Annotated in this window: 447 protein-coding genes, 6 tRNA genes, 1 pseudogene and 5 riboswitches (2 of these 459 running past the window's edge); of the genes and pseudogenes, 263 read left to right on the top strand and 191 right to left on the bottom strand. The window is 66.6% G+C overall.

Translation table 11 applies throughout. The features are described from left to right. The 4 genes in view from JO391_RS13070 to JO391_RS13055 are tightly spaced (at most 5 nt apart) and all read right to left on the bottom strand, a layout consistent with a single transcriptional unit that may run on beyond the window. Positions 1-171, bottom strand: partial view of a thiamine pyrophosphate-dependent enzyme gene (locus JO391_RS13070; RefSeq protein WP_220660915.1) — the beginning only. 1,971 nt of this gene lie to the left of the window's left edge; 171 of the gene's 2,142 nt are visible here — the first part of the coding sequence; it begins with the start codon at positions 169-171; its stop codon lies beyond the left edge, outside the window. Positions 172-174: 3 nt separating this feature from the next. Then, complete coding sequence (locus JO391_RS13065; RefSeq protein WP_220660914.1) at positions 175-645, bottom strand: MarR family winged helix-turn-helix transcriptional regulator; 471 nt, start codon at positions 643-645, stop codon at positions 175-177. Further along, positions 642-2,198, bottom strand: a complete 1,557-nt coding sequence (locus tag JO391_RS13060; RefSeq protein ID WP_220660913.1) for a phytoene desaturase family protein — start codon at positions 2,196-2,198, stop codon at positions 642-644. The genes JO391_RS13065 and JO391_RS13060 overlap by 4 nt, the downstream gene beginning before the upstream one ends. Positions 2,199-2,203: 5 nt before the next feature. After that, entirely contained in the window at positions 2,204-2,986 is a 783-nt protein-coding gene (locus JO391_RS13055; RefSeq protein WP_220660912.1) for a cyclase family protein, read from the bottom strand. 129 nt (positions 2,987-3,115) lie between these two features. Between JO391_RS13055 and JO391_RS13050 the strand changes: the two genes are divergently transcribed. The 6 genes from JO391_RS13050 to JO391_RS13025 all read left to right on the top strand — a co-directional run bounded on the left by JO391_RS13050 (position 3,116) and on the right by JO391_RS13025 (position 9,866). After that, positions 3,116-4,684 carry a phytoene desaturase family protein gene (locus JO391_RS13050; RefSeq protein ID WP_220660911.1) on the top strand — a complete coding sequence of 523 codons (1,569 nt, stop codon included), beginning with the start codon at positions 3,116-3,118 and terminating at the stop codon, positions 4,682-4,684. Positions 4,685-4,717: 33 nt separating this feature from the next. After that, positions 4,718-6,241 (top strand): ABC transporter substrate-binding protein, encoded by a 1,524-nt coding sequence (locus tag JO391_RS13045; protein WP_220660910.1) that lies wholly within the window; start codon positions 4,718-4,720, stop codon positions 6,239-6,241. 104 nt (positions 6,242-6,345) lie between these two features. Beyond that, positions 6,346-7,356, top strand: a complete 1,011-nt coding sequence (locus JO391_RS13040; protein ID WP_220660909.1) for an ABC transporter permease — start codon at positions 6,346-6,348, stop codon at positions 7,354-7,356. Continuing rightward, positions 7,349-8,209, top strand: coding sequence for an ABC transporter permease (locus tag JO391_RS13035; RefSeq protein ID WP_259444697.1), 861 nt, complete (start codon positions 7,349-7,351; stop codon positions 8,207-8,209). The genes JO391_RS13040 and JO391_RS13035 overlap by 8 nt, the downstream gene beginning before the upstream one ends. After that, a complete protein-coding gene (locus JO391_RS13030; RefSeq protein WP_220660908.1) occupies positions 8,206-9,069 on the top strand; it encodes an ABC transporter ATP-binding protein in 864 nt (287 codons plus the stop codon). Before JO391_RS13035 ends, JO391_RS13030 begins: the two co-directional genes overlap by 4 nt. Next, the gene (locus JO391_RS13025) at positions 9,066-9,866 is read left to right on the top strand and encodes an ATP-binding cassette domain-containing protein (protein WP_259444696.1); all 801 of its coding nucleotides are present in this window, start codon (positions 9,066-9,068) and stop codon (positions 9,864-9,866) included. Before JO391_RS13030 ends, JO391_RS13025 begins: the two co-directional genes overlap by 4 nt. Here the strand turns inward: JO391_RS13025 and JO391_RS13020 are convergent. Both JO391_RS13020 and JO391_RS13015 read right to left on the bottom strand, forming a co-directional pair. Further along, positions 9,851-10,306 carry an acyl-CoA thioesterase gene (locus JO391_RS13020; RefSeq protein WP_220660907.1) on the bottom strand — a complete coding sequence of 152 codons (456 nt, stop codon included), beginning with the start codon at positions 10,304-10,306 and terminating at the stop codon, positions 9,851-9,853. The two genes, JO391_RS13025 and JO391_RS13020, sit on opposite strands and share 16 nt — an antisense overlap. A 66-nt stretch (positions 10,307-10,372) precedes the next feature. Beyond that, positions 10,373-12,052 carry a putative transporter gene (locus tag JO391_RS13015; RefSeq protein ID WP_220660906.1) on the bottom strand — a complete coding sequence of 560 codons (1,680 nt, stop codon included), beginning with the start codon at positions 12,050-12,052 and terminating at the stop codon, positions 10,373-10,375. Between the two features lie 305 nt (positions 12,053-12,357). On the opposite strand from JO391_RS13015, the gene JO391_RS13010 reads away from it, so the two are divergent. Further along, complete coding sequence (locus JO391_RS13010; protein ID WP_220660905.1) at positions 12,358-13,548, top strand: aminotransferase class I/II-fold pyridoxal phosphate-dependent enzyme; 1,191 nt, start codon at positions 12,358-12,360, stop codon at positions 13,546-13,548. Positions 13,549-13,559: 11 nt separating this feature from the next. Continuing rightward, positions 13,560-16,766: a DNA translocase FtsK gene (locus JO391_RS13005; protein WP_220660904.1), complete on the top strand. Its 3,207-nt coding sequence runs from the start codon at positions 13,560-13,562 to the stop codon at positions 16,764-16,766. A gap of 77 nt (positions 16,767-16,843) precedes the next feature. Here JO391_RS13005 and JO391_RS13000 read toward each other — a convergent pair whose 3' ends face one another. Both JO391_RS13000 and JO391_RS12995 read right to left on the bottom strand, forming a co-directional pair. Next, entirely contained in the window at positions 16,844-17,119 is a 276-nt protein-coding gene (locus JO391_RS13000) for a hypothetical protein (RefSeq protein ID WP_220660903.1), read from the bottom strand. Then, positions 17,112-18,443, bottom strand: a complete 1,332-nt coding sequence (locus JO391_RS12995) for an amidase (RefSeq protein ID WP_220660902.1) — start codon at positions 18,441-18,443, stop codon at positions 17,112-17,114. The genes JO391_RS13000 and JO391_RS12995 overlap by 8 nt, the downstream gene beginning before the upstream one ends. An 81-nt stretch (positions 18,444-18,524) precedes the next feature. On the opposite strand from JO391_RS12995, the gene JO391_RS12990 reads away from it, so the two are divergent. Then, entirely contained in the window at positions 18,525-19,751 is a 1,227-nt protein-coding gene (locus tag JO391_RS12990; protein WP_220660901.1) for an FAD-dependent monooxygenase, read from the top strand. A 23-nt stretch (positions 19,752-19,774) separates the two neighbouring features. Here the strand turns inward: JO391_RS12990 and JO391_RS12985 are convergent, their stop codons facing one another. Genes JO391_RS12985 through trxA form a run of 3 tightly spaced genes read right to left on the bottom strand, consistent with a single transcriptional unit; the run spans position 19,775 to position 21,519 of the window. After that, positions 19,775-19,957 (bottom strand): Trm112 family protein, encoded by a 183-nt coding sequence (locus tag JO391_RS12985; RefSeq protein ID WP_220660900.1) that lies wholly within the window; start codon positions 19,955-19,957, stop codon positions 19,775-19,777. Beyond that, positions 19,954-20,613, bottom strand: coding sequence for an LON peptidase substrate-binding domain-containing protein (locus JO391_RS12980; protein WP_375155666.1), 660 nt, complete (start codon positions 20,611-20,613; stop codon positions 19,954-19,956). The genes JO391_RS12985 and JO391_RS12980 overlap by 4 nt, the downstream gene beginning before the upstream one ends. Positions 20,614-20,616: 3 nt before the next feature. Further along, entirely contained in the window at positions 20,617-21,519 is a 903-nt protein-coding gene (trxA, locus tag JO391_RS12975) for a thioredoxin (protein ID WP_220660899.1), read from the bottom strand. A 117-nt stretch (positions 21,520-21,636) separates the two neighbouring features. On the opposite strand from trxA, the gene JO391_RS12970 reads away from it, so the two are divergent. Then, on the top strand, positions 21,637-22,272 hold the full coding sequence (locus JO391_RS12970) for a GDSL-type esterase/lipase family protein (protein ID WP_220660898.1): 636 nt from the start codon (positions 21,637-21,639) through the stop codon (positions 22,270-22,272). A gap of 148 nt (positions 22,273-22,420) precedes the next feature. On the opposite strand, the gene bmt is transcribed toward JO391_RS12970, so the two are convergent. From bmt to JO391_RS12955, 3 genes are all read right to left on the bottom strand, one after another. After that, the gene (bmt, locus tag JO391_RS12965; RefSeq protein WP_220660897.1) at positions 22,421-23,434 is read right to left on the bottom strand and encodes a betaine--homocysteine S-methyltransferase; all 1,014 of its coding nucleotides are present in this window, start codon (positions 23,432-23,434) and stop codon (positions 22,421-22,423) included. A 63-nt stretch (positions 23,435-23,497) separates the two neighbouring features. After that, positions 23,498-23,812 (bottom strand): DUF1476 domain-containing protein, encoded by a 315-nt coding sequence (locus tag JO391_RS12960; protein WP_220660896.1) that lies wholly within the window; start codon positions 23,810-23,812, stop codon positions 23,498-23,500. Positions 23,813-23,889: 77 nt separating this feature from the next. Then, positions 23,890-24,474 (bottom strand): hypothetical protein, encoded by a 585-nt coding sequence (locus JO391_RS12955; RefSeq protein ID WP_220660895.1) that lies wholly within the window; start codon positions 24,472-24,474, stop codon positions 23,890-23,892. A gap of 166 nt (positions 24,475-24,640) precedes the next feature. Here JO391_RS12955 and JO391_RS12950 point away from each other — a divergent pair, with 166 nt between their 5' ends. Genes JO391_RS12950 through JO391_RS12940 form a run of 3 tightly spaced genes read left to right on the top strand, consistent with a single transcriptional unit; the run spans position 24,641 to position 26,762 of the window. Then, positions 24,641-25,408, top strand: coding sequence for a phosphoribosylaminoimidazolesuccinocarboxamide synthase (locus JO391_RS12950; RefSeq protein WP_220660894.1), 768 nt, complete (start codon positions 24,641-24,643; stop codon positions 25,406-25,408). A gap of 17 nt (positions 25,409-25,425) precedes the next feature. Then, positions 25,426-25,665 (top strand): phosphoribosylformylglycinamidine synthase subunit PurS, encoded by a 240-nt coding sequence (gene purS, locus JO391_RS12945; protein WP_220664556.1) that lies wholly within the window; start codon positions 25,426-25,428, stop codon positions 25,663-25,665. 59 nt (positions 25,666-25,724) lie between these two features. Further along, positions 25,725-26,762 carry a zinc-binding dehydrogenase gene (locus tag JO391_RS12940; RefSeq protein WP_220660893.1) on the top strand — a complete coding sequence of 346 codons (1,038 nt, stop codon included), beginning with the start codon at positions 25,725-25,727 and terminating at the stop codon, positions 26,760-26,762. 4 nt (positions 26,763-26,766) lie between these two features. Here the strand turns inward: JO391_RS12940 and JO391_RS12935 are convergent, their stop codons facing one another. Further along, complete coding sequence (locus JO391_RS12935; protein WP_220660892.1) at positions 26,767-27,495, bottom strand: sulfite exporter TauE/SafE family protein; 729 nt, start codon at positions 27,493-27,495, stop codon at positions 26,767-26,769. Between the two features lie 273 nt (positions 27,496-27,768). Between JO391_RS12935 and purQ the strand changes: the two genes are divergently transcribed. The 5 genes from purQ (at position 27,769) to JO391_RS12910 (ending at position 33,359) form a co-directional block, all read left to right on the top strand. After that, positions 27,769-28,437: a phosphoribosylformylglycinamidine synthase subunit PurQ gene (gene purQ / locus JO391_RS12930; RefSeq protein ID WP_220660891.1), complete on the top strand. Its 669-nt coding sequence runs from the start codon at positions 27,769-27,771 to the stop codon at positions 28,435-28,437. Between the two features lie 56 nt (positions 28,438-28,493). Further along, a complete protein-coding gene (locus tag JO391_RS12925; RefSeq protein ID WP_220660890.1) occupies positions 28,494-30,254 on the top strand; it encodes a sensor histidine kinase in 1,761 nt (586 codons plus the stop codon). Between the two features lie 7 nt (positions 30,255-30,261). Further along, on the top strand, positions 30,262-31,590 hold the full coding sequence (locus tag JO391_RS12920; RefSeq protein WP_220660889.1) for a sigma-54-dependent transcriptional regulator: 1,329 nt from the start codon (positions 30,262-30,264) through the stop codon (positions 31,588-31,590). 169 nt (positions 31,591-31,759) lie between these two features. Further along, the gene (locus tag JO391_RS12915) at positions 31,760-32,554 is read left to right on the top strand and encodes a glycine-rich domain-containing protein (protein WP_220660888.1); all 795 of its coding nucleotides are present in this window, start codon (positions 31,760-31,762) and stop codon (positions 32,552-32,554) included. After that, positions 32,529-33,359 carry a DUF1684 domain-containing protein gene (locus JO391_RS12910; RefSeq protein WP_259444695.1) on the top strand — a complete coding sequence of 277 codons (831 nt, stop codon included), beginning with the start codon at positions 32,529-32,531 and terminating at the stop codon, positions 33,357-33,359. Before JO391_RS12915 ends, JO391_RS12910 begins: the two co-directional genes overlap by 26 nt. 109 nt (positions 33,360-33,468) lie before the next feature. Here the strand turns inward: JO391_RS12910 and epmA are convergent, their stop codons facing one another. Next, positions 33,469-34,503 (bottom strand): EF-P lysine aminoacylase EpmA, encoded by a 1,035-nt coding sequence (epmA, locus tag JO391_RS12905; RefSeq protein ID WP_220660887.1) that lies wholly within the window; start codon positions 34,501-34,503, stop codon positions 33,469-33,471. 97 nt (positions 34,504-34,600) lie between these two features. On the opposite strand from epmA, the gene efp reads away from it, so the two are divergent. Next, positions 34,601-35,167, top strand: a complete 567-nt coding sequence (gene efp / locus JO391_RS12900) for an elongation factor P (protein ID WP_220660886.1) — start codon at positions 34,601-34,603, stop codon at positions 35,165-35,167. Between the two features lie 63 nt (positions 35,168-35,230). On the opposite strand, the gene JO391_RS12895 is transcribed toward efp, so the two are convergent. Continuing rightward, positions 35,231-35,983: a sulfite exporter TauE/SafE family protein gene (locus JO391_RS12895; protein ID WP_220660885.1), complete on the bottom strand. Its 753-nt coding sequence runs from the start codon at positions 35,981-35,983 to the stop codon at positions 35,231-35,233. Between the two features lie 81 nt (positions 35,984-36,064). After that, entirely contained in the window at positions 36,065-36,712 is a 648-nt protein-coding gene (locus JO391_RS12890; protein WP_220660884.1) for an HD domain-containing protein, read from the bottom strand. Positions 36,713-36,829: 117 nt separating this feature from the next. Between JO391_RS12890 and argC the strand changes: the two genes are divergently transcribed. From argC to JO391_RS12840, 10 genes are all read left to right on the top strand, one after another. Continuing rightward, entirely contained in the window at positions 36,830-37,858 is a 1,029-nt protein-coding gene (gene argC, locus JO391_RS12885; RefSeq protein ID WP_220660883.1) for an N-acetyl-gamma-glutamyl-phosphate reductase, read from the top strand. Between the two features lie 16 nt (positions 37,859-37,874). Continuing rightward, positions 37,875-38,327, top strand: coding sequence for a cytochrome c maturation protein CcmE (ccmE, locus tag JO391_RS12880; protein WP_220664554.1), 453 nt, complete (start codon positions 37,875-37,877; stop codon positions 38,325-38,327). A gap of 60 nt (positions 38,328-38,387) precedes the next feature. Further along, entirely contained in the window at positions 38,388-38,987 is a 600-nt protein-coding gene (locus JO391_RS12875; RefSeq protein ID WP_220660882.1) for a holin-associated N-acetylmuramidase, read from the top strand. Beyond that, the gene (locus tag JO391_RS12870; RefSeq protein ID WP_220660881.1) at positions 38,978-39,349 is read left to right on the top strand and encodes a 3TM-type holin; all 372 of its coding nucleotides are present in this window, start codon (positions 38,978-38,980) and stop codon (positions 39,347-39,349) included. Before JO391_RS12875 ends, JO391_RS12870 begins: the two co-directional genes overlap by 10 nt. A gap of 89 nt (positions 39,350-39,438) precedes the next feature. Then, positions 39,439-41,184: an arginine--tRNA ligase gene (gene argS / locus JO391_RS12865; protein WP_220660880.1), complete on the top strand. Its 1,746-nt coding sequence runs from the start codon at positions 39,439-39,441 to the stop codon at positions 41,182-41,184. A 63-nt stretch (positions 41,185-41,247) separates the two neighbouring features. Then, positions 41,248-42,252, top strand: coding sequence for an SPOR domain-containing protein (locus JO391_RS12860; RefSeq protein ID WP_220660879.1), 1,005 nt, complete (start codon positions 41,248-41,250; stop codon positions 42,250-42,252). Continuing rightward, a complete protein-coding gene (locus tag JO391_RS12855; RefSeq protein WP_375155665.1) occupies positions 42,243-43,265 on the top strand; it encodes a glycoside hydrolase family 3 N-terminal domain-containing protein in 1,023 nt (340 codons plus the stop codon). The genes JO391_RS12860 and JO391_RS12855 overlap by 10 nt, the downstream gene beginning before the upstream one ends. Beyond that, positions 43,258-44,046, top strand: a complete 789-nt coding sequence (locus JO391_RS12850) for a segregation and condensation protein A (RefSeq protein ID WP_220660877.1) — start codon at positions 43,258-43,260, stop codon at positions 44,044-44,046. Before JO391_RS12855 ends, JO391_RS12850 begins: the two co-directional genes overlap by 8 nt. Further along, positions 44,043-44,684: an SMC-Scp complex subunit ScpB gene (gene scpB / locus JO391_RS12845; protein ID WP_220660876.1), complete on the top strand. Its 642-nt coding sequence runs from the start codon at positions 44,043-44,045 to the stop codon at positions 44,682-44,684. Before JO391_RS12850 ends, scpB begins: the two co-directional genes overlap by 4 nt. Positions 44,685-44,813: 129 nt before the next feature. Beyond that, complete coding sequence (locus tag JO391_RS12840) at positions 44,814-45,788, top strand: SMP-30/gluconolactonase/LRE family protein (protein WP_310795036.1); 975 nt, start codon at positions 44,814-44,816, stop codon at positions 45,786-45,788. Positions 45,789-45,833: 45 nt separating this feature from the next. On the opposite strand, the gene JO391_RS12835 is transcribed toward JO391_RS12840, so the two are convergent. From JO391_RS12835 to fabA, 9 genes are all read right to left on the bottom strand, one after another. Continuing rightward, entirely contained in the window at positions 45,834-46,832 is a 999-nt protein-coding gene (locus JO391_RS12835) for a calcium-binding protein (RefSeq protein ID WP_220660875.1), read from the bottom strand. A 26-nt stretch (positions 46,833-46,858) separates the two neighbouring features. Next, positions 46,859-48,865 (bottom strand): TonB-dependent receptor domain-containing protein, encoded by a 2,007-nt coding sequence (locus tag JO391_RS12830; protein ID WP_220660874.1) that lies wholly within the window; start codon positions 48,863-48,865, stop codon positions 46,859-46,861. A gap of 59 nt (positions 48,866-48,924) precedes the next feature. Further along, a complete protein-coding gene (locus tag JO391_RS12825; RefSeq protein ID WP_220660873.1) occupies positions 48,925-49,914 on the bottom strand; it encodes a calcium-binding protein in 990 nt (329 codons plus the stop codon). Between the two features lie 203 nt (positions 49,915-50,117). Then, positions 50,118-50,525 carry an energy transducer TonB gene (locus JO391_RS12820; RefSeq protein ID WP_220660872.1) on the bottom strand — a complete coding sequence of 136 codons (408 nt, stop codon included), beginning with the start codon at positions 50,523-50,525 and terminating at the stop codon, positions 50,118-50,120. Positions 50,526-50,962: 437 nt separating this feature from the next. Next, positions 50,963-51,388: a TonB system transport protein ExbD gene (gene exbD / locus JO391_RS12815; protein ID WP_259444694.1), complete on the bottom strand. Its 426-nt coding sequence runs from the start codon at positions 51,386-51,388 to the stop codon at positions 50,963-50,965. A 1-nt stretch (position 51,389) separates the two neighbouring features. Then, on the bottom strand, positions 51,390-52,049 hold the full coding sequence (gene exbB / locus JO391_RS12810) for a tonB-system energizer ExbB (protein ID WP_259444903.1): 660 nt from the start codon (positions 52,047-52,049) through the stop codon (positions 51,390-51,392). A 402-nt stretch (positions 52,050-52,451) separates the two neighbouring features. Further along, positions 52,452-53,240, bottom strand: a complete 789-nt coding sequence (locus JO391_RS12805) for an enoyl-ACP reductase FabI (RefSeq protein ID WP_220660869.1) — start codon at positions 53,238-53,240, stop codon at positions 52,452-52,454. A gap of 10 nt (positions 53,241-53,250) precedes the next feature. Further along, the gene (gene fabB, locus JO391_RS12800; RefSeq protein WP_220660868.1) at positions 53,251-54,480 is read right to left on the bottom strand and encodes a beta-ketoacyl-ACP synthase I; all 1,230 of its coding nucleotides are present in this window, start codon (positions 54,478-54,480) and stop codon (positions 53,251-53,253) included. A gap of 21 nt (positions 54,481-54,501) precedes the next feature. After that, the gene (fabA, locus tag JO391_RS12795) at positions 54,502-55,011 is read right to left on the bottom strand and encodes a bifunctional 3-hydroxydecanoyl-ACP dehydratase/trans-2-decenoyl-ACP isomerase (protein ID WP_220664552.1); all 510 of its coding nucleotides are present in this window, start codon (positions 55,009-55,011) and stop codon (positions 54,502-54,504) included. 178 nt (positions 55,012-55,189) lie between these two features. On the opposite strand from fabA, the gene irrA reads away from it, so the two are divergent. Both irrA and JO391_RS12785 read left to right on the top strand, forming a co-directional pair. Beyond that, entirely contained in the window at positions 55,190-55,606 is a 417-nt protein-coding gene (gene irrA / locus JO391_RS12790) for an iron response transcriptional regulator IrrA (RefSeq protein WP_220660867.1), read from the top strand. Positions 55,607-56,426: 820 nt separating this feature from the next. Beyond that, complete coding sequence (locus JO391_RS12785; RefSeq protein ID WP_220660866.1) at positions 56,427-57,272, top strand: helix-turn-helix domain-containing protein; 846 nt, start codon at positions 56,427-56,429, stop codon at positions 57,270-57,272. Here JO391_RS12785 and JO391_RS12780 read toward each other — a convergent pair. Together JO391_RS12780 and JO391_RS12775 are read right to left on the bottom strand one after the other, a co-directional pair. Continuing rightward, complete coding sequence (locus JO391_RS12780; protein ID WP_220660865.1) at positions 57,269-58,771, bottom strand: ATP-binding cassette domain-containing protein; 1,503 nt, start codon at positions 58,769-58,771, stop codon at positions 57,269-57,271. The two genes, JO391_RS12785 and JO391_RS12780, sit on opposite strands and share 4 nt — an antisense overlap. Positions 58,772-58,894: 123 nt before the next feature. Continuing rightward, complete coding sequence (locus JO391_RS12775) at positions 58,895-59,764, bottom strand: hypothetical protein (protein WP_220660864.1); 870 nt, start codon at positions 59,762-59,764, stop codon at positions 58,895-58,897. 125 nt (positions 59,765-59,889) lie between these two features. Between JO391_RS12775 and miaB the strand changes: the two genes are divergently transcribed. The 4 genes from miaB to JO391_RS12755 all read left to right on the top strand — a co-directional run bounded on the left by miaB (position 59,890) and on the right by JO391_RS12755 (position 63,546). Continuing rightward, positions 59,890-61,203, top strand: coding sequence for a tRNA (N6-isopentenyl adenosine(37)-C2)-methylthiotransferase MiaB (miaB, locus tag JO391_RS12770; protein ID WP_220660863.1), 1,314 nt, complete (start codon positions 59,890-59,892; stop codon positions 61,201-61,203). Between the two features lie 247 nt (positions 61,204-61,450). Next, complete coding sequence (locus tag JO391_RS12765) at positions 61,451-61,981, top strand: OmpA family protein (RefSeq protein ID WP_259444693.1); 531 nt, start codon at positions 61,451-61,453, stop codon at positions 61,979-61,981. A 5-nt stretch (positions 61,982-61,986) separates the two neighbouring features. Further along, entirely contained in the window at positions 61,987-62,328 is a 342-nt protein-coding gene (locus JO391_RS12760) for a hypothetical protein (RefSeq protein ID WP_220660862.1), read from the top strand. A gap of 204 nt (positions 62,329-62,532) precedes the next feature. After that, the gene (locus JO391_RS12755) at positions 62,533-63,546 is read left to right on the top strand and encodes a PhoH family protein (protein ID WP_220660861.1); all 1,014 of its coding nucleotides are present in this window, start codon (positions 62,533-62,535) and stop codon (positions 63,544-63,546) included. Between the two features lie 76 nt (positions 63,547-63,622). Here JO391_RS12755 and rplT read toward each other — a convergent pair whose 3' ends face one another. The 4 genes from rplT to pyk form a co-directional block, all read right to left on the bottom strand. Beyond that, a complete protein-coding gene (gene rplT / locus JO391_RS12750) occupies positions 63,623-63,985 on the bottom strand; it encodes a 50S ribosomal protein L20 (RefSeq protein ID WP_220660860.1) in 363 nt (120 codons plus the stop codon). 12 nt (positions 63,986-63,997) lie between these two features. Next, a complete protein-coding gene (gene rpmI, locus JO391_RS12745; RefSeq protein ID WP_220660859.1) occupies positions 63,998-64,198 on the bottom strand; it encodes a 50S ribosomal protein L35 in 201 nt (66 codons plus the stop codon). A 114-nt stretch (positions 64,199-64,312) separates the two neighbouring features. After that, positions 64,313-64,537: a hypothetical protein gene (locus JO391_RS12740; protein WP_220660858.1), complete on the bottom strand. Its 225-nt coding sequence runs from the start codon at positions 64,535-64,537 to the stop codon at positions 64,313-64,315. A gap of 32 nt (positions 64,538-64,569) precedes the next feature. Beyond that, the gene (pyk, locus tag JO391_RS12735) at positions 64,570-66,015 is read right to left on the bottom strand and encodes a pyruvate kinase (RefSeq protein WP_220660857.1); all 1,446 of its coding nucleotides are present in this window, start codon (positions 66,013-66,015) and stop codon (positions 64,570-64,572) included. 135 nt (positions 66,016-66,150) lie between these two features. Between pyk and JO391_RS12730 the strand changes: the two genes are divergently transcribed. The 3 genes from JO391_RS12730 (at position 66,151) to JO391_RS12720 (ending at position 67,810) form a co-directional block, all read left to right on the top strand. Next, positions 66,151-66,885, top strand: a complete 735-nt coding sequence (locus JO391_RS12730; RefSeq protein WP_220660856.1) for an N-formylglutamate amidohydrolase — start codon at positions 66,151-66,153, stop codon at positions 66,883-66,885. After that, positions 66,882-67,205 (top strand): DUF1244 domain-containing protein, encoded by a 324-nt coding sequence (locus JO391_RS12725; protein ID WP_220660855.1) that lies wholly within the window; start codon positions 66,882-66,884, stop codon positions 67,203-67,205. Before JO391_RS12730 ends, JO391_RS12725 begins: the two co-directional genes overlap by 4 nt. Positions 67,206-67,627: 422 nt before the next feature. Continuing rightward, the gene (locus JO391_RS12720; RefSeq protein WP_220660854.1) at positions 67,628-67,810 is read left to right on the top strand and encodes a hypothetical protein; all 183 of its coding nucleotides are present in this window, start codon (positions 67,628-67,630) and stop codon (positions 67,808-67,810) included. A gap of 88 nt (positions 67,811-67,898) precedes the next feature. Here the strand turns inward: JO391_RS12720 and JO391_RS12715 are convergent, their stop codons facing one another. From JO391_RS12715 to JO391_RS12705, 3 genes are read right to left on the bottom strand one after another with little or no spacing between them, the layout of a single operon-like run. Continuing rightward, positions 67,899-68,762 carry a D-amino-acid transaminase gene (locus JO391_RS12715; protein WP_220660853.1) on the bottom strand — a complete coding sequence of 288 codons (864 nt, stop codon included), beginning with the start codon at positions 68,760-68,762 and terminating at the stop codon, positions 67,899-67,901. Between the two features lie 13 nt (positions 68,763-68,775). Continuing rightward, complete coding sequence (dgcA, locus tag JO391_RS12710) at positions 68,776-69,738, bottom strand: N-acetyl-D-Glu racemase DgcA (protein WP_220660852.1); 963 nt, start codon at positions 69,736-69,738, stop codon at positions 68,776-68,778. A gap of 56 nt (positions 69,739-69,794) precedes the next feature. After that, positions 69,795-70,412: a helix-turn-helix transcriptional regulator gene (locus JO391_RS12705; protein WP_220660851.1), complete on the bottom strand. Its 618-nt coding sequence runs from the start codon at positions 70,410-70,412 to the stop codon at positions 69,795-69,797. Between the two features lie 82 nt (positions 70,413-70,494). Between JO391_RS12705 and JO391_RS12700 the strand changes: the two genes are divergently transcribed. From JO391_RS12700 to JO391_RS12690, 3 genes are all read left to right on the top strand, one after another. Continuing rightward, positions 70,495-70,911, top strand: a complete 417-nt coding sequence (locus JO391_RS12700; protein WP_220660850.1) for a DUF6855 family protein — start codon at positions 70,495-70,497, stop codon at positions 70,909-70,911. A 93-nt stretch (positions 70,912-71,004) separates the two neighbouring features. Next, entirely contained in the window at positions 71,005-71,967 is a 963-nt protein-coding gene (locus JO391_RS12695; RefSeq protein ID WP_220660849.1) for an L-malyl-CoA/beta-methylmalyl-CoA lyase, read from the top strand. Positions 71,968-72,299: 332 nt separating this feature from the next. Beyond that, positions 72,300-75,068 (top strand): DNA methyltransferase, encoded by a 2,769-nt coding sequence (locus JO391_RS12690; protein WP_220660848.1) that lies wholly within the window; start codon positions 72,300-72,302, stop codon positions 75,066-75,068. A gap of 34 nt (positions 75,069-75,102) precedes the next feature. Here the strand turns inward: JO391_RS12690 and panC are convergent, their stop codons facing one another. Both panC and panB read right to left on the bottom strand, forming a co-directional pair. Then, positions 75,103-75,945, bottom strand: coding sequence for a pantoate--beta-alanine ligase (panC, locus tag JO391_RS12685; RefSeq protein WP_220660847.1), 843 nt, complete (start codon positions 75,943-75,945; stop codon positions 75,103-75,105). After that, the gene (gene panB / locus JO391_RS12680) at positions 75,942-76,772 is read right to left on the bottom strand and encodes a 3-methyl-2-oxobutanoate hydroxymethyltransferase (RefSeq protein WP_220660846.1); all 831 of its coding nucleotides are present in this window, start codon (positions 76,770-76,772) and stop codon (positions 75,942-75,944) included. The genes panC and panB overlap by 4 nt, the downstream gene beginning before the upstream one ends. Before the next feature lie 176 nt (positions 76,773-76,948). On the opposite strand from panB, the gene JO391_RS12675 reads away from it, so the two are divergent. Beyond that, positions 76,949-77,290, top strand: coding sequence for a cupin domain-containing protein (locus tag JO391_RS12675; RefSeq protein WP_220660845.1), 342 nt, complete (start codon positions 76,949-76,951; stop codon positions 77,288-77,290). A 51-nt stretch (positions 77,291-77,341) separates the two neighbouring features. Here JO391_RS12675 and JO391_RS12670 read toward each other — a convergent pair whose 3' ends face one another. The 3 genes from JO391_RS12670 to JO391_RS12660 form a co-directional block, all read right to left on the bottom strand. Beyond that, complete coding sequence (locus JO391_RS12670; protein WP_259444692.1) at positions 77,342-78,202, bottom strand: L,D-transpeptidase; 861 nt, start codon at positions 78,200-78,202, stop codon at positions 77,342-77,344. Positions 78,203-78,348: 146 nt separating this feature from the next. Then, a complete protein-coding gene (locus JO391_RS12665) occupies positions 78,349-80,511 on the bottom strand; it encodes an esterase-like activity of phytase family protein (RefSeq protein WP_220660843.1) in 2,163 nt (720 codons plus the stop codon). A 95-nt stretch (positions 80,512-80,606) separates the two neighbouring features. Further along, positions 80,607-81,821, bottom strand: a complete 1,215-nt coding sequence (locus JO391_RS12660) for a M24 family metallopeptidase (RefSeq protein ID WP_220660842.1) — start codon at positions 81,819-81,821, stop codon at positions 80,607-80,609. 249 nt (positions 81,822-82,070) lie between these two features. Here JO391_RS12660 and JO391_RS12655 point away from each other — a divergent pair, with 249 nt between their 5' ends. Then, positions 82,071-82,382 (top strand): TFIIB-type zinc ribbon-containing protein, encoded by a 312-nt coding sequence (locus JO391_RS12655; RefSeq protein WP_220660841.1) that lies wholly within the window; start codon positions 82,071-82,073, stop codon positions 82,380-82,382. Positions 82,383-82,395: 13 nt separating this feature from the next. On the opposite strand, the gene JO391_RS12650 is transcribed toward JO391_RS12655, so the two are convergent. The 7 genes from JO391_RS12650 to JO391_RS12620 form a co-directional block, all read right to left on the bottom strand. Beyond that, positions 82,396-83,622, bottom strand: a complete 1,227-nt coding sequence (locus tag JO391_RS12650) for a type III PLP-dependent enzyme domain-containing protein (RefSeq protein ID WP_220660840.1) — start codon at positions 83,620-83,622, stop codon at positions 82,396-82,398. Further along, complete coding sequence (locus JO391_RS12645) at positions 83,606-83,839, bottom strand: acyl carrier protein (RefSeq protein ID WP_220660839.1); 234 nt, start codon at positions 83,837-83,839, stop codon at positions 83,606-83,608. Before JO391_RS12645 ends, JO391_RS12650 begins: the two co-directional genes overlap by 17 nt. Next, positions 83,836-85,356, bottom strand: coding sequence for an AMP-binding protein (locus JO391_RS12640; RefSeq protein ID WP_220660838.1), 1,521 nt, complete (start codon positions 85,354-85,356; stop codon positions 83,836-83,838). The genes JO391_RS12645 and JO391_RS12640 overlap by 4 nt, the downstream gene beginning before the upstream one ends. After that, positions 85,353-85,880, bottom strand: a complete 528-nt coding sequence (locus JO391_RS12635; protein WP_375155664.1) for a serine O-acetyltransferase — start codon at positions 85,878-85,880, stop codon at positions 85,353-85,355. Before JO391_RS12635 ends, JO391_RS12640 begins: the two co-directional genes overlap by 4 nt. An 88-nt stretch (positions 85,881-85,968) precedes the next feature. Beyond that, positions 85,969-87,009, bottom strand: a complete 1,041-nt coding sequence (locus JO391_RS12630; RefSeq protein WP_220660836.1) for a glycosyltransferase 61 family protein — start codon at positions 87,007-87,009, stop codon at positions 85,969-85,971. Continuing rightward, on the bottom strand, positions 87,006-88,217 hold the full coding sequence (locus tag JO391_RS12625; protein ID WP_220660835.1) for an SGNH/GDSL hydrolase family protein: 1,212 nt from the start codon (positions 88,215-88,217) through the stop codon (positions 87,006-87,008). The genes JO391_RS12630 and JO391_RS12625 overlap by 4 nt, the downstream gene beginning before the upstream one ends. 3 nt (positions 88,218-88,220) lie before the next feature. Continuing rightward, on the bottom strand, positions 88,221-90,242 hold the full coding sequence (locus JO391_RS12620; RefSeq protein WP_220660834.1) for an elongation factor G: 2,022 nt from the start codon (positions 90,240-90,242) through the stop codon (positions 88,221-88,223). 241 nt (positions 90,243-90,483) lie between these two features. On the opposite strand from JO391_RS12620, the gene JO391_RS12615 reads away from it, so the two are divergent. After that, on the top strand, positions 90,484-90,669 hold the full coding sequence (locus JO391_RS12615) for a CTP synthetase (RefSeq protein ID WP_259444691.1): 186 nt from the start codon (positions 90,484-90,486) through the stop codon (positions 90,667-90,669). A 3-nt stretch (positions 90,670-90,672) separates the two neighbouring features. Here the strand turns inward: JO391_RS12615 and JO391_RS12610 are convergent, their stop codons facing one another. Then, the gene (locus JO391_RS12610; RefSeq protein WP_220660833.1) at positions 90,673-91,455 is read right to left on the bottom strand and encodes an alpha/beta fold hydrolase; all 783 of its coding nucleotides are present in this window, start codon (positions 91,453-91,455) and stop codon (positions 90,673-90,675) included. 151 nt (positions 91,456-91,606) lie between these two features. Between JO391_RS12610 and JO391_RS12605 the strand changes: the two genes are divergently transcribed. Further along, entirely contained in the window at positions 91,607-91,978 is a 372-nt protein-coding gene (locus JO391_RS12605) for a hypothetical protein (RefSeq protein WP_220660832.1), read from the top strand. Here JO391_RS12605 and JO391_RS12600 read toward each other — a convergent pair. The 4 genes from JO391_RS12600 to gloB form a co-directional block, all read right to left on the bottom strand. Beyond that, positions 91,971-92,810, bottom strand: a complete 840-nt coding sequence (locus tag JO391_RS12600) for an aminoglycoside phosphotransferase family protein (RefSeq protein WP_220660831.1) — start codon at positions 92,808-92,810, stop codon at positions 91,971-91,973. The genes JO391_RS12605 and JO391_RS12600 overlap by 8 nt on opposite strands. A gap of 15 nt (positions 92,811-92,825) precedes the next feature. After that, a complete protein-coding gene (locus tag JO391_RS12595; RefSeq protein ID WP_220660830.1) occupies positions 92,826-93,779 on the bottom strand; it encodes a M23 family metallopeptidase in 954 nt (317 codons plus the stop codon). Positions 93,780-93,912: 133 nt separating this feature from the next. Continuing rightward, positions 93,913-96,231, bottom strand: a complete 2,319-nt coding sequence (gene clpA, locus JO391_RS12590) for an ATP-dependent Clp protease ATP-binding subunit ClpA (RefSeq protein ID WP_220660829.1) — start codon at positions 96,229-96,231, stop codon at positions 93,913-93,915. A gap of 169 nt (positions 96,232-96,400) precedes the next feature. Beyond that, positions 96,401-97,168, bottom strand: a complete 768-nt coding sequence (gene gloB / locus JO391_RS12585; RefSeq protein WP_220660828.1) for a hydroxyacylglutathione hydrolase — start codon at positions 97,166-97,168, stop codon at positions 96,401-96,403. Positions 97,169-97,469: 301 nt separating this feature from the next. Between gloB and JO391_RS12580 the strand changes: the two genes are divergently transcribed. Then, positions 97,470-98,564: a TRAP transporter substrate-binding protein gene (locus JO391_RS12580; RefSeq protein WP_220660827.1), complete on the top strand. Its 1,095-nt coding sequence runs from the start codon at positions 97,470-97,472 to the stop codon at positions 98,562-98,564. 84 nt (positions 98,565-98,648) lie between these two features. Here the strand turns inward: JO391_RS12580 and JO391_RS12575 are convergent, their stop codons facing one another. After that, entirely contained in the window at positions 98,649-100,412 is a 1,764-nt protein-coding gene (locus tag JO391_RS12575) for a TRAP transporter large permease (protein ID WP_220660826.1), read from the bottom strand. Beyond that, the gene (locus JO391_RS12570) at positions 100,409-101,014 is read right to left on the bottom strand and encodes a TRAP transporter small permease subunit (RefSeq protein WP_220660825.1); all 606 of its coding nucleotides are present in this window, start codon (positions 101,012-101,014) and stop codon (positions 100,409-100,411) included. The genes JO391_RS12575 and JO391_RS12570 overlap by 4 nt, the downstream gene beginning before the upstream one ends. A gap of 179 nt (positions 101,015-101,193) precedes the next feature. On the opposite strand from JO391_RS12570, the gene JO391_RS12565 reads away from it, so the two are divergent. From JO391_RS12565 to JO391_RS12535, 7 genes are all read left to right on the top strand, one after another. Continuing rightward, positions 101,194-101,946: a class I SAM-dependent methyltransferase gene (locus JO391_RS12565; protein ID WP_220660824.1), complete on the top strand. Its 753-nt coding sequence runs from the start codon at positions 101,194-101,196 to the stop codon at positions 101,944-101,946. A gap of 317 nt (positions 101,947-102,263) precedes the next feature. Next, positions 102,264-102,824 (top strand): F0F1 ATP synthase subunit delta, encoded by a 561-nt coding sequence (locus JO391_RS12560; RefSeq protein ID WP_220660823.1) that lies wholly within the window; start codon positions 102,264-102,266, stop codon positions 102,822-102,824. Then, positions 102,824-104,362: a F0F1 ATP synthase subunit alpha gene (gene atpA, locus JO391_RS12555; RefSeq protein WP_220660822.1), complete on the top strand. Its 1,539-nt coding sequence runs from the start codon at positions 102,824-102,826 to the stop codon at positions 104,360-104,362. Before JO391_RS12560 ends, atpA begins: the two co-directional genes overlap by 1 nt. 21 nt (positions 104,363-104,383) lie before the next feature. Next, positions 104,384-105,250 (top strand): F0F1 ATP synthase subunit gamma, encoded by an 867-nt coding sequence (locus JO391_RS12550; RefSeq protein WP_220660821.1) that lies wholly within the window; start codon positions 104,384-104,386, stop codon positions 105,248-105,250. 18 nt (positions 105,251-105,268) lie between these two features. Then, on the top strand, positions 105,269-106,699 hold the full coding sequence (gene atpD, locus JO391_RS12545; protein ID WP_220660820.1) for a F0F1 ATP synthase subunit beta: 1,431 nt from the start codon (positions 105,269-105,271) through the stop codon (positions 106,697-106,699). A gap of 9 nt (positions 106,700-106,708) precedes the next feature. Continuing rightward, positions 106,709-107,107: a F0F1 ATP synthase subunit epsilon gene (locus JO391_RS12540; protein ID WP_220660819.1), complete on the top strand. Its 399-nt coding sequence runs from the start codon at positions 106,709-106,711 to the stop codon at positions 107,105-107,107. 224 nt (positions 107,108-107,331) lie between these two features. Next, complete coding sequence (locus JO391_RS12535; protein WP_220660818.1) at positions 107,332-107,682, top strand: H-type lectin domain-containing protein; 351 nt, start codon at positions 107,332-107,334, stop codon at positions 107,680-107,682. 84 nt (positions 107,683-107,766) lie between these two features. Here JO391_RS12535 and JO391_RS12530 read toward each other — a convergent pair whose 3' ends face one another. Further along, a complete protein-coding gene (locus JO391_RS12530; protein ID WP_220660817.1) occupies positions 107,767-108,786 on the bottom strand; it encodes a ribose-phosphate pyrophosphokinase in 1,020 nt (339 codons plus the stop codon). A 120-nt stretch (positions 108,787-108,906) separates the two neighbouring features. Between JO391_RS12530 and JO391_RS12525 the strand changes: the two genes are divergently transcribed. From JO391_RS12525 to tatA, 18 genes are all read left to right on the top strand, one after another. After that, the gene (locus JO391_RS12525; protein ID WP_220660816.1) at positions 108,907-109,503 is read left to right on the top strand and encodes a 2-hydroxychromene-2-carboxylate isomerase; all 597 of its coding nucleotides are present in this window, start codon (positions 108,907-108,909) and stop codon (positions 109,501-109,503) included. Next, the gene (locus tag JO391_RS12520; protein ID WP_220660815.1) at positions 109,503-110,324 is read left to right on the top strand and encodes an alpha/beta fold hydrolase; all 822 of its coding nucleotides are present in this window, start codon (positions 109,503-109,505) and stop codon (positions 110,322-110,324) included. The genes JO391_RS12525 and JO391_RS12520 overlap by 1 nt, the downstream gene beginning before the upstream one ends. A 50-nt stretch (positions 110,325-110,374) precedes the next feature. Continuing rightward, positions 110,375-110,752, top strand: a complete 378-nt coding sequence (gene crcB, locus JO391_RS12515) for a fluoride efflux transporter CrcB (RefSeq protein WP_220660814.1) — start codon at positions 110,375-110,377, stop codon at positions 110,750-110,752. Further along, the gene (locus JO391_RS12510; protein WP_220660813.1) at positions 110,749-111,792 is read left to right on the top strand and encodes an RluA family pseudouridine synthase; all 1,044 of its coding nucleotides are present in this window, start codon (positions 110,749-110,751) and stop codon (positions 111,790-111,792) included. The genes crcB and JO391_RS12510 overlap by 4 nt, the downstream gene beginning before the upstream one ends. Further along, entirely contained in the window at positions 111,789-112,499 is a 711-nt protein-coding gene (locus JO391_RS12505; RefSeq protein WP_220660812.1) for an ATP12 family chaperone protein, read from the top strand. Before JO391_RS12510 ends, JO391_RS12505 begins: the two co-directional genes overlap by 4 nt. Positions 112,500-112,735: 236 nt before the next feature. Beyond that, positions 112,736-113,755 (top strand): amino acid ABC transporter substrate-binding protein, encoded by a 1,020-nt coding sequence (locus tag JO391_RS12500; RefSeq protein ID WP_220660811.1) that lies wholly within the window; start codon positions 112,736-112,738, stop codon positions 113,753-113,755. A 122-nt stretch (positions 113,756-113,877) separates the two neighbouring features. After that, positions 113,878-115,155, top strand: coding sequence for an amino acid ABC transporter permease (locus JO391_RS12495; protein WP_220660810.1), 1,278 nt, complete (start codon positions 113,878-113,880; stop codon positions 115,153-115,155). Position 115,156: 1 nt separating this feature from the next. Then, a complete protein-coding gene (locus JO391_RS12490) occupies positions 115,157-116,605 on the top strand; it encodes an amino acid ABC transporter permease (RefSeq protein ID WP_259444690.1) in 1,449 nt (482 codons plus the stop codon). A 9-nt stretch (positions 116,606-116,614) separates the two neighbouring features. Then, positions 116,615-117,403 carry an amino acid ABC transporter ATP-binding protein gene (locus tag JO391_RS12485; protein WP_310795035.1) on the top strand — a complete coding sequence of 263 codons (789 nt, stop codon included), beginning with the start codon at positions 116,615-116,617 and terminating at the stop codon, positions 117,401-117,403. A gap of 177 nt (positions 117,404-117,580) precedes the next feature. Beyond that, complete coding sequence (locus tag JO391_RS12480; RefSeq protein WP_220660809.1) at positions 117,581-118,375, top strand: S49 family peptidase; 795 nt, start codon at positions 117,581-117,583, stop codon at positions 118,373-118,375. A gap of 1 nt (position 118,376) precedes the next feature. Further along, a complete protein-coding gene (locus JO391_RS12475) occupies positions 118,377-118,553 on the top strand; it encodes a hypothetical protein (RefSeq protein ID WP_220660808.1) in 177 nt (58 codons plus the stop codon). After that, a complete protein-coding gene (locus tag JO391_RS12470; protein ID WP_259444689.1) occupies positions 118,550-119,332 on the top strand; it encodes an SDR family oxidoreductase in 783 nt (260 codons plus the stop codon). Before JO391_RS12475 ends, JO391_RS12470 begins: the two co-directional genes overlap by 4 nt. Before the next feature lie 406 nt (positions 119,333-119,738). Beyond that, positions 119,739-121,514, top strand: coding sequence for an excinuclease ABC subunit UvrC (gene uvrC / locus JO391_RS12465; protein WP_375155703.1), 1,776 nt, complete (start codon positions 119,739-119,741; stop codon positions 121,512-121,514). Positions 121,515-121,691: 177 nt separating this feature from the next. After that, positions 121,692-122,195 (top strand): rRNA maturation RNase YbeY, encoded by a 504-nt coding sequence (gene ybeY / locus JO391_RS12460; protein WP_220660805.1) that lies wholly within the window; start codon positions 121,692-121,694, stop codon positions 122,193-122,195. A 60-nt stretch (positions 122,196-122,255) separates the two neighbouring features. Beyond that, complete coding sequence (locus JO391_RS12455) at positions 122,256-123,137, top strand: transporter associated domain-containing protein (protein ID WP_259444687.1); 882 nt, start codon at positions 122,256-122,258, stop codon at positions 123,135-123,137. Next, the gene (gene lnt / locus JO391_RS12450; protein ID WP_375155663.1) at positions 123,134-124,621 is read left to right on the top strand and encodes an apolipoprotein N-acyltransferase; all 1,488 of its coding nucleotides are present in this window, start codon (positions 123,134-123,136) and stop codon (positions 124,619-124,621) included. The genes JO391_RS12455 and lnt overlap by 4 nt, the downstream gene beginning before the upstream one ends. A gap of 36 nt (positions 124,622-124,657) precedes the next feature. Further along, positions 124,658-124,706: riboswitch (SAM-SAH riboswitch) on the top strand. Positions 124,707-124,712: 6 nt separating this feature from the next. Next, on the top strand, positions 124,713-125,879 hold the full coding sequence (gene metK / locus JO391_RS12445; protein WP_220660803.1) for a methionine adenosyltransferase: 1,167 nt from the start codon (positions 124,713-124,715) through the stop codon (positions 125,877-125,879). A 260-nt stretch (positions 125,880-126,139) separates the two neighbouring features. Further along, complete coding sequence (tatA, locus tag JO391_RS12440) at positions 126,140-126,358, top strand: twin-arginine translocase TatA/TatE family subunit (RefSeq protein WP_220660802.1); 219 nt, start codon at positions 126,140-126,142, stop codon at positions 126,356-126,358. 31 nt (positions 126,359-126,389) lie between these two features. On the opposite strand, the gene JO391_RS12435 is transcribed toward tatA, so the two are convergent. Next, entirely contained in the window at positions 126,390-127,316 is a 927-nt protein-coding gene (locus JO391_RS12435; RefSeq protein WP_220660801.1) for an alpha/beta fold hydrolase, read from the bottom strand. Between the two features lie 161 nt (positions 127,317-127,477). Between JO391_RS12435 and JO391_RS12430 the strand changes: the two genes are divergently transcribed. Then, entirely contained in the window at positions 127,478-127,936 is a 459-nt protein-coding gene (locus JO391_RS12430) for a VOC family protein (RefSeq protein ID WP_220660800.1), read from the top strand. Here the strand turns inward: JO391_RS12430 and JO391_RS12425 are convergent. Continuing rightward, entirely contained in the window at positions 127,912-128,313 is a 402-nt protein-coding gene (locus JO391_RS12425) for a DUF1398 domain-containing protein (RefSeq protein ID WP_220660799.1), read from the bottom strand. The genes JO391_RS12430 and JO391_RS12425 overlap by 25 nt on opposite strands. A 42-nt stretch (positions 128,314-128,355) precedes the next feature. Beyond that, entirely contained in the window at positions 128,356-128,814 is a 459-nt protein-coding gene (locus tag JO391_RS12420; RefSeq protein ID WP_220660798.1) for a MarR family winged helix-turn-helix transcriptional regulator, read from the bottom strand. Positions 128,815-129,042: 228 nt separating this feature from the next. Here JO391_RS12420 and trmB point away from each other — a divergent pair, with 228 nt between their 5' ends. The 4 genes from trmB to JO391_RS12375 all read left to right on the top strand — a co-directional run bounded on the left by trmB (position 129,043) and on the right by JO391_RS12375 (position 137,406). Continuing rightward, positions 129,043-129,732 (top strand): tRNA (guanine(46)-N(7))-methyltransferase TrmB, encoded by a 690-nt coding sequence (gene trmB / locus JO391_RS12415; RefSeq protein WP_220660797.1) that lies wholly within the window; start codon positions 129,043-129,045, stop codon positions 129,730-129,732. A gap of 68 nt (positions 129,733-129,800) precedes the next feature. Further along, entirely contained in the window at positions 129,801-131,141 is a 1,341-nt protein-coding gene (gene aroA, locus JO391_RS12410) for a 3-phosphoshikimate 1-carboxyvinyltransferase (RefSeq protein ID WP_220660796.1), read from the top strand. Between the two features lie 447 nt (positions 131,142-131,588). Continuing rightward, positions 131,589-136,697 (top strand): beta strand repeat-containing protein, encoded by a 5,109-nt coding sequence (locus JO391_RS21530; protein WP_259444686.1) that lies wholly within the window; start codon positions 131,589-131,591, stop codon positions 136,695-136,697. 118 nt (positions 136,698-136,815) lie between these two features. Further along, on the top strand, positions 136,816-137,406 hold the full coding sequence (locus JO391_RS12375) for a (d)CMP kinase (RefSeq protein WP_220660795.1): 591 nt from the start codon (positions 136,816-136,818) through the stop codon (positions 137,404-137,406). 72 nt (positions 137,407-137,478) lie between these two features. On the opposite strand, the gene JO391_RS12370 is transcribed toward JO391_RS12375, so the two are convergent. Further along, positions 137,479-138,117 carry a TetR/AcrR family transcriptional regulator C-terminal domain-containing protein gene (locus tag JO391_RS12370; protein ID WP_220660794.1) on the bottom strand — a complete coding sequence of 213 codons (639 nt, stop codon included), beginning with the start codon at positions 138,115-138,117 and terminating at the stop codon, positions 137,479-137,481. 75 nt (positions 138,118-138,192) lie between these two features. On the opposite strand from JO391_RS12370, the gene JO391_RS12365 reads away from it, so the two are divergent. The 14 genes and pseudogenes from JO391_RS12365 to JO391_RS12305 all read left to right on the top strand — a co-directional run bounded on the left by JO391_RS12365 (position 138,193) and on the right by JO391_RS12305 (position 148,689). After that, the gene (locus JO391_RS12365; RefSeq protein ID WP_220660793.1) at positions 138,193-139,134 is read left to right on the top strand and encodes an alpha/beta fold hydrolase; all 942 of its coding nucleotides are present in this window, start codon (positions 138,193-138,195) and stop codon (positions 139,132-139,134) included. Between the two features lie 145 nt (positions 139,135-139,279). Further along, positions 139,280-139,981: an AzlC family ABC transporter permease gene (locus JO391_RS12360; protein ID WP_220660792.1), complete on the top strand. Its 702-nt coding sequence runs from the start codon at positions 139,280-139,282 to the stop codon at positions 139,979-139,981. Beyond that, positions 139,978-140,301, top strand: a complete 324-nt coding sequence (locus JO391_RS12355) for an AzlD domain-containing protein (protein ID WP_220660791.1) — start codon at positions 139,978-139,980, stop codon at positions 140,299-140,301. Before JO391_RS12360 ends, JO391_RS12355 begins: the two co-directional genes overlap by 4 nt. Positions 140,302-140,363: 62 nt before the next feature. After that, the gene (locus JO391_RS12350; RefSeq protein ID WP_220660790.1) at positions 140,364-140,681 is read left to right on the top strand and encodes a DUF3775 domain-containing protein; all 318 of its coding nucleotides are present in this window, start codon (positions 140,364-140,366) and stop codon (positions 140,679-140,681) included. 72 nt (positions 140,682-140,753) lie between these two features. After that, complete coding sequence (trxC, locus tag JO391_RS12345; RefSeq protein ID WP_220660789.1) at positions 140,754-141,200, top strand: thioredoxin TrxC; 447 nt, start codon at positions 140,754-140,756, stop codon at positions 141,198-141,200. A gap of 141 nt (positions 141,201-141,341) precedes the next feature. Then, positions 141,342-142,646, top strand: a complete 1,305-nt coding sequence (locus JO391_RS12340; protein WP_220660788.1) for a sensor histidine kinase — start codon at positions 141,342-141,344, stop codon at positions 142,644-142,646. Further along, a complete protein-coding gene (locus JO391_RS12335) occupies positions 142,646-143,284 on the top strand; it encodes a response regulator (RefSeq protein ID WP_220660787.1) in 639 nt (212 codons plus the stop codon). Before JO391_RS12340 ends, JO391_RS12335 begins: the two co-directional genes overlap by 1 nt. Positions 143,285-143,425: 141 nt before the next feature. Beyond that, positions 143,426-143,629, top strand: a complete 204-nt coding sequence (locus JO391_RS12330) for a hypothetical protein (protein ID WP_220660786.1) — start codon at positions 143,426-143,428, stop codon at positions 143,627-143,629. A 125-nt stretch (positions 143,630-143,754) separates the two neighbouring features. Continuing rightward, a tRNA-Ala gene (locus JO391_RS12325) sits at positions 143,755-143,830 on the top strand. 104 nt (positions 143,831-143,934) lie between these two features. Beyond that, positions 143,935-144,063, top strand: a pseudogene (locus JO391_RS21795) (DUF6538 domain-containing protein); the annotation flags it as partial. 27 nt (positions 144,064-144,090) lie between these two features. Further along, positions 144,091-145,503, top strand: coding sequence for a site-specific integrase (locus JO391_RS12320; RefSeq protein WP_220660785.1), 1,413 nt, complete (start codon positions 144,091-144,093; stop codon positions 145,501-145,503). Between the two features lie 247 nt (positions 145,504-145,750). Further along, positions 145,751-146,509, top strand: coding sequence for a hypothetical protein (locus tag JO391_RS12315; RefSeq protein ID WP_220660784.1), 759 nt, complete (start codon positions 145,751-145,753; stop codon positions 146,507-146,509). A 601-nt stretch (positions 146,510-147,110) separates the two neighbouring features. Further along, positions 147,111-148,199 (top strand): hypothetical protein, encoded by a 1,089-nt coding sequence (locus JO391_RS12310; protein ID WP_220660783.1) that lies wholly within the window; start codon positions 147,111-147,113, stop codon positions 148,197-148,199. Beyond that, a complete protein-coding gene (locus JO391_RS12305) occupies positions 148,192-148,689 on the top strand; it encodes a hypothetical protein (protein ID WP_220660782.1) in 498 nt (165 codons plus the stop codon). Before JO391_RS12310 ends, JO391_RS12305 begins: the two co-directional genes overlap by 8 nt. A gap of 5 nt (positions 148,690-148,694) precedes the next feature. Here JO391_RS12305 and istB read toward each other — a convergent pair whose 3' ends face one another. Together istB and istA are read right to left on the bottom strand one after the other, a co-directional pair. Then, a complete protein-coding gene (gene istB / locus JO391_RS12300; protein ID WP_220660781.1) occupies positions 148,695-149,459 on the bottom strand; it encodes an IS21-like element helper ATPase IstB in 765 nt (254 codons plus the stop codon). A 14-nt stretch (positions 149,460-149,473) separates the two neighbouring features. Continuing rightward, positions 149,474-151,012: an IS21 family transposase gene (istA, locus tag JO391_RS12295; RefSeq protein ID WP_220660780.1), complete on the bottom strand. Its 1,539-nt coding sequence runs from the start codon at positions 151,010-151,012 to the stop codon at positions 149,474-149,476. A gap of 174 nt (positions 151,013-151,186) precedes the next feature. On the opposite strand from istA, the gene JO391_RS12290 reads away from it, so the two are divergent. Beyond that, complete coding sequence (locus tag JO391_RS12290; protein WP_259444685.1) at positions 151,187-151,831, top strand: site-specific integrase; 645 nt, start codon at positions 151,187-151,189, stop codon at positions 151,829-151,831. Between the two features lie 71 nt (positions 151,832-151,902). Here the strand turns inward: JO391_RS12290 and JO391_RS12285 are convergent, their stop codons facing one another. Beyond that, entirely contained in the window at positions 151,903-153,036 is a 1,134-nt protein-coding gene (locus tag JO391_RS12285) for a CobW family GTP-binding protein (protein WP_220660779.1), read from the bottom strand. A 73-nt stretch (positions 153,037-153,109) separates the two neighbouring features. Between JO391_RS12285 and hisI the strand changes: the two genes are divergently transcribed. From hisI to JO391_RS12235, 10 genes are all read left to right on the top strand, one after another. After that, positions 153,110-153,580, top strand: a complete 471-nt coding sequence (gene hisI / locus JO391_RS12280) for a phosphoribosyl-AMP cyclohydrolase (RefSeq protein WP_220660778.1) — start codon at positions 153,110-153,112, stop codon at positions 153,578-153,580. After that, on the top strand, positions 153,580-153,975 hold the full coding sequence (locus JO391_RS12275) for a Fur family transcriptional regulator (RefSeq protein ID WP_220660777.1): 396 nt from the start codon (positions 153,580-153,582) through the stop codon (positions 153,973-153,975). The genes hisI and JO391_RS12275 overlap by 1 nt, the downstream gene beginning before the upstream one ends. A gap of 101 nt (positions 153,976-154,076) precedes the next feature. Then, positions 154,077-154,817, top strand: a complete 741-nt coding sequence (aztA, locus tag JO391_RS12270; RefSeq protein WP_220660776.1) for a zinc ABC transporter ATP-binding protein AztA — start codon at positions 154,077-154,079, stop codon at positions 154,815-154,817. Further along, positions 154,814-155,677, top strand: coding sequence for a metal ABC transporter permease (locus tag JO391_RS12265; protein ID WP_220660775.1), 864 nt, complete (start codon positions 154,814-154,816; stop codon positions 155,675-155,677). Before aztA ends, JO391_RS12265 begins: the two co-directional genes overlap by 4 nt. Before the next feature lie 12 nt (positions 155,678-155,689). Next, positions 155,690-156,640, top strand: a complete 951-nt coding sequence (locus JO391_RS12260) for a metal ABC transporter substrate-binding protein (protein ID WP_220660774.1) — start codon at positions 155,690-155,692, stop codon at positions 156,638-156,640. Between the two features lie 200 nt (positions 156,641-156,840). Next, positions 156,841-157,596 carry a DUF4198 domain-containing protein gene (locus JO391_RS12255; protein ID WP_220660773.1) on the top strand — a complete coding sequence of 252 codons (756 nt, stop codon included), beginning with the start codon at positions 156,841-156,843 and terminating at the stop codon, positions 157,594-157,596. A gap of 12 nt (positions 157,597-157,608) precedes the next feature. Beyond that, complete coding sequence (locus JO391_RS12250; RefSeq protein ID WP_220660772.1) at positions 157,609-158,571, top strand: CobW family GTP-binding protein; 963 nt, start codon at positions 157,609-157,611, stop codon at positions 158,569-158,571. Continuing rightward, positions 158,571-159,596 carry a WD40 repeat domain-containing protein gene (locus JO391_RS12245; protein ID WP_220660771.1) on the top strand — a complete coding sequence of 342 codons (1,026 nt, stop codon included), beginning with the start codon at positions 158,571-158,573 and terminating at the stop codon, positions 159,594-159,596. Before JO391_RS12250 ends, JO391_RS12245 begins: the two co-directional genes overlap by 1 nt. After that, positions 159,596-159,868 (top strand): hypothetical protein, encoded by a 273-nt coding sequence (locus JO391_RS12240; RefSeq protein ID WP_220660770.1) that lies wholly within the window; start codon positions 159,596-159,598, stop codon positions 159,866-159,868. The genes JO391_RS12245 and JO391_RS12240 overlap by 1 nt, the downstream gene beginning before the upstream one ends. A 530-nt stretch (positions 159,869-160,398) precedes the next feature. Further along, the gene (locus JO391_RS12235) at positions 160,399-160,782 is read left to right on the top strand and encodes a VOC family protein (protein WP_259444684.1); all 384 of its coding nucleotides are present in this window, start codon (positions 160,399-160,401) and stop codon (positions 160,780-160,782) included. Positions 160,783-160,873: 91 nt separating this feature from the next. Here JO391_RS12235 and JO391_RS12230 read toward each other — a convergent pair whose 3' ends face one another. Both JO391_RS12230 and JO391_RS12225 read right to left on the bottom strand, forming a co-directional pair. Continuing rightward, on the bottom strand, positions 160,874-161,521 hold the full coding sequence (locus tag JO391_RS12230) for a DUF1826 domain-containing protein (RefSeq protein WP_220660769.1): 648 nt from the start codon (positions 161,519-161,521) through the stop codon (positions 160,874-160,876). Further along, positions 161,518-162,732: a GTP-binding protein gene (locus JO391_RS12225; RefSeq protein ID WP_220660768.1), complete on the bottom strand. Its 1,215-nt coding sequence runs from the start codon at positions 162,730-162,732 to the stop codon at positions 161,518-161,520. The genes JO391_RS12230 and JO391_RS12225 overlap by 4 nt, the downstream gene beginning before the upstream one ends. Before the next feature lie 117 nt (positions 162,733-162,849). Next, positions 162,850-163,075, top strand: a riboswitch (cobalamin riboswitch). A 30-nt stretch (positions 163,076-163,105) separates the two neighbouring features. Between JO391_RS12225 and JO391_RS21525 the strand changes: the two genes are divergently transcribed. Genes JO391_RS21525 through JO391_RS12210 form a run of 4 tightly spaced genes read left to right on the top strand, consistent with a single transcriptional unit; the run spans position 163,106 to position 166,329 of the window. Continuing rightward, positions 163,106-163,528, top strand: a complete 423-nt coding sequence (locus JO391_RS21525) for a DUF1636 family protein (RefSeq protein ID WP_259444683.1) — start codon at positions 163,106-163,108, stop codon at positions 163,526-163,528. 25 nt (positions 163,529-163,553) lie between these two features. After that, entirely contained in the window at positions 163,554-164,327 is a 774-nt protein-coding gene (locus JO391_RS12220) for an ABC transporter ATP-binding protein (RefSeq protein ID WP_259444682.1), read from the top strand. Between the two features lie 16 nt (positions 164,328-164,343). Continuing rightward, positions 164,344-165,276, top strand: a complete 933-nt coding sequence (locus JO391_RS12215) for an ABC transporter substrate-binding protein (RefSeq protein ID WP_220660766.1) — start codon at positions 164,344-164,346, stop codon at positions 165,274-165,276. A gap of 3 nt (positions 165,277-165,279) precedes the next feature. Further along, on the top strand, positions 165,280-166,329 hold the full coding sequence (locus JO391_RS12210) for a FecCD family ABC transporter permease (protein ID WP_220660765.1): 1,050 nt from the start codon (positions 165,280-165,282) through the stop codon (positions 166,327-166,329). Between the two features lie 190 nt (positions 166,330-166,519). Here JO391_RS12210 and JO391_RS12205 read toward each other — a convergent pair whose 3' ends face one another. Further along, positions 166,520-166,891 carry a helix-turn-helix domain-containing protein gene (locus tag JO391_RS12205; RefSeq protein ID WP_220660764.1) on the bottom strand — a complete coding sequence of 124 codons (372 nt, stop codon included), beginning with the start codon at positions 166,889-166,891 and terminating at the stop codon, positions 166,520-166,522. Positions 166,892-167,116: 225 nt separating this feature from the next. Here JO391_RS12205 and JO391_RS12200 point away from each other — a divergent pair, with 225 nt between their 5' ends. Then, complete coding sequence (locus tag JO391_RS12200; protein WP_220660763.1) at positions 167,117-168,109, top strand: YdbT family protein; 993 nt, start codon at positions 167,117-167,119, stop codon at positions 168,107-168,109. A 448-nt stretch (positions 168,110-168,557) separates the two neighbouring features. Here the strand turns inward: JO391_RS12200 and metG are convergent, their stop codons facing one another. From metG to JO391_RS12180, 4 genes are all read right to left on the bottom strand, one after another. Next, the gene (gene metG / locus JO391_RS12195) at positions 168,558-170,276 is read right to left on the bottom strand and encodes a methionine--tRNA ligase (protein ID WP_220660762.1); all 1,719 of its coding nucleotides are present in this window, start codon (positions 170,274-170,276) and stop codon (positions 168,558-168,560) included. A gap of 100 nt (positions 170,277-170,376) precedes the next feature. Then, on the bottom strand, positions 170,377-170,922 hold the full coding sequence (locus JO391_RS12190) for a cytochrome b (RefSeq protein WP_220660761.1): 546 nt from the start codon (positions 170,920-170,922) through the stop codon (positions 170,377-170,379). Between the two features lie 85 nt (positions 170,923-171,007). Beyond that, positions 171,008-171,586 (bottom strand): YceI family protein, encoded by a 579-nt coding sequence (locus tag JO391_RS12185; RefSeq protein WP_220660760.1) that lies wholly within the window; start codon positions 171,584-171,586, stop codon positions 171,008-171,010. 52 nt (positions 171,587-171,638) lie between these two features. Further along, complete coding sequence (locus tag JO391_RS12180) at positions 171,639-172,334, bottom strand: ImuA family protein (protein ID WP_220660759.1); 696 nt, start codon at positions 172,332-172,334, stop codon at positions 171,639-171,641. Positions 172,335-172,441: 107 nt separating this feature from the next. Here JO391_RS12180 and JO391_RS12175 point away from each other — a divergent pair, with 107 nt between their 5' ends. From JO391_RS12175 to JO391_RS12165, 3 genes are read left to right on the top strand one after another with little or no spacing between them, the layout of a single operon-like run. Next, positions 172,442-173,485, top strand: a complete 1,044-nt coding sequence (locus JO391_RS12175; protein WP_220660758.1) for an aldo/keto reductase — start codon at positions 172,442-172,444, stop codon at positions 173,483-173,485. A 56-nt stretch (positions 173,486-173,541) separates the two neighbouring features. Then, entirely contained in the window at positions 173,542-174,090 is a 549-nt protein-coding gene (locus JO391_RS12170; protein WP_220660757.1) for a hypothetical protein, read from the top strand. Next, entirely contained in the window at positions 174,087-174,596 is a 510-nt protein-coding gene (locus JO391_RS12165) for a lipocalin family protein (RefSeq protein WP_259444901.1), read from the top strand. Before JO391_RS12170 ends, JO391_RS12165 begins: the two co-directional genes overlap by 4 nt. An 84-nt stretch (positions 174,597-174,680) precedes the next feature. On the opposite strand, the gene JO391_RS12160 is transcribed toward JO391_RS12165, so the two are convergent. Next, positions 174,681-175,538, bottom strand: a complete 858-nt coding sequence (locus JO391_RS12160; RefSeq protein ID WP_220660755.1) for a helix-turn-helix transcriptional regulator — start codon at positions 175,536-175,538, stop codon at positions 174,681-174,683. Positions 175,539-175,699: 161 nt separating this feature from the next. Here JO391_RS12160 and JO391_RS12155 point away from each other — a divergent pair, with 161 nt between their 5' ends. After that, positions 175,700-176,596, top strand: a complete 897-nt coding sequence (locus JO391_RS12155; protein ID WP_220660754.1) for a fatty acid desaturase — start codon at positions 175,700-175,702, stop codon at positions 176,594-176,596. Positions 176,597-176,642: 46 nt separating this feature from the next. Here JO391_RS12155 and JO391_RS12150 read toward each other — a convergent pair whose 3' ends face one another. After that, positions 176,643-177,233: an NUDIX hydrolase gene (locus JO391_RS12150; protein ID WP_220660753.1), complete on the bottom strand. Its 591-nt coding sequence runs from the start codon at positions 177,231-177,233 to the stop codon at positions 176,643-176,645. Positions 177,234-177,236: 3 nt separating this feature from the next. Next, positions 177,237-177,650, bottom strand: coding sequence for a DUF983 domain-containing protein (locus JO391_RS12145; RefSeq protein WP_220660752.1), 414 nt, complete (start codon positions 177,648-177,650; stop codon positions 177,237-177,239). Between the two features lie 231 nt (positions 177,651-177,881). Here JO391_RS12145 and JO391_RS12140 point away from each other — a divergent pair, with 231 nt between their 5' ends. The 4 genes from JO391_RS12140 (at position 177,882) to JO391_RS12125 (ending at position 180,102) form a co-directional block, all read left to right on the top strand. Further along, positions 177,882-178,556: an EF-hand domain-containing protein gene (locus tag JO391_RS12140; RefSeq protein ID WP_220660751.1), complete on the top strand. Its 675-nt coding sequence runs from the start codon at positions 177,882-177,884 to the stop codon at positions 178,554-178,556. A 66-nt stretch (positions 178,557-178,622) separates the two neighbouring features. Continuing rightward, on the top strand, positions 178,623-179,222 hold the full coding sequence (locus JO391_RS12135; protein ID WP_220660750.1) for an RNA polymerase sigma factor: 600 nt from the start codon (positions 178,623-178,625) through the stop codon (positions 179,220-179,222). 1 nt (position 179,223) lies between these two features. Continuing rightward, positions 179,224-179,580 carry a dihydroorotate dehydrogenase gene (locus tag JO391_RS12130; protein WP_220660749.1) on the top strand — a complete coding sequence of 119 codons (357 nt, stop codon included), beginning with the start codon at positions 179,224-179,226 and terminating at the stop codon, positions 179,578-179,580. Positions 179,581-179,583: 3 nt separating this feature from the next. Then, entirely contained in the window at positions 179,584-180,102 is a 519-nt protein-coding gene (locus JO391_RS12125) for a periplasmic heavy metal sensor (RefSeq protein WP_220660748.1), read from the top strand. Between the two features lie 40 nt (positions 180,103-180,142). Here the strand turns inward: JO391_RS12125 and JO391_RS12120 are convergent, their stop codons facing one another. Then, positions 180,143-181,507 carry a diguanylate cyclase domain-containing protein gene (locus tag JO391_RS12120; RefSeq protein WP_220660747.1) on the bottom strand — a complete coding sequence of 455 codons (1,365 nt, stop codon included), beginning with the start codon at positions 181,505-181,507 and terminating at the stop codon, positions 180,143-180,145. 107 nt (positions 181,508-181,614) lie between these two features. On the opposite strand from JO391_RS12120, the gene JO391_RS12115 reads away from it, so the two are divergent. The 9 genes from JO391_RS12115 to JO391_RS12075 all read left to right on the top strand — a co-directional run bounded on the left by JO391_RS12115 (position 181,615) and on the right by JO391_RS12075 (position 189,685). Continuing rightward, the gene (locus tag JO391_RS12115; RefSeq protein ID WP_220660746.1) at positions 181,615-181,902 is read left to right on the top strand and encodes a DUF3572 domain-containing protein; all 288 of its coding nucleotides are present in this window, start codon (positions 181,615-181,617) and stop codon (positions 181,900-181,902) included. A gap of 63 nt (positions 181,903-181,965) precedes the next feature. After that, entirely contained in the window at positions 181,966-182,658 is a 693-nt protein-coding gene (locus tag JO391_RS12110) for an HAD family hydrolase (RefSeq protein WP_220660745.1), read from the top strand. Between the two features lie 96 nt (positions 182,659-182,754). Next, positions 182,755-184,311: a trimethylamine methyltransferase family protein gene (locus JO391_RS12105; RefSeq protein ID WP_220660744.1), complete on the top strand. Its 1,557-nt coding sequence runs from the start codon at positions 182,755-182,757 to the stop codon at positions 184,309-184,311. A gap of 80 nt (positions 184,312-184,391) precedes the next feature. Continuing rightward, on the top strand, positions 184,392-185,318 hold the full coding sequence (locus JO391_RS12100) for an aminotransferase class IV (protein ID WP_220660743.1): 927 nt from the start codon (positions 184,392-184,394) through the stop codon (positions 185,316-185,318). Between the two features lie 16 nt (positions 185,319-185,334). Then, complete coding sequence (locus JO391_RS12095; protein ID WP_220660742.1) at positions 185,335-187,071, top strand: DUF4153 domain-containing protein; 1,737 nt, start codon at positions 185,335-185,337, stop codon at positions 187,069-187,071. A gap of 62 nt (positions 187,072-187,133) precedes the next feature. After that, complete coding sequence (locus JO391_RS12090; RefSeq protein WP_220660741.1) at positions 187,134-187,718, top strand: heme NO-binding domain-containing protein; 585 nt, start codon at positions 187,134-187,136, stop codon at positions 187,716-187,718. Further along, positions 187,719-188,744, top strand: a complete 1,026-nt coding sequence (locus JO391_RS12085; RefSeq protein ID WP_220660740.1) for a GGDEF domain-containing protein — start codon at positions 187,719-187,721, stop codon at positions 188,742-188,744. It abuts the gene before it with no gap. Between the two features lie 26 nt (positions 188,745-188,770). Further along, positions 188,771-189,007, top strand: coding sequence for an Lrp/AsnC ligand binding domain-containing protein (locus JO391_RS12080; protein WP_220660739.1), 237 nt, complete (start codon positions 188,771-188,773; stop codon positions 189,005-189,007). Between the two features lie 3 nt (positions 189,008-189,010). Next, the gene (locus JO391_RS12075) at positions 189,011-189,685 is read left to right on the top strand and encodes a class I SAM-dependent methyltransferase (RefSeq protein WP_220660738.1); all 675 of its coding nucleotides are present in this window, start codon (positions 189,011-189,013) and stop codon (positions 189,683-189,685) included. 111 nt (positions 189,686-189,796) lie between these two features. Here the strand turns inward: JO391_RS12075 and JO391_RS12070 are convergent, their stop codons facing one another. After that, entirely contained in the window at positions 189,797-190,858 is a 1,062-nt protein-coding gene (locus JO391_RS12070) for a quinone-dependent dihydroorotate dehydrogenase (protein ID WP_220660737.1), read from the bottom strand. Further along, entirely contained in the window at positions 190,855-191,193 is a 339-nt protein-coding gene (locus tag JO391_RS12065) for a DUF952 domain-containing protein (protein ID WP_220660736.1), read from the bottom strand. The genes JO391_RS12070 and JO391_RS12065 overlap by 4 nt, the downstream gene beginning before the upstream one ends. A gap of 210 nt (positions 191,194-191,403) precedes the next feature. Here JO391_RS12065 and JO391_RS12060 point away from each other — a divergent pair, with 210 nt between their 5' ends. The 3 genes from JO391_RS12060 to JO391_RS12050 all read left to right on the top strand — a co-directional run bounded on the left by JO391_RS12060 (position 191,404) and on the right by JO391_RS12050 (position 194,032). Then, on the top strand, positions 191,404-191,643 hold the full coding sequence (locus JO391_RS12060; RefSeq protein ID WP_220660735.1) for a hypothetical protein: 240 nt from the start codon (positions 191,404-191,406) through the stop codon (positions 191,641-191,643). A gap of 166 nt (positions 191,644-191,809) precedes the next feature. Then, positions 191,810-193,324: a bifunctional metallophosphatase/5'-nucleotidase gene (locus JO391_RS12055; protein ID WP_220660734.1), complete on the top strand. Its 1,515-nt coding sequence runs from the start codon at positions 191,810-191,812 to the stop codon at positions 193,322-193,324. A gap of 39 nt (positions 193,325-193,363) precedes the next feature. Continuing rightward, positions 193,364-194,032, top strand: coding sequence for an SOS response-associated peptidase (locus JO391_RS12050; RefSeq protein WP_220660733.1), 669 nt, complete (start codon positions 193,364-193,366; stop codon positions 194,030-194,032). Positions 194,033-194,165: 133 nt separating this feature from the next. Here the strand turns inward: JO391_RS12050 and JO391_RS12045 are convergent. Continuing rightward, positions 194,166-194,255: transfer RNA gene (locus JO391_RS12045), tRNA-Ser, on the bottom strand. A gap of 162 nt (positions 194,256-194,417) precedes the next feature. On the opposite strand from JO391_RS12045, the gene JO391_RS12040 reads away from it, so the two are divergent. Next, positions 194,418-195,257 (top strand): hypothetical protein, encoded by an 840-nt coding sequence (locus JO391_RS12040; protein ID WP_220660732.1) that lies wholly within the window; start codon positions 194,418-194,420, stop codon positions 195,255-195,257. A 320-nt stretch (positions 195,258-195,577) separates the two neighbouring features. Further along, entirely contained in the window at positions 195,578-195,904 is a 327-nt protein-coding gene (locus JO391_RS12035; RefSeq protein ID WP_220660731.1) for an arsenate reductase family protein, read from the top strand. A gap of 118 nt (positions 195,905-196,022) precedes the next feature. Here JO391_RS12035 and JO391_RS12030 read toward each other — a convergent pair whose 3' ends face one another. Together JO391_RS12030 and thrS are read right to left on the bottom strand one after the other, a co-directional pair. Next, positions 196,023-196,229, bottom strand: a complete 207-nt coding sequence (locus tag JO391_RS12030; RefSeq protein WP_220660730.1) for a cold-shock protein — start codon at positions 196,227-196,229, stop codon at positions 196,023-196,025. A 254-nt stretch (positions 196,230-196,483) separates the two neighbouring features. Beyond that, positions 196,484-198,430, bottom strand: a complete 1,947-nt coding sequence (gene thrS / locus JO391_RS12025; protein ID WP_220660729.1) for a threonine--tRNA ligase — start codon at positions 198,428-198,430, stop codon at positions 196,484-196,486. 153 nt (positions 198,431-198,583) lie between these two features. Here thrS and JO391_RS12020 point away from each other — a divergent pair, with 153 nt between their 5' ends. Together JO391_RS12020 and JO391_RS12015 are read left to right on the top strand one after the other, a co-directional pair. Further along, entirely contained in the window at positions 198,584-199,252 is a 669-nt protein-coding gene (locus JO391_RS12020) for a DNA-3-methyladenine glycosylase I (protein ID WP_220660728.1), read from the top strand. Between the two features lie 12 nt (positions 199,253-199,264). Beyond that, a complete protein-coding gene (locus JO391_RS12015; protein WP_220660727.1) occupies positions 199,265-200,011 on the top strand; it encodes an alpha/beta fold hydrolase in 747 nt (248 codons plus the stop codon). A 15-nt stretch (positions 200,012-200,026) separates the two neighbouring features. Here the strand turns inward: JO391_RS12015 and phaZ are convergent, their stop codons facing one another. After that, the gene (gene phaZ, locus JO391_RS12010) at positions 200,027-201,325 is read right to left on the bottom strand and encodes a polyhydroxyalkanoate depolymerase (RefSeq protein ID WP_220660726.1); all 1,299 of its coding nucleotides are present in this window, start codon (positions 201,323-201,325) and stop codon (positions 200,027-200,029) included. 102 nt (positions 201,326-201,427) lie between these two features. On the opposite strand from phaZ, the gene phaC reads away from it, so the two are divergent. The 4 genes from phaC to JO391_RS11990 all read left to right on the top strand — a co-directional run bounded on the left by phaC (position 201,428) and on the right by JO391_RS11990 (position 205,470). Beyond that, complete coding sequence (gene phaC / locus JO391_RS12005) at positions 201,428-203,221, top strand: class I poly(R)-hydroxyalkanoic acid synthase (RefSeq protein WP_220660725.1); 1,794 nt, start codon at positions 201,428-201,430, stop codon at positions 203,219-203,221. A gap of 130 nt (positions 203,222-203,351) precedes the next feature. Further along, positions 203,352-203,801 (top strand): Phasin, encoded by a 450-nt coding sequence (locus JO391_RS12000; protein WP_220660724.1) that lies wholly within the window; start codon positions 203,352-203,354, stop codon positions 203,799-203,801. A 140-nt stretch (positions 203,802-203,941) separates the two neighbouring features. Then, positions 203,942-204,499 carry a polyhydroxyalkanoate synthesis repressor PhaR gene (gene phaR, locus JO391_RS11995; protein WP_220660723.1) on the top strand — a complete coding sequence of 186 codons (558 nt, stop codon included), beginning with the start codon at positions 203,942-203,944 and terminating at the stop codon, positions 204,497-204,499. A gap of 5 nt (positions 204,500-204,504) precedes the next feature. Further along, positions 204,505-205,470: a LysR family transcriptional regulator gene (locus JO391_RS11990; RefSeq protein ID WP_220660722.1), complete on the top strand. Its 966-nt coding sequence runs from the start codon at positions 204,505-204,507 to the stop codon at positions 205,468-205,470. 233 nt (positions 205,471-205,703) lie between these two features. Here JO391_RS11990 and JO391_RS11985 read toward each other — a convergent pair whose 3' ends face one another. Genes JO391_RS11985 through JO391_RS11975 form a run of 3 tightly spaced genes read right to left on the bottom strand, consistent with a single transcriptional unit; the run spans position 205,704 to position 209,112 of the window. Further along, positions 205,704-207,278 carry a 5-guanidino-2-oxopentanoate decarboxylase gene (locus JO391_RS11985; protein WP_220660721.1) on the bottom strand — a complete coding sequence of 525 codons (1,575 nt, stop codon included), beginning with the start codon at positions 207,276-207,278 and terminating at the stop codon, positions 205,704-205,706. Then, positions 207,275-208,462 (bottom strand): pyridoxal phosphate-dependent aminotransferase, encoded by a 1,188-nt coding sequence (locus tag JO391_RS11980; RefSeq protein WP_220660720.1) that lies wholly within the window; start codon positions 208,460-208,462, stop codon positions 207,275-207,277. The genes JO391_RS11985 and JO391_RS11980 overlap by 4 nt, the downstream gene beginning before the upstream one ends. Further along, positions 208,459-209,112 (bottom strand): TetR/AcrR family transcriptional regulator, encoded by a 654-nt coding sequence (locus JO391_RS11975; protein WP_220660719.1) that lies wholly within the window; start codon positions 209,110-209,112, stop codon positions 208,459-208,461. The genes JO391_RS11980 and JO391_RS11975 overlap by 4 nt, the downstream gene beginning before the upstream one ends. 215 nt (positions 209,113-209,327) lie before the next feature. On the opposite strand from JO391_RS11975, the gene ftsW reads away from it, so the two are divergent. From ftsW to recN, 13 genes are all read left to right on the top strand, one after another. Further along, complete coding sequence (ftsW, locus tag JO391_RS11970; protein WP_220660718.1) at positions 209,328-210,491, top strand: putative lipid II flippase FtsW; 1,164 nt, start codon at positions 209,328-209,330, stop codon at positions 210,489-210,491. Next, on the top strand, positions 210,491-211,585 hold the full coding sequence (locus JO391_RS11965; RefSeq protein ID WP_220660717.1) for a UDP-N-acetylglucosamine--N-acetylmuramyl-(pentapeptide) pyrophosphoryl-undecaprenol N-acetylglucosamine transferase: 1,095 nt from the start codon (positions 210,491-210,493) through the stop codon (positions 211,583-211,585). The genes ftsW and JO391_RS11965 overlap by 1 nt, the downstream gene beginning before the upstream one ends. Then, positions 211,582-213,006 (top strand): UDP-N-acetylmuramate--L-alanine ligase, encoded by a 1,425-nt coding sequence (gene murC, locus JO391_RS11960; RefSeq protein ID WP_220660716.1) that lies wholly within the window; start codon positions 211,582-211,584, stop codon positions 213,004-213,006. Before JO391_RS11965 ends, murC begins: the two co-directional genes overlap by 4 nt. Before the next feature lie 97 nt (positions 213,007-213,103). Continuing rightward, positions 213,104-213,361, top strand: a complete 258-nt coding sequence (locus tag JO391_RS11955) for a DUF2484 family protein (protein WP_220660715.1) — start codon at positions 213,104-213,106, stop codon at positions 213,359-213,361. Between the two features lie 46 nt (positions 213,362-213,407). Next, positions 213,408-214,343 (top strand): UDP-N-acetylmuramate dehydrogenase, encoded by a 936-nt coding sequence (gene murB, locus JO391_RS11950; RefSeq protein ID WP_220660714.1) that lies wholly within the window; start codon positions 213,408-213,410, stop codon positions 214,341-214,343. A gap of 32 nt (positions 214,344-214,375) precedes the next feature. Continuing rightward, a complete protein-coding gene (locus tag JO391_RS11945; RefSeq protein WP_220660713.1) occupies positions 214,376-215,296 on the top strand; it encodes a D-alanine--D-alanine ligase in 921 nt (306 codons plus the stop codon). After that, positions 215,284-216,171 carry a cell division protein FtsQ/DivIB gene (locus JO391_RS11940; RefSeq protein WP_220660712.1) on the top strand — a complete coding sequence of 296 codons (888 nt, stop codon included), beginning with the start codon at positions 215,284-215,286 and terminating at the stop codon, positions 216,169-216,171. The genes JO391_RS11945 and JO391_RS11940 overlap by 13 nt, the downstream gene beginning before the upstream one ends. Beyond that, positions 216,168-217,502, top strand: coding sequence for a cell division protein FtsA (ftsA, locus tag JO391_RS11935; RefSeq protein WP_220660711.1), 1,335 nt, complete (start codon positions 216,168-216,170; stop codon positions 217,500-217,502). The genes JO391_RS11940 and ftsA overlap by 4 nt, the downstream gene beginning before the upstream one ends. 226 nt (positions 217,503-217,728) lie before the next feature. After that, positions 217,729-219,426 (top strand): cell division protein FtsZ, encoded by a 1,698-nt coding sequence (gene ftsZ / locus JO391_RS11930; protein WP_220660710.1) that lies wholly within the window; start codon positions 217,729-217,731, stop codon positions 219,424-219,426. A gap of 112 nt (positions 219,427-219,538) precedes the next feature. Then, positions 219,539-221,110 (top strand): serine hydrolase, encoded by a 1,572-nt coding sequence (locus tag JO391_RS11925; RefSeq protein WP_220660709.1) that lies wholly within the window; start codon positions 219,539-219,541, stop codon positions 221,108-221,110. A gap of 262 nt (positions 221,111-221,372) precedes the next feature. Beyond that, entirely contained in the window at positions 221,373-222,299 is a 927-nt protein-coding gene (gene lpxC / locus JO391_RS11920; protein ID WP_220660708.1) for a UDP-3-O-acyl-N-acetylglucosamine deacetylase, read from the top strand. Between the two features lie 117 nt (positions 222,300-222,416). Next, entirely contained in the window at positions 222,417-223,328 is a 912-nt protein-coding gene (locus JO391_RS11915) for an outer membrane protein assembly factor BamD (protein WP_220660707.1), read from the top strand. Between the two features lie 13 nt (positions 223,329-223,341). Beyond that, a complete protein-coding gene (gene recN / locus JO391_RS11910) occupies positions 223,342-224,985 on the top strand; it encodes a DNA repair protein RecN (protein WP_220660706.1) in 1,644 nt (547 codons plus the stop codon). 110 nt (positions 224,986-225,095) lie between these two features. Here the strand turns inward: recN and JO391_RS11905 are convergent, their stop codons facing one another. The 4 genes from JO391_RS11905 to JO391_RS11890 all read right to left on the bottom strand — a co-directional run bounded on the left by JO391_RS11905 (position 225,096) and on the right by JO391_RS11890 (position 227,142). Continuing rightward, the gene (locus JO391_RS11905) at positions 225,096-225,479 is read right to left on the bottom strand and encodes an SgcJ/EcaC family oxidoreductase (RefSeq protein ID WP_259444681.1); all 384 of its coding nucleotides are present in this window, start codon (positions 225,477-225,479) and stop codon (positions 225,096-225,098) included. 20 nt (positions 225,480-225,499) lie between these two features. Next, positions 225,500-226,141 carry a DUF1638 domain-containing protein gene (locus JO391_RS11900; protein ID WP_220664543.1) on the bottom strand — a complete coding sequence of 214 codons (642 nt, stop codon included), beginning with the start codon at positions 226,139-226,141 and terminating at the stop codon, positions 225,500-225,502. Further along, a complete protein-coding gene (locus JO391_RS11895; RefSeq protein WP_220660704.1) occupies positions 226,138-226,293 on the bottom strand; it encodes a hypothetical protein in 156 nt (51 codons plus the stop codon). The genes JO391_RS11900 and JO391_RS11895 overlap by 4 nt, the downstream gene beginning before the upstream one ends. Positions 226,294-226,443: 150 nt before the next feature. Continuing rightward, positions 226,444-227,142, bottom strand: a complete 699-nt coding sequence (locus JO391_RS11890) for a cobalamin B12-binding domain-containing protein (protein ID WP_220660703.1) — start codon at positions 227,140-227,142, stop codon at positions 226,444-226,446. 146 nt (positions 227,143-227,288) lie between these two features. On the opposite strand from JO391_RS11890, the gene JO391_RS11885 reads away from it, so the two are divergent. Further along, a complete protein-coding gene (locus JO391_RS11885) occupies positions 227,289-228,374 on the top strand; it encodes a PA0069 family radical SAM protein (protein ID WP_220660702.1) in 1,086 nt (361 codons plus the stop codon). A 130-nt stretch (positions 228,375-228,504) separates the two neighbouring features. On the opposite strand, the gene JO391_RS11880 is transcribed toward JO391_RS11885, so the two are convergent. Beyond that, positions 228,505-229,083, bottom strand: coding sequence for a thymidine kinase (locus JO391_RS11880; protein WP_220660701.1), 579 nt, complete (start codon positions 229,081-229,083; stop codon positions 228,505-228,507). A gap of 250 nt (positions 229,084-229,333) precedes the next feature. Here JO391_RS11880 and JO391_RS11875 point away from each other — a divergent pair, with 250 nt between their 5' ends. Continuing rightward, positions 229,334-229,798, top strand: a complete 465-nt coding sequence (locus JO391_RS11875; protein WP_220660700.1) for a hypothetical protein — start codon at positions 229,334-229,336, stop codon at positions 229,796-229,798. Here JO391_RS11875 and JO391_RS11870 read toward each other — a convergent pair. Further along, positions 229,779-231,167, bottom strand: a complete 1,389-nt coding sequence (locus JO391_RS11870; protein ID WP_220660699.1) for a DEAD/DEAH box helicase — start codon at positions 231,165-231,167, stop codon at positions 229,779-229,781. The two genes, JO391_RS11875 and JO391_RS11870, sit on opposite strands and share 20 nt — an antisense overlap. Positions 231,168-231,487: 320 nt before the next feature. On the opposite strand from JO391_RS11870, the gene hemP reads away from it, so the two are divergent. The 7 genes from hemP (at position 231,488) to JO391_RS11835 (ending at position 237,461) form a co-directional block, all read left to right on the top strand. After that, positions 231,488-231,652 carry a hemin uptake protein HemP gene (hemP, locus tag JO391_RS11865; RefSeq protein WP_220660698.1) on the top strand — a complete coding sequence of 55 codons (165 nt, stop codon included), beginning with the start codon at positions 231,488-231,490 and terminating at the stop codon, positions 231,650-231,652. A gap of 15 nt (positions 231,653-231,667) precedes the next feature. After that, entirely contained in the window at positions 231,668-232,927 is a 1,260-nt protein-coding gene (locus JO391_RS11860) for an imelysin family protein (protein WP_220660697.1), read from the top strand. Positions 232,928-232,940: 13 nt separating this feature from the next. Continuing rightward, positions 232,941-233,198, top strand: a complete 258-nt coding sequence (locus tag JO391_RS11855) for a (2Fe-2S)-binding protein (protein WP_220660696.1) — start codon at positions 232,941-232,943, stop codon at positions 233,196-233,198. Between the two features lie 132 nt (positions 233,199-233,330). After that, on the top strand, positions 233,331-233,816 hold the full coding sequence (gene bfr, locus JO391_RS11850; protein WP_220660695.1) for a bacterioferritin: 486 nt from the start codon (positions 233,331-233,333) through the stop codon (positions 233,814-233,816). Between the two features lie 61 nt (positions 233,817-233,877). Next, positions 233,878-235,410, top strand: a complete 1,533-nt coding sequence (locus tag JO391_RS11845; RefSeq protein ID WP_375155662.1) for a di-heme oxidoreductase family protein — start codon at positions 233,878-233,880, stop codon at positions 235,408-235,410. A gap of 1 nt (position 235,411) precedes the next feature. Next, on the top strand, positions 235,412-236,401 hold the full coding sequence (locus tag JO391_RS11840) for an imelysin family protein (RefSeq protein WP_220660694.1): 990 nt from the start codon (positions 235,412-235,414) through the stop codon (positions 236,399-236,401). A 1-nt stretch (position 236,402) separates the two neighbouring features. Then, positions 236,403-237,461, top strand: coding sequence for a DUF1513 domain-containing protein (locus tag JO391_RS11835; protein ID WP_220660693.1), 1,059 nt, complete (start codon positions 236,403-236,405; stop codon positions 237,459-237,461). A gap of 7 nt (positions 237,462-237,468) precedes the next feature. Here the strand turns inward: JO391_RS11835 and JO391_RS11830 are convergent. Beyond that, positions 237,469-237,543: transfer RNA gene (locus tag JO391_RS11830), tRNA-Glu, on the bottom strand. Between the two features lie 55 nt (positions 237,544-237,598). Further along, complete coding sequence (locus tag JO391_RS11825; protein WP_375155702.1) at positions 237,599-238,285, bottom strand: lytic murein transglycosylase; 687 nt, start codon at positions 238,283-238,285, stop codon at positions 237,599-237,601. Between the two features lie 339 nt (positions 238,286-238,624). Here JO391_RS11825 and cls point away from each other — a divergent pair, with 339 nt between their 5' ends. From cls to JO391_RS11805, 4 genes are all read left to right on the top strand, one after another. After that, positions 238,625-240,070, top strand: a complete 1,446-nt coding sequence (gene cls / locus JO391_RS11820) for a cardiolipin synthase (RefSeq protein WP_220660691.1) — start codon at positions 238,625-238,627, stop codon at positions 240,068-240,070. Next, complete coding sequence (locus JO391_RS11815; protein ID WP_220660690.1) at positions 240,070-240,783, top strand: endonuclease/exonuclease/phosphatase family protein; 714 nt, start codon at positions 240,070-240,072, stop codon at positions 240,781-240,783. The genes cls and JO391_RS11815 overlap by 1 nt, the downstream gene beginning before the upstream one ends. A 62-nt stretch (positions 240,784-240,845) precedes the next feature. Continuing rightward, entirely contained in the window at positions 240,846-241,583 is a 738-nt protein-coding gene (locus JO391_RS11810; protein ID WP_220660689.1) for an SDR family oxidoreductase, read from the top strand. Positions 241,584-241,659: 76 nt separating this feature from the next. Further along, positions 241,660-241,733, top strand: a tRNA-Cys gene (locus JO391_RS11805). Between the two features lie 324 nt (positions 241,734-242,057). Here the strand turns inward: JO391_RS11805 and JO391_RS11800 are convergent. The 5 genes from JO391_RS11800 to JO391_RS11780 form a co-directional block, all read right to left on the bottom strand. After that, on the bottom strand, positions 242,058-242,312 hold the full coding sequence (locus JO391_RS11800; RefSeq protein WP_220660688.1) for a hypothetical protein: 255 nt from the start codon (positions 242,310-242,312) through the stop codon (positions 242,058-242,060). A gap of 171 nt (positions 242,313-242,483) precedes the next feature. Further along, the gene (locus tag JO391_RS11795) at positions 242,484-243,500 is read right to left on the bottom strand and encodes a glycosyltransferase family 2 protein (protein WP_220660687.1); all 1,017 of its coding nucleotides are present in this window, start codon (positions 243,498-243,500) and stop codon (positions 242,484-242,486) included. Beyond that, positions 243,493-245,985 carry a glycosyltransferase gene (locus JO391_RS11790; RefSeq protein WP_220660686.1) on the bottom strand — a complete coding sequence of 831 codons (2,493 nt, stop codon included), beginning with the start codon at positions 245,983-245,985 and terminating at the stop codon, positions 243,493-243,495. Before JO391_RS11790 ends, JO391_RS11795 begins: the two co-directional genes overlap by 8 nt. After that, on the bottom strand, positions 245,978-246,772 hold the full coding sequence (locus JO391_RS11785) for an FkbM family methyltransferase (RefSeq protein WP_220660685.1): 795 nt from the start codon (positions 246,770-246,772) through the stop codon (positions 245,978-245,980). Before JO391_RS11785 ends, JO391_RS11790 begins: the two co-directional genes overlap by 8 nt. 389 nt (positions 246,773-247,161) lie before the next feature. Beyond that, the gene (locus JO391_RS11780; protein WP_220660684.1) at positions 247,162-247,455 is read right to left on the bottom strand and encodes a hypothetical protein; all 294 of its coding nucleotides are present in this window, start codon (positions 247,453-247,455) and stop codon (positions 247,162-247,164) included. 390 nt (positions 247,456-247,845) lie between these two features. Here JO391_RS11780 and parA point away from each other — a divergent pair, with 390 nt between their 5' ends. Next, complete coding sequence (gene parA / locus JO391_RS11775; protein ID WP_220664541.1) at positions 247,846-248,478, top strand: ParA family partition ATPase; 633 nt, start codon at positions 247,846-247,848, stop codon at positions 248,476-248,478. On the opposite strand, the gene JO391_RS11770 is transcribed toward parA, so the two are convergent. Further along, positions 248,469-248,651: a hypothetical protein gene (locus JO391_RS11770; RefSeq protein ID WP_220660683.1), complete on the bottom strand. Its 183-nt coding sequence runs from the start codon at positions 248,649-248,651 to the stop codon at positions 248,469-248,471. The two genes, parA and JO391_RS11770, sit on opposite strands and share 10 nt — an antisense overlap. A 108-nt stretch (positions 248,652-248,759) precedes the next feature. Between JO391_RS11770 and JO391_RS11765 the strand changes: the two genes are divergently transcribed. Together JO391_RS11765 and JO391_RS11760 are read left to right on the top strand one after the other, a co-directional pair. Beyond that, on the top strand, positions 248,760-249,077 hold the full coding sequence (locus tag JO391_RS11765) for an antibiotic biosynthesis monooxygenase family protein (protein WP_220660682.1): 318 nt from the start codon (positions 248,760-248,762) through the stop codon (positions 249,075-249,077). 51 nt (positions 249,078-249,128) lie between these two features. After that, positions 249,129-249,380: a GlsB/YeaQ/YmgE family stress response membrane protein gene (locus JO391_RS11760; RefSeq protein WP_259444680.1), complete on the top strand. Its 252-nt coding sequence runs from the start codon at positions 249,129-249,131 to the stop codon at positions 249,378-249,380. A gap of 287 nt (positions 249,381-249,667) precedes the next feature. Here the strand turns inward: JO391_RS11760 and JO391_RS21790 are convergent, their stop codons facing one another. The 4 genes from JO391_RS21790 to JO391_RS11740 form a co-directional block, all read right to left on the bottom strand. Then, a complete protein-coding gene (locus JO391_RS21790; RefSeq protein ID WP_375155661.1) occupies positions 249,668-250,552 on the bottom strand; it encodes an SIR2 family NAD-dependent protein deacylase in 885 nt (294 codons plus the stop codon). Positions 250,553-250,556: 4 nt separating this feature from the next. Further along, the gene (locus tag JO391_RS11750; protein ID WP_220660680.1) at positions 250,557-251,534 is read right to left on the bottom strand and encodes a ParA family protein; all 978 of its coding nucleotides are present in this window, start codon (positions 251,532-251,534) and stop codon (positions 250,557-250,559) included. A 202-nt stretch (positions 251,535-251,736) separates the two neighbouring features. Then, entirely contained in the window at positions 251,737-251,928 is a 192-nt protein-coding gene (locus JO391_RS11745) for an ArgP/LysG family DNA-binding transcriptional regulator (protein ID WP_220660679.1), read from the bottom strand. Between the two features lie 139 nt (positions 251,929-252,067). Further along, positions 252,068-252,799, bottom strand: coding sequence for a hypothetical protein (locus tag JO391_RS11740; RefSeq protein WP_220660678.1), 732 nt, complete (start codon positions 252,797-252,799; stop codon positions 252,068-252,070). 125 nt (positions 252,800-252,924) lie between these two features. On the opposite strand from JO391_RS11740, the gene JO391_RS11735 reads away from it, so the two are divergent. From JO391_RS11735 to JO391_RS11705, 7 genes are all read left to right on the top strand, one after another. Then, positions 252,925-254,301 carry a M24 family metallopeptidase gene (locus tag JO391_RS11735; protein WP_220660677.1) on the top strand — a complete coding sequence of 459 codons (1,377 nt, stop codon included), beginning with the start codon at positions 252,925-252,927 and terminating at the stop codon, positions 254,299-254,301. 150 nt (positions 254,302-254,451) lie between these two features. Then, a complete protein-coding gene (gene rpmB, locus JO391_RS11730) occupies positions 254,452-254,739 on the top strand; it encodes a 50S ribosomal protein L28 (RefSeq protein ID WP_220660676.1) in 288 nt (95 codons plus the stop codon). A gap of 190 nt (positions 254,740-254,929) precedes the next feature. Then, the gene (locus JO391_RS11725) at positions 254,930-255,274 is read left to right on the top strand and encodes a DUF2946 family protein (RefSeq protein ID WP_220660675.1); all 345 of its coding nucleotides are present in this window, start codon (positions 254,930-254,932) and stop codon (positions 255,272-255,274) included. Between the two features lie 253 nt (positions 255,275-255,527). Then, positions 255,528-256,430: a copper uptake system-associated protein gene (locus JO391_RS21730; protein ID WP_220660674.1), complete on the top strand. Its 903-nt coding sequence runs from the start codon at positions 255,528-255,530 to the stop codon at positions 256,428-256,430. A 59-nt stretch (positions 256,431-256,489) separates the two neighbouring features. Further along, the gene (locus tag JO391_RS11715; RefSeq protein ID WP_220660673.1) at positions 256,490-257,041 is read left to right on the top strand and encodes a 2OG-Fe(II) oxygenase; all 552 of its coding nucleotides are present in this window, start codon (positions 256,490-256,492) and stop codon (positions 257,039-257,041) included. Positions 257,042-257,149: 108 nt separating this feature from the next. Then, positions 257,150-257,827 (top strand): pyridoxamine 5'-phosphate oxidase family protein, encoded by a 678-nt coding sequence (locus tag JO391_RS11710; RefSeq protein WP_220660672.1) that lies wholly within the window; start codon positions 257,150-257,152, stop codon positions 257,825-257,827. Next, positions 257,824-258,276, top strand: coding sequence for a low molecular weight protein-tyrosine-phosphatase (locus JO391_RS11705; protein WP_220660671.1), 453 nt, complete (start codon positions 257,824-257,826; stop codon positions 258,274-258,276). Before JO391_RS11710 ends, JO391_RS11705 begins: the two co-directional genes overlap by 4 nt. A 60-nt stretch (positions 258,277-258,336) precedes the next feature. On the opposite strand, the gene JO391_RS11700 is transcribed toward JO391_RS11705, so the two are convergent. Further along, positions 258,337-258,654 carry a hypothetical protein gene (locus JO391_RS11700; RefSeq protein WP_220660670.1) on the bottom strand — a complete coding sequence of 106 codons (318 nt, stop codon included), beginning with the start codon at positions 258,652-258,654 and terminating at the stop codon, positions 258,337-258,339. Between the two features lie 242 nt (positions 258,655-258,896). Between JO391_RS11700 and JO391_RS11695 the strand changes: the two genes are divergently transcribed. Further along, positions 258,897-259,571, top strand: coding sequence for a TetR/AcrR family transcriptional regulator (locus JO391_RS11695; protein ID WP_220660669.1), 675 nt, complete (start codon positions 258,897-258,899; stop codon positions 259,569-259,571). Here the strand turns inward: JO391_RS11695 and JO391_RS11690 are convergent. The 3 genes from JO391_RS11690 to JO391_RS11680 are packed head-to-tail and all read right to left on the bottom strand — an operon-like array spanning position 259,510 to position 261,496. Then, the gene (locus tag JO391_RS11690) at positions 259,510-260,283 is read right to left on the bottom strand and encodes an alpha/beta fold hydrolase (RefSeq protein ID WP_220660668.1); all 774 of its coding nucleotides are present in this window, start codon (positions 260,281-260,283) and stop codon (positions 259,510-259,512) included. The genes JO391_RS11695 and JO391_RS11690 overlap by 62 nt on opposite strands. Next, positions 260,280-260,474 (bottom strand): 4-oxalocrotonate tautomerase, encoded by a 195-nt coding sequence (locus JO391_RS11685; RefSeq protein ID WP_220660667.1) that lies wholly within the window; start codon positions 260,472-260,474, stop codon positions 260,280-260,282. The genes JO391_RS11690 and JO391_RS11685 overlap by 4 nt, the downstream gene beginning before the upstream one ends. Continuing rightward, positions 260,474-261,496 carry an LLM class flavin-dependent oxidoreductase gene (locus tag JO391_RS11680; RefSeq protein ID WP_220660666.1) on the bottom strand — a complete coding sequence of 341 codons (1,023 nt, stop codon included), beginning with the start codon at positions 261,494-261,496 and terminating at the stop codon, positions 260,474-260,476. Before JO391_RS11680 ends, JO391_RS11685 begins: the two co-directional genes overlap by 1 nt. 105 nt (positions 261,497-261,601) lie before the next feature. Between JO391_RS11680 and lepA the strand changes: the two genes are divergently transcribed. The 6 genes from lepA (at position 261,602) to JO391_RS11650 (ending at position 269,627) form a co-directional block, all read left to right on the top strand. Then, positions 261,602-263,401: a translation elongation factor 4 gene (gene lepA, locus JO391_RS11675; protein ID WP_220660665.1), complete on the top strand. Its 1,800-nt coding sequence runs from the start codon at positions 261,602-261,604 to the stop codon at positions 263,399-263,401. Positions 263,402-263,471: 70 nt separating this feature from the next. After that, complete coding sequence (locus JO391_RS11670) at positions 263,472-264,485, top strand: hypothetical protein (protein ID WP_220660664.1); 1,014 nt, start codon at positions 263,472-263,474, stop codon at positions 264,483-264,485. 2 nt (positions 264,486-264,487) lie between these two features. Beyond that, positions 264,488-265,099 carry a GTP pyrophosphokinase gene (locus JO391_RS11665; RefSeq protein ID WP_259444897.1) on the top strand — a complete coding sequence of 204 codons (612 nt, stop codon included), beginning with the start codon at positions 264,488-264,490 and terminating at the stop codon, positions 265,097-265,099. A gap of 191 nt (positions 265,100-265,290) precedes the next feature. Beyond that, positions 265,291-265,692, top strand: a complete 402-nt coding sequence (locus JO391_RS11660) for a hypothetical protein (RefSeq protein WP_220660662.1) — start codon at positions 265,291-265,293, stop codon at positions 265,690-265,692. A 470-nt stretch (positions 265,693-266,162) separates the two neighbouring features. Continuing rightward, a complete protein-coding gene (locus tag JO391_RS11655) occupies positions 266,163-266,321 on the top strand; it encodes a hypothetical protein (RefSeq protein ID WP_220660661.1) in 159 nt (52 codons plus the stop codon). Between the two features lie 678 nt (positions 266,322-266,999). Then, the gene (locus JO391_RS11650; protein ID WP_220660660.1) at positions 267,000-269,627 is read left to right on the top strand and encodes an Rne/Rng family ribonuclease; all 2,628 of its coding nucleotides are present in this window, start codon (positions 267,000-267,002) and stop codon (positions 269,625-269,627) included. On the opposite strand, the gene JO391_RS11645 is transcribed toward JO391_RS11650, so the two are convergent. After that, positions 269,613-269,855 carry a sulfurtransferase TusA family protein gene (locus JO391_RS11645; RefSeq protein WP_220660659.1) on the bottom strand — a complete coding sequence of 81 codons (243 nt, stop codon included), beginning with the start codon at positions 269,853-269,855 and terminating at the stop codon, positions 269,613-269,615. The two genes, JO391_RS11650 and JO391_RS11645, sit on opposite strands and share 15 nt — an antisense overlap. A 130-nt stretch (positions 269,856-269,985) precedes the next feature. Here JO391_RS11645 and JO391_RS11640 point away from each other — a divergent pair, with 130 nt between their 5' ends. The 3 genes from JO391_RS11640 to JO391_RS11630 are packed head-to-tail and all read left to right on the top strand — an operon-like array spanning position 269,986 to position 273,384. After that, on the top strand, positions 269,986-270,738 hold the full coding sequence (locus JO391_RS11640; RefSeq protein WP_220660658.1) for a cytochrome c biogenesis CcdA family protein: 753 nt from the start codon (positions 269,986-269,988) through the stop codon (positions 270,736-270,738). A gap of 55 nt (positions 270,739-270,793) precedes the next feature. After that, entirely contained in the window at positions 270,794-272,044 is a 1,251-nt protein-coding gene (locus JO391_RS11635) for a hypothetical protein (protein WP_220660657.1), read from the top strand. Beyond that, positions 272,041-273,384, top strand: coding sequence for a cytochrome P450 (locus tag JO391_RS11630; protein WP_220660656.1), 1,344 nt, complete (start codon positions 272,041-272,043; stop codon positions 273,382-273,384). Before JO391_RS11635 ends, JO391_RS11630 begins: the two co-directional genes overlap by 4 nt. Here JO391_RS11630 and JO391_RS11625 read toward each other — a convergent pair whose 3' ends face one another. The 3 genes from JO391_RS11625 to JO391_RS11615 form a co-directional block, all read right to left on the bottom strand. Beyond that, positions 273,385-274,584, bottom strand: coding sequence for a UbiH/UbiF family hydroxylase (locus JO391_RS11625; RefSeq protein ID WP_220660655.1), 1,200 nt, complete (start codon positions 274,582-274,584; stop codon positions 273,385-273,387). A gap of 85 nt (positions 274,585-274,669) precedes the next feature. Then, positions 274,670-274,912, bottom strand: coding sequence for a hypothetical protein (locus JO391_RS11620; RefSeq protein WP_220660654.1), 243 nt, complete (start codon positions 274,910-274,912; stop codon positions 274,670-274,672). Between the two features lie 78 nt (positions 274,913-274,990). Continuing rightward, positions 274,991-275,638: a pyrimidine 5'-nucleotidase gene (locus tag JO391_RS11615; RefSeq protein ID WP_220660653.1), complete on the bottom strand. Its 648-nt coding sequence runs from the start codon at positions 275,636-275,638 to the stop codon at positions 274,991-274,993. A gap of 112 nt (positions 275,639-275,750) precedes the next feature. Between JO391_RS11615 and JO391_RS11610 the strand changes: the two genes are divergently transcribed. Further along, positions 275,751-276,386 carry a GntR family transcriptional regulator gene (locus tag JO391_RS11610; protein WP_220660652.1) on the top strand — a complete coding sequence of 212 codons (636 nt, stop codon included), beginning with the start codon at positions 275,751-275,753 and terminating at the stop codon, positions 276,384-276,386. 3 nt (positions 276,387-276,389) lie between these two features. On the opposite strand, the gene JO391_RS11605 is transcribed toward JO391_RS11610, so the two are convergent. Then, positions 276,390-278,123 (bottom strand): glycosyltransferase, encoded by a 1,734-nt coding sequence (locus tag JO391_RS11605; RefSeq protein WP_259444679.1) that lies wholly within the window; start codon positions 278,121-278,123, stop codon positions 276,390-276,392. Positions 278,124-278,275: 152 nt separating this feature from the next. Then, on the bottom strand, positions 278,276-279,451 hold the full coding sequence (carA, locus tag JO391_RS11600; protein ID WP_220660650.1) for a glutamine-hydrolyzing carbamoyl-phosphate synthase small subunit: 1,176 nt from the start codon (positions 279,449-279,451) through the stop codon (positions 278,276-278,278). 174 nt (positions 279,452-279,625) lie between these two features. On the opposite strand from carA, the gene JO391_RS11595 reads away from it, so the two are divergent. Next, positions 279,626-280,081, top strand: coding sequence for a GatB/YqeY domain-containing protein (locus JO391_RS11595; protein ID WP_220660649.1), 456 nt, complete (start codon positions 279,626-279,628; stop codon positions 280,079-280,081). 47 nt (positions 280,082-280,128) lie between these two features. Here the strand turns inward: JO391_RS11595 and JO391_RS11590 are convergent, their stop codons facing one another. From JO391_RS11590 to soxR, 6 genes are all read right to left on the bottom strand, one after another. Continuing rightward, positions 280,129-280,629 (bottom strand): DUF2244 domain-containing protein, encoded by a 501-nt coding sequence (locus JO391_RS11590; RefSeq protein ID WP_220660648.1) that lies wholly within the window; start codon positions 280,627-280,629, stop codon positions 280,129-280,131. 10 nt (positions 280,630-280,639) lie between these two features. After that, a complete protein-coding gene (locus JO391_RS11585; RefSeq protein ID WP_220660647.1) occupies positions 280,640-281,368 on the bottom strand; it encodes a Stf0 family sulfotransferase in 729 nt (242 codons plus the stop codon). A 64-nt stretch (positions 281,369-281,432) separates the two neighbouring features. Beyond that, positions 281,433-283,103 (bottom strand): cytochrome c oxidase subunit I, encoded by a 1,671-nt coding sequence (gene ctaD, locus JO391_RS11580; protein WP_220660646.1) that lies wholly within the window; start codon positions 283,101-283,103, stop codon positions 281,433-281,435. Positions 283,104-283,640: 537 nt separating this feature from the next. Then, on the bottom strand, positions 283,641-284,060 hold the full coding sequence (locus JO391_RS11575; RefSeq protein ID WP_220660645.1) for a c-type cytochrome: 420 nt from the start codon (positions 284,058-284,060) through the stop codon (positions 283,641-283,643). Positions 284,061-284,173: 113 nt separating this feature from the next. Then, positions 284,174-284,845 carry a lipoyl(octanoyl) transferase LipB gene (gene lipB, locus JO391_RS11570; protein WP_220660644.1) on the bottom strand — a complete coding sequence of 224 codons (672 nt, stop codon included), beginning with the start codon at positions 284,843-284,845 and terminating at the stop codon, positions 284,174-284,176. Next, positions 284,845-285,306, bottom strand: coding sequence for a redox-sensitive transcriptional activator SoxR (soxR, locus tag JO391_RS11565; protein WP_220660643.1), 462 nt, complete (start codon positions 285,304-285,306; stop codon positions 284,845-284,847). Before soxR ends, lipB begins: the two co-directional genes overlap by 1 nt. A gap of 67 nt (positions 285,307-285,373) precedes the next feature. Here soxR and JO391_RS11560 point away from each other — a divergent pair, with 67 nt between their 5' ends. The 9 genes from JO391_RS11560 to JO391_RS11520 all read left to right on the top strand — a co-directional run bounded on the left by JO391_RS11560 (position 285,374) and on the right by JO391_RS11520 (position 292,565). Beyond that, a complete protein-coding gene (locus tag JO391_RS11560; protein ID WP_220660642.1) occupies positions 285,374-285,511 on the top strand; it encodes a hypothetical protein in 138 nt (45 codons plus the stop codon). Then, on the top strand, positions 285,508-285,888 hold the full coding sequence (locus JO391_RS11555; RefSeq protein ID WP_220660641.1) for a VOC family protein: 381 nt from the start codon (positions 285,508-285,510) through the stop codon (positions 285,886-285,888). Before JO391_RS11560 ends, JO391_RS11555 begins: the two co-directional genes overlap by 4 nt. A gap of 81 nt (positions 285,889-285,969) precedes the next feature. Then, a tRNA-Leu gene (locus tag JO391_RS11550) sits at positions 285,970-286,056 on the top strand. Positions 286,057-286,156: 100 nt separating this feature from the next. Continuing rightward, positions 286,157-286,258: riboswitch (glycine riboswitch) on the top strand. Positions 286,259-286,262: 4 nt separating this feature from the next. Further along, a riboswitch (glycine riboswitch) is annotated at positions 286,263-286,327 on the top strand. A gap of 75 nt (positions 286,328-286,402) precedes the next feature. Next, a complete protein-coding gene (gene gcvT, locus JO391_RS11545; RefSeq protein WP_220660640.1) occupies positions 286,403-287,521 on the top strand; it encodes a glycine cleavage system aminomethyltransferase GcvT in 1,119 nt (372 codons plus the stop codon). 15 nt (positions 287,522-287,536) lie between these two features. Beyond that, entirely contained in the window at positions 287,537-287,896 is a 360-nt protein-coding gene (gene gcvH / locus JO391_RS11540) for a glycine cleavage system protein GcvH (protein WP_220660639.1), read from the top strand. A gap of 4 nt (positions 287,897-287,900) precedes the next feature. Continuing rightward, on the top strand, positions 287,901-288,362 hold the full coding sequence (locus tag JO391_RS11535; protein ID WP_220660638.1) for an SRPBCC domain-containing protein: 462 nt from the start codon (positions 287,901-287,903) through the stop codon (positions 288,360-288,362). 46 nt (positions 288,363-288,408) lie between these two features. Further along, on the top strand, positions 288,409-291,249 hold the full coding sequence (gene gcvP, locus JO391_RS11530) for an aminomethyl-transferring glycine dehydrogenase (protein WP_220660637.1): 2,841 nt from the start codon (positions 288,409-288,411) through the stop codon (positions 291,247-291,249). A gap of 309 nt (positions 291,250-291,558) precedes the next feature. Then, the gene (locus tag JO391_RS11525; protein WP_220660636.1) at positions 291,559-292,218 is read left to right on the top strand and encodes a phosphatase PAP2 family protein; all 660 of its coding nucleotides are present in this window, start codon (positions 291,559-291,561) and stop codon (positions 292,216-292,218) included. Continuing rightward, positions 292,215-292,565, top strand: coding sequence for a diacylglycerol kinase (locus JO391_RS11520; RefSeq protein WP_220660635.1), 351 nt, complete (start codon positions 292,215-292,217; stop codon positions 292,563-292,565). The genes JO391_RS11525 and JO391_RS11520 overlap by 4 nt, the downstream gene beginning before the upstream one ends. Before the next feature lie 7 nt (positions 292,566-292,572). Here JO391_RS11520 and JO391_RS11515 read toward each other — a convergent pair whose 3' ends face one another. The 3 genes from JO391_RS11515 to JO391_RS11505 form a co-directional block, all read right to left on the bottom strand. After that, positions 292,573-295,569 (bottom strand): valine--tRNA ligase, encoded by a 2,997-nt coding sequence (locus JO391_RS11515; protein ID WP_220660634.1) that lies wholly within the window; start codon positions 295,567-295,569, stop codon positions 292,573-292,575. 65 nt (positions 295,570-295,634) lie between these two features. Beyond that, positions 295,635-296,288, bottom strand: coding sequence for a hypothetical protein (locus tag JO391_RS11510; RefSeq protein WP_220660633.1), 654 nt, complete (start codon positions 296,286-296,288; stop codon positions 295,635-295,637). Positions 296,289-296,443: 155 nt separating this feature from the next. Continuing rightward, positions 296,444-296,887 (bottom strand): ABA4-like family protein, encoded by a 444-nt coding sequence (locus JO391_RS11505; protein WP_220660632.1) that lies wholly within the window; start codon positions 296,885-296,887, stop codon positions 296,444-296,446. Between the two features lie 100 nt (positions 296,888-296,987). Here JO391_RS11505 and JO391_RS11500 point away from each other — a divergent pair, with 100 nt between their 5' ends. After that, complete coding sequence (locus JO391_RS11500) at positions 296,988-297,635, top strand: TetR/AcrR family transcriptional regulator (protein ID WP_220660631.1); 648 nt, start codon at positions 296,988-296,990, stop codon at positions 297,633-297,635. Here the strand turns inward: JO391_RS11500 and JO391_RS11495 are convergent. Next, on the bottom strand, positions 297,632-298,063 hold the full coding sequence (locus JO391_RS11495; protein WP_220660630.1) for an Lrp/AsnC family transcriptional regulator: 432 nt from the start codon (positions 298,061-298,063) through the stop codon (positions 297,632-297,634). The genes JO391_RS11500 and JO391_RS11495 overlap by 4 nt on opposite strands. A 210-nt stretch (positions 298,064-298,273) precedes the next feature. On the opposite strand from JO391_RS11495, the gene JO391_RS11490 reads away from it, so the two are divergent. After that, positions 298,274-299,419, top strand: coding sequence for a type III PLP-dependent enzyme (locus tag JO391_RS11490; RefSeq protein WP_220660629.1), 1,146 nt, complete (start codon positions 298,274-298,276; stop codon positions 299,417-299,419). A gap of 99 nt (positions 299,420-299,518) precedes the next feature. Here the strand turns inward: JO391_RS11490 and JO391_RS11485 are convergent, their stop codons facing one another. The 4 genes from JO391_RS11485 to gltX form a co-directional block, all read right to left on the bottom strand. After that, the gene (locus JO391_RS11485) at positions 299,519-300,256 is read right to left on the bottom strand and encodes an acetyltransferase domain-containing protein (RefSeq protein ID WP_220660628.1); all 738 of its coding nucleotides are present in this window, start codon (positions 300,254-300,256) and stop codon (positions 299,519-299,521) included. A 56-nt stretch (positions 300,257-300,312) separates the two neighbouring features. Beyond that, positions 300,313-300,948: an alternative oxidase gene (locus tag JO391_RS11480; protein ID WP_220660627.1), complete on the bottom strand. Its 636-nt coding sequence runs from the start codon at positions 300,946-300,948 to the stop codon at positions 300,313-300,315. Between the two features lie 127 nt (positions 300,949-301,075). After that, positions 301,076-302,368 carry a citrate synthase gene (gene gltA / locus JO391_RS11475; RefSeq protein WP_220664539.1) on the bottom strand — a complete coding sequence of 431 codons (1,293 nt, stop codon included), beginning with the start codon at positions 302,366-302,368 and terminating at the stop codon, positions 301,076-301,078. A 97-nt stretch (positions 302,369-302,465) separates the two neighbouring features. After that, a complete protein-coding gene (gltX, locus tag JO391_RS11470) occupies positions 302,466-303,869 on the bottom strand; it encodes a glutamate--tRNA ligase (protein WP_220660626.1) in 1,404 nt (467 codons plus the stop codon). 76 nt (positions 303,870-303,945) lie between these two features. Here gltX and JO391_RS11465 point away from each other — a divergent pair, with 76 nt between their 5' ends. Next, positions 303,946-306,078, top strand: coding sequence for a ComEC/Rec2 family competence protein (locus JO391_RS11465; RefSeq protein ID WP_259444678.1), 2,133 nt, complete (start codon positions 303,946-303,948; stop codon positions 306,076-306,078). Here JO391_RS11465 and lexA read toward each other — a convergent pair. Then, positions 306,072-306,773: a transcriptional repressor LexA gene (lexA, locus tag JO391_RS11460; RefSeq protein WP_220660625.1), complete on the bottom strand. Its 702-nt coding sequence runs from the start codon at positions 306,771-306,773 to the stop codon at positions 306,072-306,074. The two genes, JO391_RS11465 and lexA, sit on opposite strands and share 7 nt — an antisense overlap. Positions 306,774-306,945: 172 nt before the next feature. On the opposite strand from lexA, the gene JO391_RS11455 reads away from it, so the two are divergent. Beyond that, positions 306,946-307,554, top strand: a complete 609-nt coding sequence (locus JO391_RS11455; RefSeq protein ID WP_220660624.1) for an inner membrane-spanning protein YciB — start codon at positions 306,946-306,948, stop codon at positions 307,552-307,554. A gap of 24 nt (positions 307,555-307,578) precedes the next feature. Here JO391_RS11455 and JO391_RS11450 read toward each other — a convergent pair whose 3' ends face one another. Next, entirely contained in the window at positions 307,579-308,277 is a 699-nt protein-coding gene (locus JO391_RS11450) for a glutathione S-transferase N-terminal domain-containing protein (protein WP_220660623.1), read from the bottom strand. Positions 308,278-308,406: 129 nt separating this feature from the next. Here JO391_RS11450 and JO391_RS11445 point away from each other — a divergent pair, with 129 nt between their 5' ends. From JO391_RS11445 to JO391_RS11425, 5 genes are all read left to right on the top strand, one after another. Beyond that, on the top strand, positions 308,407-308,751 hold the full coding sequence (locus JO391_RS11445) for a DUF1428 domain-containing protein (protein WP_220660622.1): 345 nt from the start codon (positions 308,407-308,409) through the stop codon (positions 308,749-308,751). 3 nt (positions 308,752-308,754) lie between these two features. Next, positions 308,755-309,225 (top strand): VOC family protein, encoded by a 471-nt coding sequence (locus JO391_RS11440; RefSeq protein WP_220660621.1) that lies wholly within the window; start codon positions 308,755-308,757, stop codon positions 309,223-309,225. Positions 309,226-309,259: 34 nt separating this feature from the next. Continuing rightward, a riboswitch (SAM riboswitch) is annotated at positions 309,260-309,336 on the top strand. Between the two features lie 43 nt (positions 309,337-309,379). Continuing rightward, positions 309,380-310,561, top strand: a complete 1,182-nt coding sequence (gene metZ / locus JO391_RS11435) for an O-succinylhomoserine sulfhydrylase (protein WP_220660620.1) — start codon at positions 309,380-309,382, stop codon at positions 310,559-310,561. Between the two features lie 122 nt (positions 310,562-310,683). Beyond that, positions 310,684-311,763 carry a GTP cyclohydrolase FolE2 gene (folE2, locus tag JO391_RS11430; protein ID WP_220660619.1) on the top strand — a complete coding sequence of 360 codons (1,080 nt, stop codon included), beginning with the start codon at positions 310,684-310,686 and terminating at the stop codon, positions 311,761-311,763. Between the two features lie 56 nt (positions 311,764-311,819). After that, the gene (locus tag JO391_RS11425; RefSeq protein WP_220660618.1) at positions 311,820-313,268 is read left to right on the top strand and encodes a TrkH family potassium uptake protein; all 1,449 of its coding nucleotides are present in this window, start codon (positions 311,820-311,822) and stop codon (positions 313,266-313,268) included. A 4-nt stretch (positions 313,269-313,272) separates the two neighbouring features. Here the strand turns inward: JO391_RS11425 and JO391_RS11420 are convergent, their stop codons facing one another. Continuing rightward, complete coding sequence (locus JO391_RS11420) at positions 313,273-315,129, bottom strand: serine protease (protein WP_220660617.1); 1,857 nt, start codon at positions 315,127-315,129, stop codon at positions 313,273-313,275. A 200-nt stretch (positions 315,130-315,329) separates the two neighbouring features. On the opposite strand from JO391_RS11420, the gene JO391_RS11415 reads away from it, so the two are divergent. Beyond that, positions 315,330-316,262 (top strand): glycine--tRNA ligase subunit alpha, encoded by a 933-nt coding sequence (locus tag JO391_RS11415; RefSeq protein WP_220660616.1) that lies wholly within the window; start codon positions 315,330-315,332, stop codon positions 316,260-316,262. Here the strand turns inward: JO391_RS11415 and JO391_RS11410 are convergent. Further along, positions 316,247-316,882 carry a MarC family protein gene (locus tag JO391_RS11410; RefSeq protein ID WP_220660615.1) on the bottom strand — a complete coding sequence of 212 codons (636 nt, stop codon included), beginning with the start codon at positions 316,880-316,882 and terminating at the stop codon, positions 316,247-316,249. The genes JO391_RS11415 and JO391_RS11410 overlap by 16 nt on opposite strands. 50 nt (positions 316,883-316,932) lie before the next feature. Here JO391_RS11410 and JO391_RS11405 point away from each other — a divergent pair, with 50 nt between their 5' ends. From JO391_RS11405 to glmM, 7 genes are all read left to right on the top strand, one after another. After that, entirely contained in the window at positions 316,933-317,412 is a 480-nt protein-coding gene (locus JO391_RS11405) for a DUF6446 family protein (protein WP_220660614.1), read from the top strand. Then, the gene (gene gltS / locus JO391_RS11400) at positions 317,409-318,623 is read left to right on the top strand and encodes a sodium/glutamate symporter (protein WP_220660613.1); all 1,215 of its coding nucleotides are present in this window, start codon (positions 317,409-317,411) and stop codon (positions 318,621-318,623) included. Before JO391_RS11405 ends, gltS begins: the two co-directional genes overlap by 4 nt. A gap of 9 nt (positions 318,624-318,632) precedes the next feature. Next, complete coding sequence (glyS, locus tag JO391_RS11395; protein ID WP_220660612.1) at positions 318,633-320,852, top strand: glycine--tRNA ligase subunit beta; 2,220 nt, start codon at positions 318,633-318,635, stop codon at positions 320,850-320,852. A gap of 124 nt (positions 320,853-320,976) precedes the next feature. Then, a complete protein-coding gene (locus JO391_RS11390; protein WP_220660611.1) occupies positions 320,977-323,529 on the top strand; it encodes a putative PEP-binding protein in 2,553 nt (850 codons plus the stop codon). A 300-nt stretch (positions 323,530-323,829) separates the two neighbouring features. After that, positions 323,830-324,738, top strand: a complete 909-nt coding sequence (locus JO391_RS11385; protein ID WP_220660610.1) for a dihydroneopterin aldolase — start codon at positions 323,830-323,832, stop codon at positions 324,736-324,738. A gap of 45 nt (positions 324,739-324,783) precedes the next feature. After that, positions 324,784-325,794 (top strand): dihydropteroate synthase, encoded by a 1,011-nt coding sequence (gene folP, locus JO391_RS11380; protein WP_220664537.1) that lies wholly within the window; start codon positions 324,784-324,786, stop codon positions 325,792-325,794. After that, positions 325,791-327,137, top strand: coding sequence for a phosphoglucosamine mutase (gene glmM, locus JO391_RS11375; RefSeq protein ID WP_220660609.1), 1,347 nt, complete (start codon positions 325,791-325,793; stop codon positions 327,135-327,137). Before folP ends, glmM begins: the two co-directional genes overlap by 4 nt. A gap of 97 nt (positions 327,138-327,234) precedes the next feature. Here the strand turns inward: glmM and JO391_RS11370 are convergent, their stop codons facing one another. The 3 genes from JO391_RS11370 to ilvC form a co-directional block, all read right to left on the bottom strand. After that, the gene (locus JO391_RS11370; protein WP_220660608.1) at positions 327,235-328,326 is read right to left on the bottom strand and encodes a calcium:cation antiporter; all 1,092 of its coding nucleotides are present in this window, start codon (positions 328,324-328,326) and stop codon (positions 327,235-327,237) included. A 5-nt stretch (positions 328,327-328,331) separates the two neighbouring features. Next, complete coding sequence (locus JO391_RS11365) at positions 328,332-329,888, bottom strand: amidohydrolase (RefSeq protein ID WP_220660607.1); 1,557 nt, start codon at positions 329,886-329,888, stop codon at positions 328,332-328,334. A gap of 216 nt (positions 329,889-330,104) precedes the next feature. Beyond that, positions 330,105-331,127, bottom strand: a complete 1,023-nt coding sequence (gene ilvC / locus JO391_RS11360) for a ketol-acid reductoisomerase (RefSeq protein ID WP_220660606.1) — start codon at positions 331,125-331,127, stop codon at positions 330,105-330,107. A gap of 130 nt (positions 331,128-331,257) precedes the next feature. Between ilvC and JO391_RS11355 the strand changes: the two genes are divergently transcribed. Together JO391_RS11355 and JO391_RS11350 are read left to right on the top strand one after the other, a co-directional pair. Beyond that, positions 331,258-331,716, top strand: coding sequence for an Lrp/AsnC family transcriptional regulator (locus tag JO391_RS11355; protein ID WP_220660605.1), 459 nt, complete (start codon positions 331,258-331,260; stop codon positions 331,714-331,716). Further along, complete coding sequence (locus JO391_RS11350; protein ID WP_220660604.1) at positions 331,713-332,177, top strand: Lrp/AsnC family transcriptional regulator; 465 nt, start codon at positions 331,713-331,715, stop codon at positions 332,175-332,177. The genes JO391_RS11355 and JO391_RS11350 overlap by 4 nt, the downstream gene beginning before the upstream one ends. Positions 332,178-332,239: 62 nt before the next feature. On the opposite strand, the gene JO391_RS11345 is transcribed toward JO391_RS11350, so the two are convergent. The 4 genes from JO391_RS11345 to JO391_RS11330 all read right to left on the bottom strand — a co-directional run bounded on the left by JO391_RS11345 (position 332,240) and on the right by JO391_RS11330 (position 336,462). Next, a complete protein-coding gene (locus tag JO391_RS11345; RefSeq protein ID WP_220660603.1) occupies positions 332,240-333,076 on the bottom strand; it encodes an ABC transporter permease in 837 nt (278 codons plus the stop codon). Between the two features lie 10 nt (positions 333,077-333,086). Then, complete coding sequence (locus JO391_RS11340) at positions 333,087-334,022, bottom strand: ABC transporter permease (protein ID WP_220660602.1); 936 nt, start codon at positions 334,020-334,022, stop codon at positions 333,087-333,089. A gap of 4 nt (positions 334,023-334,026) precedes the next feature. After that, a complete protein-coding gene (locus JO391_RS11335) occupies positions 334,027-335,106 on the bottom strand; it encodes an ABC transporter ATP-binding protein (protein WP_220660601.1) in 1,080 nt (359 codons plus the stop codon). Between the two features lie 228 nt (positions 335,107-335,334). Next, positions 335,335-336,462: an extracellular solute-binding protein gene (locus JO391_RS11330; protein ID WP_220660600.1), complete on the bottom strand. Its 1,128-nt coding sequence runs from the start codon at positions 336,460-336,462 to the stop codon at positions 335,335-335,337. A 402-nt stretch (positions 336,463-336,864) separates the two neighbouring features. On the opposite strand from JO391_RS11330, the gene yajC reads away from it, so the two are divergent. From yajC to JO391_RS11305, 5 genes are all read left to right on the top strand, one after another. After that, complete coding sequence (gene yajC / locus JO391_RS11325; protein WP_220660599.1) at positions 336,865-337,194, top strand: preprotein translocase subunit YajC; 330 nt, start codon at positions 336,865-336,867, stop codon at positions 337,192-337,194. Between the two features lie 10 nt (positions 337,195-337,204). Then, the gene (gene secD / locus JO391_RS11320) at positions 337,205-338,869 is read left to right on the top strand and encodes a protein translocase subunit SecD (RefSeq protein ID WP_220660598.1); all 1,665 of its coding nucleotides are present in this window, start codon (positions 337,205-337,207) and stop codon (positions 338,867-338,869) included. Between the two features lie 12 nt (positions 338,870-338,881). Then, entirely contained in the window at positions 338,882-339,862 is a 981-nt protein-coding gene (gene secF / locus JO391_RS11315) for a protein translocase subunit SecF (RefSeq protein ID WP_220660597.1), read from the top strand. Position 339,863: 1 nt separating this feature from the next. Further along, positions 339,864-340,220, top strand: coding sequence for an Mth938-like domain-containing protein (locus tag JO391_RS11310; RefSeq protein WP_220660596.1), 357 nt, complete (start codon positions 339,864-339,866; stop codon positions 340,218-340,220). Positions 340,221-340,641: 421 nt separating this feature from the next. Continuing rightward, positions 340,642-341,991 (top strand): YaaC family protein, encoded by a 1,350-nt coding sequence (locus tag JO391_RS11305; protein ID WP_220660595.1) that lies wholly within the window; start codon positions 340,642-340,644, stop codon positions 341,989-341,991. A gap of 427 nt (positions 341,992-342,418) precedes the next feature. On the opposite strand, the gene JO391_RS11300 is transcribed toward JO391_RS11305, so the two are convergent. Next, positions 342,419-343,174: a CPBP family intramembrane glutamic endopeptidase gene (locus JO391_RS11300; protein WP_220660594.1), complete on the bottom strand. Its 756-nt coding sequence runs from the start codon at positions 343,172-343,174 to the stop codon at positions 342,419-342,421. Between the two features lie 426 nt (positions 343,175-343,600). Here JO391_RS11300 and JO391_RS11295 point away from each other — a divergent pair, with 426 nt between their 5' ends. Then, positions 343,601-343,807, top strand: coding sequence for a cold-shock protein (locus JO391_RS11295; protein WP_220660593.1), 207 nt, complete (start codon positions 343,601-343,603; stop codon positions 343,805-343,807). A gap of 141 nt (positions 343,808-343,948) precedes the next feature. After that, positions 343,949-344,227 (top strand): DUF982 domain-containing protein, encoded by a 279-nt coding sequence (locus JO391_RS11290; protein ID WP_259444677.1) that lies wholly within the window; start codon positions 343,949-343,951, stop codon positions 344,225-344,227. Here JO391_RS11290 and JO391_RS11285 read toward each other — a convergent pair. Then, a complete protein-coding gene (locus JO391_RS11285; protein ID WP_220660591.1) occupies positions 344,224-345,096 on the bottom strand; it encodes a DMT family transporter in 873 nt (290 codons plus the stop codon). The genes JO391_RS11290 and JO391_RS11285 overlap by 4 nt on opposite strands. A gap of 90 nt (positions 345,097-345,186) precedes the next feature. Between JO391_RS11285 and JO391_RS11280 the strand changes: the two genes are divergently transcribed. Further along, positions 345,187-349,269 (top strand): WG repeat-containing protein, encoded by a 4,083-nt coding sequence (locus tag JO391_RS11280; RefSeq protein ID WP_220660590.1) that lies wholly within the window; start codon positions 345,187-345,189, stop codon positions 349,267-349,269. A gap of 3 nt (positions 349,270-349,272) precedes the next feature. Here JO391_RS11280 and JO391_RS11275 read toward each other — a convergent pair whose 3' ends face one another. Next, positions 349,273-349,704 (bottom strand): DUF1489 family protein, encoded by a 432-nt coding sequence (locus tag JO391_RS11275; protein ID WP_220660589.1) that lies wholly within the window; start codon positions 349,702-349,704, stop codon positions 349,273-349,275. A gap of 122 nt (positions 349,705-349,826) precedes the next feature. Here JO391_RS11275 and JO391_RS11270 point away from each other — a divergent pair, with 122 nt between their 5' ends. Further along, positions 349,827-352,109, top strand: coding sequence for an adenosylcobalamin-dependent ribonucleoside-diphosphate reductase (locus JO391_RS11270; RefSeq protein WP_220660588.1), 2,283 nt, complete (start codon positions 349,827-349,829; stop codon positions 352,107-352,109). A 498-nt stretch (positions 352,110-352,607) separates the two neighbouring features. Continuing rightward, positions 352,608-352,901 carry a hypothetical protein gene (locus JO391_RS11265; protein ID WP_220660587.1) on the top strand — a complete coding sequence of 98 codons (294 nt, stop codon included), beginning with the start codon at positions 352,608-352,610 and terminating at the stop codon, positions 352,899-352,901. A gap of 14 nt (positions 352,902-352,915) precedes the next feature. On the opposite strand, the gene JO391_RS11260 is transcribed toward JO391_RS11265, so the two are convergent. Then, the gene (locus JO391_RS11260) at positions 352,916-353,539 is read right to left on the bottom strand and encodes a hypothetical protein (RefSeq protein ID WP_259444676.1); all 624 of its coding nucleotides are present in this window, start codon (positions 353,537-353,539) and stop codon (positions 352,916-352,918) included. 4 nt (positions 353,540-353,543) lie between these two features. Next, positions 353,544-354,575 (bottom strand): uroporphyrinogen decarboxylase, encoded by a 1,032-nt coding sequence (gene hemE / locus JO391_RS11255; protein WP_220660586.1) that lies wholly within the window; start codon positions 354,573-354,575, stop codon positions 353,544-353,546. Between the two features lie 125 nt (positions 354,576-354,700). Between hemE and hemC the strand changes: the two genes are divergently transcribed. Next, positions 354,701-355,639 carry a hydroxymethylbilane synthase gene (gene hemC / locus JO391_RS11250; RefSeq protein ID WP_220660585.1) on the top strand — a complete coding sequence of 313 codons (939 nt, stop codon included), beginning with the start codon at positions 354,701-354,703 and terminating at the stop codon, positions 355,637-355,639. Between the two features lie 3 nt (positions 355,640-355,642). On the opposite strand, the gene JO391_RS11245 is transcribed toward hemC, so the two are convergent. From JO391_RS11245 to JO391_RS11230, 4 genes are all read right to left on the bottom strand, one after another. Continuing rightward, positions 355,643-356,833, bottom strand: a complete 1,191-nt coding sequence (locus JO391_RS11245; protein ID WP_220660584.1) for an MFS transporter — start codon at positions 356,831-356,833, stop codon at positions 355,643-355,645. Positions 356,834-356,921: 88 nt separating this feature from the next. Next, positions 356,922-358,115, bottom strand: coding sequence for an MFS transporter (locus tag JO391_RS11240; protein WP_220660583.1), 1,194 nt, complete (start codon positions 358,113-358,115; stop codon positions 356,922-356,924). After that, positions 358,115-359,524 carry an FAD-binding oxidoreductase gene (locus tag JO391_RS11235; RefSeq protein WP_220660582.1) on the bottom strand — a complete coding sequence of 470 codons (1,410 nt, stop codon included), beginning with the start codon at positions 359,522-359,524 and terminating at the stop codon, positions 358,115-358,117. Before JO391_RS11235 ends, JO391_RS11240 begins: the two co-directional genes overlap by 1 nt. A 79-nt stretch (positions 359,525-359,603) precedes the next feature. Next, entirely contained in the window at positions 359,604-360,236 is a 633-nt protein-coding gene (locus JO391_RS11230; RefSeq protein WP_259444675.1) for an arylesterase, read from the bottom strand. Between the two features lie 52 nt (positions 360,237-360,288). Here JO391_RS11230 and JO391_RS11225 point away from each other — a divergent pair, with 52 nt between their 5' ends. Then, positions 360,289-361,002 carry an ABC transporter ATP-binding protein gene (locus tag JO391_RS11225; protein WP_220660580.1) on the top strand — a complete coding sequence of 238 codons (714 nt, stop codon included), beginning with the start codon at positions 360,289-360,291 and terminating at the stop codon, positions 361,000-361,002. After that, a complete protein-coding gene (locus JO391_RS11220; RefSeq protein WP_220660579.1) occupies positions 360,999-363,524 on the top strand; it encodes an ABC transporter permease in 2,526 nt (841 codons plus the stop codon). Before JO391_RS11225 ends, JO391_RS11220 begins: the two co-directional genes overlap by 4 nt. Positions 363,525-363,644: 120 nt before the next feature. Here the strand turns inward: JO391_RS11220 and JO391_RS11215 are convergent, their stop codons facing one another. Together JO391_RS11215 and JO391_RS11210 are read right to left on the bottom strand one after the other, a co-directional pair. Beyond that, on the bottom strand, positions 363,645-364,652 hold the full coding sequence (locus JO391_RS11215; RefSeq protein WP_375155660.1) for a YcjF family protein: 1,008 nt from the start codon (positions 364,650-364,652) through the stop codon (positions 363,645-363,647). Beyond that, a complete protein-coding gene (locus JO391_RS11210) occupies positions 364,649-366,058 on the bottom strand; it encodes a YcjX family GTP-binding protein (RefSeq protein ID WP_259444674.1) in 1,410 nt (469 codons plus the stop codon). Before JO391_RS11210 ends, JO391_RS11215 begins: the two co-directional genes overlap by 4 nt. A gap of 115 nt (positions 366,059-366,173) precedes the next feature. On the opposite strand from JO391_RS11210, the gene truA reads away from it, so the two are divergent. Beyond that, on the top strand, positions 366,174-366,956 hold the full coding sequence (gene truA / locus JO391_RS11205) for a tRNA pseudouridine(38-40) synthase TruA (protein WP_220660578.1): 783 nt from the start codon (positions 366,174-366,176) through the stop codon (positions 366,954-366,956). Here truA and JO391_RS11200 read toward each other — a convergent pair. From JO391_RS11200 to pheS, 3 genes are all read right to left on the bottom strand, one after another. Beyond that, a complete protein-coding gene (locus tag JO391_RS11200; protein WP_220660577.1) occupies positions 366,939-368,957 on the bottom strand; it encodes a M3 family metallopeptidase in 2,019 nt (672 codons plus the stop codon). The genes truA and JO391_RS11200 overlap by 18 nt on opposite strands. Positions 368,958-369,127: 170 nt before the next feature. Next, positions 369,128-371,542 (bottom strand): phenylalanine--tRNA ligase subunit beta, encoded by a 2,415-nt coding sequence (gene pheT / locus JO391_RS11195; RefSeq protein WP_220660576.1) that lies wholly within the window; start codon positions 371,540-371,542, stop codon positions 369,128-369,130. Positions 371,543-372,076: 534 nt separating this feature from the next. Then, on the bottom strand, positions 372,077-373,159 hold the full coding sequence (gene pheS, locus JO391_RS11190) for a phenylalanine--tRNA ligase subunit alpha (RefSeq protein ID WP_220660575.1): 1,083 nt from the start codon (positions 373,157-373,159) through the stop codon (positions 372,077-372,079). 104 nt (positions 373,160-373,263) lie between these two features. Between pheS and pgsA the strand changes: the two genes are divergently transcribed. The 3 genes from pgsA to JO391_RS11175 are packed head-to-tail and all read left to right on the top strand — an operon-like array spanning position 373,264 to position 374,613. Next, positions 373,264-373,929: a CDP-diacylglycerol--glycerol-3-phosphate 3-phosphatidyltransferase gene (gene pgsA, locus JO391_RS11185; RefSeq protein WP_220660574.1), complete on the top strand. Its 666-nt coding sequence runs from the start codon at positions 373,264-373,266 to the stop codon at positions 373,927-373,929. Further along, positions 373,926-374,174, top strand: coding sequence for a molybdopterin converting factor subunit 1 (moaD, locus tag JO391_RS11180; protein ID WP_220660573.1), 249 nt, complete (start codon positions 373,926-373,928; stop codon positions 374,172-374,174). The genes pgsA and moaD overlap by 4 nt, the downstream gene beginning before the upstream one ends. Position 374,175: 1 nt before the next feature. Then, complete coding sequence (locus JO391_RS11175) at positions 374,176-374,613, top strand: molybdenum cofactor biosynthesis protein MoaE (protein ID WP_220660572.1); 438 nt, start codon at positions 374,176-374,178, stop codon at positions 374,611-374,613. A 12-nt stretch (positions 374,614-374,625) separates the two neighbouring features. Here JO391_RS11175 and JO391_RS11170 read toward each other — a convergent pair whose 3' ends face one another. Beyond that, entirely contained in the window at positions 374,626-375,798 is a 1,173-nt protein-coding gene (locus JO391_RS11170) for an acetate/propionate family kinase (RefSeq protein WP_220660571.1), read from the bottom strand. A 175-nt stretch (positions 375,799-375,973) separates the two neighbouring features. Between JO391_RS11170 and JO391_RS11165 the strand changes: the two genes are divergently transcribed. After that, a complete protein-coding gene (locus JO391_RS11165; protein ID WP_220660570.1) occupies positions 375,974-377,233 on the top strand; it encodes a glutamate-5-semialdehyde dehydrogenase in 1,260 nt (419 codons plus the stop codon). 3 nt (positions 377,234-377,236) lie between these two features. Here JO391_RS11165 and JO391_RS11160 read toward each other — a convergent pair whose 3' ends face one another. Then, a complete protein-coding gene (locus tag JO391_RS11160; RefSeq protein WP_220660569.1) occupies positions 377,237-377,830 on the bottom strand; it encodes a histidine phosphotransferase family protein in 594 nt (197 codons plus the stop codon). 24 nt (positions 377,831-377,854) lie between these two features. On the opposite strand from JO391_RS11160, the gene JO391_RS11155 reads away from it, so the two are divergent. From JO391_RS11155 to olsA, 3 genes are all read left to right on the top strand, one after another. Beyond that, positions 377,855-378,028 carry a DUF3553 domain-containing protein gene (locus tag JO391_RS11155; protein ID WP_220660568.1) on the top strand — a complete coding sequence of 58 codons (174 nt, stop codon included), beginning with the start codon at positions 377,855-377,857 and terminating at the stop codon, positions 378,026-378,028. 178 nt (positions 378,029-378,206) lie between these two features. Then, entirely contained in the window at positions 378,207-378,992 is a 786-nt protein-coding gene (olsB, locus tag JO391_RS11150; protein ID WP_220660567.1) for an L-ornithine N(alpha)-acyltransferase, read from the top strand. After that, positions 378,989-379,810 carry a lyso-ornithine lipid O-acyltransferase gene (gene olsA, locus JO391_RS11145; protein WP_220660566.1) on the top strand — a complete coding sequence of 274 codons (822 nt, stop codon included), beginning with the start codon at positions 378,989-378,991 and terminating at the stop codon, positions 379,808-379,810. Before olsB ends, olsA begins: the two co-directional genes overlap by 4 nt. Before the next feature lie 69 nt (positions 379,811-379,879). Here the strand turns inward: olsA and JO391_RS11140 are convergent, their stop codons facing one another. From JO391_RS11140 to JO391_RS11110, 7 genes are all read right to left on the bottom strand, one after another. Next, positions 379,880-380,647: a hypothetical protein gene (locus tag JO391_RS11140; protein WP_220660565.1), complete on the bottom strand. Its 768-nt coding sequence runs from the start codon at positions 380,645-380,647 to the stop codon at positions 379,880-379,882. Positions 380,648-380,915: 268 nt separating this feature from the next. Continuing rightward, entirely contained in the window at positions 380,916-381,161 is a 246-nt protein-coding gene (locus JO391_RS11135) for a MoaD/ThiS family protein (protein WP_220660564.1), read from the bottom strand. A gap of 88 nt (positions 381,162-381,249) precedes the next feature. After that, a complete protein-coding gene (locus JO391_RS11130; protein ID WP_220660563.1) occupies positions 381,250-383,520 on the bottom strand; it encodes a xanthine dehydrogenase family protein molybdopterin-binding subunit in 2,271 nt (756 codons plus the stop codon). Position 383,521: 1 nt separating this feature from the next. Beyond that, positions 383,522-383,998, bottom strand: a complete 477-nt coding sequence (locus tag JO391_RS11125; RefSeq protein WP_220660562.1) for a (2Fe-2S)-binding protein — start codon at positions 383,996-383,998, stop codon at positions 383,522-383,524. Continuing rightward, positions 383,995-384,858, bottom strand: a complete 864-nt coding sequence (locus JO391_RS11120; protein ID WP_220660561.1) for an FAD binding domain-containing protein — start codon at positions 384,856-384,858, stop codon at positions 383,995-383,997. The genes JO391_RS11125 and JO391_RS11120 overlap by 4 nt, the downstream gene beginning before the upstream one ends. Positions 384,859-385,032: 174 nt before the next feature. Further along, positions 385,033-385,866, bottom strand: coding sequence for a GNAT family N-acetyltransferase (locus tag JO391_RS11115; protein WP_259444673.1), 834 nt, complete (start codon positions 385,864-385,866; stop codon positions 385,033-385,035). A 65-nt stretch (positions 385,867-385,931) separates the two neighbouring features. After that, positions 385,932-386,015 (bottom strand) — tRNA-Tyr (locus JO391_RS11110). 135 nt (positions 386,016-386,150) lie between these two features. Here JO391_RS11110 and rlmB point away from each other — a divergent pair. Next, entirely contained in the window at positions 386,151-386,939 is a 789-nt protein-coding gene (gene rlmB / locus JO391_RS11105) for a 23S rRNA (guanosine(2251)-2'-O)-methyltransferase RlmB (RefSeq protein WP_220660560.1), read from the top strand. Between the two features lie 177 nt (positions 386,940-387,116). Further along, on the top strand, positions 387,117-387,539 hold the full coding sequence (locus JO391_RS11100; protein ID WP_220660559.1) for a CoA-binding protein: 423 nt from the start codon (positions 387,117-387,119) through the stop codon (positions 387,537-387,539). Between the two features lie 18 nt (positions 387,540-387,557). Here the strand turns inward: JO391_RS11100 and JO391_RS11095 are convergent, their stop codons facing one another. The 4 genes from JO391_RS11095 to hisF form a co-directional block, all read right to left on the bottom strand. Beyond that, a complete protein-coding gene (locus tag JO391_RS11095; protein WP_220660558.1) occupies positions 387,558-389,141 on the bottom strand; it encodes a GMC family oxidoreductase in 1,584 nt (527 codons plus the stop codon). Positions 389,142-389,144: 3 nt separating this feature from the next. Continuing rightward, a complete protein-coding gene (locus JO391_RS11090; protein ID WP_220660557.1) occupies positions 389,145-390,539 on the bottom strand; it encodes an aldehyde dehydrogenase family protein in 1,395 nt (464 codons plus the stop codon). Between the two features lie 198 nt (positions 390,540-390,737). Then, positions 390,738-391,046, bottom strand: a complete 309-nt coding sequence (locus JO391_RS11085; RefSeq protein WP_220660556.1) for a phosphoribosyl-ATP diphosphatase — start codon at positions 391,044-391,046, stop codon at positions 390,738-390,740. Further along, positions 391,043-391,804: an imidazole glycerol phosphate synthase subunit HisF gene (gene hisF, locus JO391_RS11080; protein ID WP_220660555.1), complete on the bottom strand. Its 762-nt coding sequence runs from the start codon at positions 391,802-391,804 to the stop codon at positions 391,043-391,045. The genes JO391_RS11085 and hisF overlap by 4 nt, the downstream gene beginning before the upstream one ends. A gap of 128 nt (positions 391,805-391,932) precedes the next feature. Here hisF and JO391_RS11075 point away from each other — a divergent pair, with 128 nt between their 5' ends. Beyond that, entirely contained in the window at positions 391,933-392,880 is a 948-nt protein-coding gene (locus JO391_RS11075) for a hypothetical protein (protein ID WP_220660554.1), read from the top strand. Here the strand turns inward: JO391_RS11075 and hisA are convergent. After that, complete coding sequence (gene hisA / locus JO391_RS11070; protein WP_220660553.1) at positions 392,832-393,548, bottom strand: 1-(5-phosphoribosyl)-5-[(5-phosphoribosylamino)methylideneamino]imidazole-4-carboxamide isomerase; 717 nt, start codon at positions 393,546-393,548, stop codon at positions 392,832-392,834. The genes JO391_RS11075 and hisA overlap by 49 nt on opposite strands. A gap of 146 nt (positions 393,549-393,694) precedes the next feature. On the opposite strand from hisA, the gene JO391_RS11065 reads away from it, so the two are divergent. Continuing rightward, a complete protein-coding gene (locus JO391_RS11065; protein ID WP_220660552.1) occupies positions 393,695-394,084 on the top strand; it encodes a DUF2147 domain-containing protein in 390 nt (129 codons plus the stop codon). Positions 394,085-394,142: 58 nt separating this feature from the next. Here the strand turns inward: JO391_RS11065 and JO391_RS11060 are convergent, their stop codons facing one another. The 4 genes from JO391_RS11060 to JO391_RS11045 all read right to left on the bottom strand — a co-directional run bounded on the left by JO391_RS11060 (position 394,143) and on the right by JO391_RS11045 (position 396,961). Next, positions 394,143-394,634 carry a hypothetical protein gene (locus JO391_RS11060; RefSeq protein WP_220660551.1) on the bottom strand — a complete coding sequence of 164 codons (492 nt, stop codon included), beginning with the start codon at positions 394,632-394,634 and terminating at the stop codon, positions 394,143-394,145. A 109-nt stretch (positions 394,635-394,743) separates the two neighbouring features. Continuing rightward, on the bottom strand, positions 394,744-395,385 hold the full coding sequence (hisH, locus tag JO391_RS11055; RefSeq protein ID WP_220660550.1) for an imidazole glycerol phosphate synthase subunit HisH: 642 nt from the start codon (positions 395,383-395,385) through the stop codon (positions 394,744-394,746). Between the two features lie 136 nt (positions 395,386-395,521). Continuing rightward, entirely contained in the window at positions 395,522-396,109 is a 588-nt protein-coding gene (hisB, locus tag JO391_RS11050) for an imidazoleglycerol-phosphate dehydratase HisB (protein WP_220660549.1), read from the bottom strand. 63 nt (positions 396,110-396,172) lie between these two features. After that, positions 396,173-396,961 (bottom strand): inositol monophosphatase family protein, encoded by a 789-nt coding sequence (locus JO391_RS11045; RefSeq protein WP_220660548.1) that lies wholly within the window; start codon positions 396,959-396,961, stop codon positions 396,173-396,175. A 462-nt stretch (positions 396,962-397,423) separates the two neighbouring features. Between JO391_RS11045 and JO391_RS11040 the strand changes: the two genes are divergently transcribed. The 7 genes from JO391_RS11040 to JO391_RS11010 all read left to right on the top strand — a co-directional run bounded on the left by JO391_RS11040 (position 397,424) and on the right by JO391_RS11010 (position 403,901). Next, on the top strand, positions 397,424-398,932 hold the full coding sequence (locus JO391_RS11040; protein ID WP_220660547.1) for an ABC-F family ATP-binding cassette domain-containing protein: 1,509 nt from the start codon (positions 397,424-397,426) through the stop codon (positions 398,930-398,932). Between the two features lie 43 nt (positions 398,933-398,975). Beyond that, positions 398,976-399,671: a DUF1194 domain-containing protein gene (locus JO391_RS11035; RefSeq protein WP_220660546.1), complete on the top strand. Its 696-nt coding sequence runs from the start codon at positions 398,976-398,978 to the stop codon at positions 399,669-399,671. Positions 399,672-399,743: 72 nt separating this feature from the next. After that, positions 399,744-400,841, top strand: coding sequence for a redox-regulated ATPase YchF (ychF, locus tag JO391_RS11030; protein WP_220660545.1), 1,098 nt, complete (start codon positions 399,744-399,746; stop codon positions 400,839-400,841). Positions 400,842-400,844: 3 nt separating this feature from the next. Continuing rightward, positions 400,845-401,357: a GNAT family N-acetyltransferase gene (locus JO391_RS11025; protein ID WP_220660544.1), complete on the top strand. Its 513-nt coding sequence runs from the start codon at positions 400,845-400,847 to the stop codon at positions 401,355-401,357. A gap of 49 nt (positions 401,358-401,406) precedes the next feature. After that, on the top strand, positions 401,407-402,198 hold the full coding sequence (gene trpA, locus JO391_RS11020; RefSeq protein WP_220660543.1) for a tryptophan synthase subunit alpha: 792 nt from the start codon (positions 401,407-401,409) through the stop codon (positions 402,196-402,198). Continuing rightward, entirely contained in the window at positions 402,188-402,667 is a 480-nt protein-coding gene (locus JO391_RS11015; RefSeq protein WP_220660542.1) for an MEKHLA domain-containing protein, read from the top strand. The genes trpA and JO391_RS11015 overlap by 11 nt, the downstream gene beginning before the upstream one ends. A 70-nt stretch (positions 402,668-402,737) precedes the next feature. Beyond that, positions 402,738-403,901: an alpha-hydroxy acid oxidase gene (locus JO391_RS11010; RefSeq protein ID WP_220660541.1), complete on the top strand. Its 1,164-nt coding sequence runs from the start codon at positions 402,738-402,740 to the stop codon at positions 403,899-403,901. Between the two features lie 68 nt (positions 403,902-403,969). On the opposite strand, the gene JO391_RS11005 is transcribed toward JO391_RS11010, so the two are convergent. Then, on the bottom strand, positions 403,970-405,121 hold the full coding sequence (locus JO391_RS11005) for an MFS transporter (RefSeq protein ID WP_220660540.1): 1,152 nt from the start codon (positions 405,119-405,121) through the stop codon (positions 403,970-403,972). A gap of 191 nt (positions 405,122-405,312) precedes the next feature. On the opposite strand from JO391_RS11005, the gene JO391_RS11000 reads away from it, so the two are divergent. Continuing rightward, complete coding sequence (locus tag JO391_RS11000) at positions 405,313-405,909, top strand: 50S ribosomal protein L25/general stress protein Ctc (protein WP_220660539.1); 597 nt, start codon at positions 405,313-405,315, stop codon at positions 405,907-405,909. Between the two features lie 66 nt (positions 405,910-405,975). Here the strand turns inward: JO391_RS11000 and JO391_RS10995 are convergent, their stop codons facing one another. After that, entirely contained in the window at positions 405,976-406,953 is a 978-nt protein-coding gene (locus JO391_RS10995; protein WP_220660538.1) for a glycosyltransferase family 2 protein, read from the bottom strand. An 82-nt stretch (positions 406,954-407,035) separates the two neighbouring features. Between JO391_RS10995 and pth the strand changes: the two genes are divergently transcribed. After that, positions 407,036-407,719 (top strand): aminoacyl-tRNA hydrolase, encoded by a 684-nt coding sequence (gene pth, locus JO391_RS10990; protein ID WP_220660537.1) that lies wholly within the window; start codon positions 407,036-407,038, stop codon positions 407,717-407,719. A 31-nt stretch (positions 407,720-407,750) separates the two neighbouring features. On the opposite strand, the gene ribD is transcribed toward pth, so the two are convergent. The 6 genes from ribD to JO391_RS10960 form a co-directional block, all read right to left on the bottom strand. Beyond that, positions 407,751-408,848 (bottom strand): bifunctional diaminohydroxyphosphoribosylaminopyrimidine deaminase/5-amino-6-(5-phosphoribosylamino)uracil reductase RibD, encoded by a 1,098-nt coding sequence (ribD, locus tag JO391_RS10985; RefSeq protein ID WP_375155659.1) that lies wholly within the window; start codon positions 408,846-408,848, stop codon positions 407,751-407,753. Continuing rightward, on the bottom strand, positions 408,845-409,312 hold the full coding sequence (gene nrdR, locus JO391_RS10980; RefSeq protein ID WP_220660536.1) for a transcriptional regulator NrdR: 468 nt from the start codon (positions 409,310-409,312) through the stop codon (positions 408,845-408,847). The genes ribD and nrdR overlap by 4 nt, the downstream gene beginning before the upstream one ends. A 154-nt stretch (positions 409,313-409,466) precedes the next feature. Beyond that, entirely contained in the window at positions 409,467-409,856 is a 390-nt protein-coding gene (locus tag JO391_RS10975) for a hypothetical protein (protein ID WP_220660535.1), read from the bottom strand. A gap of 8 nt (positions 409,857-409,864) precedes the next feature. Continuing rightward, on the bottom strand, positions 409,865-410,254 hold the full coding sequence (locus JO391_RS10970; protein ID WP_220660534.1) for a hypothetical protein: 390 nt from the start codon (positions 410,252-410,254) through the stop codon (positions 409,865-409,867). 63 nt (positions 410,255-410,317) lie between these two features. Next, entirely contained in the window at positions 410,318-410,926 is a 609-nt protein-coding gene (locus tag JO391_RS10965; protein ID WP_220660533.1) for a DUF2238 domain-containing protein, read from the bottom strand. Positions 410,927-410,948: 22 nt separating this feature from the next. Continuing rightward, the gene (locus JO391_RS10960) at positions 410,949-411,380 is read right to left on the bottom strand and encodes a DUF2721 domain-containing protein (protein ID WP_220660532.1); all 432 of its coding nucleotides are present in this window, start codon (positions 411,378-411,380) and stop codon (positions 410,949-410,951) included. A 117-nt stretch (positions 411,381-411,497) separates the two neighbouring features. On the opposite strand from JO391_RS10960, the gene JO391_RS10955 reads away from it, so the two are divergent. Beyond that, positions 411,498-411,899, top strand: coding sequence for a DUF2177 family protein (locus JO391_RS10955; RefSeq protein WP_220660531.1), 402 nt, complete (start codon positions 411,498-411,500; stop codon positions 411,897-411,899). A 70-nt stretch (positions 411,900-411,969) separates the two neighbouring features. On the opposite strand, the gene bla is transcribed toward JO391_RS10955, so the two are convergent. Further along, positions 411,970-412,845, bottom strand: coding sequence for a class A beta-lactamase (bla, locus tag JO391_RS10950; RefSeq protein ID WP_220660530.1), 876 nt, complete (start codon positions 412,843-412,845; stop codon positions 411,970-411,972). Between the two features lie 212 nt (positions 412,846-413,057). On the opposite strand from bla, the gene rplU reads away from it, so the two are divergent. The 4 genes from rplU (at position 413,058) to JO391_RS10930 (ending at position 415,055) form a co-directional block, all read left to right on the top strand. Continuing rightward, entirely contained in the window at positions 413,058-413,510 is a 453-nt protein-coding gene (rplU, locus tag JO391_RS10945; RefSeq protein ID WP_220660529.1) for a 50S ribosomal protein L21, read from the top strand. 6 nt (positions 413,511-413,516) lie between these two features. Then, positions 413,517-413,786, top strand: coding sequence for a 50S ribosomal protein L27 (rpmA, locus tag JO391_RS10940; protein ID WP_220660528.1), 270 nt, complete (start codon positions 413,517-413,519; stop codon positions 413,784-413,786). A 206-nt stretch (positions 413,787-413,992) separates the two neighbouring features. Continuing rightward, the gene (locus tag JO391_RS10935) at positions 413,993-414,553 is read left to right on the top strand and encodes a GNAT family N-acetyltransferase (protein WP_220660527.1); all 561 of its coding nucleotides are present in this window, start codon (positions 413,993-413,995) and stop codon (positions 414,551-414,553) included. Positions 414,554-414,557: 4 nt separating this feature from the next. Further along, positions 414,558-415,055 (top strand): GNAT family N-acetyltransferase, encoded by a 498-nt coding sequence (locus tag JO391_RS10930; RefSeq protein ID WP_220660526.1) that lies wholly within the window; start codon positions 414,558-414,560, stop codon positions 415,053-415,055. 86 nt (positions 415,056-415,141) lie between these two features. Here JO391_RS10930 and JO391_RS10925 read toward each other — a convergent pair whose 3' ends face one another. The 5 genes from JO391_RS10925 to JO391_RS10905 form a co-directional block, all read right to left on the bottom strand. Beyond that, on the bottom strand, positions 415,142-416,572 hold the full coding sequence (locus JO391_RS10925) for an aldehyde dehydrogenase family protein (RefSeq protein ID WP_220660525.1): 1,431 nt from the start codon (positions 416,570-416,572) through the stop codon (positions 415,142-415,144). Between the two features lie 126 nt (positions 416,573-416,698). Then, on the bottom strand, positions 416,699-418,897 hold the full coding sequence (locus JO391_RS10920) for a hybrid sensor histidine kinase/response regulator (RefSeq protein ID WP_220660524.1): 2,199 nt from the start codon (positions 418,895-418,897) through the stop codon (positions 416,699-416,701). Next, positions 418,894-420,090, bottom strand: coding sequence for an FIST N-terminal domain-containing protein (locus JO391_RS10915; RefSeq protein WP_220660523.1), 1,197 nt, complete (start codon positions 420,088-420,090; stop codon positions 418,894-418,896). Before JO391_RS10915 ends, JO391_RS10920 begins: the two co-directional genes overlap by 4 nt. A gap of 61 nt (positions 420,091-420,151) precedes the next feature. Further along, positions 420,152-422,749, bottom strand: a complete 2,598-nt coding sequence (locus JO391_RS21725) for an AAA family ATPase (RefSeq protein ID WP_220660522.1) — start codon at positions 422,747-422,749, stop codon at positions 420,152-420,154. Continuing rightward, positions 422,746-423,882, bottom strand: coding sequence for a metallophosphoesterase family protein (locus JO391_RS10905; protein ID WP_220660521.1), 1,137 nt, complete (start codon positions 423,880-423,882; stop codon positions 422,746-422,748). Before JO391_RS10905 ends, JO391_RS21725 begins: the two co-directional genes overlap by 4 nt. 280 nt (positions 423,883-424,162) lie before the next feature. Here JO391_RS10905 and JO391_RS10900 point away from each other — a divergent pair, with 280 nt between their 5' ends. From JO391_RS10900 to JO391_RS10880, 5 genes are all read left to right on the top strand, one after another. Further along, on the top strand, positions 424,163-425,203 hold the full coding sequence (locus tag JO391_RS10900; protein WP_220660520.1) for a hemin-degrading factor: 1,041 nt from the start codon (positions 424,163-424,165) through the stop codon (positions 425,201-425,203). Then, entirely contained in the window at positions 425,200-426,069 is an 870-nt protein-coding gene (locus tag JO391_RS10895; protein WP_220660519.1) for a heme/hemin ABC transporter substrate-binding protein, read from the top strand. The genes JO391_RS10900 and JO391_RS10895 overlap by 4 nt, the downstream gene beginning before the upstream one ends. A 1-nt stretch (position 426,070) precedes the next feature. Then, positions 426,071-427,126: a FecCD family ABC transporter permease gene (locus JO391_RS10890; protein WP_220660518.1), complete on the top strand. Its 1,056-nt coding sequence runs from the start codon at positions 426,071-426,073 to the stop codon at positions 427,124-427,126. Continuing rightward, a complete protein-coding gene (locus tag JO391_RS10885; RefSeq protein WP_220660517.1) occupies positions 427,126-427,902 on the top strand; it encodes a heme ABC transporter ATP-binding protein in 777 nt (258 codons plus the stop codon). Before JO391_RS10890 ends, JO391_RS10885 begins: the two co-directional genes overlap by 1 nt. Positions 427,903-427,967: 65 nt before the next feature. After that, positions 427,968-429,017, top strand: a complete 1,050-nt coding sequence (locus JO391_RS10880) for a glycosyltransferase (protein ID WP_220660516.1) — start codon at positions 427,968-427,970, stop codon at positions 429,015-429,017. Positions 429,018-429,020: 3 nt separating this feature from the next. Here the strand turns inward: JO391_RS10880 and JO391_RS10875 are convergent, their stop codons facing one another. Both JO391_RS10875 and JO391_RS10870 read right to left on the bottom strand, forming a co-directional pair. Beyond that, positions 429,021-430,016, bottom strand: a complete 996-nt coding sequence (locus JO391_RS10875) for a helix-turn-helix transcriptional regulator (protein WP_220660515.1) — start codon at positions 430,014-430,016, stop codon at positions 429,021-429,023. Between the two features lie 12 nt (positions 430,017-430,028). Continuing rightward, positions 430,029-430,928 (bottom strand): choline/ethanolamine kinase family protein, encoded by a 900-nt coding sequence (locus tag JO391_RS10870; protein ID WP_220660514.1) that lies wholly within the window; start codon positions 430,926-430,928, stop codon positions 430,029-430,031. Between the two features lie 68 nt (positions 430,929-430,996). Here JO391_RS10870 and JO391_RS10865 point away from each other — a divergent pair, with 68 nt between their 5' ends. Then, positions 430,997-431,620, top strand: coding sequence for a class I SAM-dependent DNA methyltransferase (locus JO391_RS10865; protein ID WP_220660513.1), 624 nt, complete (start codon positions 430,997-430,999; stop codon positions 431,618-431,620). An 82-nt stretch (positions 431,621-431,702) separates the two neighbouring features. On the opposite strand, the gene JO391_RS10860 is transcribed toward JO391_RS10865, so the two are convergent. Beyond that, entirely contained in the window at positions 431,703-432,614 is a 912-nt protein-coding gene (locus tag JO391_RS10860) for a LysR substrate-binding domain-containing protein (RefSeq protein WP_220660512.1), read from the bottom strand. An 83-nt stretch (positions 432,615-432,697) separates the two neighbouring features. On the opposite strand from JO391_RS10860, the gene pcaD reads away from it, so the two are divergent. The 5 genes from pcaD to JO391_RS10835 all read left to right on the top strand — a co-directional run bounded on the left by pcaD (position 432,698) and on the right by JO391_RS10835 (position 436,703). Beyond that, the gene (gene pcaD / locus JO391_RS10855; protein WP_220660511.1) at positions 432,698-433,477 is read left to right on the top strand and encodes a 3-oxoadipate enol-lactonase; all 780 of its coding nucleotides are present in this window, start codon (positions 432,698-432,700) and stop codon (positions 433,475-433,477) included. Next, positions 433,474-433,860, top strand: a complete 387-nt coding sequence (pcaC, locus tag JO391_RS10850; protein WP_220660510.1) for a 4-carboxymuconolactone decarboxylase — start codon at positions 433,474-433,476, stop codon at positions 433,858-433,860. Before pcaD ends, pcaC begins: the two co-directional genes overlap by 4 nt. Beyond that, the gene (pcaH, locus tag JO391_RS10845) at positions 433,857-434,579 is read left to right on the top strand and encodes a protocatechuate 3,4-dioxygenase subunit beta (RefSeq protein ID WP_220660509.1); all 723 of its coding nucleotides are present in this window, start codon (positions 433,857-433,859) and stop codon (positions 434,577-434,579) included. Before pcaC ends, pcaH begins: the two co-directional genes overlap by 4 nt. A gap of 64 nt (positions 434,580-434,643) precedes the next feature. Beyond that, on the top strand, positions 434,644-435,261 hold the full coding sequence (gene pcaG / locus JO391_RS10840) for a protocatechuate 3,4-dioxygenase subunit alpha (RefSeq protein WP_220660508.1): 618 nt from the start codon (positions 434,644-434,646) through the stop codon (positions 435,259-435,261). 113 nt (positions 435,262-435,374) lie between these two features. After that, a complete protein-coding gene (locus tag JO391_RS10835; RefSeq protein ID WP_220660507.1) occupies positions 435,375-436,703 on the top strand; it encodes a class-II fumarase/aspartase family protein in 1,329 nt (442 codons plus the stop codon). A gap of 23 nt (positions 436,704-436,726) precedes the next feature. On the opposite strand, the gene pobA is transcribed toward JO391_RS10835, so the two are convergent. Further along, positions 436,727-437,896, bottom strand: coding sequence for a 4-hydroxybenzoate 3-monooxygenase (pobA, locus tag JO391_RS10830; RefSeq protein ID WP_220660506.1), 1,170 nt, complete (start codon positions 437,894-437,896; stop codon positions 436,727-436,729). Here pobA and JO391_RS10825 point away from each other — a divergent pair. Both JO391_RS10825 and JO391_RS10820 read left to right on the top strand, forming a co-directional pair. Then, on the top strand, positions 437,874-438,830 hold the full coding sequence (locus JO391_RS10825) for a helix-turn-helix domain-containing protein (RefSeq protein WP_220660505.1): 957 nt from the start codon (positions 437,874-437,876) through the stop codon (positions 438,828-438,830). The two genes, pobA and JO391_RS10825, sit on opposite strands and share 23 nt — an antisense overlap. A 152-nt stretch (positions 438,831-438,982) precedes the next feature. Beyond that, positions 438,983-439,489 carry a DUF4405 domain-containing protein gene (locus JO391_RS10820; RefSeq protein ID WP_220660504.1) on the top strand — a complete coding sequence of 169 codons (507 nt, stop codon included), beginning with the start codon at positions 438,983-438,985 and terminating at the stop codon, positions 439,487-439,489. Positions 439,490-439,598: 109 nt separating this feature from the next. Here JO391_RS10820 and JO391_RS10815 read toward each other — a convergent pair whose 3' ends face one another. The 5 genes from JO391_RS10815 to JO391_RS10795 all read right to left on the bottom strand — a co-directional run bounded on the left by JO391_RS10815 (position 439,599) and on the right by JO391_RS10795 (position 444,725). Continuing rightward, on the bottom strand, positions 439,599-440,408 hold the full coding sequence (locus tag JO391_RS10815) for a DeoR/GlpR family DNA-binding transcription regulator (RefSeq protein WP_259444672.1): 810 nt from the start codon (positions 440,406-440,408) through the stop codon (positions 439,599-439,601). Between the two features lie 88 nt (positions 440,409-440,496). After that, on the bottom strand, positions 440,497-441,549 hold the full coding sequence (locus tag JO391_RS10810) for an ABC transporter permease (RefSeq protein ID WP_220660503.1): 1,053 nt from the start codon (positions 441,547-441,549) through the stop codon (positions 440,497-440,499). Further along, a complete protein-coding gene (locus tag JO391_RS10805) occupies positions 441,546-443,072 on the bottom strand; it encodes a sugar ABC transporter ATP-binding protein (protein WP_220660502.1) in 1,527 nt (508 codons plus the stop codon). The genes JO391_RS10810 and JO391_RS10805 overlap by 4 nt, the downstream gene beginning before the upstream one ends. Continuing rightward, positions 443,069-443,713, bottom strand: coding sequence for a DUF2291 family protein (locus JO391_RS10800; RefSeq protein ID WP_220660501.1), 645 nt, complete (start codon positions 443,711-443,713; stop codon positions 443,069-443,071). The genes JO391_RS10805 and JO391_RS10800 overlap by 4 nt, the downstream gene beginning before the upstream one ends. 70 nt (positions 443,714-443,783) lie before the next feature. Beyond that, a complete protein-coding gene (locus JO391_RS10795; RefSeq protein WP_220660500.1) occupies positions 443,784-444,725 on the bottom strand; it encodes a D-ribose ABC transporter substrate-binding protein in 942 nt (313 codons plus the stop codon). Positions 444,726-444,991: 266 nt separating this feature from the next. Between JO391_RS10795 and JO391_RS10790 the strand changes: the two genes are divergently transcribed. Continuing rightward, positions 444,992-445,581: the beginning of an L-fucose/L-arabinose isomerase family protein gene (locus JO391_RS10790; RefSeq protein ID WP_220660499.1), read on the top strand. It continues 877 nt past the right edge of the window; the window shows 590 of its 1,467 coding nt (coding positions 1-590); the start codon lies at positions 444,992-444,994; its stop codon lies beyond the right edge, outside the window.

Here is a 445,581-nt window from a genome sequence, read left to right as displayed (position 1 = left end):
GGCGAGGACATCCATCAGGTGGCTGATCGGCGCGCCCTGGTAGCCGCCGACATAGCCCACGCCGTTTTCCAGAAGCGCCTTGGTGAGGGCGAGGATGCCCTCGCCGGTGAAGGTGTCGCCGTCGCCCTTGCGCAGGTGTTCGACTTCCGCCTTGAAGGAGCGTTCGGCCATGGCTCAGATCTCGTGCTTGCGGATGTTGGTGAGCATCTTCTGGAGAGTGGCCACGAAGGCGCGGCGCTCGTCCTCGGGGATGCCGCGGAACATGCGGGCGTTCGCTTCGGCCATGCGGGGCCAGAGCGTATCGAAGGCGGTGCGGCCGGCTTCGGTGATGCGGACGCGGGTGGCGCGGCTGTCGGCGGGGTCGGCCTCGCGGCGGATGAGGCCGTCGCGTTCCAGCTGGTCGAGCGCACGGGAGAGGGTGGAGGGGTCGGTGATGGCGTAGACGGCAAGCTCGCGGATGAGCGGGCCTTCGACGACCGAGAGGACGGCGAGGGCGCGCATCTTGGGGGTGGTGAGGCCGAGGAGGGCCATCTCGTCGCGCAGGGACGCGTTGTAGCGGCCCATGATGCGGTTCATGAGGTATGGGGCGTAGTTCGACAGGCCGATCTCGCCGAGGCGGGGGAGGGGCGGGCTTTGGTCGGTCATGCGCCAAGCACCTTTGCCGCGAGGAAGCCCGAGCCGCCGCCGAGGCCGGGTCCGGGGTGGGTTGAGGCGCCGATGTGGTGCAGGCCGCGGATGGGCGTGGCGGGGCTGGCGGAGGGGCGCCAGAGGAAGAACTGGTCGATGGAGCAGAGCCCGCCATAGGGGTCGCCGCCCACGAGGTTGATGTTCATCGCCTCCAGATCGGCGGGCGAGATGGCGCGGCGGGCGAGCTTGATGGCTTCGAAGTCCTTGATGTGGCGTTTGAGGATGGCTTCGATGCGGTCGGCGAAGGCCTCGCGGGTGGCTTCGTCCCATTCCCCCGTGGTGGGGATCTTGCGGGCGGCGTCGCCCTTCAGCACGCGGGGGGCGTCGGGGATTTGCAGCCAGAGAATGGCCTTGCCATCGGGGCAGCGCGAGGGGTCCAGCCGGTGGGGCTGGCCCACGCAGATGGTGGGGGTGACGGGCAGGAGGCCGCGCTCGGCTTCGTTGGCGGATTTCGAGACGGAGTCGATGCCGTCGGAGAGGTGGATCAGGGCGACCTTATCCAGGCCGGCCGTGCGCCATTCGGGCGGGCGGTCCAGCGCGTAGTGCAGCTGGAAATCGGCGCGGCCGTGGCGGAAGGCCTTTGCCGCCGCCTTGTCCTGCGGCGGGGCAGAGTCCCGCAGGAGGCGGCCTTGCAACTGGCCGGGGGTGACTGAGGCCAGGACGGAGGGGCAGGCGATTTCCTCGCCCGAGGCGAGGGCAACGCCAGTGACCTTGGCCCCCGACACAAGGATGCGGTCCACCTCGGCGACGGTACGGATGGCGCCTCCCTTTTCCTCGATCAGCGCCTTGAACGCCTTGACTGCCTGCGCCGCACCGCCTCTGGCGATGGGGGCGCCGGCGGCCTCCAGCGCGAAGGCGATGACCTTGCCCATCTGGCCGGAATAGGTGCTTTCGGGCGTCAGGCCGCAATGCAGGACCCAAGGCGCGAAAAGCGCCTGGACATTGGGGTGGGAGTAGGTGGTTTCCAGCCAGCCGCGCGCGGGCACGAGCGCCTGCCCGAACCAGGCAGCCAGGCCCCGAAGCCCGCGACTGCGGGCCTGCGAGAACAAGAGTTTCGCCGTGGGCCAGGACCAGAGCCGGCCCCCGAGCAGCGAGAAGAGGAAGGGCGCGTCGCGTTCGATGCCGCCGACATCGGCGGCATGGGCATCGCCGTCGCCGGGGCTGAGCGCGTTGAAGGCGGCGACATTGGCGGCGCGGTCTGTGGTCAGCACCAGCGCCTGCCCGTCCGGGCGCAGCACGGCGGTCGGGTGCGGCGTGTGGCAGTAGTCGAAACCATGCCGGGCGAGGTGGGGGCCAAGGGCGGCCCCCGCCGGGCCGGTCATGAACAGTACGAAGGTTGCGGCCATCACGTCATGGTGGAAGCCGGGGAGGGTGATCTCCTCGGTCCGGAGGCACCCGCCGGGCACATCGGACCGCTCCAGCACCAACACCTTGTCGCCCTTGAGCGACAGGAGGGCCGCGGCGACAAGGGCGTTGATGCCGGAGCCGATGATGACGTGATCTGGCTTCATCCGCCTTAGCCCCGCGCGACCAGCGCCAGCGCGCGGATGGGCGAACCGGTGCCGTGTTCGATCTTCAGGGGCGCCGCGATCAGGATGGCGCCCTTGGGCGGCAGCTTGTCGAGGTTGGCGAGCGAGGCGAGGCCGAAGCAGTTGTTCTTGTGCAGAAGGTTGTGCGCCGGATAGGGCGGGGTCATGCCGCCGGCCTGGCCCGCATCGGTGCCGATGCACTGGCTGCCCCAGCCCACGATGCCCTTGGAGATGAGGTATTCGATAACCTCGGCGGTCGGCCCCGGCGTGTGCGGGCCGGTCTCGTTGGCGTTCAGGAACAGGTTCTCGTCATGGGCGCGCTTGTCCCAGTCCGAACGCAGGACCACCCATTCGCCGGCGTTGATCTGCCCATGCTTGGCTTCCCACGCCTTCACATGGTCGATGGTCAGCAGGAAATCGGGGTCGGCGCCACATTCGGCGCTGAAATCCAGCACGTTGACCGGGGCGACAAGACGCTGGACATTCAGCGTGTCGGTGAAGCCGTCCGGATAGTCCTTGCCGGTGATCCAGTGATGGGGCGCGTCGAAATGCGTGCCGGAATGTTCGCCAAGTTCCAGCCAGTTCCAGGCCCAGAAGGGGCCGTCCTTGTCGTACTCGCTGATACGGTGGATCTTCACCGGCGGGGTGTCGCGCGCGAAATCCGGCGGCAGTTTCAGAAGCGGGGTGTTCGGGCCAAGCACGCCCGTGCAATCCACCACCTCGATCCCGCCCGAGGCGAGCATCTTCGCCAGATCGTTCAGAATGGTCATCCAACTCTCCCTGTGTTGCGGCCTGCGCCTTTGCCCGGCCCTGGCGGCGCTGCGGCCGCTTGATGGAATCATGCTAGACACAATTAAATGCATTTGCAAATATCCTTGCGGCAACCGGGGAGCCGAGGCGTGAGCGAAACCTTTGATGCGGTGCTGATCGGAGCGGGCCACAATGCCCTGGCCGCTGCGCTGCACCTGTCGGCCAAGGGCTGGAAAGTCGGCGTGTTCGAGCGCAACCCGGTGGCGGGCGGTGCGGTGAAGACCGGCGAATACACCCTGCCCGGATTCCGGCATGACTGGGCGGCGATGAACCTGTCCTTGTTCGCCGGAAGTGCGTTCCACAAGGCCTATGCGGCGGAATTGGCAGGGCATGGCTGTGCCTTCGTGCCGGCGGCGCGGCCCTTCGCCTCGTCCTTTCCGGATGGGTCCTGGGTGGGCGTGTCCACCGTCGGCACGGAAACCGCCGACGCCATCGCCCGGCTTTCGGCGGCTGATTCGGAGACCTGGGCGCGGCTGATGGCCGGATTCGGCGCCGAGGCTCCGCATCTGTTCGGGCTTTTGGGCAGCCCGATGAAAATACGTGCAATTACATCTTTCATGTTCAAAACATGGCGGGCGAAGGGGCTGGCCGGGTCGGGCGACCTGGGGAAGTTCCTCTTGTCCTCGCCGCGCGAATGGCTGGACGGGACGTTCGAGCATCCTCACGTCCGGGCCATGCTGGGCGCCTGGGGGATGCATCTGGACTTTGCCCCCGATGTCGCGGGCGGGGCGCTGTTTCCCTATCTGGAGGGCATGGCGGGCCAGGCCTTCGGCATGGCGCTGGGCAAGGGTGGGGCGGACACGATCATCACCGCGCTGGTGGCGGCGATCCGGGCGCGTGGCGGCGTGGTGGAGACCGGGGCGCCGGTGGCGCGGGTGATTCATTCGGGCGGCAAGGCGACTGGGATCGAACTGGCGGATGGCCGCGTGGTGACGGCGCGGCGTGCGGTGATTGCCGGGGTGGCGCCGGGGGCGCTGCCGCGGCTGACCGGGGGCACGACGCCGGCCTTCGACGGGGCGATGGCGCGGTTTCAGCATGCGCCGGGGACGATGATGATTCACCTGGCGGTGGACCGGCTGCCGGACTGGAAGGCGGGCGAGGCGCTGAAGCAGTTTGCCTATGTGCATATCGCGCCCTCGCTGGACCAGATGGCGCGGACCTATGCCCAGGCCAAGGCCGGGCTTCTGCCGGACGAGCCGATCCTGGTGGTGGGCCAGCCCACGGTGGTGGACCCGTCGCGCGCGCCGGAGGGGCATCATGTGCTGTGGGTGCAGGTGCGCATGGCGCCGGGCGTGATTGCGGGCGATGCAGCGGGGCGGATCGGGGCGACCGACTGGGCCACCGCGGCGCGACCCTTCGCCGACCGGGCGCTGGCGATCCTGGAGGCCCATGCGCCGGGCATCGGCGAACGGATCCTCGGCCAGCAGGTGGTGACGCCCGAGGCTCTGGAGGCGGACAACCCCAACCTGGTGGGGGGCGACCAGATCTGCGGCAGCCACCATCTGGCGCAGAATTTCCTGTATCGTCCGGCGCGGGGCCATGCCGATGGCACGACCCCCATCGCCGGGCTGTTCCTCACCGGCGCGGGGGTCTGGCCCGGCGCCGGCACCGGCGCGGGGCCGGGCTATCTTCTGGCGCGGAAACTCGCCGGCGACTGAACGACAACAAGACCAACCAACAGGGAAACGACCATGAACCTCAACCGCCGCAGCCTGATGAAGCTGTCTGCCGCAACGGCCGCGCTTGGCGTGACCGGCCTGCCCATCCTGGCGCAGGAGATCGACGAACTGGTGATCGCCTATAACGTGACGCTGCCGTCCTGGGACCCGACGACAGGGCCAAGCGCGGTGAACCCGACGATCCAGGGCATCTACCAGTCGGTCTTCGACCAGTACATCCAGCAATTGCCCGACCTGAAGCCGGCGCCGGGCCTGCTGACGGCCTGGGGCTGGAACGACGACCGCACGCAGGTCTGGATGGACGTGCGCGAGGGCGTGACCTGGCATGACGGCAGCCCGTTCACCGCAGAGGATGTGGCCTGGAACCTGGCGCGCGTGGCGGACCCGGCGACGGGCAGCCCGATCCAGTTCGTCTGGGGGACGCTGGCGAACCACCGGGTCGAGGGCAACCGGGTGATTGCCGATGTGGTGCAGTTCGACCCGACGATCTTCAAGTGGATGTATTTCCTGACCGGCTACGTTCTGCCGAAGGCCTATTACGAGAAGGTGGGGGCCGAAGGGTTCGAGGCTGCACCCATCGGCACCGGGCCCTACAAGGTGGAGAAGTTCGAGCGCAACGCCTTTGTGCGGCTGAAGGCGAACGAGAGCTACTGGGGCGGCAAGCCCGAGTTCGACACGGTGACGATCAAGTTCGTGCCCGATGCGGCGGCGCGGGTGGCCGAGGTGGAATCGGGCAACAGCCATGTCACGCTGGAGATGCCCTACGAGGAATACGACCGGCTGAAGGGCGGGCCGCTGACGGGCGTGGCGCATCCGATTTCCGATATCGGGATGATCTTCATCAACGACACGGATCCGATGAAGGACCCGAACGTGCGCATGGCCGCGGCGCTGGCCATCGACAAGCAGCTGATCATCGACCGGCTTCTGTCGGGCTATGGCGTGAAGATCGACACGCTGGAGACTCCGGAATACGAGGCCTTCGATGCCTCGATCACCGTGCCTTACGACCCGGCCAAGGCGGTGGAGCTGCTGGCGGCGAGCGGCTACAGCGTGGACAATCCGGTGAAGTTCACGATCCAGACCACCAAGGGCTTCAAGCCCAAGGATTACGAGATGATCCAGGCCATCGTCGGCATGTGGCGCAAGGTGGGGATCGAGGCCGAGATCGAGGTCTACGAGATCGCCAAGCACTACGAGCTGCGCGCGGCCGACCAACTGGCGCCGATGGCCTTCTACAACTGGGGCAATTCGGTGGGCGATCCCACGACCTCGACGGGCTTTGCCATGTTCGGGCCTTCGCCGCATTCGGTCTGGGACGGCGAGGAGCTGATCGCCATGATCGGGCCCTTGTGGGGCGAGCCGGACGAGGCCAAGCGGATCGCGGGCTGGAAGGCGGTGGACAAGTACATCGCCGACAACGCGCTGGTGATCCCGGTGCTGCAATATGTGCAGCCGATCCTGGTTGCACCGGGCGTGGTGGTGACGCCGCACGCCTCGGGCGCGCTGTTGCCGGCGCTGATGAAGCGGGGCTGAGGCCCTTGCGGAGAAGCCGGGGGGCTTTGCGCCCCCCGGACCCCCCGCAGGATATTTGAGAACGGAAGAAGAGGCCTCGGGCCCGCTTCGAGATAGACGGGCACATGCGCCTTTTCCGGACCTTCCTTTTGCGGCTGGCGACCACGGCTGTCACGCTGATCGGCGTGGCGGTGATCGTGTTTGTCGTGATCCGCGTCGTTCCCGGCAATCCGATTGCCATGATGCTGCCGCCCGGCGCGACCGATGAGGACATCGCGCGGCTGAGTGCCCTTTACGGGCTGGACAAACCGATTTTCCAGCAGTTCCTGATCTGGGCGGGCGGGGTGCTGCATGGCGATTTCGGTACCTCGATCACCACGCGCCAGCCGGTGCTGGCTCTGGTGCTGGGGCGGCTGCCGGCGACGCTGGAACTGTCGATCATGGCGTTGGTGATCGCGGTCGCGATCGGCGGCACGCTCGCGCTGATGGGCACGCGGACGCGCGGCACGAAGGTGGAGGGCGCCATCGACGTGGCCAATGGCATGGCGCTGTCGATCCCAGATTTCCTGTGGGGGCTGATCCTGATCCTGGCCTTTGGCGTGCTGATGCCCGTGTTCCATATCTCGGGCCGGGTGACGCCGTCGCTGCAACTGCCGTTCACCACTGATTTCTACCTGTTCGAAAGCCTGGCTCGGCTGCGTTTCGACCTGTGGGCCGACATCGTGAGCCACATGTTCATGCCGGCCCTGGCGCTGGCGATCCCGCTTTCGGCGGTGATCGCGCAGCTGTTGAAGCAGAGCCTGAAGGAAACCATGCACCTGGATTACGTCACGCTGTCGCGCACCAAGGGCTATGGCGAGAACCATGTGATCCTGCGCGAGGCGCTGCCGAATGCGATCTTGCCGACGCTGACGCTGGTGGGGGTGCAGTTCACCTTCCTCATCGGCGGCACGGTGATCATCGAGCGGCTGTTTTCCTATGAGGGCCTGGGCAACCTGGCCATCGACGCGGTGATCAACCGCGACCTGCCGCTGATCCAGGGCATCGTGATCCTGTTCGCGGTGATCTTCACGGGCGTGAACCTGATCGTGGACCTTCTGTACACCGTGCTGAACCCGAGGCTGCGCCATGGCTGACCTGACCGATGGACGGGGCGCGGTAAAGCGCCGGGCGGGGGCGCGGCTGTGGCTGTCGGCCGGCTGGCTGACCCTGCTGGTGCTGGTGGCGGTGTTTGCGCCCCTGATCGCGCCGCAGGATCCCTTGATGCAGGACCTGATGCTGGGACGTCTGCCGCCCTTCTGGGAGGCGGGGTCGGAGCCGGGCTTCTGGCTGGGGACGGATTCGCTGGGCCGGGACGTGCTGTCGCGCATCATCTATGGCGCGCGGATCGCGCTCATGGTGGCGCTGATCGCCGGCACGGTGACCTGCCTTGTCGGCGCGACGCTTGGCCTTCTGGCCGGGTTTTTGCGGGGCTGGGTGGACCTCGTGATCTCTCGCCTGATCGACATCTGGATGGCCTTTCCGCCGGTCTTGTTTTCCATCCTGCTGGTGGCCGTGCTGGGGCCGGGGCTGCATTCGATCATCCTGGCCATCGTGCTGATCGACTGGACGCGCTTTGCCCGGGTGGTGCGGGCAGAAGCGATGGGGCAGGGGGCGATGGACTATGTCGCTTCGGCCCGCGTCGCCGGGCGGGGGCGTCTTGGCACCATGGTTCGCGAGATACTGCCCAATGTGGCGCCCACCATCGTGGTGCTTCTGACGCTGGAGATGGGCATTGCCGTGATCGTGGAGGCGATCCTGAGTTTCGTGAACCTGTCGATTTCCACCGATGCGCCGACCTGGGGCGGGATGATCGCCGAGGGGCGGACGTCCATCCACCAGGCCTGGTGGGTGCTGGTCTTTCCTTTGGTGGCTTTGTTCCTGACCGTCCTGTCCTTTTCCCAACTGGGCGAGGGGCTGAAGGACCGTTTCGACCCGGTGCTGCGATGAGCTATCTGACGATCCGCGATCTGGAGGTGCGGCTGAAGGACGGCGGGCGGCTCTTGCGCCGGGTGTCCCTTTCGGTGGCCGCGGGCGAGGTGCGGGGCCTGGTGGGCGAAAGCGGCGCGGGCAAGTCGATGATCGGCAAGGCAATCCTCGGGATCCTGCCAAGGTCGGTTGCCGTGACTGGGGGCGAGATCCTTCTGGACGGGGTGGATTTGCAGGGGTTGGCCCCGGCGGAGCGGCGGCGGCGGATCGGGGCCACCTGCGCGCTGATCCCGCAGGATCCGCTGACGGCGTTGAACCCCAGCCATCGCGTGGGGCCGCAGATCACCGACCGGCTGGTGGATATCCTGGGCTGGGAGAGGAAGCGCGCCGAGGCGCGGGCGCGGGAACTGTTGGCGGAGGTGCATATTCCCGACCCCGAGCGGGTGATGCGGGCCTATCCGCATGAACTTTCGGGCGGGATGCGGCAGCGCATCCTGATCGCCTCGGCCTTTGCGGCGGAGCCGAAGCTGATTGTCGCGGATGAACCCACCACGGCACTGGATGTGACGGTGCAGAAGCAGATCCTGAAGCTGATCAAGGAGATGCAGGAACGCCACGGCACGGCGCTTCTGTTCGTGACCCATGATCTGGGGGTGGTGTCGAAGGTCTGCCAGAGCCTGACCGTGCTTTATGCCGGGATGGTAGTGGAAGATACCGATGTGCGGTCCTTCTTCCGCGGGCCGGGCCATGCCTATTCGCGGGCGCTTCTGGCGGCGACGCCGAAATACACCGACCCCGCGGCAAGCCTGACGCCGGTGCCCGAGGCGGTGATTGCCGCCGTGCGGGCCGAGGTGGCGGCAATGGACCGGGGGGTGGCATGAGCGCGCTGTACGAGGTGGCGGAGCTGCGGCTTTCGCTGGCCGACATGACGAAGAAGCCGCTGTTCGGGGCGGCGCCGCGGCTGGAGATCCTGAAGGGGATGAGCTTCACCATCCCCAAGGGCGCGGTGATGGGGATCGTGGGCGGGTCAGGGTCCGGCAAGTCCACGCTGGGGCGCGCGCTGGTACGGCTTCTGGAGCCTTCGGCCGGCGTGATCCGGTTTGGGGGCACGGACATCACGCATCTGTCCGAGGCTGAGTTGCGGCCGCTGCGGCGGCGGTTCCAGATGATCTTTCAGGACCCGATGTCATCCTTGAACCCGCGGCATACGGTGGGAACGATCATCGCCGAACCGATGCGGCTGCACGGGTTCGACGATGTGGCGGGGCGGGTGGGTCGCGCGCTGGACCATGTGGGCCTGCCGCGCGGCTTTGCCGGGCGGTACCCGCATGAATTGTCGGGCGGGCAGCGGCAAAGGGTGGGCATCGCGCGGGCGATCGCTCTGGAGCCCGAGTTCATTCTGGCGGACGAGATCGTGTCTGGGCTGGACGTGTCGTCCCAGGCGCAGGTGCTGAACCTTCTGGAGGGGCTGGTGCGCGAGCTGGGGCTGACGCTGGCTTTCATCAGCCATGACCTTTCGGTGATCCGGCGGCTGTGTTCGCGCGTGCTGGTGCTGCACCACGGGCTGGTCGTGGAGGACCGCGAGACGGCGGCGCTGTTCGCCGCGCCGCAGGCCGCCTATACGCGCGAGCTTCTGGAGGCGATCCCGCTGCCCGACCCCGATCAGGTCTGGGCCTGAACCGGGCGGTGGTCGGCGTTGCCGCCGGCCGTGGGCAGGAAGCTTTCCAGTTTCGCGCGCACCTCGTCGGGCCAAGTCATCGAGGTGTGACTGTCCAGCCAACTGGCGGCGAGGACATGTTCCGAGGAAAACCGGAACTCCTCGCCGCAGAAGACGTTGTGACGCAGCCGCAGAGAGGAACGGCCGACCTTGAGCACCGTGATCTCGAACCGCAGGCGGTCGCCGAAGAACGAGGGTTTCGAGAAATCGCAGGAGATGTGGACGGTGGGGGTGCCCCAGCGGTCCTTCCAGATGATCTCGTGCCAGGGAAAGCCGATGTGGGTCCAGAACTCCTCGACCACGCCGTTGAGGATGTTCATGTAGGCCGGGTAATAGGCGGTGCCCGAGATGTCGCAATCGCCGAAGTTGAGCATGCGGTGCGTGATGAAGCTTGCGGCCAATGTCCCCTCCCGTGGCGTTGTCCGCGGTGATGTTCCGCGGGCATGGGCGGCACGTCAAGCGATGGCTCAGGCTGGGACGAAGAGAAGCAGCACGATCAGTTGCGGGGCAAAGATGCGCAGGCCCATGACCAGCGGATAGACGGCGGCATAGGCGATCGAGGCGGCGGGGGAGTCGGCCTGGGCATTGGCGAAGGCGAGCGCGGGCGGATCGGTCATGGAGCCGGCCAGAACGCCGCAGAGCGTGAGGTAGTTGAAGCCGAAAACCAGTCGCGCAAGGAGGCCGACGATCAGAAGCGGGGCCAGGGTGATGAGCATCCCGTAGCCCACCCAGAGAAGACCGTCGCCGTGCAGCAGCGTGTCAAGGAAGCGGTCGCCGGATTTCAGGCCGACGACGGCCAGGAACAGCACGATGCCGAATTCGCGCAGCGCGTGGTTCACGGCCGGCGGCATGACCCACATGAACGGCCCCCACCGGCCAAGGCGGCCCAGCAGGATGGCCGCGACCAGCGGGCCGCCTGCGAGGCCGAGCTTCAGGGGAACGGGAAGGCCGGGAATGGGCACGGGCAACGAGCCGAGCAGCACGCCAAGCGCGATGCCGATGAAGACGGCGGGAAAGTCCACCTGGTCCAGCCGCTGCTTCTGGTCGCCCAGGACGCCGCGGATCTGCTCCAGCGCCTCTTTCGGGCCGACAACGGTGACGATGTCGCCAAACTCCAGCGTGGCCTCGGCCTCGGCCGGAAGCTCGGTGCCGGCGCGCAGGATGCGCGAGACGGTGACGCCGAATTCCTCGGTCAGGCCAAGGGAGCGCAGCTTGCGGCCGCAGACATGCTTGTCCGTGACCACCATCCGCGTCCAGGACAGCTGGGTGCCCTTGGTGGACAGGGCGACCTCGGATTCGGTGCCAAGCACCAGTTGCATGGCGTGCAGCCTTTCGGCGGGGCCCACGAGGTGCAGCACATCGCCCACCCGGACCCGGCTGTCGCGGCGGGGCACGATCAGATCGCCTGCGGATTTCATGCGCGATGCCACGACGCCCTGATCGAAGAGGCCGGGCACCTCGCCGAGCGTCAGTCCGTCGAAATTTTCGTTGCGGATCACCACGTCCAGCGAGGGCAGGGCGCTTGGGCCGCGGCGGCGCTGCGCGTCCCAGGCGGCGGCTTCGGCGGCGACATCGACCTGAGCGAGCTGGCGGACCAGCATCATCGACAGAAGGATGCCGGCGATGCCGAAGGGATAGGTCATGGCATAGCCGAGCGAGGGCTGCGAGACGTCGGCCTGGCTGGCGCCGAGGTCGGCCAGGGTCTGCGTGGCCGCGCCAAGGCCAGGCGTGTTCGTCACGGCGCCCGACATTAGGCCCACGAGAGCGGGCACGGGAACGGCAAAGACCCAGTGCACCGTCAGGGTCACGGCCACGCCCAAAAGGACGACGGCGGCGGCGGCAAGGTTTAGCTGCATCCCCGACCGGCGCAGCGAGGCAAAGAAGCCGGGGCCGACCTGGATGCCGATGGTGAAGACGAAGAGTATCAGCCCGAACTCGCGGACGAAATCCAGCATCTCGATGTTGTAGTCGAGGCCAAGCCGGGCCGAGAGGTCGCCCACCACGATTCCGGCGAACAGAACACCCCCGATCCCAAGCCCGACGCCCTTGTATTCAAGACGGCCAAGCAGAAGGCCAAGCGTGGCGCTGAGCGCAAGCGCCGCGACGGCCAGTGCCACATCGCTGAGGCTGAACAGGGCAAGCACCATCGCATTCTCCTGCATCCGCCGGGCTTTGGCCCGAATGGGCCGGCGGTCCGGCGCCGACCCGGTCATCGCCTGCGGAGGTCGCTCCGTCCGGCCGCGATGCCCGTTCCGTATCGCTTTTCAACGCAAACCGCACCATGCGCGCGTGCCGCACCCTGCGGTTTCCGGCAACTTCGACCTGCAAGGGGCGAAAAAGCCACAATTTTGGCAGTCGGCAGGCACGGGCGTCACGCTTTTCTGGACCGGTGCGGCGATGCCCGCTATCCTGACCGTCAATAGGGGCGACAGACCCCGAGGTTGAGGCATGAATGGCGTATCCCGAGCGGTTCTCGAACCTGCCTGACTACGCGTTTCCGCGCTTGCGGAAGCTGCTGGATTCGCATGCTCCGGGCGGCGAACCCATTGCCATGACCATCGGCGAGCCGCGTCACCCCATGCCCGATTTCGTGGCGCCCGTGATGGCCGAGGCGATGGCGGGCTTTGGCGTCTATCCCCCGAACGATGGCACGCCAGAGCTTCTGGCGGCCATTTCCGCCTGGATCGCGCGCCGGCATGGCGCGACGGTCGGGACCGACCGCATCATGGCGCTGAACGGCACGCGCGAGGGGCTGTTCAACGCGGCTGTGGCGCTTTGCCCCGAGACCAAGGGCGGCAAGCGGCCCGTGGTGCTTATGCCGAACCCGTTCTACCAGGCCTATGCCATGGCGGCGCTGACCGTGGGGGCCGAGCCTGTCTATGTGCCGGCCACGGCGGAAACCGGGTTCCTGCCGGATTATGAAAGCCTGGCCCCCGAGGTTCTGGACCGGGTGGCGCTGGCCTTTCTGTGCACGCCCGCCAATCCGCAGGGCGCCGTCGCGCCGCGGGATTACCTGGAACGGCTGCTGGCCCTGGCCGAGCGGCACGATTTCCGCGTGCTGTCGGACGAATGCTATTCCGAGATCTGGCGCGAGGCGCCGCCGCCCGGCGTGATGGGAGTGGCGGCTGCGGTCGCCGCCGACCCCGAGCGGGTCTTCATGTTCCAGTCGCTGTCCAAGCGGTCGAACCTGCCGGGGCTGCGGTCGGGCTTTGTGGCCGGCGGCGCCGAGGGAATCCGCCGCATCCGCCAGCTGCGCGCCTATGCCGGGGCTCCCCTGCCGCTGCCCCTGCAGCGCGTGAGCGAGCGGGCCTGGGCGGACGAAGCGCATGTCGAGGCGAGCCTGGCGCTTTACCACGCGAAGTTTGCCGCGGCGGACGCGGTTTTCCGGGGGGCGAACGGCTATCGCCCGCCCGATGGCGGCTTTTTCCTGTGGCTGCCGGTGCCCGAACAGATGGGCGACGGCGAGGCGGCGGCCTTGAAGCTTTGGGTTGAAACGGGGGTCCGGGTTCTTCCGGGCGCCTATCTTTCGCGCGAGGTCGGGGGGATGAACCCCGGCGCGCGCTATGTGCGGGTCGCGCTCGTGGCCCCGATCGACGAAATGCAGCGCGGGCTTACCAGGCTTCGCGACTGTCTTTACGGGTGAGGCGAACGGTCATGGCATCCTATCAGGCACGGCAGCGCGATCCGCTTCTGGACCGGAACATGCAGGCGACCCTGGAACGCCGCGGGCGAGAGCTGATCGGCATGGTGCTGATCGCGCTGGCCGCGGCGCTGGCGGCGGTGCTGTGGTCCTATTCGCCCGAGGATCCGGGCTGGCTGGTGGCAACGGCCGAACCTGCGCAGAACCTGCTGGGGCATTTCGGGGCCTCCGTCGCCTCGACGCTGATGGTCATCGGCGGCATGGGCGCCTGGTCGGTGCCGCTGATCATCCTGGCCTGGGGCGTGCGCTACATGCTGCATCTGGGCTCAGACCGGGCGGCGGGCCGCGTGGTCTTTGCCGTCATCACCGCGGCGCTGGCCGCCGTCTATTGCGCGACGCTGGTGCCGGGGCCGGACTGGCCCCATGCCTTTGGCCTTGGCGGCCTGTTCGGCGACACCGTGCTGGGTGCCGTGCTGGGGCTGGTGCCGGTGGGGTCGGGCTTCGGACTGAAGCTGCTGTCGGCGGCCACTGGCCTGGGGCTGGTGGCGATGATGCTGTTCGTGACCGGCTTCGATCAAGGCGAGCTGAAGGCCATTGCCCGGTTCCTGATGGTGGGCGTGGTGGTCTGCTATCAGGGCATCATCACCGTTTTGGGCCAGGGTCTGGCCGGTTCGGCCAAGGCGGCGGTGGCGATGAAGGATCATGCCGCAGCCAAGAAGGCGAGCCTGGCCGAACGCGCGGCCGAGCGGGCCGAGCGCCGGGCGGCCGAACAGGCCGAGGCCGCGCGGCAGGCGGCACTTGCGCCGCCGCCGATGCCGGTTTCGGCGCCCGTGCCACTGAAGGCCGGTCGCGTGGCGCGCGCCGCGACTCCGGTGCAGCTGGTCGAAGAGGTCGAGCCGGCGCCCGAACCCGTGGCCGAGCCGCAGCCGAAATGGTCGCTGCGCCGGTTCATGCCGCAGGCGGCCGAACCTGCGATGCTGCCGGAACCGGCGCCCGCCCCCGCGCCGCAATGGGGCCGGCCAGAGGCGCTGCGCGCCGAGCCGCGCGTGACCGAACCGCCGCGCGCCAAGGTGGGCCTGCTGGCCAGGGTGCAGAACCGCCTGCGCATGGCCGAAGCCGCGCCCGAGCCGATGGAACCGATGGTGCTGGCCGATGACCTGCCGCCCGAAGAACGCATCAAGGCGCGCATCTCGGATGTGATCCGGTCGCGCGCCAACCACGGCCAGATGCCGTTGAATCCGGTGACTGCCGCCGTGCAGCGGCGTGAACCGCCGGTCGCGCGCCGCGAACGGCCCCAACCCCTGCTGGCCGACACGCGCCGCGTCGTGCCCCAGGTGCCCGCCGATCCGGCCATGGCGCCCGCGCCGCTGACCGCGACCCGTCCTGCCCCCGCCGCCGCGCCCGCTCCGGCGCCGGCCCAGTCCGCGCGCCTGGCCGAACCCGTGGTGACGCGCCGCGCCCCACCGCCCGCCGCTCCCGCGCCGGCCCCCGTGCCGGCCCCCGTGCCGCAGGTGATGGCCGAGGTCGAGGAGGACGAGATCGTCAACGCCTTCGCCGTGCAGGAATGGGAGGACGAGGCTCCCGTCCAGCGCCCCGCTGCCCTGCCCGAACGCAAGGCGGTGGTGCAGCACGCGCCGAAAAAGCCGGTGCAGCCCTCGACCCGCGCGGTGGCCGAGGCACAGCCCCGCCTGCGGTTCGACGAGCCGGCCCCGGCCTATGAACTGCCGCCGCTGTCGCTGCTGGCCAACCCCGGCACGATCCAGCGCCATGCGCTGTCGGATGAGGCGCTGGAAGAAAACGCCCGGATGCTGGAAAACGTGCTGGACGACTATGGCGTCAAAGGCGAGATCGTCGCCGTGCGCCCCGGCCCCGTGGTCACGCTTTACGAACTGGAACCGGCGCCGGGCCTGAAGGCAAGCCGGGTGATCGGCCTGGCCGATGATATCGCCCGGTCGATGTCGGCGCTGTCGGCGCGCGTCTCGACCGTGCCGGGGCGATCCGTCATCGGCATCGAACTGCCCAATGCGCACCGCGAGAAGGTGCTCTTGCGCGAGATCCTGTCGGCCCGCGACTTCGGCGACAGCAACATGCGGCTGCCGCTGGCGCTCGGCAAGGACATCGCGGGCGAGCCCATCGTGACCAACCTCGCCAAGATGCCCCACCTGCTGATCGCGGGGACCACGGGGTCCGGCAAGTCGGTGGCGATCAACACCATGATCCTGTCGCTGCTCTACAAGCTCTCGCCCGAAGAGTGCCGGCTGATCATGATCGACCCGAAGATGCTGGAACTTTCCGTATATGACGGCATCCCGCACCTTCTTTCCCCCGTCGTGACCGATCCGAAGAAGGCCGTGGTGGCGCTGAAATGGGTCGTCTCCGAGATGGAGGAGCGCTATCGCAAGATGTCCAAGATGGGCGTGCGCAACATCGAAGGCTACAACGGCCGCGTCCGCGAGGCGCTGGCCAATGGCGAGATGTTCAAGCGTACGATCCAGACCGGCTTTGACGAGGATACCGGCGAGCCGGTGTTCGAGACCGACGAATTCCAGCCCGTCGCTCTGCCCTATATCGTGGTCATCGTCGATGAAATGGCCGACCTGATGATGGTGGCCGGCAAGGAGATCGAAGCCTGTATCCAGCGGCTGGCGCAGATGGCGCGGGCCTCTGGCATCCACCTCATCATGGCGACTCAGCGGCCTTCGGTCGACGTGATCACCGGCACGATCAAGGCGAACTTCCCCACCCGGATTTCCTTCCAGGTGACCTCCAAGATCGACAGCCGCACCATCCTGGGCGAACAGGGTGCCGAACAGCTGCTGGGCATGGGCGACATGCTTTACATGGCTGGCGGCGGTCGCATCAACCGCGTGCATGGTCCCTTCGTGTCCGACGAGGAAGTCGAGGAGATCGTCACCTACCTCAAGAGCTTCGGCCCGCCGCAATACATGTCGGGCGTGGTCGAGGGGCCGGATGACGAGGTGGCCGATTCCATCGACGCCGTCCTGGGACTGGGCGGCGGTGAAGGCAGCGACGACGCGCTTTACGACCAGGCGGTGGCCATCGTGGCCAAGGACCGCAAGTGCTCGACCTCCTATATCCAGCGCAAGCTGGGCATCGGCTACAACAAGGCCGCGCGCCTGGTGGAGCAGATGGAGGACCAGGGCGTCGTCACTCCGGCCAACCATGTGGGCAAGCGCGAGATCCTCATTCCCGAGGCGTAAGGCCAAGGCCGGACCCTTCCAAGGGTCCGGCACTTCTTCGTCCATGAGACCGAATACGCTTCCCCTGTGGGGCGCCCCTACCGGTCCAGCGGCTCGACCCGCACCTCGCAAACGCTGCCGGTGTCCACCCCGGCCTTGCGGCACTGCGGTTCCGTCAGGTTGAAGAAAAACGCCTCCGATCCCTTGCCCCAGGGATGGACGGTCCGGGCAAAAGGCGCTGAGCCGTTCAGGCTCACCAGTGCCGCGAAGGACCCCGTCCTGCCCAAGACGAATTCAGGCTTGACCACGACATAGCGCGGCAGGAACGCTTCCTTGCGCAGGATGCGCGCGGTGAAGGTGAAGCCCTCAGCCAAGCGCCCGCGCCGCCGCCGCGCCCAGGCGCAGAAGCCGCTCCTCCTCGCCCGGTCCCGCCATCAGCGACAGCCCACAGGAGGGCTGGCCGGTGGGCAGTGTCAGAACGCAGCCGCCCATCAGGTTGCCGATGCGCGTGTTGCGCAGCGCAAGCAGGTTCTCGGCGGTGAAGAAGTCAGGCTCGGTCAGCAGGCGCTCGCGGTCGGGCGGCAGGATGGGCGAGGTCGGCAGAAGCACCGCGTCAAAGCCCGCGACCCGCGCGGCCCATTGCCGGCGCAGCCTGTCCAGCCGCACCCAGGCGCGGATCCAGTCCGCAGCCAGGACCTGCGCCCCGGCGCGGAAGCGGTTCAGAACCGGCGGGAACATCTTTTCCGGCGCGGTCTCGATGGTCTCGCCCCAGGTCGCCCAGGCCTCGGCGGTGAACAGCACCCCGGCCAGCGCCATGGCCTCGGCCACTTCGGGCGCCTGGATATGGGTCACGCTTGCCCCCGCGACCGCCAGCCTGTCCACTGCGCCCTCGAAGCCAAGCGCGGGGCGTTCGCGCACGTCCTCCAGCGCCACGGTGTCCAGCACGGCCAGCCGCGCGCCGGCAATGGCCGCGCCGGTCAGGTCGGCCGGGCGACCGCCTTCCAGGAGCGCCAGGATCTGCGCGCAATCCTCCACGCTTTTTGCGAGCGGCCCCACCGTGTCGAACCGTGGGCACAGCGGCACGACGCCTTGCAGCGACAGGCGGCCATGTGTGGTCTTCAGCCCCACGAGGTCGTTCCAGGCAGCGGGAATCCGCACCGATCCGCCAGTGTCCGACCCCACCGCCGCCGGGGCCAGCCCGAAGGCGACCGATGCCGCCGCGCCCGAGGACGAGCCGCCGGGCACCGCGCGGTCGTCGTTGATGCAGGGCGGCGTCGCCGTCACCGGGTTCAGCCCCAGGCCGGAAAAGGCCAGCTCTGTCATGTGGGTCTTGCCCAGGCAGATCGCCCCGCCCTCGGTGGCATTGGCCAGGACCACGGCATCCACCTCCGGCACCCGGCCCTTCAGATGGGCCGAACCGGCCTCTGTCGGGGCGCCCGAGGCATCGAACAGGTCCTTCCAGGACAGGGGTACCCCGTCCAGAAGACCGATGCGCAGGCCCGCCTTGGCCCGGCCATGCGCCGCCATTGCCATCGAGCGGGCGCGCCGCGGGGTCAGGCGGGCATAGATGCGGTCGCCCTGCGGGTGGCGGGTGCAGGCGTCCAGGAAGAACTCGGTCAGCTCCACCGGGCTGATGCGCCCCGCGCCGATCTCGCGCCCCAGCTCGCTTGCCGTCAGTGCCGACCAGACCGCCGCCATGCCCGTCTCCCTGCCATTTCCGGGACGGTAGCGGCACTGGCGCGCATGGACAATCCCGCCCGGCGGCACCATCTTCCCCCCATGACACCGGATACCGACATTCTCATCGCCGGCGGCGGGCTGAACGGCCCGGCGCTTGCCCTGGCCCTGGCGCAGGCCGGGCTGACCGTCACCGTGGTCGATGCCCGCCCGGCGCCCGCGCGCAGCGAGCCGGGCTTCGACGGCCGCGCCTATGCGCTCGCCCTGGCGTCACGCCGCCTGTTGCAGGCCATCGGCCTTTGGCCAGGCCTTGCGCCCCTGTCGCAGCCGATCCTGAAGATCGTGGCTTCGGACGGCCGCGCCGGGACCGGCGCCGCGCCCTTCTTCCTGACCTTCGATTCCGCCGAGATCGAGGAAGGCCCGATGGGCCACATGGTCGAGGACCGACACCTGTACGGTGCCTTCCTGCGCGCCCTGCAGGTTCATCCCGGCATCCGCCTGATCCCCGGCACCGCCGTCACCGGGCAGGAGCCGGTGCCTGGCGGCATCTGCGTCACCCTGTCGGACGACCAGGTGCTGACCGCCCGGCTGATCGCCGGCTGCGACGGGCGCGGCAGCGGCACCGCCACCCGCGCGGGCATCCGCCGCCAGGGCTGGGGCTATGGCCAGACCGCGCTTGTCACCGCGGTGGAGCATGAACGCCCGCATGAGGGCACCGCGCACCAGCTGTTCCTGCCATCGGGTCCGCTGGCCATCCTGCCCCTGCCGGGCAACCGTTCCTCCATCGTCTGGAGCGAGGACGAGGCGGCGGCCCGCGCGATCCAGGCGCTGCCGGACGAGGATTACCTGGCCGTGCTGCGCCCCCGCTTCGGCGAATTCCTGGGCGAGATCCGGCTGGCGGGCGACCGCTTCACCTATCCGCTGTCGCTGTCGCTGGCCGAACGCTTTGTCGCGCCGCGCGTGGCGCTGGTTGGCGATGCGGCGCATGGCGTGCATCCCATCGCGGGGCAGGGGCTGAACCTTGGCCTGCGCGACGTGGGGGCGCTGGCCGAGGTGCTGGTGGGCGCCGCCCGACGCGGCGAAGACATCGGCGCGCCCGATGTGCTGGACCGTTACCAGACCTGGCGCCGGTTCGACGCCACGGCGCTGGCGCTTGGCATGGACGGGGTGAACCGGCTCTTTTCCAACGACAACCCGCTGCTGCGGGGCCTGCGCGACCTGGGCCTTGGCGCGGTGAACGCCGCCCCGGCGCTCCGCCGCCGCTTCATGCGCGAGGCGGCGGGCCTGTCGGGCGACCTGCCGCGGCTGATGCAGGGCCAGCCGCTCTAGGCGGCGGTCCGGGCGCGCGCCGGTCAGTCCAGCCGGCGCGCTTCGCTTTCCAGCATGATCGGGATGCCGTCGCGCACCGGAAAGGCCAGGCCCGCGGCGCGGCTGATCAGTTCCTGCCGCTCGGCATCCCAGGTCAGCATCGCATGGGTCAGCGGGCAGACCAGCATCTCCAGCATCCGGCGGTCGTGGCGGGGCGTGTCGGTCATTGCAGCCTGTCTCCTCCCGCGCCGCCGGTCAGCGCGAATTCCATCAGCATCACCAGCGTCTCGCGCCGGGTGGTCAGCGAGGGCGCTTCCAGCAGCGCCTGCTTGTCGCCCGGCGCGAAGGGGCACAGCATCGACAGCGAGTTCACCAGAAGCTCGGTCTCGGCGCCGCGCAGGCCCTCCCAGTCGGTCGACATCTTCACCGACTGGAAGTAACGCCCCAGAACCGCAAGGAAGGCCGGCCGGTCGAAGCCCACGTCGCTTTCCGACGGGCCCAGATCGCGATCGAAATCCGCCCAGTCCACCGTGCAGCGGCGATAGGGCGCAAAGCCCTGCACCTCGTCGCGGATGCGGAACCGCGACACGCCGGTCAGGGTAATCATGTAGCGGCCATCCTCGGCCTCGGAAAACACCGTGACCCGGCCCGCGCAGCCGATGGCCTGAAGCCGTGCCTCGCCCCCGCCGGGCACCTCGCGCGGCTGCACCATGCCGATCAGCCGGTGCGACGTCTTGAGCGCGTCTTCCAGCATGGCCAGGTAGCGCGGCTCGAAGATGTGCAACGGCAACCGCGACCGGGGCAGAAGAAGCGCCCCCGGCAGCGGGAAGACCGGAATCACGTCCGGCAGGTCGGACACGCGCCTCAGCCCGGCAATGGCCATGGCTCAGGCGAAGATCATCGAGGACAGTCGGCGGCGGCCCTTCAGCACCACCGGATCGGTGGGCTTCATCGCCTCGAAGATGGTCAGAAGCTGGGCCTTGGCGGCGCCGTCGTTCCAGTCGCGGTCGCGGCGGAACAGGTCCAGCAGCTCGTCCACCGCCTCGTCCACCTTGCCCGCGGCATGAAGCGCCTGGGCAAGATCGAACCGCGCCTGCAGGTTTGCCGGATCGGCCGCCACAGCGGCGCGCAGCTCGGCTTCGGGCCCGGCATTGGCCGCCTGCCGCGCCAGGTTCAGCTGGGCGCGTGCGGCTTCGATCTCTTTCGACTTCGAAATGGCGGCGGGGGCGGCGGTCAGGAAGGCTTCGGCCTGATCCAGGTTGCCGGCGGCAATGTGGGCGCGCGCCATGCCGCCATAGGCCGCAGCATTCTCGGGCTCTTCACCCAGGATGGCGGCGAAGGTCTCGGCCGCGTCGGCCACCGCGCCTTCGGCCAGCATCTGCTCGGCCGCCTCCAGAGCCTCGGCAAGACCGCCGTCACCTGTCAGCGCGGTCAGACGGTCGATGAACTTCTTGATCTCGCTGGCCGGCACCGCACCCTGGAAGCCGTCGACCGGCTGGCCCTGCCAGAAGGCATAGACCGTGGGAATCGACTGGATGCGCAACTGGCCCGCGATCATCTGGTTGCGGTCGACATCGACCTTCACCATGCGGACCTTGCCCTTGGCTTCGGCCACGGCCTTTTCCAGCATCGGGCCAAGCGTCTTGCACGGGCCGCACCAGGTGGCCCAGAAATCGACGATCACGGGCACCTCGCGGCTGGCCTCGATCACGTCCTTCATGAATGTGGCGTCGGTGCCTTCCTTGATCAGGTCGGCGGCGGGCTGCGGTTTCTCGCTGATGCCGAGCATGGCGGTCCTCGTCAGTGGTTTGCCCCTATATGCGCGCGAGGCGGCCAAACGCCAAGGGGGAGCGACGCTTTACGCGCGGGGGCGGGCGCACTAGCCTGCCGGCAAACGGAGGATCCCATGCCCAACCTGATGTGCTTCGGCGACAGCAATACCCATGGCACGCCGCCCATCGTGACCCGCGGAGTCTATGCCCGCTTCGACACGGCGACGCGCTGGACCTGCGTGGCAGCGCGGGCGCTTGGGCCGGCGTGGCACCTGGCCGAGGAAGGCTTGCCCGGCCGCACCGCCCAATACGACGACCCGGTGATGGGGGCGCACATGAACGGGCGCACGGGGCTTCGGATCGCGCTGGAAAGCCACGGGCCGCTGGACGTGATGACCCTCATGCTGGGGACCAATGACGTGAAGACCCGCTTCGCCACCACGCCCGAGATGGTGGCGGCGGGGATCGCGGGCCTTCTGGACGTGGCGCAGTCGATGGAGATGCAGGCCCGTCATTCCGGCTTCAAGATCCTGCTGATCTGCCCGCCGCCGGTGGTGGAAACCGGGCCGATCAAGGTGGAGTTCTGGGGCGGGGCCGCCCGCAGCCAGGCTCTTGCTCCCCTGTTGGCCGACCTCGCGCAGTCGCGAGGCGTGGGCTTCCTGGACGCGGGCCGCGTGATCGAGGTGAGCCCGGTGGACGGTGTCCATTTCGACGAGGCCGCCCATGCCAAGCTGGGCGCCGCGGTGGCCGAGGCGGTGGCTGCGCTTTGAAAAATCCATGGCCTCCGCGCCCGGACGCGGTGGCCATGCTGGTGTCACGGGGATTGCCGCGTTGCGGGCAAGGATGAACGCCGAGTTAATCCGAACCAGCAACGCATTGAAATCGTTTGGGTCGTCAAGGCGTCCGAGCTCGGACGCCTCAACCCCGCCGCCGCCGCTCGCGCCGGCCGGCGCCGTCGTCCGCCCCGGTCCCGTCGGATGCCGAGGAGAAGGCCCCCAGCTTCTCGACGATGGTCTCCAGCGAAGGCCGCGGCCCCCTGGGTCGGCTGTCCAGCGCCGCCCGCATGGCCCGCAGGTGTTCGGGCATGGTCCCGCAGCACCCCCCGATGATCTTCACCCCGGCATCCCGCGCCAGCACGGCATATTCCGCCATCAACTCCGGGGTCCCGTCATAATGGATGTGCCCGTCGTGGTACTTCGGGATCCCGGCATTGCCCTTGGCGATCAGCGGCCGCTCGGTCCCGGCGGCGACAAAGCCCAGAACCGTCCGCATCAGGTCCGAGGCGCCCACGCCGCAGTTGGCCCCGAAGGCCAGGGGCGGGTTGGGCAGCGCCTCGACCATCTCGGCCATCGCCGCCGAGGTCATGCCCATCATGGTCCGCCCGGCGGTGTCAAAGCTCATGGTCCCGCACCAGGGCATGCCCGCCAGCGCCGCGGCTTCCGCCGCCGCCCGGTATTCTTCTGCGGCCGAGATCGTCTCGACCCACAGAACGTCCGCCCCGCCTTCCTTCAGCCCTTCGGCCTGCTCGTGGAAGATCTCCACGGCCGCGGCATGGGTCAGCGTGCCCATCGGCTCGAAAATCTCGCCCGTCGGCCCCATCGACCCGGCAACCACCACCGTGCGCCCGGCCTTGTCGGCCACCTCGCGCCCGATCGAGGCCGCCAGCCGGTTCAATTCGCGCACCCGTCCCTGCGCCCCGTGCAGCTTCAGCCGGGCCGCATTGCCCCCGAACGAGTTGGTCAGGAACAGATCCGACCCCGCCTCCACCGCGCTGCGGTACAGCGTGGCGATCCGGTCGGGATGCTCCACGTTCCACATCTCGGGCGGCTCGCCCGACGAGAGGCCCATGTTGAACAGGTTGGTCCCGGTGGCCCCATCGGCCAGCAGGAAGTCGCGGTCCGCCATCAGGCGTTGCAGCGCGTCGTGGGACATTGCGGGCCTCGGCCGGAAAGGAAAGGGAAAAGGGCAGGGGCCGCACCGCCCCCGCCCGAAGCGTCAGACTTCGCTGGCGAGCTGCTGCTTCGCCACGGTCATCAGCTCGGTCAGCTTCGACCGGATCTCCGCCTCGCTCGCCTTGCCGGCCAGATCGCCCGCGACCTTCGCCACAACGTCATCGACGCCCGGCTTCTCGAAATCCGATTCCACCACGCTCATCGCATAGGCCGCTGCATCGTCGCCCGACTTGCCCAGAAGCCCTGCGGCCCACAGCCCCAAGAGCCGGTTCCGCCGCGCCTCGGCCCGGAACATCATCTCGCTGTCATGGGCGAACTTGGCCTCGAACGCGTTCTCGCGGTCGTCGAAGGTGGTCATGGAAGGGTCCTCCGGCTGATCTCTCTGGCTTCCCATATGCCCACGGGCCAGCCCGCCTTCAAGCGCAATCGGCGGCCTCAGCGCCGCAGGCCGAACCGTGTCGCTGTCCAGTCCGGCGAAACCGCGCAGGTCTTGCTGTCGATCCAGCCCGCCGCCCGGAGCGCGGCCCTCAGATCGGCCTCGGCAAAGGCGGCGCCCTTGCCCTTGCGCGTGACGCCCCAGAACGGTAGCGCCAGCGCCTCGGCCACCGGCCAGACCGCACCAAAGGTCGCCGCGTCCGGCAGTTCGGCCAGCGCCATCGCGGCGCCTCCCGCCTCGGCCCGCCACGGGTCCACCGCCGCTGCTATCTCCGGCCCACTCAACGCCCCCAGTACAACCACCCGCCGGTCAGCGCGCAGGCCCAGCTTCTGGGCCAGATCCGGCGGCGGCGTCGCCACCGCCTTCGCCCAGGCCTCGGCCGCCGCACCCAGATCCGCCTCCAGCACGCCCTCCACCGTCTCGATCCGCAACACACCGTCCTGCGCCGTGGCCGCGCCCAGGCCCGTCCGCTCCAGCCGGGCCTTCAGCCCGCCGCGCAGGATCAGCGCATCGGCCTCCAGCAGCAGGCGCGCCCGCCCCGCGGCCCCGGCGAACCGCACCTCCGTCTCTGCCTCGCGTCCCATGCCGGCCTCCGTTTCCCCGATCCTGCCACCCCGCCACCGCCAGGCCAAGCGCGCAGCCGCCGTGGGGCCGTCCCGCCTTGCCGCTCCGCCCGCCTTGCCCTATAGCCGCCCTGTAAGGATGGGGTGGCCCGGCGCCGCCCCGTCCCGCATTGGAACCGGAGCATCCATGGCACGCCGCAAGAAGGTTTACGAGGGCAGGGCGAAGATCCTTTACGAAGGCCCCGAACCCGGAACCCTGATCCAGTACTTCAAGGACGATGCCGCCGTCCCCGCCGCGCCCGCCCCCTCGTCGGGCGTGGAAGGCAAGGGCGTGCTGAACAACCGCCTGTCGGAATTCTTCATGTCGGGGCTGAACGCCATCGGCGTGCCCACGCATTTCATCCGCCGCATCAACATGCGCGAACAGCTCGTCCGCATGGTCGAGATGATCCCGCTGGAGGTCGTGGTGCGCAACTTCGCCGCCGGCGACATCTCCGACCGGCTTGGCATCCCCGAAGGCACGCCGCTCCCGCGTCCGATCGTGGAGTACTACTACAAGGACGAACGGCTGAACCTGCCGCTGGTGTCGGAAGAACACATCATTGCCTTCAACTGGGCCAATCAGCAGGACCTGGACGACATCGTTGCGCTGGCGCTCCGCGTCAACGACTTCCTGTCCGGCGTCATGCTGGGCGTGGGCATCCGGCTGGCCGATTTCCGCATCGAGGTCGGCCGCATCTGGGAAGGCGATTTCATGCGCCTGATCGTGGCCGACGAGATCAGCCCCGATTCCATGCGCCTGTGGGATCTGCGGGCCGCGGAACTGCCCGACCGCGAGGGCCAGACCCGCGATCCCGGCCCGCTGCCGGATGTCTATACCGAACTGGCGCGGCGGCTTGGCGTGATGCCCTCGAACGTCACCCACGCCACGCCGAAGCCCTCGCTCATCAACTGAAAGGCTCGCCCATGGCCCTGAAAGCCCGCGTCCATGTCATGCTGAAGGACGGCGTCCTCGATCCCCAGGGCGAGGCCGTGCGTCACGCCCTCGGCACGCTCGGCTTTGCCGGTGTGCAGGCCGTGCGCCAGGGCAAGGTGATCGAGCTTGACCTTGCCGCCACCGACCGCGCCGCCGCCGAAACCGAGGTCAAGGCGATGTGCGAGAAGCTGCTCGCCAACACGGTGATCGAGAAATACACGGTCGAGATCGCCTGACCCCGGCCCCTTGACCGCGCGCCCGCCTCCGGTGCCAATGCGAGGCTCCGGAGGTTCCCATGCGCGCCGCCATCCTGACCGAATACAACCAGCCGCTCACCATCGGCACCGTCCCCGATCCGGCCTGCCCGGAAGACGGCGTGGTGCTGCGGCTCCTCGCCTGTGGCATCTGCCGGTCTGACTGGCACGGCTGGGTGGGCGAGCATCCGAAGGTGAAACCCGGCGACATCCTGGGCCACGAGTATTCCGGCGAGGTCGTCGCCGCCGGACCCCGCGCGCAGTGGAAGGTGGGCGACCGCGTGATCGCGCCGTTCATCCTGTCCTGCGGGGCCTGCCCCGACTGCCGCTCGGGCGCCTCGACCACCTGCAAGTCGCAGATCGTGCCCGGCTTCGGCACCCAGGGCGCCTGGGCCGAATATGTGGCCGTGCCCCATGCCCATAACCTTGCCGCCCTGCCCGAAGGGCTGTCGCCCATTCTGGCCGCGGGCCTTGGCTGCCGCGTCACCACCGCCTGGCACGCCCTGACCGGCCGCGCGGCGCTTCAGGCCGGCGAATGGCTGGCGATCCATGGCACCGGCGGGGTGGGGCTGTCGGCGCTGATCCTGGGCCGGGCGCTTGGCGCGCGTGTCATCGCGGTGGACGTCGTGCCCGAACGGCTGGACCATGCGCTGTCGCTTGGCGCCGAAGCGGTGGTCGATGCCCGCACAGGCCGCGCCGCGGCCGAGATCGTGGAGATCACCGGTGGCGGCGCCCATGTCAGCATCGAGGCGCTTGGCCATCCCGCCACGCTCGCCGCTTCGGTCGCCTGCCTGCGCCCTCTCGGCCGGCATGTGCAGGTGGGCTTGCCCACCGGCCATCAGGCGCGGATGGAGATCGACCTGAACGCGGTCTACATGAAGCAACTTGCGCTGTTCGGCACCCGCGGGATGCCGTCCTGGCGCTATCCCTCGCTTCTGGGGCTCATCGCGGCGGGGCGTGTCGATGTCTCGCCCATCGTGGCGCGCACCGTGCCCCTGTCGGGTGCCAGCGCCGAGCTTGCCGCCTTCAACGGTCCCATGCCCCCCGGCGTCGCGGTGATCGACAGCTTCGCCGCCTGAGGGCTCACCGCCAGACCGGCAGGCTCGTCACCACGGCCAGCGCAATCAACAGAAGGCTGGCGCGACGAAAGCTCCGCTCGTCCGCCAGCCAGAACAGGCGTGCCCCGGCGAAAAGCCCCAGTCCGTAGGCCGGCCCCATCACCAGCGCCCACCAAAGGGTGTCTCGCCCGATCAGGCCCGAGACCAGATAGGTCGCCAGCGAGATCAGGCTGCTCCCGGCAAAGAACACGATGATCTTGGCCCGCGCTTCAGTGTGGTCGCCCTGTCCGCCCAGCCAATAGGCCACCACCGGCGGGCCGCCGATCTGCGCGACGCCGCTGAACAGACCCGAAGCCGCCCCCACCGCCAGATCGGCCAGCGGATGCGGCGTCCCGCGGTACCGCCAACCCGAAGCCAGCAGTCCCAGCATCACCGTGGCGATGCCGGCAATCATCCAGCGCAGGGTCATGGGATCCAGGGACTTCAGAAGCCAGGCGCCGACCGGCACGGTCACCGCCGCTCCTGCCAGCATCACGGCAATGGCGGGCAGGGACACCTTTGGCAGCGCCCGAGGGATCATCGGCGCAGCCAGCACGATATCCACCAGCGCCAGCGTCGTTGCGGCCAGTTGCGGGCCGACCAGCGCGCTTGCCGGCGGCATGAAGATCAAGGCCGCCCCAAAGCCCGAAAACCCGCGGGCCAGTCCGGCAGTCAGCGCGACAAGGGCAAAGAGGGCAGGGGTCGGGACAGACATGCAGGTCTCCGGACCCGTCGCGGCATTGGCCTGCAACAGACCCCAGCCGCGCATCGGATGCAAGGTGGCGCCGCCGCGCGGCGATGGGGCTGGCAATTCCTCTGCGAAGGACTGGCGCCGGCGATCCTTCTGGAGAAGGTTCCCCAAACCGCCGCGCCCGGGGTTTTCGCGGAAATCCGGCGCGCATGACCCTTCGCAGAAGATTCCTGCACTGGAACCCGCGGCCCCGATGCGCTAGGGCACCCTCAGCCGCCACGCCATAGGGAGCGCCCGATGAAGGCCGCCGTCATCACCTTCCCCGGTTCCAACTGCGACCGCGATCTTGCCACCGCCTTCGAACGCGCGGGCTTCGATGTCGCCCGCGTCTGGCACAAGGAAACCGCGCTGCCTGCCGGCACCGACATCGTCGGCATCCCCGGCGGCTTCTCCTTCGGCGACTACCTGCGCTGCGGCGCCATCGCCGCCCGCTCGCCGGTGGGCCAGGCGGTCGTGGCCCATGCCGAGCGCGGCGGCTTTGTCCTTGGCATCTGCAACGGCTTCCAGGTGCTCACCGAAATGGGTCTCCTGCCGGGCGCGCTGATGCGCAACGCGGGGCTCAAGTTCGTCTGCCGCCCGGTGACGCTGACCGTCGCCACCAGTGCCAGCGCCTTCACCTCGGGCTATTCCGCCGGCCAGCAGATTCGCATCCCCGTCGCCCACCATGACGGCAACTACACCGCCGATGCCGCGACGCTGGCGGCCCTCAAGGCCGAGGACCGCATCGCCTTCACCTATGCCGACAACCCCAACGGCTCGATGGGCGACATCGCCGGCATCCTGTCCGCCAACCGCCGCGTCCTGGGCATGATGCCCCACCCCGAACGCGTGGTGGACCCGGTGCAGGGCGGCACCGACGGCGCGGCCCTGTTCTCCGCGCTCCTTGGCGGGATGGTGCCGGCCTGAGGCAGCTTCCGGGGGCCTTGCTTGTGGCCCCCTCCGCCGGGGCCTAGATTTGCCCCATGACGCTCCGCAGCCCGCTCGCCCCCTCGTCTGACGACTCGTCGGCCTCCTGGCCGATCCGCCTGGCGGTGGGCCTTCTGGTGATCTTCGCCATTGTCGTGGTGCTGGTCACCAACCGCTGGCTGACGGACCGCTTCACCGAAACCACCCGCAACCGCGCCGACCTGCGGCTTGCGCTCTATTCCGGCAACATCGTCTCGGAACTGCAGCGCACCTCCGTCGTGCCGCTGCTTCTGGGGCAGGATCCCGCTCTTCTGCAGGCACTGAAGGAAGGCACCTTCACCTCCACCTCGCAGCGCCTGATGCGCGTCCAGCAGGAAATCGGCGTCGCCTCGATCATGCTGCTGGACAAGGACGGCCGCACCGTCGCCGCCACCAACCGCAACATCCTTGGCACCTGGTTCGCCTCGGCGCCCTTCTACCTGGATGCCATCCGCGCCGGCGACACCGTCTTCACGGCCACCCCCCGCGATGGTGGCGGCTTCGACTTCGCCTATTCCCGCGCCATCGTGTCCGATGGCAAGCCGCTCGGCGTCATCGTCGTGGCCGTGGACCTGATGAAATTCGAACGCTCCTGGTCCGGCCTGCAGGACGTGGTCGTCGTCACCAATTCCGAAGGCGTCGTCGTCCTGGGCACCGACCCGCGCTGGCGCGGCAAGCCCCTTGAAGAGGCGCTCACCCGCGGCGACCGGCTGTCCGTCTTCGACCGCGCCCTGCAAGCCACCACCGATTTCACGCAGCGCCCGCCGGATGCCTACCTGCGCGGCGAGGCGGTGATGAAGACCGAGGCGCGCGTCCCCTTCCGCGGCTGGCGCATCTACAACTTCACCGCCTACGATTCGGTGCGCGAACGCGTGAACGGCGTGCTGGCGCTGGAGATCATGGGCTTCGCCATCCTGCTGGCGCTCACCTTCTACGTCCTGTCCCGCCGCGCCTGGTCGCAGACCCGCAGCTTCCGCCGCGAATCCGCCGAACTGCGGCTCCTGAACGCCCGGCTCCAACGCGAAATCGCCGAACGCGAGAAGGCGCAGAAATCGCTGGAGGTGGCCGAACTCACCCTCGCCCAGTCCTCCAAGCTTGCCGCATTGGGCGAGATGTCGGCCGCCGTCAGCCACGAGCTGAACCAGCCCCTCGCCGCGATGAAGACCTACCTCGCCGGCGCGCGGCTCCTTCTGCAACGCAAGCGCCCCGAAGAGGCGCTGTCCTCCTTCCAGCGCATCGACGACCTGATCGACCGCATGGGCGCCATCACCCGCCAGCTCAAGTCCTACGCCCGCAAGGGCGGCGAGGCGTTCGAGCCGGTGGACCTGCGCACCTCGCTCTCCTCCGCCCTGTCCATGATGGAACCGCAACTGAAGCAGCGCCTGGTGAAGATCACCCGCGCCCTGCCGCGCCAGCCCGTCATGGTCATGGCCGACCGCATCCGCCTGGAACAGGTCATCATCAACCTGTTGCGCAACGCGCTGGACGCCACGCGCCAGACCGCCGCGCCACAGATCGACCTGATGATCGCCGCCGGCGAAACCGCGACCCTCACCGTGCGCGACAACGGCCACGGCATCGAGGATCTGGAGAATCTCTTCGAACCTTTCTACACCACCAAGAAACCGGGCGAGGGCGTGGGCCTTGGCCTGGCCATCTCCTCGGGCATCGTGACCGATCTCGGCGGCCGCCTCACGGCGCGCAATGCCGAAGGCGGGGGCGCGGTGTTCGAAATGCAGCTGCCCATCTACGGCAGCGAAGCCGAAGCAGCAGAATGAGGGGCGCATGACCCGGGCAATGAAAGTGGCCATCGTCGATGACGAGGCCGACATGAGGGCATCCATCAGCCAGTGGCTGGCGCTCTCGGGATTCGACACCGAAACCTATGCCAGCGCGGAAGACGCGCTGAAGGGCATCGGCCCCGACTGGCCCGGCGTCGTGGTCAGCGACATCAAGATGCCCGGCATGGATGGCATGGCCTTCCTGAAACGGTTGATGAGCCTCGATTCCGGCCTGCCGGTCATCCTCATCACCGGCCACGGCGACGTGCCCATGGCGGTCGAAGCCATGCGCGTCGGCGCCTTCGACTTCCTGGAAAAGCCGTTCAACCCCGACCGCATGACCGAACTGGCCAAGCGCGCCACCCAGACGCGCCGCCTCACGCTGGACAACCGGGCACTGCGCAAGGAACTGGCCGACGGCTCGGTGATGATGAAGAAGCTCATCGGCGGCTCCCCGGCGATGGACCGCCTGCGCGAGGACATCCTCGATCTCGGCCAGGCCGACAGCCATGTGCTGATCGACGGCGAAACCGGCACGGGCAAGACGCTGGTGGCCCATGCGCTCCATGCCGTCGGCCCCCGCGCGTCCAAGAAATTCGTCTCGATCTCCTGCGCCGCCTGGTCCGAAGACCAGCTGGTGCAGCGCCTGTTCGGCCCCGCCGAAGATGGCTCGATCCCGCTTGTCGAGGAAGCCCGCGGCGGCACGCTCTGCCTTGAAGACATCGAAGACCTGCCGAACGCGCTTCAGGCCCGGCTCCTGGCCTTCATCAACGACCAGGGCACCCCGCCCGAAACCCGAGTGATCGCCATCTGCAACGGCCATACCCCCGACAAGACCCTGGCCGAAACGCTGCGCCCCGACCTCTTCTACCGGCTTGGCGCCATGACGATCGTCTGCCCGCCGCTGCGCACCCGCGGCGAGGACATCCTCACCCTCTTCACCCGGCTTTCCGAACAATTCGCCGAGGAATATGGCTGCGACGCCCCGCAGGTCACGGCGCAAGAGGCCGCCCAGCTTCTTCAGGCGCCCTGGCCCGGCAACGTGCGCCAGCTCGTGAACATCGCCGAACGCGCGGTCCTGCAAAACCGCCGCGGCTCGGGCTCCATCGCCTCGCTCCTGATGGCCGACAACGAGGCCGCGGGCCCGACGCTGACCACGGAAGGAAAGCCGCTGAAGGATTACGTCGAAGCCTTCGAACGGATGCTGATCGACAACACGATGCGCCGCCACAAGGGCAGCATCGTCGCGGTGATGGAGGAACTCTGCCTTCCCCGTCGCACCCTGAACGAGAAGATGGCCAAGTATGGCCTGACCCGCGGCGACTACGTCTGATCCCGTGAAGGGGGCAGTCGCCCCCTTACACCCCCTCCCTGACGCCCCGGTCAGCGCTGGAGCGCGGTTCACCGGGGCAGGGGCGGCCTATTGTGGGAATCCCCAATATATCCGAGGGCGCGGTTGCCGTAATCTGGGCGCAGGTCATCTGCGACGGAGGCTGCCTGCCATGTCCGAGCTTGCCCTGCCCGTGCCTGACGCCCTTGCCCTGCCAGACTCGGCGCCTGTCGCGCGGGACCCGCGCCTGCCGCAGTCCCAGGTCTTGTACGACCGGATTTCGGCTCTGGACTTGGACCAGTCGGACCGCGCGCTTGGCTTTGCGGCCCGGCTGGCGCGCGAGAATCTGTGGAGCGAAATCCAGGCCCGCGCCGTGATCGAGGAATACAAGCGCTTCCTCTACCTGATGGCGACGTCCACGGATCTCCTCACCCCGTCCGAGGCGGTAGATGCGGCCTGGCACCTGCACCTGAGCTATTCTCGGTCCTATTGGGATGACCTGTGCACGGGCATCCTGGGCGGGCTGCCGCTACACCACGATCCGACCGAAGGTGGCGAGGCAGCGGAGGAGCGCTTTCGCGCGGCCTATGCCAGAACCCTGATACGCTATCGTCAGGTGTTCGGGTCACAGCCGCCGGCCGATATCTGGCCCGATGTCGAGACGCGCTTCGCCGAAGCCGGGACTCAGCGCATGGTCAGTACGCACACGCATTGGGTGGTGCGGCGGCCGGTCCGTCTGCTGCGTGCGCTGGCGGCCGCGGTAACGTTGGCCATTCCGATAGCGGCACTAGCCATCGCGTGGGCTGTCCACGCCGATGCTCTGCCGACGGTCATTTTCGTCGGGGTTGTCAGTACGGTCTTTCTGGGGGTTCCGCTTGGGCATTTTGCCCTGACCGGCAAGTGGGAATGGTGGAAATCCACCAACGATGCGGGCGGCTGCGGTGGCTGTGGCGGTTGTGGCGGCTAGCCCCCTTGCCGCGCCGCCATCGCCGCGTCACTCTGCCCCCATGGAAAGCCTAGCCCAGTTCCGCGCCGACCGCCTCGCCGCCCTCACCGCCCCGGACGGCTGGCTCAACCTCATCGACCGTATCGAGACCGGCGCCGGCACCTGGACCGTTGGCCGGGCCGAAGGCAACGATCTGCGGCTCTCGGCCGGCCCCGCCCATCTGGGCCGCCTGACCGTCACACCGGACAACAAGGCCGTCCTCACCGATCTTGCCGGACAGGACCACCCGTTCCAGCCCCGGCCCGAGGCGCCGGCGGGGCTCGAGGTCGCCGACCTCCTTCTGGAGCTTCACGTTGTCGAAGGCCGCCCCGCGCTGCGCGTACGCCAGACCGACCACCCGGCCCGGCTTGCCTTTCCCGGCTTGCACCACTTTCCCGACAATCCCGACTGGGTCATCCGCGCAGTTTGGGAGGGGCTGGAGCAACCTCAGGCCCTTGGCATCGCCATGAAGGGCGGCGCCGCCGATACCGTCACCATCTCGCACCGCGCCCGCTTTGCCCATGAGGGGCAGCAGGTCGTGCTGACGCCCACCCACTGGAAGGGCGGCAAGCCGATGTTCGTAATCCGCGATGCCACGGCGGGCAAGGACACCTACGGCGCCGCCCGCTTCCTTCTGGGCGAGGATGCGGGCGACGGGGCGATCACGCTGGATTTCAACCGCGCCACCAACCCGCCCTGCGCCTTCACCGACCTCGCCATCTGCCCGCTGCCACCTCCCGGCAACGTGCTGACCTTCCGCATCGAGGCCGGCGAACGCTGGCCGTGATCGCGGCCCAACCAGGTCCCCGACGTCGGCAAATTGTTAAGTCCAAGTTAAGGCGGCTTCGCAACCCATTGAAATATATGGATCGAGCGAAGCGTCCGAGCTCGGACGCCTAGCCGGCCACCGGGGTCCACAGGATATGGTCGATGCTGGGCGCCCCGGTGGCCAGCATCACCAGCCGGTCGAACCCCATGGCAATCCCCGAGGCCGCGGGCATCAGGGCAAGGGCGGCCAGGAACTCCTCGTCCAGGGGATACCGCTCCCCATAGACCCGGGCCTTCTCGTCCATCTCGGCCTCGAACCGGCGGCGCTGCTCAGCCGGGTCGGTCAGCTCGCCGAACCCGTTGGCCAGCTCCACCCCGCAAGCATAGACCTCGAACCTTTCCGCCACCCGCGGGTCGTCCGGGCACCGCCGCGCCAGCGCTGCCTCCGCCGCCGGATAGCGGTCCAGCACGGTCAGCCGCCCGTGCCCCAGATGCGGCTCAACCCTCTCGACCAGCACACGGGACAGCATGTCGGACCAGGTATCGTCCGGCGCGGCCTTCATCCCCGCCGCCTCCATCGCCGCCCGCAGGGCAGGGGCGTCGGTCGTCCCGTCGGCCCGGATCGTGGCCAGCAGGTCGATGCCGGCATGGTCCGCGAAGGCCTCGGCCACCGACACCCGCTCGAAGGGCAGCGCCGGGTCGCAGCTCCGGTCACGGAACCGCAGCACCCCTGCGCCCGAGGCTTCGGCCGCCAGCCGCGCGAAGGCCGCGACGTCCTCCATCAGGACCGTGTAATCCTCCCCCACCCGGTACCATTCCAGCATCGTGAACTCGGGGCTGTGCAGCGCCCCCCGCTCGCGGTTCCGCCAGACATGGGTGAAGGCCGCGATCCTTTGCTCTCCCGCCGCCAGCAGCTTCTTCATGGCGAACTCGGGCGAGGTGTGGAGGTACATCCCCCGCCCGGCCCCGTCGTTCCCGATGGCTGTGGTGGCAAAGCCGTGGAGGTGCGCCTCGTTCCCCGGGCTGACCTGCAGCGCCGCCGGGTCCACCTCGACGAAGTCGCGCGCGGCGAGCCAGCCGCCTATGGCCTGCCGGATGCGGTTGCGGGCCATAAGCCCGGCCCGCCGCCCCTCATGCACTTCGGGTCGCCACCACTGATCCATGCCGTTCTCTCTGGAATTCCTGTGCCGGATGCGCTAGGGCCAGCGCCAATTCCGCGCGCGTCTAGCGCGGACCCTGGACCGCTGCAAGGAAACACCCGTGAAAGTCATCGCCTCTTCCCTCCGCAAGGGCAATGTCGTCGATATGGACGGCCGGCTCTACGTCGTTCTCTCTGCCACCAACTTCCACCCCGGCAAGGGCACGCCGACCACCTCGGTCGACATGCGCCGCATCTCGGACGGGGTGAAGGTGTCGGAACGCTGGAAGACCACCGACCAGGTGGAAAAGGCCACAGTGGACGAGCGGGAGTATGACTTCCTCTACGAGGACGGCGAGGGGTTCCACTTCATGGAACCGGAAAGCTATGACCAGGTCGTGGTGACCGAGGACATCATGGGCGCCAACAAGGTCTATCTGCAGGAAGGCATGCGCTGCTACCTCAAGACCTTTGACGGTGCGCCGATCGCCATCGAAGTGCCGCAGAAGATCACCGTCGAGATCACCGAGACCGAGCCGGTGGTGAAAGGCCAGACGGCCTCGTCGTCCTACAAGCCGGCTATGACCTCGAACGGTCTGCGCGTGATGGTGCCGCCGCATATCGGGCCGGGCACCCGCATCGTCATCAACACCGACGACGACAGCTACGTCGAGCGCGCCAAGGACTGATCCTGGCGAAGTCTGTTCAGGAGGGGTCGCAGTCCGCTGCGGCCCCTTTTGCATTTCTGCCGGTCAGAACCAGGCACGCCAGGCGTAGATCAGGGTCATGGCACAGCCGATCACGATGATCGTGCTGCGCACGGCCTGGGCGGGAAGCACGGCGATCAGCTTGCCGCCGGAAAACCCGCCACAAGCCGCGCCGACCAGCATCACCAGGGTCTGCGGCCAGGCGATCAGGCCCATCACCACGAAGACCACGACCGCTGTCAGGTTGGCGACCGTGGAGGCGACGTTCTTGATGGCATTGGCCTGGCGCAGTTCCTCGTGCCCGGTGATGGCCAGCACGGCCATCAGCATCACGCCAAGCCCGGCCCCGAAGTAGCCGCCGTAGGCGGCGGCCGGGAAGATCAGACCGATGCGCAGGGTCTCGGACCCGTCGGCAAGCCCGCGCACCATGCCCTGGATGCGCTTGCCGAAGGCGAAGACCAGCGTGGCGAAGCCGATCAGCGCGGGCACCAGCAATGAGAAGACACTGTCCGAGGTCAGCATCAGAAGGACGCCGCCGAAGGCGCCGCCCAACAGAGCCGAGACGAGCAGCATTGCGAAGCCGCGGCTCCAGCCCGGAAGTTTCCCACGGTCGGCCCAGGCGGCCATCAGGGCGCCGGGCAGCACGGCGAGCGCGTTCGAGGCATTGGCGATGACGGGAGGCAGGCCCGAGGCCAGCATGGCCGGAAAGGTGATCAGCGTGGCGCCGCCGGCGATGGCATTGGCCAGACCGCCGAGGAATCCCGCGCCGAACAGCATGAGAATGATCCAGAGTTCCAAGGTGCCTCCGATGGCCAGGTTCGAACGAAGCGCGATCCTTTCCGTGGCAGGCCGGAAAGGCAAGGCGTCATGGACAGGGGCTCAGCCGGCGATTTCGGCCAGGAGTCCGTCGCGGAACGCAAGAAGGCTTTCGTGGCGGAGCTGCGCGAGGCGGCGCCCCGTCACGGTCTGGAAGCCTTTGGCGAGCGTGAGAAGCTTGGTCTCGAAATGGTCCAGAGCAAAGCGGCGGTCGTCCAGCGGGCGGTTCGTGGCCTGCGGATCCGCGGGGTCGTAGAGGGCCGCGCCAGTGCGCCCGGCGACGTAGAAGCAGCGCGCCACGCCGATCAGGCCGATGGCATCCAGACGGTCGGCGTCCTGCAGGATGCGGGCTTCCAGTGTTTCCGGCGCGATGCCGGCGGAAAAGCTGTGTGCGGCAATGGCATGGGCCACGGCAGCGACACGCGGTGCGGGCCAGCCGAGGCTGGCGAGGAGTTCGCCCGCCCGTTCCGCCGCAAGGCGTGAGGCCTGCGACCGCAGTGGAGAGGTCTTTTCGACCGCCACGCAATCGTGCAGCAGCGTAGCGGCCAGCAGGATTTCCTCATCGCCTCCCTCTTCGGCCATCAGCTGCCGCACGTTGGCCCAGACCCGCAGAATGTGGCTGAGGTCGTGCGAGCCGTCACCGGGGCTGGCGGCGTGTGGCGTAAGCCGGGCGGCAAGGGCGCTGTGCGGGGCAAATCGGGGATCGGTCATGCCGCGAAGGCTGTCGCAGGCGGTGCGGGCTGTCCAGTGGGGTACTCGCGCGCCTTTGCCTTGCGTTTTGCCGCTCGTTTCGGCAGGAAACCCGCGTCACTTGCAGGGATGTCCGCCATGACCTACCGCGTCGCCATTCTGGGAGCCTCGGGCTATACGGGGGCGGAACTTGTCCGTCTGCTGGCCACGCATCCCGACCTGCGCATCGTGGCGCTTTCGGCCGACCGCAAGGCGGGGCAGTCGATGGCCGAGGTCTTTCCCTTCCTGCGCCACCTGGACCTGCCGCGTCTGGTGAAGATCGACGAGATCGACTTTTCGGGCGTGGACCTGTGCTTCTGCGCGCTGCCCCATGCGACCACCCAGGCGGTGATCGCCGGTCTGCCGCGCGATCTGAAGATTGTAGACCTGTCGGCGGACTTCCGGCTGCGTGATCCGGCGGAATACGAAAAGTGGTACGGCCAGCCCCATGCCGCGGTGGAGGTGCAGAAGGAGGCCGTCTATGGCCTGACAGAGTTCTACCGCGAGGAAATCCGCAAGGGTCGGCTGGTCGCGGGGACGGGCTGCAACGCGGCAACCGGTCAATATGCCCTGCGGCCGCTGATTGCGGCGGGGGTGATCAACCTGGACGACATCGTGATCGACCTGAAGGCGGGGGTTTCCGGCGCGGGGCGGTCGTTGAAGGAAAACCTGCTTCATGCCGAGCTTTCGGGCGGCACGCACAGCTATTCGGCGGGCGGCAAGCACCGGCACCTGGGCGAGTTCGATCAGGAGTTCTCGAAGATTGCGGGGCGTCCGGTGCGGGTGCAGTTCACGCCGCATCTTCTGCCGATGAACCGGGGTATTCTGGCGACGGTCTATGTGAAGGGCGATCCGAACGCGGTTCATGCCACTCTGGCCACGGCCTATGCCGATGAGCCGTTCCTGAAAGTGCTTCCTTTCGGCGCACTCCCCTCGACAAGGGATATCGCGGGCTCCAACTTCTGCCATATCGGCGTGATCGGCGACCGCATTCCCGGGCGGGCCGTCGTGGTAGCCGTGCTGGACAACCTGACGAAGGGGTCGTCGGGCCAGGCGATCCAGAACGCCAACCTGATGCTGGGGATCGAGGAAACCACGGGGCTGATGCTGGCGCCCGTCTTCCCGTGAGGAGACAATGGCAGGTCTGAAGGGTCTGAAGAAGCAGCGGCGCATCCAGGTCATTGCCCTGGCCTTCGTGGCCTTGGCGGTGTCTGTCGGTCTGATCGGCTATGCCATGCGCGACGGGATCAATTTCTTTCGTTCACCCGCTCAGGTCGTGTCGGACCCGCCGCGCGCGGGCGAGGTGTTCCGCCTGGGCGGGCTGGTGGAAGAGGGCAGCCTGGTGCGTGGGCAGGGCGAGACGGTCAGCTTTGCGGTGACCGACGGCGCGGCCAAGGTGGCCGTCACCTATACCGGCGTGCTGCCGGATCTGTTCGCCGAAGGCCAGGGCGTTGTGGCCATGGGCGAGATGACGGGCGGCACATTCACCGCTTCTGAAATCCTGGCCAAGCACGACGAGACCTACATGCCCGCGGAAGTGATCGACGCCCTGAAGGAACAGGGCACGTACGTCGATCCGGCTGCAGCGGGCGGTTGATTGCTGCTTCGTTAACGTGATCGTCGGAGGCTGGCCGCAGTTGGAAGCTGCGGAGGCCCCATGCGATCCGTCCTGTCCCTTGCCGAGGAGATCGTCGCCCGTGAGGGCGGCTATGTGAACGACCCCGTCGACCCTGGCGGTGCCACGAACCATGGGGTGACGATCGGCACCCTGCGCCGGTTGGGACTGGATCTGACGGGCGATGGCCGGGTGAGCACCGCCGATGTGCGCAAGCTGACACGGGCTCAGGCGGTCGAAATCTTCATCGACCACTACTGGCGGCGTCCCGGCATCGAACGGCTGCCCGAGGACCTGCAGCCCGCTGTCTTCGATATGTATGTCAACGCGGGTGCCAATGCGGTGAAGATCCTGCAGCGGTTGCTGACGCGCCTTGGGCGGCCTTGCCCGGATGACGGGATCATCGGACCGCGCACGGTGGCCGCGGCCTATGGCGCGGGAGGTGGTATCGCCGAGGCCTATGCCATAGCGCGCAGGGACTACTACTACGCCCTGGCCGATGCCCGGCCCGCCAGCCGCAAGTATGCCCGAAGACGCGATGGCGGGAAGGGCGGGTGGATCACGCGGGCCGAGGAGTTCATGGCGCCGCAGCATCGTCTGAGCGAGGCGCAGCATCGGGAAAGGGTGGCGAAATGGGACTGAACATCCGCAATCTGGGCGAGACTTTGGGCGATCTGGCGGAGGGGCTTGTGGAGGGCGAGCCGGGGATCGGACAAGTGCCGATGCGCGAAACCGCCACATCCACGGGAAAGAAGGGCTACGACCGCGCCGTCGACGCGCTGAACCGGCTGCCGCGGCCGGTGGCGGCGCTTGGGGCGCTGGCGCTGATGGGGTTCGCGCTGGTGGATCCCGTTGGCTTCGAGGCGCGGATGCAGGCGCTGGCCGCCATGCCGGAAGAAATGTGGTGGCTGCTTGGCGGTGTGTTGACCTTTACCTTCGGCGCGCGCGAAGCGTTCTACATCCGTGCTGCGCGGAAGCCCAACGAGGCCGGAGAGCGGCGCTGAACGCGGGGCCGGGCGGTCCTGCGGCCTGCGAACCTTGACCTGTCCCGGTCCCTCTGTCATTGCGCGAGGAGGGAACGGGACTTGATCAAATGAACCTCTTTGCCGAAATCCGCGCGCTGGTCCTTGACGAGATCGCTGCGATGGTGGCGGCGGGCGAACTGCCCGCTGGCCTTGACCTTTCCGCCGTGGCGGTCGAGCCGCCGCGCGATCCGGCGCACGGCGACATGGCGACCAATGCGGCCATGGTGCTGGCCAAGCCTGCGGGACTGCCGCCGCGCCAGATCGCTGATGGTCTGGCGGCCGGCCTGTCGCGCGATCCGCGCGTGATTGCCGCCGAGGTGGCTGGTCCTGGATTCCTGAACCTTCGGTTGGCGCCCGGCGTCTGGCAGAGCCTTGTGCGTGATGTGCTGGAGGAGGGGGCCGACTACGGCCGGTCGAACATTGGTGCGGGCCAGAAGGTCAACGTCGAATTCGTTTCCGCCAACCCGACCGGTCCGATGCACGTGGCCCATGCCCGCGGCGCCGTGGTGGGCGATGCGCTGGCTAGCCTCCTGGCCTTTGCCGGCTGGGATGTGACGCGCGAATACTACATCAACGATGGCGGTGCGCAGGTGGATGTGCTGGCACGGTCCGCCTTCGAACGCTATCGCGAGGCGAACGGTCTGGAGCCTGAAATCCGCGAGGGGCTTTATCCGGGGGACTACCTCATCCCGGTTGGCGAGGCGCTGAAGGCAAAGTACGGGTCGAGCCTCTTGAACCAGCCGGAAGCGGTTTGGCTGAAAGACATCCGTGATTTCGCCACCGAAATGATGATGCAGATGATCCGCGATGATCTGCAGGCGCTTGGCGTTCGGATGGATGTCTATTCCAGCGAGAAGGCCCTTTACGGTACCGGAAAGATCGAGGCGGCGCTGAATACGCTGCGCGACAAGGGCCTGATCTACGAGGGCGTGCTGGAGCCGCCGAAGGGCAAGACCCCTGAGGATTGGGAGCCGCGGCAGCAGACGTTGTTCCGGTCCACCGCGCACGGCGATGACGTCGACCGCCCGGTGATGAAGTCGGACGGGTCCTGGACCTATTTTGCCCCGGACATCGCCTATCACTATGACAAGGTCACGCGCGGCTTTGACCAGCTGATCGACATCTTCGGTGCCGACCATTCCGGCTATGTGAAGCGGATGAAGGCGGCCGTTGCGGCCCTTTCGGATGGCAAGGTCCCGCTGGATATCAAGTTGATCCAGCTTGTGAAGCTGTTCAAGAACGGCCAGCCCTTCAAGATGTCGAAGCGCGCCGGAACCTTTGTGACGCTGCGCGACCTGATCGACGAGGTCGGCCCCGATGTCGTGCGCTTCGTGATGCTGACGCGCAAGAACGACATGGCGCTGGATTTCGACTTCGACAAGGTGCTGGAGCAGTCGAAGGACAACCCGGTCTTCTATGTGCAATACGCCAATGCGCGGGTGAATTCGGTGCTGCGCAAGGCGCGGGAAGCCGGGATCGTCTGCGACGACACCACGCTGGCTGCTGCAGATCTGGCCCGATTGGACAACACGGCGGAAATCGCCATGGCGGCGAAGCTGGCCGAATTCCCGCGGCTTGTGGAAATTGCTGCGCGCAACAACGAACCGCACCGTATAGCCTTCTACCTCTACGAGCTGGCGTCGGAATTCCACGGCCTGTGGAACCGCGGGAATGACGACGCATCTCTGCGTTTCATCCAGGAAGGTGACATTGCGACCTCGCAGGCGAAAATCGCCCTCGCGCGTGCCACGGGCGTTGTGATTTCCAATGGTTTGGGTATCCTTGGCGTCACTCCGGTCGAGGAAATGCGCTGACGAACAGGCGCCCGCCGGCGTGAACGGGCAAGAACGGGGTGGAACGGCCCCGGCGAGGCAGGCATGGCGGACGTTGAATACGACGAGGTCGGCGCGGTGGACGCCCCGATGCGCCCGCATCGGGTGCAGCGATTGGTGCATCTGGCCGGTGCGCTGACGTCGATTGCGCTGGTGCTGGGGCTTGGATACTGGGGCTACCGGATAGCGGTGCGGGATATTTCCGGCGTGCCCGTCGTGCGTGCGCTGGAAGGACCGCTGCGCATGGCGCCCGAGAACCCCGGCGGCGAGATCACGTTGCACCAGGGCCTTGCGGTCAATGCGATCCCTGAAGCCGGCATGGCCGAACCCGTGGCCGACCAGATTGCCCTGGCCCCGCGTGCTCAGGAATTGGCCGAGGAGGATATGCCCGGCCTAGTTCAGGCACCCGAGACCGTTGCCGCCGTGCCGGCGGTCGCGCCCGGATCGGCGGGTGTGGTGACGCCACCGCCTGTGTTGCCCGCGGCAGCCGCTGTCTCGCCGATCGAAGACCCCGAACAGTCGGTGGCAGATACCGCCACGGGCGAGGACCTGGAAGCCGCGCTTGCTGCTGCTGAGGCCCCGCTTATGGACCCCGAGACCGGGGCAGAGCCTGCTGTTGAGGACGTTGCCGAGGAGCCCGCGGCCAATGAGCCGGTTGAGAATCCGGCGGTGGCGAAATCGGTGAGGCCCCCGGCACGGCCAGCCCGTCTGGAAGGAGTTGCGGCGACCGCAGCTCCCAGCACTGACGCACCCGGCCCGGCCGCGCCACCGCGCGTGGTCGATCCGGCAACGCTCAAGATCGGCACGCGCCTTGTGCAGTTCGGTGCCTATGACAGCCCAGAGGCGGCAGAAGCCGACTGGACCCGCATCGCAACGCAATTCGCTGAACTGATGGCAGGCAAGGGCATGGTGGTACAGGCTGCGCAATCCGGGGGACGCGCCTTCTGGCGGTTGCGTGCCGAGGGGTTCGAGGACGACGCCGATGCCCGACGGTTCTGTGCCGCGCTTCAGGCGGAGAATGCGACCTGCATCCCGGTCGTGTGGAGATGACGGCCCGTCTGGCTGCCATCTTTGGCTGCTCTGGCGCGCAGCTTTTGGCGGAAGAGAGGGATTTCTTCCGTGACGCTCAGCCGGCGGGATTCATCCTGTTTGCCCGCAACGTCGAAGATCCCGCGCAGCTTGTACGCCTGACGTCGGATCTGCGCGAAGCTGTGGGCTGGGAGGCACCGATCCTGGTCGATCAGGAGGGGGGGCGTGTGCAGCGCCTTCGCGCGCCGCATTGGCGCGAATGGGCGCCACCTTTGGACACCGTGCTTGCCGCGCCGGATATGGGCACAGCCGCGCGGATCATGGGCCTGCGCATGAGGATCGTTGCGCGGGAGTTGCGGGCGGTGGGTATTGACGCCGATTGCGCGCCACTTGGCGACCTGGCGCTGGACGAGACTCACCCGTTTCTACGCAACCGGTGCTATGGCACCTCGGCAGATCAGGTGATCGCGGTTGCCCGTGCCGTTGCGGAGGGGCTGCTGGCCGGTGGTGTGCTTCCTGTGATGAAGCATCTGCCGGGCCATGGTCGAAGCTATACCGACACACACCACGCTGTGCCAACCGTGATGGCGGACCGCGCGACGCTGGCTGCGGAAGATTTCGCTCCGTTCCGTGCCCTGAATGACCTGCCGATGGCGATGACCGGCCACCTTGTCTTTGCGGCTTATGACGCGGAACGCCCTGCGACCCAGTCGCCGGAGATGATCCGCGTGATCCGCGAGGAATTAGGCTTTGCCGGGCTGCTGATGACGGACGACCTGAACATGCAGGCGCTGACTGGCAACCTGGCCGAACGGGCCGCTCTGGCGATCGCCGCGGGCTGCGATATCGCGCTGCACTGCAAGGGCGACATGATCGAGATGCAGCAGGTCGCCTCTGCCTGCGGTGATCTGACCGTCGCGGCCACCGCACGCCTTCGGGCGGCTCTTGCCCGTCGCCCCGAGCCCGACACGGTTGACATCGCTGCGCTGGAGGCGGACCTTGCGGCCCTCTCGCGCGGTGGGGCCCATGGCTGAGGAAGACTGGAGCATCGAACAGCTGAACCCGGCCGACCGGATGGCGGCCGAGGCGCTGATTGTCGATGTCGATGGTTATGAAGGACCGCTTGATCTGCTGCTGACCTTGTCGCGGACCCAGAAGGTGGACCTGCGCCGCATCTCTGTACTGCAACTGGCGGAGCAGTACCTGAGTTTCGTCGAGCGCGCTCAGGCATTGCGGATCGAACTTGCGGCCGATTACCTTGTGATGGCTGCCTGGCTGGCTTTCCTGAAATCGCGCCTTCTCTTGCCGCCCGAACCTGGGGTCGAGGGGCCCTCGGCAGAGGATCTGGCGGCTCACCTGGCCTTCCAGCTGGAACGCCTGCAGGCTATGCGGGAAGCGGCGGCGCGGTTGATGGCGCGCGACCAGAAGGGGCGGGATTTCTTTGCCCGCGGCTTGCCCGAAGACATGACGCTGCACCGCAAAGTCACGCATGTGGCAACGTTGCTGGACTTGATGCGTGCCTATGCCCGCATCCGCACCAAGGATGATTTCCGTCCCTTCGTGATGGACCGTGACCATGTCTTCACCATGGAACAGGCGCTGGACCGGATGCGAGGCTTGATCGGATATGCCGGCGAGTGGTCGGACCTCGCCTCCTTCCTGCCAGATGGCTGGACCGCCACGCCCATGCGCCGCCGGTCTTCTGTCGCGGCACATTTCGCGGCTGTGCTGGAGCTTGCCAAGCGTGGCCAGATCGACCTGCGCCAATCCGAGACCTTCGCCCCCCTGCAGATCAAGCGCCGGGAGGGGGCATGAGCGACGGTGAAGAGAAGAGCCTCTTCGCCGCCCCGCCAATGGGCGAGCAGGAACGGATGGTGGAGGCGATCCTGTTCGCCTCGGCAGATCCGGTCACCGTGGCTGACCTGCAATCGCGGATGCCGCATGGCTGCGACCCGGCGGAGGCGCTGGTGCACTTGCGCAAGCGGTACGAGGGAAGGGGGGTGGCACTGACCCGTGTGGGTGACGCCTGGGCCTTCCGAACCGCGCCGGACCTGGGCTTTCTGATGCGGAAGGAGACGGTGGAGCAGCGCAAGATGTCGCGCGCCGCGATCGAGACGCTTGCGATCGTGGCCTACCACCAGCCTGTCACCCGTGCCGAGATCGAGGAAATCCGGGGTGTCGCCGTCAGTCCTGGGACCATCCAGCAGTTGATGGAGATGGACTGGATCCGCCTGGGCCGTCGGCGCATGACTCCTGGACGCCCTGTGACCTTCGTGGTGACGGAGGCGTTCCTCGATCATTTCGGCCTGGAAAGCGCCCGTGACTTGCCAGGGCTGAAGGAGTTGCGTGCCGCCGGTCTTCTGGACAATCGCCCCCTGCCAGGATCCATGCGCGAGACGCCGGAGCCGGAGGAGGAGCAGGCGACGGGTCAGACGGAACTGTTCGAAGACTGAACGCGCAGGGTTCCGGGGTAGAGGGTGGCGATCCGGGGCCCGTTCGTTGCGGGATATCTTCCTCATTGCTTGCCCGCTGAACGGCTATAGGTTCGTTGCGGGCTGGCGGATGATCCCGACCGGCTGAACGTGACCACCAGCCATGCGGCCTCGGTCGCCATGTCTTGGTCGCCGAAGGAGTGCCCGATGTCATCTTCTCCGTTCCAGATCGACGATGCACGCTTCATGCATCTGATCGCTCCGTCCGCTCGGTTGGACGAGCTCTATTCGGGATGCAGGTGGGCCGAAGGGCCGGTTTGGTTCGGTGACCTTGGATGCCTCCTGTGGAGCGATATTCCCAACCAGCGCATCTTGCGCTGGTCATCCGATGCCATGGGCGGTGGCGCGGTTACAGTGTTCCGCCAGCCATCCAACTTTGCCAATGGCCATACCCGCGACCGGCTGGGTCGGCTTGTAACCTGCGAGCACGGCGGACGCCGTGTGACCCGAACCGAAGTGGATGGCTCGATCACGGTTCTGGCCGAAAGCTATCAGGGCAAGCGGTTGAATTCGCCCAATGATGTTATTGTGGCCAGCGATGGTGGCGTGTGGTTCAGCGATCCGACTTATGGAATCCTGTCCGACTACGAAGGCTATCAGGCGGAACCGGAGCAGCCGGTGCGGGGCGTCTACCGACTTGCGCCAGACGGTCAGCTTGCAAGAGTGGCCGAGGACTTTCTGCAACCGAACGGACTGGCTTTCTCGCCAGATGAGCGGACGCTTTATATTGCCGACAGCGGCGCCAGCCACGTCCCCGATGCGCCGCGCCACATCCTTGCTTGCGACCAGAGGGACGGGCGGCTATCCGGCCGGCGGGTCTTTGCCACCATCGATGAGGGTATCCCCGATGGCATGCGCGTGGACTCGCAGGGCAATCTCTGGTCGTCCGCCGGGGATGGAGTGCATTGCTTCGCCCCAGATGGGACTCGGCTTGGCAAGATCCTGGTGCCGCAGGCGGTCGCAAATCTTGCCTTTGGCGGCCCGCGCCGGAACCGGCTGTTCATTACGGCTTCGGCCTCGCTTTATGCGATTTACCTTGCGGTCTCCGGGGCGAAAACCTTGTAGCGAAGGGGCCGGGGCCGGCCCCGATTGGAGCCGGCCCCGCAATTCTTACAGCATCACGTCCCCGCGTTGCAGACTGGATACCCCGTCGAGGTAGACCGCGAAGTCTGCGATGCGGTCTCCGTTCAGGTCGGCCTCAAGGAGGACCCCGCCGGTGATCGCGCGCCAGTGCAAGGCTCCCGCCGTCCCGTTGAATGCCAGGTTGTCTCGCCAGACGAAGGCATCGTTATCCGCATCGCGGATGTCGGCGTCGATGTTGCGCAGGTCGATATCGTCAACGCCCGACTCGAAGTCGACAATCCGGTCTCGGCCGGCTACCGCAACGGTACTGTCGCTGACAGCGAGGAACTGGAAGTCATCAGCGCCAGCGCCACCGGTGAGAATGTCGCGCCCTGCGCCACCGACGATCAAGTCCCGACCGCCACCACCAGAAATCCGGTCGGAGCCGAGACTGCCGTACAGGCTGTCATTGCCGCCGAAACCCCGGACAACATCAGAGAAGTCGCTGCCCCAATACGTGTCGCCACCGGTCGAGCCAAGTAGGTTGTGGCCTTGGTACCAAATCACATTCATCAGGAGTGTGGTGTCTATCGTTTCGCCCCCTGGCCCGCCGCCCATGAAGCTGGCAATCAGATTGTGGACATCGCCGCGAACATGCGGTGCGTTCGACAGATCGAGGCCGGAGATCGAAATTGACTCGGTTGCCGTCGTGACGATGCCGCCGTTCAGCACGAGGTCGCCCGTCCCGGTATTCAAGGCGTTGCCGAGTGTTGTCAGGCGGATGGTGTTGATTGTTCCGCTGACAACATGGTCCGAGAAAGTGTACAGGAAATTCGACCCTTCGACGAGGATCGCCTTGGTATTGGACTCCTGGCCCGTGACAGGTGTGTCCAAGTGGACGACCTGCGTCGTGCTGGAACTGCTGGGTCCCAGGAACAGCGGCAGTTCGAACGGAGTGAAGTCCGCGAAGAAGGACTGATACTGTGCGACGAAGTTGACGCCAGCACCGGTCACGGGATCGGCGGTCAGGGATATCGTGATGGTCATGTCGATGCTCCTAATGGCCGTGCGCGTCAGAACGTAAAGGTCAGCGAGGCCAGTGCGTTGAACCCTGGCGACGGCTGGGTGTTGAGGTATTGGGTGTATTCCTCGTCGGTCAGGTTGTTCAGAGCGATGCCGAAGTTGCCGGTCGCGCCGACGGGAATGTTGAAGAACAGGTCGATGGTCTGCCACGCATCCGTGGACAGTTCGCCTTCTTCGCGCGCCGCCACGCTGGTCAGGCGCGCACCGGCTTCGCGCATCGTCTCGATATCGCGGAGCCCAAGGGTCATGACCATCCGGTTTGGCGGTATGCCTGCGGCTTCTTCGCCGGTGGCCATATCGGTGCCGTTGATCTGCTGGCCTGAAAGGGACGCAAAGACCCATTCGGCGTCGTAGGAAAGCTCCAGTTCGACGCCCTCGATACGCACCTGGTCGATGTTCGCGTACTGGTAGTAGCCGTTGAAGATGCCTCCCCGGCGCACCAGGCCGATGTAGTCGTCCACGTCGTTGCGATACGCCGCAATCTGCCCGGTCAGGGTGTCTCCCGCCACCATTAGGTCGTTCATGGCGAGCGTTGCCCCGATCTCCTGGTTGAAGCTGCTTTCGGGCTTCAGGTCCGGATTCGGGCGGATATAGAACGTGGCGGGTGGAGGGTGCTGCCCATTCACCAGCGATTCCGAGAGTGTGGGCGGCCGATAGGCCTGGGCCGCCGTGGCATACAGTGTCAGGGCCGATCCAACCTGCTGGCTGATCGTCAGCGATGGAGACGTGCCGGTTCCTTCCGAACTGCCGTCATCGCTGGACAGCCGATAGCTGTCAAAACGCAGGCCAATCGTGGCTTGTGTCGTCTCTGTCAGACCGATGGCATCTTCGGCATAGACCGACCAGATGTCTCGGATGCCCGAGGCAGTCAGGCTGCCCAGCGGCGAGTTCGGATCATCCGTCGTGACATTGTCCTGGAACATTTCCACGACGAAGGCGAGATCGTGTTCAATTGCGCCGGTCTGTGCAAAACCGTCCAGTTGGGCCCGCAGCCCGTCGGTTGCCGTTTCATAGGATCGCTCGAGCCCGTCGAGCGCGCCTGTCTCCGCGTCTTCCAACTGCTGCGAGACCTGCGTGACAGTGCGGTAGAGTGTTGCATCCAGCGACCAAGGATCCGATTCGTCGCCAAGGCTGTAGTCCAGGATGAAGTTTCTTGCCGTCTGATCATTGTCACGCGGGTAACCCTCGCTGACCCCAGTGTAGAAGTCCGAGGTCATCTGCGAGGCCGAGAACGTGAGTTGCTGACGGTCGTCGATGGCATAGGACAACTTCGCGAGACCCGAGAGAGTCGTGGCCTCGGCTTCGACGAAAGTTCCGTCTCCCGAGGTGTAGTTGGCCGCCGACGTTCGTGTGAAAGCCAGAAGGGCCGTGGCGGATTCGTTCAGTTGCGTTGCCCAGGCGGCGTGGACGGTCGGTTCAGCCAGCAGTGTGCCGAACCGCAGGCGCGCTTCGCCGCCCTGGGTTTCCCCTTCGGCGATCAGATCTTCCGCGGTCACTGTTCGCAGCACCAGCGTCCCGCCGATGGCACCGGCGCTGGCGTCGGCACTTGCCGTGCCGCGCACCACTTCCATGCTCCTAAGCATCTCGGGATCGGTGTAGAAGGACGAACCGATACCGTGCCCTTCGCGCCCATAGTTCTGACGGGCCCCGTCGATGGTCACGGCGACTCGGCCATCTCCCTGCAAGCCGCGAATGTTGACTGCAACAGCCGGATCTCCGGGAATGGTCTCGGCAGTGACGCCAGCGAAACCTTCGAGGATGGTCTGGATCGACGCGCCGGCATACTGGATTGCCATCTGCGCCTGTTCGATGACCGATTCCGATGGTGTCCCGGTGCCGCCTGCCTGGCCCAAGGCTTCCTCATCAGAGACGACGATGGCGTCCAGAACTGTGCCATCACCATCTTCCTCCTGAGCAATGGCAGGGCCTGCTGCTGCGAGTGTGGTGATCGCAAGGACCTTTAGTCCCTGCTTGGGACGGATGGCACGTGGGGTCATGGTGAAGCCTTCGCAGATGGAGGTGCGGCAGATCGGATCTGCCGCACCTGCCTGGTGGATCAGAACAGGATCGACACCGAGTCGAGGTCGGCGGCTGTCAGGCCCTCGAGGCGGATCGTCTGCGTTCCAGTGACAAGATCGACGTAGTCCGCGGTCTCGGTAACTGTGAGGTCGTCCAGGCTGGTCAGCCCGAACTGCCGCAGCGACAGGCGGTCGACGCCCGTCTCGAAATCGGTGATGATATCGATGTCTGATTGTGCGGGCAGTTTGGCAATTATGAAGGTATCCGCCCCGGAACCGCCTGTCAGAAGATCACGCCCGCCGCCGCCCACAAGCCGGTCAGCGCCAGAGCCACCACGCAGGATATCGGCTCCACCATTGCCGAACAGCAGGTCGTCGCCTGCATCGCCAAGCAGCACATCCCTGCCGCCGGCTCCCCGCATGGTGTCATTGCCCGCGCCACCCATCAGCACATCATCGTGATTGTAGGCGACTACGGAGTCGTTCCCGGCGCTACCGGTGAACTCGACCGCGTAGGTCGAGATCAGATCGTACAGATAAGCGGCATCGAGGGCGTTTACCGCCTTGTAGACACCGTAGACCAGGTTGGTCGAAGTGTCGGTGCCGCTGCCGGCTGCGGCAGAGAGATCCAGACCGTCGATCAAAAGCCCGGTGGCAAGCCCTGCAATCTCACCGGACTCGCCGATACCCTGAGTACCGGTCGCTACGCCATCGACCCAGGTGCCGAAGGTGAGGCTGTCGATATGCCCCGAGATTCCGTGGCCAAAGGACGAGCCATAATGGATGTAGTCATAGGCAAGGTCTGCCCCTTCGATGAGCGCGACCGAGGGGGAAGCAGCTTCGCCCTCTGTGTAGGTGGACAGCACCTGAGAGCCGCTGACATTATAGGGCCGGCCGTAGAAGATATCGGGCGTTCCGCCGTAGAAATCGTTCGAGTCGGCGGCCAGCGACGAAAAGAACGTGTTGATGTAGCTGTTGAAGTCCACGCCCGAGAGGGCGCTCGCGTCGATGGTCAGGGCTTTGGTCAAGATCATGCCTTTCAGTCCAGCGGACAATGTCCGCCCAGTTGCGGGTTCACCTTGCGGGTACGCGGCATGGGACTGGCAGAAGGGCGCTCAAGGCCGGAACACTTCCGGAACTTCTTGCAGGGCCAAAGCGGGCTGCATGCAGACACCGTCCGTTAGCAAATGCCTATTGTTTCTGTCAACATTTATTCTTCGGAATGGGCGTCCTAGGGTGAAAATCGGATTGGCAACGAGAAGACGTGACGGTTGCCTTCAAGTGCCTCTGGTGCCTTGGGAAATCGGCCTGCACGGCGAACCGCGGCCAACGCAGCCTTGTCCAGTTCGACATTGCCCGAAGATCGCGTGACCGAGACGCTTTCAAGTGATCCTGTTGTCCCGATCACCATACGTACAACCACTTCACCATTGGCACCCTGGGCGGCCCTGGGATAGGCCTTGCGACGCTCGACCCTCTTTCGGATTGCCGCGCCCCATTGCGCCTTTGCATCCGTAGCGCCAGCTCTCGAAGCCGCCGAAGACTGCGGCTGCGTCGAGGCCGCTTCTACCGAGCTGGAAGACGGCTCTGCATCCGGAGTAGCAGCCTTGATAGCCTTCTCCCGTTCGGGGCGGGCCATCGGACGGGCTTCGGCGAGAGCCGGATCTGCCGCCACCGTAAAATCGGGCTCTGGGCTCGGCTGCATTGCGGGGACCGGTGGCCTGTCCGGCGTCGCCTGATCCGGCAGCATTGCCTCTGGCATCGGAGCGAGCGCAGAGTCGGGCTCTGATAGATTGACGGGAGGTTGATGGGCGGCGGGTGGAAGTGGGTCGGGCAGAGACGCCGCGACCGCCGATACAGATGGTGGAGGAGCTGGAACCGCGGCTACGGGGGGCAAAGGCTCAAGTTCAAGGATGATCGCCTCTTGGACCCCGCGTTCGTCTCCTATCTGACGCTCTGTCCAGATCAACGTTCCGCCAAGGACCGTTGTTACCAGAGTGCAGGACAGGAGCCAGCCTGCTCCCTCGGCCAGTCGGTCGCGTCGGCGCAGAGGCATGTGCCAACTCAAGGAATGCGTCATGGCGGGCTACCCTCGATGCCGACGAGGGCGACCCTAAGGTATCCTGCGGTCCGCAGATCTCCCATGAGCTGCATCAGCGCGCCGTAGTCCACGCTGCGGTCGGCGCGAACAAAGATGCGGCGATCACGCTGTTGCCCGGTGCGGGCATCGAGTACCGCTGCCAATCCTTCGCGAGGAACAGTGGTCGTGTCGACGACGAGCGTCAGATCCTTCTGTAGCGTCAGGTAGAGAGGGTCTTCGGGTGGAGGACCTGGCGGGGCACTTGTCCCTGGCAGGTCAACCGGCACATCGACTGTGGAAAGTGGTGCTGCAACCATGAAGATGATCAAGAGCACCAGCATCACGTCTATGAAAGGTGTGACGTTGATCTCGTGGAGTTCCCCTTCATCCTCGGGATCGCCGCCTCCGACAGAAAAGCCCACTTCATGCCCTCCCCGCGCGGCCGAAGTCCAGATCGCGGCTGACCAACCGTTCCACCGTCGCGGCGGCATCGCCCAGCATCAACCGATAGGTCGCGATCCGGCGGCTGAACACATTGTATATGACCACGGCAGGGATTGCCGCGACGAGCCCGATGGCTGTGGCCAAGAGCGCCTCGGCAATGCCGGGCGCAACGACGGCGAGGTTCGAGGACCGGCTTTCCGCGATCCCGACGAAGGCATTCATGATTCCCCACACGGTGCCGAACAGACCGACGAAAGGAGCGATGGCGCCGATTGTGGCCAGCAGACCCGTACCCCGCCGCAATCGACTGGTCGCTGCCGCATCCGCCCGGTTCAGCAAGGACCTCACCCGCTCCTTGATGCCATCCGGACCGGCCCGTTCGATTGCAGGAGCGGATTGGACCAATTCATGGAACGCCGCCTTCGCCATCAAGGCGGACGGATCCAGACGTGCGCCGAGACCGTCCGCTGCCTCTGCCAGAGACTGCGCCGTAGCAATGACTGCGAGACTGTGCCTGACCCGCCGACGCGCCAGTCCGATCTCGACCGATTTGTACAGCAGGATCGTCCAGCTGACGACCGTGGCGAGAACCAGCAGGATCATCACCCCCTTCACCACTGGATGGGCCGCCCGGTACATTCCCATGGGCGTCAAATCGGGCAGCCTTACGCCCTTCGGCGCACCATCGGGCAAGGAAACTGACGTGCCCTGATGTCCGAAGTCGATGCCGGGGAGGCTCGGTGGCGCTTCGGATGCTGGTGCCGAGAGACCTCCGGGGGCTGTGGTTACGACATCGGGCGGTGCTTCTTGGCTAGAGGCATGACCTGACGCGATCGCGACCCAAATGACTCCGGCAATAGCCATGACAGCCGCCGGACGGAGCGAGAGACGAGGCGAAGAAGCACTCATTGGGATACCGGTCAGAAGAGGGATGAGCCTATCTGGCCGGACCGTGATCCTGCTGGATTTCGCTTGGCTTAGGGTTTTAGTCGGGTTTCCTGTCCTGGGCAAGTGCTCGCCAGGACAGCCACACCGACGGCGTCAGATGTTCTCGGCCTGGGGGAAGCCCATGATATGGTAACCGCCATCTACGTGAACGATCTCGCCTGTCGTCGCTGCGCCATAGGCCGAACACAACCAGACTGCGGTGCCACCGATGGTCTCCAGAGTTGCGTTGGCACGCAAAGGTGCGTTTTCCTCGGTATGCCGGAAGGTCGCCCGCGCACCCCCAATCGCCGAACCTGCTAGCGTCTTCATCGGGCCAGGCGATATGGCATTCACGCGTATGCCCTGTGGACCAAGGTCGTTGGCCAAATAGCGCGTCGCGCTTTCCAGCGCCGCCTTCGCCACACCCATCACGTTGTAGTTGGGCGATATCCGGTTCGATCCTTGGAAGGTCAGGGTAATCAGACTGCCGCCATCTGTCATCAGATCGGCGGCCCTGCGGGCGCAGTCGATGAACGAAAAACAGGAAATGTTCAAAGAATTCAAGAAATTGCCGCGTGTCGTATTCACGAAGCGACCGGTCAGTTCCGCCTTGTCTGAAAATGCTATGGCATGAATCAGGAAATCCAACCGCCCCCAGGTTTCGCGCAAGGTGGCAAAGCAGGCGTCGAGGCTTTCTTCATTTGCCACGTCAACATCGACCAGCAGCTCCGATCCCACCGAGGCGGCCAACGGTTGGACTCGCTTGCCGAAGGCGTCGCCCTGATACGAGAAGGCCAGTTCCGCACCTTCTGCAGCCAAGGCCGAGGCGATACCCCAAGCAATGGAACGTTCGTTCGCGACACCCATCACGAGGCCGCGCTTGCCTGTCATCAGTCCGGGCATGATGCCTCCGTCAGTCGAGGTACTTGCTCATCACGAGCGTCGCGTTGGTTCCGCCAAATCCGAAGGAGTTCGACAAAACCGAATCCAGATCGACCCCTTCACGCAGTGTCGTCACGATCTCCGACGGGTCCAGCGCGGGATCCAGCGTGGTCACATTGGCCGAAGCCGCAATGAACCGGCCGTTCAACATCAGAAGCGAATAGATCGCCTCATGCACCCCGGTTGCACCAAGAGAATGACCGGTAAGCGACTTCGTCGAGGAAATGGGCGGCGTCTTTCCCTTTCCGAACACTCGGCGGATCGCCTCTACTTCCGTCACGTCGCCCACAGAGGTCGACGTGCCATGGCTGTTGATGTAGTCGATCCGGCGACTTTCCGGCAAGGTCGAGAGCGCCACCCGCATCGACCGCTCGCCGCCTTCGCCGCTCGGCGCCACCATGTCGTAGCCGTCCGATGTGGCCCCGTAGCCGGTGACCTCGGCATAGATCTTGGCGCCCCGGGCCAGCGCATGGTTCAATTCTTCTAGAACCACCACCCCGCCACCGCCGGCGATGACAAAGCCGTCGCGTGTCGCATCATAGGGTCGCGAAGCGGTCTCCGGCGCATCATTGTACTTTGACGACATCGCGCCCATGGCATCGAACAGGCAGGACAGCGTCCAGTCAAGTTCCTCTCCGCCGCCGGCGAAAACGATGTCCTGTTTGCCCATCTGGATCAACTCCGACCCGTTGCCCACGCAATGTGCCGAGGTCGAGCAGGCCGATGTGATCGAGTAGTTCACGCCCTTGATCTTGAACGGGGTGGCAAGACACGCAGAGACGGTCGAGGACATGCCCTTGGTGACACTGAAGGGGCCAATGCGCTTGGGACTTCCGCTTTCGCGCACGATGTTGTGGGCGCGGAAGAAACTCTTGGTCGAAGGACCACCCGAACCCACGATGATGCCAGTGCGTTCATTCGAGATGTCGGCCTCGGAAAGACCGCTGTCCTTCACCGCTTCGGTCATGGCGATGAAGGTGTAGGCCGCTCCATCGCCCATGAAGCGCAGGTCGCGCTTGTCGATGTGATCCTCGAGCACGATGTTCGGCTGACCGTGCACGCGCGACCGGAAGCCGTGCTCTGCATAGTCCGGTGCAAAGACGATGCCCGACTTGCCGGAGCGAAGGCTGGCTTCGACCTCGGCCGCATTGTTGCCGATGGGCGAGACGATCCCGATGCCGGTGATGACGACGCGACGCATGGGGTACTCCTTCAGTAAGGGTCAGGACGCAGAGAGGGCGACCTTCATGTCCTTGACCAGATAGATCACTTCGCCATCCGCTTCGACCCGACCGTCTGCGACACCCATGGTCAGGCGGCGGGTCTGCACGGCTTTGGTGAAATCGACGAAATAGCGCAGCATCTTGCGGTCGGGCCGAACCATCCCGGTCAGCTTGACCTCGCCCACGCCAAGCGCATAGCCGCGCCCCTGCCAGCCCCGCCAGCCGAGGTTGAAGCCCGTCAGTTGCCACAGGCCGTCAAGGCCAAGGCAACCCGGCATGATCGGGTTACCGGGAAAGTGACATTCGAAGAACCAGAGGTCCGGGCTGATGTCGAACTCGGCCACCACATGGCCCTTGCCATGCTCGCCCTCGTCTTCCGAAATCTCGACTATACGGTCCATCATCAGCATCGGAGGCGCCGGAAGCTGGGCATTGCCCGGTCCGAACAATTCGCCCCGCGCGCATTTCAGCAGGTCGTCCTTGTCGAAACGCGACGGATAAAGCGGCATCTTGCCCTGGCCCCCCACATGCATTGTTTCCCTCTAGCACCCGCCGGGAATGGGTGGCAAGGGCGGGGGGCCAACGGGCTGTGTCTCGCCGTAGGGCCCTCGACGCCCGCAATCACAGGATTTCCGTTTGAAGTGAGCGGGCAGTCTCCCTTATATGGCAGGTGAAGGGGCGAAGAGCATGGCGGTCACCACACGCAATCGCGGGGAGGAATGGCTTGCGCGCGGCGGGCTGCGGCCTACGCGCCAGCGCCTGGCGCTGGCCCACCTTCTGGTGGGCGATGGTCATGACCGTCATGTGACGGCCGAGAGCCTCTATGCAGCAAGCAATCGTTCTGGCGCGAAAGTGAGCCTTGCGACGGTATACAATACGTTGCGTGCATTTTGCGATGCCGGGCTCGTGCAAGAGGTGGTGGTGGATGGGTCGCGGTCCTACTTCGACACGCGGCTGGACGACCATCCTCACTTCTACTGGGAAGACAGCGCCGAGTTGACGGATGCTCCCAAGGACCAGCTGCAGATCGCGGGTCTGCCCGAGGCGCCGCAGGGTACCGTCATTTCACGCGTCGACGTGGTTATCCGTCTGCGCCGCTCCTGAAGGACCCTCGCCCGCTTCAAGCGTGTGGCGCGTCCGTGTCGCGGGCGTCCGCGCCAAGCTCGATATCGGCCAGAAGCCTTTGAACCATGGCCAGAAATGCGCGCATCGTGCTGTGACGAATTGGTCTAGCTGACCAGACTTCCCGAATGTGCTTCAGGGCGAAGGCGCGATCGAAAACCCTCGTGCGAATGCAGCAACGTCGCCTACTAGAGGCAGGCCGGAGTGACGCACGTGAAATCATCCTCGGATCAATTGCCTCGTTGTCCACTGGCACCGGCCTCTGCGCGGTGGTGCCGCAGCAGAGGTCGGTGCAAGTGAATGGGCGATGCCCCGGGGACTGGGACAATCGGCCAGAACGTGCTGAAACAAACTTGGGAAAAAGGCGCTGCGTGAAACCATCCGAGCCTTAAGGTCAACTCGTCGAGAAGAGCGCCATGGCTAGCCTGCGAATGATGCCGGCCAGGGGCCGGCTCCTCGTCCGCCCGCGCCGAACGCCTCGAGCCGCAGCGCGGGCGATGACGAGACGCACATCCGACTGGACAGGCGAGGCCACAGGACCAAGCCTGTCCAGTCGGGCGAGGTGAAATTCCACGCAAGCGGCGTCAGATGAATGGGCGCGTGGTGCATGCAAGATCGTCATGGCAGCAATCGGTCAATCGGTTTGAATGCCCCAATTATATGCCAATCTGCCGCTGCGTCAGTTGCAGCGGCAGATGTGTGGTTGCACGGATTGGCGGAAGGTTGCATTCTGTTGCATTGATGCGCTGCCGTGGAACCCTGTACCTTGGACATCCCTGACACTTTTTCTGGGCGCCTCGGGTTGGCCCTGAAGGTCATCAATATGTCGCCTGCGGCGCTCGGAGCGGCTGTAGGGGTGGACAAGTCGGTGATCTCGCGCTGGCTTTCGGGGAAGGTGACCCCCTCAGGTCACAATCTGACGCGAATCGCGTCAGAGATCGCACGCGCCCGCCCTGGTTTTTCCGCCTTGGCATTCGAGGCGCCTGCCGAGCATTTCGCGCGCGTTCTTGACCTCGGTCCCGGCACGGTGCCACTGCGCCGGCCCGCATCGGCGGAGGGTCCATCGGTCGTCGGGCTTGAATTGCCCTATGACGCCCTGAACGATGCTCGAAAAGAGACGGAGCGCCGAGGGGTCGAATACTTCGGCCATTACTCGTTGTACTACTGGTCGTTCACCCGCCCTGGTAGGGTCGTTCGGATGGCCATGATGCTCAGCCCGCGAGACGGTCTGATCGAGGCCCGCTACGGCGCCAACGGTTTCGAATTCGGGGGCTGGGCGCTCTTGCTCATGAACCGGCTCTACATCCAACTCTCCGAAAAGCGCTATCAGGCCATGATGTTCATGTTGACCAACCCCGGTCAGCAGCCTGTCGCGCGGCGGCTGACGGGGCTCATGATGGGCCCCTCGGACCGGCTTATGGTGCCGACCGTCTCGCCAATGGTTCTGGAACGCGAGCGCGCGATAACGGGCGACGACGCGACGAACATCGCCGATTTCGAAGCTGCCCAGGATTTTGATCCTTTCGAGCAAGGCGACAGCGCGCCGTTCGAGGTGCGCCACTGCCTGGAAAACATGGTCAGCATGACCCGCGTGGCCGATACAGGGGTCGCCCTGGTGCAAGTGCCGACCGCCGAGGCTGAAGGTTAGGGCGCGAGTTTTATCTCGCGCGTGGTTCCTATCGCTTTCAGGAAATCCCTGTCGTGACTGGCGATGACCAACGCGGCATCGAAAGCGACGAGGGCTTCCTCCAGCATAGTCCGAGCCTCCGAGTCGAGGTGGTTGGTTGGCTCGTCCAGCAGCAGCAGCGAGGGCGGTTCCGGGCCGCCAAACACGATTGCTAGGGAAGCCCGCAGCGCTTCGCCTCCGCTCAAGCCTGCTCGGCTGACCTTGGCCGCAGCGCCGCGAAACCCGAACCGGGCTAGCGAGGCGTGGACATCCTGTAGCGAAAGGGCCGGATGGGCAGCCCGCATAGCTTCTATCAGGTCCTCACCTGCTGGTACCAAGTGCTGGTCCAGCCGGGCGGTTCGGACCATGCGATCCAATCGCCCCGATGTGGGATGCAGATCGCCGGAAAGGAGGCGCAGAAGCGTGGACTTGCCTGATCCGTTCGGTCCCGTGACTGCAATCCGCTCGGGCCCGGTGATGTCGATGTCGAAGGGCCCGATGGCGTGACTTGCAGACCCCGCACTACCCGACAACCCGCGGGCCCTCAGCAGCAAGCGCGTGGGTGGCATATCCAGCCGTGGCATGAGCGCAGAAAGAGGCTGACGCAGATCCACGGCCGCCCGTGCCACGGCCAAGGCCTCAGTGGCGGCCACCACCCGCCGATCCGACATCCGCGACAGCCCCCGATCGCTCCCCTCTGCGCGGTCCTTCCGGAAATCCATCAGCATCCTGCCTTGGCTCCCGCTCGATCGGTCACGCCGGCCTGCGGCGTCATGGCGTGCCTTGCGCTCGGAAGCTTCCTGCGCCGCCCGCATTGCCTTTGACCTTGCGCGTTCGGCAAGGTCCAGGGTGCGCTGCCGACCCGCCGCCTCTCTTTTCTGCGCGATTGCGAAGGCGTCGTAACCGTGGCCATGAAGGGTCAGTCCGCGTGGGGAAAGTGCTGCGAACCGGCTGCACCGGCGAAGAAGTGTGGTGTCATGGCTTGAAACAACGACAGGCCCTGTGAAGTCCGAAAGCAGGTGGAGCACGAGAGCCACGCCATCTGCATCCAGATGGTTGGTCGGTTCATCCAGCAACAGCGCATCTGGGGTTCCTGCAATCAATGCCGCCAGCCGTGCACGGGTCCGCTGCCCGCCGGAAAGGCTCGACAATGCCCGGTCAGGTTCCGCATGAACCCCGGCCCGGCCAAGCTGGGCGCGGATCAAGCCATCAGTCATGCCGGCAGGAAAGACCTCATGAAGAGACTGTATCCCCGATGGCTCGATCTGGCGAAGGAACCCGATCCTGCCCGGTCTCCGGACATGGCCGCCGGTCCCGTCGATCTCGCCGGCCAGAAGGCGCAATACCGTGGACTTGCCTACGCCGTTCGGTCCGACAAGCGCGGTCACGCCGGAGCCGAAACTTGCTGTTATTGGCGGAAGGAGGGTCGATCCGTCAGGACGGGAGACGCCGACTCTTGAAAGAACGAAGACGGATGACATGATTGCACCTGCGAATGCCGGAAGGGACCAGTCTCTCGGTTTCGGGCAGGCGCATCGGCGGGATTTCCTTCGTTTCTTGGTGCGGATCTGGTGTCTCGGGCGGCGTGAGTCAAGCAGGTGCGATCAGAACCATTGACCGGGTTCCATCAGGCCAAGGTTCATGAGCTGTGTCGACGTCCAATCGAAGCGCTCAGAGTTGTACCACCGGAAGGTCGGCACCAGGTCGCGTGATCCCGGGTTGGTGCGCAGCGCCTTTGCTGTGCGGAATGACACGATGGCCGTGGTGATGTTGTTGTGCCATGGGCAGGCGTAGGTGTTGTACTCCTCATCGTTGAGTGTGTAGTCCTCTCTCAGCAGTAGCCCCGGCTTGGCCTTGAACAGTGCGATCCGGTCAATCTTGCGCTTCGCCAAAGGAATGTGCTCCTCGAACCGCCAGCGCAGGCCACCGAAGAAATTCAGCTGCCGTTCCTTAGGGTGGTTCTGGTTTGCCGGATCATTCCGGCCAAGCGCATAGTATCCCGAGCGATCAAGGCAGGCGTCCGCTGTTGAAACGGCGTCAGGAAAACGACGCAGATCCTCGGCATAGAGGTCCACCACATAGCTCAAGATGGCATCGCGCCGTTCTTCTGTCTGGAACGTGATCAACTCGCGGATGTTGCGTGTCTCGCAGAAGGGATGGAACAGGTACTCTGCATTGTAGCAATAGTAGAACCAGGTTCCGGGCGCTGCATCGATCAGTGTATTGATGGCACTGGTCAGCGCACCTGGCCCATGCACGCCGTAGGTCACCGCATGGATGCTGTCGGCCAGATCCTCCGGCAACTCGATTCCTTCGGGCGCCAGTGCGACGACAGCGCGGAACCCGGCATTCAGATGATGGCGCAGCGTGCTTTCCACCTCGACCCGGTCTTCGATCACGATAACCGCGACCGGCCCCTTGGCCAGCAGGGCCCTGGAACGGGTCAGAAAGTCGATAAGGCCAGTGTATCGCATCGGCGACCCGTGATTTTCCAGAACGGTTGCAGAAAAGGGCAAGCAAAGCCACAAGGCAAGGGGGGCGGATTGCCCAAGGCGGCCAGGATCGTGTATGGCACGGGCCTTCGGATGGGGGTTCAACCATGGCGGACGCGAAGAAGCTCTTCATCAAGACCTATGGCTGTCAGATGAATGTCTACGACAGCGAGCGCATGGCCGAAGCCATGGGCGCCGAGGGTTATGTCCTGACCGAGGCGGTGGAAGAAGCAGACATGGTCCTGCTGAACACTTGCCACATCCGCGAGAAGGCTTCCGAGAAGTTGTACTCTGATCTGGGGCGCTTGAAGCCGCTAAAGGCGGCTCGACCCGACCTGAAGATTGGTGTTGCCGGTTGCGTGGCTCAGGCCGAAGGCGAAGAGATCATTCGGCGGATGCCGCTTGTCGATCTTGTCGTTGGCCCCCAGAGCTACCATCGCCTGCCTGCCCTGGCCAAGGCGCCAGGCCGCAGCGTCGATACCGAATTTCCGCCCGAAGACAAGTTCGACCACCTGCCGGAACGCAAGGCCCTGCGGGGCCCGACGGCCTTTCTGACGGTGCAGGAGGGCTGCGACAAGTTCTGCGCGTTCTGTGTCGTGCCTTACACCAGGGGGGCCGAGGTCAGCCGCCCTGTTTCCCGACTGATGGCCGAGGCAGAGGATCTCGTCGCGCGCGGTGTCTGCGAGATCACGTTGCTAGGCCAGAACGTCAACGCCTACCACGGCGAAGGCCCTGATGGCCCTTGGTCCCTGGCGCGACTGATACGCAACCTCGCCCGTATCGAGGGGCTTGCGCGCATCCGCTATACAACAAGCCATCCGAATGACATGGACGAGGACCTCATCGCCGCGCACGGCGAAGTGACCCAGTTGATGCCCTACCTGCATCTCCCGGTGCAGTCCGGGTCGGACCGGATCCTGAAGGCGATGAACCGAAAGCACACGGCCGACCAGTATCTGAGGCTGGTCGAACGTATCCGCGCAGCGCGCCCGGACATCCTGCTCAGCTCTGATTTCATCGTTGGCTTCCCGGGCGAAACCGATCAGGATTTCCGGCAGACGCTTGACCTGATCCGTGCCGTCGGTTTTGGCGCGGCCTTCAGCTTCAAGTACTCCTCCCGGCCAGGCACCCCTGCGGCTGAAAGGCATCCGGTTGACGGCGACGTCGCGGATGAACGGCTGCAACTCCTCCAGGCTTTGATCACCGAACAGCAGCGCGCAGCTCAGATGGTGATGGTGGGCAAGGAAGTCACCGTGCTCTACGAGAAGTCCGGGCGGCTTCCGGGGCAGATGGTTGGCAAATCGGATCACCTTCACGCCGTTCATGTCCGCGACTCGTCGGGGCAGGTTGGAGACCTGGTGCGGGTGCGAATCGTCGGCTCGGCGCCCAACTCATTGTCGGGCGAACCGGCTATCCCTTGAGGGCTGTTTCCGCTTCAAGAGAAATCCCTCATGCTGTGTAGGGATTTTCTATGCCCCGGGATCATTGGCTGAAGCCCAAACGCGATTCCATCGATTTTTCTTTACTTCACCGTATTCTAGCCACAATTGGGACGGGTCGCGCTTGGGTGGGGCCAAGGTCGGGAGAGCTGCATTGTTGGGGTCCGGTACAATTTCATTTCGTCGGTTGGCTACGGTTGCAGCCGTCATGGTTGCTTCGGCATGGTCAGTGACTGCGCAGGCAGAGGTTGCCGCACCCATTACGGGTGTCCCTCCTGAAACCGCACCGCGCGCGACCGGATTTGTCGAATGGGGCGTCTGGATCGACCCCGATGGCTGTATGCACTGGTACGCCGATGGTGGCGCCGAGGGGTTCATGGTCAGCCGCGTCAACCCAAAGACCGGAAAGCCCGTGTGCCTGCGCAAGAACACCTGTCTTGTGGAGAACACTGACACTCTGTTTGCCACGGACTCGGCCAAACTGACCGCATCCGGCCGCGCCCGGCTGGAAGAGTTCTTCCGCACCGCCAATGCCTTTGGTTATGCAATCTACGGCCATACTGACAGCCGTGCCTCGAATGCCTACAATCAGGGCCTGTCCGAGCGGCGCGCCGCTTCGGTCGCTGCCGTGGCCCGGTCGCAAGGCGCCGCGGTGGAGCGTCAGATTGGCTTTGGCGAGACACGGCCGATTGCCCCCAATGACTCGCCGGCGAACATGCAGAAGAACCGTCGCGTCGAAGTCATCTGCTATCGGTGGTGAGTGTCATGAACAGAGTTTTTTCCCTTGGCGCTGGCCTGTTGGTCCTTTCCGCGCTGTCCGCCTGTGGCGTCAGTCCGACCGCTCGCAGCACCTCGAACGGTCTGCCCGTGATCGCCACTGCCTACGACACGGGTGTCGACAGCAAGCCTGGCCTGACGAAGCAGACCGCGATCGCTTATGATCCCGATGGTTGCCAGACCTGGCTGATCGACGATGGCTTCGAAGGCTATGCCACGCGGCGCAACGACCCCGTATCAGGGCTGCCAGTGTGCAACAAACTCGCTCCCGGTGGGACGGTCATCGGGGAGTACCAGACCAACAGCATTCCGAACTGGTTCCCGAACTGACGTAACCGCTTCCCGAATATCTCAAAGGGCCGTGCAGCAGCGCGGTCCTTTGTGTTTGCGGGGGGGCGCTGCCACAAAATGTGGCGTTGTCACGCCAGAATGCCGGGATCGGTGCAATCTGTGCTTGCTCGCGGAACTGTCACGGCGCAGTCTCAATTCATCGGTTAGCCTTTATCCGTCCACCAAAGCGAAAAGGAACCCCACTTGGGCATCAGCGCGCTGACCCCCCCGAAAGCCGAAGACATTGTCGAAACCCTGCTGGAGTTCCCCGACAACCGCCTTCTGATCGACCTCTGTGGTGAGTACGATCGCAACCTCTCGCAGATCGAACACCAGATGGGCGTGCACATCCTGCGACGGGGCAACCGTCTGGCAGTGATCGGCGATAAGGGCGCGCGAGAGCAGGCGGCGGCGGTGCTGCGCGGTCTGTACGCTCGCCTTGAAGGCGGACGCGGCATCGGCGCCGGCGATGTTGATGCGGCCTTGCGTCTGGGGCGCCCCAACCCCGAGCCCGCGCGCGAGGGTGAGCAGATCGAGTTGTTCGGCGGCATGTCGATGGAGCTTCGAACCCGCAAGAAGCCGATCGAGCCGCGAACCGAGGCGCAGAAGGCTTATGTCGCCAATCTCTTCTCGCACGAGTTGGGGTTCGGTATTGGCCCGGCCGGCACCGGCAAGACATATCTTGCGGTTGCCGTGGGCGTGACCATGTTCATCTCTGGCGCTGTCGAGAAGATCGTCCTGTCCCGTCCCGCCGTCGAGGCGGGCGAGCGTCTGGGCTTCTTGCCCGGCGACATGAAGGAGAAGGTCGATCCTTACATGCAGCCGCTCTACGACGCGCTGAATGACTTCTTGCCATCGAAGCAGGTCGAGAAGCTCATGCAGGAGAAACGGATCGAGATCGCTCCCCTCGCGTTCATGCGCGGCCGTACGCTGTCGAACGCCTTTGTGGTGCTGGACGAGGCCCAGAATGCCACGTCGATGCAGATGAAGATGTTCTTGACCCGTCTGGGCGAGGGTAGCCGCATGGTGATCACCGGCGACCGCACCCAGATCGACCTGCCGCGGGGGGTGCCCAGCGGATTGGCCGAGGCCGAGCGCATCCTGAAGGGGGTGAAGGGCGTCACCTTCAACTACTTCACTGCCAAGGACGTCGTGCGCCACCCACTCGTCGCCCGCATCATCGAGGCTTACGAGGCCGACGAACCCTACCAGGGCTGATAACCACACCGCAGAATGGCAAAGGCCCCGGACATACTGTCCGGGGCCTTTCCGTATCTATTGTGGCCGCCTTGTGTCAGACCAGAGCCGCGCGAGCCTGCGCTGCGATGGCGTTGAACGCCTCGGGCTCATGCACGGCCAGATCGGCCAGAACCTTGCGGTCCACTTCGATGCCTGCCTTGTTCAGGCCGTCAATCAGGCGCGAATAGGTGAAGGCCGGGTCGAACAGACGCACAGCGGCGTTTATGCGCTGGATCCACAGGGCGCGGAACTGGCGCTTGCGAACCGAACGGTCGCGGGTGGCGTACTGGTTCGCCTTGTCGACCGCCTGCGTGGCGGTGCGGAAGTTGCGCGAACGGGCCGAATAGTAGCCGGACGCCTGCTTGATCACCTTGCGGTGACGGGCATGCGTGACCTTGCCGGACTTGACGCGGGACATGTGTCTTTCTCCTTACCGGTCGTAGGGCATGTACTTCTTGACGATCTTCGTATCGCTGTCGCACAGCAGCATGGTGCCGCTTGCATCCCGCACGAATTTCGTCGTCCGCTTAATCATGCCGTGCCGCTTGCCGGCAACGCCGGCCTTGGCCCGACCGGACGCCGTGAAGCTGAAGCGCTTCTTCGCCGCCGACTTGGTCTTCATCTTGGGCATTTCGATCTCCGTCGTTACAGGCGCGACTCGGCATGCCACTTAGGCCGGCCGCGCAGGGGTATTCAGAGGGCGCCGTATAGGGTCATCCCGGTGGGGGTGCAAGGGCAAAGACGCTCAGCCGATGAATCGCTGAACAGTCCGCACCACGACGTCAGGCAACTCCCGGAACTCATAGCCTGACGGGTGTTTCACCAGGGCCGTGACGATCAGGACGGCGGAAATCAGCAACAGGATGGCAGCACCCCTGGGCGGGGTGCTGGAAGAATAGGCATTCAGAAGGGCAGGCAGTGTCAGCGCAAGCAGGAATAATCCCACCGTAAGCATGAGATCGGTATCCATGCCGCCCTCCCGCTGGTCCAAGCGAGTGCAGGTTATTCCGGGTCAGCCCTGTAGATCAACCGTTCGTCACAGGGGGCCACGCGCAGGATGTTGGTGGTGCCCTGCACGTTGAACGGCACGCCAGCGGTCAGCACGATCTGGTCGGTCTCCTGGGCAAAGCCCTCCGACCGCGCCGCGCGCACCGCCGAGATGACCGCACCCTTGAACCGTTCCTGTTCCTCGGTGATGCAGCAATGGGCGCCCCAGGTCAGACAGGACCGCCGCGCCGTCTCGATCAGCGGCGTCAAGGCGATGATCGGCACACGGGGCCGCTCGCGTGCAACCAGGCCCACGGTGTTGCCGGACTGGGTGAACACGCAAATTGCCTTGATGTTCGCCGATTCCGCGATCTCGCGCGCTGCCGCGACGATGCCATCTGCCACCGAAGCGCGGGCGACCACGCGGCTCGCCTCGATCACGGAGCGATAGGTCGGGTCACTCTCAACCGAAATGGCGACGTTGTTCATTGTCTGAACCGCCTCGATCGGGAACTTGCCCGCGGCGGATTCTGCCGACAGCATCACGGCGTCGGCACCTTCGTAGATAGCGGTCGCCACATCGGAAACCTCTGCCCGTGTGGGCATCGGGTTTTCGATCATGGATTCCAGCATCTGAGTTGCCACGATCACCGGCTTGGCCGCTGCCCGTGCGCCGCGCACCAGACGCTTCTGGATCGGCGGCACCGAATAAACCGGCAACTCCACGCCCAGATCGCCCCGTGCCACCATGATCCCGTCCGAGACCGCCAGGATCTCGTCATAGGCTTTCACGGCAGCCGGCTTTTCAATCTTCGACAGCACGGCCGCGCGACCCTTGGCCAGACGGCGCGCCTCAAGCACGTCCTCGGGGCGCTGCACGAAAGACAGGGCCAACCAGTCCACACCGATCTGGCACGCAAACTCCAGGTCAACCTTGTCCTTTTCGGACAGGGCGGCCAGCGGAAGCACCACGTCAGGCACGTTCACGCCTTTGCGGTTCGAGATCATGCCGCCCACGATCACGGTGCAATCCGCGAAATCCGTGCCGCAGACATCGACCTTCAACCGGGTCTTGCCGTCATTGACGAGAAGTGTCGTCCCCGGCTCAAGCGCCGCAAAGATCTCTGGGTGGGGAAGCTGAACGCGATGGTCCTCGCCTGGTGCCGGGTCCAGGTCCAGCCGGAACTTCGCCCCGTCCTCCAGTTCCACAGCGCCGGCCACAAAGGTCCCAAGCCGCAGCTTCGGCCCCTGAAGGTCGGCCAGAATGGCGATCGGACGGCCGGTATCTGCCTCCACCTGCCGGATGATCGCATGGCGCGCACGGATGTCGTCGTGCGTGCCGTGGCTCATGTTCAGGCGAAACACATCGGCCCCGGCCTCGAACAGGCCGCGAATGGTCTTGTAGTCGCTGGAGGCCGGCCCGAGCGTGGCCACGATCTTCACGTTGCGCAGGCGTCTCATGCCATGCTCCTTTTGTTCGTCACGTTCGTGGTGGGCCGCGCGTCTTATCGCCGAATCCGGCTGGCGGGGCAACTGGCGCTTTCTGCCAGTGCAGCATAAATGTCAGGTGATGCAATCAGCGCACCGGAGCTGCCAGTGGATGCCTTCGAAATCATCGGCGAATCCCGGCCTGGCCGCTGGCTTGTGACCTGCGACCACGCCTCGAACCGCGTTCCCGAAGATTTCGGAGGGACGCTTGGCCTTCCCCAATCCGAGATGGCCCGCCACATCGCCTGGGACCCGGGCGCTGCCGGTGTCGCCGTTGGCCTGGCGCGGCGCCTGAACAGTCCGGCCATCCTGACGCGGTTCTCTCGCCTGGTCATCGACCCCAACCGCGGCGAGGACGACCCGACCCTGGTGATGCGGCTTTACGACGGGACCATCGTGCCAGGGAACCGCCATGCCGATCTGGTCGAGGTCGAACGCCGATTGGACAGCCTCTATCGCCCCTATCACGCGGCCTACGAAAGGCTTGCCGTTCAACGGTCGGATCGGGTCATCCTTGCCGTCCACTCGTTCACGCCCTGCCTGAAAGGCCGTGCACCGCGTCCCTGGCATGTGGGCGTGCTCTATTCGCATCTGGACGAACGCCTCAGCCGTAGCCTAATTGCCTGCCTTGAACGGTTGCCCGGACTGGTCGTTGGCGACAATGAACCTTATTCCGGTCACCTTCCGGGCGATGCCATCGACCAGCACGCGCTGAGGGCCGGAAGGCACAACACGCTGATCGAGCTTCGGCAGGACCTGATCGCCACACCGGAACATCAGGAAATGTGGGCGGAACGACTGGCGCCCGTGCTCGTGGACGCTTTGGAGGAGGCAGACAGATGACGATGATCGACCCATCCACTCAGGTTGAACTGGAAGCCGCGGCCTTTCGCGCGTTGATGCATCACCTTCTGGAAAAGCGCCCCGATGTGCAGAACATCGACCTCATGAACCTGGCCGGCTTCTGCCGGAACTGCCTCAGCCGCTGGTATCAGGAGGCTGCCGCCGAACGAGGTATTACCCTGTCAAAGGAAGAGGCGCGCGAAATCGTGTATGGCATGCCCTATGCCGATTGGGTGGCGCAGCACCAGACTGAGGCCAGCGACGACAAGAAGGCCGCCTTCCAGGATGCCTTCAACCGCAATGTCGGGCCGCAAAGGTGATTCCCGGAGGTTCGTTTTGGCTGAGGTGGATGGCCAGCATACAACCTGAAAGTGTTTTTTCGAAACAAAGTTCCTGGGCGTTGATTGCTCGGTCGCAGGACCCGTTGCATTAGTTCGAACAGTCCAGACCTGCCCCGTGAACTGTTCGTCATCCGTGCAACAACGGCGTTGAATGGCTGGTCAAGTTTGACTTTTTCACCGTAACCGGACAATATGTTGATGTGTTCTGGTGATGGTAACCAAATGGAAGTGTTTCTCATGCTGCTATCGGTGCCGCTCGCCCTCGCAGGCGGCTTCGCAATGGATGCAGCATCAAATGACGATCACAATTCCGAAGACTCGGCGCCCCAGTCCGATGAGGGTCTGGATCCTGACGCTGAACCCATTATCTGACGAACACCTGTAAAGCTTGTGAGTGCAATATGACCTTCCTTCAGCTCTTCCTCTTGGGCGGCCTTGCGATCATCTTCGCGCTTGCCGCTGTATACCCTCGTCGCCTTGCTCGTCCGCGCCGGTCGGTTGATCCCTTCAAGGGGCTTGAAGACGACTGGGCCGATATCATGGGCAAGAAGCCCGGGGACGCCCCCCAGAAGCTGGCTGCCTGACCGCCGGCGTGCTCGTTCGCGGCGCAAGCCAACAGATTTCAGGGCCGCTCCAAAGGAGCGGCTTTCTTATTTCGTGCTGACAGGAAGGTCAGACCGCCGTCTTGCGCATCTCGTCCAGATAGATTTCCCGCAACCGCGCCGCGATCGGGCCAGGAACACCCTTGCCGATTGCGGCGCCGTCCACTTCGATCACCGGCATCACGAAGGCCGAGGCAGAGGTATAGAATGCCTCGTCGGCAGCCTGCGCTTCCTCAATGGTGAAGGGGCGTTCCTCGATCTCCAGCTGAAGGTCCGCCGCACAGCGCAGCACAGCCGCTCGCGTGATGCCATGCAGGATGTCGGTGCCAAGCTGCCGGGTGACGATCCGGTTTCCCTTCACAATCCAGGTGTTGTTCGAGGTGCCTTCCGTAACGAAGCCATCCTCGGTCAGCCAGGCATCATCGACGCCCGCTTTCTTGGCCATCATCTTGCCCATCGACGGATAAAGAAGCTGCACCGTCTTGATGTCGCGCCGTCCCCACCGGATATCGGGGATCGAGATCACCCGGTGACCCTTCCGGGCGGCGGCGTTGCCAGACTCCAGCGTCTTGACCATGGTGAACATTACAAGGGTCGATTTTGTGACCGACGGGTCAGGGAAAGCGAAATCCCGATCACCGGGATTGCCGCGCGTGACCTGCAGGTAGACCATCCCCTCGGTCAGGCCGTTTGCCACGATCAGTTCGCGATGGATCGCCAGCAGATCCTCGTCCGAACAGGGCGCCGCCATATCCAATTCCTTGAGCGACCTGGCAAGGCGGGCACAATGGCCGGGCCAGTCGATCAGCTTGGCCCCCAGCACCGAAGTGACCTCATAGACGCCATCGGCCATCAGGAATCCGCGGTCGAAGATCGAGACGGTGGCGGCCTCTTCCGGCAGGTAGCTCCCGTTCACAAAGACGGTGCGGCTCATCGCAGGCTCCTTCTCAGCCCCAAAGCTCGGGGCAGGGCGGGTGAATTCCCGCAGCGTCGATTTTCAGCGGGTGTGCGCGGTCTTCAGCCAGAAGCAGCGGCGCGTCAAGGTCGACATAATCCGCACCGGCTGTCAGCAGCGTAGCCGGCGCCATCGCCAGCGACGAGCCGACCATGCAGCCGATCATCACACCATAGCCTGCGTCCAGAGCTGCCTGTCGAAGGGCCAGCGCTTCGGTCAAACCGCCGGTCTTGTCGAGCTTGATGTTGACGAGGTCGTACTTGCCCTTGAGTCCGGGCAGCGACGCGCGATCGTGGCAGGACTCATCGGCGCAGACCGGCAGCGGGCGGGCGATCTCGCCCAGCATGCCGTCCCGTCCGGCGGGCAGCGGCTGTTCGACCATGGCCACGCCCAGGCGCAGAAGATGCGGCGCCAGTTCGGTATAGACCTCCGCCGTCCAGCCCTCGTTGGCATCGACAATGATCACGGACCGCGGCGCCCCCTGCCGCACCGCCTCCAGCCGCGGCATGTCGTCGGGCGTTCCCAGCTTGATCTTGAGCAGCGGCCGGTGGGCATGGGCCGAGGCCTGTGCGCGCATCGCCTCGGGTGTGTCGAGCGACAGGGTATAGGTGATCGGCACCGGGCGCGGCGCCGCGATCCCGGCCAGATCCCAAGCGCGCCACCCCGCGCGCTTCGCCTCCCAGTCCCAGAGCGCGCAATCCACGGCATTGCGGGCAGCGCCTGGCGGCAGGGCCGCCTGGAGGGCATCGCGCGTGATGCCCCCGGTCAACCCCTCGATCTGCGCCGTCACACTCTCCAGGCTTTCGCCGTAGCGGGCATAGGGTACGCATTCGCCCCGTCCGGTGATGCCGTCGCGGATAACGGTGGCGGTCAGAACCCGCGCCTCGGTGCGCGTCCCGCGCGAGATGGTGAAAGCCTGTGCCAGGCGGAAAGTATCGGCGGTGACTTCAATCATCGGCGCTCTCCTTCCCGGCGAAACTGGCGGTCCCGGCGGGCAAGCGCAATCCCCGTTCAGTCCGAGAAGCGCCGCGCGGATATGTTCACATCGCCCCAGTCGGCTTCCGGCCAGCCGTGCCCGGTCCTGGCGCAGTGCAGCGTCCAGCCCTCGCGGGCCAGTTCAAGCGTCACCGGATGCACCGTCACCGGCAGGAGTGACCGGGCCTGCAGGCGTACCACCCGGCCGGTGCGAACGGCTTCGGCCAGCGCCGCGCGCCGCGGATCGGCCGGGCCGGGAGGGTCGGGCACGACAGGGAACCGCGCCTGTGCCCGGATGATGAGGGCCCGCGTCTGATCGGGAAAGGCTTCACGCATCTTGGCCTGGGCGCGGGCCAGCGCCGCAGCCAGGCCAAGATCGGCGAACAGGCGCGGCGCCAGCGACAGCAGAATCCCCATTGCCTCGGCTTCGCTGGCGTCCAGCCCGGTCAGCCGTGTGCGGTAGTCGAACCCCAGTTCCACCCCGCCCTGCGCGCCGCGCCAGGTTATCACCGGCAGCCCGGCCTGGGTCAGCGCGTCAAGGTCGCGCTGGACGGTGCGGCGTGACACTTCCAGTTCGGCCGCCAGCTGGCCCACGCTCTGCCGGCCGCGGTTCTGCAGGATCAGCAGCATATGCAGCAGACGGGCGGCGCGCATTGGAGCACTTCCAATCAGGACAGAAGGTGTCACGATACCCTTGCTAGGCTCTGGCATCCAGCGCAACGGGAAAGGGCGGAACATGGCGATGGTGACCTATGGCAGCGGTACGAAGGACGACCCCTGGCTGGTGAAGACACCGCCGCAGACATCGGACTTTCAGGCCTGGAAGGATGAGAGCGTCGCGCCGCCGCAGCTGGTGGTGCAGGTCGGCACAACGCAACTGTCCTATCAGTGGCGCGGGCTGGAGGATTGCCACGCCATGCTGAAGGCGCGCGGCGACTGGGTGGCGCTTGGCAATGCTGACGAGGGCAAGCCCGTGGCTGAAGGCTCGGTCGAGGCCTGGGCGCGCGACGCTGCAAACCCGGTCGGCGGCTACTACGGTCTGCGCAAGGGCTATCGCGGGCGTTTCGCCAACTATGTGACGCCGGTGATGGAACTGCTCGGGCTGGTGGAACTGGAACACGGGCCGCGCAACAACCGGGTGCGTGCGCTGTAGATTGCTGCAGATGCGAAAAGGGGCTTGAAGCCCGTCGCGCAACAATCTATCGCAGGGCTGCTTCACATTGAAACTTCCTTGCACGAGGATTCCATGAGCTTCCGCCTTCAGCCCCCCGCTCCGGCCCGCCCGAACCGCTGCCAGCTGTTCGGCCCGGGCTCGCGCCCCGCTCTTTTTGCCAAGATGGCGGCCTCTGAGGCGGATGTGATCAACCTCGACCTTGAGGATTCAGTGGCGCCGACCGACAAGGCCGAGGCGCGGGCGAATGTCATCAAGGCGGTGTCCGACGTGGACTGGGGCAGCAAGACCTTGTCGGTCCGGATCAACGGGCTGGATACGCCCTGGTGGTACCGGGATGTGGTGGACCTCCTGGAGCAGGCGGGAGACCGGCTGGACCAGATCATGATCCCCAAGGTCGGCTGCGCGGCGGACATCTATGCCGTCGACGCCTTGGTCACGGCGGTGGAGCGGGCGAAGGGGCGGGCGAAGCCGATCGGGTTCGAGGTCATCATCGAGTCGGCCGCCGGCATCTCCCATGTCGAGGAGATCGCGGCGGCCTCGCCACGGATGCAGGCGATGAGCCTGGGGGCGGCGGACTTTGCGGCCAGCATGGGGATGGCGACCACCGGCATCGGGGGGACGCAGGAGAACTACTACATGCTTCGGGAGGGGGCGAAGTACTGGTCCGATCCCTGGCACTGGGCGCAGGCGGCCATCGTTGCGGCTTGCCGGACGCATGGGCTGTTGCCGGTGGACGGGCCCTTCGGCGACTTCAGCGATGACGAGGGGTTCCGGGCGCAGGCGCTGCGGTCGGCGACGCTGGGGATGGTGGGCAAGTGGGCGATCCATCCCAGGCAGGTGGCGCTGGCCAACGAGGTCTTCACGCCCTCTGCGGCGGCGGTGGCCGAGGCGCGGGAGATCCTGGCGGCCATGGCAGAGGCCAAGGCGCGGGGCGAGGGAGCCACGGTCTACAAGGGCCGGCTGGTGGACATCGCCTCGATCAAGCAGGCGGAGGGGATCGTGCGGCAGGCCGATCTTCTGGATGGCAAGGGGTGACGCGGCGCAGGGCGGCGTAGAATCGTTGACTTTCGGCTCGATGCGGGGCAATTGGGCACACCGCCGGGAAATCCGGCGACGAGATACCCGGCTGCCAAGGGGGGGAGGCCCGAGGCGGCATGAGGGGAGGACGCACGCCCCAGGGTCTGACCCTGGGGCGCTGTGTTTTCCGGGCCTGGCCGTCCGAGCTCGGACGCTTGCCCGGACCCAGCAAAATCAAGGACTTGCCGGCCCGAATTAACTTGGACTTAACACTTGTCCGAGGGCCACACCGCTTGACCCATGCCCCGTGCCTGCCCCACAGTCGCCCCCGGTGATTGTGAGGATTTCCCATGAGACTGAGTTGGCCCGAAATCCGGGCGCGTGCGGCTGTATTCGCGAAGGACTGGAAGGACGCCCATTACGAGATCGGCGAGACCCAGAGCTTCTATAACGAGTTCTTTGCCATCTTCGGGGTCGACCGAAAGCGCGTTGCCGTCTACGAGAAATCGGTCGCCAAACTGAGCGGGACGCCCGGCCGGATCGACCTGTTCTGGCCCGGCGAATTGCTTGTGGAGCAGAAGTCGCGCGGTCATGACCTGCTGGGCGCGAAGATCCAGGCGATGGACTACACCCACCGCCTGAGCGACGCGGAAATGCCCAAGCGGCTTCTGGTCTGCGACTTTCAGACATGGATGCTGACCGACCTGACCACGGGCGAGGAAGTGGCCTTCGCCCTGCGCGACCTGCCGAAGCACATCGACAAGTTCGGTTTCATCCTTGGCCGCCAGACGGCGCGGTTCAAGGATCAGGACCCGGTGAACATCAAGGCCGCCGAACTGGTGGGCCATCTGCACGACAAGCTGGCGGCATCAGGCTATACCGGGCACAAGCTGGAAGTGTTCCTGACGCGGATCGTGTTCTGCCTGTTCGCGGATGATACCGGCATCTTCGAGCCGAAGGACATCCTGCACGATTGGCTGGAGGGGATCGCCGATCCCGCCAGCCTTGGCCCGCAACTGAACAAGCTGTTCGAAGTGCTGGACACGGCAGAGGATGCCCGGTCCACCACCCTGAGCGATGCCTTGCGACAGTTTCCCTATGTGAACGGGCATCTGTTCAAGGAATACTTCCCGCCCCCCGACTTCGACGAGGGGATGCGCACCGCCCTGCTGAACGCCTGCCGGTTCGACTGGACGCCGATTTCACCCGCTATCTTTGGCAGCCTGTTCCAGAGCGTGATGGATGCGAAGGAGCGCCGCGCGGCGGGCGCGCATTACACGACCGAGAAGAACATCCTGAAGCTGATCGGGCCGCTGTTCATGGATGATCTGCGGGCCGAATTCGCGGCGATCCGTGCCCGGCGCACCGGGCGGCAACAGGCGCTGCGGGCGTTTCACGACAAACTGGCGAGCCTGACCTTCTTTGACCCGGCCTGCGGCTGCGGCAACTTTCTTGTCATCACCTATCGGGAAATCCGGCAACTGGAGCTTGAGCTTCTGCTGGAGCTGCGCAGCGACGGCCAGTTGCAGCTGGATGCATCGGTGCTGAGCCGGGTGGATGTGGACCAGTTCTACGGCATCGAGATCGGCGAGTTTCCCGCCCGCATCGCGGAAACCGCGCTGTGGATGATGGACCACTTGATGAACCTGGCCCTGAGCACGGCCTTTGGCGGCTATTACCCGCGCATCCCCTTGAAGAAGGCGCCAACCATCCGCTACGGCGATGCGCTGGAGGTGGATTGGGCCGAGGTTCTGCCGCCAGAGCGCTGTTCATTTGTGCTGGGGAACCCGCCGTTTGTGGGGCAGAGTTATCAGTCGCCTAAGCAGAGAGAGCAAATGCGCGAGCTGATGAACCCCAAGGGGGCGACTGGCACGCCACTTGACTACGTGGGCGCGTGGTTCCTCAAAGCCGGTGCATACGTTCAAGGTAGGACTCGGATTTCCTTCGTTGCTACGAACTCAATCACTCAGGGTGAGCAAGTCGCCCTACTCTGGCCAGTGTTGTTCGACCGATATGGATTGGAAATAGCGTTTGCACATAGAACATTCGCTTGGGGTTCTGATGCGCGCGGCAAAGCGCATGTCCATGTGGTAATCATTGGACTCGACAGGAGGGACAACGCCCGGTCTTCTTGCCGCCTATTCAGTTATGATGACCTCGACGGTGATCCAATCGAGACCGTTCACCGCATGATATCGCCCTATCTTTTCGATGCGTCACTGCTTGGGAACCCACATCTCGTCGTGCAGGACGTGCCGAAACCTATCAACCATCTTCCAGAAGCTAGAATGGGGACCAAACCAGTCGTTGGGGATCATTACATTTTTAGCGCAAAGGAGCGCGCAGACTTTGAAGCTATGGAACCGGGAGCCGCGCGATTTTTTCGGCCATTTATCGGCTCACGAGAGTTCATTAACGGAATTGATCGCTTTATTTTGCATCTTGAAGATGCCTCACCTAATGAACTTGCGAACATGCCACTCGTAAGAGAGCGGATTTTGCAAGTCCGAAGAATGAGAAGTAAGAGCAGGAAAGCGGCAACAGTTCGGCTTGCCGATTATCCAACAAGGTATGAAGTAAGCACGGTTCCAACCAAATCGTTCTTGGTGCTTCCATCCGTCAGCTCTGAGAGACGGCCGTATGCGCCTATAGGTTGGCTAGAACCTCCGGTCATTCCCAGCAACCTTGTCCAGATTGTCCCAGATGCAGAATTGTCGACGTTCGCACTCCTAACATCGGCCATGCACATGTCTTGGCTTCGTCACATAGGCGGACGACTCAAGAGCGACTTTCGCTATACAATTGGCCTCGTCTACAACACCTTCCCCCTGCCACCCGGCGCGGACCTGGCGAAACTCGATCCGCTGGCGCAGGCGGTGCTGGATGCCCGTGCCGCCCATCCGGGCGCGACCTTGGCCGACCTTTACGACCCTGACCTGATGCCGGCCGATCTGCGGGCCGCTCATGGGCGGCTCGACCGGGCGGTGGACCGGCTGTATCGGGCCAAGCCGTTTTCGGGCGACCGCGAGCGGGTGGAGCATCTGTTTGCGCTGTATGAGGCGATGGCGGCGCCGCTGCTGCCGGCCCCGCCCCGCGTGAGGCGGCGCGCGGGGCGGTAGGCGGAGGCCCCGGCTTTCGCCGGGGCAAGGGGCGCTAGACCGGGATGTTGTCGATCAGGCGCACGCCGTCAAGCCAGGCGGCGGCGAGCATCCGGCGGGGGCGGGTGGGGTCGTCGGAGGGGATGAGCGTGGCGGCGTCGCGCAGCTCGATATACTCCACGCGGTCGAAGCCCGCGGCGCGGATCTGCTCGGCCGCCTCGCGGATGGCCATGCGGTCGGGCAGGCCCGCGCGGATTTCGGCGGTGGCGGCGGAGAGCGCGGCGTAGAGCACGGGCGCCTTGGCCCGGCCTTCGGGCGTGAGGCGGACATTGCGCGAGGACATGGCGAGGCCGTCGGGATCGCGGATCGTCTCGCAGCCGACGATCTGGACGGGCAGGTTCAGGTCGCGCACAAGTTTCAGCACGACTTGCAGTTGCTGCCAGTCTTTCTGGCCGAAATAGCCGCGGTCGGCGAGCGTCATGCCGAAGAGCTTGGTCACCACCGTGGCCACGCCGTCGAAATGGCCGGGGCGCATCTTGCCCTCCAGCGGTTCGGACACGCCGGAAACGCTGACATTGGTGCCGAAGCCTTCGGGATAGACCTCGTCCACCGGGGGGGCGAAGATGGCGTCCACCGGCACGGTGGCGAGGAGGGCGGCGTCGGCTTCCTCGGTCCGGGGGTATTTCTTCAGGTCTTCGGGGTTGTTGAACTGCTTGGGGTTCACGAAGATCGTGGTGATGACCCGGTCGCATTCGGTGCGGGCGCGGCGGGCGAGCGAGAGGTGGCCTTCGTGCAGCGCGCCCATGGTGGGGACGACGCCCACGGTCTGGCCGGCGGATTTCCAGGCGCGGACGGTGTCGCGCAGGCTTTCGACGCTGCGGAAGATGGGCGGGGTCATGGCTTGGCTTTCAGCACGTCGGGGAAGGCGTGTTCGGGGGCGGGGAAGCTGCGGGCGCGGACTTCCTCGGCATAGGCGGCGATGGCGCGGTCGGCCTGTTGGCCGAGATCGGCGTAGCGCTTCACGAACTTGGGGCGGAATTCGGTGAACATGCCGAGCATGTCGTCGATGACCAGCACCTGGCCGTCGCAGCGGACGCCGGCGCCGATGCCGATGGTGGGGATGTCGAGGCTTTGGGTGATGCGGGAGGCAAGGCCCTCGGGCACCTTTTCCAGCACGACCGAGAAGGCGCCGGCCTCTTCCACGGCCAGGGCGTCGGCCATGACCTTGTCGCCTTCGCCGTCGCGGCCCACGACCTTGTAGCCGCCGATGGTGTTGACCGACTGGGGGGTGAGGCCGACATGGGCCATCACCGGGATGCCGCGGGCGGTGAGGAAGGCGATGGTTTCGGCCATGTGGGTGCCGCCTTCGAGCTTGACCGCCGGGGCGCCGGTTTCGGCCACCAGGCGGGCGGCGTTGCGGAAGGCGTGCTCGGGGCCTTCCTCGTAGCTGCCGAAAGGCATGTCGATGACCGCCATGGCCTTGGTGAGGCCGCGGGTCACGGCGCGGCCGTGCAGGATCATCATCTCCATCGTGACGCCGAGGGTGGAGGGCAAGCCGTGCAGCACCATGCCGACCGAGTCGCCCACCAGCGCGATGTCGCAATGCGCATCGACGAGCCGGGCCATGGGGGTGGTGTAGGAGGTCAGCACGACAAGGGGGGTGCCGCCCTTGCGGGCGCGGATGTCGGCGGGAAGGACGGGTTTGACGGGTGCCGTGGCGCTCATCGGTTGGGGCCTTTCCTGCACAGCATTTCAGCGGTTTATAACCGGGGTGGCGCGGTCTGGAAAGCGCGATCACGCCGCGCTGCGGCATTGGCGGCGGCGGGCAGGTGCCCTCTGACAGCGCCCTTGACCGGGCGCGATGCGGCCTGCCAGAAGCGGGCATGACCGGAGGACCATTCATGACTCATCTGCAGCGCGTCGCCCGCGAGGGCATTGCCGCCGAGGAAAGCCGCCCCGAGCCCGAGAAGGTGCTGGCGGGCGATCCCGTGCACACCACCTGGAACATCGAGGAGAAGGGCGGGCTGTATTGCGGGCTGTGGCAATCCACGCCGGGCAAGTGGCGGATTTCCTATGAGGAGTGGGAATATGTCCACATCCTGAAGGGGGTGTCGGTTCTGACCGATGCGGCCGGTGTCGAGACGGTGCTGCGCGCAGGCGACAGCTTCATCATCCGGCCGGGGTTTTCCGGCACCTGGGAGGTGCTGGAAATCACGCTGAAGGATTATGTGATCCTGGCCTGACCCAGCGTTCCAGATCCCCGTGTCCCGGCCCGTTCGCGGGCCGGGGTCCGATCAGTTGAAGGTCGCGCCTGCGAGGGCTGCCGCATCGGCTGCGGCTGCCTCTGCGGCGAGGGCATCGGCCTGGGCCTGGGCCGCGGCGTCCGCCTCGGCCTCGGCCATGGCGATGGGCAGGTCGCGTTCCAGCTGGGCCCGGTTTTCCGGCGTGTCGGGCACGGCGCGGCCCCAGGCATCGTCCATGTAGGGGCCTTCGAGTTCCAGCGATTCATCCAGTGTGCGCACCTTGATGGTGTCGCCGGTTTCGACCCGGTCATAGAGGTCGATGGCGTCGCGCTGGAACAGGCGGATGCAGCCGGCCGAGGTGGCGCGGCCGATCGAGGCATCGTCGATGGTGCCGTGGATGCGGAACATCGTGTCGCGACCGCCACGATACAGGTAAAGCGCGCGCGCCCCGAGCGGGTTGTCGAGCCCGCCGGGCAGGCCGCCGGCAAACTCGGCGTAAAGATCGGGGCGGGTGCGGATCATGTTGCGGGTCGGTTGCCACGAGGGCCATTCCTGCTTGCGCCCGACATAGCCGGTGCCGCGATAGGCGATGCCCTCGCGCCCGACGGCGATGGCATAGCGCACGGCCATGCCGCCATCGAGCACATAGTACAGGTGGCGGGCATAGGTATCCACCACGATGGTGCCCGGCTCTTCGGTGCCGTTGTAGGGCACGACGGTGCGCTGGTTCTGGCAGCACAGGTGCAGCGGTTCCACCGGCGGGATGAAGAACATGCCGTCCTGGATGCCCTCGTACTCTGGCGGGGTGCGCGACGGATAGTCGGTGCGACCGTCCACCGGCTTCGTCGTGGTGCCACAGGCAGAGAGCAGGGCGGCCAGGGTAAGGGCGAGCAGCAGGCGGAAGAGGGACACTTGGGCCTCGGGAGAAGGGCGGCAGACAGGCTGAGTCACAGCGCGGCGGGGGTTCGGTCAAGTCCCGCGTTCGATTCGTGAAAGAAATGACCCCCGTGCGTGTCGCGCGGGGGTCACAGTCGGCCGTCAGGGAGCGGAGAACGGCCTTATTTCACAGGGCCGATGGACCAGAAGAAGGTTTCACCCGAACTGTCGGCCACGCCGTCGTTGTCGGTCACGACAAAGCCGGTGCCAGCCGAATCGATGGCGAAGCCCTCGACCTTTTCGGCGGTGAAGCCGTGGAAGCCGGCAAGGTCGGGGATCAGGTCGCGGAAGGTTTCCTTGGTGACCACCGGGATCTCGCCATCCAGTGCCGCGGGCACCATGGCCGAGACCGGCACGCGGGTGATGGCCTTGAGCCCGGCGTTCTCGCCGACCTGGTTGTCGCGTTCGATCAGATAGACCCAGTCGCCCGACAGGGTGATTTCCGACAGGCCGACCCAGCCGCCTTCGGGCGCGGGGTCCAGCGGGTAGCGCACGGCGCCCCAGGTTTCCTCGGCGGTGTTGTAGGCGAGGAGCTTGGCGGTGTTTTCGGGATCGTCCTTCCACGGGCGCTGGACGGCCATCCACAGCGTGTCGCCGGACTTGGCGATGCCTTCGAAGCCGAAGCGGACCTCGCCGGCCAGCAGTTCGGGCGGCAGGGCGATTTCCTTGTCGATGGCGCCTTCGGCATCGACATGCAGGATCGCATGCGGGGTGAGCCGGTCGGTGCGGCCTTCGGAGGCGAGCCAGAAGCCGCCCTCGCCATCGGGGGTGATGCCTTCGAGGTCCAGCTTTTGCGCGGCATCGCCGCCACGGGTGACCACGGTCTTGGCGGTGATGCGGGCCGGGGTCTGGGTGGCGTCTATGGTGTAGATCGCGGGTTCGGCGGCATAGACCGAATCCGACACGGCATAGAGGATGCCGGGCTTTTCGGGATCGGCGGCGAGCGCGGAAAGGGCGCCCCAACCGAGAACGCCCTCTGCGCCTTCGGAGGTGATGGTCGGATAGGCGGCGGGCGCATCGCTGCGCTGGTAGATCATCACATGCGCGCGGGCGAGGCCGTCTTCGCCGAGATCCACCTCGTTGGCGGTGGCGAGGAGGTTGCGCGACGGGATCGACACCAGACCCTCGGGGCTGATCCCCGACGGCAGGAGCTGCAGGAGCTTCGGCGCTTTCGGATCGGTCATGTCATAGACGCCGACGATCGAGGCGCGTTCCGAGGCGATGAAGGCCAGCGGCGTGCCGTCGAAGACCGCGAAATCGACCGATTCCAGTTCCACGCCCTTCGAGTTGCGCGCATCGGGGTAGTGGCCGATGCGGGCGATGGCCTGTTCCAGCGAGGCACCCGATTCCCATACCACGGTGCCGTCCTTGTTCCAGACGGTCCAGCTGCGCGACCCGCCTTCGTAATCGCCCTCGTTGGCGGCGATGAAGTGGTCGTTGTCGATCCACTTCACCGCATCGGGCTCGCGCAGGGCTTCCTTGGACCCGTCGAAGTGCAGTCGGCCGTCGCGCTTGGTGTCGATGCCTTCGAGCGCGACCTTGCCCGCGTCGATGGCCTTGGCGACCTTTCCGTCGGCGCCCACCACGACAATGGTGTTGTTTTCCTGAAGGGTGACGACGATCTCGCCCGCCTCGTTGATCGAGACGAATTCGGGCTCGGGATCCTCGGGCGCGACGACGCCAAGTCCGGTCATGTCGATCTTCTGCAGGCCTGCGCAGTCAACCGCGCCATCCTTCAGCGGCAGCTTGACCAGGAAGCCTGCGGGCATCTGGGGAATGGCGCCGTCGTTCACATCCTCGTCGCGCTCATTTTCGATGGCGATGGCGAGGAAGCTGCCGTCCTTGGCGCGGGCCACCGAATCGGGCTGGCCGCCGAGGTCGCATTCGGCCACCGCCTTGCGGGTGGCGAGGTCCACGGTCACCAGCTTGCCCGAGGGATTGGCCTTGGATTCGGAGGTGTTCACCGCGACAAAGGCCATGTTGCCCACGATCTGCGCCGTGGTCGGCTCGCCGCCCATGTCGATGTTGCCCAGGGGCTTGGGCGCGGCCGGGTCGGTGATGTCGATCAGGCCTACCACACCGAGCGGGCTGTCGGTGTAGATCAGCGTCATTCCGTCTTCGCTGGCCGAGATGATCTCGGCCGAGGAGGTACGGGCCTTGTCCTCGCCTTCGGCCATGTTCATCGGCGTGGCGAAGCTGGCGATGCGGTTGAAGGTCATCTCGGCATGGGCCGGCGCGGCGGCGGCCAGCGCGAGGGCCGAGGTCAGGCCAAGGCGGATACGCATGAGATCATCCCTGTTCGCTGTGTCTCTTGGCGGGCAGGGATGGGGGGCGGCGGTGTCACCCCGGTAAAGCCGGGGTGACGGTTTTGTGACAGGGCTCAGCCAACGACGTTGAAGCCTGGGCCATAGGGGTAGTGCGTGATGTCCTCGGCGCCGTCCTCGGTGATCACGAGGATGTCGTGCTCGCGGTAGCCGCCGGCGCCGGGCTGGCCATCGGGGATGGTGAGCATCGGCTCCATGCTGATGACCATGCCGGGTTCAAGGACGGTGTCGATGTCTTCGCGCAGTTCGAGCCCCGCCTCGCGGCCGTAGTAGTGGCTGAGCACCCCGAAGGAATGGCCATAGCCGAAGGTGCGGTATTGCAGAAGCTGCCGTTCCGCCAGGAACTCGTTGATCTTGGCGGTGACGCCCGAGCAGGAGGCGCCGGTACGCAGAAGGCTCATGCCGTATTCATGGGCGGCAATGTTGGCCTCCCAGATCTTCAGGGAGGCCGGGTCGACCTCGCCCACGAAGAGCGTGCGTTCCAGCGCGGTATAGTAGCCCGAGATCATCGGGAAGCAGTTCAAGGACAGGATATCGCCGCGCTGGAGTTTGCGATTGGTGACCGGGTTATGCGCGCCGTCGGTGTTGAGGCCCGACTGGAACCACACCCAGGTGTCGCGGTATTCGGCGTCGGGGAAACGCTTGGCAATCTCGCGCTCCATCGCGTCGCGCCCGGCGATGGAGACCTCCAGTTCGGTTGCGCCTTCGCGGATCGCCTCACGGATGGCATAGCCGCCCACATCTGCGACATTGGCGCCGTGCTTGATGAGTGCGATTTCGGCAGGCGATTTCAGCATCCGCTGCTGCATGGTGGCGGGCGAGATGTCGACGCCACGCCTGGGCTTCAGGAAGGTGTTCAGCTTGTCGGCGCGTTCCATCGTCAGGTGGTCGGCCTCGCAGCCGATGGCCTTGCCCTCGCCGGTGATGGAGGCCACGACGCGCCAGAAGTTGTCGCGTGTCCAGTCTGTGTAGGTGATGTTGTCGCCAATGGACCGGCGCCAGGGCTGGCCCGCGTCGATGCCGGCCGAGACGGTGATGCAGTCGGTCCTGGTCACCACGGCGGCATAGGGCCGGCCGAACGAGCAATAGAGGAAGCCGGAATAATAGGCCACGTTGTGCATGGATGTGAGCACGACGGCATCGAGGTCGTGCAGGTCCATGATGTCACGCAGACCCTCCAGCCGGGCGTGATATTCCTCTTCGGCGAAGGGAAGGGCGTCTTTTGCGCCGCCGTTGTGGAAACGGTAGGATTGCGGGCGTTCGAGCGTCATTTTCAGACCTCCGTCATGGGGTCTGGCCTGATGCCGAACGGGACCCCGAAAGGTCCCGGCGTACAGGACGGTGGCAGCAGGGCTGCAAGCGTCAGGGTCCGGACACTGGCCAGCCCCTGCGGCGACGCCATCGCCGTGGCTCGCCACCACCATGTCGCTGCTGACAATCTCGTGCAAGTCCGTTTGCGACCACTTGTGCGCGCGCCCCTGCGCCCCATGTCGTGGATGGGAAATCGCAAGGAGCAACCGATGAAGTGTCCGGTGGACAACGAGACCCTGGTGATGTCGGACCGCAATGGGGTGGAGATCGACTACTGCCCGAAATGCCGGGGGGTGTGGCTGGACCGGGGCGAGCTGGACAAGATCCTGGAGCGGTCCGCAGCGCCGGTGGTGCAGCCTGAACCGCCGCGCGAGGTGCGGCGCGAGCCGGAGCGCCGGGTGGAGGATCGGCACCATCCCCACCACGACGACGATGACCGCTATCGCTATGGCGAGGCGCGCTATCCCGATTACCGCAAGAAGAAGCGCAAGGACTTCCTGTCGGACCTGTTCGACTTCTGATCCGGCGCACCGATCAGGGACGGGGCGTCACCTCGCGCAGCTGGCCGCCTTCGGCCAGCACTTCGCGCGGGGCGGGATGGCTGATGAAGCCGGTGGGGCTGGCGGTGGGGCCGTAGGCCCCGGAGGCGTGGATGGCGATCAGGTCGCCTTCGGCGAGAGGCGGCAGAAGCACGCCCGAGCCCAGCCTGTCGAGCGAGGTGCACAGCGGGCCGGTGAGATCGACTTTTGCCGTGGGCTCACCGCCACCGACGCGGTGCATCCGGTAGTTGCGCTTGATGACCATGCCGAAATGGCCCGAGGCGGCGAGATGGGCGTTCATGCCGCCGTCGCAGAGCGCGAAGGTGCTGCCGCGCGACTGTTTCAGCGTGACGATGCGGGTGACGAACCAGCCGGCCTCGCCCACCAGGAAGCGGCCCAGTTCCAGTGTGAGCCGGGTGGCGGCAAAGCGCGGCTCGGCGCGGAAGGCGTCGAGGTCGGGGGCGATGGCGGCGGCGATTTCCTCCAGGTCCAGGGCGGTGTCACCTTCGTGGTAGGGGATGCCGAGACCCGCACCGAAGATCAGCCTTTGGGGCACGAGGTCCAGGCCGTCGCAGGCAGTGCGGAAGACCTGCAGGAAGATGCGCCAGTTCTCGGCGATGGCCTCGGGCTTCAGCGACTGCGTGCCGGAATAGATGTGCAGCCCCTTCAGCGACAAGCCGGGCAGCGCAGCGATCTCCGCAAGCGCGGCGGGGGCCTCTTCCACGTCGATGCCGAAGGGGCTGGGCCGGCCGGCCATGTGGTCGCCGAAGCCGCGCGGGACATGGGCGGGCGAAAGGCGCACGAGCACGGGCTGCACCCGGCCTGCGTCGCGGGCGAGGCGGTCGAGCGCGCGCGCTTCGCGCAGGCTTTCCAGCACCACCTCGACCGGGCCGGCGGCGACCGCGGCGGCCAGTTCGGGGTCGCGCTTTGCCGGGCCGGTGAAGCTGAGCCGGTCGGGCGCCCATCCCTGGGACGTGGCGGCGGCGAGTTCGCCGCCGGAGGAGATGTCCAGCGTGGCGACCCGGTCGCGCAGCCAGGACAGGAGCGCGGGGTTGGGGTTGGCCTTGACCGCGTAGCTGAGGTCGAACCAGCGACCGAAAGCTGATTGCAGGGCGTGCAGCCGGTCCTGGATCGCCTCGGTCACATAGACAAAGGCGGGGGTGCCGAAGCGCGCGGCGGCTTCGGCGAGCAGCCTGTCGAGCGCCTCATGCCTGTCTGGCATAGGCGAGGATCCGGGCGATGGTGTCGAAATTGTCCAAGGTTACATCGGACGGGCGCACTTCGATACGCGCCTGATCTTCGATATGTGCAATCAAGTTGACCATCGCGACCGAGTCCAGCAGGCCGGAGGAGAACAGTTCGGTCTCGGCATCCAGCGGGCCTTCGACGTTGAGCATGTCGGTCAGGTAGGCGACGAGGCTTTCGGCGGTCAGGGTCATCCGGGCTCCTTGGTCGGCGGGGCCGCGCGGCAGGCGGCAATGACGGCGGGGCGGTCGAGCTTGCCGCTGGCCGTGCGCGGCATGGCGCCAGGCCAGGGAAACAGGCGGCGCGGCACCATGTAATGCGGCATCGTGCGGCGGCAGTGTGACAGGAGCGCGGCCTCGCCGGCGCCCGGCATCAGCGACACCGCCAGGTGGACGCTTTGGCCGAGGTCGGCATCCTCTTCGCCCCAGGCCACGGCTTCGGCCACGAGGCCCGAGAGGGCGGCGGCATCCTCGACTTCCGTGGGCGACAGGCGGAAGCCGGAGGTCTTGATCATCTCGTCCATGCGGCCGACGAACCACAAATCGCCCTCGGCGTCCATGCGCACCAGATCCCCCGACCAGACGACCGGCCCGTTCCCCAGGATCGGGGCCAGGGCGGGGCAGGGGCGGATCTTCGCGGCCGTCAGGTCGGGCCGTTCCCAGTAACCCATCGACACCAGCCCGCCCGCATGGACCAGTTCGCCCTGGTCCCCCGGCCCGGCCAGCCCGCCGTCGGGCCGGATCGCGAAGACCTGCGCATGGGGAATGGCCTGGCCGATGGAGCCGGGCTTGGCCGCGAATTTCGACGGGTGCAGGTAGGTGGAGCGGAAGGCTTCGGTCAGGCCGTACATGAGGAAGATGTCCACGCCCGGAAAGGCGCGGGGCATCTGGGCCAGCACATCGGGCGGGATCTTGCCTCCGGTGTTGGTGATGCGGCGCAGGTTGGGCAGGGGCATCGGCGCATCGATCAGCGCGCGGGTGATCTGGGTCCAGAGCGGCGGCACGCCGGCGATGCCGGTCACGCGCTGGTCGCGGGCGCGGCGCAGGATCTCCATCGCCATCGGCACAGGCTGGTGCACGACGGTGCCGCCCTGAAGCAGCATGGTGGTCAGCTGGTTCAGGCCGGCATCGAAGGAATAGGGCAAGACGGACAGCAATCTGTCATCCGGACCGAGGCCGAGATACTCGGAAACGGCAATTGCGCCCAGGCGGATGTTGGCATGGCTGAGCATCACGCCCTTGGGCTGGCCGGTGGAGCCGGAGGTGTAGATCAGCATCGCGAGGCCCTGCGGGTCCGGCTGCGCCTCGGGCATGATGGCGGAAGGCAGGGGATCGGTGCCGGACACAAGCACATGGGCCACGCCCGGCGGTGCGGGGAGGCGGGGGGCGATTACCGCCGCGGCGGCCCGGCAATCGGCGGCCACATGGGCCAGTTGCGCCGGTGTCCATTGGTGGTTCACGTTCACCACCACGGCGCCCAGCTTCCAGGCGCCGAACATCGCGGCAACCTCGGCGATGCCCTTGCGCAACTGCACGATCACCCGGTCGCCCGGCCTGATGCCATGCTCTGCCAGCCAGGCGGCATGGGCATCGGCTTCGGCGGCAAGGCCGGCGTAGGTGACGCTGCGATCGGGATCGACGAGGGCCGGGTGATCCGACCGGGCGGGCAGGGCATCGGCCAGCAGCCGCCAGACAGAGGCGGCGGGCGTCATGCCTTGGGCGCCGCGGGCGCGGTGCGCAGCGGCAGTCGGGGATAGATCTTCGCCGGCGAGCCCACGGCAATATGGTCGTCGGGCACATTGGTGGACACGGCGGTGTTTGCGCCGATCCGGACGCGGTTGCCCACGCGGATGCGGCCCAGGACCGTGGCGTTCACCCCGATGAACACATCGTCGCCGATCACCGGCACGCCCTGGCCCATGTTTGTGCCGATGGTGACGTTGTGCATGATGCCGCAGCGGTCGCCTATCTCCACATCGGGGTGGATCGAGATCGGACCCTCGGCATGGATGATGTGGAAATCCTTGCCGATCCGCGTACCTGGCGGGATCCAGACCTTGGTGATCGAGAGGATCAGAAGCCGCATCAGGCCGTAGGGCTTGGTTGCCAGCCAGCGAAGGACCGGGGACTTCAGGCCAACCGCCCAGTGGCCATAGCGATAGATGGCCAGCGAGACAAATCCCGCATCGGTGACCGACCGACCATGACGGCGCCAGTCGTCAAGGATGGTACTCAATACGCCCACTGTTCCTTCCGCCACGACCCACCTGTCAGGGGCCAAGCGTGGAACATCGGCGGCAGGATCGCAAGGCTTTGACGCCGGGTCAGGCCAGAAGGTCCAGCGTCCGCAGCACGTCGCCGGCATCGACGCGGTAGGCACCGTCCGCGCCTTCGGCGACGACATAGGCGAAGCGCAGGCCAAAACGCTCGCCCAGGGTCTTGAGCGCGGCGGTGGTGCGGTCGGCCGGCTGGATGACCAGAAGCGCGGCGCCGGGGGCCTGGGAGACGAGCGCGTGGGTCAACTGGCTGCCCTCGACGCCGGCCACGACGGGCGCGCCGGCGCAGGCGTGAAGCACGGTCGCGACCGGTTCGTTCATCGGGTCGAGGATGTGGAAGCCCCGCGCGGCCAGGGTCTCGGCCAGGGCCATCTCGTTTTCCAGAAGCCGCCGGTCGCCGTGATGGCCGCGCAGGAGAAAGACGCGGGGACCGGGATGCACCGGCGGCAGGGTCTCCAGCAGCCGGGACCGCATGGCTGCCGCGCGGGCGCGCTTGCCGGGGTTGTCGGGCAGGTCGTCGAAGATGACCAGTTCGTCGAAATGCCCCTCGGGCGCGATGCGGGGCGCCATGCCCAGAAGCGACTCGTAGGCGGGCCCGTGCGGCGGTTTCGAGGGGGCGCTGGCGCAGACGGGCAGGCCGCTGTCCTGGGCCAGGCCATAGGTCAGGCAATTGTCGACCAGCCAGTTGCCGAACCAGCGGTTGCCGACCCAGGTTTCGTACATCGCGGCTGAGCCGAGTTCGGGCAGGCGGCCCCGGACGGGCAGGCGGCTGCGGGCGCGCAGATGGCGTTCGGCGCCCCGCGAAGACAGGCGGCCGTCGTACAGGGTCACGGCGCGCAGGCGGTGGCCCAGCGTCGGCCCGTGCCATTCGGCCGGATAGCCACGGAAGGCGCGCAGGACCATGTCGCGGTCGGCAAAGACGGTGGCGGTGATGCGCGCCTCGGTTCCAGGCAGGGCGATGGCGGGGGGAACCTCGATATCGGCACCGGGGGCGATTTCCCAGCTGTCCAGGGCGCGGGAGGTGATGTCGGGCGGCGGCGCGCCAAGCTTGCGGCGCAGCGCCGCGACCAGGGGTTCGGCCGAGATCATGGCGCGGGCGTCCCCCAGGGGGCGGGCAGGCTGGCCAGGGCCTCTTGCAACGCTGCCGTCATCGCGGCGTGGTCGGCCAGCGAGGGATGCCAGTGGCAGGCGCCAAGATCGCTTTCAGGCGCCTTGACCAGCGCCACGGGCGGGCCGCCTTTGGATTGCAGGCGCGCGATCACCGGATCGAGCGCGGCCTGGCGGCCGGCATCGGGCTCTGACGTCAGAAGGACCAGAATGGTCGCGGCGGGGTAAAGGCTGCGGATGCGAGTCATCAACTCGCCGGCCGCCTCGCCATAGCCCGGCGGCAGATGCGGTTGTTCGCTGTCCTCCACGTCGTTGGTGCCCAGTTGCAGCACCACGAGCCGCGGTGACCAGGCATCGGGCAGGGCCATGGCATCGGGGTCCGAGGGCAAGGGCAGGGCGTAAAGAGATGTCAGGCTGCGCCCGGCGTCCGCGCCGCCATAGTTGCGCACCAGCCCCATGCCCGACCGGGCGATGAGCCGGTAGTCGGCGTCCAGCGCGCGGGCGAGGGTCGGGCCGAAGGCTTGGCTTGTGTCGGTGGTGGCGAACTGTTCCTCCGCGCTGCAATCGCGGCGCGGCGAGGTCACTCCGTATCCCACCGCTTCGGAATCGCCGATCACCTCGATCTGGCGGGGCAGGGCAGGCACGGGCAGGGCCGTGGTATCCGCGCCGGGGCGGATCACCGGAAAGGGGCGGGGCGCGGAAGATTCGCTGATCTTTTCTACCCGCAGGTCATGCAGCCCCGGACCGAGACCGGCGATGTTCAGGTCGTGACGGCCGGGCCGGTCCAGCACCAGCGACAGGGCCGGGCTGTCGATGGTCAGCCGGTAGCGGTTTTCGTCATCGTCGAAGGAAAGCGTCACTTCGGGCCCGTCGATGCGGGCAACGGCATGGGCCGCGGGCCATTCGTGGCGCGGCGCGCCGTCTTCGGTCATGGGCCGGGCGAAGCGCCCTGTCAGGCGAAGGGGCGCCGGCGGGACAGCCTGGTCCGCCGGTTCGGCGAGAACGGCTGTGACGCCGCCGGGCAGGGCGCCCGATTCGAGGATCAGCGTGCCCGGATCGGTGACCTGGATCGAGGCGGCGGGCCAGAGTGCGCCGCCCCACCAGATCACCAGCGCGGCCGAAGCCAGTGCAAGGGCCATGGCCAGGGTGAAGGCGGTCCGACCGCCGGATTTCCTGCGCCGGACCGCCATGTTCTAGCGCGCCGCCGTTCGGGCATGGACGACCCGTTCGGCCTCGCGCCCCTGCATTTCCTGCAGATGGTCGAATTCGGCGGTGAAACTCCCCATCCCGAGGCTTTGCGAGCGCAACTCGCCGATCAGGTCCTGGGTTTCGGATTGCGGCACCAGCGCCATCACCTCGTCCCAGCCCAGCCAGCCCGGCCGCGCATCGAAGCCCAGAAGCTGCCCGCGCCGGCCTGTCAGGATGCGTTGCGCGCGCGAGGTGGCCTCGGCTGGCACGGTGACGGTAACGCGGAGGATGGGCTCCAGCAGGACCGGGGCGCAATCGGGCATGGCATCGGTCATTGCCTTGGCGGCGGCCTTCTGGAAGGCCATTTCCGAACTGTCCACCGTGTGGAACCCGCCATCGGTCAGCGTGACCGAGACATCCACGACCGGAAAGCCGAGCGAGCCCTTCTCCAGCCAGGCTGTGACCCCGCGTTCGACCGCCGGGATGTACTGCCTGGGCACCACGCCGCCGGTAATGCGGTCGCCGAAGCGGAAGCCTTCGCCGCGCGGCAGGGGAGCGATCTCCAGTTCCACATCGGCAAACTCGCCGTGACCGCCGGATTGTTTCTTGTGTCGCGAGCGGACCTTTGCGTTGCGAGTGATCGTTTCCCTGTAGGGAACGGTCGGGCGACTGGTCAGCACGGTGAGCCCCTGTTCCGCCTTCAGCCGCGACAGGGCGATCTGGAGGTGCAATTCGCCCTGGCCGGAAAGCACAAGCTCGCCCGTTTCGGCCACCTGGTCCAGCCGCAGCGAGGCGTCTTCTTCCATCAGGCGCCCAAGGGCCGTGGCGAGCTTTACCTCGTCCGACTGCTTTTCGGCCCGGATGGCCAGCGCCATCACGGGCGCAGGCGCGGCCGGCCAGTCCACCGTGCCCACCCGGTCGGCCATCAGCAATTCGCCCGTCTGCGCCGTGGTCATGCGGCCAAGGGCCACCACCTCGCCCGGACCCGCGGTGCCGTGGGCCGCCGGCTTTCGACCGAAGAGTGCGTTCACACTGCCCACGCGGTCGCGGCCGAGTGTCAGGCCGTCCTTCACCTCGCCGTCCCAGATGCGCACCAGGGAAAGCTTGCCGAACTGGCCGTAGTAGAGCGTTCGGAACACCTGCGCCACCGGGCCGCTGCCCGGTTCGATCCCCAGTCGCGCGGCGGTGTCCTCGTGACCCGGCGCCTCGTGGCGCAGTGCCTTCAACAGCCGCTGCATCCCGTTGCCGTTTTCGGCCGATCCGAAGAACACCGGCACCACCAGGTCGGCCCGCAGGTCGCGTGCCAGGCTGTCGTAGATTTCCGAGGTCGGCGGGGCCACATCCTCCAGCAATTCCTCCATGATGTGGTCGTCATGGTCGGCCAGGGTTTCCAGCAGGCTGTCGCGCGCCTCTGCCTCGTCGGGGCGCAGCGATTCGGGCAGCGTGACCAGTTCGGATGGCTTGTGCGGGTTCCAGTGCCAGGCACGCTCGCTCACCAGATCCACGAAGCCCGTGACCTGGCCGTCGCCGTTGCGGATGGGAATCTCGCGCAGGACCAGCGGGCGGGCGGAAAAGCCCTGCAGCGCCTCGAGCGTGGCGCGGACGGCGCCCTTCGCCTGGTCCATCTTGTTGATGAAGATCACATGCGGGATGTTGCGGTCATCGAGGAACTTCAGGAAGCCCGAGACCGTGGCCGCGCGGTCGGGCATGGGTTCGGCGACCACCACCACCACATCGGCCACCATCATCGCGCCAAGCGCGTCCTGGCCCAGTTCCACCGAGCCGGGGGTGTCGATCAGCGTCCAGGGCTCGTCGAGATAGCGGAACGAGGCCACGGAAAGCTCGGTCGAGATGCCGCGCGCGCGGGCTTCCGGGGCGCTGTCGCCCACTGACGTCCCCTCGCGCACCGTGCCGCGCCGGTCGGTCGCGCCGGCAGCAAAGAGCAACTCTTCAAATAGCGTGGTCTTTCCACTCGCATGGGCGCCGACGATCGCGGCGCAGCGTGGTCCCCTGGCATGGTCGGTCATGATGTCCTCCCCCGGATCTGTGTCTCGGTCCTGCCCCGCCGTTCTGCCGCCGCGGGCCGTCCGGGTCGGTTGCGACGGGTCCATCACGGACCGATGGGGGTCAGGTTAGCAGCCGCCTCGGCCTCTGTCTTGCCTGGCGGCACCTCCTTCTTTCATGCAAGACCGTGAATGGGTTTGACCGGGATCAAGGTGAAGGCAGGCGATCCATGGCACGGAAGGAGAGAAGCGGACGAAGGGGCGGATGGCCATGACACGGGTGATGATGTTGCTGTTTTCGATGATCGCGACGACGCTGATGGGCGTGGGGATCGTGATCGCGCTGACCATCGGCCGCGTCGATGGCACGGCGATCATCGCGGCAGCGGTGATCGGCTTTGTGCTGGCCATTCCGGCCAGCTGGCTGGTGGCGAAACAGATCAGCGGCTGACGGTCAGGCGGTCAGGAAGATTCGAACCGTATCCTCGAAGGCGCGCGGCTTGTCTGCGTGAAGCCAATGGCCGGATTCGGGGATCTTCGCGAAGTGCGCCCTTGGGAACAGGGTGCGGATCAGCGGGCGGTGTTCGGGCTTCACATAGGGCGACAGCGCCCCGGTCAGGAAAAGGGCAGGGCCGTCGAACTGGCCTTCGGTGCCGGGCCAGCCCACGATCTTCGGCATCTCGGCTTCCAGCACGTCGAGGTTCAGCCGCCAGTGCGGCGGATGGCTGCGCAGATCCAGCGATTGCAGGAAGAACGCGCGCAGGCCGGGATCCTCCACCGTTTGTGCCAGCCGGGCATCGGCCTCGGCCCGGGTGAAGTGGCCGCTGTCAGGCAGAGTCAGGTCCATGGCCTGCATGGCGGCGACGTTGCGGGTCTGGTCATGGGCATAGGCCACGGGGGCGATGTCAGCGACCACGAGTCGGCGCACGAGGGCGGGCTGCGTCAGGGCCAGCACCATCGCGGCCTTGCCACCCATGCTGTGGCCCAGCACATCCATCGGCGCGCCTTGGGCCTGGATCACCTCGGCCAGGTCGGCGGCCATTTCGGGGTAGGACTGCGTGGGGAAGCGCGGCGAGGTGCCGTGGTTGCGCATGTCCACCGCCAGCGTGTCGCGCGTGTCGGCCAGCCTGCGGGCGATGACGCCCCAGTTGCGCGCCGACCCGAAGAGGCCATGCGCGATCAGAAGCGGCGGGGCGCCCGAGGGGCTGGCGGCGGGGTGGCGGTCGATGTGCAGCATGGGTCCGCAATAGCGCGGGCCGGGCGCCGGGGCTAGAGGGGGCGGCAGGCGGGCAACAGTCGCGCGGGCTGTTTGCGCCGGGGGTTTCACACCCCCGAACCCCCGTGGGATATCTGGGGACAGGAATGGCAAATGGCAGACTGAACCGCAGATGGGCGCAGGCACGATCCAGCAGATGGCCAACCGCGTCGCGGCGCTCATGGACGAGAAGCTGGGCGTGCGCGGCACGGATCTTTCGGCCAAGCTGAAGAAGGGCGGCCGGCTGCTGCCGCACAAGGTGCGGGTGGCGGCGGGCAAGCTGGCCAAGGCGGCCGAGATGTCGAAGAACCCCAAGCTGGTGATGCAGCTTGACGAGGGCGAACTGGCCGAGGCCTATGACCTGTGCGTGCGCCACCTCGGCGCGATCAACCGGCGGGAGCGGCGCATAGGGGCTCTGGTGGGCTTCCTTGCCTCGGTCGCCTTCGGTGTTCTGGTGCTGGCGGGGGGTGTGCTGCTGATCCTGCGCTGGCGCGGCTTCATCTGAGCGCCGTCGCGCGGCCGATCTGCCGGGCCGCGGCCATGACAGGCAGAAGCGCGAGATCGTCGTCCAGCTTGCCTTGGTCTTCGGCGAACCAGGCCATCGACACAGCCACCTGAACGAAGGCCCAGTCGAGCAGGCGCCCGCGGTCCAGGCCCAGCCCTTCGGCGTAGATCTCCGCAAGCCGCAGGGCGCGCGCCGGGTCGCGCGCAAGGTTCTGCCGGTCCCAGGGGTTGCGGAAGCTGTTGGCGGGTTCAAAGGCGGCATCGCCCACCAGCCCCTTGGCGTCGATGGCACGCCAGCCGCCGGGGGAATGAAAGATGTTGTCGTGGTGCAGGTCGCCGTGCAGCGCCACGGGTTGCGGCGCATCGGCAAAAAGCACCGCAGCCACCGCGCGCGCTTCGGCCAGGTGGGGACGCGCGGCGACTGGCAGCAGGCACAGGTCGGTGCGGACCAGCGCGGCGAGATAGCTTTCCAGCGGGATCAGCCCTTTGGGCACCGGCACGCCGCGAATCTCCGCCGCGACCCGGGCAAGCAGCCGCGCGGCCTCTTCGTCGCGGTCCTGTCGCACCAGCTCACCCAGGCTGGGGCCGGGCAGGTATTCCATCAGGCAGGCTTCGTCGTCGCATTCGAAGACCCGCGCCATGCCCCGGCCGGCAGAGGCCGCCATCAGACGGAAGCCATGACGCTCTTCGCTGCCGTAGGGGGTCAGCACCTTGAGCACCACCTCGCCATGATCCGGTGAGCGGGCGCGCCACAGCCGGCTGGTGGGTGTCTGGGCCAGCGGCCGGATATCGGCGAGGCGCCAGAGGCGCATCCTGTCTTCGGTCGAGGTCATCGGGAGGCCGGGAGGTCAGGGCAGGGTGAAGCTGGTCGTGATCCGGTCCAGGGCCCTGCCGTCGCGGATGAGCGTGGCAGTTCCGGTCCATGTCCCGGCGGCCAGGGGCGCGCGCAGCTTCTTTCCGCCAGCCCGGAACGCCTGTGCCTGGGTCTTTTCGACGAGATAGGTGTCTTCGAAGAAAGTGCCCTCCGGCCCGGCAATCGCCAGCAGCACCTGGTCGCCCGCGCGCGGCCCGAAGTAATACGCCCAGAACACCAGCGCGGGCGCATCGGCCGCGATTGTCTCGCTCGCGGTTCCGGCCTGAACGGCGGCATAATCCGGCACCTGGGTGGAAAAGCCCGCAGCCACCATACCGCCCGCCTCATAGGCCACGGGCGCGGCCCAGATCGACGGGGCATCCCCGCCGCAGACAGGCTCTGCCGCCGTGTCGAACGGGTCGATCTCCGCCCCGTTCTGGCGCACCGACAGGTGCAGGTGCGGGAACTCGGTATTGCCCGACAGGCCCACCTGCCCAAGCGGTGCCCCGGCCTCGACCACCTGTCCCGGCTTCACGGCGATGGAGCCCAGCTTCATGTGGCAGTACTGGGTCTCCCAGCCGTCGCCATGGTCGATCACCACGCCATTGCCGCAGTCCTTGCCGTTCAGGGCCGGAGCGGCCGGGTCGCGGATCGAGATGTCGGGCATCCCGTCGCGCACACCCTTGACGGTGCCCGCCGCGGCCGCGCGCACCTCGACCCCGGCCTGCATCGCCGCAAGCGAGGCAAGCGCGATGTCGGTTCCGTCATGGCCGTCATAGGTCAGCGGCCCGCAGGTGAAATCTTCGGTCGCCGGGCCGGGATCGTGGTCGAAATAGTTCTGCACATGGCAGGTCTCGCCCAACTGGCAGTCCACCGGCCAGCCCAGGTCGAATGCGGCAGCGGGCAGGGCGAGGCACAGGACAGGCAGGGCGGCAAGGGCGCGGAACATCGGGCGAGCCTCCGGTCAGGTCGGCCAACTGTTCGCGGCCCGGCGCAGGCGGTCAAGACAAACCCTGCCGGGCCCCGTCAGAAATGCGTGAGGCCCCAAATGAAAACCCCCGCACGAGGCGGGGGTTTCCGGGTCATTCCGCCGTCAGCAGCGGTGGCTTCGAACCGGTGATCCGCGGTTTCTGCGGCTCCTCGATTTCCAGCTGAATCGCATCGTCCTTCACGACCACGCGCACCACGCCGCCCTTGGTCAGCTTGCCGAACAGAAGCTCCTCGGCCAGCGGCTTCTTGATGTTTTCCTGGATCACCCGGCCCAGAGGACGCGCGCCCATCTTGTCGTCATAGCCCTTGTCGCCCAGCCAGGCGGCGGCTTCGGGCGTCAGTTCGATATGCACGCCGCGGTCCATCAACTGGGCCTCCAGTTGCAGCACGAACTTCTCGACCACCTGCATGATCACTTCCTTCGGCAGCGGCGCGAAGGAGATGATGGCGTCCAGACGGTTGCGGAACTCGGGCGTGAACAGCCGCTCGATGGCAACCTGGTCCTCGCCCGTGCGCCGTTCGCGCCCGAAACCGATGGCGGCCTTGGCCATGTCGGCGGCGCCCGCGTTCGTGGTCAGGATGAGGATCACGTTGCGGAAATCCACCTGCCGGCCGTTGTGGTCGGTCAGCTTGCCGTGGTCCATCACCTGCAAGAGGATGTTGTAAACATCCGGGTGCGCCTTCTCGATCTCGTCCAGAAGCAGCACGCAATGCGGGTGCTGGTCCACGCCATCGGTCAGCATCCCGCCCTGGTCGAAGCCGACATAGCCGGGGGGCGCACCGATCAGGCGGGAAACCGCGTGCTTCTCCATGTATTCCGACATGTCGAAACGCAGCAGTTCCACACCAAGCGTGTTCGCCAGTTGCTTGGCCACCTCGGTCTTGCCCACGCCCGTGGGGCCGGCGAACAGATAGTTGCCGATGGGCTTTTCCGGCTCGCGCAGGCCGGCACGGGCCAGCTTGATGGCGGAAGACAGCGCCTCGATCGCCTTGTCCTGGCCAAAGACCACGCGCTTGAGCGTCTTTTCCAGATCGCGAAGCACTTCCGCGTCGTCCTTCGAGACGTTCTTCGGGGGGATGCGGGCGATCTTGGCCACCACACCCTCGATCTCGCGCGTGCCAATCACCTTGCGGCGCTTGCTCTCGCTGACCAGATGCTGCGCCGCGCCGGCCTCGTCGATCACGTCGATGGCCGAATCCGGCAGCTTGCGGTCATGGATGTAGCGCGCGGCCAGTTCCACCGCGGACTTGATCGCCTCGGCGGTATAGCGTAGGTCGTGATGTTCCTCGAAATGCGGCTTCAGGCCCATGAGGATCTTGATCGCATCCGGCACCGAGGGCTCATTCACGTCGATCTTCTGGAACCGGCGGCTCAGAGCGCGGTCCTTCTCGAAGTGCTGGCGAAACTCCTTGTAGGTGGTGCTTCCCATGCAGCGCAGCTTGCCGCCCTGCAACGCGGGCTTCAGCAGGTTGGACGCATCCATCGCCCCGCCACTGGTCGCACCGGCGCCGATGACGGTGTGGATCTCGTCGATGAAGAGGATCGCGTCAGGGTGATCCTCCATCTCCTTCACCACGGCCTTCAGCCGTTCCTCGAAATCGCCGCGATAGCGGGTGCCGGCCAGAAGCGCCCCCATGTCCAGCGAATAGATCGTGGCGTGGGCCAAGACCTCGGGCACGTCCTTCTTGACGATCTTCCAGGCCAGACCTTCGGCGATGGCAGTCTTGCCCACGCCGGGGTCGCCCACCAGAAGCGGGTTGTTCTTGCGGCGGCGGCAGAGCACCTGGATGCAGCGCTCCACCTCGGACTCCCGGCCGATCAGCGGGTCGACATCGCCCTTGCGCGCCTTGGTGTTCAGGTCGACGCAATACTTCGACAGCGCGGATTCCTTCGCCTCGCCGGCTTCGGCCTTGGGCGTTTCCTGCTGTTCGTCGGCGCCCGTCACCGGGCGGCTTTCGCCGAAGGCGGGGTTCTTGGCCACGCCATGCGCGATGAAGTTCACCGCGTCGTAACGGGTCATGTCCTGCTCTTGCAGGAAGTAGGCCGCGTTCGATTCCCGCTCGGCGAAGATGGCGACAAGGACATTCGCCCCCGTCACCTCGGTCCGGCCCGAGCTTTGAACGTGGATCGCCGCGCGCTGGATCACGCGCTGGAAGGCGGCCGTGGGCACCGCTTCGGACCCTTCCACATCGGTCACCAGCGTCGACAGGTCGTCGTCGATGAAGTCGATCAGGGTCTTGCGCAGCGCATCCAGATCAACCGAGCAGGCCTTCATCACGCGGGCTGCGTCGGGTTCGTCGATCAGCGCCAGAAGCAGGTGCTCCAGCGTTGCCAGTTCGTGACGGCGGGCATTTGCAAGCGCCAGGGCGCCGTGGATGGCCTGCTCGAGCGTGGACGAAAATGACGGCACTTGCGTGCTCCTTTACCTCTCTGGAGGGTCCGGGCAGGGCCCGTACCAACCGTGGCCTCATGAGCTTAAAGTTCGGTTTTATCCGCCGCACTTCAAGGAGATTTTCGGCGTTCCGATGCTTTCCTGCCCAGGCCGTGCAAAAAGTGAACACAACGCAGGCACAGAGCCGTCAGAACCGGTCCTTGCGGGCGCGAATTTCGGCGAAGACCTCGGCCGCGGGGGCATCTGGCATCCCCACTGCGGCACGAAGCGATGGAAGGTCCGCGCGCAGGAAAGGGTTCGTCGAAAGCTCGTCCGAAAGACGGGAAGGCACGGTCGGGCGTCCCATCCGACGCGCTTCGGCCACTGCCTCTTGGCGGAAGATAAGCTCCTGATTGGCGGGTTCAAGGGCAACCGCGAAGCGCAGGTTCGATGCCGTGTATTCGTGCCCGGAACAGACCAGCGTGCCGGGGTCCAGCGCCGCCAACCGCGTCAGCGTGCCCCACATCTCGGCAGGGCTGCCCTCGAACAGGCGCCCGCAGCCGCCCGCCATCAGGCTGTCGCCGGTGAAGACCAGCCCCGCGCCGGGAACCGAAAAGGCGATGTGCCCCCGCGTGTGGCCCGGCGCGTCCAGCACTTCGACGGTCTCGCCCGCGAAGGGGAAGCGGTCGCCGGGGCGCAACGCGCGGTCCAGGGGCGGCAGGCGGTGCGCATCGGCCGCCGCACCCGTTACCCGCGCGCCGGTTGCCGCCACGATCTCGGCCACGCCCTGGATGTGGTCGGCATGGTGGTGGGTCAGCCAGATCTCGTCCAGCCGCCAGCCGCGCTCGGCCAGCGCGGCCAGGATCGGCGCGGCCTCTGGCGCATCGACCAGGGCCACCGAAGGCGATGCCCGGTCCTTCAGCAGATAGGCGTAATTATCGGCAAGGCAGGGCAGGGTGATCAGGTCCACGGGCATGTCCGGGCTCCTTCCGGCGGTTTTCCGCAGTCTTGCCGTGGCGTCGCCCGAACGCCAGCCCCGCCGCGCAACAAAAATGCTTGCCAGACCCGCGGGCGCCTCATACTCCGGTTGCAACGCATGTCGCGCCCCAGGGCGAAAAGATGCGGCGGGAGGATCTCCGGATGCGGCCAAGCCTCGCATCCGTCTTGCAAAAGTGCCGGCAGGGCCCTGCGGATGCGGGTCCGGTCCGTGCCTTTTCCGCCCATCTTCCGTTTCGGGCCGGCGGCGTCGGAAAGACCATCCAAGAGGGAGATGCCAAGTGAAAAGACGTAATTTCCTGACGACCGCCGCCATCGGCGCCGCCGCAAGCGCGGTGGCTGCGCCGGCGCTCGCCCAGACGGCGCCCAAGGTGACCTGGCGCGTCACCTCGTCCTTCCCGAAGTCGCTGGACACGATCTACGGCGCGGCCGAGACCATGTCGAAGTACGTCTCGGAAATGACCGACGGCAACTTCACCCTGCAGGTCTTCCCGGCGGGCGAACTGGTGCCGGGCCTCGAAGCGGCCGATGCCGTGTCCTCGGGCACGGTGGAAGCCTGCCACACGGTTCCCTACTATTTCTGGGGCAAGGATCCGACCTATGCGCTTGGCGCGGCGGTGCCCTTTGGGCTGAACGCCCGGATGATGAACGCCTGGTGGTACCACGGCGGCGGCATCGACATGATGAACGAGTTCTATGCGACGCAGAACCTGATCGCCTTCCCCGCCGGCAACACCGGCGTGCAGATGGCGGGCTGGTACCGCAAGGAAATCAAGTCGCTTGCCGACCTTCAGGGCCTGAAGATGCGCATCGGCGGTTTCGCCGGCAAGGTCATCGAGAAGCTGGGCGTGGTCCCGCAGCAGATCGCGGCCGGCGACATCTATCCCTCGCTGGAAAAGGGCACCATCGACGCTGCGGAATGGGTCGGCCCCTACGATGACGAGAAGCTCGGCTTCTACAAGGTCGCACCCTACTACTACTATCCCGGCTGGTGGGAAGGCGGTCCCTCCATCGCCACGATGATCAACCTGGCAAAGTGGAACGAGCTTCCCGCTTCGTACCAGGCGGCGCTCCGCGCAGGCTGCGTGGTCGCCAACACCGACATGCTCGCCTCCTACGACTGGAAGAACCCCACCGCGCTCAAGTCGCTGGTGGCCAACGGCGCGCAACTGCGGCCCATGCCGCAGGACATCCTCGCCGCGGCCTTCGATGCGGCCAATGCGACCTATGCGGAAGTGTCGGGCACCAACGCGACCTTCAAGAAGATCAAGGAATCGCAGGATGCCTTCCGCCGCGATGCCTACCTGAACGCGCAGATCGCGGAATACAACTACGACACCTTCATGATGATCCAGCAGCAGGCCGGCAAGCTCTGACGCCCCGGCCTGCCGCGTCATCGCGCAGGGCAAAAGGAAACGGCCCCGGATCGCTCCGGGGCCGTTTTCGTTCTGCGCTTCCGGTCAGTTGCCGGGGGCGGGGATCTGTGGCTGCCCAAGCTGTGGCTGCCCAAGCTGGGGCTGCCCAAGCTGCGGCTGACCCAGTTGCGGCTGGCCGATCTGCGGCAGGCCGCCGATCGCCGGCTGGCCCGGCGCCGCGCCGGGCGCTTGCAGCGTCGGCAGGCTCGGCACCGTGATCTCTACCGCGGACGGGTCCACCACCGGCCCCTTGTAGTGCATCACCATCTGCGGGAAGGCGATGGTCACGCCGATCATGATGACCTGGATCACCACGAAGGGCACAGCGCCCCAGTAGATCTGCCCGGTGGACACCCCCTGCAGCCGCTGCCCCGTCACCTTGTCCACATAGGACCCCCGCGGTGCGACCGAACGCAGGTAGAACAGCGCAAAGCCAAAGGGCGGGTGCATGAACGAGGTCTGCATGTTCACGGCCAGGATGATCCCGAACCAGATCAGGTCGATGTCCAGCGCGACCGCCGGGGCAACCAGAAGGGGCACGATGATGAAGGCCAGTTCGAAGAAGTCCAGGAAGAAGGCCAGCAGGAACACCAGCACCGACACGATGATGAGGAAACCGGTCTGTCCGCCCGGCAGGCCCACCAGAAGATGCTCCACCCAGACATGGCCGTTCACGCCATAGAAAGTCAGCGAGAAGACCCGCGCCCCCAGAAGGATGAAGATCACGAAGGACGACAGCCGCGTGGTCGAGGCCAGCGCCTGGCTGATGACCCCCAGATTCAGCCGGCCCTTCACGGCCGCCAGGACCATCGCCCCCACTGCCCCCATGGCGCCGCCCTCGGTCGGCGTGGCGATGCCCAGGAAGATCGTGCCCAGCACCAGGAAGATCAGGGCCAGCGGCGGGATCAGCACCATGATCACCTGTTGCGCCAGCCGCGACATCAGGTTGATGCGCATCGTCTTGTCGATCAGTGCATAGACATAGATCACCGCAATCCCGACCGAGGCGCCCAGGATGTCGGCATTGGCGCCCTGGGTCGGGTACAGCCAGACATGCGCGCCGTAGCCGATGCCCATGCAGACCGCCAGCGCCACGATCAGCGACAGGACGCCGTGGCCAAGCGTGCGCGCCTCGGGCGGCAGTGCCGGCACCCAGGACGGGCGCAGGACCGACACGATGAAGATGTAGGCCATGTAAAGCCCGGTCAGCACCAGGCCGGGGATCAGCGCGCCCTTGTACATGTCGCCCACCGACCGGCCCAGCTGGTCTGCCAGCACGATCAGCACCAGCGAGGGCGGGATGATCTGCGCCAGCGTGCCGCTGGCCGCGATCACGCCCGAGGCCACGCGCCGGTCATAGCCATAGCGCAGCATGATCGGCAGCGAGATCAGGCCCATGGCGATCACGCTTGCCGCCACCACGCCGGTCGTTGCCGCCAAGACGGCACCCACGACGATCACCGCATAGGCCAGACCGCCCCGGATCGGCCCGAACAGCTGGCCCACCGTGTCCAGCAGGTCCTCGGCCATGCCGGACCGTTCCAGCACGATGCCCATGAAGGTGAAGAAGGGGATGGCCAGCAATGTCTCGTTCGACATCACCCCCCAAAGCCGCTGCGGCATGGTGAACAGAAGCGGCCAGTCCAGCGTGATCGTGTTTTCCGACCAGGGCGCCAGCCAGACGCCGATGGCAAAGAACACCAGCCCGTTCGCGGCAAGGGAGAAGGCGACCGGATAGCCAAGCAGGAGAAAGATCACCAGCGAGGCGAACATGATCGGCGCCATGTTCAGCGCGATGAGCTCCATCATTTGCGGCCTCCCTCGTTCAGGCCGGCCACGGCCTGCGCCAGTTCGGCCCCTTCCTTCTCGGCCATTTCATGCGCCGAGATGAAGGGATGCGGATCCTCGATCAGGCCGCGCATCACGGCGATCTTCTTGATGATCTCGGACAGCCCCTGCGCGACCAGCAGCACGAAGCCCGCCGCCAGGATCGCCCGCGCCGGCCAGATCAGCAGCCCGCCGGCATTGGTGGAAATCTGCCCGATCTTCCAGGCCTGCCAGGCATAGGGCACCAGCATCCAGGTCATCAGGATCACGAAGGGCATCAGGAAGAACACATGCCCGAACAGATCGATCCAGTGCTGGGTCCGCCGCGACCGCGTGCCATAGAAGATGTCGATGCGGATATGTTCGTTCTGTTGCAGCGTATAGGCTGCGGCCCCCATGAAGGCGGCGCCGAACAGGTACCACTGCATCTCCAGCCAGGCATTGGACGAGGTGCTGAACACCTTGCGCACCACCGCATTTCCGGCACTGATCAGGACCGCCAGAAGGATCAGCCAGCCCATGGCCCGGCCGATCAGGCTGGTCACGCGGTCGATGGCGCGCGACATCGCCAGCAAAGATTGCATCCGTTCTCCTCCCTTGCCGGCCGCTCTGGTGGCCGGTCGTCCCGCCGGTCTTGCGCCGACGTTCAACCCGTATGGCCCGACACCGCAGGTTGCGTCAATCGCGGGGCGGGTCCGCACGCCCTTTCCGTTGCGGAGGGGAGGGGACCAAGCCATAGTCGCGCGGAAACTGCGGAAAACTCATGCACCTCGACGTCATCGACCTGCGCAGCTTCTACTACCGCACGGCGCTTGGCCGCACGGCGCAGCGCGCGATCCGCGACCAGGTTCAGGCCATCTGGCCCGCGCTTGCCGGGCAAAGCCTCGTGGGCTTCGGCTTCGCCGTGCCGCTCCTGCGGCCCTATCTCGACCAGGCGGCCCGCACCGTCGCGCTGATGCCCGCGCCCCAGGGGGTGATGCCCTGGCCGCCCGGAATGCAGAACGTCTCGGTCCTGTGTGACGAAACGCTCTGGCCCCTGGCCTCTGGCCAGGCCGACCGGCTCATCATCTTGCACGGGCTGGAAACCTCGGAACGCCCCTCGGACGTGCTGGACGAGGCGCATCGCATCCTCGGGCCCGGCGGGCGGCTTCTGGCCATCGTGCCCAACCGGACCGGACTTTGGGCGCGCGGCGATTCCACACCCTTCGGCTTTGGCCGCCCCTATTCCATGGCCCAGCTCGAAGCCCAGCTGAAACACCACGGTTTCACGCCCGAACGCAGTGCCGGTGCGCTCTATGTCCCGCCCACGACGGGCGGCTTCTGGCTGCGCACGGCGGACTTCTGGGAAAAGCTCGGTCGCCGCGTGCCCTGGCTTGCTGGCGGCGTGCTGATGGTCGAGGCGTCCAAGCAGGTCTATGCCCCCACCCGCGGCGGTCTCGGCGCCGTGGTGCGCCGGCCGCTGAAGGTGCTGGAAGGCGTGGGTCAGCCTGTGCCGGTGCCTCAGGCGCGCGGCTGATCCGGCTGTCAGGCGGGTGCGAATCCCCCCGACGCCGGTAACGTCTTCACCCCTGCACAGGCCCGCCACGCCATCGCAAGGCGGCAGATTCGCCGCGCTGCGGCAATTCGCGCTGCAAAGCTTCGAGGCAACCGGCCAATGGGCAGAAATGTTATCGCCGAACAGGGTCAATTAACCGCGAGCAACCCGGTTGCGGCATAGGGTGCCGTCTGCTAGAGACGCCCGCGACATGGGGGTGCTGGCAACAGGCTGGCCGACCCCGGATGCCACTGTGCCGCGAACCCTCAGGTTCCGGCCAAGACAACGGAAGGGTTGACGTGTCAGAACCAGCATCAATCACATCCGGCGTCGCTGTCCGCTATTCCACCGCGGTCTTCGACCTGGCCAAGGAAGAAAAGGCGCTTTCCGCGCTGGAGTCGGATGTGGGCGCGCTGGAAGCGGCGCTTGGCGAAAGCAAGCCGCTGCGCGACATGATCGCCTCGCCGGTGCTCTCGCGGGAAGATCAGGGCAACGCCATCGTGGCGCTGGCCCAGAAGATGGGCCTGTCGGTGCTGATGCAGCACACGCTGGCGCTGATGGCCTCGAAGCGCCGTCTCTTCGTGTTGGGCCAGGTCCTGTCGGACCTGCGCGCCCGCATCGCCGCCGAGAAGGGCGAAGTCACCGCCGAAGTGACCGCCGCCGCGCCGCTGTCGGCCGAACAGGCCGCCAAGCTCGCCGAAACGCTGAAGGCGCGCGTCGGCAAGGACGTGATACTGAAAACCACCGTCGATGAGGCTCTCATTGGCGGTCTCGTTGTCAAGCTGGGCTCGACGATGATCGACACCTCGATCCGTTCGAAGCTCGCGGCTCTCCAGAATGCAATGAAAGAGGTTGGGTGATGGGAATCCAGGCGGCCGAGATCTCGGCGATCCTCAAGGAGCAGATCAAGAATTTCGGCAAGGACGCCGACGTGGCCGAAGTCGGCCGCGTGCTGTCTGTGGGTGACGGCATCGCCCGCGTCCATGGTCTGGACAATGTCCAGGCCGGCGAAATGGTCGAATTCCCCGGCGGCATCCGCGGCATGGCGCTGAACCTCGAAGTCGACAACGTCGGTATCGTGATCTTCGGTTCGGACCGCGACATCAAGGAAGGCGACACCGTCAAGCGCACCAAGTCCATCGTGGACGTGCCGGTCGGTGAAGGTCTCCTCGGCCGCGTCGTCGACGCGCTCGGCAACCCGATCGACGGCAAGGGCCCGATCGTCGCCGCCGAACGCCGCATCGCCGACGTCAAGGCGCCGGGCATCATCCCGCGCAAGTCGGTGCATGAACCCATGGCCACCGGCCTGAAGGCCATCGACGCCATGATCCCGATCGGCCGCGGCCAGCGCGAACTGATCATCGGCGACCGCCAGACCGGCAAGACCGCCGTGGCGCTCGACACGATCCTGAACCAGAAGACCTACAACGAAGCCGCCGGCGACGACGAGGGCAAGAAGCTCTACTGCGTCTACGTGGCCGTTGGCCAGAAGCGCTCCACCGTGGCCCAGCTCGTGAAGAAGCTGGAAGAAACCGGCGCGCTCGCCTATTCCATCGTCGTCGCCGCCACCGCCTCGGACCCCGCGCCGATGCAGTACCTCGCGCCCTACTCGGCCACCGCCATCGGCGAGTACTTCCGCGACAACGGCCGCCATGCCCTGCTGATCTACGATGATCTCTCGAAGCAGGCCGTCGCCTACCGCCAGATGTCGCTCTTGCTGCGCCGTCCGCCGGGGCGTGAAGCCTATCCGGGCGACGTGTTCTACCTGCACTCGCGCCTCCTGGAACGCGCCGCGAAGCTGAATGCCGACAACGGCTCGGGCTCGCTCACCGCGCTGCCGATCGTCGAAACCCAGGCCGGCGACATCTCGGCCTATATCCCGACGAACGTGATCTCCATCACCGACGGCCAGATCTTCCTGGAATCGGAACTGTTCTTCCAGGGCATCCGCCCCGCCGTGAACACCGGCCTCTCGGTGTCCCGCGTGGGTTCGGCCGCCCAGACCTCGGCGATGAAATCCGTCGCCGGCCCCGTGAAGCTGTCGCTCGCCCAGTACCGCGAGATGGCCGCCTTCGCGCAGTTCGGCTCCGACCTCGACGCCTCGACCCAGCAACTGCTGAACCGCGGCGCCCGCCTGACCGAACTGATGAAGCAGCCGCAGTATTCGCCGCTGACCAACGCGGAAATCGTCTGCATCATCTTCGCCGGCACCAACGGCTATCTCGACAAGCTGGCGGTGCGTGACGTGGGCCGCTTCGAGGCGGGCCTCCTGAAGTACCTCCGCACCACCGGCAAGGACCTTCTGGAAGACCTGACGAAGAACGACCGCAAGGTTGCGGGCGATCTGGAAAAGAAGATCCGCGCCACGCTGGATGCCTTCGCCAAAGACTTCGCATAAGAACCTGGGGGGAGAAGGCAGATGCCCAGCCTCAAGGATCTGAAAAACCGGATCGGAAGCGTGAAGAACACGCGGAAGATCACCAAGGCGATGCAGATGGTCGCCGCCGCCAAACTGCGCCGCGCGCAAGAGGCGGCGGAAGCCGCGCGTCCCTATGCCGATGGCATGACTGCCGTCATCAGCGGCCTGGCTTCGGCCGCGGCGGGTTCGCCCGCCGCGCCGCGGCTTCTGTCCGGCACGGGGTCGGACAAGGTCCACCTCCTGGTCGTGATGACCTCGGAACGCGGCCTCTGCGGCGGCTTCAACACCACCATCGTCCGCCTGGCGCGGGCGAAGGCCAATGCGCTTCTGGCCGATGGCAAGACGGTGAAGATCCTCACCGTCGGCAAGAAGGGCCGCGAACAGCTCAAGCGTGACCTGTCGCAGCACTTCATCGGCCATGTAGACCTCTCCGATGTCCGCCGCCTTGGCTATGCCAATGCGCAGTCCATCGCCGCCGATGTCATCGCCCGCTTCAATGCAGGCGAGTTCGACGTGGCGACGATCTTCTACAACCGCTTCCAGTCGGTGATCAGCCAGGTCCCGACCGCGCAGCAGGTCATTCCGGCGGCATTCGAAGGCGGGGCCACCTCCTCGCTCTACGATTACGAGCCTTCGGAAGAGGCGATCCTCGCCGACCTTCTGCCGCGTGGCGTGGCGACGCAGATCTTCACCGCGCTTCTGGAAAACGCGGCGTCCGAACAGGGCGCGCGGATGAGCGCGATGGACAATGCAACGCGCAACGCGGGCGACATGATCAACCGGCTGACGATCCAGTACAACCGGTCGCGTCAGGCCGCGATCACCAAGGAACTCATCGAAATCATCTCGGGCGCCGAGGCGCTCTGACGGAACCGGAGATACGACATGGCAAACGCGAAAGCGAAGGGAAAGGTCACGCAGGTCATCGGCGCCGTCGTTGACGTGCAGTTCGATGGCAGCCTTCCCGCAATTCTGAACGCGCTCGAAACCTCGAACAACGGCAAGAAGCTGATCCTCGAAGTGGCGCAGCACCTGGGCGAGAACACCGTCCGCTGCATCGCCATGGACGCGACCGAAGGTCTGGTGCGCGGCCAGGACGTTTCCGACACCGGGTCGCCGATCATGGTGCCGGTGGGCGATGCCACGCTCGGCCGCATCATGAACGTCGTGGGCGACGCGATCGACGAAAAGGGTGCGGTCGCCTCCACCACGACCCGTGCCATCCACCAGCCGGCTCCGGAATTCGACCAGCAGTCGACCGAAGCCCAGATCCTCGTCACCGGCATCAAGGTGATCGACCTGCTCGCGCCCTACGCGAAGGGCGGCAAGATCGGCCTGTTCGGCGGCGCCGGCGTGGGCAAGACGGTTCTCATCCAGGAACTGATCAACAACGTCGCCAAGGTGCACTCGGGCTATTCCGTGTTCGCCGGCGTGGGCGAGCGGACCCGTGAGGGCAACGACCTCTACCACGAATTCATCGAATCCGGCGTCATCAACGTCGAGGACCTGACGAAGTCCAAGGTGGCGATGGTGTTCGGCCAGATGAACGAACCGCCGGGCGCCCGTATGCGCGTGGCTCTGTCGGGCCTGACCATGGCCGAACAGTTCCGCGACCAGTCGGGCACGGACGTTCTGTTCTTCATCGACAACATCTTCCGCTTCACCCAGGCGGGTTCGGAAGTGTCGGCGCTTCTCGGCCGTATTCCTTCGGCCGTGGGCTACCAGCCGACGCTCGCCACCGACATGGGCGCGCTGCAGGAACGCATCACCTCCACGAAGAACGGCTCGATCACCTCGGTGCAGGCCATCTACGTTCCGGCCGACGACCTCACCGACCCGGCCCCGGCGACCTCCTTCGCCCACCTCGACGCCACCACCGTGCTGTCGCGCGCCATCTCGGAACTCGGCATCTATCCGGCCGTGGACCCGCTGGACTCGACCTCGCGCCTGATGGACCCGGCGGTTGTGGGTGAAGAGCACTATGCCGTGGCCCGTTCGGTGCAGGGTGTGCTGCAGCGCTACAAGTCGCTGCAGGACATCATCGCCATCCTCGGCATGGACGAACTGTCTGAAGAGGACAAGCTGACCGTGGCCCGCGCCCGGAAGATCCAGCGCTTCCTGTCCCAGCCGTTCGACGTGGCACAGGTGTTCACCGGCTCGCCCGGCGTGCAGGTTCCGCTCGACAAGACCATCGCCTCGTTCAAGGCCGTGGTTGCCGGCGAGTATGACCACCTGCCCGAAGCCGCCTTCTACATGGTCGGCGACATCGAGGAAGTGAAAGCCAAGGCCGCCAAGCTCGCCGCGGCTGCGGCGTAAGGGGGCGACATGGCCGACACCCTGCAATTCGACCTCGTGTCGCCCGAACGGAAGCTCGCTTCCGTCCAGGCGCGCGAGGTGCGCATCCCCGGCGCGGACGGTGATCTCACCGCCATGCCGGGCCATGCGCCGCTCATCACGACGCTGCGGCCGGGGATCCTCACCGTGGTGTCTTCCGAAGGCACGCAGGAATTCGCCGTGACCTCCGGCTTCGCCCAGATCGACGCCAATGGCGTCACCGTCCTGGCCGAACGCGGGATGCCCAAGGAAGAACTGACCCGCTTCATCCACCAGGAACTGGTGGATCAGGCCCGGGCCGCCGCTGCCGCCGCGCATCCCGATGCCGTGGATTCCGCGGCCAAGCTTCTGGCCGACATGGAAGCCCTCGGCTCGCATATGCTGGGCTAGGAGGGGCGATCTCGCCCCTCTCGCGATCCCGGCGCCTCCCAAAGGCCCCGCCCCAAAGGGCGGGGCTTTTCCTTTGCAGCCGGTGACCGGCGGCCATCGGGCAAGCTGACGTCTCCCGCGTGCCCCGCTTCCGAGCAAAGCCGCACCAGCCGGGCCGCCCTTTGCTTTACTTCTGGAGCGGAATCCCTACTCTCGCCCGGATTATGAGCAGTCCGAAAAATGGCATGAAGCGGATCACGGCAGGCAGGGTCGGCATCGTCCAGGGCTCGCGGGTTCTGTTCTCCGACTTTGTGAACGGCGGCCCGATGTGGACGGGCGAGGGCGCGCGGGAATCGCGCTCGACCGTCTCCTTCTCCGAACCCTTCCTCGCACCCCCGGCCGTGACGACGACCATCTCGCTGTGGGATTTCGACAACGGCACCAACCTGCGCGCCGAGATTACGCCCGAACGTGTGACAGAGACCGGCTTCGATCTGGTGTTCCGCACCTGGGCCGACACCCGCGTCGCCCGCATCCGTGCCGACTGGACAGCTATCGGCCCCGTCCGCGACGAAGACGACTGGGATCTTGGCTGACCGGCCAAACGTTCAGTCCAAGTTAACGCGGCCAGGCAAGTCATTGATTTTGTTTGGTCCGACATGGCGTCCGAGCTCGGACGCTCAGTCCCTCTGGTACATGCCCTCATAGATCGGCACCAGGGTCTCGGTCTCGAACAGCGATGAGACCGAGGTGCCGTTCCAGATGTTCAGGATCGCCTGGGCAAACATCGGCGCCGTGGGCACGATCCGGATGTTGCGGGCCTCCTTCACCTTCTCGGTCGGCTCGATCGAGTCGGTGATGACCAGCGACTTCATCACCGAATTCTGCACCCGCTCCACCGCCGGCCCCGACAGGACGCCATGGGTGATGTAGGAGTGGACCTCCGTCGCCCCCGCCTCCATCAGCGTCTCCGCCGCCTTGCACAGCGTCCCGGCCGTGTCGCAGATATCGTCCACGATGATGCACTTGCGGCCCTTCACGTCGCCGATCACCGTCATGCCGGCGACTTCCCCAGCCTTCTCGCGCCGCTTGTCCACGATCGACAGCGGCGCATTGATCCGCTTCGCCAGCTCCCGCGCCCGCGCCACCCCGCCCACGTCGGGCGACACGATCATCACGTCCTGCAGCTGGCCCTTGAAATGATGCTCGATGTCCAGCGCGAAGATCGGGCTGGCATAAAGGTTGTCCACCGGAATGTCGAAAAACCCCTGGATCTGCGCCGCGTGCAGGTCCAGCGTCAGCACCCGGTCCACTCCCGCCTGGGTGATCAGGTTCGCCACCAGCTTGGCCGAAATCGGCGTGCGCGCCTTGGCGCGGCGGTCCTGTCGTGCATAGCCGAAGTAGGGGATCACCGCCGTGATCCGCGCCGCCGACGACCGGCGCAGCGCGTCGGTCATGATCAACAGCTCCATGAGGTTGTCGTTGGCCGGATTCGAGGTCGGCTGGATGACATACATGTCCTCGCCCCGGACATTTTCGTAGACCTCGACAAAGATCTCCTGATCGTTGAACCGCTCGACCCGGGCATCCACCAGCCCCACCTGCATCCCCCGGTGCATCGACATGCGCCGGGCGATGGATTTGGCCAAGGAAAGGTTGGCATTGCCGGAGATCAGCTTCGGCTCGGTGATGGCGGGCATGGCGCGGTTCCTGGCAGCAGGTCGACGGGCCCTCGCCCGGTGCGACGGATTCGTGACGTTGGCAACCGCTTATCACCGGGCTAGGGTCCGGGAAACCCATGGACGAAGATGAAGGACGGCATGACGCAGATCGACTACTACCTCGCCCCGCAATCGCCTTGGGTCTATCTTGCCGGCACGCGCCCGGCCGAGATTGCTGCGCGCCACGGTGCCCGCCTCGTCTACAAGCCACTGGACGCGGCCCAGCTGTTTCCTCGCACCGGCGGCAAGGTCCGGGCCGAGCGTCACCCCTCGCGCAACGAATACAGCCAGCAGGATCGGGCACGACAAGCCCGCAAGCTCGGCTTGAAGCTGGACCAGGCGCCGCTGTTCGGGGCGGCCAACCCCGCACCCGCCGCCTATGCCATCATCGCCGCGCAGGCTGCCGGTGGGGGCGATATCGCCGCGCTGGTGGCAGGCTTCGGCCGGGCTCTGTGGGCCGAGGGCCGCGACATCTCGGACGACGAGGTCATCCGCGCAACACTGCAGACCGCGGGCTTCGACCCGGCTGTCGCCGACCGCGGGCTTCTGATGGCGGCCGAGACCTATGCCGCCAATCTGGAAGATGCCGTTGCGCGCGGCGTGTTCGGCGTGCCCTTCTTCGTCGTGGGCGACCAGAAGTTCTGGGGCCAGGACCGACTGGACGATCTGGACCTGTTTCTGGCGGGGAAGTTGTAGTGCCCGAGGCGGTCTTCGCGGGACATCCGACCCATTGGCGGGTATTCGAGCGGGGCGGCGCGCGTCCGGTTCTGGCGCTGCATTGCTCGCTGGCGCACGGCGGCGCCTGGTCGGGGCTGTCGGCGGGGTTGTCCGGCGTCACGATCACCGCGCCCGACTTGCCCGGTCACGGACAATCGGCCGGCTGGGACAGCCACAGCGACCTGCACACCCTGACCACCCGGATCGCGGCCGAAATGGCCGCCATGCTGGGGCAGGGGCGGCCGGTGGATGTGATGGGCCATTCCTTCGGTGGCACCGTCGCCCTGCGGCTGGCGCTGGAACGGCCCGACCTCGTGCGATCGGTGATTCTGTTCGAGCCCGTGCTCTTTGCCGCTGCCCGCGCTGCCGGGGCAGCCTGCTGGCCCGCCTTCATCGCGGAACACCAGGAGGTCGCGGCGCTTTACCGGTCGGGCCAGGCCGAGGCCGCGGCAATGCGGTTCCATTCCGTCTGGGGCGGCCGCGTCGGCTTTGACGACCTGCCGGAACGCCAGCAGCACTACATGATCGACCGCATCGGCCTGGTGATGGCGCAGGATGCCACGCTGGTCGCCGACAGCGCCGCGCTTCTGCGCGCCATGGGGCTGGAGACGCTGACCCAGCCGGTGCTTCTGGCCGAAGGCGCCGAAAGCCCGCCGGTCATCCCGGCGATCTGCGGTGAACTGGCCCGCCGTCTGCCGCTGGTGCGTCGCGTCACGGTGCCGGGGGCGGGGCACATGCTGCCCATCACCCACCCGGCCCAAGTCGCCCCGGCGGTCCAGGCCCACCTCGGCGCGTGCTGACCTCAGGCCCGGAGGTTGACTTTCCCGACCCCCGGCCCCATCAGACCCCCATGCTTGCCACCCTCCTTCAGGTCGCCCTTGGCGGGGCCATCGGCTCGTCGCTGCGCTATCTCTCCAATGTCGGAGCGATGCGGCTTCTGGGGCCAGGCTTTCCCTGGGCCACGCTTTTCGTGAACGTCGTCGGCTCTTTCGTGATGGGCGTCATCGTCGAGGCTATCGCGCAGCGTGGTGGTCAGGCCTATGCGCCCTTCCTGATGACCGGCATCCTGGGCGGCTTTACCACCTTCTCGGCCTTCTCGCTGGATACGATGGTCATCTGGGAACGCGGCGATCACGCCTTGGCGGTTCTCTATGTCGCGGCCTCGGTCGGCCTGTCCCTCGTGGCGATTGCGGTCGCCATGCACCTTTTCCGCGGAGCCCTGTCATGAGCGGCGTCAAGACCCTGACCGTATCCGAGGATGAGGGCGAACAGCGCCTCGACCGCTGGTTCAAACGGCGCTTCCCGCAGATCACCCAGGGCGCGGTCGAAAAGATGTGCCGCACCGGGCAGGTGCGCGTGGACGGAGCACGCGCCAAGGCGTCCGACCGCGTGGTTCCCGGCCAGACCATCCGCGTGCCCCCGCTGCCCGATGCCGAAGCGCCCTCGCGCCCGGTGATCGAAGGGGTCAGCAAGGCCGATGCCAAGATGATTCAGGATGCGGTCATCTATAAGGACGAACACATGATCGTCCTGAACAAGCCCGCCGGCCTGCCCAGCCAGGGCGGCTCGGGGCAGGGCACACGCCATGTCGATGGCCTGACCGAGGCGCTGAAATTCGGCTACAAGGACAGACCAAAACTGGTGCACCGGCTGGACAAGGATACCTCGGGCGTCCTGCTTCTTGCCCGCACCGACCGTGTGGCCCGCGCGCTGTCCGAGGCGCTGCGCCACCGCGAGGCGCGCAAGATCTATTGGGCCGTGGTCGCCGGTGTGCCGAACCCGAAGCAGGGATCCATCAAGTACGCGCTGATGAAGGCCCCCGGCGGCGGCAAGGGCGAGGGCGAGAAGATGCTGTGCATCCACCCCGCCAAGGTCGCCGACTATCCGGACGCCAAACGCGCCCAGACCGACTATTTCACGCTCTGGTTCCTGGGCAACCGCCTGTCCTGGATGGCTTTGGAGCCGGTGACGGGCCGCACCCACCAGTTGCGCGCCCATATGGCCGAAATCGGCCACCCGATCCTGGGCGACGGAAAATACGGCGGCTCGGCCTCGGAGAACGCGGGTGAGGGCTGGGGCGCGGGCATTGGCGGCGACCTTTCGCGCAAGCTGCATCTTCACGCCCGCTCGCTGACCGTCGAACATCCGATCACCAAGGCGCTTGTCACCTTCACCGCCCCCTTGCCGGACCATATGGCCAAGACCTGGAAGGTGCTGGACTGGAAGGAAGGCGACGTGCCGGCCGACCCCTTCGAGCATCGCAAATGACAGGCTGGGCCCCCAAGCGGTTCTGGAAGTCGGCCTCCGTCGTGCCGGCCGATGGCGGCTTCACGGTCCATCTCGACGGCCGCCCGGTGAAGACCCCGGCAAAGACGCCGCTCATCCTTCCAACGCAGGCGCTGGCTTTGGCGATTGCGGCGGAATGGGATGCGCAGGAGGGCGAGGTGAAGCCCGCCACCATGCCCATGACGCGCATGGCCAATTCCGCGCTGGTCAAGGTGCCCCCGGCCTTCGAGGCCGTGGTGGACGAGGTGGCCCGCTACGGCGGAACCGATCTTCTGTGCTATCGGGCCGATGCGCCCGAAACTCTGGTTCAGCGCCAGTCGCGGGACTGGACCCCTCTGCTGGACTGGGCGGCGCAACGCTTTGGCGCTCCGCTGCGGGTGACGTCGGGCGTGATCCCGGTCGACCAGCCCGCCGACTCGCTACAGCGCCTTCGCGCGGCCGTGGCGGAGCAGGATGCCTTTGGCCTCGTCGCGCTGCACGACCTTGTGGCCATCACCGGCTCGCTCGTGCTTGGCCTGGCCGTGGCCCAGGGGCGCCTGACCCCGGACGCGGCCTTCGACCTGTCGCGTCTGGACGAAGACTGGCAGGCCGAGCTTTGGGGTATCGATTCCGAAGCCGCCGAAACTGCTGCCGCGAAGCGCCGCGATCTGTCAGACGCTGCCCGATTCTTGGCCCTTTCCGCTGTTTGATAGGGCAGGCGGCCCTGCCAAAGCCGCGGGCAGATGCCTTTTTCTTGCGCAACGCCCCATAAACCAACGACTTTGAAGGCATCCGCCTGCGGGGCTTGACCTTTCAAACCGCATTGGAAGAAACTGGCCGACACTGAACGCGGACCAATGGCCCTGACGTTCACCGACCCGCGCCCTGGCGCGGACCGATAAACAGATCTGCGCATCATGCGCGGACACACAGGATGAGGTTACTCATGACGAAATCCGTACTCCTCGGGACGCTGGCAGCCACCGCGCTGATGGCCGGGGCTGCACATGCCCAGGCCACGCTGGAGGCTGTGAAGGCCCGCGGCGAGCTGATCTGCGGCTCGAACACCGGCCTGACCGGCTTCGGCAACCCGGACGCCAACGGCAACTGGGTGGGCTTCGACGTCGATCTCTGCCGCGCCGTCGCTGCTGCCGTTCTGGGCGACCCGACCAAGGTGAAGTTCGTGCCGACCACCGGCGAGACCCGCTTCACCGCGCTTCAGTCGGGCGAAGTGGACCTGCTGGTCCGTAACTCGACCTGGACGGCGTCGCGCGACAGCGAACTCGCGCTCGATTTCGTGGCGGTCAACTACTATGACGGCCAGGGCTTCATGGTGAAGAAGGACCTCGGCGTGTCCTCGGCCAAGGAACTGGACGGCGCCACCGTCTGCATCCAGACCGGCACCACGACCGAGCTGAACCTTGCCGACTTCTTCAAGCAGAACAACATCAGCTACCAGCCCGTCACTGTGGCCGACGACTCCGAAGCGCAGCGTCAGTTCCTGGCCGGCGCCTGCGACACCTACACCACCGATGCCTCGGGCCTGGCTGCCAGCCGCGCAACGATGCCGAACCCCGGCGACTACATCATCCTGCCCGAGATCATCTCGAAGGAACCGCTCGGCCCGGTGGTGCGCCATGGCGACAACAACTGGGGCGACATCGTCCGCTGGACCTTCTTCGCGCTGCTGATCGCCGAAGAGAAGGGCGTGACCAAGGCCAACATCGAAGAAGTCGCAACCTCGACCTCGGACGAGGAAGTGAAGCGCCTTCTCGGTGTGTCGGGTGACATGGGCGCCAAGTTCGGTCTGCCGAACGATGCCTTCAAGAAGGCCATCGCCGCCAACGGCAACTATGGCGAAATCTTCGCCGCCAACATCGGCGAAGGCACCTCGATCAACCTGGCCCGCGGCCTGAACGCGCTGTGGACCCAGGGCGGCCTGCAATACGCGGCCCCGTTCCGCTGAGGCTCGCATCCGGGGGCGCCTGACCAGGCGCCCCCCTCTTCTTTCTGAAGACCTGTCCAGAGGGGCGCCACGACCCCGATAACCCGGCCAACCGGGATCCTGGACGGAATACGGGGGTATCCATGGCTGTAGCCAGCGACGTGCCGAAGGAATCCTTTCGGCTCTCCATGCTCATCTACGACACGCGCTTCCGCTCGCTCACCATCCAGGTGGTCGTGCTGATCCTGTTTGCGCTGGCGGTGGCATGGCTTCTGAACAACACCGTCCAGAACCTCGCGATCCGCGGCAAGGAGTTCAATTACGCCTTCCTGTGGCAGCGCGCGGGCTATGACATCCAGCAGCAGCTGATCCCCTACACCAACGACAGCACGCATTTCCGCGCCCTTCTCGTCGGACTCCTGAACACGCTGGCCGTGGCGGTGGTCGGCTGTGTCCTGGCCACCATCCTTGGCATCTTCGTCGGCGTGATGCGCCTGTCGCACAACTGGCTGATCAGCCGGCTGATGACGGTCTATGTCGAGGTCTTCCGCAACGTGCCGGTCCTTCTGTGGATCCTGCTCGCCTATGTGATCCTGTCGGAAACCACGCCCGAACCCCGCGCCTTCCGCGTGACGGACGAGATGCTGGCCGCCGGTCAGGCCCCCGCGGCGCGCATGTGGCTGTGGGATACCGTTGCCGTCACCAACCGCGGCATGAACATCCCCGCCCCGGTATTCGACCGCCCGCTTGGCACGCTGGCGCTTGGCCCGCTCACGCTGAACCTGACGTTCCTTGCCCTTCTGGCGGTCATCGCCGCCTCGGTCTGGGTCAACCGCCGCCTCGTCGCCGCCGCCCGGCGCCAGCAGGAGGAAACCGGCGAACGCCCGGCGACCTGGTGGAAAAGCCTGCTCATCCTCTTCGTGCCCGCCATCGCGCTTCTGGCAGCACTCGGCTTCCACCTGGAAACCCCGGCACTGAAGGGCTTCAACTTCCAGGGCGGCATCCTCGTCGCCCATTCCTTCACCGCGCTCACCGTGGCGCTGACGCTCTATACCGCGGCCTTCATCGCGGAAATCGTGCGCGCCGGCATCATGGCCATCAGCCGCGGCCAGACCGAGGCCGCCTATGCCCTTGGCCTGCGGCCCGGCCGCACCATGCGCCTGGTGATCCTGCCCCAGGCGCTGCGCGTGATCGTGCCGCCGCTGATCAGCCAGTACCTGAACCTGACCAAGAACACCTCGCTCGGCATCGCCGTCAGCTACCTCGACCTGCGCGGCACGCTCGGCGGCATCACCCTCAACCAGACCGGGCGCGAGCTGGAATGCATGCTCCTGATGATGCTGATCTACCTGTCGATCAGCCTGATCATCTCGGGCGTGATGAACATCTACAACCGCTCCGTCCAGCTGAAGGCGCGCTGACATGGAAAGCAAGACGCCCTCCTTCGTCCGCAGCCAGATGCTGCCGCCGCAGCCGCCGCCCACCCGCGAATCCGGCGTGGTGAAATGGCTGCATGAGAACCTGTTCTCCTCCTGGCTGAACGGCATCCTCACCGTCGTCGGCCTGATCATCCTCGCGCTCATCATCAAGAGCGCGCTGCCCTGGTGGCTGAACGGCGTCTGGCACGCCTCCTCGCTGGGCGAATGCCGCGAGATCATCGCGGCCTCGGCAGGCGAAGGCGCGACCGGCGCCTGCTGGGCCGTGATCCGCGAACGCTGGCACCAGTTCATCTTCGGCTTCTACCCGCCGGCGCTGTGGTGGCGGCCCATCCTGGCCTTCGGACTTCTGTTCGTGGCCATCGGCCCCGTGCTCTATGCCGGGCAGAAGCGCGTCCTGACCACCATGATCGGCAGCGCCTTCCTGGGCCTCCTCATCACGCTCTGGCTCGCCTCGGCGCCCGCCATGGTGTTCGTCGGCCTCGTCGTGCTGCTTGGCGCGCTCGCCGCGCTGGCGCAGACCCGGCCCGGCGCTCTTCTGTGGTTCACCGCGGCCTTCCCGGCGCTCTGCTTCCTGCTGCTCTGGGGCGGGTCCTTCTGGACCCCGGTGATGGCAATGGCGGGCTTCGCCATCCTCGCTGTGGTCGCCCGGCTGCTGGCGGGTCGCGTTGGCGCCCCCGTCGCCGTCGGCCTTGGCATCGTGGCGGCAGTGATCTGGTGGCTCTATGTCAGCGGACCGGTGGCCGGGGCCTTCGCGTCCGTCGCCCCCCTGGGGCTGGAGCCGGTGAAATCCGACCAGTTCGGCGGCTTCCTCCTGGCCATCGTGATCGGCGTCACCGCCATCTCCTGCTCGCTGCCCGTGGGCATCCTGCTGGCGCTTGGCCGCCAGTCGAACATGTTCATCGTCAAGACGCTCTCGGTGGGCTTCATCGAGTTCATCCGCGGCGTGCCGCTGATCACGCTCCTGTTCACGGCCTCGCTGCTGTTGCAGTACTTCCTGCCGCCGAACACCCAGTTCGACATCATTCTGCGCGTCATCATCCTCGTCACCTTCTTCGCCGCCGCCTATCTGGCCGAGGTGATCCGCGGTGGTCTCGCCGCCCTCCCGCGCGGCCAGTACGAGGCGGCCGATGCGCTTGGCCTCGACTACTGGCAGGCGCAGCGGCTCATCATCATGCCGCAGGCGCTGAAGGTGTCGATCCCCGGCATCGTCTCCACCTTCATCGGTCTGTTCAAGGACACCACCCTCGTGGCCTTCGTGGGCCTGATGGACCCGCTGAAGGGCGTCACGCAGATCGTGCGCGCCGACATCAACTGGAAGGGCATCTACTGGGAGCCCTACATCTATGTCGGCGCGATCTTCTTCCTCATCTGCTTCGGCATGTCCCGGTACTCGATGTACCTGGAACGCAAGCTGAAGACCGACCATCGGTAAGGAGCCCCCATGTCCGAAGCCATCACCCGCAAGGTCGACCGCAGCCACATGCAGGTCAGCGACGAAGTCGCCGTCCAGATCTCCCGCATGAACAAGTGGTACGGCACCTTCCACGTCCTGCGCGACATCGACATGACGGTGCGCCGCGGCGAACGCATCGTCATCTGCGGCCCCTCGGGGTCGGGCAAGTCCACGCTGATCCGCTGCATCAACCGGCTGGAAGAACACCAGTCCGGCCAGATCGTCGTCGACGGCACCGAACTGACCAGCGACCTGAAGAACATCGACAAGGTGCGCTCCGAAGTCGGCATGGTGTTCCAGCACTTCAACCTGTTCCCGCACCTCACGATCCTGGAAAACTGCACGCTGGCGCCGATCTGGGTCCGCAAGATCCCCAAGCGCGAGGCGGAAGAGACCGCGATGCACTTCCTGCGCAAGGTCAAGATCCCGGAGCAGGCGAACAAGTATCCGGGCCAGTTGTCCGGCGGCCAGCAGCAGCGCGTCGCCATCGCCCGTTCGCTCTGCATGAAGCCGCGCATCATGCTGTTCGACGAACCCACCTCGGCGCTTGATCCGGAAATGATCAAGGAAGTGCTCGACACCATGATCGAGCTGGCCGAGGAAGGCATGACCATGCTCTGCGTCACGCACGAGATGGGTTTCGCTCAGGCCGTGGCGAACCGGGTCGTGTTCATGGACCAGGGCCAGATCGTCGAACAGAACGAGCCGAAGGAGTTCTTCTCGAACCCCAAGAGCGAACGCACCAAGCTGTTCCTCAGCCAGATCCTCGGGCACTGACCTTCGCGCGGCGGCCTCGCCCGGCGTCGCCGCCTGTCACGAGCGCCACCCTCCCCCCTCGTGGGGAGGGCAGGGGAGGGGGGCAGGACCGGCCCACAGGGCCCGTTGGCACTGTTGTGGCGGTCATGTCGGGCCAGGGCCATTTCCTTTCTGCCCCTGCCGCCCTAGATCAGTGTCATGCGACATCTCATCCCGTTTCTTCCCAAGCCGCCCGTCGTTCCCGTGATCCGCCTGCAGGGCGCCATCGGGGCTGGGCCACGTGCGCTGTCGGATGCAGCCCTTGCCCCGCTGATCGAACGCGCCTTCTCGCGCGGAAAGCCGGCGGCAGTGGCGCTGGCCATCAACTCCCCCGGCGGCTCGCCGGCGCAATCCTCGCTGATCGCGGCGCGCATCCGGCGCCTGGCCGATGAGAAGGGCATCCCCGTCCATGCCTTTGTCGAGGATGTGGCCGCCTCCGGCGGCTACTGGCTGGCCACAGCGGCCGACCGCATCTGGCTGGACGCCAGCTCCATCGTCGGTTCCATCGGCGTGATCCATGCCAGCTTCGGCTTCCCCGAGTTTCTGGCCCGCCATGGCATCGAGCGCCGGGTCGAAACCGCCGGCAAGTCGAAAAGCTTCGCCGATCCCTTCCGCCCGCAGACCGAGGAAGACCGTGCGCGCATCCACGCCTTGCTGTCACCCTTGCACGAAACCTTCATCGCCCAGGTGAAGGCGCGACGGGGCGCCCGGCTCAAGCCCGATGCAGACCTGTTCAACGCAGACATCTGGCTCGGCCAGGCCGGCGTGGATGTGGGTCTGGCCGATGGCCTTGGCCATCTGGTTCCCAAGATGCAGGAACTCTTCGGTCCCAAGGTGCGCCTCGTCCCCTTCGGCCAGCGCCGCAGCCTGGCGCAGCGGCTTGGGCTGGCCATGACAGACAGTCTGGGCGGTCTGGTCGAAGAGCGCGCCCTCTGGGCGCGCTACGGCCTCTGACATGCTGGTGAAGGTTGTCCTCCTCTTTCTCCTCGCCATGGCCCTGATGGCGATGGTGGCCAACCTCCTGTTCCCTGGCCGGCTGAAGAAGCGCTTCCTGCCCGGCCGCTGCGCCAAATGCGGCCGCCCGAAGATCGGCACCGGACCCTGTCCCTGCGAGACGCGGAGGATCAAGTGACACAACGCGCTCTCGTGACCGGCGGCGCCCGCCGCATCGGCCGCGCCATCGCCCTTTATCTGGCTGGGCGGGGCTTCGACGTGGCCGTGCACTATTCCGGCAGTGCCGCCGAGGCCGCCGATACCGTGGCCGAGATCCAGGCCCTCGGCCGGCGTGCCGTGGCGCTGCAGGCCGACCTCCTGGACGAGGCGCAGGTGCAGCCGCTGGTCGCCCGCGCAGCCGAGGCGCTGGAAGGGTCGCTGACGGTCCTTGTGAACAACGCTTCCATTTTCGAATACGACAACCTCGCTTCCGCCACCCGCACCAGCTGGGACAGGCACATGGAATCGAACCTGCGCGCCCCCTTCGTGCTGACCCAGCATGTCGCCGCCCAGGCGCCGGACCCGGTGCCGGACCATGCGGGCGAGCCGGTGGCGCAGGCGCTGGTGGTGAACATGATCGACCAGCGCGTGCTGAAACCTACGCCCGAGTTTATGACCTACTCGCTCGCCAAGATGGGCCTCTGGGCCCTGACCCGCACCGCCGCGCAGGCGCTCGCGCCTCGAGTCCGGGTCAACGCCATCGGCCCTGGACCCACCCTGCGAGGCGGCCGCCAGTCCGAAGACCACTTCGCCCGACAGCGCGCCTCCACCATCCTGGCCCGCGGCTCCAACCCCTCGGACATCACTGCCGCCGTTGGGTTTTTCCTCGATTCGCCCTCGGTCACGGGCCAGCTCATCTGCACCGACGGGGGCCAGCACCTGGCCTGGAAGACACCGGATGTCCTGGGCGTGGAGTGACGCCGCGGCAGACCCGCGGCCACTTGTCCACTTGCGGCCCGCAAGTCATGGGACTGTCACGGAATCTTGAGAATTTTCAAACATTTGCCCGACCCTCAAGATTTATCGTAGCTTTATCATGCGGTTATGATTTTGCCTAAAAATTGTGCGGGCCGATGAGGTGGGCCGAAAACAAGGAAAAATGCCCACTCCCGGAAAGTTTCCCGCAGAGTTATCCCCAGAAACCGTGGACAGCTTTCTGCTTGCGCAACCCGGTCCACCGTTGCAGCCAAGGACCAGAATCGATGAATCCTCCGGGGGGTCGACCGTGACCGAAGACAGGCCCGACAGCACTGCAACCGCCTCGGGGCACGAGGTCATCCAGGGCTACCTGAAGTCCCTCGACGGCTCGCCCGGCGTCTACCGGATGCTCAATGCCAAGGGCGAGGTGCTCTATGTCGGCAAGGCGCGCAACCTGAAGGCGCGGGTGTCCAACTACGCCCGCCCAACGGGCCATTCCGCCCGCATCGCCCGCATGATCTTCGAGACCGTCTCGATGATGTTCCTGACCACGCGCACCGAGACCGAGGCGCTGCTTCTGGAACAGAACCTCATCAAGCAGCTGAAGCCGCGCTACAACGTGCTTCTGCGCGACGACAAGAGCTTCCCCAACATCCTGATCGGCGGCGAGCATCCCTTCCCCCAGATCAAGAAGCATCGCGGCGCGAAGAAAGAGAAGGGCTCCTACTTCGGCCCCTTCGCCAGCGCAGGCGCCGTGACCCGCACGCTGAACCAGTTGCAGAAGGTGTTCCTGCTGCGCAACTGCACCGATTCCATGTTTGCCAGCCGCACGCGCCCCTGCCTGCAATTCCAGATCAAGCGCTGCTCGGCCCCCTGCGTCGGCAAGATCGACGAGGCCGGCTATGCCGAACTGGTCAAGGATGCCGAGCTGTTCCTGTCCGGCAAGACCACCGCCGTCCAGGCCGACCTCGCCGCCGAGATGGCCCGCGCCTCCGAAGCGATGGAGTTCGAACGCGCCGCGGCCTTGCGTGACCGCATCCGCGCGCTGACGCAGGTGCAGTCCTCCCAGGGCATCAACCCGCGCGGCGTGGACGAGGCCGACGTGGTGGCCCTGCATGTGGAAGGCGGGCAGGCCTGCGTGCAGGTCTTCTTCATCCGCGCCCACCAAAGCTGGGGCAACCGTGACTTCTACCCCAAGACCGGGGCGGGGGCCGACGAGCCCGAGATCATGGAAGCCTTCCTCAGCCAGTTCTACGACGACAAGGACCCGCCCCGCCTCATCCTGCTGTCGCATCCCGTGGAGAACGAGGATCTGGTGGCCCAGCTTCTGGCCGACCGCGCGGGCCGCAAGGTCGAACTTGCCGTGCCGCAGCGCGGTGAAAAGGCCGAGCTTGTGGAAAACGCCGCCCGCAACGCCCGAGAAAGCCTGGCGCGCCGGATGGCCGAAAGCTCCACCCAGAACAAATTGCTGGCGGGCCTGGCCGAAGCCTTCGACCTCGATGCCCCGCCGCAGAGGATCGAGATCTACGACAACAGCCACATCCAGGGCACCAACGCCGTGGGCGGCATGGTGGTGGCCGGGCCGGAAGGCTTTCTGAAATCCCAGTACCGCAAGTTCAACATCAAGGGCGAGGCCGGCGCGCAGGGCGACGACTTCGGCATGATGAAAGAGGTGCTGACCCGCCGCTTCGAGCGCCTGTTGAAAGAAGACCCCGAACGCAAGTCCGATGCCTGGCCCGATCTGTTGCTCATCGACGGCGGTCAGGGCCAGGTTTCGGCAGTGGGCGAAATCCTCGCCGAGCTTGGCGTGGACGACGTGCCCTTTGTCGGCGTGGCCAAGGGCATCGACCGAGACGCAGGGAAAGAGGAGTTCCACCGCCTGGGCGAGCCCCCCTTCGCCCTGCCGCGCAACGACCCGGTGCTCTACTTCGTGCAGCGCCTGCGCGACGAGGCGCACCGCTGGGCCATCGGCGCGCACCGCGCCAAGCGGGCGAAGGCCACCACCGTCACCACGCTGGACGACATCCCCGGCGTGGGCAGCACCCGCAAGCGCGCGCTGCTGGCCCATTTCGGCAGCGCCAAGGCCGTCAGCCGGGCAGGGGTCGAGGATCTGAAGGCCGTGGACGGCATCTCGGAAACGCTGGCCCAGGCGATCCACGACTTCTACCACGAAAGGTCATAGTCGCGGGCGGCGCCCGAAGCGCAGGGCCACGGGGCTTCGGGCCCCCTCCCCCCTGTGGGGAGGGGTAGGGGAGGGGGCCTCGGTGTCCGATTCTCCGGGGGCAGAAGAACTGCCCGCCCCCCCATTCGCCCTCCGGCCGCAGTTGCCCCACCGCTCCGGCCCCTGTAGGAAGCCGCCATGGAACCGCTCGTCGATACCGTGATCGAGGATGATCGCTGGCTGGCCTTCGGGCTTGAGGCCCGCGCCGAAAGCGCGGCCCGCGCCACGCTGGCCGGGCTCGGGCTCGACCCCGCGGGCTTCCAGATCGTCGTCATGGGCTGCGACGATGCCCGGATTGCCAGCCTCAACGCCGATTTCCGCGGCAAGCCCCAGCCCACCAACGTGCTCAGCTGGCCGGCCGAGGATCTCTCGCCAGACGAACCGGGCGGCGATCCGCTGCCGCCCGAACCGGGCGAAGCCGATGACCCCGAATCGCTTGGCGACATCGCCATCGCCTGGGAAACCTGCGAACGCGAGGCGGCGGAACAGGGCAAGGCCATGGCCGACCACGTCACCCATCTTCTGGTGCATGGCGTGCTGCATCTTCTGGGTCACGACCACATCGAAGAGGCGGATGCCGAAAGGATGGAGTCGATCGAGGTTCGCGTACTTGCAACCCTGGGGATCGCGGACCCATACTAGGGCAGTCCCGCCAGACGGGGCGCATCGGATCAAGGACAGATGGGTAGTCAGAACGATGGGATGCCGGCGGACCAGCCGCAGGACATCTCCGAGAGTCCCGAGGAATCGCAGCGACGCGGGCTCCTCGGCCGGTTGTTAAGCGCATTTTCACCGGCAGAGCCGTCTCCGGCCGAAGGTTCGGGCACCGCGGCCGCGCCGGCCGCCGCGGCTCCGCACGGTCTTGTCAACCTGCGCAAGCTGCGTGTCGATGACGTGGCCATCCCCAAGGTGGAAATCGCCGCCGTGCCCATCGACATCGGCAAGGACGAACTGGTCGAAGTGTTCCGAACTCACGGCTTTTCGCGACTGCCGGTCTACAAGGGCACGCTCGACCATCCGCAGGGCCTCGTGCTTCTCAAGGATCTGGCGCTGCAATTCGGTTTCGGCACCACGGGCCGCTTCTCGCTGAAGAAGCTCCTGCGCCCCGTGCTTTATGCCCCGCCCTCGATGCCCGTGGGCGTCCTGCTGCAAAAGATGCAGCGCGAACGGGTCCACATGGCGCTGGTGATCGACGAATACGGCGGGGTCGATGGCCTTGTCACGATAGAGGACCTGATCGAAACCGTCATCGGCGAGATCGAGGACGAACACGACGAGGACGAGGGCGCGCTCTGGAAAGAGGAAAAGCCAGGCGTCTATCTCGTCCAGTCCACCGCCCCGCTGGAAGAGTTCGAACAGGCCATCGGCCTGACGCTGCGGTCGGGCGAGGAAGACGAGGACATCGACACCCTCGGCGGCCTTGTCTTCCTGCGCACCGGTCGCGTGCCGGCCAGGGGCGAGATCGTGCCGCATGAAAGCGGCGTTCAGTTCGAAGTGGTGGATGCCGATCCCCGCCGCATCAAGCGCCTGCGCGTTCGCCTGCCGGGGGCCGTGCCGCCGCCAGCGGAGCCCGCCGGGGCGTGAGGCTGCCCCGACGCCTTCCCGGCTGGCCGGGCGTCCGGCCTGTCGCACTCGCCGCCCTCTTTGGCGCGCTTGCAGCGGCCGGGCAGGCGCCGCTTGGCTGGTGGCCCGTCACGCTGGTCGCGCTGGCTGGCCTGATCCGGCTGGTTGCGCGGATGCCCGGCCCGGCCGCCGCGGCATGGATCGGCCTCATCGGTGGCGCGTGCCATTTCGCCGCCGCGATGACCTGGATCGTCGAGCCCTTCCTGGTGGACCCCGCGCGCCATGCGTGGATGATCCCCTTCGCCGTGGTCCTGCTCAACGCCGGGCTTGGCCTTTTCTGGGCCGGCGCCGCCGCAGCCTCTGCCCTGTCACGCCACCGCATCGCTGCCTTCGCCGTGGCGCTGGCCGTCGCCGAACTGGCGCGCGGCTATGTGCTGACGGGCTTTCCCTGGGCGTTGCCCGGCCATGTCTGGGTCGATACGCCTCTGGCCCAGACCGTGGCCCTCGCCGGCCCCTATGCCCTGACCCTCGCCACGCTTCTCGCCGCCGCAGCCCTTGCCACCCTGCGGCCCCTTCCGGCGGTCCTGGGCCTTGCCCTCTTGGCCGCGGGATGGGGCTGGGGCAGCTGGCGCCTCGCCGAGCCCGAACCGCCCGCGCCGGGCGTGACGATCCGCCTTGTGCAGCCCAATGCCGCGCAGGATCTGAAATGGGATCCCGACCTCGCCCGCGACCATTTCGAACGGCTCATCGCCAACACGGCCCTGCCGCCGCGGCCTGACCTCACGATCTGGCCCGAGACCGCGCTGCCCTATCTGATCGACGAAGGCTCGATGCTGCCCGACATCATCGCCGAGGCCGGGCAGGGCGCCCCGGTGCTGATCGGCTTCCAGCGCATCGAGGGCGACCGCGCCTGGAACAGCCTCGGCCTCGTCATGCCGGATGGCCAGATCGCCCTGACCTACGACAAGCACCACCTCGTGCCCTTCGGCGAATACATCCCCATGGGCGACCTGGCCTTCGACTGGTTCGGCATCCGCGCCTTCGCCTCGCAGGCCGGCGCGGGCTATTCCCCCGGCCCCGCCGCCGTCACGCTGGACCTCGGCCCGCGCCTCGGCCGCGCCCTGCCGCTCATCTGCTACGAGGCGGTGTTTCCCCAAAGCCTGCGCATCCCCGGCCCGCGCGCCTCGTGGATCATCCAGGCCACCAACGACGCCTGGTTCGGCACGCTCACCGGCCCCTGGCAGCATTTCGCCCAGGCCCGCTTCCGCGCCATCGAACAGGGCCTGCCGCTGGCCCGCGCCGCCAACACCGGCATCACCGCCATGGTGGACGCCCGCGGCCGCGTCACCGCCGAGCTGCCCTTCGCCACCGAAGGCCGGCTCGACGCCGCCCTCCCCGGCGCCCTGCCGCCGCCTCCCTACGCCCGCTGGGGCGAAACGCCCCTGCTTCTGGTGCTCGCCCTCCTCGCACTCTGGCTCTGGCGGCCCCGCCGCGCGAAGGCTTGACCTTTCCCGACACGCCCGTTAGCCGTTTGCGATCACGAACCGTCACAACGGCTTCCTGGCGTGGCGGGGATCATCCAACGGAGCGCTTTCCATGTCCCGCCTGAACTATGTCTTCACCTCCGAATCCGTTTCGGAGGGGCACCCCGACAAGGTGTGCGACCGCATCTCCGATGCGGTGCTCGACGCCTTCCTGACGGAAGAACCCAACGCCCGCGTCGCCTGCGAAACCTTCGCCACCACCAACCGCGTGGTCGTCGGCGGCGAGGTGGGGCTCTCCAGCAAGGAAAAGACGCACGAGATGATGGGCCGCATCGACGCCATCGTCCGCGATTGCGTCCGCGACATCGGCTACGAACAGAAGAAGTTCCACTGGGACAAAATCAAGGTCCACAACTACATCCATGAACAGTCCGCCCATATCGCGCAGGGCGTGGACCGCGACGGCGCGGGCGACCAGGGCATCATGTTCGGCTATGCCACGCGCGAGACGCCCGAGTTCATGCCGGCCCCCATCCAGTACGCCCATGCCATCCTGCGCCGCCTGGCCGAGGCCCGCAAATCCGGCGCCGAACCCACGCTCGGCCCCGATGCGAAAAGCCAGCTCACGCTGCGCTATGAAAACGGCAAGCCGGTCGAGGTCACTTCGCTCGTCCTTTCCACCCAGCACACCTCGAAGCGGCAGACCTCGAAGGTCATCCGCGGCATCGTGGAACCCTATATCCGCGAAATCCTGCCCGAAGGCTGGCTGACCAAGAAGACCGAATGGCACGTCAACCCGACCGGCACCTTCGTGATCGGCGGGCCAGACGGCGACGCGGGCCTGACCGGGCGCAAGATCATCGTCGACACCTACGGCGGCGCGGCCCCCCACGGCGGCGGCGCCTTCTCGGGCAAGGACCCGACCAAGGTGGACCGCTCCGCCGCCTATGCCGCGCGCTACCTGGCCAAGAACGTCGTTGCCGCCGGCCTCGCCGACCGCTGCACGCTTCAGGTCAGCTATGCCATCGGCGTGGCCAAGCCCCTGTCGATCTATGTCGACACGCACGGCACCGGCCAGGTGGACGAAGCGGCGATCGAAAAGGCGGTGGCCGAGGTCATGGACCTGACGCCGCGCGGCATCCGCACCCATCTGGGGCTGAACCGCCCGATCTACGCCCGCACCTCGGCCTACGGCCATTTCGGCCGCGCCCCCGAGGCCGACGGGGGCTTCTCCTGGGAACGCACCGACCTGGTCGAGGCGCTGAAGAAGGCGGTCTGACGCAGGTGCCGCGGGCGGGGGCATCGAGCCCCCGCCCGCGGCGCTGCCGCAAACTCATCCCCCGCGGCGCTGCCGCAAACTCATCCCCGGCGGCACCGAAAGGCGCCGCCGTTTGCGTGTCGTGGAACCGCTTCGGGGTTCTTCGCCCAAGGCGAAACTGACAAAAACGCGGCAGCTACAGACATCGTCTGCCGCCGCCACCCGTGGCGGGGCAGGGCGTCCGGGCGTATCGAAGGCGCATCATTCCCCGGAGACCCGCCATGCACCCCATGAGTCCCACCCAACTGCTTCTCATTGCCATCGTCGTCCTTGTCCTCTTCGGCAAGGGCAAGGTCGCCTCGCTGATGGGCGAAGTCGGCAAGGGCATTTCCAGCTTCAAATCCGCCATGAAGGACGGCGAAGCCCAGGCCGCCGCCGAAGCGGCGGCCCAGCAGGACCCCGGCCCGAAGGCCATCACGGACGAAACCTCGCGCCTCTGACGATCGAGCCCGACGCGCGCGGCCCTCCGGCTCAGGGCTTCAGGAAAGCCATGAGCCGGGCGCCCACCTGATCGGGCACTTCCCAGAACATGTTGTGCCCATAGCCCGGATAGGCCTGGTATTCAGCCGCCGGATAGGCGGCCTTCACCGCCTCCTGGCTGGCCGCATCGAAGAACCCGTCCTGGTCGCCCCAAAGGATCAGCGTGGGCGCCTTCACCATCGGCGCCACCTTGCCCAGATCCATCGCAGTCAGCCCGCGAAGCACACCCATCCAGGCGTCATGCGAGGTGGCGGCACTCTCCGCGCGCTCGCGGTCGATGAAGTCGGCAGGCACCGGGTTGGGGTTGTAGTACCAGTCCAGCATGAACTGGCTGTTCGGGTCGATCGGCTGGGGCAGGCCCGGCACATTGGCCCACAGCCATTCGGTCGGCGCCGCCGGCATCTCGACGGCGGTGGAGATCAGCACCAGCTGGTCCACCTTGTCGGGATGCCAGGCCGCAAGCGTGGCCGCCGTCACCGATCCCATGGAATGGCCCACGACATCGGCCTTGTCGATGTCCAGCGCCGTCATCAGCCCCGCAATATCCTCGGCCATCACGCCGGGATCATAGCAGCACGCCGGTGCGGCGCTGCCGCCGTGGCCGCGCTGGTCCACCATGATCAGCCGCCGTCCCTCCAGATGGGGCGCCAGCAAGGACCAGCTGCGGCTGTTGTCGGTATAACCATGCAGCAGGATCACCGGCTGGCCCTCGCTCGGCCCGGCTTCCACATAGGTCAGCATCTGGCCATCGGCTGTCGTCACGGATTTCCGCGCCGCAACCCAACCCTCCTGGTCAGGCAGTGCCGTATCCGCCGCCGCAGGCAGCACGCCCAGGGCCAGTACCGTGCACATCGAAAGGGTCCGCAGCCCCGCAAGCGCGGGCCGGGGCAGACGGACAGGGAGCATTCGGTCGGACATGGTTTCCTCCTGGGCAATTTCCCGATTGGGCCAGTCGGCCTGCCTCCTGTCAATCCGCACTGTGCGCCGGCCCTTCCACCCCCGCTGCGCCACGGCTACCCTCGCAGCGAACCGCAGGAGAGCCACCATGACCCGCCCCTTGCCAAAGTCCCGTGCCTGACATGGGCACCGGCGCACCTCCCGCCCGCTGGTCGCCCCTCATCGCCGAGATGATGGTGTCGGACTATCCCCGCGCCCGGGAGTTCTGGACATCGGTCCTTGGCTTCCACATCGCCTTCGAACGCCCGTCGCAGAAACTCGCCTGTCTGGAACACCCCGATGGCGCACAGGTCATGGTCTATGAGCGCGACGGCGACTGGGAGACCGGGCCGATGGAGCCGCCCTATGGCCGCGGCACCGTGGTGCAGGTTTTCGTGTCCGATGTGCGCTCGGTGGCCGCCCGCGTCCAGGCGGCCGGCCTGCCCTTCTATGTGCCTCTGCGCGAGAAGTGGCGTGACTGGGGCGACCGCCTGGGCGGCCAGCGCGAGTTTCTCGTGCAGGACCCGGACGGCTACCTTGTCATGGTCGCCGAACGCATCGGCGAACGCCCGCTGGATCAGGACGGGAACATCTCGACCTGAACCTCGCCGGTGCGTCCGAAGTAAAGAACCCGCCGTCCACAGAACGACACCAGATATCCCGCACAGCCCGCGGCCTTCACCCGCTCGCAGAACCCCACATAGGTGTAATCCGGCCCCCCGGCCTGCGTCGCCCGCACCGCGGCGGCAACCTCGGCGGCATCGAACCGCTCAGCGACCGCACCGCCATGGGTCGGCATCGCCAGATCGGCGCTGTCTCCATCGGGCAGGTAGTAGCTCGTTGTGTTGCGGCGATAGTCCACCAGATAGCCGTCGAATCCGGCGCCGATCAACATCCCCACGATCTTCGGGAAGGCCATGCTGCCGTCATGCGCGGCGTTCAGGCAGGTCTGGGCAATAGAAATCCGTTCCGCGTCCATGGCGCAGGTCCTTTCTCGGGTCAGGGTCAGGTCAGTGTGGGGTCAGTCCACCGGCGTCTCGGTCAGCCCGTGACGCTCGGCCATCTTCTCAATCAGCGCCCTCAGCGTGGCGCGCTCGTCTTCGCTCAGGACGGCGAAGAATTCCGTGTCGTTCGTGTCGGCCATCGCCGCCAGCAGGGGCACCAGCGCCGCGCCGGCCTCGGTCAGGCGCAGCACCTGCGCCCGCCCGTCCTGCGGATCGGACTGCCGCGCCACCAGCCCGCGCGCTTCCAGCCGGTCGGAGAGCTTGCTGATGGCGCCCTTGGTCATGCCCATCTCGCGCGCCAGGGCCGACGGCTGGCCCTTGCCCGCCAGCAGCAGGCGCAGCAGCACCCATTCCGCCACCGTCACGTCCTTGGCCTGAAGGCGGCGCGCAAAGCCGTTCGATACAGCATTCGACACCAGCCGCAGCCAGTAGCCCAGGTGATCCGTCAGGTCGGAGGTCATGCGACTCGGGTCCATTTGGTTTCCCTGGAAACTAACAAAAATGGTTTCCGCGTCAACCAAATTCGGGCGCGCGGCTCGCGCGGTCGCGGGCAATTCTTAAGTCCAAGTTAATTCGTAACCGCAAGTCATTGAAATCATTATGTGCGAAAAGCGTCCGAGCTCGGACGCCCCTCCGCCCCTGCCCCCGGCCTTGACCCCCACCCCGGCCCCGGCTAATCCCCCGGCGCCTTGAAAGGGTCGCCCATGTCCTCCGATCCCGCCCTCACCCACCGCAACTTCTATGGCCGCACCCATGGCAAGACCCTCCGGGCGGCGCAAAAGGCCTACCTGGCCGAGGACCTCGACCGCCTCAGCCTCAAGGGCGTGACACGGGACGAGAACCCCGAGCGCCGGCCGCTGGACCTCACCCCCTGGGGCGACGCCCCCCTCTGGCTCGAGATCGGCTTCGGCGGGGGCGAACACCTCGTCCACATGGGCGCCCTCAACCCCCAGACCCAGATCATCGGCGCCGAACCCTTCGTGAACGGCATCGCCATGCTCCTCGGCAAGATCCGGGCGGCGGGCCTTTCCAACCTCGCCCTCCACCCGGGCGACGTCCGCGACCTCTTCGACGTCCTGCCCGACGCCTGCCTGTCGAAGGCCTTCCTCAACTACCCCGATCCCTGGCCCAAGGCCCGCCACCACCGCCGCCGCTTCGTCACCCCCGAACACCTCCTCCCCCTCGCCCGCGCGATGAAGCCGGGCGCCGAGTTCCGCGTGGCCACCGACATCCCCGACTACGTCCGCCAGACGCTGGAGGAAGTCCCGCCCGCCGGCTTCGACCTGATCGACCAGGGCAGCACCCCCTGGTCCGACTGGCTCTCCACCCGTTACGAACAGAAAGCCCTGCGCGAGGGTCGCCCGCCGCACTACCTCACCTTCCGCCGGCGCTGACCCTGCTGCCCGTGGACGACCCGAAACGGGTGCGCTATCAGGCACCGACCTTTCTGCAGGAGTGCCCCATGTCCGGCCACGGCCAAGCCCGCCCGATGACCTCGCGCAAGTCCGGTGCCATCAAGGGGCTGGCCCTGATCCCCGGCGACAAGTCCATCAGCCACCGCGCGCTGATCTTCGGCGCCATGGCCGTGGGCGAGACGAAGATCACCGGACTCCTGGAAGGCCAGGACGTGCTGGACACCGCAAAGGCCATGCGGGCCTTCGGCGCCGAAGTGACGCGCCACGGCGAAGGCGCCTGGTCAGTTCATGGAGTTGGGGTCGGCGGCTTCCGCGAGCCCGAAGATGTGATCGACTGCGGCAACTCCGGCACCGGCGTCCGGCTCATCATGGGCACCATGGCCACCTCGCCGATCACTGCCACCTTCACCGGCGACGCGTCCTTGCGCAAACGCCCGATGGGCCGGGTCACCGATCCGCTCTCGATGTTCGGCACTCGCGCCTGGGGCCGCAAAGGCGGACGCCTTCCCATGACCGTCGTCGGCGCCGCCGATCCCGTGCCGGTCCGCTATGCGCTGCCGGTGGCATCGGCACAGGTGAAATCCGCGGTGCTGCTGGCGGGCCTGAACGCGCCCGGCGAGACCGTGGTGATCGAACGCGAGCCGACTCGCGACCACTCCGAACGGATGCTCGTGGGCTTCGGGGCGCGGCTTCATGTGGAGAAGGGCGCCGAAGGTCACATCATCACCCTGGCCGGACGGCCCGAGCTGAAGCCCCAGACCGTGGCGGTTCCGCGTGATCCCTCGTCCGCCGCCTTCCCGGTGGCTGCTGCGTTGATCGTGCCGGGGTCGGACATTTCCGTGCCTGGAGTCAGTCAAAACCTGACCCGGAATGGACTTTATCGAACCTTGGCCGAAATGGGCGCCGAGATCGAGTTCCTGAACCAGCGCGAGGAAGGCGGAGAGCCTGTGGCGGACCTTCGCGTACGCTTTTCCGACCGCCTCAAGGGCATCGAGGTGCCGCCCGACCGCGCCCCCTCGATGATCGACGAGTACCCGATCCTCTCGGTCATCGCCGCCTTTGCCGAAGGCACGACCGTGATGCGCGGGGTTAAGGAACTGCGTGTCAAGGAAAGCGATCGCATCGACGCAATGGCCCGCGGCTTGGAAGCCTGCGGTGTGCGCGTCGAGGAGGACGAGGACACGCTTATCGTTCATGGCATGGGTGCAGGCGGTGTGCCGGGTGGGGCGAGCTGCGCCGTCCATCTGGACCATCGGATCGCCATGAGTTTCCTGGTCTGCGGCCTCGCGGCACAGGCGCCGGTGACGGTGGACGACGCCACCCCCATCGCGACATCCTTCCCGCTGTTTGAAGGTCTGATGCGCGATCTTGGCGCTGAGTTGATCTGAACCCATTTGTCTACTTACGATTCGAAGCGTTGGCAGATTGAGGGGTTTTCTAGGCCGACTGCGCAATCCTTGGTTTAAAGGCGAAAGAAAGTTGGAAAGCTGAGGAGGCTTTCTCACGGCAGTAAATACAGACGAGCGCGGGTCGTGTGATCTAGCAAAGACATATATCCATAAATACATACAACCATAAGATTAAAGGCCCATAGCATAATAGTCCCAGGGTCGAATGGAGTGACAAAATCGGCCACGCTCACGATTTATTCGGGCGCGGTGACGAGAACGCATAAATTTTTCGCTTCCTAACCAGAAATTGTGCTGCAAGGATGCCGAGCATGGAGCTGGGCTGGGGGCAGCAACCACTCCGCAATGGCGTGTTTATCACCGCTTTGGCGGATAGACAGTTATTGCCTGGTCCCAGCCATGTTTGAAGATTGCATGGAGGTTACCTTGGCGCCGCTTCCCACCCAATTCACCGTTGACCGCAGCATCCCCGAGTCGGCCACAAACTTCTGGTCGATTCAGGCGGCCGTGACTGCCGCATCTGCGGGAACCACCATTACCGTCGCGAACGGTGTCTATAACGAGAACGTCACAATCTCGACCAGCGGCATCACGCTCAAGGCGGAAAGCGACCGTGGCGTGATCATCAACGGTTCTGCGACTCCCACTCCGCCTTCTTCTGATCTTGGTACGGTGGTTCTCACCAATGGTGTGAATGACGTAACGATCGGTGGCACCGGCCACGGGTTCATCATCAACGGGTATGACGGACCCAATCCGGGTATCGAAACCGCAGCGGTCTACCTGCAGGGCGATCATTCTAACCTGGTCATCCAGGACAACGAGATCGTTGCCAACGGCGATGCCGGTCTTCAGGGCGAATGGAGCGCCGTGCTGACGGGGCTGCTGATCGACGGAAACACATTCTCGGGCCAGACCTTCGTTGGCACCATTCCTGGTGGCGAGGGCTTCGGCGGTCAGTTCACCGATGCGAACGTGCCGCGTCAGCTGGTCGTTCTGGGGGGCAACGGACAGAATGCCTCGAACATCACATTCACCAATAACATTGTAAGTGGCACCGCGGGTGGCACAAACGCGAACGGCAACGCCCAAGGCAACTCTCTCGTCACAATTGACGCCGAGGATTCTCTGATCTCGGGCAACTCCTTCACCGGCTTCACCAATCGCTTCGGCGGGCAACTGCGTGTGCGTGAAGGCGGAGACACCGTTACTGGCAACGATTTCTCCAGCGATGCGGGCGGCAACGTCGGGCTGATTACCGATTTCAGCCCCGGCGAGGTGCCCGGCCCGATCAGCAACCTGTATGATTACGGCTCGGGCGACGACATGATCCTTGCCGTTGCTGGCAACGACACGGTCGACGGTGGTCTGGGCACCGACACGCTGCTCATGGCAAATGCCGGCACCGCCGGCAGCTTCGTGGACCTGATGACCGGCACCGCCTTCTCGACTGCGACCGGCATCGACAGCCTGCTGAACATCGAGAATGTTTCGGGCTCGGCCGGGGCGGATGGCCTGTTTGGCAATGTGGGCGCGAACACCTTCGTGGCGACCGCCGGCGCCGACGTGATCGACGGTCGCGGCGGCGTCGACACGTTCGACGCCTCGACCGCGACAGGCGCGATCACGGCAAACCTGTCCACAGGCGCCGTGACCGGCGCCTTCACCGCAAGCCTGACGTCGATCGAGAGCATCCGCACCGGCAACGGCAACGACACAGTGACCGGGTCCTCGGCCGACAACCTTATCGAAAGCGGCGGCGGCAACGACCGCATCATCGGCAGCGGCGGCAATGACACGATCCATGCGGGCGGCGGCACGGATGTCGTTGTCTTGTCCGGCAACCGCGGCGACTGGACCATCACCTGGAACGGCACCACGGCCACCGCAACCAACGGCACGGACAGCGTCACCATCACGGGCGCGGGGCGGCTGAGCTTTGCCGACAAGGACGTGATCCTCGTTTCCGCGTCGGGCGAGTTCACCTCGATCCAGGCGGGCGTGAATGCGGCCGATGGCGGAGACGAGGTGCTTGTTGCCGATGGAACCTATGCCGGTGACGTTACCGTCACTGACAAGGCCATCACCATCGCGGCTGCGGGCTCCGGTGTCACCGTTCAGGGCCAGATTTCGGTGTCCGACGCGATGGAGACCGGCGATGTGATGCGCTTCATCGGCCTGAACATCGACGCAACGGGCCGGTTCTACGGCGTGTTGGTTCAGTCCTCCGCCATCGACGGGCCGGGCGTCAATGCGGGCGCGGTCGAGATCATCGGCGGCTCGATCAGCAATGCCGGATCGCAGGGCCTGTTCTACTCTCACCCCTCCAACGGCTCGTCCCCCACGAACCTCAACACCATCGGCTCCTTTGTGTTCGACGGCGTGGTGTTCGAGAACAACGGGTTCTACTACACCGGCGCCCGCGGCCAGGGTCATGTGAACCTGTTCGGTTTCAATGGAAACCTCACCGTGAGGGATTCCACCTTCACCGGCCCTGCCACTGACCAGGGCGATGCGGCATTCCGGGGCGGCACCATCAGCACCTCGGGTGCCACCGTTAACCCGGACAAGGCCATCTCGGTCAGTGGTGTACGGACGGGTACGCCGGGCGTCGGCGGCTATATCGATGCCGGTGTGCTGATCATCGACAATGTCGATATCACCGGGTTCTACGGCTCGGATGTCGTGTCCTTCTACAACATCCAGTCCTTCGCTTCGAACAGCATCACCGGGCTCGACATCGACGCTTCGGCCCGCTGGACGCTGGTGAACTTCGATGGTGTCAGTGGTTTGGTCGACCTCTCCACCGGCGTGGACGGCACGAACAGCCTCAACGGGCAGATCTCGCAACTTCAGGGCCTTTCGGCGGACGACACCTTTACCGGCACGGACGGCAGCGATTTCCTGAACGGCCGTGGCGGAGCGGATGACCTGTCGGGTGGGGACGGCAATGACCTGTTCGGCTATTCCGCGGCCGCCGAATTCGCCACGGGCGAGCAGGTCGATGGGGGCGCAGGAACCGATACGCTGCTGTTCGGCTCTGCCGCGGCCGAGACGCTGGTCCTCTCGGTCGATGTTACCAGCATCGAGAATGTGACCCTTGCCACCGGCAGCACCGGCCTTGGTGTCGATGCCTCTGCGGTTGGAAACGCGCTGAGCATCATGGGCAACGCCGGGGCCAATACGATCATTGCCACCGACTTTGCAGATACGGTGAGCGCCGGCAACGGCAACGACACGGTGACGGGCGGCGAGGGCAACGACAGCATCGATGGCGGCGCGGGTACCGACACGGTGGTCGTGGCAGGAACGGCCACCTTCTCGGCCTCGGGCGGGGTCTGGACGGTGACCACTTCCGGCGATGGTGCCGACAGCCTGCAGAATGTCGAGATCGTGGACGACGGCGGTACGGGCAAGATCATCCTGGTGGGCCAAGGCGGCATCGCGACCATCCAGGAGGCGCTGCTTCTGGCCGGGGATGGCGATACCATCCTGATCGGTGAGGGCACCTACTCCGGAAAATTCACGATCACGCAGAACAACCTCACCATCAAGGGCATCGGCGATCCGGCGAACATCGTGATCGCAGGGTCGTTCGAGGCAGACAACGGCATCACGGGCTCGGTCAAGGAGTTCTTCGAGACCGCAACATCGTACAACAACAGCGCGGGCGCGGGCATCACCATCGCTGCCAGCGGCGTGTCGCTGCAGAACCTGACAATCGACTCCTTCTATGTGGGGGTCGAACTGGGCAACGGCATCTCCAACGTGACCCTGACGGATGTGGACATCACCGATACCGAAGTCGGCATCCGCAAGGGCACGGCGGCCACCGTCACGAACATCACCATCAACGGCGGCACGATCTCTGACAGCTACCAGGGCATCTCGTTCTTCAAGGCAGTTGGCGCGGCGGGCCGTGTCAATGGGCTGGTGATCGACGGCACCACCTTCGACGGTCTGGGCGAGAAGGGGATCTATCTGGAAACCGGGGACAATGTCTCGATCCTCGACATTGTCATGAACGATGTCGGGCAGTTCGGGCGAGGCCCCGCCTTCGGGAGCAGCGCTCAGGTCGGCGAGTTCGGTGCCGGCATCGACATCAACCTGAAATACGACAACGGTACGCCCTATTCGGGCATCATCATCGACGGGTTCACCTTCACCGATGTCGGCCTTTCGGCCGGGCCCGACACCGTGCTTCAGGACTTCGGCGCGGCCATCGCGATCAAGGCCCGCAACGACGCCAGCAGCTACAACACCAACCCGGCCTACTACACCGGTGCGCTGATCGTGCAAAATGGCAGCATCATCGGAACCTCTACCGCGATCCGCGTCGGTGAACCGGGCAAGACGATCGCCGGGCCGGCGGTCACCGTCACCAATGTCACGGTGGACGGTGCGACGGTTGGCGAGCTGGACAACGTGACCACTTCTATCGCGACCGTCGTCATGACCTCGGCCTCCGAGGTCTGGCACACGGTTTCGACGACAACCGGTCAGGTCCGGATCTCTGGTGGTGACGGAGCCGATACGATCTATGGCGGAGTGAACGGTGACACATTGATCGGCGGCACGGGCGACGACGTGCTGGTCGGTGGAACGGGCGCTGATGTGCTGAACGGCAACTCCGGCTTTGACACCGCCTCGTATGCCGCGTCGGATGCTGCAGTAAGCGTGGACCTGCAAGTTGGTGTTGCTTCCGGGGGGCATGCCACCGGTGACGTCCTGGCGCTGATCGAGTACCTGATCGGTTCGGACTACGGCGACACCCTTAACGGCAGTGTGGGTTCCAACATCCTGTTTGGCGGTGGCGGCAACGACGTGATGAATGGACGAGCCGGCAGCGATGTGCTGTGGGGAGGCGAAGGAAGCGACAACCTTGTCGGTGGCGATGGTGTAGACTTCCTGCGTGGTGGAGCCGGAGCTGACACGCTTACCGGCGGTGCGGCTGTCGACACTGCGGACTACACCGACTCGGACGCCGCTGTGACGGTGACAGCGGGGAACAGCACCGGGTCCGGCGGACACGCGCAAGGCGACACGTTGATCTCGATCGAGAACCTGCGCGGGGCCGATGGCTTTGGCGACATCCTGAATGGCAATGCTGGCGTCAACCGGATTGAAGGTTTGGGTGGCAATGACACGATCTTGGCCGGGGCCGGTTCAGATGTGGTCCTTGGCGGATTGGGTCAGGACGAGATCACGCTCGGAACCGGGGCAGATCGCGTCGCCTATGCCAGCAGCACCGAGGGCGGCGACACCGTCACGGACTTCAACGTGGCGGCCGATACCTTCCAGTTCGCGGCGGCGGGATTTGCCGGGTTGGTGGCCGGGTCGAGCCTTGGCGTGACCGGGCAGTTCGTTTCGAACGCGAGCGGTACGGCGGATGGGGCGATGGCCCAGGTCGTCTATGACAACGACGATGGTCTGCTGTTCTGGGATGCCGACGGTACCGGTTCTGGTTCGGCGGTGCTGATCGCCACGCTGTCCAACCTGGCGGGCCTGACGGCGGCTGATTTCCTGATCGTCTGAGGTTGGCCGAAAGACGGGAGGGCGCCGGGCCATGCTCGGCGCCCTGTCCTTTGCGACGGCGCGTTCCGGCGGTTCCATCCGGTCGGGCTCCGCGCTAGTCAAGGCGGCGGAGGTGCTCATGATCTTCACCGTGGCGATTGACGGGCCGGCGGCGGCTGGCAAGGGGACGATCTCGCGGGCCGTGGCCGCGCGGTTCGGGTTCCACCATCTGGATACGGGGCTGCTGTACCGGGCTGTCGGGGCGCTTGGGGGCGATCCGGTGGCGGCGGCGCGGGGGCTGACGGCGGCGGACCTGGCGCGGGACGACCTGCGCAGCCTGGCGGCGGGGCAGGCGGCGAGCCGGGTGGCGGCGATCCCCGAGGTGCGGGCGGCCCTGGTGGAGTTCCAGCGGCGCTTTGCCCGGCGGGAGGGCGGGGCGGTGCTGGATGGCCGGGACATCGGCACGGTGATCTGCCCGGAGGCCGAGGTGAAGCTTTATGTGACGGCCTCGCCCGAGGTGCGGGCCCGTCGGCGCTGGCTGGAGGTGGGGGGCGATGAGGCGCGGGTGCTGGCCGAGGTCCGCGAACGGGACGCCCGCGACATGGGTCGGGCCGAGGCCCCGCTACGGCCGGCGGCGGAGGCCGTGGTGCTGGACACCTCGGTCCTGACGGCGGAGGAGGCGGTGGCGGAGGCTACCCGGCTGGTGGCCGCACGGCTGGCCGGGGGCTGAGGGGCGTCCGAGCTCGGACGCCTTTTCGACATAAGCGATTTCAATGGGTTACGGTCGCGAGTTAACTTGGACTTAAGAATTGCCCGAGGTCGGCTGCCTTCCGCCCTTCGCCACCGCGAGGGACGCGAGCCCCGTGAGAAACACCTCCAGCCCGGAATGGAACATCCTGTCTGACGCGGTCTGGCGGTAGGCTTCGGCCGCTTGTGACAGCAGCGGGAACTGGGCCGCGTCTATGGTTTCCAGGTCCGGGGGATGCGCAGCTTCGGCCTGTTCTTCGAGGACAAAGCCCACGACATAGCGCGCGAGCGTGACCAGCGCGCCAAGCGCATCTTCGGGCGGGAAGCCGGCCTCGGTCAGGATGGCGAGTTGCGCCTCGGCGATTGGCAGGTCCACGGGCTGAGCATGGGCGCCGGCATGAACGCGCGCCCCATCCCTGACCCCGAGCAGACAGGCCCGAAAGCCGATGGCATGCGCCCGCAGGAAATCCTCCCAGGACTCGCCCGGCAAAGGCGGGCGACGATGCGCCGAACGAGCCATGAGTTCCGCATTCATGGCGTCCAGAAGGGCGCGCTTGTCGCGGAAATGCCAGTAGAGCGCCGGCTGCTGAACCCCGAGCCGCTGAGCCAGCTTGCGCGTGCTGAGGTCATCGAGTCCGACCTCGTCCAGCAGGGCAAGGGCCTCTTTCACGGCATGGGTCCTATCGATCTTCATCTACGCCTCGTGATGGACAGGTCTTGACTTATCGTCGATAAGGGCATTTATCAACGATAAATTTGGAGAAAGACCATGAACGTCCATGCTGCTGCCCATTCCCCTGATTCCTCGACCTTTGCTGAGGTCGGGCCGCTGTCGATCCATGTCGAGACCTTTGGCGACCGCAGTCGCCCGGCGGTTCTGCTGGTGATGGGAAACAGTGCCCCCGGTCTGGTCTGGCCCGACAGCTTTTGCCAGGGGCTTGCAGAGCGGGGCGTCTTTGTCGTGCGTTTCGACCAGCGCGACACCGGGTTGTCGAGCCATATCGACTTTGAGGCGGCGCCCTACACGCTTGGGGATCTGGCGGTGGATGCCATCGGTGTGCTGGACGCACTGGACCTGCGCATGGCGCATGTGGTCGGGCTGTCGCAGGGCGGGAGCCTGGCCTGCCTGATTGCCCTGACCGCTCCGGAGCGCGTCGCATCCTTGACGCTTCTGATGTCGTCGCTGCGCCTTGGGCCAAAGAACGCGGCCTTCGCCGGTGCGGCGGCCATGCCGGGCGACTTGCCCCGGCCGGCTGCGGACTATGTGGCCAAGGTCATCGCGCTGAATTCCGAGGCGCCGCGTGATGAGGCCGAGACGGCGCGGCAGTTCGTGGAAAACTTCCGGCTGGCCAAGGGGCCGGATTCGCCCTTTGACGAAGGGTTCTGGGCTGATCTGGGGGCGCGCGTGGCCGCGTTGGCATTGCGTCGCGCCGATGGTTTGACAGCGCGCATGGCCAACAACAGCAACCATCGCCGGGCGCAGATGGCAACGCCGGATATTCCGGAGGCCGCGCTGGCGCGGATCGGCGTGCCCGTGCTGGTGATCCACGGCGGCGGCGATCCGATCTTCCCGCCAGGCCACGCCGAATGGACGGCGCAGCACTTGCCGGGTGCGGTGTTGCAGGTCTTGCCCGAGATGGGTCATGCGCTGGACCCGGCCTTCTTTGACGAGATCATCGAACAGTTGGCAGGGTTTTTCGACGTGGCGTGACGCAGCGCACGGGCCGCAAACCGTTACGCGGGCCAGCTGGAGGAGGTCCCGGCCCGGTTGGCAGTTTCGGTCGGGGGCAGCGGGTGCCCCGATTGACTTGCCCTCGTCCGCCCCATACCCCTGCGGCCTGTGCTGCGAGGGTTTCATGTCCGGTCCCGCCCGATTTCGTGACGGTCTTCTGGCCGCGCTGCCCATTGCCTTGGGCTATTTCCCGATTGCCTTTTCCTTTGGCGTGGCGGCAACACGGGCGGGGTTGTCGGGGATCGAGGCGGTGGCGCTTTCGGTGCTGATCTATGCCGGCGCCTCGCAGTTCCTGGCCATCGCGCTGATCACCGGTGGGGCGCCGGTGCTGGTGTCGGCGGCGACGTTGGTGGCGATGAACCTGCGGCATCTGTTGTACGGCCCGGCCCTGATGCGGGCGGCGGGCGAGGGGGCCCCGGCGCGGTGGGTGCCGGTCTGGGGCTTTGGGCTGACGGATGAGGTGTTCGGCGCGGCGCTTGGGTTACTGGCGCGGCGACCGAAGGGGTGGTCGGAGCGGTTCATCGCGGGGCTGGGGCTGGTGGCCTATGCCGCCTGGGTTTCGGGCACGGCGGTGGGCGCCTGGGCGGGCGGCGGGGCGCTGGAGGAGTGGCCGGTGCTGGATGCGGCGCTCGGCTTCATGCTGCCCGCGCTGTTTCTGGCTCTGTTGTTGTCGATCCTGTCGCGGGTGCAGGTGCCGGTCATCGCCGTGGCGGCGATGGCCACGGTGGCGGTGACGCTGGCCTCGTCTGGCACGGCGGGGATTCTGGCCGGGATGCTGGCCGGGGCGGTGGCGGGCGTGGCAGGACTGGGGGAGCGGCGGGCATGATCTCTTGGTCGGTTCTGGTGCTGGCGCTGATCGTGGGCGGGGCGAACTGGGCGTTCCGGGTGCTGCCGATCCTTCTGAACCGGTCGCGCGGGTTGCCGGGCGGCGCGATGGGGCGGTTCCTGTCGGCCACGGGGCCGGCGGCGATTGGCACGCTGTTCGTGGCCTCTGTCCTGCCGATGATGCAGGTGGGGCCCTGGGTGCCGCTGCTGGCCGGTGTGGCGGCGGTGTGCGGCGTGTTCTGGGCCAGCCGGTCGGTGGTGCTGGCCACGCTGGCCGGGTCGGCCGCCTATGGGCTGGCTGTGGCAATCGGTCTGGGCTGAGGCGGTGTTCACGCTTGCACCCTGCGCGCATCGGCGCATCATGGGCGAAGGAGGACAGCGCCATGATCGAGATCAGCCCTGAAAAGGTCGTCCACGTCATCTTCGAATCGCGCGAGGGGCGGATGGGCGAGGCCGAGCTTGTGGCCTTCATCGAGGCGCTGAACGAGGACGAGAAGGCGCATCTGACGGCGATTGCCTGGGTGGGCCGCGGGGCCTTTGAGGCCGAGGAATACGAGGAAGCGCTGGAGACAGCCTACAACCAGGCCAATGTGCCGACGGCCGAGTACCTGATGGGGATGCCGCATCTGGCGGAGAACCTGGAGGCTGGGCTGGAGGCGATGGGCGTGGATGTGACGGGCGCGGAAGAGGATTTCCTATAGCCTCTGGCGCGGCGGCCCTTGTGCCTTTGGCCAGGTGCCCCATGTATTCCTTGATTGGAATGTGAGGCGGCCATGAGCGAGAGCATGAAACTGACCTGCCCGGTCTGCGGCCAGATGAACCGGGTGCCCGAGGCGCGTCTGGCGCAGGGGCCGAAGTGCGGCAGCTGCGGCGAGGCGCTGGTGGATGGCCGCGTGGCCGAGCTGGATGCGGGCGCGCATGACAAGGCCACGCGCGGCGACGAGTTGCCGCTGCTGGTGGATTACTGGGCGCCCTGGTGCGGGCCCTGCCGGATGATGGCGCCCGAGTTCGCCAAGGCGGCTCAGGCGCTGAAGGGCCGGGCGCGGCTGATGAAGCTGAACACCGAGGATTTTCCCGCGATCTCTCAACGGGCGGGGATCCGGGGGATTCCGGCGCTGATCCTGTACCGGCGCGGGCGCGAGGTGGCGCGGCTGGCCGGTGCGCGGCCGGCGGCGGAGATTGTGGCCTTTGTCCAGGGGCACATGGGGCCCAAGGTCTGAACCCTGCCGTGCGGGCTTTGCGCGCGGGCGGGCTTGGCCTAGTCTTTCCGGGCGTGCGCCGCCGGAGGGTGTGACCTGAGACGAATCCATTGGGATCGCCTGTCCCTGGCGGGGCAGTTCGCGCTGGCGGGTGGCGTGGTGATGCTGCTGGCCACCGTTCTGGTGGGCTATTGGGTCTGGGCGCGCATCGAGGAGACGGTGGTGCGCAACACCGCCAATGCGACCGCGCTGTACATGGAAAGCTCGGTCGCGCCCCTGACGCAGGATCTGTCCACGCAGGAGCGGCTGTCGCAGGAGTCGCGCGCCGAGATCGCGCGGCTTCTGTCCGAGACGGCGCTTGGCCGGCGGGTGGTGTCGTTCAAGATCTGGCGGCCGGGGGGATTGCTGGTCGATGCCTCGAACGAGGAGATCGTGGGGCAGAGCTTCCCGGTGACGGAAAATCTGCGGCTGGCCTGGCAGGGCGAGGTGCGGGCGGATTTCGAAGATACCGTGGATGTGGAGGACCGGGCAGAGGCGGCGCTTGGCGTGCCTTTGCTGGAGATCTATTCGCCGATCCACGAGACGGGAACGGGCCGGGTGATCGCCGTGGCCGAGTTCTACGAGATCGCCACGCAGCTGGAGCAGGATTTGCGCCGGGCGCGGACGATGAGCTGGCTGGCGGTGGCGGCGGTGATGGCGGCGATCTTCGGGTCGTTGTTCGTGATCGTGCTGAAGGGCAGCCGCACGATCGACCGGCAGATCCTGGCGCTGCAGGACCTGTCGGCGCGCAATGTCTCGCTGCGGCTAAGGATCCAGAGCGCGGCAGGGCGGGCGACGCAGATGGGCGACCTGACGCTCCGGCGGATCGGGGCGGATCTGCATGACGGGCCGGCGCAGCTGATGGGCTTTGCAGCGCTGCGGCTGGACGCCTTGCGCAAGCGGCTGACCACGGAGGAGGCGCGGGCCGAACTGGATGCGGTGGAGAAGGCGGTGAAGGATGCCATCGTGGAGATCCGCACCATTGCGCGGGGGGTGTCGCTGCCCGACATCGGGCGGCGGAGCGTGGAAGAGATCGTGCGCGACCTGGCCGAGGCGCATGGCGGGCGCACCGGTCAGCCTGTGGCCGTATCCGTGGACTGGGACGGGTCTGCCGAAGTGTCGGAGCCGGTGAAGATCTGTCTTTACCGTGTGGTGCAGGAAGGCCTGACCAACGGCTGGCGGCATGGCGGGGGCAGGGGCCAGGAGGTCCGGCTGTTGCTGAAGGACTGGGTGATCCGGGTGGCCGTGCTGGACCGCGGGCCGGGCTTTGCCGAACTGCCGCCGGCGCGGGGCGAGGATGACGACGACATGGGCCTTGCCGGGCTGGCCGACCGGGTGGAGAGTCTGGGTGGCCGGCTGGAGCTGGAGAACCGCACCGACGGGCCGGGGGCCGCGCTGGTGGTGACGCTTGATCTGGGAGGGCTGTGATGATCCGCGTGCTGGTGGCCGACGACCATCCGATCTACCGCGACGGGCTGGCCCGCACCCTGGCCGATGCGGGCGAGATCGAGGTGGTGGGCACGGCGGGCGACGGCGAGGACGCGGTGCGACAGGTTCAGGCACTTCGGCCGGACCTGGTGCTGCTGGACATCTCGATGCCCAAGGGCGGCGGCATGGGTGCGCTGGAGTGGATCATGGCCATGGAGGCGCCGCCGCGCGTGGCGATGATCACAGCGTCCGAGGAAGAGGGCGACCTGATGCAGGCGCTGAAGGGCGGCGCCGTCGGCTATGTGCTGAAGGGCATCGGCGCGGATGACCTGGTGGCGGTGGTGCGTGACCTGGCGGCCGGGCGCACCTATGTGTCGCCGGGGCTGGCCGGGCGGGTGCTGACGGCGCTGCGCGCGCGTCCCGCCGCCGCGCCGGTCGATCCGCTGTCGGTCCTGTCGAAGCGCGAAGAGGACATCCTGTCGCTGGTGGCCCAGGGCAAGAGCAACAAGGAAGTCGGGCGTCTCCTGGACCTGCAGGAGAAAACGGTGAAGCACTACATGACCTCGATCCTGCAGAAACTGCACCTGCGCAACCGGGTCGAGGCGGCGCTTCTGATGCGCGAGCACCGCAAGGTCTGACGCTTCAGGTCTGACGGTTTTGGTCCGAGTTGGGGCCGGACCTTGGACCGAGCCGGCGGCCAGGATCGCCGGACCTGCGACAGTGGGGCCGGGCAGAGCGGGGCGGTAACCTGACCTCACCTGAAACAAGAGGAGGTTACCATGAAGTCCATTGTCCTGACCGCACTGATCGCCACATTCGGCCTGAGCGCCGCGCCGAGCTTTGCTGCGGTGTCGGACGGCCCCGCCTTTTCCCTTGGCATCCATGCCGGTGACATGGTGGAAAAGCGCCGCAAGCCGCGCGTTAAGGGAGGCTCGGGCTGCGACGACGCCGGTGACGCGGCCGAGCATCCCGCCTGCCGCTGAGGCTGATCGGGGCGGGTCGCCTGTGGCGCCCGCCCACCTTTCCTGCAGCCGGGCGGGTTGCCTCACGCACTTGGGGCGGCTTGACAATCCCTGAGTGATCCGCCAAACGACCGGCCACTGGTTGCGGGGCAGTAGCTCAGTCGGGAGAGCGTATCGTTCGCAATGATAAGGTCAGGGGTTCGATCCCCCTCTGCTCCACCAGTAGTCTCAACAAGTAGCTGAAAACACGTAACTCTTTGTGTATTCAGTGAACTCAGCCTCAGTCTTGGTCACAAAACTGGTATACATGAGGCGTGAGGTCCTTGATGGAGACTCATCATCTTCAACTCCGTGGGAACACTTGGCATTACTTCCGTCGAGTACCCAAACACCTGGTTCCGATCATCGGTCGAGCGTTCTTCAAGCAGAGTCTCAGGACTTCTGACCTGAAGGAAGCCAGGACATTGCGGAACAAATTGAACGTGGCCATCGACGAGAGGTTGGCGGCGGCAGAACACTCAGCGGAAAAATCCGTTCCTGCCGGTCGACGGACGGCAAGTCTTTCCCACCTCACGGAGCATCTTGTCGCGCACGTCGAGGCAGCCGACAAGCGGCGCAAGACTTGGCTCGAAGCCAACATGCCTAGCAGCCCCGAGGAACGAGAGCACCTTCGCTCGGACGCCCAATTCGAGCTTCAATCGCTCCGGCGAGTTAACGACCCGAACGGCGAACAATGGGTCGACAGCCTCACGGACAAGGTGCGCGCCCAGGCCGGTGCCGAGTGGGACGACGAGCTAGTGGCGCTCAAGTTCGCTGAGATCGTACGGCGCGGCCTGATCGAGCTCGGAAGCAGGAAGCTGGACGGGTACGACCTTCGCTTCGACCGGGCCTTCCATGATCCTCTGTTCGATCCTGGCAAAGCGAAGGCTGTCGAATTTGGAGAACTGGCGCAAACCTTCGTGGCGGAGACCCTGAAAGACCATTCGGTGAACGGCCACCGGCAGAAGAGCTCGGATCGGATCAAGGCTGCCGCTGCCTACATTTGCGAGGTCATCGGTGAACACACCGCATTGGACGCCATCGATGACGATGCTGTTCGACGAGCGCGCGAAGTGATCGCATCAACTCCCAGCAACCGGGCCAAGGTCTATCCTGGGCTTCCGCTGGCGCAGCAGATTGAGCGTGCAGCAAGGGATGGGAAGCCGCTCCTGTCGGCGAACACGCAAGGCTTCTATCTCGACACGTTCCGCGCGATCATGAAACTGGCGGTGCGGAAGCGTCTCATCAGCTTCAACCCGGCCGAGGACGTTCGACCCATCAAGCGCGAAAAGGTCGCCCCTGAGGAAAGGCGGCTGCCTTGGACGCCCGAGCAGCTCAAGGGCTTCTTCAGCGGCGCCTTCTACAAGTCCTGTGCGCCTGGAGCGGCCAAGCCCTACCAGAAGGCTGACCGACCCTGGCGGTTCTGGCTGCCACTTCTGATGCTGTTCTCGGGCGCGAGGCCGGGAGAGATCCTCCAGTTGAAGGTGTCCGATGTTCGACGGACTGAGAATGGCACGTGGTACCTCGACCTCTTGAATGAAGACGAGGCGATGTCGCTCAAGACCGACACAAGCAAACGGCGCATCCCAATCCACCCGGAGTTGATTCGGATGGGCTTCCTGCAGTTTCTGCGGGAGCGCAGTGCCACATCGGAATCGACGGCCTCCTGGCTGTTCGACGGCATCAAGCCTGACAAATATGGAAGCCGCACTGACCGTCCGAGCAAGGCGTTCAACAGGACCTTCATCCCCGCTGAGATTGAGCTGGGACAGCGGCAAGCGCTGTATAGCCTGCGCCACAACGTCAGGGATGCGCTAAGGCGTCTCAAGGCCCCCCCGAGGCCCTTCGACACATAGCGGGGTGGAGCGACGGTCGGAATGTCAGCGAGACCTATGGCGATCCTGGGAACCCGGACCTGATGTTTGAATGGGTACGCGGGATTTCCTATCCTGGCCTCGACCTGGGGTTCCTCCATACCGCTTGAGGGTGAGCGATAGCCTTGTGGACGGCTTCGTAGGCTTTCTCACATACCGCTCGCTGCCGGCTCGGGCTATCGGCTGCGCTTCGGCGCCACCAAAGAACTGAATATCTAGGGCATCAAAGATGAAGTCGTTCTTTCTGAACCAGTCTAGCGCAAAAGAAGAGATGAAAGCTATCCTTGCTGGTGGCTACAAGTCACCCATTGTTGGAAGCGGAAAGGTCTCCACCACACATATCAAGGCTTATAGTGCCGAGAAGTGTGCAGTTCACCGCACCTATGAAAAGCTGAATCCTAGGGAACGAGCATTATTCGATCTTGTCAGCTCACTTGTGAAATCTGAGCCGTTCCATGCTTCCGGGCGGACCTGGGCTGCCCGGTCACAGGCATTCTATGCAGACAAGCTGGGTGTCTGCACAGATCAGGTCAGGCGAATAGCCAAGAGCATCCCTCTGCGAAGCATGACGCTGCTGTTGGAGGGAAAGAGGTGCGTTTTGCTTAGAGTTGCTGAGCCGGGTGACTTGGTGGACGAGGATTTCGCCAGGATCATGGCATCAGTGTGGATGAAGAAGAAGGGCAAACGCCCCGATGCAAAGGAATATGGATGCCTTGTTCACATGGCGAGGGAGGCCCCGGTCGGTTGGGCCCCAGACATCTTCTCCACGGTCTTGGAGAACTGGAGCGAGTTCTGCGCTGGGATGAAGCTGGCGATATTCATGGCTGCAAACTCCGAAGGTGATCACTTCGACCCGGACCCAGCCCACTTCAATGAGAAGTTCTTGCCCAGTCCTCACATTCCGACGATCAGGCGGTTCTGGCACGTGGCCATGGAGTACCACTTGATGCGCATGCAGGACGAGGGGTTGGAAGCCTGGGGAGTGTGATGGCGCCGTGTCGTAATCTTTGCTTCTATTGTATAGTATTGAGTTGATTACCATGATGACCAGCTTCACACAAAGAAAACGATATGGTAAACAACGTTCTTCCCTTAGCTTGCGCTTGCGGGAAGAGCGCGAGCACAGGCGGGAAGGTCAGTAGCGGGGAACACTTCAAAGGATCACCTTGATTTCTGGATGGCGAAGGAAGGAGAACTGAAGCTGTAACTTGAGCTTCACTGATATCGCGGAAGCAGCAAGATGTGTTGATCTCTGCTGATACTTGGGAGTGGTAGGCATTGAAGGAAGAGACATATGGGTAGGTCTTTCTATGTCTCCCACGGTGCCGATTCGTTTCGAAAGGCACTTCCCGCGACAAGACCGGTATTCGCTTTATTGGCGAAAACCATTAAGCTAGCCCGTTAGTGGATGTTCTCTATAAGCCCTGCTGCCGGGTGGCAACGCAGGCAGCTCGCAGGCCTTAGGCGGCGGTGGCCACACACCTTCGAAGAGGCCCGCGAAAAGCCGCCTTTCCTCTTCCCTGTGCGCCGCTCCTGAATACGTTATCCGAGGGCAAAACGGTCCTGCTCCCCAGCTCAAGGAGGAGCGCATGATCAGAGTTTTCCCTCTCGACCGCTTCAGCGACAAACTGGAACGTGAGATTCTGACGATGGGGGTGTACCCCCGTCTTACCCCTATTCCCGCAACGCCCTGGCAAGCGATGAGCTTGCTTCAAAAGGCGATCCGGCGCGGCAAAACCGAACTCGCCCTGCGCGCCAGCGCCAATCTGCTCGCGACCTCACCGGATCGGTTCTGGCGCCGGGCCGGAATCATCGCCTTCGAGGATGTCGGGGTCGCCGATCTTCCCACTCTCGGAATGGTTGCGGCGGCGTTGAGGGGCAAGCGGTTCCGCCAGTCCCTGGGAGGGGAGTGGACGGTCGCCGCCGCGATTGTGGTGCGAATGGCGGCGGCACCGAAGAACCGTGCGGCAGATGATCTGCTCTGCCTGCTCGACAGCTGGCCGGGCCTCGCGGAGAACCGGCTTCGGCTTGCGAGGCTTCCCGTGTCACGGCTGCGGTTGGTTGCCCTCACGGCAGAGCAGCTGCCGCTCCGCGCTCTGGCGCTGCGGATGATCATCGGGGATCGCGACCTTGCTCCTGCGCGCCTGGGCAGTGCCGACCTTGGCTTCGACCTGCTCGACGAAGTGGGTGTGGCCCCCACAACCCTTGCCATCGCGGAGGAAGGCTACCGCCGCACGGGTCAATTGCTCGCGCCCTTGGTGGCCCTGCTCAGTCTAGAAAACGGCCTTCGGGAACAGACCGAGGATGATCCACTCCCGGAGGAAAGCGCCATTGCCGATCTGCCCGGCTGGGCCTTGGACATGTTTACCCGTGAAGGACGGGCAGCCCTCGCAAAGCTGCTTCAGACCGATGCAGGCATCAGCGCCTGGGCCAGGCAATCCCTCCCGGTCGCTGGCCGGGTCGAAGTCCTCGCCCAGGCCCTGTTCCGGGTCGAGAGCGGCCTTTGCCTGAACCGGCGCGACGGCGCGCGCGGCAAGGAGTTGCGGCGGATCATGGAGCGGGAGTGCTTCGGGTTGCCTCCGGGCCAGGCCGACAACGCACTTACCCTCATGCGCGCCGCCATCCCGGATTTGAATGCGATCCGCGCCCAGGTCATGGGGGGCAAGCACCATGCGTGATCTGGTTCTAACCTCGGATAATCCCCTCTTATCACGGGTCAACCACGGCACTCTGGAAGAACGAGCGGAAGAACAATTTGCAGTTAATTGCACAAACGATTTGTTCCTTCCGGGTGTTCGGGATGCCCTGTCCGAAGAAGCGACCGACCTGCTCCGGCATAGCCTCGCCCGGGCTACGGAACGTGCCCTTCGAGGCGATCTTGCCCACTTCCAAGCCTGGGGCGGGTCGCTGCCGGCAGTCCCCGCCACCGTCTGCGCCTACATCGGCGATCACGCGGGGCAACATGCAGTGGCGACCATCCAGCGCCGGGTGGCCTCGATCTCCAAGGCACACGAAATGGCGGGCCTGCCGAACCCCTGCCGAGCCGAGATCGTGAAGTGCGTATTCCACGGGAGTTGGGCAGCTGTTCCACGCGAAGCTGGGCGCGTGTTCCACGGCATCGTGGGCATCGATTCCACGGACGCTCGGGCAGTTTTGCCGACAGCGTGATGGAGTCAGTGTTGAGCGGTGGGGTCAAGGATTTTCATCAGTGCTTTTTTGCGTCGCATGCTTTCACCGGAGAGAGGTAGGCGATGTGCGTTGTGTACGAGGCGATCAAGGATGGCGTCGGCAAGGGTTGGGTCACCAACGGCCTCATGCCAGTGCTCGACGGGGAGTTGGCTGGTCACGATGGTGGATCCACGTCCGTGTCTGTCTTCGAGGATTTCGAGGAGATCCCGCCGTTCAGACATTGTCAGAACTGATAGTCCCCAATCGTCGAGTATCAGCAGCTTGGTCTTTGCAAGTGTCTTGAGGAGGTTGGCGTGGCGGCCATCACCACGGGCAATGCTCAAGGTTTCGAACAGGCGCGGTACGCGGTGATAAGCAGCTATATGGCCGTCTCGGCAAGCTTTGTGGGCTAGAGCGCAAGCTATCCAACTTTTCCCCAATCCCGTCGGCCCCGTGATCAAGAGATTTTCGTGACGCATGATCCAACTGCCATCGATGAGGTGCGCCATCAGCGCCCGATCAATTCCGCGCGGGGTGCGCATGTCCAAATCTTCGACGCTGGCAGACTGGCGCAATGCCGCAAAGCGCAGCCGTGTCGCCATACGCTTGGTGTCGCGCTCCGTCGTTTCGCGGTCGACAAGCAAACCAAGGCGATCCTCGAAGCCTAGAGCATCGAATGTGGCCTCTGCACGGCGTTGCTCATCGAGTGCATTGGCCATCCCTGTCAGGCCGAGGGCGATTAGCCGTTCTGTCGTTGGGTGTTTCAGCAAGTTTTGGTTTCCTTCTAGTGATAGTAGCTCTGGCCACGGATGTTGGCGTGCTGCAGCGGCGCCTCTTCAGCGTTTTCGTCGAGGAAGGCTTGGTCTAGGCGGGCTTTGAGGATGGATTTGATGGAAGCCACAGATCGGGCGCGGATGCTCAAGCCCCGTCGGCAGGCCGCATCGATGCGTGCGGGCTCATAGCTCTTTGCCAAGGCCAAGATACCCAGACAGGTTCTGAAGCCCTGCTCAGGGTGGGGGCGGTCGGTCATGATGGTTTCGCAAAACGACGCCACGGACGGCCCAAGTTTTTCCGCCTGAGCGAGGATCCTCGCGGGCGTCCAGTCAGCATGCCGCCGATGGGCTGATGGCATATGTTCCGCGAGTGTCACATGGCTACGTCGACCCAGGCAGCGCGGATGGCTGGCAACGCGCACACCCTTATGGAAGACCTCCACCACATCGCCACAAACTCTGATATCGACTTCCTGGCGGATCAGACCAAAGGGCACAGAATACCAAGAACTATTCACCTCAACATGGTAATCGGGCGCAACACGAGCCTTCTTCCAAAGCGCAAATTCGTAGGGCTCAGATGGTAGAGGCTGGAGGTTGGGTCGATCCAGGGTCGCAAAAAGATCAGCTCGACTGGCGCTGTAGCCGCGCATGACACGCGTGTTGAGCCGATCAACCAACAGTTTTATCGCAGCATTGAGATCGCGCAGGCAGAAGAAGCGGCGATTGCGCAAGCAAGCCAGTACCCAGCGCTGTGCAACCTGCACTGCAACTTCAACTTTGGCTTTGTCTCGGGGCTTGTAGGGACGTGCAGGTAATACAGCCGTCCCATAGTGCGCGGCCATTTCCGCATAGGTCCGGTTCAATCCTGGATCGTAGCGATCTGCCTTCAGAACAGCCGACTTCAGATTGTCCGGTACAACAGCACGCGGCGCTCCGCCAAGGAAGGCGAACATTCGGACATGGGCAAGGATCCAGTCTTCAAGGCCTTCGGACCCGACAGCCTCGGCATAGGTGTAGTTGGACGCACCCAACGTGGCGACAAAGAGTTTCATCGCACGGGCCTCGCCCGTTACCGGGTCGATTACATCAATCGTGTCGCCCGCAAAGTCGACAAAGACTTTCTCACCACCAACATGCGTCTGCCGCATCGTCGGGCGGACACGACCCTTCCAAGCGTCGTAATGTTCACAGAACCAAGCATATCCAAAGCCATGAGGGTAGGCTTGCCGATACTCCTCCCAGAGCAAGGCGCGGGTGACCCCAGGGCGGCGCAACTCTCGGTCAATCTCAACCCAATCTGGAACCGGACGCTCCGGGTCGCTGACCGCAGGCGGCGCAGGAAAAAGTAGCAACTCAAGGTCATCGTCAGAAAGCCCGTCGGGCAAAGGCCAACTCAAGCCTGCTGCACGCGCACGACTTAAGTACGAACCTACAGTGCCCTTTCCCAACCCAAGCGACGCAGAAATCTGCCGCTCACTTAGCTTCTGCCCCAGTCGGAGCCTCAAAACATCGCGTATCCGTCGCATCGACAATCGTCCCGTTGGCATCTCGGCTCTCCCCTTCAAACACAGGGACACCGTAGCTTCAGATTGTCGGTCAAAACTGCCCACCTTCGCGTGGAACACATGCCCACAATGCCGTGGAACAGCCGCCCACGATCACGTGGAAACACTGCCCATCATCCCGTGGAATGACTGCCCACGATCACGTGGAACACGCACGTGAAGGCCACATTGCGCGGCCTGCGCCGCAAGCACGGCACCGCACAACGACAGGCCAAACCGCTGATGCGCGATGACCTGCTGCTGGTGCTGGACAGCCTGGGGGAAACCCTGCGCGACCATCGCGACCGGGCGCTGTTGCTCCTGGGCTTCGCCGGGGGCTTCCGCCGCTCCGAACTTGTGGCGCTGGAACGGGCCGACATCGAAACCGCCCGCCAAGGGCTGATCGTGACCATCCGGCGCAGCAAGACCGATCAAGAGGCGGCGGGGCGACGCATCGGCATCCCGCACGGACGCACCCGCCATTGCCCCGTTACGGCAGTCGAGGCGTGGCTTGCAGCCTCTGGCATCGACACCGGCTCCCTGTTCCGCCCGATCACCCGGCACGGCCATGTCGCTACGAACCCGCTTACCGGGGACGCCGTGTCGGTCCTGCTGCGGGAACGGCTGGCAGCGGCAGGGATCGACCCCGAAGGCTACTCCGGCAACAGCCTGCGGGCAGGCTTTGCCACCAGCGCGGCACAGGCAGGGGTCTCCACCTTGAAAATCCGCGCCCAGACCGGCCATGCCTCAGACGCCATGCTGGCGCGCTACGTCCGCGAGGGTGAACTGTTCACTGGCAATGCGGTGGGGGCACTGTTGTAGGGAAGGGCGGGAAGCGGCCGTTCGCAGTTTCGTCCTTGTGTCGCAGGTATCCAATGAAGCGGTCGTTCACTTCAGGCCGGTAGCGGATGTACCATTGGCCGCGTTTTCAGTACCTCCAGGCTCTCGAGCAAGGCCTCACGCGGCAGGTCGCGGCCGATGATGACGACGCGGCTCTTGCGGTCGGTGCCATTCCAGCGGGCAAGGCGAATGGGTGGGTCGATGATGTGCTGCACGCCGTGGATCACGAAGGGCGTGTCGAAGCCGTCTGCCCAGATCACAGCCTTCACGCGCAAGATGTCAGGGCCGCGGGCGGCGATCAGGGTTTCCAGCCAGATGTCCAGCATGATCGGATGGATCGGGTCATCGAAGACCATCGAGACCGAGGAGATTCGGTCGTCGTGATGCGCGGCGGGGATGATGGCAGAAATCAGGCTGGGGGTCGGGGTGGGAGCCATTCCGAAAAGGCCATAGGTCGGACCCGCGCCAGCCAAAGACGCGCCGGGCTTAGTCAGAACCGGCAGCGGCAAGGAAGACAGCGCATAGGCGGGCGTGTTGACCCATGCCTCGGCCTCGGGCAATGCGCCGCCCATGTCGGGCGCGCCGTGGCCGAAGAGTTCGTTGATGGGGACCGCGCCCTGACTTGCCGTGACGATCTTTGCTCCCGGCGCCAAAGCCGCTAGCCGGGCGCGGAACTTCGCCGCTTGTGTGGGTGTGACCAGGTCGGTCTTCGACAGCACCAGCACATCGGCCATCGCGACTTGCTGGACGCTTTCAAACCCACGGTCCAGCGTTACGGGGCCGTTCACGGCATCACAGACGGTGACCACGCCATCCATCCGCAGGGCCGCACCAAGACCGGGCGTCACGATCAGCGTGTGCAGGATCGGCGCGGGATCGGCGAGGCCTGTCGTCTCGATCACGATGCGGTCAAAGTCCAGCTTGCCTGCGCTGCGCTTTTCGAACAGCCCCTCCAGCGCCTGCACCAGATCACCGCGCACCGTGCAGCACATGCAGCCTGACGATAGCAGCACCGTTTCCTCGGTCGTCTCGACGATCAGGTCGTGGTCGAGGCCCACATCGCCGAACTCGTTCACCACCACCGCGATCCGGCCCGCCGACGCATCGCGCAGGAGCGCGTTCAGCAGCGTGGTCTTGCCCGCAGCCAGATAGCCGGTGATGAGCGTCAGGGGGATACGTTTCGGCATAGAGCGGTCATCCGACTTGCGCAATGTTATACTGTAACGTATATCTGCCGACGATCTGTCGAAAGCAATCCCCATGAACATCACCTTCGCCCCCCGCCTTTCGGTTCTTGACGTGGAAGAGGGCCAGACCCTAGCCCCGCGTGTTCCGATGGACGGGCTTATGCCCTGCGTCGCGAGCGATGCGGGTGATGGCACGGTGCTGATGATCGGCTGGATGAACGCCGAGGCCCTGCGCCTGACCATCGCAACGGGAGAGGCGCATCACTTCAGCCGCACCCGTCAAGCGGTCTGGCACAAGGGCGCGACCTCGGGCCTTGTGCAGCGCGTGGTCGAGATACGGATCGACGACGATCAGGATGCGCTGTGGCTGGCGGTCGAGGTGGCAGAGTCAGGCGCGTCCTGCCATGTGGGCTATCGGTCCTGCTTCTACCGCGCGGTGCCGTTCGGGGATCGGGCAGGTGCGCCGCTGCGGTTCGTCGAAGCGGCCAAGCGGTTCGATCCGGTCGCCGTCTATGGCGATGCGCCCAACCCGACGGTGCTGTGATGGGGCAGAGCGCAGACCATCTGACCCCCAATCAGGTGCAGGTGCTGAACCATCTGCGCGCGGCCAACGCGCCGATGACCGCCTATCAACTTCTGGGCCGGATGCAGACGGATCGCGGCGCGGTGGCGCCGCCCACTGTGTACCGGGCACTGAAGGGGCTGGAGGAGGCGGGCCTGATCCGCCGGATCGAAACCCTGCGCGCCTGGGCTCCGGTTGCGGCCATCCGCCCCGGCGTGGTGGTGATCTGCGACGATTGCGGGACGGTGCGTGGTGTCGAAGCTCCCGGCCTGTTGGAAAGCCTGCATCAGCGCCTGGCCGCCGAGGGTTTTGCCGAGGCCCGCCAGACCATCGAGGTGCATGGCCGCTGCGGTGACTGCGCGGAGGACCGGGCATGAAGCGCGATCTTCTTCTTTCCGGGGCCGTGGCTCGGCTGGCGCTTGCCCTTGGCCTCTCAGGGCTTCTGTGGCTGGGCCTTTGGCTGGTGGCGGGCTGAGCCATGGCCTTGCGTGTGCGCGACCTGACCCTTGGCTATGACCGCCATCCCGCGGTGCATCACCTTGACCTTGAACTGGCGGGGGGCAGCCTGACCGCGATTGTCGGACCGAACGGCGCGGGCAAGTCCACCCTTCTGAAAGGCGTAATGGGCGAGTTGCCGCCGCTCGAGGGCAAGATCGAGCGCGGGGCGGCGCGCGTGGCCTATCTGCCGCAACTCTCCGAAGTGGACCGCAGTTTTCCCCTGTCGGTACAGGCTTTCGTCGCCATGGGGCTTTGGCATCGCACGGGGGCCTTTGGCGGGCTGTCGCGCGCCGATCTTGCCCGGGTGGGTGAGGCGCTGGCCGCCGTCGGCCTGACCGGATTTGAGCGCCGCCCGATCTCGGCCCTGTCGGGCGGGCAGGTGCAGCGGGTGATGTTCGCACGGCTGTTGCTGCAGGACGCGGACCTGATCCTTCTGGACGAACCCTTCACAGCGCTCGACGCCAAGACCGCCGCCGATCTTCTGGCAGTCGTGCAGCGCTGGCATGGCGAGGGCCGGACGGTTCTGGCGGTGCTGCACGATATCGAGGCCGTGCGCCGTCATTTCCCCGAAACTCTGCTGCTGGCACGCGAAAAGGTGGCGCATGGGCCGACGGACACCGTCCTGACCGCCGAGAACCTGTTCCGCGCGCGGCAGATGTCCGAGGCCTTCGACGACGACGCAAACGTCTGCGTCCGGCCCGCTGAGCGGGGGGCGGCATGAGCTGGCTGATCGAGCCCTTCGCCGACTTCGCCTTCATGCAGCGCGCGCTTCTGGGGTGTCTGGCGATCTCGCTGGGGGCGACACCGGTGGGGGTGTTCCTGCTGTTGCGGCGGATGAGCCTGACGGGCGATGCCATGGCCCATGCGATCCTGCCCGGCGCGGCGGTGGGCTATCTGGTGGCCGGGCTGAACCTCGGGGCGATGACGATCGGTGGGGTGGCCGCCGGTCTGGTCGTCGCGGTGCTGACCGGGGCTGTCGCGCGCTTCACGTCGCTGCGCGAGGATGCCTCGCTGGCCGCCTTCTACCTGATCTCGCTGGCCCTGGGCGTGCTACTCGTCTCGCTCAAGGGCTCGAACGTGGACCTGATGCACGTCCTTTTCGGCACGGTGCTGGCACTCGACGATGCCGCGCTGAGGCTGCTCTGCGCGATCACCACGGTGACACTCGTTTCTCTGGCGCTGGTTTATCGCCCGCTGGTTCTGGAATGCGCTGATCCGCGGTTCTTGCGGTCGGTGAGCCTATGGAGCGGGCCGGTGCATTTCCTGTTCCTGGGCCTTGTGGTGCTGAACCTCGTCGCGGGGTTTCAGGCGCTTGGCACGCTGATGGCGGTGGGGATCATGATCCTGCCCGCCGCCACCGCCCGGTTCTGGGCAACCTCCATCGGCGGGATGCTGGCAGTGGCCGCATTGGTTGCGGCGGTCTCCTCTGTCGCGGGGCTCCTGGCGTCATACCACGCAGGGCTGCCCTCTGGCCCCGCGATCATCCTCTCCGCCGGAACCCTCTACCTCCTCTCCCTCGTGTTCGGCCCCGCGGGCAGCCTTGCCGCCCGTTTCTGGCCGCGCGCCCATCTTGAAGCCTGAAAGGTTATCCCCATGCTGACCCGCCGTCTCCTCCTCGCCTCTGCCGCCGCCATCGCCTTCGCAGCACCCGCGTTTGCGCAGGACAAGCTGAACGTGATCGCCACCTTCTCGATCCTCGGCGACATCGTGCAGAATGTCGGCGGCGATCGGGTGGAGGTGACAACGCTCGTCGGCCCGGATGGCGACGCCCATGTGTTCCAGCCCGCACCTGCCGATGCCCAGGCCGTCGCGGGCGCGGATGTGATCGTCGCCAATGGCCTTGGGTTCGAAGGCTGGATGGACCGACTGGTCGAAGCCTCGGGCACCAAGGCCACTATCATCACCGCCTCGGAAGGCGTGACGCCCCGCGCCTTTGAGGAAGAAGGGCATGACCATGCGGAAGGCGAGGACCACGACCACGCCGAGGAAGAGGCCGGCCACGATCACGACCACGGCGGCCAGGACCCGCACGCCTGGCAAAGCGTGGCGAACGTCGAGATTTACGTCGGCAACATCGAACGCGGTCTGACCGCCGCTGATCCGGAAGGGGCCGAGACCTACAAAGCCAACGCCGCCGCCTATATGGCAGAGCTGCAGGCGGTGGATGCCGAGATCAAGGCCGCCATCGCCGCGCTGCCGGAGGATCGCCGCACCATCGTCACCTCGCACGACGCCTTCGGCTATTTCGGCGACGCCTATGGGATGACCTTCAAGGCGCCGCAGGGGATTTCGACGGAGTCCGAAGCCTCGGCGGCGGATGTGGCCGCGCTGATCACCCAGATCCGCGATGAGAAGATCCCGGCGGTCTTCATGGAGAACATCTCGGACCCCCGGCTTCTGGACCAGATCGCTGCCGAGACGGGGGCCAAGGTTGGCGGCACGCTCTATTCCGACGCGCTGTCGGGTCCTGAAGGCCCCGCCGGGACCTATCTGACCATGATGCGCTACAACATCGGCCAGCTGACGGCGGCCCTCGGGCAGTGACGCTGGATGTCGCCATCGTCGGGGGCAGCTTTGCGGCCCCTGTCATGGCCGGTCAGGGGTTTCCGAAATGGCGCTGCGCGTCCAGGACGGAGGCGGATCTTTCGCTGACCGTATCCGATAACAGCCTTCCGGTGCCAAAGGACTGAACCTTTACGCCACAGATCAACCTGAACACTCAACGCCATTTCAGAGGAAAACCCATGCAAACCGTCGCCCAACGCTTCCACTTCGCCGCTTTCGCCGCCCGCATCGCCACAGTGTCCGCGCTGGCCTGCATTCCTACCCTAGCAGCCGCGCACGGCATCTGGGTCGCGCAACGCATCGATCAGCCGACCATCGTCTATGGGCATGGCAGCGAGGATGGGGCCTATGACCCGGCAAAGGTCACCCAGTCCGTCGGCCTGACCACAAGCGGCGAGAAGCTTGCCGTGACGATCACCCCGCACGAGTCCAACGCGACGATCGACATTCCCGAAGGCGCCGCTGTGGTGGCCACCACCTTCGACAACGGCTTCTGGATCAAGGATTCGACCGGCAACTGGCAGAACGTCGGCAAGCGCCAGGTGCCCGACGGGACCGAGGCGCACCATCCGCTGAAATACAACACCCACCTCGCCGGACCCTTCGAAGGCCCGCTTGCGCCATGGGGTGCCGCGCTGGAGATCGTGCCCCAGTCCAACCCCGCCGCCTTGGCCTATGGTGATGAATATGTCGTGCAGGTGCTGCTGAATGGCGAACCGCTGCCGGGCGTTGCTCTCATCAACGACTACATCAACCTGCCGAACGGCATGACGCCGGCGGTGACCGACGACAAGGGCATGATCACACTCAAGGTCACCAGCGCCGGTCTGAACGTCGTGGGCGTCGAACATTCGACCAAGGTCACCGATGACCCGGACACCGACGAGCTGTTCCTGTTCTCGACCCTGTCTTTCGCCCTTCCGCATGTCGAATAGAGGAGAAGACGCATGAACGCCCAAACCCCCGTTACCGTGCTCACCGGCTTTCTGGGCGCGGGCAAGACCACCCTTCTCAACCGCATCCTGACCGAGCCGCATGGCAAGAAATACGCTGTCATCATCAACGAGTTCGGCGAGACCGGGATCGACAATGAACTGGTCATCGACGCCGACGAAGAGATCTTCGAGATGAACAACGGCTGCATCTGCTGCACCGTACGGGGCGATCTGATCCGCATTCTGGGCGGGCTGATGAAGCGCAAGGACTTCGACGGCATCCTGATCGAGACGACGGGCATGGCCGACCCGGCGCCTGTCGCACAGACCTTTTATGTCGATCAGGACGTGGCCGAGAAGACGCGGCTTGATGCCATCGTGACGGTGGTCGATGCGGTGAACCTGTCCACCCATCTGGACGAGGCGCATGAGGCAGCCGAACAGATCGCCTTTGCCGACATCATCCTTCTGAACAAGGTCGATCTGGTCGATGCCGCCGGTCTTGCCACCGCCGAGGCGCGGATCAAGGCGATCAACCCCTATGCGAAGATCGTGAAGACCGAGAAGTGCAGCGTGGCGCTGGATCAGGTGCTGGGCCTTGATGCCTTCAGTCTGGAACGCGTGCTGGAGATCGAGCCGGATTTCCTGGACGAAGACCATACGCACGAACATGAGGAGGACATCACCTCGGTCTCGCTGGCCTCGGACACTCCCCTCGATCAACGCAAGTTCCAGGCCTGGTTCGGTAAGCTTCTGCGCGAGCGGGGGCAGGATATCCTGCGGTCCAAGGGCATCCTCGACTTCAAGGGTCAGGACGAGCGGTTCGTCGTCCATGCCGTCCACATGCTGACCGACGGCGCGCCGCTTGGTCCCTGGCCCAAGGGCAAGCCGCGGGCGTCGAAGCTGGTGTTCATCGGGCGCGATCTGGACAAGATGGGGCTGGCCGAGGGCTTTGCCGCCTGCAAGGCCGCCTGATGCCGGTGCTGGAACGGCATGATCCCCTAGCGCCCACCCGCATCGAAAAGGGCGGGCGCAGGTTCGACTTCGGCGCCGTTCCTGTGGCGGTGGTGACGGTCGGCGACACCGCGTTCACCGCCTGGGGGGATGGCGTGATCCGCGCCTTCCGCCCTGGCGCGGACCCCGAAGCACTGCCGGTCCACGAGGGCGCGGTGCTGTCGATGGTGGCGGAGTCCTCGGGAATGATCCTGACCGGGGGCGATGACGGCCGGTTCTGCCGTATCACGCCGGAGGGGGTGACCGAGATCGCGGCCTTTCCCAAATGGGTGGACCATGTGGCGGCCGGCGTGGGTGGGGTCTTTGCCTGCTCGGCGGGCCGCGAGGTGCATCTTTGGGATGGCACCCGGCGCGAGGTGCTGGAAGCCCCCTCGACCGTCGGCGGCCTCGCCTTCGACCGCAAGGGCGGGCGGCTGGCCGTGGCACATTACGGCGGAGTCACGATTTGGGCGCGGGAAAGGTGCGGGTGGAAACCCGCCAGCCTCAAGTGGGCGGGCAGCCACACGGCCGTCACCTTCAGCCCCGACGACCGTTTCGTGATGACCCGGATGCAGGAGAACGCGCTGCACGGCTGGCGGCTGCGCGACAAGGCCGACCTGCGCATGTCGGGCTATCCGACCAAGGTGAAGGGCTGGGCCTGGGCCGGCAAACTGCCCTGGCTGGCCACAACCGGCGCGGATGAGGCGATCCTCTGGCCCTTTGACGGGGCGCAGGGGCCGATGGGGCGCGGCCCGATGCAACTGGCCTGGGGCGGGCGGGGCTACGTCACCGCCGTCTGCGCCCTGCCGGGGCATGAGGCCGTGTTGGCAGGCTATTCGTCGGGCGCAGTGATCTTCTCCGAGATCGACCAGATCGCCGAGCCGCGCGCCGTCAAGCGCCCGACCGGAGCGCCGATCTTGGCTCTTGCCGTAACGCCGCTGACGGGTTGGCTGCTGGCCGCAGATGACCAAGGCGGCGTCCTCTGGGCACCCTTGGGGGCGGGCTGATGCTGGGCCTTTTCTCCCGCCGCCCGCGCCCGGATGCCGAGGCGGTTTCCCGGCTGAAGGGCTGGGTCGCCGACCTTATGAGCCTGGGCGACAAGGACCACATCGCGTTGGCCGAACTCGCCTGCCACGAACCCGGCTGCCCCGATCTGGAAACCGTGGTCACCGTCACCCTCGCCGACCGCCGCCGATTTGTCTTGCGCTTTCCAACAGCGGTTGCTGAGGTGACGGAGGCGCAGGTGCAATCCCTGCGTTCAAGCGTCCCCGGCCCGTGACCTTTTTCGTCCATCTTGTGGAAGGCGACCGCGCCGCCGACCGTCTTGCGTGCCTCGCCACGCTCGCACGTTCCTCGCGGCGGCCTTCGGTCATTTTCGCCGAGGTTGCAGAACAGCTCTACAGCCCACTTGACTGGCTGATAGGCCCCGGCTGCACCTGCTGCCTGCCTGAACGGCACCCCCGCCTGCACCTGTTGCGCGTCGTGTCGCAACCCGCACAAACGCGCATTCTGATCGATGCCGGTCCACCGGCTGTGGCTGATCGGATCATCGCGATCTTGCGCGCACTCCCGGTGCAGATGCATCTGAACCTTGTGGCCGCTCAAGACGCAAGGGTGCTGGGATGGATACCAAGTCCTTGGTCCCATCAGGATACGCCCAGGCATTCGTCCCGGAGACTTTGCCGATCCGGCAAAGATCTGAGCGGTGCGTTGTCTGCAGGAATGGTCCGGGAACTGCCCGGAGCCCACTCTGAGGACTGATCCTTGTCTCGACATGCAGAAGAAAAGGAAGACAAAATGATCCTAGACATGACCTTCGGCACCAGCGATCTCGCAAGGGCGATCCGCTTTTATGACGCCGTGTTTTCAAGCCTTGGCCTTGACCGCGCGCCGGACTGGCCTGATGGCTGGGCGGGATGGGGCGACGCTTACGGCGAGGGGTCCAGCCTTTGGCTGTGCCCCCCGTATGATGGCAAGCGACCCACCGCAGGTAACGGCACGATGGTCACGCTCTTTGCCAAAACGGCAAAAGAAGTGAACGACTTCCACGCCGCCGCTCTTGCGCATGGCGGCAGTGATGAAGGGAAACCCGGAACACGGCCCCATTACGAACCGACATTCTATGTGGCCTATGTGCGGGACCCAGATGGCAACAAGCTGGCCTGCGCCTTCCTTCATTACCAGCCAGAATAGGCATTCCAATCGCCGCCCCATCTGCCCGTGGCGGAAAGATGCCTGCGGCACGGGGCCTCCTGCCTTGGGGGCAATCCGCTGGCCGAAACGGCTAATGCGGCAAACCGCAGTCGCAGTCGTCCTCATCCTCGGGCAGGTCGATCACCATAAGCAGCCGCGTCTCACCTGTTCCCGCGATGGGCGGCGAGCGGTGGAGGAGGCCGCATTCCTCGCCCGGCCAGAGCGTGCCGCGAAAGATCGCGGCATCGCCGGCGGCCAGAGTCTGCACCTGCGTGACCTCTGCCTGCCCGGTGGCCGGGCCGAACTCGGTGCCATGGCCACGATAGCTGCACAAGAGCCGCGCCACCACCCGGTCGCAGTGAAACCTGTGGCAGGCATTGTTCCGGATCACGTCCAGCCGGACCTGCACCCTGGGCGTGGCCATGATCGTGCCGAACCGAAGGGCCAGCGCCGCGGCATCGGTGGCAAGCAGGCCCCGCTCCGGGGACGGCGCAAGGCCCAGCCGGTCGCAAGCGGCATGAACTGCCGCCGCGACATCTGTCACGGACATCGCCTGACGCAGACACGGCAGGCGCTCGGGCGAGAGGCTATCGACCCAGGCAGCAAGACCCGGGTCGCGCGATCTGCGCCAGATCGCCGCCGCAATACCCGGATCGTGAATGCGCCCAAGGCCCTCTGCCTTGTCCGAGGCGGCCACCCAGACGGCACGCGGAAGCGGTTTGCGGACCACCCGGATCATGCGGCTTTCGCACCCCATTGCGGGAAGGGGTCAGGCAGGTTGCGCCAAGCTTGCGGGGTGAAGTCGCAACTTGTCATCAAAGCCCCATTCAGCGCGGCGCAGATCGCCTCACGATCCAAGCCCGCCCCGATGAACACGATCTCTTGCCGCCGATCGCCCCAGGGTTCGGCCCATTTCGAGGCAATTTCGGCTTGCGCGTCGGGGTGCTTGGGCAGCCGCTCGGCCGGAACGCTGGCCCACCAGCGCCCCAGGGGCGTGACCGAGGACATCGCACCCGCCAGGCTGAACTCGGCCACCCAGTCGGGCCTGGTGGCGATCCAGAAATGCCCCTTTGCGCGGATCACACCCGGCAGCGGGCCGTTCAGGACGGCATGGATCTTCGCCGGGTGGAAGGGCTCGCGGGCGTAGTAGACGAAAGAGGAAATGCCATACTCCTCGGTTTCCGGCGTGTGATTGGCAAAACCGTACAGCTCCTTGGCCCACATCGGGTGGGTATGCGCCTCGTCAAAGTCGAAGAGCCCGGTGTCGAAGATGTCGTCCGGATTCACGCGGGAATGGCTGGTCTCGATCACGCGCGCGTCGGGGTTCAGGGCGCGAACGATCTTGCGGGCGGCATCGACCTGCGCAGGCGTGGCGTCCGCGACCTTGTTCAGCACGATGACATCGGCGAATTCCATCTGCTCGGTCAGCAGGTTCACGAGGCTGCGGTTGTCCTGATCACCAAGGCTTTCGCCCCGGTCGGCCAGGAAATCGTGGCTGGAGAAGTCTTTGAGCAGGTTCACCGCATCCACGACCGTCACCATCGTATCAAGTCGCGCAACATCGGAGAGACTGACACCCCTTTCGTCACGGAAGTCGAAGGTCGCCGCTACCGGTAAAGGCTCGGCGATCCCTGTGCTTTCAATCAGGAGGTAGTCAAAGCGACCTTCGGAGGCCAGCCGCCGCACCTCGGTCAGAAGGTCGTCGCGCAGAGTGCAGCAAATGCAGCCGTTGGTCATTTCGACCAGTTTTTCTTCAGACCGGCTCAGCTCTGCCCCTTCGCGCACCAGGTCGGCGTCGATGTTCACCTCGGACATGTCGTTGACGATCACGGCGACCCGGCGTCCGTCGCGGTTGTTCAACACGTGGTTCAATAGGGTTGTCTTCCCGGCCCCGAGAAAGCCGGACAGGACGGTGACGGGAAGGCGGGGATCTTGCTGGCTGGAGGGCATGGTTCGTTCTGTTATGTTATACTATAACCTTTGATCTAGCGCGAATCAAAAGAGGGTGCAATGTCGTTCGGCGGTTTTGTCCGGTCGGAACAGGACTTGATCCGGCCTGTCGACGACTGCATGTTCGCGACTGATGGTTCCCGGCCAAACCACGCGCGGCCGGGTGAAAAGGGAATACGGTGTGGTGTAGGCATCAGCCGCCAAATCCGTGACTGCCCCCGCAACTGTAAGCGGCGAGCGACCCCCGATGCCACTGGCCATACGTGTTTGGACACGAAGGCTGGGAAGGTGGGGCAAGCCCAGACCCGTGAGTCAGGAGACCTGCCATCGACGTCAGCAACCACCGGGCGGGGTGCCCCGGAAGGAGACTTCGATGGACGATCAACCGCGGCGGCCGGTGAGCGCACCTGCCTATTCCGTGGCGCAATCCGCGCCGCATCAGATTCTGGTCTGCAAGGCCTGCAAGCACAAGAGCAGCAGTTGCGCGCCGGGCTTTGCCCTTCTGAAGAAGCTGCGAGCGGCCATCGCGGCGGCGGGCCTTGGTGACGAATTCGAGGTGTCGGGCACCGCCTGTCTTGCAGGCTGCGTGCCCGAACACGGCGGGCCCTGTGTCGTCGGCTGGCGGGCCAATGCCAAGGCGACCTGGCTCTTCGGCGACATCGACCCGGCCCAGCCGATTGACGATCTGGTCGAGTTCTCGCGCCTTTACGCAGCGTTGGAGGACGGCTGGATGTCTGGACGTGATTGCCCCCGCGGCTTTGCGACAACACGCTGGCGCGGATTCCCGCGGCGATGATCGTCACTCGCGAAGGGGCGATCCAGTGAACGCGGTTGAGCTTTCCGGCGTCGCCTGGGGCCCGAAAGGGCGGCCCGACATCCTTGCCGACATCAGCTTTGCCGTGCCACAGGGTCAGATCATGGCGATCTGCGGGGCGAACGGGGCCGGGAAATCCTCGCTTCTGCGGCTGATCTATCGCCACCAGGCGCCGCGCCGGGGCACCGTGCGGCTGATGGGCAAGGATATCTGGCTGATGGGCGCACCCGAGGCTGCGCGCCAGCTTGCCGCCGTGCTGCAGGAACAACCCACCGATTTCGCGCTGACCGCCCGGCAGATCGTGGCGCTTGGCCGCCTTCCGCATCGGCGAGGTTGGGGCGCGGGTCTGTCCACGCCCGGAGGCGAGGACGCCGCGATCATCGAGGCCGCCCTTTTGCGGATGGGCCTGGCCGGCATGGCCGGCCGCGCTTTCGGCACGCTGTCGGGCGGGGAACGCCAACGGGTCATGGTTGCCCGTGCGCTGGCCCAACAGCCGCGCGTGATCGTGCTGGACGAGCCGACGAACCATCTGGATATCCGCCACCAGCTGGAGCTTCTGGCGCTGCTGAAGGGTCTTGGCCTGACCGTCATTGCCACTTTGCATGACCTGACCCTGGCCGCCGAATTTGCCGAGCGCATGCTGATCCTGCGTGAAGGCCGCATCCTGGCCGACGGCCCACCCGAAATGGCCCTGACCGAGGCGACGCTCGCCCAGGCCTTCAACGTGCGTGCGCGCATCGACCGCACCGGCGATGCCCCGCGCTTTTCCTTCCACCTCTGATCCAAAGGACCCCAAGATGATCCGTCTTTCGCTTGCCGCCTTCCTTCTGTCTGCCTCCTCGGCGCTTGCCTACCCTGTCACCGTGAAAAGCTGCGCCCGCGAGGTGACTTTCGACGCTGCCCCCACCCGCGCCATCTCGAACGACGTGAACCTGACCGAGATGATGCTGGTCCTGGGCCTACGCGACCAGATGGTTGGCTATACCGGCATCTCCGGCTGGAAGACGCTGGACGAGGAAATGCGCGCGGGCGTGGCCGAACTGCCGGAACTGTCGGCCAAGTATCCGACCAAGGAAGTGCTGGCCGGCGCCGAGCCGGACTTCTTCTTCGCCGGCTGGAACTACGGCATGAAGGTCGGTGGCGAGGTCACGCCCGAGACGCTGGAACCCTTGGGCATCAAGACCTACGAGCTGACCGAAAGCTGCATCCACATCGGCCCGAAGGCCAGGTCCAGCATGGATGACATGTACAACGACATCCTGAACCTGGGGACCATCTTCGGGGTCGAGGCCAAGGCGCAGGATCTGGTCGCAGGCTGGAAGGCGCGGCTTGAGGAAGTGACGTCGGGCGTGGACCGTAGCGCTCCCTTGCGCGTCTTCGTCTATGACAGCGGCGAAGAGGCGCCCTTCACCGCCGGCGCCTATGCCATGCCGACCGCGCTGATCGAAGCGGCGGGCGGGGTCAACATCATGTCCGACCTGGAAAAAAGCTGGGCCGAGATCGGCTGGGAACCGGTGGTGGAGCGCAACCCCGAGGTCGTGGTCATCGTGAACTACGGCGATGTCACGGCCGAGCAGAAGATTGCCTTCATGAAAGAGAACCCGGCCTTCGCCAATATCGACGCGGTGAAGAACGACCGCTTCGTCGTTCTGGAATATGTCGAGGCGACGCCAGGCCCCCGCAACATCAAGGCGGTGGAAAAGCTGGTCGCGGGCTTCTGGGGGCAATAGGCCATGGTTGACGCCGCCGCCCCCGCATCGCTAACCCGCAAGATCGGTACCGGCACCGGCATCGCCCTTGCGGCGGCCGCGGTGCTGCTCATATCGGCCGTCGTTGCGGTGTCAGTGGGGGCGGTGGCCATTCCCTTGAGCACGGTCTGGGGCGTCGCCCTGGACCGCATCCTGCCGGGCGTGGTCACCCCGGACTGGAACGCCGGTCGTGCCAACATCGTCTGGGAGATCCGCTTTCCCCGGGTGGTGCTGGCGGGGCTGGTCGGGGCGGGGCTTGGCCTTGTCGGGGCGGCGCTGCAATCGGTGACTCGCAACCCGCTGGCGGACCCGCATCTGTTGGGCATCTCGTCCGGCGGGGCCTTTGGTGCGGTTGCGGCGCTGATGCACACCGGACTGTTCCTTGGCCTTCTGACCGTGCCGCTGATGGCCTTTGGCGGGGCGCTCGTCGCGACCGTCATGGTGCTGGGCGTGGCCCAACTGGCCGGGGCCAGCAGCGCCGACCGGCTGGTTCTGGCGGGGGTCGCAGTCAGCTTTGTCATCATGGCCTGCGCCAACATCCTGATCTTCCTCGGCGATCCGCGTGCCACGCATACCGTCGTGTTCTGGATGCTGGGCGGGCTTGGCCTTGCGCAATGGAACCACCTGATCTGGCCGGTGGCGGTGCTCGTCCCCTGCGGCCTCTGGCTTTGGGCGCAGGCCGGGCGGCTGAACGCCATGAGCCTGGGCGACGAGACCGCCGCCAGTCTCGGGGTCGAGGTCGGCCGCTTCCGCCTGACCGTCTTTGTCGCCGCCGCCCTTGTCACCGGGGTGATGGTGGCCTTTTCCGGCCTGATCGGATTTGTCGGCCTGATGATGCCGCATCTGGTGCGGCTGGTCGTGGGCGGCGACAATGCCCAGGTGCTGCCAGCCTCGGCCTTCGCCGGGGCGGTCTTCCTGATCTTGGCCGATGCCGCTGCCCGTGTCGTCATGGCACCCGAGGACGTGCCGATCGGCGTCGTCACCGGCCTGATCGGCGGGGTGTTCTTCATCTGGATGATGGCGAAGCGGCGGTGAAAGGCTGCTTTGTGGCAATTGCCGTTGCCACCTCACCTAGGCTGACCGTCCGCAGTGGGCCGTAGTTGCGCTTCAACCGCACGCGGCCGACTAGCGCGAACCTGCACAGCGCGCAGGGACGGCATCCGCGTCAACCGCGTTCTGGTCGCTCAGTACGTGGCAGCGTGACGGAGGTGGCTCCGCGGCGCGACTAATTCGATCCGCTTGTTGAAGTGGGCACTTGCTTTCCTGTCTTCTTTGGTCGCGGGATGGCTAGCGCTTCAGTCTGGGTCACGATGGTTCGCAGCTCATGATCTGTCAGCGCAGCGGCGGCCACGTTCAGGCGGTCAAGTAGCTGCGTCCTCTCGGTTTGCGGTCTCGGATCGGCCATGCCCAAGAGCTCGTCCGCGGAAATGTTCAGGACACGGGCGATCTTGACCAGCGTAACGAGGTCCGGTTCGCGCTGGTCGTTGGCGTAGTTGGCATATCGCCGCTCGTCCAGGCCGCACAGCCGCGCTGCCTCGGCATTCGAGATTCCAAGCTGGGCCGCACGCGCTTTGAGGTTCTTGGCAAAGATGTCCATCCCGAACGTACTGTTCGGTTTTCCCACTTCACTCCATGTACGATGCGGGTATCATCAAAGAGAACAAAATGTTCTTAATGGGTTCGAATGGGTGCGTCAGGTTCAGCCGATTTCGTGAGTGTGCTTGGCGAAGGGGAGGCCCCCCTCTACGTGACACGGTGGTCGAGGCTTTCGCTTGTCGGGTGGAATTTGCTCGCTGCGCCGCTGTACATGCTCGGGCTGCCCTTGCTGCTGGAACCCAGTACGCAAGGCAAAGCCTATGTGCTCTTGGCGATTGCTGTGCACATCAGCGGGTGGGCCTACGCGGCTTGGGCGGGACGCAGCGTGATCGTCACAGATCGGCGGCTTGTCTACCACGCTGCCTTGTCCAGGTTCGTCCGCTCCGTGCCACTAGACAAAATCGAACAAGTTGAGCAGGAGCCGGGACGAGTTGTTGTTCGGGCAGGTACAGCCTTCAACACAATGACGCTCTCGGTGCCCGCCGCTGATGCCCTGGCGTCGGCGTTGGAGGCGGCGCGCGCAAGTGCGCTACTGGAACCCCCGGTTCGATCGGAACAGCCGACCTTGCCAAAGGGTAAGCGGAGCGAGCCTTCTCGTTCGGAGAAGGTCCTTGGCTATACCGTGCTTGGTGTCATCGGATTGGGCATCCTGATGTACAACCTGCCCGATCAGGCCCAGGTAGCTAAGAAGTCGGCAGGGAACGCCAGCCAACCGACCGCTTCGTTGAGTGCCGAACCCAACGATGCCGCATCCAGTCCGACTGACGTAACAGTTGCCGCTGTGCCGATGGAGGTCGCTCCGGTTCAGTCTCGCGTCTCCGATACGATCAACACCAGCGCCCTGATGGACTGCTGGATGGGTGCGATCCGGGGCGCTTACGGTTGGATACAGAACGAGCAGGACCGGACAGGAGACAGTCTGGCACGGTTCTTCGGGAAGGGCGGCATCGCGGTGAAAGTCGTTGTCATTGGCAACCGGATCGACATCAGCAGGCTTGAGCTCGCGGGCGTCACCGGACCAGGAGCGAAGCCCTTGGGACCTGAAGGCGCCAGCGATCCGAACCGGTTGGACTATTGGGAGGCCCAAGACGTGTACACCACGGCGGTTCGGGCGATCTCCCGCTGTGGGATCGCCGAGGTGCCTCTTCCGAACGGGACCTTCAACTTCATCTTCGACCCTAGCAGGAATGATATTCCGGTGCAGCCCATCGGGGGCTGACCTATCCAAATGGGGCCGTACAGCCCCGTTCACACTGAGGGCACCACTCCCACTAACCACCCAAGAAAAAGCCGCTCCAGCAAGCTCCTAGCCGCGGCAAAGGCCAGCTTCCACCGCGCCTTCCTAGCGCAAGTGAATCCCGCGCCGAGAACGAACCCGTCCATCCAAAAGGAGTCGCTCCGCCGGAAAGATCCGGCGGATCTTTCCCGTGGCCCCTCCAGAGCGGCTATCCAACGCCTCCAGCAGCACCAACCTGAACTCGGGAAACAACCCTTGCTTTGGTATACAAACTTGGTTACATCGAACGTGATCAGTGGGGTTAAGCTACTGAAAAGCAAAGGGTTAAGGCAAGGGAATGCCTCTCCCCCTCTGCTCCACCAGTTGACCTTCAAACGAAACGGGCCGCTCGCGCGGCCCGTTTCGTTTTGTCGGTGTCTGGCGCCTGCGGTCAGGTGCGAACGCCAGAGAAGCGGGTTTGCCAGTCGGCGCGTTCCTCGTCGGTGATCTTGCGGAACAGGTTTTCGGGGACGCGGAATTCCTGGCCGGGCGGCAGGGCGCGCAGCGCGTCGGGCACCGCGTCAGGCCAGGACCAGTCGTCCGAGCCGAGGGCGGCCATCATCGCGGCGGAGGCGTCGGGGATGAAGGGACGCGACAGCACCGCATAGACGCGGATCAGGTTCAGCGCGAGGCGCACCATGGCCTGCGCGGCCTCTGGGTCGGTCTTGACCACGCTCCATGGCGCGGCGGCCTGGAGGTATTCGTTGCCGGCCACCCAGATCGCCCGCAGTTCGGCGGCGGCCTTGCGGACCTCCATCGCCTCCATCAGCGATTCGTAGTCGCGGATGCGGGCACCAAGCTCGGCGATGAGGGCGGTTTCCATCGGGCCGAAGTTGCCGCCGGCGGGAATGGTGGCGCCGAATTTCGAGGTGGCGAATTTGGTCACGCGGCTGACGAGGTTGCCCAGCACATCGGCCAGGTCCTTGTTCACCGAGGCCTGGAAGTTTTCCCAGGTGAACTCGCTGTCGCTGGATTCGGGGGCGTGGGACAGCAGCCACCAGCGCCAGTAATCGGCCGGCAGGATGGAAAGCGCCTGGTCCATGAACACGCCGCGGCCCTGGCTGGTGGAGAACTGGCCGCCGTCATAGTTCAGGTAGTTGAAGCTCTTGATATAGTCGACGAGCTTCCACGGCTCGCGGCTTCCCATGATCGTGGCGGGGAAGGAAAGCGTGTGGAAGGGCACGTTGTCCTTGCCCATGAATTGCACATATCGAACATCCTGGGCGCCCTTGTCGGTGCGCCACCAGCGTTCCCATGCAGAATCCGCATGTCCCTGCGCATCCGCCCATTCGGCGGTGCCGGCGATGTATTCGATGGGGGCATCGAACCAGACGTAGAAGACCTTGCCTTCCATGCCGGGCCAGGGCTGGTTGCCCTTCTTCACCGGGATGCCCCAGTGCAGGTCGCGGGTGATGCCGCGGTCCTGCAATCCGTCGCCGTCGTTCAGCCATTTCTTCGCGATGGAGGTGGTCAGGATCGGCCAGTCGGTCTTGCTGTCGATCCAGGCCTCGATCTCGCCACGCAGCGCCTTCTGCCGCAGATAGAGGTGCTTGGTCTGCCGCACTTCGAGGTTGGTCGAGCCGGAGATGGCCGAGCGCGGGTTGATCAGGTCGGTCGGGTCCAGCTGTTTCGTGCAGTTCTCGCACTGGTCGCCACGGGCCTTGTCATAGCCGCAGTTGGGGCAGGTGCCCTCGATATAGCGGTCGGGGAGGAAGCGGTGGTCGTCGATGGAGTAGACCTGGGCCTCGCTGACTTCCTCGATGAAGCCGTTGTCGGCCAGCTTGCCCGCGAAATGCTGGGTGAGGAGGTGGTTGCGCTGGCTGGACGAGCGGCCGAAATGGTCGAAGGACAGCCGGAAGCCGGCAGCGAGATCCTTCTGCACCTCGTGCATCTCGGCGCAATAGACCTCGACCGGTTTGCCGGCCTTGGCGGCGGCCAGTTCGGCGGGGGTGCCATGTTCATCGGTCGCGCAGATGAACATGACCTCGTGCCCCCGCGCGCGCATGTAGCGGGCGTAAAGGTCGGCGGGCAGCTGGCTTCCCACAAGATTGCCAAGGTGCTTGATGCCGTTGATGTAGGGTATGGCCGAGGTGATGAGGATCCGAGCCATGCGCGCGCCCTTCATGGTTTTCGGGCGCCGGTTTAGCGCCCGAATGCGCGAAGGGCCAGAGGCGACCTTGCGCCGGGGAGGGGAGCTTGCGCGATTGTGGTCAGGCGCGGCCCCGGATCATGCGGCGCAGCGTGCCGTCGCCTTCCATCTCGCGCTTCACGGCGGCGGCCATGTGCAGGACGACCAGCGCAAGCAGGAGCTTGCCAAGGATGCCGTGGATGGCAAAGCCCACCTGGTCGATGGTTTCCGACACCGGTGCGATGGGCGGGACGACCCATCTTTCGGCGAACATCACGTCGATGCCGGTGGCGGAACTGGCGATCCAGCCCGAGAGCGGCATGGCGAGCATGAGGACGTAAAGCGCGACATGGCCGACCTTCGCGGCGCGGGTTTCCCAGGCAGCGGGCGGGCCGATGGGCGCAGGGGGCGGGCTGATGCGGTGCCAGACGATGCGAACCAGCACCAGAGCCAGCGCGGTGAGGCCAAGTGTCTTGTGCAACCCGTAGAGCCAGAGGGTGGACAGGCTGGGCTGCATCCCGGCCAGCCGCAGGCCAAGCGGCAGCAGGATCAGGATCATGAGCGCCATGGTCCAGTGCAGGATGCGGCTGACGAGGCCAAAGCTGTCGGGCGTGTTGCGTAGGGTCATGGCGATCTTTCCTGGGCCGGGACGGCCGCGGTGTCCTTTGCGGAAGAGGATGGCCCGGTTCCGGCCTTTTGCCAGGGGCTGCGGTCTAGTCCGCCTTCTGCACGCGGGCGAGGATGTCGAGCCGGACCTCGTCGCCCACCATATCGGACCAACCCACGGCGCCGAAATCGCTGCGCTTGACGCTGCCGGTCAGGCGCAGGGTCATGTGGGTGAGGTCGCCCTTGGCGCTGCCCTGCTGCTGGTAGATGCGGGCGTCGAGCGTGACCGGCTTCGTGACGCCGCGGATGGTGATCTTGCCATCGACCTCGGCCCCGTCGCCCGAGGGGCGCACGCGGGTCGAGACGAAGTGGATCGTGGGATTGGCGCCGGCATCGAGCACCTTCGGGCCGCGCATGGCCTGGGTGGCGAAGGGGAAGCTGGCCTGCGCGCCGGCCGCGTTCAGGGTGACGTCGACGGTGCTGTTGGCGGGGCTGGCAAAGTCGAGGGTTAGATCGGCTTTCAGCACCGGCATGGAACCCGTGATGCGGTCTGGGCCGAAATCGGTTTCGAAGCCGACGGTGGATTTCTCGGGCTCCAGCACATAGGCGGCCGGCGCGGCAAAGGCCGCCGGGGCCGCCAGGCCTAGGGTCAGCGCAAGGCAGGTCAGGCGGATGATGCGGCGCATTGTGAGAACTCCTTTGCCAGAGCATTAGCACGCGGTGCTGCGCCTACGAGCGTCACGTCGCGGTGATGGGACCTTGGTCGGAGCCTTTGTCCGGGGTCTTGTCGGAGGCAAGGGGCGCGGGAAGGCAGGCGAAGCCGCCCGAAGGCTCGCGCGAGAAGGTCCAGGCGGCGGGGGGCGCGGTGCGGGCACGGCGGCGTTCCAGCTGCCAGAGCCGGCGCCCGCCGGCGGCCTGGGCCGGATCAGAGGGGCGGGGGGCAAAGTGCCAGCGGCTTTCGATGCCCGCCGCCCCACCGTCGCCTGGGGTGAGCAGTACGCCAAGCGGCGGCGGCTGGCGCAGGTTGTGCGCGCGTTCGGCCCCCGTCTCTGCCGCCAGGTGCAGGCGGCGCACCGGGGTCAGGCCGGGCGGATCCAGCAGGTCGGCGATGACGAGGGGCACGGTGCCCGAGCGCAGCGATTCCTCCATGGCCCACAGCATCTCGTCGGCGCGGCGGCAGAGGGCAAAGATCACCCGGCCCGGATCGGCAAAGGCGGCGAGGCCCGGCGGATGGATTCGACCGTTCGTCCAGGCCGGTGCGATCCAGACCACCGGGCCCTGGTCCTGGCCGATGAGCGCCGCGGCCAGCGTGACAGCGGCGGGGCCGCAGAATTCATGCACCCGCCCGCGCGCAAGGCCCTGGCCGGGCAGGCCCGGCAGGGGCAGGAGGGGGCGGGTCTGCGGCCCGCGCTGTCCGGGAATCGGCAGGAGCATGGGAACAGTCTAGAGTGTTCCACAAATGTTCTCAATCTGTCCGGCGCCCCTTGTCTGCACGCGGCCACCCGCTAGGCTCTTGGTCAGACATCAGAGGAGCCCGGCTCATGCGACAGATCCCCCTCGGCCGCACCGGCCTGACCGTATCCGCGATCTGCCTTGGCACGATGACCTGGGGCAGCCAGACCCCCGAGGCGGAGGGGCATGAACAGGCCGACCTTGCGCTGGACCATGGCGTGACCTTCTGGGACACGGCCGAGATGTATCCGGTGAACCCGGTGGCGGCCGAGACGGCGGGCCGCACGGAAGAGATCATCGGCACCTGGCTGGCGGCGCGGGGTGGGCGCGACCGGCTGGTGATTGCCACCAAGATCACCGGCGCGGGCCAGCCCGCCGTGCGCGCTGGCGCCCCCATCGGGCGCGACACGCTGCGGCTGGCAGTGGAGGGCTCGCTCCGGCGGCTGAAGACGGATTACATCGACCTTTACCAACTGCACTGGCCGAACCGGGGCAGCTATCACTTTCGCCAGATCTGGGACTATCGCCCCGGCAAGGAAAGCCGGGCGCAGGTCATGGACCACATGGCCGAGGTTCTGGAAACCGTCGAGGCGCTGATCGCCGAGGGCAAGATCCGCAGCATCGGCCTGTCGAACGAAAGCACCTGGGGCGCGGCGCAATGGATCGCCCTTGCCGAGGCGCGCGGCCTGCCGCGCATGGCCACGGTGCAGAACGAATACTCGCTGCTCTGCCGCCAGTTCGACAGCGACTGGGCCGAACTGGCAGTGATGGAGGATATGCCGCTGCTGGCCTTCTCGCCGCTGGCGGCGGGGCTGCTGACGGGGAAGTATGCGGGGGATGTGACGCCCGAGCTGTCGCGCCGCAGCCTGAACCACAACCTGAGCGGCCGCATCTCGCCCCGGGTCTGGGAGGCGGTGTCGGCCTATCTGGGCATCGCCGCGCGGCACGGGCTGGACCCCAGCCAGATGGCGGTGGCCTGGGTGATGACGCGGCCCTTCCCGGTGGTGCCGATCATCGGGGCGACGCGGACCGACCAGTTGCGCAACGTGCTTGGGGCCGGGGAGCTGGTGCTTTCGGACGAGGTGCTGGACGAGATCGCCGTGGCGCACAAGGCGCATCCGATGCCCTATTGAGGGTTGCCACCGCCCTGCCGGGCGGGGCATCACGGGGCGACCAAAGCTGGACGCCCATGAGATTGACGCTTCGCCCGCCTTCCCGGATCGTGCCCGCCCTTGTGGTTCTGGCGCTGCTGGCTGGTTGCGTGGCGCTGCCGGGGGGTAAGGGGGATGCGGTCGAGGCCAATGCTCTGGCGGCCGAGGCGATTGCCGTGACGCCGCTGGACGGGGCTGCGGCGGCCCCAGTGGCGGCCCCAGTGGCGGCCGCGGCGGCTGAGCCGGAGGCCGCGACGCCTGCGACGGCGGCCGAGACGGACGGGAAGGCGGAGCCGGAGGCCGGGGCGGAGGCACCGGCCGAGGAGGCGGAGGCGCCGCCGCCGCCCAAGCCGCCCGAGCAGCTTGCCTGCGAGAGGAAGGGCGGGTCCTGGGCCAGCGCGGGCGGGTCCGGCGCGAAGGCCTGCGTGAAGCGGACGCGGGATGCGGGCAAGCAGTGCACGACCGGGCGGCAGTGCGAGGGGGATTGTCTGGCGCGGTCTCAGACCTGCTCGCCCATCACGCCGCTGTTCGGGTGCAACGAGATTCTTCAGGACAATGGGGCGCGGGTGAACCAGTGCATCGAGTGAGCTTGGCGGGGCTTTTGCTGGTGGCGGCCTGTGCGGCGCCGGAGCCGCCGGCGGCGGTGGGGTTCCGTGACGGGGCGGTGCCGATCTATTCCAACGCGGTCTATGAGCCGGGGCGGATCACCGGGGACTGGGTGCAGGTGGCGGCCTTTGCCTCGGGCGAGGGGGCGGGCTGCGCGCCGGGGCGGGTGACGGTGTCGGGCACGGCGCCGGCGCTGACCGTGGCGGGGGCCTTGTGCCTGGACGGGGAGCGGCTGGCGGCCTCGGGCGCGCTGGTACCGGTGGGGCCGGGGCGGGTGCGTCCGGCCCGTGCCGAGGGGGTGCTGGCCCAGGACTGGTGGCTTCTGTGGGTGGACGTGGACTACCGGACCCTAGTGGTGGGCACGCCTTCGGGGGAGTTCGGGTTCATCCTGGACCGGTCGGGCAGCCTGCCGGCGGACCGGATGGCTGCGGCCCGTGAGGTGCTGGACTGGAACGGCTATGACCTGGGCCGGCTGAAGGGGTTCTAGGCGTCCGAGCTCGGACGCCTTGTCCGATACAATGATATCAATGGGTTGCCTTCCCGTCTTAACTTGGACTTAAGATTTGCCCGGTCAATCCAGCGCCGCGCGCAGGCGGCTGAGATGATCGGGCACCGCGCGGGCGCCGATGCTGGCTTCGCGCACCAGACCGTCGAAATGCCGGGTGACGAGGTCAACGCGGGCGGGGTCGCGCAGCGAGAGGTAATGGCTGCCGAGATAGATCACCGCGTGGTTCGGGCCGAAGACGGTGATCGGCGCCGAGAACAGGCGGCGCGCGTCGAAAAGGTGGATGCGCAGCGACGGGTAAAGCTGCGACGTCAGGTCGATCAGCCGGTCGAGCTGGTCGCGGCGGGCCTCGGCCGGGAGGCCCCGGTAGTAGCCGGAGCCTTCGGCGAAGGCGGCGATCTCGTGCAGGGGCAGGGCGATTTCATAGTCCGAACGGGCGCCGCGCATCCAGGCCAGCCGGTCCTCTGACGCGCCGATGGCCTGGATGAGGCTGCGGCCAAGCTGGGGTTCATATTCCCACTGCATGACCGCGCGGGTCTTCAGCATGTCGGGCAGGGTGGCCGGGACATGGCGGATCTTGTAGCCCGCCGCTTCGCGGTGCCAGCCGAAGATGGTTTCGTCGATCAGGGCGCGCGGCGCTTCGGTCAGGGTCAGCGACGTGGCAAGCAGGTCGGCCAGCGGTTCTGACCGTGGCGAGAGGCCAAGGAGCCAGTCGACGCTGATGCCGAGGGCGGCGGCGCAATCGGCGGCCAGTTGCGCATTGGGCAGGCGGGTGCCATCGGCCAGAAGCTGCGAGACGGTGGAGCGGTCCACCCCCACCATGCGGGCAAGGCCGGCCTGGGACAGCCGCCGCGTCGCCATTGCCTCGGCCAGGCGCTGGCGGAAGAGAAGCGCGCGATCGCGCTTGTCCATTCGTTCCTGCATATGGTGACTTTTCGCAACAAGCGTGACTTTGCGTTGCGGATTGTTGGCGTTCCTGTTCTACGGATCAAGGTCTATTCTGCGTGCGAAGACCTTGACTCTGTTGGCCGGGCGGACGGGCGTTCGCAAGATGCTTGCGGGCCAGGGGCGAGACGGAGAGACGGATGCGCGACGGACCCGATCGGGTGGAATGGCCGACGATCCTGCTTCTGGCGGCGACCTATGCTGTCTGGGGGCTGGGCACCACGGTGGGATACAGCCTGTCGCCCGTGCTGGGCATGGTGTTGACCGGGGTGGCCATCGCGCAGTTTTCCTCGTTGCAGCACGAGGTGCTGCATGGCCATCCGTTCCGGTCTGCGGCGCTGAACGAGGCACTGGTCTTTCCGGCCCTGTCGCTGACGGTGCCCTACGGCCGGTTCCGCGACACGCATCTGGCGCATCACCACGACCCGATCCTGACCGACCCCTATGACGACCCCGAGTCCAACTATCTGGACCCGAAGGTCTGGGGAACTTTGGCGCGCTGGCAACAGGCGGTGCTGCGGGCGAACAACACGCTTCTGGGGCGGGTGCTGATCGGGCCCCTGGTCGGCAATTTTCTGTGGCTGCGCAGCGAGGCGAAGCTGGCGGCGCGGGGCGAGCCGGGGGTGCGGCGCGATTGGCTGAAGCATCTGGCGGGCTTCGTGCCGCTGGTGGCCTGGCTGTGGTTCGCCGCGATGCCCTGGTGGGCCTATCTGCTGGCGGCCTGGATCGGCCATGCGCTGCTGAAGATTCGCACCTATCTGGAGCATCGCGCGCATGAGGCGCCCCGCGCGCGGACGGTCATCATCGAGGACCGCGGACCGCTGGCCCTGTTGTTCCTGAACAACAACCTGCATGTCGTGCATCACATGCATCCGGCGGTACCGTGGTATCGCCTGCCGGCGATCTATGGCGCGAACCGGGCGCATTACCTGCGGCGGAACGACCATTACCATTACCGGTCTTATGCCGAGATCTTCCGGCGCCACCTGCTGCGCGCGAAAGACCCAGTTCCGCATCCCCTGATGCCGCGGGACTGAAGCGGATCAGGCGGCGTCAGGTCGGGCGGCGTCAGGTCAGGCTGCGTCAGTTCAGGCGGCGGAACACCGGCACGCTGCCGGAATTGTCGAAGAAGGGCACGCCGGGCTGATCCTGACCGGCGAGGAGGGCCGAGACTTCGGCCAATGCAACTTCGGTCACGAAGGGAAGGTCCAGCTGGCGAACCGTGGCCAGCGGCACCCAGTGCAGGTGGCTGAGTTCGCCCGAGGCGCCGGCGAAGGTTTCGGCATCGCCGCTGGCCTGGTCGGCCGGGGCGAGGAAGAAGCGGGCATCGAAGCGGCGTGTGCGTCCGGGCGGCGTGATGGCGCGAAAGACAAAGCGCATCCGGCCCTGGGGCGCGAAAGCGAGGCCGGTTTCCTCGGCCAGTTCGCGCAGGGCGGTGCCGGTGAGCGTTTCGGGCGCCGGCCCGTCGGTGTTGAGCCGCAGCCGGGCGGCGCAGAGATCGGAGAGGGGCAGGGGATCGGCGCGGTCGCCCGGATCGACGCCGCCGCCGGGAAAGACGTATTTCGAGGGCATGAACACGGCGGCGGCGCCACGCTGGCCCATCAGCACCTGGGGCCCCGATGGGCCGGGGCGCCAGAGGATGACGGTGGCGGCGGGGCGGATCGGTTCGGACATCGTCTATTCGGCGGGCACGGAGGCGCCGAAGCCGTGCATCCGCTTGGCCCATTGCACGGCCACCATGGCCCCCTTGAGCCGGGGCAGGAGCCAGAGCGACAGCGCCACGGTGCCGACCGAGAAGACCGAGGCGAGCACGAGCGGGTCGGGCCGCCACTTCATGAAGACGAGGAGGATGAGCGGCGCCATCAGATGCCCCACGATCAGGATCGTCATATAGGCGGGGCCGTCGTCGGCGCGGTGGTGGTGCAGTTCCTCGCCGCAGACGGGGCAGCTGTCGCGGACCTTGAGATAGCCCTTGAGCATGGGGCCGGACCCGCAGTTCGGGCAGCGCCGGCGCCAGCCGCGAAGGAGCGCGGGTTGCAGCGGGCGGTCTTCGTCGGGCAGGGGCGGAAGCGGCAGGCTTTGGGTGGTCATGGCGATCATGGTGCTTGGACAGGGGAGGCGAGGTGTCCGCTGCTGTGGGGCAACCATCGTCAAAGCGATGTCTAGGACATTTTTTCGGCCGAGTCGAAGGGGGGCGCATGGTCGCGTCGGGATGTCGCAATCCCGTGATGTGCCGGTGGCGACGGAAGTGGCGGGGGCCGGCGTTTGTCCTTTCGAAGAAGCGGCGCAGGGCTGCTTTGACAAGACGATGAGGAAAACGCGATGTCTGTGAAATCCACGATCAGCATTCTGGCGATTGCCGCTGTTGCCGCTGCCGCGCTGGCGAGCGGTTCCCTGGCCCAGCAGGCGCAGGGGGCGGGCACCGGTGCGCAGGCCGGTGTGGTGCAGGGCGAGGGCGCCGGAGCCGAAGGCGCACCGGGCATGGGGCCGATGGCTGGCCTGGGCAAGGGCATGGGTCCGATGGGCGAAGGGCGCGGCATGGGGCCGGGCATGGGCCTTGAGGAGAGCTTTGCCGTGATCGACACCAACAAGGACGGGCAGGTCACGATGGAGGAGATCACCGCCTGGCGGGCGGGCCGCGTGGCCTCGGTCGACGGGAATGGCGATGGCAAGCTGAGTGCCGAGGAACTGGCGGCCGCGCGCATCGCCGATGTGACGGCGCGCATTCAGGCGCGGACCGCGCAGATGGTGGCGATGATGGATGCGGACGGCGACGGGCTTCTGTCGGCCGCTGAGATGGACACGCGGCCGATGCCCGAGATGATCTTCGCGCGGGTGGATGCCAATGACGACGGCGCCATCACCGAGGCCGAACTGGGGGCGATGCAGGACCGCATGGCGCATCGGGGCGAAGGCAAGGGCCATGGCCGCGGCGGGCACGACCGGGGCGGGCACGACCGGGGCGGCGAGGGCCGCGGCTGGGGCTGGTGGAACTGAGCTGAGATCCTCTGCCCCCGGGTCGGTACTGGCCCGGGGGCGGGGATGCGGATATGCGATGTCGGGATGACCATGCCGCGCGACCTTGATGCCGAAGTGCCGGACGAGGCCCTATTGGTGCTGTATGCCAACGGGGACCGGGCGGCTGCTCGGCTGCTGACCCTGCGGCTGGCGCCGCGGGCGCTGGGCTATGCGGCGCGTATCCTGTCGGACCGGGCCGAGGCCGAGGATGTGGCGCAGGAGGCGATGCTGCGGCTGTGGCGCGTGGCGCCGGAGTGGCGGCAGGGCGAGGCGCAGGTCTCGACCTGGCTTTACCGGGTGGTGACGAACCTGTGCACCGACCGGCTGCGCGCCCGGCAGCGGCGGGGTCCGCAGGGCGCGGCGGAGGAGATGGACGCGGTGGCCGATGCGGCGCCCGGTGTCGAGGCGCGGATGATGGGGGCGGACCGGATGGCCGCCCTTGACTCGGCGCTGGCGGCGCTGCCGGAACGGCAGCGTATGGCTGTGGTGCTGCGGCACATCGAGGAAATGACCAACCCCGAGATCGCCGCGGTGATGGAGATCGGGGTCGAGGCGGTGGAAAGCCTGGTGGCACGGGGCAAGCGGGCCCTGGCCGCGCGGCTGGCGGGGCGCCGGGAGGAACTGGGCTATGCGGACGGAGTCTGAGATGACGGAACTGGACGATCTTTTCGCCGAGGCGCGGCGGACCGGCCCGGACGCATCCGAGGCCTTCATGGCGCGGGTTCTGGCGGATGCGCTGGCCGAGCAGCCGGAGCCTGCGCGTGTCGTGACGACGCGCCAGGCGCAGGCGCCGCAGCGGATGGGGCTGTTCGACTGGCTGGCGGGGGTCTTCGGTGGCGGGGGTGTTCTGGCTGGCCTGGGCGCGGTTGCTGCGGCGGGGCTTCTGGTGGGCTATGTCCAGCCGGCGCCGGTGACGGCGGTGGCGGGGGTGTTCCTGACGGGGGCCAGCATCGAGACTGTGGAACTGATCCCGAACCTTTCGGGCCTTGTGGAAGCGGAGTGAGAGATGAGCGAGACCCAAGCTGCCCCTCCGGTGCCGTCGCGGCGTGGCCTCAAGATCGCCCTGGCGGTTTCGGTCGCGCTGAATCTGGCGGTGGCGGGGCTGGTGGCCGGTGCGGTCCTGAAATCGGGGCCGATGCGCGACCAGATGGTGCGAGACCTGGGGTTCGGACCCTTTGCCGAGGCGCTGTCGGACAGCGACCGGAAGGAGCTTCGCCGGGCCTTCGTGGACCGCAGTCCCGGCCTGCGCGACCTGCGCGAGACGCTGCGCAAGGACATGGCCGGCGTTCTGGCGGCGCTGCGGGCGCAGCCCTTCGATCCGGCGGCCTTGCGCGCCGCGCTGGAGGTTCAGACCGAACGGCTGACCGGGCAGATGCAGATGGGCCAGCTGTTGCTGGCAGAGCGCATCGATTCGATGTCGGAGGCCGAGCGGTTGGCCTTTGCCGACCGGCTGGAGGAGTCGATGAAACGCGGGCGCGGGAAGAAGGACGACAAGTCCGATGGCGGCAAGGGGAAGGACGACTAGGCGGCAGGAGAGGGCCGCCTGATGGGGGGTATGTGGCGCTTCACGCCGCGGTGCGGCCCACCGTGACCTGGTTGCGACCGGACGACTTCGATTCCAGAAGTGCGCGGTCGGCGCGGTCCATCACGATTTCCGGTTCTTCGTTTCCGGCGGGTCGCCCGATGGCGAGGCCGACCGAAACGGTAACCTGAATTTCGGTTCCGTCGCCAAGGCGCACGGGCGCGGCCTCGATGGCGTGGCAGAGCGCGGCGGCGCGCTGTTCCGCCTCTGCCCCGTCGATGCCGGGCAGGACGAGCAGGAATTCCTCGCCGCCGATGCGGGCAAGCAGGCCCGCATCGACACAGAAGCCACGCAGGCGACGCGACACCTCGACCAGGACGGAATCGCCCGCCGCATGGCCGAAGCAATCGTTCACCAGCTTGAACCGGTCCAGATCGACGACCATCACCGCGAAGGGCTGGCCGTTGGCGCGCCCCCGGTCGGCGATGGCCGCCAGGCGCGGCATGGCATAGCGGCGGTTGTGCAGGCCGGTCAGCGGATCGACATGGGCAAGGCGGAGGCGGTCTTCCACCGTCATGCGCGCGCGGTCGGATTGGCGCTTGCGATGGATCAGGCGCTTCAGCCGCATCGCGGATTCGCGCCCATCCAGCCCCGTGGGCCAGAGATCGTTGACGCCCACGTCATAGGCCACGGCGACCGGGGGGGGCGCGCGGAGCGGTAGGATCAGCGCGATGGCGATGTGACGGGTGGCGATCCGGCTGCGCAGTTCGGCGACGAACTGGAGGGCCGAGGCGGGATTTTCGGGTTCGCAATCCAGCACCAGCGCATCGGGAACCGGGTCGCCGGGGCGGCGTTCGCCCAGAAGCTCGCCCCGTGTCATCACGGCGATGCGGTCCGAGAGATGGGCGCCGATGTCCTTGCGCAGGCGCAGCGCGGTTTCAGGGCGGGCGGTGACCAGCCCAACGAGGGCGGGCCGGTCGAAGGCGGCGCCGCCCTCGGCCAGGCCGGAGACGGGCAGCCCCTCGATCGCGGGGGTTTCGCAGCGGCTGCGCAACAGGCTGCGCAACCGGGCGAGCAGGGACTGTTCGTCGGTGGACTTGTCCAGGATGGCATCGGCCCCGGCGGAATAGACCGCTGTGCGGTCGAGCGGCGTGGCCGGGTCGCTGAGCACGACGACGGGCAGATCCTCGGCCGGGAGAAGGGCGCGGAGCCGGGACAGGAAGCCAGTGACGCAAAGATCGGGAAGCTGGGCATCGAGGATGACGAGATCGGGGCGTTGCAGGGCGGCCTGAAGGCCGGCACGGCCGTCTGCCGCAAGATCGACGTCATAGCAGGCGCCCTGCAGGCGCGAGCGCAACAGGATGCGGTTGATTGCGACGCCCTCTACAATGAGTATCCTGCCCGCCATAGCCGCCGCCCGTGCCTGTTCGCCGTTCCACTCTTCGGAGCATCTGGTTAAGAAATCCTTTCCAACCTGGTAACGGGAACGGGAGCCACAAGCAGGGGAGGCGGAAAATGACCGATGCGCGCAAGGATGCGGCCGAGGCGCTGGCGCTTCATGCGCTGGGCTGGATGGTCGGCAATGCGCCGGTGCTGGAGGCCTTTCTGGGGGCAACGGGGGCTGCGCCCGACGATCTGCGCGCGAGGGCGGCGGATGCGGGCTTTCTGTCCTCGGTTCTGGATTTCCTTCTGACGGACGATGCCTGGGTTGTGGCGTTCTGCGACGACATGGGCCTGCGCTATGAAGAGCCGATGCAGGCGGCTGTGGTCCTTGGCGGGGCGCGGCACCGGCACTGGACCTGAGCATTCTTGCCTTTGGTCCTTGGCGCGACCATGGTGGCGCCGCCTGAAAGCGGAGGAAACGGCATGGACGGCATCGTCTTCGACAAGGACGGCACGCTTTTCGACTTTCGCCGGTCCTGGGGAGTCTGGGCCGTGGCCATGCTGAATGCGCTGGCCGAGGACGAGGCCCATGCGCGGCGCATGGGCCAGGCGGTGGGCTATGACCTGGCGACCGGTGTGTTCGACGCCGACAGCCCGATCGTGGCCGCGACCAATGCCGATATTGCCGAGCGACTGGTGCCGCATCTGGGCGGGCAGAGCCAGGCCGAGATTCTGGCGCGGCTGGACGAGATGGCTGTCGAGGCGCCGATGATTCCGGCAACCGACCTGCCGGCGGTGTTTGCCGCGCTGCGCGGGCTGGGGCTGAAGCTGGGGCTGGCCACGAACGACGGCCAGCGCGCGGCGCGGGCGCATCTGCAGGCGCATGGCGTGGACGGCTTCTTCGACTTCATCGCCGGGGCGGATTCGGGCCATGGCGCAAAGCCCGAGCCTGGGATGCTGCTTGCCTTCGCGCGGTCGCAGGGGCTGGATCCGGCCCGCGTGGCCATGGTGGGCGACAGCGCGCATGATCTTGTGGCGGGCCAGGCGGCGGGCATGGTGCCCGTGGCGGTGCTGACCGGGATCGCCGGGGAGGCCGAGCTTTCGGGGCTGGCCGAGGCGGTGCTGCCCGACATCTCGTATCTGCCGGGCTGGGTGCAGGCGCGCCGCGCCGGCTGAGGCGGGCGAAAAACGACGCATCCTTGTCGTCAACGCGCGGCGTTTGCGGCGCGGGTCGGTTCAGATTGGCGGCAGAGCCAGCCCAGGAGAGCCGCCATGACCGAGGAACCCGCCAGAAAGCGCCGCGCCGGTGGCCGCGCGGGCAACAAGGCCCGGGCCGGAACGGCGGTGATCGACCAGATGCCCTGGCGGATTCCGGTGAACCCGGACCGTCCGACCGAGCCTCTGGACGCCGAGGCCGTGCAGCGCGTCCACAAGACGGCCATGCGCATCCTGCGCGATATCGGCATCGAGATGCTGAACCCCGAGGCGGTGGCGCATCTGAAGGCGGCGGGCTGCATCGTGAACGGCACCAATGTGCGGTTCGACGAGGAGTTCGTGATGGAGATGGTGCGGCGGGCGCCGTCCAGTTTCACCATCACGCCGCGCAACCCCGAGCGCGAGATCGTGCTGGGCGGCAAGCACATGGTCTTCGTGAACGTGTCCTCGCCGCCCAACTCCTGGGATCTGGAGCGCGGCAAGCGGTCGGGCGATTTCGCGACGTTCAAGGATTTCATGCGGCTCACGCAGTATTTCAACTGCATTCATGTCGCGGGGGGGTATCCGGTGGAGCCGGTGGACATCCATCCGAGCGTGCGCCACCTGGACTGCCTGTACGAAAAGCTGACGCTGACCGACAAGGTCTGCCACGCCTATTCGTTGGGCGCCGAGCGCGTCGAGGACGTGATGGAGATGGTGCGGCTGGCGGGCGGGCTGACGGACGAGGAGTTCGTGGCGAAGCCCCGGATGTACACCAACATCAACTCGGTCTCGCCCCTGAAGCACGACTATCCGATGCTGGACGGGGCGATGCGGCTGGCAAAGCGCGGGCAGCCGGTGGTGGTGACGCCCTTCACGCTGGCCGGCGCCATGGCGCCGGTGACCATGGCGGGGGCAGTGGCCTTGTCGCTGGCCGAGGCTTTGTCGGCCATCGCGCTGTTGCAGTACATTGCGCCGGGCTGTCCGGTGGCGATCGGCACCTTCACGTCCAACGTGGACATGAAGTCGGGCGCGCCGGCCTTTGGTACGCCGGAATACATGCGCGCGACCCAGATGACGGGACAGCTGGTGCGGTTCTATGGCGTGCCGATGCGGGCGAGCGGGGTTTGCGCGGCGAACGTGCCGGATGCGCAGTCGATGTGGGAGACCTGCAATTCGCTGTGGTCGGCGGTGCAGTCGGGGACCAATCTTGTCTATCACGCGGCCGGCTGGCTGGAGGGCGGGCTGATCGCCAGCCCCGAGAAGTTCGTGATGGACTGCGAAGTGCTGCAGATGATCCAGCGGTATTTCGAGGAAGCGACCTTCGCCACCACCGACGAGGACCTGGCCTTCGACGCGATCCGCGAGGTGGGGCCGAACGGGCATTACTTCGGCGTGCAGCACACGCAGGACCGCTATTCCACCGCCTTCTACGCGCCCTTCGTGAGCGACTGGCGGAATTTCGAGGCTTGGGCTGCGGATGGCGGTATCTGGACGCCCGAGCGGGCGCACCGGACGTACAAGGCGATCCTGGAGGAGTTCGAGGCTCCGGCCATCGACGGGGCGGCGCTGGAGGCGTTGCAGCGGTTCGTGGCGAAGCGCAAGCAGGAGGGTGGGGCGCCCACCGATTTCTGAGGCGCCTGCGGCCGGTGGCCGGGGGCCTTGCCCACGGAGACCCGGAGTGTTTTCGCCTGGATGAAGCTGGGGTTTGCGCGATGGAACGTCTGGTCTGGCTGAACGGGGCCTTCGTGCCCGAGGCGGAGGCGGCGCTGCCGATCCGGGATCTGGGGCTGATCTATGGCGAGGCGGTCTTCGACACCGCGCGCACCTTCGGCGGGCGGCTGTTCATGGGGGCGGAGCATGTGGACCGTCTCTACCGCAGCCTGGAGGCGGTGCGCCTGCCCGAGCCGATGCCCAAGGCCGAGCTGCTGGCGCTGACGGAGGAATTGATCGCGCGCAACGCGCGGGCGTTGCGGCCCGGCGAGGACTGGTGGGTGACGCAGCGCATCACCGCCGGCTTGCGCCCGCTGGATGGCGAGGCGCTGGAGCGCGAGGGGCCGACGGTGCTGATCGAGTGCACGCCTCTGCCCCTGCGGGCACGGGCGCGGTTCTTCCGCGAGGGCATTCCGGCGGCGCTGGCCCGTCGGCCGCGCACCCCGCCCGAGGCGGTGCCGCCCCATGCCAAGACGACGAACTATCTGAACATGATGCTGGCGCAGCGCGAACTGGACGAGACCCGGCCCGGTGCCTGGGCGATCCTGCCGGACATGACCGGCAACCTGGCAGAGGGCGCGGGCTGCAACGTCTTCTTCGTGAGGGACGGCACGGTCATGACGCCGGCCGATACCGTGGCCTTGCCGGGAGTGACGCGGGCGGTGGTGATCGACCTGTGCCGGGAATTGAAAGTGCCGCTGCGCATCGGCGCGGTTATGCCCGATGAGGCACGGGCGGCGGACGAGGGGTTCCTGACCTCGACCAGCCTGTGCCTGTGCCCGCTGCGCAGCTTTGACGACACCGCTTTCCCGGTGCCTGGCCCGGTGACGGCACGGCTGATGGCGGCCTTTTCGAAGCGGGTGGGCTTCGACTTTGTCGCGCAGTATCTTGCCTTCGACACGGGCGGGGCGGCGCACAGCGGGCTCTGACAGTTCGGAGGAACGGATGGAGCGCATTCTGGGACAACGCGGCGCGATGGCGCTGGCGGGCGCGCTGGCGGGTGTCTGCCTCTATGCCCTGGGCGAGCTGTTGTCGCGCGACCTGCTGGCGGAACGTCCGGCGCTGATGGCGGTGGTCTTTGCCGGGGTGTTCTTCGCCGATCTTCTGGCGCTGGCGGGCCCGTTGAGCCTGAAGCGCGCGGCCCTGGGCGCGGCGCCTGTGGCGCTAGTCACCGCTGTCATGCTGGGCGTGGCCTCGCTGCGCTTTGACACGGTGGATGCGCTTTTCGGGTCCATCCTGCCGCTGTTCGCCGCGCTGGTGCTGGCGCTGGTGCCCTTGCCCTTCATCGTGGCGATGGCCGGGCCGGGGTGGAACGACTACCGCACGCTTTTTTCGCAAAGCTGGGGCGTCGTGGTGCGGACAGGCGCGGCCTGGCTGTTCGTGGGCGTGATCTGGGTGGTGATCTTCCTGTCGGATGCGCTGTTGCAGCTTGTCGGCATCGACGTGCTGCTGGACTTCGCCCTGATCCCTCCGGTGGCGACGGTGCTGACCGGGGCCGGGTTCGGCCTGGCGCTTGGCGTGGTGAACGACATGGGCGACACGATTTCGCCCTGGCTTGTGCTGCGGCTATTGCGCACGCTTTTGCCGGCGGTTCTGGTGGTGATTGTCGTCTTTGTCGTGGCGCTGCCACTGAACGGGATGACGGCGATCTATGGCCGAATTTCTGCGGCCCTGATCATGCTGACCATGTGCTGCGTTGCCGCGACATTGGTGACGACTGCGGTGGACCAGTCGGACGACGAGGCGGCGAAGGGCCTTGTCATGCGGGGGGCGGCACGCATTCTGGCGCTGATCCTGCCGGTGCCGGCGGCGCTTGGCGCCTGGGCCGTCTGGATGCGGATCTCCGAATACGGGCTGACGCCGGACCGGCTGTTCGTGGCGGTGATCGCCGGGCTGGGTCTGGGATACGGTCTGTTCTATGCCCTGGCCGTGTTGCGCGGGGCAGGCTGGATGGCCCGCATCCGGCAGGCGAACGTCTGGATGGCGCTGGCGCTCTTGGCCGTGTCGTTCCTGTGGCTGTCGCCGGCGCTGGACGCCGAGGCAATTTCAGCCCGCAACCTGGAGGCGCGGTATCGCGCCGGAACAGTGTCGGCCGAGCGGCTGGATCTGGCCGCGCTGGACGGTTGGGGGCGGGCCGGGGCCGCGGCGCGGGCGCGGCTGGAAGACCTGTCGCGCGAGCCGGGGCAGGAGGCGCTGGCGCTACGGCTGGCTGGAGCGCCGGTGGAGGGCGATCCGGCGGTGGCGCCTGACCTTTCGGTGGCGCGTGCCGATCTGGCCGCGGTCCTGCCGTTGCAGCCCGAGGGCGCGACCTCGACCCGCGACCTGATCCTTGACGGATTGTCGGAGATGGAGCTTTCCGACTGGGCGGTGTCTTGCAGGACGGTTCTGGACAGCGGTGCGCCGGGCTGCGTGATGGTGGTGGCGGATTTCTGGCCGGATGTGCCGGGGGATGAGGCGCTCGTGCTGCGCCGGATGCCGGGCGGCTGGGTGAATGCCGAGGGCTTCGGCCTGCGCTACGGGCTCATGGACCGGCATGGCGTGAGTTCGATCCTGGGCCTGTCGCTGGATCTGGCGGGGGGCGATGCGCTGATCGAGACCCTGCAGAAGGGGCCGCCGGTTCTGGCGCCGGTGCGGATGAACCAGTTGGGTGCGGGCGACGAGGGGCTGATCATCCTGCCGTGAGGCGGCTTTGCCTTCTGTTAAGCCCCGCGGCCTAGCATCCGGGCGAATCGCGGGGCATTCCGGTGCATGGACTCATCAACAGGGCGATCCAGTCCTTTCTGGCCGATACCTATGGGGCGGAGGTCTGGGCGGTGATCGCGCGCGAGGCGCAGGTGCCGGTGGGCGGGTTCGAGGCGATGCTGTCCTATGACGTGGCCATGACCGGCGACATGCTGGATGCGGCGGAATCCGTGCTGGGTCGGCCTCGGGAAGGCATACTGGAGGATCTGGGCACCTATCTGGTTTCGCACCCCAACCGCGAGGGGTTGCGGCGGCTTCTGCGCTTTGGCGGGGTGACTTTCCTCGACTTCCTGCATTCGCTGGAAGATCTGCCGGACCGCGCGCGGCTGGCGCTGCCCGATCTGGAACTGCCCGACATGCTGCTGACCGATGCGGGGGGCGACAGGTTCATGCTGACCTGCCATTCGCCGTTTGCGGGGGCGGGGTATATTGCGCTTGGCCTTCTGCGGGCGATGGCGGATGATTACGGGGCCTTGGTGCTGTTGGATCATCTGGGGACCGGATCGGATGGCGAAGTCTTGGCGATCCATCTTCTGGAACGGCGCTTTGCCGTGGGACGCCGGTTCAACCTGGCGGCGGAGGCCTGAATGACGGCCGAGCGTCCGGTGAACCTGCGGCTTGGGCCGGCTGCGCTGAACGGGCTGATGCCCATGCATGTGGCCCTGACGGCGGAGGGCCGGATCTCTTCTGTCGGGCCGACCATTGCGCGGCTGGCGGGCAATCAGCCTCTGGTGGGGGGCTGGTTCTTCACGCTGTTCGAGGTGCGGCGTCCCGGTGGCGTGCTGGCGATGCGCGACCTGATGGCGCGTGCGGGCGAAACGTTGCACCTGTCTTTCCGGCCGCATACCGAGATCGGGTTACGGGGGCTGGCGTTGCCGTTGGCCACGGGGAAGGGCATGGTGATGAACCTGTCCTTCGGCATCGGCGTGACCGAGGCGGTGAAGGTCCATGCGCTGACGGATGCCGATTTCGCGCCGACCGACCTGACGGTGGAGCTGCTTTACCTGATGGAGGCGAAGTCGGCCGTGATGAACGAGCTGCGCGCCCTGAACCGCCGGCTGGACGGGGCGCGCAGCCGGGCGGAGGAGCAGGCGCTGACCGATACGCTGACGGGTCTGCGCAACCGGCGCGGCGCCGAGGCGGAACTGGCCCGGCTGGTGGCGACGGGGCAGCCCTTCGGATTGCTGCACCTGGACCTCGACCATTTCAAACAGGTGAACGATTCGTTCGGTCATGCGGCCGGGGATGCCGTTCTGTCCGAGGTGGGCAGGATCCTGCGGTCGGTCACGCGCAAGGGCGACACCGCGGCGCGGATCGGCGGGGACGAGTTCCTGCTGGTGCTGCCGGCCTGTCCGGATATCGACACGCTGACCGCCGTGGCGCGGCGGGTTCTGTCCCGGCTGCAGAAACCGGTGGATTTCGAGGGGCAGCCCTGCCGGATCGGGGGCAGCATCGGGCTGGTCATGTCGGCCGACTATGATCCTGCCGATGTGGACCGGATGATCGCCGATGCGGATGCGGCGCTTTATGCCTCGAAGCGGGCGGGGCGCGGCCGGGCGACGGCGGGCGGGCCGGGCGCGGGCGGGGTGGACCTCTCTGCCGCGGGTGCGTAACCTGCCGGCAGTCCAGGGAGGTTACGATGCGCTGCGTCTTCGTCCAGTTCCGCTGTGTGCCCGGCAAGACCTATGAGGTTGCCGATGCCATCTATGACCGCGAGGTGGTGAGCGAGCTGTATTCGACCAGCGGCGACTATGACCTGATCGCCAAGATCTATGTGCCCGAGGACGAGGATGTGGGACATTTCCTGTCTTCGCGCCTGTTCGACATTCCGGGCATACAGCGCACGCTGACCACGATGACCTTCAAGGCGTTCTGAGCCGTGGGCGAGGATGTCGCCGCGACGTTTTCGCGCCATGCCAGGGGGTATGACGCGGCGCGGCGGCGGCTGATCCCCTGTTTCGACGATTTCTACGGCAGCGCGATCGCGGCGCTGGACGATCTGCCGGACCCGCTGACAGTTCTGGACCTTGGCGCGGGGACGGGGCTCTTGTCCGCGCTGTTGCTAGAGCGGCGGCCCGATGCGCGGGTGCATCTGACGGATGCGTCGGACGGGATGCTGGAGCAGGCGCGCGGGCGGCTTGGTCAGCGCGCGGGAGTGAGCTTTGGTCTGGCCGACATGGCGTCGGCCGATCTGGGTGGACCCTGGGATGCGGTGATCTCGGCGCTGGCGATCCATCACCTTGACCATGCGGGCAAGCGGGCGCTTTTCGGGCGCATCCGTCGGTCGCTGAAGCCGGGCGGCTGGTTTGTGAACGCCGAGCAGGTGATCGCACCCGACCCGGTTTCCGAGGCGCGGCAGATGGCGCGATGGTACGACGCAATCCGGGCGGCGGGACTGTCCGAGGCAGAGGTCGATGCCGCGACCGAACGGATGCGGCATGACATCAGCGCCAGCGTGGAGGACCAGCTTTCATGGCTGCGCGCGGCAGGCTTCCGCGAGGTGGATTGCCCCTATCGCAACGGCCGCTTTGCCGTGCTGTGCGGGCGGGTCTAGAGCGCATCTGTTTCAGCCAGGTACACTTGCTTGAGAGAGATGCTGGACAATCCCAACGGCCTGTCTGGCCTGGATTGGTTTCGATCTGAACCGGACTGAAGGCAATCCGCGCTAAAGCCAGCGGTCTCGGTCGGTGCCCACGGCCTGCGCCACCGAGGCGAAGCCGTCGCGCGCAAGAAGGGCGTCCAGCCCGCGGGCAATTTCGGTGGCAAGCGAAAGGCCCTGATAGACCATGGCGGTATAGAACTGCACCGCGGACGCCCCGGCGCGGATTTTGGCATAGGCGTCTTCGGCCGAAGAGATGCCGCCCACACCGATCAGCGGCAGGCGGCCCTCGGTCAACTGCGACAGCCGTGCCAGCACCTGGGTCGAGCGGGCGAAGAGCGGCGCGCCGGAGAGGCCGCCCGTCTGGTCGCGGTCGGGGCTGGTGAGTCCGTCGCGTGAGAGGGTGGTGTTGGTGGCGATGATCCCGGCGACGCCCGACGCCAGCGCCACCTGGGCGAGGGCTGCGAGATCTTCGGGCGAAAGATCGGGCGCGATCTTGAGGAAGACCGGGATCGGCCGGGGCAGGCGGTCGCGCGCCGCCATCACGCCGGAGAGCAGCGCCGCGAGTGCCTGGGGCCCCTGAAGGTCGCGCAGCTTTTCTGTGTTGGGCGAACTGACATTGACCGTGGCGAAATCGACATGCGGGCCGCAGTGGGCCAGCACGGTTGCGAAGTCGGCGGCGCGGTCGGTGCTGTCCTTGTTGGCGCCAAGGTTCAGGCCCGCGGGCACCGTGCCCCTCGGGCGGGTGGCGAGGCGGGCGGCGATGGCCACCATCCCCTGGTTGTTGAAGCCGAAGCGGTTGATCGCCGCGCGGTCCGCCGTCAGGCGGAAGAGCCGAGGCCTTGGATTGCCGGGCTGGGGCCGCGGCGTGGCGGCGCCCACCTCGATGAAGCCGAACCCGGCGCGCGACAGCGGGGCGACGGCCTCGGCGTTCTTGTCATAGCCTGCGGCAAGGCCGACCGGATTGGGCAGGTCCAGTCCGGCAAGGCTTGTTCGCAGCCGCGGCGAGGTCACGGGGCCGGGAACCGGCACGAGCCCCGCGCGCAGGGCGCGAATCGACAGCCCATGCGCCGTTTCCGGATCCAGCCGGTGCAGGGCGGCTAGGCCCAGACGTTCCAGGGACGTCACCAGAGGCCCTCGGGGAATATGTGTCCGGTTGCGCCGAGCGGGAGCGACTTGTCCCAGACCACCTCGTCCAGTCGCAGGGGGCGGTAGAGATGCGGGAAAAGCTGTCCGCCGCGCGAGGGTTCCCACTTCAGGGCCGGGCCGAGCGCATCGGGATCGACGGCCACCAGCACAAGGTCGCTTTCCTGCGCGAAGTGGCGGGCGGCGGTCTCTGCCACCTGGGCCGGGGTAGAGAAATGGATGAACCCGTCGGCAAGGTCGACGGGCGCGCCGGCCGTGATGCCCTGCGCACGGAAGGCATCCCATTCGGGTCGGCGGAGGATCTTGAGGATCAACATCTGCCCTTCCTGCCGCGACGCAGCGCCTTGGTCAATGCTTCGGTCAGCTGCGGGACGACGGTTGGCCGGGCCATTTGGTTGATTGTTGGGCAAAGCGCGATTAGGATGCCACAGCAGACCCGGTTCGCGCAGCTTTGCCTTGTGCGATTGGCTGCATTGGACTATGACCTTACGCTAACGAAGCCCTTGAACAGCAAGCTGGAGTCCAAGATGCGCATTTCGATTGCAATGGCACTTTCCCTGGCGCTCATGGCCGGCACCGCCGCCCAAGCGCAGAACACCACCCCCACCCAGACGCAAACGCCGTCTGGCCAGAACGGTCTTGGCGGTCTGTCGCCTACGGCTGCAGCCGGTATCGCGGGCGGCCTTCTGATCCTTGGGCTGATCATTGGCGGCGGCGGCGACGGCATCGGCGATGCGTCGACCACGACCACGACCACCTCTCGCTGATCGGGCTGGCTTGGCCCGGGTTTGACGGGCAAAAGACGCTTTGGATAGCTTGATGATCGCGTCACTTAATGGTGGCGCGATCTTTCTTTTGTGGCACGGTGACGTCGGGAGAGTCGGCCCCGGGTTCTTGGCCGGGCGCTTTCCGCCAGCCACACAGGAGTTTCCCATGTCGCAAGCCCGCCGCAATTCGCTTTTCCTTGCCGTCGCCCTTGCCACCAGTGCAATCACGGCACCGCTTGCCGCCGAAACCGTGAAGATCACGCTGCTTGGGGTGGGTGACGTCTACAACTTCACAGAAGATGATGGCCGCGGCGGCTTTGCCCGGATGAATGCGGTGGCCCGGGCGGAAAGGGCCGCGAATCCCAACACCATTTATGTGTTCGACGGCGACATGCTTTCGCCGTCGCTGCTGTCCGGCTTCGACCTTGGGCAGAACACCATTGACCTCACGAACATCGTGCCCTTCGACCTGGCGGTACCGGGCAACCACGAGTTCGACTTCGGCCCCGAGAACTTTACCGAAAAGATGAAGGCCTCGGCCTACCCCTGGGCGGCGATCAACATCACCCGCGATGACGGCACGCCCATCGAAGGGCTGGGCGGCGTGATGATGAAGGAGGTGGCCGGGCTGAAGATCGCGCTGGTCCCCGTGGCGCAGGACACGACGCCGGAGGTGTCGTCTTCGGGCAGCCTGAGCTTCCTGCCCACGGTCGAAACTGCCGTGGCCGCCGCCAAGGGCGCGCGCGAGGGCGGGGCCGATCTGGTGGTGGGCGTGGTGCAGACGCCCTGGGACAACGACCGCCAGCTGATCGCCTCGAAGGCGTTTGACGTGATCCTGTCGGGCGACGACCATCTGTACACGACCTACTACGACGGCATCACGGCTTATGTCGAAACCTCGGTCGATGCGCGGTATCTGTCGCCGGTGGATCTGACCGTCGAGGTCGAGGAGAAGGACGGCAAGCGCACGATCAGCTGGGTGCCGAACTTCCGCTTCATCGACACGGCGATGGTGGAGCCAGACCCGGAAACGGCAGCCAAGGTCGAGACCTATGCCAAGTTCCTGGACGATACGCTGAACGTGGTGATCGGCACCACCGAGACGCCGCTGGACAGTCGACGCAACGTGGTGCGGGGCGAGGAATCGAGCATGGGCAACCTGATCGCCGACGCGATGCGCGCCCAGACCGGGGCGGATGTGGCGATCATGAACGGCGGCGGCATCCGGGCGGACCGGACCTATGATGCCGGCACGCAGCTGACGCGCCGTGACATGCTGACGGAACTGCCCTTCGGCAACACCACCCAGGTGACGGAACTGGAGGGCAAACAGATCCTTCTGGCGCTGGAAAACGGCGTGAGCCAGGTGGAAAAGGGCGCGGGCCGCTTCCCGCAGGTGTCGGGGATGGCCTTCGTCTATGATCCGGCGAAGGAGCCGGGGTCGCGTATCGTGTCGGTGACCGTGGGCGATGCGGCCCTGGACCCGGCCAAGACCTACAAGGTGGCGGTGAATGACTACATCCTGGGCGGCGGCGACGGTTATGACGCGCTTGGCGCGGGCGTGATGCTGACCAATGCCGGGGGTGGCGGGCTCGTGGCGCAGGATGTCATGACCTATGTGGAAAAGTCCGGCACGGTCTCGCCCAAGGTCGAGGGCCGGATCAAGACCGTCGGCCAATAAGGACGTCGCCCCCGGGAAGCCGGGGGCGAATTTTTTCTGATGTGCGGCCGGCTGACGATCACCCACCCGAACGAGGCGCTGGCGGCGCTGTTCGATGCCGTCATGGGCAACGACCTGCCCCAGGGCGCGCGGTTCAACGTCTGCCCGACCCAACCCCTGGCCGTGGTGACCAGCGAAGGTGGTACCCGGCGGCTGAGGGCGATGCGGTGGGGCTTCGTGCCGGCCTGGTACAAGACGCCGACCGACGGGCCGCTGATCATCAACGCGCGGTCAGATACCGTGGCGGTGAAGCCCGCGTTCCGCGAGGCGGTGCGGACCCGGCGCTGCATCGTGCCGGCTTCGGGGTTCTATGAGTGGCAGGCGGGGCCGAAAGGCGAGCGGCTGCCGTGGTACTTCACCCGCGCCGATGGCCAGCCGATGGCGCTGGCCGGGATCTGGCAGCACTGGGAGCGCGACGGCGAGGCCATCGACAGCGTGGCCACCGTCACCACCGAGGCGGGGCCCGGCATGGCCGGGGTGCATGACCGCGAGCCGGTGATCCTGGAGCCGGCGGATTGGCCCCTGTGGCTGGGCGAGGCCGGGCATGGCGCAGCGGTTCTGATGCGGGCCACGGCGCGCGGCGTGCTGGCAAGGCCCTGGCGCGTGGATGCGAAGGTGAACTCCAACCGCGCGAGCGGGCCAGAGCTGATAGCGCCGCTGGAAGCCTAGCCGTCCGCGGGTCGCCTGATGGGCAACGGCATTCTGGCGTCGCCTTGCGCGAGAAGCCTGGGGCGGTGTTGGGAAGCGAAGCACAACAGTCAAGCGCCTCGACGCTTGAGCAGTGGTTTGGGCGGACAGGGATTGGCGGAGAGGGTGGGATTCGAACCCACGGTGGGCGCAAACCCACAACGGTTTTCGAGACCGCCCCGATCGACCACTCCGGCACCTCTCCGCGCTTGGGGGTCGTCTGGGCGGTGTCTCTAGCGGGGGGCGCAGCGGGGTGCAAGGGCAAATCGACAGGGCATTCACGTCCTGTTGCGGGGCGGTGGCTTGGCAAGCAGGGCAGGGGCGGCTAGCTCTGGGGAAAGGATCGCGGCAAGAGGATAGATCGACGATGAAGCTGCGTGCCCTTCTGGTCGCCTTGTTGGTCGGACTGGCGGCTCCCGCCGTGCCGGTCCTTGCCGAAAGCCCTGCCGCGGCGCCGGCAGCGGATACCTATGACCTCTTGCGCATCCCCGAACTTTTGGAGGTGATGCGGGAAGAAGGGATGGACTACGGCCAGACCCTCGCCGAGCAGTTGTATGATAACCCCGACGAGCCGGGCTGGGCCGAGACCGTATCGGGTATCTACGAAACCGGGAGGCTTGCCCGGGTGTTCCGGGCCGAGTTCGACCGGATGCTGGAGGGGGACGAGGCGACGCGGGCGGCGGCGGCGGCCTTCTTCGGGACGGAGCCGGGGCAGACCATTCTGGGGCTGGAGATCGAGGCGCGGCGGGCGCTTCTGGACGAGCCGGTGGAAGAGGCGGCGGCGCTGGCCTTCCAGGACATGGCGGACCGGCGCGATCCGCGGGTGGCGCTCCTGGAAGAGTTCGCGGACATCAATGACCTGGTGGAGGCCAATGTGGCCGGTGCTCTGAACGCGAACCTGGCCTTTCTGAAGGGGATGGCGGCGGTGGGGGGCGGGGCACAGGACCCGGAGACGCTTCTGGCCGATGTGCGGGGGCAGGCCGAACAGGTGCGGGCCGAGACGGTGGACTGGCTGTTTCCCTTCCTGGCGCTGGCCTACCAGCCGCTGTCGGACGAGGATATGCGGGCCTATATCGAGTTTTCGAAGGGGCCGGAGGGGCAGCGGCTGAACCGGGCGCTGTTCGCGGCCTTCGATGTCCTGTTCTCGACGGTCTCGGCCGATCTGGGCCGGGCGGCCGGGCTGGAACTGAGGGGGCAGGATATCTGACACCTCTTGCCATTCGGGGGTGTCCGAGGGGCGTCCGAGCTCGGACGCCTCGAGCGTCTGAATGATTTCAATGGCTTGCCGGCGCGCGTCAACGATTTGGCAAGATGTGCGCGGCCAGGGGCCGCGCGTGAGCTTGCGTCCTTTCGCCCGCGGCAAGCAGACGAAAGAGCGAGGTTGGGGGCGTCCCGCCTCCCGTCGCCGCAAGGCGCGGCGACTGCCTCTTGGAAGATCCTGGGCAAAGAGGATGGGCAGGGGCCGGTGCTTGCCAACGCCTACGGCATCGGCGATGACATCGCGCAACATGCGCTTTGGAGGACAACATGATCGTCTATGGCATTGCCACCTGCGACACGACCAAGGCGGCGATCAAGGCCCTGCAGCGGGCGGGGCGGGAAGTCACGTTCCGCGACATCCGGGCCGAGCCGCTGAGCGAGGCCGAGATTGCCCAGATCGTGGCCGAGTTCGGCAGCCGCGCGGTGAACAAGCAGTCCACCACCTACCGCAGCTTCACGCCCTTCCTGCGCGAGGCCGAGCCCGAGGCGCAGATCGCGGCGCAACCCACGGTGATGAAGCGTCCTGTGATTCAGGACGGCGCTGTCTGGCATCTGGGCTGGGACGACACCGTTCAGGGCGCGCTCGGCCTTTAGGGCCAGTTGCACCTTCGCAAGAAATGCACGCCGTTCCCATGCACGGAAAACACGATCACGGGCCGGAGCGAGGCGCTCCGGCGTCTGGTTCGCGCGGGTCGGCAGGTGCCGCCCGGCGTCAGAGCAGGCGCAGGTCGCTGGCCGAGGAGCGGCCGTCGCGGCCCGACTGAAGCTCGTAGGCGATCTTCTGGTTGTCGTTCAGGCCCTTCAGGCCGGCACGTTCCACCGCAGAGATATGCACGAACACGTCCTTGCCACCGTCATCGGGGGCAATGAACCCATAGCCCTTGGTGGAGTTGAACCATTTCACGGTGCCTGTCGGCATTCCGCCGTCTCCTATGTCAACTTTCCCGCAGCACCATTGCCGCGGGCCGTGCAACCAGGTCTTCCGAGCGGTCCGGCTGCCTTTCGGGTCGGGAGGCGGTCGAAATGTCTGTCGTCACTGGGTGGGAAGGATGCCGAATCGTTGACGAAAATCAAGCACGTTCACCGGACGGCCCGGCAAGGGCCGTCCGGCGTCGTCGTCAACATGCCCAGGGGAGCGCCCAGAAGGCACCCAGCCAGCCGATTTTCCGGCGTTCAGTGGCCTGCGGGAGGCAGCGCATCCAGGCCGAATTCGGCGATGGCGACGTCCAGGCTCTTCACCTCGGTCCGGGTCTCGCCCAGTCGTCGGATCGAGACGGTGCGCTCCTCGACTTCCTTCAGGCCGATGGCCAGGATGACCGGCACCTTGCCTACGGAATGTTCGCGGACCTTGTAGTTGATCTTCTCGTTGCGCACGTCCGCCTCGGCCCGCACCCCCGCCTTGCGCAGTTCGGCCACCACCTCGTGTACGTAAGGGTCGGCATCCGAGACGATAGAGGCCACCACCACCTGCCGGGGCGCCAGCCAGAAGGGCAGCTTGCCGGCATAGTTCTCGATCAGGATGCCGATGAAGCGTTCGAACGACCCCAGGATCGCGCGGTGCAGCATGTAGGGCCGGTGCTTGGCGCCGTCCTCGCCCACATATTCCGCGCCAAGCCGCGTGGGCAGGTTCGGGTCCACCTGGAAGGTGCCGCACTGCCATTCACGCCCGATGGCATCGGTCAGCTTGAAATCCAGCTTCGGGCCATAGAAGGCCCCGTCGCCGGGGTTGATCTCGTAAGGCAGGCCCAGATGTTCGATGGCCGCCGTCAGCGCGCCCTCGACCTTGTCCCACTGTTCATCCGTGCCGATGCGCACATCGGGCCGGGTGGACAGCTTGATGTCGAACTTGTCGAAGCCAAGGTCGCGGTAGACCGAGGAGAGAAGCGCAATGAAGTTCGCGCATTCGCTTTCGATCTGGTCTTCGGTGCAGAAGATATGCGCGTCGTCCTGAGTGAAGCCGCGCACCCGCATCAGCCCGTGCATCGAGCCGCTCGACTCGTAGCGGTGGCACGACCCGAATTCGGCCAGCCTGAGCGGCAGGTCGCGATAGGACTTGAGCCCCTGGTTGAACACCTGGACGTGGCAGGGGCAGTTCATCGGCTTCAGCGCGTTGATGCGCTTTTCCTTTGCCCCTTCTTCGTCGACCTCCACGATGAACATGTTCTCGCGGTAGGCCTCCCAGTGGCCCGACTTTTCCCACAGGATGCGGTCCACCACCTGCGGCGTGCGAATTTCCCTGTAGCCCGCGTTGCGCAGCCGGCCGCGCATGTAGTCTTCCAAGGACCGCCAGATCTGCCAGCCGTTCGGATGCCAGAACACCATGCCCGGCGCTTCGTCCTGCAGGTGGAACAGCTCCATCTCGCGGCCGATCTTGCGGTGGTCGCGCTTGGCGGCCTCTTCCAGCATGGTCAGGTGGGACTTCAGATCCTCGCGGTTGCGGAAGGCGAGGCCATAGATGCGTTGCAGCATCGGACGGCTGGCATCGCCCAGCCAGTAGGCGCCGGCCACATGCGTCAGCTTGAAGGCATCGGCGGGCACTTGCCCCGTGTTCTGCAGGTGCGGGCCGCGGCAGAGGTCTTGCCAGGGCCCGTGCCAGTACATCCGGATCGGCTCGTCGCCGGGGATGCGGTTGATCAGCTCGACCTTGAAGGGCTCGTTCTTCTCTTCATAGAAGCGGATCGCCTCGGCGCGGCTCCACACCTCGGTGCGGACGGGATCGCGGGCGTTGATGATCTGCTTCATCCGCGCCTCGATCAGGCCCAGGTCTTCCGGCGTGAAGGGTTCGGCGCGGTCGAAGTCGTAGAACCAGCCGTAATCGCGCACCGGGCCGATCGTGACCTTCACATCCTGCCAGATCTCTTGCACCGCCCGCGCCATGATATGCGCAAGGTCGTGGCGGATCAGTTCCAGAGCCTGCGGCGCATCCTGCATCGTATGGATGGCGATGGAGGCGTTCTGCGTGATCGGCCATTGCAGATCCCAGTGCGCGCCGTTCACCGTGGCCGAGATCGCCTTCTTGGCAAGGCCAGGCGCGATGGAGGCCGCAACTTCGGCTGCAGTCACGCCAGAGGCGTAATCGCGCATGGCGCCATCGGGAAATGTCAGGGAAATCTGGCTCATGGCCGGCTCCTCGTCGGTTTGGCGCCCACGGAACGCCCGGTTGCGGGTATGGTGGCGCTTCTTGGCAAGGGGTGGCGGGAAAGTCAACGGGGCCGTCTTGCCGCATCTTCGGGGCTCTGGCAGGGTCTGGCCTTGACACGGAGAGGGGGCAACATGCGGACATTCGCCGAAATCCTGGACATCGCGGCCGCGCGCAAGGGCGGGGTTCAGGCGGTGCTGGCCTCCGCGCCGGTGCCGAAGACGGCCGAGGAACTGGCTGCCATCCCCGACAGCCGCTGGCTGGCCGCCATGGCGCGCGGCATCTTCCAGGCCGGGATCAGCTGGAAGGTGGTGGATGCCAAATGGCCGGGCATCGAAGAGGCGTTCCACGGGTTCGACGTTGGCCGAGTCTCGATGCTGGAAGGCGAGGCGATCGACGCACTGGTCTCGGACGCGCGGGTGATCCGCTCTGGGCCGAAGATCGTGGCGATCCGCGACAATGCGGTGTTCCTCCGGTCGGTGTCGGCAGAGGCGGGCAGTTTCGGGCGCAAGGTCGGGGACTGGCCCGCCTCTGACTATGCGGGCCTTCTGGACTGGCTGGTGAAGAACGGCAGCCGTCTTGGCGGGTCGACCGGGCCCTACATGCTGCGCTCGATGGGCAAGGAAAGCTGGATCCTGTCGGACGACGTGGTGAAGCGGTTGGTCGAGGAAGGCGTGGTCGAGGGGCCGCCCACCTCACGCAAGGCGATGGCGGCGGTGCAGGCGGCCTTCAACCGCTGGCAGGCGGAAAGCGGGCAGAGCCTGACGACGATCAGCCGGGTTCTGGCGCAAAGCATCGGGTGAGTTGGGGGCGAGATGCCGGAGTTTCTGACAACGCCGCAGGGGCGGAGCATTGCCTTCGACCGGGTTCCCGGCGCGGGGCCGGGGGTGGTGTTCCTGCACGGGCTGAAATCCGACATGGAGGGGACCAAGGCCGTGTTCCTGCGCGACTGGGCGCTGCGGACGGGCCGGGCCTTCCTGCGGTTCGACTGTTCGGGTCACGGGTTGTCTTCGGGGCGGTTCGACGAGGGCGCGATCGGCGACTGGTTCGAGGATGCGCTGGCGGCGATCCAGGCGCTGACCCAGGGGCCGCAGGTTCTGGTGGGATCGTCGATGGGGGGCTGGCTGACGCTGCTTCTGGCGCGGGCGGTGCCGGAGCGGGTGGCGGGGCTGGTGACCATCGCCGCCGCACCGGATTTCACCGAAGATTCGATGTGGGCCGGGTTTTCCGAGGATCAGCGCGCGGCGCTTGTGCGCGAGGGGCGGGTGGAACTGCCGTCAGAGTATTCGGCGGAGCCTTACGTCATCACGCGCCGGCTGATCGAGGAGGGGCGGGGGCGGCTGGTGCTGCGCACGCCGCTGGCGCTGCCCTTCCCGGTGCGGTTCCTGCAGGGCACGGCAGATGTCGACGTGCCACCTGCGGTGGCGCTGCGGCTTCTGGACCACGCGACGGGGCCAGACATGCAGCTGACGCTCGTGAAGGGGGCGGATCATCGTTTTTCCACGGCCGATTGCCTGGCGCTGATCGCCGCATCGGTCGAGGAGGTGCTGGCCCGCGCCTGAGCGCGGGCCGAAGGGTCAGTTCGACGCGGCCAGGCTGATCATCGGCTTGGCCTTTGCAGCCGGCGCCTCGGCCTTGGCCGGCGGGGCCGAATTGGCGTCGATGAAGCGCAGGACCAGCGGGCGGATGTTCAGCCGCCAGGACTTGCCGGCGAAGATGCCGTAGTGGCCCGCGCCCGGCTCCAGATGGCTCGCCTTCTTCGAGGCGGGCAGGTTGGTGAGCAGGTCCAGCGCGGCAAGGCACTGGCCGGGGGCCGAAATGTCGTCATTCGCGCCCTCGACCACCTTGACCGCGACCTGGGTGATCTTGCCCATGTCCACCGGCTTGCCGTTGATCGTGAAGGCGTTGCGCGCGATCTCGCGGTTCTTGAAGATGCGCTCGACCGTGGACAGGTAGAACTCGGCCGTCATGTCCATCACGGCAAGGTATTCGTCGTAGAACCGGTTGTGGGCGTCATGGTCGCTGGCCTCGCCCCGGGCCACCCGCATGATCTGTTCGCTGAAGGCCTTGGAATGGCGGTCGGCGTTCATGGTCATGAAGCTGTGCAGCTGCATCAGGCCCGGATAGACCAGACGGCCCGCGCCCTTGTACTTGAACCCCACGCGCTGGATGGCCAGTTGTTCCAGCTGTCCCATCGTCACGCGGCGGCCGAAATCCGTGACTTCGGTGGCGGCTGCGTCCGGGTCCACCGGCCCGCCGATCAGCGTCATGGACCGCGGCTGCGCATCGGGGTCTTCCCCGGCAAGCCAGGCCACGGCGGCCAGTGTCAGCGGCACGGGCTGGCAGACCGCGATCACATGCGTATCGGGCCCCATGTGGCGCAGGAATTCGGCGAGGTAGAGCGTGTAATCCTCGACATCGAACTTGCCGGCGCTGACCGGGATGTCGCGGGCATTGTGCCAGTCGGTCACGAAGACATCGCAATCGGGCAAGAGGCTGGCCACGGTGGAACGAAGGAGTGTCGCGTAATGCCCCGACATCGGCGCCACGACCAGCACCTTGCGCGCCATCGGCGGGCGGCGGCGCACGAAGAACTGCACCAGGTTGCCGAAGGGTCGTTCCACCACGGTCTGCACATCGACCAGGTGATCCTGCCCGTCCGGCCCCACGATGGACCGGATGCCCCAGTCGGGCTTGGCCACCATGCGGCCAAAGGTCCGCTCGGTCACCTCGCCCCAGGCGGCGGCCAGCGTCAGCATGGGGTTCATCGACAGGGCAAAGGCCGGGTAAGAGGCCATCGCCCGCGCGGTCGCACCCAACCATTCGTTGGTGTTGCGCGCGCTTTCCATCAGGTCATACGTCATCATGTAACGCATCGCGTCTCCTCGCCCGGGAAGGGGCTGCCAATTCGTCGCTTTCCCTCCCAAGACTGGCGACGGTATGCTGCACAAGCGGCAGGTTAGGGGGGAAAGTTTAACATGACAACGGATGACAAGGACGCAGGACCAAAGTTGGAGAGGCTGAACGCCAACCTCGCCCGCGTCGAAGACCTGTCGCAGCGCCTGATGATGGCGCTATCAAGCCGCCGCCAGCACGATCCGGCCCTGAACGGACCGTCCCAGGACGTCTATGTGAAGGCCGCCGCCGCCTATGTGGCAGAAATGATGCAGAACCCCTCCAAGATTCTGGAGCATCAGATCAGCTACTGGGGCAAGACCCTGAAGCACTATGTCGAGGCGCAGCAGGCGCTGGCAAAGGGCGAGTTCAAGGCCCCGCCGGACCCCACGCCGAAGGACCGGCGATTCGCTAACCCGTTGTGGGACACCCATCCCTTCTTCAACTACCTCAAGCAGCAATACCTTCTGAACGCCGAGGCGCTGACCTCTGCCGTGGGCGCGCTGGAGAACCTGGATCCGAACGACCGCAAGCGGGTGGAATACTTCACCCGCCAGATCGTCGACATGCTCTCGCCCACTAACTTCCTGGGCACCAATCCCGACGCGCTGGAAAAGGCCATCGCCACCGATGGCGAAAGCCTGGTGAAGGGGCTCGAGAACCTGGTCCGCGACATCGAGGCGAACAGCGGCGACCTTCTGGTCACCCTGGCCGACCGCGAGGCGTTCCATGTCGGTCAGAACATCGCCACCACCCCCGGCGACGTGGTGTTCCGCAACCGCCTATTCGAGCTGATCCAGTACCGGCCCACCACCGAAAAGGTGCATCAGGTGCCGCTGCTGATCTTTCCGCCCTGGATCAACAAGTTCTACATCATGGACCTGAAGGCCCAGAACAGCCTGATCAAGTGGATCGTGGACCAGGGCTTCACGCTGTTCGTGGTCAGCTGGGTCAACCCCGATGCCAGCTATCGCGACATCGGCATGGACGACTACATCCGCGACGGCTTCATGCGCGCCATGGCCGAGGTGCGCCGCATCACGGGCGAAAAGCAGATCAACGCGGTCGGCTACTGCATCGCCGGCACGACCCTGTCGCTGACGCTGGCGCATCTGGAAAAGGCCGGCGACAAGTCAGTGAAATCGGCGACCCTGTTCACCACACTCACCGATTTCTCGGACCCCGGCGAAGTGGGCGTCTTCCTGAACGAGGATTTCCTGGGCGGCATCGAACGCCAGGCCGAGGATGACGGCATCCTGTCGCGCTTCTTCATGGGGCGCACCTTCAGCTTCCTGCGGTCGAACGACCTGATCTACCAGCCCGCCATCAAGAGCTACATGATGGGCGAGGCGCCGCCCGCCTTCGACCTTCTTTACTGGAACGGCGACGGAACCAACCTGCCGGCGAAGATGGCGATCGAATACCTGCGCGGCCTGTGCCAGCGCGACGAGTTCGCCACCACGGGCTTCCCGGTCCTGGGCGGCAAGGTGACGCTGGCCGACGTGAAGCTGCCGCTCTGCGCCATCGCCTGCGAGACCGACCACATCGCCCATTGGCGGGGCAGCTTCAACGGCGTCCGGCAGATGGGATCGAAGGACAAGACCTTCATCCTTTCGCAAAGCGGCCACATCGCCGGGATCATCAATCCGCCGTCGAAGGGCAAGTATGGCCACTACACCAACGACGGCCCGATGACGACGCCCGAGGACTGGAAGGCCGGCGCGACCTTCCATCCAGGGTCATGGTGGCCTCGGTGGGGCGAGTGGCTGGCCGCAAGGTCGGGACGCATGATTTCGCCAAGGAATCCTGGCGATTCGGGCGCAGAGATCCTTGCCCCGGCACCGGGCACCTATGTCGTGGCCGAACCAAGTCTCTGATTTTCCAGCCGCAACCGGAAGGTGACTCCGCGATGCTGCATTGCAGAAATTTCACTTGCAATGCTGCGCTGCAGCATCTATATACTGCTCATCAGCAAGCGGGACCGACCCGGCAGCAGGAGCAATTGAAATGACCAAGACCCCGGACTTCACCAAAGTCATGCAGGACATGATGGCTTCCTTCCCGGTCGATGCCTCGGCCATGCAGAACGCCTTCAAGACCCAGGCCGCTTTCGGCGAAAAGCTGTCCAAGGTGGCTCTGGAAGCCGCCGAGAAGTCGACGGAAATCACCTCGAAGTGGGCCAAGGAAACCATCGCCAAGCTGGGCGACGTGACCAAGGCCAAGACGGAAGCCGCCGAATACGGCAAGGCTGCCTCGGATTTCGCTTCGGCCGCCGCTGAAATGGCTGCCGAGAACCTGGCCGCCTTTGCCGAAGTGGCGAAGAAGGTCCAGATGGAAACCGTCGAACTGATGCTTGCCGCTGGCAAGGACATGTCGGAAGACGCGACCGCCGCCGTGAAGAAGGCGACCGCCGAAGTCACCACCGTGGCCAAGAAGGTTTCCTCGGCCGCGAAGTGAGCCGCAAGGCTTAGCGCACCATTCCCATCCTCCTCCCTGTCGGACTGGTGCGCGGGGCGGGCTCGGAAGAGCCCGCCCTTTCCTTTTTTCTGCGCCTCGCCTAAGCTTCTCTGCACCGCAACACGAACGGGAGGGGGCCTATGGCCGAAACCGACAAGCCGTTGCTCATAAAGCGGTATGCAAGCCGGCGGCTCTACAACACCGAAACGTCCGACTACGTCACTCTGGAAGATGTGGCAGGCTTCATCCGCGCAGGGCGCGAGGTGCAGATCGTCGATCTCAAGACCGGCGACGACCTGACGCGGCAGTACCTCCTGCAGATCGTGGCCGAGCATGAATCGAAGGGCGAGAATGTCCTTCCGATCAACGTGCTGACCGACCTTGTGCGCAGCTACACCACCAATGTGCAATCCGTGGTGCCGCAGTTCCTTGCCGCCAGCTTCGAGATGCTGCGTGAGGGCCAGTCGAAGGTGATGGAGAACCTGTCCAGCTTCCCCAACCCGATGGCCGCGATGCCCGGCTTCGATGCCATGCGGAAAAGCCAGGAAGCCTTCATGAAAACCATGATGGGCGGTCTGCCGGGCTGGGGCTCCTCTGGCCCCGCACCCGATGAAGATGCCAAGGCCGGCGGTTCCGACGAGATCGCCGACATCAAGAAGCAGCTGGCCGAGCTTCAGAAGAAGCTGTCCAAGCTCTGATCGCCATGGGCGAGGGGCGGGGCGAAGGGCAGGGGCGCGTCACGCTCTGGGGGATCGAGGTCTTCCTTGCCGCGGCCGAAGAGGGCGCGGTTTCGGCTGCGGCACGGCGCCTGGGGGTCAGCCCTTCGGCGGTCAGCCAGCAACTGGCCGGTCTGGAAACCGCGCTTGGCGTGCCGCTTCTGGACAGGGCGGCGCGTCCCCTGCGCATGACGCCCGCCGGCACGATGTTCCGCCGCCATGCCCGCACCATCCTCGATGCCGAGGCCGAGGCGCGGGCCGAACTGGCGATGGCGGACCTGTCCGCGCTGACCACATTGCGCCTTGGCATGATCGAGGATTTCGATGCAGGCGTGACGCCCATGCTGCTGACCGCCCTGGCCGAGGATCTGAAGCATTGCCGCTTCCTTCTGGAAACCGGGGCCAGCCACCGCCTGCTGGACGGGCTGGAAACCCGGGCGCTGGACGTGGCGGTCACGGCCGATGGCGGCGCCGTGGGCGAAGACGCCGACTGGCGCGAGGTGCATCCCCTGATGGCCGAGCCCTTCGTCGCCGTCGTCCCGCGCGGCGTGACCTTGGACCCCGACCGCCTGCCGCTCATCCAGTACACAGCGCGGCACCTGATGGGCCGTCAGATCGCCGCGCATCTGATGCGGCAGAACCATGCCATTCCCTCGCGCTTCGAACTCGACAGCTATTCCGCCATCCTGGCCATGGTGGCGGCGGGCATTGGCTGGACCATCCTCACGCCGCTGGCCATCCGCTCGGCCCCGCGCTTCCGGCCCGAGGTCGAGGTGCGCCCCTTGCCCTTCGCGCCACTGGAACGGACCATCTCGCTTTCAGCCCGCGCCGGCGTGCTGCGCGACATGCCCGAACGCATCGCCACCCGCCTGCGCAGCCTGATCGCCGGGCAGGTCGTGGCGCCGATGGTTGCGGACCTGCCCTGGCTGGCGGGTACGCTGCGGGTGATGTAGGCGCGGGACCCGTCGCGCGATGGATCGCCCCGGCTGTGGGCAATTCCTGGCGCCAGAATCTCGACACGACAGCCGCTGATGGACTGTGTGATCCGGGCCTTGGGTATCTGATGAGGGTGTCTGCAGGGCCTGCACCCATGCCCCCGGCGTCGCAAAGTATGAAGTCCAAGTTAATGCGGCCAGGCAACCCATTGAATTTGCTTGGGTCGACCAGGCGTCCGAGCTCGGACGCCTCAGTGCCCCCTGGCCCGGACCTCGATCAGCCGCGGTCCCGTCTGGGGCGCCTGCAAGGCCGCCGCCAGGGCGGCAGGCTCGGCCGGAACGCTCTGGAAGGGCAGGTCGCAGGCCGCCGCAAAGGGCTCCAGCTTCAGGGGCGAGGGGTGGCAGCCGATCACCTGGGTCCCCGCCTCGGTCATGGCATCGGCGATCTCGTTGAAGGCCGCGTTGTTCCAGACCACGAAGGTCACCGCCGCCCCCGCATCCACCGCCGACCGCAGCTCGGCCGCGGTGAACTGCAGTCCCCCGTCGCCGATCAGGCAGACCACCGGCACCCCCGGCGCGGCAATCGCCGCCCCGATCGCCGCCCCCGGCGCGTAGCCCAGTGTCCCGTAGCCCGTGGCCGCATTGAACCAGCCGCCCGGCCGGTCATGCCCGTAGACCAGGTTCGCCGCATAGACCGGCTGGGTGCTGTCGCCCACGATGATCGACCCCGGAAGGGCATCGCGGATCGCCTCGACCATGGCGAGCCGCCGGGTCATCTTCGGGTCCAGCCGCCCAAGTTCCGCCCGCGCCGCCGCCACCGTCTCTGCCGCCCGTGCCGCCCCGACGCCCGCCTTGTCCGATAGCCGCGGCAGGAGCGCCGCCACCGTGGCCGCCGCATCCCCCCGCAGCGCCAGCGCCGCAGGATGCCGGGCCAGCTGGTCGCCCGACACGTCGATGCGGATCATCCCTGACAGGTCCGGCAGGCCCCCCCGGACATACATGTCATAGTCGGTCGGCCCCAACTCGGTCCCGATGGCCAGCACCTGATCCGCCGCCGCGATCAGGGCACGGGTCGCGTCCAGGCTGGGAGAGGCCGGTACCGCCAGCGGATGGCCCGGCATCTGGCCGCGGGCATTGATCGTCTGGACCACGGGCGCATCCAGCCGCTTGGCCAGCGCCGCGACATCCGCCGCCTTCGATCCGCCTCCGGCCAGGATCACCACCCGACCCGCCGCATCCAGAAGCGCGGCCGCGCGGTCCAGGTCCGCTTCCTCAGGCACCTCTGCCAGAGGCGCCGGCCCCGGTGCCGGCAGCGTCGGACACTCCAGCGGCATCACATCGGTCGGCACCTCGATGTGAACCGGTCCGGGCCGCTCGCCGGTCATCGCCGCCCATGCGGCCTCCAGCACCGGGGCCAGGTCTTCCGGCCCGTTCACACGGAAGGTCGGGCAGAGGGGGCGCACCATGGCCTGCTGGTCGGGCAGTTCATGCAGAAGCCCATGGCCAAGCTCCAGGCTCGAACGCCGGTTCACCCCGGTGATGACCAGAAGCGGGATGGAATCCGCTTTGGCCTGCCCCATGGCCGTGAGCCCGTTGGTGAGGCCCGGCCCGGTGATGAGGAAGGCCGCCCCCGGCTTGCCCGAGGTGCGGGCATAGCCATCGGCCATGAAGACACAGCCCTGCTCGTGTCGCCCGGTGACATGGCGGACGGCGGCATTGGACAGGCCGCGGTACAACTGGACCGTATGGACGCCGGGAATGCCGAAGACGACCTCGACCCCGCGGGCCACCAGCCCTTCGACCAGGCGCTCGCCGACAGTTCTCATGCCGCACCCTTCAGGCAACGTGCGGCATGGGAGGCGATGAGGTCGGCCGCCTCGGTGATCACGGCATCGGGCTGCGTCAGGCTGAGCCGGAGCCAGCCATGCAGCGAGGTGCCGAAGCTTTCGCCGGGCATGGTGGCGACGCCGGTGGCCTCCAGCAGCGACAACGCGAAGTCACGTCCCGAAAGCCCGGTGGAGCGCACGTCAAGGAGCGCGAACATGCCCGCCTCGGGGCGGTGCAGCCTGAGGCCCGCCGTGCCATCGAGCCGCCGGTGCAAAAGTTCGGCGCGCGCCGCGAAGCGACTGGCCATGCCTCGCGCGATGCTGGACGGGGCGGCAATGGCCTCGGCCGTCATGTCGGCGATGAAGGGCTGGCTGCCGAAGAGCATGGTCTCGGACAGGGGAAGGAGCCGGGCGGTGAACTCGCGCGGGCCGGCGCACCAACCCGACCGGAAGCCCGGCGCGGCGTGGGATTTCGAGATCGAGGCGGCAACGACGGTGCGATCGGCCAGGTCCGGGTCGTCGAAGGGCGAGGCGAAGGACACACCGTCGAAGACCAGTTCCTCATAGACTTCGTCGGACAGGATCCACAGGTCATGGGCGCGCGCAACCTCGCCCAGGGCCGCGATCTCGTCCTTGCGCAGGACGGCGCCGGTGGGGTTGTGGGGCGAGTTCAGGAACAGGATACGGGTCCGCGGGGTGACACGGGCAGCCACATCGGCGGCCTGCATACGGAAGCCCTTCTCGGGTCGCAGAGGCACAGGAACGAGGGTAGCGCCAGAGGCGGCAACGATGCCCTCGTAGGTGGCATACATCGGATCGCCCAACAGAACTTCGGTTCCCGGCTCTGCCAGAGCCATCATGACGGCGAAAAGAACAGTTTGCGTGCCGGGCAGGCAGATAAACTGGTCTGTTCCCACAGACCGCCCCGTGCGCCGAGTATAGCGTTCGGACAGGGCGCGCAGCAGGGCAGGCTCGCCCCTGCCGTTGGAATAGGAGGTACGGCCGGACTGCATGGCGCGGGTCGCCGCGTCGATCAACATCCGCGGCGTATCCACATCGGGCTCGCCGATGGTCATTTCCAGAACGCGGCGGCCTTCCGATTTCATCAGCCGCGCGCGGCTGTGGACCTCCCACTTGGCGCCGCCCAGATGTGCCAGACGTTCGGTGATGGGGGCGTATCTCATGCGAAGACCTCTGGCGAAGGCGGGGGCAGGACGGAGATCAGGTCCACCCCCAGGATGGCGCCACAGGAGGTGAGACCGATGGTCACGATCTCGCCCGAGGCGAAGGTGTCGGGGAGGATGGAGCCTTCCATCCAGAGCCCGTCAATGACCGCGTTGCAGGCGATGGCGTCGGCCCGGTTGCGCGGCGGAGAGGACGGGCGCGGGAGGTCGGCGATCAGGCTTTCCAGCCGGCTGCGATAGGCGTGGTAGCTCATCTCGTGCACGTCGCGCATGGCGCGGTCGCGGCGCACGAGATGCAGGAAGCCGGCCCACAGAACGACGCGATGCCCATCGACGACGGGCGGGCGCAGCGAGCCGGCCACGAAGGCGGCAAGCCGGGCCGCCGGGTCGGGCGGGGCATCGTCAAGTCCGGCGCCGCTTTCAGCGGTCATGCGGGTCATCATGTCGAGGAAGGCGGAACGCAGCAGGTCTTCCTTGCTGCCGAAGTAGTGGCGGATCAGCCCGGCCGTAACGCCCGCGCGCGCCGCGATGGCGCGAAGCGTGGCGGCTTCGGCCCCGCCTTCGCCAACCAGCATCAATGTGGCGGCAACGAGATCCTCTCGCCGGCGGTCCTCGCCCTCGCGGCGGAACTGACGTCTCTCTGTCGCCACGGCCAACCAAGCAAAATGTTATACGAGTGTACAATAAGGGGTTCGGCGGCACATCGCAAGCGCGGATTCGGTTTGCGCGGATTGGTGCCGCAACACCCGCGATCCCGTGCGGGGTGGCCCGGATTTTTGCTGGCCTACGGGCCGGATCTTGGCTAATCTGAACCGATAGACCCGGAACACCGGGCGTAGGCAGAGCAGGCGGACAGGCGGCACCCATGACTGAGATGGTCTATGGTTCCATGCCCTCACGGGCGACGGAGCCGGTTCTTTCCCGTTGGTGGCGGACGATCGACAAGTGGTCCATGGCCGCGATCGTGCTTCTGTTCGGCATCGGCCTTTTGCTGGGGCTGGCCGCATCGGTGCCGCTGGCGCAGCGCAACGGGCTGGACAGCTTTTACTATGTGCAGCGGCAGGCGATCTTTGGCTTCATGGCCATGGGTGCGATGGTGCTGGTCTCGATGATGCCGCCCGTCATGGTGCGACGGTTCGCCGTCCTTGGCTTTGCGGCAAGCATGGTGGCGCTGTTGGCGCTGCCCTTCATCGGCTCGGATTTCGGCAAGGGCGCGGTGCGCTGGATCTCGCTTGGCTTTGCCTCGTTCCAGCCGTCGGAGTTCCTTAAGCCCTTCTACATCGTGGTCATCGCCTGGCTGATGGCGGCGGCGCAGGATCTGAACGGCCCGCCCGGAAAGACGCTGTCGCTGGTGCTGACATTGGTGATCGTGGCGTTGCTTGCCTCGCAGCCGGACTTTGGTCAGACCGCGCTGGTGCTGTTCGGCTGGGGCGTCGTCTATTTCGTGGCGGGCGCACCGATGCTGCTGATCATCGTGGTGATCGGCATTGTGGGTGCCGGCGGGTTCCTGGCCTACAACTCGTCAGAGCACTTTGCCCGCCGGATCGACGGCTTTCTGACGCCCGATGTCGATCCGCGCACCCAGATCGGTTATGCGACCAATGCGATCCAGGAAGGCGGCTTCTTCGGGGTCGGCGTGGGCGAGGGGCAGGTGAAGTGGTCGTTGCCCGACGCGCATACCGACTTCATCATCGCTGTGGCCGCGGAGGAATACGGCCTTATCCTGGTGCTGACGATCATCGCGCTTTACGCCGTGGTGGTGGTGAGGTCGCTGCACCGGCTGACGCGCGAGCGTGATCCCTTCATCCGGCTTTCGGGCACGGGGCTGGCCTGCATCTTCGGCGTTCAGGCCATGGTCAACATGGGCGTGGCGGTTCGGTTGCTGCCGGCCAAGGGCATGACGCTGCCCTTCGTGAGCTATGGCGGTTCTTCGGTCATCGCGGCCGGCATCACGGCCGGCGCCCTGCTGGCCATGACCCGCGCGCGGCCGCAAGGCGCCATGGGCGACATCTTCCGGCGGCGGCGCTGATGGCCGAGCCGCTGCTTCTCATCGCGGCAGGCGGGACCGGGGGGCACATGTTCCCCGCCCAGGCTCTGGCCGAGACGATGGTGGCACGCGGCTGGCGGGTGAAGCTGTCCACCGATGCGCGCGGGGCGCGCTATGCCGGGGGCTTTCCGTCCGTGGTGCCGGTCGAGCAGGTGGCCTCGGCCACCTTCTCGCGCGGGGGGGCGGCGGCAAAGCTGGGGGCGCCCTTCGTGATTGCGGGCGGCATCATCGGCGCTGTGGCGGGCATGATGCGGGACAAGCCCACCGTTGTGGTGGGCTTCGGCGGATATCCCACGATCCCGGCGCTGGCGGCGGCAGTGATCCTGCGGCGACCGCGCATGATCCACGAACAGAACGGCGTCCTGGGGCGGGTGAACGCGGCATTCGCCTCGCGCGTGGACCGGCTGGCGTGTGGCACCTGGCCCACCGACCTGCCGCCAGGCGTGGCGGGCGAGCATGTCGGCAACCCTGTGCGCGCCGCGGTGCTGGAGCGGGCAGGGGCGGCCTACATCCCGCCGGGTGAATACCCGATGAGCCTTCTGGTCATCGGCGGCAGCCAGGGGGCAAGGGTCCTGTCGGATTTGGTGCCCGCTGCGGTAGCCGCCCTGCCAGAGACATTGCGTGAGCGGTTGCGCGTGTCGCACCAGGCGCGAGACGAGGATGCGGCGCGCGTTGTCGAGACCTATGCCACAGCTGGCGTGCGGGCCGAGGTGCAGCCCTTCTTCACCGATATTCCGCGCAGGCTAAGCGAGGCTCAGCTCGTGATCTCGCGCTCGGGCGCCTCGTCGGTTGCCGACATTTCTGTTATCGGGCGCCCATCGATCCTGATCCCTTTCGCCGCGGCTACCGGCGACCACCAGACCGCCAACGCGCGCGGGCTGGTGCAGGCCGGTGCGGCGGTAATGCTGCCGGAATCCGCGCTTGACGCGGCCAAGCTTTCGCGGGACATCGCCGCGATCCTTTCCGACCCCGTGCGCGCCGAAACCATGGCGCGGGCCGCGCTGGCCCAGGGGCGCCCGGATGCCACGGACCGCCTTGCGGGGCTGGTCGAGACGCTAGCAAGGAAGATGCCATGAACGCCGCAACCAAACTTCCGCTGGAACTGGGCCCGATTCATTTCGTTGGGATCGGTGGTATCGGCATGTCGGGGATCGCCGAGGTGCTGCTGACGCTTGGCTACCGGGTGCAGGGATCGGATGCCAAGGCATCGAAAATCACCGACCGTCTGGTGAAGCTCGGCGCTACGTTCTTCGAAGGTCAGGCGGCCGGTAACATCGGCGACGCTGCGGTGGTCGTGATTTCCTCGGCGATCAAGAAGGGAAACCCCGAGCTGGAAGAGGCCCGGCGGCGAAAGTTGCCCGTGGTGCGACGCGCCGAGATGCTGGCCGAGCTGATGCGGATGCGGTCGAACATCGCGATTGCCGGCACGCACGGCAAGACGACGACGACGACCATGGTGGCAACGCTGCTGGACAAGGGAGGTTTCGATCCGACTGTGATCAACGGTGGGGTGATCCATGCCTATGGATCGAACGCCCGTGCCGGGGCCGGCGAATGGATGGTGGTTGAGGCCGACGAAAGCGACGGCAGCTTCAACCGGTTGCCTGCGACCATTGCCATCGTGACGAACATCGATCCCGAGCACATGGAGCACTGGGGCACCATCGACGCGCTGCGCAAGGGGTTCCTGGATTTTGTCTCGAACATTCCGTTCTACGGCATTGCGGTGTGCTGCACCGACCATCCGGAAGTGCAGGCATTGGTTGGCCGCGTGACCGACCGCCGCGTGGTCACCTTCGGGTTCAATGCGCAGGCCGATGTGCGCGCGGTGAACCTCAAGTTCGAAAACGGCAAGGCGCGCTTCGATGTGCTGTTGCAGAACGAGGAACCCGGTTCGAAAATCGAAAGCTGTTCACTTCCGATGCCGGGGGACCATAATGTCTCCAACGCGCTGGCCGCGATTGCCGTGGCACGTCACCTGGGCATGAAGAAGGACGAGATCCGCGAGGCCCTGGCCGGTTTCGCTGGCGTGAACCGTCGCTTCACCCGCGTGGGTGAGGTGAATGGTGTGACCATCATCGACGACTACGGCCACCACCCGGTGGAGATCGCCGCAGTGCTCAAGGCGGCCCGCCAGGCTGTCGCCGACCAGCCCGGCGCACGGGTCATCGCCGTGCACCAGCCGCACCGCTATACGCGCCTGTCCAACCTGTTCAACGAATTCTGCACCTGCTTCAACGAAGCGGATGTCGTGGGCATCGCCGATGTCTATGCCGCGGGAGAGGAGCCCATCCCCGGCGCCAGCCGTGACGATCTGGTGGCCGGCCTGATCGCCCACGGCCACCGCCACGCCCGCGCGGTGATGGACGAGGCGGATCTCGCTCGGCTGGTGAAGGAACAGGCCCGGCCGGGCGACATGGTCGTCTGCCTTGGCGCCGGCACGATCAGTGCCTGGGCGAACGGACTTCCAGCGCGTCTGATGGGGAAGGCAGCATGATCCGCTTCCGGCGCCCTGCGCGGACTATACGAATTATCCGCGAAAGAGCGGGACAGCCGGGGGTTGAGTGCGTTAACGTGGCCGGAGGAGGACCAGCATGACGGTTTCGCTTGTTCTTGCCTGTATTTGGGCCGTGGTGGCTTCGGTGATCGCCATGCTGCCCAACCGCATCCATTGGCCCGCGGCCTATGCGCTGATTGTTGTCGGCATACCGATCCTGGGCTTTGTGACATATCAGAACGGCCCGATCATGGGTCTTCTGGTACTGGCAGGAGGCGTGTCGATCCTGCGTTGGCCCGTGCTGTTCCTGTTCCGCTGGCTGCGGGGGCAGGTCACCGGGCAACCGGCAGAATAGGGACTCGCGGCCTTGCGCTGACGCGCTGCCCCGCTGGAACGCCTACATGAACGCTCTTCCACAGCCTCGTGGCATCCTGACCCCCAACCGTTCGCTGGCGGAGCTGACCTGGCTTCGCGTCGGCGGGCCTGCCGACTGGTTGTTCCAGCCGGCGGATGAGGACGACCTCTGCGGGTTTCTGCGGGATCTGGATCCGGCGGTGCAGGTCTTTCCCATGGGGGTTGGGTCGAACCTGATCGTGCGCGATGGCGGCATCCGAGCGGTCGTGATCCGACTGGGCCGAGGCTTCAACGCGATCTCGGTTCAGGGCGACAGGGTCACGGCGGGGGCGGCGGCGCTGGATGCCCATGTCGCCCGCAAGGCGGCAGAGGCGGGTCTGGACCTGACCTTCCTGCGCACCATCCCGGGTTCGATCGGCGGTGCGGTCCGGATGAACGCGGGATGCTATGGGTCCTATGTCGCCGATCACCTGGTCGAGGTGCGCGCGGTCACCCGTTCAGGCGAGGCGGTTGTCATTCCGGCAGCCGATCTGCATCTGGCCTATCGCAAGTCCGAGCTGCCCGAGGGCTGGGTGATCGTTTCGGCCACCTTCCACGCCGGCCCCGGCGACCCCGTCGCGCTTGAAGCGCGGATGGAAGAACAGATCGCCAAGCGTGATGCCAGCCAGCCGGTCAAGGACCGGTCGGCCGGATCCACCTTCCGCAATCCGGCCGGGTTTTCGTCGACGGGGCGTGCTGACGACGTGCACGACCTGAAGGCCTGGAAGCTGATCGAGGAGGCTGGATTGCGCGGCGCCCGCCTGGGCGGAGCGCAGATGAGCGAGAAGCACGCCAACTTCCTGATCAATGCCGGTGGCGCGACCGCCGCAGATCTGGAAGGACTGGGTGAGCTGGTGCGGAAAAGGGTTTACCAGACGACGGGCCTCACGCTAGAGTGGGAAATCATGCGCGTCGGCGAACCGGCGGCAGAAAAACAAGAATAACGGGCCGCAACAGGCCCGGACCAGAGGCGGACATGGCGGGCAGTTCGGGCAGGACGTCCCCGCGCGTGGCAGTGTTGTTGGGTGGCCTTTCCGCCGAGCGGGAGGTGTCGCTCTCGTCAGGGCACGAATGTGCCAAGGCGCTGCGCGAAGCGGGATTCGATGTGGTCGAGGTCGATTGTGGCCCCGATCTGCCGGCGCGTCTTGCCGAAGTGAAGCCTGATGTCTGCTTCAACGCGCTGCATGGCCGGTGGGGCGAGGACGGTTGCATCCAGGGCATGCTGGAATGGCTGCGCATCCCCTACACGCATTCCGGCGTGCTGGCCTCGGCTCTGGCGATGGACAAGGCCCGCGCCAAGGAAGCCTATCGTGCCGTTGGCCTGCCGGTGGTTGAAAGCGTGATCGCAAGCCGCGAGGCGGTTGAGGCCGGTCATGTGCTGGCGCCTCCCTATGTGGTGAAGCCAAACAATGAGGGCTCTTCGGTCGGCGTCTACATCGTGCGCGAGGGGGCAAACGCGCCCCGCCTGGCGGCGACCATGCCGGCCGAGGTCATGGTGGAAACCTATGTGCCGGGCCGCGAACTGACCGTTGCCGTGATGGGTGATCGGGCCCTTTGCGTGACGGACATCATCACGAACGGCTGGTACGACTACGATGCGAAATATGCTCCCGGCGGGTCGCGTCACGAGTTGCCTGCGCGTCTGCCAGACGACATCACGTCGGCCTGCCTTGACTATGCGCTGCGGGCGCACCGGGCTCTTGGGTGTCGGGGGCTGAGCCGCACCGACTTTCGTTGGGACGAGGCGCGGGGCCTTGCCGGCCTTGTGCTTCTGGAAACCAATACCCAGCCTGGCATGACGCCCACCTCGCTTGCGCCCGAACAGGCGGCCCACGTGGGTATTTCCTTCCCTGCACTGTGTCGCTGGCTGGTGGAGGACGCCTCATGCAACCGGTAGGCGTCAACGCGGCTCCGCGCCGCGACCCGGCCCCGACACGCTGGCAGTACCGGATGCAGCGGCTTTGGCTGACTCCCCTGTTCCGTGTGGCCTTCCGCGTGGGCCTGCCTGCGTTTCTGATCACCTTTGCCGCCGGTATCTACCTGTCCGATGCCGACCGCCGCGAGGCAATGACGTCCACCGTCACCTCTGTGCGCGACAGCTTCCAGAAGCGGCCCGAATTCATGGTGAGCCTGGTGGCCGTAGAGGGCTGCGCGCCGGAACTGGCCGATGCGATCCGGGCCCGTCTGGACCTGAAACTGCCGCTGTCGTCCTTCGACATCGACATGCAGGCCGTACACGACAAAGTGGCCGATTTTGATGCGGTGGCCGAAGTTGACGTGCGCCTTGCTTCGGGCGGCATCCTGCACATTGGCGTGACCGAGCGCGTGCCGGTCGTCGTCTGGCGCCTGGGGGATACGCTGACCATGCTGGACGCGACCGGGCATCGCGTGGCCGGACTGGCCGAGCGTGGCGACCGGGGCGACCTGCCCTTGATCGCGGGTGAGGGGGCCGATGAGGCCACGCCGGAGGCTCTGGAAATCATCGCCGCCGCCGGTCCGTTCCTGCCCCGGATGCGCGGCCTTGTCCGGCAGAGCGACCGGCGGTGGGATGTCGTCCTGGACCGCAATCAACGCATCATGCTGCCCGCGGTCGAGCCGGTGAAGGCGCTGGAGCGCATCATCGCCTTGGACCAGGCCGAAGATCTTCTGGCGCGAGACATCCTGGCGGTGGACTTGCGCAACCAACAACGGCCCGTGCTGCGGCTTACCCCCTATGCGCTGAAGGAAATGCGCCGCGCCCAGGGCATCGACGTGAGCGAGGAAGAGCTATGACCGATCTGTACAAGTCCCAACGGGCGATGCGGCACATGCGCAAGGCCGCGATGCAGCGGGGTGTCGTCGCCATCCTGGACGTGGGCACGTCAAAGATCGCCTGCCTGGTGCTGAAGTTCGACGGTCCGGACAAACTGCGCGAGGCCGAAGGTGTGGGCCCGATGGCGGGGCAGTCGAGCTTCAAGGTCATTGGTGCGGCAACCACGCGGTCGCGCGGGGTGCGCTTTGGCGAGATCTCGGAGATGGCCGAGACCGAGCGGGCGATCCGGACCGCCGTGCAGGCCGCGCAGAAGATGGCCAACGTGCGGGTGGACCACGTCATCGCCTGCTTCTCGGGGGCCGAGCCGCGCAGCTATGGCCTGGCGGGCGAGTGGGAGTTGCAGGACTCCGTGGTGACAGAGCAGGACGTGGCCCGCGTGCTGGCCGCATGCGACGTGCCCGATATCGGCCCCTCGCGCGAGGTGCTTCACGCTCAGCCCGTGAACTTTGCGCTGGATCACCGCACCGGCCTGGGTGATCCCCGTGGCCAGATCGGCAACCGGCTGGCCTGTGACATGCACCTACTGTCCATCGACGGCGGCGTGGTGCAAAACCTTTTGTACTGCATCAAGCGCTGCGACCTGGAACTCGCGGGGCTGGCGTCATCGGCCTATGTCTCGGGCGTCTCCAGCCTGGTCGAGGACGAGCAGGAGCTGGGCGCGGCCTGCATCGACATGGGCGGCGGGTCGACTGGCATCTCGATCTTCATGAAGAAGCACATGATCTATGCCGATTCCGTTCGGATGGGCGGCGACCATGTGACCTCGGACATCTCGAAGGGCCTGATGGTGCCGGTTCAGGTGGCCGAGCGCATCAAGACCAAGCACGGCGGTGTGGTTGCCACCGGCATGGACGACCGCGAGATGATCGAGCTTGGCGGCGACAGCGGCGACTGGGAAAAGGACCGCCGACAGGTCAGCCGGACCGAGTTGATCGGCATCATGCGCCCGCGTGTCGAGGAAATCCTGGAAGAGGCCCGTGCCCGACTGGATGCCGCTGGCTTCGACCATCTGCCCAGCCAGCAGATCGTGCTGACCGGGGGGGCAAGCCAGATCCCCGGTCTGGATGGCCTGGCGACCCGCATCCTTGGTCAGCGTGTGCGCCTTGGCCGCCCGTTGCGGGTGCTTGGCCTTCCGCAGGCGGCGACCGGCCCCGCGTTTTCGTCTGCCGTCGGGCTGTGTCTCTTTGCGGCCCATCCCCAGGATGAATGGTGGGACTTCGACATTCCCGCCGAACGCTATCCCGCCCGGTCTTTGAAGCGGGCGTTCAAATGGCTGAAGGACAACTGGTGACCGCTATATCCTGCGTCCCCTTCGATAGGCAGCGCTTTTTCGCCACGTATCGTCCCGATTTCGTGGCGCAGTGCTGTTTTTTTCGTGACGCAATGTGTCGTTGTGGATAGAATCGGGGAAATTTTGTGGGGAACCGGGCCGGAACGGGCACGGATACAGGCAAGACCAGAGCGAAGCGCAAAGCCGGGGCGCAACCGGCGGCACTCAGGAAGCAGGCGGTAGGGACATGGCACTGAACCTTTCGATGACCACGCAGCGGGAAGAGCTCAAGCCGCGCATCACCGTGTTCGGTGTGGGCGGCGCGGGCGGCAACGCTGTCAACAACATGATCGACAAGCAGCTTGAAGGCGTCGAATTCGTCGTGGCGAATACCGATGCTCAGGCGCTGCAGCAATCGCGGGCAACCTCGCGCATCCAGATGGGTGTGAAGGCGACCGAAGGCCTGGGGGCGGGCGCTCGCCCGACCGTCGGCGCGGCGGCGGCCGAGGAGACCATCGAGGAGATCGTCGATCACCTCGCCGGCGCGCACATGTGCTTCATCACCGCCGGCATGGGTGGTGGTACTGGCACGGGCGCGGCGCCGATCATTGCCCAGGCCGCACGCGAACTTGGCGTGCTGACTGTGGGCGTGGTGACCAAGCCCTTCCAGTTCGAGGGGAACAAGCGGATGCGCCAGGCCGAAGAGGGGATCGAAGCCCTTCAGAAGGTCGTCGACACGCTGATCATCATCCCGAACCAGAACCTGTTCCGCCTGGCGAACGAGCGGACCACCTTCACCGAAGCCTTCGCGATGGCGGATGATGTGCTGTACCAGGGCGTGAAGGGTGTGACTGACCTGATGGTTCGGCCGGGCCTCATCAACCTGGACTTCGCCGACGTGCGCGCGGTGATGGACGAGATGGGCAAGGCCATGATGGGGACAGGCGAAGCCACCGGCGACGACCGCGCGGTGCAGGCGGCCGAAAAGGCCATCGCCAATCCGCTGCTTGACGAGATCAGCCTGCATGGCGCCAAGGGCGTGCTGATCAACATCACCGGCGGCTATGACCTGACCCTGTTCGAGCTGGACGAAGCCGCGAACATCATCCGCGAGAAGGTCGATCCCGACGCGAACATCATCGTGGGTTCGACCCTCGACACCTCGATGGAAGGTGCAATCCGCGTTTCCGTGGTTGCCACCGGGATCGAAGCGAACCGCAAGGAAGCCGACATGCCGGTGCCGCGCCGCCCCATGGCGCAACCCCTTGGCGTGCCGACCCGTCAGGCTGTGGCGACCGAGCCGCGCCGCGAGGCGCCGCTGGTCATGCAGGCCCGCGCTGTGCCGCCGGCCCCGCCCGTGATGCAGCGCCCGGCCGCTCCTGCTCCGGCCCCCGTGGTGGAGGAAGAGGAAGACGCCCCCTCGCTGTTTGATCGTGACGATCTGGCGGAAGCGTTCGAAACGGCGGAAGAACCAGTCTACGAACCGGAAATCGAGGATGATCTGCCGGCGCCGGTGTACAAGACTGCCGCCGCGCAATCCTCTCCCCAACCGCGTGCCATCGGCCACACCCAGGTTCCCGAGGATGCCGGCGCCTTTGTGGCCCCGCGCCCGAGGGCGCCGGGCCAGCCGTCGCCCGAAGCCATCGCCCGCCTGCAGGCCGCCGTGCAGAAGTCGCCGATGACGGCGCGTCCGGCGGCTCCGGTTGCTGCAACGCGGGCTGCAGCGCCCGCGCCCGCTGCGCCGCGTGCGGCCGAGACCAAGCCGCGATTTGGCATAGGCTCGCTGATCAACCGCATGGCCGGCGGCCACGCCGAGGCACCGGAACGCGCCGCGCCTTCGGTTCGGTCGCAGCCGGCGGTGCAGAGCTACGATGACGAGCAGGACATGGGCGCCGACCAGGAGCGGATCGAGATCCCTGCCTTCCTGCGTCGCCAGGCGAACTGATCCGATTGGGATCTTGAGAGGGGGCAGCGCAGGATTACGTTGCCCCCTTTCGATTCCATCCTGCCAAATGCGGTTGAGACTTCGCTGACCCTGGGGCAACCTTCCGGCATACATGCAGGAGATTGCCTCAATGACATTCTTGTTCAGAGATTTGCTTGGACGCGCCGCACTGATTGCGGTGGTTGGTGCATTCGGGGCTGTGGCGTCCGCCCAGGATCTACCCCGTGCCAGCGTGGAACAGGCCCTGCCCAACCTGCGTGCAATGGCGCAGCAGGCTGTCGCCGATGGAAAGGTGCCGGGTCTTGCCATCGTCGTCGTGCATGAGGACGAGATCGTTTTCCTAGAAGGGTTCGGCCTGCGTGAGGCCGGCAGGCCAGAAGAGGTCGATGCGGACACCGTGTTCCAGCTGGCCTCGATGTCGAAGCCGATCTCTTCAACCGTTGTGGCCGCGTTGGTCTCGCAGGGGCTGGTTGACTGGGACAGCAAGCTGTCCGACCTGGATCCGACTCTAAGGCTGCACGACGCCTATCCCACCGCCGAAGTGACGGTTCGCGATCTGTTCAACCATCGCTCCGGCCTCCCGGGCAATGCGGGCAATGACCTGGAAGACATCGGGTTTGACCGCGACACGATCATGCACCGGTTGCACCTTGTGCCGCCCGCTTCAAGCTTCCGCTCTGGCTACGCCTACAGCAATGCGGGCATCACCATGGGGGCACTGGCCGCCGTGTCGCCGACCGGCAAGTCGTGGGAAGAGGTCGCCGACGAGGTGCTGTTCCAGCCGCTCGGGATGGCGACCGCGAGCTATCGCCACGAAGATTTCGCCGCTCGCGACAATGCGGCAGCATTGCATGTGCCAGTCAACGGGGTCTGGACCCCAGGCCTGACGCGCGATGCCGATCCGCAGGCGCCGGCTGGCGGGGCAAGCAGCTCGGCCCGAGACCTGGCTGCCTGGATGCGCCTGGAGCTAGCCAAGGGTGGTTTCGACGGCAAACCATTGATCTCTGCCGATGCACTAGAGGCCACGCACCAGCCCCTGATGTCACGCGGGCCGAATGTCGTGTCCGGCGCGCCCGAGTTCTATGGCTTGGGTTGGAACGTCGAATATGGCCGCCATGGGCTTACCTGGGGCCACGCCGGGGCCTTCAGCACGGGCGCGCGCACGCTGGTCACACTTTGGCCGGACTCAGGGCTGGGAATCATCGTTCTTGCCAATGCCTTCCCGACAGGCGTCCCCGAAGGCATCGCCGATAACTTCTCTGACATGGTCTTCGACGGCAAACCCGGCAAGGACTACATCGCTCCCTGGAATGCGGCTTACGAGGGAATGTTCACCCCGGTGATCCAGGCGGTGCAAGCCGCCTTCGGCAAGCCCCCGTCGGACGCGACCCCGGCCTTGCCGGACAGCGCCTATGTCGGCAGCTATGGCAACGATTACGTCGGTGCGGCCAGGATCGAGACTGCCGGTTCCGGACTGGTCCTGGTGCTGGGGCCAAACGGAGTCACCCGCTATCACTTGACGCATTTCGACCGCGATACCTTCCTTTACTATACCGCTCCCGAAATGCCTGACCTGCCATCGCCACTGACCTTCCAGATCGGCCCGGATGGCAGGGCGGTGTCGATGGTTGCGGACAGTCTGAACGGCGAGGGTCTGGGTACGCTGACGCGACGGCCAGAATAGGCGCGGCCCCAGTCTCGTCCAAGAGGGCAGGGGGCTCCGACGACGTTTCTTCACCTCCGCCGTCAGGCTTTTGCCGACCATTCAAAACTGCCGCAGCGTCAATAAGTTGTGGTGCCTTCAGCGCGTGTCACAATTGGTCACAAAGCGTGAGTTGAGCCTGCACTGCAGCCCGACTACGTCTTTTCGTGCCCACAAGGGGGAAGGGTGTCACTTCCGTGGCCCCGTACCCCGCGAAGCGGCAACAAAGACTTCGAGGTAGAACGTGCAAAAGACCCTTGCCAGAGACGCTATCCTGATCGGGCCCGGACTTCACTCCGGTGTGCCTGCGCGGTTGGTCGTGCGTCCGGCCCCCGCCGATCATGGCGTGGTGTTCCTTCGCACCGACGTCCCCGCATCGGTGGGGCGGATTTCCGCCACATGGGATCACGTCGTCCCTTCGCGGCTGTGCACCCTGCTGGCCAATCCTGCCGGAACGACCGTTTCGACCATCGAGCATCTGATGGCCGCCCTTGCAGGCTGCGCCATCCACAACGCGCTGATCGAAATCGACGGTCCCGAAGTGCCGATCCTGGATGGATCGTCGGCTCCTTTCGTTGAAGCATTCCTTGCTGCGGGCATTGTGGACCTCAAGGCGCCTGTGCGTGCCCTGAAGGTTCTGAAGCCTGTCGAGGTGCGTGATGGCCTCGCTACGGCCCGGCTGGAACCCGCGGACACGCTTGAGATCGACTTCCGCATCGAATTCGATGAGCCCGCCATCGGCGAGCAGGAACTGACGCTCAACCTGGCGAACGGCACGTTCGTGCGCGAACTGTCCGACAGCCGCACATTCTGCCGCTGGTCGGATGTCGAGGCGATGCGCGCCAACGGCTTGGCTTTGGGCGGCACGCTGGAAAACGCCGTGGTCTTTGACCGCGACCGCGTCGTGACGCCGGGGGGCCTGCGCCGCGACAACGAACCCGTGCGTCACAAGATGCTGGATGCTCTTGGCGACCTGTCGCTGGCTGGCGGCCCGATCATCGGGCGCTATGTGGGCGACCGTGCGGGACATGCCCTGACCAACCGCCTTCTTCGCGCCCTTTTCGCGGACGCCGACGCCTATGTCTGGATAGACTGCGGCGACACGACCACCTGCAAGCTTCCGGGCGTCGGTGTTGTAGCCGCGGACCTGCCCGTCAGCTGCGCTGCGTGATCTCTCGGCAAAGGACGGCCGAAGGCGTTTTGCGCCCGGGAATCTTATGTGCTAGGACGACACCCGAAGCAGTCGACCCGGCAGGGGCACAACCCGCCGGACAGGGATAGGCAGGGCATGGCGGGCGTTCGGTACGGGGTGCGGCTGATCGGGGTGATCCTTGTCGCAGGCGCCCTTGCAGGCTGCGGGAACCGCAATGCGGCCGCGACCGGCGAGGCGCCTGAAAACACCGGATTCTGGGGAAATGTGGGCGCATTCTTCGCCAGCAAACCAGATGTTGACTATTCGACGTACGAACCCAAGGCGCTGTACGAGTTGGCCGAACAGACGCTCGAGGTCGACGGCGACACCAAGCAGGCCATCGTGCTGTTCCAGGAGGTCGAGCGGCTTTATCCTTACACGGAATGGGCCAAGCGCGCGTTGGTGATGCAGGCTTATGCGCTGCACAAGTCCAAGGCTTACGAGGAATCGCGCATCGCGGCTCAGCGTTACCTCGACTTCTACCCCGCCGATGAGGACGCCGCCTACGCGCAGTATCTGTTGGCCTTGTCGTATTATGATCAGATCGACGAGGTCGGCCGTGACCAGGGCCTGACCTACCAGGCATTGCAGTCGCTTCGAACGGTGATCGAACAGTACCCTGACAGCGACTATGCCGCTTCGTCGATGATGAAGTTCGACCTGGCCTTCGACCATCTGGCCGGGAAAGAGATGGAGATCGGCCGCTACTACCTGAAGCGCGGCAACTATGCGGCGGCAATCAACCGCTTCCGCGTCGTGGTTGCCGACTACCAGACCACGACCCACACGCCCGAGGCGCTGATGCGGCTGGTCGAAGCCTACCTGGCGCTCGGCTTTGCCGATGATGCCCAGACCGCAGGCGCAATCCTGGGCTACAACTACCAGTCCAGCCCCTTCTATGACGACGCCTACGCGCTCTTGACCAAAGCGGGCCTGAAGCCAGAGGTAAAGGGCACCGGCTGGCTGACCTCGGTCTATCGCCAGATGGTCAGGGGCGAATGGCTCTAGGGCGGCAGGCCCCATGCTGACGGCGCTGGAGATCCGCGACATCCTTCTGATCGACCGGCTGGATCTTGCCTTCCAGCCGGGTTTGAACGTGTTGACCGGCGAGACAGGGGCCGGCAAGTCGATCCTGCTGGATGCTCTTGGCCTGGCGCTTGGCTGGAAGGGGCGGGCCGATCTGGTGCGCGCCGGCGCCACTCAGGGCGAGGTTACGGCCGTATTCGACCTGGTGCCCGACCATCCTGCCCGCACTGTGCTTGCCGATGCCGGGATCGAAGCCGGGGACGAACTCATCCTGCGCCGTGTGACCTCTCTCGATGGCCGCCGGACTGCCTGGGCCAACGATCGCCGCGTCAGCGCAGAAGTGCTGCGCAACCTGGGGGCCACCTTGGTGGAATTGCAGGGACAGCAGGATGACGGCGGCCTGATGAACCCGCGCGGTCACCGGGCTCTCTTGGATGCCTTCGGCGCCATCGAAACCGCGAGCCTGCGCACGCTCTGGCGCGACCGCGCGCGGGCCGCGGCAGACCTGGCAGCCGCCGAGGCCGCACAAAGTCGCGCGAGGGCCGACGAAGACTGGCTGCGCGCTGCCGTGGCCGAACTGGACAAGCTGGACCCGCAGCCCGGTGAAGAGGCGGAGCTGGACGCCCGCCGTCGCGCGATGCAAGCGGTCGAGCGCATCCGCGCCGATGTAAGTCGCGCTCATGCAGCCGTCACCGAATCCGGCGCGGAGCGCCAGGTTGCAGATGCCCTGCGCTGGCTGGAAGGTGCTGCCGACCGTGCCGAGGGCCGGCTGGATGCAGCCATCGCCGCTCTGACGCGCGCCCTTGTGGAACTGGGCGAGGCGGGGTCCGAAATCGAGATGGCGCTCCGTGCCATGGATGTATCGCCAGGCGAACTTGAGGCTGTCGAGGAACGCCTCTTCGCCATCCGCGGCCTGGCCAAGAAGCATCGCGTGCAGCCCGACGACCTGGGCCGCTTCGCCATCGAAAAGCGCCTGGAACTCGAAGCTCTGGACAGTGGCGGAACCGGCATCGCGGCCTTGCGCCGCGCGGTGGACGCGGCCGAGGCCGCCTATTCGGCAGAAGCGCGGCGCGTGTCGCAGGCGCGGGCAACGGCGGCCAAGGCGCTGGATGCGGCCATGGCAGGGGAGCTTGCACCCCTGAAGCTGGACCGCGCCCGGTTCGAAACCCGCATGGAATCCGCGGAACCCGGTCCAGAGGGCGCGGATGCGGTGACCTTTACCGTTGCCACCAACCCCGGCGCCCCGGCAGGCCCCCTGAACCGCATCGCCTCGGGGGGAGAGTTGTCGCGGTTCCTGCTGGCATTGAAGGTCTGCCTGACTCGCGCCTCCAATGGCCTGACCCTGATCTTCGACGAGATCGACCGGGGCGTCGGGGGCGCGACCGCCGATGCTGTTGGCCGCCGCCTGCAGCGGCTGGCCGAGGGCGGGCAGATCCTCGTTGTGACTCACGCGCCCCAGGTTGCGGCGCGCGGCGCGCATCATTGGCGCGTGGAAAAGCGTGTCGAGGGCGAGGCAACCCTGTCTCGCGTCGTGCCCCTGTCCGACGACCAGCGCGTCGAGGAATTGGCCCGGATGCTGGCCGGCGATACCGTGACCACGGCCGCGCGCGAGGCGGCGCGGGCGCTTCTTCAGGCCTAGGGCGGCTTACTTTCAATCTGATTCAGATTGAATGCAAGCCAAGGCAGGCAGGCCGTGGGGAATGCCTCGCGCTCCTCTCAATCAGTGAACCAGATTGAGAGAGGTGCGCTCTAGCCCAGTTCCAACGGAACCAGCACCACCGACAGCGCACGCAAACCTTCCAGCGAGGGTATCAGAAGCGCCGACATCGCCAAACCATGCCGTCCAAGGTCTTGCCCGTCCTGGTCGACCAGGCCCGACAGGACATAGCGCTGCTGCAACAGCAATTCGTTGTTCAGGTTCCGCACCCGCGTTCGGCCGGTGACAAGGCGAGAGCCGCGCAGCATCCCGTCCAGGTCAGCGGCCAGTGCCGCTTCCACCGCATCCCGACCAAGCGCTTCGGCTCCGGTGACGGTCAGGCATTCTCCGTCGGGCAAGAACAGGGTCGCCAGTCCCGCAGAATCGCCTGCACCCCAAAGCGCAGCAAAGTTGCGCGCGAAGGCAGCGGCGGCCAAGGGACTCAGATCTTCAGGAATCATGCTTCAGCTACGCGCCTCAGGGTCGTGGCAAGGTCGCCATAGCCCGTAAAACGCCGCTCGTAAGCAAGGCCAAGCCGTTCGGCACAGTCCCGCGCCCGCATGTCCAGCGCAGGGTCGTCGGTCTGGGCCTGATAGACCAACTTCGTGTAATTGCCGAAATACATGTCCCGAAGGCCAGGGTGGCGGTCCAGCCCCATCGGCCTCCATACAAAGGCATCGAACTGCCGAACCAGGAAATCCGTCAGGTAGAAGGCGGTGAACTCGTCTTCGGCATGGGCGGCAAAGGTGGCATTGCCTTCAAAGAACGAATAGCAATGCGGGCCTTCAATCATCTCGACGCCCAACTTCTTGCACGTTTCCTGCAAGAGCCCGCCGGTGCCGCAATCGGCATAGACGACAAAGATCGCTTCGTAGTCGCTCCGGTGCGCTTCAACGGCGGCCTCGACCGCATCAGGAATCCGGTCGGGCCACAGGTGCAGGTTGGCCGGCAGGCATTGCAGGTCAAGATGCGTCCAGCCATTGGCCTTGCGAAGTGCGACGATCTCATGCGCCAGTGCCCCGCAGGCCAGAAGCAGGATACGCCCCCGCGCCTCTGGCGCGAGCCCCGAAACGGTCAGCGTGCCGTCATCAGGGATCAGCCCCACCGGCGCAGGCCAAGGATCAGCGTTCCGGACAGCGCGGCGAAGGCCAGCGCCATCAGGGGAAGATTGGCCACGGCAAAAAGCGCGATCGTCACTCCGGCGGCGACGATCACCGAGACCAGGAGGAAAAGGAAATGAGTCACGGGCATGACGGTTCTCCGATCCTTTCGAATGTGGAGCGTCGCCGGCCGATTGTGAAGGGGGTTCGTATCACGCTTTGCGATCTTGTCCTGCGGAATCGCGACGCACTGTCCGGGCGGCAGTTCTGCCGCCCGAGCTTCGGCCCGACTCAACGCGTGTCAGGCCGTCATCCGGTTGTGCTTGCGGGCGATGAACTGCTTGGCGGTTTCGACCGCAACAGCCGCGTCGCGGCAATAGGCATCGGCGCCGATCGCCTTGCCGAACTCTTCGTTCAGGGGCGCGCCGCCCACGAGGACTATATAGTCCTCTCGCATCCCCTTTTCCTTCATCGTGTCGATCACGACCTTCATGTAGGGCATGGTCGTGGTCAGCAGGGCCGACATGCCCAGGATGTCGGGCTGTTCGGCTTCCAGCGCCTCGAGGTATTTCTCCACCGAGTTGTTGATGCCAAGATCCAGCACCTCGAAGCCGGCGCCTTCCATCATCATGGCCACAAGGTTCTTGCCGATGTCGTGGATGTCGCCCTTCACGGTGCCGATGACCATCTTGCCCATGCGCGGCGCCCCGGTTTCCGCCAGCAGCGGCTTCAGGATCGCCATGCCCGCCTTCATCGCATTGGCGGCCAGAAGCACTTCGGGCACGAACAGGATGCCGTCGCGGAAGTCGGCGCCGACGATGGTCATGCCGGCGACCAGTGCCTTGGTCAGAACGTCATAGGGGGTCCAGCCGCGGTCCAACAGGATGCGGACGCCTTCCTCGATCTCTTCCTTCAGGCCGTCATACAGGTCGTCGTGCATCTGCAGGACGAGTTCGTCGTCAGAGAGTTCAGAGAGGATGATCTCGTCGTCGTCGGCCATGGGGGGCGCTCCTCAAGGGGTCTGGCTTGATGCGTAGTGCGGGAAAGCCGTCCCGTCCACAGCGACGTTTCCGACACTTGGGGGAGAAAGCCGACAGAGCCTGTCGGGGGCTGGCAATTGTTCCCTATATGTTCCAGATTGGGGCCATGTCACACCGGCACGCCTCCCTTCTTCCCGGCACCCGCCTGCGCGCCCGTGGGGCGGCTAGCAATCAGGCTGGCCGCTACGAGGCCACGCAGCGGGTGGCGGTGGAGGACGGGTGGGAACCGCCGGAGGAGCGGCTGGTACAGACCGAGGTTCGGGTCGAGGTGCCGCGGTCGGCGCTGAGCTTCAACCGCTCGCCGGACCTGCCGTTCGACCGGTCGGTGAACCCCTACCGGGGCTGCGAGCATGGCTGCGTCTACTGCTTTGCCCGGCCGACCCATGCCTGGCTCAACCTGTCGCCGGGGCTGGATTTCGAGACGCGGCTGATTGCCCGGCCGGGGATCGGGGCGGTGCTGGAGGCAGAGCTGCGGGCGAAGGGCTACCGGGTGGCGCCGGTGGCGATCGGGACCAATACAGACCCCTACCAGCCCTGCGAGGCGGAGCACCGGGTGATGCGGGAGGTGCTGGAGGTTCTGGCGGCCTTCCGGCATCCGGTGGCGATCACCACGAAGGGGGCGTTGATCGAGAGGGACCTGGACCTGCTGGCGCCGATGGCGGCGGAGGGGCTGGTGCGGGTGGGGGTGTCGGTCACGACGCTGGACGCGGGGCTTGCCCGGCGGATGGAGCCGAGGGCGGCGGCGCCGGCGCGGCGGCTGGAGGTGATCCGGCGGCTGTCGGCGGCGGGGGTGGGTGTGCGGGTCATGGTGGCGCCGGTGGTGCCGGGGCTGACGGACCACGAGCTGGAGGCGATCCTTGCGGCTGCGAAAGAGGCGGGGGCGGTCGGGGCGAGCTGGATCATGCTGCGGCTGCCGCTGGAGGTGGCGGGGCTTTGGCGGGAGTGGCTGGAGCGGGCCGAGCCGGGGCGGGCGGCCAAGGTGATGGGCCGGGTCAGGGAGCTGCACGGGGGGCGGGACTATGACCCGGCCTGGGGCAAGAGGATGCGGGGGGAGGGGCTTTGGGCGGAGCTGACCGCCCGGCGGTTCCGGTCGGCGGTGGCCCGGATGGGGCTGGCAGTGGACCTGCCGCCCCTGCGGAGCGACTTGTTCCGGCCGCCGCCGAGGGCCGGGGACCAGCTGAGCCTGTTTTAGGCGTCCGAGCTCGGACGCTAGGGTGGACCAAGTAAAATCAATGGGTTGCTGGCGCGGATTAACTTGGACTTAAGACTTTCACGGCTTCGCGCGGGGCCGGGCTCGGCAATCCCTTGAAGAAAACTGCCTCTCAGTCCCCCACGGCTTCGCGCCAGTGGCGGCGGCAGAGGCTGACGTAGGTTTCGTTGCCGCCGATCTGCACCTGTTCGCCGTCTTTCAGCGCGCGGCCGTCGGGGCCGCGGCGGATGACCATGGTGGCCTTCTTCCCGCAGGCGCAGATGGTGCGGACCTCGCGCATCTCGTCGGCCCAGGCCAGAAGCGCGGCCGAACCGGGAAAGAGGTTGCCCTGGAAATCCACGCGCAGGCCGTAGCACATGATTGGCACGCCGAGATCGTCCACGGCGCGGGCGAGTTGCCAGACCTGATCGCGCGCAAGGAACTGCGCCTCGTCGATGAAGACGCAGGCGACGGCGCCTTCGGCAAAGCGGGTCTTCAGCTTGGCGAATAGGTCTTCGCCCGGTGCGAATGTATCCGCCTCTTCGCCGATGCCGATGCGGCTGGCGATCCGGCTTTGGCCGCCCCGGTCGTCCAGCCGGGCGGTGATGAGATAGGGGACCATGCCGCCTTCACGATAGTTGTAGGCGGCCTGAAGGAGGGCGGTCGACTTGCCCGCGTTCATGGTGGAGTAATGGAAGTAGAGCTTTGCCATGACCGTCCCCTAGCCGGGCAGGCGGGGCGGTGCAATGGGCGGGGCGGTGCAAAGACCGGGTGCCCGCCACCCCTTTCCTTCGCGCGGGGGACTTGCGAAAGGGGGCGGGGCGGCGGGCGATACGTCCGGGGCCACATGGTCCCGGCAACTCGTTAACGTCCCGAACATCGGGCACAGGTGTCTTCTAGCCCGAGGGCCGGGTAGGGGTTCAGGGGAAAAAACCGGGAAAGTTCCCCGGAGCGGAGCGGCGATGACCATCGAGAGCTATCTGAAGAAGCACAGCGAAGCCTTGGTGAAGGATGTGGGCATCGAGGCGGCCTGCGCCGTGACTGGCCGGTCCAAGGCCACGCTTGGGCGGTACTATTCGGAGGACGAAGAGCACGGCGACCGCTTCATGCCGGTGGATGTGGTGGCCCGGCTGGAAGCGGCGGCGAGCTTCCCGCATGTGACGGCGGCACTGGCCGACCTGCGCGGCATCACGCTGAGCGGCGAGCCGGAGCGGCGCAATTCCGGGCCGCGCGGCATGAACCAGGAGGTGGTGGTTCTGGCGCAACGCTTTGCGCAGCTGATGGCGGAATACCACGAGTCCATCAGTGATGGCCGCATCACCGTGATCGAGGCCAAGCGGATGCTGCGCGAGACGCTGGCGCTTCAGCAGATCCTGATCGAGATCAAGATGAACCTGGAGGCCGAGGTCAACGGGGAGACCGGCTAGCCCCGCGCGGGCGACCGCCGCCGGGCTTGCTACCACCGGGCTTGCCACCACCGGGCGCGCGCTGCGGCGCGGCCTGGCCGCCTTGCGGTTTCGGCGCGGCGGCGGGGCGGGGCTTGGCGGCGGGCTTGGCGCCCTGCGGGGCGGCGGGCTTTGCCCCTTGGGGGGCGGGTCCGCCCGGACGGGCCGGCCGCGGCGGGCCCTTGCGTTGTGCGGGCTTGGGCGGCGGGGCGCCGACATTGGCCCAGGGGGCACCGCCGATGACCGGGATCGGCTTCTTCAGCACCTTCTCGATGGCGGCGAGATCGGCCATTTCTGCCGGGGCGCAGAAGGCGACAGCCGTGCCTTCGGCCCCCGCACGCGCGGTGCGGCCGATGCGGTGGACATAGTTTTCCGGCACGTTCGGCAGGTCGTAATTGTAGACATGGCGCACGGTCGGGATGTCGAGCCCGCGCGCTGCCACATCTGTGGCCACAAGCACCATGACCTCGCCGGCGCGGAAGGCCGACAGCATCGCCTCGCGCTGGTTCTGGCTGCGGTTGCCGTGGATGGCGCCGACCTTGAAGCCCCAGCTGGCCAGCAGTTTCGCCAGTTTGTCGGCGCCGTGCTTGGTGCGGCCGAAGACCAGCGCCTGCTCGTCGGGGTGCTTTTGCAGGTAGCTTTCCAGAAGCTTCGCCTTGTCCCCGTTCGGGATGAAGTGGATGCCCTGGTTGATGCGTTCCACCGGCTTGCCGGGCGGGGCCACCTGCACGCGGACCGGGTCGCGCAGGTAGGTTTCCGAGACCTCTTCGATGTCGTTCGGCATGGTGGCCGAGAACATCAGCGTCTGGCGCTTGAGCGGGATGAACTTGGCGATCTTCCGGAGCGAATGGATGAAGCCCATGTCAAGCATGTGGTCGGCTTCGTCGAGCACCAGATAGGCGCATTTTTCCAGGTTCACGTCGCCGCGTTCGATCAGGTCGATCAGGCGACCGGGGGTGGCCACCAGCACATCGGTGCCGCGGGCGAGCCGTTCGGCCTGCTTGTTGATCGAGGCGCCGCCGACGACGGTGGTGACCTTGACCGCCGTGCCCTTGGTGAAGGTGGTCAGCGTGTCGGAGATCTGCAGCACAAGTTCGCGCGTGGGGGCGAGGATCAGCGCGCGCACATGGCGCGGCCCCGGCGGGTGGCCGAGATCGAGGATGCGGTGCAGGAGCGGCAGGCCGAAGGCCAGCGTCTTGCCGGTGCCCGTCTGTGCGAGGCCCATGAGGTCGCGCCCCGCCATGACATGCGGGATCGACTGGGCCTGGATCGGCGTGGGCCGGTCGAGGCCGGCCGTCTCCAGCGCCTTGAGCAGGCGGGGGGAAAGGCCAAGGTCGGCGAAAGCGGTCATGGGATGTCCTGGATCTGGCATGCGGTGGCCGCCGCGGGGGCGGCACGAAAAGGCGGAAGTGCGCGCTGGCGCTGCCCGAGTCAAGGGAAACCGCTGCGTCAGGGGGCGGTTGGGCCGGTTGGCGCAGGTCATGGGACTGTCATGTCGGGGGGATAATTCCTTACAAGAAGAATCGGCTTTACAAGTCCGAGTAATTCGCTCAACTATGACCTCACCCTAGCCAGCCCTGCCGGGCAGCCCGGAGACCGCGATGAAACCCCACGGACCGGACCACGCATGTGCCCGACCCAGAGCAACCAGACACCGGCAGGGAGAGCCCGATGAATGCCTTGACCGAAGCCTCGACGCTGAACGTCGCCAATGCCGTTCCCGTGCATGACGCGACCCATCTGACCGCCGGCGGCCAGACCGCGCACATTCACCTGAACGGCCAGTTGTACTGCCTGCGCATCACGCGCGCCGGCAAGCTGATCCTCACCAAGTAACACCGGACCCTGCCCATGACCCGCCTTCTTGCCAGCACCGCCCTTGCGGCCATTCTGTGCCAGCCCGCCCTTGCCGCCGAGCCTTCGGATGTGGTGGCCACCTATGCCGATATCGGCGCCGCGGTTTACGGCGACAGCCTGACCACCGCGCAGGCGCTGCAGGTGGCGGTGGATGCCTTCCTGGCCGCGCCATCGGACGAGACGCTGGCGGCGGCCAAGACGGCCTGGCTCGCGGCGCGGGTGCCGTACCAGCAGTCGGAAGCGTTCCGCTTTGGCAACCCGATCGTGGACGACTGGGAGGGCCGGGTGAACAGCTGGCCGCTGGATGAGGGGCTGATCGACTATGTCGATGCGGCCTATGGCGGCGAGACGGAGGAAAACCCGCTGGCGGCGGCGAACATCATCGGCTCGACCGTGCTGAAGATCGGCGGCAAGGACGTGGATGTGACTGTGATCACGCCCGAGCTGATCGGGGGCACGCTGCATGGCGCGGATGGGATCGATGCGAATGTGGCCGCAGGCTACCACGCGATCGAGTTCCTGCTGTGGGGTCAGGATCTGAACGGCACGGGGCCGGGCGCGGGGAACCGGCCTTACACGGATTACGTCCAGGGCGAGGGCTGCACCGGCGGCAACTGCGACCGGCGGGCGGCCTATCTGAAGGCGGCGACGGATCTGCTGGTGGCGGACCTGGCCGAGATGGCGGCGAACTGGGCGCCGGGCGGGGCGGCGCGGGCGGCGGTGACGGCCGATCCGCAGGCCGGCGTGAAGGCGATGATCACCGGCATGGGGAGCCTCTCCTATGGCGAGCTGGCGGGCGAGCGGATCAAGCTGGGGCTTCTGCTGAACGACCCGGAGGAGGAGCACGACTGCTTCTCGGACAACACCTACAACAGCCATTACTACGACGGCGTGGGCATCCGGAACGTGTATCTGGGCAGCTATACCCGCCCCGACGGATCGGTGGTTGCGGGGCCGTCGCTTTCGGAACTGGTGGCGGCGGCGGATCCGGCGGTGGATGCCGCGGTGAAGGAGAAGCTGGACGCGACCATGGCGGCGATGACGGCGCTGAAGGCGAAGGCCGAGGCGGGCATGGCCTATGACGAGATGCTGGCGCCCGGCAACGCAGAGGGCGACGCGCTGATCATGGCGGTGGTGGACGGGCTGGTGGCGCAGACGCGCGAGATCGAGCGGGCGGCGAAGGTGCTGAACCTGGGCGAGCTGGCGGTCGAGGGCTCGGACAGCCTGGACAACCCGAACGCCGTCTTCCAGTGACCGGGAGGCGTCGGTGATCGTCTGTCACTGCATGGGAATTTCCGACCGCGACATCCGGGCCGCCGTGGACTGGATGCGCGCGTCGGACCCCGACACGGTGATCACGCCGGGCAAGATCTACCACGCCCTGGGCAAGCGGGCCGATTGCGGGGGCTGCATGCCCCTGTTCCTGGAAACCATGCGGTCGAACGAGAACTTCCGTGTGCCCGGTGCGGCAGGGGTGCCGCAGCTTCCGCGCTGGCGACGGGCGAAAGACAGAGAATTTCTGTAAACTTATGGAAACACGGGGAAATCCAGCCGCCCGCTGGACAGCCCCGGTCATGGAGACTACCTTGCCCGTCAGGCATAGCCACGGCCCGGTGCCGAAGCCGCCGTCCATCCAGCGACAAGCAAGGGGAATACCATGAAGGGCGACACCAAGGTCATCGAATATCTCAACGCAGCCCTGCGGTCCGAACTGACCGCGGTCAGCCAGTACTGGCTGCATTTCCGTCTTCAGGAGGATTGGGGCTTTGGCCGTCTGGCGGACAAGTCCCGCGCCGAATCCATCGAGGAGATGCACCATGCGGACAAGCTGATCGCGCGGATCATCTTTCTGGAAGGGCATCCGAACCTGCAGAAGCTGGACCCGCTGCGCATCGGCCAGTCGATCCGCGAAACGCTGGAATGCGATCTTGCGGCGGAACATGAGGCGCGGACGCTGTACATCGAGGCCCGGCGGCATTGCGACAGCGTGGGCGACTATGTGACCCGCGCCCTGTTCGACGAACTCATCGCGGACGAGGAAGGCCACATCGACTTTCTGGAAACCCAGCTTGGTCTGTTCGACCGTCTGGGCGAAGAGAAATATGGCCTCTTGAACGCAAAGCCTGCAGACCAGGCGGAATGACAGCTGCGCGCCGGCCCCGGACAGGGGGACCGGCGCGGCACGGAAGAACCGGAGGCGGCCGATGTGGCGCCCCATCGTGATGGGATCCTTGATCCTTGGCCTGCCGGCCCTTGCGCAGGACCCTGCGGCAGGGATGGCAGAGCCTTACCGCGATGCTATCCCGCGCTCTGCGGCAGAGGTGCAGCGCATCGCCGCAGTGGCGGCCCCGACCGGCACGTTCAGCGCCGCCGAGCCCTTCGAGGCGATGCCGGGTGGGGCCGCGACCGGCCCTGCGGTGCAGGACATGAACGCCTTTTCGCACCCTTCGGCCAATCTGGCCGGGCCGAAAGAGATGGATTTCCATCTGGGCAACGCGCTGTTCCGCAAGCTGTGGGTCGCTTCGCCTGCCTCGACGCTCGGGTCGGACGGGCTGGGGCCGCTCTACAACGCGCGCAGCTGCGAGAACTGCCACCTGCGCGACGGGCGCGGCCATCCGCCCGAAGGGCCGGAGGATGGCCGCGTTTCGATGGTGATGCGCCTGTCGATTCCGGGGGTGGCAGGCTCTGGGCCGGAGGCGATTGCCGGTTGGCTGGCCACGCTGAACGAGCCGGTCTATGGCGGGCAGTTGCAGGATTTCGCCGCGCCGGGGCAGGCGGCAGAGGGGCGCTGGTCGGTGTCCTACCGCGACGTGCCGGTGACGCTGGCCGATGGGACGGTGGTGACGTTGCGGGCGCCGGACTACACGCTGTCGGACCTGGCCTTCGGGCCGCTGGCCGAAGGGGCGATGTTGTCGCCACGGGTGGCGCCGCCGATGATCGGACTTGGGCTCCTGGAGGCGATTCCTGCGGCGGACATCCTGGCCCATGCCGACCCGGAGGACACCGATGGGGATGGCATATCGGGAAGGCCCGCCGTGGTGATGTCGCCGGAAACGGGAGCAGCGATGCTGGGACGGTTTGGCTGGAAGGGCGGGGCGGCGAGCCTGCGGGACCAGACGGCGGCAGCTTTCGCAATGGACATGGGCCTTTCGACCGACCTGCACCCCGCGCCCTGGGGCGATTGCACGGAGGCCCAGGCAGCCTGCCGCGCCGCGCCAGACGGGCAGGAGCCGGGCATCCGCGACGGGCTGGAGGTGGACCGGGAGAGCCTGGACCTTGTGACCTTCTATGCGCGCAACCTGGCGGTGCCGGGCCGGGCGGATGCGGGCGAGGCCGAGGTTCTGCGCGGCAAGGCGGCCTTCTATGGCGCGGGTTGCCCGGCCTGCCATGTGCCGAAGTTCGTCACCGCCCGGCTGGACGGGGAGCCGGAGCGGAGCTTTCAGCTGATCTGGCCCTACAGCGACCTGCTCTTGCACGACATGGGGCCGGGGCTGGCCGACAATCGGCCCGAGGGCCGCGCCACGGGCCAGGAATGGCGCACCCCACCCCTGTGGGGGCTTGGATCGACCGCGGCTGTCGGGGACGGAACGGCCACATATCTGCACGATGGCCGCGCCCGTGATCTTTCTGAAGCAATCCTGTGGCATGGCGGCGAGGCCAGCGCGGCCCGCGATGCCTTTGCCGCGATGCCTGCCCCGGATCGGCAGGCCCTGATCACCTTTCTGGAGTCGCTTTGACATGCGCCACCTTGTCCTTTGTCTTCTGGCCCTGATGCCGCTGCCCGCCACGGCGGGCGTGCGCGAGGCGGTCGAGGCGCAGATCCTGCCGGGCTATGCCGGCTTTGCCGAAGCGGCCGACCGGCTGGCGGTGGCTGCGGCGGCCGATTGTTCGCCCGAGGCGCTGCGCCCGGACTGGAACGCGGCCTTCGATGCCTGGTTGCGGGTGGGGTTCCTGCATCTGGGGCCGGGCGAGGACTCGGGCCGGACGCTGGCCATTGCCTTCTGGCCCGATCCCAAGGGGATTGGCGCCAAGCAGCAGGCGGGGCTGATCCGCACCGGGGACGTTGCGGTGCTGGAGCCTTCGGCCTTTGCCATGCAATCGGTGGCGGTGCGGGGGCTGTTCGCCCTGGAACGGCTGCTTTACCCCGCGCCGGACGATCCGGCGGCGGCGGGCGGCGATTATGTCTGCGCGCTGACGCGGGCCACGGCGGCGGATCTGGCGCGCATGGCGAACGGCATCCTGTCGGACTGGAGGGACGGCTATGCCGACGTGCTGCTGACCGCGGGCGAGCCGGGCAACGAGACCTACCTGACCGAGGCCGAGGCGGCGCAGGCGCTGTACACGCAGCTGATCACGGGGCTGGAGTTCGTGAAGGACCAGCGGCTTGGCCGGCCGCTTGGCACATTCGACGCGCCAAAGCCGGAGCGGGCCGAGGCGCGGGCCTCGGGCCGGTCCTTGCGCAATGTGGATCTGTCGCTGGAGGCGATGCGCGACTTCTCGCTGGCTCTGGCGCCGAAGTCGCCCGACACCGAGGCGGCCTTCGCCTCGGCGCTGGCGGTGGCCGAGGCGTTGGAGGATCCGGTGCTGGCCGGGGTGGGCGAGCCTGACGGACGGCTGAAGGTGGAGATCCTGCAGCAGCATGTCACCACCATCGTGGACGCGGCGGTGTCCGAGGTGGGACCGGCGCTTGGGGTGGATGTGGGCTTCAACGCGGCGGACGGGGACTGAGATGGCGACGCGGCGCGGATTCCTGGCGGGGCTGGCCGCGGCGGCTCTGCCGCGGCTGAGCTGGGCCGATGCGGGCAGCCCGGCCTTCCTTGCGGCGGCGAAGCTGGGCGAGGGCTATGTGCTGTGCGGGCTGGACGCGGCGGGGGGCGAGCGGTTCCGCCTGGACCTGCCGGCGCGGGGCCATGCGGCGGCGGCCCATCCGGTGCGGCCCGAGGCGGTGGCCTTTGCGCGGCGGCCGGGGACCTATGCGCTGGTGATCGACTGCGCGCGGGGCGAGGTCGTGGCGCGGCTGACCCCTCCCGAAGGGCGGCAGTTCAACGGTCACGGCGTGTTTTCCGCCGATGGCGCTTTGCTTTACACCTCGGAAGTGGTGGCCGAGGGATCGGCGGGGCGGCTTGGCCTGTGGGAGACGGCGGGCTGGCGGCGCATCGGCGAAGTGGACACGGGCGGCGTCGGACCGCATGACGTGAAGCGGCGGGCCGATGGTGGCCTGGTGGTGGCCAATGGCGGGATCGAGACCGATCCGGGCGACCGCACCAAGCTGAACATCGAGACGATGGCGCCGAACCTGGCCTATCTGTCGGCGGACGGCGCCTTGGAGGAGGTGGTGGCGCTGGATGCCGAACTGCACCAGGCCTCGATCCGCCACCTGGCGCTGGCGCCCGATGGCACGGTGGCCTTTGCGATGCAGTGGGAGGGCGATCCGGCCGAGGCGGTGCCGCTTCTGGGGCTGCACCGGCGGGGGGGCGCGCCCGTGCTGTCGCCGGATTACGAGACGGTGTTCTACCGCATGAAGGGCTATGCCGGCTCGATCGCGCTGGAGGCGGGGACGGGCCGGGTGGCGCTGACCTCGCCGCCGGGGGGCGTGGTGCAGCTGTACGGGCCGGACGCGGCGCCGCTCGCCACGCTGGCGCGGGCCGATGCCAGCGGCGTGGCGGTGGCGGAGGGGGGCTTCGTGCTGACCGACGGCAATGGCGGGATCAGCCGGATCGCCGGGAATGAGCTGCGGCCCCTGGCGAAGGACGACCTTGCCTGGGACAATCACCTGGTGGCGGTGTGAGGGAAAGTGGCAGCCCGTAGGGGAGTCGAACCCCTCTTCCCAGGTTGAAAACCTGGTGTCCTAACCGATAGACGAACGGGCCGCGCTTCGGCGTGGCGGCTTGTTAGACGAGCCGCCGGGCCAGCGCAAGGGGGTTCTCAGCCGTCGATGCGGGCGCCCATGATGGCGATGGCCTGCTGGTAGACGGTGGCCGCGTTCCATTCCTTGATGACGGCGAAGTTGGGCTCGCCCTCCTGGTAGCCGAGGCCGGGTTGCCAGCCCTTCTGGCGCAGGTAGTTGGCGGTGGAAGACAGCGCGTCGGCCTGGTTGGAGAGATCCACCTTGCCGTCGCCGTTGGCATCCACGCCATAGGCCAGCGCATTTCCGGGCAGGAACTGGGTGTGGCCCAACTCGCCATGCTTGGCCCCGACGGAGGACGGGCTGATCGAGCCGCGGTCCACCAGGACCAGGGCCGCGACGAGATGGGGGGTGAAGAAGTCCGACCGCCGGCAGTCGTAGGACAGGGTGGCGATGGCCGAGACGACATTGGTGTCGCCCATGAAATTGCCGAAGCCGGTTTCCATGCCGTGGATGGCGATGATGACGCCTGCGGGCACGCCGTAGGTCTGTTCCAGCGCGGCATAGAACTTGGGGTTCTTGGCCTTGCGCGCGCGGCCCTGCTTGACGATGGCATCGGCGCCGCGGACCTGCATGAACTTGTCGAGCGTGTACTTGAAGCTCTTCTGGTTGCGGTCGGCAGAGATGGTGGCCTTGGAATAGCTGCTGTTCATCAACGCCGCGATTCCGGCCTGGCCCACGCCCTGCGCGCGGGCTTCTTCGGCCATCACGGGCTTCCAGGCCTCGTATTCGCCGGACGTGCTGGAACAGGGGGCCGCCAGGGCGATCTGGGGAAGGGCAAGGGCGGCGAGGAAAGCGCCGTGGCGCAATTGCAAAAGGGCTTTGTGAAACACCGGTGGTCCCGTCGGCTGGATTTTCGCCACTCTATGCGGTTGATGCCTTTGCGCAAGTCACAGTCTTGACAGGCGCGCGGTTGTCAGTGCGCCGGCGCGGCCTTAGTCTTTGCCGCAACGCCAGATGCCTGCCCGCGGGGAGAGCCGATTGATCCGTTCTATGCCCGGCCGATCGTTCGTTTTGTACACGTGCCATTGCTGCGGGAGGTCCGCGTGAGTTTCGCCGCTGTCCTTGCCTTGGGGCATGTCGGTGTGCAGGCGCTTCTGGTGATCCGGGCGCTGCTGCGGCCGCATCGTGAGCCGGCCTCACGCCTTGCCTGGATCGTGGTGATCCTGGCGCTGCCGGTCATGGGGATCGTCGCCTATGTGCTGGTTGGGGAGACCCGGGTGGGCCGCAAGCGGGTGGAGCGTCGGGCCAGGGTCCAGGCCGCCCTGCCGGGGTTCGACACGGTGCCGGGCGCGGCGGCGGCCGTGGCAAAGGCGGACACCCACGAACGCCACCGGCCATTGTTCAAGGTGGGCCAGTCGATCAGCGGCTTTCCCGTGACCGGGGGCAATACCGGCCGGCTGCTGGACGAGGGCGATGCGGTGATCGACGCGCTGGTGGCCGACATCGACGCGGCGACACGGCATGTGCACCTGCTGTTCTACATCTGGCTGCCCGACCGCAACGGCACGCGGGTGGCCGAGGCGCTGATCCGCGCGGCGGGGCGGGGCGTCACGGTGCGGGCGATGGCCGATGACCTGGGGTCTCGCAGCCTGCTGAAACACCCGCTGTGGGCGCAGATGCGGCAGGCCGGCGTTCGGCAGGCGCGGGCGCTGGAGGTCGGCAACCCGCTGTGGCGGGCGATCACCGGGCGGATCGACCTGCGCAATCACCGCAAGATCGTGGTGATCGACAATCGCATCACCTATTGCGGCAGCCAGAATTGCGCGGACCCCGAATTCCTGCCCAAGGCGAAATACGGCCCCTGGGTCGATGCGGTGATGCGGTTCGAGGGTCCGGTGGTCCGGCAGAACCAGATCCTGTTCGCCGCCGACTGGATGAGCGAGGTGGACGAGGATCTTGCGCCGCTTCTGACCGAGCCGCTGGAGGCCCCGGCGCCGGGTGGCTTTACCGCCCAGGTCATAGCCGAGGGGCCGACCGACCGGCCCTCTGCCGCGCCGGAGATGTTCGCCTCGCTTCTGTGGGCGGCGCGGCGCGAAGCCATCGTCACCACGCCCTATTACGTTCCGGTGGACTCGCTGCAGTCTGCCCTGCGCGCGGCGGCCAACCGCGGGGTGCAGGTGACGCTGATCCTGCCGGCGCGGAACGACGATTTTGCGGTGGGCGCGGCCGCGCGCAGCTATTATGCCGATCTTCTGGAAGCCGGCGTGAAGATATGGGAGTTCAAGCCGGGCCTTCTGCATACCAAATCGCTGACGGTGGATGGCGAGGTGACTCTGATCGGATCGGCCAACATGGATTGCCGCAGCTTTTCGCTGAACTTCGAGAACAACATTCTGCTGTGCGACCCCGACCTGACCCAGGCGATGCGGGCGCGGCAGATGCAGTACCTGGGCCAGAGTCTGCGCGTGACAGCGCGGGAGGTGTCGCTCTGGCCGTGGTACCGGCGGTTGTGGAACAACGGTCTTGGCCTGATCGGGCCGGTGCTGTGATGTCTTTGGCCTCTCCCCTGGAACTGATCGTTGCCTCGTGGAACATCCACAAGGGCGTTGGAACCGACCGGAAACGCGACCTGCACAGGACCGCGACCGTGATCAGCGAACTGGGCGCGGATATCGTGGCGCTGCAGGAGGCGGACACACGGTTCGGCACGCGCACCGGCCTTCTGGATCTGGAGCGGCTGCATCGCAACACAGGATTGGCGCCGGTGCCGATCCCGAACGGCGGGCCGGCGCATGGCTGGCATGGCAATGTGGTGCTGGCGCGGGATGCCGAGCTGCAAGACCTGCGCGGCATCGACCTGCCGGGGCTGGAGCCGCGCGGCGCGCTTCTGGTGGATCTGTCGATCCTGGGGCGGCCCCTGCGGGTTGTGGCGGCGCATCTTGGGCTGTTGCGCAGTTCGCGGCGGGCGCAGGCCGAGACCTTGCTGCGCGAGATGACCGCGCTGGACGACCGGCCCACCCTTCTGATGGGCGACCTGAACGAATGGCGCGAGGGCTGGCGGTCGCCGTTCGAAAGGCTTTCGACGCATCTTCCGCAGCAGCCCGTGGTGCGCAGCTTTCCGGCGCGGATGCCGGCGCTGGCGCTGGACCGGATCATGGCCTGCAACCGGGGCGAGCTGACCGACCTTGTTGCGCATGACACGGCGCTGGCGCGGCGCGCTTCGGACCATCTGCCGATCCGGGCGCGGCTTCTGTTGCCCTGAGCAAGGCTTGACGACGCCACGCGCGGGGTGAGGATGGCCCGCGCAAGTGCAAGGAGGATGACGTGGGACGGCTGGCTGGCAAGACGGTTCTGGTGACGGCGGCGGGGCAGGGGATCGGGCGGGCTTCGGCCCTGGCGATGCACCGCGAAGGCGCGCGGGTCATCGCGACCGACATCAATGAGGGGCTTCTGGCATCGCTGGCTGCCGAGGGGCCGGAGGTCCGCGTTCTGAACGTGCGCGACCCTTCCGCCATTGCCGAGACGGCAGCGGCCGTGGGCACGCCGGACGTGCTGTTCAACTGCGCGGGCTTTGTGGCGAACGGCACGATTCTGGATTGCACCGAGGAGGACTGGGCCTTCTCGATCGACCTGAACCTGACCGCGATGTTCCGCATGTGCCGGACCTTCATTCCCGGCATGGCGGCGCGGGGCGGCGGGTCGATCATCAACATGGCATCGGTCGCCTCATCCGTGATCGCCGCGCCGAACCGGTTCGTCTATGGCATGACCAAGGCCGGGGTGATCGGCATGACCAAGGCGATTGCCGCCGACTTCGTGACCAAGGGCATCCGCTGCAATGCGATCTGCCCCGGCACGGTGGACACGCCGTCGCTGAACGACCGGATGGCGGCGGGCGGCGATTATGAGGCGGCACGCAAGGCGTTCCTGGCGCGGCAACCGACGGGCAAGCTGGCGCGGGCCGAGGACATTGCCGGGCTGGTCGTGTTCCTGGCCTCGGACGAGGCGGCCTTTGTCACCGGAGCGATCCACGTGATCGACGGCGGCTGGTCGAACACCTGACATCCGGGGGGGGGCCAGGCCGCGCGATAGCGGCTTGACCCCCGGTGCCAGAATCCATAATGAGGCCCTGCCTCTTGGCGGGTTGGCGGAGAGGTTACGCAGCGGATTGCAAATCCGTGAAGACCGGTTCGATTCCGGTACCCGCCTCCATAACTCCTGATGAAGCTCCTTCATCCTCAGACGCGGTTTGCGGCGGACCGAGGCATAAGTCCGCTGCGCAAACCGCTGTTCTGGCTGCAGCTGGACCAAGGGGGCATGACGGACTGGGTGTTGCTGACGACTGTGCTGCCGGTCTCTTGCAAGCGCGCAAGGGCAACTCTGGCACCTTTGGTCACACGGCGATTCAACGAGAGGCGCGCGATGGTCTGGCCAGGTCCAGCGTTCCGCTCAGCTATGCCATCGCTGGCAGTGGTGCCGGACAGTTGCCGGTCACTCATCAGCAGTCTTCTGTCCCTGCGTGAGTGTGCAGGGGGGTCACGGCAGCCCGGCTAAAGCCGCTTGCCGGTCAGGGGTCGTCACCGCCGCGCCATTGGCCAGAGCGCCGCCGGTGACCGTATGGTTCACGTCGTTTTGCTTCGCGGGACTCCTAACCTTGACGGCAAAGGCGTGTTGTTGGCCGCCTGCAACCAATGACGTCCCAAGGATTGCGCTTCCATCGGCGCTCTCTGCGGTCGCCGCACGATCCCAGGAAAGGCCTGCCGGGGCGGCCATGAACCCGAGTTCGGCCATGGGGCCCACGATCAGCGTGCCTTCTGCGTCTTCCGTCCAGCCAAAGCTCGGACCGCCGCATTGCGCCGGCTCCGCAGGTGCAAGCCCGTCACGCGGCCATTCCACGTCATGAGATCGGCTGCACCGATGGAGCCCTGTGGACGGCCTTTCCGGGAAAGGATGCGTGCCACGTCAGGCCGTTTCGCCAAGGCTGTCAGCCCGCAGCGAAACCTGCCGAATCCCCGAAGTTTCGACATTCGGACTACCCACCACGGTGCGCCAGGCCGGGGCACTGGCGACCCGCGTCAAGGCACGGTCCGGAAGAATTGCCACCAAGGGACCGACGGCAGCTTCGGGAACGGTCGCCGAGGCCCGGAAATGCCACAAGCGATAGGCCAGAACGCCCGCCTCGAACATCGAGCAGCCGAGTGCCTCTGCAAGGGATGGCAACATCTTCGGCAAGACGGTTGTCAGTTCGACCCTCTCGAAACGCCGCCGAACCCTCTGCGACGCCTCGGCCTGCTGCCTGGCGAACTCCGCAGAAACAGAGGTATCGCTGACCCGGTAGGAATAGTACGCCTTCTCGACCATCGCCGGCTTGAAAAAGCGCAGCCAGGTGCCCCACAACGCATAATCCTCGCAGTGTCTGACAACGCCAGACCAGGGATAGCCACCGAGAACCCTGTAGACGCGGCGGTCTGCGACCACGCTCCCGTGGGGAAACGGACAACCACCTTCAATGAAGAACCGGAGGATGCCAGCCCAGTCACCGGGCCGGATGTGGCGGTCTATCTCCTTGCCGGACGTGTCCACCCGAACCATGCCGGTCGCCGAGATGCTCAGGTCCCCATCTTCAAGAAACTGTGCGACCTGCGCTGCGAGCTTGCCGTCCAGCCACCGGTCGTCGGCATCCAGTCGAGCAATGAGGTCGCTCTTGCTGGCCGACAGGCCGGCATTCAGGGCGCCGACAATGCCCTGATTTCTGTCAAGCCGCATCCACCGCACCAGCGACTCCGCCGCGCCCAGATCGCTGGCAAACTCCTGAACGGGAAAGGGGCTTCCGTCATCCACGAGCAAGACCTCGAGCTTGCCTGGATAGGACTGATCTGCCACCGACGTCAGGGCCTCGCGCAGAAGCCTGACCTGGTCCATCGACTTGGACCTTAAGAACACAGGCAGTAGGACGGTAATCGAGGGAAGCTCAGTCACGGAACGCGCCCCTCGGGTTGATCAGGGAACACGCCTTTCGCAAGTGGACGATTTCCCACTCTCCAAACGCGTCCCTGTCTTCGGACGGAAAACATAGCACATCGTCCCAGAAAAATTCCGGTCGCAATCCTTTGGCGACGCTTGCGGCGAGGCTGTTCACAGCTGACCTGCAGAACTCAAAGTGCTCCATATGCTTCTTGTCATCAGAGTTGCCGTCACCCAGCAGGCGGTATTCGGCCACGACCTCAGGGAGTGGCGATGCGCGCAGGCCCGCACCAATCAGCTGCACCAGGAAGTGGTGATCCTCCAGGTAATGCATGTCGGTGCGAAACGCGGCGCCGGATTCAAGGACGGCATCGACACGCGCAATGAAACTGTTGAATGCGATGAAGTTCGCCGCAAGGATCGATACCCATGGCATCAGCTTGTGCTGCGGGAATGGCTCTCCGCTCTTGGGAAGCGCATTGGACAGACCATAGGCAATATCGCTGCCTCTCAACCGCATCGAAAGCACAAGGCGCTCTGCAAAGCTCGGAAGGATGTGGTCGTCGTCGTCAAGAAAACACAGCAAATCGAACTGATCCGCATGCGCCCTCAGGTACTCCAGCGCAACGTTGCACGGGTAACCACGCTTGAGATCTGTTCTTGGCGCGTGAAGTACGATGGGAGACTGAACGGAACCGGCGCCGAAGCCAGTCTGCGGGAGATGGCGGCGCACAAACTGAACAGCTTCATCGTCGCCATGAACGACGATACAAGGCGTCACGGGAAAAGCCTGGTTCTGGACCGAAGCGATGGCCGCAGCCAGAAGCTCCATCCTGTGTCCCTGGGTCCGAATGACGCAGAACACCGATGGCGCTTCAGGCAAGGGCGACCGTCCCGACGGCGGAATCGAGAGTTCCAGAGTCTCCCTCAGAAACGTCGTACGCACAGCGTCGGCAAGCCTCGCCTGGCGATCCAGCCGACTGATAGACTGCGTCTTGGCGTGCCAGCGATAGCGATACAGATGGTTGTCGATGCGAGTTATCGGTTCCTGTGCCGCCACGCGGAGAGCAAAATCGTAGTCCTGGACGCCCGAGTGGCGTTTATCGAAACCGCCCAGTTCCTCATAGAGGTCCCGCCGGAACGCAACAAGATGGCCGGCAATCATGCCCTTCTCGAACAGGTCCTCCACATCACCGCCCGGCATCCGCTTGCGCAGCACCTTTCCGGATTCGTCGATATCCGACATGAGCGAGGTGAAGTAACGGCAATGCGGATTTGCGATCGCCGACTCTGAAAGCACGGCAAGAGCGTTCGGCTCCAGAAGGTCGTCACAATCAAGAAGTACCGCCCACATCTTGCCCGCACTTCTGATTCCACGATCCAGCGCTCGTGTTATGCCATGGTTCTTGCCGTCCGAAATGACCCGAGTTCGCGACTGAATGCTGGCAGGAAGTCGCCGCAGCAACTCACGGTCCGGGACGGACGGATCATCATTCACAATGATCCACTCAAAGTCGATCTCACCGGAAATCAAGAGATTTCCCACACTCTCTGCGCAATGAGAGAAAAAGTCCAGATGCGCGAAAAACGGCGTGATGATTGAAAAGCTCGGGCGCCCAAGCTGACGGACCGCCCGCGATCTTTGGCCCTTCTTCAGTTGATTTCGAACGAGGGGGCCGCTGCCCAGCAGAATATGCAGGGGCGGCGCAGGCTCCCGGAAATCTGGTGGAAAGTAGCGGGCAATGATGTTCCGGGTTTGCTCTTGGTAGTCTTGAGGATGCTGCAGTGGAACAGCAAACCCCACCGTGCCATCGCGATTCGAAAGAAAACGCCGTGGATCCCGCTTCTTCGCGGAATTGCGAAGGCGCTGGTAATGACGCTTGGAGAAGGGCTTCAAGACCCCTGAAACGATCATTGCAAGCCGGCGTTTGACGTACTCGCCGACCGGCCAATAGGGTCGGCGCAGGGCGCTCGTCAATACCGTTTCCAGCATCTGAATGCGCTGACGTGCCGCCGCCAGTTCGGCATCCCGGCTTGCTATCGATGCCGCGAGCGAGTCGCGTTCAACCAGCGTATCCACGATCTGCGCTTCAAGCCTGTGAATGCGCTCGCGTGCGGCTGCCTGATCTGCATCGTAGCCGGTGATCGCTGCCGCAAAGGAGTCGCGTTCAGCCAGCACTTCCGACATCTGCGCTTCAAGACGGTCAGTCTCAGCCGATTGCGGCCTTTCAATCGACCCCGACGTCTCATTTTCGGAAAGCGTTCTTGCTGTGTCGCGCTGGAGGGCGATCAGTTCGCTTATGCGCTCATTACTCTTGCCAAGCGCATCCTGCAGGTTCGCAATTTCCGAAAGCCCCTCGGAGACTTGGTAGCGAAGTAATTCTACCTTGAGGTCAAACGCATCCTTTGCAGCTTGCTGTGCGGGCAGGTTTATCCGATCACGCCAAAGCTGCGCGAGGCTGTCCTGTACATTCAATTTCGGATCCATGCGTTCAGCCAATTTCCGTGCCGGTCATGCTATCAGTGGGACGTTCCGGTAAAGGCCCGGAGCGGTGGTCCAAATCGTTCAACATGCAGAACAAGTTCTCTCCGACGATTACGAAATCCCTGTCTGACTCAAGCAATCGCCGCAAGACCGGATGAGACGTCCGAGCGCGGGGCAGCATCCAGTCATGAAGTTCCACAATCACGAGAGGAACCGCCTCATGCCACACCCCAGACCCAGAGAAGACATTTGACTCGAATCCTTCGATATCGATCTTCACGATGCCGGGGCAATGGCTCATTTCGAAGCAGCGAATGATCTCGTCAACGGTCACAACCGGCACGAGTGTGGATTGTTCTGTCGCTCCCTCGGTGGTTGTCTGGATGCCCCAGGAGCCTCGTCCCGGGTCCATGATTGCCGCGCGTGTTGGCTCCGCTCCGAGTGCGGCGGGAAGAGGCAGCACGGGCATGCCTTCGGTGTTCATTGCCAGAAGAGCGAAGTTGTCGGGGTCGGGCTCGATGGCTACGACAAGGGCATCCGGGATCTGTGCCGAAAGCGCAAGCGACGACAGGCCGATGTTCGCTCCGGCATCAATGATCAGCGGCGTCTTTTCAGAGCTTCGGCAGGCGCTCAGCCATTGCAGAAGCTCGTCCCGGCGGGGCAGCTTTGCGAGGGAAAACGCTTCGTCAACGAATATCTGCCCGACCAATTCGCTGTCGGAACTGTTCGTTCTCAGATACAATGTGCGCTCTTCGCCAGCGATGCGAAGCGTCAATGCCTCCAGACCGTGGTTCGGGCTCATGCGAAACCCCGCACTGATTTTGGGCTCGGCTGGATTCGGGTTGCGTTCCTCACCTGCAGGCAACGGCTTCTCAGGGGCCGGAAAGCTGCGGTCCCGATTTCGTCAGGGCTCTTCAGGCGCTTGCGGATGAAGCAACTCTGGGTGCTGCTCTCGCGCCGTTGAAGAAACACGATAGACGTATGGGAGCAATTCTTCTGAAGGCGTAAAGGCGGCCGTCTGTGTGTGCCGCGGTGAATGTTCTCTTGCTGGAGCGCCTGTGGTGGCTGAAGGTGCAGCCGTTGAGCATATGGGCGCGTGTCACGCGACTGGATTTCTCCATAGCGGGCCGGTTTGCTGCGGTTTTCGTGGCTGGCCGTCTTGAGTGTGTTCATTTTTCGTTGGTTGGCCCTTCACGAATCGCCGGTGTCGTTGTTCCGCCAGTCTCGCCGATATCCGGCAGGGCTCTCGTCCTTGGAAAAATGGCAAATGCTCTTCGTGAACTCGGCGACCACGTCACGTCGGGAGATTGCCGATATCAGAACCGTTTCTGGGCATATCTCATCCATCTGTCTGTGCGAAACGATCTTTGCACCCAACATCATGCATTGCGCCTGGTCGCTGCATTCAGAGTCTTCGTCAGGATAATATATCGAAGCAGCCTTCATCGCTGACACGTTGCGTTCCTTGCCAGTTGCGATAGCCATCTTGTCGCTCAGCAATTCGACGAGCCTTCCGTGCTGTCAGGATTTTCAGCTCCTTCAAGGGGGCTGGCAGGAGGGCGTCGAGCGGGCCCGATCAGTCGCGTTGCTTTAGTCATGGGCGGCATCTGTGTCAAGGTTTTGACCCGGTGTTGCGCAGTCGACTGGTCCTTGAGCGAGGTCGGATTGATTGATCATGCCGCGTCTGGAGCGACGGTCTTGCCGCGCTTTCAGGGGGGGGCTGACGGGGGCCGGTGCGCCGACCGTGCGGCCCTGGCAGGCGGGGTTAGATGATGGTCTTATCCCGGTCGCGTTTGCGCTGTGACGCGGCGGCTGTTGGTTTGTGTGGCGAGTTTGGGTGTGCAGGTCTATTCTGCGCCGCAGAAATCCGGGGGAATCATGGGTCATGTGATCACGATCGCGCAGCAAAAGGGCGGGTCGGGCAAGACCACGCTGGCTGTGAACCTGGCTGTGGCCTTCCGGCGGGCCGGGTTGAGCGTGGCGCTCTTGGACACCGATCCGCAGGGCTCGCTTGGCCGGTGGTTCCTGACGCGTCGCCAGGCGCTGAGCGAGGCGGGCATGGACTTCTCGACTGCCTCGGCCTGGGGGGTCAGCTATGAATGTGAAAAGCTGCGCAAGGCCAATGACGTCGTGATCGTGGACACGCCGCCGAAAGTCGATGCCGACCTGCGGCCAGCGCTGCGCGAGGCGGATCTGGTGCTGGTGCCTGTGTCGGCCAGCCACGTCGACCTTTGGGCGACCGAGGGCGTGCTGGACCTGGCGCTTCGCGAGCGGAAGCGGGCGCTGATCGTGCTGAACCGGATGAAGGCGGGCACGCGGCTTGGGGCCGAGGTGGCCGAGGTTGCCGCGGGCCTGGAGGCCGACCTTGCAGAGGCGCGGCTCGGCCAGCGCGTCGTCTATGCCGAAACGCTTGGCCAGGGGCTTGGGGCGCTGGAAGCCTCGGGCGCGGCGGCTCGGGACGAGGTGACACGGCTGGCGGCGGAGATCCGGGCGCGGCTTCAGGGCTGACGGCGGAAGAACAGCTCCCAGGCCGCATAGGCGGCGGCGGCCCCGAACAGCAGGCCCCAGCCGGGGTTGCCGAGCGCGAACTCCATCACGGCCCAGAGGCCGGGCAGCAGGACGGTGGCCCAGCGAACCCAGGCGCGCTGGAACATCGGGTGGTTGGGGTCAAGCAGGCGCATGGCGGCTCCGTTGTTTCGGGCAGGTTAGGCGATTGCGACCGGCATGGCCACCGTGACGCGGGATTTCCGCGCGGGGGCGTGGCATGATGGGCGTGAGGAGGACCCGACATGCCGCAGATCACCCCGGAATTCGACGGCCAGACCGTCATCACCACCTTCGAAATGACCCCCGCCACGGCGCATGACGTGATGGAGGCGTTGCAGGCGGCCTATGCCGAGTTCATCCGGCACCAGCCGGGGTTTCTGGGGGCGGGGCTGCACATGAACGACGCGATGACCCGGATCTGCAACTATTCCAAGTGGCGGCGGCGGGAGGATTACCAGGCCATGCTGCGGACGCCCGAGATGCGGGAGAGGAACCGGGCCATCGCGGCCCTGTGCAAGGGGTTCGAGCCGGTGATGTACGAGGTCGCGGCGGTCTATTGACCTTGGCCGCGCTGGGCCGCAGGCTGGACCCAGGGAACCACGGAGCGGGACATGTTCGGTAGTATTCTGGGGATGCTGGTGATCGGGGCCATCGCGGGCTGGCTGGCCGGCAAGATCGTCGAGGGCCGGGGATTCGGGGTCCTGGGCAATATCGTGGTGGGGGTGGTCGGCGCCCTGATCGCGGGCCTGCTGCTGCCCCGCATCGGCTTCGGCATGGGGGGCGGCACCCTGGTGACCATCTTCCAGTCGGCCTTCGGGGCCGTGATCCTGCTGGTCCTGATCCAGCTGATCAAGAAGGCCTGAGACAGGGGCGTCCGGGGGGCGTCCGAGCTCGGACGCTTCCCTCGCCCCAAGGATTTCAATGGGTTGCGGGGGCGGATTTACTTGGACTTAAGGATTGGGGGCGGGCATCATACTGGCTCTTGTGCTATGCGTAGGTGTCTCGATCAGCCGCAAATGACCTACCCCTAAATGAGCAAATTCCATCTCCCAAAGAGATTGAGCCGCTTGCACAAGCGATATGGCCAAGCCGACTTAACAATGGAAGATTTGAGTGTGCAGAAAATGTGAAGACCTTTGAAACTGCATGTCTACCAGTTTCCATTTTCAATTAGGAGAGCTCTCTCGTCGTTAACTCTTGTAAGCAGGTCCTCTATTGCAGCCACCAGGCCAGAATGATTGTCATCAACTCTATCATATATGAGGGTCTTTAGATTTCGGTTGCGCCGCAACGAGTTCCTTAGGTCTTCAGGAAGTCCGGCGGAGGTCAGAAAGTAATGCGGATTTACTGTTCCAGGAATTACGCTGAAGGCCTGGTTCTCAAGAAGCAAGTTGATGTCTGGGTCGCCGTAACCGCATCCCACAAAAAGAAAAGTGTGAGTCATCAAAGCCGCGTCGAAAGCTGAGTAGAACAAACTGTTGCGAGAGCGGGCCTTCGAGTAATCTTCCTGAGTAAATATAAGAGAAGCGGGTGAAGCCAAGCTTCCGTGAACTTTGACGACGTAACGTGCGCTACCTCGGAGGAACTCACAAACGTCCGTGTCGTAATAATTCTTTGTGAACTGAGAGGCTTCGTTTATCTCGCGAGATTTGGTCTCGTATATGTCATCGAAGTTAAGGGAAAACACAACGCGAGTGTCGAGCAAAGCGAGAAGCTCGTGCAAACGACCGGGTGTATAATGTGGATCCACAAACAGTGAGCGCAGATGTGTAGTCCAATTCTCATCGAATCGATTCTTGAGCCACTCACACGCGTGCAACAGATCCCCTTCGTCTATAGCGCGAAAAATATGCTCTGTGGCAGGGTTGCGTCCAAATCTGTTGGCAGCATCCCTCAAGAATGATTTCCAAACTGGCGGTCTAGTTACGCCGTCTGCTCCCGTTGCGTGCCGAGATACACCGGAGCCGATGACGAGTATTGCCCTTCGGCGAGCTAAATCCTTCACTAGATTCGATGGCCATTGCTCCGTTAGCATCGCTTCAGCTTACCCGCTCCAATATTTCATGGGAAACCGAAGAAAATATTCTCTTTGCATCCTTAACCTTCTGGAAGTGTGCGCCAACGACGCCATCCCTGCCAGTAAGAGAGAATATGGGCTTGCGACTAGATTGCGACATTGGAGCTAGGCTATGAAGATTCGGAATTGTTCCGATCTCAAACGGACTTGGAGGGCGAAGCCCGTTCTTGAAGTGCTCATCGATTTGTTCATCTATCTGCTTCGCAATTTCATCATACGATTTGACCGGTCGGCGCTCGCCCGAAGCGTCCCTCTTTGCAGTGTACTGCTGGGAGACGTAGCCGATGAAATTAGCACCTTTTACTATTTTGGCATCCCTTACGGTTGGATTCGTCTCGTCGAGCATAGGACTATTCACTGAGTACGCCCAGTGGGCCCTCCACTTTCCCATCCAAGCGCTAATGTTCTTGAACGCCTTGAGCGAGAATATGTCGATGGACATTGGGCTTATGAAATAGTCGCTAGAAAGCAAGACCGTCCTATTGATAGCGCCGAGAGACGGACTTACGTCAAAGAAGACGTAGTCGTAATCAGTTAGGGACTGAAGGCCCTTCCTAAATACCATAGTGCTGGAAAGCCCGCGCTGTGTGTTAAGGCTTGCCCACTCTTCTGCGAGAAAATCCTCCGCCATAGAGAGGCCGGGGCTGCCGCAAACAACGTCCACAGAGAAGGATGCGGAGCGTTTGATGGGGATCTTGCCTGCATGACCCTCACCTGCCATAAGCCCAGTGAAAAGTGCTTCAATGTTTTCGCTTGGCTTCTCTATAACGCCCTCAAGGAAGCTATCGTGGAACAGATATTGCGAGGCATTGCACTGAGGATCACAGTCGACAACGCATACCTTTTTCGCTAGTTCTTGGGAAAAGAAGGCAGCCACGTTGCACAAAAGTGTAGTCTTGCCGACGCCCCCCTTGTTGTTGAAGAAAGCCACGGCTTTCATGCGGTTCTCCCGGTTCAGGCAATGCCTAAGGATTCCTTGGTTGAGACACTGCCCCAACCTGCGGTCATCCTACTCATCTAGTAGCCGGTTGAAAATGGCTAGTCTCATTTTTTCGGGATGTAGCGTTGGTGGCTCGATCAGGTTTGCACAGGATGGCTTCATTTGCTCTTTCAGGACGTCCATGGTTCTACCTTGTGGGTTTCTAGGAGGTCACCAACGCCCCCCGCGCCGCCTCCATCACCGCCCGTGTCAGCGGCGCCAGCGCCCTTTCGGCGAGGCGGGTGATTTGCCTGTGGAGGGGGACTTCGGTGGGGGCGCCGGGGGAGAGGTCGACGAGGGCGCCGGTAGCGAGGTGGGGGCGGGCGAGGGTGTCGCGGTTCAGCGCCCAGCCCATGCCGCCGAGGCAGGCCTTGAGCAGTCCCTCAGGGCGGGCGGTCCTTGGGCGGATGGGGCGCCCGCCGGAGAAGGACCGGCAGGCGATCTGGAGAGGCGTGGGGCGAGGGCGTCGAGGTCTCGCCAAGGGTAGGGGAGGGCTACCTCACCCCCTGCCGCTGGAAGCATTCCTCCACCTTGCCCACCATCGCGCCCGATCCGGCGAGGGACCAGGTGGTTTCGGGTTCGCCGTTGATGCGGGTTGTCAGCGAGGTGCCGTTGAAGAGGGCGTCGAGCTGGCCTTCGGAGATGCCGGCGATGGCGGTGCTTTCGGGAGTGAAGCCGAACTGGGAGTCGACGGGTTTGCCGTCGATGGTGACCAGGCCGCCCTCGAATCCCTCGGTGCGGGAGGCGGGGACTGTGATCTCCCAACCCCAGGGGGCCTGGTCGACCTTGAGGAGGCCCGCCGCCTGCTGGCTGGCGCCGCCGCAGGAGACGAAGGTGGCGCCGTCGAAGAGGGCGCTCACCTCCCAGCCCTTCACGCTGGCATAGGGTTTGGCCACCGGGGCGGGGGTGGCTTCGGTCGCCTCGGGCGCGGGTTGGGCATAGCCGGCGCCGCCGGGGGCGAAGCCGCAGTCGAACTGTTCGGACCCGAGGAAGAGTTGGGGCGGCTCTTCCTCGTCCCAGAACTGGACCTCGCGCGCTTCGTTGAACCAGTGGTCCTGTTCGAAGGTCAGCTCGGCCTCGAACGGGCCGGAAAACACCGCCACGCCGGTTTCGGTTTCGATGCGGACGGTGAAGCCTAGCTCGCCGCCGCACTGGTAGGTGAGGTCGGGGCTGGCGAAAGCCGTGGCAGGGGCGACGAGGGCGGCAAGGACGAGAAGGCGGAGCATGGTCTGTCCTGTTGGGGCAAGTGGCGGGAGAGGTTCAGGGATTTGCTCGTGGGTCAAGGGCCTGTGCATCGGGCTTCCGCCCTGTGGCGGGCTGGCCTAGGCTGGAGCAAAACAGGGAGGATGTCATGGCAGAGCTGTTGCGGATCGACTGGCCGGAATTCGGGATGCCGGAGGTGCCGGCGGAGCCGGACCTGGCCGAATATCGCGGGCGGCTGGCGGCCCTGCGGGCGGCGATTGCGGCGCGGGGGCTGGAAGTGGCGGTCGTCTATGGCGACCGCGAGCATTCGGCCAACCTGCACTGGGTGACGGGCTTCGATCCGCGCTTCGAGGAGGCGCTTCTGGTGGTGACGCCTGGGGCGGCGCTGCTTCTGGCGGGGAACGAATGCCTGCCCTACACCGGCATCTCGCCGCTGGTGGCGGCGGGGGACATCGCGGTGGGGCATTGCGCGAGCTTTTCGCTGCCCTCGCAGCCCAGGGGCACGAAGCGGGTGGCGGATTGGATCGCCGAGGCGGTGCCGGCGGGTGCGGCGGTGGGGGCCATCGGCTGGAAATGGTTCGGGGCGGACGAGGCGGCGGTGCCCGAAGCGGCGCTGGACCTGCCGGCCTTCATCGCCGACCCGTTGCGCGCCGTGGCGGGCCGGGTGGAAAACGCGGCTGACCTGATGATGCATCCGGTGCACGGGCTGCGCGCGCGGGTGGATGCGGGCGAGATCGCGCGGCTGGAATTCGCCAACCAGATGGCGGCGATCGCGCTGAGCCGCATGGTCTTTGCCTTCCGCGAGGGGATGAGCGATTTCGCGGCCTTCGAGGCGGCGCGGGTGGGCGGGCTGCCCCTGGGGTGCCATCCGACCTTTGCCTGCGGCGACCGGGCCGCGCAGGGGCTTTCGGGGCCGACGGGGCAGGTGCTGCGGCGGGGCAGCGCGATCAGCTTCAACATCTGCCACTGGCGGTCGAACATCTGCCGCGCGGGGTGGCTGGCCAATGACGCGGCCGACCTGCCCGAGGCGGCGCAGGACTACCTTGCGGCCTTTGCCTTTCCCTACATGGAGGCGATGAGCCTTTGGTGTTCGCTAATGCGGCCGGGGGTCACGGGGGGCGAGGTGTGGTCGGCGATGCAGGCGGCGCTGCCCTTCGACACCTTCGGCGTGTTCCTCAATCCTGGCCATCTGATCGGGGTGGACGAATGGATGTCCTCGCCGATCTTCGAGGGGTCGGGCATGGCGCTGGCCTCGGGCATGGCGATGCAGTGCGACGTGATTCCTGGGCATCCGGTCTATGGCTCGACCCGGATGGAAGATGGCTATGTGCTGGCCGACGAAGCCTTGCGGGCCGATCTGGCGGCGCGGTTTCCGGCGGTGGCCGAACGCATCGCGCGGCGGCAGGCCTTCATGCGCGAGACCATCGGGCTGGATGTGCCGGACAGCCTGTTGCCTCTGGCAGATACTTGCGGGGTCGTGGCGCCCTGGCTGTTCAACCCGCGCCAGCTGATCGTGCTGGGCTAGGGCGGCGCCCGGCGCGACCTTCCGTCAAGCTGTGGCGGCCGGGGGGTGAATCGCTTGACGCGGGGCCGGAAACCCCTTACACGCCCGCAATCCCATTCGGACGCAGGCCCTCGCCCGCGCCCTTTGCTGTTGACACGAAGGAACTGCACAATGTCGCGCGTCTGCGAACTGACGGGCAAGGGCCCGATGAGTGGCAACATGATCAGCCACGCGAACAACAAGACCCGTCGCCGGTTTCTGCCGAACCTCAACGAGGTGACGCTGATGTCGGACGTGCTGGGCAAGTCGTTCAGCCTGCGCATCTCGGCGGCGGCGCTGCGCACCGTCGACCACCGCGGCGGCCTGGATGCCTTCCTGGCCAAGGCCAAGGACGACGAACTGTCGACCAATGCGCTGAAGATCAAGCGCGACATCGAGAAGGCTCAGGCCGCGGCCTGATCTTCTGTCGCGTGAAGGTTCTGGCCCCGCCGGCTGTGCCGCGCGGGGCTTTGCCATTCGTGGGCCTCGTGATGGGCGAGGTCACGGGCCTGGGGGTGGGCGGGCCAAACGCCTTCGAAGAAGTCTGCCTCGCGCCGGGCGTCATGTCGCCGCCTTTTCCCTTGGCCCGCTTCGCGCTAGAACCGGCGGCATGACACGCCGCCTGATCACCGGATGGCTTCTGGCCCTTGTGCTTGCGCTGACCTCGGTCACCGCGTCGGTGGCCCGTGCCCAGGCGGCGGGCGCGACCGATGTCGTGATCTGTTCGGGCTATGGCATCGTCACCGTCGCGGTGGATGAAAGCGGCAACCCGACAGGTCCGGTGCATGATTGCCCGTTCTGCCTGGCGGCGATGGGGGCCGCCCTCCTGCCTGACCTGCCGGTCGCCCTGCGTCCCCTGTCCGATGGCATGCGGATGGACCGTCCGGGCGAGGTGGCGGGCTGGGTCCGACCGTCCCTGCCGCCGCTGGCGCGGGGGCCGCCGGGCGCCGTCTGATCCGCGACCCAGGCGCCCTTCGCCAGAGCCTTGCCGGCCCCCTGTGGGCCAAAGAGCGTCGCGCGATCTTGCGGGCCTGGGGCGCCTTTGGGCTGGCCTCGCCGGGCGGCGCCCTGGATGGCAGGGACGCGACCCGACGGAAGGGGACGGATTGTCCCGGCCCTCACTGATCTCATCCTCATCCGGACTTGCCGGGCGAGTTTTCTTAGCCGGCCGCCCTGACCGGGCTGGCCCCTTTGCGCAGGACGCAACGATGTTTCATTTCCGCAAGACCCTGGCCGCCGGCGCGGCTGCCCTTGGCCTTTCGCTGGCCGCCCTTCCCGTGGCCGCCCATGACGGCGTTCATGTGAACCAGGCCTATGCGCGGCTGTCGCCGCAATCGGGGGCCGTGTTCATGGTGATCGTGAACCATGCCGCGGGCGATGACCGGCTGGTCGCGGCTGCCGCGCCCGAGGTGGCCGAGGTGGTGGAACTGCACACCCACAAGGAAGATGCCAATGGCGTGATGCAGATGTTGGCCGTGCCGGAAGGCTTTGCGATTCCCGGCCACGGCGAAATCGCGCTGGCGCGCGGCGGCGACCATGTGATGCTGATGGGCCTGAAGAAGGAGCTGAAGGATGGCGATACCTTCCCGCTGACGCTGACCTTCGAGAATGCCGGCGAAGTCGTGGTCGAAGTGCCGGTGGACAACAAGCGTGACGGTGCAGGCGCTGACATGCAGGGCATGGACATGCAGGGCCATGACCACAGCGCCCATGCCGCCCACGCGCATGGCAATGGCGCTGGCGTGGACACCACGGGCATGACCGATGACCAGGCCGTCGTCGCGGTGATGATGGCGCAGTTCGACACGCCCGAAAACCCGCTGACCGTCGAGCCGGTCGTGGTGCAGGGTGACCATGCGCTGGCCTCCTGGGCGCAGGGCGACAAGGGGGGCCGTGCGCTGCTGGAGCGGCGTGAGGGGCAGTGGGTCATCGTGCTGTGCGGCGGGCCCGACCTGCGGATGCCGTCCTTCCTGACCGAGAATGGCGTGAGCGATGCCGACAAGCTTTCGGCCCTGTTCAACGCGGCCGAAGACGGCAAGGGCGCCGACAAGGTGGCGCTCTGGTCGTCCTTCGAGGGCGTGGTGATGATCTCGGAACCGGCGTCGCACTGACCCGGCCCCTTGATCCCGCGCCAAGGGCGACCTAAGGCGCGGGGTCGAGGAGACCCGCGATGACCCCTTTCCTGACCCTGCCAGAGGCGCTTTCGCCCGAAGACTGCGACCGCGTGATCGCGCTGGCCTCTGCCGGCCCGATGCGGGACGCGGGCCTCGTGCGCCAGACCACCGAACACCGCATCCGCCGGGCCGAGATCGCCTGGCTGGACGACCTGCCCGAGGCGGGCTGGGTGATGGACCGCATGATCGGCCTGGTTGCCCGCGCCAACCGCGAGGCCATGGGCTTCGACCTGACCGATTTCGGCGAAAGCGCGCAGGTTGCGCGTTATGGCGCCGAACGCGAGGGCCATTTCGACTGGCATTCCGACATCGGCGAGGGTCAGCTCGCCAGCCGTCGCAAGCTGACCGTGGTGGTGCAACTGTCCGATCCCGGCGATTACGAGGGCGGGGCGCTGGAGCTTTGGCCCGACAGCCATGTGCGCACCGCACCGCGTGCACGCGGGCTGGCCACGGTGTTCCCCAGCTTCGTGCTGCACCGCGTGACGCCGGTGACCGCCGGTACGCGCTGGTCGCTGACGCTGTGGGCCCACGGCCCCGCCTTCCGGTAGAGCCGCCTTCCGCTGCGCGTGCCTGCGCCTACCAGGCCCCTTGCCTGCCCCCTTGCCTGCCCCCGCGGTCGCCTCTAGCGTCCGGCCCAGCCAAAGCCGGAGCCGCCCATGCCCCCCCGTCCCACTGCCGCGCCGTCTCCCCGCACCCGCCTGCGCCGGGTGCCGGAAAAGGCCGCCTATGACCGCGCCACCATCGAGGCGATCCTAGATGCCATGCCGGTCGCCCATGTGGGCTATGTCATGGACGGCGCGCCCGTGGTCATCCCCACGCTGCAATGGCGGGAGGGCGACCACATCTACTGGCACGGCTCTTCCGCCTCGCGCAGCCTGAAAGCGGGGAAGGGGGCGCAGGTCTGCGTCACCGTCACGCTGGTCGATGCCATGGTGATGGCGCGGTCCGGCTTTGAACATTCGGTCAACCACCGGTCGGTGATGATCTTCGGCGAGGCCCGCGCCATCACCGACCTTTCGGAAAAGCGCCGCCACCTTCAGGCAATGTTCGACAGGATGTTCCCCGGCCGGTGGGAAACCCTGCGCCCGATCACCGACAAGGAACTGACAGCCACCGGCATCCTGTCGCTGCCGATTTCCGAAGCCTCGGCCAAGATCGGCGCTCATGCCCCCGGCGGCAGCGATGCCGAAGAGGACCGCAGCTTTCCTGTCTGGTCGGGGCTCTTGCCGATCAGCCTGGCCACAGGCGCGCCCATCCCCGCACCCGACCTGCCCGCAGGGGTAACCCTGCCCGAGGGACTGAGGCGCTGGCGCTTTGGCGAGATCGCGGAGTGACCGCGGTTCTGTTCGTCTGCCTGGGCAACATCTGCCGCTCGCCCACGGCGGAAGGCGTGTTCCGGGCGATGGCGGCCAGGGCGGGGCTGAGCGTCACCGTGGACTCCGCCGGCACGGGCGGCTGGCACGCGGGCGAGCCGCCGCACCCACCCTCTGTGGCGGCCGCGCTCCGGCGCGGCTATGACCTGCGCCAGCAGCGGGCGCGCCAGGTGCGCCCCGAGGATTTCACCCGCTTCGACCTGATCTATGCGATGGACCGCCGCAACCTGCAGGACCTGACCGATCTGCGAAAGGGGCAGGGCACGCGGCCCGCGCTGTTCCTGGACCTGGTGCCGCAACTTGGCCTGCGCGACATGCCCGATCCCTGGTACACGGGAGAGTTCGACCGGGTGCTGGATCTGGTGGAAGCGGCGTCGCAGGCGCTGGTGCGCCGGTTATCTGCCACTTGACCTGCCCGGAATGACAAAGGGCGGCCACTGGCCGCCCCGAAACCGCGAAGCGACCGGCGGTCAGCCGCCGCAATAGGCTTCGGCCGTGGCACCGAAGTTCTTGTACCGCTCCCAGAATTCGTCGTCGCGGTCCGACTTGGACAGCCAGACCTTGTGCGCCTTGTCCGGGTCCTTGAAGAAACTCGCCGCGCGGCGCTGTTCCGAATTCGTCAGGGTCTGGTCGGCGGCCTGCTGGATGCAGCCGCACATCGACTTCGTCGCGCCCGGACGGTCCGAGCGCAGGCAGGCGCTCTGGATTGGGCCGCCCGCGAAGGCGAAGCTGGACAACAGGGGAAGGGACACAACTGAAAGGGTCGCCAGCAGGACCGGTTTCTTCATTCTTTGCCTCATGATCTGCCTCTGCCGGGGCCGGAAAATCCCTCCGCCGCCGGTCGTTTTCTGGGGCCTATCATGCCCTGTCCCAAGCGTTTTTTCAATCTGGCGGCTTGGTCCGGCAAGGACTTGCCGATTGCCGCAAGGAATGGGATGGTAAACGAAGGAACACACCAGATCGGGTGGTGTCCAGACCCGCTGCGCGTGCGGCGGTCCGATTGCGAGTATCTACCGGGAGTTGCTGCCGGATGTCCAAAGATGACCCAGAGAGAATCACTCCGGGCGGCTTCGTTCGCCCCCGGTCGACGGCCAAGCGGCAGGAGCTCATCCGCGCCACGCTTCGTGTGCTGGAGCGCGAAGGCTGGTCGCGCCTGACGGCGCGCAAGGTGGTGGCAGAGGCCGGGCTTTCCCTGGGGCACATCACCTATAACTTCCCGTCGATGGATGCGCTGCTGGCGGCGTCTTACCGCCAGTTGGCCGAAGACCTGCGCGCCGCGTCGGATGCCGCCGATGCCGGCGCCTCTGGCTCCGTGCCGGACCGGCTGGCCGCCTTCCTGAACGCGGCCTTCACCGAGGAATTCCTGGCGCCTGGTCATCTGCGGATGCGCATCGACCTGTGGTCGGCGGCGCTGGCCCATCCCGAACTGGCCCAGACCGAGGCCGAGCTTTACGACTGCTATCGCCAGCGGCTGACCTTGCTGCTGTCTGCCCTGGCCGAGGGCCATGGCACAGAGGTGCGCGTGCCCGACATCACCGATACGATCATGGCCGCGCTGGATGGGCTCTGGCTCGACTGGGCGCGCCGCCGCGACAGCCTGGCGGTGCGCCGCAGCCTGGATACGCTGATCGACCTCGCGCGGGTCAGCCTTGCGCCAGAAGAAACCGGCGGACATGGGGCAGGACCCGATCCGTCGCCTCGATGAAGATGGCGTGTTTCAGCCCGTCCAGGATTTCCAGCTGCGACCCCGGCATCGCCTGATGGATCAGCCGGTTGAGCCGCGGGTTGCAGCCGCCGTCCAGCTCGCCTGTGATGATCTGGGCGGGGGCGGCGATCTCGTGCAGCCAGGGGCCCATCTCGGTTTCGGCATAGATGTCGAAGACGTTCAGGAACACATCCGGGTCGGTGTCCATCACCTGCCGCTTGCGCCAGTCGATCACATCGGGCCGCGCGGCGCAGAAGGCATCGGTGAACCAGCGCGCGGTCAGCGTGTCCAGCACCGGGCCGATGCCCTTATCGCGCATGGCGGCCACCACGGCGCGCACCTTCTGGCTGTCGTCGGGGTCGCGGAAGGCGGCGGTTGACCAAAGCCCAAGCGAAAGCACCCGGTCGGGATGGCGCCGCGCATAGGCCGGGCCGATCATGCCGCCCAGCGAATGGCCGGCGAAATGCGCCTTCCGGATTCCCAGCCGGTCGCGCAGCGACTCCAGATCCTCCACCAGATCGTCCAGCCCGAACCGCCCGCCCGTCCAGGGCGTCAGCCCGTGGCCGCGCAGATCGTAGGAAATGCAGGTGAAGCGGTCGCGCAGCCCCTCGATCAGCCGGTCGAAGGTGGCGCGCCGGGCGCCGATGCCATGGATCAGGAACAATGCCGGGCCGTCGCCCGCCACCGAATAGGCCGAGTGCACCGCGCTCATTCGGGTTTCGGGTCGCTGGCCAGCCGCCCGCCGGTCGCCCAGTCCTGCCTGGCCACATCGGTGAAGATGATTGACACCGACTGCGGCGTGCCCCCGCAGGTTTCGACGAAGGCCTTTGTCACGGCCTCGGCGCAGGCGCGCTTCTGCTCGGGCGTGCGGCCTTCGAACATCTCGATACGGATCATGGGCATCAGGCAGCCTTTCGGTTCAGGTGGGTCAGGTGGGGCATCACGTCCGAGGAAAAGCGCGACATCATCTCCAGCGTCTCGTCCTGCGGCTGGCCGAAGATGGACGTCACGATCACCTCGTCGATGCCCAGTTCGGCATAGGCGGCCAGCCGGTCGATCATTTCATCCTTCTGGCAGATGATCAGGTTGCCGGCCAGTTCCTCGGCGGTCTGGGTGCGGGGCAGGGGGCGGATGATCCCGGCGTCCACGATGCCGGGCCCCCCGAACACATTGTCAAAGCTGGAGTAATAGACCTGCGCCAGATCCACCATGCGCCGCCGTTCCGCCTCGGACCGCACCAGGAAGACGCCCCGTTGCAACGAAAGGCGGTTGCCCCCGGGCCCCGCCTCGCGGCCGCGATGGAAGGCCGCCACCTGGCTTTCCAGAACGCCATGCGTGGCACTCAGGGGCGTGGTCTGCACATGATATCCCTTGCGCGCCGCCGCCTCGATGCCGGGCGGGGCCATCACACCCAGCATCAGCGGAATGGGATCCTCGGGCCGGGGCATGATTGTCAGGGCATCGAACCGGTAGTGTTCGCTGTCCCAGCTGACCTCTTCCTGCGTCAAGAGCGCCTCCAGCACCGCCAGCGCCTCTTCGAACCGGGCCTTGGTTTCCTCCATCGGCACGCCGATCCGGCCCGTCTCGAAGCCGAAGGCCCCCTTGCCCACGCCCAGCATCAGCCGCCCGCCGCACAGGGCCTGCGCCTGCACCACCTCTCCCGCAAAGACCCGCATGTCGCGGATCGGCAGCTGGCAGATCGAGGTGACCAGCTTCACCCGCTCGGTCCGCGCCGCGATGGCCACCGCCATCTGCAAGGGCGAGGGGATCAACAGGATGTTCACCAGGTGATGTTCCGGAATGCCCACGCCGCGATAGCCACAGGCTTCGGCATGAACCGCCTGCGCCAGCGTGTCGGCATACAGCCGCTTTCCGCCCGTTTGCGGGTCCAGCATGTGGGTGGACAGGAAATGCACGAAATCCATGGGCGCCTCCCTTGCGAGGCTCAGGTTGGTACAAGCGTACTACCCTGTCAAGCCACGGCCATTCCCCCTTTCTTGCACCGCCCCTTCAAGCTATATGCCCGGCCCATGACCGAGCTCGCACAAATCCGCAATTTTTCCATCGTGGCCCACATCGACCACGGCAAATCCACCCTGGCCGACCGGCTCATCCAGATGACCGGGACGGTGGCCGAACGCGACATGAAGGCCCAGCTCCTGGACTCCATGGATATCGAGCGTGAGCGCGGCATAACCATCAAGGCCAACACGGTGCGGATCGACTATCCGGCCAAGGACGGCAAGACCTATGTCCTGAACCTGATCGACACCCCCGGCCACGTCGACTTCGCCTATGAAGTGTCGCGCTCCATGCGCGCCGTGGAAGGCTCGCTCCTGGTGGTGGACGCCTCGCAGGGCGTGGAAGCCCAGACCCTCGCCAACGTCTACCAGGCCATCGACGCGGGCCACGACATCGTGCCCGTGCTGAACAAGATCGACCTCCCCGCCGCCGACCCCGACCGCGTCAAGGAACAGATCGAGGATGTCATCGGCATCGACGCCTCCGACGCCATCCCGATCTCGGCCAAATCCGGCCTCGGCATCCCCGATGTGCTGGAAGCCATCGTCCAGCGCCTCCCCGCCCCCAAGGGCGACCGCGACGCCCCCCTCAAGGCCATGCTGGTGGACAGCTGGTACGACGCCTATCTCGGCGTCGTCGTCATGATCCGCGTCATCGACGGCGTGATCCGCAAGGGCGACCGCATCCGCATGATCGCCACCAACGCCACCTACGGCGTGGACCGCCTCGCCGTGCTCCGCCCCCAGATGGTCGATTGGCCGGAACTCGGGCCGGGTGAGATCGGCGTCTTCACCGCCTCGATCAAGCAGGTCCGCGACACCCGCGTCGGCGACACCATCACCCACGAACGCCGCCCCTGCGCCGAGGCGCTCCCCGGCTTCAAGCCCGCGCAGCCCGTGGTCTTCTGCGGCCTCTTCCCCGTCGACGCCGCCGATTTCGAGGCGCTGCGCGACGCCATCGAGAAGCTCGCCCTCAACGACGCCTCCTTCACCTACGAGATGGAGACCTCCGCCGCGCTCGGCTTCGGCTTCCGCTGCGGCTTCCTCGGCCTTCTGCACCTCGAAGTCGTCCGCGAACGGCTGGAGCGCGAATTCGACCTCGACCTCATCACCACCGCGCCCTCCGTGGTCTACCACATCTTCATGCGCGACGGCACGATGCAGGAGTTGCACAACCCCGCCGACATGCCCGACCTCACCTATGTCGACCACATCGAGGAGCCGCGCATCAAGGCCACCATCATGGTGCCCGACGAATACCTCGGCGACATCCTGAAACTCTGCCAGGACCGCCGTGGCATCCAGCTGAACCTCACCTATGCCGGCTCGCGCGCCATGGTCGAATACGACCTGCCGCTGAACGAAGTGGTGTTCGATTTCTACGACCGGCTGAAATCGGTCACCAAGGGCTATGCCAGCTTCGACTACACGCTCACCGATTACCGCGAGGACAACCTCGTGAAGATGCAGATCCTGGTGAATGACGAGCCGGTGGATGCCCTGTCGATGATGGTCCACCGCGACCGCGCCGAGTCCCGCGGCCGGCAGATGTGCGAAAAGCTGAAGGACCTGATCCCCCGCCACATGTTCAAGATCCCGATCCAGGCCGCCATCGGCGGCCGCGTGATCGCCCGCGAGACCATCTCCGCCATGCGCAAGGACGTGACCGCCAAATGCTACGGCGGCGATGCCACGCGGAAGCGCAAGCTCCTGGACAAGCAGAAAGAGGGCAAGAAGCGGATGCGCCAGTTCGGGAAAGTGGAGATCCCGCAGACGGCGTTCATTTCGGCGTTGAAGATGGATGAGTGATTGCTAGCCCATTGATTGTGTAGGTGCTTTGTGTACGCTTGCTGGTGATTAGAGCAAAGCGGGCAGCACGATGGCCATCGTTGAAATCTTCGCATTCCTTGCCGGCGCCCACCGCGGCGCCGATGCCGTGCCTGAACCAACGGGAGTGTCGGTTCCGTTGTCGGGACCGCTCTTCGAGCACATTAACGATCTGTATGGAAGATCAGCTGCAGACTGTCTAGTCGAGATAGCCTTCACTAGTAACGGAAATCAAGAGAATGCATTTAGATCGCTGTTGATGGAATTCTCGAGAAACGGTGGCTTCGATGCGGCAGCAGCGATATCCAAGAAGCTGTCGACTTGTACGACTAGGCGTTCGAAGCTTGGACTGCTTTTCTTGGTTCGTGCAAACGACAACAAAGGCACTGTGGTCGTACTAGCAAGATTCCCAACTGATACCGCTATTCTTGTAGATGATGCCTCGGGCTCTCTGGATGTAAAACTCTTGGACAAGGTTTTCGTCAAAGATTATCATGCATACAAGTCTGCAAGGTTTGCAGGCGTTCCGACGAAGGGCGCGTTTTGGGATGGGCACGTCCTAGATCGTCAAATCAATTCCTACCGTGAGGATGCTTCTCGTTACTGGGTGAAAGACTTTCTCGAGGCTGACTTCAAGATTACTAGCGCGCATGGCACAGATAGGTTTGCGCGAGCTGTCAAGGATGCTTCGGCAGGCGCGTCATTCGCTGAAAAGAGGGAATTGCACCACTTCGTTGGGATTCTTGACAACATTAATGATCAAGTAATGTCGCCGCGCGAGATACTGCAGAAGTTCGCCATAAGCGCGCATGTGACCGAGAGGGTGCTTTCCAAAATGCCGGCTCCCGCGGCGGACCAGACTTTCAAGTTTGATCGCTCGCTTTTCAACTCTGTGAACTCCTACAGGACCGTTGAGACTGCGGAGGGGGCTATCATTACTGCCGAAAGTGCAATCTTTGAGAACGTGATACAGTATGAAGTCATCGAGAGAACGGAGACTACTGAGAGAGTCAGGTTAAGCACCGAAGGATTGCTTGCGGCCGACAAGTTGCGGAGGGTTAAGTGAATATGGATCGGTCGGCCTATCATGACCTTTATGATCAATTTCTCGTGGACTGCGCGCGGCGGGTCGAAGAATTTATTGGGCGTGTACTTGCTGATACTAAGGTTGACCGCATCACTGCGCGCGCAAAGAATCCCGAAAGATTCTTCGAAAAGGCGAGCAGAACTGACTCGTGCGGGAACCCAAAATACATTGCCCCGCTGATTGAGATTCAAGACTTGGTTGGTGTTAGAGTGGTCGTGCTTTTCCTTGAAGATGTGGAGCCGGTGCGCAAGAAGCTGAGTGGTTGGGTGAGATCAATTGAGGACCGGTCCTTGTCTCCGAAAGCCGATCGAGAATTTAGCTATTTTGGGTACCATAGCGTTATGTTCATTCCCGACGAATGCCGCGTGGAGTTCGCTGGGGCTGATGAAATCAAGTTCTTTGAGTTGCAGATTAAGACGGTATTCCAGCATGCATGGTCGGAGGCGGAGCACGACCTTGTCTACAAGCCTATGGAGGGACCGCTTTCCGCGGAGCAGAAGCGATTAACTGGCTTTGCCGCCTCTTTGGCTTGGGGGGCAGACAAGGCGTTTCAGGATGTTCTGGACGCCACGAGACTGACTGGAAAAAGGTAGCAAGCCGTAGGTCGGGGTTCACCCCGACTCTCCCCGTCCGCCCTGTAGGGTGCGCATTCATTGCGCACCAACCCACCCCGTCCGCGCTTCCCCTCGGTGCGCAATGAATGCGCACCCCACCCCCCCTTTTCCATTTGACCCAAGCCCCGCCCCGTGTTGCCCTTGGGACAACCGCAACCCGCGAGGCTCCCATGGTCCGTTTCCTCCTCTCCACCGCCGTCACGCTCATCGCCAATGCGGTGGGGCTTCTGCTGGCCGCGGCGCTCTTGCCCGGTTTCAGCATCGACGCCGCCTCCTTCATCGTCGTGCTTCTGGTCTTCACCGGGGTGATGGTCCTGACCGGGCCCTTGGTCTTCAAGCTGGCGATCACCAGCTTTCCGCAGATCCGCGGCTCGATCTCGCTGATCGCGGTGTTCCTGGGGCTCAAGGCCACCGAATGGCTGATGGCGGGCTTCGACATGGGCGGGCTGGCCAACTGGCTGGCCGCCACGCTGCTGGTCTGGCTGGGCAGCCTGATCGCCGAGATCCTGCTGCCGATCTTCGTCTTCAAGCAGCTGCGCCAGAACGGCGCGCCGAACGTTACCATCCGCTGAACCGCCCGACCCGGCCCGCACCGGCCCCGCCCCCGGCGGGGCCGTTCGCGTTCTGGCCCCCGTGGGCGGTGGGCCTGATTCCCGCGGCGCGGTGCGGATCGGGGCAAATCCCCGCCTGCTTCATGTCCGCGCCGTGTCGGCGCTGCGGCTGGCGGTCGCAATGCGGGCTGGCCTCGCCACAATCTTGCCATCGCCGGTTGTGGCCCCCGGCGCCAGACCCTGCCTTTGATTGGCCTGACTCTCCATAGGGTTGTGCGCCTTTGCCCGCGCCGGTCCGGGGCAGGGGAGGGGGCGCGGCCGCCCCGATTGCCTTTATTTCTCCATAAAAACAACTCATTAGAAACAAACTGCACTCGAATTGCGGACACATTCGTGACCAAAGATCGCCTCATGGTTGGGTTTGTGGCGGTTTTCGGAACGGGAACCGGGCGAGTTTCGGGAAAAATCTGGACACATCAGGGAATCTCATCATGGGCGATCTCATCTCCAAGGCACGCAACGGCCGTCTCGCTGCTCTGGAAGGCCGCAACCGCACGATGCTTTTCGTCGAGGCCGAGCGCCGCAGCGAAGAGGCGCGCAAGACCGTGATCTCTTTCCGCACCCGCCGCAACGTCACCGTCTTCGGCTGACCCCCAGAGGGCAGGCAGGCCGGGACGGCCGGGCCCTGTGACGGCCCGGCCGGCAGGCGGCCGGATGCCATCCCACCAGAGGCCGCGCCGACCATCCCCCACCGCGGCGCCCGGCCCCGGCGCATCCGGTCCGCCCTGCCACTTCCTTCACCGCATTGGCGGCGCGCGGAAAAAGCCGAGGCGCGGGCAAAGCTTAAGTCCAAGTTAATGTGGACGCGCAACCCATTGAAATCATGGAACCCGACAGGGCGTCCGAGCTCGGACGCCGTTTCGGCGCCCCGCCCCGGCCCCGGCTCCCTGGCCGGGGCCGGGGCTTTTGCCCATTGTCATTGCCTGCCCTTTGCCCTTAGGGTCGCCCCATGCGGGGGACTGCCCCGCCCGAGGAATTCTTTCCCCGACCGCCGGAGCGCATGGCCCCGCACCGCGGGACGGGAAGCCCACCATCGGCCGCAAGGCTGAGTTTCCGCCCAAGGGCTCTGGCCCGACGGCATCCAACCCGGGGCGGCCCCGCCGCCCATGACCCAGGACCGCGATGACGCGAGCGACCGGAACCGCGATGCAGAGGACAGGCCCGAGGGCCGCCCCCTGCGCGCCCCCGCCCGCGACCGCCCCAACAAGCCGCCCTTCCTCCTCCGTCCGCCCACCAGGCGGCGCGGGACGCGGGCGCAGTGAAAGACCATGCCCAAGAAGATGCTCATCGACGCCACCCATGCGGAAGAAACCCGCGTGGTCGTGGTCGACGGAAACAAGGTCGAGGAATTCGATTTCGAGACCGTAGCCAAGCGGCAGCTGGCTGGAAACATCTACCTCGCCAAGGTGACGCGCGTGGAGCCCTCGCTCCAGGCCGCCTTCGTGGACTATGGCGGCAACCGCCACGGCTTCCTCGCCTTCGCCGAGATCCACCCCGATTATTACCAGATCCCGGTCGCCGACCGCCGCGCCCTCATCGAGGAAGAGCGGGCGCTTGCGCGGGCCGAAGAGGAAGAGGACAGCCGCCGCGCCCGCCGCCGCCCCGCTCCCAAGCCGAAGGCCGAAGCCGCGGCCCCTGCGGACGAGGTGAAGACCGCCGAGGTCGGCGCCATGGATGTGGTGGACCTGGGCGAAGACAACGGCGGGGACACGCTGGTCGAGGAGGCGGCCGCAATCGCGCCAGAGGCTGAGGAGACCCATTTCCACGCCATCGACCACGCCAGCGACAGCGACGACGAGATCGAGTCCATCGCCGAAGAGGACGTGGCCGAGGAAATCAGCGCGCCCCGCAAGCCCCGGGCCCGCAAGTACAAGATCCAGGAAGTCATCAAGGTGCGCCAGATCATGCTGGTGCAGGTGGTCAAGGAGGAACGCGGCAACAAGGGTGCTGCGCTGACCACCTACCTGAGCCTGGCCGGCCGGTACTGCGTCCTGATGCCCAACACCGCGCGGGGCGGCGGCATCAGCCGCAAGATCACACAGGCCGCCGACCGCAAGAAGCTGAAGGAAATCGCGGGTGAGCTGGATGTGCCGGAAGGCGCGGGCCTGATCATCCGCACCGCCGGTGCCAAGCGCACCAAGGCCGAGATCAAGCGCGACTATGAATACCTGATGCGGCTGTGGGAACAGGTCCGCGACCTGACCCTGCGGTCGATCGCGCCGGCGCCGATCTATGAGGAAGGCAATCTCATCAAGCGATCGATCCGCGACCTGTACAACCGCGAGATCGACGAGATCCTGGTGGAAGGCGCGGAAGGCTACCGCGTGGCCAAGGACTTCATGAAGATGATCATGCCGTCCCACGCCAAGGTCGTGCAGCCCTACATGGACCAGATGCCGCTGTTCGCGCGGTATCAGGTCGAAAGCTATCTGGGCGGCATGTTCAACCCGGTGGTACAGCTGAAGTCGGGTGGCTACATTGTCATCGGCGTGACTGAGGCGCTGGTAGCCATCGACGTGAACTCGGGCCGGGCCACCAAGGAAGGCTCGATCGAGGAGACGGCTCTCAAGACCAACCTGGAAGCGGCCGAAGAGATCGCGCGCCAGCTGCGCCTGCGCGACCTTGCCGGTCTGATCGTCATCGACTTCATCGACATGGAGGAGCGGAAGAACAACGCCGCGGTCGAGAAGCGCCTGAAAGACAAGCTGAAGACCGACCGCGCCCGGATTCAGGTGGGCCGCATCTCGGGCTTTGGCCTGATGGAGATGAGCCGCCAGCGGTTGCGTCCGGGGATGCTGGAATCCACCACGCAGCCCTGCCCGCATTGCCATGGCACCGGCCTGATCCGTTCGGACGACAGCATGGCGCTGACCGTGCTGCGTGCGCTGGAGGAAGAGGGAACGCGAAAGCGGTCGAAGGAAGTGCTGCTGAAGGCGCCGGTCGGGATCATCAACTACCTGATCAACCAGAAGCGCGAGCATATCGCCCTGATCGAGGCGCGGTATGGCATGTCGGTGCGGCTGGAGGCCGATCCGGCGCTGATCTCGCCCGATTATTCCATCGAGAAGTTCAAGACGGCGACCCGCGTTGTGCCCGAGGCGCAGCCGGTGATTTCGGGCCATGCCGGCCTGATGGGCGCGCCGGTCGAAGAGGAAGAGGACATCGTCGAAGAGGCGATGGACGAAGAAGACGAGGTGGCAGAGGCCGCTCCCGAGGCCACTCCGGAGGCCGGGGTCGAGGACGCTGCGACGGCATCCGATGGCCAGCCGCGCAAGAAGCGTCGGCGGCGTCGGCGGCGGCGGGGTGGAGCTGCGGGCGGCGAGGCCGGAGCGGCGGGCTCTGATGCCGCGGGTGATGAGGGCGATGATGAGGGCGACGATGTCGAGGAAGGCGTCGTCGAAGAGGTCGTGGTCGCGGTCGAGGTGATCGAGATCGCCGTTGCGCCAGAAGACCAGGGCGAGGTGATCGAGGGCGTGGCCGAAGAGGTGGCGCCGCCCAAGCGCGTGCGCAAGCCGCGCAAGCCGAAGGCTGAGGCGGTCGTCGCCGAAGAACCTGCTGCGGCCGAGCCTGTGGCAGAAGCCGCGCCGGCGAAGAAGCCCGCGCGCAGCCGGACGCGCAAGGCGGCCACTGTGGAGGCGGAGGTGCCGGCCGAGGCGACAGCGCCCGTGGCGGCAACGGCAGACGAGGGCGCCGAGGCCGCACCCGAGGTGCCGGCCGTGCCAGTGCCGGAAGCGGTTGCTGCCGAGCCCGTTGCAGAGGTGGTGCCCGAGGCGCCTGCGCTTTCGCCCGATCCGGGCTTGCAGCCGGCCAATGCCGAGGGTGTGACCGCCGATCCGGGCGAGGCGGAAGCCCCCGCCAAGCCACGGCGTTCCGGCTGGTGGTCACTCGGGCGCTGACGAACCGCCCCGGCGGATGCGGTAGATCGTGACGGGGCCGGCTTCCTGCGCTGACAGGAAATCGTGCCCCGCCTCGCGGCAGAAGTGAGGCAGGTCGATCGCCGCCATCGGGTCGCTTGCAGCCACGGCCAGGATACTGCCCGGCGCCATGTCCTGCAGGCGCTTGCGCGCGCGCAGGACAGGCAGGGGGCAGCGCAGGCCGTCGCAATCCAGAAAGATCTCGGTCATGGGCGAAGTGATAGCCCGGCGGTCGCGCGCAGGGTAGGGTCGAGTGACGGGGTTGTGACGGCCCGCCGCGCCGGCCGGGCGTGACCTTTTGCGCGGCCCGCGATAGAAGCGGACAAGCCCCGGGGGGATCATGGCCGGCATCGACCTGATGGATGCAAGTTTCCTGACTGCCGCGCTGATCGCGCTGGCGGGCGGTGTTCTATCGTTCCTTTCGCCCTGCGTGTTGCCGATTGTTCCGCCCTATCTGGCGTACATGGGTGGCATCTCCATGAGCGAGATGCGCGGCCAGACATCGGCGCGGCGGCGAGTGATCCTGCCCGCGCTGTTCTTCGTTCTGGGTCTGTCCACCGTCTTCCTGCTTCTGGGATTTGCGGCCTCGGCCTTCGGGCTGTTCTTCCTGGAGCATCAGGGGACCTTCGTGACCATATCGGGCGTGGTTGTGCTGGTGTTCGGCCTGCATTTCCTGGGCCTGTTCCGCATCCCGATCCTGGACCGCGAGGCGCGGCTGGATGCCGGTGATCATGGCGGATCGGCGCTTGGAGCCTATGTGCTGGGACTGGCCTTTGCCTTTGGCTGGACGCCCTGCATCGGGCCGCAACTGGGTGCGATCCTGAGCCTTGCGGCACAAGAGGGCAGCGTGCAGAGGGGCACCGCGCTGCTGGCCGTGTATGCCGTCGGTCTGGGGCTGCCCTTCCTGCTGGCGGCGGTTTTCATCGAGCGGTCGATGGGGCTGATGGCGCGGCTCAAGCCGCACATGAAGCTGATCGAACGCGTCATGGGACTGTTGCTGGTGGTTGTCGGGTTGATGCTGATCACGGGCATCTTCACCGACATGTCCTGGTTCCTGCTGGAAAAGCTGCCCTTCCTGGGCAATCTGGGCTGACATACCCCTTAATCCTGCCCGATTGCCGTGCCATTCTTTGGCCAAAGGGGCAGGCATGACCGAGGCACGGGCAGTTGGGAGGGAAGGCGCCGCGACGGCCGGAACACGCGTGTTCCGCCGAAAGGTGTTCTACATTCCCGGCTACGATCCTTTTCACCCACGGCGCTACCGCGAGCTTTACCGCAAGGAGGGGGCGGATCAGGCCGCAATCTCGGGCTATGGCCTGACCATGCGGCCCAAGAAGACCCGGGGCCCCTATGGCTGGCATGTCTCGGGCGAGATCGAGGGCGGGCGGGCCGAGGCGGATGTGGAGGTGCTGGTCTGGTCCGATATCGTCAAGGGCAGTATGGCCCAGGGGATCGGGGCGACCTACCTGCAACTGGTGCGGACGGCATGGGCCTATATCGGATCGGGCGCGCTGTTCCGGCTGATGCGGCTGCGCAAGGGGCCGGTGATTGCCGCGCTGTATCCCATCGTGATGCTTTTGGCGCAGGCCCTGGCGGCCCTGTTCCTCGCGGGGATTGGCGCCTGGGGCGGTGCGCGGGTCTTGCCGTCGCCCTGGGGTGTCTGGGCCGGGCTGGCCGTGGGGCTGGCCTGCGGCGCCTTCCTGCTGCGGTGGTTCCGCAAGCAGGATCATCGGTTCTTTGCATACTACCTGATGCACGATTATGCCTATTCCGCGCAGCTTGGCGGGGCAAATCCTCCGCCATTGGAGGCGCGGATGTCCGAATTTGGCAAGGTGATCCGTTCGGCGATGGAAACGGATGCGGACGAGGTTCTGGTGGTTGGCCATTCTTCCGGTGCCCATCTTGGGGTTTCCATTCTGGCCGACCTGATCCGCGAAGGCTTACCCTCGCCGCGTCCTGTCCTGTCGTTTCTCAGCCTCGGTCATGTGGTGCCGATGGTGTCCTTTCTGCCCGAGGCGCGGAGACTGCGGGCCGACCTGGCCTATCTGTCTGCCAGGGACGAGCTGACCTGGGTGGATGTGACTGCGCCCGGCGATGGCTGCGCCTTTGCGCTGTGCGATCCGGTGGCGGTGACGGGCGTTGCGCCGCCGGGCAAGCGGTGGCCGCTGGTGTTTTCCGCGGCCTTCACCCATACGCTTAGCCCCGCAAGATGGAAGGAACTGCGCTGGCGCTTCTTCCGGCTGCATTTTCAGTATCTCTGCGCCTTCGACAGGCCCGGCGATTATGACTACTTCCGCATCACCGCGGGTCCGGTCACGTTGGGCGACCGCTATCGGGGGCGCGCCGCTTCGAAATCGCGGATCGAGCGGGCCGTGAACCGCTATACCTCGACCGCATGATCCCGCCGAAACCCCCTGTCCGGCCCGAGCGGGTCTCGCTTCTGCGCTATGTCCGGCTGTTCCGCCAGGACATCCTGTCGGCGCAACCGGAGCGACTTTACCGGGCTTGGATGGCCGAGTTCCGGACGCCGTTCTTCCGGAGCTATCTTTGCAATGACCCGGCGCTGGTTGACCGGGTGCTGAGCGAGCGGCCGGACGACTTTCCGAAGTCGAACCGGATCCGCGAAGGTCTGGCACCTCTTCTTGGAAACTCGGTCTTCGTCACCAACGGCGAGACATGGAAGCGCCAGCGTCGTATCATCGACCCGGCCTTCGAAGGCGGGCGGCTGCGCGATACCTTCCCGGCCATGTTGGCAGCGGGGCAGGCCGCGGTGGGGCGGATGTCGGAAGGAACGGTCGAGGTGGAAGAGGCGATGAGCCATGCCGCCGCCGATGTGATCTTCCGCACGCTCTTTTCCATTCCCATCGAGCACGAAGTTGCGGCTCGGGTCTTTACCGAGTTCCGCACCTATCAGCGGACGCAGCCGATCCTGAACCTGGCGGCCTTCCTGCCGCTGCCCCGCTGGTTCCCGCGGCTGCACCGTGGGGCGACCAAGCGGTCGGCCCGCACCATCCGCAGCCTGATCGCCGGATTGACCGAGGCCCGTGCGGCAGAGATTGCGGCGGGGACGGCGCCCGATGACCTGGCGACGAAGATCATGACGACCGCCGATCCGCAGACCGGGGAACGGTTCGACACAGACGAGATGGTCGACCAGGTGGCGATCTTTTTCCTGGCTGGGCACGAGACTTCGGCCTCGGCACTGGCCTGGACCCTGCTTTTGTTGTCGCTTTTTCCCGACTGGCAGGAGAGGGTGGCCGAAGAGGCGCAGTTGCTTGGCGACGCCCCCGATTTTGCGGCGGTTTCGCGGCTGCGGGTGGCAAGAGACGTCTTCCGTGAAGCGCTGCGGCTTTATCCGCCTGTCCCCATGATGGTGCGCGAGAACCGCTGTCCGGAGCGGATGCGCGACCGCGATGTCGCGCCGGGCGCGCAAATCGTGCTGTCACCCTGGCATCTGCATCGCCATGAACGGCTGTGGGAGAACCCGGATGATTTTGATCCGTCCCGCTGGCAAAGCGAGGCCGGGCGCGCTTCGGCACGGGCGGCCTACATGCCGTTTTCAGCCGGACCGAGGGTGTGCACCGGGGCGGGCTTTGCCATGGTGGAGGGGGTACTGCTTCTGGCGCTTCTGGCCCGGGCCTTTCGGTTTGAGCCTGCTGGAGAACCACCGGTGCCGGTTGCGCACCTCACGGTTCGAGCAAAAGACGGCATCCGGCTGAAGGTGAGCCGGCGCGGGTGATCAGCGCACACCGAGACCGGCCTTCATCAGCGTTCGGCGCACCGGGGCGATGGAGTAAAGTGCGTTCAGTGCAGTGGCACGCAGGTCGCGCAGGGGCTGTGCCCCCATCATCGAGGCGCGGTTCAGCGCGTCAATGCCGGTGACGCGCGCCTCGACTTCCAGATGGCGGCGGCGGTGGTAGGTGTCCAGCATCTTCTCGGAGCCCAGGTCCGCGGGACTGGTTCCAGCCAGTTCCATCAGAACGCGCAGGTCGGCGAGGCTCATGTTCAGCCCCTGCGCGCCGATGGGCGGCACGACATGAGCGGCTTCGGCCATCAGGGCAACGCGTTCGCCCGACATGCGTGCAGCCACCTGGCTGATGATGGGCCAGAGGCTGCGCCGCGTCACAAGTGTCAGGGGGCCAAGGATGTTGCAGGACCTTTCGTTCATGGCGGCCTCGAACTCGGGCACGGAAAGGTTCGCAAGCCGCATCGCCTCGGGGCCGCGTTCCATCCAGACGATGGCCGAGGCGGGCAGGCCATTCCTGTCGGGGAGTGGGACCAGGGTAAAGGGGCCGCCCGAACGGTGGATTTCGGTCGAGACATTCTGATGGGGGATGGGGTGGGTGACGGCAAAGGCCAGTGCCTTCTGGCCGTAGCGCAGGGTCCGCACCGGGATTCCGGCGGCCTGGCGCACGATCGAGTTGCGTCCATCTGCCGCGACCACAAGACGTGCCGCAACGCGCGTGCCATCGGACAGGTCCACCAGCGCTTCGGACTGTCGGGTGGCAAGGCCCGTCGTGGCGGTGCCCGGCCGGAAACTGACGTTGGCAAGATCGGTCAAGCGCGCCACGGCTTCGCGGCGCAAGAGCCAGTTCGGGAGGTTCCAGCCAAAGGGCTGATCCGAGATGTCGGATGCGTCGAAGTCCTTCACGATGCGCGGTTCTGGCCGCTCGCCCCCGGCATCAATGATACGCATGATCTGCAAAGGAGCGGCATGGGGTTCATACCGCGACCACAGGCCCGCGGCCTGGAGCACGGGCACCGAGGGTTGCAGGAATGCGGTCGTGCGCAGATCTGCACCTTCCGCATCCCCGTCCGTCACAGGCGGTTCGGGATCGACGCAGATCACCCGGAAGCCTGCCGAACCGAAGGCTGCCGCGGCAGTCAGGCCGGCGACGCCGCCGCCGGATACGAGGATATCTGTGTCGATGCGGGCCATGTCACTCTCCTTCTTGGCACATAGCATAGGCCTGCGCGCGTCGAAGACGAGGGGACATTCCGCCCCAAGCGGGCGTCCGCCCGGCTCAGGGCTGCGAGATCACGATGAGCCAGAGGAACATCACGGGCACAAGGGCGAGAGCCGTCATGGTGATTGCGACGACGCCCCAGACCTTGACTGCCAGAACCAGGAGGGTCAGGGCGATGATCAGGGCGTAGAACACGTTCTCCACGCCGCGGCTGATGTCCTTTGCAATCCAGCCGATTACCGGAATTGCGTAGAAGGCGCGCGAGGCTCGAGAGGGGCGGACGTCGGCAATCATGGTCATGGCGTGCTCCTGTTTCTGCCTCATTCACATAGGTACATTTCCGATTCAGGAAATGCAGCAGAATGCCGCACTGCAGAATCAGGCTGCCAACCGAGCCAGGAATCCGGCGAGATCGTCGGTATGGTGGTGGATATGCGGCGCCACATGCGCCTCTGGTGCGACATGGACCGTCTTCATACCCATCTCGTGCGGCGCGAGCAGGTTCTTCGGATCGTCTTCGAACATTGCCGCGCCGGTGGGGTCCAGACCATCGAGGGAAAAGATCCTTTCGAAAGCCTTCCGTTCCGGTTTTGGAAGGAACTCTGCATCTTCGACGCCATAGACCGCGTCGAACAACCCATCCAGACCGCGTCCGGCAAGAACACGGTGGGCATAGGCTGTATCGGCGTTGGTATAGACGATCCGTCGCCCCGGAAGGTCGGCTATCCTGCTGCGGAGGTTGGGGTCGGGAGCGAGTTCGCTGAAGTCGATGTCGTGGACATGAGCCAGAAATGGCAGGGGGTCGATGCCATGTTCGCGCATCAGCCCAGACAGGGTGGTTCCATAGCGCGCCCAATATGTTTGGCGCAGGGCATCCGCCTCGCGCTTGCCGAGGCGCAGCTTGTTCATCACCCAACCGGTCATCCGATCCTGAATCTGGGGAAACAGGCCTGTCGTCGGCGGGTAAAGCGTGTTGTCCAGGTCAAAGACCCATGCGCGGACGTGGGAAAACTGTGTGGCGACCATAAGTTGTCTTAGGCATGGCGTTGTCAGACCGCAAGCCGTCTGGATCGTGCGGGTTGTGGATCGGCGGTATGCAAGTGTATGCCTATGTGAAACCAGCCAGAGGAGTGAGCCGGTGCAAAAGGACGCCTATACCCTGATCCTCGAGGCGATCGAGGCTGGCGTCTACAAACCGGGCGACCGGCTGGTGGAGTCGGAGCTGGCCGAGCGCCTGGGCGTAAGCCGCACGCCGGTGCGCGAGGCGCTTCAGCGGCTGGAAACCCAGTCGATGCTGGTGCGCGACGGGCGCAGTCTGATGGTGGCCTCGCTGGATCACAATCAGCTGGCCGAACTCTATGCCGTCCGGACGGAACTGGAAGGCCTTGCCGCGCGACTTGCGGCGCGGCACGCCACGGACGAGGAAGTCCGGGTCCTTAAGTCGATGGTTCAGGATGACCACGCGCTTCTGGGCGGCGATCCACGCCTGTTGAGCCGGGCAAACAAGCGGTTTCATCGACAGATCCATCTGGCCAGCCACAACCGGTTTCTTGTGCAGCAGCTTGACCTGCTGCACCGTTCGATGGCCCTGATGGCCACGACTTCTCTGGCAGCCGAGGGTCGGGACGAGGCGGCCATGGCGGAGCACGAACAGATCGTCGGCGCCATAGAAGCGCGGGACGGCGAGGCGGCCTATCAGGCGTTGAAGTCACATATCTCGAAGGCCTTCGAGACCCGCCTTCGCGTTGATGCGGGTGAGATCCGCGTACGCTGACGATCAGCCAAACAGGCCGTGGGTTGTCTTGTCCCAATAGAATGGCCTTGTCATCACTTCCCAAAGCGCCTTCCAGGCGGCCGGGACGGCCATCATGTGATAGAACATGAGGACGGGTAGCCAGATCGGTGAGAACGGGTGCCTGCTGCGGCGTAGTGCGATGGCCGCTATCGTCAGGTCGATGGCCTGAGTCGAAACGAAAAGTGCTGTCATGGCGAGGATCCACGGGTGCGGAAGCACATCGACGATCGGGTGCCAGTAGCCGAAAGCGATGGGCCACAGGCTCCACAGGACTGGAGCGAACAGGTTCTGCGTGGCCGAGCCAAGGAACTGAATCTGAACGCCGATGAAGCGCCATGGTCCGAGGTCTTGCCATAACTGCTGCGGGTCGCGCATGTGCGCGCCCCAAGTCATCATGTAGCCCTTGATCCAGCGCGAGCGTTGCCTGACCCACGGCAAGGCGCGGCAACAGGCCTCTTCCTCGGTCACAGTGTCGATGACCTCTGTTCGCCAGCCGCGCCGGGCAAGGCGCAGCCCAAGGTCCGCGTCTTCTGTCACGTTCCAGGCATCCCATCCGCCGAGGGCGGCCAGCGCTTCGCGTCGAAAGAACAGAGTGGTTCCACCTAGCGGTACGGCAAGACGTAGACGATCGTACCCCGGAAGAATGAGCCTGAACCAGGACGCGTATTCCATGGTAAAGCACCTTGCGATGCCGTTCGTCTTCGGGTTGTAGAAATCCAGCCTTCCCTGCAAACAGACTGTCTCTGCCGGGCTTGCGTGAAACCGCTGCACAACGCGGGTGATCTGGTCGGGATCGGGCGCGTCCTCGGCGTCATAGACGCCGACGATGCTTCCCCGACACTGGTCCAATGCATGATTGAGCGCTCGGGGCTTGGTCTTGACTGTGCCATGCGGAACCGCGACGACGCGCATCCAACCCGGCAGGTCCGCGGCTGCAAGCGCCTCGCGCGTCAGGCGGTCATGCTCTTCGACCACCAGCAGAACTTCCAGCCGGTCGCGCGGATATTCCAAGCGTGATAGCCGGGCGACGAGGCGCGGCGCAATGTCGGCTTCGCGGTGAAGCGCCACAAGGATTGAGACGATCGGGAACTGGGAGGGCGGCAGCGCCGCCGAGGTTGGGAGTTCATTGTGGAAGCCGGCAGCCGCGGCGAGTGCCTTGAGGCCGACCACTGCGGCAAGCATGAAGGTTACCGCAAGTGTCACGGCTGTCAGAAGGACGGTCGGCCAAGTGACACATGCGATCAACAGGGCGATGCCGGTCAGCAGGAAGAGGGGCCGATACCTGGCGGGAGACCATTGGCGGCAAGACAGCGAGGGCGACACTCTGCCTTCCGCCCTGCGGGCAAGCTCCTGGCCGCAAAGGGCAAGCAGGGCCGCTTCGATAGCCTCCGGTTCGGCATAGGCGGCGATCACGGGGCCATAGGTCCGCTCCAGCATCGGGCGGTGGTTCTCGAATTCTTCGGGGCGTGCCGTGAGGACCATGGTCGCCGCGCCAAGCCGACGCCAGGGCAGGAGCGCCTCGCGCAGGCAGAATGCCGGATCCACCATGTCCACGAGGCCCGGGAGCGGCGGATCGCGCAACGGATCCAGCAGTGAAAGTCCATGATACCGCGCCAGTCCGCGCGCCAGCCGATCCCGGTCGTTCGTTCGACCGGCGATGCGCGCTTCAAGGCGACCGCCCATGCGGTGGCGCAACGCAAGGGCGGCGATCAGCACATCCGAAGAGACGATCCCCTCTTCCAGCAGAAATCGCGATAGTGCCCGACGTGCCGGTCGGGCGCCCCCCTCTGCCTTTCGAGCCGACCCGCGCGCCATTTCCCCTCCTGCCGCAGTGTCAGGAGAGTGGCTCGAATAGCATTAATGGCCGGTTAACTTCCCTGGGCGGCCCGACGGGCCTGCATGGCGGCGGCAAAGCGATCGAACAAATAGTAGCTGTCCTGCGGCCCAGGCGAAGCCTCGGGGTGGTACTGCACCGAAAAGATCGGCTTGCCGTCCACAGCGATTCCGCAGTTCGACCCATCGAAAAGGCTGACATGCGTCTCGCTGACGCCTGTCGGCAAGGTCTGGCTGTCCACGGTGAAGCCGTGGTTCATCGACGTGATCTCGACCTTGCCCGTGGTCAGATCCTTCACCGGATGGTTGGCGCCGTGGTGGCCGTGGTTCATCTTCACCGTCTTGCCGCCCAAGGCGAGCGCCAGCATCTGATGGCCGAGGCAGATGCCGAAGAGCGGCAGATCACGTTCCAGCACGCCGCGGATCATCGGCACGGCATATTCCCCGGTGGCCGCAGGATCGCCGGGGCCATTCGACAGGAAGACGCCTTCCGGATTCAGTGCGAGCACGTCCTCTGCCGTGGCTGTAGCCGGAAGCACAGTAACCTCACATCCGGCACTGACGAGACAGCGCAGGATGTTCCGCTTGGCGCCGTAGTCCACGGCAACCACTCGAAGACCGGGCCCTTCGCGCCGGGCATAGCCTTCCGGCCAGGCCCACCGCTTTTCATCCCACCGATAGCTTTGTGCGCACGTGACGTCCTTTGCGAGGTCCAGACCGACGAGCCCTTTCCAGGCGCGCGCCTTGGCGACCAGAGCTTCGAGATCAAAGCGCCCTTCCGGATCATGCGCCAATGCCACATGCGGGGCGCCCTGCTGGCGGATCGCGCGAGTCAGTCGTCGAGTGTCGATGCCGCCAATTCCGATGCGGCCCTTCTTTTCCAGCCACGACACCAGATCACCAGTTGCGCGCCAGTTGGACGGCTCTGTTGGATCCCACTTTACCACCATGCCGGCTGCCACCGGTTCGCCGGTCTCGTCGTCTTCTGGCGTGACGCCAACATTTCCGACATGGGGGAAGGTGAAGGTCACGACCTGACCCGCATAGGAGGGATCGGTCATGATCTCCTGATAGCCGGTCATCGCGGTGTTGAAGACCAGTTCAGCGACCGTCTGGCCGACTGCGCCGAAGCCGTGACCGTAGAACAGAGTGCCGTCGGCGAGCGCAAGGCAGGCGGTCGGTTTCGGCTGGCTCGTGGCGCGGCTCGGCATCTGCGACTCTCCATTGGGCAAATTGCGCGGAACCTAAAGATCGCCGGTGACAGGGTCAAGGTCTCAGCTCAAACAGAATTTCCTTTGTTACCAGTGGCTTGCCGCCGTGATGGCTGGTTGTCCTTTGGGCATTGCCGCGCTATGCTGCGACTGCAAGGCGCGAAGGGGACAGCGATGGCGTTGCGTGACCGGCTTCAGGCCGAATTGAAGGACGCGATGAAGGCGCGGGAAGCCGACCGGCTTTCCGCACTGCGACTGATCAACGCCGCCATCAAGGACCGGGAGATCGCCGCCCGAGGCGAAGGGGCAGGGGAACTGACCGACGCGGACCTCACGGCGATCTTGGGCAAGATGGTCAAGCAGCGCCAGGAGAGCGCCCGGGCCTATGAAGAGGGCGGCCGGCTGGAACTGGCGGAAAAGGAACTGAACGAGATCCGCGTCATCGAAGAGTTTCTGCCTCGCCAGTTGACCGCTGATGAGGTGCAAGCCGCAATCGAGGCCGCAATTGCTGAAACCGGCGCCAGCGGCATTCGAGACATGGGGCGGGTCATGGCGGCGCTGAAGGGGCGCTATACTGGTCAGATGGATTTTGCGGCTGCGGGCACGGCGATAAAGGCGCGTCTGGTCTGAAGCCTGCCCGTCTTTGCCCGGCCCGCGAGGAGTGCGGGTCAGATTCCTCAATGTGCGCTTGATTGCCTGATACGGGTCAGGGCTTCGGCAAGCTCTCCATGCAGGGCAATGCGTTCATCTTCGCTCAGGAAGGCACCGATTTCGACCTCGCGGCCTTCACCCTTCATCGTCACGTAGTTCGGCACAGGCCCGCCTGACCGGTGCAGCATGACCCTTACCCAATGCGGGTTGGCTCGCCAGTCCTGCCGCCGCCCGCGCGGGCCGTGTCGTGTAAGCGTGACTGCATCGCCGCGCAGGACCAGGTCTTCGATGATTTCCGTGTCGCGCTGGTTCCGACGAATGGCGTACCAGATGCCTGCCAGGGTCACGAGGAAGAAGGGCAGGAGTCCCCAGAGCACGGGAGAACCGAGGACGGCCAGGGCCGGCAGGGTGATCAGGCCGAAGGTGATCGCGAAGAAGCCGACGAAACCGCGCTGCGTGAGGGAGCGATGCGGCCAGAGGTGCAGCCGTGCGCCATCCGAAAGTTCCTTCTGCCATTCATAGGGCATTCGGCTGTGCCTATGTCGATTGAAGTCCACGCTCGCGCCTGTAGCGGGAAGCCCAGGCTTCGCTTGATGAATCAGCCATTTTTCGGTTGGTCGCCGTGATTTGTCTGTCCGGATGCGGCGGCAGGCCTGACCGCGTGAGGAGCGTTCGCACCTGTCCGGCCGGATCGGTGACAAACGCCTCATAGACCAACCGGATCGGGGCGATCCCCTGTGCAGCGAACCAGGCTTCCCATGCAGAGTTCCCCTCGGCCGCCTCCAGCCGAAATTCGTCCAGCCGGGCCGCGTCATAGGCGGGCTCCCCGCGTGGCGGGGGTTCCGTGCCGTCCAGATGCCAGACCTGGCTGACCTCGGCCTTCAGGCGCGACACGGCCTGAGCCACGTCGTCGTTCCGCCGGATGTAGATGAATGTGCAAGGGCCGAAGGCATGCTTCAGCAGGTCGCGGTCCGGCAGGTTGCCAAAACTGGCACGCAACTCGGCAAGAGCGGGCGAAAGGGAGGCGGCCTGCAGGCGAAGCCCGAACGTGCCACTCTCGTCAGAGCCCGCCTTGATTGCGCTCTTGAGGAAGGCGAGATGGTCGCCCGGCGGAACACCCCAGTCGGCTTCGTACTCTGAACGATCCTCGGCCCGGTACCAGGACTCGGGCCGCCCTCCAACGCCCGACGATGCCAGGAGCGCGCAGAGCAACGTGCTTCCGGAACGGGGGGTGGTGCAGACAATCAAGGTGCGGGCCGGGGTCATGGCTCGTCTCTTCATGAAGAAGGCCCCGGTTTCCCGAGGCCTTCATTCGGTTGAGTGCCCTTGGTCAATGGGCGTGTTGCTTGTCCCAGTCCGACTGCTTCGGCAGCGTTTCGAAGGTATGCTCCGGCGGCGGGCAGGACAGGGTCCATTCCAGCGTGTCTGCGTACTCGTTCCAGTAGTTGTTCTCGGTGACGCGCTTGCCCGCGAACAGAGTGTAGAACACGACGCCAATGAAGAACACGAAGGACGCGAAGGAGATAAAGGCGCCAATGGAGGACAGGTGGTTCCAGTAGGCAAAGGCCTCCGGATAGTCGATGTAGCGGCGCGGCATCCCCTGGCGACCCAGGAAGTGCTGCGGGAAGAACGTCAGGTTGGCGCCGATGAACATCGCCCAGAAGTGCAGCTTGCCGGCCCATTCAGGATACTGCCGGCCCGACATTTTACCGATCCAGTAGTAGATGCCCGCGAAGATGCCGAACACTGCGCCAAGCGACATCACGTAGTGGAAGTGCGCGACGACGTAGTAGGTGTCATGATAGGCGCGGTCCACGGCGGCCTGGCTGAGCACGATGCCGGTCACGCCGCCCACGGTAAACAGGAACAGGAAGCCAAAGGCCCATAGCATGGGCGTCTTGAATTCGATCGAGCCGCCCCACATGGTCGCGATCCACGAGAACACCTTGATGCCGGTCGGCACCGCGATGACCATGGTTGCCAGCATGAAATAGGACTGCTGGGTCAGCGACATGCCGACGGTGTACATGTGGTGCGCCCAGACCACGAAGCCGAGCACGCCGATGGCGACCATCGCATAGACCATCGGCAGGTAGCCGAAGATCGGCTTGCGCGAGAAGGTTGCAATCACTTGGCTGATGATGCCGAAAGCGGGCAGTACGATGATGTAGACTTCCGGGTGGCCAAAGAACCACAGGATGTGCTGGTACAGGATCGGGTCGCCACCACCCGAGGGCTGGAAGAAGGTCGTGCCGAAGTTGCGGTCGGTCAGCAGCATGGTGATGGCACCGGCCAGAACCGGCAGCGCCAGAAGGACAAGCCATGCCGTCACGAAGATCGACCAGGCAAACAGCGGAACCTTGTGCATCGTCATGCCGGGCGCGCGCATGTTCAGGAAGGTCGTGATCATGTTGATCGCGCCAAGGATCGAAGATGCGCCCGACAGGTGAACGGCGAAGATCGCCAGGTCCATCGAGTAACCGCCTTCAGCGGTCGACAGCGGCGGATACAACACCCAGCCCACGCCGGAGCCGAGCTGACTGTTGCCGCCCGGCGAGAACACCGAAGCCACGGCAAGGCAGGTGCCCGCGACGTAGAGCCAGTAGCTGAGGTTGTTCATGCGGGGGAACGCCATGTCCGGCGCGCCGATCTGCAACGGCATGAAGTAGTTGCCGAAGCCGCCGAACAGCGCGGGGATCACCACGAAGAACATCATCAGGATGCCGTGCGCGGTTACCGTCACGTTCCAGAGATGTCCGTTGGGGGTGCAGGTTTCCACCGTGGCAGCGGTCAGGCGCATGCCTTCCGCGCACATGTACTGCACGCCCGGTTCCATCAGCTCCATCCGCATGTACACGGTGAAGATGACCGAGATCAGACCCACGATCCCACCTGTGAACAGGTAGAGGATCCCGATGTCCTTGTGGTTCGTCGACATGAACCAGCGGGTAAAGAACCCCCGATGGTCATGGTCGTGGCCATGAATGGCTGCGTCGGCCATTGGCGTCTCCCGTAGCGATATGACTTTGATGGCCCTCGTCTGCGTGGACAGGGCCTTAAGCCTGTGTTTACCGACCCCGTCCGGTGGCGGCAATGCGCGAAATTGATCCAGATCAACAATGCTGCATGTGTCGCACGGGCGCTGCGCCTTCGTGACGGGTCGGATTGCAGGTGACCCGACCTTGGTCCACGCTGTTTACGAGGGTTCGCCAGGCCTCGGACCGGCTCGCCATGAGCTCTGGCAACCCAGTTTCGGTCAGACAACCAAAGTGAAAGGACGCCCCGTGAGGTCGCTAGTTCTGACCATCCTTGCCGCTCAACTCTTCGCACCGATTGCGACCACGACAGCAATAGCTGCCAGCCCTGCTCTGATCATGCCGTCCGAAGACGGGGGCCTTGCGGAGCGCAAGAGTGGGCTATGCCCGAGTGGCGAGCCACGGGTCTACAAGCCGGGTTGCGGCGGCTGATCGGGCCTCGCTGAAAGGATTGGGCGGCCACGATGGGCCGCCCGCATGGTCGTCCGGGCTCGCAAGGGGTCTTATTGCGCGGGCTTGACTGAAGCGAGATAGGCGGCAACATCCTCACCGCCCTTTGCCAACTTGAAGGTCATGTTCGACTTCGCTGCGCTGTCCCCGGTCTTCTCTTTCACGAACTTGGACGGATCAGCGACATATTCGGCGATGAGTGTCTCGTCCCAGACAAGACCGGTCTCGCCAAGCTCCACAAGGCCGGCACCGTACTTGAACCCCTCTTCTGAAGCGGCCTTGCGGCCCACGACGCCGTAAAGGTTCGGGCCGGTCTTGCCGCCCTTCACGATGGCTGTGCCGTCATCCGCGATGATCGCGTGGCACGCCTTGCACTTGTTGAACTCCTTGGCGCCCTTTTCTGCGTCACCGGCCGCAAGCGCGGGAGCGGCAGCGACGGTGGCCACGGCAAGTGCAATCAGGGAAAGTTTCATGGGTCGTCCGCTCCTTGGCTATTGCGACGTTGCTGAGTCGACTTGGGCTTTTGCTGTTCGACAGGAAAGGCAGGGCACGCGGTGAGGGCAAGGGCCGCTAAGGTCGCAGTCAGTCACATCGTCGCGCAGCTCGCGCTCGAACCGAACACACGGGCGAAAGTGGACTCCAGCGCCACATCAAGATCGGCCATCGAAACGGGAAGACCCAGGTCCACAAGGCTGGTGACACCATGGTCGCGGATACCGCAAGGGATGATGCCGGAGAAATGGCTGAGGTCTGGCTCTACATTTATGGATATGCCGTGGAAGCTGACCCACTTGCGCAGCTTCACGCCTATCGCGGCGATCTTTTCCTCGGCCGGTGAACCGTCGGCAGAGACCGGGCGGTCGGGACGCACAACCCATACGCCGACGCGGCCTGGCCGGATCTCTCCGGTCACGTTGAACTCTGCCAAGGCGGCGATCACCCAGTTTTCAAGGTATCGAACGAAGCAGCGGACATCGCGGCCGCGTCTTGCGACGTCCAGCATGACGTAAACCACCCGCTGGCCCGGCCCGTGATAGGTGTACTGTCCGCCGCGCCCGGTCTGATAGACCGGAAATCGGCCGGGATCGGTCAGGTCCTCGGCACGGGCAGAGGTGCCCGCAGTGTAAAGCGGCGGGTGTTCCAGCAGCCATATTGCCTCATCCGCCCGGCCTTCCGAAATTGCGGCGACCCGCGCCTCCATGAACGCGACGGCTTCCTCGTAAGGCACAAGGCCGGAAGACCGGATCCATTCCACCATCACACATCCTCCGAGCGGTCGCCCATCAGCCAGCGGGGACCGGCCCCCCGCTGAGCCGCCTTGTCATTGACGTTGTAGAGGGCGCAGCGGTCCAGCGAAAGGCAGCCACAACCGATGCAGCCGTCCAGCTTGTCCGACAGTGCCTGCAGGGATGCAATGCGTTCTGCGATGCGTTGCCGGAAGCCGGTGGCGATCGCTTCCCAGTCGGACTTGTCGGGCGCCCGCTCGTCCGGAAGCGCGGCTAGGTGGGCTGCAATCTCGGCCAGAGGAAAGCCCAATCGCTGCGCGATCATCGCAAAGGACAGCCGCCGAAGATCGGACCGGCCATAGCGGCGGTGCCCGCCCGTGTTGCGCAGCGGCCGCACGATGCCATGCGTTTCGTAAAACCGGATCGCCGAAACGGCCAGGCCTGTGCGGTCCGCCAGATCGCCGATGGTCAGGCCTTGCTGACGGTTCTGCATGATTTCCCTTGATCTAAAGTGAACTTGAGAAATTATACCAGATTCGCCCTAAACCAAAGAGGACAAGATGCACCTTCTGATCGGAACCTTGATGCGACGCCGCACGCACACGAAATTGCATGGCCTGTCTCTGCACATCCTGCGCGACATCGGACTGACTTCGGAGCCGGCCACCCGCAACCCGCTGATGGGAGACAAGGCATGACGACCCGACTGGAACATGTAAATGTCACCGTTCCCGATCCCGCTGCCAGCGCGGCGCTGCTTTGCAGGCTTTTCGGGTGGCGCATCCGCTGGCAGGGACCGGGCATGACAACTGGCCGAACCGTGCATGTGGGGGGTGACGATTCTTACATCGCCCTGTTCACGTTCGGCGATTCCCGCCCTTCGGGGGAGGAGAGCTACCGCACTACAGCTGGGCTGAACCATATTGCCGTGGTGGTTGATGACCTTGATGCTACTGAGGCGCGGGTCAAGGCCGAAGGGCTGACGCCGGTCAACCACGCCGCATATGAACCGGGCCGGCGCTTCTACTTCGACACGCCGGACGGCATCGAAATCGAGGTCGTGACCTACGGGTGATGCGCGGAAGGGTAGGGGGCCCAAAATCCCTCTTCCCTTCCCCCTGCGCCTTCGCTAATACGCCGCCACCAACCAAGACATGCGGATGTGGCGGAATTGGTAGACGCGCAGCGTTGAGGTCGCTGTGGGGTAACTCCCGTGAAAGTTCGAGTCTTTTCATCCGCACCACTCTCCTGTCGGGAGAGCGTCAGGGCCCCTCGGGGCCCTTTCCTTTGTCATCCCACCGCTTTTCCGTCTTGCCAGACGCGCCGGGGGCGGGCTAGCAAGAGGGCGCAGGATCGGGAGAATCCGGCGTGGGCCAGCCCTGCGACGGTGCCGAAGGAGCAACCGCCCCGGTAAACTCTCAGGCGCAAGGGACCGTCTTGCTACGAAGACTCTGGAGAGATCCCGGCAAGAGCGGGGCGCCGAAGGGATAACGATCTCAGGCGAAGGGACAGAGGGGGCATCGCGGGCGGGGGCCACCCTCCCAAGGTGCCGGGTCATCCCATCCGGCGATATACAGGAGGAAGCGGTGATGGCCGGACTTCTGCGCTTGGGTCTTCATGATCTGCATGTGGCACTCGGCGGCCGCATGGTGCCATTTGCGGGCTACGAAATGCCGGTGCAGTACCCGGCCGGCGTGATGAGGGAACACCTCCATACGCGATCGGCAGCAGGCCTGTTCGACGTGAGTCACATGGGGCAGGTTCTGCTGATTCCCAAGCAAGGGATGGAGGCGCTGGCGCTCGGCTTCGAGACCTTGATGCCGGTCGATGTGCTGGGCCTCAAGGAAGGGCGCCAGCGTTATGGGCTTCTCACCAATAACGACGGCGGCATTCTTGACGACCTCATGTTCGCCAATCGGGGTGACCACCTGTTCGTTGTGGTCAATGCCGCTTGCAAGGCCGACGACATCGCGCACATGACAACAAATCTGTCCGAGGTCGCCGAAGTCCGCGCCGTGACGGACCGTGCACTATTGGCGCTTCAAGGGCCGTTGGCGGAACTTGCTCTTGAGCGGCTGGTCCCTGAGGTTGCGGGCCTGCGGTTCATGGATCAGGGCACTTTTGAGTGGGAAGGTGCGGAACTCTGGATCTCGCGATCGGGCTATACCGGCGAGGACGGGTTCGAGATTTCAGTGCCAGACATCGCTGCGCTCGGCTTCGCCGACATGCTGCTGGCGATGGAGGAGGTTGCGCCAATCGGCTTGGGCGCCCGCGACAGCCTGCGGCTTGAGGCCGGGCTCTGCCTCTATGGCCACGACATCGACACATCGACGTCCCCGGTCGAAGCGGACCTTGGATGGGCCATCCAGAAGGCTCGGCGCCCAGGCGGGGTTCGCGCCGGTGGTTTTCCCGGTGCCGGGCGCATCCTTTCCGAACTTGAGACCGGCGCCGCGCGTCGTCGCGTTGGCTTGCGCCCCGAAGGCCGAGCACCGATGCGTGAGGGAACGGAGTTGTTCAGCGGCGATGCCGCCGTCGGCCGTGTCACCTCGGGCGGCTTTGGTCCCAGTCTCGAGGCGCCCATCGCGATGGCCTATGTGCCTGCGGCCCTGGCCGCGCCTGGCACGAAGCTGGAAGGCGAGGTTCGGGGCAAGCGTCTTCCCGTGATCACCTGCGAGCTGCCCTTCCGGGCCTCCACCTACAAACGCTGAGAACAGGAGCGGCAAATGAAGTACACCAAGGAACACGAATGGCTGCGGGTCGAGGGCGATCTTGTGGTCGTCGGCATCACGGAACACGCCGCCACCGCGCTAGGCGATGTGGTCTTCGTAGAGTTGCCCGAGACAGAGACCGTGGTTGCCACTGGCGACGAGGTGGTGGTGATCGAGAGCGTCAAGGCGGCGTCCGACATTCTCGCCCCGGTCGACGGCGAGATCGTCGCGGTGAACTCGAAGCTGGCCGATAACCCCGGCCTGGTGAACGAGGACCCGCTTGGTGCCGCTTGGTTCTTCAAGATGAGGGTCGACGACCTTGCCGTGCTCGACGATCTCATGGACGAGGACGAGTACTACGAGATGATCGGCTGACGCGATGGCGCCGCGCCGCGATCAGGCCAGCCGCTTCGTCGCTGCCACCTCGGAGCGGTTGTGGCTGGCCTGGATGATGCCGGCCGACCTGGTGCGGTGGCTGCCGCCGCCCGGAATGTCGGGCGAGGTTCTGGCTCTAGAGCCCGTTCCCGGCGGCGCCTTTCGCATCCGCCTCGACTACACCGATGCAGCGGCGAGCCACGGCAAGACAGATGGCGCCGGCGACCTGGTCGAGGCCCGTTTCGTCAACCTCAATCCGCCCCGGCGTTTCGTGCAGGACGTCTCCTTCGTCACCCGCGATCCCCGCTTTGCCGGAACCATGCGGATGACATGGGGTTTTGAACCCGAAGGGCAGGGTACCCTCGTCACCGTGACTGCCGAAAACGTGCCGCCCGGCATCTCGCCTGAGGATCATGCCGAAGGCCTTGCGGCCTCGCTGGCGCAACTGGCCGCCTTCACCGAATGACCCCGGCGTGCCCGCCGGATGGTTCCTGACCCCAATGAGTGTCGCCATGACCTACACGCCCGTGGACTATAACCCCTACGACTTCGCCAACCGCCGCCATATCGGCCCTTCTCCGGCCGAGATGGAGGAGATGCTGAAAGCCGTGGGTGTGCGAACTCTGGACGAGCTGATCGACCAGACCGTGCCAGCCTCGATCCGGCAGGCAATTCCGTTGGGATGGGCGCCGCTTGCCGAGCACGAACTGCTGGCGCGGATGCGCGAGGTGGCATCGCGCAACAAGGTCATGACCTCGCTGATCGGGCAGGGGTACTACGGAACCGTCACGCCGCCGGCGATCCAGCGCAACATCCTGGAAAACCCCGCCTGGTACACCGCCTATACCCCGTATCAGCCCGAGATCGCGCAGGGCAGGCTGGAGGCATTGCTCAACTATCAGACCATGGTCTGCGACCTGACCGGCCTGGATGTCGCCAATGCCTCGCTTCTGGACGAGGCCACGGCTGCGGCCGAGGCGATGACGATGGCCGAGCGCGCCGCCAAGTCGAAGGCCCGCGCCTTCTTCGTGGATGAGAACTGCCATCCCCAGACCATTGGTGTGATCCGCACCCGGGCTCTGCCCCTGGGTATCGAGATCCTCACTGGCGCGCCCGAGACGCTGGAGCCGGAAAAGGTGTTCGGAGCGATCTTCCAGTATCCCGGCACCCACGGCCATGTCCGCGATTTCACCGACCTGATCGACAAGTTGCACGCAGCCAAGGCACTGGCCGTGGTGGCGACCGACCTTCTGGCGCTGTGCATCCTGAAGGAACCCGGTGCGATGGGGGCCGACATTGCTGTTGGCTCGGCACAACGTTTCGGTGTGCCGATGGGCTATGGCGGACCCCACGCAGCCTTCATGTCCTGCCGGGACGAGCTGAAGCGGTCCATGCCCGGCCGGATCGTTGGCGTCTCGATCGACGCGCGCGGCAACAAGGCGTACCGCCTGTCGCTGCAGACCCGCGAGCAGCACATCCGGCGAGAGAAGGCCACCTCGAACGTCTGCACGGCGCAGGCGCTTCTGGCAGTGATGGCGAGCTTCTATGCTGTCTTCCATGGTCCCAAAGGACTGCGTGCCATTGCCGAAAGGGTGCATTTCCTGACGAACCGACTTGCCCGCGCATTGAAGGCGGCAGGCGCAAAGGTCGAACCCAAGGCCTTCTTCGACACGATCACGGTCGAAGTCGGCGTGGGCCAGGCCGGCATCATGGCCGCTGCACGGGCCGAGGGGCTGAACTTCCGCAAGGTTGGCACTGCCCATGTCGGCATCAGCCTGGACGAAACGACCGACGAGCGCGTCCTCCTGCGCGTACTGCGCGCATTTGGCATCGACGGCGTGCCGCCGCACCGGGCGCAGCTTGGCTTTCCCGAGGCGCTGGCGCGGACCTCTGAATACCTGACGCATCCGGTTTTTCACATGAACCGGGCGGAGTCTGAAATGATGCGCTACATGCGTCGTCTGTCGGACCGCGATCTGGCGCTGGACCGGGCGATGATCCCGCTTGGTTCCTGCACCATGAAACTGAACGCGGCTGCCGAGATGATGCCGATCACCTGGCCCGAGTTCGGATCGCTGCACCCTTTCGCACCTGCCGACCAGGCGCTTGGCTACCGCGAGGCGATCGAGGACCTTTCGTCCAAGCTGTGCGAGATCACCGGCTACGACGCCTTCTCGATGCAGCCCAATTCGGGCGCACAGGGCGAATATGCCGGGCTTCTGACCATCCTCGCCTATCACCGCGCCCGCGGCGACGATCAACGGCGGATCTGCCTGATCCCGATGTCGGCCCACGGCACCAACCCGGCCTCGGCGCAGATGGCCGGGATGCAGGTAGTGCCGGTCAAGACCGCTCCCAATGGCGACGTGGACCTCGACGATTTCCGCGCCCGTGCCGAGGAGGCCGGTGACCGACTTGCCTCCTGCATGATCACCTACCCCTCGACTCACGGCGTCTTTGAGGAAACCGTGCGCGAGGTCTGCCGGATCACTCACGAGCATGGCGGCCAGGTCTACATCGACGGGGCCAACATGAATGCGTTGGTCGGGCTGGTGAAACCCGGCGAGATTGGGGGAGACGTTAGCCACCTGAACCTCCACAAGACCTTCGCGATCCCGCATGGCGGCGGTGGGCCCGGAATGGGTCCGATCGGCGTGCGCGCGCATCTGGCGCCCCACCTTCCGGGGCATCCCCAGACGGGGGGAGCCGAGGGGCCGGTATCGGCGGCGCCCTATGGCAGCGCCTCGATCCTGCTGATCTCCTGGGCTTATTGCCTGATGATGGGAGGCGAGGGACTGACCCAGGCGACGCGGGTGGCGATCCTGAACGCCAACTACATCGCGTCGCGGTTGGCCGGGCACTATCCGATCCTGTTCATGGGGAACAAGGGCCGCGTCGCCCATGAGTGTATTCTGGATACCCGTCCGTTCGCGGAAGCGGGCGTGACGGTTGACGATATCGCCAAGCGGCTGATCGACAATGGCTTCCACGCGCCCACGATGAGCTGGCCAGTTGCAGGGACGCTGATGGTCGAGCCGACCGAGTCCGAGACCAAAGCTGAAATCGACCGTTTCATCACGGCGCTGCTTGCTATCCGCGGAGAGATACGGGCCGTGGAAGTGGGCGACATCGCGCCAGAGGACTCTCCCCTCCGGCACGCCCCCCACACGGTAGAGGATCTGGTAGCCGACTGGACGCGCAAATACCCGCGTGAGCAGGGCTGCTTCCCGCCAGGCTCGTTCCGGGTGGACAAGTACTGGCCACCTGTAGGCCGGGTCGACAATGTCTGGGGCGACCGGAACCTTGTCTGCACCTGCCCGCCGGTCGAGGCCTACGCACGGGCGGCAGAGTAGCCCGATGGGTATTGCCGGGCGCTCGTTCGCCCGGCAATGCCCCCTCCACTGTCGCAGGGTCTTGAGCCTCGGGTACTTCGCTCCGATAGTAGTATGCTCTGAGCTGGAGGAACGACATTGCCCTGGGAGAGAGTGCTTGGCGCCGTCCTCTTTGCGGCTTGCCTTTACCTTGTCGCGCTTCTCCTGTTCCGGCTGATCGTACCGCGTGCGGGTCGATTTGCTGGGGCGTTAAGGTCTGCACACGGCAAGGTTTTCCCCGATCCACCAGGCGATGGCGAGGGTTGGTTTCTTGGACACCTGCGCAGGAGATTGGACCCGCACACGTTTCGGGGCCTGCCGATCACCCTGCTTGTTGCCGCCGCAGTCTATGCCGCGGTCTTGTTCAGCGGACTTACAGAAGACGTGCTGGATTCCGGCGCGCTGGATGATTTCGACGGAGCTATCAGCGCAATTGTCGATCCACTGCGGAGCGAGCCGGAACTCACCTGGTTCCGCTGGATCAGTGCCATCGCCGGTGGGCCGGCCATCCTTGCCGTGCTTCTCGTATCATCCGGCTTTCTGTTGCTCTTGCCAAACCGGACACCGATCCTGGCGCTTTGGGCCGTATTTTCCGGAGCGCAACTCACAACAACCCTGGGCAAGGTGGTGATCGGCCGTCCGCGGCCCGAGCCTATGTACGATGTCGCGGCCTTGGCCGCCTTTCCAAGTGGACATGCCACCGTGGTCATGGCCGTTTACGGGTTCATCGCCTATCTGATCGGGCGCGGCATCGGCGACCCGATGGCGCGCTTTCATGTGGCCTTTGCGGCGCTTCTGCTTGTGGCCCTGGTCGGGCTGAGCCGCATTGTGCTGAATGTGCATTTCGCGTCTGATGTGCTGGGGGGATACCTTGTCGGCATCTTCTGGCTTCTTGTCGGAGTGATCCTGGTCGAGGCCCGTGATCGAACCACCGGCGGAAGCAGGTCATGAAAAACCGCCCCTTTCATCAACGCCTTGCCTTCGCACTTACCGGAATAGCCACGGCCTGGAGGCGGGAACGCAGCCTGCGCGTTCAGTCCGCCGTGGCCGTCGTCGCATTGCTGGCGCTTGTCCTCCTGCGGGCGTCCGCCCTCTGGTGGGCGGTCGTCGTCCTTGCGATCGCCATCGTGATCACCGCTGAACTCTTCAACTCAGCGCTGGAGGCACTGATCGATCACCTTCACCCCGACCAGCATCCGGAGGTTGGCGCCCTCAAGGACATGGCGGCGGCCGCCGTGCTGGTGTCCAGCATCGGCGCCGCGGTCGTGGGTGCGCTTTTCCTCTGGTCGACGTTCTGAAGCGGCCTCAGCCGATTTCGGCCAACCGGGCTAGTGCTGCGGAGATCTTGGCAGATTCGTCCTCGCGGGCTTCCAGGTTTGCGCGAGCCTCGTCCACGACCTCTTCTGGTGCCGATGCTACGAAGCTGGGGTTGTTCAGCCGCCCCTTGAGCCCACCGATTTCCTTCGCCAGCTTTTCCAGAGCCTTGCCGAGACGCGCTTTTTCGGCCGCGATGTCGATGATGCCGTCCAGTGGCAGAGCAAAGGTCGCTCCCTCGACCGGAATGGTGATGGCGCCTTTCGGTGCAGCCGCGGCCTCGGTCAGACTGTCGATCCGGGCAAGGCGCTTGATCAGCGCCTCGTTCCTGTCCCACGCAGCGCGCGCGGTTACATCGATGGACAAGGACAGCATGTCCAGTTTCAGCCCCACCGGAACGTGCATCTGCGTCCGCGCCGACCGGATCTCGTCGATCAGGCCGGTCACCCACCGCATTTCGTCCATCGAAGGGGCATCGACCAGTTCTTCGCCATAGGTCGGCCAGTCGGTATGGACCAGCATCTTGGCGCGGGCGCCGGTGGTGGCCCAGAGATCTTCGGTCAGGAAGGGCATCATCGGGTGCAGAAGGATCATGCACTGGTCCAGGACCCAGGCCATTGTGGCCCGCGTCTCGGCGGCCTGCGGCCCGTCGAAGAGGGGCTTGGCGAATTCGACATACCAGTCGCAGACCTTGCCCCAGACAAACCTGTACAGCGCGTCTGCCGCCTGATCGAAGCGGAACTCGGCCAAGGCCGCATCCACTTCGGCCCGGGTGCGTGCCGTCTCACCGATGATCCAGCGGTTCACTGTCGCCTCGAGCTTCGGCGGTTCGGCCTGCGTGGCATGTCCGTCCCAGACACCGTTCATCTCGGCAAAGCGGCAGGCGTTCCAGAGTTTTGTGCCGAAGTTGCGATAGCCCTGGATACGGGCGGTCGAAAGCTTCAGGTCGCGCCCCATCGCGGCCATCGCGGTCAGCGTGAAGCGCACGGCGTCGGCGCCGAACTCGTCGATCAGGTCAAGCGGGTCCAGCACGTTGCCGAGCGACTTGGACATCTTCTTGCCCTTCTCGTCGCGGACGAGGGCGTGGACATAGACGGTGCGGAACGGCACCTCGCCCACCACGGCAAGCTGCATCATCATCATCCGGGCGACCCAGAAGAAGATGATATCGAAACCGGTCACCAGCACCGATGTCGGGAAGTATCGCTTAAGCTCCGGCGTGGGCTCCGGCCAGCCAAGCGTGCCAATGGGCCAGAGGCCGGAAGAAAACCACGTGTCCAGAACGTCCGGGTCGCGCCAGACCGGGTAAACCAGCTTCGTCGCATCCTGGTCCACCGCATACTCGGCCAGGGCATCGGCCAGAGCCGCCTCCGCAGCGTCGCGGTCTGCGACCTCGACCACGCGGGCGTTGGCCAGAGGATGAGGCAGAATGGCGAGATCATCGCGGAATTTCTCTGCCACTGCCTCGAAACCAGCGGCGCAGCGGATCAGCGGGTCACGTCCTTGAGGCAGGTCAGCCAGGAAACGGGCGAGTTCGACGGCATCCAACGCCCCGTCGCCTTCGTCGTCCATGAACGAAGGCTCAGCCAATGGCAGGCCGTACCAGACCGGAATCTGATGGCCCCACCAAAGCTGTCGGCTGATGCACCAGGGTTCAATGTTCTCAAGCCAGTGGAAATACACGCGCTGGTCGCGTTCCGGAAGGATCACCGTGTCGCCTTTGCGGACGGCCTCCAGCGCGGGGCCCACGATCCTCGAGGTATCGACGAACCACTGGTCGGTCAGCAGGGGCTCGATGGCGACCTTGGATCGGTCGCCATGTGGCACTTGGTGACGTTCTGGAACGATCTGGTCGAGCCAGCCCTCGTTCTCGGCGAGGATCAGGATCTGCTTGCGCGCATCATAACGGTCCAGACCGTGTAGTGCCATGCACTCGGGCGTCGGTTCTGAACCTTCCAGGAAATCGCCGTTCTCGGCCAGGAACATCGCAGCTTGGCTGTCCATGACGTTCACGACGCGCAGGCCGGTCCGCTGTCCGACCTCCCAGTCATTGAAGTCATGCGCCGGCGTGATCTTCACGCAGCCGGTTCCCTTTGTCGGGTCGGCATAGTCATCCGCCACGATGGGAATACGGCGTCCGACCAGCGGAAGGATGATCTCCTTGCCGACAAGCAGGGCATAACGCGAATCGGACGGATTCACGGCCACGCCGGTATCGCCCAGCATGGTCTCGGGCCGGGTGGTTGCGACCACCAGATAGTCACGGGTCTCCCATTCGGTCGGCTTGCCCTCTTCATCGAAGGCCACCGGGTGCTTGTAGGACACGCCATCCGCCAGCTTGTAGCGCAGATGGTGCATGTGGCCGGCAACCTCGACCTGCTCGACCTCCAGATCGGAAATCGCCGTCTCGAAATGCGGGTCCCAGTTCACCAGCCGCTTGCCGCGGTAGATCAGGCCCTTGTCATAGAGATCGACGAAGACCTTGATCACGGCGTCATGGAAGTTGCCGTCTTCACCCTTGGGCGCGCCGGGGGCCCCCGACATTGTGAAGGCCAGCCGTGACCAGTCGCACGAGGCACCAAGCCGCTTCAGCTGGCGGATGATCGTGCCACCAGACTGCGCCTTCCACTCCCAGACCTTCTTAAGGAACTCCTCCCGCCCCATCTCGCGCCGCGACGGCTGCTGGCTGCGCGCCAGTTCGCGTTCAACCACCATCTGCGTGGCGATGCCGGCATGGTCGGTGCCGGGTTGCCACAGCGTGTCGTGGCCGCGCATCCGGTGCCAGCGGATCAGGATGTCCTGCAAGGTGTTGTTGAAGGCGTGACCCATGTGCAGCGAGCCGGTCACGTTGGGAGGCGGGATCATGATGGAGAAGGATTCGGCGCCCGGTTTCGCGTTCGCCCCAGCCCTGAAGGCGTTGGCGGCTTCCCAGGCTGCGGAGATGCGGGCCTCGGCCTCGGCGGGCGAAAAGGTCTTTTCCATCGGCATAGCGGCTTCCCCTTGATCCGCGGCGGTTCTAGCGCGAGCGGGGGGCAAGGGGAAGCGCCTCGGGCTCAAACGAGCGGCAGGCCGGCAAGCGAAGTGGCGAGCGCCCACAGCACCAGAGCGCAAGTGCCGGCGGCTGCGACCAAGACGGCCGGCACCTGCGCCCGCGACGGCAGTGCGAGAGCGGCCAGACCTGCCAAGGGCAAGACATGCATCGCATGGGTGGCCAGGAAATGCGGAGCGCGAAGGTCGCCCACTTCGCGCGACCAGCCGAGAAGCGGCAGCCGGGCGCCAGTGACCGGCGTTCCGACCAGATGGCCGGTCCCCTGAGCGAGGATACCGGCAGCCAGCACGGTCAGGACGAAGGTCAGGACAAGCCCCAGCGCCATCGAGAGGTGAACCGGCTTCGGCAGGCCAGTGGCCGTGTTTCGCCAGATCGCCAAGCCCATGACCAGTGTCATCGAGGTCAGGGTGACGGCCAAGACCCCCATGAGCGGGTAGAGTGCGGCCCAAGCGGGCCCGGAAAGGTTGAAGTGCGATCCGGTTCCAAGTGCGGCTGCCCCGCCGATCCAGAGCAACTCACCCAGGGTACAGGCAATGACCACCGCCTGGTAGATCCGCCACCCGCGGGTCTCCATCATGCGGGTTGGCATCCAGCGGGCGAAGATCGCGAGCGTTGCGAAGTACACGGTGAGGGCAAGGTGGAACTTGAGCGGCTTCACCCAGATGCCTTCTCCCTGGAAACTCCGGGGGTCCAGGGCGGCAGCTGTAAGTAGCGGTATTGCGATCAGCGCAACAAGGAGCGCGAAGGTAGCAAGAGTGGGCGCCGCATCCCATGATCGCAAGGAAGGACGGACCGGAAGGGTCAGGGCGGGGGTCATGGCTGGCCTTTGGGCTGGAGGACGGGGAAGGGGGCACGGGAAGCGCGGAGAATCTGCGTCGCCAGGAACCCGGCCGGACCGAACAGGAAGGTCAGAAGCAACAAGGGGAGGGTCAGGTAATGGGGAACACCCTCGGATCGGGCCGTCCTCGCCACCCAGGCGCCAACGAACAGGTCGAAGGCCAGGTAGTGCGCCCAACCCGCCAGCGCGATCTCGGGTTGCCCGAACAGGGCCATCACATCCGGCAAGGTGGAAAAGCCACCTTCCGCACCCGACCAGAAGGCCAACACGAGGCCCGTGTACAGGGTGGCCAGTGCAAGGGGAATAACTCGCCCGGCCAGAAGCAGGGCGGAATAGGGCGCAAGGGGCGAAAAGCACAGCGCGGCCCAACCCAGCAGGGCCGCACTGTTGGCGAGTGAGAAAAGGGCTTCCGGGGACATCGCACATCCGATCTTGACAGTGTCAGGATTTGATGTGCGAAGAGCATGAATCCGTCAAGTGGAATCTTTACAGCGACAAGATGACGTGCGATGAGACGGCATGAGCAGCTTCGATCCCTGTTCTCCCCGGCCCCCAATTGTTCCTCCGCCAACCGGCGAGCGGCCCTACCACCACGGCGACCTGCGCGCAGCATTGCTGGCAGCGGGAGAGGCCGAACTTGCAGAGCGTGGCATGGAAGCCTTTTCGCTTCGTCAGGTCGCCAGGCGCGCAGGCGTCAGCCATGCCGCGCCGGCACATCACTTCGGCGATGCGCGCGGCCTGCTCACGGCCCTGGCGGCCGAGGGTTTCAGGACCTTCCTTGCCACTCAGGCCGCGCGCGAGGCAAAAGCCCCGGCTGACCCGCGCTCGCAACTCATGGCGGCGGGACTGGGCTACATCGACTTCGCGACGGCACGCCCCGCTCTGTTTCGGCTCATGTTCGGCTCCGACAGGCCCGATCCCTCCAACACCGAGATGCAGGCTGCCGGACGCGCGGCGTATCAGCATCTGGTGGATCAGGTCACGGCGGCCGGTTGCGGTATGCAAGAGGTCGCGGCCGTCTGGTCTTTGGCGCACGGATTTGCTGACCTCATGTCTTCCGGCCGCATGTTCCCGGTGCTTGGCATGGCGCCAGAGGCGCGAGAGGCGATGATTTGCGGGCTGATCGGGCGGCTTCTGGATGGAGCCGCAGGAACACCTTCGCCCTAGACCGCGCGGTCGAAGCGGGTGGACAGGTGGATCAGGCTTTCCGAGCTTCTCACCCCAGATAGAACCCCGATCTCGTCCAGCACGCGGTCCAGTTGCGTGGCGTTCGGAGCGGCCACCTGCAACAGCAGATCAAAGCGGCCCGAGGTGGTGTGGACCCGCTCGACCTCGGGGATGGACTTCAGCCGGGCGAGGATTGCCCCCTGTGACCTGGGCTCGATTGTCACCAGAATTGTCGCGCGCAAGCGGCCTTCGCGGGCCGCTTCGCCAAGCTTGATGGTGTAGCCGGCAATGATGCCGGAGGTTTCCAGCCGCTCGAGCCGGGCCTGTATGGTGGACCGCGCAACCTTCAGTCGCCGCGCCAGTGTGGCCACCGACATGCGGGCATCCGCCCCAAGAAGCCCGACGATGCTGCGATCGAGTTCATCCATACAATATGCCCGACGTTTTCGTCATTATAACGAAGGATCGCCGCATTTCTACACTTTTGATCGGTGAAAATGTGCCCCATATGCGGCATCCTCAGTTGCAGGAAAAGGGCGGCTCATACGCACCTGGCCTGGTTGTCAAAAACCACGCAGGTGCCCGAGCCGACAGGCAACGGGGAGGGCACCGTCTTGTTGGCAGAAAGGATTACGCCGATGGGACTGTCCAAGACGATCTGGACCAACCCGACCGAATACCTGCGCGTCATGCAGCCGGACAATCCCGTGCTGTTCTTCGCGCCCTCGGTCCTGCAGTCTACCGCCCGGCGATTCATCGACGGGTTTCCGGGGCTTGTAACCTATGCGGTGAAGTCCAACCCCGGCGAGGAGGTCATCATAAACCTCGCCGCCGCCGGCGTGCGTGGCTTTGACGTGGCCTCGCCGTTCGAGATCGACCTGATCGGGCGGCTCTGCCCCGATGCGGCGATGCACTACAACAACCCGGTCCGCTCGCGGTCCGAGATCGCGTTCGCAGTGGATCGCGGCGTGAAGTCCTGGTCGGTCGACTCGGCCTCGGAACTGGAAAAACTGATCGAGATGGTGCCAGCCGAGGGCTGCGAAATCTCGGTTCGCTTCAAGCTGCCGGTGCGGGGTGCGGCCTACAACTTCGGCGCCAAGTTCGGGGCGACCGTGGAACTCGCCACGATCCTGCTGAAGCGTGTGGCCGAAGCGGGCTTCATCCCGTCGATCACGTTCCATCCGGGCACGCAATGCACCGACCCGGAAGCCTGGGGCAGCTACATTCGCGCGGCAGCAGTCATTTCCGGCGACGCCGGCGTGCGTATCGCCCGGCTGAACGTGGGCGGCGGCTTCCCGTCGCACCGCAAGTCCGATGAAGCCCCGGCGCTGGAAGCGATCTTTGACTTGATTGACCGTACCGCCACCGAGGCCTTCGGCGCCGAACGCCCCGCACTGGTCTGCGAGCCGGGCCGCGGTCTGTGTGCCGATGCCTTCACCTCGTCGGCCCGCGTCAAATCGGTTCGGGACGGCAACCATGTCTTCCTGACGGATGGCGTGTACGGCCTGTACAACGAGCTGGCGCAGATCGGTATCATCGACCGGATCGAAGTGCTGGACGAACAGGGCAACCGTCGAGCCGGTGCGAAGGCGCCCCGCATCGTCTTTGGCCCGACCTGCGATTCGGTTGACCGGCTGCCCGGCGACGTCATGTTGGCCGAAGATATCGCCGAGGGCGATTTCGTGGCTGTGCAGGGCATCGGGGCCTATTCCATTGTTCTGAACAGCCGGTTCAACGGCTTCCACGAGCTGACGCTGGCCACTGTGCTGTCGCTCAAGCTCTGATCCCGGCTTCCGGGATGACCTTGCGCCCGGCCCACGCGGCCGGGCGTTTTCATTTGGCCTCGAGACGATGAAGCAACAGATGCGCCAAGGTGCTGCAGCCTAGCGCAGCAGCCACGTGCCCGCCCAGACAAGCCCTATCAGAACCGGCTGGTGTACAAGGTAGATCGCCAGGCTGTGCCGTCCCGGCCACGATAGCCGCCGAAGCCAGAGCGTGTCGGGAGGGGCCAAACGCGGCCACAGGTTGAGCCGCTCGGCTATCCGCCCAACCGCGACTCCGCACAGCATCGGCGCCAGCCACGGGAAGATCGGCAGAAAGTCCACCGTCAGCGGCCGCGTCTCGAAAAGGCCGATGAAGGCGAGCGGACCATCAAGCGCGCTGGAACGCCAGAGGTCAGGCAGGAAGTAGGCCACAACTGCCGCCGCCAGTGTGATCCCCGCAGGAAGACGCAAGAACGCAAGGCCGATCAGCGACGACACCGCGATGGAATGAAGGATGCCGTAGAACACGAAATACTGCGGAAAGGCGAAATAGGTTCCCACGGTCACGACCGCCGCCCCCGCAGCGATTCTCGCGAACCGCCGCCAAAAGGCAGGCCAGCGTATGCCCCGCCCGTGCGCCAGCCAAAGGCTGACACCCGCAAGAAAGATGAAGCTGCCGGCGACGGCGCGGGCGAACAGCGCCCAGAACCCGGTGACGGCGGTGCCTTCGGGAAGCCAGCCGAACATCGTCAGGTCGTAGACGAAATGATACATCGCCATGCCCGTCAACGCAGCCGTGCGGGCAAGGTCGATCGCGATCAGGCGCGATCCGGAACTCGGTGGCAAGGGCGCGATCATGTCGCGCCCTTCCTGACGCGGGGCCGCGCCAGACGCAAGCCGCCCCGTCAACTGACTCAGGCCGTTCCCATCGCGATCGCATCGGCCATCTGGTGGTTGCGGTCGCGGTGCCCCGCCTCGTCGGCCCGGATCACCAGCACCACATCACGCAATTTCGCCTCTGCGGGAAGATGCCAGTAATCGCGGGCGATCTGCGGAGCGGGCACATTTTCTGCCCGGCCGGCATCAATCTCGGCCAAGTATTGGGTGTAGCTGACCACCGCTTCTTCCTCCAGATAACCTACCACACGATGCGCCGCCCGCGGTGCGAAGAGGTACAGGAAGAAGTAGAAATTGTAGAAGATCGCCTGGCCCACCATGATGATCAGCCGCTCCAGCCGCGTCGGCTTGGCGATCTGGATGAAGGTCATCAGGTGCATCCGCTCATTCTCGGCTTCGTCCAGAAGCTCGCGGATCCAGCCCTGGTCGTCGCGAATGTGGCGCAGCGCCTTCAGATGCTGCAACAACCCGCCGACCATGCCAGGCACGGCCGCCACGGTCTCCAGAACCACCGCGCGGTGGCCGTAGCGCTTTGCAAAGAAGGCATCCGCGAAGACACGCAGGAACCGCACGAAGCGCAGCGCGAGGCGGTCGGTGAAGTCGCGGGGTTGGTGATGGAGCTGAAGCTCGGCTTCGGCGCGAAGATCCTTCATGGCGTTTCCCCTGTCTGTGTTCGCAAGACACAGATGGGGGCGCCCGGAAGCAGGGGGATGCGGCAGGCCGTCGCCTTCACGGAAACGTCAGTGCGGGGCGGTCGAGGAGACCGCCCCGTGCCACAGGTCAACGATGACGAAGGTCGACGTAATCGCGCTGCGTCGGGCCAATGTACAGCTGACGCGGACGACCGATCTTCTGGTTCTTCTCGGCGATCATTTCCTTCCACTGGCTGATCCAGCCCACGGTGCGGGAAATCGCGAAGATCGGCGTGAACATCGAAGTCGGGAAGCCCATCGCCTCCAGGATGATGCCCGAATAGAAGTCCACATTGGGATAGAGCTTCTTCGAGATGAAGTAGTCGTCCTCCAGCGCGATGCGCTCCAGTTCCTTGGCCACCTGGAGAAGCGGGTTGTTTTCAACCCCCAGAAGGCCCAGTACCTCGTCGGCGCTTTCCTTCATGACCTTCGCGCGCGGATCGAAGTTCTTGTAGACCCGGTGGCCGAAGCCCATCAGGCGGAAGCCGGAGTTCTTGTCCTTGGCCTTGGCGACAAACTCCGGAATGCGGTCGACGGTGCCGATCTCGCGAAGCATTTCAAGGCACGCCTGGTTCGCCCCGCCATGCGCTGGTCCCCACAGACAAGCAATCCCGGCTGCGATGCAGGCGAATGGATTGGCGCCGGACGATCCGGCCAAGCGCACGGTCGACGTCGAGGCGTTCTGTTCGTGGTCTGCATGCAGCAGCATGATCCGATCCATCGCCTTCTCGAGGATCGGATTGACCACATACTCCTCGGCCGGAACCGCGAAGCACATGTTCAGGAAGTTGCCGGCATAGCTCAGCGAGTTCTTCGGGTAAACGAAGGGCTGGCCGATCGAGTACTTGTAGGCCATCGCGGCGATGGTCGGCAGCTTTGCAATCATGCGGATCGACGCGACCTCGCGCTGCCACGGGTCGTTGATATCGGTCGAGTCGTGGTAGAAGGCCGACATCGCGCCGACCACGCCCACCATGGTGGCCATCGGGTGCGCGTCGCGGCGGAAACCACGGAAGAAATAGTGCATCTGCTCATGCACCATCGTGTGTCGGGTCACGCGCGCAGTGAAGTCGGCCAGCTGCGAGGCGGTCGGCAACTCCCCGTAGAGCAGCAGGTAGCAGGTTTCGAGGTGCGTCGAATGCTCGGCCAACTGCTCAATGGGATAACCGCGATACAATAGCTCGCCCTTGTCGCCGTCGATGTAGGTGATCGCGCTCTCGCAGGCGGCCGTCGAGGTGAAGCCAGGATCAAAGGTGAAGACATCCGCCTCGCCATAGAGCTTGCGGATGTCAATCACGTCCGGCCCGACGGTCGGAGAATGGATCGGCAGGTCATAGGACTTGCCGTCCAGGGTCAGCGTCGCGGATTTGGTCTCTGCCATGTCAAACGTCCCCTGTGGCGGCCGTCGGGCGGCAGGCCCGGCGGGCGGCATCATTCCCGCCCCTTGGGAGCGGTCTGGCCAGAGAACGGGCCGGCGATCAGCCGGCCGCAGCTTCCTCCAGCCGCGCGATCGTCTCGTCCCGACCGATGACCAGCATCATGTCGAAAACGCTTGGTGTGGCGGTGCGGCCTGCAAGAGCAGACCGCAAAGGGCTGGCGAGCTTCCCGAATCCGATGCCGTTGGCCGCAGCCTCGTCGTTCAGGATGGCCTCCAATTCCTCTCTCGTCCAGCTAGCATTTCGCAGTCGCGGCGTCAACGATTTCAGTATACCACGGGATACCAAGTCGAGCGCCTTCGACGCGGCCTCGTCCACCGCGACAGGCCGGGAAATCAGTGCGAACCTCGCCTTTTCAATCAGTTCCGGGAAAGTCTTTGCGCGGTCCTTCACGCAGTACATCGCGCGCGACAGGAGGTCGCGCTGCCCATCCGAAAGGCCTGGTTCTCCGGCGGCGGCAAGATAGCCCTCCACTTCATGCAGCAGTGCAGCATCTTCGGTGCGGGCAATGTGCCAGCCACAGGTGCTTTCCAGCTTCTTGAAATCCAGCCGGGCGGGGCTGCGGCCGATGCCTGACAGGTCGAACCATTCCATCGCCTGTTCGGTGGTGAACAACTCGTCATCGCCGTGCGCCCAGCCCAGGCGGGCAAGATAGTTCCGCATCCCCGAGGCCGGGTAGCCCATGGCCTGATACTCGTGCACGCCAGTCGCGCCGTGTCGCTTGGACAGTTTCTTGCCGTCCGGCCCATGGATCAGCGGGATATGCGCCCAGATCGGCACCTCCCAACCCATCGCGTCATAGACCATCTGTTGCCGCGCCGCATTGTTCAGATGGTCGTCACCACGGATGACATGCGTCACGCCCATGTCGTGGTCATCCACCACCACCGCCAGCATGTAGGTCGGTGTCCCATCCGACCGCAGAACGATCATGTCGTCCAGAGTCGCATTCTGAATGACCACACGCCCTTGAACCTGGTCGTCGATCACCGTTTCGCCCTCACGCGGCGCCTTCATGCGGATGGCATAGGGCGCATCAGGCCACGTCGCTGGGTCCGCGTCCCGCCAGGGCGACTGGAACACGGCATAGGTGCCGCGCGCCTCCGCCTCGGCGCGGAAGGCGGCAATTTCTTCCGGCGTGGACCAACAGCGATAGGCGGTGCCGCGCGCCAGCATCTCGTGCGCGACCTCGGCATGGCGATCCTTGCGGGCGAACTGACTGATCACGTCGCCATCCCAGTCCAGCCCAAGCCACGTCAGCCCCTGCAGGATGGCTGCTGTCGCTTCGGGCGTGGACCGCTCGCGGTCGGTATCCTCGATACGCAGCAGGAACTTGCCGCCACGGCCACGTGCATAAAGCCAGTTGAAGAGGGCAGTCCGACCGCCGCCGATGTGCAGATAGCCGGTGGGAGAGGGGGCGAAGCGGGTGACGACCGGCTTGGTCATTGGGGCTTAACCTTTCAGAAACCAACGGCGGGCAGGATCGCCGCAGGTCATAAAGAGGATCAGGGGGGCAGACAAGGTGGGGCGCCTCGGGGCAGCGCTGATCTGGCCGATGGCCCTGCTGGCCGGTGCGCGCGGGTCGCTTTTCCCCTGGGTGCCGGTTGCCATCGGCACAGGGGTCGGCCTTTGGTTCGGCCTGCCTGGAGAGCCTGGCATTCCCGCCTATTCCGTCGCCATCCTTCTGGTCCTGGCCGCTTTTTCCCTGCGCATCGCCGCGCCGGAGATTGTTCATCCGCTCGCCATCGCGGTCGGGTGCCTGGCCTTGGGATTCCTTTTTGCCGGCGCGCGCGCACATCTTCAGGCCGCGCCGGTGCTGGAGCATCGCTACTACGGCCCCCTGACCGGCCGCGTCATCGAGATCGACCGCTCTGCTTCCGACGCCTTGCGCCTCATGCTCGACAATGTGGTGCTGGATGGCATCTCACCGGCTGAAACGCCTGACCGAGTGCGCATCTCGTTGCACGGTGATGACAGCTACATCCCCGATCCTGGCGATGTCGTCATGGCAACCGCCAGTCTCGCCCCGCCCGAAGGCCCTTCCGAACCCGGCGGCTACGATTTTGCCCGCAACGCCTTTTTCCAGCGGCTTGGCGCCGTAGGGTATACCCGTGCTCCGGTCGTGCTGTGGCAAGAGGCCGACGGGGCTGCACAGGCCATCGGGCGGCTGCGACGCAGTCTCTCGGCGTCCATAATGGCGCGGGTGCCGGGAGATTCCGGGGCTTTCGCGGCCGGGGTCATGACGGGCGACCGATCGGGTCTCAGCCTGGAGGCCGTCGAAAGCCTGCGGGATTCCTCGCTGGCACATCTCTTGGCGATATCCGGGATGAACCTCGCGTTCCTGATCGGTTTCGTCTTCACGCTGGTACGCTATGGCCTGGCCCTTGTGCCGCCCCTGGCCCTGCGGGTGAACACCAAGAAACTCGCGGCCCTGATCTCCTTCGGGGTGGCACTGTTCTACCTGCTTCTTTCCGGCTCCAATGTTGCCACCGAGCGTGCCTTCGTCATGATCACCGTGATGCTCGGCGCCGTGCTTTTCGACCGCCGTGCCCTGACCCTTCGTTCAGTTGCGCTGGCAGCCGTGGTTCTGTTGCTGCTTCAGCCAGAAAGCCTGCTCGACCCCGGTTTCCAGATGAGCTTCGCCGCCACGACCGCGCTGATCGCAGGTTTCGGCGCGGTAGAAAGCCACACCCTGGCCCGGCGCCTGCCCCGGCTGACCATGCCCATCCTTACCCTCGTCTTGTCGTCGCTGATCGGCGGCATCGCGACGGCGCCCTATGCGGCCGCGCACTTCAACCGCTTTACCGACTACGGTTTTGTCGCCAACCTGCTGACAGTGCCGGTCATGGGCGCCGTGGTCATGCCGGCCGGTGCAATGGCCGCACTTCTGGCGCCTTTCGGCCTTTCGGCACTGCCTTTGTGGGTAATGCAACTCGGGTGCGAATGGATCCTGTTCGTTGCCGCCCGCGTGTCGGCACTGGAGGGCGCGGTGACCATGATTCCAGCACCTTCCGCGTTCGTCCTGCCAGTCCTTACGCTCGCAGGCATCTGGCAGATCGCCGTTGCGGGCCGCTTGCGCTGGCTTGGCCTTGTTCCGGCGCTGATCGCGCTTGGGCTCTGGGTCGTGACGCCACGACCGGTCCTTCTGGTTGCCGCCAGCGGTTCGCTCGCAGGCCTGGCGGGGCCAGAGGGCAGGGCGCTTTCCTCTGGTGCCGGCGATGGCTTCACGGCAGAGAACTGGCTGCAGAACGATGGGGACATCGCAGATCAGAAACAGGCCGCCGCCCGTGCGGGTTTCTCTGGTGCGAAGGCTGCGCGCGATTTCACGCTCGATGGCATGCAGGGCCGGGTTCTCAGCGGAAAGACTGCTGCGGAGCAGGCTGTGTCTGCTGGGTGCAATGGCGCAGGCCTGCTCATCGTTGCCGGCTGGGTCGAAACGAAGGACCCGGCCTGCCTCATGCTGGATCGCCGTCTGCTCGCGCGCAGCGGCGCGGTGGCCTTCTGGCCAGAAGGGTCTGGCTGGCGACTGCAACCCGCGCGGCGCACAGGCCGCATCTGGGCACCCGGAAAGCCGCTATCCGAAGCAGAGCGCTATCTTCAGCGCCCCGAGCAGCGCGTTGCCGCTACCGGCAATGCGGCAGGCCCCACTCAGTAGGTGCGGATCAACCCCACCAGACGCCCCTGCACCTTCACGAGGTGGTCGGGGAACACCCGAGTCTCAAAGGCCGGGTTCGCTGCTTCCAGCGCGATCATGTTGCCCCGGCGGCGGAACCGCTTCAGTGTGGCCTCGTGATCCTCGACCAGAGCCACCACGATATCTCCATTCTCGGCAGAGGATTGTTCGCGGATCACAACGATGTCGCCATCGTTGATCCCTGCTTCGATCATCGAGTCGCCCTTCACCTCCAGGGCGTAGTGCTGGCCGTTGCGCGACAGCATCGACTGCGGCACCGCCACATGGTGCGACACTTCTGAAATCGCCTCGATCGGCACCCCTGCGGCGATGCGGCCCATCACCGGAAGTTCCATCGCGGCGATCTCCACCGGAATTGCATGAGGCGGCGGGGCGACTGGGCGGTCGCCCTGGATCACCTTGGGCTCGAAGCTGCGCGGCGTGAAGCCCGGCTTCTCCATCGCTTCCGGCAGCTTGACGATCTCGATGGCGCGGGCCCGGTGCGCCAGCCGGCGGATGAAGCCGCGCTCCTCCAGTGCCGTGATCAGCCGGTGGATGCCAGACTTAGAGCGAAGGTCGAGGGCTTCCTTCATCTCGTCAAACGAGGGGGGGACGCCGTCGCGGTCCATCCGCTGGCGGATGAAGTCCAGAAGTTCAAGCTGCTTTCGGGTAAGCATGGTGGCCCCCTTGAACCGAGTGTTTGCAAGATGTTCTGCCCGTGTTCCCGGTTTGTGTCAAGCGGAACCTGTGCCACAAGCCTTGGGTTGGCTTTTCACGGCGCCGTTGCTTGACCGATATGGGGGTGCCGGATTACCTGCCGCAAGCGCGACGGAACAAGGGTCACGGTCAATGACAGAGAAGACGATCAACCCGGTGGTGAAATCTGTTCTGGAACTGGGGCCGACCCTCGTGTTCTTCGTGATCTACCTTCGCCTGAAGGAACAGAGCTTCACCTTTTTTGGCCAAACCTATTCCGGCTTCATCGTGGCCGCGCTGATCTTCATCCCGATCCTGCTAGCCTCCATGGCCATCCTCTGGGCGCTTACCCGCAAGATCGGTCGGATGCAGGTGCTGACAGCGGTGCTGGTCATCGTGTTCGGCGGCCTGACCGCATGGTTCAACGACGAGAGTTTCTTCAAGATGAAGACGACCATCGTCTACGGTCTCTTGTCCGCCACCCTCGCAGTCGGGCTCCTTCAGGGAAAGAGCTACCTGCAATGGGTCATGGGCGAGATGATGCCAATGCGGCATGAAGGCTGGATGATGCTGACGAAACGGCTTTGCGTGGGTTTTGCCGTCCTGGCCGTGGCGAATGAAGTCGTCTGGCGCACCATGTCGACCGACCTCTGGGTCAAGCTGGAAACCTTCGCCTTCCCGGCTGCGCTCTTCGTGTTCCTCTGGCTTCAGATCGCCAGTCTGCAGAGATACATGATCGACCCCGAAAAGCCCGCCAAGTAGGTTTCACCCGGCGGTCGGACCATTTCAGGGCTTCTGTTTGCCAAACAGAATATCTTGCGCCTTGCGGTCCGTGTTCGCGCTGCGCCGGTCGCTTGCCACCGCCTTGCCGGCGATGAACCCCGGACGCTCGCCCAACTCCTGCAGCCAGCGCACGAAATGCGGTTTGTCCCTCAGCGTCTGTTCCTGCCGCTCCCATCCCTGCGCCCAGGGCCAGATCGCGAAATCGGCAATCGAAAGAAAATCTCCCGCCGCATAGCGGTGCCGCGCCAGTTGCCGGTCCAGCACGCCGTAAAGCCGCGCCACCTCGTTGCGATAGCGGTTCTGCGCGTAGGGCAGAACCTGCGGAGGGTCCAGGTCAGGGGCATAGTGCAGGAAGTGGTGCGCCTGGCCGGCCATCGGCCCGACCCCGCCCATCTGCCACATTAGCCACTGGTCCACCGCGATGCGGTCACGCTCCGTTGCGCCGTAGAACATCCCCGTCTTGCGAGCCAGATATTGCAGGATCGCCCCGCTTTCAAAGATCGAGACCGGCGCGCCATCCGGCCCCTCGCTGTCCACTATGGCGGGCATCCGGTTGTTCGGGGCAATCGCCAGGAACTCGGGGCGGAACTGTTCGCCCGCACCGATGTTCACGAGGTGCAGGTTGTAGGGCAGGCCCAATTCGGCCAGCGCGATAGTGATCTTCCATCCGTTCGGGGTCGGCCAGTAATGCAGGTCGATCATGGTGCCTCCGCACGTTCCATGCGCCGAAGGTGGCGGGATGGCGCGGGGAAGGCAAGGCCGGCCAAGAAAAGATTTCATATCAACATTTAGTCGATCTACATTTCGTTGGTCAGCCTAAGGGAGGTTCGGATGAGCTATGTCAGCGGATTCGTCGCGGCGGTGCCGCAGTCACGGAAGGAGGAATATCTGCGCTTCTCGACGCTGATGGCGTCGATCTTCCGCGACCATGGCGCAACGCGTGTGGTCGAGACCTGGGAGGCGGATGTGCCCGACGGCAAGCTGACCGATTTCCGCCGCGCAGTGCAGGCGGAACCGGGTGAAGCCATCGTCTTCTCGTGGCTCGAGTTTCCCTCACGTGAAGTCTGCGACCGCGGCTTCGAATCGGCGATGCAGGACCCGCGCACACCCAAGGACATGCCGTTCGACGGAAAGCGCATGATCTTTGGCGGGTTCGACAAGATCCTCGAGGGCTGAGCGATGAAGGTCGTACAGCACCTCTGGTTCGAACGTGACATGGACGCGGCGCTTGCGCTTTACACCTCGCTCATCCCCGGCTCGCGCATCGACTGGACGGATGCTGTCCCCGTCGACAACCCCTCGGGCACCGCGGGCAGCGTCAAGATGGCGGGCTTCACACTTGGCGACCAGAGCTACCGGGCGATCCAGGCCGGCCCGCTGGACCCGTTCAACCACAGTTTCTCGATCATGGTGGTTTGCGATGACCAGGCCCAGGTCGACCGACTGTGGGACGCGCTGATCGAGGGGGGCACCACGGAACAATGCGGCTGGCTCCGGGATCGTTGGGGCTTGTCCTGGCAAATCGTGCCGAAACGCCTGGGTGAACTGATGTCCGATCCGGACCCGGTCGTGCGCAATCGCACCGGCGAGGCGATGATGCAGATGGTGAAGTTCGACATCGCGGGGCTGGAGGCCGCGGCGCGCAGTTAAGGGCCCTGTTGACGATGCCGAGCCACGGGCGTATCCAGTCGCCCGTGGCGCTTTGGAACCGGATTGCGGGCCACGTTAAACAAACCGCTAAAAGGTGACGGTGCAGTGGCCCCGAAGCCGACGGTTTCGGGGTTTTTCTATGCCGGAGAGGCACATGAGCACGAACTGGAAGTCCCGCACCACCGCCGTCCACGGCGGCAGCCGCCGAAGCCAGTACGGCGAGATGGCCGAGGCGATCTTCCTGACCCAGGGCTTCGCCTATGATAGCGCCGAACAGGCCGAGGCGCGGTTCATAAAGGCGGGCGACGACGAATTCATCTACGCCCGCTACGGCAACCCTACGACACGCATGTTCGAAGAGCGCATCGCCGCGATCGAAGGCACTGAGGATGCCTTCGCCACTGCCTCCGGCATGGCCGCGGTCAACGGCGCGCTGACCTCGATGCTGCGGGCGGGCGACCATGTTGTGTCGTCACGCGCGCTGTTCGGCTCGTGCCTTTACATCCTTGAAGAGGTGCTGACCCGCTTCGGTGTGAAGGTCACCTTCGTCGATGGCGGCGACCTCGACCAGTGGCGCGCCGCGGTCACGCCCGGCACAAAGGCCGTGTTCTTCGAAACCATGGCCAACCCGACGCTCGACCTCATCGACATCGCCGCCGTGGCGGATATCGCGCATGCCCAGGGGGCGCTGGTGATCGCCGACAACGTCTTCGCCACGCCGGTCTTTTCCCAGGCCGTCGCACTTGGCGCCGATGTCGTGGTCTATTCCGCGACCAAGCACATCGACGGGCAGGGCAGGGCGCTTGGCGGCGTGGTCTGCGGCTCGCGCGACTATATCCGCAAGGTGCTGGAACCCTACATGAAGCACACCGGCGGCTCGATGAGCCCGTTCAACGCCTGGATCATGCTGAACGGCATGGCTACGCTGGACCTGCGTTGCCGGGCCATGGCCGACACTGCGCTGAAGGTGGCGACCGCGTTGTCCTCCCACCCGAAACTCAGCCGCGTGATCTATCCGGGGCTGTCCTCCCATCCGCAGCACAGTCTTGCCATGCGCCAGATGGGCACGGGCGGCACGCTGGTGAGCTTCGAGATTGCCGAAGGCAAGGAAGCCGCCTTCCGCTTCATGAACGCGCTGACCATCGCCAAGATCTCCAACAACCTCGGCGACGCCAAGTCCATCGCCACGCACCCGGCCACCACAACGCACCAGCGCCTCTCTCCCGAACAGAAGGCCCGCCTGGGCATCTCTCCGGGCCTGATCCGCTTCTCGGTCGGGCTGGAAGACGCCGACGACCTGATCGCCGATCTGACGCAGGCGCTGGAAAAGGCCTGACCCTTGGGAACGCGGCACTGATCCGGCTGCCGCTTTCCTTCGTAAAGAAGACGAAAGCGATGGTATAAGGCAGGTGGCATTCCCATATGATGCCCCTGCCGACCGGAACCGGAGGACGCGCGATGACGATTCATGAGGCCGAGCTTGACCGCAAGCCCACCCGGGAAGAGGCCGAAGCGGCGCTGAGCACGCTGCGCCGTTGGGCGGGCGTTGCTCCCGCGCAGGACCTGCCGGCCGAGATCGCCGCCCTGCTGCCGGCACCCTATCCCATGCTGTCGCGCGCCTATCCGACCGATTTCATGGCCGATCCCGCCTATCGCGCCACGCTGCCCGATCTGCAGAACGGCCCCTCCAGCCTGATCGTCGGTGCGCAGACTTCGATCCAGCACGTCGGCATCTCGAATTTTCGTCTGCCGATCTGCTATCGCATGCGCGAGGGCGGCGAGATGATGCTGGAAACCAGCGTCACCGGCACGGTCAGCCTCGACGCCGAGAAGAAGGGCATCAACATGAGCCGCATTATGCGGTCATTCTATGCCCATGCCGAAACCAGCCACAGCTGCGACGTCATCGAGGCCGCCCTGAGCGACTACAAGCGCGACCTCGGTTCTTTCGATGCCCGCATCCAGATGCGCCTGTCCTTCCCGATGCGCGTGACCTCGCTGCGCTCGGGCCTGACCGGATGGCAGTACTATGACATCGCGCTGGAACTGGTGGATCGCGCCGGCCTGCGCCGGAAGTTCATCCACCTCGACTTCGTCTATTCCTCGACATGCCCCTGCTCGCTGGAGCTTTCCGAACATGCCCGCATGACCCGCGGTCAGCTCGCCACGCCTCATTCGCAACGTTCCGTGGCTCGGCTGTCGGTCGAGGTGCTGCCCGGCCCGACGCTCTGGTTCGAAGACTTCGTGGAAATCGCGCGCTCGGGCGTGCCCACCGAGACGCAGGTGATGGTCAAGCGCGAGGACGAACAGGCTTTCGCGGAACTGAACGCCGCCAACCCGATCTTCGTCGAGGATGCCGCGCGCAGCTTCTGTGCCGCCCTGCGCTCCGATCCACGTATCGGCGATTTCCGCGTGGTCGCGAGCCACCAGGAAAGCCTGCACAGCCACGACGCGATCTCGGTCCTGACCGAAGGCCCGACCTTCGCCGCCGAAAGCCTCGACCCACGGCTCTTCGCCTCACTCATCCACGCCGGCTGAGGCAAGCAGAGATGGGCCGTTGACTTGAACCGGCAGGCCCGGCAAGCCTGCCGGCCATGATGGACCTTAGGCCGATAGTCTACATCGTGGGACGCATCCTTGCGGTCCTTGCGATCCTCATGCTTGCCCCTGCACTGATCGACTGGCGGCTGGACAACGGCAATGCCGGGGCCTTCCTGCAATCGGCCATCATCGCCGGGGCCGCCGGCGTTACCCTGTCTCTGGCCACCGGCAACGCCGTCGGCCCCAGCCTTGATGTGCGCCAAGCCTACATTCTCACGGTGCTCATCTGGGGAGGAGTCCCGCTGTTTGCGGCTATTCCCTTCGCGATCGGCGCTCCTGGGCTGGACTTCTCGAACGCCTATTTCGAGGCCGTTTCGGGCATCACCACCACCGGAGCGACCGTGATCGTGGGGTTGGATGATCTGCCCGCAGGCATGAACCTGTGGCGCGGCATGTTGAACTGGATGGGCGGGCTCGGCATTGCCTTCGTGGTGATGATCTTCCTGCCGGTGATGCGCGTCGGCGGTATGCAATTCTTCCGCACGGAAGGGTTCGATACCTTCGGAAAGGTCCTGCCGCGGGCAACTGATATCGCGCGCCAACTTCTCTATGTCTACGCGCTGCTGACGCTGGCCTGCGTGCTGACCTACGCGGCGCTTGGCATGTCGGCGCTGGATGCCGTGGTGAACGGACTTGCCTCGATAGCGACCGGCGGCTTCTCGCCCGCCGACTCCAGCTTCACCAAGTACCCCGGCCTGCCCGAATATGCGGGCACGTTCTTCATGCTGGCGGGCAGCCTCCCCTACATCCGGTATGTGCAGCTGGTGAACGGCTCGGCAGTGCCCCTCTGGCGCGATCTTCAGGCCCGGGCCTATCTGCGCTGGTATGTCTCCGCCGTGCTCGTTGTGGCAATCTGGCGCCTCGCGACCTCGGACATGGGCATCGAGCCGGCGTTCCGGGAGACCGCGTTCAACCTGGCCTCCATCATGTCGGGCACCGGCTTCTTTTCCGGCAGCTTCGGTGCCTGGGGCGGGCTGTCCATGGTGGTAGCCTTCGTCCTTGGCGTGATCGGAGGCTGTTCCGGATCTTCCTCGGGCGCTCTCTCGGTCTTCCGCGTACAGGTCTTGGCCTCGTCCCTCGCATCGCAAATCCAGCGCATTGCCGCGCCGTCGATGGTCGCGCAAGTGAAGTATGCCGGTCGCAAGGTGGAAGATGACGTGATGAGCGGCCTGATGACCTATGGCACTGCCTATATCCTGACCATCGGCCTGATGAGCGCGCTGATGACACTGGCCGGGGTCGATCTGGTTTCGTCGATCTTCGCCATCTGGACTTCAATCGGAAACATCGGCTACGGCTACGGCCCGATGCTCGCACCGACCGGGACCTTCGTGGATTTCCCCGTAGCTGCCAAATGGATCATGATCGTGACGATGCTGATGGGCCGCTTGGGCCTTCTCGCTTTCTTCGTGATTGCCCTGCCGCGCTTCTGGCGGCGCTGACGCTTCACTCCCAGCAAGACACCAGCACCGTCATCCCCGAGGCATGTTTGGCCAGGTCGTCCGGTGGCAGTGCGCCCACCCGGTCGGACGTGGCAATCGTCAGCCCATCGAGGGCCAAACGCGCGGCAATGGCCGCACCGCTTGCGGCAAAGGCCGTGCCTGCGGGCAGCACCTGCGTCCCACCTGTCGCCTGCGGCAGCAACAGGCCCACCACTGCTCCCGTCGCGTCCAGAACCGGCCCGCCGGCATCGCCCGGCCTCATCTCCAGCGTAAGGCGGCTCAGCCCCGTCTCGCCGTTCAGCCCGGTCTCTGCCTCCAGGGTACCGAAGGTCAGCACGGGGGCGGGCAGGCGGTCCTCGTAGGGATAGCCCGAAACCGCGATCTCGGCGCCTGGCCTCAGCGAGCTGGACCGCAACTCGGCAATCTCGGTCGGCGCCAGCGCTGTGCCCGGTGTCAGAACCGCCAGCCCCGCTGTCTTGTCCGAAAACCGCACCGTCGCGGGCACACCGGCATCCAGCGTCACGCGCGAACAACCCTCCACCGCCTCTGGCGTCGTCAGTACCGTGCCCGCGGCATCAAGATAGAAGCCCGACCTCGACAGTTTCGGACGCCGCACTTCCAGCCCGGTCAGGAGGCCCTGCCGCGCACCGTCGCTCAGGGCCACCATGCCAGGGTCCAGCGCCCGGTCGCCCACGGCGCGGAAGCTCGCCTCCATCGTGGTCAGCACGCGGCTCACCCGTTGTTCGTCGGCAGGGTTCCAGACGACGATGTAGCCCTTGATCAGCCCCTTGCTCAGGTCCGCCTTGGCAAAGGCCGCGGTCCGGGCATTGCGCCCCATGATGGTGAACCCGGTCTCGCTGACCGACCGTTCCCCATCCATCGGGATGATCGCAAGCGTTTGCAACAGGTCATACAGCCCGCGCAACGCTGCGGCATCGCCTGGCTGGCTGATCAGGATGATCCGTGTCTCCGACCCGTCCAGCGCCGCGTAATGCACGAAGGGCGGTTCGTAGTGGTCGAAGGCCACCATTGCCATCGGCAGCGTCACCTCGATCCCGGCATCGCCTTCGCCCACGCTGCGGAAACCATAGGCCGCCTCCTCGGCGCGCCAGCCGTTCAGAAGTGCGGCCCGTTGTGCCGAAGTCAGGATTCCCGTCGGTTCAAGTCCCGAAGCCTCCTGCCAGGCAGCCATCGAGGCGCGGGTTCCGCGTCCGAAGGCGCCGTCGATCGCGCCCTCATAGAAACCGAACCATTCCAGCCCGCGCTGCAGGTCCATCCGCTCTTCCGGGCTCAGGGCCGCCTCGCTTTCGCGGGCCTCCTCGGGGGTCTCTTCCACGATGGCCGGTAGCTCTGGGGTAGCGGCGGGCGCCTCGGCGGTCTCCGGGGCAGGGGCTTCGGGGGTGGAGTCTGCCGGCGGGTTCGCCGCAGTCCACGCTCCATCCGTGCCTTCCTCAGCCGGTGCTTCCCCGGTTGCTTCAGGCATGGCCAGATCTTCGGGCGCTTCCGGTTCGGGCGCCGTCGCCTCCGGCAGGCCGCCCGCGGGCGGCCAGAACTGCACCAGGTGGCTCCGTCCATCGCTGATATAGGAGTCCCGCGGGATCAGGTTTTCGCGCTTCAGGCTGGCAAGCCGTTCGGTGGCCGCCGCGCGGTCATACGGGCCAAGCGCCACCGCATACCAGCCGGAATTCAGCTGCCAGCCCTGCACGTCCGGAAAGGCCGCCGCATAGGCCGCGGCACGCTCCTTCCCCTCGGCCTCGGTCGGCTGCGCCTCGATCTGAACCCAGACCTGCTCCTGCGCCGGGGCCGCCGTTGCGACCAGAAGCCCCGTCACGATGGCCAAAAGGCCGATAATCCGTCGCATGAAACCCCGCACGCCGCCCCGGAAATCCTCCGGTCTTTCCGGCCGGATACCGTAACAGAGACGTGAGCGATTGCACCCCCGGCCAAATCACAGGCGCGCGAGTGTTGCCGCCGGGTTTCCCTGGCGCCGCAGGCCGTCCGATGATTGACCATACCCGGCCTTCTGCCTATGGGAGAGGCGTCCAATCCGGGGGACCCGCCATGACCGACCGCCTAGCCCCGCCGCGCAGCTTCCAGGAAATCCTGATGCGCCTTCAGGCCTATTGGGGCGCCCAGGGCTGCGCCGTGCTGCAGCCCTATGACATGGAGGTCGGGGCCGGCACCTTCCACCCCGCCACCACGCTGCGCGCGCTTGGCAGCCGCCCCTGGGCGGCGGCCTATGTCCAGCCCTCGCGGCGGCCGACAGACGGGCGCTATGGCGAGAACCCCAACCGCCTGCAGCACTATTACCAGTACCAGGTCCTCATCAAACCCTCGCCGCCCGATCTTCAGGCGCTCTACCTCGGCAGCCTCGAAGCCATCGGCATCGATATGGCGCTGCACGACATCCGCTTTGTCGAGGACGACTGGGAATCCCCCACCCTCGGCGCCTGGGGCCTTGGCTGGGAAGTCTGGTGCGACGGCATGGAAGTCAGCCAGTTCACCTACTTCCAGCAGGTCGGCGGCCACGATTGCAGGCCCGTCTCGGGCGAACTGACCTATGGCCTCGAGCGGCTCGCCATGTATGTCCTTGGCATCGACCATGTCATGGACATGCCCTTCAACGACCCGCAATCACCCATCCCGCTGAAATACGGCGACATCTTCCGCCAGACGGAAGAGGAATACTCGCGCCACAACTTCGACGCCGCCACAACCGAGATGCTGCTGCGCCATTTCGAGGATGCCGAGGCCGAATGCCAGCGCCTGCTCGACCAGCCCGCGCAGGACCCCAAGACTGGCAAGCGCATCATCATGGCTCACCCGGCCTATGACCAGTGCATCAAGGCCAGCCACCTCTTCAACCTCCTGGACGCCCGCGGCGTGATCTCGGTCACCGAACGCCAGGCCTATATCGGTCGCGTCAGGGCGCTGGCAAAGAAATGCGCCGATGCCTTCGTGCAGACCGAGGCGGGGGGCTACGTCCCCGCATGACCCGCCTGGGCCAGAACCGGCAGCAAGGCCTTCAGCCCCTCGGTGATCATTTCCACCGCGATGGCCGCAAGGATCATGCCCATCAGGCGCGTCATGATGATGCGCAGCTTCTGGCTCATGTAATGTCCGATGGTGGTGCCAAGCGCCAGCACCACCCCCATGATCAGCATCACCGCGGCAATCGCCAGCCAGAAGGCCACATGCTCGCCCCCCGTCACCGCGCGCTCCTTGAACACCACGATCGTGGTGATCGTTCCGGGGCCGATGATCATCGGGAAGGCCAGCGGATAGAAGGCCACGCTCTCGCGGCTCGCGGCGCTCATCGTGCGCCCTTCCTCCGGGTCGCCGTTCATCATGCGCAGCCCGATCAGCAGGATGGCCAGCCCGCCGGCCAGCCGGAAGTGATCGACCCCGATGCCGAAGAAGGCCAGGATCGCATCGCCCGTCACGGCCACCACGGCAGCCATCACCGCTGCATAGACCGTCACCATCAGCGCCGTGCGCCGCACGTCGGCCGGGCTTTGTCCGGCCGTCAGGGCCAGGAAGATCGGCAGGCTGATGAACGGGTTGGCCAGCGCGAACAGCGCACCGAAAAACTTGATCAGGAACGCGCCGTCCATCCGCCTCTCCCTGCCGCCCGCCGCATCGTCACGCGCGCGGAGGGCCGGCCATGAACGGAAAGATCGTCGCGGGGTTCATCGTGGTGATAGCACTTGCCGCCGGAATAGCCATCTACTGGCTTCAGGAATACGCCTTCTACGAAACCGCCAGCTTCAGCCCCGGCGCCGAGATCGAGCTCACCCCGATCGAGGGCGGCCAGCCCGAGCCGATCCTGGCCGAAAACGTCCAAGGCATCGATTCCGAAAGCTCGCCCATACGCTTCCGTGCCTGTTTCACCACGCCCCTCTCGCTTGGGATGCTGACCGAAACCTACGTGACCTACCCCGATGCCGAACCGCTGATCGCCCCCACCTGGTTCTACTGCTTCGATGCCGCCGCCATCGGCCGCGCGCTGGAAAGCGGAGAGGCCGTGGCCTTCCTCTCCCGCGCCGGCATCCAGCCCGGCATCGACCGCGTCGTCGCCGTCTTCCCCGACGGCCGCGCCTTCGCTTGGACCCAGGTCAACAAATCCGCGGGGCAAAGCCAGTGACTGTCGGCCCCCCCCTCGCGCTCGACGCATTCGAGACGACGACCCTCGGCTTCCTCGTCTATCTCGTGGGGGCCCGCATCACGCGGTCGGTCGCGTTCCTGCGCGATTTCAACATTCCCGAACCCGTCACCGGCGGCATCCTTGCCGCGCTGCTGACGCTGGCGATCTTCCTCGCCACCGGTCATCCGGCCGAGTTCGACCTTTCCGTGCGCGACTACCTCCTGGTGCTGTTCTTCTCCGGCATCGGCCTCAACGCCCGCATGTCCGACCTGGCAACCGGCGGCCGACCGCTTCTGATCCTTCTGGTTCTGACCGTGGCGCTGATCGTGGCGCAGGACATCGTGGGCATCCTCACCGCCTTCGCCTTCGGCCTGCCCATGCCCGTGGGCATCCTGCTCGGTTCGGCGAGCCTCATCGGCGGCCACGGCACCACCATCGCCTGGGCGCCTGTGGTCGAGGGCACGGTCGGCCTCGACGGCATGATGGAACTGGGTGTCGCCTCGGCCACCCTCGGCCTCATCACCGGCGCGCTGATCGGCGGCCCCATCGCAAAGCTTCTGATCCTGCGCCACAAGCTCGCCCCTGCGCCGGGCGATCACGATCAGACCGTCGGCCTCGCCTGGGCCGACGAGGCCAGCGCCACGATCACCGCCCCCGCGCTCATGCACACGCTTCTCGTGCTGCACATCGTCATCATCGCCGGCATGGCCCTGCACGAGATCATCCTCGACCTCGGGCTGAACCTGCCGCTCTTCGTGCCCTGCATGCTGGTCGCCATCCTGGGCGGTAACCTCTACCCCCGGCTCCTGCCGCGCGCCCCCCGCGTGGCGCGCAGCCCCACGCTCGCCATGGTCTCCGATTTCGCGCTCGGCATCTTCCTCGCCATGTCGCTGATGTCCATGCAACTCTGGACTCTCGCGGGCATGGGCGTGCTGATGACCGTCTCGCTCATCGCCCAGACCGCGCTGGTCGTCGCCTTCATCCTGTTCCTCCTGTTCCGCATGATGGGCGGGGGCTACACCGCCGCCGTCCTCTCCGCCGGTTTCGCCGGCTTCTCGCTCGGCGCCACCCCCACCGCCATTGCCAACATGACGGCGGTGACCAAACACTACGGCCCGGCGCCCATCGCCTTCGTCATCCTTCCCCTCGTTTCGGCCTTCTTCGTGGATATCGCCAATGCCGCGATCATCCAGGCCTTCCTCGCCTTCTAAGGTGCCCCAATGCCTGACCTGCTGATCGAACTCTTCTCCGAGGAAATCCCCGCCCGCATGGCCGCCAAGGCCCGCGAGGATCTGAAGAAGCTTGTCACCGACGGGCTGGTCGAGGCGGGCCTCACCTATGCCTCGGCCGGCGCCTTCTCCACCCCCCGCCGCCTGACGCTGGCGGTGGAAGGGCTCACCGCCGAAAGCCGCCCCGTGCGCGAGGAACGCAAAGGCCCCCGCGCCGATGCCCCCGCCCAGGCCATCGAGGGCTTCCTCCGCGCCACCGGCCTCACGCTGGACCAACTGGAACGGCGCGAGGACAAGAAAGGCGGCGCCACACTCTTCGCCGTGATCGAAAAGCCCGGTCGCGCCGCGCCGGAAATCGTGGCCGAGGTTCTGGCCGCCACCATCCGCAGCTTCCCCTGGCCCAAGTCCATGCGGTGGGGGTCCGGGTCGCTTCGCTGGGTGCGCCCGCTCCATTCCATCCTCTGCCTGCTCACCACCGAAGCCGGCGCCGAAGTGGTGCCGCTCGATGTCGATGGCATCAAGGCCTCCAACACCACCGAAGGCCACCGCTTCCTCAGCCAGGGCCGCTTCACCGTCCATTCCTTCGACGACTACGCCGCGAAACTCCGCCGCGCCCTTGTCATGCTTGACCCCGCCGAGCGCGAGGCCGCCATCTGGTCCGGCGCGCAGAACCTGGCCTTCGCCCAAGGGCTGGAACTGGTCGAGGACAAGGGCCTGCTTACCGAAATCGCCGGCCTCGTCGAATGGCCCGTGCCGCTGATGGGCCGCATCAAGGACCAGTTCCTGCACCTGCCGCCCGAGGTGCTGCAAACCTCGATGAAGGAACACCAGAAGTTCTTCTCGGTGAAGAACCCCCGCACCGGCCGGATCGAGGGCTACGTCACCGTCGCCAACATCGAAACGCCGGACAACGGCGCCACGATCCTGAAAGGCAACGACAAGGTGCTGACCGCGCGCCTCTCCGACGCCCGCTTCTTCTGGGAAAACGACCTGCGCGTGGCCAAGGCCGGCATGGGCGAATGGCTCGACGCGCTGGACAACGTGACCTTCCACAATAAGCTTGGGAGCCAGAAGGCCCGCATCGACCGCATCGCCGCGCTGGCCCGGGAACTGGCCCCCGTGGTCGGCGCCGACCCCGACCTCGCCGAACAGGCGGCGCGGGTCGCCAAGGCAGACCTCCGCTCGGCCATGGTCGGTGAATTCCCCGAGCTTCAGGGCCTGATGGGCATGTACTACGCCCGCGAAGCCGGCCTGCCCGAACCCGTGGCGCTCGCCGCCCGCGACCACTACTCCCCCCTCGGCCCGTCCGATGCCGTGCCGACCGAGCCCGTCTCGGTCGCCGTGGCGCTTGCCGACAAGATCGACACGCTGACCGGCTTCTGGGCGATTGACGAGAAGCCCACGGGGTCGAAGGACCCGTTCGCGCTACGGCGGGCGGCGCTTGGTGTGATCCGGTTGATCCTTGCCAACAACTTGCGCCTCTCCTTCGACCGCCCGGCCGATGTTCAGGTGCTGCGCCACCAGATCGGCGCCGCGCCGCAATCCGTCGATCTGCTCGCCCCGCTTCTGTCGGCCGCCGTGGCGCACGGCATGTTTGGCGAGTCCACCCGCGCGCTAATCACGCAGGCCGAGACCGCAGGCCCAGGGTGGCTTTCTCTGGTGCGCGACCATGATCCCACCATCACCGACGATCTGCGCGACTTCCTCCACGACCGTCTCAAGGTCTTCCTGAAGGATCAGGGCATCCGCCACGATGTCATCGACGCCTCGCTTGCCATGCCCGGCAACTGCGACCTGACCCTGCTCGTCGCCCGCGCCACCGCGCTGTCGGATCTCCTGAAAACCGAAGACGGCACCAACCTGCTGCAAGGCTTCAAGCGCGCCAACAACATCCTCACCCAGGCCGAGGAAAAGGACGGCGTCGAATACTCCTATGGCGCCGACCCGAAATTCGCGGAAACCCCCGAGGAAAAGGCCCTCTTCGCCGCCCTCGACACCGCCGAGGCCGCCATCGCCCCCGCCATGGCGAAGGAGGACTTCCCCGCCGCCATGCGCGCCATGGCCGCACTCCGCGCTCCCATCGACGCCTTCTTCACCGCAGTCCAGATCAACACCGACAACCAGATCATCCGCCGCAACCGCCTGAACCTGTTGCACCGTATCCGCGCCACCTGCGGCCAGGTCGCGGACCTGACGAAGATCGAGGGCTGAGCCCCTCCTTCTTCTGTTCAAGAAGTATCCTCGGGGGGGAGGGGGGCAGACAGCCCCCCTGCGACCTCTCCGCTTGCGCCACGCCCATTCCGGCGTATCCTGCGGCCAGCCAGAGGATGCCGCAGTGCAGAAATTCGACGCCTTCCCCGACTTCGCCGAAGTCACCCCCACCGGCCGCATCTCGGCCGCGCTGCACGGCTGGCGCGCCAAGTGCCTGCAACGCCTCGTCCGCCTGGACCTGCCGGTTCCCCGCACCGTGGCCCTTCCGGCCACCGCCGTCCGCGCCATCGCCGCAGGCCATGTGGTCGACTGCGCCACCCTTCTCGCGATCTTCGGCGACGCCCCCCTCGTCTCGGTCCGCCCCTCGCCCGCGAACCCCGATTGGGGCGGCCCAGCCACCATCCTCAACGTGGGCCTCAACGCCGCCCGCCACGCGGCGCTTGCCAAACTCCACGGCCAGCCGGCCGCAGACGCGCTCTATCTTCGATTCGTGCAATCCTACGCCACCCACGTCGCCCGTCTTGACCCCGACATGTTCGATTCCCGCGAGGCGTCGCCCGAATCCATCCGCGACGCCCTGCGTAAATACGAACACGAGATGGAGGAACCCTTCCCCGAGGACCCGGCCCGCCAGCTTTCGGAAGTGTTGCGCTCGATGGCCCGCGCCTGGGAAGGCACCTCCGCCCGTCTCCTGCGCCAGGCCAAGGGCGCGCCCGCCGATGCCGCCCTCGGCCTCGTCGTGCAATCCATGGCCCAGGGCATCGCCGGCGGCATCTCGGGCTCGGGCGTCATCCAGTTCGTCGATCCCGTCTCGGGCCACCCGCAGATCACCGGCCGCTACCTTGGCCAAAGCCAGGGCCGCGACGCGCTGAAACGCACCGAGGCGCTCTACCTCACCCGCGACCTGCGCGGCCCCTCCCTGGAAGACATCGCGCCCCAGATCTTCGCCGACCTCGTGGCCTATGGCAGCGCCTGCCGCGCCCGCCTGCGCGAGGAAATGCAGATCGAATTCACCATCGAGGATGGCCGCCTCTCCGTTCTCGATGCCGTCCGCGTCCAGCGCTCTTCCCGTGCGGGCCTTCGCATCGCCGTGGCGCTGGCCGACGACCATGTCATCACAAGGGACGAGGCGGTGATGCGGGTCGAACCCCGCGCGCTGTCGGAACTCCTGCACCACCAGGTCGATCCGCGCGGCCCCCGTGACGTCTTCGCCCGCGGCATCGCCGCTTCTCCCGGCGCCGCCGCCGGTGCGCTGGTCTTCTCCTCGGCCGCCGCGCAAAGCTTTGCCTCGCGCGGCGAGCCCTGCATCCTCGTGCGCCGCGAGACCGCGCCCGAAGACATCCGCGGCATGCATTCTGCCGTGGGCGTACTCACCGAACGCGGCGGCGTCACCTCCCATGCCGCGGTGATCGCCCGCGGCCTCGGCGTGCCCTGCGTGGTGGGGGCATCGGGTCTGCGCCTCGACAGCAAGGACAAGAAGCTCACCGCCGCCGATGGCCGCATCTTCCGCGAAGGCGACCGCATCACGCTGGACGGCACCGCAGGCGAGGCGCTGGCGGGCGAAGCCGCGATGCTGCCCCCCGCGCTGGACGAAAACTTCCGCAAGCTCCTGCATTGGGCCGACCAGGCCCGCGACATCGGCATCCGGGCCAATGCCGACACGCCGGCCGATGCCGAACTCGCCCGCCGCTTCGAGGCCGAGGGGATCGGCCTGTGCCGGACCGAACACATGTTCTTCGACGAGGACCGCCTCGTCGTCATGCGCGAGATGATCTTCGCCGATACGCCGCAGGACCGCGCCGCCGCGCTCGACAGGCTCCTGCCGATGCAGCGCGCCGATTTCGTGCAACTGTTCGAGATCATGCGCGGCAAGCCGGTCTGCATCCGCCTCTTCGACCCGCCGCTGCACGAATTCCTGCCCCAGTCGCGCGAAGGGCTGCGCGACCTGGCCGAAGCGCTCGACAAGCCGCTCAGCGACGTCACCCGCCGTGCCGAGGCGCTGGCCGAATTCAACCCCATGCTCGGGATGCGCGGGGTGCGCCTCGGCGTGGTCCTGCCCGAAATCTACAACATGCAGGCCCAGGCCATCTTCGAGGCCACGGTCGAGGTCGGCCGCCGTGGCGATCCGGTGGTGCCGGAAATCATGATCCCGCTGGTCTCGGCCCGGCGCGAGGTGGAACTGGTCAAGACCCGCATCGACGCCGTGGCCGCCACGGTGCGCAACCACTCCGGGCAGGCTTTCGACTACCGGCTGGGCGTCATGGTCGAAACCCCGCGCGCCGCGCTCCGCGCCGGCGAGATCGCCCAGCATTCTGCCTTTCTGTCCTTCGGCACCAACGACCTCACGCAAATGACCTACGGCCTGTCGCGCGACGATGCCGGCCGCTTCATGAACACCTATGTCCAGCAGGGTGTCTTCCCCGAAGACCCGTTCCACACGCTGGACGTCGATGGCGTGGGCGAGCTTCTGCTCATCGGAGCCGACCGCGGCCGGCGCACCCGCGCCGACCTTGTGGTCTCGATCTGCGGCGAGCATGGCGGCAACCCCGAATCCATCGCCTTCTGCCGCAAGGCGGGCTTCGACTATGTCTCCTGCTCGCCCTTCCGCGTGCCTCTTGCCCGCCTCGCCGCTGCGCATCTGGCGATCACCGACCGCCGGGAAAGCGGCGTGACTTGAGCCACCCGTTCGATTGAGCCGCCGCAAGCGGCGGCACGCCTTTCTGTCACCTTCGCGGCCAAAGAGCCGCGAAGGTTCCGGTTTGCGCTCCGCGCGGGAGTACTTGGGCAAAGAAGAAACCAGCTTCTTCCTTGCGAAAACACTCTCGGAGGGAGCCCAGGGCCTGCCTCGGACCGGGGGGCAGAAGGCCCTCCTCCGCCGCCGGCCGCCGTCGCCCCCCTTGCAGAAGGGGGCGCGATCATGCAACGCCCCGCCACCGGCTCTGCTAGACTGGGCCCAAGCTTACCCCGGACAGATGCCATGACCACCGACATCCGCCTTGCCTTCGCCCATCCCGAAGAGCGCAGCCTCGCCTCGGCCCCTTCGGACCCGCGCGACCGCATCAGCTTGCGCGACCATGTGGTCGAGGCCGACATCGGCGCCTTCCAGAAGGAACGAGGCCACCGCCAGCGGCTGATGTTCAACATCGTGGTCGAGGTGCGCCCCATCTCCCAGCCCATCGACGACGACGTGGACCGCATCCTCAGCTATGACCGCCTGACCGAGGCGATTGCCGAGGAACTGGCGGCAGAGCGGCTGAACCTGCTGGAAACCCTGGCAGAGCGGGTGGCGGAACGCATCCTGGCAGAACCACAGGCGATGCGCGCCTTCGTGCGCATCGAAAAGCTGGACATCGGCCCCTACAAGCTGGGCGTGGAAATCGTCCGCTCGCGCGCCGAAGCACCCGTGCGCGCGCTGGCGGCCGATGGCACAGACCGCGCGGTGCACCCTTGCGTGGTCTTCCTCGACAATGCCGCCATCGGCGCACCGGATCTTTCGGCCCGTCTGGATGCGCTGCTTGCCGCCGGCGACCCGCTGATCCTCGCCGTGGGTCTGCCGGACCTGCCCCGCCCCCAGACCGGCCACAAGCCGACGCAGCGGCGCATCGACCTTCTGGCCATCGAACAGAACGCCTGGGTGCTGGCGGCCCGCGACCCGCGCTGCGTGGTGGTCGCCACGCGGACCGAGATCGACTGGGCCATGAAACGCGGCCAGACCGTGGTGTGGGCGCCGTCCAAGCTGGTGCTGGATGCCGTGGACGGCCCGACCTCGCGCGAACCCGTGGCGCTGGCGCTCTGGCTGGCCGAAACCATGGCGGCGCGCTCGCTGACTGTTCACGGCGATGTTGCGCTTCCGGCGGGAAGCCGCGTGCCGGTCACGCGGGCGTGACCCTGCATCTTGCGTGAAACCGGGCGCGGTCCTATCCCCGACCACATGATCTGCTACCGCCCCGTCGCGATGACCGATCCTGCCCGCCCCGCAGGCGCCTTGCCTGTGGCGGGCGGTCCCTGCTGGTTTGACAGGGTAGAGGTGCTGGAACGGGGCAGGGCGCCCCGGCTTGTCCCGGCCCGCGACCTTCCGCCCGAGACGCGCGACACCCTTGCCGACCACCGCCCCGCCTTTGCCGGGCTGGCGATGGACCGTCCCCGCGTCATGGGCATCCTGAACGTCACGCCCGACAGCTTTTCCGACGGCGGCCGTTTCCTTTCCCCCGAGGCTGCCCTTGCCCAAGCCCGCGCCCTGGCTGCCGCCTCCGACATGCTGGACATCGGCGGCGAAAGCACCCGTCCCGGCGCCGCCGAGGTCTCCGTGGCCGACGAGATCGCCCGCACCGCCCCGGTGATCGCCGCCCTGCGCGAAGCCGGCCTCGCCACGCCGGTTTCCATCGACACCCGCAAGGCCCCTGTGGCCAACGCCGCGCTTCAGGCCGGCGCGCAGGTGGTGAACGACGTCGCCGCCTTCCGCTTTGACCCCGCGCTCGGCCCGCTGGCTGCAGCAAGACGCGCGCCGGTGGTGCTGATGCACTCCATCGCCACCCCCGCCACGATGCAGGACGCGCCCGCCTATGACGATGTGGTGCTGGATGTCTATGCCGCCCTGGCGGAACGCATCGCCCATGCCCTGGCACTCGGCATCCCCCGCGCCAACATCATGGCCGATCCCGGAATCGGCTTCGGCAAGACGCTCGCCCACAACCTCGCCCTCCTGGCCCGCCTTTCCGTCTTCCACGGCCTCGGCGTGCCGATCCTGCTTGGCGCCTCGCGCAAGCGGTTCATCGGCACGCTCGCGCGGGAACAGGATCCCGACCGCCGCTTGCCCGGCTCGCTCGCCGTGGCGCTGCACGGCGCGGCACAGGGCGTTCAGATTATCCGCGTCCATGACGCGCAAGAAACCGCCCAGGCACTTCGCCTCTGGCGGGCCACAACCACAGGAGAAGAGGCATGAGCAGGAAACTCTTCGGCACCGACGGCGTGCGCGGCACCGCCAACACCTATCCCATGACCGCCGAAATGGCCCTGAAGCTCGGCGCCGCCGCCGGACGCTTCTTCCGCCGCGACGGCGCCGCCTCGGGCCACCGCGTCGTCATCGGCAAGGACACGCGCCTGTCGGGCTACATGCTGGAAAACGCCCTCACCGCCGGGCTCACCTCCACCGGCATGAACGTCCTGCTGCTCGGCCCCATCCCCACCCCCGCCGTGGGCTTCCTCACCCGCTCCATGCGCGCCGACCTGGGTGTGATGATCTCGGCCAGCCACAACCCGCACCAGGACAACGGCATCAAGTTCTTCGGCCCCGACGGCTTCAAGCTGTCCGATGAGGCCGAGGAAGAGATCGAATCCATCCTTGAATCCGCCCCCGACCTGGCCCCCCCCGAACAGATCGGACGCGCCCGCCGCATCGAGGACGGCCGCGGCCGCTATCAGGAATATGCCAAGACCACCTTCCCGGCGGGCCTGCGCCTCGACGGGCTGAAGGTGGTGATCGACTGCGCCAACGGCGCCGCCTACCGCGCCGCGCCAGAGGTGCTTTGGGAACTCGGCGCAGACGTGATCCCGGTGGGGGTTTCCCCCAACGGCACCAACATCAACGACCGCTGCGGTTCCACCTACACCCAGACCGCGGCCGAGGCCGTGGTGGCCCACGGCGCCCATGTCGGCATCTGCCTCGACGGCGATGCCGACCGGGTGATGATCCTCGACGAACATGGCCAGGTGGCCGACGGCGACCAGATCATGGCCCTGCTGGCCACCCGGTGGGCGCAAGAGGGCAAGCTGCGCGGGCGCACCCTCGTGGCGACCGTCATGTCCAACCTGGGCCTCGAACGCCACCTGGCCGCCCAGGGCCTGCACCTGGAACGCACGCCCGTCGGCGACCGCTACGTAGTCGAGGCGATGCGCCGCGGCGGCTGGAACCTGGGCGGAGAACAGTCGGGACATATCGTGATGACCGACTACGCCACCACCGGCGACGGCCTCATCGCGGGGCTCCAGTTCCTGGCCGAAATGGCCCGCACCGACCGCGACGCCTCGGAACTGACCCGCCAGTTCGCCACCGTGCCGCAGATGCTGAAGAACGTCCGCTACGGCGAAGGCGCCCGCCCGTTGGAAGCCCCCGCCGTCATCGCCGCCATCTCTGGCGCAGAGGCGCGGATGAACGGCAAGGGCCGGCTCCTGATCCGCAAGTCGGGCACCGAACCCCTGGTCCGCGTCATGGCCGAATGCGAGGACGAGGCGATGCTGGCCGAAGTGGTGGGCGAGATCGTCGAGGCGGTGAAGGCCGCCGTCTGACGGAAATCGGCCTGACGGAAATTGGCCTGACGGAAACCCGTCTGGCCGAAGCCCGCGATTTTCCTGCGAAAAATCAGCCGCCGCCCGACCCAGGGGCTCAGGGCAGCACCGTCACCATCAGGAAGGCCACCGCCAGCGTCAGATGCACCGCGCCCTGCAAGATCGTGGTGCGCCCGGTGCCCAGGGTCAGGATCGCCGCGAACAGCGTCAGCGTCAGCAGCGCCACCTGAGCCGGGCTCACCCCCAGCACGATGGGCAGGCCAAAGATCAGCGATGCCGCCGCCACCGCCGGCAAGGTCAGCCCGATCGAGGCGATGCCCGATCCAAGCGCCAGGTTCAGGCTGTTCTGCAGCCGGTTGCCTAAGGCCGAGCGGATTGCGGCAATGCTCTCCGGCAGCAGCACGACCGCCGCCACGACGACCCCGGTCACTTCCGGCGGCAACCCCGCGGCCGCCACCCCCGCCGCCAGCGGGGTCGACAGCGCCTTGGCCAGGATCACCACGGCAAACAGCGCCAGCAGCAGAAGGATCAGGCTGCGCCGCGCCAGGGTGGCCGGGGGCGGCGGATGCGGGTTGCCTTCCCCCACCACGGCATTGTCCAGGAAATAGTCGCGGTGCCGCACGGTCTGCACGAAGACGAAGACGGCATAAAGCCCCAGGGCGGCGGCCGCGACCAGCAGAAGCTGTCCCCGACTGTAGCTTGCCCCGGCGCCCGTCGTGGTGAAGTCCGGCAGGATCAGCGCAAGTCCCGCCAGCGTGCCCAGCACAGCCAGGGCCGATGCCGCGCCATCGGTGGAAAACTTCTGTTCGCCATGCCGCACGCCGCCCAGCACAAGGCAAAGGCCCACGATCAGGTTCAGCACCAGCATCACGGTCGCCAGAACCGTGTCGCGCGCCACGATCTGCCCGGCCACCGGATCGCTCAGCATGATCGACAGGATCAGCCCGACCTCGATCACCGTCACCGCAACCGCCAGCAGGATCGACCCGAAAGGCTCGCCCAGGCGCAGCGCCAGAACCTCGGCATGGGTCACCGCGGCAAAGACCGATCCCAGAAGCAAGGGTGCCGCCAGCGCCAGCACCACCCAGCCCTCGGTCAGGTGCAACAGTTTCACTAGCGCCAGCCCGGCCGCCACCACGGGCACCACCATGGTCCAGACCGGCAGATGACCCTTCTCGATGTCCAGCACGTTTCTCAGCCCTCTTCGGACGCGAACGAGACCACCTCGTCGCCGCCGGCCTTGTGCAGCCAGTCCGGCAGGCGCAAGGGGATCTTACGGTCTGCCGGCAGGATCGGCGCATAGGCCACACCGCCGCGACGCGCCTCCAGATCGGCCTTCGCCGCCGAACGCAGGCCGGCATCGGTCATCACGTCATACCCCATGCCCGCAAGGATCCGCGCCGTATCCAGCGACGCCCGGTCGCCGATGGACATGCCGCCGCAGGCCGTCACCGCCCAGGTATGCAGCGAGGTTCCGATGCCAAAGCTCGGCCAGCCGAAGATGCCCACTGGCGCAACCCAGCTGACATCGCCCACATCCGTGCCGCCCCCCACGCGCAGCGGCCCCATCACCGGCAGAACGGTGGTCGCCAGCCCGGCCTCGGGCAGGCCCATCTCCTTCTGGCAACCCTTGGCAAAGCCCTGTTCCGCCTCGGTCCAGACCGGCGGCCGCGCGGCCATGTGTGCCTGCGCCAGCGCGATCATCGGGCCGTTGGGCAGAAGGTCGAGCATCCCGTGGAACAGTTCGTACTCCGCGGTCGTCTGCGTCATCAGCGCCGCGCCATCGGCCACCTGCTTGGTCCATTCCAGAAGGGCATCGACCTCGGCACGGTCCTGCCCCCGCAGGGTCAGCCAGATCTGCGCGAACTCCGGCACGATGTTCGGCGCAACCCCGGCGCTCTCATAGATGTAATGCATCCGCGCTGTGGACCGCAGGTGTTCGCGCATGAACTGGATGCCGGTGCCAAACAGCTCTGCCGCCTTCAGCGCCGATCGTCCCTCCCAGGGGTCGTTGCCCGCATGGGCCGTGCGACCGCGAAAGATCACCTGCACCTGCGCAACTGCGGCCGTCATGATCTCACCCGTCACCGCCAGCGGCGCCGGATGCCAGGCCAGCGCCGCGTCCAGATCGTCGAACAACCCGTCGCGCGCCATATAGACCTTCACGCCCTCGGTCTCTTCGGCGGCACAGCCATAGACGCGGATGGTCCCCGGTGTGCCGGTGGCCTGCATCATGGTCTTCAGCGCGATAGCCGCCCCGGTGCAGCCCGCGCCCAGGGCATTGTGCCCGCAGCCATGGCCGTTCGGGTTGCCCGAAGGGGCCGGCATCGGCCGCGGCTCGGCGGCATTTCCCAGATCGGGCAAGGCGTCATATTCCGGCAGATAGCCCACCACCGGCCCGCCCGTGCCCTGGCTCCATTCGCTGACAAAGGCGGTGGGAAAGCCCGAGGTGCCGGTGGACACCGTGCGGAACCCCGCCGCCTCCAGCTCGCGCAGATGGACCTTCGCCGATTTCACCTCTTCCAGCGAAAGTTCCGCCAGATCCCAGACCTCGCGGCTGATGCGCAGGATAGCGTCGCGGTGCCGCTCCACCGCCGCCTCCGCCGCGCCCACCGAAGCCGGGGCAGGGGCCTCGGCGGTCGTGGCCTGGGCCAGCACAAGATCGGGCAGGCCAAGCCCCGCACCAACCGCCGCCCCCGCCGCGGCGCCCAGCACCGACCGTCTCGAGAATCCCACAGCCCCTGTTGTCATCGCCGCCTCCTGTTCTGTCCTGACGCGGGCCAAGCCTAGCATCTCCCGGTGACGGTTCCCACCACGGCCGTCCGGAAACAGAGGCAGGGAATCGAGAAAGGGGCCCGCCAAGACGGGCCCCTTTTCCTAACGCCAAGTTAATGCGGCTTCGCAACCCATTGAAATCGCTTGGTTGGAAAGAGCGTCCGAGCTCGGACGCCCTCGAATCGGCCCCGGTCAGTTCCGGGCGCGGTCCACCATCTTGCCCTTGGAAATCCAGGGCATCATGGCGCGCAGCTTCTCGCCGACCTGTTCGATCTGGTGCTCGTCGTTGCGGCGGCGCGTGGCCTTGAAGAAGGGCTGGCCGACCGCATTTTCCTGCATGAACTCCGACACGAACTTGCCGGTCTGGATGTCGGTCAGAACCGCCTTCATCCGTGCCTTGGTCTCGTCATAGGGCAGGATCCGCGGACCCGAGACATATTCCCCATACTCGGCCGTGTTCGAGATCGAGTAGTTCATGTTGGCAATGCCGCCTTCGTAGATCAGGTCCACGATCAGCTTCACTTCGTGCAGGCACTCGAAATAGGCCATCTCGGGCTCGTAGCCGGCTTCCACCAGGGTTTCAAAGCCCATGCGGATCAGTTCGACCAAGCCGCCGCACAGCACGGCCTGCTCGCCGAACAGGTCGGTCTCGCATTCCTGGCGGAAGTTGGTCTCGATGATCCCCGACCGTCCGCCGCCGATGCCCGAGCAATAGGACAGCGCCAGTTCCATCGCCTTGCCCGAAGCGTCCTGATGAACGGCCACCAGGCAGGGCACGCCGCCGCCCTTCACATACTCGCCGCGCACGGTGTGGCCCGGACCCTTGGGCGCCATCATGATGACGTCCACGCCCTTCTTCGGCTCGATCAGGCCGAAGTGCACGTTCAGGCCGTGCGCAAAGGCAATCGCCGCGCCTTCGCGCAGGTTGTCGTGGACATACTTCTTGTAGGTCTCGGCCTGCAACTCGTCGGGCATGGTGAACATGATCAGGTCGGCCCAGGCCGCGGCCTCGGCAATGCCCATGACCTTCAGCCCTTCCGCTTCGGCCTTCTTGGCCGAGGGCGAGCCGGGCCGCAGCGCGATCACCAGGTTCTTCGCCCCCGAATCGCGCAGGTTCAGCGCATGGGCATGGCCCTGGCTGCCGTAGCCGAGGATGGCGACCTTCTTGTCCTTCACCAGGTTCACATCGCAGTCGCGGTCGTAATACACGCGCATCGGGGCGCTCCTTTGCTTGTTGGTGGCGCGCAGCATAGGGGTTTTCCGCCAATCCATCGTGCAAACTTTGACAAGTTCCGCCAGATCGGTGACAGGATCATGCGTCACACTGCCGTCATATGAAAATTCCATGCAGATCGACGACACCGACCGCCGCATCCTGCGCCACTATCTCGCCGACCCCGGCGCCCCGCGCAGCGCGCTCGCAGACCGCGCCGGCGTCACTCCGGCCACGCTCGGCCGGCGGCTCGACCGGCTGCGCGCGGGCGGTGTGATCCGCGCCGAACGCGCCGTCATCGACTGGCGCAAACTCGGCTACGAGGTCGAGGTCAGCTTGCGCTTCACGCTGGACAAGACCAATCCCCGCGCCTTCGACGAATTCATCGCCGCCGCCCGCGAGGTTCCCGAGGTCACCGGCATCGAGACCTTCCTCGGCCGCGTCGATGTCCGCCTGAACGTCATCGCCCGCGACATGGGCCACTGGCAGGAGATCTACCGCCACCGCATCCTGACGCTGCCCCACATCGCCGAGGTCGAGGCGCTGATGCTGGTCTCGACCATCCGCGACGGCGAGGCGCTTCCGATATGATCGACCTCGACGATCTCGACCGCGCGCTCCTGCGCGCCCTGGCCGAAGACGGCACCCTGGGCGCCGGAGACCTGGGCCGCCGCCTGGGTCTCAGCCAGCCCGCCGCCTGGCGCCGCGTGAAGCGGCTGGAAGAGGCCGGCGTGCTGGCAGGCCGCCGCATCGAGGTCGACCGCGCCGCGCTCGGCTTCGGCGTGACCGTCTTCCTTGGCGTGAAACTCGCCACCAAGGGCCGCGTCAGCCTGGAAGATTTCGAACGCGCCGTGACCGCCATCCCCGAGGTGCAGGTGGTCCAGCACGTCCTCGGCCTGTTCGATTACCGCCTGCGCGTGGTCGCCCGCGACATCGCCGATTTCGAGCGTGTACTCCGCCGCCGCATCATGACCCTGCCAGGCCTGGGTCAGGTCGAGGCCAACGTGCTGCTCACTGAAGAACGCCGCCCCGGCCCATTGGGCCAGGGCTAAGTGCCTCACCTCCCCCTCGTGGGGAGAGGGGCCGGGGGAGGGGGTCTCCGCCCCCGCCGGCGTCATATCGCCATCGCCTCCTCGGCCCGCCGGGCCTCGGCCTCGCGCGCCGCCTCGATCTTAGCCTGCCGGCGCCGGCGCAGCTCGTAGACCAGCGCCAGAATCGCCGTCACCGCAATCAGCATCAGCGCCAGTGCGTTGATCGTCGGCGTGATGCCAGACCGCACCTTCGAGAACACATAGACCGTCAGCGTGTTCGACGTGCCCCGCGTGAACAGCGTCACGTTGAAGTTCTCGATGGACTGGAAGAAGGCGATGGCCGCCCCGGCATAAAGCGCCGGCGACAGATGCGGCAGCAGCACCCGGCGCAGCACCTGGGCATGGCTTGCACCAAGGTCAAGCGCCGCCTCTTCCAGCGCCTGGTCAAAGCTCTGCAACCGTGCCAGCACCAATAGCATCACGAAGGCCGCGATATAGGACACCTGCCCCAGCACCGAAAGATGCAAACCCGGCGGCACCGAGACGTTGTTCCAGAAGAGCAGGGTGGAAATCCCGATCACCGCGCCCGGCATCAGGATCGGCGCCACCATCACCACATACAGCACGGCTCGCACCCGGCCCGCGATCGAGTTCACCAGGATCGCCCCCGCCGTCCCGATCGGCAACGAGATGATGACGACGGCCAGCGCCACCAGGATCGTGTTGCGCAGCGAGGTCCACATGACCTGGTCATTCATCAGGTCGACGAACCAGCGCTCGGTGAAGCCCTTCCACGGATAGACCGAGGGCAACTTGTTGTCGTTGAACGCCGCCCCGCCCATGATCGCCAGCGGCGCGAACATGTAGAACAGGAAGGCCCCGAAGTAGAGGTGATAGAGCAGATTGCTTTTCTTGTTCATCGGTTTGCCCCTACTTCGCGATATCGCTGAGCTTGACCTTGAAGATCCACATGACCAGCAACACGACGACCATGCACAGCAGGATGTAGAGGAAGGAATAGGCAGCTCCGGTGTTCCAGTCCTGGCTTTCCAGCATCCATTGCTGGATCGACTGGGTGAACCAGTTCGACCGGGTAGATCCCAACTGCGCCGGCACCAGAAGCGACCCGGCCGACAGCATGAACACCATCACGCAGCCGCTGGCGATGCCCGGCTTGGCATGGGGCAGGATCACGCGCCAATGCGTCTGCCACCATTTCGCGCCCAGATCCTCGGCCGCTTCGATCTGGTTGCGGTCCAGCGACTGAACCGAGCCATAGATCGGGAACAGCATGAACAGCACATAGGTGTAGACCAGGCCGATCATGATGGCGTCATAGGCGGTGAACACGCCGTTCTGCCAGCGGATCGGCTTTTCCAGGATACCCACTCCCGTCAGCACCGCGTTCAAGGGGCCGTTCAGCGTCAGGATGATGTACCAGGCAAAGGCACGCAGCGCCTCCGACACCCAAAGCGGGATGAACAGCAGCAGGATCAGCGTCGGCAGCGATTTCGGGTCGGCGATCTTGGCCAGGTAATAGGCCAGCGGATAGCTCAGGAGGAAGGTCACGAAGGTCACCACCGCCGAATAGATCACCGTGTTCAGGAAGGTGATCGTGTGGATTGGCATGGTGACCGGAATGGCCAGCAGGTTGGAATCGATCGGGTTCGCGGTGAACTTGCGATAGTTGTCAAAGGAATACACATCCTTCGGCCCGCCGATCTCGGTCACCGGCAGGTAGGGGCGGAACGACGCTTCCAGAAGCGTGATGTTCGGCAGGATGACCAGCGCCAGCAGCCAGAAGGCCGTCAGCACGAAGAATGTTCCGGTCAGGCCCGTGCCATAGCGGCGAAGCAGGTCTCCCATCGCGTCACACCGCCGTCTCGTCGGGAAGGATCGCGGCGGCCGCGGCGTCGAAGCTGGCGTACAGCTTGCCGCCCGTCGCCGGCACCTTGGTCGATCCGTCGTTGCGCAGTTCCGCCACCAGCTGCGCGCCCGTGTCCGACGTGGTGGTGACCGAGATGAAGTTGCCCTCGAAGGCCACGTCGCCCACCGTCACCGCCACGCTGTTCTCGCCCGCGGGCGTCTCGCTCAGGATGGTGTGCTCGGGGCGGACATAGAGCTTGATGTTCTTGCCCGTGACCCCTGGCGCCATGCGCGCGCGGAACGGCCCGTGCTGCGTGTCGAACCGCGCAAACCCCGATCCGTCCGGGCTGGCCGTGCCGCTGAACACGTTGTTCTCGCCGACAAAGCTCGCCACGAAGCCATTGACCGGATTGTTGTAGATGTCGCGCGGGTCGGCGACCTGCTGCAACCGGCCGTGAGACATCACGCCCACGCGGTCCGACATCGCCAGCGCCTCGCCCTGGTCGTGGGTGATGTAGATGAAGGTCACGCCCGTCCGCTTCTGGATGGCGCGCAGCTCGGCGCGCATGTGCTGGCGCAGCTTCAGGTCAAGGGCCGACAGCGGCTCGTCCAGCAGCATCACCTGCGGCTCCACCGCCAGCGCGCGCGCAATCGCCACGCGCTGCTTCTGGCCGCCCGACAGCTGGCTTACCATCTTGTCGGCGGCACCCGGCAGGTCCACCAGCTTGAGCAGCTCCTCGGCCTTCTTCCGGCGCGTGGCCTTGTCCACGCCGCGCACCTCAAGCCCGAACGAGATGTTCTCCCAGATCGACATCAGCGGAAACAGCGCAAGGTTCTGAAAGATCAGCGCGGTCGGGCGCTGATTCGGCCGTTGCCCGCGCACATCCTTGCCGCCGATCCGGATCACGCCCTCGGTCGGCTCGTTGAAGCCCGAGATCATGCGCAGGATGGTCGTCTTGCCACAGCCCGAGGGCCCCAGGAACGAGAAGAACTCGCCCGGCTTGATGGACACGTTCACATGGTCCACCGCGCGGAAGGTCCCGAAGTCGCAGCAGACATTGTCCAGATCGATTCCGGCGCTCATCTGAAAAGCTATCCCCTGTTGGTCTTTTGTTATGGTTCGTGCCGGGCACGGCGCCCGGTATGGTCTGGTTCCGGGCAAAGCCTAGCAGGCGCATTCCCTGCCGCAACGGCTATCGCTTCGCCGGCATCCCGGCCCGCGTCCGCGACATGGGCTCCCCCAATAATCTGCCCTGAATAAGCGCACGCCGGGCCGCAGAAGGGCCCGGCGTGATCGTCATGCAGGCAGGGTTCAGGCCGCCTTGTACTTGTCGGCATACTCGCCGCGCTTGGCGATGAACTCGGCCGACTGTTCCGGCCACCACCACAGCTTCGCCAGCGCCGCATCGTCGAAGGTGCCGTTGTAATAGGCCGACACGTCGGGGTTCATGAAGTTCGACGAGCCCTTGCCCACCGGGTTCGACGAGAAGGCGGTGGCCCACATCGCCGAGCCTTCCGGCGTCGAGACGAACTTGGCGAATTCATGCGCCTGGTCGATGTTCGTGGCGTTCTTCATCAGGACAAAGCCCTGATGCCAGGCAAAGGCGCCTTCTGCGGGGGCGATGTACTTGTAGCCGTCGTTGCGCAGGTTGTAGCCGGTCGAATCCCAGCACAGGCCCAGGGTCGCGCCGTTGGCGGTAAAGCCGGCGTTTGCCTCGTTTTCGCCCGACCACCACTGCACCACGTTGCCCTTGGCCTTGATGGCCTCGGCCAGAGCGATGTCCCACAGCTGAACCATGGCATCCATGTCGGTGTAGCCATCCAGCCAAGGACGCGGCAGCTTGCCCTGCGCATCCAGCCAGCGGCCCATCGCGGCCAGCGCCGAGTGCGGGCGCACCACGACCTGGTTGTCCGGGTTGAACAGATCGCCAAGCGAGGCCACGTCCGACAGCTTGGCATCGGCGGCATTGGCGACCAGCGCCTCGGTGCCCCAGTTCGACGGCACATAGAACAGCTCGCCATTGGCGCGCGACCGCTCGCCCGCCGACCCGTCGGCCAGGCCCGGCAGATAGTTGTCCAGCGCCAGCTTCGCCGGATCCCAGGGCCCGAGCAGCCCGTTCGAGTTCCAGCCGCCCCAACGGTCGATGGTCGGCTCGATCACGTCGATCCCGCCGGCCTCGATGGCCACCTTGGCCTGGGCGAACATCGTGTCCTGGTCGGGCAGTTCGGTGAAGTTCACCTTGATGCCGGTGGCCTGTTCGAAGGCCGGGAACACCTTGCCCGCCAGGTCCGGATAGCCGGCCCAGCCGGTGAAGTTGATTTCGCCCGACGAGGCCAGCGCCTTCGACGAGATGATGGCCGGCGCGGCCAGAAGGCCGGCACCGATGGCCGAGGTCCGCAGGAAGCTGCGGCGGCTGACGGTGGTATGCGTGGGTTTCAAGGTCAGTCTCCCTTTGGTTCGCCCTGATCAGGCGTTTTGACTCCGGTGCTTGTCGGGCGCACCGTCGTGTAGGCGGTTCTGCAGGGGTCATGTGAAGAAACCGTGACACTGCCCGCAAAGAGCCGACCGCACCATTACGCTGCGGCACGGGCCCCCTGTCAACGAAGCTGCGCGGCCCTCCCGCAATTTTCATCGGCACACGAACAAACTGCCCCGCATCAGGGCAGGGGCCGCCCGAGCCTTTCACGCGGCAGTTGCGACAAACACATTTGCGCGACCTTCTGCGCCGTACGGGGCCGCGAACCCGCGGCCTCCCGCCATCGCCTTGCGCTTGGACAGGGGCGACTATACGTTGCCGCCCGATTTCGCCGGGGCTCCTCCCGGCCGACCGGAGGATTGCCCATGTTCATCACGCCCGCCTACGCGCAAGACGCCGCAGGAGCGGCCGGCATCATGACCAGCGGCCTAGTGCCGATGATCCTGATCGTCGCGATCATGTATTTCCTCATGATCCGCCCGCAGCAGAAGCGTCTCAAGGAACACAAGGCCATGGTCGAGGCGCTGCGCCGGGGTGATCAGGTTGTCACCCAGGGCGGCATCCTCGGCAAGGTCTCCAAGGTGCAGGATGACGGCATCCTCGAAGTCGAGATCGCCGATGGCGTGAAGGTCAAGGTCATGCGCGCCACCATCTCCCAGGTCCTCTCCAAGACCGAACCGGCCGCCTCGGCCTGAGGACTGATCCATGCCCCATACGCCGCTCTGGAAGCGCATCCTGATCTGGGGGGTGGTCCTGATCGGGATCGCCTTCGCCGCCCCGAACCTGTTCTACGGTCGGGTCGAACAGCACAACGATGCGCGCGACGCGGCCGAAAAGGCCGGATTCACAACCGCCGAACAGCAGGCCCAGATCGACCTCTGGCCCGACTGGCTGCCCTCCGGCCTCGTGAACCTCGGTCTCGACCTGCGCGGCGGCGCCCATCTCCTGGCCGAAGTCCAGGTGCAGGACGTCTACAAGACGCGGATGGACAGCCTCTGGCCCGAGGTGCGCGACAGCCTGCGCACCCTGCGCGACCAGGTCGGCGCCGTGCGCCGCCAGCCGTCCCCGGACGGCACGCTCAAGGTCGCCATCGAAAACCCGGCCGGCCTTGAAGCCGCCGTGCAGGCCGTCAAGGCGCTGGCCTCGCCCGTGGTCTCGCTCACCGGCGCCGGCCAGAACGACCTCGAAGTCACCGTCGAAGGCAACGACATCGTCATCCAGCTGTCCGAGGCCGAAAAGGTCGCGACCGATAACCGCACCATGGCGCAAAGCCTGGAAATCATCCGCCGCCGGGTGGACGAAGCCGGCACGCGCGAGCCCACCATCCTGCGCCAGGGCACCGACCGCATCCTGATCGAAGTGCCGGGCATCGGCTCTGCTGCCGAACTCAAGGAGCTGATCGGCACCACGGCCAAGCTCACCTTCAACCCGGTCGTCCGCCGCACCTCGAACCAGAGCGAAGACCCCGGCCCCCGCAACCGCCTGCTTCCGGCGATGAACGAGCAGGGCGTCTACTACGTCATCGAGGATGCGCCCGTGGTCTCCGGCGACGACCTCATCGACTCGCAGCCCACCTTCGACCAGAACAGCCGCCCGGCGGTCAGCTTCCGCTTCAACACCACCGGCGCGCGCGCCTTCGGCGACTACACCGCCCAGAACATCGGCGCGCCCTTCGCCATCGTGCTGGACAACGAGGTCATCTCGGCCCCCACCATTCAAAGCCACATCCCCGGCGGCTCGGGCCAGATCACCGGCAACTTCACGGTGGACGAGGCGAATCAGCTGGCCGTGCTGCTGCGCGCCGGTGCGCTGCCCGCCAAGATGAACTTCCTCGAAGAACGCACCATCGGCCCCGAGCTTGGCGCCGACTCCATCGCGGCCGGCTCCAAGGCCGCCGTGATCGCCATGATCGCCGTGTCGGTCTTCATGATCGCCGCCTACGGCCTGTTCGGCGTCTTCGCGACCACGGCACTCGCCATCAACATGGCGCTGATCTTCGGCGTGCTCTCGGCCATCGGCGGCACGCTCACGCTGCCCGGCATCGCCGGCATCGTGCTGACCATCGGCATGGCGGTCGATGCCAACGTGCTGGTCTACGAGCGCATCCGCGAGGAACTGCGCCAGGCGAAGTCTCCGATGCGCGCCATCGAACTCGGCTACGAGCGCGCCTTCTCGGCGATCTTCGACGCCAACGTCACCACGCTCATCACCGCGGGCGTGCTGTTCTTCATCGGCGCCGGTCCGGTGCGCGGCTTTGCCGTGACCCTGGCCGTCGGCATCTTCACCTCGGTGTTCACCGCGCTCTATGTCACGCGGGCGATCATGGAGATCTGGATGCGCTGGCGCCAGCCCAAGACCATTGTCGTTTAAGGAGGGATGTCCATGGCCTGGCGTCTGAGACTCGCCCCCGAAAAGACCAACATCGACTTCTTCCGCCACCAGTGGCTGACCTTCGGCGGCTCGATGGCGCTGATGATCGTGGCCTTCATCGCCTGGGGCGTAATGGGCCTGAATTACGGCATCGACTTCAAGGGCGGCACCACGATCCGTACCGAATCGGTCAACGCCGTCGATGTCGCCGGCTACCGCGCAGCACTGGAACGGCTGCCGCTCGGCGATGTCGCCATCACCGAGGTCTTCGACACCAACTTCGCCCCCGACCAGCACGTCGCCCAGATCCGCATCGCGGCGCTGGAGCAGACTGATGCCGTCTCGCCCGAAACCATCACCCAGGTGCAGGAGGCGCTGAAGGCCGTCGATCCGCAGATCACCTTCACCGCCATCGACTCCGTCGGCCCCAAGGTCTCGGGCGAACTGGTCTGGTCCTCGGTCATGGCCGTGGCCGCCACGTCCGTCGGCATCCTCCTCTACATCTGGCTGCGCTTCGAATGGCAGATGGCGGTGGGCGCGGTTCTTGCGCTCCTGCATGACGTGTTCATCACCATCGGCATCTGGGCAGTGTTCCAGCTGAAGTTCGACCTCACCATCGTGGCGGCCCTGCTGACCATCCTGGGCTATTCGATCAACGACACGGTGGTGGTGTTCGACCGGCTGCGCGAGAACCTTGCCAAGTACAAGACCATGCCGCTGCGCGATGTGATGAACCTCTCGGTCAACGAAACCCTCAGCCGCACGCTCATGACTTCGATCACCACGCTGATCGCGGTCGGCTCGATGCTGGTCTTCGGCGGCGACGTGATCCGCGGCTTCGCCTTCGCGATCTTCATGGGCGTGCTGCTCGGCACCTATTCCTCGGTCTATGTCGCCAAGAACCTCGTGCTCTTCATCGGTCTCGACCGCTCGGAGAAGCCGAAAGGTGGCAAGGGCGCCGCGGACCACGAATTCGCCAACATCGACGCCTGACATGCGGCTGACCGAGATCGAATACGGTCAGGCCAAACCCGTCGAGGGCTACGGCCCCGGCTTCTTTCGTCTGGACGGAAAGGTGCTGCGCGGCCCCTGGCTCATCACGCCCTGGGATGCAGGCCCCTGGGGCGGACTGGAGGATACGGCCTCTCCCCTCGCGCTCGCCGGCCGCATCGACGTGCTGCTCCTCGGCATGGGCGCCGCCATCGCCTACCCGCCCAGGGAGTTCAAGGCCGCGCTGGAGGCCGCCGGCATCGGGGTCGAGCCCATGTCCTCCCCCGCCGCCTGCCGCACCTACAACGTCCTCCTCGGCGAAGGCCGCCGCATCGCGGTCGCGCTCTTGCCGGTGGACTAGGCGGCGAGGGTCGCCACGGGAAGACCCTCGCCCCCGGCGCCGCCCGGCGCTTACCGCGGGCCAACCACCTGAAGACCCTGTCCGACGGGCTGGTCCTGCAGTCCCAGGCCTGCCTGTTCCGGTCCCGCATGGCTCCGCCCGAGGGGGTCCCGGCCCTGCTGGACAGGCTGGGCCTCCAGGCGTCCGAGCTCGGACGCCTGGGTGGAGTGAGGGATTCCAAGGGGTTACGGGCGCGGATTAACTTGGACTTAAGGATTGGGTGGGAGGGCTTGTCTTGTTGAGCTTGGCTGGACGAAGCTGAGCAAGGGTTCGGGCCCGCAATATGCTACGTTGGCCCTACGTATTCGGTTAGCGGCGAGGCGGGCGGTTCCTGACCTACGGATAGCAAGCTATTGCCAATGAGCGATTCGATCAACTATCAGTGGTAAAGTGGGTCGTCTGGGAGATCACCAAAGTGCTCGAAGGAATATTGGACGACACAGTGGAAGTCGTCCCTGGCGAGAACGAGCCCTTGTTCGCCCTAGAGCCTGACTTCGACGAAGTTGTCCTAAACCATCGGAAGGCTGCTGCCGAATACAAGAGCGCTAGAGAAAAGAAGGAGACCCAGGAAAACATATCAGAATGGATGATGCGATGTGGAGTTGCGGACCCCAAGTCCCCAGACTTTAGAGCAGCGCAGAATTTCAGCCGATTAAAGAACGAAGTGAGCGCTAGAATTGCGCAAGGAAGCCGGCTGCAGCTTATTGGCGTGGATATATCTGATCTTGAAAGGTCTTTGTACGAGCTCAGCGAATCCATTGAGAACGTCGCTCTCATTCAGGAAATCTATAGGGTGCGCAAGCACACAGTAGCCGCGGACGGCGGGATCAATGCAGCCGAGGCGGCGAAAATCAAGCACTGTTTCTCCCAGGGGCGTGAGCTCTACCGATCAGGGACGGTTGGTTCGCTCGTAGTCAAGCCGCTTAACTACTTCTACGCGCTTACGGCGTACGCGTACGGAATCATTATTCTCAATAACCCCATTAGATTTAGAAAGGATATGCTGCCGGGATCTCACGGAATAAACTATTTGCCGGATAGGGTGCTTGTTCAATTTGGCGGAGACATGCCACGCGGGACGTTCAGTGATCTTCATACCTCATTCCCACAAGCCTACATTAAGTCGCCAGATTTTGAGATTGCCTACTCGCAACTGGACTCAGCACTTGCTCTCTACAAGAACAGGATCACGTGCAGCTTGGGCACGCTTCTTAGCATGGTCCCAGAAATGGGGGATTTCTATCAGATTGCCACTGGAAGGCAGTCCCGAGTGCATCAGTTGAAGATACTCCCGTCCAAGCAAGTGAAAGAACCCTCGCCGACGTTTGTAATAGGTGATGGTTCTCGACGCCCTTCGAGGGCGTCCGTGGAACGCTGCTTTCCCGGGATGGAGTTGCAGGAGATTCGTGGGGAGTATCATATCACGGTTCGTCCGGAGTCGCTTCACAAAGTGAACGCAACGATTTATACTGATATATACGCCGATCTATGGTTCATTGAAACGCCCTTTGGAGATGTGAATCTGCCGGAAGTTTGTCTTCACTTCCTAATACTCTCTATGTTCTCGAACATCATGCGCTACCGGCCAGATGAATGGGGCGGCCTTGTTGATAATGATGTCTCGGCAAGCGTATCTCTCGCAACTCGCCATTACTTCAACGTTATTGAACGAAAGCTGAATGCTTTGGTTCTCCGAGAAGCTTCCACATTCTTTCCATTTGCTCCTCGATAAGTTCATGCTAACTCCTCTGGGAGCTTCTCTGGCTCTGTAGTGACAAGACTGCCAGACTCGTTCCAGTCGACAGTTGTTCCTCGAACTCACCAATGTAGCGATCATTTCATCTAGAAGTCGTTCGTCACCCCCTTCACCCCCTCCGCCAACTCACCGACCCCACCCCCCACCGAGGCCAGCTCATGCCGGCCGAAGCGGCGGGAGGCATGGCTTATCCCAGGAGGGGTCAGGCGAACAGGGCTGACTGCAGGGGGACGAGGTAGAAGGGGGCGGAGACTTTCGCCACGGCTCCGGCGCGGATCATGGCGAGGAGGCTTGAGATGGCGCATCCAAGATAAGGCAGCGTTGTGGTGCGCAATGAATGCGCACCCTACGGTTGCGGTGCCATGATGCGTATCCTGCGACCATTCACGGCCGCATCCCCGCCTCAAACATACTCCCTTCCATAATCCCGCCCGGCGTGGCGGAGGAAGTAGAGGCCGAGGAGGAAGAGCGGGAGGCTGAACAGCACGCTGCCATAGGCGCCGAGGCTCTCGGGGGCGGCCTCGGGCGGGGCGGCGTAGGCGACGAGGAAGGTTCCGGCGTCCCAGAACCCGTGAAGCACGATGCCGGTCCAGAGCGAGCCGGTGCGCAGGCGCAGGGCGGCGAGGAAGGTGCCGGACAGGAAGGCCGCGATGGCCTGGGCGACGGCGGCGGGCAGGTCGCCGGTCAGGAAGACGTTCAGGACGTGCATCGCGCCGAAGATCAGGGACGAGCCGAGGATCGCGGGCCAGATGCCGAAGCTGCGGAATAGGCCGCGCAGCCAGATGCCGCGGAACATCACCTCTTCCGACCAGCCGACGAGGGCGGTGTTGGCCAGGATGAAGAGGGTGATGGCGGCGGGGGGCAATCCGGCCGCCAGCGCGTTGGCGGCGAAGAGGGCGAGGAACAGGAGCCAGGGCCAGATCACCCTGAGCGTGCCTGGCTGCGGCGGGCGGGCGAGGCCGACCTCGCGCCCCCAGCGGAAGACCAGCACCACCGCCAGCAGGAAGAGGCACGCGGCGGCCAGCGAGGGGGCGAGGCCGTGCTGCACGAGGTCGATCAGGTCGATCCCGTCCGGGCCGGTGCCCGCGACCTGGATGCCGGTGTTGATGGCCTGCCAGGCGAGGTAGATGCCGAGGGCGACGAGGGCGGTCAGCGTCATGGGCGCGAGGGTCCGCAGGACGCCGGGGCGGCGGGCGGGATGCCTGAGGCCCGGTGCCCGTGTGCCGGGGCGCGGAGGGCAAGGCGGAGCGGCGGTGCGGCGGTCATGGTAGGCCCTTGGTTTGCCGGGTCAGTCTTGCGCCCTTCGCCGCGCGCCGCATATCCGGAATGCGAAACGCCCCTGTCCCTTGCGGGCCGGAATGCGGGCGCCTCCGCGGGCGACGGGGCGAATTCTTTCCAGCGTTTCCAGAGACTAAGGGCAGGTCGGCGGGAAAGACGCCTGGCGGCGCTCGCTTTTCGGGGCGGGATCGACTATGTTCTTCGGGCATAACTCTTCTTCGAACCTGTACCTTGCGGCTCAGCTTTCGATCAGCAGCTTTGCCGGGCCGTCGCGCAGTGTGGGCGGCACATCACAAGGAAAACCACGATGGCCACTGGCACCGTGAAATGGTTCAACGCCACCAAGGGCTTCGGCTTCATTGCTCCCGAAGGCGGTTCGAAGGACGTGTTCGTCCACATCTCGGCGCTGGAACGCGCCGGCCTGTCGCAGCTCAAGGACGGCCAGCCGGTCCGTTTCGACCTGGAGCGTGACCGCAACGGCCGCGAATCCGCGACCAACCTGGTGCTCGTCTGAGCTGACGCTCGCCTGAGTGCAGGCATGGGCCGCCCGGTGCGGCCCCAGATCATCCGAGGCGGGACCGGCATTGGCCTGGCCCCGCCTCGCCCCGGCGGGGCGCCAGATGCGCCTGCCACCCAATTCCCGAAAGAAGATACGTTGATCGAGATCCAATGGGGTTCGCCCCTGTCCTTTGTTGTTTCGCCGGATGGCGAGGTTCAGAGTTTTTCCACCATCGAACAGGTGCGCTACTGGCTGCGCCGCAAATGGCCGGTGGCCGATGAGGCCCGGCACCGGGCCTTGCAGCAGGTCGAGGCGGCGATGGCCTGCCTTGTGCCCGTGGGTTCGGCCCGGCGGGCGTTCATTGCCGCGGCGCGCAGCGCAGGGTTCCTGCAGGAATCGCTGGTGACCGGAAGCGGCCGGCCGATGGCGGCCTAAGCCGCCCTGCGGCTGGCGAGTGCCACCCCCACCGAGGCCAGCGCCATGCCGGCCCAGGCGGCGGGGGGCATCGCCTCGCCCAGGAGCGGCCAGGCGAAGAGGGCGGAGAGCGGCGGGACGAGGTAGAAGAGCGCCGAGACCTTCGCCACGGCGCCGGCCCGGATCATCGCCAGCAGGAGCGAGATCGCGAGGATGGAGTTGGCCAGCACGAGATAGGCCAGCGAAAGGGCGAATTCGGCGTTCCAGCTGACGGTCATGTCTTCGGTCAGCGCCGCGAGCGGCAGGGTGAAGGCGGCGCCGACCGTGTACTGGATCAGGTTCGCCGTGACCGGGTGCTGGGCGGTGCCGAAGCGTTTTTCGTAAAGCGTGCCGCCGGTGATGCCGAACAGCGCGATGACGGTGCAGATCAGGCCAAGCGCGTTGCCCGAGACCTCGCCCCGCGACAGGATCACCGTGGCGGCACCGGCGAGGCCGAGGATGAGGCCTGCCCAGGCGCGGCCCGAGACCGGCTCGCCCACCAGATGCGGGGCGGTCAGCGCCACGAGGATCGGCTGCAGGCAGACGACGATGGCGACGCCGCCGGCCGAGACGCCGGATTTGAAGGCGATGTAGCACAGGCCGAAGTAGACGACCTGGATGAGGAAGCCCACCACGGCCACATCCGCCGCGGCCCGCCATGTGCGGGGCAGCGGCGGACGCAGCACCAGCGCCACGGGGGCGAGCACGGCCAGCACCAGGACGTAGCGTAGCGCCAGGAGCGTCATCGGCTGGGCATGTGTGAGCGCCAGCTTGGCGATGGCAAAGCCGGCCGACCACAGGATCAGGAACAGCGCGGGCGCGGCGGCAAGCCAGAGGGGGCGGCGGGTCATGGCCCCGTTGTCGCGGGGGCGGGGCGGAAAGGGAAGGGGTGACGGCGTTTGTCAGTTGCCCTTGGGGCAGCGGTTCCGCAATCTGGCGCCATGTTCAGACATTTCCTCTCCCTTTCGCTCGCCCTGTTTCCCCTTGCCGCTGCCGCCCAGGACGGGTTCCGATGGGTGGCCGAGCCGCGTTTCGCCGATGCGGGGGTGGCGCATCAGGGCGTGGTGCCGCTGTTCGACGGCCAGGCCTGGGGCCTGATGGGGCGCGATGGCCAATGGGTGCTGGCGCCGCAGTTCGAGGCGGTGGGCGGGGCGGGGCAGGGGCGCTTTGCCGTGCAGCGCGGCGGCCTTTGGGGCGCAGTGGACATCGAGGGGCGCGAGGTGCTGCCCTTCGAGTTCCAGGCGATGGGCACGCCCTCGGACATCACCCCGGTGAAGTGGCAGGGCGCCTGGTATGCGCTGGACCCGCAGGGCCAGCCGCAGGAGGCGGTGCTGAACATCGACGAGCTGGTGGGCAACGACGGGTTCTGCGTGACCGGGCGGCTGAACGGCGAGGCGGTGGCGGATTGGCGGGGCGCCGAGCCGCGGGCGACCAGCGCCGGGGATGGCGCCTTTGGCGTGCCGGTGGGCGGGGTGGCCGTGGTCGAGTTGGGCGGGCGCTTCGGATATCTCGAATGCCAGTACGGCACGATCTCGGGCGGGGAAGCGGTGTTCGACGAGGCGCGGCCCTTTGTCGAGGAGATGGGCGCGGTGCGGCAGGGCGAGACCTGGGCCTATGTGGGGCCCTGGGGCAATTCGCTGGAGATCGCGGGCGAGTGGACGGGGGCGCGCGAGTTCTCTGAAGGCGTGGCGCCGGTGAAGGACCGCACGACGGGGCTGTGGGGCTATATCGACCGGCAGGGGCAATGGGTGATCGCGCCGCAGTTCGACGCGGCCTATTCCTTCAGCGACGGGCTGGCCGGGGTGAATCTGGGCGGCAAGCGCGGATTCCTGGCACCGGATGGCAGCTTTGCCGTGGCGCCGCAGTTCGTGGATTTCACGCGGGCCGGGGGCGGCGTGGCGGCGGTGAAGACCGAAACCGGCTGGGGCGTGGTCGCGGCCGAGGCGGCCGATCCGGCGACCATGCTGAACCTGCCGCTGGCCGATCTGGCGGCGGCGCAGGCGGGGCGCGATCCGGGCTATGCGCTGGTGCCCTCGGCCCCGCATTGGTATTTTGCGCAGGATGTGGTGTCGCTTCATGCGATCACCTTCTCGACCGATGGCCGGGTGATGATCACCACGCTGGCCAACCGCGAGGAGGCCGAGGTGGCGCTGTGGGATGCGACGAGCCACCGGCTGATCCGCAAGCTGAAGCTGCCGGGGGCGACGCAGGCGCTGCTCTTGCCGGGAACAGAGATCCTGGCCGTGGGGACAGAGACCGGGCATCTGGTGCTGATCGACGCGGTGACGGGGGCGGAGTTGCACCGCATCCGGCCGCATGACGGGCCGGTCAAGGACATGGTTCTGTCGCCGGACGGGCGGTTCCTGGCGGTGACCGATGGGGTGGAACCGGCGCTGTGGTCGCTGCCCGATGGCGCGCTGCACGCGCGGCTGGGCTTGCCGGGCGAAAAACTGCGCTTTGCGCCGGACAGCGGGTCGGTGCTTGTGGGCTCGTCGCGGGGCGACCTCGGCCGCGCAACGCCGGAGGGCGAGATCCTGTCGCAGATCGCGGGAGCACCTCCCCCGGAAGAGCCGCCGATGATGTCGGGGCCGGTGCCGAACATGGCACTTTCGCCCGAGGGCACGCTGGTCGTGGCGGGGGTCCGGTCGGAGGAGCAGCCGGACGGGTTCTACAAGATGCGGACCTACCTCACGATCACGCGCGAGGAAGAGGCGCCGCAGGTGCTGGACCTGCCCGACAGCCTGACCGATGTGCTGACGCTGGACCTGTCCGACGATGGCCGCCGCGTGGCCTATGCCGGCAACAGCGACGAGGACTGGACGGTGAAGGTCGAGGTGCGCGACCTGAGCACCGGCGAGGCGGTGGCGAGCGAATCGCTGAACGCTCAGGATCCGGGCGACGGCATCGCCCGGTCGATGTTCGCGGTGGACCGGCTGGCCTTTGTGCCGGGTACAGGCGACGTGATCCTGGTGGGGGCCGAGGGCGATGCCATCGTGCGCTTCGATCCGGCGCAGGGCCGCATCACCGCGGCCTTCGGCGAGCCGCTGGCCGAGGCGAAGGGCGCGGCCGCCCCGCCGGGCGGCGCGCTTTACCTGTCGTCGGACGGGGACGGGTCGGTCTGGGTCTGGGACATGGAGGCCGGCGCTCTGGAAACGCGGGTCGAGGTGCCCGCGATCGGGGCCGAGGAAATGGCCTGGTCGGACGGTGCCACGCTGTATCTGGCGGATGCGCTGGACGAAGGTGACATCGTAGCAGTGGATTTCGACACGCTGGAGGTGCGCACCGCGACCGGAGAAGAGGCCGAGCGCGCCTCGCAGGGATTTGCCGATTATGCTGCGCCGCCCCCGGCCGAACTGGCCGAGGCGATCGAGGCTTTGCCAGGCCCGGGGCAGGCAGTGACGCTGCGCGGCGGTGCAATGGCCGTGCAGTCGGAAACCGTGGGCCTGCACCGGGCCTATGATCTGAAGACCGGGGCCTTGCTGGCCGAGTTTCTGGCGACGCCGGACGGCGAGTGGCTGGTGCTGACACCGGAAGGCTTTTTCGCCGCCTCGCCCAACGGCGCGCGGCTGGTGTCGGTGGCGAACGGGCTGACCGCCTTTTCGGTGGATCAGGTCTATCAGGCGCTGTACCGCCCCGATCTGGTGCGCGCCAAGCTGGCCGGCGACCCCGAGGGCGAGGTGGCCAAGGCGGCGGCGCAGCTGGACCTTGCCGCGATCCTGAAGACCGGGCCGGCGCCCCTGACGCGCTTTGCCCTGCCGATGGAGGGCACGACCGCCGAAACCCCCGAGATCGAAGTGGAGGCCGAGATCACTGACGAGGGCGGCGGCATCGGGCGCATCGAATGGCGGGTGAACGGGCTGACCGTTGCGGTGCAGGAGGGCGCGCGCGGCGCGGCGGCGCTGGAAAGCGATGTGCCGAAGGCGCGGGCGCGGGTGGCTTTGGAGCCCGGCGCCAACCTGATCGAGGTGGTGGCCTACAATGCGGCGGGCCTTCTGGCCTCGGTCCCTGCTTCGCTGACGGTCAACTGGGACGGCGTCGCGACGGATGTGGCGCCCGACCTTTACGTGCTGTCGGTGGGGGTGAACGATTATGCCGACGGGCGGCTGAAGCTGAACTATGCCGCCGCTGATGCGAAGGCCTTTGCCGAGGCGATGGGCAAGGCGGGGCAGGGGCTGTTCGGCAAGGTCGAGGTGGTGACGCTGCTGGATGCGCAGGTCACTGGCGCCGGGCTGGACGCGGCCTTTGCCGACCTGGCCGCCAAGGTGCGGCCGCAGGATGTGTTTGTCTTCTTCCTGGCCGGTCACGGCAAGACGGTGGAGGGGCGGTACTATTTCATCCCGCAGGATTTCCGCTTTGACGGCGAGGATGCGATCACGCGGCTTGGCATCGACCAGGACCGTTGGCAGGACTGGGCGGCCGCGATCCGGGCCAAGAAGTCGGTGATGATCTATGACACCTGCGAAAGCGGGTCCCTGACCGGCACGCGCAGCGTGGATGCGGCGGCGGCGCAATCGGCCGCGGTGGCCCGCCTGACCCGCGCCATGGGGCGCACCATCCTGTCGGCCTCGACCGACGATGCCCCGGCGCTGGAAGGCTATCGCGGGCATGGCGTGCTGACCTTCGCGCTGTTGGACGCGCTTGGCCAGGCCGATGACAACGGCAATGCCACGATCGAGGTGACGGAACTGGCGGGCTATCTGGACCGCACGGTGCCCGAGATCTCGCAAGCCGCCTTCGGGTTGCGGCAGGTGCCGCAGATGTCGATCCGCGGATCGGATTTCGCGCTTGGCGCCTCGGTCGCGGTGCTGTCGGATGAGGAGGCCTTCCCCACCACGCTGACCCATGTGGCCCTGCCCGGCGCGGCCCTGCTGGACGGGCCGGGCGGCGCCCCGGTGGGCGCCATTCCCGAAGGCGCGATGCTGGGGGTGTACCGGATCGAGGAGCGGGACGGTTTCGCCCGCATCGCCAAGGACGGGCGGGCCATGGGCTGGGTGGCCGTGGGCAGCCTGATGGCGTTGCAGTAGCGGCTAGCGCCAGCCGAATTCGGCCAGCGCCTCGGCCATGCCCGGCGGCAGCGCGTCCTCGCCGGATTTGCGGCGGGCCAGGTCGGGGGGGCTGTCGGCGGGGTCGAGATAGCGCCAGCCCTGGAAGGGGCGGCGGGGCGCGGGGGCGGTGCGGATCACCTCGGCATCGAGGATCAGAGCACAGCGGTTGATGCCGTCGCCCTCGTCGCGCGGTTCCAGCGCCAGGATGCGCTGGCGGCACAGGATCACGCCCTTGATGACCCAGTAGAGCGAACCGCCCCCCGTGACCTCGGCCTCGCGCTTGGGCCACATGCGGGTGACATGCTCGGCGCGGCCCGCAGGCCAGCGGTGCCGGTTTTCCTGCTGCCATTGGGTCAGGTCTTCGACCGACTCGGCGCCGACACAGAGTTTCAGGATGTTGATGTGACCGGCCATGTTGATCCCCTTCGGACACAGGATAGTGCGCCGGGCCGCCGCCGCAAGTTGACCCTTTCGCGGGCAGGGCGTATCTTGTGCGTTCCGCCCGATCTCCCCACAAGCTGTAACGGATTTCCCGCATGACCCGCTTTTCCGCCCCCATCGCCGAGCAGATCTGGGACATGAAATACCGGCTGAAACAGGCGGATGGCACGGTCCTGGACGGCACGGTCGAGGACACCTGGCGCCGCATTGCGCGGGCGCTGGCGGCGGTGGAAAAGGACCCTGCGCAGTGGGAAGACGCCTTCTACGGCGCGCTGGACGGATTCCGCTACCTCCCCGCGGGCCGCATCACCGCCGGGGCGGGCACCGGGCGGTCGGTCACGCTGTTCAACTGCTTCGTCATGGGGACGATTCCCGACAGCATGGCCGGCATCTTCGATTCGCTGAAGGAAGCCGCGCTGACCATGCAGCAGGGCGGGGGGATCGGCTACGATTTCTCCACCATCCGGCCGCGCGGGGCGGAAGTGCATGGCGTGGCGGCCGATGCCTCGGGACCGCTGTCGTTCATGGATGTCTGGGATGCGATGTGCCGCACCATCATGTCGGCCGGGTCGCGGCGCGGTGCGATGATGGCGACGATGCGCTGCGACCACCCTGACATCGAGGCTTTCATCGAGGCGAAGAAGGACCCGGCGCGGCTGCGCATGTTCAACCTTTCCGTGCTGGTGACCGATGCCTTCATGGCGGCGGTCAAGGCGGACGGGCCGTGGGAGCTGATGTTCGACGGCCGCGTCTATCGCACGGTGCAGGCGCGCGACCTGTGGATGCGCATCATGCGCAACACCTATGATTTTGCGGAACCGGGCGTGATCTTCATCGACCGCATCAACGCGATGAACAACCTCGCCTATTGCGAGACCATCGCCGCGACCAATCCCTGCGGTGAGCAGCCGCTGCCGCCCTATGGCGCCTGCCTTCTGGGGTCGATCAACCTTGCCAGCCTGGTGTCGGGCGCCTTCACGCCCGAGGCGGCGCTGGACATGGGGGAACTGGACCGGCTGGTGCGCGTGGCGGTGCGCATGATGGACAACACGGTGGACGCGAGCCGCTTCCCGCTGCCGCAGCAGGCCGAGGAAGCCGCGGCCAAGCGGCGGATCGGGCTGGGGGTGACGGGGCTGGCCGATGCGCTTCTGATGGTGGGCCTGCGCTATGGCAGCGACGAGGCGGCGGCAGCGACCGAGACCTGGATGCATGCCATCGCGCGCAGCGCCTATCTGGCCTCGGTGGACCTTGCGAAAGAGAAGGGGGCCTTCCCGCTGTTCGATGCAGACAAGTATCTGGCCTCGGGCTCACTGGTTCATATGGACGAAGATGTGAAAAGTGCAATCCGGGCGCATGGCATCCGCAATGCGCTGCTGACCTCGATCGCGCCCACGGGGACCATCAGCCTGTATGCGGGCAACGTGTCGTCCGGTATCGAGCCGGTCTTTGCCTATGCCTATACCCGCAAAGTGCTGCAGCCCGATGGGTCGCGGACCGAGGAAGAGGTGGTGGATTACGCGGTGCGACTGTGGCGCGAGACGCATGGCGATGCGCCGCTGCCGGATCACTTCGTCAACGCGCAGACCCTGCCGCCGCTCGACCATGTGAAGATGCAGGCAGCGGCGCAGAAATGGGTGGATTCGTCGATTTCCAAGACGATCAACTGCCCCGAGGACATCAGTTTCGAGGATTTCCAGGATGTCTACCTGGCCGCCTGGGACCAGGGCTGCAAGGGCTGCACCACCTATCGCCCCAACGCGGTGACAGGCTCGGTGCTGACGGTCAGCGAAACCGCCGCCCCGCCCGCCGAGGCGCCGGCCACCGCCCGCGCGGTGCCGGAGGGGGCCGAGGTGGTGTATCTGTCGGAACCGCTGGACCGGCCTTCCGCGCTGGAGGGCCAGACCTACAAGCTGAAATGGCCGGGGTCCGAGCATGCGCTCTACATCACGGTGAACGACATCGTCATCGCCGGGCACCGCCGGCCCTTCGAGGTGTTCATCAACTCGAAGAACATGGAGCATTTCGCCTGGACCGTGGCGCTGACGCGGATGATTTCCGCGGTGTTCCGGCGCGGGGGCGATGTGTCCTTCGTGGTCGAGGAACTGAAGGCGGTGTTCGATCCGCGCGGCGGCGCCTGGATGGAGGGGCGCTATGTGCCCTCGATCCTTGCCGCCATCGGCGGGGTGATCGAACGCCACCTGATCGGCATAGGCTTCATCGCAGGCGAGGGGATGGGCCTGAAATCCGACCCCAAGGCCGAGCTGATGGTGGTGGGCGCGCGGCCCTCGGCCACCTGCCCAAGCTGTGGCAGCTTTGATCTGCGCATGGTCGAGGGTTGCCTGACCTGCGGATCCTGCGGCCATTCGAAGTGCGGGTGATCGCAAGAGAATTCCCGACGCATAACAAGCGCTCGGAACTGAGGTCCGCGATTGTCGCCATGGTGGCGTCTGATCGGAGGACACGCCCCAGTCGAAGGACACCTAGCAAGTGATCGACTGGGGCGCTGACACTTCATGAAGGACTACAACATGAAGAAGCCTACTGTAGACCCTGATCGTCGGATCAGGTGGGCAGCGTATATCACGACCAAGGATGGTCGCAAGATTTATGCCCGCGCCCCAGGGCTGCGTGCCTTCCCGATTAGGGATACGCGGCCCGAGAAGGAAGACTGACGAACACTTCGTTCGCCCCCTGTGGACTTCGCAGGGGGCGAGCTTCTGTCCCCGTGAGCTTGGTTCAACCTGCGGATCCTGCGGCCATTCCAAGTGCGGGTGAGGCGGGATTCGCCTTGCGGATAGTGGCGCGGCGCCAGCCTTCGTAGCGTTTCCGCGGTTCCGGTGGTTTCCGGAGCCAGCGAAACTTTGCAGAGGTTGATCATGCGCGCCCTTGTCCTTTCCACCGCTTTCGTCCTGGTCGCGGCAGGTGCCGCCCAGGCCGGTATTCCCTTCTTCAACGCCACCTGCGGCGCCGGGGTCGAGGTGCATGCCGATGAGGGCGGGCCGGTCTACATCAACGGCAAGGAAGCCAAGCTGAAAAAGTTCAGCGCCATCGCCTGGGAGGCCACTCACGGCCACGACGCCATCGACTTCAGCATCAACCCCGATGGTTCGGTTCTGGCGACCTGGACCGGCAAGGGCGGCGCCAACGGCATCTGCCAGGTGCAGGAGTAAGCGGCCCGCAGGCGCTATTCGCCGCAGACGTAGACTGCGCCGCCGACCGCCACCACGGTGACGGCGGCGCCCGCGGCCACGGCGGGGGCCGACAGCGCGGCGACCGCCGAACTGGCCGCGGTACCCAGCATCGACAGGATGGAACTTCCCGCCCCGGTGGCGATCAGCGCGCCCGAGGCGGTGTCCAGCGTCGCATTGGCGCCGCCGGTCAAGGGCGCGCCGGTCGCGGCGCGGCCGATGGCGCCCGCGACCGCCCCGGCGGTCTGGGCCGAGGCATTGACCCCCCGGCAGAACAGCCCCGAAGGTGCAGCGCATTCGGCCCAGGAATCGCGCTTGCCCACCTGGAAGCCGGTGTAGGTGTCGGCCTTTTCGTCCCAGACCAGGCAGAAGGGCTGGCGCTGGTCGTCGGTCAGGTCGGGCGTCATGGCGCGCAGCGTGACATAGCCGGGGCAGGTGACATGGCCATAGCCGCCGAACAGCCGTTCGCGCATGGACCGGTTGTCGCGCAGCGCCTTGTCGGTGGTGTCGTATGACAGGGGAATGTCGGCCCCGCCGATGGTGGTGAGGCAGGCCTCGACTGCGGCCTGGGCAGGCGCGGCGGCGAGCATCGCGAACAGGACGGCGGCCGTGCGGTGCATGGCCTCAGCCCTCCCGCACCGTCCGCACCATGAGGGCCACGTTCTCGGGGTCGGCATCGGGGGTGATGCCGTGGCCGAGGTTGAAGATATGCGGCCCGCCGGCAAAGGCGCGCACCACGCGGCGCGTGGCCTCCACCAGCGCCGGCCCGCCCGTGACCATGAAGGACGGGTCAAGGTTGCCCTGCACGCAGCCGTCTGTCTGCACATGTTCGGCCGCCCATTCCGGAGAAACCGAATTGTCCAGCGCCACGCAATCGGCGCCGGTGGCCCTGGCAAAGCCGGTATAGCCCTCACCCGCCTCGCGCGGGAAGGCGATGACCGGCAGGCCGGGGTGGCGGGCCTTCAGGGCCGCTATGATGCGGGCGGTGGGCTTCACCGCGAAATCGGTGAAGTCCTGGCCCTTCAGGCTGCCGGCCCAGCTGTCGAACAGCTTCACCACCTCGGCCCCGGCCTCGACCTGGGCAGAGAGGTACTCCATCGTCGCCTCGGTGATGCGGTCGATCAGCGCGGAGAAGGTCGCTCGGTCGGCCGCCTTCAGCGCATGGGCGGGACCCTGGTCCTTTGTGCCGCGGCCCGCGATCATGTAGGTGGCCACCGTCCAGGGCGCACCGGCAAAGCCGATCAGCGTGGTTTCCTTCGGCAGTTCGCGCGACAGGATGCGCACGGTTTCATAGACCGGCGCCAGCGTGTCGTGGATCGCCTCGGTGGGCTTCAGCGCGGCCACCTGGGCCGGGGTGGTGGTGGTCTCCATCCGGGGCCCCTCGCCGGTTTCGAACCATAGCTTCGGACCAAGCGCCTGCGGCAGAAGCAGGATGTCGGCGAACAGGATCGCCGCGTCGAAGCGATAGCGGCGGATCGGCTGCAGCGTCACCTCGGCCGCGAGGTCCGGCGTGTAGCAGAGCGACAGGAAATCCCCCGCCTGTGCCCGCGTGGCGCGGTATTCCGGCAGGTAGCGGCCCGCCTGACGCATCATCCAGATCGGCGGGGTGGGAAGGGTTTCTCCCGCCAGGGCGCGGAGGATCGTCTTGGTGGCCATCGCATTCTCCTTGCCCCTTGCCTTCACGGGATGCGGCGCGATGTCAAGCTGAAGTGACACTTCCCGCGCCAATCCCCGGTCTGCCCAGTGGACGGAACCGCGCCCCGGCTGTAAGTCTTTGGCCCATGACACCGGACCTTCCCACCCCCGCCTCGCCCCTGAAGATCGGCACCCGCGGCTCGCCCCTTGCGCTGTGGCAGGCGCATGAGACGCGCCGCAGCCTGATGGCCGCCTTCGGGCTGGAGGAGGCGGCCTTCCAGATCGTGGTGATCAAGGTCACGGGCGACCAGATCCAGGACAAGTCGCTGAAAGAGATCGGCGGCAAGGGCCTGTTCACCCGCGAGATCGAAGAGGCGCTCTTGGCAGGCAGCATCGACATCGCGGTCCATTCCATGAAGGACATGCCCACGCAGCAGCCCGAGGGGCTGGTGCTGGATTGCTACCTGCCGCGCGCCGATGTGCGTGACGGCTTCGTCTCGCCGGTCGCCCTGCGGCTGGCCGACCTGCCGCAGGGCGCGGTGGTCGGTTCCTCCTCGCTGCGGCGACGCGCGCAGTTGCGTCACCGCCGCCCCGACCTGGCCCTGGTCGAGTTCCGCGGCAACGTCCAGACCCGGATGCGCAAGCTGGAGGAGGGCGTGGCCCAGGCCACCTTCCTGGCCATGGCGGGGCTCACGCGGCTTGGCATGGCCCATGTCGCGCAGTCGGCCATCGAGCCGGCCGAGATGCTGCCCGCCGTGGCCCAGGGCGCCATCGGGGTGGAACGTCGCGCGGGTGACGGGCGCATCCATGCCATGCTGAACGCCATCCACGACCGCGAGACCGGCCTGCGAGTCGATGCCGAACGCGCCTTCCTCGCCCGGCTGGACGGATCCTGCGAGACGCCGATCGCCGGGCTGGCCGTGCTTGAGGGCGCGAACCTCTGGCTGAGGGGCGAGCTTCTGCGCCCTGACGGGTCGGCGGTGGTGGCGGGCGACATCCGCGGTCCCGTGGCCGACGGCCCGGACCTGGGCCGCGACCTGGCGGCGCGGCTGCTGGCCGAGGCAGGGCCGGGGTTCTTTGGCTGACGCCTAGCGCCGGTCGGCCTGCGCCAGCCAGGCCGCCGCGGCCAGCCCCAGGACGCAGCCGATCAGCGCCACCAGCGCATAGCCCGCGATCCAGGCGCCAAGGGCAAAGGCCAGCGCCGCCATCACGTCGCCCGCCAGCTTCTGCAGCGCCATGAGCGAAGCGCCGGTACCGGGCCGTTCGGCCAGAAGGTCCTGCAGATAGGCGATGGGCAGGGTGATGATGACGGCGCCCCCCGCCGCGGCCGGCAGCACCAGAAGCCACAGCCACGGCCCCGGCGCCAGCACCGGCATCAGCCCAAGGTGCAGCACATAGATGGCCGAGGCGATCAGGATCGCCCGCGCCCGCCCCATGCCCGCCGTCAGGCGCGGGACGGCCAGCATGAAGGGCACCTCCAGCCCCGCCACAAGCCCCACATACAGCGCCACATCGCCAGGGCCGCGCCCTATGGCGGGCGACAGCACCAGCCCGGCCAGCGCCATGTACAGCGTCATCATGCTGCCCACCGCGCCCAGCATCAGGATGCGCGACACCAGCCGCGGATGAGACAGCTCGCGCAGCGCCGCACCAAAGCTCAAGCCCGACCGGGCATCGGCCCACTGCGTCGCCCCGTCGCGCGGCCAGAAGGCCCAGGTCACCGCCAGCATGGCCAGCGACAGCGCAAAGCTCACCGGATAGACCGCCAGCACCGGCGCCCCCTCGCGGAAGGCCAGCGCCCACAGCGGCAGCACCACCACGAAGGGCGCGGCGAACAGCGCACGCACCACACCCATCACCGCATCGCGTTCCGCCATCGGCCGGGTCGAGGCCGCCAGCCGCGCCAGCGCGAAGATCTGGCCAAAGACCGTGGCTCCGACAGGCCCCAGCAGGACCTGGTGCAGAAGGAAACTCGCCACGCCGGGCCGCAGGGCCACCAGGCCCAGCCCCAGGGCCTGCGCCGCCAGTGCCAGCAAGGTCAGCCCGCGCCGCTGCGCGGTCTGGTCGGCGCGGATGCCCACCCAAAGCGCCGCCGCCACCGAAAGCGCGGTGGACAGCGCCAGCATCGCCGCATAGCCCCGGTCGCCCAGCCCGAAGGTCTCGACCGCCAGGACCGAGACATAGGGACCGATGGTGCAGGCCAGCGCCCCCAGCAGGAAGGACAGGCCGGAGGCGAGCCGGAGCACCGGATCGCGCAGGACAAGGGAAAGGGCGGACATGGGCGACAGCGGTAGCGCGGGCGCGGGTGGAAGGGAAGGTGCGGATTCCATACGAAATCCGGTGCGATCCCCTTGGCGGACACCGGCCTCACCCCCGGCGCCGGTCCACCATCACCAGTGCCGTTGCGCCCAGAACCGCCATCGCCGCCCCGGCCAGCGCCGTCAGTTCCGGCCCGCCAAGCGCCATGCCGATGGCAAAGGCCGCCGCGGCCAGGATGTCGCCCATCAGCCTTTGCACCGCCATCAGCGCCCCGGCGGTGCCCGGCTGGCCCTCCATGAGATCCTGGTAATACCCGATGGGCATGATGATCAGCAAAGCACCGCCCAGCCCCGCCAGCACCGGCAGAGCCCAGATCAGCGGCGTGCCCACCAGAACCGGCATCAGGGCCAGATGTGTGCCATAGATCGCCGCGCCGATCAGCAGCATCCGCGCGCGCGGCAGCCGGTTCAGCCAGCGCGGCAGAACCAGCATCGCCGGGATCTCCCAGCCCGCCACCATGCCCCAGTACAGGGCCATCGCCTCGGGCCCCCGTCCCGGCGCCGCCTCGAACACCAGCGAGGCCAGCGCCATGAACAACAGCCCCGCCGTGGCGACCAATCCCATGCAGACCAGCCGCACCAGAACCCGCGGCCGGCCGATCTGGGCCAGCGCAGCGGGCAGGTTCAGCGCGGGCGGCGCGTCTTCCCAGGTCGCCTCGGCATCGCGCGGCCAGACCTTCGCGATCACCGCCACCAGAACCACCGCCACCGCGCTGCCGGTCAGATAGACCGACATCACATCTGCGCCGCGCGAAAAGGCCCAGGTCCAGAACAGCATCATGCCCAGAAAGCTCAGCGACATGGCCGACCGAACGGTGGACTGGATCGCGTCCCTCTCGCCCGGCATGGTGCCGGTCGCCAGCCGCGACAGCGCGAAAATCTGTCCATAAAGGCTCATGTGCACGGGCAGCATCAGCCCGTGGCACAGGATCAGCGTCCAGACCCCCGGCGCCACCGCCATCGCCCCCACGCCCACCGCACCGCAGGCCGCGGTGAACAGGGCCACCGCCCGGCGGTCGAACATCTGGTCCGACAGCACGCCCAGCAGGACCGAGGTCGTCACCGCCACCGACGAGGCCAGCACCATCAGCCCGGCATAGGCGCCATGCGACAGGCCGATCCGCTCGATCGCGATCAGGGACTGGTAGGTGTAGACCGAGGCATTCAGCCCTCCCAGCAGCAAAAGCGCCAGCGCGATGCCTGCCAGCACCGGCTGCCGTGCAACAAGGCCAAGCGTGGACATCAGGGGATGATCTTGCCGGGGTTCATCAGGTTGGTCGGGTCCAGCGCCGTCTTGACGGCGCGCATCACGTCCAGCGCGACGGGGTCCTTGCGCCGCGCCATCGAGTTCTTCTTCGACAGGCCGACGCCATGTTCGGCCGAGAAGGTGCCGCGCAGGTCCTGCACCACATCCTCGATCGCCTCGACCACCCGGTCATGCATTTCGGGAGAGCCATCGGTTGGAAACACGGTGAAATGCAGGTTGCCATCGCCCAGATGCGCCACGGTAAAGGTCTCGGCCCCGGCGTCGATGGCGGGCAGGCGGTCGTGGAACCTTGCGAGAAAGGTCTCTACCGCGTCCAGCGGCATGGCGATGTCGGTGTCGATGGCAGGCATCCGGGCATAGGTGATCTCGGCCGCCGCCTCGCGCCGCGCCCACATCGCGCGCCGCTGCGCCTCGGTGCGGGCAAAGACCGCATCGGTGATGAGCCCTGCCTCCAGCATCTCGCCCAGAGCGTCTTCAAGGATCGTGGCCAGGGCCACGCTGCCATCCGGTCCGGCCTCGGCCAGCGCCGGGGCGGTGGCGCCCAGCTCGATCATGATGGTGACGGGCGGGATGGTCTCGAAAGGCAGGCCCAGGTCTGGCCGCACCTTGCGCAACTGGCGCATGTAGGTGTCAGGCATGAACTCGAACGCCTCCACCAGCCCGCCCGAGGCTTTCTGGCAGCGGTTCAGAAGCTCCAGCGCCGGCCCCAGCCGGTCCATCGCGATACAGGCCGTGGCATGGGCCCTGGGCGCCGGGACCAGCTTCATCACCGCCGCCGTGATCACGCCCAGCGTGCCCTCGGCCCCGATGAACATTTGCTTCAGGTCATAGCCGGAATTGTCCTTGTGCAGTTCGCTCATCAGGTTCAGCACCCGGCCATCAGCCAGCACCACCTCCAGCCCCAGGCAGAGCGCGCGGGTGGAGCCATAGCGCAGCACGTTCGACCCGCCGGCATTGGTGGACAGCACCCCGCCGATCATCGCCGAGCCGCGCGCGCCGAACCACAGCGGGAAATACAGGTCATGCGCCGCCGCCGCCTCGTGCAGCCGGTCCAGCACCACCCCCGCCTCGACCACCGCCACCCGCGCGCCGGGGCGCAATTCGCGGATACGGTTCAGCCGCTCGACCGACAGCATCAGCCCGCCCTCGGTCATCGTGCCGCCGACGATCCCGGTATTGCCCGAGATCGGCACGACCGGCACCCCCGCGCGCCCCGCCGCCGTCACCACCGCCGAAACCTCGGCCACCGATCCCGGCCGCACCACCGCCAGCGGCGCCGCGTGGTAGTGCCCGCTCGCATCCTTCGCGAACCGCTCCACATCCGCACCGGTCAGGACATGCGCCGCTCCGACGATTCCCGCCAGCTCCGCCAGGAAATCCTGCATCCCTCTCCCCCCCTTCTTCTGTTCCCAAACAACCTCGGGGGCTCTGCCGCCGGCCTCGCCATCGCCGCGCGGCCAAGGGTTATTTCACCTGCCCGACAAGTTCCAGCACCTTCGGCCCCAGCCCCGCCACGATGATCTTCACCCCGTCCGCATTGGGATGGATGCCATCCGCCTGCAGCCAGGGCGCCAGCGCCGCCGCATCCGGCGCCTGGGCGATCAGCGGGCCCAGGAAGCTTTCCGCGAACAGCACCCGATGCGACGCCGCCAGTTCCGGATAGGCCGCATCGAAGGCCGCCTTGTACTCCGGCCCATAGTTCCCCGGCGCCTGCATCCCCACCAGCAGCACCGGCAGCCCCTTCTCCTGCGCCTTGGCAAGGATCGCGTCCAGGTTGGCCCGCGTGGCCTTGGGGTCGATCCCCCGCAGCATGTCGTTGCCCCCCAGCGTCACGATCAGCGCATCCGCCCCCGGCGCCAGCGCCCAGTCGAGCCGCGACAGGCCCCCCGCCGTGGTATCCCCCGACACCCCGGCATTCGCCACCACCGCATCCGAGCCATTGGCCTTCAGCCATTCCTGCAACTGCGGCACGAAGCCCTCGCCCTCCGCCAGCCCGTATCCGGCGGTCAGGCTGTCGCCCAGGGCCACCACCTGCACCGGCTCTGCCGCCGCAACGCCCGGCAAAACCAGCGCGCACGCCAAAGTGACATTGCGCAAGGCCCGCGCCGCGCCATATCCAAGGGCACGACAGGCAAGAAGGGCAGAGTTGATGACCGATCCCGTTATCGCGCTTTCCGAAGCGCGGCTTACCCTTGCCGGCAATGCCGGGCCGGTCGACATCCTCAAGGGCATCACGCTGAACGTCGCGCGTGGCGAGACGCTGGGTCTCATCGGGCCATCGGGTTCGGGCAAGTCGTCTCTCCTCATGCTTCTGGGCGGGTTGGAACGCGCCACATCCGGCCGCGTCACCGCCCTCGGACAGGACCTGACCGCGATGGACGAGGACGCGCTGGCCCGGTTCCGCCGGGGGAATATGGGCGTGGTGTTCCAGAGCTTCCACCTGATTCCCACCATGACCGCGCTGGAAAACGTGGCTGTTCCCCTGGAATTGATGGGGGCAGCCGATGCCTTCGCCCGTGCGGCCGTAGAACTGGAGGCGGTCGGCCTCGGCGCGCGCAAGGACCATTACCCCGCCCAGATGTCGGGGGGCGAGCAGCAGCGCGTGGCACTGGCCCGCGCCGCCGTGCCGCGCCCCGCGATCCTTCTGGCCGACGAGCCGACCGGCAACCTCGACGGCGTGAACGGCACCGCGATCATGGAGCTTCTCTTCGGCCTGCGCGACCGCCACGGCGCGACTCTGGTGCTCGTCACCCATGCCCCCGAACTCGCCGACCGCTGCGACCGGGTGATCCGGCTGCGCGACGGGGTGATCGAGGGCGAGACGGGCGGCATGGCCCGTCCCGTGGCCGGGGCGCAGGCATGACCCTCGCCTGGACCATCGCCCGGCGCGAATTGCGCGGCGGCCTTGCGGGGTTCCGCATCTTTCTCGCCTGCCTCGCGCTCGGCGTGGCCGCCATCGCCGGGGTGGGCCTTGTGCGCGCCTCCATCGAACAGGGGCTGGCCGATCAGGGCGCCGTCCTTCTGGGGGGCGATGCGCAACTGGAATTCACCTACCGCTTCGCCACGCCCGAGGAACGCGCCTGGATCGACGCCCGCGCCGCCAGGGTGTCCGAGGTGGTGGATTTCCGCTCCATGGTCCGGGCCGGCCCGGCGGGGCAGGAAGATTCGGCGCTCACCCAGGTCAAGGCGGTGGATGACCTCTATCCGCTGGTGGGCCAGGTCGAACTGGATGGCGCGCCGAGCCTCGAAGAAGCGTTCGCCCCGAAGGATGGCCTACCCGGCGGCGTGCTGGACAGGGCGCTCGCCGACCGGCTGTTCCTGTCGGTGGGTGACCGGTTCACCCTGGGCACCCAGCAGTTCCATGTCGGCGCGATCCTTGTGCGCGAACCCGACAGCGCCACCGGCGGTTTCTCCTTCGGCCCGCGCACCCTGGTGCGCACGTCCGATCTTGCCAACAGCGGGCTGATCGGCCCCGGCACGCTTTATGAAACGCAATACCGCCTGACCGTACCGGCCGGCACCGATCTGGCCGCGCTGGAGGCCGAAGCCGAAACAGCCTTCAAGGACAAGGGGATGCGGTGGGCCGACAGCCGCCGCGCCGCGCCGGGGGTCGAGAATTTCGTGGACCGGATGGGGTCTTTCCTCGTGCTCGTGGGTCTTGCAGGGCTGGCCGTGGGCGGCATTGGCGTCTCTGCCGCGGTGCGCGCCTACCTGGATGGCAAGACCGCCACCATCGCCACACTGAAGACCCTGGGCGCGACCGGGCCGCTGATCTTTCGCATCTACCTGATGCAGGTCGCGGTTCTGGCGGCCTTCGGCATCGCCCTTGGCCTCATGCTGGGCGTCGGCGTGCCGGTCGCCTTCTCCGGCCCCATCGAATCCGCGCTGCCCTTTCCGGCGGATATCGCGCCCTATCCGCAGCCGCTGATCGAGGCGGCCTTCTACGGTTTCGTCACCGCCTTCCTCTTCGCGCTCTGGCCGCTGGCGCGGGTGGAACGGGTGCGCGCCGCGGCGCTCTACCGGGGCGACGCAGGCACGCGCGGCTGGCCCGCCGCTCGTCATCTCGTCGCCATTGCCGCGCTTGCAGGCCTGCTGATCGGCGGGGCGGTCTGGTTTTCGGGCCTTTGGAAGATCGCGCTCGGCTCGGCCGGCGGCATCCTGGCGGCGCTTTTCGTGCTGGCGCTCGCCGCCTCGGGCCTGCGCCGCGCCGCCCGCGCGCTCGCCCGGTCGCGCCTGATGCAAGGCCGCACCGGCTTGCGCCTCGCGCTTGCCTCGGTCGGTGGGCCGGGGCCCGAGGCGCGTTCGGTCGTCCTCTCGCTTGGTCTTGGGCTTTCCGTCCTGGCCGCCGTAGGCCAGATCGACGCCAACCTGCGCGCCGCCATCGTGCGCGACCTGCCCGCACGGGCACCCTCGTTCTTCTTTATCGACATCCAGCCCGACCAGATCGACAGGTTCCGCCAGCGGATGCAGGATGACCCGGCGGTGTCCGAAACCGAAAGCGCGCCGATGCTGCGCGGCGTCATCACCCAGATCAACGGCCGCCCGGCCAAGGAAGTGGCGGGCGAGCACTGGGTGGTGCGCGGCGACCGGGGCCTCAGCTACGCCGATGACCTGCCCGAGGGCACGAAGCTGACCGCCGGCGCATGGTGGCCCAAGGGCTATGCCGGCGAGCCGCAGATCAGCTTTGCAGCGCAGGAGGCCGAAGAGATCGGCCTGAAACTCGGCGATACCATCACCGTCAATGTGCTGGGCCGTGACCTGACCGCGCGCGTCACCAGCTTCCGCGAGGTCGATTTCTCCAATGCCGGCATGGGTTTCGTCATGGTGATGGATGCGGCCGCCCTGCAGGGCGCGCCCCATTCCTGGATCGCCACCGTCTATGCCGAGCCGGAAGCCGAGGCGCAGATCGCCCGCGACATCGGGCGGCAGATGCCCAATGTCACCGGCATTTCGGTCAAGGAAGCCATCGGCCGCGTGACCGAGGCGCTGTCGGCCATCGCCACCGCCACCGCCTGGGCGGCGGCGGCCACGCTTGTCACCGGCTTTGCCGTGCTGATCGGTGCGGCGGCGGCGGGGGAACGCGCGCGGGTCTACGAGGCGGCGGTGCTCAAGGTCCTGGGCGCCACGCGGGGGCGTATCCTCGCCAGCTTCGCGCTGCGCGCCGCGCTGATGGGCGCTGCGGCGGGTCTGGTCGCCGTGGTGGCCGGCGGTATCGCGGGCTGGGCGGTCATGACCTTCGTGATGGAGGTGGACTATGCCTTCGAGCCGGTCTCGGCCATCGGCATTGTCGCAGGCGGTGTGCTGGCGGTGATGCTCGCGGGGCTCCTCTTCGCGCTCCGCCCGCTGGCCGCCCGCCCGGCCCAGGTGCTGCGCTCGGCCGAGTAGGGCATGGGCGCGGACCGGCTCGGACAAGTGTTAAGTCCAAGTTAAGACGGCTTGGTAAGTCATTGATATTGCAGGGACCTGGCAGGCGTCCGAGCTCGGACGCCCCTCAGTCGGGCTCCGTCAGCCTGGCTCCTTGTCCGACCCGAACAGCCCCGCCAGCCCCCGGCTGACCAGGTTCGGGATCCGGGGCCGCTCCAGGCTGGCAAAGGGCATGGGCCGGCAGACCTCCATCGCCGCGACCCCCACCCGCGCGGTCAGGGCCGCATTGACCACCCCCTCGCCGAACCGCCGCGAGACCTTGGACAACAGCCCCCCGCCCGCGACCGAATGGATCAGATCATCGGTCAAGGCGATCGCCCCCGTGGCCACCAGATGGCTGAACACCCGCCGCAACAGCCGCCAGGACCCGAAGCTCCCCGACTTCCCCCCATAGATCTCGGCAATCCGCCGGATCATCCGCAGGTTGGCCCACAGCGCCATGGCCACATCCGCCAGCGCCAGCGGCACGAAGGCCGTGACCGTGGCCACCTGCCGCGCCGCCGCCTCGATCTCGCGCCGGACCCTCTGGTCCAGCGGCCCCAGCAATTCGGTTTCGGTCAGGCCCAGCAAGGCATCCGCATCCAGCACCTCGCCCGCCCGCTCCTCCAGCCGCGCCCGCGCCCAGGCCATCTCGGCCCGCCCGGCATAAAGCCCCGTCACCCCCGCCGCCGCCTTCCGCGCCGCCGCCAGATCATGCCCCGCCGCCGCCGTCGCCACCCGGTCGCGCAGGTGGTCGATCCGCCCCAGCCGGGCATAAGCCGCAAGCTCCTGCACTGCCAGGACCAGCAGCGACAGCACCGCCAGCCCCACCAGCGCCAGCGCAACCCAGCCGAGCACCCCGTTGGCCGCAAAGAGCCCGGTCACGAAGTTCCAGGCCGCAACCGACAGGGCGAAGGAGAACAGCGCCCCGAAGGCCCAGAGGGCAAAGCGCACCGAGGCCGGCCGCCGCGCCCCGGCCAGCGCGGCCGCCGCCTGCATGGCGCGGCCCTCGGGCAAAGGCTCTGGCACCGCAGGCGCGGCGCCGGCATCGGGGGCCTCACCCTCCAGATGGATCACCACCGGGGCGGGAGCACGGGGATCTTCGGTCACAGCCGGTCTCCGATCAGGAACTCTGCCGCCCGGTCCAGCCGGATATGCGGCGGGCCTTCGCCGGGGCGGCGGGTGATGCGCGAGGGCAGGAAGCTCATCACCTGGTAATCGGCATCCAGCCACCGCTCGGCGCCTTCGCGCGCGGGCGAGAGCAGGCGGGCGGGGTCGTCGGGCAAGGTGCCGGGATACATCACGGCGGCCTTGCCCGTGCTGGCGAGCCGCCCCTTCACCGCCGGCAATGTCTCGCCACCCCGTTCGATGGTCTCCTCGACCGTGACGCGCAGGCCCGCCAGCGACATCGCGGCCGTTTCTGCCCCGGCAAAATCGGCGCGGCTCTTCGCCTCGCGCACCAGCGCCTCCATGATCGCGGTCAGGCGGGGATGCTGGAGATGGTGCAGATGGTCGGCCTTGGTGGCGGCAAAGAGGATGCGCTCCACCCGCTTGCCCCCCAGAAGCGAGGTCAGCCAGCCGTTCGTGCCCGGCCGGAAGGCGGTGAGCACATCGGTCATCGTACGGCGCAGGTCTTCCACCGCCTGCGGGCCGGCGTGAATGGCGCCAAGCGCGTCGACCAGCACGACCTGCCGGTCGATGCGGGCGAAGTGGCGGCGGAAAAAGGGGCGGACGACTTCGGCCTTGTAGGCGTCGAACCGCCGCTCCATCTCGCGCCAGAGGCTTTGGCGCGGGGTGCTGGCAGGTTTAGGCAGGGGCGCGAAGGTCAGGACGGGCGAGCCGGCAAGATCGCCGGGCAAGAGGAACCGCCCCGGCGTGCAGTCGGACCAGCCGGCGGCGCGGGCGGCGGTCAGATAGGCGGTGAAGCTCTCGGCCAGGGCGCGAGCGCGCGTCTCGTCCAGCCGCAGCGCACCGTCCTCGGCGCGGGCAGTTGCCATGAAATCGCGGGCCTGGGGCCGGGCGGCAATGCGGGCCAAAGTGGCCTCGGACCATTCGTCATAGGTCTTGTCCATAAGGCCAAGGTCCAGCAGCCATTCGCCGGGGTAATCCACGATGTCGAGGTGCAACGTCGTGGGGCCAAGCCCGAAGAAGCCGGCTGGACGCAGGCGGAAGGACAGGCGCAGCTCGCTGACGGCGCGAGTGCTGTCTGGCCAGCGCGGATCGTCGCCGGTCATGGCGGCGAGGTGGCCCTCGAAGTCGAACCGTGCCAGCGTCATGTCGGGCTGGGGCTGCAGCCAGGCGGCCTCGATCCGCCGCTGCGCCTCGGCGGTCAGCTGCGGCATCCGGCCCCGGTCCAGCAGGTTGGCGACAAGCCCGGTGATGAACACGGTCTTGCCCGCGCGCGACAGGCCGGTGACCCCCAGTCGGATCACGGGTTCGGACACAAGATTGGTCAGCGGCGACATAAGATCCCCGATGCCGCGTGTCAGACCGTCGGTAAGGCTGGTGAAGGTCAAGAAACTCTCCGATCAGAGGCGAAGATAGGCAGTCGCGGCGGGGATGGGTAGGGGTGCGGTGGACTTCCGCGCCGACCCGCGTTAGGGCCGCTCATCCGCCCATGCTGCGTTTCCCATGCCCCGTTTCGCCTTTCTCATCGAATACGACGGCCTGCCGTTCCACGGCTGGCAGCGGCAGGCCGAAGGCCAGCCCTCTGTGCAGGCGGCGCTGGAGTCGGCGCTGGCCCGGCTGGATCCTGACGGTCCGCTTGTCACCGGGGCGGGGCGCACGGATACCGGGGTACATGCGACCGGGCAGGTGGCCCATGCCGATCTGGCCCGGGACTGGGACCCGTTCCGCCTGGGCGAGGCGCTGAACTGGCACCTGAAGCCCGCGCCGGTGGCGGTGCTGGACGTTGCGCGGGTGGCAGACGACTTTCACGCGCGGTTTTCGGCGGTGGAACGGCGCTATACCTTCCGCCTGGTCTGCCGCCGCGCCCCCGTCACGCATGACAAGGGGCGGGTCTGGCAAGTGCTGAACCCGCTGGACGTGCCTGCGATGCGCGCGGGAGCGGCGCATCTGGTGGGGCGGCACGATTTTACGACTTTCCGTTCTTCGATCTGCCAGGCCGCAAGCCCGGTCAAAACCCTGGACGAGATTTCCATTACCGAACATCTGCTCCCCTCAGGCGCGGAAATTCGGTTCCACTTGCGCGCGCGTTCCTTTCTGCACAACCAGGTCCGCTCCATCGTTGGCACGCTGGAGCGGGTGGGGGCGGGCGCCTGGCCCCCCGAACGGGTGGCCGAGGCTCTGGAAGCGAAGAACCGGGCCGCCTGCGGCCCGGTCTGCCCGCCGCAGGGGCTTTACCTGACCGGGGTGCGCTATCCGGTTGACCCGTTCTCAGGCGGGTTCCAGTAGCCCGCGGCCCCGCAGCAAGGGCTCTACACCCGGCATCCTGCCGCGGAAGCGGGTGTATAACTGCTCCGCCTCATCGCTGCCGCCGGCCGACAGGATGTGCTGTTCCAGCTTCCGCGCAGTCTCCGGGTCGAAGGGATCGCCCGCTTCCTCGAAAGCGGCGAAGGCGTCGGCGTCCATCACTTCGGACCACATGTAGCTGTAATAGCCGGCGGAATAGCCGTCGCCCGAGAACACATGCGCGAAATGCGGGGTGGCGTGGCGCATGCGGATGGCGCGCGGCATGCCGATGCCTTCCAGCACCTCGGCCTGCTTCTGCATCGGGTCGGCGGGCGCGGCGCCTTCGTGGAAGGCGAGGTCCACCAGCGCCGAGGCCACGAACTCCACCGTGGCGAAACCCTGGTCATAGGTCGCCGCTGCCAGAAGACGGTCGCGCAAGTCGGCGGGCATCGGTGCGCCGGTCTCGTGATGCCGGGCATGGGCGTCCAGCACCTGCGGCACCTCCAGCCAGTGCTCGTAAAGCTGCGAGGGCAGTTCCACGAAGTCGCGCGCGACCGAGGTGCCCGAGATGAAGCCGAAGGTCACGTCGGAGAGCATCTGGTGCAGGGCATGGCCGAATTCGTGGAACAGCGTGCGGGCGTCATCCCAGGACAGAAGGCAGGGATCGCCCTTGGCGAAGTTGCAGACGTTCACCACGACGGGGCGCTGGTCGCCGCCGAGCTTGCGTTGCGAGCGCAGGGCAGAGCACCAGGCGCCGGAGCGTTTGGAGGGGCGGGCGAAGTAGTCGCCCAGGAAGACGGCGATGTGCTGGCCATTCCTGGTGACCTCCCAGCCCCGCACGTCGGGGTGGTAGAAGGGGCCGTCGATTTCGCGGAACTCCAGCCCGAAGAGGCGGGTGGCACAGCCGAACATGGCCGCAAGCATGGCGTCGAGCGACAGGTAGGGTTTCAGCGCGGCCTCGTCTAGGTCGTGCAGTGCCTTGCGGCGTTTCTCGGAGTAGAAGCGCCAGTCCCAGGGCTCCAGCGGGCCGGCGATGCCGTCGGCGTGGAGCATCTGTTCCAGCACCGCCGCGTCGGCCTCGGCCTTGGCGCGGGCCGGTTGCCAGACCCGCATGAGGAGGTCCCGGACGGCATCCGGCGTCTTGGCCATCTCGGGTTCCAGCTTGTAGGCGGCGAAGCTGGGGTAGCCGAGGAGCCGGGCGCGTTCCTCGCGGAGCTTCAGGATTTCTGCCGCCACGGCGCGGTTGTCCTGGGCGTTGCCGTTGGCGCCGCGGGCGGTCCAGGCCTCGTAGGCCTTCTGGCGCAGGTCGCGGCGGGGGGAGAACTGGAGGAAGGGCACGATCAGCGAGCGGCCGAGGGTCAGCACCGGGCCGGGGCGGCCACGCTCAGAGCCCGCGGCGCGGGCGGCGTCCACGACAAAGCCGGGCAGGCCGGCGAGGTCGTCTTCGGAAAGGTCCAGCACCCAGTCGCGTTCCTCGGCCAGGAGGTTCTGGCCGAAGGTCGTGCCGAGCACGGCGAGGCGGGACTTCACGGCGGTCAGGCGTTCGGCCTCGGCGCCGTCCAGCATCGCGCCGGAGCGGACGAACATGCGGCGGTAGAGGGTGAGGACGCGGAGTTCTTCGGGGGTGAGACCCAGGGTGTCGCGGGCCTGCCAGAGGGTTTCGATGCGGGCGAAGAGGGGCTTGTTGTTGGTGACCTCGGAGGCGAAGGCCGAGAGCTTGGGGGCGAGGTCGCGCTGCAGGGCCTCGCGGGCGTCGGTGGAGTCGGCCCCGGCCAGGTTCCAGAAGACCCCGCCCACGCGGTCGAGGGTTTCCTCGGCCTGTTCCAGGGCGGCGATGGTGTTGGCGAAGGTCGGGGGTTCGGGGTTCTCGGCGATGGCCGCGATATTGGCGCGGGCCTCGGCCAGGGCGGTTTCGAAGGCGGGGGCGAAGTGGTCGTCCCGGATCAGGGCGAAGGGGGGCAGGGCGAAGGCGCCCTCCCAGGGGGAAAGCAGGGGATTGGTCATCGGCGTCTCCTTTGCCTGCAAGGTAGGGGCTTGGAGGGGCCAAGGGAAGGGGCAGGCGTCCGAGCTCGGACGCTTGCGCGGATCCAATGATATCAAATGGTTGCGAGGTCGGATTAACTCGGCGGTAAGGATTGTCCGAGGGTCGCCCCGGCGAAAGCCGGGGCGCAGGGTCAACTGCGCAGGGTGCCGCCGGTGGCCTTGGTGACCTTTTCCACGATCCTGGTGGAAACCGCCTCGATCTCGGCTTCGGTCAGGGTGCGGTCGGCGGGTTGAAGGCGCACGGTCAGGGCGATGGATTTCTTGCCCGCGCCCATCTGCGCTTCGGCCTTCTCGCCGGTGAACTGGTCGAAGACGCGCACCGTCTCGATCAGCGCCTTGTCGGCACCGAGCGCGGCATTCACCGCCACCAGCGTTTCCACGCCCTTGTCCACCACGAAGGCGAAATCGCGTTCCACCGCCTGGAAGTCGGGGGCCACCAGCGCGGTGCGGGTGGGCGACTTGACCTTGGGCTGCGGCACGGCGGAGACCATCACGGTGAAGGCCACGGCGGGGCCCTTCACATCCAGCGCGGCAAGCACGCGGGGGTGAACCTCGCCGAAGACGGCCATGGTGTTCGGGCCAAGCCCGATCACGCCCGACCGGCCCGGATGCCACCAGCCCGGCGCCTTGCGGCTGATCTGCGGACGGGCTGGCGCGCCAAGCGCGGCCAGCACCGCCTCGGCATCGGCCTTGGCGTCGAACACATCCACCGGACGGCGCGAGCCATAGGGGTCACGCGGGGCGGTGGCGCCGACCAGAAGCCCGGTGGCGTGCAGAGTCTGCTCGCCCGGCTCGCCGCCCGAGAAGACCGGGCCGATTTCGGCCAGAGCCAGATCCATGAAACCGCGGGCCTGGTTGCGGGCCGCGGCGCGCAACAGGCCGGGCAGCAGGTCGGGGCGAAGATGCGTCATTTCCGAAGATATCGGGTTTTCGACCCGCACCGCCTCGGACCCGCCGCCGAACAGCTGAGCCGCCGTCTGGTCGATGAAGCTGTAGGTCACGCATTCGTTGTAGCCGAGCCCGGCAATCTGGCGGCGGGCCGCCTTTTCGCGTTGTTGCAGCGGCGTCAGGATCGGTCGCGGCACGCCCGGCACGGCGCGGCGCAGCGGCTGGCCTTCCAGCTTTTCCAGGCTGGCGATGCGGGCCACCTCTTCCACAAGGTCTGCCTCGCCCTGCACATCGGGGCGCCACGAGGGCGGCACGGCCATGTCGCCCTGCATGGTGAAGCCAAGGGCTTCCAGCGTTCTGCGCTGTTCGGATTCGGGGATGCCCATGCCGACGAGGCTGACCACGCGCTCGGGGTTCAGCCTGTAGGCGCGGGTCGTGTCGGGCACGGCGCCATCGGCGACGACATGCGAGGGCTCGCCGCCGCACAGGTCGATCACCATTTGCGTTGCCAGTTCCAGCCCCGGCAGGGTGAAGGCCGGGTCAACGCCGCGTTCAAACCGATAGCGCGCGTCGGAATTGATCTTCAGCGCGCGGCCTGTGGCGGCGATGGTGATCGGGTCCCAGTAGGCGCTTTCGAGAAAGACGTCGGTCGTCTCTTCGGTGCAGCCGGAATGTTCGCCGCCCATGATGCCGGCAAGTGATTCCGGGCCAGCGTCATCAACGATGACTATCTGCCCGGGGCGCAGTGCATAGGTCTTGCCGTCCAGTGCCAGCAGGTCCTCGCCGTCCTTTGCCATGCGGATCGTGAGGTTTCCCTTCACCTTGGCGGCGTCGAAGACGTGCAGCGGACGGTTCAGGTCATGGGTGAAGAAGTTGGTGATATCGACCAGTGCCGAGATCGGGCGCAGGCCGATGGCCTTGAGCCGGGCCTGAAGCCAGGCGGGCGAAGGGCCGTTCTTCACGCCACGGATCAGCCGGCCGGCGAACAACGGGCAGCCCTTTGCGGCATCGGGGGCGATGGCGACCGAGATGGGTGAGGCGAAGCGGCCTTCGACCGGCGACACCTCTTGCGGTTTCAGCACGCCCAGGCCGCGCGCGGCCAGATCGCGGGCAATGCCGCGCACGCCAAGCGCATCGGGACGGTTCGGGGTGATCTTGACCTCGATGAGCGGGTCGTTGAGGCCCCGGTAGTCGATGAAGCGCATCCCCAGGGGGGCATCCTCGGGCAGTTCGATGATGCCGTCATGGTTGTCCGACAGCATCATTTCTCGTTCGGAACAGAGCATCCCGTTCGATTCCACGCCGCGGATGACGCCGGGCTTCAGGTCCACGCCGGTGCCGGGCACATGGGTGCCGGGCGGCGCGAAGACGCCGATCAGGCCGGTGCGGGCGTTGGGCGCGCCGCAGACCACCTGGATTTCCTGCGGCTTCGAGCCGGGGCCATCAGGATAGGTTTCGACCCGGCAGACGCGCAGGCGGTCGGCATTGGGGTGCTGCACCGCCTCGATCACGCGGCAGATGCGGAAGGCGCCCAGCGTTTCGGCCGGGTTTTCCACGCCCTCGACTTCAAGGCCGAGGTCGGTCAGCGCGGCAAGAAGCACGTCCAGCGGCGTGTCTGTGTCGAGGTGGTCTTTCAGCCAGGACAGCGTGAATTTCATCTTTGGCCCCGTATGCAGGCAGGTTGCGCAGGGCATTAGCGGGTTTGCTGCGGAAGGGGAAGAAGCAGCCGCAACGACTCACCCCAGGGTTGCTGTGCGGGGCGATTCTTCAACTGTGTCAGCATTGCGGCGGTTTCCGGACCGGAAACGGCTTGTCTATGGCAGAACCGGGCTTTCACCTTCGGGAAAGTGCCACATTGTGCTACACCGTTGCCACAAAGGTGCCGCATTGACGAGTGGACGAGATGGACGAGTGGTTGGTGGTACCGGCAGATCGTGAGACGCCCAGGGTGGGGCGGCTGGTTCTGCTGATGGGCCTGACAGTGCTGCTGATGATGTGCCTGCCAGGCGTGTAACGGTGCCTGTTCTAGATCGGTTTTGTGGCGAGTGAGGGTGTGGTGTCGGCTTGGCGCCGATGGTCTGGCCGGGGGGGCCTGGGCGCAACAACATTTGGACGGTGTGTTTTCAGTTCGGACGGAGGTGCGTGTGCCGCCCTCCGTCCATTTGTTTTCTTGGTCGGCTCAGACCGCCGCCTCAGCGGCTGAGGCCGCCCGGCAGGTCCGGCAGGTCCAGCGCGGCAAAGCCATAGTGGCGCAGCCAGCGCAGGTCGCTTTCGAAGAAGGCGCGCAGGTCGGGGATGCCGTATTTCAGCATGGCGATGCGGTCGATGCCCATGCCGAAGGCGAAGCCCTGCCACTGGTCTGGGTCGACCCCGGCTGCAGCCAGAACCTTCGGATGCACCATGCCGGAGCCGAGGATCTCTAGCCAGCTTTCGCCCTGGCCAATCTTGAGCTGGCCGCCTTCCCAGGAACAGCGGATGTCGACTTCGGCCGAGGGTTCGGTGAAGGGGAAGTGGCTGGCGCGGAAGCGCAGTTCGACCGAGGGCACCTCGAAGAAGGCGCGGCAGAATTCCTCCAGCACCCATTTCAGGTTGGCCATCGAGATGTCTCGGTCGATGGCCAGGCCTTCGACCTGGTGGAACATGGGCGTGTGCGTCTGGTCCATGTCCATGCGGTAGACGCGGCCCGGCGCGATGACGCGGATGGGCGCGCCGCGGTCGGCCATGGCGCGGATCTGCACCGGCGAGGTGTGGGTGCGCAGGACATGCGGCGGGCGGTTGTCGCCCTCGGCACGCGCCATGAAGAAGGTGTCATGTTCCTGCCGGGCGGGGTGTTCCGGTGGGATGTTCAGGGCGTCGAAGTTGTACCAGTCGCTTTCGACCTGGGGGCCTTCGGCGACCGAGAAGCCCATGTCGGCGAAGATCGCGGTCAGTTCGTCCATCACCTGGCTGACCGGGTGGATGGTGCCCATGCGGCGCGGGCGGCCGGGCAGGGTGACATCCAGCCATTCCTCGCGCAGGCGGGCGTCCAGCGCGGCATCGGCCAGGGCGGCCTTCTTGGCGCGAAGGGCGGTGTCGATCTCGTCCCGCAGAAGGTTCAGGCGGGCGCCTGTGGCTTTCCGTTCCTCGGGGTCCATCTTGCCGAGCGTCGCCATCAGCGCCGAAATCTCGCCCTTCTTGCCAAGCGCGGCAAGGCGCACCTCTTCCAGCCGCGCCTCGTCGCCGGCGGCGCCGATGGCGGCAAGAAACTTCGACTTCAGGTCGTCATGGCTGGTCATGGCGCTGTGCCCCGGCTGGTTCCGTGCGCGACCTAGCAGGCAAGGGGCGGGAATGCAAACCGTCGCCCCTTTCCCTGATTGCCTTGCTGGGCTATCGCTTGCACATGAAATGGACACTTCCGAACATGCTGACCGTCCTGAGGCTGGTTGCGGCCCCGGGCGTGGCGCTGATGTTCCTGTATTTCCATCGCCCCTGGGCGGACTGGTTCGCGCTGACGCTGTTTGTGATCGCGGCGGTGACGGATTGGTTCGACGGCTATCTGGCACGGCTGTGGAAGCAGGAATCGAAGTTCGGTGCGGCGATGGATCCGATTGCCGACAAGGCGATGGTGGTGATCGCGCTGGTCATCATCACCGGATATTCCGGCATGAACCCCTGGCTGATCCTGCCGGTCACGGTGATCCTGTTCCGCGAGGTCTTCGTGTCGGGCCTGCGCGAGTTCCTGGGCGACAAGGCGCATCTTCTGAAGGTCACGAAGCTGGCCAAGTGGAAAACCACCGCGCAGATGATCGCCATTGCCGTGCTGTTCCTGGGCACGGGGCTGGAGCATCTGGAGGGCATCTGGCGCCAGGGCATGACGCCCGAGCAATATGCCGGGCTGGTCAGCCAGGGCCTGGCAGACCCGATCCGGTCCTGCGGGCTGCGCGGCTGTTCGTCCTATGCCACCATGGCCGGGCTCGCGCTGATCTGGCTGGCCGCGATCCTGACGGCGATGACGGGCTGGGAATATTTCGCCAAGGCGCTGCCGTTCCTGAGGGACGAGAAATGATCGAGGTGCGCTATTTCGCCTGGCTGCGCGAGCGCATCGGCGAGCGGGCGGAGCAGGTGGACACCACCGCGGCCACGGTGGCCGATCTGGTGGATGAACTTGCGGCGCGCAGCGAGGGTCATGCGCTGGCCTTTGCCGACCTGAAATCGCTGCGCGTGGCGCTGGATCAGCAGATGGCGGGTTTCGATGCGCCGCTGGCCGGCGTGCGCGAGGTGGCCTTCTTTCCGCCGATGACCGGGGGCTGAGATGCGTCTGTCGGTCCAGGAGGCGCCCTTTGATCTGGGCGCGGAAAGCGTCGCCTTCGCTGGCAGCGTGGCCGGGGCAGGGGCGGTTGTCACCTTCACCGGCATCGTACGCGGCGATGGCGGCCTGACCGCGATGGAGATCGAGCACTACCCTGGCATGACGGAACGCGCGATCCGCGCCATCGCCGAAGAGGCCGTGGCGCGCTGGCACCTGACGGATGCGCTGGTGATCCACCGCCACGGGCGGCTGGCCGTGGGCGAGCCGATCATGATGGTCGCCACCGCCGCGCCTCATCGCGGCGATGCCTTTGCCGCGGCCGAGTTCTTGATGGACTACCTGAAATCCCGCGCCCCCTTCTGGAAGAAGGAAATCGGCCCCACCGGCGAAGCCTGGGTGGCCGCGAAGGACGAGGACGAGGCGGCGCTGAAGCGCTGGTAGCGTCAGGCCGCGTCAGACCAGGGCGCGGGCGGCGCGGGCAATCACCAGTTCCTCGTTCGTGGGCATCACCAGCACGGCCACCGCCGCGCCCTCGGGCGAGATCATGCGCGCATGGGCGGCATTGCATGCCGCATCGGCCGCGATGCCCATCCAGCCCATGCCCTCGCAGACGCGGGCGCGGATCGGGGCCGAGTTCTCGCCGATGCCACCGGTGAAGACCAGCGCGTCTATCCCGCCGAGCGCCGCCGCCATCGAGCCAAGCTCGCGCTGAAGGCGCGCCACGAAATAGGCGATGGCCTCTGCCGCCGCGTCGGTGCCGGCGGCTTCCAGCCTGCGCATGTCGTTCGACAGTCCGGACAGACCCAGTAGGCCGGACTGGCGGTAAAGGAGGTCCGAGATCTGCCCGGCGCTCATCCCTTCCTGATCCATCAGGTAAAGCAGAACGCCGGGGTCGATCTGGCCCGGCCGCGTGCCCATGGCCAGCCCGTCCAGCGGTGAAAACCCCATGGTGGACGCGATGGAGCGGCCGCCCATCATGCCGCAGATCGAGGCGCCGTTGCCCAGATGCGCGACGACCACCCGCCCCGCGGCAAGGCCGGGGGAGATGCGGGCCAGTTCGCCCGCGATGTAATCGTAGCTGAGGCCATGAAAGCCATAGCGCCGCACGCCCTTGTCATGGAAGCGGCGGGGCAGGGCGTAGGTGTCGTTCACCCAAGGATGGCCGCGGTGAAAGGCGGTGTCGAAACAGGCGACTTGCGGCACGCCGGGAAAGGCCGCCATCGCCGCCCGGATGCCCGACAGGTTGTGCGGCTGGTGCAGGGGCGCGAAGGGGGCATAGCGCGCCAGTTCCTCCAGCAATGCGGGGGTGACGCGGGCGGGCGCGGCATGGTCGGGGCCGCCATGCACCACGCGGTGCCCCACGGCGGCAAGGTCAAGGTCGGGGAAGCGGGCGGCGAGGCTGGCAAGAATGGTGGCCAGCGCAGCCTCGTGGTTGGACAGGTCGCCCGCCAGCGCCGGGATCGCCGCGCCCGTGGCATCCTTCAGCGTCAGCGTCCCGTCCGGCCCGATCCGGTCGGCCAGACCCGTCGCCAGTGCCGCGTCGCCCTGCATCGGGAACAACCCGACCTTAAGCGAGGAGGATCCCGCGTTCAGCGTCAGCACCGCCCGCGTGCGATCTGCCGTCATCCCCATTCCCGTTTGTCCCGATCCTGCGGCGTTGTCTGACCATGGCACCCGGCGGGGCGACAAGGCAACCGCGCGCCGGTGTTCTTTCCCTTCAGCGCCCCGCCGTGTAGAACACTCCGGAAACCGGCCGCCCCGGATGTGAGCAGGGCCGGTCGTTTCGGCAGGAGAACGCAAGATGGACGGACAACTGACCGACATGATGGCCAGCATCGGCGCGCGGGCACGGGAAGCGGCGGCCGAGCTTGCCTTTGCTTCGTCGGAACGCAAGGCCGCGGCGCTGGTCAGCGCGGCGGCGGCGGTCTGGGACCGGCGGCAGGAGATTCTGGATGCCAACTGCCTTGACCTGGACTTCGGGGCGGAAAAGGGCCTGAGCCCGGCCATGATGGACCGGCTGAAGCTGGACGAGCACCGGGTGCGCGGCATCGTCGACGGCCTGCGCTCCATCGCCGAGCAGCGCGATCCCGTGGGCCGCGTGCTGGCCGAATGGGACCGCCCGACCGGCCTGCACATCCAGCGCGTGGCGACGCCCCTGGGCGTGATCGGTGTGATCTATGAAAGCCGGCCCAACGTGACCGCCGATGCCGGTGCGCTGTGCCTGAAGGCCGGCAATGCGGTGATCCTGCGCGGCGGTTCGGAAAGCTTCCATTCCTCGACCGCGATCCATGACTGCATGGTGCAGGGCCTGCGCGAGGCTGGCCTGCCGGAAGCCGCGATCCAGCTGATTCCCACGCGCGACCGCGAGATGGTGTCCGAGATGCTGCGCGCGACGGAATGGATCGACGTCATCGTGCCGCGCGGCGGCAAGGGCCTCGTGGGGCTGGTGCAGCGCGAGGCGCGGGTGCCGGTCTTCGCGCATCTGGAAGGCATCTGCCATGTCTATGCCGACAAGGATGCCGACCTGGAGAAAGCCCGCCGCGTGGTCTTGAACGCCAAGACGCGCCGCACCGGCATCTGCGGGTCGGCGGAATGTCTGCTGATCGACTGGCGGTTCTACACCCAGCACGGCGGCGTGCTGATCGAGGACCTGCTGAAGGCTGGCGTCGAGGTGCGCACCGAAGGCGAGCTTCTGAAGATTCCCGGCACGGTGAAGGCCGCGCCCGACGATTTCGGCCGCGAGTTCCTGGACATGATCATCGCCGCCAAGCTGGTGGACGGGGTGGACGAGGCCATCGCCCATATCCGCAAATACGGCAGCCAGCACACCGAGGCGATCCTGACCGAGAACGACGCGGCCGCCGAACGCTTCTTCCAGAGGCTGGACAGCGCGATCCTGCTGCGCAACGCCTCGACCCAGTTCGCCGATGGTGGCGAATTCGGCATGGGGGCCGAGATCGGCATCGCCACCGGCAAGCTGCATGCCCGCGGCCCGGTGGGAGCCGAGCAGCTGACCAGCTTCAAGTACCTTGTCACCGGCGACGGGACGATCCGCGCCTGAGCCTCAGAACGAGAGCCGCACCTGCGCGGGCCCCAGATCGGTGGTCAGCCGTCTCTGCATGCGGCGCAGTTCTTCCGCGGCCAGCAGGAACTGCACCTCCGACGCGCCCACTTCCGGCCCCGCTGCGGGATCGACCAGAACCGCCCACAGCGCCGGATCGATCTTCAGCCGCGGTCCCGCCGCCTCGATCCGCCATTTCGCCCCGTCTTGTGCCACGGTGATGCGGCCGCCGGCGGGCAACACCGTCTCCAGGCACTGGATCAGCAGAAGGATCAGCTTCACGTCGCGCCGCGCCAGGTCTGTCGCGCTGGTCCAGTCCACCGCCAGCCGGCCCCGCCGGCCCAAGTCGGCCAGGATCGCCGTCACCTCGCCCCGGGGAACGCGCTGGTCGCCGGACGAGGCGCCGTAGGCGAGGCGGAAAAACCGGATGCGTGCGCTGGCATGGGCCACGCTTTCGCTGATCAGCGCGACCTCCGGCCCGTCGCTTCCCTGCAGCGAAAGAAGTTCGACCCCGTTGCCGATGGCGCCGATCGGGCTGATAAGGTCATGGCAGATACGCGAGCCAAGAAGGGCGGCGAGATCGGGCTTGTCGGACATTTGGCTTCCTGGACCGGGACAGACATGAACGCATTACTCGAACCGGGCATGTTCGTGCGGCACCCGGCCCGCCCCGACTGGGGGCTGGGCCAGGTGCAGTCGAACACCGGCAGCCGCGTCACCGTGAACTTCGAACACGCCGGAAAGGTCGTGATCGACAGCACACAGGTCACGCTGGAGCCGGTTTTCCTGCCCTGAGCCAAGCTCTGCGCTGGAAAGCGTTAATCAACCGTGAATTGTATGTTCACATGACGATTTCGTGGCACGGATGCGGCGGCGGCGCCCGTGACGGCTCCCCTGGTTGCCAAGCCGTGCCGCACCGCCTAAACCCGTCAGCGCCGGCGGGTCGCCCGCCGACCGGGGAAGCGAGGGAAGGATGATCACGGAAGACGCTGCCCTTTCGCTGCGGCTGGCGCGGGACGACCGCGACATCGCGGCGGCCCAGAGGCTGCGCTATGCCGTCTTCATCGAAGAGCTTGGCGGCTCGGGCGCGCTGGTGGATCACGAAAACCGGCTGGAGAAGGACGAGTTCGATCCCTGGTTCGACCACCTGATCCTGGTCGACGGCCGCCGCGATGCCGCCGCGCTGGACGATGTGGTGGGTGTCTACCGCCTGCTGCCCGGCGACCGCGCGCGCGAGTTCGGGCGCTTCTACTCAGAGGGCGAGTTCGACCTGACCGCGCTCAAGACTTCGGGCCGTCGGCTTCTGGAGCTTGGCCGGTCCTGCGTGCATCCCGATTACCGGGGCGGGGCGGCCATGTTCCTGCTGTGGAACGCCTTGGCCGACTATGTGCTGGACCGCGACATCGAGGTGATGTTCGGCGCGGCCAGCTTCCACGGCACAGATGTGCAGGCGCTGGCGCAGCCGCTGTCCTACCTGCACCACAATCACCTGGCGCCGCCCGCTCTGCGCGTGACCGCCCGACCGCCCCATGCGGCGCGCATGGACCTGATCGCGCCCGAGGCGCTGGACCGCAAGGCCGCGATGGCCGGCACGCCCGCGCTGATCAAGGCCTATCTCCGCCTCGGAGGATTTGTCGGCGACGGGGCCTGGATCGACCGCGCGTTCAACACCGTCGATGTCTGCCTGGTGATGGATACCGCCGCCATGTCCGAACGCCACCGCGCCTTCTATGTCCGCAAGGCGGGCCGCGCGGAATGACCACCTGGAACGAGGGCCAGATCGACCTGCCGCGGCCGGGCCCGGCGGGCTGGCTGCGGGTGGTGCTGCGCGGCACGGCGCTTGGGCTTGTCACCTATGGCGGGCTGGCGCTCCTACTGATCCTGCGCCTGATCGAGGCGCCGCTCTTTGCCCCGCGCCGCCCCCTGACCCCCTGGATCACGCAAGCCGTGTGCCGCACGGCCTTCCGCATTCTGGGGCTGGGCTATTCGGTCACCGGCCGCCCGATGCCGCACAAGGGCGCGGTCGTGGCGAACCATGCCTCGTGGCTGGACATCTTCACCCTGAACGCCTGCCAGAACGTCTATTTCGTCTCGAAATCCGAGGTCGCGGGCTGGCCCGGAATCGGTTGGCTGGCGCGGGCCACCGGCACCGTCTTCATCACCCGCAAGGGGACCGAGGCCAAGGTGCAGCAGCAGATCTTCGAGAACCGCCTGCGCGCCGGCCACAAGCTTCTGTTCTTCCCCGAAGGCACCTCGACAGACAGCCTGCGCGTCCTGCCCTTCAAGTCCACGCTCTTCGCCGCCTTCTACACCCATGGGCTGCAGGCCGAGATGCATATCCAGCCGGTGACGGTGATGTACCACGCGCCCAAGGGCGCCGATCCGCGCTTCTACGGCTGGTGGGGCGACATGGACTTCGGCCCGCACCTCCTGGTGACGCTGGCCGCCCGCCCGCAAGGCCGGGTGGAGGTGATCTTCCACGAGCCGGTGAAGGTCTCTGACTTCCCCGACCGCAAGGCGCTGGCCGCGCATTGCGAGCGGGTCGTCAAGGCGGCGCATCGGCTTGCGCGGGACTAACGGGCTGGTCTGCACGACGCAAACGAGGTGGGCCGGAGCTTCGAGTCCTTGGCGATGGACAAGAATAGATCAGCGAGAAAGCAACTCCGAAAATAGTTCATCTTCCGAAGGAATAGTCCTCCGGCAAAGTATAGCACGAACAGTATCCTTCAACAGGTCCCAAGCGCGCATCCATTGCGTAACGTCCGCGGCGTCAATCTTTCCATGAGTTATTCCGCTTCTGTCTTGGTAGCTCTTTTTCGCCCTTGCGTAGGTTTCCTGGCGCGCTGCGACAGGACCACATAACTCGGCCAAGGATAGAGACATCCTGAACGATAGCTCCGGACCCTTTCCGAACACTGACTCAAGTGCCTGCCAAATGTGTAGAACCGATGATGCCCTGTCGGGCATCAAAGGTGCCTTCGCGACGGCAGAGCGCAGCGTCGCGGCTTTGAGATGTCTGGCTTCGATCTCTTGCCAGACTGCCGCCGTCCCAGCTGCCTTGACAAAAGTCTCTACATCAATACTGCTAGAGTAGCGGCCGGTTTCGCCCTGCAGTATTGAAAGACAGAGTTCATTTGGCCAGCCTTCCACTCGCGAATCTTTAGCTGTAATACCAGTGCGCAAACCCTCCGGGAGTTTGTCGCGAAGAAGGCTAGAGCTACGATAATTGATCCCTGCATACTCGTTCAGGGAATGACTTGTCGCAAATGGAGCGACTGTTGGTTGGGCGTCGCTTACGTACAGCATTGTCTGGAAGATTTCGAGCAGCTTCTTTGCTTCCGGATGATCCGCAGCATCTACTGAGATCTCGAGATTAACGCTTGGCAGGAATATTTGCATCAGTTCCGCAGACATGCGTATCGGATGCTTCTCAGCTACAAGCGAATAAAGGTCGAAAGCAGAGACGTCCCAACGACGCGGATGCAAGCCGAAAGGAGGGAAGTGAACCCCCTCCGACGAAGAAGGGGCCCAAAACAGATGGGGAAAATAAAATTGTGCCATAAGCAAACCTTACAGCAAGATCACCGGCGCTGAGAAGCATCGCTGCCATGGAAGAGGTATTTCTTGGCAGCCTAGCCGACCTTGACCAATCTTTGCGCAACCGGGGATACGAGAAAAACCGCTACCCGCCCTGCATGTAGGGCATCAGCACCACTTCGCTGTCCGGCTTGATCGGCGTGAACCAGGCCTCGCGGTAGACCAGCCCGTCCACCGCCACGGAAACCCCGCGCGCGATTTGGGGTTTCAGTCCCGGCCAGGTTTCGCCCAGGCGATCCAGGAGCTCGCGGAAGTTCCGCGCCTCGACCTGCACCACCTCCTGCCCGTCGGCAAAGGCCCGCAGCGATCCCCAAAGCTTCACGGCGACCACGTCCCGCTCCCCGCTTGATCTTGGCCCAAGTACCCCACGGGGGGCGCGGGGGGGGTGAAACCCCCCGCTGCACCGCCCGCCAAGAGCGTCACCCCTTGGACAGGATCGCCTCCAGCACCCGCGGCGGCGACATCGGCAGGCGGTTCAGCCGCACGCCGGCGGCGCGGCTGACCGCGTTGGACAGCGCGGCGAGCGGCGGCACGATGCCGGTCTCGCCCACGCCGCGCACGCCATAGGGATGGCCGGGGTTCGGGATCTCCAGGATCACCGCGTCGATCATCGGCAGGTCGCTGGCCACCGGGATGCGATAGTCCAGGAAGCCCGCGTTCTGCAGCCGGCCATCGGCGCCATAGATGTATTCCTCGTTCAGCGCCCAGCCGATGCCCTGCACCGCGCCGCCCTGCATCTGGCCTTCGACATAGTCGGGATGCACCGCCTTGCCCGCATCCTGGAATACGGTATAGCGCAGCACCTTGGTCGCGCCGGTGTCCGGGTCCACCTCGACATCGGCGATATGCACGCCGAAGCTGACGCCCGCGCCATCCGCGTTGAACTCGTGGTGTCCGGCAATCGGCCCGCCGGTCTGGAACGACACCGCGGCGATTTCGGCCAGCGTCAGGGGCGGGAACTGCCCGGCATTCGGACCCGAGGGCCGCGCCGCGCCATCCACCCATTCCACGGCCTCCTCGTCGATACCCCAGATCGCCGCCGCCCGGCGGCACATCTTCTGGATGGCATCCCGCGCCGCCTTGATGGTGGCCAGCCCCACGGCAAAGGTCACGCGGCTGCCGTCGGTGATGTCGTTGTGACCCAGCGAGGCGGTGTCGGCCACGATGGTGCGCACCTTCTCGAAGGGAACGCCCAGCTCTTCCGCCGCCATCATCCCGATCGAGGCGCGCGAGCCGCCGATGTCGGGGTTGCCTTCGGTCACGCTGACCGTGCCATCGGTGTTGATGTTCAGCGTCACGCAGGTGTTGCCGCCGAAGTTGAACCAGAACCCGGCGGATATGCCCCGCCCCTGGTTCGGGCCAAGCGGCGCCTTCAGGTGCGGGTGCGCCTTCGCGGCCTCCAGCGTGGCGATCAGGCCGATGTCGTCGAAGGTCGGGCCATAGGACGACCGCGTGCCCTTCTTCGCCGCGTTCTTCAGCCGCACCTCCAGCGGATCGAGGTTCAGCTTCTGGCATAATTCGTCGATCACGCTTTCCACCGCGTAGATCGCCTGAGGCGCACCCGGCGCGCGATAGGCGCTCTCCTTGGGGCGGTTGGTCAGGGCGTTCCAGCCGAAGGTGCGCACGGCCTTCAGGTCATAGGCGGCAAAGGCCGCCTGCGCGCCCATGTCCACCGTGGCATTCGGGAAGGCCCCGCCGGAATAGCGCAGATGCGAGGAGGCGGCGGTGATGCGGCCGTCCTTCGTCATGCCGATCTTGACATCCATCGAGGTCGAGACGGTCGGTCCCGTCGCCTTGAACACCTCGTCGCGCGTCATCACCAGCTTGACCGGACGCCCCGCCTTGCGCGACAGCGCCAGGGCCACCGGCTCGATGAAGATCGAGGTCTTGCCGCCAAAGCCGCCACCGATTTCCGAGGCGGTGACGCGCAGCTGGCTCGCCTCCATCCCCAGGATTTCGGCGCAGACGCTGCGCACGTTGTACTGCCCTTGGGTGCAGCACCACAGGTCGGCCTTGCCGTCCGCCGTCATCGAGGCGAGGCAGGCATGCGGCTCGATGTATCCCTGGTGCGTCGCCGCCGTGGTGAAGCTGCGCTCCACCACCACATCGGCCGCCTCGAAGCCCGACTCCAGGTCGCCGTGGCCGAATTCGCAGTAGTGCGTGACGTTCTCTGACATGCCGCGTTGCACGGTCTCTTCGACCCGGCCGGACAGCACCACCGGAGCGCCGGGCTTCATCGCGGCGTCCACGTCGGTCACATAGGGCAGCACGCGGTATTCGACCTTGATCAGCTTCAGCGCGGCCTTGGCCACTTCGGCGCTGACCGCGGCCACGGCGGCGACGGCATGGCCGTCATACAGCACCTTGCCGCGCGCCAGGCAATTGTCGCGGATGTCGGCCAGCGGCGAGGAATCCTCGCCGATGTCGATGATCGTGTCGCCGACCGGGCCGAAATCGCGCCAGGTTACGACCGCCTTCACGCCCGGCAGCGCCTCGGCGGCCGATGTGTCGATGGACAGGATCTCGGCATGGGCATGGGGGCTGCGCAGGATCTTGGCCACCAGCATGCCGGGGGCACTGACATCGGCGCCGTATTGTGCGCGGCCCGTGACCTTGTCCACGCCATCGGGGCGGGGCGGGCGGGTGCCGACGACCTTGAATTCACGCTTGGGCTGGTTGTCCAGGGCCATCTCACGCGCTCCTCATCTGGGCCGCAGCGGATTGCACCGCGCGGATGATCTTGTCATAGCCGGTGCAGCGGCACAGGTTGCCGGCCAGCCAGAACCGCAGTTCCTCGTCCGTAGGCTCGGGGTTCTGGTCCAGAAGCGACTTGGCCGCGACCAGGATGCCCGGCGTGCAGATGCCGCATTGCAGGGCGGCGTGGTCGATGAAGGCCTGCTGCAGCACGGTCAGCGTGCCGCCCTCTGCCATGCCTTCCACGGTGCCGACCTCGGCGCCTTCGGCCTCTGCCCCCAGCACCAGGCAGGAACAGACCAGCCGCCCGTTCAGCGTGACGGAACAGGCGCCGCAATCTCCGGTGCCGCAGCCTTCCTTGGTGCCGGTCATGCCCAGCCGGTTGCGCAGCACATCCAGCAGCGATTCATCCGGCGTGCAGACGAAATCCACGGCATCGCCGTTGATCTTGGTGGAAACGGCGATGGTCTTCACTTCATGCCTCCCGCGCGGTTCAGCGCGATGATCGCGGCCCGGCGGGCAAGAACCCCGGCCACATGGGTGCGGAACTGCACGGTCCCGCGCTTGTCGTCGATGGGCGAACAGGCGGCGCTTGCCGCCGCGGCCAGCGCAGTCAGCGCGGCCTCGTCCAACCGCGTGCCGACGATCGCCGCAGCCGCCGCCTCGACAAGCCGCACGGTCGGCGCCACGGCACCCAGGGCCACGCGGGCCGAGGTGACCTTGCCAGACCCATCCAGCACCAGCGACACGCCGGCCGAGGCCACGGCGATGTCCATCTCGGTGCGGGGGATGAAGCGCAGATAGGCGTCCGAGGCGTTCGCGGGGCGCGCGGGCAGGAAGATCGAGGTGATGAACTCGCCCTTCGCCAGCGTCGTCTTGCCCGGTCCGGCCGGGACGGCCAGCACGGGCACGTCGCGCGTGCCATTCGGTCCCTGAACGCGCGCCGCCGCATCCGCGGCCACCAGCGCCGGCACGGAATCGGCCGCCGGCGAGGCGTTGCACAGGTTGCCGGCCATGGTGCAGCGCCCCTGCACCTGGGTCGATCCGATCAGGTTCGCGGCCTCCACCACGCCCGGCCACATCGCGCGCAGGCCCGCATGGGCCTTCAGCTCGGCCCCCGCCACCGCCGCGCCCACGCGGAACCCGCCCGCCTCGGCCAGGATGTCGCGGATGCCCGGAATTGCCTTGATGTCCACCACCAGGTCGGGCTCGACCATGCCCGCCTTCATCTGCACCAGAACGTCGGTGCCCCCGGCAAGCACCCGGGTCACCCCGGTCTCGCCCGCCAGCAAGGCCGAAGCCTCCGCGGCGCTTGTCGGTTTTGCGTAACGCATCCCGAAATGTCTCCCTGTCTGGCCACGGCCGCCGCATTGCGGTGCCGCGTTATCGCTGGTTGTCCGGATCCAGGCCGGAGCCCTGTCGTCCCGGCATGCCCGCGTCATCGCGGGCGGCGGTCACGACATGCCGCCTCCACCTTCGCGCGAAGTCCCGCCACTGGCAAGACCGGCTCAGCCCAGTTCCATCGTGGCGATGGCCTGCACCCGCCCGTCGCCTTGCGGCGGCGGGCCAAGGGACATGCGCGCCGTCTGAAAGACCGGGGCGAAGTCAAGCTCCTGCAAGCGGTCGCGCAAGGCCGCGCTGGTGGCCGGCAGGTCGATGGCGACCGTGTCGCAGGGCAGGGCGGCCAGCGCGGCGCGCACCAGCCGCATGGCCAAATCGGCATCCGGCGCGATCACCGGCCCGATCTTTGCCCCCGACCGACAGGCGCGGATGGTGGCAAAGCCGCCGCCCTCTGCCAGCATGACAGACTGGCGCCCGGTCTCCGGTTCCAGCCAGCGCGACAGGAAGCGCGCCCGCTTCACCCCGCCCGAGGCCGCATCCAGCGAAACCAGCGCGTCCACATCCCCCGGCCCTACGGGGCGAATCGCGCGGTCCGTCGCGCCCGCCAGCCGCCCGGCAAGCCGCGTGGTCGCGCCCTGCAGCACGAAGCCGGACTTGGCATAATTCGCCTGCTGCGCCGCCACGCCATCCAGTCCCACCGTCCGGTTGCCGGCATGGGCCAGCGCATGATGCCATAGCGCAAGGCCGATGCCCCGGCCGCGCCAGTCCGGCAGGCAAAGATAAAGTCCCAGAAAGGCATGGCGCTCATCGTGATTGACCACCGAAATCGCGGCCACCGGCCGGCCCTCGGCTTCGGCCAGGAAGAACCCGTCCGGATCGGTGGCATGAAAGGGCAGGGCATCGCCCAGCCCAGGGTTCCACCCCTCGGCCGCCGCCCAGTCCAGGATCAGCCCCAGCTCATCAACCGTTGCCGTCCGCAGCCTCACGTCATCGCGCATCATGCCGCGATCCTGCGAAGCGCAAGGCACAAAGGCAAGCCGCCTGTCTGACTGGATTTCGGTAAGGATGGTGGGCGACCCTGGAATCGAACCAGGCACGAGTCGCCTCGGCGGAGTTACAGTCCGCTGCCGCACCTTGCAGCACGTCGCCCACTGGCCGGGGGGAATACTCGCGCGGGCAGGGGGCGTCAAGGGTGGATCGGCCTGCCTTGTCCCGCCGTCCGATCCGCCTTTCGCCTTGCGCCCGGACGCCCCCTCTTCCATCTTGGCGCGCAAAGGGAACCAACATGAAAACCGGCACGAAAAAGCCCGACTGGGTGATCGAAAAGGAACGCGGCAAGCGGGACGAGGCGCGGGAAACCGTCTGGCTCTTCGGCATCCATGCCGTGCGCGACGCTCTTCTGAACCCCGACCGGCAGAAGCTGCGCCTGGTCCTGACCAAGAACGCGGCCGACCGGCTGGGGGATGCCGTGGCCGAGGGCGGGCTGGAGCCCGAGATCGTGGAGCCACGCAACTTCCACGTACCCATTGACGAAGGCTCGGTCCACCAGGGCGCCGCGCTGGAAGTGAAGCCCTTGAACTGGGGCAAGCTGGAAGACGTGGCCATCTCGGGCCGGGGCGGTCCGCTGGTCGTGCTCCTCGACCGCGTGACCGACCCCCACAACGTCGGCGCTGTCCTGCGCTCGGCCGAGGTGTTCGGCGCCCGCGCCGTCATTGCGCCCCGCCACCATTCCGCCCCCGAAACCGGCGCGCTGGCCAAGACCGCCAGCGGCGCGCTGGAACGCCAGCCCTACCTGCGCGTCACCAACCTGTCCGAGGCGATGGAGACGCTGCGCGACATGGGCTACTTCCTCATCGGCCTGGACGGGGCGGCGCCGGTTGCCCTGGCCGAGGCGGTGGCCAGCGCCGGCACCCGGCCCATCGGCCTTGTCATGGGCGCCGAAGGTCCCGGCCTGCGCGAGAAAACGCGCGAGACCTGCGACATCCTGGCCCGCATCCCGTTCACAGGCGAGTTCGGCTCGCTCAACGTCTCCAACGCCACCGCGGTTGCGCTCTACGCCGCCTCGTCAAGATGACACCGGGTTCACGAAAGCGCGACCACGTCTTTAATTCCGCGCTAGGGATTTTAAGTCACATAGCGAAGGACGGAACCGGAACCCCCGTCCCTCAGTTCACTGTCCCTCGTTCCGCGACTTGCGCCTGGCTCCCCAAGGACCAGGCGCTTTTTCTTTCCTCCCATCGCAGGCCCGCCCATGTCCGTGACCGATGACGACATCCGCGACATCCTCACCGAAACCCGCGTGATCGCGCTGGTCGGCTGGTCGCCCAACCCGGCGCGCCCCAGCCATGGCGTCGCGCGTTTCCTGGCGGCGCATGGCTACCGCGTGATCCCGGTCAACCCCGGACAGGCCGGCGGCATGGCGCTTGGCGAGCGCATTCGCGGCTCGCTGAGCGAGATCACCGAACCCGTGGACATGATCGACATCTTCCGCCGCCCCGAGGCCATCGGTCCCATCGTGGATGAGGCGCTGGAACGGTTCCCCGAACTGAAGACGGTCTGGATGCAGCTTGGCCTCTTCCACCCCGAAGCCGCCGCCAAGGCCCGCGCCCGCGGCATCCGCGTGGTGGAAAACCGCTGCCCCGCCATCGAATACCCCCGCCTCATCGGCGCCTGAGGCCGATGCCGGGCCGCATCAGTCCCGCCGAAGCATCATCTCCGCCACGTTCTCGGCCATCGCCATCACCGGCGCATTGGTGTTGCCCGCGATGATCGCCGGCATGATCGAGGCATCCACCACCCGCAGCCCCTCGACGCCCCGCACCCGCGCCGCCTCGTCCACCACCGAGCCGTCATCCAGCCCCATCCGGCACGACCCCACCGGGTGATAGATCGTCTCGGCCTGCCGCCGGATATGGTCCATCAGCGCCGCATCCGATTGCGCCTGCGGCCCCGGCGACACCTCGCCCGCCAGCATCCCCGCCAGGGGCGCCGCCGCCAGGATGCGCCGCGCCATCCGCACGCCCGCGAGCAGCACGCCCTCATCCTCCGGCGCGCTCAGATACCCCGCCTCGATCCGCGCCGCCGCCCGCGGGTCCGGAGAGGCCAGACCGATCCGCCCCCGGCTCTTCGGCAACAGGTCGCAGACATGCAGCGTCACGCCAAAGCCCCAGCTCGTCTGCCGACCGTGGTCGCGCAGATAGGCGGGCAGGAAATGGAACTGCAGGTTCGGCCGGTCCCGCCCGGCGTCCGAGCGGGCAAAGGCCCCGGCCTCGGCGACGTTCGAGGTCAGCTCCCCCTCGCGCCGCCGCCCATAGGCCCAGCCCGCCCGCACCAGCCGCGGCAGGAAGGCCGGCGCCACGCCGATCGCCACGCGGCCCTGGTCCTTCGCCATCACCGTCACGTCCAGATGGTCGGCCAGGTTCGCCCCCACCTCCGCCCGGTCCGCCAGCACCGCGATGCCCATGCGGCTCAATTCCGCCCCCGGCCCGATGCCCGACAGCATCAGAAGCTGGGGCGAGTTCACCGCCCCCCCGCAGAGCACCACCTCGCCGCCCGGCCTCAGCCGCAAGTCGCGCCCCGCCAGCCGCACCGCCACGGCGCGGCGGCCCTCGAACAGCACCCGTTCCACCTGCGCCCCGGTGAGCACCTCCAGATTCCGCCGCCCGCGCACTGGCTCCAAGAAGGCCCGCGCCGCGCTGAACCTTTGGCCGTTTTTCTGCGTCACCTGGTAGAGCGCCGCGCCCTCCTGCGCCGCGCCATTGAACTCGCCCAGCACCGGCAACCCCACCGCCCCCGCCGCTTCCACGAAAGCCCGGCTCAGGGGATTGGGCGCCCGCAAGTCCTGCACCGAAAGTGGCCCGCCGACCCCATGATGCCCATCGGCTATCGCGCCATTGTCTTCCAGCCGCAGGAACAGCTCGCGCATCCGCGGCCAGTCCCACATCGGCCCTGCCGCGCGGCCCCAGCCCCGGTAGTCCTCCGGATGCCCCCGCATGTAGATCATCGCGTTGATCGAACTTGACCCGCCAAGCGTCATGCCCCGCGGCCAATAAAGCCGCCGCCCCGCCAGCGCCGGCTCCGGCTCGGTCGCATAGCCCCAGTTCACCCGTCGGCTCCGTGCCAGAAGCGCCAGCCCAAGCGGGATGTGGATCAGCGGGTTGCGGTCCTTGGGCCCCGCCTCGATCAGGCAGACCCGCCGCGTCGGATCGGCCGACAGCCGGTTCGCCAGAACGCAGCCCGCCGAGCCCGCGCCAACGATGATGATATCATGCTCCATCACCTACCCCAGCATCCGCCGCGCCAGACCGATCAACCGTTTCACGCCCGCCGTATAGGGCGGAAACACCGCAGGCAGCGCGGAAAAGCGGTTTGCCAGCACCGCGCGCTCATGGCTGAAGGCGCGAAAGCCGTGCTCCCCATGCGCCGCGCCAAGGCCCGAATTGCCCACGCCGCCAAAGGGCAGGCCGGCATGGCTGAACTGCACCACCGTCAGGTTCACCCCCACGCTGCCCGATGTGGTGGCCCCCACCACCCGGTCCACCCGCGCCCGGTCGCGGTCGAAGACGTACAGCGCCAACGGCTTCGGTCGCGCGTTGATGCGGGCGATTACCTCGGCCTCGTCGCGGTAGGTCATCACCGGCAGCACCGGGCCGAAGATTTCCTCGCGGTCGATCTCCATCTCGGGCGTCACCGCCTCGAGCAGGGTCGGCCCCATCGCCCGCCCGTCTTGCCCGCCGTCCAGCACCACCCGCGCGCCCTTGGCAACCGCATCGCGCACCAGCCCCGCCAACCGGGCGGCATGGCCATCGTTCACGATCCGCGCCAGATGCGGGCTGCTGGCGCCGGCGCCATAGGCCCGCGAAATCCGCGCGCGCAGCTTGCCCAGAAAGGCGTCCTTCACCGTCTCGTGCACGAACAGATGATCCGGCGCGATGCAGGTCTGCCCGGCATTGGCGAACTTGCCGAAGGCAATCCAGGCCGCCGCCCGGTCAAGATCCGCCCCCGGTCCCACGATGCAGGGCGACTTGCCGCCCAGTTCCAGCGTGACCGAGGCCAGGTGCTTCGCCGCCGCCGCCATGACGATCCGCCCGACTGCCGGGCTGCCGGTGAAGAACACATGGTCGAAGGGCTGGTCCAGCAAGACCTCTGCCACCTCCCGCCCGCCTTCGATCACCGTAACCAGATCGGGCGGAAACGCACCGGCCACCAGCCGGGCGATCAGGGCCGAGGTCGCGGGCGTCATCTCCGACGGCTTGATCACCGCCGCGTTGCCCGCGGCCAAGGCCGAGATCAGCGGACCAATCGCCAGAAGGAAAGGGTAGTTCCAGGGCGCGATGATCAGGCAGGTGCCCCTTGCCTGCGGCACGATGCGTGCACTTGTGCCAAGGGTGTTCAGCGACCCGCCCACCCGCCGCGGCGCCATCCAGGCCCGCAGGTGCCGCCGCGCATGGCCGATCTCCTGCAGCACCGGCAGGATCTCGGTCAGCACCGTCTCGGGGGCCGGCTTGCCGAAATCCTCGCGTAGCGCCGCAAGGATCGTCGCTTCCTCGGCCTTGACCGCCGCTGCCAGCCGCTCCAGCGCCGCGCGCCGTTCGGCCATGCCAAAGGTCAGGCGTCGCGCGTCATTCCCCGCGCGCAGCGCCGCCACCCGTGCCACGATGCCGTCCCTGTCCATGCCACCCGCTCCGCTCCGGATGCCTCGCCGCCTTGATACGACGTCGGGCGGGCTTGGATACCCCGCAACAGCAGTGACGCAGCGTCGGCTTCCGGCTTCCGAAGGGGCAGTGGCGCGGCGAATCCTTAACGATTCATGAAGTCCGAGCCGCAACTCATTGAATTCATTGGTTGCGAAAAGCGTCCGAGCTCGGACGCCTCAGCGCGAGGCCTTTTCCTCGATCCCCGAGGTGCCCTCGCGCCGGGCCAGTTCGGCCTCGACCTCGGCCAGCGTCACCCCCCGGGAGGCCAGCATCACCAACAGGTGGTACAGCACATCCGCCGCCTCCGAGGTCAGCCGCGCCCGGTCCCCCTTCACCGCCTCGATGATCGCCTCGACCGCCTCCTCGCCGAACTTCTCGGCACATTTCTCCGGCCCCTTGGCCAAGAGCTTGGCAGTCCAGGACGTTTCCGGATCCGCCCCCCGCCGCGCCTCGACGGTCGCCGCCAGCCGCTCCAGCGCGCTCATGACAGCCGCACGGGAATGCCCGCCTCCGCCATCCGCGCCTTGGCCTCCCCGATGGTGTAGGTCCCGAAGTGGAAGATCGAGGCCGCCAGCACCGCCGAGGCATGGCCCTCCAGCACGCCCTCGACCAGGTGGTCCAGGTTTCCCACCCCGCCGCTGGCAATCACCGGGATCGCCACCGCATCGGCAATCGCCCGGGTCAGCGGGATGTTGAACCCCTGCTTGGTGCCGTCGCGATCCATCGAGGTCAGCAGGATCTCGCCCGCCCCCCTGGCCGCCACCGTGCGGGCAAATTCCACCGCGTCGATCCCGGTGGGCTTGCGGCCCCCATGGGTGAAGATCTCCCACCGCCCCGGCGCCACCGTCTTGGCATCCAGGGCCACCACGATGCACTGGCTGCCGAACCGGTCCGCCGCCTCGGCCACCACATCCGGGTTCGCCACCGCGGCCGAGTTGAAGCTGACCTTGTCCGCCCCCGCCAGCAGCAGCGCCCGCACATCCTCGGGCGTCCTGACCCCGCCGCCCACCGTCAGCGGCATGAAGCACTGCTCCGCCGTCCGCGTGACCAGGTCGAACATCGTGCCCCTGTTTTCATGCGTGGCATGGATGTCCAGGAAACACAGCTCGTCCGCCCCCGCCGCGTCATAGGCGCGGGCCGCTTCCACCGGATCGCCGGCGTCGATCAGGTTCACGAAGTTCACGCCCTTCACCACGCGGCCATCGGCCACGTCCAGACAGGGGATGATGCGGGTCTTCAGCATGGGCGGGCCTTTGCGCCGGGCGGTTCCTGTTAGCCCGATCCGCCGGCCGATGACAAGCCGCCCCACCGCCGGCTATGCACGGACGGGCCCGCGTGACAGGTTGGTCGCGGTCGTCACCGGTGGAGCCCATGCACAGCCTTCGCTTCCTCGCCGCCTCGCTGTCGCTTGGGGTCATCGGGTTCTACGGGTCCGAGGCGCTGTTCTGGACGGTGCCGCCCGCGGGCCTGCCGGCCCTGCAGGTCGCGGGACAGGCGCTGCTGACCGTGCTCGTCTACGCGCTCTGCGCCGCCACCGGGCTCTCGGTCGTGCTCGCCAGCGGCTGCGGCGGCTGGCGGGGCGTCATCCTGGGCGGGGCATTGATGGGGATTTCCGTCGAAGGCGCGGTGGTCTCGACCATGTACGATGCCTTCCCGGTACAGCTGGTCTGGACGCCGCTGGCCTGGCACAGCCTGCTGACGGCGGGGATCGTCTTCGCTGCGTCAAGATGGGCCGCCGCCGGCCCGCTCTGGCGCCAGATCGCCGTTCTCGTCCTATCCGGCCTGGGGTTCGGCTTCTGGGGCGGCTACTGGGTCACCGAGCGGCCGGGGCTTGCCTTGACCGGCCCTCTGCCCAGCCTCGTCTACCTGGGGGCCGCTGCCGCGCTGGCCGTCGCCGCGCAGATCGCGCTGGACCGGCTGCAACCGCTGCGCCTCCCGCCACGTCCCGTGCTGTGGGCAGCCCCGATGCTGGTGCTTCTGATATGGCTGGTGCAGTCGGCGCTGGCCCCCGCGCCGCAAAGGCTGGCCGGTCCGGTCATGGCCCTGGTCACGGCCTGGTCCATGTTCCGCCTGGGGAGGGGACAGGTCGCAAGCCTCGGACCCGCCGCCCCGGCCTGGCGCCACGCCCTTGGCATGGCCCTGCCGCTGATCGCCGCGCCCGTTGCCGCCGCGCTCTGGTCGAGCGAAGAGCCGATCCCCACGAACCTGATCGTGCTGGCCATCACCGCGCCCGCCGGGCTTGGCCTGTGGCTCTGGCTTCTGTGGCGGGCCTACCGCAGCGCCGCCAGCGCCCCGCGCAAATCCAGCGCGCCGTCATAAAGCGCCCGGCCCGAGATCGCGCCCGCGATCACGCCGGAATCGCGCAGGGCCAGCAGATCCTCCAGCCGCGACACCCCGCCCGAGGCAATCACGGGGATGGACACGGCCTGTGCCAGCGCCACGGTGGCTTCGATGTTCGGGCCCTGCATCGCGCCGTCGCGGTCGATGTCGGTGTAGATGATCGCCGCCACCCCCGCATCCTCGAAGCTGCGGGCAAGATCCACCGCCATCGTTTCGGTCTCGTCCGCCCAGCCATGGGTGGCGACCCGGCCCTTGCGGGCGTCGATCCCCACGGCGATCTTGCCGGGGAAGCTGCTGCAGGCCTCGCGCACCAGTTCGGGCTTGTCCACCGCGACCGAGCCCAGAATGACGCGAGATAGCCCCTTTTCCAGCCACATCCCGATGGTGGCAAGGTTGCGGATGCCGCCGCCAAGCTGGCAGGGCACGGAGACGCGGGCAAGGATCGCCTCGACTGCCGCGCCATTCACCGGGTGCCCGGCAAAGGCGCCATCCAGGTCCACGAGATGCAACCACTCGCACCCCGCCGCCTCGAAGGCTGCGGCCTGGGCCGCCGGGTCCTCGCCGAACACGGTGGCGGCCGCCATGTCGCCGCGCAGCAGGCGCACGCATTTGCCGTCCTTCAGGTCGATGGCCGGATACAGGATCATGATGCCCCCCAAGGCTGGTCGCCATTCCATTGCCACGACCATCCGCCGATGCCAAGACGACAGGTAACCGCAGTCGTGACCCAGCGTCAGACTTGCCCGGCCCCGCCCTTCAGCCGGATGATGCGGCCCGGAAGAGGGAGGATCACATGAAGTTCCTGACATCGGCGATGATTCTGATGCTGTCCGCCGGCGCGGCTCTGGCCGATCCGGTGGAAGGGCTGTGGCGTACCAAGCCCGACGACAACGGCAACACCGGCCTGATACGCATCACGTCCTGCGGACCTGCCTTCTGCGGCAAGCTGGAAAAGGCCTTCGACGGAGCGGGCAAGGAGATTTCCTCGCCCAACATCGGCAAGCGCATCGTCTGGGACATGATACCGGAAGGCGACGGTGCCTATGGCGACGGCAAGGTCTGGAGCCCGGACCGCGACAAGACCTATGACGCCAAGATGCAGCTGAGCGGCAACAAGCTTTCAGTGTCCGGCTGCGTTCTGATGATCTGCCGCGACGGTGGCACCTGGACGCGGGTGCAATAACCCTGCGCGCAAACGAAAGGGGCGCCCGAAGGCGCCCCCCTGAAGCCTTGGGTCGCGCTCAGCCCGGATGCTGTTCCAGCTCGCAGACCGCGGCCTTTTCCAGCGCCGCGGCGCTGCCGGCCAGCGACACGTCTGCCAGCTTGTTGCCTTCATAGGTCAGCGCCAGGCTGTTGCCCTTGACCAGAGCGTACAGCACGGCCGGATCCTTGAACGGAACTTCGACGCCCTTCATCTCGCCCACAGCGACGCCCTTCGATTCGGCATCAATACCGGCGCCACCGTCCACCGAGTAGTTGAGAAGGTACTTGTCGTCCTTCTTGAAGTCCCAGGCGGGGTTGACCACCGCCAGGATGCCTTCCTTGCCCTTTTCGCGGAAGCCCACGCGCAGAAGGCTGCCGTCGGAATAGGACACCTGGGCCAAGCAGTTATTGTCATGGTTCGGGTCGATGAGGATGACCCAGTCGCCTTCCTTGCCCCATTCGGTCAGGTCGAGGGCGAATGCCGGAGCGGCGACAGTGGCCAGTAGCAGCGGCAGAAGGATGCGTTTCATGTACTCGTCTCCTGGTTTGGCAGGGCCGGGCGCTTGGGCGCCCGCCGTGCGCCGCCGGTCTAGGCTGAAGTCTCTTGAACCGCTTTGCCGCAGGTGCCACGCCGGGCGGTCAGGGTCGCCAGCGCAGGAAATTGCCGATCAGCCGCAAGCCGGTGGCCTGGCTCTTCTCGGGGTGAAACTGGGTGCCGACGATGGTGTCGCGCCCGACGATGGCGGTGATGGGGCCGGCATAGTCGGCATGGGCCAGAAGATGCGCCGGGTCGTCCACCCGGAAGTGATAGGAATGCACGAAATAGGCATGGTCGCCCGTGGCGATGCCGTCCAGCACCGGATGAGCCCGGTCGATCACCAGGTCGTTCCAGCCCATGTGGGGCACTTTCAGCGCCGGGTCGGCCGGCGTGATGCGCACCACTTCACCCCCGATCCAGCCGAAACCGGCGGTATCCTCGTATTCGCGCCCCCAGGTCGCCAGCATCTGCATCCCCACGCAGATGCCAAGGAACGGCACGGCGCGGACGGTCACGGCCTCTTCGATCGCTTCGGCCAGCCCGCCATAGGCGCCAAGCGCGCGACGGCAGGCCGGAAAGGCCCCGTCGCCGGGCAGCACCACGCGGTCGGCGCGGGCCACATCCTCGGGGCGTGATGTGACCAGCACTTCGCCCGCGCCGACCTCCAGTGCCATGCGCTGAAAGGCTTTCTCGGCCGAGTGAAGATTGCCGCTGTCGTAGTCGACCAGAACCGTAAGGCTCATCTTGCCACCCCGGATCGGGCCGGCAAGACGGGTGCGCAGACTCGAATCCAAATTTTATATACTGATATCATAGACTTAACTTCGTCTTCGGCTCGGTGCGCACATCCGAAAACCCTGCACACCTCACCCGCCGCCGTCACAGCGCGCCCTTGGTCGAGGGTAGCACGCCCGCCATACGCGGATCGGGTTCCACCGCCTCGCGCAGTGACCGTGCGACCGCCTTGAAGGCGGCCTCGGCGATGTGGTGGGCGTTGATTCCGTGGATCAGGTCCACATGAAGCGTGATGCCGCCATGGGTGGACAGGGCCTGGAAGAACTCCCGCACCAGCTCGGTGTCGAAGCTGCCGATCTTCCCCGCGGGGAAGGTCAGGTTCCAAACAAGATAAGGCCGCGCCGACAAATCCAGCGCGCAGGCCACCTGGGCATCGTCCATCGCCAGCCGGAACGCGCCGTACCGGCGAATGCCCCGCTTGTCGCCCAGGGCTTTCGTCAGGGCCTGACCCAGCGTGATGCCCACATCCTCGACCGTGTGGTGGTCGTCGATATGGGTGTCGCCCTTGGCGCGGATGGTCAGGTCGATCAGCGAATGGCGCGCCAGCTGGTCCAGCATGTGGTCGAAGAAGCCCACACCGGTCTGGCAGTCATACCGGCCGGTGCCGTCCAGGTTGACGGCGACCTCGACCGAGGTCTCGGCGGTGGTGCGGGTGACGCTCGCTTCGCGCATGGCGGCTCCTGACGCTGACGGGGCCTTATAGGGCGGCGCCCCGGCGCAGGGCAAGCCGCAGGGTCACTCGCCGCGCAGGGTCTTCTGGAAGGTCGAGAAAAGCGCGTCGTTGCAGGCCAGGATCGAGCCCGACTCCAACGGGTCCTGCCCGTCGCGGATGCCAGAGACGAAGCCGCCGGCCTCCTTGACCAGGATCAGCCCGGCCGCGATGTCCCAGGTGTGCAACTCCCGCTCCCAGAAGCCGTCGAAGCGGCCGGCGGCGACCCAGGCCAGGTCCAGCGCGGCGGCGCCCCACCGGCGGACACCGGCGCAGGCCGGCATCAGCCGGGCGAGGTCCTGCATCATCGCGGGCAGGGTGGACTTGGCGCCGAAGGGGATGCCGGTGGCAAAGACCGCCTCGTGCAGGTGGCGGCGACCCGAGACCCGCAGGCGGCGGTCGTTCATCCAGGCGCCGGCGCCCTTCTCGGCCCAGAAGAGTTCGTCCTTGGCGGCGTCGAAGACCACACCCGAGACGATCTCGCCCTTGTGTTCCAGGGCGATCGAGACGGCCCAGTGGGGCATCCCGTGCAGGAAGTTGGTGGTGCCGTCGAGCGGGTCCACGATCCAGCGGCGGGTCGGGTCGGCGCCGTCCTGCTCGCCGGTCTCCTCGCCCAGCCAGCCGTAGGTCGGGCGGGCGCCGAGGAGTTCCTCCTTGATGATCCGCTCGGCCTCGCGGTCGGCACGGGACACGAAGTCGCCGGGGCCCTTGGACGAGACCTGAAGGTTCTCGACCTCGCGGAAATCCTTGACGAGGGAGCGGCCGGCCTTGCGGGCGGCCTTGATCATCAGGTTCAGGTTGGCGCTGGCGGCCATGGCGGGCTCCGGATCGGGTGAGGCCGACCCCTTAGCCGAGACGGGGCCGGAAGGGAAGGGGGCAGGGGCGTCCGAGCTCGGACGCCTGAACGATGCAAGTAAAATCAATGGGTTGCCTTCGCGCATTTACCGTTTGTTAGGATGCGCGCGGCCGGGGCCGCGCAAGTCGTTGCGCCCTTGCGCCTGCGAAGGGCTGGCGCAAGGGCAGGGGGGCGTCCCGCCCCCGTCGCCGCCGGGGCGGCGACTCCCCCCGGAGTATTTGGGCAAAGAAGAAGCCGGGAGGAGTTGCAGGGGGGCGACGGCGGTGGCAGGATGGAGCCATGAAACACGCCTTCACCCGCGAGCGCCGACCTGGCCCTGTTTCCGCCCTGCTTTCCTGAAGCAGGGCTGGCCGGTCGCATATTCGGACAGCCCATGACCCGCGCCCCGGTGGCGCTTTTCCCGTCATATGAAGGTTGTCCCATGTCCGTCTTGTCGCTGCGTTCCGTTGGCCTGGTCCTGGCCGAGCCGCTGTTTTCCGACCTGACCTTTTCCCTTGTCCCCGGTGCCCGGCTTGGCCTGGTGGCGGCCAATGGCCGGGGCAAATCCTCGCTTCTGAAGCTGATCGCGGGCGAGATCGAGCCGTCTTCGGGCCAGATCACCAGAGCGCGCGGCCTGACCGTGGCTCATGTGAGCCAGGACCCCGATCCCGCGCTTGCCGGGCTGTCGCTGCGCGATGCCGTCGCGCGTGGCCTACCGGCGGATGGGTCGATGGACTGGCGGGCGGATGTGGTGCTGGACGAACTGGCGGTGCCGTGGGAGTTGCGCGACACGACCTTTGCGGCACTGTCGGGCGGCTGGCAACGCACGGCGCTTCTGGCGGCGGCGGCGGTGGGCGAGCCGGACCTTTACCTGCTGGATGAGCCGACCAACCACCTGGACCTGGCCCGTATCGGCGTGTTGACGCGCTGGCTGGCCGACCTGCCGCGCGACGTGGCGGTGATCGTGGCGAGCCATGACCGCGCCTTTCTGGACGAGGCGACCGGTTCCACCTTGTTCCTGCGCCCCGTGGCGAGCCGCAGCTTTGCGCTGCCCTATTCGCGCGCCCGCGCCGCGCTGGACGAGGCGGATGCGGCGGATGCCCGTGCCCAGGCCAATGACCTGGCGCGGGCCGAGCAACTGCGCCGGCAGGCAGCGAAGCTGAAGAACATCGGCATCAACTCGGGGTCTGACCTGCTGGTCGTCAAGACCAAGCAGTTGACCGAGCGCGCCGAGAAGATCGAGGCGGCGGCCCGTGCCGTGCACCGCGAGGGATCGAGCGGGGCGATCCGGCTGACCCATTCCGGCAGCCATGCCAAGGCGCTTGTCACGCTGGCCGATGCGGCCATCTCTGCGCCGGACGGGCGGCCTCTGTATCGCACCGGTGAGAAATGGATCGAGCCGGGCGACCGGATCGTGCTGCTTGGCGGCAACGGCGCGGGCAAGACCCGGCTGGTCGAGGCCGTGCTGGCGGCCTGCCGGGGGGAAGCGGGAGCCATCCGCGCCGCGCCCTCGCTGGTGCTGGGTCATGCCGACCAGGCGCTGACGATGTTGCCGCCGAAGGGCACGCCTTTCGATCTGGTGTCGGCCTTTGGCCAGGGCGATGCGGCGACGCGCAGCCTTCTGGCGGGGGCGGGCATCCGCAGCGACCGTCAGGGCAAGCCGCTGGCGAGCCTGTCGGGCGGGCAGAAGGCGCGGCTGGCCATGCTGATGCTGCGGCTGATGCGGCCGAACTTCCACCTGCTGGACGAGCCGACCAACCATCTGGACATCGAGGGGCAGGAGGCGCTGGAATCGGAGCTGACCGCGCCCCAGGCGACCTGCCTGGTGGTCAGCCACGACCGGGGCTTCGTGCGCGCCATCGCCAACCGGTTCTGGCTGATCGAGGGCAAGCGGCTGGTCGAGGTGGACAGTCCCGAGCCCTTCTTCGCGGCCGAGCTTGCCAGAGGCTGACGCAGGCCCCGTGCCCGTGTAGTCTGGCGGGCGGGAGGTGCCGATGCGCTGCCTGTCCGCCCTTTTCCTGCTGCTTGGCGCTGCCGCTCCTGCGGCAGCGAGCGAGTGCCGGATTGCACTGGCGCTGGCGATGGATGTGTCGCGCTCGGTGGACGGGCGGGATTACCGCGTGCAGGCTGAAGGGCTGGCCGATGCCCTGACCGATCCGGCGGTGCGCCGCGCCTTCCTGTCGGGCGACGCCCCGGTGGCTTTTGCGGTTTACGAGTGGAGCGGGGTCGCCGATCAGGCCATGGTCGAGGACTGGGTTATTGTTCAGGACGAGGCCGGGCTGGATGCGCTGGCCACCCGGATGCGTGCGCTGACCCGGCCCACGGAACGCCATCTGACGGCGCTTGGCGCGGCGCTGGATTATGGGCTGGACCTGATGCGCCGCGCGCCCGACTGCCGGCGTTTGGTTCTGGATGTCTCGGGCGACGGACAGAACAACGAGGGTCCGCCGCCCGCCAGGTCCTATGCGCGGGCCGACTGGACCGGGATCACCGTGAACGGCCTGGCCATCGGCGAGCATGAAAGCCTGTTGCCGCAGTATTTCAGCCGCGAGCTGTTGCGCGGCCCCGGCGCCTTTGTCGAGGTGGCGCCGCGCCAGTCGGATTTTCCTGCCGCGATCCGGCGCAAGCTGATCCGCGAGTTGACCGACCAGGTGGCGGAGGATGTGCGGCCGGGCCGCCTGCCGGGGTAATGGGCGGGCGCCAGCTTGATCCTGCGCGGGCTGCGGCTTATGAGCGGCCCGTCAGCGACGGGAGTATGCGGCATGGGTTTCAAGATGGGCATCGTCGGGCTGCCGAATGTCGGCAAGTCCACCCTGTTCAACGCGCTGACGCGCACCGCTGCCGCGCAGGCTGCGAATTTTCCGTTCTGCACCATCGAGCCCAATGTGGGCGAGGTGGCGGTGCCGGATGCACGGCTGGAAAAGCTGGCTGCCATCGCCGGGTCGAAGCAGATCATCCCAACGCGCATGACCTTTGTCGATATCGCGGGCCTGGTGCGCGGCGCGTCGAAGGGCGAGGGGCTGGGCAACCAGTTCCTGGCCAACATCCGCGAATGTGACGCCATCGCCCATGTGCTGCGCTGTTTCGAGGACGGGGACATCACCCATGTCGAGGGGCGCATCGACCCGGTGGCCGATGCCGAGACCATCGAGACCGAGCTGATGCTGGCCGATCTGGAGTCGATCGAGCGGCGGCGGGCGAACCTGGCGCGCAAGCTGAAGGGCGGGGACAAGGACAGCCTGGACCAGGACCGCCTGCTGGCGCTGGCCCAGGCGGCGCTGGAGGCGGGCAAGCCGGCCCGCACGGTGACGGTGAGCGAGGAGGACGCGCGGGCGTGGCGTCTGCTGCAGCTTCTGACCGCGAAGCCGGTGCTTTACGTCTGCAATGTCGAGGAGGCCAAGGCCGCGGCGGGCAACAGCCAGTCGGACCGGGTGGCGGCGATGGCGAAGGCGCAGGGCGCGGCCTCGGTGGTGATTTCGGCGCGGATCGAGGAGGAGCTTGCGCAGCTGCCCGACGACGAGGCGGCGATGTTCCTGGAGGAGATGGGGCTGCACGAGGCCGGGCTCGACCGTCTGATCCGTGCGGGCTACGAGCTTCTGGGGTTGCAGACCTATTTCACCGTGGGGCCGAAAGAGGCGCGCGCCTGGACGATCACGAAGGGGACGCTGGCCCCGCAGGCGGCGGGCGTGATCCACGGCGATTTCGAGAAGGGCTTCATCCGGGCCGAGACCGTGGCCTATGACGACTACATTGCCGGCAACGGCGAGGCCGGGGCCAAGGAGGCGGGCAAGTTCCGCGTCGAGGGCAAGACCTATGAGGTCAAGGACGGCGACGTGCTGCACTTCCTGTTCAACGGCTGAGCCATGCACGGCACTGTCGACCTGAGGGGGGCGGGGCCGGAGGTTCTGGCCGGGGTGCTGCGGCTGAACCGGGCGGTGGAGGAAAAGACCTCGGTGCTGGACGGGGCGGCGCTGGACCGGCTGCTGGCGGCCAGCTGCGATGCGCCGGCGATCATCGGGCCGGGTGGCGAGGTGCTGGCCTTCCTCATCGGCTTTGCGCCGGGGGCGGATTACGCCAGCCCGAACTACCGCTGGTTCTGCGACAGGCTCGCACGGTTCGCCTATGTGGACCGGGTGGTGGTGTCCGAGGCGGCGCGGGGGCAGGGGCTGGCGCGGCGGCTTTATGCGCGGTTCGAGGCGTTTGCCGCCGGGGCGGGGCTGGAGCGCGTGGTCTGCGAGGTGAACTCGCATCCGCCGAATCCGGGCTCGGACGCGTTTCACGCGGCGATGGGGTTTGAGGAGATGGGGCGGGGTTCGCCCGCGCCGGGCAAGACGGTGCGCTATCTGGTGCGCGCCTTGCCGGGGGCGGGAGGTTGACTTTCGCCGGCGGCTGCCCCACGCCAAGGCCAGCCACAGGGAGACCGGAATGACCCGCATCGACGATTGCTTTGCCCGGCTGAGGGCGGACCGCAAGAAGGCCTTCGTGGCCTATCTCATGGCGGGCGATCCGGATGTGGCGACCTCGCTTGAGGTGATGAAGGGGATGCCGGCGGCGGGCGTGGACATCATCGAACTGGGGATGCCCTTCACCGACCCGATGGCGGATGGCCCGACGATCCAGGCGGCGGGACAGCGCGCGCTGGAAGGCGGGCAGACCATGGACCGCACCTTGCAGATGGTGCGCGAGTTCCGGGCGGGCGATGCGGTGACGCCGATCGTGCTGATGGGCTATTACAACCCGATCTATTCCCGCGGCGTGGACCGCTTCCTGTCAGAGGCGGTGGAGGCTGGGGCGGATGGGCTGATCGTGGTGGACCTGCCGCCGGAAGAGGACAGCGAGTTGTGCCTGCCGGCGCAGGCGGCGGGGATGAACTTCATCCGGCTGGCGACACCCACCACCGATGACAAGCGCCTGCCCAAGGTACTGCAGAACACCTCCGGTTTCGTCTATTACGTCTCGATCACCGGGATCACCGGGGCGGCGGCGGCACAGGCTACGGACGTGGGCCCCGAAGTGGCGCGGATCAAGTCGCAGACCGAGCTGCCAGTGATCGTGGGCTTCGGCATCACCACGCCCGAGGCCGCGACGACCATCGCCGGGGTGGCTGATGGCTGTGTCGTGGGATCGGCCATCGTGAAGGATATCGGCGAGGGCAAGCCCGTGGCCGAGGTTCTGGCCAAGGTCAAGGCGCTGGCGGCGGGAGCCCATGCCGCCTGAGGGCTGGCAGACAGTGGCGGCGGTGGCTTATGCCCGGCTGCTGTCTGACAGCTACCAGCTCCTGACCGGCGCGCCGATCCTGGGCCATCCGGCGCCGCATGACGATCGCGCGCTGGCGGAGGCGCTGTTCGCCCTGCCACTGCCGGTGGTGTCGCACGGCACCGAGGCTGACCCGCTGTTCCGCTATGGCAATGCCGCAGCGTTGGCGCTGTGGGAGATGGGGTGGGACGGTTTCACGCGGTTGCCCTCTCGCCTGTCGGCCGAGGACGACCCGGCGGTGCAGGCCGACCGTGATCGTCTGCTGGCCGAGGCGCGCGAAAGGGGATGGACCGACGGCTATCGCGGCATCCGCATCTCGGCGACCGGGCGGCGGTTCATGATCCTGGACACTGTCCTATGGACGGTGCGCGATGTGACCGGCCGCGTGCATGGGCAGGCGGCGCGCATCGGGCGCATCGCGCCGGTTTGACCGGTGAAAACCCCTTTGCCCCCGCCGGCGCGGATTGCTAGGCAGGGGCGACAAAACCGGAGGACTGCGCGTGCCCGTCATCACCTGCATCGACGACCTGAAGAAGCTGCACCGCAAGCGGACGCCGAAGATGTTCTGGGATTACTGCGAGAGCGGCAGCTACACCGAACAGACCTTCCGCGACAACGTCTCGGATTTCGGGAAGCTCAGGTTCCGCCAGCGGGTCGCGGTGGACATGACGGGGCGCACGACGGAAAGCACCATGGCGGGCTTTCCGGTGGCGATGCCGGTGGCTCTGGCCCCGGTGGGCAGCTGCGGGATGCAGTGGCCGGATGGCGAGATCCTCGCGGCGCGGGCGGCGGAAAAGTTCGGCGTGCCCTTCACCCTGTCCACCATGTCGATCTGTTCGATCGAGGACGTGGCGGCTCATACCTCCAAGCCGTTCTGGTTCCAGCTTTATGTGATGCGGGACGAAGATTTCGTCGATGCGATCATCGAGCGGGCGAAGAAGGCGAAATGTTCGGCGCTGGTGCTGACGCTGGACCTGCAGATCCTCGGCCAGCGGCACAAGGACCTGAAGAACGGGCTCACCTCGCCGCCGAAGCTGACCATTCCCAACATCCTGAACATGGCGACCAAGCCCGCCTGGTCGCTGGCCATGGCACAGACCCCGCGGCGGCAGTTCCGCAACATCGTGGGCCATGTGAAGGGGGTGCAGAAGCTGTCTGACCTGACGGCCTGGGCGAACGAGCAGTTCGATCCCAAGCTGGATTGGGGCAAGGTGGCGCGCATCCGCGACCAGTGGGGCGGCAAGTTCATTCTGAAGGGGATCCTGGACGAGGAGGATGCCCGCAGGGCGGCCGATTTCGGGGCCGATGCCATTGTGGTGTCGAACCACGGCGGGCGGCAACTGGACGGGGCGGTGTCGTCGATTTCCATGCTGCCGCGGGTGGTGCGGGCGGTGGGGGACCAGACCGAGGTCTGGATGGATGGCGGCATCCGGTCGGGGCAGGACGTGCTGAAGGCGCTGGCGCTTGGGGCCAAGGGCACGATGATCGGGCGGGCCTTCGTGCACGGGCTGGGCGCCATGGGCGGACCGGGCGTGACCAAGGCGCTGGAGGTGATCCGCAAGGAGATGGACGTGACCATGGCCCTTCTGGGGGAGCGGAAGGTGACCGAGATCGGCCGCCACAACCTTCTGGTCCCCAAGGACTTCGAGGGCGACTGGGCCTGAGCGTCCGAGCTCGGACGCTTTTCTGCGCCAATGAAATCAATGGCTTGACGGATCGAATTAACGTTTCGTCAAGACTTGTCGGCATCCGATGCAAGGCGCCGGGCCAGGAAGGGCACGGCCAGCAAGAGGCAGGCGGCCAGCACGAAGGCGGCGCGCAGGCCGGCGCTTCCGGCAAGGAAGCCGAAGAGCGGCGGGCCGAAGAAATAGCCGAAATAGCCGTAGAGCGTGGCGCGGGCCACGGCGCGGGCCCGGGCATTGTCGGGTGCGGCGCGGCCGACCATCGAGAAGGCCGTCGGCGCGATCACCGAGGAGCCGAGGCCCATGACGATGAATCCGGCATAGGCCATGGCCGGGCTGGTGGCGGCGGCGGCGATGATGAGACCTGCGGCCGAGATCGCCGCGCCGCCGCCCAGGAGTGCGGCGCCCGAGATGCGGCCCGACAGGCCCTGACCGGCCAGGCGGGCGAGGCCCATGGTCAGGGCCAGCGCGGCGGGGCCAAGCGCGCCTGCGCCGGGGGCGGCGCCGAGGCTGGTCTCGATATGCAGCGCCGACCAGTTTTCGGCTGCGTTCTCCGTCATGAAGGCGATGAGCACGATGACGCCGCCGATGAAGGGCACCAGGCCAAGGCCGCCGCCCTTTGCCCCGCCGGGCTTGCGCAGTCCGTGGATCGTGCCATCGCGTTCCAGTGACATTGCCGCCATCACGAGCGCCGCGCCAGCGAGGCAGGCCATGACGGCCGAAGGCGGCCAGCCCGCCGCTCGCATGGCGCCGGTGCCGACCGCGCCCCCGGCATAGCCGAAGGAATAGGCCGCGTGGCAGAGGTTCATCAGGTGCAGCTTGCGCTCGGTCTCCAGCGTGGCGACGCGGGCATTCATCAGCACATCGGCCAAGCCCGTGGTCGCGCCGCAAGCGAGCATGGCCAGCGGAAAGAGCACGAGGCTGGCGGTCTGGCCGGGCAGGGCGAAAGCCAGCGCCATGGCCGCGGCGGCCACAGGCAGCGCCACGCGGCCAAGCGCGGCCCCGATGCGCGGGGCCAGAAGCATGGCGATGACCGCCGAGATCGGCGTCATGAACAGGACAAGGCCAAGCTGGGTTTCGCTGACATCCAGCATGGTCTTGATGTCGGGGAGCGCCGCGGCATAGCCGCCCCAGAGCACGCCCATGGCGGCAAAGACCACGGCGGCGGGGCGGGCGGCGGCAAGGGTGGGAAGGACGGGCATCGGGCTCTCGGCTTGTCCGGGAGAGCTAGCCCTTCGGACAGAGCGCGGCAAGTCCGCGACCGGCAGGGCTGGGGCCCTTTGCGACGGGGGCCGCGATTCAGGGCTTTCCTTCGCGGCCAAGCGCGGCTATAGGCCCCCGGTCGCGCCATGCACCCTTGGAGGATGGCGGACGAGACACATTGGAGAGACCTATGGCACGCGAGATCACCGATCTTCAGGCCGAGGTACGGACGGGGACAGGCAAGGGGGCCGCCCGTCAAGCCCGCAGAGCGGGCAACGTACCTGGCATCATCTACGGCGACGGGCAAGAGCCCCAGCCGATCCAGATGAACTACAACTACCTCCTGAAGCGCCTGAAGCAAGGCCGCTTCCTGCAGTCGCTGTTCAACCTGAAGGTCGAGGGCCAGCCCGACGTTCACGTGATCTGCCGCGGCGTGCAGCGCGATGTCGTCAAGGACCTGCCGGTCCATGTCGATTTCATGCGCATCCATGACGAGAGCCGGATCAACCTGTTCATCCACGTCGAATTCGTGAACCACGAAGCCAGCCCCGGCCTGAAGCGCGGCGGCACGCTGACCGTGGTGCGTCACGAAGTGGAACTGGAAGTGGTGGCGGGCGACATTCCGGACCACATCACGGTGGACCTGACCGGCAAGGTCATTGGTGACGTGATCCACATCCGCGACATCCAGCTGCCGGAAGGTGTTCGCCCGACCATCGAGCGGAACTTCGTGGTGGCCAACATCGCCGCGCCTTCGGGCCTGGCGGCGTCGGACGCGGAAGGCTAATCTTCTGCCCTTACGGGCGGAGTCGGGGGCGCGGTCCTGTTGGGCCGCGCCCCTTTCGTTTTGCGCTCAGGCTTCGGCCAGGGCGCGGTGCGCCTGCCAGCGGGGGTCGTCCTGCGGCGCGCGGCCGGTGAGCGCGGCGAGGCGGGCGACGTAGTCCATGCAGCACAGGTGATGCAGGCGCGCGACATTGGGCAAGGCCATGGCTTCGGCGTGGAGCGCGTCGAAGGCGGCGGCATGGCGGAGGGCCGAATCGTCGTGCACCTCATTGCGGTCGCAGCGGGCGTAGTAGTCGTCGGTATAGCGGTCCTTGCCCGCCACGGGAGAAAGCGTGCCGCGCTTCAGCGCAAAGCTTTCGGGGTTGCGGACCATGTAGTGGTTCACCTGAGCCGTGGCATGGCTGGTGAGCGCGGGCGGCAGGGTGCGGATGCGGTTGGGCTCGGGCGCCCAGCCGGGGACCGGGGCGCCATCGGCATTGACCCAGGGCAGCGCGGCGTCTTCGGGGTGGATGAGGCCGACCGGGCCATGTTCGCCGAGCGCGCGGAAGCGGCGGGGCTCGTGCACCATCGACTTGACCCAGCGGTTCAGGGCATTGCCGGGGGCTGCGGCGCGGCGGTGCATCCGGTGGACAAGTCCATCCTGCCAGGCGGTCTGGCCATCGGCGCCGAAGGGGCGCCAGTTGACCGAGATTCCCAGCACCGGGCGGGCAGGGATGGCCAGCAGGTCGGCCAGAGTGCCGTCGCCGGGGTGGATGACGAGAAACTCGTCCACGTCGCAGGTGAAGACCCAGTCGGCGCCGGCCACCTGCGGCAGGCGCTTCGCGGCGGCGAGTTTCGTGGGGGTGATGCGGCGGCCTTCGGGGATAGTCGCGTCGAGTTGGGTGAGCCAGCCCGCGGCCTGGAACGCGGCCAGAAGCTGGGGCGAGTGGTCGGTGCAGTCGTTGGTGACGACAAGAATGTCGGTGAAGCCGAGGCGGCGATACCAGGTGACCCATTCCACGAGGAAGGGGCCTTCGTTGCGCATCGAGGCGAGGACGGTACTGCGCATGATCCCTCTGCTTGGGCGGTGATGCTTGACCGGGCGGGCAGGGCGCGTCAAGGAAGGGCCGGGCGGCAGGAGGCCCGATGCGATGAAGCTGTTCGTGGGCCTTGGCAATCCGGGCGCGAAATATGCCGGCAACCGGCACAACATCGGCTTCATGGCGGTGGAGCGGATCGCGGCCGACCATGGCTTCGGCCCGTGGAAGCGCGCGTTCAGGGGCGTGGCGAGCGAAGGCCGGCTTGGAGCGGAAAAGGTGGTGCTTCTGAAGCCCGAGACCTTCATGAACCTGTCGGGCGAGGCAGTGCAGGCGGCGATGGCCTTCTACAAGCTGGCCCCTGCCGACGTGGTTGTGTTCCACGATGAACTGGACCTGGCGCCCGGAAAGCTGCGGGTGAAGCAGGGCGGCGGCCATGCCGGGCACAACGGGCTGCGGTCGATCCACGGCCATATCGGCGAGGCCTATGGCCGGGTGCGGATGGGCATCGGCCATCCGGGGCACAAGGATGCCGTGGCGTCCTATGTGCTGCACGATTTCGCCAAGGCCGATCAGGACTGGCTGGAGGATGTGCTGCGCGGCGTGTCGGACGGGGCGGTGGCACTGGCCGAAGGGGATGCGACGCGGTTCATGAACGCGGTGTCCCTGCGCGTGGCGCCGCCGCGGTCATCGGGCGGGGCGCGCGAGGCGAAGCCCGCCGCGGCGAAGCCTGTGGCGGAAAGCCCGGTCGAGGAAGCGAAGTCTCCGTTGCAGAAGCTGATGGACCGGTTCCGCTAGGGCAAATTCCTTCCAAGGAATTTGGCTTGCGCTAGTCCGGCGCGATGCGCCAGCGGCTGAGGATATCCGGGCCAAGCCGGTCTTGCGACATGAGGCGGGGACGGGGGGCGCTGGCCAGGGTCGAAAGCGCGAGGGGGCCCAGCATGGGCTTTCCCTCGGCGCCGATGAGAAGGCCGCCCTGGTAAAGCATCAGTTCATCCGCCAGCCCGGCGCGGATCAGGGCGGCGGCCAGCGTGCCGCCGGTTTCGGACAGGATGCGCGTCAGGCCGCGGGCCGCCAGCGCGCGCAGCGCGGCGTCGAGGTCGAGGCCCTGTGGCGTGGCGGCGGTCTCGATCAGTTCGGCGCCGGTGGCGGCCCAGGCCGCGCGCGCAGCGGGGGGCGCGTCGGGGCCGTGGACCATCCAGACCGCGACATCGCGGGCGGTCCGGCCCAGGCGGCTGTCGGGCGAGTGACGAAGAAGCCGGTCGAGCACCACGCGCACGGGTTGGCGCGGGGCGCCCATGTCGCGCACGGTCAGGTCGGGGTCGTCGGCGATGGCGGTGGCCGAGCCCACCATCACCGCATCGTGGCGCATCCTGAGCGCGTGGACCGAGCGGCGCGCCTCGGGCCCGGTGATCCAGCGGCTTTCGCCGCTGGCGGTGGCGATGCGCCCGTCCAGCGTGGCGGCAAGCTTGACGGTCACGAAGGGCAGGCCGCGGGTGACGCGCTTGAGGAATCCTTCGTTCAGCGCGGCGGCCTCTGCGCGGCGGATGCCTTCGGTCACCTCGATGCCGGCTGTGCGCAGCGTGGCGTGGCCGCGACCGGCGACACGGGGGTCCGGGTCGGTGAGCGCAGTCACCACTCGGGCCAGACCGGCCGCCACCAGCGCCTCGGCGCAAGGGGGTGTCTTGCCGTGGTGGGCGCAGGGTTCCAGCGTGACAAAGGCGGTGGCTCCGCGCGCGGCTGCACCGGCCTGGGCCAGGGCCACGGGTTCGGCATGGGGCCGTCCGCCGGGCTGGGTCCAGCCGCGGCCAAGGACGCGGCCATCCTTGACGATCACGCAGCCGACAGCCGGGTTGGGCCAGGTATTGCCCAGACCACGCGCCGCGAGGGCAAGCGCGTGGTCCATGTGCGCAAGATCGTCGTTCACTCGTCCGAGGCGCCGCCGGGGCGGAGTTCCGACACGAAGCGGTCGAAGTCGTCGGCGGCCTGGAAGTTCTTGTAGACGCTGGCAAAGCGCACATAGGCTACGGTGTCGATCCGGGCGAGGCTTTCCATCACGATCTCGCCGATGACCTTGGAGGGGATGTCCGTGTCGCCCAGGCTTTCCAGCCGGCGCACGATCCCGCTGATCATCTGGTCGATGCGCTCGGGGTCGATCGGACGCTTCTGCATCGCGATGCGGATCGAGCGTTCCAGCTTGGTCCGGTCGAAGTCCTCACGCTTTCCCGATGATTTGATGACCACCAGGTCGCGCAGCTGGACCCGTTCATAGGTGGTGAAGCGGCCGCCGCAGGCCGGGCAGAAGCGGCGGCGGCGGATCGAAACATGATCCTCGGCCGGTCGCGAGTCTTTCACCTGGGTATCTATGTTGCCGCAGAATGGGCAGCGCATCCGCCTGTCCCCCCGTCTTGCCTGATTTCCGCCTGCCGTGTCGCGGGGTATCCCCGTCTTGTCCGCAAACTATAGGGGCAGGCGGCGCATCTAGACCAGTGGGAAGTTCCGGCCCCATGATGCAGGGTCCGCACTGTGGCCAGACGGACTCAGATCAGCGGCGATTGGTGTTCTTCAGCCCGTTGCAGATCGCCATGGCGGCAGAGGCCGACATCGAGTTTCCCCCGCCTATGGTGGCAAGGCCGGTCGATCTGGCCGCGCCTTCAGGCGAGGTCGAGAAGACGATGCCCTGCCCAGAGGGGCGCGGCGGCGGCGAGATGCGCCAGATGCGGGCCGTCATCTGGCCCAAACCGCGAGAGACGTATTCGCCTGCGGCGCACCATGCCTCCTGGTCGGAGAGCCGGCCGCGGGGGCGCACCTCGAACCGGGGGCCGCCGACGGGCTGGACGACATAGTTGCGCGACGACAGGAAGGCCGACGCCGGAAGCGTTGCCGACAACAAGGCGACGACGGCGAGAGGCAAAAGGCGGTGCGGGCGGGCCATGGCGTTCCTCAGTCCCGGTATCCGCGCGAACCGGAGACCCAGCACAACTGCTGCGCCAGCGAGGCCGAAACGCCCCCGGATTTGTTGCCGATCTGCGCAAGGCCGGTGTCATAGTGCCGGTCGGACGGATCGAGCGTGAACACGATCGGGGCGCCCCCGGCCTGTGGTGGGGGGGAGGCCCGCCAGATCATCGTCGGATAGGGCAGGCCGAGGTTCTTGATCACGTAGTCGCCGGCCGCACACCAGGCATTCGATGGGCCAAGGCGACCGCGTGAGTTGACCTGAAAATGCAGGGCGTCGATGGGCTGGACGACGAAGCCGTTGCTGGCGACCCACGCATGGGCGGGTGCCGCGAGCGAGGCTGCACCTAGAAGGGCGGTGACCAGGAATGCGCGCATCGTCGGCTCCTTGCTGTTTCACCCTAAATGGGCCTTCCGGCACAAAAAGGAAAGGCCGCTGCGTCAGCCTGCGCTTACGGGTCGCGAAAACATCCGGATCAGCAGAATGGCGATCACTGCGCCGAGCGCATTGAACACCAGGTCGAGGGCGTTGTTCACATAGCCGCCCACATTGGTGTGCGGGGTCAGCGCCACGGCGGTGAACTCGATCATCTCGTTCAGCGCGCCGAGGCCCATGGCGCCGATCACAGGATAGACCGTAGCGATGCGGCTGCCGCGCGTGCCGGGATGGGCCGTGACGAGAAGGTGCCACAGAAGCCAGGCGGTGACGCCGAAGCCCCAGGCATGGACGGCCTGGTCGTATTTCAGGATGGTCCATTCGCCTTCGCCCGTAAGGTGCCAGAGCGTCAGGTTGTACAGCGCGTCGCCCCCGACCTGCAGGTTGCCGCCCGCCATGTGCAGCAGACCCCAGACCGACAGCGCCCACAGCATGGAGGTGGGATAGGCGGCGCGGAAGCGGGTGAGGCCGACAATCAGGATCAGCACCGCCATGGTGGCGGCATAGACCAGGAACTCGGTATTGCCGCGCCACCAGATCACGGCGGCAAAGATGGCCGAGTAGGCGAGGGTGAAGGCGAGGACGGCGAGATCGGCTTTGGAGAGGCGGGACATGGAGGCTGGCTCCGCGGCGGGATCAGAAGTGATCGTAGTCGTCGACCGAGATGAAGCTGTCCATGACCAGCATCACGAGGGCGACGCAGAACAGGGCCAGCGACAGGATGAACATGAAGGCCGTCGCCCAGACATGGGGCAGGCTGAGGAAGGCCATGCCGAAGGCGATGATGATCAGGAGCGTGGTGGTGATGCCGGCGGCGATGCCGAAGAAGATGGACTTGGCGAGGTATCGGGCGCGTCGTCTCTGGCGCTGGATGTCTTCCTTCAGGAAGGCGCGGTCGGGATCGGTGGCGGGGATGGCGTTGAGATAGCGGATGCGGTCGATCACGCCGGTCAGGCGGGCGTGGACCATGGACAGGAAGCCGGCCACCGCGCCTAAGACGAAGGAGGGCGCCACCACCTGTGAGATGATCTGGGCGAGGTGGTCGATGGTTCCCGGGACGATGGTCAAGCTGGCGCTCCTGTTTCCGCGGGCGCAAGGGTAGAGGGGCCGGAGGGCAGGTGCAATGCGGGGCGGTCCTCTGGACCTTCACGACTTGCGGACTAGCTGGGGGCAAGGAGGACCGTGATGACCCTGATCCTGTTGTATGTCGTGACCGCCGTGGTGTTTCTGGCCCTTGATGCGGTGATGCTGACCTTCGTGATGCAGCCGCTGTTTGCCTCGCATATCGGGGGGCTGATGCTGGAGAGCCCGCGGTGGGGGCCGGCGCTGGTGTTTTATGCGGGCTATGTGGCGGGTCTGGTGGCGCTGGTGTCCTGGCCCGGCTTGCGCGAGGGGCGGGCGGTTCTGGTGCCGGGGGCGGTGCTGGGGGCGATGGCCTATGGCACCTATGAGCTGACGAACTATGCGATCCTGAGGGACTGGCATGTCTCGATGGTGGTCACCGACCTGACCTGGGGAGCGGTGCTGACCGGGGTTTCGGCCTGGGCCGGGGTGGCCATTGTGCGGGCGCTGCGGCCGGGCGGGTGAGGCGTCCGAGCTCGGACGCCTTGCCGATTACAGCAAAATCAACGGCTTGCGCGCGCGAATTAACTTGGACTTAAGGATTGTCCGAGGTCAGGTGCCGCGTGATGGCGGCCATCGCCGCCTCGGCGTCCGGGCGGGGCGCCGTCGTTTCCGTCATGTAGAGGCAAAGGATCCACGGCGCCCGACCGGGCGGATGGAGGATCGCCACGTCGTTCACGCTGCCATGTCCGCCGGTGCCCGTCTTGTCGCCCGCGCGCCAGCCGGAGGGGAGGCCGGCGCGGAGGCGGGTGAGGCCGGTCTGGCTGGCCTCCATCCAGCCAATCAGTTGTGCCTGTCGGTCGGGGGACAGCACGGGGCCGAGAAGCAGGCGCTGCAGTGTTGCGGCCATCGCCTCCGGGGTGGTGGTGTCGCGCGGGTCGCCGGGGGTGGCCTCGCTCATGGCGGGTTCGTTGCGGTCGAGCCTCGTCACGTCATCGCCGGTTGAGCGGAGCCAGAGCGTCAGGCACGCGGGGCCGCCCATCGTGTCAAGCAGGAGATTGGCGGCGCCGTTGTCGCTTTCGGTCACGGTGGCGGCGCAGAGTTGGGTGAGCGTCAGGCTGCCGCCGACATGGGCGGCGGTCACGGGGGAGTGGCCCACCGGGTCGCCGGCCCGGACCGGAAGGGCGCGGTCGGTGGGCTCGATCCCCGCTTCGATGCGGGCGAGGGTGGCGGCGGCGAGGAGAAGCTTGAAGGTGCTGGCCATCGGGAAGCGTTCTTCCGCGCGCCAGAGGGTCCGGCGGCCGGTGCCAGTATCGAGGCAGGCCAGCCCGATGCGGCCGCCGAGGGCGGATTCGTGGCCGCTCAGAAGCGAGGCGAGGTCGCCCGCGCCGCTGGCCCCGGCGCGGGACGGGGACAGGGCGAGCGTGGCGAGACCCGCGAGCGTGGCACGGCGCGACAGGGGCAGGGGCATGGGCGGGGCCTTCGGGCGAGGGGTGGCAAAGCCTGCTTGACAGGGCGGGGCGCCTGACGCATAAGGCCGCGTCCCGGCACCCTTCTTGGGTGGCCGGGATATCGGTTTTAATGACGCCTCCACAAGGGGCGCGCTGTCCGAAGGCGGGGCATCAGCCCCCGGAACGCCCGGAAACGGGGGCCGCAGGGCGCGGGTGACAAAAGGAACGACCCATGTTTGCGGTCCTCAAGACCGGCGGCAAGCAATACAAGGTGCAGGCGGGCGACGTCCTGCGCGTTGAAAAGCTGAACGCCATTGCCGGCGACAAGATCCAGTTCAACGAAATCCTGATGGTCGGTGGCGACACCGTGACCGTCGGTGCCCCGCTGGTCGCGGGCGCGGCCGTGCAGGCCGAGGTGATCGACCAGATCAAGGGCGAAAAGACCATCCACTATGTCAAGCGCCGCCGGAAGCATTCCAGCCAGCGCACCAAGGGCCACCGCCAGCAGCTGACGCTGGTGCGCGTGACCGAAGTGCTGGCCGCCGGTGGTGACAAGACCGGTGTGGCCGCCGCGACCGGCACTGCCGACGCGCGCCGCGCTGCCCACAACGCTGCGGCCGCCCCGGCTGCCGAAGCCCCCGCGAAACCGAAGCGCGCCGCCAAGGCCGCTGCCGTTACGGAGTAATCCCCCATGGCACACAAGAAGGCAGGCGGTTCGTCCCGCAACGGCCGCGACTCGGCCGGTCGTCGTCTGGGCGTGAAGCTCTATGGCGGCGAGCATGCCATTCCCGGCAACATCATCGTGCGCCAGCGCGGCACCACCTGGTTCCCGGGTGAAGGTGTCGGCATGGGCACCGACCACACCATCTTTGCCGTCGTCGAAGGCAAGGTGACGTTCAAGAAGGGTCTCAAGGGCCGCACCTTCATTTCGGTGCTTCCCGCTCAGGAGGCCGCCGAGTAAGCCGAACCCGGCAACCGGACAGGTAAAGGGGGGATCGGCCGAAGGGCCGGTCCCCTTCCTGTTTTCCGGACCTGGTAGGGCGCGGAATATTCATGGTTCTGCCAGCTTTGTCTGGCAGAACACGAAAAAGCCCCCATCTCGAGGGAGGAGGCGGGGGGAGGAACGGCCTGCGAGGGCCGCCATGCGCTTCACGAAGGAGGGAAGCCATGACACTGGACATGATCGCCAGCGCGGGTGCGGGCGAGATCGCGGCAGGCCGGTTCGTGCTGCGCCAGGTGCGCCGGTCGGATGCGGGGCTGTTCTCGCATTATGCCGGCGACCGCCGCGTGGCCGAGGCCACGCGGTCGATTCCCCATCCGCTGCCGCCGGGCGCGGCAGATGCCTTCGTGACCCGCGCCACGGCGCCGGGTGCCTCGGAGAAGGTCTTTGTGATGGACGGCACCGCGACGGGTTTGCCGGAGGTTCTGGGCGTGATCAGCCTGAAGCCGATGGAGGCTGCCCCCGGCAAGGGCGGGCAGTCGGAAGTGGCCTATTGGGTGGCGCCGGCCTTCTGGAACCTTGGCATCGCCTCGGAGGCGGTGCGGGCCATGATCGCGGCCAATCCGCTGAAGGACCGGACCTATTTCGCGCAGGTGTTCCAGGACAATCCGGGCTCGGCGCGCGTGCTGACCAATGCGGGCTTCCAGTACCTGGGCGATGCCGAAAGTTTTTCGGTCGCACGGGAGGCGCGGGTTCCGACCTGGACCTATCTGCGCAAGCTGGACTGAGCCGATGATGCCCGAGCGCATCCTGACGGCGCGGCTGCGGCTGCGCCCGGTCGCCGCTTCCGACGAGGAGGCGGTCGTGGCCGTGCTGAACGACATCGCGGTGACGGGCTGGCTGGCGGTGGTGCCGCACCCCTATGCGCCCGAGGATTTCCGCTGGTTCCTGGGCAATATGGCGCGGCCGGGCGAGACCTTCGCGCTGGAAGATGATGCGGGTCTGGTGGGCATCATGGGGGCGGGGCGCGAGCTGGGCTACTGGCTTGCGCCGCGCGCGCATGGCCAAGGCTATGCCACGGAAGCCGCCCGCGCCATCCTGGCCGAGCAACTGGCGGTGGACCCATCGCCGGTGGCATCGGGCTATTTCGAGGGCAATCTGCGCTCGGCCCGGGTGCTGGAGAAGCTGGGCTTTGCCGAGGTCGGGCGATTCCCGAAATACTGCCGCGCGATGGGCCGCGAGCGCCCGCATGTCGAGATGCGGCTGGAGCCCGCTGCCTTTTGCGGCTGAGGCGCCTCAGGCGCCCCAGCCGACGATCGTTCCTTCTCGGGGCGCTTTAGGCGCCCCAGCCGACAGTCTTTCCTTGTCGGGTCGCCTTACGCGCCCCAGCCGACGATGCCCTTCACCTCGCAGAAGTCGTGGATGCCCCAGTCGGCATATTCGCGGCCGTTGCCCGACTGCTTGTAGCCGCCGAAGGGGGCGAAGGTATCCCAGGCTGGGTAGTTGAGGTTCACGGTGCCCGCGCGCAGGCGGCGGGCAACGGGCTGCGCATCGGCGACCGGGCCGGCGATGTAGGCGGCGAGGCCATAGGGCGTGTCGTTGGCCATGCGCACGGCGTCGTCGAGGCTGTCGTAGGGCAGGATCGCCAGGACCGGGCCGAAGATTTCCTCGCGCGAGACGGTCATGTCGTTGGTGACATTGCCGAAGATGGTGGGGCGGACGAACCAGCCGCGGTTGAGCCCGGCGGGCCGGCCGGTGCCGCCGCAGACGAGTGTGGCGCCTTCGTCGATGCCGGCCTGGATCAGGCGCTGGACCTTGTCGAATTGCAGCTTCGAGATCAGCGGGCCCATGGTGGTGGCGCTGTCGGCCGGGTCGCCCACGACCACGGCTTCGGCGGCGGCTTTGGCCACGGCCAGCGCCTCGTCATGCCGGTCGCGGGGGACGAACATACGGGTGGGGGCGTCGCAGCTTTGGCCGGTGTTGCCGAAGCAGCCCTCGACGCCCGCGGTGACGGCGGCGGCGAGGTCCGCCGTGGGCAGGATGATGTTGGGCGACTTGCCGCCCAGTTCCTGCGCCACGCGCTTGACCGTGGGGGCGGCGGCGGCGGCGACGGCGGTGCCGGCGCGAGTGGAGCCGGTGAAGGAGACCATATCCACCTCGGGGTGCGAGGAGAGGCGGGCGCCGACCTCGGGGCCGGTGCCGTGGACGAGGTTGAAGACGCCCGGCGGCACACCGGCATCGTGGCAGACCTGGGCGAAGAGGGTGCCGGAGAGGGGGGCGATTTCGGAGGGTTTCAGCACCATGGTGCAGCCGGCGACTAGGGCCGGGGCGACCTTGCAGGCGATCTGGTTCATCGGCCAGTTCCAGGGCGTGATGAGCGCGCAGACACCGATGCCTTCGTAGACGATGCGGGTGGTGCCGCGCATGGATTCCCAGGCCATCTGCTCGGCGGCGCGGATGGTGCTTTCGATATGCACCTGGCCGGCCCAGGCCTGGGCGCCGCGCGCCCATTCGATGGGGGCGCCCATCTCGGTGGACATCACTTGCGCGAAATCCTCGTAGCGGTCGTTGTAGATATCGAGGATGCGCTTCACCAGCGCGATGCGGTCGGCGACGGGGGTGACGGTCCAGGCGTCGAAGGCGGCGCGGGCGGCGAGGATGGCGCGGTCGGCATCGGCTTCGGAACCGAGGGCGATTTCGGCGACGATTTCCTCGGTCGCGGGGTTTTCCACGCCCATGCGGTTGGCCGAGAGCGGCGCGACCCAGGCGCCGTTGATGTAGAACTTGTCCATGTGGGCGGGGATCATGGCGGCTCCTTCGCATACGTGCCGGGATTATGTTGCGCCGAACATATCGGGGCGAAGCGACCGGGCATGGCGGAAAGGCGACATGGCGGGCGGCGGGAGCGCCACTGCGATCAGGGCAGAAGGGGATCAGGGCAGGTCGTGCAGGAAGGCGGCGAGCGCGTCGGCGTCGATGGGCTTCATCAGCAGGCCAATGCCAGCGGCGGCGCATTGGGCGCGGATCTCGGGGCCGCGGTGCGCTGTGATGACGCGGGCGGGGACGGGGCCGTGTCGGGTGGCGATGAGGCGGAGGAATTCGATCCCCGTCATGCCCTGCCCAAGCTGGTAATCCACCAGGAAGAAGTCGGGGAGGATCCCAAGCTCCTCGATCAGGTCCAGCGCCTCTTCGCCGGTGGCGGCGTCGAGTACCGAGATGCCCCATTTTTCCAGCAGGAGCCCGAGCGCGCGGCGCAGATCCTGGTCGTTTTCCACGAGAAAGGCGATGCGGTCCTTGGCGGCGGGGCGGGGGGCGCTGCGGGGCGGGGGGGCCAGGGTGACGGGCTCTTCGCGTCCTTCGGCGAGGGGCACCTGGACCATGAAGCAGGTGCCGCGACCGATGCGAGAGGCAAGGCCGAGCGGGTGACCGAGAAGCGCGCAGGCGCGTTCCACGATGGCAAGGCCAAGGCCCATGCCTTCGGAGGCGGAGGCGCGGGCGTTCAGGCGGTGAAACTCGCGGAAGATGGCGTCCTGGTCCTGTTCCGGGATGCCGGGACCGGTATCCCAGACTTCAAGCCGGATGGCGCCGCGCTGATGGCGCGCGCCCACCAGCACCCGGCCGCGTTCGGTGTAGCGGATGGCGTTGCCGATGAGGTTCTGCAGGATGCGGCGCAGGTAGGCGGCATCCGACAGGACCACGGCGGAACAGGGCAGGACGTCCAGCCGCAGGCCCTTGCCGGCGGCCAGGGGAGCAAACTCATCCCGCAGCTGGCGGAGGAGGCGGGCAAGGTCCAGGGGCGCGATGGTCACCGAGGCGCGGCCGCTTTCCAATTTCGAGATGTCGAGAAGCGCGGCCAGGATCGATTCGACCGAGGTGAGCGCGTTCTGCGCCTTGAGCAGGGTTTCGCGGGCACGGGGCGTCACCGCCTCGTCCTCGATGGCGGACATGAAGAGCTTGGCGGCGGAAAGGGGTTGCAGCAGGTCGTGGCTGGCGGCGGCGACAAAGCGGCTGCGCGAGGCGTTCGCGCGTTCGGCCTGGGCAAGCGCGTCTTCGAGATCGTGGGTGCGTTCCATGACGCGTTGTTCCAGCGTCTCGTTCGCCTGGCTGAGTGCTTCCAGCGCCGCGCGTTCGGCGGTGACATCGGTGAAGCTCATCACGAAGCCGCCATCGGGCATTTCCTGGGCGAAGACGTCGAGGATGGCATCGTCGCGGCGCAGTTCGAAGGACAGGGGCGGGCGGCCCTGGGGCAGGCGTGCCCAGGATTCGAGCCGCGCCCAATCGAGCCCGCTGCCGATGCGGCTGGTCTGGCGCATCCGGTGCAAGAGGATGTCGAAGCCGGTGCCCGGCAGGAGCCGGGCGACGGGGATCGCCAGCAGCGCGCCCAGCCTGTCGTTGCGACCGGCGAGTTGCAGGTGCGCGTCGAAGATGCAGACGCCCTGGTTGATATGTTCCAGGGTGGCGCGGATGGCGCGGGCCTGATCGTCCAGCAGCTTGCCGCGTTCCAGCCGTTCGAGGCGGATGATGTCGGTCACGTCGGTCTGCAGGACCACGGTGCCGCCCTCGGCGGTGCGGTGTTCGCTGACCTGCACCCACCGGTCGCCCGACATCTGCACGTTGAACATGACGTGGCGGTCGCGGTGGCGCTGGCGGCGGCGGTCGGCCCAGATGGCGGGGGCTTCGCCGGGGGGCAGGACGATGTGGCGCGAACGGCTGACGCGGTCCACATAGCCGTCGAAGGGCAGGCCGGGGTGAAGCTGGCCCTGCACATCGGCCATGTGCATCCCGAAGCGCGAGTTGCACATCACCATGATGTCCTGCGCGTCGAAGAGGGCGAAGCCTTCCTGGATGGTCTCGATCGCGCTGGCAAGGTTCTGGCGCGCGGCTTCGGCGGCGCGCGTGGCCTCGCCGAGCTTGGCGTTGGAGGCGTTCAGCAGGTCGAGCGCATGTTCGAGGTCGCGGGTGCGTTCGCGGACCTGATCTTCCAGCATGGCGGCGCGCTGGAACTGGGCATAGGCGGCACCTGAATCGTCGGTGATCTGTTCGACCCGGCGCATGAGCACCTCGGTGATCGTCAGGAGCTTCTGCTTCTGGCGATCCGGGCTGTCGGCGGGGTTGATGAGCCATTCGCTCATGCGGCGGGATCGGGCGGATAGAGGGCCACGCCTGTCATGGTCTGGTTGACGTGCATGGAATTCACCTGCTCGCCATAGGTGGAAAAGCCGAGGACGCGATGCTTGCGCAAGACTTCGGACAGCGCGCCGAAACGCTGTTTCTCCATCGCTTCCATGCGGCGCAGGATGCAGTCGCAGGCGAGGACGGCGGCGGGCGCGCCACCCTGCGCGAGGCCGGCGAGCGCATGGTCGAGGTGGGCGACCATGTCCTGCGGTTCGGCCAGGGTGAGGACGACGCCTTCGTCGATGGCCGAGAAGAACACGAGGTCGCCGTTTGGAGCGACCTGCTGGATGGCGCGGACATGGTGCTTGCCGCCGATGCGCACCACGACCGGGTGGGCGGCGAAGGTGAAGGTATCCAGTTGCCAGGGGTCGAGGCCAAGGAGGCGGGCATATTCGCGTGCGGCGGGTTCGGCGTTGATCTGGCGCACGATGCGGCGGGCGGGGTCGGCCTCTGTCACTACCATGCGGCGTTCGGTGGGGCGCAGGTGATCGAGGCTGAACACACGGGCGCGGCAATCGGTGCGGACCATGGCAAGCACGGCGGCATCCTGCATCGCCTTTGCGCCGTGGATGACAAGCGTACGCTCGAACCGCGTGCCGTCGCCGGCCGAGCCGCCGAAGAGCGGCACCGGGCCAAGGCCGGGGGCCAGCGCGGCGGTGAGGGCGTCTTCGCGCACCGAGAGGCCATCGACCACGAGGAAGGCAAATTCGTGGTCCCAGCCGGGATGGTCGCGCATCAGAGAGGCGCGGGCCCGGATCATGCGGCCGATCAGGTCTTCGGGGCGCAGGTGGGCGAGGTCGTGGATGGGGATCAGGTCCACCGCGAAATGGTCTTGCGAGAGCGCGATGGCAACGGCCTCGCCCTCGGCATAGCCTTCGGGCGAGATCTCTCCCGCCGTGGTGCAGCCCATGAGCGCCACGCCAGGCAGGGCCGCAGCGAAGCGGCGGGCGAAGGCTTCGACATCGGTGTCGGGCGAGACGAAGCAGATCACGCAGGAAAAGGGGCCGGGACCAAGCGCGGCGGCCAGCCGTTCGGGTGCCTGCGGGTCGTTGACCGGAATGGTGGCGGTGGTCATGACGGCCCCGGCGGCGCCGGTTGCTCTGGTGGCCGCCAGTGCGGCGGCGAGGCTTTCGGGCCGCGGCTGTGGCATTGCGTTCCTCCCGCCCGGACGGTAGCGCCGGGGAGGCGGGTGCGGCAAGGGCCGTGGCGGATCAGGGCGGCGAGAGGGCGAGCCGGGTGCCGCCAAGGTCGCGGAAGGCGCGCTGGCGGCAGGTGAGGACGAGGATCTGCTGGTCGGCGGCGAGCGCGGTCAGGGCGTCGAACATCTTTTCGATGCGGTCGTCGTCTGTGAAGATCAGCGCATCGTCCAGGATCACGGGCGCGGGCCGGCCGCGTTTGGCCAGAAGGCGCGCGAAGGCCAGGCGGACGAGCAGCGCCACCTGTTCCTGCGTGCCGCCGGAGAGGACGTCGAGATCCTCTTCCGTGCCGCCGCGGACAAGGCGCGTGGGCAGCAGGCTTTCGCCGTCGAAGTGAAGCTCGGCATCGGGCCAGAGCGCGCGCAGGAGCGGGCGAAGTTCGGCCATCACGGGTTCGAGGTAGCGGTCGCGCGCCTCGTTGCGGGCGGCTTCCAGCGCGGCGGCGAGTTCCTTCAGCACCTCGACCTCGGTGCGGGTGGCGGCGAGGCGGGCTTCAGCGGCCTGGAGCCGGGCGGCGGTGTCGGCGAGGTCCTCCAGCACGCCTTCGCCGGAGCGGAGCGCGATTTCGCTGTCCAGCCGGGCGAGTTCGAGTTCGGCCTTGCGGATGTCATCCTCGGCGCCGGTGGCGACCGAGGTGGCGCGGGCCAGCGCGGCGGCGACGGCGGCGCGGTCGGGGGCGGCGGCGGCGAGGCTGTCGCGTTCGGCCAATGCCGCGTCGCGCGACTGGCGGGCGGTGGCGAGATCGGCAAGGAGCGCGGCCTCGGCCTCGGGGCTGTCGACGGCCAGGGCGGCGCGGGCCTTGGCCTCGGCGGTGGCGGCGGCGTCGGCCAGGACGGCGGCGCGGGTGTCGGCCTCGCGCAGGTGGTCGAGCCGGGTGCGGGCGGCCTCGGCGGCGGCTTCGGCCTGGGTCAGGCGGTCGGTGGCCGATTTCAGCGCGGCGGCGGCGGTGGCGGGGTCGGGGAGGTCCGCCGGATCCGCTGCTGCGGCGGGCAGAGCGGCGAGGTCGGCCTCCAGCCGGGCGAGGCCGTCGGGGGCGAGGAGCTTGAGCCGGCTGTCGAGGTCGGAGAGGGCAGCTTGGGCGGTGGCGCGGGCGGTCGCGGCGGCGCGGGCGGTGTCGAGATCGGGCTGGCCGAGGCGGGAGAGGGCGGCGGCAAGGTCGCTGGCGGCCTTGTCGAGCCCGGCGCCGCTGGTGGAAGAGCCGGGGGTGACGGTGAGCTGGCCGAGGCCCGGCAGGTCGAAGGTCGCGGGTTCGGTGACGGCGAGGATGGCGTCGGCGGCGAGGGGCTGGCCGTTTTGCTGCACGCGGGCGGGGCCGTCGTGGCGGAAGTGCAGATGCGGGGCGGAACGGTCGCGCAGGCCGCGCTGGATGTCGAGCGCCTGGGCGAGTTTCTCCATCTCGGCCAGGGCCTTGGCATCGGGGCCGGTGGCGGCGGCGCGGGCGAGGGCGGTGCGGTCGGCCAGGAGCGCGCGGGCGGTGTCGAGACGGGATTGCAGCTCGGCGCGGCGGTGGGCGTTGGCCTTGACCAGCGCGGCGGCGGTGGCGCGGTGGTGCAGCGCCTCGGCTTCTTGCCGGGCCTTGCGGGCCTCTGCGAGCCCTGTCGCCAACGGGGCGAGGGCGGCCTCGGCCTCTTCGCGTGCGATGCGGGCGGCGCTGGCGGCGGCGCGGGCCTGTGCAGCGGCGCGGGCGGCGGCGTCGGCCTCGGTGCGGGCGCGGTTGAGGGCGGCGAGCCGGTCGGTCGCGTTGCGCTGCGCCAGATCGGCGGCGCGGAGGCGGGCATCGGCCTGCTCCAGCGCGCCGGCGTGGCGTTCGGCGGCTTCGTGCCGGGCGCGAGCTTCGTCCAGTCGCGCCTTGCGGGCGGCGGCGGCTTCGGGCTCGGTCAACTCGGCAAGGGTGCGGCGCAGGTCGAGGCGGCGGGCGATGCCATCGGCCAGCGTCCGGGCGGTGCTGTCCAGTTCGGCCTTGCGGGCGGTGAGGTCTTCCACCGCGGCTTCGGCCAGGGCCAGCGGGCCGCCCTTCAGCGGGCGGCCGGAGGCGGTGAGGTATTGCGCCAGATCCTCGCGGCAGCGGTGGAGCGCGCGGTCCATGCGGCGGCCGCCGGTGAGTTCGTCCACCTCGCCTGCCACCGAGGTCATCAGGCCGCGGCGGTTGGCGCGGGCCTTTTCGCGTTCGGTCGCGGTGCCGGCGTCATCCTCCAGCCGGGTCAGGCCCTGGCGGACCCAGAGAAGCCCGGCGGGGCCTGCGTCGCTGTCGGCCGTCATCAGACGGGCGATGAAATCCTCGGCGGCATCGGCCTGGGCGACAAGCTGGCCGTCGCGGTGGACCGTAGCGGTCTCGCGCCCCATCCAGCGTTTCGTGATGCGGTGGCGGCCTTCGGGCAGGTCGATTTCGACCGTGACTTCGGGATTGCCGCCTGAATGGGGGCGCAGTGCCTTGATCTCTTTCCCCTTGGCGCGGTGTGGGAGGAAGAACACCGCGTGGAGCGCATCGAACAGCGTGGACTTGCCCTGTTCGTTGGCGGCGGAAAGCACGTTGAGCCCAGGCCCGACCCCCAGGATCTGCACGGGATCGGTGAAGCGGCGGACATTGGCGAGGGTGACGGAAACCAGTCTCATGCCCGGTCCTCGCGCAGGTAGCCGAAGAGCCGGTTGAGCGCGGCAGCAGAGATGCGGCGCGCGCCTTCCGCTCGGGCGGGGTCATCTGCGGCGGCGCGCAGGCGTTCGGCGGCCAGGCGCAGGGCGCCGGCGCGGTCGATCTCGTCCAGGTCTGCGGCTTCGACCTCGGTGTCGAGCGCGGCAAGGTCGAGGTCCAGCGCCGCGAAATCGGGCGCGGCGGCGGCCACGGCTTCGGCCAGCGCGGCGCGTTCCGAAAGCGTGGCGCGGCCCGTCACGCGCAGGCGCAGAAGCTGGTCGCGCCGGGCGGGTCGGTCGGCCGGCAGGCGGTCGGCCAGAAGGGCGGCGGCATCCTGGCCGGGCAGGAGGGCTAGCGAGTCCTCGGTCCATTGGAACCGGCCCGTGAAGAGGGTTTCGACCACTGGCAAGGCGCCGGGCGCGGGCAGGGTGACGGCGAGGCAGGTGCCGCGGGCATCGGGATGGGCGGCGTCGCGTTCGGGCGTGCCGGGGTAGAAGGTGCGCGGGTTCACCTCGATCCGGCCATGCCAGTCGCCAAGCGCGAGGTAGTCCAGCCGGGCGGTCGCGGCGCGGTCGGGCGGGATGATCCCATCCGCCCCGCTGCCATCGGAGGAGAAGTCGCGGATTGCGCCATGGGCCAGGCCGATGCGGACCTGACCGGGTGGGGTTTCGGCCTCGGCCATCCAGGCGGTCAAGTCACGGCCGGGATAGCGGCGCGGCAGCGGGCAGGGCAGCAGCGTGACGCCGGGGGCGATCTGGACGGGCCGGGCCTCGGTGAGCAGATGGACATTGGCTGGCGCGTGCTGCGCCAGCCGCGACCAGAGCGACTCTGCGGCCAGGCTGTCGTGGTTGCCGGGGATGATCCACCAGTGAAGGTCGGGCGCCGCCCCCATGGCGACAAGGGCCTGGCGCCAGACGGGATCGGAGGGGGTTTCCGAATCGAAAGTGTCGCCGGCCAGCAGGATATGGCCCGCCCCGAAGCGGGCTGCGGCCTGGGACAGGTTGGGCAGAAGGGCGTGGCGCGCCTCGACGAGGCGGCCGCGCAGATCCTCTGGCAGGGCACCAAAACGGCGGCCCAGATGAAGATCGGCGGTGTGGAGGAATCGGAACTCGGTCACGGGGCACTCGCGGGTGTAGAATCGGGCTTTGGCGGGATGCTTCGCCTGCAAGGGTGGCAAATCCTGTCCGGCAGGGTGTGTGGCGGGGGGCGGGGCGTCAAGGGTCGCCTTTCCCGACTTGAACGCTCAGGAAAAGGCGGCTAGGAGTTTGGCCGAAGATGTCGGCAGGTTCCGGGCGTGGCCCGGACTGACTGTCGATCGCGCCGCCAGCGTTCGGCCCCCGATGAGGGCGGCTTGCCAGACACGCGCCTTGCACCCGATTGTGAAAGGACCGTGCCGCATGAGCGGAACCCTGACTGCCGAAGCCATCCGCGCCGCGCGCGCCGACAAACCCCGCCTGCGGGCGCGTGACCTGGCCGAGAGCCTTGGTATTTCCGAGGCCGAGCTGGTGGCGGCCCATGCCGGGCGCGGCGTGACCCGGATTTCGGCCGACCCGGACCGGCTGGTGGCGGGGCTGGAGGCGCTTGGCGACGTGATGGCGCTGACGCGCAACGAGCATTGCGTGCATGAACGGCGCGGGACCTATCTGGATTACCGGGGTGGGCACCACGCCTCGATGGTGCTGGGGCACGAGATCGACTTGCGAATCTTCCCTTCGCACTGGGTCCATGCCTTCGCGGTCGAGGATGCGGGGGACGAGGGCGTGAAGCGCAGCCTGCAGGTGTTCGATGCGGCGGGCGACGCGGTGCACAAGGTTCACCTGAAGCCCGAAAGCGACGTGGCGGCCTTCGACCGGCTCGTGGCTGAGCTGCGGCTCGCGGACCAGGGCGCGGCGGTGACGGTCGGGGCGCGGGCAGCGGTGGAGCCGGCGAAGGGCGACACCGCGAGAGCGGGCGACCTGCGCGAGGCCTGGGACCGCATGACCGACACACACCAGTTCCTGGCTCTGGTGAAGCGGTTGGGGATGAACCGTCTTGGGGCCTATCGCATGGTGGGCGAGGCCCATGCGCGGCCGCTGGCGCGGGATGCGGTAACGGCGCTTCTGAACGGCGCTTCGGCGGCGGCGGTGCCGGTGATGATCTTCGTGGGCAACCGGGGGTGCATCCAGATTCACTCCGGCCCGGTCGAGAAGATCGTGCCGATGGGGCCCTGGATCAACGTGATGGATGCGCGGTTCAACCTGCATCTGCGGGCCGACAAGGTGGCCGAGGTGTTCTGGGTGACGAAGCCCACCCGCACCGGCCCGGCGGTCAGCGTGGAGGCTTTCGACGCGGCGGGCGAGCTGATCCTGCAGATCTTCGGCTGGCGCAAGGACGGGGATTCCAGTGCCTGGGAGGCGCTGGCGGCCAGCCTGCCGCGCCGCGAGGAGGTGCCGGCATGATCCGCCTGACTTGTGGTCGGCTGCACCTGGGTCTGGCGCTGGCGCTTTGGACGCTGCCGGTCTTTGACGTGGCGCTGGCCGATGGCGGAAGCCGCGTGGTGTCGCTTGGCGGGTCGGTGACCGAGATCGTGGTGGCGCTTGGCGCGGGCGACCGGCTGGTCGGGCGCGATTCCACCTCGACCTGGCCGCCGGAGGTGATGGATCTGCCCGATGTGGGCTATCTGCGCGCCCTTTCGGCGGAAGGTGTGCTGGGGCTGGGGCCGGATCTGGTGCTGGCCGAGGCGGATGCCGGCCCGCCCGAGGCGGTGGAGGCGCTGAAGGCGGCGGGTGTGCCCTATGTGGCCATGCCGGGCGCGACCGATCACGCGGGCATCCTGGACAAGATCGAGGCGGTGGCTGCGGCGCTGGACCTGGAGGCAGAAGGCGCGGCGCTGGCCGACAAGGTGGGCGCGGGGCTGGAGGCGGCAGAGGCGCGGGCGGCGGCGGTGACGGCGCCGAAGCGGGTGCTGTTCGTGCTGTCGCTGCAGGGCGGACGGATCATGGCGGCGGGCGAGGGAAGCTCGGCCGCCAGCATCATCGCGCTGGCGGGCGGAGTGAATGCGCTGGAGGGCGTGAAGGGCTATGCGCAGGTCACGGACGAGGCGGTGATCGCCGCGGCGCCCGATGTGATCCTGATGATGGACCGTGAGGGCAGCATGGCGATTTCGGACGCCGATGTGCTGGCGCTGCCCGCGCTGGCAGAGACGCCCGCGGCGCGGGACGGTCGCATCCTGCGGATGGACGGGCTGCTGCTTCTGGGCTTTGGTCCGCGCACCCCGGAAGCGGCAGAAAAGCTGCACGACGCGCTGTATCCGAAGGCCGGCTGAGATGGCCGATGTGCCGGTGCTGCCCGATGCGCTGCGTGGTCCCTGGTTGCGGCCGGACGGGCTGACGCTGGCGCTGGTGGCGCTGGTGGCGGGCGTGTCGGTCCTGTCGCTGGGCAGCGGCGCGGCGGGGGTGCCGCTGTCGCGGGTGCTGCCGGCGCTGGCGGGGATCGAGGCGCTGGACCGGCGCGACGCGGTGATCCTGTGGGACATCCGCCTGCCGCGGCTGGCGATGGGGTTGCTGGTGGGCGCGGCGCTTGCGGTGGCGGGCGGGCTCATGCAGGGGCTGTTCCGCAATCCGCTGGCCGATCCGGGGCTGGTGGGCGTGGGCGCCGGGGCGGGGCTGGGTGCGGTGCTGACCATCGTGCTGGGCGGGTCCCTGGGCGCCTGGGCCGGCCCGGCGCTGGTGCCGATGGCAGCCTTTGCCGGGGGCTGGGCAGTGACGATGCTTCTTGCGCGCATTGCCACACGGGCCGGGCGCACCTCGGTCGCGACGCTTTTGCTGGCCGGGATCGCCATCGGCGCGCTTGCTGGTGCGGCGACGGGGGTGCTGGTCTTTCTGGCCGACGACACGCAGCTGCGCGACCTGACCTTCTGGTCGATGGGCTCGCTCGCCGGGGCAAGCTGGGTGAAGCTGGCCGCGGCGGCGCCCCTGATCCTGGCGGTGCTGGCGCTGGCGCCGCGGCTTGGGCGCGGGCTGGATGCGCTGGCGCTTGGCGAGGCGGCGGCGCAGCACATGGGCGTGCCGGTGGAGCGGACGAAGCGGCTGGCGATCCTGGCCACTGCGGCGGCGGCCGGGGCGGCGGTGGCGCTGTCGGGCGGCATCGCCTTTGTGGGCATCGTGGTGCCGCATCTGTTGCGCCTGGCGTCCGGCCCCGGTCACCGGATGCTTTTGCCGCGTGCGGCGCTTCTGGGCGGGGCGCTTCTGGCGGCGGCGGATATCGTGGCGCGGGGCATCGTGGCGCCCGCGGAACTGCCCATCGGCGTGGTGACGGCGGTTCTTGGGGCGCCGGTCTTCCTGTGGATCCTGCTGCGCCGGGCCGGGACAGGGGCGATCTGATGCTGGAGGCCAAGGGCATCACCCTGCGCCTGGGCCGGGCCGAGGTGTTGCGCGGCGTGGATTTCTTTGCGCGGGCGGGTGATGTGACGGCCATTGCCGGGCCGAACGGATCGGGCAAGACCTCGCTGATGCGAGTGCTGACGGGCGAGGCGCCGCTGCCCGGCCGGGCACGTCTGAACGGGCTGGACGTGGCACGCACGGCGCCGGGCCGGCTGGCCGGGCTGCGCGCGGTGCTGCCGCAGGCGGTGCAGGTGGCCTTTCCCTTCACGCTGCGCGAGATCGTCGCCATGGGGCACGAGGCGGGCGAGGCCGCCGGGCAAGGCGGCGTGGTCGAGGCGGCGCTGGCCGCGGTGGACCTTGCCGACAAGGCGCATCGCCCGCTGCCCGAGCTTTCGGGCGGCGAGCAGAGCCGGGGCCATCTGGCCCGCGCGCTGGCGCAGGTCTGGGAGCCGGTGGGGCCGTCCGGCCCGCGCTGGCTGTTCCTGGACGAGCCGGTGGCGGCGCTGGACATCGCGCACCAGTTGCAGGTGATGCGGCGCGCGCGGGCCTTTGCCGATGCGGGCGGCGGCGTGGTGGCAGTGATGCATGACCTGAACCTGACCGCGATGTTCGCCGACCGTCTGGTGCTGATGGCCGGGGGCCGCGTGCTGGCTGAGGGCGCGCCGGCCGATGTGCTGCGCGACGAGGTGCTGGAGGCGACCTATGGTTGCCGGCTGCGCGCCAATGCCGTGCCTTCGTTCGGGCCCTGGGTGCTGCCGCAGGCCGTGGCGGTCTGAGCGCGGCGGGCTTGCACCTGCGCCGGGGCTTCGGCAGGGTGCAGGCAACCGGGCGGAGGGCGGACATGGCCGAAAAGCTGGCGATCTGCCTGAACGCGGGAGACCGCAACGCCGCACTGCCCGAGGATGCCTTCACCCTGCCGGCGCTTGAGAGGCGCGGGCTGCGTGTCGAAGGCTACATGGTCAACACGCGGAACCTGTTATCGGGGCTTCTGTTCGTCGCGCGGCTGGCGCTGCGGCGCCGGCCCCAGGTTGTGATTGCGGGCGAATATTACTGCACCTTCTTCGCCTGCCTGTGGTTCGGGATGCGGTCCGGGGTGGTGCTGGTCTCGGTGGCGATGAACCAGTCGCGGCGGCTTCTGCACTTTGGCTTTCGCCCGCTGGACGGGCTGATCGACCGCATCTTCCGGCGGCTGCGGCTGGTTGTCGTGCATTCGGTGGCCGAGGCCGGGCAGTTCAGCGCGCTGCATGGCATTCCGGCGGATCGCTTTGCCTTTGCGCATTGGGGCTATGACCTTCCCGCGCCCGGTGCCCCGGTCGCGCCCGTTGAACTGTGCATGGTGGGCCGGAACAACCGCGACTGGGCGGCCTTCCTGCGGCTTGCGACCGGCTTGGGGCTGAGCGGCCTGATCGTGGCCCCCGCCTATGCCGGCTTGCCCGCCGACCCTGCGCCGGGCGTGACGGCGCGGTTCGACATCCCGATGGCAGACTGCATTTCGGCCATGGCGGCGGCCGAAGTGAACGTGGTGGCGCTTCTGGATGCCTCACGCGGGGCGGGGCATATCACGCTGGTGTCAGCCATGCATTTAGGGCGACCGCTGGTCGTATCGGCCGCGCCGCAGATTGCCGACTATGTGCTGGACGGGGTGAACGGGCTGGTCGTGCCCCTGGGCGACGATGCCGCGCTGGCGGATGCGGTGCAGCGGTTGCGCCGCGATCCGGCGCTGGCCGAAAGGCTGGGCGAGGCCGGGCGGCGGCTGGCGGGGCGGTTCATGTCCCATGCCGCCGCGCGCCAACGGCTTGATCTGCTGGTCGAAGCAGCCCTGAGCGGAGCGCCCGCGCCCTTTCTTGACCCGGACTGGGCGGCAGAGCGGGCGCGGCTGGATGCGAGCTGACGGTCAGGGCAGGGCGGGGAAGTCGCCCCGCTGGAAGCCCTGAACCAGATCGCGCAGGCGGTCAGGCGCCAGAACTTCGACCTTGTCGCCCCAGAGATACAGGTGCCAGGCCATCTCCAGCTGGCCCGAAGCGTGGAAGCGCACGGTCAGGGCGCCGTCGGCTTCCTCGGTCACCTCTTGCCGGGGGTGGAACTGGAACTCGCGCGCCACCGGCGCGGCCTCGGGGCGGAAGCGCCAGATCACCTCGCCATGCTCGGCATCGTCGTGATAGCTGCCGAAGGCGCGGGCGGCGTGGTCTTCAAGATTGAAATCGGGATCGCGCGAAAAGGCCTGCGCCTCGATCCGGGCCGAACGGATGCGGTCCAGCCGGAAGTGCTGGAGCCGCCCGTTGCCGCCGCGTTCGCGCGCCACCAGATACCGCCGCGTGCCGATCAGCAGGCCGTGGGGTTCCAGCACCCGTTCGCGTCCGGGGTCGCTGCCGCCGGCATAGGTGATGACCAGGGGATGAGAGCCCTTCAGCGCCTCGGCCACCGTTGCGATGACGACGGGATCGGCCTTCACGTGCGGGCCGGGGCGCGAGGCGAAGCCATAGGCTTCGAGCACCGTTTCGGCATCGGCCTCGGCGCGGCGGGCATGGGGGCGCGGCATGGTGGCGAGCAGCCGGTCACGCAGGCTTTGCAGCGCGGCCACCTCTGTCTGGACGCCGTCGCGTTCGGCCCGGCGGATGGCGAGTTCCAGCGCGGCAAGCTCGCTGTCGCGGATGCCCTGAACCTTCAGAAGCTGCGCGTCGCCGCCCTTCAGCCGCCAGTACTTGCGGCGCTGCTCGTCGGTCAGGGTCTCGACATTGGGAAAGCAGTCCTCAAGCGCGCGGGTCATGCGCTGCGCGGTGCGGTGGTCGCAGCCGAATTCTTCGGTGATTTCCTGCAGGCCGATACCGAAGTGGCGGGCCGAGGCCATTTCGGCGAGGCGCAGCAGGTCGGAGGCTTTCTGGAAGGACATGGCGGCTCCGGGTCAGGCGCGCGCCAGTAGCGCGACATGGGCGGCGAATTCCGGCGTTGCCATCAGCGCGCGGCAGCGGGCGAACCGTCCATCGGCATAGGCGCGGAAATCGTCGGCGGGGTTGCCGTTGGCCAGCTGGATCAGGCCCCACAGCGTCCACAACAGGTCGCACATGGCCTTGTAGATCACCATGCGGGCGCGGGCCTCGGCCGGGGCGGGGCCGTCGTGGTATGCGGTCAACATTTCCTCGTCCTGCGCGGCGCCGAAGCCGGCCTCGACGGACAAGTCGCCCAGATCCCACATCGGGTCGTTCATGCCCGAATATTCCCAGTCCACGATCCACATCGACTCGCCGGTGTCGAGGAAGTTCTCGCACAGGGGGTCGCAGTGGCAGGGAACGAGGGAGGCAGGCGCGCGGGCCAGCGCGGCGCGGACGATCCCTGCCTCGGACACGACGGCGTGGTAGCCTTCGGGCAGGGCCACCTCCTTGCCCGACAGGAGGCGGAGGTAGTCGTCGATCATGGCGAAGAGCTCGAACCGGGCCGGGAGTATCTGGCCCGAGAGGTGCAGCCGCCGCAGGGCGCGGGCGGCGCGGGCGGGGGAGCCGGGCCGCGTGCGGAAGGCCTCGGGCGACATGGTGGTGGTGCCGGGCAGGAAGCGGGTGACCATGAGGCCGGTCGCCGGGTCGGCGTGCAGCAGGTCGGGGCTGACCCCGGCGGCTGCGGCGGCGCGGGCGGCCTCGGCCTCGTTCTTGCGGTCGATGTATTCGGCGGTGCCTTCGCCGGGGATGCGGAGGATGGCGTCGCCCAGGCGGTAGACGCGGTTGGTCAGGCCCCCGAGCCGTTCGGCTGTGCCGCTCCAGCCGGCAAGCGCCGGGATGGTGCGGGCGATGGCGGGGATGTCGTCCTGCATGGTTCGTCTCCGGTTGCCTTGGGCGGCATCCTGCCGCAAGGTTTGGCCGCAGGGAAGCGGGGGCGGATATGGGCGACGGCAGGCACGAGGGGCATCTGGGCGCGGTCTATGACGCGGGCACGCCGGACCAGATCGCGGCTTTGTATGACAGCTGGTCGGCGAGCTATGACGACGAGATGGCGCGGGCGGGGTACCGGCACCCGACGGTGGGGCTGGCCTTGCTGGCGCGGCACGCGGCGCGGGGGACGGGGCCGGTGCTGGATGCGGGCTGCGGCACGGGGGTGCTGGGGGACTGGCTGGGCATCCTGGGCTTTGCCCCGGTCGAGGGGCTGGATCTTTCGGAAGGGATGCTGGCGAAGGCCCGCGCCCGGGGGTCCTATGCGGCGCTGCACCGGCTGGCCCTGGGCGGGGCCTTGCCCTTTGCCGACCATGCCTTTGCCGCGGTGATCTGCACCGGGGTCTTCACCACGGGGCATGTGGGGCCGGAGGGGTTGCCCGAGCTGATCCGCATCACCCGGCGGGGCGGGCCGCTGGTGCTGACCGTCAAGACCACGGTCTGGACGGGGGGATTCGAGGCGGCTCTGAAGGGGCATCCGGGTGTGGAGGTGGTGGAGGAGACCCTGCCTTACGTCTCGATGCCGGGTGAGGCGGGGACGGTGCCTTCGCTGGCGGTCGTGGCCCGGCGGCGATAGCGTCCGAGCTCGGACGCTTTGTCCGGCCCTTTTGAATCAAGGGCTTGCGCGACCGCATTAACTTGGACTTAACAATTGGCCTTCAGGCCCCGCTGCGGCGCGCCTCGGCGGCGTCGCGGATCAGCTGCATCAGGCGGGCCAGGCTGTCGGGCGGGCTCAGGCCGGCGGGGCGGGTCATTCCCACGGCGCCAGAGAGGTAAGCCGCGCCAAGCGGCAGGGTGCGGACGGTTCCTGCGTGAAGCTCGGCCTCGATCACGCCCTGGCTGATGAACCAGATCGCATCGGTGGCCATCAGGAGGCCGCGGCCAAGCGCGAGGGTCGAGGTTTCCACCGCCGGCACCAGCGTGGCAAGGCCATGCTGGGCAAGGTAGTCGTCCACCGTCTTGCGGATGATGGCGTCGCGGGTGGGCAGCACCACGGGATGGTCGCGCAGCGCGGTGATGATCGGCAGGTCGGCGCCGGGGTGGCCGCTTCGGACGGCGGCGACAACGGGCTCTTCATAGAGAAACTCGAAATCGAGGCCCGGCAGTTCGGCGGCCTGCGGCATCCGCCCGATCATCAGGTCGATGCGGCGGTCCTTCAGCTTGCGCAACAGGTCAGGGTGGGCGCCGGTCTCGATGGAGAGGGTGACGCCCGGCCGGGTGGCGAGGAAGCGGCCCACGACTTCGGGGAAGAAACGGGTGGAGACCGTGGGCAGGAGCCCGACCGACAGGCGCTGCGGACCGGCTTCAGGCAGGGTTGCCCGTGCGGCGGCCTCCAGCGCGGCGAGCGCCTCGCGCGCATGGCGGCGGAAGCCGTCGCCCTGGGGCGTCAGCGCGATGCGGCGGCCCTGCCGGGTGAGGAGGGGCGCACCGAGCAGGGTTTCCAGTTCCGCCAGCGAGGCGGAGACGGCAGGCTGCGAGATACCTTCCGCGCGACCGGCGGCGGTGAGGCTGCCAAGATCGGCCACGGCAAGGAACAAGCGGATGTGGCGCAGCTTGATGGCGGGATGCATAATTTCTGGATTATGGAACGTGGCGGATATTCTATTTTATCGAGGTTTGCGTTTATGGCAATCTGCGTAGGGGAGGAACTTCGATGCCTGTTCTGATGCGCCCCTGGGGGCATATGAATTTTCGTGTCCGGGGGCCGCAGGACGGCGTGCCGGTGGTCTTCCTGAACTCGCTGGGAACTGACCTGCGCATGTGGGATGCAGTGGTGGACCGGCTGCCGGGCGTCCGCGCGGTGGGGCTGGACAAGCCCGGCCACGGGCTTTCGGCCACGCCTTCGGGTGACTGGTCGCTGGCCGATCTGGCGGCGGATGCGGTGGCGCTGATGGACCATCTGGGGATAGGGCGGGCCGTGGTGGCGGGCTGTTCCATCGGGGGCATGATCGGGCAGATGCTGGGCGCGCGTCATCCCGACCGCGTGCGCGGGCTGGTGCTTTCCAACACCGCGATGAAGGTGGGGACGGCGGAAAGCTGGGCGGCGCGGATCGAGGGGGTTCGCATCCTGGGCATGGCAGGGCTGGCGCCGCAGGTGATTGAACGCTGGTTCGCGGCGCCGTTCCGGGCGACCGACGAGGTGCTGCCCTGGGTCACGATGCTGGCCCGAGGCGATGCACAGGGCTACATCGGCACCTGCCGGGTGCTGGCGGCGGCTGACCTGACGGCGGAGAGCCCGAGGATTGCCTGCCCCGTGCAGCTGATCGGCGGGTCGGCGGACCTGTCCACCCCGGTTGATCTGGTCCGGGCGACGGCGGCGGCGATTCCCGGGGCGCGGGTCGAGGTGATCGAGGGATCGGGGCATATTCCGGCCATCGACAACCCGGACCGCACGGCCGCGCTGATTGGCGGCTTTGTGGAGGGGCTGGCATGAGCGTGACCGAACGGGGCATGGCGCGGCGGCGAAAGGTGCTGGGCGATGCTCATGTGGACCGGGCCGAGGCGGCCAAGACCGGGTTCGATGCGCCGTTCCAGCGGCTCATCACCGATGCGGCCTGGGGCCATGTCTGGGCGCGCGACACGATTTCCTTGCGCGAACGGTCGATGCTGACCATCGCGCTGCTGGCGGGCCTGGGCAATGACCATGAACTGGCCATGCACATCCGCGCCACGCGCAACACCGGCGCGAGTGAAACGGATGTGATGGAGGCGCTGCTGCATGTGGCGATCTATGCCGGGGTGCCGCGCGCCAACCATGCCATCAGGATTGCGAAAGAGGTCTTTGCCGAGATGAAGGCCGAGGGAGGAAGCCCATGAAACCTGCCGAGTTCTACGAGCGCGACCGGCGGATGCATCCGCCGGCCTATGCGCCGGTTTACAAGACATCGGTTCCGCGCTCGCCCGGTCAGGCGCTGCTGACCCTGCGGCAGACGATGAGCGAGATCACCGGGCCGACCTTCGGGCACAACGACCTGGGGCCGAACGACAACGACCTGATCGTGAATTTCGGCCACGGCGGCCTGCCGGTGGGAGAGCGGATCATCGTGCATGGCCGGGTGCTGGACGAGAACGGCCGCCCGGTGCCGCGCACCCTGGTGGAGATCTGGCAGGCCAATGCCAGCGGGCGCTACCGGCACAAGAAGGACGTGTATCTGGGCGCGCTGGACCCGAATTTCGGCGGCTGCGGGCGCGCGCTGACGGATGACGACGGATACTATTACTTCCGCACCATCAAGCCGGGTCCTTACCCCTGGCTGAACTATGTGAACTCGTGGCGGCCCGCGCATATTCATGTCTCGGTCTTTGGCACATCGTTCAGCCAGCGGCTGATCACCCAGATGTATTTCGAGGGTGACCCGCTGATCGCGAAATGCCCGATCGTGCAGACGATTCCTGACCCCGAGGCGGTGCAGCGGCTGATTGCGCCATTGGACATGAACACGGCGGTGCCGATGGATTGCCTGGCCTACAAGTTCGACATCGTGCTGCGGGGGCGGCGGTCCACGCTGTTCGAGAACCGGCTGGAGGGGAACTGAGCATGTTCAGGAAAAGTGGGGACCGGTTTTCCGGTTCGAACATGCGAAAAAAGGGGGGCGGAGCATGGTTCAACCGTTGAACTATCTGAAAGAGACGCCGTCGCAGACCGCCGGGCCCTATGTTCACATCGGGCTGGCGCCGGGGGCGGCAGGGTTCAGGCTGTTCGAGCAGGAGTTGGGGCAGGTGATTGCCGCGCCGGGCGTGCCGGGCGAGCGGATCCGGGTTTCGGGCGTGGTGCGCGACGGCACGGGCGCTCCGGTGAAGGATGTGCTGATCGAGGTCTGGCAGGCCGATGCCAACGGCATCTATCCCCATCCCGAGGACCCGCGTGTGGCTGAGTGCGCGCCGGGCTTCCGGGGCTGGGGACGGGTGATCACCGAGTTCGAGACCGGGGAATGGGCCTTCGAGACCATCCGGCCCGGCGCGGTGCCGATGAAGGCGGGGGGCGTGCAGGCGCCGCACCTGACGTTGTGGCTGGTGGCGCGGGGGATCAATGTTGGCCTCGCCACGCGGATGTATTTCCCCGAGGATGCGGGTCTGCATGACACTGACCCCGTGCTGCGGTCGATCGAGCAGCGGCAGCGGGTGGCGACGTTGATTGCGAAGGCCGAGGCGCCGGGACAGTATCGGTTCGATATCCGCCTTCAGGGCGAGGGCGAGACCGTGTTCATCGACATCTGAGGGTTCATGATGCTTCCCGACTGCCTCCTTCGCGTCGATGTGCGGCCTGGCCGGTCCTGTCCGGGGCCGGCTGTCCGGGCCAGGGTGGCGGGCCGGGTGCCCGGGGGCGCCTGATGCCGGGGGCGGTGGCGGACAGTGCGATCTATGGCGGCCTGTTCGGCGATGCCGAGGTGGCGCGGCTGTTCACCGACGCCGCCGAAGTGCGGGCGATGCTGTTGGTCGAGGGGGCGCTGGCGCGGGTGCAGGGCGAGCTGGGGCTGATCCCGGCAGAGGCGGGGGCCTATATCGACCGGGCCTCGCGCGAGGTGCAGGTGGACCCTGCGGCGCTGGCGGCCGAGACGGCGCGCAACGGGGTGCCGGTGCCGGGGCTGCTGGCCGCCTTCCGCAAGGAGGCGGGGGCGCCCGAGATGATGCGCTGGTTGCATTGGGGCGCGACCTCGCAGGACATCGTGGACACGGCGCTGGCGCTGCGGTTGCGGCGGGTGCTGGAGATCTGGGCGGCGCGGCTGGACGCGCTGGTGGCCGTGCTGGGGGTATTGGCGGAGACGCATGCCGATCTGGCGATGGCGGCGCGGACCTATGGGCAGGGGGCGGTGCCCACGACCTTTGGCGCGGTGGTGGCCGGGTGGGGGCGGCCCCTGCTGCGGCATCGCACAAGGCTGGAGGCGGTGCGGGCGGATGTGCTGCAGGTGTCGCTGTCGGGCGCGGCGGGGACGCTGGCGGCGATGGGCGGGCGGGGGCCGGAGGTGCGGGCCGGGCTGGCCGAGGCTCTGGGGCTGGCCGACCCCGGTGCGGGCTGGCATGGCGAACGCGATGGCATGGCGGCGCTGGCCGGGTGGATGGCGGGATTGGCGGCGACACTGGCCAAGATGGGTGAGGACCTGCTCCTGTTGACCCAGACCGGGATTTCCGAAGTCCGGATCGAGGGCGCGGGCGGGTCGTCCACCATGCCGCAGAAGCAGAACCCGGTCGGGCCTTCGGCGCTGGTGGCGCTGTCGCGGCAGGTGATGGCGCTGGCCGGGCTGATGACCGGGGCGGGGGCGCATCGGCAGCAGCGCGACGGGGCGGCCTGGTTCACCGAATGGCTGACCCTGCCGCAGCTTTGCATCTCGACCGGGCGGGCGCTGGCGCTGGCGGGCGATCTGGCGGGGCGGCTGCGGCCCGATGCGGCGGCGATGGCGCGGGGGCTGGAGCACGATTCCGGCACGATCTGGGCCGAGGCGCTGACCTTTGCGCTGGCCGGGAGGATGCCCCGGCCCGAGGCGGAGGCGAAGGTGAAGGCGCTGGTGGGCGAGGCGCTGGCGCAGGGCACCGACCTGCGGCGGTTGGCGGCACGGGACTGGGCAGGGCTGGACCTGGCGGCGATGGAGGCCGGGGGAGTCGGTCAGGCGCCTGCCGAGGCGCGGGCCTTCGCTGCGGCAGTGTCCTTGCCCCGGCCCTGAGCCGGGGCTTCTGCCGGCCCAAGTCAGTAGGGCAGACCCGTGTAATTCTCGGCCATCAGGCGCTGTGCGGCGGGATTGGTGAAAAGCTGGTCAAGCTCGGCCCCCTGCATCCGGTGATCCCAGTCGGTCTGGTCGGGGAAGTTGTGCAGGAGCATCGTCATCTGCCAGGAAAAGCGCATCGCCTGCCAGATGCGGGCAAGGGCGCGGCTTGAGTAGTGGTCGAGCGCCGTCTCGTCGCCGCGACGGAAGAAGGCTGTCAGCGCCTCGAACAGGTAATGCACATCCGAGGCGGCAAGGTTCAGGCCCTTGGCGCCGGTGGGCGGCACGATGTGGCTGGCATCGCCGCAGAGGAAGAGCCGGCCCCACCGCATGGGTTCGGACACGAAGGAGCGCAGCGGCGCGATGGATTTCTCGATCGAGGGGCCGGTGACAAGGCGGGCGGCGACCTCGGCGGGCATCCGCGCCCTGAACTCGGCCCAGAAGGCGTCGTCGGACCAATCCTCCACCTGGTCGGTCAGGGGAACCTGGACATAGTAGCGCGACAGCATCGGGTTGCGCATGGAGGCGAGCGCGAAGCCGCGTTCACTGCGGGCATAGATCAGCTCGTCCGAGACCGGCGGGGTGCGGGAGAGGATGCCAAGCCAGCCAAAGGGATAGACCTTTTCGAAGGTCTTTCGGACCTCGGCCGGGATGGTGGGGCGGCTGACACCGTGGAAGCCGTCGCAGCCGGCGATCACGTCGCAGTCAAGCCGCTGCGGCACGCCCTGATGGGTGAAGGTGACATAGGGCGCAGAGCTGGTCACGTCGTGAAGCGCGACATCCTCTGCCTCGTTCAGCACGGTGGCGCCGATGGCATCCTGCGCGTCGTAGAGATCGCAGGTGATCTCGGTCTGGCCATAGACCATGACCTGCTTGCCGATCAGCGCCTTGAAGTCGATGCGCTGCATCCGGCCGTGGTCGGCGATGTTGGTGCCGTCATGGGGATGGCCTTCGGCATCCATCCTTGCGGCGGCCCCGGCCTCACGCAGGAGGCCCACCAGGCCCCATTCCAGCACGCCCGCGCGGATGCGCGACAGGACATAGTCGCGCGACTTGCGTTCCAGCACGACGGTGGCAATGCCCGCCCGGTTCAGAAGCTGGCTGAGCAGCAGCCCGGACGGACCGCCGCCGATGATCGCCACCTGGGTGCGCATGGTATCCTCCCTGTTCGTCGGGGCATCCTGCCTTGCCGCGCCGGTCGGACGAATGGACGAAGCGGGGAAGTTCTGGCATTTTCCGGCCATGAGCCAATCGCCCATCCCTTCATGGAACCTGTATGGCGAGGACAGCCCCTTTCCGGACCTTCTGCATATCGAGCGGATCGTGGACCGGGCGGCGGGGCTGGACTGGCGGATTGCGCCGCACCGGCACCTGCATCTGCATCAGGTCTTTCTGCTGACCGGGGGCGGGGGACGGCTGAGTTTTGACGGGGTGGCGCATGAGCTGGTGCCGCCGGTGCTGGTCAACCTGCCGCGGGGCGTGGTGCATGGCTTCGCCTTTGCCGCCGGGACCGAGGGCTTTGTGATGACGCTGCCGGCGGCGGATTTCCCCGAACTGTTCGGGCCGGAGGCCGAGACGGCCGCGGCGCTGGCACGGGCCTGGGCGGGGCCGGTGCCAGAGGGTGTGGCGGCGGGATTCGCGGCGATTGCCGCCGCGCATGAGGGGCAGGGGGCCTTTCGCCGACTGCGGTTGCGGGCGGCGGCGCTGGACCTGGGCTGCGCGGTAGCGGAGGCCATCGGTGCGCCCGAGGCGGCGCCCGAGGTGGCGGACCCGCGGATGGCACGGTTCGAGGCGCTGATCCGGCGGGAACTGGCGTCGGGCTGGCAGCTGGTGGACTTTGCCCGCGAGCTTGGCCTTTCCGAGCGGCATCTGCGGCGGCTCTGCCGGGCGGCGACGGGCTTGTCGGCCCATGCCTACCTGGAAGGCGTGCGGCTGCGCGAGGCCTGCCGCCTGTTGGCCTATACCCGGATGCAGGTGCAGGAGGTGGGTTTTGCCCTTGGCTTCGAGGACCCGGCCTATTTCGGCCGGGTGTTCGCGCGGGTGACGGGCCTTTCGCCCGGTGCCTATCGCGCGCGGCTGGAGGGGTGAGGGCTGACCTGCGGCTCCGGGGTGCGTCTTCCTGACGCAGACCATCGGGGCGGTGAAGATTTCCTGCCGTGGCTACGACGGAACCGGCGGCACGCGACGTTGGACCGGGCAAGAGCGGGCGATGGGAGCCCGCCGGTTCACGGAAGATCATCATGGCTCAGGCTCTGCAACGATATGCGACCCCGTTCATCACGGGGTTCTTTCTGGTTTCGCTGGTCACGGGGGTGGCGCTGTATGTTCATGTCGGGCCTGCGGCCTTTCGCGAGATGCACGAGATCCTGAGCCTCGTGCTGATCCTGCCCTTCGTGCTGCACCTGTGGAAGAACTGGCGACCGATGCTGGCCTACTTCAAGCGGGCACCGATGATCATTGCGCTGGCGGTGACGCTGGTGTCTTCGGCGCTGTTCTTCATCCCCTCGGGCGAGACCGGGGCAACCGCAGGCGGGCCGCCGCCCTTTGCGCTGGCGCAGGCCGTGATCGCGCGGCCCCTGGCGGATGTCGCGCCGGTTCTGGGGACCACGGCGGAGGACCTGACGGCGCGGCTGACCGCGGCGGGCTTCACCGTCACCGGGCCGGATGAGGCGCTGGTCGATGTGGCCACCGGATCGGGCAAGAACCCGATGGAGCTGATGGCGGTGCTGGTCGCGCCGGCGAGCTGAGGCGTCCGGCCCGGACGCGTGTTCAGGCGTAATGATTTCAAGAGTTTGGCCTCCCGGGCGGATGGTTGACATCCGCCCGGGAGGCCTTTCCGTTTCGGGCCGTGTTGGTTCAGCCGGCGATGAGCATCTCGATCCCGCGGCTTTGGAAGGCCTTGGCATCGGCGTCGGCAATGCCGTCATCGGTGATGAAGGCGTGGATCAGTTCCAGCGAGCCGAGCCGGGTGAAGGAGGATTTGCCGATCTTGGTGCTGTCGGCCACGAGATAGACGCGGGAGGCGGCCTTGATCATCGCCTCTTTCAGCTGGAGGTCGGCGAAGCTGGGATAGGTGAGGCCGGCGTCGAGCGCGACCCCGGCGGTGGCGAGGAAGAGCTTTCCGGCGAAGATCGAGCGGAAGTATTCGGCCGCCTTGTCGCCCGAGAGCGAGAGCGTGGGCGCCTTGAACTGGCCGCCGGGCATGTGGACGGCATTGCCGGGCACGGCGCCGAGGATGACGGCGATGTTCAGCGCATTGGTGATGACGGTGAGGTTGCGCCGCGCGGTGAGGCGGGTGGCGATTTCGGTCGTCGTCGTGCCGGCGTCGAGGATGATGGTTTCGCCGTCTTCGACCAGGGAGGCGGCCAGGGCGCCGATGCGGCGCTTGCGGTCCATGTTTTCCTGATGGTGCAGCGTCATGGTGCCGACCTGGGTGGGCACGGAATTGAGGAAGGCCCCGCCATGTTCGCGCGTGATGGCGCCGTCCTGTTCCAGGCGTTCGAGATCCTGTCGGATTGTGGCCTCGGAGACCTGGAAGGCGGCGGCGAGGTCGCGGACGCGGGCCGCGCCTTCTTCCTGGATCCAGTCGAGGATGCGGCGGCGGCGGGGTTCGGAGAGAAGCCCCACCATCTGCTCGCCCTGCGGCCGTGCTGCCTTTTGGTTCACCGTCGCCTCGCTGGTGCTTTGGCCTCAAGGGATGCGCTGCCGGGGCGGGCCCGGTCAAGGGCTGAGCTCAAGGGCTCAGCTCTAGGGCTCAGCGCGTGGCGGCCTCTTGCGCGAGGGCCACGCGGGCCTGAAGCCGGCTTTGCGCCTGGTCGATGACCACGGCCACGATGATGACGACGCCCTTGATGACGGTCTGCCAGAAGCTGGAGACGCCCATCATGATGAGGCCGTCGGACAGGATGCCGATGACGAAGGCGCCGACGATGGTGCCGCCGATGCGGCCGCGCCCGCCCGACATCGAGGTGCCGCCGAGGACGGCGGCCGCGATGGCGTTCAGCTCGAAGGTCTCGCCGGTGGCGGGGTGGGCGGCCTGGAGCTGGCTGGCGATGATGAGCCCGACGAGGGCGGCGCAGAAGCCCGAGAACATGTAGACGAAGAGCTTGACCCGGTTGACCTTGACGCCCGAGAGCGCGGCGCCGCGTTCGTTGCCGCCCACGGCATAGATGTGCCGACCGAGGGGGGTGCGGCGGGCGATATAGGCGGCGGCGAGGCCGACGAGGACCAGAAGCCACACCATGACCGGCAGGCCGAGGAGGGTGCCGGTGCCGATCCAGGGAAAGGAGGCGGTGCCGTATTCGGCATTGCCCGACAGGTTGGGGAAGGTGCGCCCGCCCGAGGAGAGGAGGGCTGCGCCGCGCGCGACATAGAGCGTGCCGAGCGTGGCTATGAAGGGCGCGACGTTCAGGCGGGTGATGAGGAGGCCGTTGATGAGGCCGACGCCGATGCCCACCAGCCCCACGATCAGCGAGATTTCGAAGGTGTTGAACCAGATGGTCCAGCCAAGTCCGGTGTCCACTCCGTTCAGCACCAGCCAGCCCGCGACCATGCCGCAGAGGCCGACGATGGAGCCGACGGACAGGTCGATGCCGCCGGTGATGATGACGAAGGTCATGCCGATGGCGAGGAAGGCGTTCAGCGCGACATGCTTGGAGACGATGACCGCGTTGGCGGCTGTCAGGAAATTGGGCGCGGCGAAGGAGAAGAAGCCAAGCACGAGGATGAGGGCCACGAAGGTACGCAGCCGCAGGAGGTGCAGGACCAGCGGCGTGCGGTGCGGGGCGGCGGCGGGAATCGCGGTCATGCGGCTTTGTCCTTGGTCGAGCGGGGAGAGGCGGCGGCGACGACCGCGGCGGCATCGGCGCCGCGGGGCAGGTCTGCGGTGAGACGGCCTTCCGACATCACCAGGATGCGGTCCGAGAGGGCGCGCACCTCGTCGAGGTCGGAGGTGACGAACAGGATGGCGAGGCCTTCGGTGGCCAGGCGGCGCATGGTGCGGAACACCTCGGCCTTGGCGCCGATGTCGATGCCGCGCGAGGGTTCGTCCATCAGAAGGATCTTCGGCCCGGTCATCAGCGCCTTGCCGATGACCACCTTCTGCTGGTTGCCGCCCGAGAGCGACGACACCGGGTTTTCGGGGCTGGCGATCTTGATGGTAAGGCGGCGGACGAAATCCATCGCCGTCGCGGCCTCGGCCTTCAGGTCCAGGTGGAAGAGGCGGGTGAAGCGCTTCAGGGCGGAGAGCGTGAGGTTTTCGCGGATCGCCATGATCTGCACGAGGCCGTCGCGTTTGCGGTCTTCGGGGATGAGTGCGATGCCGCGGGCAATGCGGCCGGCGACATCGGGTTCGGTCAGCGCGCGGCCTTCAACGAAGAAGCGGCCCCTGGCATGGGGATGCTGGGCCATGATGCATTCGAGAAATTCGGTGCGGCCCGCGCCCATGAGACCGTAGAGCCCCACGATCTCGCCCGCGCGGACCGAGAGCGAGACGTGGTCCACGGTGAAGCCGCCGCCCATGCGGGGCAGGGTGATGTCTTCGGCGCGGAACACCTCGGGGCCAAGCTGGTGATCTTCGGCGCGGGGGTAGTCCTTGGAGGCATCGCCGATCATGGCGCGCACGATCCAGGGCAGGTCCACGCCCTCCATCGGGCGCGCGCCGGTGATGATGCCGTCGCGCAGCACGGTGATGTGGTCGCCGATGCGGATCAGCTCTTCGAGGCGGTGACTGATGTAGACGATGCCGACGCCCTGGGATTTCAGGTCGCGGATCACGCGGAACAGCACCTCGACCTCGGCGGCGGAGAGGGCGCTGGTGGGCTCGTCCAGGATGAGGATCCTGGCGTCCTGGGCAAGCGCCTTGGCGATTTCGACGATCTGCTGCTGGCCGACGCGAAGTTCGCCAAGCGGTGTGTCCGGGTCGATCGGCTGTTCCAGCCGCTGCATCAGGGCGCGCGCGGCCTCGCGCTGTGCGGTGGCGTCGATGTCGATGCCGCCGCGCACGGGTTCGCGGCCGATGAAGATGTTCTCCGCCACCGTGAGGTTCGGAAAGAGGTTCAGCTCCTGGAACACGATGCCGATGCCGGCCTTGACCGCATCGGACTTGGTGCGGAACTGCACCTCTCGGCTGTCCATCTCGATCCGGCCTTCGGTGAGCGGTTCGACCCCGGCGATCACCTTCATCAGCGTGGATTTTCCGGCCCCGTTCTCGCCCACCAGAACGTTGACCGCGCCCATGCGCAGGTCGAAATCCACGCCCTTCAGCGCCCGGGTGCCGGGATAGACCTTCACCCCGCCGCGGATGGTCAGGCCGATGGGCGCATCGGTCATGGTGCGGGCTCCAGCGTGACGACGGTGACGAGCCAGGGGTCGGTTGCGGCCTTCATCGAGACGGCGCCAGAGAAGGCGAGCGTCTTGCCGGTCAGGTCGCCCTCGGGAACGACGAGCGCCGCCGTTGTGCGGTCGTTGATGGCGCGGGCGAGCTTGGCAAACTCGATCTGGTCGCGGAAGTCGTTGAAATCGTAGAAGGGCGCCACGTCGCGCAGGCTGGTGCCCTTGATGACCGGGCCAAGCTGGAGCGTGACATCGGCCTTGCCGTCGCCATCGGTATCCAGTTCGGCCTTGCGGGCGCGGCTTTGCAGGTTGGCCGCGATCACCGTGCCCTGGCCCTTGACCGGGAAGGACCAGGCGGCGCCTTCGCCCGCGCCGCGGTTGCCCTGGGCGGAGCCGGCGGCATCGAGGCCGGCGGCCACGGCGGCGCGCAGGTCCGGTAGCGGCACGGCCTTGTCACGGATCAGCGGCAGGAGGTCCGCGTCATAGGTCTTGTCGAGCAGCGCCGCGATGCGCGCGTCGTCGCCGGCCTCGGTGGCATTGGCGGCTTCGGTGGTCTGGGCCTTTTCGGTGGGAACGATCTTGCAGGCGGAAACCGGCAGGACCGCGAGGAGAAGGGCCGCGAGGGTCTGGGCGCGCATGGGGTTCGGTCTCTGGCAAATGGGGCCGGCGCGCCCGGGAGCGGGGCGCGCCGGCAGGCCGTTCGGGCCGTCAGTTCGACAGGGCGAAGGTTTCGAGCTTGGCCGCGTTGTCGCCGTTGATCAGGACGCAGTCCATCAGCTGCTTTTCCTCGACCCCGGTGGAGCCCGTCTTGATGAACTTGTCGGCTTGTTCCACGGCCAGCTGGGCCTGCTGGTAGGCGGGTTGCAGCACGGTGGCCTTGATGCCGCCCTTCAGGATCGAGTCGCGCACGTCGTTCGAGCCGTCGAAGCCCACCACGATCACGTCGGTGCGGCCCGCGGCTTCCAGAGCGGCCCATGCGCCCATGGCCATGGTGTCGTTGCCCGAGATCACGCCCTTGATGCCGGGATTGGCCTGCAGGATCGATTCCATCACGGTGTAGGCTTCGGTCTGCGACCAGTTGGCGGTCTGCTGGGCGACCATCTTCATGTCGGGATACTGGTCGATGACGTCGTGGTAGCCCTTGGAGCGGATGCCGGCGTTGGTGTCGGATTCCTTGCCCAGAAGCTCGGCATATTCGCCGGCTTCGCCCATGAGCTTCACGAATTCCTCGGCGCCAAGCTGTGCGCCCTGGTAGTTGTTGGACACGATCTGCGCGGCGGCGACGCCGGTTGCGGTGATCTCGCGGTCGATCAGGAAGGAGGGGATGCCGGCATCCTTGGCCTTCTGCACGGCGGCGACCGAGGCGTCGGCGCCGGCGTTGTCGAGGATGATGGCCTTCACGCCGGCGGCAATGGCGCTGTCGAACAGTTCCGACTGCTTGTTGGCGTCATCGTCATGCACGAGGATCATGGTCTCGTAGCCCAGTTCCTTGGCCTTGGCGGCGGCGCCATCGGCTTCGGCCTTGAAGAACGGGTTGTCGTGGCTGGGCGTGATGATGGCGATGGTGTCCGCGGCGGCAGCGAACGAGGGCAGCGCGCCGGACATGGCCAGAGCCATCGCCGACACCAGAAGGCGGCGTTTCAGGTTCATTTTCGTCCTCCCTTTCGGTCGCAGTCGGAATGGCTGCGAATCCTTGCGGCCATGTCTGCCGCGTGATTGCGATTGTTGTCAATCATTGACTTTTGCCATTGGATTATTCTGCGGCGCGGCAATGGCGTTGCAGCGAAATCCCTTGTTTTGCTAGGCATGACGAAATCTGCCCTTGTGGTCAGGGGTGGCAATAGGTATGAAGCGAAATCAAACGCAAGCAATCGAAAGGCGGCTTGACCGCCACGCCAGCAGGACCGGAGGGGGAGATGGCGCTGACAATCCGCAGGAAGGTGACTCTGGGGCTGGTGATCGGCAGCCGGGCCTTCTTCAGCCCGGCGCCCTGCAAGGCGGCGCGCGACGAGGCACTGGCGCAGCTGGCGCGGATCGGGGTCGAGGTGGTGACGCTGCCCTTCGAGGCCACGGCCAATGGCGCGGTGCAGTCCATCGCGGACGCCGACCTGTATGCCGCGCATTTCCGGGCCCATGCCGACCGGATCGACGGGCTGGTGATCTGCCTGCCGAACTTTGGCGACGAGATCGCGGTGGCGGAACTGGTGAACCGCGCGCGGCTGAACGTGCCGATCTTGTTGCAGGCCAGCAATGACGAGGTGGACAAGGTCTCGGTCCACGACCGGCGCGACGCCTTCTGCGGCAAGATCAGCGTGACCAACAACTTCTGGCAATATGGCGTGCCGTTCACCGAAACGACGAGCCACACCTGCGATGTGTCCTCGGACGAGTTCGGGGCGGATCTGGAGCGGTTTGCGCGGCTGTGCCGCACGGTGCGGGGCTTGCGCGGTGCGCGGCTTGGCGCGATCGGGGCGCGCACCGGGGCGTTCCAGACCATGCGCTATTC

This window comes from Neotabrizicola shimadae (assembly GCF_019623905.1).
Classification (GTDB): domain Bacteria; phylum Pseudomonadota; class Alphaproteobacteria; order Rhodobacterales; family Rhodobacteraceae; genus Neotabrizicola; species Neotabrizicola shimadae.
This window is presented reverse-complemented; position numbering and strand designations above follow the sequence as displayed.

Bases quoted from the DNA above. Each gene is read 5' to 3' on its own strand.
- miaB (WP_220660863.1), top strand. From the start codon at position 59,890: ATGGCGGACGCGAAGAAGCTCTTCATCAAGACCTATGGCTGTCAGATG.
- gloB (WP_220660828.1), bottom strand. From the start codon at position 97,168: ATGCCCGTGGACCTGATCACCCTGCCCTGCCTTGCCGATAATTACGCC.
- JO391_RS12335 (WP_220660787.1), top strand. From the start codon at position 142,646: ATGATCCGCGTGCTGGTGGCCGACGACCATCCGATCTACCGCGACGGG.
- JO391_RS12105 (WP_220660744.1), top strand. From the start codon at position 182,755: ATGACCGAGGAACCCGCCAGAAAGCGCCGCGCCGGTGGCCGCGCGGGC.
- JO391_RS11655 (WP_220660661.1), top strand. From the start codon at position 266,163: ATGGGCGATCTCATCTCCAAGGCACGCAACGGCCGTCTCGCTGCTCTG.
- gltA (WP_220664539.1), bottom strand. From the start codon at position 302,368: ATGGCAGAGACCAAATCCGCGACGCTGACCCTGGACGGCAAGTCCTAT.
- JO391_RS11035 (WP_220660546.1), top strand. From the start codon at position 398,976: ATGCGCTGCCTGTCCGCCCTTTTCCTGCTGCTTGGCGCTGCCGCTCCT.
- JO391_RS11350 (WP_220660604.1), top strand. From the start codon at position 331,713: ATGATCGACCTCGACGATCTCGACCGCGCGCTCCTGCGCGCCCTGGCC.
- rplU (WP_220660529.1), top strand. From the start codon at position 413,058: ATGTTTGCGGTCCTCAAGACCGGCGGCAAGCAATACAAGGTGCAGGCG.
- pyk (WP_220660857.1), bottom strand. From the start codon at position 66,015: ATGAGACGCCTGCGCAACGTGAAGATCGTGGCCACGCTCGGGCCGGCC.
- JO391_RS12650 (WP_220660840.1), bottom strand. From the start codon at position 83,622: ATGCCAGACAGGCATGAGGCGCTCGACAGGCTGCTCGCCGAAGCCGCC.
- JO391_RS12160 (WP_220660755.1), bottom strand. From the start codon at position 175,538: ATGCAGGAACGAATGGACAAGCGCGATCGCGCGCTTCTCTTCCGCCAG.
- JO391_RS11160 (WP_220660569.1), bottom strand. From the start codon at position 377,830: ATGTCCGACAAGCCCGATCTCGCCGCCCTTCTTGGCTCGCGTATCTGC.
- JO391_RS11300 (WP_220660594.1), bottom strand. From the start codon at position 343,174: ATGACGCTGACCGCCCTCGTCGCCCTCGGCATCTACCTCGCCTGGCAG.
- ybeY (WP_220660805.1), top strand. From the start codon at position 121,692: ATGGAACCGCTCGTCGATACCGTGATCGAGGATGATCGCTGGCTGGCC.
- scpB (WP_220660876.1), top strand. From the start codon at position 44,043: ATGAGCGACGGTGAAGAGAAGAGCCTCTTCGCCGCCCCGCCAATGGGC.
- JO391_RS11885 (WP_220660702.1), top strand. From the start codon at position 227,289: ATGTCACACCGGCACGCCTCCCTTCTTCCCGGCACCCGCCTGCGCGCC.
- JO391_RS12525 (WP_220660816.1), top strand. From the start codon at position 108,907: ATGACGCAGATCGACTACTACCTCGCCCCGCAATCGCCTTGGGTCTAT.
- JO391_RS12340 (WP_220660788.1), top strand. From the start codon at position 141,342: ATGCTGCTGGCCACCGTTCTGGTGGGCTATTGGGTCTGGGCGCGCATC.
- JO391_RS12870 (WP_220660881.1), top strand. From the start codon at position 38,978: ATGGGACTGAACATCCGCAATCTGGGCGAGACTTTGGGCGATCTGGCG.
- hisH (WP_220660550.1), bottom strand. From the start codon at position 395,385: ATGAGCCTTACGGTTCTGGTCGACTACGACAGCGGCAATCTTCACTCG.
- secD (WP_220660598.1), top strand. From the start codon at position 337,205: ATGCCCCATACGCCGCTCTGGAAGCGCATCCTGATCTGGGGGGTGGTC.
- ftsA (WP_220660711.1), top strand. From the start codon at position 216,168: ATGACCGATCTGTACAAGTCCCAACGGGCGATGCGGCACATGCGCAAG.
- JO391_RS12260 (WP_220660774.1), top strand. From the start codon at position 155,690: ATGCTGACCCGCCGTCTCCTCCTCGCCTCTGCCGCCGCCATCGCCTTC.
- JO391_RS11840 (WP_220660694.1), top strand. From the start codon at position 235,412: ATGCGCCACCTTGTCCTTTGTCTTCTGGCCCTGATGCCGCTGCCCGCC.
- JO391_RS11045 (WP_220660548.1), bottom strand. From the start codon at position 396,961: ATGGCCGCCAGCGCCAACCTGAACCTGATGATCAAGGCCGCCCGCAAG.
- JO391_RS12360 (WP_220660792.1), top strand. From the start codon at position 139,280: ATGTCCGGTCCCGCCCGATTTCGTGACGGTCTTCTGGCCGCGCTGCCC.
- soxR (WP_220660643.1), bottom strand. From the start codon at position 285,306: ATGCAGAACCGTCAGCAAGGCCTGACCATCGGCGATCTGGCGGACCGC.
- thrS (WP_220660729.1), bottom strand. From the start codon at position 198,430: ATGAGCCAGATTTCCCTGACATTTCCCGATGGCGCCATGCGCGATTAC.
- JO391_RS11680 (WP_220660666.1), bottom strand. From the start codon at position 261,496: ATGGATTTCGTGCATTTCCTGTCCACCCACATGCTGGACCCGCAAACG.
- JO391_RS11220 (WP_220660579.1), top strand. From the start codon at position 360,999: ATGACCCTCGCCTGGACCATCGCCCGGCGCGAATTGCGCGGCGGCCTT.
- carA (WP_220660650.1), bottom strand. From the start codon at position 279,451: ATGCCGAGCCGCGCCACGAGCCAGCCGAAACCGACCGCCTGCCTTGCG.
- JO391_RS12630 (WP_220660836.1), bottom strand. From the start codon at position 87,009: ATGATCTCGGCCGAACCCCTGGTCGCGGCGCTGCGCCGCAAGCTTGGC.
- purQ (WP_220660891.1), top strand. From the start codon at position 27,769: ATGAAGGCCGCCGTCATCACCTTCCCCGGTTCCAACTGCGACCGCGAT.
- JO391_RS11165 (WP_220660570.1), top strand. From the start codon at position 375,974: ATGGACGGACAACTGACCGACATGATGGCCAGCATCGGCGCGCGGGCA.
- JO391_RS11535 (WP_220660638.1), top strand. From the start codon at position 287,901: ATGGCGCCGCGCCGCGATCAGGCCAGCCGCTTCGTCGCTGCCACCTCG.
- JO391_RS11630 (WP_220660656.1), top strand. From the start codon at position 272,041: ATGATCCCGCCGAAACCCCCTGTCCGGCCCGAGCGGGTCTCGCTTCTG.
- JO391_RS12720 (WP_220660854.1), top strand. From the start codon at position 67,628: ATGACCTTCCTTCAGCTCTTCCTCTTGGGCGGCCTTGCGATCATCTTC.
- JO391_RS12480 (WP_220660809.1), top strand. From the start codon at position 117,581: ATGCGACATCTCATCCCGTTTCTTCCCAAGCCGCCCGTCGTTCCCGTG.
- JO391_RS12455 (WP_259444687.1), top strand. From the start codon at position 122,256: ATGCCGGCGGACCAGCCGCAGGACATCTCCGAGAGTCCCGAGGAATCG.
- JO391_RS12850 (WP_220660877.1), top strand. From the start codon at position 43,258: ATGGCTGAGGAAGACTGGAGCATCGAACAGCTGAACCCGGCCGACCGG.
- JO391_RS10835 (WP_220660507.1), top strand. From the start codon at position 435,375: ATGCCGGGGGCGGTGGCGGACAGTGCGATCTATGGCGGCCTGTTCGGC.
- JO391_RS12620 (WP_220660834.1), bottom strand. From the start codon at position 90,242: ATGACCGACCATGCCAGGGGACCACGCTGCGCCGCGATCGTCGGCGCC.
- JO391_RS12140 (WP_220660751.1), top strand. From the start codon at position 177,882: ATGTCTGTGAAATCCACGATCAGCATTCTGGCGATTGCCGCTGTTGCC.
- JO391_RS21730 (WP_220660674.1), top strand. From the start codon at position 255,528: ATGTTTCATTTCCGCAAGACCCTGGCCGCCGGCGCGGCTGCCCTTGGC.
- JO391_RS11420 (WP_220660617.1), bottom strand. From the start codon at position 315,129: ATGCGACGGATTATCGGCCTTTTGGCCATCGTGACGGGGCTTCTGGTC.
- JO391_RS12615 (WP_259444691.1), top strand. From the start codon at position 90,484: ATGGCCATGACACGGGTGATGATGTTGCTGTTTTCGATGATCGCGACG.
- JO391_RS12180 (WP_220660759.1), bottom strand. From the start codon at position 172,334: ATGCTCCTGCCGATTCCCGGACAGCGCGGGCCGCAGACCCGCCCCCTC.
- JO391_RS11000 (WP_220660539.1), top strand. From the start codon at position 405,313: ATGGCACGCGAGATCACCGATCTTCAGGCCGAGGTACGGACGGGGACA.
- JO391_RS12740 (WP_220660858.1), bottom strand. From the start codon at position 64,537: ATGGATACCGATCTCATGCTTACGGTGGGATTATTCCTGCTTGCGCTG.
- JO391_RS10895 (WP_220660519.1), top strand. From the start codon at position 425,200: ATGATCCGCCTGACTTGTGGTCGGCTGCACCTGGGTCTGGCGCTGGCG.
- JO391_RS11155 (WP_220660568.1), top strand. From the start codon at position 377,855: ATGAACGCATTACTCGAACCGGGCATGTTCGTGCGGCACCCGGCCCGC.
- pheS (WP_220660575.1), bottom strand. From the start codon at position 373,159: ATGACCAGCCATGACGACCTGAAGTCGAAGTTTCTTGCCGCCATCGGC.
- JO391_RS10870 (WP_220660514.1), bottom strand. From the start codon at position 430,928: ATGCAGGACGACATCCCCGCCATCGCCCGCACCATCCCGGCGCTTGCC.
- JO391_RS10795 (WP_220660500.1), bottom strand. From the start codon at position 444,725: ATGAACCTGAAACGCCGCCTTCTGGTGTCGGCGATGGCTCTGGCCATG.
- JO391_RS12990 (WP_220660901.1), top strand. From the start codon at position 18,525: ATGACACCGGATACCGACATTCTCATCGCCGGCGGCGGGCTGAACGGC.
- JO391_RS11265 (WP_220660587.1), top strand. From the start codon at position 352,608: ATGCGCGCCCTTGTCCTTTCCACCGCTTTCGTCCTGGTCGCGGCAGGT.
- JO391_RS11285 (WP_220660591.1), bottom strand. From the start codon at position 345,096: ATGACCCGCCGCCCCCTCTGGCTTGCCGCCGCGCCCGCGCTGTTCCTG.
- JO391_RS11060 (WP_220660551.1), bottom strand. From the start codon at position 394,634: ATGAAACGCATCCTTCTGCCGCTGCTACTGGCCACTGTCGCCGCTCCG.
- JO391_RS11660 (WP_220660662.1), top strand. From the start codon at position 265,291: ATGGTCCGTTTCCTCCTCTCCACCGCCGTCACGCTCATCGCCAATGCG.
- argS (WP_220660880.1), top strand. From the start codon at position 39,439: ATGAACCTCTTTGCCGAAATCCGCGCGCTGGTCCTTGACGAGATCGCT.
- JO391_RS12305 (WP_220660782.1), top strand. From the start codon at position 148,192: ATGCGTGATCTGGTTCTAACCTCGGATAATCCCCTCTTATCACGGGTC.
- JO391_RS11425 (WP_220660618.1), top strand. From the start codon at position 311,820: ATGATGGACCTTAGGCCGATAGTCTACATCGTGGGACGCATCCTTGCG.
- JO391_RS11310 (WP_220660596.1), top strand. From the start codon at position 339,864: ATGCGGCTGACCGAGATCGAATACGGTCAGGCCAAACCCGTCGAGGGC.
- nrdR (WP_220660536.1), bottom strand. From the start codon at position 409,312: ATGCGCTGCCCATTCTGCGGCAACATAGATACCCAGGTGAAAGACTCG.
- JO391_RS12995 (WP_220660902.1), bottom strand. From the start codon at position 18,443: ATGGCGGCGGTCTGGTCGGCACTGACGGCAAGCGAGCTGGGGCGCGAG.
- tatA (WP_220660802.1), top strand. From the start codon at position 126,140: ATGCACCCCATGAGTCCCACCCAACTGCTTCTCATTGCCATCGTCGTC.
- JO391_RS12570 (WP_220660825.1), bottom strand. From the start codon at position 101,014: ATGCAATCTTTGCTGGCGATGTCGCGCGCCATCGACCGCGTGACCAGC.
- JO391_RS11715 (WP_220660673.1), top strand. From the start codon at position 256,490: ATGACCCCTTTCCTGACCCTGCCAGAGGCGCTTTCGCCCGAAGACTGC.
- hisI (WP_220660778.1), top strand. From the start codon at position 153,110: ATGAACATCACCTTCGCCCCCCGCCTTTCGGTTCTTGACGTGGAAGAG.
- JO391_RS11955 (WP_220660715.1), top strand. From the start codon at position 213,104: ATGACGGTTTCGCTTGTTCTTGCCTGTATTTGGGCCGTGGTGGCTTCG.
- JO391_RS11615 (WP_220660653.1), bottom strand. From the start codon at position 275,638: ATGGTCGCCACACAGTTTTCCCACGTCCGCGCATGGGTCTTTGACCTG.
- JO391_RS11750 (WP_220660680.1), bottom strand. From the start codon at position 251,534: ATGAAAGCCGTGGCTTTCTTCAACAACAAGGGGGGCGTCGGCAAGACT.
- JO391_RS12920 (WP_220660889.1), top strand. From the start codon at position 30,262: ATGACCCGGGCAATGAAAGTGGCCATCGTCGATGACGAGGCCGACATG.
- JO391_RS12110 (WP_220660745.1), top strand. From the start codon at position 181,966: ATGGACGGCATCGTCTTCGACAAGGACGGCACGCTTTTCGACTTTCGC.
- JO391_RS11665 (WP_259444897.1), top strand. From the start codon at position 264,488: ATGGATCGGTCGGCCTATCATGACCTTTATGATCAATTTCTCGTGGAC.
- JO391_RS10875 (WP_220660515.1), bottom strand. From the start codon at position 430,016: ATGTCCTTCCAGAAAGCCTCCGACCTGCTGCGCCTCGCCGAAATGGCC.
- JO391_RS12420 (WP_220660798.1), bottom strand. From the start codon at position 128,814: ATGGACCCGAGTCGCATGACCTCCGACCTGACGGATCACCTGGGCTAC.
- JO391_RS12475 (WP_220660808.1), top strand. From the start codon at position 118,377: ATGCTGGTGAAGGTTGTCCTCCTCTTTCTCCTCGCCATGGCCCTGATG.
- JO391_RS12985 (WP_220660900.1), bottom strand. From the start codon at position 19,957: ATGACCGACACGCCCCGCCACGACCGCCGGATGCTGGAGATGCTGGTC.
- JO391_RS11690 (WP_220660668.1), bottom strand. From the start codon at position 260,283: ATGAGCGCGGTGCACTCGGCCTATTCGGTGGCGGGCGACGGCCCGGCA.
- JO391_RS12205 (WP_220660764.1), bottom strand. From the start codon at position 166,891: ATGGACATCTTTGCCAAGAACCTCAAAGCGCGTGCGGCCCAGCTTGGA.
- JO391_RS13025 (WP_259444696.1), top strand. From the start codon at position 9,066: ATGAGCGCGCTGTACGAGGTGGCGGAGCTGCGGCTTTCGCTGGCCGAC.
- JO391_RS11005 (WP_220660540.1), bottom strand. From the start codon at position 405,121: ATGCCCGTCCTTCCCACCCTTGCCGCCGCCCGCCCCGCCGCCGTGGTC.
- olsA (WP_220660566.1), top strand. From the start codon at position 378,989: ATGACCACCTGGAACGAGGGCCAGATCGACCTGCCGCGGCCGGGCCCG.
- JO391_RS12715 (WP_220660853.1), bottom strand. From the start codon at position 68,762: ATGAGCCGCACCGTCTTTGTGAACGGGAGCTACCTGCCGGAAGAGGCC.
- JO391_RS11785 (WP_220660685.1), bottom strand. From the start codon at position 246,772: ATGAGCCCGAACCACGGTCTGGAGGCATTGACGCTTCGCATCGCTGGC.
- hisA (WP_220660553.1), bottom strand. From the start codon at position 393,548: ATGATCCTGTATCCGGCCATCGACCTGAAGGACGGCAAATGCGTGCGC.
- JO391_RS12215 (WP_220660766.1), top strand. From the start codon at position 164,344: ATGATCCGTCTTTCGCTTGCCGCCTTCCTTCTGTCTGCCTCCTCGGCG.
- JO391_RS10965 (WP_220660533.1), bottom strand. From the start codon at position 410,926: ATGTCCCGCCTCTCCAAAGCCGATCTCGCCGTCCTCGCCTTCACCCTC.
- JO391_RS11450 (WP_220660623.1), bottom strand. From the start codon at position 308,277: ATGATCGACCTGCATTACTGGCCGACCCCGAACGGATGGAAGATCACT.
- JO391_RS12695 (WP_220660849.1), top strand. From the start codon at position 71,005: ATGAGCTTCCGCCTTCAGCCCCCCGCTCCGGCCCGCCCGAACCGCTGC.
- JO391_RS11340 (WP_220660602.1), bottom strand. From the start codon at position 334,022: ATGGGAGACCTGCTTCGCCGCTATGGCACGGGCCTGACCGGAACATTC.
- aroA (WP_220660796.1), top strand. From the start codon at position 129,801: ATGTCCGGCCACGGCCAAGCCCGCCCGATGACCTCGCGCAAGTCCGGT.
- JO391_RS12365 (WP_220660793.1), top strand. From the start codon at position 138,193: ATGAACGTCCATGCTGCTGCCCATTCCCCTGATTCCTCGACCTTTGCT.
- JO391_RS12640 (WP_220660838.1), bottom strand. From the start codon at position 85,356: ATGACGCCCGCCGCCTCTGTCTGGCGGCTGCTGGCCGATGCCCTGCCC.
- JO391_RS12915 (WP_220660888.1), top strand. From the start codon at position 31,760: ATGTCCGAGCTTGCCCTGCCCGTGCCTGACGCCCTTGCCCTGCCAGAC.
- JO391_RS11745 (WP_220660679.1), bottom strand. From the start codon at position 251,928: ATGGGCTGGGCGCTGAACCGCGACACCCTCGCCCGCCCCCACCTCGCT.
- JO391_RS11405 (WP_220660614.1), top strand. From the start codon at position 316,933: ATGAACGGAAAGATCGTCGCGGGGTTCATCGTGGTGATAGCACTTGCC.
- atpA (WP_220660822.1), top strand. From the start codon at position 102,824: ATGGGAATCCAGGCGGCCGAGATCTCGGCGATCCTCAAGGAGCAGATC.
- JO391_RS11780 (WP_220660684.1), bottom strand. From the start codon at position 247,455: ATGGCTATCGCAACTGGCAAGGAACGCAACGTGTCAGCGATGAAGGCT.
- JO391_RS12250 (WP_220660772.1), top strand. From the start codon at position 157,609: ATGAACGCCCAAACCCCCGTTACCGTGCTCACCGGCTTTCTGGGCGCG.
- JO391_RS11670 (WP_220660664.1), top strand. From the start codon at position 263,472: ATGGCCATCGTTGAAATCTTCGCATTCCTTGCCGGCGCCCACCGCGGC.
- JO391_RS11075 (WP_220660554.1), top strand. From the start codon at position 391,933: ATGCACAGCCTTCGCTTCCTCGCCGCCTCGCTGTCGCTTGGGGTCATC.
- JO391_RS12655 (WP_220660841.1), top strand. From the start codon at position 82,071: ATGAAGTGTCCGGTGGACAACGAGACCCTGGTGATGTCGGACCGCAAT.
- JO391_RS11445 (WP_220660622.1), top strand. From the start codon at position 308,407: ATGAGCTATGTCAGCGGATTCGTCGCGGCGGTGCCGCAGTCACGGAAG.
- JO391_RS12190 (WP_220660761.1), bottom strand. From the start codon at position 170,922: ATGACCCTACGCAACACGCCCGACAGCTTTGGCCTCGTCAGCCGCATC.
- metG (WP_220660762.1), bottom strand. From the start codon at position 170,276: ATGGCTCGGATCCTCATCACCTCGGCCATACCCTACATCAACGGCATC.
- JO391_RS12125 (WP_220660748.1), top strand. From the start codon at position 179,584: ATGAGCGAGACCCAAGCTGCCCCTCCGGTGCCGTCGCGGCGTGGCCTC.
- JO391_RS11990 (WP_220660722.1), top strand. From the start codon at position 204,505: ATGGGCGAGGGGCGGGGCGAAGGGCAGGGGCGCGTCACGCTCTGGGGG.
- JO391_RS11985 (WP_220660721.1), bottom strand. From the start codon at position 207,278: ATGAGAACTGTCGGCGAGCGCCTGGTCGAAGGGCTGGTGGCCCGCGGG.
- trpA (WP_220660543.1), top strand. From the start codon at position 401,407: ATGACCCGCATCGACGATTGCTTTGCCCGGCTGAGGGCGGACCGCAAG.
- folE2 (WP_220660619.1), top strand. From the start codon at position 310,684: ATGACGATTCATGAGGCCGAGCTTGACCGCAAGCCCACCCGGGAAGAG.
- phaC (WP_220660725.1), top strand. From the start codon at position 201,428: ATGACAACGGATGACAAGGACGCAGGACCAAAGTTGGAGAGGCTGAAC.
- JO391_RS12530 (WP_220660817.1), bottom strand. From the start codon at position 108,786: ATGCCCGCCATCACCGAGCCGAAGCTGATCTCCGGCAATGCCAACCTT.
- JO391_RS12135 (WP_220660750.1), top strand. From the start codon at position 178,623: ATGACCATGCCGCGCGACCTTGATGCCGAAGTGCCGGACGAGGCCCTA.
- JO391_RS12830 (WP_220660874.1), bottom strand. From the start codon at position 48,865: ATGACCCCACGTGCCATCCGTCCCAAGCAGGGACTAAAGGTCCTTGCG.
- JO391_RS11595 (WP_220660649.1), top strand. From the start codon at position 279,626: ATGGCGTTGCGTGACCGGCTTCAGGCCGAATTGAAGGACGCGATGAAG.
- JO391_RS12565 (WP_220660824.1), top strand. From the start codon at position 101,194: ATGCACCTCGACGTCATCGACCTGCGCAGCTTCTACTACCGCACGGCG.
- JO391_RS12275 (WP_220660777.1), top strand. From the start codon at position 153,580: ATGGGGCAGAGCGCAGACCATCTGACCCCCAATCAGGTGCAGGTGCTG.
- JO391_RS12375 (WP_220660795.1), top strand. From the start codon at position 136,816: ATGATCTTCACCGTGGCGATTGACGGGCCGGCGGCGGCTGGCAAGGGG.
- JO391_RS11115 (WP_259444673.1), bottom strand. From the start codon at position 385,866: ATGATGCGCGATGACGTGAGGCTGCGGACGGCAACGGTTGATGAGCTG.
- murC (WP_220660716.1), top strand. From the start codon at position 211,582: ATGAACGCCGCAACCAAACTTCCGCTGGAACTGGGCCCGATTCATTTC.
- JO391_RS12805 (WP_220660869.1), bottom strand. From the start codon at position 53,240: ATGCCCGGACTGATGACAGGCAAGCGCGGCCTCGTGATGGGTGTCGCG.
- JO391_RS12225 (WP_220660768.1), bottom strand. From the start codon at position 162,732: ATGCCCTCCAGCCAGCAAGATCCCCGCCTTCCCGTCACCGTCCTGTCC.
- JO391_RS12595 (WP_220660830.1), bottom strand. From the start codon at position 93,779: ATGTTCCGCGCCCTTGCCGCCCTGCCTGTCCTGTGCCTCGCCCTGCCC.
- JO391_RS10920 (WP_220660524.1), bottom strand. From the start codon at position 418,897: ATGAGCGAATGGCTCATCAACCCCGCCGACAGCCCGGATCGCCAGAAG.
- JO391_RS12960 (WP_220660896.1), bottom strand. From the start codon at position 23,812: ATGACCACCTTCGACGACCGCGAGAACGCGTTCGAGGCCAAGTTCGCC.
- JO391_RS10885 (WP_220660517.1), top strand. From the start codon at position 427,126: ATGCTGGAGGCCAAGGGCATCACCCTGCGCCTGGGCCGGGCCGAGGTG.
- JO391_RS11925 (WP_220660709.1), top strand. From the start codon at position 219,539: ATGCAGGAGATTGCCTCAATGACATTCTTGTTCAGAGATTTGCTTGGA.
- pcaG (WP_220660508.1), top strand. From the start codon at position 434,644: ATGGTTCAACCGTTGAACTATCTGAAAGAGACGCCGTCGCAGACCGCC.
- JO391_RS11280 (WP_220660590.1), top strand. From the start codon at position 345,187: ATGTTCAGACATTTCCTCTCCCTTTCGCTCGCCCTGTTTCCCCTTGCC.
- JO391_RS11965 (WP_220660717.1), top strand. From the start codon at position 210,491: ATGGCCGAGCCGCTGCTTCTCATCGCGGCAGGCGGGACCGGGGGGCAC.
- recN (WP_220660706.1), top strand. From the start codon at position 223,342: ATGCTGACGGCGCTGGAGATCCGCGACATCCTTCTGATCGACCGGCTG.
- JO391_RS11735 (WP_220660677.1), top strand. From the start codon at position 252,925: ATGGCAGAGCTGTTGCGGATCGACTGGCCGGAATTCGGGATGCCGGAG.
- JO391_RS12490 (WP_259444690.1), top strand. From the start codon at position 115,157: ATGGAAAGCAAGACGCCCTCCTTCGTCCGCAGCCAGATGCTGCCGCCG.
- JO391_RS12065 (WP_220660736.1), bottom strand. From the start codon at position 191,193: ATGTTGATCCTCAAGATCCTCCGCCGACCCGAATGGGATGCCTTCCGT.
- JO391_RS11495 (WP_220660630.1), bottom strand. From the start codon at position 298,063: ATGGATGAACTCGATCGCAGCATCGTCGGGCTTCTTGGGGCGGATGCC.
- JO391_RS12175 (WP_220660758.1), top strand. From the start codon at position 172,442: ATGCGACAGATCCCCCTCGGCCGCACCGGCCTGACCGTATCCGCGATC.
- JO391_RS12970 (WP_220660898.1), top strand. From the start codon at position 21,637: ATGCCCAACCTGATGTGCTTCGGCGACAGCAATACCCATGGCACGCCG.
- JO391_RS11915 (WP_220660707.1), top strand. From the start codon at position 222,417: ATGGCGGGCGTTCGGTACGGGGTGCGGCTGATCGGGGTGATCCTTGTC.
- JO391_RS11120 (WP_220660561.1), bottom strand. From the start codon at position 384,858: ATGCGTTACGCAAAACCGACAAGCGCCGCGGAGGCTTCGGCCTTGCTG.
- JO391_RS11500 (WP_220660631.1), top strand. From the start codon at position 296,988: ATGAGCAGCTTCGATCCCTGTTCTCCCCGGCCCCCAATTGTTCCTCCG.
- aztA (WP_220660776.1), top strand. From the start codon at position 154,077: ATGGCCTTGCGTGTGCGCGACCTGACCCTTGGCTATGACCGCCATCCC.
- JO391_RS11640 (WP_220660658.1), top strand. From the start codon at position 269,986: ATGGCCGGCATCGACCTGATGGATGCAAGTTTCCTGACTGCCGCGCTG.
- JO391_RS13060 (WP_220660913.1), bottom strand. From the start codon at position 2,198: ATGAAGCCAGATCACGTCATCATCGGCTCCGGCATCAACGCCCTTGTC.
- glyS (WP_220660612.1), top strand. From the start codon at position 318,633: ATGCCTGACCTGCTGATCGAACTCTTCTCCGAGGAAATCCCCGCCCGC.
- JO391_RS10890 (WP_220660518.1), top strand. From the start codon at position 426,071: ATGGCCGATGTGCCGGTGCTGCCCGATGCGCTGCGTGGTCCCTGGTTG.
- hisF (WP_220660555.1), bottom strand. From the start codon at position 391,804: ATGCTGAAGACCCGCATCATCCCCTGTCTGGACGTGGCCGATGGCCGC.
- JO391_RS12050 (WP_220660733.1), top strand. From the start codon at position 193,364: ATGTGCGGCCGGCTGACGATCACCCACCCGAACGAGGCGCTGGCGGCG.
- JO391_RS12505 (WP_220660812.1), top strand. From the start codon at position 111,789: ATGACAGGCTGGGCCCCCAAGCGGTTCTGGAAGTCGGCCTCCGTCGTG.
- JO391_RS11245 (WP_220660584.1), bottom strand. From the start codon at position 356,833: ATGTCCGCCCTTTCCCTTGTCCTGCGCGATCCGGTGCTCCGGCTCGCC.
- trxA (WP_220660899.1), bottom strand. From the start codon at position 21,519: ATGCTCGGCATCAGCGAGAAACCGCAGCCCGCCGCCGACCTGATCAAG.
- crcB (WP_220660814.1), top strand. From the start codon at position 110,375: ATGCTTGCCACCCTCCTTCAGGTCGCCCTTGGCGGGGCCATCGGCTCG.
- JO391_RS12130 (WP_220660749.1), top strand. From the start codon at position 179,224: ATGACGGAACTGGACGATCTTTTCGCCGAGGCGCGGCGGACCGGCCCG.
- JO391_RS10930 (WP_220660526.1), top strand. From the start codon at position 414,558: ATGATGCCCGAGCGCATCCTGACGGCGCGGCTGCGGCTGCGCCCGGTC.
- ilvC (WP_220660606.1), bottom strand. From the start codon at position 331,127: ATGCGCGTGTATTACGACCGCGACTGCGATGTGAACCTGGTGAAGGAC.
- JO391_RS12055 (WP_220660734.1), top strand. From the start codon at position 191,810: ATGTCGCAAGCCCGCCGCAATTCGCTTTTCCTTGCCGTCGCCCTTGCC.
- JO391_RS12120 (WP_220660747.1), bottom strand. From the start codon at position 181,507: ATGGCGGGCAGGATACTCATTGTAGAGGGCGTCGCAATCAACCGCATC.
- JO391_RS12255 (WP_220660773.1), top strand. From the start codon at position 156,841: ATGCAAACCGTCGCCCAACGCTTCCACTTCGCCGCTTTCGCCGCCCGC.
- dgcA (WP_220660852.1), bottom strand. From the start codon at position 69,738: ATGATTGAAGTCACCGCCGATACTTTCCGCCTGGCACAGGCTTTCACC.
- JO391_RS12085 (WP_220660740.1), top strand. From the start codon at position 187,719: ATGACGGCCGAGCGTCCGGTGAACCTGCGGCTTGGGCCGGCTGCGCTG.
- JO391_RS12145 (WP_220660752.1), bottom strand. From the start codon at position 177,650: ATGACCACCCAAAGCCTGCCGCTTCCGCCCCTGCCCGACGAAGACCGC.
- JO391_RS13030 (WP_220660908.1), top strand. From the start codon at position 8,206: ATGAGCTATCTGACGATCCGCGATCTGGAGGTGCGGCTGAAGGACGGC.
- JO391_RS10805 (WP_220660502.1), bottom strand. From the start codon at position 443,072: ATGACCGATGCGCCCATCGGCCTGACCATCCGCGGCGGGGTGAAGGTC.
- JO391_RS12495 (WP_220660810.1), top strand. From the start codon at position 113,878: ATGGCTGTAGCCAGCGACGTGCCGAAGGAATCCTTTCGGCTCTCCATG.
- JO391_RS12095 (WP_220660742.1), top strand. From the start codon at position 185,335: ATGGAGCGCATTCTGGGACAACGCGGCGCGATGGCGCTGGCGGGCGCG.
- ctaD (WP_220660646.1), bottom strand. From the start codon at position 283,103: ATGGCCGACGCAGCCATTCATGGCCACGACCATGACCATCGGGGGTTC.
- JO391_RS12425 (WP_220660799.1), bottom strand. From the start codon at position 128,313: ATGGACGCGGAACGGATTTCTATTGCCCAGACCTGCCTGAACGCCGCG.
- JO391_RS11725 (WP_220660675.1), top strand. From the start codon at position 254,930: ATGACACGCCGCCTGATCACCGGATGGCTTCTGGCCCTTGTGCTTGCG.
- JO391_RS12510 (WP_220660813.1), top strand. From the start codon at position 110,749: ATGAGCGGCGTCAAGACCCTGACCGTATCCGAGGATGAGGGCGAACAG.
- JO391_RS11025 (WP_220660544.1), top strand. From the start codon at position 400,845: ATGCACGGCACTGTCGACCTGAGGGGGGCGGGGCCGGAGGTTCTGGCC.
- JO391_RS11490 (WP_220660629.1), top strand. From the start codon at position 298,274: ATGGGACTGTCCAAGACGATCTGGACCAACCCGACCGAATACCTGCGC.
- JO391_RS11355 (WP_220660605.1), top strand. From the start codon at position 331,258: ATGCAGATCGACGACACCGACCGCCGCATCCTGCGCCACTATCTCGCC.
- argC (WP_220660883.1), top strand. From the start codon at position 36,830: ATGACCTACCGCGTCGCCATTCTGGGAGCCTCGGGCTATACGGGGGCG.
- JO391_RS12775 (WP_220660864.1), bottom strand. From the start codon at position 59,764: ATGCGATACACTGGCCTTATCGACTTTCTGACCCGTTCCAGGGCCCTG.
- JO391_RS11415 (WP_220660616.1), top strand. From the start codon at position 315,330: ATGACCGACCGCCTAGCCCCGCCGCGCAGCTTCCAGGAAATCCTGATG.
- JO391_RS12690 (WP_220660848.1), top strand. From the start codon at position 72,300: ATGAGACTGAGTTGGCCCGAAATCCGGGCGCGTGCGGCTGTATTCGCG.
- JO391_RS21790 (WP_375155661.1), bottom strand. From the start codon at position 250,552: ATGCTAACGGAGCAATGGCCATCGAATCTAGTGAAGGATTTAGCTCGC.
- JO391_RS11335 (WP_220660601.1), bottom strand. From the start codon at position 335,106: ATGAGCGCCGGAATCGATCTGGACAATGTCTGCTGCGACTTCGGGACC.
- metZ (WP_220660620.1), top strand. From the start codon at position 309,380: ATGAGCACGAACTGGAAGTCCCGCACCACCGCCGTCCACGGCGGCAGC.
- JO391_RS11275 (WP_220660589.1), bottom strand. From the start codon at position 349,704: ATGGCCGGTCACATCAACATCCTGAAACTCTGTGTCGGCGCCGAGTCG.
- JO391_RS12230 (WP_220660769.1), bottom strand. From the start codon at position 161,521: ATGATCCGGGTGGTCCGCAAACCGCTTCCGCGTGCCGTCTGGGTGGCC.
- JO391_RS12760 (WP_220660862.1), top strand. From the start codon at position 61,987: ATGAACAGAGTTTTTTCCCTTGGCGCTGGCCTGTTGGTCCTTTCCGCG.
- folP (WP_220664537.1), top strand. From the start codon at position 324,784: ATGATCTGCTACCGCCCCGTCGCGATGACCGATCCTGCCCGCCCCGCA.
- JO391_RS12315 (WP_220660784.1), top strand. From the start codon at position 145,751: ATGAAGTCGTTCTTTCTGAACCAGTCTAGCGCAAAAGAAGAGATGAAA.
- hisB (WP_220660549.1), bottom strand. From the start codon at position 396,109: ATGCGCGAAGCGAGCGTCACCCGCACCACCGCCGAGACCTCGGTCGAG.
- JO391_RS11760 (WP_259444680.1), top strand. From the start codon at position 249,129: ATGTTCGGTAGTATTCTGGGGATGCTGGTGATCGGGGCCATCGCGGGC.
- JO391_RS11175 (WP_220660572.1), top strand. From the start codon at position 374,176: ATGCGTCTGTCGGTCCAGGAGGCGCCCTTTGATCTGGGCGCGGAAAGC.
- JO391_RS11235 (WP_220660582.1), bottom strand. From the start codon at position 359,524: ATGCAGGATTTCCTGGCGGAGCTGGCGGGAATCGTCGGAGCGGCGCAT.
- JO391_RS12820 (WP_220660872.1), bottom strand. From the start codon at position 50,525: ATGGCCCGCCCCGAACGGGAGAAGGCTATCAAGGCTGCTACTCCGGAT.
- JO391_RS12030 (WP_220660730.1), bottom strand. From the start codon at position 196,229: ATGCCGACAGGCACCGTGAAATGGTTCAACTCCACCAAGGGCTATGGG.
- JO391_RS12350 (WP_220660790.1), top strand. From the start codon at position 140,364: ATGATCGAGATCAGCCCTGAAAAGGTCGTCCACGTCATCTTCGAATCG.
- JO391_RS10975 (WP_220660535.1), bottom strand. From the start codon at position 409,856: ATGGCCCGCCCGCACCGCCTTTTGCCTCTCGCCGTCGTCGCCTTGTTG.
- JO391_RS11100 (WP_220660559.1), top strand. From the start codon at position 387,117: ATGTCCGTGACCGATGACGACATCCGCGACATCCTCACCGAAACCCGC.
- JO391_RS11845 (WP_375155662.1), top strand. From the start codon at position 233,878: ATGTGGCGCCCCATCGTGATGGGATCCTTGATCCTTGGCCTGCCGGCC.
- JO391_RS11515 (WP_220660634.1), bottom strand. From the start codon at position 295,569: ATGCCGATGGAAAAGACCTTTTCGCCCGCCGAGGCCGAGGCCCGCATC.
- JO391_RS12625 (WP_220660835.1), bottom strand. From the start codon at position 88,217: ATGGCGGTCCGGCGCAGGAAATCCGGCGGTCGGACCGCCTTCACCCTG.
- JO391_RS12430 (WP_220660800.1), top strand. From the start codon at position 127,478: ATGGGCACCGGCGCACCTCCCGCCCGCTGGTCGCCCCTCATCGCCGAG.
- JO391_RS11800 (WP_220660688.1), bottom strand. From the start codon at position 242,312: ATGGCCGAACTCGGGTTCATGGCCGCCCCGGCAGGCCTTTCCTGGGAT.
- JO391_RS12500 (WP_220660811.1), top strand. From the start codon at position 112,736: ATGACGAAATCCGTACTCCTCGGGACGCTGGCAGCCACCGCGCTGATG.
- gcvP (WP_220660637.1), top strand. From the start codon at position 288,409: ATGACCTACACGCCCGTGGACTATAACCCCTACGACTTCGCCAACCGC.
- gcvT (WP_220660640.1), top strand. From the start codon at position 286,403: ATGGCCGGACTTCTGCGCTTGGGTCTTCATGATCTGCATGTGGCACTC.
- istA (WP_220660780.1), bottom strand. From the start codon at position 151,012: ATGCCAACGGGACGATTGTCGATGCGACGGATACGCGATGTTTTGAGG.
- JO391_RS10915 (WP_220660523.1), bottom strand. From the start codon at position 420,090: ATGCCACAGCCGCGGCCCGAAAGCCTCGCCGCCGCACTGGCGGCCACC.
- JO391_RS11875 (WP_220660700.1), top strand. From the start codon at position 229,334: ATGACCATCGAGAGCTATCTGAAGAAGCACAGCGAAGCCTTGGTGAAG.
- JO391_RS11170 (WP_220660571.1), bottom strand. From the start codon at position 375,798: ATGACGGCAGATCGCACGCGGGCGGTGCTGACGCTGAACGCGGGATCC.
- JO391_RS11860 (WP_220660697.1), top strand. From the start codon at position 231,668: ATGACCCGCCTTCTTGCCAGCACCGCCCTTGCGGCCATTCTGTGCCAG.
- JO391_RS11090 (WP_220660557.1), bottom strand. From the start codon at position 390,539: ATGGACAGGGACGGCATCGTGGCACGGGTGGCGGCGCTGCGCGCGGGG.
- JO391_RS12150 (WP_220660753.1), bottom strand. From the start codon at position 177,233: ATGTCCGAACCGATCCGCCCCGCCGCCACCGTCATCCTCTGGCGCCCC.
- hemE (WP_220660586.1), bottom strand. From the start codon at position 354,575: ATGGCCACCAAGACGATCCTCCGCGCCCTGGCGGGAGAAACCCTTCCC.
- uvrC (WP_375155703.1), top strand. From the start codon at position 119,739: ATGCTCAATGCCAAGGGCGAGGTGCTCTATGTCGGCAAGGCGCGCAAC.
- JO391_RS11260 (WP_259444676.1), bottom strand. From the start codon at position 353,539: ATGCACCGCACGGCCGCCGTCCTGTTCGCGATGCTCGCCGCCGCGCCT.
- JO391_RS12935 (WP_220660892.1), bottom strand. From the start codon at position 27,495: ATGTCTGTCCCGACCCCTGCCCTCTTTGCCCTTGTCGCGCTGACTGCC.
- pcaD (WP_220660511.1), top strand. From the start codon at position 432,698: ATGCCTGTTCTGATGCGCCCCTGGGGGCATATGAATTTTCGTGTCCGG.
- moaD (WP_220660573.1), top strand. From the start codon at position 373,926: ATGATCGAGGTGCGCTATTTCGCCTGGCTGCGCGAGCGCATCGGCGAG.
- JO391_RS11625 (WP_220660655.1), bottom strand. From the start codon at position 274,584: ATGGCCCGCATCGACACAGATATCCTCGTATCCGGCGGCGGCGTCGCC.
- JO391_RS11560 (WP_220660642.1), top strand. From the start codon at position 285,374: ATGCACCTTCTGATCGGAACCTTGATGCGACGCCGCACGCACACGAAA.
- JO391_RS10810 (WP_220660503.1), bottom strand. From the start codon at position 441,549: ATGACCGCGATTCCCGCCGCCGCCCCGCACCGCACGCCGCTGGTCCTG.
- JO391_RS12355 (WP_220660791.1), top strand. From the start codon at position 139,978: ATGATCTCTTGGTCGGTTCTGGTGCTGGCGCTGATCGTGGGCGGGGCG.
- JO391_RS12115 (WP_220660746.1), top strand. From the start codon at position 181,615: ATGACCGATGCGCGCAAGGATGCGGCCGAGGCGCTGGCGCTTCATGCG.
- fabA (WP_220664552.1), bottom strand. From the start codon at position 55,011: ATGCCGCTTTATCCGTCGCGTTTCGACAAGGACGACCTGCTGAAATGC.
- JO391_RS11440 (WP_220660621.1), top strand. From the start codon at position 308,755: ATGAAGGTCGTACAGCACCTCTGGTTCGAACGTGACATGGACGCGGCG.
- JO391_RS12245 (WP_220660771.1), top strand. From the start codon at position 158,571: ATGCCGGTGCTGGAACGGCATGATCCCCTAGCGCCCACCCGCATCGAA.
- JO391_RS12155 (WP_220660754.1), top strand. From the start codon at position 175,700: ATGCGCGACGGACCCGATCGGGTGGAATGGCCGACGATCCTGCTTCTG.
- ftsZ (WP_220660710.1), top strand. From the start codon at position 217,729: ATGGCACTGAACCTTTCGATGACCACGCAGCGGGAAGAGCTCAAGCCG.
- irrA (WP_220660867.1), top strand. From the start codon at position 55,190: ATGGCGGTCACCACACGCAATCGCGGGGAGGAATGGCTTGCGCGCGGC.
- JO391_RS10820 (WP_220660504.1), top strand. From the start codon at position 438,983: ATGGCTCAGGCTCTGCAACGATATGCGACCCCGTTCATCACGGGGTTC.
- JO391_RS12645 (WP_220660839.1), bottom strand. From the start codon at position 83,839: ATGACCCTGACCGCCGAAAGCCTCGTCGCCTACCTGACCGACATGCTC.
- JO391_RS11555 (WP_220660641.1), top strand. From the start codon at position 285,508: ATGACGACCCGACTGGAACATGTAAATGTCACCGTTCCCGATCCCGCT.
- JO391_RS11385 (WP_220660610.1), top strand. From the start codon at position 323,830: ATGACCACCGACATCCGCCTTGCCTTCGCCCATCCCGAAGAGCGCAGC.
- JO391_RS11140 (WP_220660565.1), bottom strand. From the start codon at position 380,647: ATGTCTGCGGAACTGATGCAAATATTCCTGCCAAGCGTTAATCTCGAG.
- JO391_RS12980 (WP_375155666.1), bottom strand. From the start codon at position 20,613: ATGGCCATTGCCGGGCTGAGGCGCGTGTCCGACCTGCCGGACGTGATT.
- phaZ (WP_220660726.1), bottom strand. From the start codon at position 201,325: ATGCGTTACATGATGACGTATGACCTGATGGAAAGCGCGCGCAACACC.
- JO391_RS11890 (WP_220660703.1), bottom strand. From the start codon at position 227,142: ATGGCCGACGACGACGAGATCATCCTCTCTGAACTCTCTGACGACGAA.
- JO391_RS12185 (WP_220660760.1), bottom strand. From the start codon at position 171,586: ATGCGCCGCATCATCCGCCTGACCTGCCTTGCGCTGACCCTAGGCCTG.
- JO391_RS12535 (WP_220660818.1), top strand. From the start codon at position 107,332: ATGAAGCGGATCACGGCAGGCAGGGTCGGCATCGTCCAGGGCTCGCGG.
- JO391_RS12890 (WP_220660884.1), bottom strand. From the start codon at position 36,712: ATGACCGATCCCCGATTTGCCCCGCACAGCGCCCTTGCCGCCCGGCTT.
- lipB (WP_220660644.1), bottom strand. From the start codon at position 284,845: ATGGTGGAATGGATCCGGTCTTCCGGCCTTGTGCCTTACGAGGAAGCC.
- JO391_RS21525 (WP_259444683.1), top strand. From the start codon at position 163,106: ATGGACGATCAACCGCGGCGGCCGGTGAGCGCACCTGCCTATTCCGTG.
- JO391_RS12605 (WP_220660832.1), top strand. From the start codon at position 91,607: ATGGGCGCAGGCACGATCCAGCAGATGGCCAACCGCGTCGCGGCGCTC.
- JO391_RS12665 (WP_220660843.1), bottom strand. From the start codon at position 80,511: ATGCGTATCCGCCTTGGCCTGACCTCGGCCCTCGCGCTGGCCGCCGCC.
- rpmA (WP_220660528.1), top strand. From the start codon at position 413,517: ATGGCACACAAGAAGGCAGGCGGTTCGTCCCGCAACGGCCGCGACTCG.
- JO391_RS10880 (WP_220660516.1), top strand. From the start codon at position 427,968: ATGGCCGAAAAGCTGGCGATCTGCCTGAACGCGGGAGACCGCAACGCC.
- JO391_RS12540 (WP_220660819.1), top strand. From the start codon at position 106,709: ATGGCCGACACCCTGCAATTCGACCTCGTGTCGCCCGAACGGAAGCTC.
- rplT (WP_220660860.1), bottom strand. From the start codon at position 63,985: ATGTCCCGCGTCAAGTCCGGCAAGGTCACGCATGCCCGTCACCGCAAG.
- JO391_RS12860 (WP_220660879.1), top strand. From the start codon at position 41,248: ATGGCGGACGTTGAATACGACGAGGTCGGCGCGGTGGACGCCCCGATG.
- JO391_RS12265 (WP_220660775.1), top strand. From the start codon at position 154,814: ATGAGCTGGCTGATCGAGCCCTTCGCCGACTTCGCCTTCATGCAGCGC.
- JO391_RS11870 (WP_220660699.1), bottom strand. From the start codon at position 231,167: ATGACCGCTTTCGCCGACCTTGGCCTTTCCCCCCGCCTGCTCAAGGCG.
- JO391_RS12705 (WP_220660851.1), bottom strand. From the start codon at position 70,412: ATGCGCGCCGCCCGTCTGCTGCATATGCTGCTGATCCTGCAGAACCGC.
- JO391_RS11590 (WP_220660648.1), bottom strand. From the start codon at position 280,629: ATGCCCTATGAATGGCAGAAGGAACTTTCGGATGGCGCACGGCTGCAC.
- JO391_RS10995 (WP_220660538.1), bottom strand. From the start codon at position 406,953: ATGCGCAGTACCGTCCTCGCCTCGATGCGCAACGAAGGCCCCTTCCTC.
- JO391_RS12660 (WP_220660842.1), bottom strand. From the start codon at position 81,821: ATGACGCTCGAACGCCCGCAATCCTACCGTTTCCACAACGGCGGCGCA.
- JO391_RS12955 (WP_220660895.1), bottom strand. From the start codon at position 24,474: ATGGGACGCGAGGCAGAGACGGAGGTGCGGTTCGCCGGGGCCGCGGGG.
- JO391_RS11200 (WP_220660577.1), bottom strand. From the start codon at position 368,957: ATGACCAATCCCCTGCTTTCCCCCTGGGAGGGCGCCTTCGCCCTGCCC.
- JO391_RS11365 (WP_220660607.1), bottom strand. From the start codon at position 329,888: ATGACAACAGGGGCTGTGGGATTCTCGAGACGGTCGGTGCTGGGCGCC.
- JO391_RS11480 (WP_220660627.1), bottom strand. From the start codon at position 300,948: ATGAAGGATCTTCGCGCCGAAGCCGAGCTTCAGCTCCATCACCAACCC.
- panC (WP_220660847.1), bottom strand. From the start codon at position 75,945: ATGACCCCGCCCATCTTCCGCAGCGTCGAAAGCCTGCGCGACACCGTC.
- JO391_RS12780 (WP_220660865.1), bottom strand. From the start codon at position 58,771: ATGTCATCCGTCTTCGTTCTTTCAAGAGTCGGCGTCTCCCGTCCTGAC.
- JO391_RS12725 (WP_220660855.1), top strand. From the start codon at position 66,882: ATGACGATGATCGACCCATCCACTCAGGTTGAACTGGAAGCCGCGGCC.
- JO391_RS11835 (WP_220660693.1), top strand. From the start codon at position 236,403: ATGGCGACGCGGCGCGGATTCCTGGCGGGGCTGGCCGCGGCGGCTCTG.
- JO391_RS10900 (WP_220660520.1), top strand. From the start codon at position 424,163: ATGAGCGGAACCCTGACTGCCGAAGCCATCCGCGCCGCGCGCGCCGAC.
- JO391_RS10955 (WP_220660531.1), top strand. From the start codon at position 411,498: ATGACCCTGATCCTGTTGTATGTCGTGACCGCCGTGGTGTTTCTGGCC.
- JO391_RS13015 (WP_220660906.1), bottom strand. From the start codon at position 12,052: ATGGTGCTTGCCCTGTTCAGCCTCAGCGATGTGGCACTGGCCGTCGCG.
- JO391_RS11895 (WP_220660704.1), bottom strand. From the start codon at position 226,293: ATGCCCGTGACTCATTTCCTTTTCCTCCTGGTCTCGGTGATCGTCGCC.
- JO391_RS11620 (WP_220660654.1), bottom strand. From the start codon at position 274,912: ATGACCATGATTGCCGACGTCCGCCCCTCTCGAGCCTCGCGCGCCTTC.
- JO391_RS13005 (WP_220660904.1), top strand. From the start codon at position 13,560: ATGGCATCCTATCAGGCACGGCAGCGCGATCCGCTTCTGGACCGGAAC.
- JO391_RS12835 (WP_220660875.1), bottom strand. From the start codon at position 46,832: ATGACCATCACGATATCCCTGACCGCCGATCCCGTGACCGGTGCTGGC.
- JO391_RS12035 (WP_220660731.1), top strand. From the start codon at position 195,578: ATGATCGTCTATGGCATTGCCACCTGCGACACGACCAAGGCGGCGATC.
- JO391_RS12675 (WP_220660845.1), top strand. From the start codon at position 76,949: ATGACTCATCTGCAGCGCGTCGCCCGCGAGGGCATTGCCGCCGAGGAA.
- JO391_RS13035 (WP_259444697.1), top strand. From the start codon at position 7,349: ATGGCTGACCTGACCGATGGACGGGGCGCGGTAAAGCGCCGGGCGGGG.
- JO391_RS11770 (WP_220660683.1), bottom strand. From the start codon at position 248,651: ATGCGCCTGCTTGACCCCAACCACCCGATGTTCCAGCGCGCCTGGGTT.
- JO391_RS11455 (WP_220660624.1), top strand. From the start codon at position 306,946: ATGACAGAGAAGACGATCAACCCGGTGGTGAAATCTGTTCTGGAACTG.
- JO391_RS13055 (WP_220660912.1), bottom strand. From the start codon at position 2,986: ATGACCATTCTGAACGATCTGGCGAAGATGCTCGCCTCGGGCGGGATC.
- JO391_RS11765 (WP_220660682.1), top strand. From the start codon at position 248,760: ATGCCGCAGATCACCCCGGAATTCGACGGCCAGACCGTCATCACCACC.
- olsB (WP_220660567.1), top strand. From the start codon at position 378,207: ATGATCACGGAAGACGCTGCCCTTTCGCTGCGGCTGGCGCGGGACGAC.
- epmA (WP_220660887.1), bottom strand. From the start codon at position 34,503: ATGGATCAGTGGTGGCGACCCGAAGTGCATGAGGGGCGGCGGGCCGGG.
- JO391_RS11130 (WP_220660563.1), bottom strand. From the start codon at position 383,520: ATGGCCCTGGACAACCAGCCCAAGCGTGAATTCAAGGTCGTCGGCACC.
- JO391_RS12000 (WP_220660724.1), top strand. From the start codon at position 203,352: ATGACCAAGACCCCGGACTTCACCAAAGTCATGCAGGACATGATGGCT.
- pth (WP_220660537.1), top strand. From the start codon at position 407,036: ATGAAGCTGTTCGTGGGCCTTGGCAATCCGGGCGCGAAATATGCCGGC.
- JO391_RS11740 (WP_220660678.1), bottom strand. From the start codon at position 252,799: ATGCTCCGCCTTCTCGTCCTTGCCGCCCTCGTCGCCCCTGCCACGGCT.
- JO391_RS10935 (WP_220660527.1), top strand. From the start codon at position 413,993: ATGACACTGGACATGATCGCCAGCGCGGGTGCGGGCGAGATCGCGGCA.
- secF (WP_220660597.1), top strand. From the start codon at position 338,882: ATGGCCTGGCGTCTGAGACTCGCCCCCGAAAAGACCAACATCGACTTC.
- yajC (WP_220660599.1), top strand. From the start codon at position 336,865: ATGTTCATCACGCCCGCCTACGCGCAAGACGCCGCAGGAGCGGCCGGC.
- JO391_RS10825 (WP_220660505.1), top strand. From the start codon at position 437,874: ATGATCGCCACCTGGGTGCGCATGGTATCCTCCCTGTTCGTCGGGGCA.
- JO391_RS10970 (WP_220660534.1), bottom strand. From the start codon at position 410,254: ATGCGCGCATTCCTGGTCACCGCCCTTCTAGGTGCAGCCTCGCTCGCG.
- pheT (WP_220660576.1), bottom strand. From the start codon at position 371,542: ATGAAATTCACGCTGTCCTGGCTGAAAGACCACCTCGACACAGACACG.
- pgsA (WP_220660574.1), top strand. From the start codon at position 373,264: ATGAAATGGACACTTCCGAACATGCTGACCGTCCTGAGGCTGGTTGCG.
- JO391_RS11825 (WP_375155702.1), bottom strand. From the start codon at position 238,285: ATGGCCGAAGAAGCCCGCGCGCAGGGCGTGGGCCAGGCCGGAATCGCG.
- JO391_RS12370 (WP_220660794.1), bottom strand. From the start codon at position 138,117: ATGAAGATCGATAGGACCCATGCCGTGAAAGAGGCCCTTGCCCTGCTG.
- JO391_RS10800 (WP_220660501.1), bottom strand. From the start codon at position 443,713: ATGCGCGCCCAGACCCTCGCGGCCCTTCTCCTCGCGGTCCTGCCGGTT.
- JO391_RS12235 (WP_259444684.1), top strand. From the start codon at position 160,399: ATGACCTTCGGCACCAGCGATCTCGCAAGGGCGATCCGCTTTTATGAC.
- JO391_RS12240 (WP_220660770.1), top strand. From the start codon at position 159,596: ATGCTGGGCCTTTTCTCCCGCCGCCCGCGCCCGGATGCCGAGGCGGTT.
- JO391_RS11650 (WP_220660660.1), top strand. From the start codon at position 267,000: ATGCCCAAGAAGATGCTCATCGACGCCACCCATGCGGAAGAAACCCGC.
- glmM (WP_220660609.1), top strand. From the start codon at position 325,791: ATGAGCAGGAAACTCTTCGGCACCGACGGCGTGCGCGGCACCGCCAAC.
- JO391_RS12310 (WP_220660783.1), top strand. From the start codon at position 147,111: ATGATCAGAGTTTTCCCTCTCGACCGCTTCAGCGACAAACTGGAACGT.
- JO391_RS11485 (WP_220660628.1), bottom strand. From the start codon at position 300,256: ATGATCGCGCCCTTGCCACCGAGTTCCGGATCGCGCCTGATCGCGATC.
- lepA (WP_220660665.1), top strand. From the start codon at position 261,602: ATGACCGAGCTCGCACAAATCCGCAATTTTTCCATCGTGGCCCACATC.
- JO391_RS11945 (WP_220660713.1), top strand. From the start codon at position 214,376: ATGGCGGGCAGTTCGGGCAGGACGTCCCCGCGCGTGGCAGTGTTGTTG.
- JO391_RS12060 (WP_220660735.1), top strand. From the start codon at position 191,404: ATGCGCATTTCGATTGCAATGGCACTTTCCCTGGCGCTCATGGCCGGC.
- JO391_RS12020 (WP_220660728.1), top strand. From the start codon at position 198,584: ATGCGGACATTCGCCGAAATCCTGGACATCGCGGCCGCGCGCAAGGGC.
- JO391_RS11015 (WP_220660542.1), top strand. From the start codon at position 402,188: ATGCCGCCTGAGGGCTGGCAGACAGTGGCGGCGGTGGCTTATGCCCGG.
- JO391_RS11815 (WP_220660690.1), top strand. From the start codon at position 240,070: ATGTCTTTGGCCTCTCCCCTGGAACTGATCGTTGCCTCGTGGAACATC.
- JO391_RS12210 (WP_220660765.1), top strand. From the start codon at position 165,280: ATGGTTGACGCCGCCGCCCCCGCATCGCTAACCCGCAAGATCGGTACC.
- JO391_RS11085 (WP_220660556.1), bottom strand. From the start codon at position 391,046: ATGAGCGCGCTGGAGCGGCTGGCGGCGACCGTCGAGGCGCGGCGGGGG.
- JO391_RS12170 (WP_220660757.1), top strand. From the start codon at position 173,542: ATGAGATTGACGCTTCGCCCGCCTTCCCGGATCGTGCCCGCCCTTGTG.
- rpmB (WP_220660676.1), top strand. From the start codon at position 254,452: ATGTCGCGCGTCTGCGAACTGACGGGCAAGGGCCCGATGAGTGGCAAC.
- JO391_RS12285 (WP_220660779.1), bottom strand. From the start codon at position 153,036: ATGCCGAAACGTATCCCCCTGACGCTCATCACCGGCTATCTGGCTGCG.
- JO391_RS11270 (WP_220660588.1), top strand. From the start codon at position 349,827: ATGACCCGCTTTTCCGCCCCCATCGCCGAGCAGATCTGGGACATGAAA.
- JO391_RS11505 (WP_220660632.1), bottom strand. From the start codon at position 296,887: ATGTCCCCGGAAGCCCTTTTCTCACTCGCCAACAGTGCGGCCCTGCTG.
- bmt (WP_220660897.1), bottom strand. From the start codon at position 23,434: ATGTCCCACGACGCGCTGCAACGCCTGATGGCGGACCGCGACTTCCTG.
- JO391_RS12700 (WP_220660850.1), top strand. From the start codon at position 70,495: ATGGCGATGGTGACCTATGGCAGCGGTACGAAGGACGACCCCTGGCTG.
- ftsW (WP_220660718.1), top strand. From the start codon at position 209,328: ATGACTGAGATGGTCTATGGTTCCATGCCCTCACGGGCGACGGAGCCG.
- fabB (WP_220660868.1), bottom strand. From the start codon at position 54,480: ATGCGTCGCGTCGTCATCACCGGCATCGGGATCGTCTCGCCCATCGGC.
- JO391_RS11940 (WP_220660712.1), top strand. From the start codon at position 215,284: ATGCAACCGGTAGGCGTCAACGCGGCTCCGCGCCGCGACCCGGCCCCG.
- JO391_RS11095 (WP_220660558.1), bottom strand. From the start codon at position 389,141: ATGGAGCATGATATCATCATCGTTGGCGCGGGCTCGGCGGGCTGCGTT.
- JO391_RS11295 (WP_220660593.1), top strand. From the start codon at position 343,601: ATGGCCACTGGCACCGTGAAATGGTTCAACGCCACCAAGGGCTTCGGC.
- JO391_RS11635 (WP_220660657.1), top strand. From the start codon at position 270,794: ATGACCGAGGCACGGGCAGTTGGGAGGGAAGGCGCCGCGACGGCCGGA.
- rlmB (WP_220660560.1), top strand. From the start codon at position 386,151: ATGAAAACCGGCACGAAAAAGCCCGACTGGGTGATCGAAAAGGAACGC.
- atpD (WP_220660820.1), top strand. From the start codon at position 105,269: ATGGCAAACGCGAAAGCGAAGGGAAAGGTCACGCAGGTCATCGGCGCC.
- JO391_RS11065 (WP_220660552.1), top strand. From the start codon at position 393,695: ATGAAGTTCCTGACATCGGCGATGATTCTGATGCTGTCCGCCGGCGCG.
- JO391_RS11575 (WP_220660645.1), bottom strand. From the start codon at position 284,060: ATGAAACTTTCCCTGATTGCACTTGCCGTGGCCACCGTCGCTGCCGCT.
- JO391_RS11585 (WP_220660647.1), bottom strand. From the start codon at position 281,368: ATGACCCCGGCCCGCACCTTGATTGTCTGCACCACCCCCCGTTCCGGA.
- truA (WP_220660578.1), top strand. From the start codon at position 366,174: ATGCCCCGTTTCGCCTTTCTCATCGAATACGACGGCCTGCCGTTCCAC.
- JO391_RS11695 (WP_220660669.1), top strand. From the start codon at position 258,897: ATGTCCAAAGATGACCCAGAGAGAATCACTCCGGGCGGCTTCGTTCGC.
- gltX (WP_220660626.1), bottom strand. From the start codon at position 303,869: ATGACCAAGCCGGTCGTCACCCGCTTCGCCCCCTCTCCCACCGGCTAT.
- JO391_RS10925 (WP_220660525.1), bottom strand. From the start codon at position 416,572: ATGATCCCCGCCCACATGGACAAGTTCTACATCAACGGCGCCTGGGTC.
- JO391_RS21725 (WP_220660522.1), bottom strand. From the start codon at position 422,749: ATGAGACTGGTTTCCGTCACCCTCGCCAATGTCCGCCGCTTCACCGAT.
- JO391_RS11345 (WP_220660603.1), bottom strand. From the start codon at position 333,076: ATGAACAAGAAAAGCAATCTGCTCTATCACCTCTACTTCGGGGCCTTC.
- JO391_RS12940 (WP_220660893.1), top strand. From the start codon at position 25,725: ATGCGCGCCGCCATCCTGACCGAATACAACCAGCCGCTCACCATCGGC.
- JO391_RS11645 (WP_220660659.1), bottom strand. From the start codon at position 269,855: ATGACCGAGATCTTTCTGGATTGCGACGGCCTGCGCTGCCCCCTGCCT.
- murB (WP_220660714.1), top strand. From the start codon at position 213,408: ATGAACGCTCTTCCACAGCCTCGTGGCATCCTGACCCCCAACCGTTCG.
- JO391_RS13065 (WP_220660914.1), bottom strand. From the start codon at position 645: ATGACCGACCAAAGCCCGCCCCTCCCCCGCCTCGGCGAGATCGGCCTG.
- metK (WP_220660803.1), top strand. From the start codon at position 124,713: ATGTCCCGCCTGAACTATGTCTTCACCTCCGAATCCGTTTCGGAGGGG.
- JO391_RS10860 (WP_220660512.1), bottom strand. From the start codon at position 432,614: ATGCATCCCGCCATCAAGCTGCGCCACATCCGCTTGTTCCTTGCCGTG.
- JO391_RS13010 (WP_220660905.1), top strand. From the start codon at position 12,358: ATGGCGTATCCCGAGCGGTTCTCGAACCTGCCTGACTACGCGTTTCCG.
- JO391_RS12100 (WP_220660743.1), top strand. From the start codon at position 184,392: ATGGAACGTCTGGTCTGGCTGAACGGGGCCTTCGTGCCCGAGGCGGAG.
- JO391_RS12875 (WP_220660882.1), top strand. From the start codon at position 38,388: ATGCGATCCGTCCTGTCCCTTGCCGAGGAGATCGTCGCCCGTGAGGGC.
- lexA (WP_220660625.1), bottom strand. From the start codon at position 306,773: ATGCTTACCCGAAAGCAGCTTGAACTTCTGGACTTCATCCGCCAGCGG.
- JO391_RS13040 (WP_220660909.1), top strand. From the start codon at position 6,346: ATGCGCCTTTTCCGGACCTTCCTTTTGCGGCTGGCGACCACGGCTGTC.
- bfr (WP_220660695.1), top strand. From the start codon at position 233,331: ATGAAGGGCGACACCAAGGTCATCGAATATCTCAACGCAGCCCTGCGG.
- JO391_RS12080 (WP_220660739.1), top strand. From the start codon at position 188,771: ATGCGCTGCGTCTTCGTCCAGTTCCGCTGTGTGCCCGGCAAGACCTAT.
- JO391_RS10865 (WP_220660513.1), top strand. From the start codon at position 430,997: ATGGGCGACGGCAGGCACGAGGGGCATCTGGGCGCGGTCTATGACGCG.
- phaR (WP_220660723.1), top strand. From the start codon at position 203,942: ATGGCCGAAACCGACAAGCCGTTGCTCATAAAGCGGTATGCAAGCCGG.
- JO391_RS12610 (WP_220660833.1), bottom strand. From the start codon at position 91,455: ATGCTGCACATCGACCGCCACCCCGCCGCCAGCCCCTCGGGCGCCCCG.
- gcvH (WP_220660639.1), top strand. From the start codon at position 287,537: ATGAAGTACACCAAGGAACACGAATGGCTGCGGGTCGAGGGCGATCTT.
- pcaH (WP_220660509.1), top strand. From the start codon at position 433,857: ATGAAACCTGCCGAGTTCTACGAGCGCGACCGGCGGATGCATCCGCCG.
- exbB (WP_259444903.1), bottom strand. From the start codon at position 52,049: ATGTACCGGGCGGCCCATCCAGTGGTGAAGGGGGTGATGATCCTGCTG.
- JO391_RS11520 (WP_220660635.1), top strand. From the start codon at position 292,215: ATGAAAAACCGCCCCTTTCATCAACGCCTTGCCTTCGCACTTACCGGA.
- JO391_RS11980 (WP_220660720.1), bottom strand. From the start codon at position 208,462: ATGAGATACGCCCCCATCACCGAACGTCTGGCACATCTGGGCGGCGCC.
- JO391_RS11880 (WP_220660701.1), bottom strand. From the start codon at position 229,083: ATGGCAAAGCTCTACTTCCATTACTCCACCATGAACGCGGGCAAGTCG.
- JO391_RS12600 (WP_220660831.1), bottom strand. From the start codon at position 92,810: ATGACCTCGACCGAAGACAGGATGCGCCTCTGGCGCCTCGCCGATATC.
- pobA (WP_220660506.1), bottom strand. From the start codon at position 437,896: ATGCGCACCCAGGTGGCGATCATCGGCGGCGGTCCGTCCGGGCTGCTG.
- ychF (WP_220660545.1), top strand. From the start codon at position 399,744: ATGGGTTTCAAGATGGGCATCGTCGGGCTGCCGAATGTCGGCAAGTCC.
- panB (WP_220660846.1), bottom strand. From the start codon at position 76,772: ATGAGCGCCACGGCACCCGTCAAACCCGTCCTTCCCGCCGACATCCGC.
- JO391_RS12435 (WP_220660801.1), bottom strand. From the start codon at position 127,316: ATGTCCGACCGAATGCTCCCTGTCCGTCTGCCCCGGCCCGCGCTTGCG.
- JO391_RS12950 (WP_220660894.1), top strand. From the start codon at position 24,641: ATGGCACGCCGCAAGAAGGTTTACGAGGGCAGGGCGAAGATCCTTTAC.
- JO391_RS12550 (WP_220660821.1), top strand. From the start codon at position 104,384: ATGCCCAGCCTCAAGGATCTGAAAAACCGGATCGGAAGCGTGAAGAAC.
- JO391_RS11685 (WP_220660667.1), bottom strand. From the start codon at position 260,474: ATGCCCATGATCCGTATCGAGATGTTCGAAGGCCGCACGCCCGAGCAG.
- JO391_RS12575 (WP_220660826.1), bottom strand. From the start codon at position 100,412: ATGATGGAGCTCATCGCGCTGAACATGGCGCCGATCATGTTCGCCTCG.
- trmB (WP_220660797.1), top strand. From the start codon at position 129,043: ATGTCCTCCGATCCCGCCCTCACCCACCGCAACTTCTATGGCCGCACC.
- JO391_RS13045 (WP_220660910.1), top strand. From the start codon at position 4,718: ATGAACCTCAACCGCCGCAGCCTGATGAAGCTGTCTGCCGCAACGGCC.
- trxC (WP_220660789.1), top strand. From the start codon at position 140,754: ATGAGCGAGAGCATGAAACTGACCTGCCCGGTCTGCGGCCAGATGAAC.
- JO391_RS12485 (WP_310795035.1), top strand. From the start codon at position 116,615: ATGTCCGAAGCCATCACCCGCAAGGTCGACCGCAGCCACATGCAGGTC.
- JO391_RS12015 (WP_220660727.1), top strand. From the start codon at position 199,265: ATGCCGGAGTTTCTGACAACGCCGCAGGGGCGGAGCATTGCCTTCGAC.
- JO391_RS11410 (WP_220660615.1), bottom strand. From the start codon at position 316,882: ATGGACGGCGCGTTCCTGATCAAGTTTTTCGGTGCGCTGTTCGCGCTG.
- JO391_RS11700 (WP_220660670.1), bottom strand. From the start codon at position 258,654: ATGAAGAAACCGGTCCTGCTGGCGACCCTTTCAGTTGTGTCCCTTCCC.
- bla (WP_220660530.1), bottom strand. From the start codon at position 412,845: ATGCCCCTGCCCCTGTCGCGCCGTGCCACGCTCGCGGGTCTCGCCACG.
- JO391_RS11710 (WP_220660672.1), top strand. From the start codon at position 257,150: ATGCCCCCCCGTCCCACTGCCGCGCCGTCTCCCCGCACCCGCCTGCGC.
- JO391_RS11040 (WP_220660547.1), top strand. From the start codon at position 397,424: ATGTCCGTCTTGTCGCTGCGTTCCGTTGGCCTGGTCCTGGCCGAGCCG.
- JO391_RS12040 (WP_220660732.1), top strand. From the start codon at position 194,418: ATGAAGCTGCGTGCCCTTCTGGTCGCCTTGTTGGTCGGACTGGCGGCT.
- pcaC (WP_220660510.1), top strand. From the start codon at position 433,474: ATGAGCGTGACCGAACGGGGCATGGCGCGGCGGCGAAAGGTGCTGGGC.
- JO391_RS12925 (WP_220660890.1), top strand. From the start codon at position 28,494: ATGACGCTCCGCAGCCCGCTCGCCCCCTCGTCTGACGACTCGTCGGCC.
- JO391_RS12330 (WP_220660786.1), top strand. From the start codon at position 143,426: ATGAAGTCCATTGTCCTGACCGCACTGATCGCCACATTCGGCCTGAGC.
- hemC (WP_220660585.1), top strand. From the start codon at position 354,701: ATGACACCGGACCTTCCCACCCCCGCCTCGCCCCTGAAGATCGGCACC.
- hemP (WP_220660698.1), top strand. From the start codon at position 231,488: ATGAATGCCTTGACCGAAGCCTCGACGCTGAACGTCGCCAATGCCGTT.
- rpmI (WP_220660859.1), bottom strand. From the start codon at position 64,198: ATGCCCAAGATGAAGACCAAGTCGGCGGCGAAGAAGCGCTTCAGCTTC.
- JO391_RS11240 (WP_220660583.1), bottom strand. From the start codon at position 358,115: ATGTCCACGCTTGGCCTTGTTGCACGGCAGCCGGTGCTGGCAGGCATC.
- JO391_RS11225 (WP_220660580.1), top strand. From the start codon at position 360,289: ATGACCGATCCCGTTATCGCGCTTTCCGAAGCGCGGCTTACCCTTGCC.